Raw genomic sequence first — 461,373 nt, forward strand, 5'->3', positions numbered from 1 at the left:
AGTAGAAGTCATTCAATTTCGCTGGCACGTTGCTTCGTAACGGACCGGTCACAGAATTTCTTGACGACCATAGAGCATTGGAACCACCTGATCCCATCCCGAACTCAGCAGTGAAACGATGCATCGCCGATGGTAGTGTGGGGTTTCCCCATGTGAGAGTAGGTCATCGTCAAGATTGAATTCCAAAACCCCTGTTTGCTAACGCAAACAGGGGTTTTGTCTTTTACGGGTCTGTAAAAATGGCGGGATGAAGTGCCGCCCAAGTCACGGGCTACGCAAACCGTTTCAACACATTGTTCATTGCATCATCGGCAAACCCCTGTACGAAGGCCTGGAACCCCGGTAGAGCCTCGGCGCCGCCCTGCTCCGGCTCGGCGATGATGGTCCAGGTCGCCCGGGACTGTTCTCCCTCCAGCGTTTCAACCGTCATCGCCGCCCACAGTCTGGCCACGCCCAAGGTGTTGTAGATCGTGGTCCAGGTCATGTAGTGCTCCTGGTCATCCCGCGAGTTGAGCTGTTCGACGACCAGGTTGCCATCCTTGAAGAACTTCTTGCGCAGGCAAGAAATGCCTTCGCCGGTCATCTCAATGTGCGATATCGCCGGGATGAATTGATCGAAGCCGGCAAAGTTACCGACCAGCGCCCACACCGATTCGGCGTGCGCCGGGATCTCCACCGACGACACGACGCGGCAGCCTTGAGGGTTCTGGATCAGAGTATCGGGTTGCAGGGTTTTCATGGTTTCGCTCCACTTGGATGAATCAGATGAAATTGATTTCTTTGAGGTAGTCGCAGCCACGGCGCAGCAGCGCTGGGGATTTTTCCGGGTAATGAGCGCCCATCAGCCGCACACCGGCCTGGGCGTTGTCGTGGCCGATCATGGAGATGTCGCCGATATCCTCTTCGAAGCCGTTCAGGTAGAAGCCGAGCACGCCGAACAACGCGTTATCGCTGTCGACCCGGCCCAATTGCTGCTGCCAGTCGGCGACGCTGACCATGGAGAATTCCCGGCCGGCTTCGCGAAACGACGCGACGTAATCGTCCCAACTCAGCGGTTCGGGGTTGTGCAGGTTGAACACCGCTTTTTCCGCGCAATAGCGGCTGGCATGAAAGGCGATGAAACGGGCGAGAAAATCCACGGGCATCAGGTCGAAATTTAAGGCGAACTCCGGCACCTGACCTAGCTGGATCGAGCCCTTGAGCATCAGCATCAAGCGATTTTTATGCGGTTGGCAAACGCCGGTGAGGCTGTTGAAGCTGATATTGCCGGGGCGATAGACATTGACCAGAACGCCGCGCTCGCGTGCGCGCTCGAGGATTCGTTCGCCGACCCATTTCGACAGGTTGTAACCGTTCTTGATGTAAATCGGCGGGGTTTGCGCGGCAGGCATTTCGAGTACCCGGCCATCGGCGGAAAGGCTGCTGGAGGCCGACAGTGTCGAAACAAAATTGAAGATCTTTTTACTGCGCCCTTCGCACAGGCGCAGGCACTCGAAGATCGGCTCGACGTTATCCCGCGCCAGGGAGCTGTAATCCAACACGTGATTGACGTTCGCCGCGTTGTGCACCAGGGCACCGAACTCGCGATCCAGCCGCTCGTAAACGCGCGGCTCAAGTCCCAGAGAGGGCCGTGTGATGTCTGCCGGGTAGACCCGCACCCGACTCAGGTCAAGGTGCTCCAGGCGGTTTTCCCGCAAGGCCTGAGTGAAACGCTCCGATGCCGACTGTCCGCCGCCTTCGCGCACCAGACAAGCCACTTCACTTGCGCCCCAGGCCAGCAGGGCTTGGACGATGTGCACGCCGACAAAACTGTTGGCACCGGTCACGATCACCTTGTGCACATCGCCCATGCGGCTGTCTGGCAACGGCTGCACTGACAGATCGCGAAAGGCGTCGCCAAGCGCCTGTTCGCTCAATACCTCTTCGGTGCCGGAGCCGCGCACCAGCGTTGCCAGTTTTGCGATGGTCGGCAGTTCGATGAAGCGGTTGATCGAAATGCTGCGGCCGAAGGTTTCCCGCAGCCTCAACAGCATGCGTGACAGGAGGATCGAGTGGCCGCCCAGATTGAAGAAGCTTTCGTCGGTGGAAATGTCACGGGCGGGAAGCTCCAGCAACTCGGCCCAGATCTCCAGCAGCACGGCTTCATCCGCGCTGGCCGGCAAGCGCAGCGACGGGTTATCGCTGAGACTGACCGGTATTTCCAGCAGCGCCTTGCGGTCAACCTTGCCGTTGCTGGCGAACGGCATGCTGGTCAGCTCGGTCCAGGCGCAGGGCTGCATGTAGTCCGGCAGTCGCTGGCTGGCATGGTTTTTCAACGCGTTGCGGGCAGCCCCGGGCCCGGTTTCCTGAGGCTGGGCGAGGAACGCCAGGATCCGTCGCTGATTGTCGATGACCACCGCGACCTGGCGGTACAGTTGGCTGTCGCGCAGGCAGCGTTCGATCTCTTCGGGCTCGACCCGGAAGCCGCGAATTTTCACCTGATTGTCCCGGCGCCCGCACAACTCGATGCCGGCGTCCGTCCACTTCGCCATGTCACCAGTGCGATAGGCGCGCAGGGTCTGTCCGCCCGGCAGGTCCAGTTGCAGATAGCGTTCGGCGGTCTGCTGCGTATTGTTGAGGTATCCCAGGCATACGCCCGGCCCGACGATGTACAGCTCGCCAACGGTCTGTTCGGCCACCGGTTGCAGGTCCTCGTCGAGAATCAGCACCTGGCTATTGGCGATCGGCGCACCGAGCGAGCGATTGCTGTCGCCAGCGCGCAGTCGTCGGGCGGTGATCAGCACCGTGGCTTCGGTCGGACCGTAGAGGTTGTAGAGGTTGCCCTGCCGGGTGAGCTGTTCGATGACCCAGGGCTCGCAGACATCACCACCGGTCATCACGTGTGCCAGGCACTGCAGTTGCTCCAGGGGCAGAATGCTTAACAGGGCCGGAGGCAAAAAACCATGGCTGAGCTGTTGATGACGGATCAGCTCCACCAGTTGCAGAGGGTCACGCCGCTGGTCGTCACTGGGCACGACCAGCCTGGCGCCTTGCAGCAGGGTCGGGAAGATGTCGATCAGCGAAGAGTCGAAACTCAGCGATGAGAACTGCAACGCGCAGCTGTGTTCGGTCAGTTGCACATAGTCGGCGTACCACGCCGTGAAGTGCGCCAGATTCGCCTGACTGAGCGACACGCCCTTGGGCTGGCCGGTAGTGCCCGAGGTGTAGAGCGCCATGCACGGCGCCTCGAGAGCGGGGCGGCGACGCATCAGCGGCTGGTCGAGGTCCACGTGTTCGAGGTCGAGCGCGCAGATGTCCAGGTCGGGCATCCGGTCTGCGAGCGGGTGCTGACCGTCATGCAACAACAGCACGGCGCCGGCGTCCGACAGAATGTACTGCTGACGCTGCACGGGATGGCTCGGCTCCAACGGCAGGTACACCGCGCCGCAGCCGAGAATCGCCAGGATCCCCGCGTACAATGCGCTGCATTTGGACAGGCAGATGCCGACCACCCAGGGCTGGTCGTGCGCCTCGAGCAACGGCTGCAGTCGCTGGGCAATGGCGCGGCTGCGCGCATGCAATTCGCCATAGCTCAGGGATGTGCCGGCGATGCAGAGTGCCGGTCTGCTGGCGGACTGGATGAACCGCTGCTCCAGACGCTCGATCATCGGGATCTGCGCGAGTTGCTGCAAGCGCTCGTCAGCGGTTGCGTTGAGCCGATGGACGTAGGCGAGGCGCTCCAGAAACAACAGGCTTTGCACGTGCTCGAAATGCACCGGGTCCGCCGGTTCGGTGCGCAAAAAATAGTCCGCATCCCGGGAGAAGCGACTGACCAGCAATGCGACATGGTCCACTATTTGCGCCACGGCTCGCCGGCGCAGCGCCTGGCCGTTGCCGGAGGGCTCGTCGGCCACCGGCAGGCGCGTCAGCTGCGTCGAGCCCAGCAGGCACAGCAGGTCCAGTGACGGCAGCCCACTGGCGCCTGCCACACCGAGCCCAAGGCTCAGTGTCAGTCGCGGCGCGTGGCCCGGCAGTTCAAGCGCCAGGCTGGCGTCGTCGATCAGCAGATCGAAATTGCCTGACGGTAGCGGGCCGGGGTCCTTCAGACATGTCAGTGAATGGCCGTGTTGTTCGAGCTCCAGCGCTACCTCGGTCAACGCCAGGCTGCGGCCAATGAGCAAAATGTCGAGACGTCTCATGATGTGCTCCTCGTTAAACCAGGTAGTCGCTCAAGGCGGCTTGAACGCACGGCGCATCGAGCAATGAACTGTTGTGGAAAAAGCGCACGATGTTGGCGACCAGCGGGTGATGGCGGTTGATCGGGAAGGCGAGGCCGGAGACTTCGCGCTTGAGTCCCTGCCGCGCGGTATCGCTGATCCGCAAGGCGTCGATCAGGCGAAAGTCGAAGGATTTCTGGATGTCGTTGGTCAGGTAATGGCCGATGAACACCGGCAGGATCCGTGCGATGCATTGCCGGTCTTCCTCACTCGCGGTGTGCCAGTAAATGCGCACCAAGCGGGCCCAGAAGCCGGAGTGTCGGCCCTCGTCGAGCAAGTGATCGGCCATCAGTCCCTTGATCGATTGCTTGACGCTGTCGTCCTTGGCGAACGCTGCGACATCACCGGTCACGGTGTTCTCGGCGATGGCCACGCAGATCAGTTCCACGGCCGCGCGCAGAGGCTCCGGCGCCAGCGCGATCGCCGCCGGAATCGCCCGGCTCAGCTCGATCTCATTGGGCAGTTCGATGGGAGGGATGCCCGTCAAGGCGATGGTCTGCTGCATGAAGTCCATCGCCACCAAAGCGTGGTAATCCTCGTCGACCACCACGGTCATGGCGTCGTAGCGACAGGCAAACGGGAACGGAACGGCAAAGCGATTCTTGGCGATGCTGCGGGCGGTTCTGTCGACGATCTCGGTTTCGAAAATCACCACATCGTTGATGAACTTGTAGAGCGTCTGCACCAGTGCGAAATCCCGTTGCTCCGGGCATTCGCGCACAAAGGTCTCACTGAGCACCAATGGCTGACGGCTGAGCGGGTAGATCAGTTTGTCGTCGTTCTCCAGCATGCGACGCGGGCGGGTACGGATGGTTGCGCGGCTTTCCCAGGCATCGGCGAAGGATTGATAGTCGGCGGCGTTCACGCGTTCACCTCCGCCATCGGTTCGCCCATGCTCAGGCGCAGGCCGTCCCACAGGGCGATGCGGCTTTCCACGGCGGCAAGGGCGCTGGCATACACGTCTTCTTCCCGTTGCGGGTCGCCATCGACCAGCCGTGCCAGGAGTTTTTCCGCTGCCGGGCCGTGGTCTTCGGAGTCGACCTCGATATGCCGCTCCAGGTAATAGCGAAAGGTTGGCGCCTGGTCGATGCCGATGCCCCAGTCGTCGAGAATGCGCTGGAACATCTGCGGGATGACGCTCTCGCGACCGTGCAGGAATGCCGCCGCTACGCTGTGGCCTGGCGCGTGCAGGGCTGTGTGCAACGTGTGGCGCACGAATTGTGCTGCAGCCGGGTCGATGTCCACGCTTCGTAACGCCACGTCGTAGCTCACGCCCTCCTGTTGCAGTGCCACGAAACGCTCGATGGCGGAGGTGCTGGCGCCCACTTCACGCATGGCGTCGAGGTACAACTCGAAATGACTGTAATGGCCTTGGGCGGGCCGATCATCGGACTCTTCGCCGAGCACTATCTCGTTGATCAGCCTCGCAGCGTGTGGATCCTTCGGTGGCAGCCAGGGCAACTGAACGCAGGTCAGTTCCTGTTGCAGGCGTTTGGTCAGAGACATGAAGTCCCATACGGCAAATACATGGGACTCCATGAAACGTTGAAGTACCGAAAGAGAATGTATTTCAGAGAAGATAGGGTGCGAACTCAACTCTGTCTTTTTCTGAGCAAGACGTTCTTTAATCGATTTCATGGCGAGCCTATTCGTCAATGTTTTGAATGAAGTGGAATCACTAAGTAACAGTTGCTACAAGTTTTTGGCTGGCGAACGAGTACAGCAAACGCCTTACGGAGTCAGTGGCGTGCAGGGCACTGACTGGGCGCATTGCAACCAATACTGATGGGTGGCGGAGAAAAAACTAATACACGGATTAGTGTCGGGCAAGTAGTTTCTTATTATTTTTAAGTTTAACTTTTCGACGCGCGAAAAGTTACATTAAAACTTGGTGGGTAAGTTTTATTTGGGCGTAGTTGCTCCTTCCGGCTTATATAAGTCGAAATGGAAATAAAGAGTGAATGCCTCACTCGAGCAACTTTCTAAGGACGATATTTGGTCAGGTTTTTGAGGGGGGAAGATGGCCGGGATGCCAAGGCTTCCTTTTCCCGTGGCAAGACTCCTTCCGTAGGTTCTTGATGGGGGGGACGGCGCCGCTCACGCGTCGCTTCGCCCCATTTGTATTTGGTTGGCAGTCCAGAGTGAGCGTAAATCAAGGCAGCCGCTATCGCCGACGTGTCCTACCGTCAGCGCAGGGATTGAACTCAAGGGAAAATAAGGGCGAGTGCCATCGCAACAGGCACCTGCGGGCAGGCAATACCTGCTCGAACAGTCTGTCGTACGATTTGTTTCTAGGCTTTTCTACTTTGCGCCGTTGGGTTTTCGAGGTAGCGGGTGATGACATCGACGCCGCGATTGAGGTGGTGTTCGAGCAACTTGACCGTGCGCTCGATATCTCGGTCATGCGCCGCATGCAGCAACGCCCGGTGATCGTCCTGGGACAGTTTGCCCAGGCCCATGGCCTCCAGGTTGAAACGCAGGAAGCGTTCTTCTTCGTTCAGGCCTTCTTCGATCAGTTTCAATAATCGATGATTGGGCGCCTTGCTGTAGAGCGTCATGTGAAACAGGCGGTTGAGCCGGCCGATCTCGGTGTAGTTGTGCTCTGTTTCCAGCTCGTCGATATAGTGGGCCGCCTGCTCGAAGTCCTCGGTAGTCAGCAGCGGAATCGACAGGCGCAGGGCTTCGGACTCCAGCAGGATACGCAGCGCATAGGTTTCGGCTGCATCCCCCTGAACCAGTGGCGCGACAACCGCGCCTTTGTGGGCGATGACATTGAGCAGCCCTTGGGCTTCCAGCTGGCGCAGCGCTTCTCGCACCGGCATGCGGCTGACGCCGAACAGATCAGCCAGATCCTGCTGGCGAAGTGCGGTGCCACACGGGATACGGCCGTCGAGGATGGCAGCGCGCAAGGTTTTCTCGATGACGGAACGGGCCACGTAGGCGGGAATCGGCCCGTTGACCCTGATGCTGTTGAGAGGGTTGGGTTTTTGTGTCACTACAACGCACCCTGATGACTGAGAAATTGGATCCAAACTGACACTAGTGACTGCCCCGCAGGTTGTCAAACGTGCAAGTTAAACAACGTATACAAGAAGCTTAGCGCGCTCTTGGCGATCTCATCGTGCCATTGTCTTTTAACCGGCTAACCTTCACCATCAATCGATTCCACCTGCCTACATGGATGCCTCGCATTGGCGGTATGTTTCGCGACCCCCCGGACATTACGCTGGCTATGCGGCGCGTTGCTGCTGGCCGGTTTCCTGTCGGGTGGCTTGCATGCCGACTGGGACTTTTCCCTGATCAGCCGCAAGGCGCAGGCATTGTACGGACCTTTGGGCGCAGGTCAGCAACGAATTGACGCCTGGCAGCACCTGTTGGCCACCCAGAAGCAGGTCAGCGAGCAGGATAAGCTCAAGGTGGTCAACCTGTTCTTCAACCGGCAGATGCGTTACGAAGAGGACATCGACCTGTGGCACACGGTCGATTACTGGGAAACGCCGATCGAAGCCCTGTGGAAGGGCGCCGGGGATTGCGAAGACTATGCCATCGCAAAATATTTCAGCCTGCGCCACCTCGGCGTTCCCAGCGACAAGCTGCGCATCACCTACGTCAAGGCCTTGACCCTGAACCGCGCGCACATGGTGTTGACGTATTACGCCAGCCCCGATGCCGTGCCGCTGGTGCTCGACAGCCTGATCGACGCCATCAAACCCGCCAGCCAACGAACGGACCTGCTGCCCGTCTACGCTTTCAATGCCGAGGGGGTGTGGTTGCCGGGTGCCAAGGGCAATACGAGAGTCAGCGACACCAAACGCTTGTCCCGCTGGCAGGATGTTCTGAAGAAAATGCAAGCCGAAGGTTTTCCGGTCGAGATGACTAATTAGGAGCACGCGCTCAGATGTCTTTGTTCAAACAGCTGTTGATCGCAATCTGTCTGTTCCTGGTGGTCGCCTTTACCGGCAGCTTCATGGTCAGCCTGGAAAGTTCACGCACCCAGTACGTCAACCAGTTGCGCTCCCATGCACAGGACGCGGCGACGGCGCTGGCGCTGTCGTTGACCCCGAACATCGACGATCCGGCGATGGTCGAGTTGTTGGTCAGCTCGATTTTCGACAGCGGCTATTACGCGAGCATCCGCGTTGTCGACCTGTCGAATGACCAGACGCTGGTGGAGCGCAGCGGCAGCCCGGCGGTGAGCAATGTGCCGGACTGGTTCGTGAAGCTGATCGGCCTCGAACCGGCAGGCGGCGACGCGATCGTCAGTCGTGGCTGGGAGCAGGCGGCGCGGGTCGAGGTGGTCAGCCATCCGATGTTCGCCATCGCCAAGCTGTGGCAAAGCGCGCTGGGCAGCCTCGGCTGGCTGCTGCTCTGCGGCGCGGTCAGTGCGGCGCTGGGCGCCTTGCTGCTGCGCCGGCAACTGAAGCCGCTGGACTACATGGTCCAGCAATCCCACGCCATTGCCCGTCGGGAATTCCTCAGCCTGCCCGACCTGCCGCGCACCCCCGAATTGCGCCGTGTGGTCCAGGCCATGAACCAGATGGTCGAGAAGCTCAAGGCGTTGTTTCAGGAGCAGGCCGAGCGCAGCGAGAAATTGCGCGACGAGTCCTATCAGGATGCGTTGACCGGGTTGGCCAACCGGCGCTATTTCGAGATGCAACTGAATGCCCGGGTGAGCAACCCGGAGCTGGCGAGTTCGGGTTACCTGCTGCTGTTGCGGGTCAAGGATCTGGCCGGGCTGAACCAGCGCCTGGGTGGTCAGCACACCGACGAGTTGCTCAAGGCTGTCGGCCAGCAACTCTTGCGCGAGTGTGCCAGGTACCCGGAGACGCTGAATATGGTGACGCGGGTCCGTGGGGGGGAATTTGCCGTGCTGGCGCCAGGGCTGGTGCACGCCGAAGCGCTGCAACTGGCACAACACCTGGACCTGGCCCTGACCAGCCTGCATGCGACGGGTGCCACCGACGTGGCGGCGGTGGCCTACATCGGTCTGGCGCCGTTCAAGTTTGGCGACTCACCGCAAGCGGTGCTTGGCCTGGCCGATCAGGCACTCGCCCAGGCCGAAGGCCAGGGCGATTCGCGGTGGGTCTGCCTGGATCACAGCGCGCCCTCCACCCTTGGCGATGACCATCATGCCTGGCACCGCTTGCTCGATCAGGCGCTGAACCAGCGCCGGTTCGAGCTGTATTTCCAACCGGTGGTCGCCAGCCAGGACACCGCGCTGGTGCTGCATTACAAGGTGCTGTCGCGACTGATCGACGAACAGGGCCAGGCCATTCCTGCGGGCCGCTTCTTGCCGTGGCTCGAGCGTTTCGGCTGGGCCGCGCGCCTGGATCGCCTGATGCTGGAGCAGGTGATCGAGCAAATGCCGGCCCATCAGGCCTCCCTGGCGTTGAACCTGTCTTCGGCGACGCTGACCCATCCCCAGGCGTTGGGCAAGGTCCTGGATATTCTGCGCGCACACTCCAACCTTGGCTCACGGCTGGTCCTGGAAATCGGCGAGGAACAACTGCCTGAGCAGGCGAAGCTGGAAGACCTGATGCGCCGCCTGCGCGAGATCGGTTTCTCGCTGGGGCTGCAACACTTTGGCGGCCGTTTCAGCATGATCGGTAACCTGGCGCGGCTGGGCCTGGCGTACCTGAAGATCGATGGCGTGTATATCCGCGCAATTGATCGGGAGAGCGACAAGCGTCTGTTCATCGAGGCGATACAGCGGGCGGCGCACAGCATCGACCTGCCGCTGATTGCCGAGCGGGTCGAGACCGAAGGGGAACTGGCGGTGATTCGCGAGATGGATATCTTTGGCGTGCAGGGGCAGTTGGTGGGTGAGCCCAGGCCCTGGCAATAACGCGTTAAATCAAGCCGACCTCATCGTCGTCATCCACCAGGTGACTCAACCCACCCAGCGCTTCCCGCGCCTGGGAGCGGTCCATGAGCTTGGCCTGGGCGGCGGCCGGCAGGTCGGTGACGCGGATCACGCCTTTATCGGTCAGGACCTGAATCAGGTCGTCGAGTACCCGGATCATGTCCAGGTCACTCTGTTTCAACTGCTTGAGCTGTTTGATCTGCTGCAATTGTTTGTGGCTGGTGGCCATGACTTCGCTGGCGAACCATTCCTGCAGGTCAGGGTGATCGGCCGGCAGGGTTTCAGTGGACCCGGCATACGCCTCGGCCTCCACGCGCGTCAATTGGCCGTCTGTATTGCGTTGCACGTAGAACATCGAGCGTCCCTCAAATGTTGAGCAGCGTCATCCTGTCAGCAGCATAGGCGAAATAAGCCATATGGTTATTCGCTAACGGTATTTAAATTCACGTTCTTATACCTATAAAGTCAACCTCCTGCGTACCTGCCGACCAATCGGCGCGCCGCACGACACGAACCAACACGGGACATCCGTGAGTTTCTGATCGACGTGCGCGCCCTGAGCGTGCCGTGCGTGGGAGTGATTTTATGTCTGTCGTCTCTGCAACCCGAAACATCGCACCGCAAACCTTCGAGATCCGCCCATTCGACGGCGTCGTCGGTGCCGAAATCATCGGCCTCGACCTGTCCCGGCCGATCAATGACCAGGATTTCGCCCGTCTCCATCGCGCGCACCTGGATCATCATGTCGTGGTGTTCCGCGACCAGCGCATCACTCCCGAACAACAGATCGACTTCAGCCGCCGTTTTGGCGTGTTGCAGATCCATGTGCTCAAGCAATTCCTGCTGACCGGGCACCCGGAAATCCTGATCGTCTCCAACATCATCGAAAACGGCCAATCCATCGGCCTTGGCGACGCCGGCAAGTTCTGGCATTCCGACCTTTCCTACAAGGAACTGCCCAGCCTGGGCTCGATGCTGCATGCCCAGGAGCTGCCGTCCGAAGGCGGCGATACCCTGTTCGCCGACATGCACAAAGCCTGGGACGACCTGCCTGAAGCGCTGCGCAAGGCCGTCGAAGGGCGTTCGGCGGCGCATTCCTACACGGCACGCTACAGCGAGACCAAGTTCGAAGGCAATTGGCGCCCGACCCTGACGCCGGAACAACTGGCCCAGGTGGCCGAAGTCATTCATCCGGTCGTACGCACACACCCGGAAAACGGCCGCAAGGCGCTGTTTGTCAGCGAGGGGTTTACCACGCGGATCGTCGGTCTGCCGGACGACGAGAGCAAGCAATTGCTCGATGAACTCTATGCCCACAGCGTGTTGCCGCAAAACATCTACCGCCATCAATGGCAGCCCCACGACCTGGTGTTCTGGGACAACCGCTCGTTGATCCACCTGGCCACCGGATGCCCGAGCCACCTGCGCCGCAAGCTGTATCGCACCACCATCCAGGGCGATGCGCCTTACTGATTTCTTGGAGTACGACCATGTCCAAACGTCTTCCATTCGCGCCGCTGGCTGCGGCTATCGGCCTGGGTTTGAGCCTGATCGCTGGCAGCCTGGTGGCGCCGCCCGTGGCCCACGCTGAAGGTGAAATCCGCATCGCCGAGCAGTTCGGCATCGTTTATCTGCTGCTCAACGTGGTGCGCGATCAGAACCTGATCGAGAAGTACGGCAAGCAGGAAGGCATCGACATCAAGGTCGACTGGACACAGCTCTCCGGCGGGGCGGCGGTCAACGATGCGTTGCTCTCGGGGTCGATCGACATCGCCGGCGCCGGTGTCGGGCCGCTCCTGACCATCTGGGATCGCACCCACGGCAAGCAGAACGTCAAGGCTGTCGCTTCACTTGGCAACTTCCCTTACTACCTGGTGAGCAACAATCCCAAGGTCAAGACCATCGCCGATTTCACCGAGAAGGACCGCATCGCCGTGCCGGCGGTGGGCGTGTCGGTGCAGTCGCGCTTCCTGCAATACGCGGCGGCCAAACAATGGGGCGACAAGGAATTCAATCGCCTGGACAAATACACCCTCGCCGTACCCCATCCCGATGCCACGGCAGCGCTGATTGCCGGCGGCACCGAGTTGACCGGGCATTTCTCCAATCCGCCCTTCCAGGACCAGGCACTGGCCAACCCGGATGTGCACGTGGTGCTGAACACCTATGACCTGCTCGGCCCGAACTCGCCGACGGTGCTGTTCGCCACGGAGAAATTCCGCAACGAGAACCCGAAAACCTACAAGGCGTTCGTCGAGGCACTGACCGAAGCCGCGCAATTTGCCCAGAACGACAAAGGCGCTGCCGCCGACACGTACATCCGCGTGACCAAGGCGAAAATTGACCGCGCCGCGCTGCTGAAAATCATCGACAACCCGCAGTTCGAGTTCAGTGTCACGCCGAAAAATACCTACCCGCTCGCCGAATTCCTCTACCGCGTCGGCGCGATCAAAAACAAACCGGACTCGTGGAAGGATTACTTCTTCCAGGACGCCAAGCCGCTACAAGGGAGCTGATCGACATGAACGCCCCATTGCCAGGCCACACGGTCAGCAAACCGAACGCCACCGCCCAGGCACTGTTGTCGGTGGATAACGTCAGCCTCGAATACCGCACGCCCCAGCGGGTGGTTCGGGCGACCCATCAGGTCAGTTTCGAGATCGATCCGGCGGACCGCTTTGTCCTGCTGGGTCCCTCCGGCTGCGGCAAGTCGACCTTGCTCAAGGCCGCCGCCGGATTCATCCAGCCCGTCGAGGGCGAGATCCGCCTGCAAGGCCAGCGGGTCGAGGCCCCGGGGCCGGACCGGATCGTGGTGTTCCAGGAGTTCGACCAACTGCCCCCCTGGAAGACCGTCAAGCAGAACGTGATGTTCCCGTTGCTGGCGTCGAAAACCCTCAAGCGAAAAGAAGCCGAAGAGCGGGCGCTGCACTACCTGGAAAAGGTCGGGCTGGCGGCGTTTGCCGATGCCTATCCCCACACCCTTTCGGGCGGCATGAAGGCGCGCGTGGCCATCGCCCGGGCGTTGGCGATGCAACCGAAAATCCTGCTCATGGACGAGCCTTTCGCCGCCCTCGATGCGCTGACCCGGCGCAAGATGCAGGAAGAATTGCTGCTGCTCTGGGAAGAAGTGCGCTTCACGTTGCTGTTTGTCACGCACTCCATCGAAGAGGCGCTGGTGGTGGGCAATCGCATTCTGCTGCTGTCGCCGCATCCGGGGCGGGTACGGGCGGAGGTCCACAGCCATCAATACGATTTGCACAGCCTGGGCGGCGTGGCGTTTCAGGAATCGGCGCGACGGATTCATCGCTTGTTGTTCGATGAGGGCCAGTCACCGGAAACCGAGCGTGAGCTGGATTTCGCCGATATCCGCATCGCTTATTGAGCCAGTTGAGAGGAGGGCACGATGAGCCATTTATCATCCCCGCGTGAAGAATTCGAAACCGTCCTGCCGGCGCTGACCGATGTGTCGCTGGAGCGTGAACTGCCGCTTGGCCAGCGCCTGTGGCAACAGGGCTGGATCCGCAAGGGCCTGATCCTGATTGTGCTCGCGCTGGTGTGGGAAGCCATCGCCCGTTATCAGAACAATGACCTGCTGTTGCCCAGCTTCGTGCAGACCGCTCAGGCGCTGTATGCCGGGTTGGTCAGTGGCGAGTTGCTGGGCAAGGTGTGGATTTCCCTGGTGGTGCTGGTCAAGGGTTACCTGATCGGGATTGCCCTGGCGTTCGCCCTGACTACGCTGGCGGTGTCGACCCAATTGGGCCGCGATCTGCTGAGCACGCTGACGTCGATGTTCAACCCGTTGCCGGCGATTGCCCTGTTGCCGCTGGCGCTGCTGTGGTTCGGGCTGGGGCAGAACAGCCTGATTTTCGTGCTGGTGCATTCGGTGCTGTGGGCGTTGGCGTTGAACACCTACGCCGGCTTTCTCGGGGTCTCGGAAACCTTGCGCATGGCCGGGCGCAACTACGGCCTCAAGGGCATGCGCTTTGTGCTGTTCATCCTGATTCCGGCGGCTTTGCCGTCGATCCTTGCCGGGCTGAAGATCGGCTGGGCGTTTGCCTGGCGCACCTTGATTGCAGCCGAACTGGTGTTCGGCGCCACCAGCGGCAAGGGTGGGTTGGGCTGGTACATTTTTCAGAATCGCAACGAGTTGTACACCGACAAGGTGTTCGCCGGGCTGGCGGTGGTGATTCTGATCGGGTTGCTGGTGGAAAACCTGGTGTTCGACACCCTGGAGCGGGTGACGGTCAAGCGCTGGGGGATGCAGCGTTAGCACAGCTGACAGGCAGAAAGTCATCGACCGATTTCAGGCTTCGGCGCTTGACCACGGCTTCATAGAATCCGGCAAATTCTATTGGTTGCTCGAAGTTGCGCTGCATCCTGTTGCAGGTTATCCAAGGCCGCTAATGCAGCTTGAAGTTGGGCTTGCTGAGCAGCATGTTGCGCAGCCATTTGGGCCTGGTGCATCTCGAGGGCACGCTGCTCAGCCGTGGGTACACGGGGCCTTGAGTTAGCAAAGTGATTTTCCCGAGGTGAACTCATGCTGTTAACTGTATAGCTTCTCCGATCGTGGGATGCGGCAAAAGTGTCAGCATTCCACAGCGGTACCGCTTCTGTGTATGAAGGCGGTAGTTGGTGGGGCGCTGCGGCGGATCCATGTCTACCACTGATAGCCTCTGACGCCTGAGGGGCTGAAGGTGAGGAGCGGTGAGTCAAGGCGTCACGTGCTGCCCCTGCTGCATACCCAGGATGATGCTTCGGGGTCGTGATGCCCATGTCCAGCCCCATTGATCCTGGGTGTCGTCTCGCGCCAGGCGCTCCTCCCACAATCGTGCCCAAGGTGCCGAACGCTTTCAGAATGTTTTCCTTTTCAGGGCGCATAGGCCCTACCACAGACTCCACAGTTGCCGTAGCTGTTATCGCCTTGCCCCGGTTTGCGCCGGTCATGCTGCTTCCGCCGAAGAGAAAATCCACAGTGCGGGAAACAGTTTTACGCAGCCCGTGAGGTAACCAAGGGAAAAGTGGAGCATGCCCCGTCGGATCCGAACGATTCACCGGATCCCCCACACAATACATATACGGATTCAGCCCCCCTCGCCGAAACGGACTCCAGCTATCCGGGCTGTGAAACCGCATCAACCGCGGGTTGTAGGCGCGGTATCCGTTGCCCAACAGGTACCAACCGATGTGCGTTTCAAACACTTGGCCGTTGAAGCCCAGTTTACCCGTGGACCCCGGCCGCGCCGATCGCTCGCCGTAGGCGGAATAAGCGATCACCTCGGTGTTGCCGTTCACGGTTTCGCCAATGATGGAGCCGCTGCGGTCCGTGGCCAGCAGCAACACCTGCCGCCCGATATGTGCGGATTGATCGACATCTGTTGGTTTAGACATCGGCACCTCCCCGGTAGCGTGCTGGCTTCCTTCCCCCAATTTCTACGCGCCCTCGAAAGAGATTGGAACTAGCAGAACTGATAGTTGCATGAGGCGGCGGGTAGGGCCCGATCAACCACTTGGAAACTTTGCTAGCATTGCGCCTGAAGCAATCTCCCTCCATCACGAGTGCTCATCATGCAACTGCCCGACATGAACCTTCTGGTCGCCCTCGACGCCCTGCTCGACGAGGGCAGCGTGGTGGGCGCCGCGCGGCGGATGCACCTCAGCCCGGCGGCGATGAGCCGGACGCTGACGCGTATTCGCGAGGCCATTGGCGATCCGATTCTGGTGCGGGCCGGGCGTGGACTGGTGCCGACGCCCAAGGCCCTGGAGTTGCGCGAACAGGTGCGTGAACTGGTCGAACAAGCCGCACAGCTGTTTCACTCGGCGCGGGTACTGGAGCTGGGAAGTCTGCGGCGACGTTTCAGCATTCGGGCCAACGACTTCTTCGTCGGCGTCTACGGCGGCAAGCTGTTCGACACTCTGGAGCGCCAGGCACCGCATTGCGAGCTGCGCTTCGTTCCCGAAGGCGATAGCGATGATGAGGCATTGCGCGAGGGGCGCATCGACCTTAGCGTCAGCAACAACCGCCCGCTGATGCCGGAAGTGAAGGTGCAAAATCTGTTCACCACGCAATTCGTCGGGCTGGTGCGCGAAGACCACCCGCTGCTGGACGAAGAGATCACGGCCGAGCGGTTTTCCGGTTTTTCCCACGTCAGTGTGTCTCGGCGGGGCATCGCTCGTGGGCCGATCGATACCGCGCTCAATGCCTTGGGGCTGGAACGCCGGGTGGCGGTGATTGCGCCGAGTTTCCATGCGGCGATGTTTGCCCTGCCGGACTCCGACCTGATTTTGCCGGTGCCCAGGGAAACGCTGTCGAGCGTACGCCGTCTCGGCCTGAAACTGCGTTCTTTCACCTTGCCGCTGCCGCTGCCCACCCTGGTGCTGACACAAGCCTGGCATCCGCGATTCGACAATGATCCGGTGCACCGCTGGCTGCGCGAAACGGTGAAAGCCTGCTGCGACGAAACCTGGCAGGCTGCCCAGCCCTGAGAGGGAGTATGGCCATTAATACCTATGGATGGTGTTGCGCCTGACCCGCCGATGTTAGTTTTTTTCCTCACCGTTTGCCCGCGACCGCCTGCCCGGCAGCGTGCGTAACGTCATTCCATGATTGCGCCTGACGCACTTATAAATTGCCAATAAGTCAGTTTTCGTCAGCGATTGGCGTTCGTAAACTGCCCGCCTATTTTTCCGGAGTTTGAACCGATGACCTCCCTGACGGCCTCGGGGTCCCTGGCCGCGCCTATGCCTGCGCCAGCCGCCGTGGCCACGCCATTTGGCCCTCGGATCATCATTGGCCTGGTGGGCGTGCTGCTGGCGGTGCTGGTGTCAGGCCTCAACGAGACGGTGACCAAGGTCGCCCTCGCCGACATACGCGGCGCCCTGGCCATCGGCTACGACGAAGGCACCTGGCTGGTCGCCAGTTACACCGCGACCTCGGTGGCTGCGATGGCGTTTGCGCCCTGGTGTGCGGTGACGTTTTCGCTGCGGCGTTTCACCCTCTGGGCCATCGGCCTCTTCACGCTGCTCGGCGTGCTCAGCCCCTTCGCCCCGAACTACGAATGCCTGCTGCTGATGCGCATCCTGCAAGGCCTGGCAGGCGGCGCGCTGCCGCCGATGCTGATGACCGTGGCGCTGCGTTTCCTGCCGGCCAACGTCAAGCTGTATGGCCTGGCCGGTTATGCCCTGACGGCGACGTTCGGCCCCGGGCTCGGGACGCCGCTGGCCGGCCTGTGGACCGAGCATGTCGGGTGGCAATGGACGTTCTGGCAGATCGTCGCGCCCTGCCTGATCGCCATGGTCGCGGTGGCCTACGGCTTGCCCCAGGATCCGGTGCGCCTGGAGCGCTTCAAGCAGTTCAACTGGCGCGGCGTGCTGCTGGGGTTTCCGGCGATCTGCATGCTGGTGATCGGCGTTTTGCAGGGCAATCGGCTGGACTGGTTCGAATCGAGCCTGATCAGCGCTCTGCTCGGCGGCGGGTTGCTGTTGCTGGTGCTGTTCCTGATCAATGAGTGGTCGCAACCAATTCCGTTTTTCAAGATACAGATGCTCGGCATCCGCAACCTGTCGTTCGCCTTGCTGACGCTGGCCGGGGTGCTGGTGATCCTGACGTCGGTGATCATTCTGCCGTCCAGCTACCTGGCGCAGGTCCAGGGTTATCGCCCGGTGCAGACCGCGCCGATCATGTTGATCGCAGCATTGCCGCAGTTGGTGGCGCTGCCGCTGGTGGCGGCGCTGTGCAACCTGCGTTGGGTGGATTGTCGCTGGGTGCTGGGGATCGGCCTGAGCATGCTGGCGCTGTCGTGTCTGGGCGGTTCGCAGCTGACGTCGGTGTGGATTCGCGACGATTTCTATGGGTTGCAACTGCTGCAGATTTTCGGGCAACCGATGGCGGTGCTGCCGCTCTTGATGCTCTCCACCGGCAGCATCACGCCGATGCAGGGACCGTTCGCCTCGGCCTGGTTCAACACCGTAAAGGGCCTGGCGTCGGTGATCGCCACCGGGGTGATCGAGGTGCTGACCACCTCGCGACTGCACTTTCATTCGACCATGTTGGTGGACCGCCTCGGCAATTCGCCGCTGGCCGACGGCGACAGCGCGGGCCTTGCCCATCGGCTGCACGAGCAGGCCGTGGTGCTGACCGCCTCGGACCTCTACCTGTGCATGGCCGGTGTCGCCGTGGTGCTGATCCTGCTGATTTTCTGGCTGCCGACGCGGATGTATCCACCGCGCGCGCCGACTTGAATGCTCTCTTGAAACTGAAGGTTTTTATGACGACTCAATCGAAGCAAAAAGTGGCCATCGCGGTCGCCGCCGCGGTGGCGGTTGGCGTACTGATCTACTGGCTGGCTCCGGGGCTGTTTGGCAAACGCACCCAGCAGACCACCAACGATGCCTTTGTCTCTGCCGATTACACCCTGGTGGTGCCGCGCGTCGCCGGGTTCATCAAGGAGGTGTACGTCGAGGACAACCAGCAGGTCAAAGCCGGGCAATTACTGGCACTGATCGATGACCGGGACCTGCGTGCCGCCGCCCAGGCGGCCGACGCCGAAACACTGGTGGCGCGGGCGCAGTTGCAGAACACCCGGGCGACCCTGGAGCGGCAGGTGTCGGTGATCGCCCAGGCTCAAGCTTCGGTGGTCGCGGCCAAGGCGGAAATGGCGTTCGCCGAGCACGAATTGAAACGCTACGACCACCTGGCCGGCGTCGGCGCGGGCACGGTGCAGAATGCTCAGCAAGCCCGGACGCGAATCGAACAGGCCACCGCCAGGCTGGCGAATGCGACCGCCGTGCTGGCGGCGGAACGCAAGCAAGTGGAGATTCTTACAGCCCAGCGCGATGCGGCGGACGGCGGCCTGAAGCGCGCGCAAGCGGCGCTGGAAATCGCCAGCTTCGAGCTGTCCTACACCCGCATCGTCGCGCCGCAGGACGGCATGGTCGGCGAGCGGGCGGTGCGCGTCGGCGCGTACGTCACGCCGGGCAGCAAGCTGCTGGCGGTGGTGCCGCTGGCCCAGGCGTATGTGGTCGCCAACTTTCAGGAAACCCAACTGACCGACGTGCAACCGGGGCAGGACGTGCAGGTGCGCGTGGACAGCCTGGGCGGTGAAGCGCTGACCGGGCGTGTCGAGAGCATCGCACCGGCCACAGGGGTGACCTTCGCCTCGATCAAGCCGGACAACGCCACCGGCAACTTCACCAAGGTGGTGCAGCGCATTCCGGTGAAGATCGTGCTCGAGCCGGGTCAACCCCTGGCGGATCGGCTGCGGGTGGGCATGTCGGTGGAGGCCAGTATCGATACGGCCGACAGCGGCAAGCGTGAGGTGGCGCAGCAATGAAGATTTCTGTTGCCGGCGCTGACGCCATCGCGAGCAGGCTCGCTCCCACAAAGAGCGGGGCTCAGCGATGGCGTCAGCCCCCACTCGCCTTGAGTGCCTTGCTCGTCATGAGCCTGTCCGCCTGCACCGTCGGCCCGGACTTCCAGAAGCCGCACCCGCAACAGATCGCCGAGTGGTCAAAACCGCCAAGCACCGCCGAGAGCCAGGCCGTCGCCCAGACCATGGACGAACGCTGGTGGGAGGTGTTCCGGGACGCGAAACTGTCAGCCCTGATGCAGCGCGCTTTGACCGACAATCTCGACCTCAAACGTGCCAGCAGCCGCTTGCAGCAAAGCCGTGCGGTGCGCCAGGTGGTCACGGCCGAGCGCTACCCCAACACCGCCGCCACGGCCGGTTACGGCCGCAAACGCAACAGCGGCGAAGGCCTGAGCGACCCGTCAGGGAAACAGGGCAACTCGGCCTTCAACCTGTGGGACGCAGGCTTCTCGGCCTCTTGGGAACTGGACTTCTGGGGCCGCGTGCGCCGGGAAACCGAAGCCGCCGACGCGACGCTGGAGATCGCCGAAAACGACCAGCGCGGCGTGCTGCTGTCGGTGCAAGCCGAAACGGCTCAGGACTACATTCAGCTGCGTGGCGTGCAAAGCACCCGGGCCGTCACCGAGCAGAACCTCGACGTTGCGCGCCACAGCCTGAAGCTGTCACGGTTGCGCCTGGCGGAGGGTGTTGCCACCGACCTGGACGTCGCTGAAGCCGCCGCGCAGGTGGCGGCCATCGAGTCGCGCCTGCCGGCGCTGGAGCAGCGCCAGGCGCAATTGATCAACGCCCTGAGCCTGTTGATGGGCGAGCCGCCGCAGGCACTGCAGGCGGAGTTGTCGGCTGATGCGCCGATCCCGCAGACCCCGCGCCAGGTCGCCATCGGCTTGCCGTCGCAATTGGCCGAGCGCCGGCCGGACATTCGCCAGGCCGAAGCTCGACTGCATGCCACCACGGCGAACATCGGCGTGGCCAAGGGCGATTTCTATCCGCGCATTACCCTGTCGGGCAATATCGGCTCACAAGCGATGCAACTGAGCGATTTCGGCTCCTGGGGATCGCGGGCCTTCAGCATCGGCCCGCAACTGAGCTTGCCGTTGTTCGACGGCGGCCGCCTGCGCGGCGTTCTCGATCTGCGCGAGGCCCAGCAGCAGGAAGCCGCGATTGCCTACCAGCAAACCGTGCTGCAGGCCTGGCATGAAATCGACGATCAACTGACGGCGTACAACGCCAGCCAATTGCGCCGCGACAGCCTCGCCGAAGCGGTGCGCCAGAACCAGATCGCCCTGCAAACCGCGAAACAGCAGTACGTGGAAGGGGTGGTGGATTTCGTCAACGTCCTCACCGTGCAGGCCGATTTGCTCGCGACCCAGCAGCAATGGGTCGAGAGTTCGACCGGGGTGTCGCTGGCGATGATCGGGCTGTACAAGGCGCTGGGCGGTGGATGGGAGTCGGTGTACCCGTTGGCGGCGCAACGCTGAGTGCAATTGATCGCCGGGTAACGCCATCGCTGTGAATCGTTTTGCCAGCAGCTGCGTAAAGTGTAATGATAATTGCTATCAATCACGCACGTAGACCTCCCATGGACGCAGCAACTGGCGGCAACGACTCCCTTCATCGTCTTTACCGCGAGAACCATGGCTGGCTGCAAGGCTGGCTGCGCAAGCGCCTGGGCGACCGGGAGCACGCGGCGGACGTGGCCCAGGACACCTTTGTGCGCCTGCTGGTTTCGGGGCGCATGCCCGGTCCGCTGGAAAGCCGCAGCTACCTGACGCAGATCGCCCGCAACCTGGTGATCGACCAGTGGCGCCGCCTGCGCATCGAGCGTGCGTACCTGGAGAGCATCTCGCACCTGGCGGAACCGGAGTCGCCCTCCCTGGAAACCCGGGCGCTGATCCTTGAAACCCTGACGCAAATCGATGCGATGCTCGATCGCATGCCGGACAACGTGCGCCAGGCCTTTTTGCTCTCGCAGTTCGAAGGTTTGAGCTATGCGCAAATCGCCGAACGGCTCGGAGTGACGGTCAGCTCGGTGCAGAAGTACATGACGCGCGCGATCCTGGCCTGTTATCAACTGGTCTACGAATCATGAGTCGCGCCCACGATGCGCCCATCGATCCGGCAATCGTCGAGCAGGCCAGCGAATGGCTGATGCTGCACTGGGGCGGTGATCTGGATGCCGGGAAGCGTCAGGCATTCGCGTTGTGGCAGCAGGCCCATCCAGAGCATCAACGCGCCTGGCAGCGATTGCAGCAACTGCAGCAGACCTTCGGCTCGGTGCCGTCCGAGTGTGCACGGGCGGTGTTGCGGGACAGTCCCGATCCACAGCGTCGCGCCGCGCTGAAGATGCTGGGTCTGTTGCTGGTAGCGGGGGGCAGTGGTTACCTGATGCAAAGCCAGGTGTCCTGGCGCGCCACCTTCGCCGAGCATCGCACCGCCACCGGTGAAATTCGCCACATGACCTTGAGCGATGGCACGCGGCTGGACCTCAACAGCGACAGTGCGGTCGACCTGCGATTTACCGCGCAGGAGCGCCGGATCAAACTGATCAGGGGCGAGGTGCTGCTCACCAGCGGGCACGACTCGGTCCGGCCGTTGATCGTGGAAACCGCCAGTGGCGATGTCCAGGCGCTGGGCACGCGGTTTTCCGTGCGTGAAATGGATGACGGCGCACGTGTCGAACTCTATGAAGGACAGCTGCGGATCAGCCCCCGACAGGGCGCCTCGGTGCTCATGGAAGCCGGCCACAGTCTGTGGTTCAACGCGGGCGGTGCGGGGTCGATGCAACCGGCGAACGTCAACGCCAGCAGTTGGAGCCAGGGTCGACTGGTGGCCGAGCGTCAGCCGCTGGGGCGCTTCCTTGCCGAGCTGGCGCGTTATCGACCGGGCTGGATTCGTTGCGATGAGGCGGCTTCGCAACTGTTGCTGACCGGCGTCTTCCCCCTCGACGACACCCAGGCAGTGCTCGCTGCACTCGAACGCACGTTGCCGGTGAAGGTGGAGTCCGTGACCCGTTACTGGGTGACGGTGAAGCGCCGCGCCTGAACTTTAAAAAAATTTCCGCAGCGCTTGTCGGTTTTCATGCCCCGTTCGGGATAGCTCTTGAAAGCAAATCAAGAAGCATTCTCATGGGGAGTTCCAGAATGCCACATCGTCCGACACAGAAGATTTTCCCGCTCAATGGCGTCCTGCGCCGTGGTGTATTCGCCACCTTGCTGGCCACCACGCCGTTGCTGCCGACCCTGGCGTTGGCCGACGAGGCCAGCGTGAGTCAGGCGCGGCAGTACAGCATTGCCGCCGGCAACCTCGATCAGGTTCTGAATCGTTTTGCCAGCGAGGCGGGCATTTTGTTGTCGGTGGATGCGCAGCTCACCGAAGGCAAGCGCAGTGCCGGGCTCCAGGGTCGTTTCGACGTGAATCAGGGGCTTGAACGGGTGTTGGCGGGCAGTGGACTGCAGGCCGTTTATGCCCAGGGCGGATGGTCGTTGCAGCCGATCGCACAAAGCGGTCCGCTGCAGTTGGGGGCGACGCGCGTCAGTGCGCCCGAAGCCCGGGAAAACGCCTGGGGCCCGGTCGACGGCATCGTCGCCAAGCGCAGTGCCACCGGGACCAAGACCGATGCGGCGCTGGTGGAAATCCCGCAGACCATCAACGTCGTCACCGCCGCCGAAATCAGTTCGCGCAACGCACAAAGCGTGACCGAAGCCCTGCGCTACACGCCGGGCATCACCGGTGGCGGATTCTCCGACCGGGTGAAGATTTTCGACGAGCCGACCTCGCGCGGGTTCTCGCCTACGCCGCTGTACCTCGATGGTTTGCACCTGCCCTATGGCGGCGGCAGCACCGGGGGCGCGCTACAGATCGAGCCGTACTCGCTGGAGCGCATCGAAGTGCTCAAGGGCCCGGCGTCGGTGCTGTACGGGCAGAACCAGCCCGGTGGGATCGTCAACCTGGTCAGCAAGCGTCCGACCGAAGAAGCCTTGCATCAGGTCAAGTTCGAGGCCGGCAGCTACGATCACAAGAGCGCCGCCATCGACCTCGGTGGCCCGCTCGACGATGAAGGCAAGTTCCTTTACCGCCTGACCGCGTTGGCCAACGACAGCCAGGATGAAATCGACTACGTCAAAGACAAGCGCCAGTTCATTGCCCCGAGTTTCACCTGGCGTCCCAGTGAAGACACCAGCCTGACCCTGTTCGCCCAGTACCAGAAGGACGAGGGTGTTCCCGAAGCCCAAGGCCTTCCGGCCGTCGGCACGCTGTTCGATAACCCCAATGGCAAGATCGACCGTGACCTGTTCCTCGGTGAACCGGGTGTCAATGACTACCACCGCGAGCAGTACGCCTTCGGCTACGAATTTTCCCATCGCCTGAATGACGTCTGGACCCTGAAGCAGAACGCACGGTATGCCCGGGTCAACGACCACTACACCGCCCCCCTGCATGGTTACCGCTTCGTTGCCAACCCGATTACCGGAGCCAACGATCAGCGCTATCAGACCCGCTACGGCGTGAACTGGCAGCAGGACAACAAGGTCTTCGGTGTGGATAACATCGCCCAGGCCGAATTCGACACCGGGCCGCTCAGCCATACGGCCATCGTCGGCGTCGATTACTACCACTTCAACTCGAAATTCGACGGCTTGTACGACTACAACCCGCCGATCATCGACCTGTTCACCCCCGTCTACGGCCAATCGCTGAATTTCGGCAATAACTATCGCTGGGATAACACCGTTACCCAGACCGGTCTGTATGCGCAGGACCAGATCAAGCTCGACCAGTGGGTCTTCGTGCTGGGCGGCCGCTACGACTGGGCGAAAACCGATAACAAACAACCACTCACCGACGTGCACACCAGCAGCAAGGACGAGAAATTCACCGGCCGTGCCGGCATCGTCTACCTGTTCGATAACGGGCTGGCGCCTTTTGTCAGCTACTCGGAATCGTTCCTGCCCCTGACCGGCACCAGTGCGCAGGGAAGTCCGTTCGACCCTTCCACCGGCAAGCAGTACGAGGCCGGCGTGAAGTATCAGCCGCCGGGGCAGAACAGTTTCGTGCAGATTTCCGCGTATGAGCTGGAGCAGGAAAACATCCTGACCACTGACCTGGGCAATCCCGGTTTCAGCAACCAGAGCGGTGCCATTCGCTCCAAGGGCATCGAGTTCGAGGCCAAGGCCGAGTTGAGCGAATCCTGGGACGTGATCGCTTCGGCGTCGCGCAACGATATCAAGTACACCAAGGACAACGACGGTCGTAAAGGCCGCCATCCGGCAGGCAATCCACCGCTGACCGCCGCCTTGTGGGTCAATTATTTCGTGCGGGGCGACACGCCGCTGGCCGGGATCGGCGCCGGGGTGGGCGCGCGTTATGCCCGCAGCAACTATGGCGATGACTACGAAGGTGCCTTCCAGATTCCGTCCTACACCGTGTACGACGCGAGCCTGACGTATGACCTGGGCATGTCGGCCTTCCGCCTCAAGGGCGTGAAGCTCGCGTTGAACGTGAAAAACCTCGCCGACAAGGAATACGTCGCCAGTTGCAGAAGCCAGTGGGATTGCTACTACGGCGATGGCCGCACGGTGGTCTCGAGCCTGAGCTACGACTGGTAATTCGTCGGCGGAACAAGGCTGGGCGTCGGGGAACGGGCCGTCCCTCGACGCCTAGGGTTTCGATGACAGGTCCGCCATGCCCTTGAGCAGTTCGATCGGCAACGGGAAGACAATGGTCGAACTCTTGTCCCCGGCAATCGAACTCAGGGTCTGCATGTACCGCAACTGCATCGCGCCGGGCTGGCGGCCGAGCATTTCGGCGGCCTGCATGAGTTTTTCCGAGGCCTGCAATTCACCCTCGGCGTGGATCACCTTGGCCCGGCGCTCCCGTTCGGCTTCGGCCTGTTTGGCGATGGCGCGGACCATCGATTCGTTGAGGTCCACGTGCTTGATCTCGACATTGGCGACCTTGATGCCCCAGGCATCGGTCTGGGCATCGAGCACCTGTTGGATATCGATGTTCAAGCGTTCACGCTCGGCCAGCAGCTCATCGAGTTCGTGCTTGCCCAGGACCGCGCGCAGCGTTGTCTGCGCCAGTTGGCTGGTGGCCGCAAGGAAGTCCTCGACCTGGATGATCGCTTTCTGCGGGTCGAGCACGCGGAAGTACAGCACCGCGTTGACCTTCACCGACACGTTGTCGCGGGTGATCACGTCCTGCGGCGGTACATCGAGCACGACGGTGCGCAGGTCGACGCGGACCATTTGCTGCACCACCGGAATCAACAGGATCAGCCCGGGACCTTTGACCTGCCAGAAACGCCCGAGCTGGAACACCACCCCGCGCTCGTATTCGCGCAGGATGCGAAAGGTCGATCCCGCCAGCGCAATCAGCAACAGCAGCAGCGCGGCAAACCCCAGTTGCAGGCCCATGATCATTCTCCACCGGGCGCCGCGTCAGCCGCGGCCACTTGCAGCAATAACCCCTGGCGCGCCACCACGCGAACCCGCTGTCCGGGTTGCAGTGGCGTGGCGCTGAGTATTTGCCACTGTTCACCTTGCAGATGCACCCAGCCGTTGCAGGCATTGCCGGGTTGCAGCGACGTCACCGGCGTCACGCTGCCCACGAGCCCGGCATCGCCACTGACGGTGTGACGCGGTCGGGTTTTCAGGGCGTGGATCAGCAGGACAACCAGCAGCAGTGCACTGAGCAATCCCAGGCCGATCATCAAGGGTTCAGGCAGCTCGGTACGGGTCAGAATCACCGCGCCGATGACGAACATCACGATGCCGCCCAGGCCGATGACCCCGTAGTTGGGCAGCGCCGCTTCGGCGATCAGAAACGCAATGCCGAAGACCATCAACCAGATCCCGACCGGGTTGGGCGCGAGCACGAGGGTGTCCGCCGCCAGCGCCGAACCGCTCAAGGCCAGCAACAATGCCATGGCACAGCAACGAGTGTTCACGTGACCCTCCCTGCGGGAGCGTGCTTGCTTGCGATGAGATAGGCGAGGGAGCCGCCGATGCAGTCGATGCGCGTCATCTTCAGCGCCCTGCGCTAAATACAGTCTAGTCGAGCCATGGGCTGCTCGAAATTTGATCAAGGGGCGCCGCTCCAGTGAGCGGATTTCCCGCGCGATGCCGGCATCGCGCCTAGACTTTTGAATGACGAGCAACGCTTTTATCCACCGTCTGCCAGCGTCGCTGCGGACACCGAGGTGCATCATGCGCATGGCAAGAACCGTGCAGAGCAGCCTGGAAAAGGCTCGCTGCGAGTTTGACATCGTTGCCCACCCTCACTCGGCCAGCAGCCTTGAAACGGCGCGGGTCGCGGGCATTCCTGCCGAGCGGGTGGCCAAGTCGGTGGTCCTCGACGACCACCATGGTCATTACCTGATGGCCGTGCTGCCGGCCAGTCGTCATCTGGACCTGTCCAAAGTGCGCAGCAGCGGCGAATGGCAGATCACCCGGGAAAGCAACCTGGCGCATCTGTTCGAAGACTGTGAACGGGGCGCTGTGCCGGCACTGGGCGAATCCTACGGCCTGGACATGGTGATCGACCCGATGCTGACCCGGCAGAAAGACATCTACCTGGAGGCCGGCAACCACAACAACCTGCTGCACATGAGCATGCCGGAGTACCTGAAAATGGTGCCGCATGCCGAGGTGCGGGAGTTGAGTCATTGAGCGTTATCCGATCGCGGGCAGGCTCGCTCCCACAGCGCTCACCGCGTACCTGTGGCAGCGAGCCTGCCCGCGATATTTCAACCACCCACTAAGGAGCACACCATGCAATCCCCCACCCACAGCCTACCGTCCCTGTTCAAGCAACTGGGCCTGCCCAGCGACCCCGTCAGCATCGATCAATTCATCGCCACCCATTCGCCGTTGAAGCCCGAGCTACACCTGGCCGACGCCTTTTTCTGGAGCCAGAGCCAGGCGGCGTTTTTGCGCGATGAAATCCTGGATGATGCGGATTGGGCGGAGGTGGTGGATCAGTTGAATGTGCTGCTGAGGAAGGGGCGGGGGCTGTAGGGTGCTGGTCGGAGAATTGTTTCAAAACTTGACCGAGATTCCCGGCAAATGTCATATTGATAGTTAGCAAACTAACAGTGTGTCTTTCCCGTGCCCAAGAACCTCGACGCTCTCCAGATGAATATCAGCAGCTCCATGGTGGTGGCCGCGCGGCATTGGCGCAAAATCTGCCAGACCACGCTGGTCAACTATGGCATCTCCGAAGCCTGCGCCGTCCCGTTGTTGATGATCGGGCGGCTGGGCGAGGGTGTGCGGCAGGTGACGGTGGCGCAGGCCGCCGGGATGGAAAGCCCGTCGCTGGTGCGTCTGCTCGACCAGTTGTGTCACGCCGGCTACGTGTGTCGCACCGCCGATGCGCAGGACCGCCGGGCCAAATGCCTGAGCCTGACCGACACCGGTCGCGAGCTGGTGCAGGCGGTTGAAATCGAGCTGGTGCGCTTGCGTCACGAAGTGCTGGAAGGCATCGCCACCAGTGATCTGGAAGCGGCCTTGCGGGTACTGAGAGCTTTCGAAGCGGCCAACGCTCCCGCGGTGGTGAACCCTTGAGCGGATTCTTTACCGGCGTTCCCCCGGCACGGGACTGGTTCTACGGTGTGCGCACGTTCGCCGCCTCGATGATCGCGTTGTACATCGCCCTGCTCATGCAGATGCCGCGCCCGTATTGGGCGATGGCCACGGTCTACATCGTTTCCAGCCCTTTCGTCGGTCCGACCAGTTCCAAGGCGCTGTACCGCGCGGTCGGTACATTGCTCGGCGCCGCCGCAGCGGTGCTGTTCGTGCCGATGTTCGTGCAGAGCCCCTATGTGCTGGTGCTGGTCATTGCGCTGTGGACCGGGATCCTGCTGTTCCTGTCCATGCACCTGCGCACCGCCAACAACTATGCGCTGATGCTGGCCGGCTACACCTTGCCGTTGATCGCCCTGCCCGTGGTGGACAACCCGTTGGCGGTGTGGGACGTGGCCGAGGCGCGCACCGAAGAGATCTTCCTGGGCATTGCCGTGGCGGCGGTGGTTGGCGCGATGTTCTGGCCCCGGCGGCTGGCGCCGGTGTTCAACGATTCGGTGAGCAAATGGTTCGCCGATGCCTCGACCTACAGCCTGCGCTTCCTCAGCCGCAATGTGCAGCCCGAAGAAATCGGTGCGTGGCGCTCATCGATGGTGGCCACCTTCAACACCCTGGAACTGATGATCGGCCAGTTGCCTCACGAGGGCGCTCGTCCGCAAACCGTGCGCAACACCAAGGAACTGCGCGGACGGATGATTCACCTGCTGCCGGTGATCGATGCCCTCGACGACGCACTCTACGCCCTCGAACGGCGCACGCCGGAACTGGTGGACCGATTCGCGCCGCTGCTGGCGGCCACCACGCAATGGCTCGAGCACAAGGACGCCGACCTCGGGCGCTGGCAAGCGCTGAAAGATCAGCTCGAGGCGCTGCAACCGTCCGCCGAAGCACTGGACGATCGCAAGCAACTGCTGTTCTCCAACGCCCTGTATCGACTCGGCGAATGGATAGACCTGTGGCAAGACTGCCGCAGCCTGCAATACGCCATCCAGTGCGAGAGCCAGGACAGCTGGCACGCGGTGTATCGGCACTGGCGCCTGGGGCGGCTGTCACCGTTTCTGGATCGTGGGCTGATGCTCTACTCGGCGGCGTCCACCGTCACCGCGATCATCGTCGCCTCGCTCCTGTGGATTCTGCTTGGCTGGACCGACGGCGGTGCTGCGGTGATTCTGGCCGCGGTGGCCTGCAGCTTCTTCGCCTCGATGGACGACCCGGCGCCGCAGATCTACCGGTTCTTTTTCTGGACCGCGATGTCGGTGCTGTTCGCCAGTCTCTACCTGTTTCTGGTGCTGCCCAACCTGCATGATTTCCCGATGCTGGTGCTGGCGTTTTCCGTGCCGTTCATTTGCATCGGCACCCTGACGGTCAAGCCGCAGTTCTACCTGGGCATGCTGCTGACCCTGGTCAACACGTCGTCGTTCATCAGCATTCAGGGCGCTTACGACGCGGACTTCCTCAGCTTCGTCAACTCCAACCTGGCCGGGCCGGTCGGTTTGCTCTTCGCCTTTGTCTGGACGCTGATCGCCCGACCGTTTGGCGCAGAGCTGGCGGCCAAGCGCCTGACCCGTTTCAGCTGGCGCGACATCGTCAGCCTGACCGAGCCGGCGACACTGGCCGAACACCGGCAACTGGGCGTGCAGGTGCTCGACCGCCTGATGCAGCACCTGCCGCGCCTGGCCATCACCGGACAGGACACCGGCATCGCCCTGCGTGAAGTGCGCGTTGCGCTGAACCTGCTCGATCTGCTGGCCTACACCCCGCGGGTGCTTGGCTACCCGCAGGTGCTGCTGCATCAGGTGGTGGCCGAGGTCGGCGAGTACTTCAAGGCCTGCCTCAAGGCTGGCGAGCGCCTGCCGGCGCCCAGTGCCTTGTTGATGTCGATGGACCGCACGCGTCGCGCCCTCAATCAGGAATGCGATGAAGACGCCCGTTTTCAACTGCTGCACGCCCTCAGCGGCTTGCGCCTGGCCCTGTTGCCCGGTGTCGAATTCGTCGGCAGCGGCGAAGTCGAAGAACCGCTTCCCCATGGCATCGATGGAGCGCCTTTATGATCGGTGATCTGGATATCAGCGGGGTGTTCCTGCCCACGCTGCTGGTGCTGATGGGCATTACCTATGTGATTTACCTGCTGGTGCACGGCCTGCTGACGCGCCTGCATTTTTACCGCCTGGTCTGGCACCGGGCATTGTTCAACGTGGCTCTCTACGCCTTGCTGCTTGGCGCGGTGGACTCACTCAGTCGATACCTGATGACATGAAAAAACCTTTTTTGACCCTTGGCCGTGTGGTCCTGACGCTGTTAATCGTGAGCTTCGCGGTCGTGGTGGTCTGGCGTATGGTCATGTACTACATGTTCGCGCCCTGGACCCGTGACGGGCACATCCGCGCCGACATCGTGCAGATCGCGCCGGACGTATCCGGGTTGATCCAGCAAGTGGAAGTGCGCGACAACCAGTTGGTCAAGCGTGGCCAGGTGCTGTTCAGCATCGACCAGGACCGTTTCAAACTGGCCTTGCGCCAGGCCAAGGCGGCGGTCGCCGACCGTCAGGAAACCCTGGCGCAGGCCCAGCGTGAAGCCAAGCGCAACCGTGGCCTGGGCAACCTGGTGCCGGGCGAGCAACTGGAAGAAAGCCAGTCGCGAGTGGCCCGTGCCGAGGTGGCGCTGATGGAAGCGCAGGTGGCGGTCGACAGCGCCCAGCTCAACCTCGACCGTTCGACCGTGCGCAGCCCGGTGGACGGCTACGTCAACGACCGCGCCCCGCGCGTTCAGGAGTTCGTCACGGCCGGGCGACCGGTGTTGTCGGTGGTGGACAGCAATTCGTTTCACATCGACGGCTATTTCGAAGAAACCAAACTCGACGGCATCCATGTCGGTCAGTCGGTGGATATCCGCGTGATCGGCGACCGCGCCCGCCTGCGCGGGCATGTGGAAAGCATCGTCGCCGGCATCGAGGACCGCGACCGCAGCAGTGGCAGCAACCTGCTGCCCAACGTCAATCCGGCGTTCAGCTGGGTACGGCTGGCCCAGCGGATTCCGGTGCGGATTGCCTTCGACGACGTGCCGGCGGACTTCCGCATGATTGCCGGGCGGACGGCGACCGTGTCGATCATCGACGACCAGCCGCAGGAGCCGGGCAAATGAGCAGGGCCTCGGGATTGGCGGTCGCCGGATTGGGCTTGCTGCTGTCGGCGTGCCAGATGGTCGGGCCGGATTATCAGGTCCCGCAAGATGCGGCTGTTCAGCGCGAAGATTTTCAGGGCGAGCTGGCTGTGAACGGCAAGCCGGTGGTCTCGGCACCGGTGCCAGCCGATTGGTGGCGTCTGTATCGGGACCCACGGCTCAATCAATTGGTCCAGCAGGCGTTGGCCTCCAACACCGACCTGCGCGTGGCGGCCGCCAGCCTGCTGCGGGCGCGGGCGCAGGTTGACGAAGCCGAGGCCGCCGGTGGCTGGAGCGGCGGCATAAAAATGGGCGCCCAGCGTTTGCAGGAGTCTGGTGAAGCGTTCCTGTTGCCCGAGAAAGTGCCGGTGGCCAACATCGGTGATATCGGCATCAGCGCGTCCTACCAGTTCGATCTGTTCGGCACGCTCAAGCGCGGGATCGAGGCCGCCAAGGCCAATGCCGACGCGACGCAGGCCGCTGCCGATACCGCACGCATCACCTTGGTGGCCGATGTGGTGCGGGCCTACACCCAGGTGTGTGCGGCCAACGAAGAGCGGGAAATTGCCCAGCATTCCCTCGACCTGCAATCGCAAAGCACCACGCTGATCCAGCGCCTGCGCGATGCCGGTCGTGGTGACGAAACCCAGGTCACCCGTTCGCAAACCCAATTCAAGTCTCTGCGGGCCGAGATGCCCCGCTACGAGGCTTCGCGTCAGGCCGGGCTGTTCCGCCTGTCGATGTTGCTGGCCCGGCCGGTCGATCAATTGCCGGCCGGCACCGCCAATTGCGCGCAGCTGCCGAAAATCGCGCAGTTGGTGCCGGTGGGCGATGGCGCCTCGCTGCTCAAGCGCCGCCCCGATATCCGCCAGGCCGAACGTCGACTGGCCGCCGCGACCGCCGGCATTGGCGTCGCCACCGGTGAGCTGTACCCGGACATCCGCATCGGCGCGACCATCGGCACTGTCGGTATCCTGGAAAACCTCGGCGAGCCCTCCACCAATCGTTGGGGCTTTGGCCCGTCGCTGAGCTGGAGCGTGCCGACCAACGGCGCCCGGGCACGAATCCGAGAAGCCGAAGCCGTGACCCAGGCAAGCCTGGCGCACTTTGATGGCGTGGTGCTCAACGCCATCCGTGAGACCCAGACCAGCCTGGCGCAGTACGCAGCGTTGCTGCAACGTCGCGAGGCCCTGGCGGACGCCGAGCAATCGGCGAAGCTGGCCGCCGACCAGACTCACCGGTTCTTCCAGGCCGGGCGCGAGTCGTTCCTGGCCGACCTGCAGGCGACCCGCACCTACACCGACGTCACGGCGCAACTGGCCGCCGCCAACACCCAGGTTGCGTTGAGCCAGATCGATTTGTTCCTGGCCCTCGGCGGCGGTTGGGAAAGCGGACGAACGCAAGGCTCGAACGCCAGCAAACCCTGAGGCCGTTGCTATGCTTTGACTTGATGAGGTCGCACGTCGATCTCATCAGTCAAGGCTCGCGTTGGTCATGGGGACTCTAATAATGAAAAACCCTTATGCTCCCGGCTTCTGGTGCGCTATTGCGGCATTGGTCCTGCTGTCAGCCACCTATTTCTACGGCGTCATGCTGGCGCATCAGCTCGACAAGGCGATGGTGTTTCTCGACAGCGCAGCCGCGCTGATCGCGGTCATGGCCATCGTGGTCGTGGCCTGGTCTTCGCTCCAGGGCCAGCGCATCAAGAAAAGACACCTCGAACAAGGCAAGACCCTGGTGCTGATCTGGGACACCAAGGTCGCCTTGCGTCGGGTGGAAACGGTGTTCGACCGGTATTTCTGGGGCAGCTATTGGCAACCGGGGCGCACGTTCCAGGAAGTCATGGGCGAACTCACCGGCACCCCCCTGGAAAAAAGCCTCGAAACCCTGAAAAAGCAGTGCCTCGCCCTGGACCAACAGGTGTCCGAAGACGGACGGCACTGGCTGAACAATGCCCGCGAGCTCTCGGACGTCGCCTCGGCCATGGCCCGCGAACGCTATCAGCTGGACTTCTGCGACCCGCGCGCGGATGTGACGGGTGGGGCGGTGATCAATCGGGATTTCGAAGTGCTGGTGTACACGTGGACGGCGCGGCTGAAAAGTTTCGATCACCAGCTCGATGAGATGGAAGTCCAGTATTCCTGACGCGATATCGCTCTCGCGAGCAGGCTCGCCCCCACAGGGGAATGCATTTCAGACTGTGGGAGCGAGCCTGCTCGCGATGGCGATTCAACAACTGCCACAACGCTCCAGCCACCCCCACGCCCGAAAGACACTCTTTAACCTTTAAACATTGGGCCAGCCGGTGCGCCTGATGCTAACCTGCTTCGCACTTTCATCGCAGTCGTGTTCATCACCCGTCAAGGGTTCAGGGAAGACGACCACACCTCAAACACGGACATTGACGGATCATTCATGAATAAATCAGCAGGCGTGCTTCTGGGAATTGTTGTGGCCATTGGCGTCATCAGCGCGGGCGGTGCCTGGTACACCGGCACCCGGCTCGAAGGGGTTCTGAACAGCTCGATCGCCGATGCCAACAAGGAACTGAAAGCCGCGCTGGTGGGTTCCAACGGGACGGCCTCGCTGGAACTGGTGTCGCTGGAGCGCCACCTGTTCAGCAGCACCGCGCACTACCGCCTCAAGGGCGAGGGCGAAGTGTTCGGCGAGGCGCTGGTCGAATTGCTGTTCGTCGACAACATCGAACACGGCCCGTTGCCGTTTTCGCGACTGGTCTCGCTGAAATGGCTGCCGGTCATGGCCACCAGTCACTACGCGCTGGAAAAGACCCCCATCACCGAGAAGTGGTTCGCCGCCGCCAAGGACAAGTCGCCGCTCACCGGCGTGGTCAACATCGGTTACGACAACGCCACCAATGGCACGTTTGAGTTGTTGCCGCTGGACGTGGCCCTGGACGACAAGTCCAACCTGAAATTCTCCGGCCTGAACCTTGAGGTGTCGGCCAGCGCCCAGGCGGAGAAAGTCAAAGCCAACGGCTACATGGACAACTTCACGCTGACCACCGTCGACGAAACCCAGGCCCCGGTCAAAATCGTGCTCAGCGGCCTGACAGTGGCCAGCAACCTGGTGAAAAGCACGTACGGTTTCTACGTCGGCGAGAACACGCTGGAGCTGACCGACAGTCAGACCACGTTCGGCGCGCAACAGTCGGTGTTGGGCATCAAGAAATTCGAAATGAAGAACCAGACCGAAGAGTCGGGCACCAACGCGGCCGGGCGCGCCGATTACAAAATGGGCGAAGTGTCGCTGAACGGCAAGAAAGTGGGTTCCGCCCAGTTGGCCATGAGCCTGAAGAACCTCGACATCCCGGCAACCCTGTCGTTGATGCAGGTGTATCAGACCAAACTGCAACCCTACGAAAAAGCCGCTGCCGAAGCGGCCGCCGCCGGTGAGCCCGCGCCCGAGCTGGTGCTGACGCCCGCCGAAGAGACCCAGGTCAAGGCCGACCTGGAAAAACTCCTGGCGGCCGGTCCGCAGGTGGCGCTGGAGAAGTTTGCCTTCACCACCGCCAACGGGGAAAGCCGCGCCAACCTGGTGCTCGACCTGACCAAGCCGAAATCCATGGACCTGCCGCCAGACCAGTTGATCAAGCAGTTGATCGCCTTGCTGGACGTCAATATCCAGGTGTCCAAACCGATGCTGGTCGACGTGTTCAGCGTCCAGGGGCAGCTCGACGGGCAGACTGACGCCAAGCTCATCGTCGACCAGGCCAAGGCCACCGCCGACATGTTCGGCGCCATGGCGGTGGGCACGCAGTTCGCCACCCTGGACGGCACCAACATCGTCAGCAAGCTGCACTACGCCAACAATGAAGTGGAGTTCAACGGCCAGAAGATGACCGTCGAGCAGTTTGTCGGCTTCGTCATGAGCAAACTGGGTGGCGTCGAAGTCGCCGAGTAACGGCTAGACGTCACGGATCAGCCGCCAGGCCTCATCGACCGGCAGCGGCTGTTTCATCCGTTCGGCCAGCATCGCCATCGCCCGCTCTTCATCGCAGGCGATGGCGGCGGCGACCACGCCGTTCCTGCCGAACAGGCCAATGAACGGCGGATGGTAAGGATCGCCCTTGAACTCGACCTCGTCCCAGGCGTCGGCGTGTCCGAGGTAGTCGTAGTTCGTGCCGAAGTGCCAGGTCCAGAAGTACGGCACATCCAGATAATGCTCGTCGCCCCCCAGCATGTTGGCCGCGGCGATTCGCGCGTGTTGTTGCGCCAGGCGCCAGTGCTCGATTCGTTGCAGCTGGCCGTTGAGGGGAAAGGTGGCGATGTCGCCCACCGCCCACAGTCCTTCGCTCACCCGCATGCCGCTGTCGACTCGCAGTGACAGGTCCTGTTCCATGGGCAGTCCGGCAAACGGCTCGGTTGCGGGGCTGACGCCGATACCGACCAATACCAGGTCCGCTGGCAGACGCTGGCCGTTTTTCAGCGTTATCGCCTCAACCCTGTCGTTGCCCTCGATCTGCGCGGCTTCGCTGTCGGTGTGAAACACCACACCGTGGGCGACATGGCGCGCAAGGATCGCCTTGCCAACGGTTTCGCCGAACTGTTTGGCGAAGGGCACTGCATGGCGGGCCAGTACGGTCACGGCGAGCCCGTGTTCGCGCAGGGCCGCAGCGGATTCCAGGGCAATAAAACTGTCGCCGATGATCACCGCCCGCTGGCCGGGGCGGGTGGCGTCCAGAATCGCCCGTGCCTGGTCTTTCGAACGCAACACAAACACCTGCGGCAGCTCGGCGCCGGGCAGGTCGAGTGGTTTGGGGGTGCCGCCCGTGGCGATTAACGCGGCATCGTAGGTCAGGGTCTGGCCATCCGTCAGGCGCACGCTGCGGTGTTGCGCATCCAGGCTCGCGACGTGCCCATTCAAGCGCTCGATACGTTGCTCGCGATAAAAACTGTCCTCGCGCAGAGCGGGTACTTCTTCGGGGGGCATTTGGCCGGCGATCACGAATTTGCTCAGGACGGTGCGGTCGTAGCCGGCCTCCGTTTCGCGGTCGATCAACACCACGCGGCCGCCGAAGCCTTTTTCCCGCAACGCCGCTGCCGCCGCCGTGCCCGCCGCACCGGCACCGATAATCAAGAAAGTGCGGTGATCGTCGGCCGGCGGGGTGTGCGGATCGGGCAGCGGCTGCTCATCGACCCAGACTTCGTCACCGCGCATTTCCAGGGGGTAGCGCTTGAGGCTGTCCAGCGAGGGCGGTTCGCACAAGGCACCGTCTTCGATCCGAAACGCGGCCTTGTGCCACGGGCAAATCAGGCGGCCGTGACACAGCGCGCCCTCGGCCAGAGGCGCGCCGGCATGCGGGCACTCGCCCTGATAGGCGCGCAGTTGATCGCCCACCCGCAACAGGAGGATTTTGTTGTCGCCAGCGCGCACTTCCAGGCCTCGGTGCTCGGGGATATCCGCGAAACGGGCAACACGGTGCAGTGCCATGATCGTTCTCCAGGCAGGCGTTTCACTTAAGAGTTCGGGCTTTATTCCGAGGTTCAGCCAAATCCGGCTGCCACCGCACGAGCGGTCCGGCTATAGTTTGCACGCCGACCACGGCCCCACCCGCACAAGGTGCTCCGGTATGACCCGATTGACCTCTCTGAACCCTTGGCTGGCGGCTTTTGCCGTTACCCTTTGCGTGCAGTTTCCGGCACAGGCCGCAGAACGCTTTACCGTCAGCATGCCTGGCGTGACCGACAACCGGCTTTTCACTTCGGTGGCGGCCAGCGATGCCAGTGGCTGCGGCGGCAAGAACCAGTCGCCGGCCCTGAGCTGGAATGCCGGCCCCTCGGGCACCCTGAGCTACGCCGTGGTCATGCACGACCCGGACGGCCAGAAAGGCCAGGGCGTCGATCACTGGATTCACTACGGCATCAAGGCCAGCACCCGGCAGATCCCGCCCGGTGCGGGCACCAAATCCACCTTCGAAGGTGCGGCGGGCACCAACAGCAAAGGCACCGTCGGCTACATCGGGCCATGCCCGCCAGTGGGCGACAGCTCCCATCACTACATCGTCCAGCTCTACGCCCTGGATCTGGCCCCCGACGCCTTGCCGGCTGGCCTGACCCGCGCGCAACTGCTGGAAAAAATCAAAGGCCACGTCCTGAGAAACAGCAGCGTGGTGCGGCGTTATCACCGCTGAAATTTTTTCAGCGGGTTTAACCCGAACCGGTTCGGCGGCCCGTCTCAGAGGATGAATGGATCAATTTCCTCCTGAGGTCAGCCCCCATGTCCCTCCCTTCGTATTTCCTCCGCCCGGTCGCCCAGGGTTTTGCCGCCGGGTGGTTGCTGGCCGTCGCCGGTTGTGGTGTTTCGTCCACGCCTGACAAGACCGTCGTGTCCGCTGCAGTGGCGCCTGCGCCCGTGATGCAGGAAGCGATCATGGCCGATGCGGCGCTGAGCAAGCGCAGCGTGCGTGCGGCGCCGATGGCCGGATTCGCTGCGGAGTCAGCGCCACCGGGCTATCGCGATGAGCCGCGCGAGCAGTATCAGGCGCTGGCGGACAACCCGATTCACAGCGTGGCCGAGGCACCGGTTTCCACCTTCGGCGCCGACGTCGACACCGGCGCCTATGCCAACGTGCGCCGCTTGCTCAACCAGGGCCGCCTGCCCCCCGAGGGCGCGGTACGCCTGGAGGAAATGGTCAATTACTTCCCCTACGACTATGCGTTGCCGGCCGATGGCTCTCCGTTTGGCGTGAGCACCGAGCTGGCCCCGTCGCCTTGGAACCCGCACACCCGTCTGCTGCGCATCGGCATCAAGGCTTCGGACCGCGCGGTGGCTGAACTGGCCCCGGCGAACCTGGTGTTTCTGGTGGACGTGTCCGGTTCGTTGGACCGCCGCGAAGGCCTGCCGCTGGTCAAGAGCACGCTGAAACTGCTGGTCGATCAACTGCGCGAGCAGGATCGGGTGTCACTGGTGGTCTACGCCGGGGATTCGCGGGTGGTCCTCGAGCCAACTTCCGGACGGGAAAAAGCGAAAATTCGCACGGCCATCGATCAATTGACGGCGGGTGGTTCCACCGCCGGGGCCTCGGGCATCGAGCTGGCTTATCAACAGGCGCAACAGGCTTATATTCCCAAGGGCATCAACCGTGTGCTGCTGGCCACCGACGGGGACTTCAACGTCGGCGTCAGCGACTTCGACAGCCTCAGGCAAATGGCGGTGGATAAGCGCAAGACCGGCGTTTCCCTGACCACCCTGGGTTTCGGTGTGGATAACTACAATGAACAGCTGATGGAACAACTGGCCGATGCCGGCGATGGCAACTACGCCTACATCGACAACTTGCGTGAGGCGCGCAAGGTGCTGGTGGATCAACTCGGCTCGACCCTCACGGTGGTGGCGAAAAACGTCAAGCTGCAAGTGGAGTTCAATCCGGCGCAGGTCAGCGAATACCGCTTGCTGGGTTATGAAAACCGCACCCTGAAACGTGAGGACTTTACCAATGACAAAGTCGATGCCGGTGAAATCGGCGCAGGGCATACGGTGACGGCGTTGTACGAAATTGTGCCCAGGGGCGAGCAGGGTTGGCTGGAGCCGTTGCGCTACGGCAAGCCAGACGTCGTGATGTCCGACCGTCAGGGGGAAATGGCGATGCTGCGGGTGCGTTATCAGTTGCCGGAGGGTGGCGACAGTCGCTTGATCGAGCGGCCGATTGCAGGCGCTGTATCTGGCAAGGTCAGCGACGACCTGCGATTCGCGGCGGCGGTGGCGGCGTTTTCCCAGCAACTCAAGGACGGGCGTTACACCGGCGGGTTCAGCTTGAAGGACACCGAGGCCCTGGCGCGCGGTGCCCGGGGTGAGGATCGATTCGGTTTGCGCGCCGAGTTCGTGCAGTTGGTGGAGTTGGCGCAAAGTCTGCGCACCACCACGACCGCGTCCAACAGTGATCCGGTTGCAAGCGGTGACAACTGACATGTCGGCGCTGAGCGACGAAGCCCTGCTGGCCCGGTATCGTGCCGGCGACGGGCCGGCGTTCGAGATTTTGTACGCTCGCCACCGGCAAGGCCTCTATCGGTTTCTGCTTGGCCTCAGCGGCAAAACCGAACTGGTCGAAGAGGTTTACCAGGACACCTGGCTGAGCCTGATCCGCAGCACCAGCCAGCCACAAGGTCGGGCGAATTTTCGGACCTGGCTCTACCAGATCGCCCGCAATCGTCTGATCGATCAGTGGCGCAAACACGGAATCCACAACCCTTTGCACGACAGCTATGACGAACAGCTCCACGCCGTGGGCGACGAAGCGGCCAACCCCGAACAGTTGCTGAACCTGAGCCGCGACCACCAGCGCCTCGCAACCGCTTTGCACACCTTGCCCGCCGACCAGCGCGAAGTGTTCCTGCTGCGTGCCCACGGCGAACTCGACCTGCCGCAGATCGCCACCCTCACCGAAACACCGCTGGAAACGGTCAAGAGCCGCTTGCGTTACGCCCAGCAAAAACTGCGTCGGCTGCTGGCCGAGGAGGTACTGACATGACTGACGCCCGTCCTGCACCCGAAGAGCAAGTGCTTGAGCATTACCGTGAACAGGCGCCAGGCGAACCGCCGGCCCATCTGGATGCGTTCATCCTCGCGGCCGCGCAACGTGAAGTCCCCGCGCCAAAACCGAACCTGTGGCAACGCTGGGTCCGGGCTTGCCAGAAACCCCGATGGCAGGTCGCTTTCGCCAGCCTGGTCGGCGTCGCCCTGATGCTGGCGCTGGTGCAACCCGCGCCGGAACGGGAATCCGCTGGCGACTTCGCCCCCAAAGCGTCCGCACCGATCACCAAAAAGGAGTCCATGCAGGCGCCAGCGTCAGTCGCGCGCTCATTGTCCACGCCGGCCCCGGCTGCACCGATGGCCGATTTCGCCGCCCCTGCGCCGAGCGAGTCGATCAGCGCCGAAAGGGCCGATGAAGCAACAGTCAGCAAGCGCGCCGCCGTCCCGGTGAAAACCCTGGATGAGCAATTGCGTGAAGTGCTGCGCCTGCAGAATGCCGGCCAGACACAGGCGGCGGATGACCTGCTGGCCGCACTGCACAAACGTTTTCCCAAGGAAAACCTCAGCGCCCGGCTCAAGCAATTGCAGAAAAACTGAAATGCGCAGCGGCCAGCCATTTGGCATCAGCGCCCGAAAACGCGCACTATCGACGCATAGCCGATGCGTTGGAGGATGCCGTGGCAAAAAAAATCGATCGCATCGCGCAAATGCTCAATTGCCCGGACAAGGGCGAGGAACTGCGACGAGCCATTACCGAGAGTCGTAAGGAGTTTCTGCTGGCGAAGCAGGCCGAAGAAGCCCTCGACGACCACGTCGTTGAGGAAGAGGATTTCCAGGACGACGAGGATGATTACGACGAGTTTGACTGGACCACCGAATGAAAAGAAACCACTTCGGCGGTTTTATAACGATGGAAGTTTTTCCGGTTAACCGAACAATATAATTAACATTTCGTCCTGTGGCAGTTATTGGCAGCCGGGTTTTATCCAGGGTCGTCGTTGTAACAATGCCGGTCAATGGAGCGGCCAGCGATAAGCTCATCTGTAGATCAGGCGCGGATTCGCCCGGTGCCCCAGGATTCCGGAGCTTGGGGCGCTGGCGAAACTGTCAAATTCCTTTTTACACCGGGTTGTATCTCGCAGAACTTGGAGAGGTTGGAATATCGAACGCCCTTTATCGAAAGTGTAAGTGCAGGCGAACTGCCATTAATGTTTTCGATGTTGGGTCCGATAAAAATGATACTCGCCCAGCTTGGATTGCCGGGCATGCATTGGATTCTCCGCCATGTTCCTGCGTAATCTGCGCCTGCAAACCAAACTGTTGTTGGCACTGACGGTTGTCAACTTGATCAGTATTGCGTCCTTCATCAGTTACGCCCAGTACTCCAAATCCGAAGATATTCGTCAGCAGATCGATAACCGCCTGCGGACCGTCGCCTACGCGGTGCCGCGCCTGCTCGGTGAGGACTATCTTGAACGCACGCGCCAGGTCAGCGGCCTGAAAGCGGGAGAGTACGAGGCGCAGGTACAGAACCTTGGCGAATACGCGGCGCAGGTCGATCTCAAGTACGCCTACGGCCTGATGGTCGATGGCCAGGGGCAAGTGTTCTACCTGGCCGACAGTGCCAGTGCCAAGGACATCGCCAGTGGCACCTACTCCAAACACCTGGAGCACTATGTCGACGCCAGCCCCGCAGTGGTCGAGGCGGCCCGAAGCGGTCAGGTGCAATTCGATGAGTACACCGACAGCTTTGGCAGTTTCCGCTCCATTTTCCTGCCGCTGCGCAGCGCCACCGGGCAGCCCTTTGTCGTCGGTGTCGACGTCACGCTCGACGCCCTTGCACAGGCCATCCAGGCCAGTCTCCACCGCTTGTTGTTGATCGGCGCTGCGACCTTCATGGTCGGGCTGCTGCTGTCCTGGCTGGCCGCGCGCATGCTGGTGCGTGGGATTCATCACCTCACCGGCCAGTTGAACCACATCGCCGAGCGGCGGGATTTGTCCACGACCGTCACCGTCCTCAATGGCGATGAAATGGGGCAGATGGGCACGCACCTGTCGAGCTTACTTCAGGACCTGCGCCAGACCCTGGGCAGCGCTTCCGGCATGGCCGACAGCAATCAGCGGCTGGCGGAAATATTCCTGCAGCTCTCCGACGAGATTACCCAGCGCATCCAGCAGGCGGGCGGGCAGTTGGCCGATATCAACCAGCACGGCCAATCGATTCGTCAGGCGGCCGAGGATTCCTCGAGCCTGGCCGACACCGTGCGCGGCGACCTGCAATCCGCGGTCGGCGAGTTGAGCCGAACCCATCAGGAGTTGCAGCGGCTGATCGGCGACGTGCACCAGAGCACCTCGGCCAGTATCGAGCTGGCGGGCGACCTGCAACACCTGAGCCGCGAGGCCGAACAGATTGGCCAGGTGTTGCAGATGGTTGCCGGGATTTCCGACCAGACCAACCTGCTGGCCCTCAACGCCGCCATCGAAGCCGCGCGTGCCGGTGAAGCCGGGCGCGGTTTTGCGGTGGTCGCTGACGAAGTGCGCAAGCTGGCCGCACAAACCCAGGGAGTGCTGGGCGATGCCAACCAGGTAATCAACAGCGTCACCAGCGGTATTCGCCAGATCGCCGAACGCATGGGCAGTACCGCCGAACAGTCGCGCACCCTGGCCGTGACCTCCGACAGCACCCTGGGTGTCATCGATGGGTTGGTGCAGCAGATGGGCCGGGTCAGCGATACGATGGATCGTGCGCTGACCAGCAGTGAAGAAATCCAGCACGCGGTCACCGACATCGCCGGCCGTCTGGGCGGCATGCATGAAACCTTCGAACATACCCACCAGGGAATTGCCGAAATCCATGATTCGGCCACCGCACTGGGCAGCACGGCCCGGGCGCTCAAGGGCGGGCTGAGCGTGTTCCGGACCTGACTGCCCGCGCTGCCCGGACCTGCATCGCTAGCAGGCTCGCTCCTACAGAAATGGCGTTCCGGCCAATGGTAGTGGGGGGATGTTTAACCGGGCAGGGCGTTACTTCCTGCAAGCTACAAAGGCTTGCGTCGTTGCCTACGGCCACGCCAGAATCCGCCGGCTTGTGCGCTTTGGGACCGGTCGGTAGTTTGATTCGCATCACTGGTTGTCAGTGATCGGGTTTAGCAGCTCGCAGTGGTTGGTGAAGTGCATGACATCCTCTTCAGTCAGGTGACGCACCTGTACTTCAATGGCGGCTGTGCGTGGGGCGCCCTCGGGCGCGCCGGTTTGCTAACTCCCCGGTCTGCTAACCCGCGCACAGCCGCCACCATCGTTTAGCAGCGACGTGTGAACGGCTCCACTTCTGGAGTTAGTCAAATGTCCAAGACAGTCCCCGACCCACCCATCACCGAACCGGAGCAACCTGAAAGCCAAGGTTCGCTCTTCACCGTGAGCCCCCACATCAACACCGAAACCCTGCTCGCCAACGCCTCGGAGGACCTGCTGTCGATCCGCGCGCTCGCCGACGAGGTGGACGGCTCGCGCCGCTCAATAGCCCTGGCCATCAACCGTATGGCCGACGGTGTGCACCTGCTGGTCGAACGAGCCCTGGATCATCTGGACGACCCGGCAATGGCCGCCATCTTCGCCAGACAACAAAACCGCGTCGCTGACGCGTAGGCATCGGCCGTCAGGAATGGGCACTGGCTCATGTGGGGTGGGGCGAGACCGCCTGCCGGCGAGGGTGGTGCACAACGCAACCACCCGGCATCCGGCGGCCCAGGTAATCGTTGGCAAGCGCCGACAGGTCTCGTGCCCACAATGACGACGATACGGTATGGCGCCCACAAAAAAGCCCCAGACCTTGCGGCCTGAGGCTTTCTCGTTTTGACTATGGTGCACCAGGCGGGATTCGAACCCACGACCCCTGCCTTCGGAGGGCAGTACTCTATCCAGCTGAGCTACTGGTGCAACGCGGGCGCCATGATACTCATATGCATGGCAGGCGTCCATGCTGCTGATTCGACGGTGCTTTTTCAAAGCGTAACCCGGGTTTGCTACGCTGATCCGAAAAAAGCGGCAAAGGCGGCGTTTTCGTTCTTTTTTTCGAACAGGCTATTGTCCTTTACCCCCTTTGATCCTAGGATTCGTTTGAGATTTCAAACGCTCTTGTCTGGGTGCTGAACCGCACGAACCCTTTGCGTGCGCTTTTTGTGTGCCTGCACCCGGTGAATGATTTCCCTGACGGCAGCCTTTTTGGCGCCTTTCTACAATCATAATTTGCTCCGCGCGCGCGCGGCGCTGTTAAGGAAAGCCGACATGCAGCTTAAAGACACCCTGTTGTTCCGCCAGCAAGCCTTCATTGATGGCGCTTGGGTCGACGCGGACAGCGGTCAGACGATCAAGGTCAACAACCCGGCAACGGGCGAAATCCTGGGCACCGTGCCGAAAATGGGCGCTGCCGAAACCCGCCGCGCGATCGAAGCGGCCGACAAGGCCCTGCCGGCCTGGCGTGCACTGACCGCCAAGGACCGCGCGAACAAGCTGCGTCGCTGGTTCGAACTGATCATCGAGAACCAGGACGACCTGGCGCGCCTGATGACCCTCGAGCAGGGCAAGCCATTGGCCGAAGCCAAGGGTGAAATCGTTTACGCCGCCTCCTTCATCGAGTGGTTCGCCGAAGAATCCAAGCGCATCTACGGTGATGTGATTCCGGGCCACCAGCCCGACAAGCGCTTGATCGTGATCAAGCAGCCGATCGGCGTGACTGCCGCGATCACCCCGTGGAACTTCCCGGCCGCGATGATCACCCGTAAAGCTGGCCCGGCCCTGGCCGCCGGTTGCACCATGGTGCTCAAGCCTGCTTCGCAAACCCCGTTCTCCGCTTTCGCCCTGGCCGAACTGGCCCAGCGCGCCGGCATCCCGGCCGGTGTGTTCAGCGTGGTGACCGGCAGCGCTGGCGACATCGGCAGCGAGCTGACCGGCAACCCGACCGTGCGCAAATTGTCGTTCACCGGTTCGACCGAGATCGGTCGTCAACTGATGTCCGAATGCGCCAAGGACATCAAGAAAGTGTCTCTGGAACTGGGCGGCAACGCGCCGTTCATCGTGTTCGACGACGCTGACCTGGATAAGGCCGTCGAAGGCGCGATCATTTCCAAATACCGCAACAACGGCCAGACCTGCGTCTGCGCCAACCGCCTGTACATCCAGGACTCGGTCTACGATGCATTTGCCGAGAAGCTCAAGGCTGCGGTCGCCAAGCTGAAGATCGGTAACGGTCTGGAAGAAGGCACCACCACCGGTCCGCTGATCGACGAGAAAGCCGTGGCCAAGGTGCAGGAGCACATTGCCGACGCCGTGTCCAAAGGTGCTACCGTGCTGTCCGGCGGCAAGTCCATCGAAGGCAACTTCTTCGAGCCGACCATCCTGACCAACGTGCCGAAAAACGCGGCCGTGGCCAAGGAAGAAACCTTCGGTCCATTGGCGCCGCTGTTCCGCTTCAAAGATGAAGCGGAAGTGATCGCGATGTCCAACGACACCGAATTCGGCCTCGCTTCGTATTTCTACGCTCGCGACCTGGGCCGTGTATTCCGTGTGGCTGAAGCCCTGGAATACGGCATGGTCGGCGTCAACACCGGGCTGATCTCCAACGAAGTCGCGCCGTTCGGCGGCATCAAGGCCTCGGGCCTGGGCCGCGAAGGCTCCAAGTACGGCATCGAAGATTACCTGGAAATCAAATACCTCTGCCTGGGCATCTAAACGTCCTGGCAAGGCATGGCTTCAAGCGCAAAGGGCACGAGAGCGCTGTCCCTTTGCGCCGCTTCAAACGGCAATTTCTTTGCGGCCGGGAACGCTGTGGCAGTCGATCATCGCATGCTGCCATCGTTGACTCCCCGCCGCGTCATCCTTGAACCACGCCGCCCGATGAGCGGTGAATGAGGACTGTAATGAGCAAGACTAACGCAGATTTGATGGCCCGCCGTGTCGCCGCTGTTCCACGTGGTGTTGGCCAGATTCACCCGATCTTCGCCGAGTCGGCGAAGAACGCCACCGTGACCGACGTCGAAGGTCGCGAGTTCATCGATTTCGCCGGCGGCATCGCCGTGCTGAACACCGGCCACGTGCACCCGAAAATCATCGCTGCCGTGACCGAGCAACTGAACAAGCTGACCCACACCTGTTTCCAGGTACTGGCCTACGAGCCGTACGTGGAACTGTGCGAAAAAATCAACGCCAAGGTGCCAGGTGATTTCGCCAAGAAAACCCTGCTGGTCACCACCGGTTCGGAAGCGGTGGAAAACGCCGTGAAAATCGCCCGTGCCGCCACGGGTCGTGCCGGCGTGATCGCGTTCACCGGCGCTTACCACGGCCGTACCATGATGACCCTGGGCCTGACCGGTAAAGTCGTGCCTTACTCGGCCGGCATGGGCTTGATGCCAGGCGGTATCTTCCGCGCCCTGTACCCGAACGAACTGCATGGCGTGAGCATCGATGATTCGATCGCCAGCATCGAGCGCATCTTCAAGAACGACGCCGAGCCGAAGGACATCGCTGCGATCATCATCGAGCCGGTTCAGGGCGAAGGTGGTTTCTACGTCGCGCCGAAAGAGTTCATGAAGCGCCTGCGTGCCCTGTGCGACCAGCACGGCATCCTGCTGATCGCTGACGAAGTGCAAACCGGCGCTGGCCGTACCGGCACCTTCTTTGCCATGGAGCAGATGGGTGTCGTGGCCGACCTGACCACCTTCGCCAAATCCATCGCTGGCGGCTTCCCGCTGGCCGGTGTCTGCGGCAAGGCCGAGTACATGGACGCCATCGCTCCAGGCGGCCTGGGCGGCACCTATGCCGGTAGCCCGATCGCTTGCGCCGCGGCCCTGGCCGTGATGGAAGTGTTCGAAGAAGAACACCTGCTCGATCGCTGCAAGGCAGTGGGCGAGCGTCTGGTTACCGGCCTGAAGGCCATCCAGGCCAAGTACCCGGTGATCGGTGAAGTCCGTGCCCTGGGTGCGATGATCGCTGTCGAGCTGTTCGAAAACGGCGACAGCCACAAGCCAAACGCTGCCGCCGTGGCATCGGTTGTGGCCAAGGCGCGCGACAAGGGCCTGATCCTGCTGTCCTGCGGCACCTACGGCAACGTATTGCGCGTGCTGGTACCGCTGACCTCGCCGGACGAGCAACTGGACAAAGGCCTGGCAATCATCGAAGAGTGCTTCTCCGAGCTGTGATTGCAGCGCTGCGATGAATGTGTGACCTGATCGACAAAAAACCCGCTTCGGCGGGTTTTTTTTGCCTGCGAAACACACAGGTCTGTTTCCAATCGCCCGCATTGACTAAGGTGCACGTATTGAGAGGGAGCTTTGTGCATGACTGCTGTTGATCTACCTGCTGTACCCCGGGTGCTGATTGCCGAGGCCGATCCCTGGTCGCGTGATCTGCTCAAGCAAGTCTTGCTGAAGGTGCGCTGCGATGCGCGCCTGGACCTGTGTGCCGACGGCAAGGAGGCGCTGGCGCGCCTGGCGGAGAACGCTTACGACCTGGTGATTGCCGACTGGGAGTTACCGGGCGTGGATGGCTTGAATGTCCTGCGCGGTGTGCGTCAGCGCAAACGCAATCCACCCTTGCCGTTTATCCTGATGAGCAACCGCAGCGACAGCGCCAGCGTGCGCGAAGCCTTGCCGCTGGCGCCCACGGCGTACCTGACCAAGCCGCTGAACATGGACAGCCTGACCCAACGCTTGCAGGGTTTGCTGCTCGACGCCGGCGAAGAGGTGTTCTGCGAGGTCCCGGCGCTGGCGCCGGGCATGACGCTGTCGGTGTTTCTTGAACGTCGACGCGAACTCACCGACGGCGCGCCGCTGATGACCGACGTGCAATTGGCGGTCAAGCGCAGCCTCAACCCCAATGGCCTCGATCTGACGCTGCTGGAGGATGAAATCCGTAATGATCCACAGATCACGGCGGTGCTGATCGCCGCCGCCAACAGTGCGGCCCAGCATCATGGCGCTGCCGTGCAAACCCTGCCCCAGGCGCTGCAGCGCCTCGGCACCGGGCAGAGCATGAACCTGATTCTCGGCCTGGCGTTGAAGCGCAGCGCGCAACTGAGTGATCCGATCCTGGCGGACTATGCCGAGCGTTATTGGGACCTCTCGCTGCACACCGCCGAGTACGCCCGCACGTTGGCACGCCTGCTGGATCTGGATCAGGAGCGCTGCTATTGCGCCGGTATGCTGCACCGTTTGGGTGACCTGGCGTTGCTGCGCTGTTTGCAGGAATGGCGGCAGGCCGGCGGAGCGCTGGATGAACAGGAAGAAATCGGTGAGGCGCTGGTCGAGTTCGGCGCCGCCTACGGTTCGGCGCTGCGCACCCGCTGGCGCCTGCCGCTGGAGCTGCGCGAGCTGATTGCGGCGGTCTACCAGCTCGGTGGCGGGGTGTATTCGCGCGAAGCGCTGGTGATGAACATGGCGGCGCAGCTGGCACGCCTGAACGAGCATGAGGGCCTCGAGGAACTGGCGAAAAGCCGCACGGCGCGCCTGCTCAAGATCGGTTTGCCGGAATTGACGCGGATGCGCAAGAAGTCGGGATGAGGGATCTCACCCGTGGGAGCGAGCAGGCTCGCTCCCACAATGGCTTGTGGTCGCGCAAAAGATCGGTGGTGCTCAGGCGAGCTGTCAGCCGGAGATGATCCGGTTCTTGCCCTGGCGCTTGGCTTCGTACATCGCCGCATCCGCCCGGGCAAACAGGCTTTCGATGTTTGCATCCTCAGCGGTCAGGTTGGTCAGGCCCTGGCTGACGGTGATGCCGAATGTCTGGTGCTCATGGCTGAAACTCAGCCGCTGGATTTCGCGTTGCAGGCGTTCGGCCACTTGCATGGCCATGTCGGGGGCACAGCCGGGAAACACCGCCGCAAACTCCTCACCGCCGATGCGTCCAAACACGTCGCCACGACGCAGTGCTCCGCGCCCGGTCTCGGCAATCTGTTGCAGCACCCTGTCGCCGACCGGGTGGCCATAGGTGTCGTTGATCAGCTTGAAGTCATCGATGTCCAGCAACAGAAACGCCAGCGGCCCGCCTTGTTGGCGTGCCAGTTCGAACTCACGGTGGGCGCAGTCGAAGAAGTGCCGGCGGTTGCTGCTCTGGGTCAGGACGTCGATGGTGGCCAGGCGATGCAACTCGCTTTCCATGTTTTTCTTGTCGGTGATGTCTTCGGCAAAGCCGACGATGATCACCGGCTGGCCCGGTTCGGCCTGGCGGTTGATGAAGCACTTGTCGCTGAGCCAGCGCACCTGGCCGTCGGCGGCGATGATGCGGTACTCACGGTCTTCGACGGCGCCTTTGTCCAGCACCTCGGCGAGGCTGCGCTCGGCGTACTCCAGATCGTCAGGGTAAATGCTGTCGCGCCATTGGTTGTAGTCGGCCAGCAGCAGGCCTGCGGAACGGCCGAAAATCCGTTCGTAGGCGGGGCTGACGTAGAGCACCTCACGGGTTTCCCAGTTGAAAGCCCACAGCACGGCGTTGACGGTCACCAGCAGAGAGCTGAACAACTGTTCGCGTTCGCTCAGGCGTGCGACTTCACCTTGGGCATGCATCAATGCCATCAGGGTCTGCGCGGCCTCGGGCCATTGGGGCAGGGGTGAGTCTTGCAGGTTCTTGTTGACCATCGACACAAATCTCAAAGGGCATGCTGCGTGTTGGCCGCGACCACAGCCAGGCCCGCCGTAGTGGCGAAGTGTCTTTGAGATAGGGGAATTGCAGCGAAGTTCCGAAGGGTGCGCCCGCAAAACCGGGCGCACCGATCAACGGTGTCAGGCGATGGCGCCAGGGCGCAGGGAGTAGGTTTTCAACTGGTCGGCAAAGTCGCGCAGGGACTGGATGCCACTGGCTTCGGCCTCGTGCACCCAATCCTTGATCGCGGCCAGCATGTCGTGACCATTTGCGCTGGTCTTGACCCAGATCTGCTGCAGGGCCAGTCGTTTCTCGTAAATTACCTTCAGCGCGTGGCTGTGCTCGAGCATGGTCTGGATGCGCAGGTGGTGTTTGTCATCGAGCAGGCTGGTTTCTCGCGAAAGCAGGCGTTTGGCCCGGTGAAACTGGTGGCGGACCGAATGATCGACCTTTTCCAGCTCCTGCTTGACCAGCGGCGCGATCACCAGCTTGCGGTACTGGGCCATGATCTGGAAGCGGTTGTTGAGAATGGCCATGGCGGTGTCCATGTCCAGGATGCCCTTGCCTTCGACCCGGTGGGCAATTGGCGCCACCCGCTGAACCTTGGCCAGCCTCAGGAAGCAGAACACCTGGATCCAGGCCCAACCCAGGTCGAATTCCCACTTTTTCACCGACAGTTTTGCCGAGTTGGGGTAGGTGTGATGGTTGTTATGCAGTTCTTCGCCGCCAATCAGGATGCCCCAGGGCACCAGGTTGGTCGCGGCATCGCGGCATTCGAAATTGCGGTAGCCAACGGCATGGCCCAGGCCATTGACCACGCCGGCGGCCCAGATCGGAATCCACATCATCTGGATGGCCCAGATCGTGATGCCGAGGGTGCCGAACAGCAGCAGGTCGATGACGGCCATGAGCGCCACGCCCAGGCGCGGGAAACGGCTGTAGAGGTTGCGCTCGATCCAGTCCTCGGGGCAGTTCTTGCCGTAGATGCGCAGGGTCTCGGGATTCTCCGCCTCGGCGCGATAAAGCTCGGCACCTTTGCGCAGTACCGTGGACAAGCCCTTGATGACCGGGCTGTGCGGGTCATCGACGGTTTCGCATTTGGCGTGATGCTTGCGGTGGATGGCGGTCCACTCGCGGGTGTTCTGCGCGGTGGTCAGCCACAGCCAGAAACGGAAGAAATGTTTCAGGCCGGCATTGAGCTCGAGGGAGCGATGGGCTGAATAACGATGCAGATAGACCGTGACACCAATGATCGTAACGTGGGTCATCAGCAGGGTGACTGCCACCAGCGACCAGGGCGACAAGCCGAGAAAACCTTGGTACCACATAGGCTATAGGGCCCTCGAAAAAGAAAAAGACAGCCGTTGCATTATCACTGAGCACACAGATAAAACCAGTCGCCCTTTCAGATAAGAGTCTCTGGATGTTACTTGACCTATAATTCGAACCTTTTTGTAGACAGGGACAGCACGAAATGTCTGCCACCTATCGCGTCGCATTGCGTGCGGCACTGCTTTATCTGTTGCTGTCAGTGATCTGGCTGCAGTTCAGTGGCTATTTATTAAACAGTTTCTTCGATAACTCCGATGAGCAGTTGCGCTGGCAACTGATCAACGGCTACGTCTGGGTGCTGTTCAGCGCCGGGTTGATATTCCTTGCCCGCACGCAATTGCTCCGTTGCCTGGGCTTTGGCGCGACATTGCGCGAGCACCACGCGGACCGCGAGCGTTTGCGTCAGGCGGCCGCCGTGTTCGACTGCACCCGCGAAGGGGTGCTGGTCACCGACCGCAAGGGCGTGATCGTCCATGTGAACCGCGCGTTCATGCAAATCACCGGTTACCAGGGTGAAGAAGTCCTGGGGCAGGAACCCCGGATGTTCAAGTCCGGTCACCACCCGGCAACGTTCTACCAGACCATGTTCGAGGCCTTGCAGCGCAGTGGCGAATGGAGCGGCGAAATCTGGAACCGCCGCAAAAGCGGGGAAATCTATCCGCAGTGGCAGACCATCCGCCTGATCCGCGATGACCACGGCGAGCTCAGCCACTACGTCGCCGTGTTCTCCGACATCAGCAAGATCAAGGACTCCGAGCACGAGCTCAAGTACCTGGCTCACCATGATCCGCTGACCGACCTGCCCAATCGTCTGCTGTTCACCGACCGTGCCCAGCAGGCCCTGGCGTCGGCGCAGATCAACAAACGCGGCTGCGCGTTGCTGCTGATCGATCTGGACCACTTCAAGATGATCAACGACAGCCTCGGCCACACCATCGGGGACAAGCTGCTCAAGGCGGTGGCCAGGCGCCTGAAGGCGATGTTCGGGCCGGGGATCACCCTGGCGCGGCTTGGCGGTGACGAATTCGCCGTGCTGGCGGAAAACTGTCCTCAGCTGGTGCAGGCGGCTGCACTGGCCCAGCGCATCCTCGATGGCCTGAAGGAGCAGTTCCCGATCGATGGGCATCAATTGTTCATCAATGCGAGTATCGGCATCAGCCTGTTTCCCGGCGATGCGCTGAGCGCCGAACAACTGCTGCGCAATGCCGACTCGGCCTTGTTCAAGACCAAAAGCGCCGGCCGTGACGGCTATGCCCTCTACACCGAAGAGTTGACCGCGCATGCGCAGCAGCGCGTCGAGACGGCGTTCGAACTGCGTCGGGCGCTGGAGCAGCACGAACTTCGGGTTTACTACCAGCCGGTGCACGACCTCAAGAGCTGTCGCCTGGTGGGCGTCGAGGCGCTGGTGCGCTGGGAGCATCCACAACGGGGGCTGGTTTCCCCTGCGGAGTTCATTCCCATTGCCGAGCGGACCGGGTTGATCGCCGAGATCGATGCCTGGGTCATGCGCCATGCCTGTGAGCAGATGTGCCAGTGGCAACGGGCGGGGTTGGCGTTGTCGTTTGTGGCGGTGAACGTTTCGTCACGCTTGTTCGCTCGCCACGAGCTGTATCAGCAAGTGGCGCAGGCGCTGCACGATACCGGCCTGGATCCGGCGTATCTGGAGCTGGAAGTGACCGAGAGCGCAGTCATGGACGACCCTGAAGTGGCGCTGGAGCAGATGTACCGCCTGCGCGAACTCGGCGTGCGGCTGGCCATCGATGATTTCGGCACCGGCTATTCCTCGTTGTTGCGCCTCAAGCGCTTGCCGGTGCAGAAACTCAAGATCGACCAGGGCTTCGTCGCCGGATTGCCCTGGGACGAGGACGATGGCGCCATCGTGCGGGTCATCATCGCCCTGGCGCAGAGCATGGGCATGCAGGTGCATGCCGAGGGGATCGAGCAGGCCGAACAGGCGGCGTTCATCCTTGAACAGGGCGGTGACTTGGGACAGGGCTACTGGTTCGGCCGCCCCGTGCCGGCCGGGGAACTGGACTGGACGCGAGTGCCGACCATCCCGCTCACCCACCCCTGATCGTTCCCACGCTCCCCATCGATAGCGCCTGCCTGGGGGCGTCCCTCGGGACGCTCTGCGTCCCCCCTCCCGCCAGTCTCTGAATTCTGGTTATATAAACATTCTTAAATAGTCTTTTTAAGAATATCCGCACCTCTCTAATATTGGACTCACGCCGCAAGCAGTCCCGGAGACTGCCGGGCAACCCCACAGTCGAAGGAGCAGCACCATGAGCGCATCCCTGCGTAGCGTTGACGGTCAAGACGAAGCCACGATTTTGCGTGAGATCCAGAGCGCCCTGCGCGACCTGCGTTTCGGTGCGGTGGAAATCACTGTGCACAACGCCCAGGTCGTCCAGATCGAGCGCAAGGAAAAATTCCGTTTGCAGAACCCCAGTAACAAACCGAGCTGAACAGCCGGCAACCCGATTCCCGCCAACATAAAAAAAGCCAACACACTTAGAATTCCAGGAGCTTTCACCATGTCGTCGATTCGTCATTTCGCTTTGGCCGCCCTGGCCAGTGCCCTTTTTGCGGGTTCCGCGGTTGCCAAGGATTATGAGCTGCTCAACGTGTCGTACGACCCGACCCGCGAGCTGTATCAGGATTACAACGCTGAATTCGTCAATTTCTGGAAGAAAAGCAATCCAGGCGACACCGTGAAAATCCAGCAGTCCCACGGTGGTTCGGGCAAACAGGGCCGTGCGGTGATCGACGGCCTGCGTGCCGACGTGGTGACCCTGGCCCTGGCCGGTGACATCGACGAAATCGCCAAGCTGGGCAAGACCCTGCCGGCCGACTGGCAGAAACGCCTGCCGGATGCCAGCACTCCGTACACCTCGACCATCGTGTTCCTGGTGCGCAAAGGCAACCCGAAAGGCATCAAGGATTGGGCCGACCTGGTCAAGAACGATGTGTCGGTCATCACCCCTAACCCGAAAACCTCCGGTGGCGCCCGCTGGAACTTCCTCGCGGCCTGGGCTTATGGCCTCAAGGCCAACGGCGGTGACGAGGCCAAGGCCAAGCAATACGTAGAGACCTTGTTCAAGCACGTGCCCGTGCTGGACACCGGTGCTCGCGGTTCGACCATTACCTTCGTCAACAACGGTCAGGGCGACGTATTGCTGGCCTGGGAAAACGAAGCCTTCCTGGCCCTGAAGGAAGACGGTGGCGCCGACAAGTTCGAAATCGTCGTGCCTTCGCTGTCGATCCTGGCCGAGCCTCCTGTCGCGGTCGTCGACAAGAACGCCGAGAAAAAAGGCAACGAGCAAATCGCCGAAGCCTACCTCAAGCACCTGTACAGTCCGGCCGGCCAGGAAATCGCCGCGAAGAACTTCTACCGTCCACGGGACAAGGACGTGGCAGCCAAGTACGTCCAGCAATTCCCGAAACTGGAACTGGTGACCATCGACAAGGATTTCGGCGGCTGGAAAACTGCACAGCCTAAATTCTTCAATGACGGCGGCGTGTTCGACCAGATCTATCAGGCGCAGTAATCTGATTGAACAAGAGCCTGATGCCCAGGCACCGATCTGTGGGAGCGAGCCTGCTCGCGAAGAGGGACTATCAGTCAACGCGTATGTCGCCTGATACTCCGCTTTCGCGAGCAGGCTCGCTCCCACATTGACGCTTTCCAACCAAGGACTTTTATGTCGCGTCGTATCTCCCCCGTCATACCCGGCTTCGGGCTGACGCTGGGCTACACCTTGGTGTACCTCAGCCTGATTGTGCTCATTCCACTGGCGGCGATGTTCGTTCACGCCGCTCAACTCACCTGGGATCAGTTCTGGGCTATCGTTTCGGCGCCTCGCGTCCTGGCGGCGCTGAAACTGAGCTTCGGCACCGCGCTGTACGCCGCGATCATCAACGGCATCATCGGCACGCTGCTCGCCTGGGTGCTGGTGCGCTACACCTTCACCGGCCGCAAGATCATCGATGCGATGATCGACCTGCCGTTCGCCTTGCCCACCGCCGTCGCCGGTATCGCGCTGACCGCGTTGTACACGCCGGCCGGACTGGTGGGGCAGTTCGCGGCGGACCTGGGCTTCAAGATCGCCTATACCCCGCTGGGCATCACGCTGGCGCTGACGTTTGTCACGCTGCCTTTCGTGGTCCGCACGGTGCAGCCGGTACTGGCCGATATTCCCCGTGAGGTGGAGGAGGCGGCAGCCTGCCTGGGCGCAAGGCCGCTGCAGGTGTTCCGGCATATCCTGATGCCCGCGCTGCTGCCCGCCTGGTTGACCGGTTTCGCCCTGGCCTTTGCCCGGGGTGTCGGCGAGTACGGCTCGGTGATCTTCATCGCCGGCAACATGCCGATGAAAACCGAGATCCTGCCGTTGCTGATCATGGTCAAGCTCGACCAGTACGATTACACCGGTGCGACCGCCATCGGCGTGCTGATGCTGGTGGTTTCCTTCGTCCTGTTGCTGCTGATCAACCTGCTGCAACGCCGCATCGAAACCCCATAAGGAGGCGCGAACCATGTCCCAATCGTCTATTGCGGCCGCCTCTTCGGCCAACGCTGCCCGCCGTGGCAGTGCCACCTCGCGGCGTATCCTGATCGGCCTCGGCTGGCTGATTTTCGCCCTGTTCCTGCTGTTGCCGCTGTTTATCGTGGTGTCCCAGGGTTTGAAGAATGGCCTGGGCGCTTTCTTCACCGCGATCTTTGAACCGGACGCGCTGTCGGCGCTGAAGCTCACGGTGATCGCCGTGTTGATTTCGGTGCCGTTGAACGTGGTGTTCGGCGTCAGTGCCGCGTGGTGCGTGAGCAAGTACTCGTTCCGTGGCAAGAGCATTCTGGTGACGCTGATCGACCTGCCATTCTCGGTGTCGCCGGTGATCGCGGGTCTGGTCTACGTGCTGATGTTCGGTGCCCAGGGCCTGTTCGGGCCATGGTTGCAGGATCACGACATCCAGATCGTTTTCGCCTTGCCGGGCATCGTGCTGGCAACGATTTTCGTCACCGTTCCGTTCGTGGCGCGCGAGCTGATCCCGTTGATGCAGGAACAGGGCACTCAGGAAGAGGAGGCCGCACGCCTGCTGGGTGCCAATGGTTGGCAGATGTTCTGGCACGTCACCGTCCCCAATATCAAATGGGGCCTGATCTATGGCGTGGTGCTGTGTACCGCCCGGGCGATGGGTGAGTTCGGTGCGGTGTCGGTGGTCTCCGGGCACATTCGCGGGGTGACCAACACCTTGCCGCTGCACGTCGAGATCCTCTACAACGAATACAACCACGTGGCCGCGTTCGCGGTCGCGAGCCTGTTGCTGATCATGGCGCTCTTCATCCTGCTGCTCAAGCAGTGGAGCGAAAACCGTATTAACCGCCTGCGCGCCAGCGCCGCGGAGGAATAATTCATGTCGATCGAAGTGCGTAACGTCAGCAAGAATTTCAATGCGTTCAAGGCGCTGGATAACATCAGCCTGGACATTCACAGCGGCGAGCTGGTGGCGCTGCTGGGCCCGTCGGGTTGCGGCAAGACCACGCTGCTGCGGATCATTGCCGGTCTGGAAACACCGGATCAGGGCAATATCGTGTTCCACGGCGAAGACGTCTCCGGCCACGATGTGCGTGATCGCAACGTCGGTTTCGTGTTCCAGCACTACGCCCTGTTCCGTCACATGACGGTGTTCGACAACGTTGCGTTCGGCCTGCGCATGAAGCCGAAGAACCAGCGCCCGAACGAAAGCCAGATCGCGACCAAGGTCCATGAGCTGCTGAACATGGTGCAACTGGACTGGCTGTCGGACCGGTACCCGGAGCAGCTGTCCGGCGGTCAGCGCCAGCGTATCGCGCTGGCCCGTGCCCTGGCGGTGGAGCCGAAAGTGCTGCTGCTCGACGAACCGTTCGGCGCCCTCGACGCCAAGGTCCGCAAGGAGCTGCGGCGCTGGCTGGCGCGCCTGCACGAGGACATCAACCTGACCTCGGTGTTCGTGACCCACGACCAGGAAGAGGCGATGGAAGTGGCCGATCGCATCGTGGTGATGAACAAGGGTGTGATCGAGCAGATCGGCTCACCGGGTGACGTTTACGAAAACCCGGCCAGCGATTTCGTCTACCACTTCCTCGGTGACTCCAACCGCCTGCACCTGGGCGAGGACAATCACGTGCTGTTCCGGCCGCACGAAGTGTCGTTGTCGCGGCACGAACTGGACGATCACCACGCGGCCGAAGTGCGGGATATCCGTCCGCTGGGCGCGACCACTCGGGTGACCTTGAAGGTCGAAGGGCAGAGCGATCTGATCGAGGCCGAAGTGGTGAAGGACCACGACAGCCTGATCGGGCTGGCCAAGGGCGAAACCCTGTTCTTCAAGCCGAAGGTCTGGCAGAAAGTCGCCAACCTTTAAGGGCTAAAAAGCATCGCGAGCAGGCTCGCTCCCACCAGGGCGCGGTCGGTCACAGAGTTTGTGTACGACCCCGATCCCGTGTGGGAGCGAGCCTGCTCGCGATGGCGTACTAAGCCGCCGCGCGATTCGGATTGACCCGTACCCCACCCACCCGCGCCTCGATCTGCTCTTTCAACTCACGTCGCATCCCCAGCAGAAACGCCAGCTCCGCTACCACGAACAACGGCCCGACAATCAACCCGGTCACGTCATCGACAAACGCTGGTTTGCGTCCCTCGTAGTAATGGCCGACGAACTGGATCGCCCAGCCCACCACGAACAGCCCGATGCCACTGGCCAGCCAGACCAGGGTGCTTTGTTGCGCCAGTACATGCCCGGCCCAGACGGACAGCGCCATCAACACGCTCATCACCAGCCCGAGGCGCAATTCCAGGCGCAGGTAGAACCAGACCGACGCGAGGGCCACCAGGACCGCCGGTGAAAGCCAGCCACCGCCCCATTGCGGACGGGCCAGCAGCACCGCCACCGCGACGACGATCAGCGGGATGCCGATGAAGTGGCTGGCGATGTTGCGCGGGTCACGGTGATAGGCGGCGTATTGGCCGAGATGGTCAACGAGGCTTTTTTTCATTGTTATTCCTCCTGTAGGGTGATCGATCATGCCCCGGGTTCAGCGTTGGCTCTGTCAGCCAGGCGACAATCTCCAGGAGTTTCGATGGACATGCAGGTTTGGCGTTCGCGCCTGATGACGGGCCACTGGTTCAGCCATCTGCCGACACGCTTACAGGATAGCTTGCTGGCCGCCGCCAAGGTGCGGCGCCTGTCGTCGGGCCAGCGCCTGTTCAAGCGCGGCGACCCACCTTGTGGCCTGTACGCCGTGCTCGAAGGCGCGGTGCGCATCGGCACGGTGAACGAGCAGGGCAAGGAGGCCTTGTTGAGCCTGGTGGAGCCGCCGCACTGGTTCGGCGAAATCTGCCTGTTCGACGGCCAGCCGCGCACCCACGATGCATTCGCTCTGGGCCAATGCACCCTGTTGCACATCCCGCAGTCGGCGCTGCTGGCCTTGCTCGACGAGCAACCGCTGTACTGGCGGCAACTGGCGCTGTTGATGAGCCAGAAACTGCGCCTGACTTTCATCAGTCTCGAACAGCTGAGCCTGATGCCGGCACCGGCCCGCCTGGCCCATCGTCTGCTGATGATCGCCGCCGGCTACGGTGAGCTCGACCCGCCCCGACGGGTGCTGCAACTGCCGCAGGAACAACTGGCGTCGATGCTGTCGTTGTCGCGCCAGACCACCAACCAGATCCTCAAGGAGTTCCAGGGCCAGGGGATTGTGAATCTGAAGTACGGCGAGATCGAAATCCTCGATGCCGAACGGCTGCGGGCCTTGGCCATTGTCTGAAAAACACGTTGGTGCTGGGCTTTGGCCGTGAAGGCGCTTAGCCTGTGACGACGACAATGAGGTGTGCCATGCGTGTGCTGTTAGTGGAAGACGAACCGGAGTTGGCCAAGCGCCTGGCCATTGGCCTGGGTGAGGCCGGTTACGCCGTGGATGTAGCGCTCAACGGCATGGACGGCCGGCGTTTTATCGAGTCCGGCGAATACCGGATGATCATCCTCGATGTCATGCTGCCGGGTCTCAACGGCTGGCAGTTGCAGCAACAGGTCCGCAAGCTCGGCGCAACGCCGGTGCTGTTCCTGACCACCCGCGATGGCATCGAAGATCGCCTGCGCGGACTGGAATTGCACGAGGACGCTTACCTGCTGAAGCCGTTTACGCTGAGTGAGCTGGTGACGCGGGTGCGCAAGTTGTTGCGGCGGGACCGGAGCCACTGAGGTTCTGCGGCGCCTGTTCCATCGTCTCGCGAGCAGGCTCGCTCCCACAGGTTTTGGAGGTTGACTACAATCTTGTGGTTCACACCGCCCCCCCCTTTGGGAGCGAGCCTGCTCGCGATGAGGCTGGCCCGGATAATCCGCACTGCGGATCGGTCACCGCAATCCATCGCGAAACTGCCCCGGCGTCATTCCGGTCCAGCGTTTGAATGCCCGGCTGAAGCTGCTGGTGTCGGCAAATCCGAGCAGGTAACTGATCTCGCTCAGCGAGCATTGCGGATCACGCAGGTGCAGCAGGGCGAGGTTTTCGCGGCTTTCGTTGAGCAGCGTATCGAACCGGCAGCCTTCGTCCGCCAGGTGCCGTTGCAGGCTGCGCAGGCTCAGGTGCAGGGCCTGGGCAATGTGCTCCGCGCTGGGCTCGCCTTCGGGCAATTGCTCCTCGATGGCGTCGCGGACCTTGCGCTCCCAGGTCAGGGGCTTGAGTTGCGCCAGGGTGCGCTTGAGCACGGTTTCGTTGTGCTCGGCCAGTTCCGGGTTGGCGTCGTCCAGGTGACTGTCGAAATCCGCCAGGGAAAATTCCAGCCGGTCCTCGGCCGCCGAAAAAAACACCGGGGCGCGAAAGACTTTGTGCCATTGATGCGCGTCCAGCGGTTCCGGGCGGCGCAGATACACCGCCAGTGGCGCATAGTCGCGACCCAGGCGATTGCGGCAGGTGCGCACATAAATCGCGGCGAAGGCGTCGATGGCTTCGAACGCCGGCGCCGGGTTGCCGGGCGGGATCTTCAGGCGAAAGCGATAGCGGTCCTCGGTGCGGCTCAACTCAAGCTCCAGGGCATCGCTGACCACCTGGTGATAACGCACGATGCGCTCGAACACTTCGCGCAGGCTGCCGCTGGCCACCAGGGCGTAGCCCAGCGCGTGGAAGGTGGTTGGGCTGACGAAGCGCGACACGCGCAGGCCGATCGCCGGATCGCCGCTGACCTGCACGGCGATTTCCCACAGGCGCGTGGTGCCGGACAACGGATAGCGGGCGTTGGGGTCGTCCATCCATTGCGGGTCGAGCCCGGCCTGCTGGCACAGGGCGGTGCTGTCCAGGCCCAGCGCATCGAGTTGCTTGCGCAGGGCGCGGGTCCAGCTGGCGAGGGAGGTCGGTTCAGTCATGCTGATTGGCGCTTCCGGTCAACAGGTTGGCGTCTACGGCTACCGCGTGCCGAGGGTTCGCAGGGCAGGATGCAGACATCAATAACCAGAGGATGGAAGCATGGAAGGTACTTCTGCAAGTCCCCAGCGACTGAATGCAGCCCAGCGCTCGGCGCACATTCGCGAAGTGGTGTTGGCCAGGGGCGTCGAGCTGCGCCAGCGCTACCCGATTCTCAACCACCAGGACGCACTGGGTGCGGGGATTCTGGCGTTCGCCCTGGCGGGGATGGTCGGCTCGGCGGCGCTGTATCTCGGTGGGTACATGGCGTGGTGGGCCTGTTTGCTGCTCAACGCGTTTTTCGCCTCGCTGACCCATGAGCTGGAGCACGACCTGATCCATAGCATGTACTTTCGCAAGCAGCGCCTGCCGCACAACCTGATGATGGGCCTGGTGTGGCTGGCGCGGCCGAGCACGATCAATCCCTGGATTCGCCGGCAACTGCACCTCAACCACCACAAGCTGTCCGGCACGGAAGCGGACATGGAAGAGCGGGCGATCACCAACGGCGAGCCCTGGGGTATTGCACGGTTGCTGATGGTGGGCGACAACATGATGTCGGCGTTCATTCGCTTGCTGCGGGCCAAAACCTGGGCCCACAAATTCGGCATCCTCAAGCGTGTCCTGAAAGTCTATGCGCCGCTCGCATTGCTGCATTGGGGGGCGTGGTACCTGTTTCTCGGTTTCCATGGGGCCAATGGCGTCGCCTACCTGCTGGGGACGAGCGTCGAGTGGTCGGCGACCACGCTGTCGGTCATGGGTGTGATCGACATCGCGGTGGTGGTGATCATCGGGCCGAACGTGTTGCGCACGTTTTGCCTGCACTTCATCAGCTCGAACATGCACTATTACGGCGATGTGGAACCGGGCAACGTGATTCAGCAAACCCAGGTCTTGAACCCGTGGTGGCTGTGGCCGCTGCAGGCGTTCTGCTTCAACTTCGGCAGCAGCCACGGGATTCACCATTTTGTGGTGAAGGAGCCGTTCTACATTCGCCAGATGACCGTGCCGGTGGCACATAAGGTCATGCGCGAGATGGGCGTGCGCTTCAACGACTACGGCACGTTTGCGCGGGCCAACCGCTTTGTGCGCCAGGACGCCGCAGAACCACAGGCAGTGCGAACGGCACAGGCGTGATCCAAACACCTGGAACCTCAAACGCCGGTCATCAATTTGACCCAAATCAGCGCTACGTTGAGGCTTGGAAAGTGAATGGCATATGCCATATAAGTCTAATAAAGTAATTAAATATTCCTTTATTGGATAATCATTTCAGCCAATCATCGGGCTACAGCGTGTGAGTTTCCGGGGCCGTCTCCTTGGCAGGGTGCGGCCCCTTTTTTATTCTCTCAGGAAACACAATCCCCCTGTGGGAGCGGGCTTGCTCGCGAAAGCGGAGGGTCAGTGGTTATCTGTCTCGACTGACACTCCGCTTTCGCGAGCAAGCCCGCTCCCACAGAAAGCGCTTTGTTATTCATTATGGGTCTTAATAAATAGCTTCTTATTCCTTAGCGAATATAACTCTCCTCCCTATACTCGGTCAGCAACAGACACGCAGCAGGAGAGTTCCCCATGCGCAACGAATCAATCCGCTACCTGATTGTGCCGGGCTGGCAAGGATCGCCAGAAGATCATTGGCAAAGCCATTGGCAGAACAGCCTGCCGAACAGTGCGCGGGTGGAACAGGCCGACTGGCTGACGCCGCGCCGTGAAGACTGGGTGGCGGCGCTGGCCGAGGCGATTGCCGCCGACAGCACGCCGGTGATCCTGATCGCCCATAGCCTGGGTTGCATCACGGTCGCGCATTGGGCCGCCACCGCGCCCTTGAACGTCTTGCGTCAGGTGCGCGGTGCCCTGTTGGTCGCTCCTGCGGATGTCGAGCGTCCGGCCTGCGCGCCGGCGCTGCGCAACTTTGCGCCGATCCCCACCGACCTCTTGCCGTTTCCCAGCCAGGTGGTCAGCTCCGACAACGACAGCGCCGTCAGTGCGCCGCGTGCGCTGGAGCTGGCGCGTAACTGGGGGGCCGAGGCGGGCATCCTGTCGGGTGCCGGACACATCAATGTGAAGTCCGGGCATCAGCGTTGGGAGCAGGGGTTTGCCTATCTCTACCGCCTGCAGAACCGTATGGAACACCACGCGCTGCGCCGCGCTTGAATTCATCATTTTTTTAGAACGCCTCCCCGTCTCCCGGCGGTTTGGGGCGGGAGCCTGCCATGAGTTTTGAAACCTTCGGCCAGCCGCTGCTGACCTTCCCCGACGCCGAAAAAAGTCCCCTGAGCATCCGCGCCAAGGCCCTGGTGTTCGTCGATCCGCGCTCGCGCCAGTTGCGTGAGGAGCTGGAGCATCTGGCGCCGCGTTCGATTTCGGTGTTGATCCGCGGCGAAACCGGCAGCGGCAAGGAACTGCTGGCCCGGCATATCCACCGCGCCAGCGATCGCGGCGGTTTGTTCGTGTCGGTCAACTGCGGCGCGATCAGCCCGACCTACGCCGACGCCGAGCTGTTCGGCTATGCGGCCGGCAGCCACAGCGGCTCGGCGAGCAGCCGCGCCGGGTGGTTCGGTTCGGCCAATGGCGGCACGCTCTACCTGGACGAGATCGGCGACTTGCCACTGCCGATCCAGATCAAGTTGCTCGCCGCCCTGGAAAATCATGAAGTCACTCGCGTGGGCGCCACGCACCCCAGCCCGGTGGACGTGCGCCTGGTCGCGGCGACCAGCATCGACCTGGCGCAGGCGGTGGCCGCCGGAAAATTCCATGAGCGGCTTTACCACTACCTCAGCGAGGGGCAGCTCGAACTGCCGGCGCTACGCGAGCGGGTCGGCGATATCCTGTCGCTGTCCGAATATTTTTTGGGGATCTACAGCCAGCGCCTCGACCTGCCAGTGCCGCTGATCAGCGAGGCCGCGCAACGGGTGCTCGAGCGCCACAACTGGCCGGGCAATACCCGCGAACTGGAAAACGTCATTCACTTCGCATTGTTGGTGAGTCACGGTGACGAGATCCTGCCGGAGCATCTGAACCTGCCCGACTCGCTGACGCAGATCGAGCATCAGCTCAGGCTGATTCTGGGCAACGGCTCTGCGGCGGAGAAGGAAGCGTTGCGGCAGCTCTTGAGTCGTCTCGAAATGCTCCCATAGGCGCGAGCGCGCCACAGGGATAATCCGCGATTTAGAGCTGTATGAGCAAAATGGAATATCAAAGTGAATAAAAGATATTGTTCGGGCATATAAAATCCCGGTATTGTCCGCTCCACGCCAGCGATAGCACTTCACTGGCACACGTACTAATAGCCGTCGTCGATGACGACCGTGATTTTCGATAAGGACACTGCATGAAAAAGGTTCTGTTGTTTACCGCATTGGCGGCTGCTCTGACCGCAGGCTTGGCCCAGGCTGGTGAGAAACTGGTGGTGGCGGCGACCCCGATTCCACACGCCGAGATTCTGGAGCTGATCAAGCCGACCCTCGCCAAAGAAGGCGTGGACCTGGAGATCAAGGTATTCACCGATTACGTTCAGCCGAACGTACAGGTTGCCGAAAAGCGCCTGGACGCCAACTACTTCCAGACCAAGCCTTACCTGGACAGCTTCAACAAAGGCAAGGGCACCAACCTGGAAACCGTGATCGGCGTTCACGTTGAACCTTTCGGCGGCTACTCCAGCAAATACAAATCCCTGGCCGATCTGCCAAACGGTGCGACCATCGCCCTGCCAAACGAAGGCAGCAACAGCGGCCGTGCCCTGATCCTGCTGCAGAAAGCCGGTCTGATCGAGTTGAAAGACCCGAGCAACGCCCTGTCGACGCCAAAGGACATCGCCAAGAACCCGCACAACTTCAAGTTCAAGGAACTGGAGTCGGCCTTGCTGCCACGCGTTCTGAAAGAAGTCGACCTGGACCTGATCAACACCAACTACGCGCTGGAAGCCGGTCTGAACCCGGCTAAAGACGCGCTGGTGATCGAAGGTGCCGATTCGCCGTACGTGAACTTCCTGGTGGCTCGTCCGGACAACAAGGACAGCGCAGCCATCCAGAAACTGGCCAAGGCTTTGACCAGCCCTGAAGTGAAAGCCTTCATCGAGAAGAAGTACAGCGGCGCGGTACTGCCGGCGTTCTGATTCACGCGGTAAACCCCTTCACGGTTTCGAACGCCGACGGCTAGCGATAGCGTCGGCGTTTTTTTGCCTGCTCGTTTCTCGAGGGGGTAACCGTGTGCAGCCAGTGCCTGTAGCAAAAGGCACCGCCTGTTCGAGAGCAGGCTCGCTCCCGCGAAGGACAGGTGTTCAGGCCACCCCGGCCTTCAACGCCCTGCGCAACGCCACCAGCAGTTTCAGGATGTCCTGCGGGTCCAGTGGTTGCGGTGCTTTTACGTCAGCCATGATGTTCTTCCTTGTGTGGTCCGGCCAGGTCTGGCCAGAAGCTGTGCGTCCTTGGAGGGCAAATTCGAGAAAAAGATCCCCCCTGCGGCGCAAAGGAAAGTAGTCGGCTTCCTGCGTGCCGGCCAATTCGGCGGATAGGTTTTTGCGTGATATCAATATGCTTTAACGGTATTTAAATTTAATTTCTTATACCTTTAAAGTCGGTGCTTGCCGGGTCGTTACCCACTGCCCATGGACCGCACCACCGTCGCTTACCGAGCGGCGTCCAGGATGTTCAATGAACTTCGATTACGCTTTTATCCTCAGCACCCTGCCGGCGTTCGTCACGGCGGTAGGCGTGACGTTGCAGGTCGGCCTGATTGCCATCGGCACGTCGCTGCTGGTGGCCTTGATCAACGCGACGATCCTGGTGTTCCGCACGCCTTACCTGCAGCGCCTGGTCGGGCTGTATGTGGAGTTGGCGCGCAACACGCCGCTGTTGATCCAGCTGTTCTTCGTCTACTTCGCGTTGCCGGCCCTGGGCATCAAGGTGTCCGGTTTTGCGGCCGCTAACATCACCATGACGTTCCTCGGCGGAGCCTATCTCACCGAGGTGCTGCGTGCCGGGGTGGAGGCCGTACCTGCGGCGCAACTGGAGTCCGGTCGTTCCATCGGGTTGTCCCACGGTCAATTGCTGCGCTACGTGATCCTGCCGCAAGCGGGCATCCTCAGCCTGCCTTCGCTGTTCGCCAATTTCATTTTCCTGCTGAAAGAAACCACCGTGGTTTCGGCGGTGGCGGTGCCGGAAATTCTCTACACCACCAAAAGCTACATCGCCCTCTACTACAAAACCTACGAAATGCTCGCCGTGCTGACACTGATCTGCGTGCTGCTGTTTTTACCGCTGTCGCTGTTGCTCAGCCGTCTGGAAAGGAGGCTCCAGCATGGCCAGTTCGGGTCTTGAACTGCTCTGGGTGTCGTTGCCGCAACTGGGCAAGGGCGCTGCGCAAACCCTGTCGATTTCCTTTCTGAGCATCGCCATCAGCACGGTGGGCGGGGTGCTCTACGGCGTGTTGCGTACGCTGAATTCAAAAGCCTTGAACGCGATCCTGCGGGTGTACCTGGAGCTGTTCCGGGCGATTCCGGTGCTGGTCTGGCTGTACCTGCTGTTCTTTGGCCTGCCGATTTTCTTCGGCCTCAGCCTTCCGAGCTTCTGGTGCGCGGTGCTGGTTTTGTCGCTCTGGGGCGCCAGCGAAGTGGGCGAGGTGGTGCGCGGTGCGTTGCATTCGCTGCCACGCGGGCAGCGTGAAGCCGGGTTGTCGATCGGCCTGAATGGGCCGCAACTCTACGGCTACGTGTTGCTGCCCCAGGCCCTGAAACGCATGACGCCGCCGACCATCAACGTCTACACGCGAATCATCAAGACCAGCTCTCTGGCGGTGTTGATCGGCGTGGTGGACGTGATCAAGGTCGGCCAGCAGATCATCGAGCGCACCTACGAATCGGTGCTGATCTACGGCGCCCTGTTCCTGTTTTTCTTTTTCATCTGCTACCCGCTGTCAGCCGCCTCGCGTGTGCTGGAGCGGCGCTGGACGCAAGCATGAACGCATTGATCGAGTTCAAGGGTTTCAACAAGTTCTTTGGCGAGCAGCAGGTGCTCAAGGGCATCGACCTGAACGTCAACTCAGGCGAAGTGATCGTCATCCTCGGTCCCAGCGGCTGCGGCAAGAGCACGTTGTTACGGTGCCTCAACGGCCTGGAAGTCGCCCACGGCGGCAGCCTGGCATTTGCCGGTCGCGAGTTGCTGAACAAGGGCACCGACTGGCGCGAAGTGCGGCAACAGATCGGCATGGTGTTCCAGAGTTACCACCTGTTCCCGCACATGAGCGTGCTCGACAACCTGCTGCTCGGCCCGGTCAAGGTGCAAAAGCGCGAACGTCGTGAGGCACAGGTCCAGGCTGAAGCCCTGCTGGCGCGGGTGGGCCTGCTGGACAAGCGCGATGCCTTTCCCCGCCAGCTCTCCGGTGGTCAGCAGCAACGGATCGCCATCGTTCGTTCGCTGTGCATGAACCCCAGGGTCATGTTGTTTGATGAGGTCACCGCCGCCCTCGATCCGGAAATGGTCAAGGAAGTGCTGGAAGTCATTCAGGGCCTGGCCCGTGAAGGCATGACGCTGCTGATCGTCACCCACGAAATGGCCTTTGCCCGTGCCGTGGCCGACCGAATCGTGTTCATGGATGCCGGGCGAATCCTTGAACAGAACCCCCCCGAGATTTTCTTTACGAACCCGCAAACCGCACGAGCGCAGCAGTTCCTGGAGAAGTTCTCCTACGTCGCCGCCCTACCCGAAACGACTCAAACAAAGGAACTGGAACTGCCATGAAAACTGCCAAGGCTTCACGCTTGCTTCTCCCGCTGCTCGGCCTCGCGCTGCTGGCCGGCTGCAATAAAACCGAAGAACCGCCAAAGCCCAAAGTCGCCAGCGAAAGCAGCGCGCCGGCCGGCTACCTGGAAAAGATCAAGGCGCGGGACAAGTTGATCGTCGGCGTCTTCACCGACAAGCCGCCGTTCGGCTTCGTCGATGAGGCGGGGCGTTACGTCGGTTTCGATACCGACATCGGCCGTCGTTTCGCCAAGGATCTGCTGGGCGACGAAAACAAGATCGAATTCGTTGCAGTGGAGCCGGCCAGCCGAATTCCATTCCTGCAAAGTGACAAGGTCGACCTGATCCTGGCCAACATGACCGTGACCCCGGAGCGCAAGGAGGCGGTGGAATTCACCAACCCGAACCTGAAGGTCGCGGTGCAGGCATTGGTGCCACAGGCCAGCGAGGTGAAAACCCTCGATGACCTGGCGACCCGCACCACCATCGTCACCACCGGCACCACGGCAGACATCTGGCTGACCAAGAACCACCCGGACTGGAAACTGCTCAAGTTCGAGAAGAACTCCGAGTCGCTGCAAGCCCTGGCCAATGGTCGCGGCGATGCCTATGCCCAGGACAACCTGGTGCTGTTCAGCTGGGCCAAGCAGAACCCGGGTTATCGCGTGCTGGCGCAGACGCTGGGTGCCGAAGCGCCGATTGCGCCGGCGGTGAAGAAGGGCAACATCGAGCTGCGTGACTGGGTCAACGCCGAGTTGGCGAAGCTGGGTGAAGAGAAATACCTGCTCAAGCTGTACGACCAGTACGTGCGCAAGGAACTGAGCGACGATACAAAGCCTGAGAGCGTGATTGTCGAGGGTGGCAAGTGGCAGGGGTAACTCACTAGCGCCTCAGACGATCTGTGTGTCCCCATCGCGAGCGGGCTCTCTCCCACAGGTTTTGTGCAGTACCTGGGGGAGCGAGCCCGCTCGCGATTCGGTGCACAGGGCGCCGATCAGCCCGGCCAATTCCACGCCGGCTCATCCAGCACCCGCTGCCCGACCATCCCGGTCTGGCCCAGGGTTTTTTCCAGCACGATGCAATGGCATGCCGGGTCCTCCTGCAATGCCGAAATCAGCCGTCGTGCATGGGACACCACCCACACCTGAGCGTGTTCCGAGGCCCTGATGATCAGGCGCGCCAGCGCGGGCAACAGATCCGGGTGCAGGCTGGTCTCCGGTTCGTTGAGCACCATCAGCGATGGCGGACGGGGTGTCAGCAGCGCCGCGATCAGCAACAGATAACGCAGCGTCCCATCGGACAGCTCGGCCGCCGATAACGGGCGCAGCAAACCTTCCTGATAAAACTCGATCGCGAAGCGTCCACCCGGCAGCGGCTCGATATTCAATCGCGCACCAGGGAACGCATCGCTGATCGCGGCCTGCAAGGCGTCGGGATCACCGATCTCGCGAATGGTCTGCAAGGCTGCTGCCAGGTCCCGCCCATCGTGATGCAGCACCGGCGTACGCGTCCCCAACTGTGGTTGGCGCGCCGGTGCGTCGGCGTCGCTGCGAAAGTGATCGTAAAAGCGCCAGCGCCGAATGAATTCGCGCATCTGCACGACTTCCGGAGAGCTTCGAAGGCTGCCGACCTGATCGAACAGGCTGTCGAAATGTGGCGTGTGCTGGGCCAGCACGTCCCAGCTGCGACCGGCACGGGCGCGAATCATCGAGCCATCGCGATCCACCAACAGGCTGGCGGGGCGATAGAGCGGCCCGGACCAGATGCATTCCTTCTTGATTTCCGGGTCGAGGGAAAACGCCGACAGACTCGGCACCGGCAGGCCCAGGGCGATCGAATAGCTGAAGTCCTCGCCGGCAAATCCCAGGCGCAGGCGTTTGACGCCGTGCCGCACGGTCGACTGGATAGGCACCTCACCGCTACGCATGCGCCGGGTGATGATTTCAGGCCCCGCCCAGAACGTCGAGTCCAGGCCGCCCTCGCGGGCCAACGCGTTGACCACGCCGCCCTGGGCGGTTTCCGCCAACAGACGCAACGCACGGTAGAGGTTGGATTTGCCGCTGCCGTTCGGTCCGGTGATCAGGTTCAAGCGACCCAGGGGAATCACCAGGTTGTTGATCGAGCGGTAGTTGGCCACCGCGAGGGTTTTGAGCATGAAAAAGCTTCCTTTACCGGGTCGCCCGGTTGCCTGCCTTCTTGTGGGCGCGCGCCTCACGGCACTCTCAAGACCATCGCGAGCGAGCTCGCTCCTAAGGGGAGGGCCGCCAGCTGTGCAGCTATTGAACCCTGTTCTAAGCTCACAGTCGTATTGCCATTGGCACGTCCGTACAGCGCAAAGGAGTTTGCATGGCTGGTCCCGGGTTGAAAAGAGTGGTGGGCCTGAGCCTCCTGCTGCTGTTGAGCGCCTGCGGCGAAAAACCCCAGGTCGAGAAAGATCGCCCACGGGTGTTCGTGCAGGTGGTCAAGCCGGCCGAATACGCCGCGTCGGTGACACTCACCGGTGATGTGCAGGCACGGGTCCAGACCGACCTGTCGTTTCGCGTCGGCGGCAAGATCATCCAGCGCTCGGTCGATGTCGGTGACCGGGTGTCGGCCAAGCAGGTGTTGGCCAAGCTCGACCCGAAAGACCTGCAGAACAGTGTCGACTCGGCCAAGGCCCAGGTGGTCGCCGAGCAGGCGCGGGTGACCCAGACCGCTGCCGCCTTCGTCCGCCAGCAAAAACTTCTGCCCAAGGGCTACACCAGCCAGAGCGAATACGATTCGGCCCAGGCGGCATTGCGCAGCAGTCAGAGTGCGTTGACCGCCGCCCAGGCGCAACTGGCCAACGCCCGTGATCAGTTGAGCTACACCGCGCTGGTCGCCGACGCGCCGGGGATCATCACCGCCCGCCAGGCCGAGGTCGGCCAGGTGGTGCAGGCCACGGTGCCGATTTTCAGCCTGGCCCGGGACGGTGAGCGGGACGCGGTGTTCAACGTCTACGAATCGCTGCTGGCACACGAGCCGGAAGAAAAGACCATCGTGGTCAGCCTGCTCGACAACCCGGCCATCAAGACCACCGGCACGGTGCGGGAAATCACCCCGGCGGTCTCCGCGCAGACCGGCACGGTGCAGGTCAAGGTCACGCTCGACGGCCTGCCGGATGGCATGCAGCTCGGCTCGGTGGTCAGTGCCACGGCGAAGATCCCGGGCACATCCGCGGTCGAATTGCCGTGGTCGGCGCTCACCAAAAACCTCAGCGAACCGGCCGTGTGGCGGGTGGACGACCAGGGTGCGGCGCAGTTGCAAACGGTCACGGTCGGGCGCTACCTGACCGGCAAGGTCATCGTCAGCGACGGCCTGAAGGACGGCGACCAGGTCATCATCGCCGGCGGTCAGTTGTTGCACCCAGGGGTCAAGGTCGACATCGCCGAAAACACCTACAAGTACCTGGCCGAGGGAGTCCAGCCATGAAGCATCTGTTGCTGGCCTGCGCCGTGGTGATGCTGGTGGCGTGCTCGGACGAGGAACCGCCCCCGGAGCCGGTACGTCCGGTGTTGTCGGTCCGGGTGCAGGCGCTGGACGAGCAAACGCTCGGTCGCTTCGCCGGCAGCATCCAGGCCCGTTACGAAACCAATGTGGGCTTTCGCGTGCCGGGGCGGATCGCCAGTCGCAACGTCGATGTCGGCGCCGAAGTGGAGAAGGGGGCGTTGCTCGCCACGCTCGATCCCACGGATCAGCAGAACCAGTTGCGTGCGGCGCAGGGCGATCTGGCGCAGGTCCAGGCGCAGTTGATCAACGCCCAGGCCGACGCCCGTCGCCAACGGGAATTGTTCGATCGCGGGGTGGGCGCCCAGGCGCAACTGGACATTGCCCAGACCAACCTGAAAACCACACAAGCCTCCTATGACCAGGCGAAGTCGGCCGTCGATCAGGCCCAGGACGCGCTCGGCTACGTCGAGTTGCACACCGATCACAAGGCCATTGTGACCGCGTGGAATGCCGAAGCCGGCCAGGTGGTGACGGCCGGCCAGCAGGTCGTGACCCTGGCGCAGCCGGACATCAAGGAAGCGGTGATCGACCTGCCCGACACGCTGGTCGATCAGTTGCCGGCGGACGTGGTGTTTCAGGTCGCCGTGGAACTGGACCCGAGCATCACCACCACGGCCACCGTACGTGAAATCGAACCCCAGGCGCAGAGCGCCACCCGCACCCGCCGCGCGCGCCTGACCCTGGCCGAAACACCGCCCGGTTTTCGCCTGGGCACCGCCATCGGCGTGACCCTCAGTTCGACGATCAAACCGCGTATCGAGCTGCCCCTGACCGCCCTGCAGGACGCCGATGGGAAAACCCGGATCTGGGTCATCGATCTGCAGAATGCAACGGTTTCGCCACGGGAGGTGCAAGTGGTCAGCCGCAGCGGTTCGACGATGGTCCTGGCCAGCGGTGTGAAGACCGGCGAGCGGGTGGTGAGTGCCGGCGTCAACAGCCTGAAGCCTGGGCAGAAAGTGAAAATCGACGAGGACAGCCCACGATGAAAGGGAGTTTCAACTTATCCGAATGGGCGCTCAGGCATCAGTCGTTCATCTGGTACCTGATGCTGGTCGCGTTGCTGATGGGGGTGTTCTCCTACCTGAACCTGGGTCGCGAGGAAGACCCTTCGTTCACCATCAAGACCATGGTGATCCAGAGCCGCTGGCCCGGTGCGACCCAGGAAGAAACCCTCAAGCAGGTCACGGACCGCATCGAGAAAAAACTCGAGGAGCTCGACTCCCTCGACTATGTGAAAAGCTACACCCGGCCTGGCGAATCGACGGTGTTCGTGTTCCTGCGCGACACCACCAGCGCCAAGGACATCCCGGAAATCTGGTACCAGGTGCGCAAGAAGATCAACGACATCCGCGGCCAGTTTCCCCAGGGGCTGCAAGGGCCGGCGTTCAACGACGAGTTCGGCGATGTGTTCGGTTCGGTGTACGCCTTCACCGCCGACGGTTTGTCGATGCGCCAGTTGCGCGATTACGTCGAGCAGGTCCGCGCCGAGATCCGTGACGTGCCCGGGCTGGGCAAGGTCGAGATGATCGGCGAACAGGATGAAGTGCTCTACCTGAACTTCTCCACCCGCAAACTGGCGGCGCTGGGCATTGATGAGCGTCAGGTGGTGTCGAGCCTGCAATCGCAGAACGCGGTGACGCCCGCCGGGGTGATCGAAGCCGGGCCGGAGCGGATCTCCGTGCGCACCAGCGGCCAGTTCGCTTCGGAAAAGGACCTGGCAAACGTCAACCTGCGGCTCAACGATCGCTTTTATCGCCTGGCGGACATTGCCGAGATCAGCCGGGGTTATGTCGACCCGGCGAACCCGGAGTTTCGTTTCAACGGGAAGCCGGCCATCGGCCTGGCCATCGCCATGAAGAAGGGCGGCAACATCCAGACGTTCGGCAAGGCGCTGCATCAGCGCATGACCGAACTGACCGCCGACCTGCCCGTGGGCGTCGGCGTGCACAATGTGTCCGACCAGGCCGCCGTCGTGGAAAAGGCCGTCGGTGGCTTCACCAGCGCCCTGTTCGAAGCGGTGGTGATCGTGATGCTGGTCAGTTTCGTCAGCCTGGGTGTACGCGCCGGTCTGGTGGTGGCTTGCTCGATTCCCCTGGTGCTGGCCATGGTCTTTGTGTTCATGGAATACAGCGGCATCACCATGCAGCGGATCTCCCTCGGCGCCCTGATCATCGCCCTCGGCCTGCTGGTGGATGACGCGATGATCACCGTGGAGATGATGGTCACGCGCCTGGAAATGGGCGAAACCAAGGAACAGGCGGCCACGTTCGCCTACACCTCCACCGCGTTCCCGATGCTCACCGGCACGCTGGTGACGGTCGCGGGTTTCGTGCCCATTGGCCTGAACGCCAGTTCGGCGGGTGAATACACCTTCACCCTGTTCGCGGTGATCGCCGTGGCGATGCTGGTGTCATGGATCGTCGCGGTGCTGTTCGCGCCGGTCATCGGCGTGCACATCCTCAGCGCCAACGTCAAACCCCATGCCGCCGAGCCCGGGCGCATCGGCCGTGGCTTCAACTACGGCATGCTCTGGGCGATGCGCAATCGCTGGTGGGCCATCGGCATCACCATCGCCTTGTTCGTCGTGTCGGTGTATTCCATGAAGTTTGTGCAGAACCAGTTCTTCCCGTCCTCGGACCGTCCGGAAATCCTCGTCGACCTGAACCTGCCGCAAAACGCTTCGATCGCCGAAACCCGCAAGGCCGTGGACAAGCTGGAAGCGACGCTCAAGGACGACCCGGACATCGAGCGCTGGAGCACCTACATCGGCGAAGGCGCGATCCGTTTCTACCTGCCGCTGGACCAGCAGTTGCAGAACCCGTACTACGCGCAACTGGTCATCGTCAGCAAAGGCCTGGAGTCGCGCGAGGCCCTCAGCCAGCGATTGCGCGAACGCTTGCGCAAGGAGTTCGTCGGCATCGGCAGCTACGTCCAGGCACTGGAAATGGGGCCGCCGGTCGGCCGGCCCATTCAATACCGGGTCAGTGGCAAGGACATCGACCAGGTGCGCAAGCACGCCATCGCCCTGGCCACCGAACTGGACAAGAATTCGCACATCGGCGAGATCATCTACGACTGGAACGAGCCGGGCAAAGTGCTGCGCATCGACATCGCCCAGGACAAGGTGCGGCAGTTGGGGCTGTCATCGGAAGAAGTGGCGAACCTGATGAACAGCATCGTCGCCGGAGCACCCGTGACGCAGGTCGATGATGACATCTACCTGATCAACGTCGTGGGGCGCGCGGTCGACGATGAGCGCGGTACGCCGGAAACCCTGCAGAACCTGCAAATCGTCACGCCCAGCGGCACCTCGATTCCACTGCTGGCCTTCGCCACCCTGCGCTATGAGCTCGAGCAGCCACTGGTGTGGCGTCGCGACCGCAGGCCGACGATCACCATCAAGGCGGCGGTGCGCGACGAGATTCAACCGACCGACCTGGTCACGCAGTTGAAGCCGACCATCGACCAGTTCGCCGCTTCGTTGCCGGTGGGTTACAAGGTCGCCACTGGCGGCACGGTGGAGGAAAGCGCCAAGGCCCAGGGGCCGATCGCCAAGGTCGTGCCGTTGATGCTGTTCCTGATGGCGACCTTCTTGATGATCCAGCTGCACAGCGGGCAGAAGCTGTTCCTGGTCGCCAGCGTCGCGCCGCTCGGACTGATTGGCGTGGTCCTGGCGCTGATTCCGACGGGCACGCCGATGGGCTTCGTGGCGATCCTCGGGATTCTGGCGTTGATCGGCATCATCATCCGCAACTCGGTGATTCTGGTGACCCAGATCGACGCCTACGAGAAGGCCGGTTCCACGCCATGGGACGCGGTGGTGCAAGCCACGGAACACCGGCGCCGGCCGATTCTGCTGACCGCCGCAGCGGCGAGCCTGGGGATGATCCCGATTGCCCGGGAAGTGTTCTGGGGGCCGATGGCCTACGCGATGATCGGCGGCATCATCATCGCGACGCTGCTGACACTGCTGTTTTTGCCGGCGCTGTATGTGGCCTGGTACAGGATTCGCGAGCCGAAGCAGGAGGCGCAGTAAAGGCGAGCAGGCTCGTTCCCACAGGGGACCCGAGTCGTTCTGGCACAACGCGGTCTCCTGTGGGAGCGAGCCTGCTCGCGAAGGCGGCCCCCCAGCCTATGCCGACTTGCGCCAGACACTGGCCAACCAAGGCTGCTGCGCCCTCGGCAGCCCCGCCGGCCGGTAGTAGTGCTCCAGCTCGACGAACCCGGCTGCGGTCAGCAACCCCTGCCAGGCCGCCAGGTCGTGATACGCCCCATACCGGGGGCCGTTCCAGCCTTCCTGATTCTCGCCACGCGGATTGGAGCTGAACAACACGCCACCGGGTTTCAACGTGCCGTGCAATTGCTGCAACACCCGAGGCAATTCCTGGCGCGGAATGTGGAACAGCACGGCATTGGCAAAAATCCCGTCGAAGCGCCCGGCTGGCAGGTCGAGCTTGAGGAAATCCTGCTGCCAGACCTCGCAACCGCTGTCCTCGCGCGCCATCCGGGCAAACTCTTGCGAGCCATCGAGTCCTACCGCGCGGTGGCCCAGGCGCGTGAACGTCTGCAAATCGCGCCCGGGCCCGCAACCAAAATCGAGAATGTCGAACGGCGCTTCGCCCTGAATATGGCGCAGCAATGCATCGATGTTCTGGCTGACATCGTGATCGCGGGTGCCTTCGCGAAAGCCTTCGGCCACCGAATTGTAATGGCCCAGGGTGGTGGCGGTGATTTGCTCGAGGTCGGCGGGGGTCTGTTTCATGGTCGGCTGCACAGGCTGGGAATCTGCCGAATATACGCCATACGGGCGGGCGACCTGTGACTTCTTACGGGGCGTCCGCCGTGTCGGTTATTGCCGTCAGAATTTTGCGATCCGCCCTTTTGCAGTCGGCCGATCAACGCTTGTTCAACCCCCGAGCCAGGCGATCCCCACCCAACTGAATCACCGCCACCAACGCCACCAGCAACACGATCACCGTCAACATGATCTGGCTGTCGAAACGCTGATAGCCGTAGCGATAGGCGATGTCGCCCAACCCGCCCGCGCCAATCGCGCCAGCCATGGCCGAGGAGTTGATCATGGTCACCAGGGTAATGGTGAAACCACCGACGATTCCCGGCAGCGCCTCAGGCAACAACACATGCCAGACGATGTGCCAGCGCCGGCAGCCCATGGCCTGCGCCGCTTCGATCAAACCGTGATCGACCTCGCGCAGACTGACCTCGGCGATGCGCGCAAAGAATGGCGTGGCGGCGATGGTCAGCGGCACCACGGCGGCCCAGACGCCGTAGGTGGTGCCGACGATCAGGCGGGTGAACGGAATCAGCGCCACCATCAGGATCAGGAACGGGATCGAGCGGAACAGGTTGACGAACGCGCCCAGCGCGCGGTTCAGCGCCGGTGCCTCGTAGATCCCGCCCTTGCCACTGGTGACCAGGATCACCGCCAGCGGAATGCCCGCCAGCAGCGCGATCAATGACGACACCCCGACCATCAGGAAGGTGTCGATGAAACCTTGCAGCAAACGATCAAACCACATAACCGAGCACCTCCACCTGTTGGGCCCAGCGACTGGCGCGCAGGCGCAGTTCTTCAGCGCCCAGCGACGAGCCGGACACCGCCAGCAGCAATTGTCCCAGGGCATGCCCCTGAATCCGTTCCACGCCGCCCTGCAGCAACCGCACGCGACCGCCGAGGGCGGCGAACAGCGCGGCCAGGTCCGGTTCGTCGGTGGCGCTGCCGGTGAATTGCAAACGCAGGACCACGGCGGCCTCGGGGGATTGCAGTTGCGTCTGCAGACGGCTTTGCAGTTCCGCCGGCAACCCGTGTTGCAACGGGGCGAGCAAGGTTTTGCTGACCTCGTGCTGCGGGTTGCCGAAGACTTCCCACACCGGCCCTTGCTCGACGACGCGGCCATGCTCCAGCACCACCACGCGGTCGCAGATGTCGCGGATCACCGCCATTTCGTGGGTGATCAGCACGATGGTCAAACCCAGGCGCTGGTTGATCTCGCGCAGCAGGCCGAGGATCGATTGCGTGGTCTCCGGATCGAGTGCCGACGTGGCTTCATCGCACAGCAGGATCTCGGGGTCGTGCACCAGTGCGCGGGCGATGCCGACGCGCTGTTTCTGTCCGCCGGAAAGCTGCGCCGGGTACGCCTTGTGTTTGGCTTGCAGGCCTACCAGCTCCAGCAGTTCACGGACCTTGCGCTCGCGTTGTTCCCTGGGCACGCCAGCGACTTTCAGCGGCAGTTCGACGTTCTGCCAGACGGTCTTGGCCGACATCAGGTTGAAGTGCTGGAAGATCATGCCGATGCGCCGGCGCAGCGTCACCAGACGGTCTTCATCGAACTCGCCGATGTCGACCTGATCGATCAGCACCCGACCGCTGCTCGGCTGCTCCAGGCGGTTGATGGTGCGGATCAGCGACGACTTGCCGGCGCCGCTGCGACCGATGATGCCGAACACTTCGCCACGCTGGATCGCCAGGTCGATGCCGTGCAGGGCGGCCACCGGGCCTTGCTGGCCGTTGTAGGTCTTGCCCACGCCGATAAAGCGCACGTGGGCGTGATTGAGCTGCGGGTGCAGTTCGGTCTGTTCGACTTTATGTCGCTCTGGAATTTCCAGTCGCAAGGGCGTCGCCGCAGTCATTTTCAGCTTTCCCAACCGGCTTGATAGAGCTTGCCGTGGGCTTTATCCAGGGCGGCGCGAACGGCAGGCGAATGCTGGTAGATGTCGACGAACTTGATCAGTCGCGGATCGGTTTTGCTTTTCGGCTGGATCACGAACTGGATCACGTATTCCTTGTGATCGAGCCCGTCGAACAGCAGCGCGGAACCGGCATCGAAAGTTTTCGCCAGGCGGATATAGGCCGGGTAACCCTGGACCAGGTCGGCGTCGTCATAGGCACGCACCAGTTGCACGGCTTCGACCTGCAGGATTTTGATGTGCTTGGGGTTGGCGACGATGTCTTCTTCGGTGGCCTTGTAGCCCACCCCCGGCTTGAGCGTGATCAGCCCGGCCTTGGCCAGCAACTGCAAGCCGCGACCGCTGTTGATCGGGTCGTTGGCGATGGCCACGCTGGCGCCTTCGGGCAGCTCGTCGAAACTTTTGTATTGCTTCGAGTAGAGGCCGACGTTGTTGATGATCCCCGGCGCGAACGGCACCAGGTCAAAACCGGAAGCGGCCCTGGCGTTTTCGAGGAACGGCACGTGCTGGAAATAGTTCACGTCGATGTCGCCGGCCGCGAGGCTGACGTTGGGGGCAATCCAGTCGGTGAATTCCACCAGTTCGACTTTCAGGCCTTGTTTGCCGGCTTCCTCGACCGCGGCTTCCAGCGGGATGGCGAACGCGGCGGTGGTGCCGACTTTCAGCGGCGGGTCGGCGGCGAAGGTGACGGAGCTGAAGAGGCCGAGGGCCAGGGCCAGTGCTTTGACTGGGTGGGAGAGGTCGTTTTTGGTCATGATGGATTTCCAGTCAGTGCTTTGGATTTTGGGTGTCTGTTGGGGCCAATCGCGAGCAGGCTCGCTCCCACAGGGAAACGCGGTTAACTGTGGGAGCGAGCCTGCTCGCGACGCTTTTACCGGCGAAACGCCGACCCCGTATGCTGCTCAGGCAAATGCGCCCCCTCGTGAAACAGCTTCTGCCGCAGGCTGCCGTCGTCATAAGCGGTCTTGTACGACCCGCGACGCTGCAGCTCGGGAATCACCAGGTCGATGAAGTCCACATAGCTTTCCGGCGTGACAATGCGGGTCAGGTTGAAACCATCCAGCCCGGTTTCGGCAATCCACGACTCGAGCTCATCCGCCACCTGACCGGGCGAACCGACCACGGTGATGTAGCGTCCGCCCAGGGCGTGTTGCTCGAGCAGTCGGCGGCGGGTCCAGTCGTTGTTCTGCAAGTGTTTGGTGGCCGACTGGATCGCATTGCTCTTGACGTACTGGATCGGTTCGTCGATGGCGTACTCGGAAAAATCGATGCCGGTGGACGCCGAGAAATGCGCCACGCCGGCTTCGGCGCTGGCGTAGCTGCGGTACTCGGCATGCTTGGCCCAGGCCAGCTCCTCGGTGGCGCCGACGATCACGTTCAGGCCCATGAACACCTTCACGTCCTGTGGGTGACGCCCGGCCTCGACGGCACTGGCGCGCACCTTGTCGACCTGGGCCTTCGTCGACGGTTTGTTCTGGCCGCTGATGAACACGCATTCGGCATGGCGCCCGGCGAAGAGCAAGCCGCGATCCGAACTGCCGGCCTGGAACAGCACCGGCGTACGCTGCGGCGAGGGCTCGCAGAGGTGATACCCCTCGACCTGATAGAACTCGCCCTTGTGCTCGACCTTGTGCACTTTGTCCGGCTGCGCGTAGATCCGCTGTTGGGGATCGTTGAGCACTGCGTCGTTTTCCCAGCTGCCCTCCCAGAGCTTGTAGAGCACTTCGAGGTATTCGTCGGCCTGGTCGTAACGCCGGTCGTGTTCGACCTGCTCGCTCAGCCCCATGGCTTTGGCGGCGCTGTCCAGGTAACCGGTGACGATGTTCCAGCCGACCCGGCCACGGCTCAGGTGATCGAGCGTCGACATGCGACGGGCGAACAGGTAGGGCGGTTCGTAGGTCAGGTTGGCGGTCAGGCCGAAGCCGAGGTTTTTCGTCACGGCGGCCATCGCCGACACCAGCAGCAAGGGGTCGTTGACCGGCAGCTGGATCGACTCCTTCAACGGCACGTCCACCGAGTTCTGGTAGACGTCATACACACCGACGATGTCTGCGATGAACAAACCGTCGAACAGACCGCGCTCCAGCAACTGCGCCAGTTCGGTCCAGTATTCGATCGTCTTGTACTGGGTGGAGGTGTCCCGGGGGTGGGTCCACAAACCGTGATTGATATGCCCGACGCAGTTCATGTTGAACGCGTTGAGCAGGATTTTCTTTTTCGCCTCGGCCATCAGATCGTCCCCCGCAATGGAGGGTTTTCGTCGTTGAGGTAGTAGTTGCCCACGGCGTGATATTTCCAGCGCACCGGGTCGTGCAGCGTGTGCACCCGTGCGTTGCGCCAGTGACGGTCCAGGCCGTGCTCGATCAGCGTGGCCTGGCTGCCTGCCAGTTCGAACAGGGTGCTGCCGGCAGCGAGGGAAATCTCAGTGCTGATGGCGCGGGCCTCGGCGACGGCAATCGAGGCGGCCGCGACGGTCTCGGCCCGGGGGTCGGCCTGGGCCTTGTCGAGGTATTCACCGGCGCGTTCCAACAGGGCCTCGGTGGCATGCAGGCGAATGCTCAAGTGGCCGAAGCTCTTGAGGGTCAATGGGTCTTCGCTGGCCTTTTCATGGGTCGCGTCGATCCACGGGCGGGTCTTGGTGCGCACGAAATGCAGCGCATCCTCGTACGCCGCGCGGGCGATGCCGGTGTCGATGGCGGCGTGAAGAATCTGCGCCAGCGGGCCGACAGTCGTCGGCCGTTCGAACGCGCTTTGAAACGCGATGACGTCTGTGGCGTCGACGTAGACGTCTTCGAACACCACCGAACCGCTGCCGGTGGTGCGTTGACCGAAACCGCTCCAGTCGTCGATGACCGTCAGGCCTTTGCTGTCATGCGGCACGAAGGCGAGTTGCTGCACACCGTTTTCATCCACCACCGAGGTTGGGATGCGTTGCGCGTAGATCGCCCCCGTGGCGTAGAACTTGCGACCGTTGATGCGATAGCCGGCGCCAGAGCGGGTCAGGCGCGTGGTGCGGTCATGGGCAGTTTTGGTGCCGAGTTCGGCGAGCGCGTTGCCGAATCGCTGACCGGCCAGGACTTCGGCGTAGAGACGTTTTTTCTGCTCGTCGCTGCCGTTTACGCGCAGCACTTCGAGGGCATAGAAATGGTTCTGCGGAATCTGCCCCAGGGAGCCATCCGCCTGAGCGATCAGGGCGATGACCTTGGCCAGGGTGACGTTGGAGACGCCGGCACCGCCGTACGCCTTCGGCACGCTGATGCCCCAGAGACCCGAACGGGAAAACACCTCCAGCTCCGGAAGCGGCAGACGGCGCTCGCGGTCGCGCAGGGCGGCATCGCGTTTGAAATCTTCGGCCAGGTCACTGGCGACGATCAGGGCTTGCTCATCGCTGGTGATGACCGCGACGTGACGAGAAAGAGACATGTGTTTCTCCAGAGATCTGGTCAAAAGTGTTCTGGTCGTTAAATCCAGGAATGCCGAGCCGGCAAGGTGCCGTTCAGGCGATAAGCGCCGACGGCGTAGTACTTCCAGCGCACCGGGTCATGCAGCGTGTGCACGCGAGCGTTGCGCCAGTGGCGGTCGAGGTTGAATTCGGCGAGGGTGGCGCGGCTGCCAGCCAGTTCGAACAGTTTCTCGCTGGCCAGCAGCGAGATTTCCGTGGTCAGCACCTTGGCTTCGGCCACCGCAATCGAGGCGCGCGCAGCGGATTCGGCGGTGAGCGGCGCGGCATTGACCTGGTCCAGCACTTGCCCGGCCTTGCGCAGCAGTGCTTCGGCCGCGTGCAGTTCGATCTTCAGTTTGCCGATGTCCGCGATCACATACAGGTCATCGCTGGCCCGTTCGACTTTGGCGTCGATCCATGGGCGGGCGCGGGTCTTGACGAACTCGATGGCGTCGTCGATGGCGCCGCGAGCGATGCCGGCGTCGATGGCCGCTTGAATCAGCTGCGACACCGAACCCTGGGTGTTCGGCGTGTCATTGATCTTCCAGTTGTCCACCACCAGGTCGGCGTCGACCCGCACGTTGTTGAGCAGGATCGTGCCACTGGCGGTGGTGCGCTGGCCGAAGCCGGACCAGTCGTCGACGATGCGCAGCCCCGGCGTGCCGCGACGTACGAACGCCAGGACCTGCTTGCCCTCGTCATTCAATGCCTTGACGGCGACCCAGTGGGCGAACAGGGCGCCGGTCGAGTAGAACTTTTGCCCGTTGATGACAAAGCCGTCGCCATCGGCGGTGATCCGGGCCTTGAGCTCCAAGGTGTTCCGGGTGCCGCGCTCAGGCCCCGCATTACCGATGCGCCAGCCTTCGAGCACGCTCTTGAACAGCTGCTTTTTCTGCGCTTCGGTGGCACTGCCGAGCACCAGGTTGAGGATGCCGAACTGGTTCTGCGGGATCTGGCCCAGCGCCGGATCGGCGGCGGAAATGATCGCGAACACTTCGGCCAACGTGACGAATGAAACCTGTGGGCCACCGTATTCGCGCGGGATGGCAATGCTGCCCAGGCCACTGCGGGTGAACTGTTCGATTTCCGACCATGGCAACTTGCGCTGCCGGTCGCGCTTGGCCGCCTGCAAGCGGGCGACCTGCGCCAACTCGTGGGCGGCCTGGATGGCCTGGGCGTCGTTGCGCAAGACCTGCGCGGGCAACAACAACGGGGCGACGTCCTGATCACTCTGGACGATTGCATCTGCCAGACTGGACATCAGTGCCGCTCCTTGGCTGCACGCAATGCCCTGGCGATCTGCACTGGGGTGATTGTGTTCCGGACCATACCTACCTCACATCTCATGGGACGCCGCAGAAGGCGGCGAAGGAATAACAAGAAGGTCCGGTGGTCCGGTTCATATACCCTAATTGCGTATAAAAAATTAATAAACTAGCTTTTTGGAATATGAATAGAAGTGTGTCGCCACGAACTGTTGGCAGGGAAACAGTTGTTTGTGGAGCAACAGTTGAATGCCGTTTTGCTCGTTGCAGGCGCGAGCGATGACGCGGGCTGCCTGGCGGCTTGCATTGCCCGGAAATACATCACGGGCAGGCTCGCTCCCACATTTGGACAGCCGAACACCTGTGGGAGAGCAGGTTTCAATGTTCGCCAGCCGTGGTGGTCGCTTGCGTGGGGTGTTTCAAGGGTGGATTGGCGCAACCAATCTTCAACGTCCTCGCCGGTGCCCAGCGCGAGTTGTTGCCGACCCGATCAAGAATGCAGTAGGTCACTTCCAGCCGCAGGTCTTCACCGGCCTCGAGAATGATCGCTGGTGGCACCCAGACGTGAACCGGCTGACCCACTTCGTTCGCCTTGAGCCGTGGCAGGTCCATGCGTGCGTCGCCCCAGCGCAGGGTTATTTCGTCATCGGCGGCCATGTTCAGGTAGGGCTCGATGGTCAAGGGAACGCCGCGTTTGATCTGGTTCGGGTTGACCCCCTGGCGGCGGATGGTTTCGGGGATGCCGACCGGTGCCAGGCGCTGATTTTCGTCGCTGCACAACGCACAGGGCGGGCCACCCGGGCAGTCGAGCTTGACCTGGACACGGGTGGCGGCGGACAGCGCCGGTCCCTGTCCGACTTGCATCAGGCGGTAGTGAATGCGCGAAGTACCATTGGCGATAAAGCGTGGCGGCACTCGCAGGCTCAGCGTTTGGCCGACGTCCCGGGCATCCAGCACTTTGGACGCCACGTAGCAGTTGTCCCAGAACAGCTCGATCAGGTCACCGTCGTCCATCCCGGGATAGGGCGCGACATCGATCAACAAATGAGCCGCCGAGGCGATGTTGATGCCGCTGCGGTGGGATTGCGCCACCGTCGGTGCCGCCAGTTCGGATGGGTTCGAGGGTGTTTTCATGGGGGTTCTCCTTGAGGTCCAGCAGAAGTCCGTTTCTTGAATAACTGAATGATCGAGTCACAAGTGCCTGATAACTGACTGTTCAAACAAGAGTGTGCAGATTGATCGGCGCTAGATAAAAGTGCGCGCCAATAAGTGTCAATAGAGTGAGTTAGTGAAGTAATGAATACGATGTTATTCAGAAAGCTCCTACGTACTCAGGTTAAGAAGCCGCAATGCCTGGTCGAACATATCCGCGGAATCGGCCCGTGCGTGCGCTTCGGCTAGGCAACCCTTTGCTCAGGCTCTGAAGGTCAAATGGATTCTAGGCGCGTTGAATGCCAGGCAGGACATAGATATGTACCGCACACAACGGTGAAGGCGGGAATGGCGGGTTTAGTTTGGGGGCAGGCGGTATCGGAGTATGAAATGACTTCCATCCATGGAAGTTAACATTGGGTCATGACGGTTTAGTTGTGGGCGTTGTTGAGAAACTTGCTGAGAAACTGTTTGGTCCGCTCTTCTTTTGGATTGGCAAACAGCGCCTTGGCTTCGCCTTGTTCAACGATCACGCCCTTGTCGAAAAACACCACGCGGTTGGCCACGTCACGGGCAAAACCCATTTCGTGGGTGACAATCACCATGGTGCGTTTTTCCTCGGCCAGGCTGCGGATGGTCGACAGCACCTCTCCCACCAATTCCGGATCGAGCGCCGAAGTGGGTTCATCGAACAGGATCACTTCCGGCTCCATCGCCAGCGCCCGGGCGATGGCCACGCGCTGTTGCTGACCGCCGGAAAGGCGTCGCGGGTAAGCATCTTCCTTGCCGGCCAGGCCGACCCTGGCCAGCAGCTTCCTGCCCAGGGCAATCGCTTCGGCGGGCGGTGTCTTCTTCACCACGATCGGACCTTCGACGACGTTTTCCAGTGCCGTGCGATGGGGGAACAGGTTGAAGTTCTGGAACACGAAGCCAACGTGCTGGCGCAAGCGCCGCACCAGGGCCTGCTGCTGGTTCAACGGGCGGCTGCCATCGATCTCGATGTCGCCGACCTTGATCCGGCCACTGCTGGGCTCCTCGAGGAAGTTCAGGCAACGCAGGAACGTGGTTTTACCCGAGCCGGAGGGCCCGATGATAGCCACCACCTCACCTTCCTTCACCTCCAGATCGATGCCGTTGAGCACGACCTGACCCTTGAACTGCTTTGTCAGTTTTTCCACGACAATCATGGGGTCAGGACTCCTGGTCGTGCCGATTGACCCGGGCTTCCAACTGGTTCTGCAGGTGCGACAGCACCGTGGCCAGAACCCAGTAGATCAGCGCGGCGGCCAGATACATGGTGAAAATTTCGAAGGTCCGGGCGGTAATCAGTTGCGCCTGGCGGAACAGTTCCGGCACCTGGATGGTGGCGGCCAGCGCCGTGTCCTTGACCAGCGAGATGAAGCTGTTGCCCAGCGGCGGCAGCGCCGTGCGCATGGCCTGGGGCAGGATGGCCCGGCGCAGGGTTTGCGCACGGGTCATGCCGATACTGGCCGCAGCTTCCCACTGGCCGCGCTCGATGGAGCTGATCGCGGCCCGCAGGATTTCGCAGGCATAGGCCGCCATGTTCAGCGAGAAGCCGATCAGGGCGGCTGGCAACGGATCCAGCTCGACGCCCAGTTGCGGCAAGCCGTAATAGATCACGAACAGCTGCACCAGCAACGGCGTGCCGCGAAAGAACGACACGTAGATGCGGGCAATCCAGCTCACCAGTTTGAAGCGCGACAGGCGCATCAGCGCCAGGCCGAAGCCCATCAGCAGGCCGAAGAACATTCCGCCCAGGCTCAGGATCACCGTGTAGTACGCGCCCTTGAGCAGAAAGGGCGCGGAATCCAGTGCGAGTTGGAAAGCTTCTTCCATTATTGAGTGACGTCAGCGCTGAAGTATTTTTCCGAAAGCTTCTTCAGCGTGCCGTCGGCGCGCAGCTTGTCGATGGCGGTGTTGACCGCTGCCAGCAGTTCCGGCTCGCCTTTGCGCAGGGCAATACCGGCTTCCTGGCGGGAGAACGCTTCGCCGGCGGCGGTGGTGTCCTTGGCTTTCTTGGCGTATTCCAGCGCGGCCAGGCGGTCGATCAGGATGGCGTCGATGCGGCCGACACGCAGGTCCTGGAACTTGGTCGGATCGTCTTCGTAGGTGCGCACGTCAGCCTTGGGAACGTTGGCTTTCACCCACTGCTCGTAGTTGGTGCCCAGGCCTACGCCGACTTTCTTGCCGGCCAGGTCGGCCGCGGTCTTGATGGTGTCCTTGTTCTTGGTCAGCACCAGTGCCTGGATCCCGGAAACGGTGTACGGCTCGGAGAAGTCATACTTTTTCTTGCGTTCCTCGGAGATGGTCACCTGGTTGATCACCGCGTCCAGACGCTTGGATTCCAGGGCCGCGAGGATGCCGTCCCATTTGGTCGGCTGCAGTTTGACCTTCACGCCCAGCTCCTTGGCCAGGGCTTCGGAGAATTCGACCTCGAAGCCGGCCAGCTTGCCGTCGGCGTCGACGAAGCTGAACGGTGGATAAGTGCCTTCCAGGCCGACGTTGATCACGCCTGCGTCCTTGATTTTTTGCAGCTGCTCACCGGCAACCGCTTGCCCCAGCAGGCCGGCGCTCAAAGCCAGGCCCAGCGAACCGACCAGCAGATTTCGACGTAGTGCGGAAAAATTCATGACAAGCCCCTGTGTTTTCTTATGAAGACGCTTCTTGGATGTTGGCGAAATCGGGATTTGAACGACTGCAATATCCTGCCCTAAAGCAGCTTATGCGTCTCGCGGCAATTTGCCTGCGTTATGACTATATGATGGCTCTTTTAGATAGGAAAATAATGAATATTATCCTTGTTATTCCCCAATGGAATAACTGGGCCTTCACTGTTTCCTTATAGAAAATCCTTGTAGGCAAACAACGCGGGTGCGCCACCGGTGTGCAGGAAAATGATCGGCCCAGCCTCGAAACGCTGGCGCCCGATGCCGTCGAGCAAACCGGCCATGGCCTTGCCAGTGTAGACCGGGTCCAGCAGCAGGCCTTCCTGGCTCGCCAGCAGTTTGACCGCTGCCAGGGTCCCGGCATTCGGCTCGCCGTAGCGCGGGGCGAAGTACTCGTCCCACAGCTCGACCTTGAAAGCTGACGGCATGTTCACTTCAAGCAGCGCTGCGGTCCGTTCGGCCAGGCCCTGGACTTTCGGGCGCTGATCTTCATCGCTGCGCGACACGGTCACGCCAATCACCGGCAGGTCCGGCAGGGCTTCGCTCAGCGCCAGTGCCAGGCCACTGTGGGTGCCGGCGCTGCCCGAGGCCAGGACCACGGCCGCGAACGCCAGGCCGGTGTCCTTTATCTGTTCGGCCAGTTCCAGGCCGGCCCGTACGTAACCCAGGGCACCCAGCGCATTGGAGCCGCCGATCGGCACCAGGTACGGCTTCTTGCCGGCGCTGCGCAGGCGCGCTGCGAGTGCCTGCAGCTGTTCGTCGGCGTTGTCGAGGTTCTCCACCAATTCGACCCTGGTGTCGAACAGGTCCAGCAGCAGTCGATTGCCATTGCCGATGTAGTTGCTGTCGTCGGTGCCGAGGGGATTCTCCAGCAGCGCGACGCAACCCAGGCCAAGCCGGGCCGCGAGGGCGGCGGTCTGGCGCACGTGGTTGGATTGCAGCGCGCCAGCGGTGATCAACGTGTCCGCACCCTGGGCCAGGGCATCGGCACCCAGGTATTCGAGTTTGCGCAGCTTGTTGCCACCCATTGCCAACGGCGTCAGGTCATCGCGTTTTACGTAAACGTCGCGGCCCAGCCAGGTCGACAGGCGCTCGAGTTTTTCCAGCGGGGTCGGGTGGCTGAGCAAGTCGAGGCGGTCGAAACGGGCGAGCTGTTGTTTGATCATGGGTTCTCTGGCGATTGCATGTCGGACTGAAAGTCGGGGCTGAGTCTCGGGACTATAAGCACGGCTATCAGGGTGGGCAACCGCCAATCACTTATAGCCAAAAGTGCTGAGCACAGCACAATCGGTTCTTAATTCGGCTTCCGACGCTTGCCGTAAAGTAATCGCCGTCAGCGCGGCCAGACAGTCCGGCCGCCCGTGTGGAGTTTTTACCGTGAGCGAGCGTTCCAGCCATTGGCAATTGCAGACCATCGTCAGCCAGCTGCGCACCGCGCGTGACCAGTGGCGTACGCAAAACGGCCGCGCCAGCGGCGAGCAGGGCGGTCGTGAGCTGCCCTCGAGAGCGGCCATGGCGGAAATTCTCGAAGCGTTGTGCGGGGCGTTGTTTCCGATGCGCCTGGGGCCGGTGGACCTGCGCGAAGAGAGCGAAGACTTCTACGTCGGCCACACCCTGGACGTTGCGCTGAACGCGCTGCTGGGCCAGGCACGACTGGAGCTGCGCTACGTCGCCCGTCACAACGCCGAGGCCGACTCCGAGGTCGAGGCCAGGACCATTGCGATCATCCAGGCGTTCGCCCTCGCCCTGCCAGGGTTGCGCAGCCTGCTGGATACCGACGTGCTGGCGGCCTATCACGGCGATCCGGCGGCCCGCAGCGTCGATGAAGTGTTGTTGTGCTATCCGGGAATCCTGGCGGTGATCCACCATCGCCTCGCCCATCATCTTTACCGTGCCGGGCTGCCCTTGCTCGCGCGGATCAGCGCGGAAATCGCCCATTCGGCGACGGGCATCGACATCCATCCCGGCGCGCAGATCGGCCGCAGTTTCTTCATCGACCACGGCACCGGCGTGGTGATTGGCGAAACGGCGATCATCGGCGAGCGCGTGCGCATTTATCAGGCCGTCACCCTGGGGGCCAAGCGCTTCCCGGCGGATGAAGACGGGCAGTTGCAGAAGGGCCATCCACGGCACCCGATCGTCGAAGACGACGTGGTGATCTATGCCGGTGCGACCATCCTGGGGCGGATCACCATCGGCAAGGGCTCGACCATCGGCGGCAACGTCTGGCTGACCCGCAGCGTGCCGGCGGGGTCGAACCTGACGCAGGCCAATCTGCAACATGATGACGGGACGCAGAAGTAGTTTCGGCGTCTGCGCTGCCCGAGCCGACCCCCATCGCGAGCAGGCTCGCTCCCACCTGGGCTCCGGGAATTCTCTGTGGGAGCGAGCCTGCTCGCGAATGGATTTCAAGCTAATGCCGGATAGGGGCATTCAGCTGATTGGCGACGGAACGATCTCCTGCATCGCGCCTCCTACCCTTCCTTGAGCTAGCGTAACCACAGGACCGTCGAGCCCGTGGATTAGTCCTTAGCACCCTATTCATGTTTAACTTGAACGCTCATTCAAGTTAAACCGCCGGTTTGCTGCCCGCTCACAACAGGAGGCTTGCCCTTGCCGAGTCCGTTATTGATTGCCCCGTTTCGCCGCCTCATGGCACACCGCTCATGAGTGTGCCGTCCACCACCGCCAACGATCCGGTGCGCATGAACCCGCCGGTGTTCTACTTCGCGGCGACCTTCATCCTGCTCTTCGGCATTGTCGTCATCACCCTGCCGGAACAGGCTGGCGCCTGGCTTCTTCAAGCGCAAAACTGGGCGGCCAACACGGTCGGCTGGTATTACCTGCTCGCGATGACCCTGTATCTGGTCTTCGTGGTGGTCACCGCCTTGTCCGGCTACGGCAAGATCAAGCTCGGTGCCGACCACGACGAACCCGAATTCAGTTACCTGTCCTGGGCCGGCATGTTGTTCGCCGCCGGGATCAGCATCACGCTGTTCTTCTTTTGCGTCTCCGAGCCGTTGACTCACCTGGCGCAACCGCCCCAAGGCGAGGCCGGGACGGCGGACGCGGCGCGTCAGGCGATGCAGATTCTGTTTCTGCACTGGGGCCTGCATGGCTGGGGGGTGTTCGCTTTTGTCGGCATGGCGCTGGCCTATTTCGCCTACCGCCACAACCTGCCGCTGGCCCTGCGCTCGGCGCTGTATCCGTTGATTGGCAAACGCATCAACGGCCCCATCGGTTACGCCGTGGACGGCTTTGGCATTATCGCCACGGTGTTCGGCCTCGGCGCCGACATGGGCTTTGGCGTGTTGCACCTGAACTCGGGGCTCGACTACCTGTTCGGCATCGCCCACACCCAGTGGATTCAGGTGGGCCTGATCACCTTGATGATGGGCGCGGCGATCATCGTCGCCGTGTCCGGCGTCGACAAGGGCGTGCGGGTGATGTCCGACATCAACATGCTGCTGGCCTGCGCGCTGCTGCTGTTCGTGTTGTTCGCCGGCCCCACGCAGCACCTGCTCAACACCCTGATCCAGAACATCGGCGACTACCTTGGCGCGCTGCCGGTGAAGAGTTTCGACCTCTACGCCTACGACAAACCCAGCGACTGGCTGGGTGGCTGGACCGTGTTCTATTGGGCCTGGTGGATTGCCTGGTCGCCGTTCGTGGGGTTGTTCATCGCGCGGATTTCCCGGGGGCGGACCATTCGCGAATTCGTCTTCGGCGTGCTGCTCATTCCGCTGGGTTTCACCCTGGCGTGGATGTCGATCTTCGGCAACAGCGCCATCGACCAGGTGCTCAACCACGGCATGTCGGCGCTGGGCGTTTCGGCCATCGACAACCCGTCGATGACCCTGTACCTGCTGCTGGAAACCTACCCGTGGAGCAAAACGGTGATCGCGGTCACGGTGTTCATCAGCTTCGTGTTTTTCGTCACCTCGGCGGATTCCGGCACCGTGGTGCTGTCGACGCTGTCCGCCAGGGGCGGGTCCCCGGACGAAGACGGGCCGAAATGGCTGCGGGTGTTCTGGGGTGCGATGACCGCGCTGGTGACCAGTGCGCTGTTGTTCTCCGGCAGCATCGATGCACTGAAGTCGGCGGTGGTGCTGACGTCGTTGCCGTTCTCGATGATCTTGCTGCTGATGATGTGGGGGCTGCACAAGGCGTTCTATCTGGAGTCGCAGAAGCAGATCGCGCAATTGCATTCCCTGGCGCCGGTGTCCGGTGCGCGACGTGGCGGCTGGCGGCAGCGTTTGAGCCAGGCGGTGCATTTCCCGTCGCGGGACGAGGTTTACCGTTTCATGGAAAGCACCGTGCGGCCGGCCATCGAAGAGGTCACGGCGGTGTTCGTCGAGAAGGGGCTGAACGTGGTCACGGTGCCGGACCCGGCCCATGACAGCGTCAGCCTGGAGATCGGCCACGGCGAGCAGCACCCGTTCATCTACCAGGTGCAGATGCGCGGGTATTTCACCCCGTCGTTCGCCCGTGGCGGCATGGGCTCCAAGCAGCTCAACAACCGGCGTTACTACCGGGCCGAGGTGCATCTGAGCGAGGGCAGCCAGGACTACGACCTGGTGGGGTACACCCGGGAACAGGTGATCAACGACATCCTCGACCAGTACGAGCGGCACATGCAGTTCCTGCATCTGGTGCGCTGAGGAACATCGGGTTGTCTAGGCTTGCTCGGTCAACACCATGAATAACACCAGCGCCGCCACCGGCACGCCGAACACGATGCTGCCGACCATCATCTCCGTGGTCACGGACTGGCCGGCCGTGACGACGCCTATGGCACCGTTGATCATCGTCAGCGCCAGCCACAGGACGATGAAGCTGTAGGTCAGCGTCTGGCGGCTGAAGCCGATCTTCTCGCCGATGAACAGCATCAGCGCCAGAAGGGCCAGGCCGAAGGTGATGATGATGGTGGTGTGCATGATGGGTTGCCTGCCGCATGTGGGGTGTCCGCGCGGCCCCTGTCGCGAGCAGGCTCGCTCCCACAAGGGATTTCCTGGAAAGGTTTCTGTGGGAGCGAGCCTGCTCGCGATGGGGTCAACTCGGTCTCCGATTGAGCTTAGTCAAACCAGACCACCATTGGCGCGCAGGATCTGCCCGTTGACCCAGGCCGAGTCCGGCCCCACCAGAAACGACACCACCCGCGCGATGTCTTCCGGCTGTCCCAGGCGTTCCAGCGGCGCCATCTTCGCGAAGTTCTGGATCTGCTCCTCGCTCTTGCCGTGCAGGAACAGGTCGGTCGCCACCGGACCCGGTGCGACCGCGTTGACCGTGATCTGGCGGCCGCGCATCTCCTTGGCGAACACCTGGGTCAGGGACTCCACCGCCGCCTTGCTGGCAATGTACACCGCGTAGCCGGGCAGGTTCAGGCCCACTGTGCTGCTGGAAAAATTGACGATTCGTCCACCGTCGTTCAGCCGCGTGGCCGCTTCGCGCAGGGTGTTGAAGGTGCCGCGGGCGTGGATGTTGAAGGTCTGGTCGAACAGTTCGTCGCTGTGTTGCGCCAGCGGCATGACCTTGAGAATGCCGGCGTTGTTGATCAGCACGTCGACCTTGCCCAGTTGCGCTTCGGTTTCGTCGAACAGCCGGCGCACGTCGTCGGCGTTGGCCACGTCAGCCTTGATCGCTATGGCGCGATGCCCGGCCTGGCGCAATTCCACCACCCGCTTCGATGCTTCGGTGGCGCTGCTGGCGTAGTTGATGGCGACGGCGAAACCTTCGCTGGCCAGCTGTTTGGCGATCACCGCGCCAATGCCGCGGGAGGCGCCGGTCACGATGGCAACTTTGGAGGTCTGAGTGGTCATGACAGTATTCCTGTGAAGGTTGGGGTGGAGCCAGATTCACATGTTTACTCTGGTCGATAAATGCACGAGAGTTGCCTTGACTGTTCAATAATCGCCAACAATCGACAGCCGGGAGCGCAGCGTGGATCAAGTCAAAGCGATGAGGGTGTTCGTGCGTGTCTATGAACGCAGCAGCTTCACCCTGGCCGCCGAAGACCTGAATCTGCCGCGCGCTACCCTGACCCACACGCTCAATCGGTTCGAGGCCTGGCTCGGCACTCGATTGATGGAGCGTAGTACGCGCAAAGTCCGCCCGACGCTGGACGGCGAGGCGTACTACTTGCGCTGTGTGCAGTTGCTGGCGGAGCTCGAAGAAGCCGAACTGGCTTTCCGTGGCTGCGCACCGAAGGGTCGATTGCGCGTCGACCTGCACGGCACCCTGGCGAAAAATTTCGTGATCCCCGCGCTGCCGCAGTTCATGGAGCGCTACCCGCAGATCGAACTGTCGATCAGCGAATCCGACCGTTTTGTCGACCTGATCGCCGAAGGTGTCGACTGTGTGCTGCGCGCCGGCACGCTGAGCGACTCGGCATTGATCGGCAAACGCGTGGCCAGCCTGCGCCAGATCACCTGTGCCAGCCCATCGTACCTGCGCAAGTACGGCGAACCGAAAACCCTCGATGACCTCAAGCATCACCGGGCGGTGAACTACGTCTCGCGCACGACCGCCAAACTGTTTCCGTTCGAATTCATGGTCGATGGCGAGCTCAAGGAAATACCCATCGACAGCGCGATTTCGGTGTTCGGTGCCGAGATCTACGCCGCATCGGCCATTGCCGGGCTGGGTTTGATCCAGTGCCCGCAATATCGGATGGAGACCCAGATCGCCCAGGGCCTGATCCAGGAAGTCCTGCCTGACAACCCGCCGCCGCCCATGCCGGTTTCCGTGTTGTACCCGCACAACCGCCACCTGTCGCCACGGGTCCGTGTGTTTGTGGATTGGTTGGGGGAGGTATTTGCGGGGGCGCGGTGAGACCGAAAGGTGAAATGTGTGAAACGTTTCAGCTAATCATCCAGTCAGAGGTTTTTTGGCGTTTGTCTGGGCGTATGCTCGGTGACTTGCCATGCAGTCGATGCCAACTTCAAGACAGACAAGAGAGGATTCGATGACTTACACCGCTGCCGAAAACCGCTACGACTCCATCCCCTACCGCCGCGTCGGTCGCAGCGGCCTGGTGTTGCCGGCGTTGTCCCTGGGCCTGTGGCACAACTTCGGGGACAGCACGCCGATTGACACCCAGCGCGCCCTGCTGCGCACGGCGTTCGACCTGGGGATCAACCATTTCGACCTGGCCAACAACTATGGCCCGCCCTATGGCAGCGCCGAGATCAATTTCGGTCGTCTGCTGCGTGAAGACTTCAAGCACTACCGCGACGAGCTGATCATCTCCAGCAAGGCCGGCTGGGACATGTGGCCCGGCCCTTACGGCCAGGGCGGCGGCTCGCGCAAGTATGTGCTGGCGAGCCTCGACCAGAGTCTGCAACGCCTGGGCCTGGATTACGTGGATATTTTCTACTCGCACCGCTTCGACCCGGACACGCCGCTGGAAGAAACCGCCAGCGCCCTGGCCACTGCGGTGCAGCAGGGCAAGGCCTTGTACATCGGTATCTCGTCGTATTCCGGGGTCAAAACCCGTGAGATGGCGGCATTGTTGAACGAGTGGAAAGTGCCGCTGCTGATTCATCAGCCCGCGTACAACCTGCTCAATCGCTGGGTGGAAAAAGACCTGCTGGACGTCACCGAGGAACTGGGTGCCGGGGTGATTGCCTTCACGCCGCTGGCTCAAGGGTTACTGACCGACAAGTACCTGAACGGGGTGCCGGCGGATGCGCGGGTCAATCGTCCCGGCGGTGGTTCATTGCAGGCCTCGCACTTGTCCGAAGCCAACATCGCTCACGTTCGGGCGCTGAACGAAATCGCCCAGCGTCGCGGCCAGAGCCTGGCGCAACTGGCCCTGGCCTGGACCCTGCGCGATCCGCGCGTGACCTCGGCGCTGATCGGTGCGAGCCGGCCGGAACAGATCATCGAGAACGTCGGGGCTTTGAAGAACTTGAGTTTCAGCGCGGAGGAACTGGCGGAGATCGACCGGTTCGCCCAGGAGGGTGGGATCAATCTCTGGGAGAAGCCTTCGACCGCGGAGTAAGGGCCTGGCCCGGGATTAGCGAATGTCTGTACCGGCCCCTTCACGGGCAAGCCCGCTCCCACACCTGGAGTGCATTCCTCCTGTGGAAGCGGGCTTGCCCGCGAAGGGGCCAGCCCCGCCGGCGAAGACATCCGGGTTCACTTGAAGAACGGCACATCCCCCAACACCGTCGCCCGCTGCATCACCCGCCGCGCCGGACGGTAGTCATCCACCGCGTAATGCTGGGTCACGCGGTTATCCCAGAACGCGATGTCGTCCTGCTGCCAACGCCAGCGAATGGTGAATTCCGGGCGGGTGGCGTGGGCGAACAGGAACTTCAGAATCGTCTCGCTTTCAGTGTCCGACAACTCATTGATCCTCGCGGTGAAACCCTCGCTGACGAACAGCGAGCGACGTCCGCTGACCGGGTGGGTGCGAATCACCGGGTGCGACAGCGGTGGGTTCTTGCGTCGCGTTTCTTCCCACTGCGCCAGGGCCTGCGGCGTATTGCCATAACGCTCCAGCGGAAACGAACGGGTGAAATCGTGGGTGGCCGTCAGCCCTTCCAGCAGGCTTTTCATCGGTGCGGACAGTGCTTCGTAGGCCGCAATGCCACTGGCCCACAACGTGTCGCCGCCGAACTCCGGCAGCAGTTTGGCACTCAGCACCGCCCCCATCGCCGGGGTCGGCAGGAACGTCACGTCGGTGTGCCAGATCGCATTGTCGCGCACGTCGGTGACGGCGGTGTCGAGGATCAGCACTTCCGGCTGTTCCGGCACGTTGGGATAGATCGGGTGGATGTGCAGGTCGCCGAAGTTGGCTGCAAAACGCGCTTGCTGTTGCGGGGTGATCGGCTGATTGCGGAAGAACAGCACCTGATGCTTGAGCAGTGCCTGCTCGATGGCGTCGCGCTGCTCCAGCGTCAGCGGCTGGCTGATGTCGACGCCGCTGAGTTGTGCGCCGAGGGCGGCGCTTAAAGGGGTGATGTACAGGCTGCTCATGGTGGTTCTCTTCGAATTCGGGGTGTGCCGCGTTTTTTTGTGGGAGCGGGCTTGCTCGCGAATGCGTCGTGTCAGTCAACGCAGATGTTGAATGTAAAACCGCATTCGCGAGCAAGCCCGCTCCCACAGAGGTCAGTGTTCAATGCGCTTGGCCGTGCCACGGCACCAGTTTGCGTTGCAGGGCGCGCAGGCCCATTTCCAGGGCGAAGGCGATCAGCGCAATCACCAGAATTCCCAGCACCACCACATCGGTGACCAGGAACTGCGCGGCCGACTGCACCATGAAGCCCAGGCCGCTGGTGGCGGCGATCAATTCGGCGGCGACCAGTGTCGACCAGCCCACACCCAGGCCAATGCGCACACCGGTCAGGATGTCCGGCAGGGCACCGGGCAGGATCACATGGCGAATCAGTTGCGCCCGAGTTGCCCCCAGGGACTGGGCCGCGCGCAGTTTGGCCGGGTCCACCGTGCGTACACCGGTGGCCGTGGCGATGGCAATCGGTGCGAAAATCGCCAGGTAGATCAGCAACACTTTCGACAGCTCACCGATGCCGCACCAGATCACGATCAGCGGCAAGTAGGCCAGTGGCGGAATCGGTCGATAGAACTCGATCAGCGGGTCGAGAATGCCGCGTGCAATACGGTTGGCACCTATCGCGATACCGACCGGCACGGCTGTCAGCACCGCAAAGAACAGGCCCAGGCCGATCCGCCCGAGACTCGCGCCCAGGTGCTGCCACAGGGTGGAATCCATGTAGCCCGAGGTCGCCAGCAACCAGCCCTTTTGCAGCACGGCGGCCGGTGGCGGCAGAAACAGCGGCTCGACCAACCCCGTGGCGGTGACGGCCCACCACAGGGCAAGCAGTGCGACCAGGGTCAGGGCGCTGATCCAGCGGGTGCTCAAGCGACGGCGCAGCGGCGCGACCGACGAGCCGGGTTTGACCGCGACGGCGGGAATCTCATAGCTGCTCATGCGCGCTCCTGCCGCGTGGCGGCGCTGCGTTGGGAGAACACTTTGGCGAGCACGTGCTCGCGGGTTTCGATAAAGCGCGGGTCGGACTTGATCGCGCGAGCTGACTCACCGGCCGCGTAACGCTGAGCGAAATCCAGGTGCAGGCGCTCGACGATTTGTCCGGGATTGGGGGCGAGCAGAATCAGGTCTGTGGCAAGAAATACCGCTTCTTCGATGTCGTGGGTGATCAGGAACACTGGTTTGGCGGCGCGCTGCCACACCTGCAACAGCAGTTCCTGCATCTGTTCGCGGGTGAAGGCATCGAGGGCGCCGAACGGTTCGTCCATCAGCAATACCCGAGGGTCAGCGGCCAGGGCGCGAGCCAGGCCGACCCGCTGCTTCTGCCCGCCCGAGAGCTGCCAGATGCGCCGGTGTTCGAAACCGGACAGGTCGACCAGCGCCAGCATCTCCCGGGCGCGGGCCTCGCGTTTTTCACGGGACACGCCGGCCAGTTCGAGCCCGAAACCGACATTGGCCAGTACGTCCTGCCACGGCAGCAAGGCATCGTCCTGGAACACCACGCCCCGTTCGGCGCTCGGGCCTTTGACCGGCACGCCATCGAGGGTGATGCGCCCGGCGCTGGGTTCGACGAAGCCGGCAATCAGGTTCAACAGCGAGGTCTTGCCACTGCCGGAGGGGCCGAGGGCAACCAGCAGTTGCCGGGGCCCCAGGCTCAGGGAAATGTCCGACAGCACCGGTTCCGGGCTGCCGGGGTACTGTGCGCTGATGCGCTCCAGCTGTAGCAAGGCCATCGCGATCTACTCCGATCAGTTGGTGATGAACTTGGCGCTGACGTACGGTGCGTAGTCCGGCAGAACGGCCTCGACCTTGCCTTGCTCCTTGAGGAACACGGCGGTGTCGGTGATGGCTTTGGTGGTCGGTGCACCGAGGCTGCTCACCTGGTCAGCCGCCAGGGGGTATACGTTGCCTTGCAGCAGCAACGGAATGTCGCTGGCCTTGGCGCCGGACAGCTTCACCAGCTTGTCGACGTTGCTCTGGTTGGCGAGCCAGGCTTTCGGGTCCTTGCGGTAGTCGGCGTAGGCGTCGAGGGTGACTTTGGCGAAGGCGGTGACGATGTCCGGGTGCTTCTCGGCGAAGTCCTTGCGCACGATCCAGGCATCGAAGGTCGGTGCGCCGAACTTGGCCAGCTCACCGGAGGTGATCAGCACTTTGCCGTTCTCCTTGGCCACGCCAAGCGCCGGGTCCCACACGTAGGTGGCATCGATGTCACCGCGTTTCCAGGCGGCGATGATCGCCGGTGGCGCGAGGTTGAGCACGGTGACCTTCGACGGGTCGATGTTCCAGTGTTTCAGTGCGGCCAGCAGGCTGTAGTGGCCGGTGGAAACGAACGGCACGGCGATTTTCTTGCCGATCAGGTCCTGCGGTGTCTTGATCCCGGAACCGTCGCGGGCGACCAGGGCTTCGGCGGCGCCGATCTGGGTGGCGATGAGGAAGGTTTCCACCGGGACCTTGCGGGTGATGGCCGCAGTCAGGGGGCTGGAGCCCAGGTAGCCGATCTGCACGTCGCCGGAGGCGATGGCGGCGATGATGTCGGCACCGTTATCGAATTTGCGCCAGTTGATGTCGGCTTTGGTGGCCTTTTCGTAGGCGCCGTCGGCCTGGGCGACTTTGGCCGGGTCGACGGTGGTCTGGTAGGCGACGGTGACGTCGGCCGCCTGGGCAAACAGACTCGCGGCAGCCAACGATGCGGCCGCCAGGAGGCGAAGGGGGAAGTGCAGTTTCATGGGGAAGCTCCTTGTCAGGCGACCGAGGATCGGCGTGAAAGGAGACTAAATGATCTAAGAATTAGAAAATAAATAACTTTTTCGAATTAGCTTAGCGTGGAAGGATTTTAAGGTGACCGCTGCGCGGTCCAGGGCGAACGGGCTCGCGGCCACAGGGATGACACTGAGCCTGTGGGCACGAGCCCGTTCGCGACAAAGGTCCGCAGGACCTTCGAGGATCAGTTGCTGATCGCCAGGATGCTCGCCTGATACGACCCGACAAATACATCGAAATCGCCGACTTCGTTCTGCTCCAGTTCCACTTGCTCGGCCAGCGACGCCCGCGCGCGCTCTTCGAACGCGGCCTGCGCTTCGCGGCTCAGGGGCTCGCTGCGGAAAAACTCCGCATGGGCCTGGCTCTGGCGCAGGGAGAACTGGCTGAAGCTTTCCTTGTGCTCGGCCATCGCCGCCAGCACCTGGGCCGAAGGTGTCAGGGACGGGTCCCGGACCTTCGCCAACTGTGCATCCAGCGCCTTGCTGTGGGCATCGCCGCCATGGCTCTGGTCCAGCAACGCCGCCAGGGGGGCAATCTTCTCGAGCAACTCGCTGGCCCACTCCTTGAGGTCGACCGGCTGGCCGTCGCGTTGCAGTTGCAGGCCCGGACGGCGGCCCTCCTTGACCACGCTGAGGAAGTTCGAGGTGGCACCGCTGCATGAACTGTTGGTCAGCAGCGGGCTGTCGTTCAGCGCGCAGTACAGCAGGAAGGCGTCGATGAAGCGCGACTCGGTAAGGTCGATGCCCATCGGCAGGAACGGGTTGATGTCCAGGCAGCGCACTTCGACGTACTGAATGCCACGGGCCATCAGCGCCTGGATCGGCCGCTCGCCGGTGTAGGTCACGCGTTTGGGGCGGATGTTGGAGTAGTACTCGTTTTCGATCTGCAGGATGTTGGTGTTGAGCTGAACCCACTCACCGTCCTGATGGGTGCCGATTTCCACATAGGGCGCATAGGGTGTGGCCACGGCCTGGCGCAGGCTGTCGGTGTAGCTCGCCAGGTCGTTGTAGCACGGCGTCAGGCCGGCCTGGGCGCTGCTCTGGTAACCCAGGTCACTCATGCGCAGGCTGGTGGCGTACGGCAGGTACAGGGTGTCCGGATCCAGTTGTTCCAACTGGTGCGAACGGCCGCGCAGGAAACCGGCGTCCAGCGCCGGCGAGGCACCGAACAGGTACATCAGCAGCCAGCTGTAGCGACGGAAGTTGCGGATCAGGGCGATGTAGGACGACGACTGATAGTCGCGATCGGTGCCAACGAAACCCTCGGCCTGCTTGAGCAGCGGCCAGAGTTTTTCCGGCAGGGAAAAGTTGTAGTGGATCCCGGCAATGCACTGCATGGTCTTGCCGTAGCGCAGAGCCAGGCCCTTGCGGTACACATACTTGAGCTGCCCGATGTTGGAGGTGCCGTAATAGGCGATCGGGATATCTTCCTCGGCCGGCAACGGGCACGGCATCGACGGACTCCACAGGTACTCGTTGCCGAGCTTGCTGTAGGCAAAGCGGTGAATGCTGTCCAGACTCGCCAGCGTGTCGGCCGGGTCAGGCAGGGCCGGAGTGATGAACTCCAGCAGCGACTCGGAGTAGTCGGTGGTGATTTGTTCGTTGGTCAGCGCGGAACCCAATGCTTCCGGGTGCGGCGTTTGCGCCAGGCGACCTTCGCCGGTCACGCGCAGGCATTCACGTTCGATGCCGTGAAGGCACTGTTCGAGCAGAGAGAGGTTAGCGCGCTCGCCGAGCAGAGCCAGGCGGCGGTTGAGAAGTTCGCTCAAGTTGGATTCCTTCACGCGTCAGTCGCCCCAATATGGGGGTGGTCACGACGGTCTACAAGGGTGAAGTTAAAACTGGCGTTTTCGCCTGGTTTTTGTCGCCGGTTGATCAATTTTTGAACAATCGCTGTGGGAGCGAGCCAGCTCACGATAGCGGTGTGTCAGTCACGTCGTTGCCGTCTGATACTGCGCTATCGCGAGCTGGCTCGCTCCCACAGGAAATTAACTCAAATCGATGAGCTCTAGCTACAGGACAGCGAACGTGCCTTGTGCTTTTGCGACGAGCTTGTCGCCCTGCATCACGTCCGCTTCGACCACCAGCGTGCGTCGGCCCGGATGGATCACCCGCGCCGTGCACATCACTTCACCGTCGGACACGGCGCGAATGTAGTTGATCTTGCATTCGATGGTCGCGCTCTGCTGGTCGAAGCCGTGGGTGCTGGAGCAGGCCAGCCCCATGGCAATGTCCACCAGGCTGAACAGGGCCCCGCCGTGCAGCTTGCCGCCCCGATTGCGCAAGGGCGGTTCAAGGGCCAGGGCGACCTGCGCCACCCCGGTTTCCAGGCTGTGCACGCGGCAGCCCAGGAGCTTGAAAAACGCGCTTTCGGTCAGCCCGGCCGGGATGTCCATCAGCGTTTCTTCAACTGCTTGGCGTTGGCGAACAGCGACGCCATGGCGTTGTTGGTCGGGGCCGCCGCCGTGGTTTCCTTGCGCGGGGCGTTGTTCTGTCGCGGTGCCGATCCCGGGCGCGCGCCACGGGCGCCGTCGATCTTCTCGCCCGGGGTGTCGCCCATGCGCATCGACAGACCCACGCGTTTGCGCGGAATGTCGACTTCCATCACCTTCACTTTCACCACGTCACCGGCTTTCACCGCTTCACGCGGGTCCTTGATGAACTTCTCCGACAGCGCAGAAATGTGCACCAGACCGTCCTGATGCACGCCGATGTCGACGAAGGCGCCGAAGGCGGTCACGTTGGTGACCACGCCTTCGAGGATCATCCCCGGTTGCAGGTCCTTGAGGTCTTCGACGCCTTCCTGGAACTCGGCGGTCTTGAACTCGGGGCGCGGGTCGCGTCCGGGTTTTTCCAGCTCCTGCAGAATGTCGGTGACCGTCGGCAGGCCGAAGGTTTCGTCGGTGTACTTCTTCGGATCGAGGCGCTTGAGGAACGCAGCGTCACCGATCAGCGAGCGGATGTCGCGGTCGGTTTCAGCTGCGATGCGTTGCACCAGCGGGTAGGCCTCCGGGTGCACCGCCGACGAATCCAACGGGTTGTCGCCGTTCATCACGCGCAGGAAACCGGCGGCCTGTTCGAAGGTTTTTTCGCCCAGGCGCGCGACTTTCTTCAACGCTGCACGGGTTTTGAACGCGCCGTGCTCGTCACGGTGGCTGACAATGTTCTGCGCCAAGGTCGCATTGAGGCCGGAGATGCGCGCCAACAGCGCGACCGAAGCGGTGTTCACGTCCACGCCCACGGCGTTCACGCAGTCTTCGACCACCGCGTCCAGGCCGCGCGCCAGTTTCAACTGCGACACGTCATGCTGGTATTGGCCGACACCGATGGATTTCGGGTCGATTTTCACCAGTTCGGCCAGCGGGTCCTGCAAGCGACGGGCGATCGACACCGCGCCACGGATGGACACGTCCAGGTCCGGGAATTCCTTGGCGGCCAGTTCCGATGCCGAGTACACCGATGCACCGGCCTCGGACACCATGACCTTGGTCATCTTCATGGCCGGGTATTTCTTGATCAGCTCGATCGCCAGTTTGTCGGTTTCGCGGCTGGCGGTGCCGTTGCCGATGGCGATCAGGTCCACCGAGTGCTTGGCGCACAGGGCGGCGAGGATGGCCAGGGTCTGGTCCCACTTGTTATGCGGCACGTGCGGATAGACCGTGGCGTGATCCAGCAACTTGCCGGTGGCATCGACCACGGCGACCTTGCACCCGGTGCGCAGGCCCGGGTCGAGGCCCAGGGTCGCGCGCGGGCCGGCCGGCGCCGACAGCAGCAAGTCGTGCAGGTTGTGGGCGAACACGTTGATCGCTTCGGTTTCCGCGCCATCGCGCAGCTCGCCCAGCAGGTCGGTTTCGAGGTGCGTGTAGAGCTTGACCTTCCAGGTCCAGCGCACCACTTCGCCCAGCCATTTGTCGGCCGGGCGGTTCTGGTTCTGGATGCCGACGTGCTGGGCGATCATGCCCTCGCACGGGTGCAGGGTGCCTGGCAACTCGTCGCCGACTTTCAGCGCGGAGCTGAGAATGCCTTCGTTGCGGCCACGGAAAATCGCCAGGGCACGGTGCGACGGCATGCTTTTGAGCGGCTCGTCGTGTTCGAAGTAGTCGCGGAACTTGGCGCCTTCCTCTTCCTTGCCGGCAATCACGCGGGCGCTGAGGATGGCTTCCTGCTTGAGGTAGCTGCGCAGCTTTTCCAGCAGGCCGGCGTCTTCGGCGAAGCGCTCCATGAGGATGTACTTGGCGCCCTCGAGGGCGGCCTTCACATCGGCCACGCCTTTTTCGGCGTCGATGAAACGCGCGGCTTCGGTGTCCGGGCTCAGGGTCGGGTCGTTGAACAGGCCGTCGGCCAGCTCGCCGAGGCCGGCTTCCAGGGCGATCTGGCCCTTGGTGCGGCGCTTCTGCTTGTACGGCAGGTACAAGTCTTCGAGGCGGGTCTTGGTGTCGGCGAGCTTGATGTCGCGTTCCAGTTGCGGGGTCAGCTTGCCCTGTTCCTGGATGCTGGCGAGGATGCTGATACGCCGTTCGTCGAGTTCTCGCAGGTAGCGCAGACGCTCTTCCAGGTGCCGCAGTTGAGTGTCATCGAGACTGCCGGTCACTTCTTTCCGGTAACGGGCGATGAAGGGAACGGTAGAACCTTCATCGAGTAGCGCGACGGCCGCTTCGACCTGTTGTGGGCGGACGCCGAGTTCCTCGGCGATGCGGCTGTTGATGCTGTCCATAAAACCACCTGACAAATTGTGAAAGCAGGCTCGCGGGCGCACGAATAAGGGCTCGGCGAGTCTGGTTGAGCGGCCTGGCCAGCGCCGCTGCCTGGATCAACAGGCTTGCCGTTGACCCGTGAAATCGAACAATTACTGCGGCGACCAGGAAAAAAAAACAGAGGCCGCGGCAGCGATGATCAGACGTTGCCTGACACAAATGGCCGCGCATTATAACCAGCGTTCTGTCATTCGGGGGCATCACAGGGTGTAGGCACAATGCCCGTATTTCTGGCGGTGAAGGAAAAATCTGCTAACAATGCACACGGTGCGTATAACGGCAGCTACGCCATAATGCGCGCCGAGATCAAAGGAGCATCCAATGAGCAGCACTGCAAACATTGCTGAAGGCGAAAAAATTCTTATCGTTGACGACGATCCGGGGCTCAGCAGCCTGCTGGAGCGCTTTTTCGTCAGCAAGGGCTACCGCGCCCGCGCCGTCCCGAACACCGAGCAAATGGACCGCCTGCTGGCGCGCGAGGTGTTCAACCTGGTCGTCCTCGACCTGATGCTGCCCGGCGAAGACGGTCTGACCGCCTGCCGCCGCCTGCGCGGCGCGAACAATCAGATTCCGATCATCATGCTCACCGCCAAGGGCGACGAGCTGAGCCGTATCAAGGGCCTGGAGCTGGGTGCCGACGATTACCTGGCCAAGCCGTTCAACCCCGATGAGCTGATGGCTCGCGTCAAGGCGGTTCTGCGCCGTCAATCGGCCCCGGTCCCGGGCGCGCCGGGCAGCGAAGAGGAAAGCGTGACCTTCGGGGATTACGAATTGTCCCTGGCCACCCGCGAGCTCAAGCGCGGTGCCGAAGTGCACATGCTCACCACGGGCGAGTTTGCGGTGCTCAAGGCACTGGTCATGAACGCCCGCCAGCCTCTGACCCGCGACAAGCTGATGAACCTGGCCCGTGGCCGTGAGTGGGATGCGCTGGAGCGGTCCATCGACGTGCAGATCTCCCGTCTGCGCCGGATGATCGAGCCTGATCCGTCCAAGCCGCGCTACATCCAGACCGTCTGGGGCGTGGGTTACGTGTTCGTTCCGGATGGCGCCGCCACCAAGTGATCGGCGATTTGTAGGAGCGGGTGCTGCGGATGAAGTTGTCCGCAGACTCGCAATCCGCAATATGCGAGCATCGCTCGCTCCTGCAAGTGTGTAGCGGTTAACCATGAAAACCCCCGTGTGGTTCCCCCAGAGTTTCTTCTCCCGCACCCTGTGGCTGGTGCTGATCGTCGTCCTGTTCTCCAAGGCACTGACGCTGGTTTATCTGTTGATGAACGAGGACGTGCTGGTGGATCGCCAATACAGCCACGGCGTCGCCCTGACCCTGCGTGCCTACTGGGCGGCCGATGAAAACAACCGTGACAAGATTGCCGAGGCCGCGACCCTGATCCGGGTGGTGGGTGCCGGCGTGCCGGAAGGCGAGCAGCACTGGCCTTACAGCGAGATCTATCAGCGGCAGATGCAGGCCGAACTGGGCGCCGACACCGAGGTGCGATTGCGCATGCACTCGCCGCCGGCCTTGTGGGTCCGGGCCCCGAGCCTGGGCGACGGCTGGCTGAAAGTGCCGCTGTACCCGCATCCGCTGCGCGGCCAGAAAATCTGGAACGTGCTCGGCTGGTTCCTCGCCATCGGCCTGTTGTCCACGGCCTCGGCCTGGATCTTCGTCAGTCAGCTCAACCAACCCCTGAAGCGTCTGGTCTACGCCGCCCGGCAACTGGGCCAGGGTCGCAGCGTGCGCCTGCCCATCAGCGACACGCCCAGTGAGATGACCGAGGTGTATCGCGCCTTCAACCAGATGGCTGAAGACGTCGAACAGGCGGGCCGCGAGCGCGAGCTGATGCTGGCAGGGGTCTCCCACGACTTGCGTACGCCGCTCACTCGCTTGCGATTGTCACTGGAACTGATGGGCGACCGTAGCGACCTGACGGACGACATGGTCCGTGACATTGAAGACATGGACGCGATTCTCGACCAGTTCCTGGCCTTCATCCGCGACGGTCGCGACGAGTCGGTGGAAGAAGTCGACTTGACCGACCTGGTGCGTGAAGTCGCCGCGCCGTACAACCAGAACGAAGAAAAGGTCAGGTTACGCCTGGAGCCGATCCAGCCGTTCCCATTGCGGCGCGTGTCAATGAAGCGTCTGCTGAACAACCTGATCGGCAATGCGCTGCATCACGCCGGCAGTGGCGTGGAAGTGGCGGCGCATGTGTCCGGGGATGTGAATGCGCCGTACGTGGTGCTGAGCGTGATGGACCGCGGGGCGGGGATCGACCCGTCGGAGCTGGAGGCGATCTTCAACCCGTTCACCCGGGGTGATCGTGCCCGGGGCGGCAAAGGGACGGGCCTGGGCCTGGCGATTGTGAAGCGGATCGCGTCGATGCATGGCGGCAACGTCGAGCTGCGCAACCGCTCCGGTGGCGGGTTGGAAGCGCGGGTGCGCTTGCCGCTGGGGCTGCTGTTGCCGCGGGATGCGGTTTAGCCGCTGGCATTCGGTGTGGGTCTGATACGCCTTCGCGAGCAGGCTCGCTCCCACAGGAAAAGTGGGCGCGAGCCTGTTCGCGACGGCGACATCTCGGTCACCGCAAATTCAGGATCAACCCTTGCCCTTGGTCCGGGTCATGTTCGGCCCGCCATTCTTCTCAAGGTGCTCGATGATGATTCCCGCCACGTTCTTCCCGGTGGTGGTCTCGATCCCTTCCAGGCCGGGTGACGAGTTCACTTCCATCACCAGCGGCCCGTGATTGGATCGCAGGATATCCACCCCCGCCACCGTCAGCCCCATGACCTTCGCCGCGCGCAACGCGGTCATGCGTTCTTCCGGTGTGATCTTGATCAGGCTGGCGCTGCCGCCGCGATGCAGGTTGGAGCGAAATTCACCGGGTTTGGCCTGGCGCTTCATCGCCGCGATCACCTTGTCGCCGACCACGAAGCAGCGTATGTCCGCACCGCCGGCTTCCTTGATGTACTCCTGCACCATGATGTTCTGCTTGAGGCCCATGAACGCCTCGATCACCGATTCCGCCGCCGTGGCGGTTTCGCACAGCACCACGCCGATGCCCTGGGTGCCTTCGAGCACCTTGATCACCAGCGGCGCGCCGTTGACCATGTCGATCAGGTCGGGAATGTCATCGGGGGAGTGCGCAAACCCGGTCACCGGCAGGCCGATGCCACGGCGCGACAGCAATTGCAGCGAACGCAGTTTGTCCCGCGAGCGGGCGATGGCCACCGACTCGTTGAGTGGGAACACCCCCATCATTTCGAACTGACGCAACACGGCGCAGCCATAAAACGTGACCGAAGCGCCGATCCGCGGGATCACGGCGTCGAAGCCTTCCAGCGGCTTGCCCCGGTAGTGGATTTGCGGCTTGTGGCTGGCAATGTTCATGTAGGCGCGCAGGGTGTCGATCACCACCATTTCATGGCCACGCTCGGTGCCGGCTTCGACCAGACGACGAGTGGAATACAGACGCGGGTTCCGCGACAGCACAGCGATCTTCATGCAACACCTGTGGAGGAGGTAGATACCGGGAACACCGGCTTGTCTTGTACATATTTGACGCCCGGACTGACCACCAGTTGGCCGTCGATCAGGGCCTTGGAGCCCAGGAGCAGGCGGTAGCGCATGGACTTGCGGCAAGCGAGGGTGAACTCGACCTGCCAGACCCGGTCGCCCAGGGCCAGGGTGGTGCTGACCACGTAGCGCTTCTGCGCATGGCCGTTGGAGCTCTTGATGGTTTTCATCGTCACCAGGGGCGCCTCGCAACGCCGGTGACGCAGTTGCACCACCGTGCCCAGGTGCGCGGTGAAGCGCACCCAGCTTTCGCCGTCGCGCTCGAACGGCTCGATATCGGTGGCATGCAGGCTGGAGGTGCTGGCGCCGGTGTCGATTTTTGCCCGCAGGCCCGCGACTCCCAGATCCGGGAGCGCCACCCACTCGCGCAGACCGACGACGGTCAAATGGTCAAATGTCTTCAATAGGAAAAGCCGCTGTTTAACGTGCCCAGGCTTCAGGCGATACCTGAGCCATTGCTTTGAATGCAGGCTTGGCGAACCAGTAACCCTGCATCAGAAAAATCCCGCAGTCCGCCAGGAAGTCACGTTCACCGGCGCTTTCAATGCCTTCTGCGATGACTGTAACGTCCAACTCCGCACAGATTGTGACAATTCCCCGAACGATGGCCTGACGGACACGATCGCGGTCGACATCGCGGATCAGCGCCATGTCGAGTTTGATCAGGTCCGGTTGGAAATCCGCCAACAGATTGAGCCCCGAGTGACCGGCGCCGAAATCGTCGATCGCGGTCTTGAAGCCGAATTCGCGGTATTCACGCAGAATATTAGTCAAATGGCGATAGTTATCTACTTGCTGGCTTTCAAGGGTTTCGAAAATCAGCCGCTCGATGGGGAAGTTGTGTTTTTGCGCGGCCTCCAATGTGCTGCGAATACACAGTTCCGGGCGGTACACGGCGTTGGGCATGAAGTTGATCGACAAGTGTGTCTGCATGTTCAAGCGGGCTGCACCTGCAATCGCACGAATCCGGCACAACTGATCGAAACGGTAGCGATTGGCGTCGGTGATCTGCTCCAGCACGGTCATTGCGCCTTCCCCGGCAGTACCGCGCACCAGGGCTTCATGGGCAAAAATCGATTGGTCCCTCAGGTCGACGATCGGCTGATAGGCAAAGGCAAAATCGAAACCCAGCGGCTCGCTTTGCTGGCAGCCCTGGCAAGCGCCTTTCGGCGAGGTCAATGAAGATGGAAATTGGGTCACTCGATTCCTCCATGCCGCAGTAGCGGCCACGTCGACAGTCTATCCGGGGAGCCGAGTTCTTGCGCCCGACAGAAACGGTAGTACAGTTCCGACTATTCTCGGAAAGAGGAATTCAAGTGGCACAAAAAAACGAAGAGGACGACAAGGTTCGTCTCGATAAATGGCTGTGGGCCGCGCGTTTTTACAAAACCCGTGCGTTGGCCAAGGCCGCGATAGAAAGCGGCAAAGTGCATTGCCGGGGTGAGCGTTGCAAGCCGGGCAAGGAGCCGCGGGTTGGCGACGAGTTGCAGATTCGTACCGGGTTCGATGAACGGACGATCGTGGTTCAGGCGCTGTCGATCGTGCGCCGTGGCGCGCCGGAAGCGCAGACGCTGTACGCCGAGACCGAAGCCAGCATCGCCAAACGCGAAGCCGCAGCGGCCATGCGCAAGGCGGGGGCCCTGGGGGTCAGCACCGATGGCAAGCCGAGCAAGAAACAGCGGCGGGACTTGTTCAAGTTTCGCGGGAGCAGCAACGACGAGTGAGCCGGTGCTGCTGCGATGTCCGGGCTGCCGCAATCGTCGGAATGCCGCCCAGAGCAGGCTCGCTCCCACACGAGCGGTGCATCCAGCGTGGGAGCGAGCTTACCCGTGAACGAGTGTGGCGCAGGACGGATCAGGCGCTACGCACCACGCTCATCCGCGACACCAAAGGCAGTTTCTCCAGCCCCCCGAACACCGGCGCCGTGACTTTCAGGAAAAAACGCGACACGTGATAGGCAAACGGCGTGTAGTAACCCCAGCCCAGCGCCCACACCGCCATCAACACACCGCCGATGTAATCGTCCTGGCCCCAATGCGCACCGGCCACCAGCCGCGGCATCATGAACAGCAATGCCAGGCACCAGATCACCACGGTCTGCCAGGTCGTGCGGCTGAACACGGTCATGAACAGCGCCCAGATCAGCAGCACCGAGGCATGATCGCCAGGAAAGCTCTGGGTTGAGCGGTCCTTCAATTCCCAGCGTGCCTCGAGCCCCGGGAAGTAGTCGCTCAGGCGCACCGCGCTGTCGATCATCATCGACGGGCTGTTGTGCTGCCATCCCATGTAGCCGGTCAGTTTGGAAAACAGCATGCGGATGAACAGCAACAGCAGCAGAACGGAGAAGAACCCGAAAAACGCCCGGCGCACTTCACTGCCCTTGAACACCCAGTCGCCCTTGATCAACAAGCTCAGCAGAATCACCCCGACCACTGCGTCGAAGGGTCGCAGACTTGCAATTGCCCACACGTGGAGCCATATCGGGTGAGTGGCCAGCGGCGAGTTGAGCAGGTGAAACAGCCACTCGTCGAAAAGCACACACAACATCTGGCCCGTAGGCCATAACCAGAAGGCCAGCAGTGCCACTGGCACAAGATTGCAGAACGCCAACCGGCGGAAGTTCCACCTTGCTTGGAACAAACCCGGATTGTTCATAAAATGCCTCCCATGGCGGAACATCGCGCACCGACAGGGTGTCGCGGGGGCGCAATCTTCATGCTTTGTAATCATTTTGTCATCAATTCAGATACCCAGACCTATGACCGATCTTCCGGATACCGACTACACCCAACGCTTCATCTTCGATGACAGCGACACCCGCGGCGAGCTGGTTTCGTTGGAGCGCAGTTACGCCGAAGTCCTCGCCAAGCACCCCTATCCGGATCCGGTCGCGCAACTGCTCGGTGAATTGATGGCGGCAGCGTCGCTCCTGGTCGGCGCCTTGAAATTCGACGGCCTGCTGATTCTCCAGGCCCGTTCCGATGGCCCGATTCCGCTGTTGATGATCGAATGCTCCAGCGAGCGTGAAATCCGTGGTCTGGCCCGCTACGAGGCGGACCGAATCGCCCCGGATGCGACCCTCGCCGACCTGATGCCCAACGGCGTCCTGGCCCTGACCATCGATCCTCGCCAGGGTCAGCGCTACCAGGGCATCGTCGATCTCGATGGCGCGACCCTGTCCGAATGTTTCACCAACTACTTCGTCATGTCCCAGCAGGTCGGCACGCGTTTCTGGCTGTACGCCGATGGCCGTCGCGCCCGTGGTCTGTTGCTGCAACAACTGCCCGCCGACCGTCTCAAAGACGAAGAAGAACGCGCGGCCAGCTGGCAGCACATCACGGCGCTGGCCAGCACCCTGACCGCCGATGAATTGCTCAGCCTGGACAACGAAACCGTGCTCCATCGCCTGTACCACGAAGAGCAGGTTCGTCTGTTCGATGCGCAACGCCTGCGCTTCCGTTGCAGCTGCTCGCGCGAACGTTCGGCCAATGCGCTGGTCAGTTTGGGTCAGGAAGATGCCCAGAGCCTGGTGGTCGAACACGGTGGCAACATCGAGGTCGATTGTCAGTTCTGCAACCAGCGTTACCTGTTCGATGCCGCCGATATCGCTCAATTATTCGCCGGTGCGGGTGTCGAGACACCGTCAGATACCCGTCACTAAAACGGTTCAGCGCAGGTAAATTCACTGGTTTGTGCCGGAATAACGCCGTTACGACGGGAGGGCCCTACTATTTTTGGGCTTTTCTGGCATAATCCGGCCCACTTTTTTCGCGGTAGTAGTGCACGACTTTCTACTACAACACGTTTGGAGCACTCGGCCACTGGCCGACGGGGAACCTCATGACGCAAGCCAATAACGCCGTGTACACCGATCTGAGTGTCGATGATCTGGTTAAAGAAGCCCTGAATCGTGGTGAAGGCGAGCTTGCCGATACCGGCGCGCTGGTGGTTCGCACCGGTCACCGTACCGGCCGCTCGCCAGTCGACCGTTTCATCGTTGAAGAGCCGACCACCCAGGACGCCATAGCCTGGGGCCCGATCAACCGCAAGTTCCCGGCCGACAAGTTCGATGCCCTGTGGGCTCGCGTCGAGGCATTCAACAACGCGCAAGAGCATTTCGTTTCCCACGTCCATGTAGGCGCAGCGGAAGATCACTACCTCGCCGTGAAGATGACCACCCAGACTGCCTGGCAGAACCTGTTCGGTCGTTGCCTGTTCATCAACCCGGCGCAGTACAACCCGGCGGGTCGTGAAGAGTGGCAGGTGCTCAACGTGGCCAACTTCGAGTGCGTGCCAGAGCGTGACGGCACCAACTCCGACGGCTGCGTGATCCTCAACTTCGCACAGAAAAAAGTGCTGATCGCCGGCATGCGTTACGCCGGTGAGATGAAAAAAGCCATGTTCTCGGTGCAGAACTTCCTGCTGCCGGCCGCCGATGTGCTGCCGATGCACTGCGCTGCCAACATCGGCGAAGCGGGCGACGTGACTCTGTTCTTCGGCCTGTCCGGCACCGGCAAGACCACCCTGTCCGCCGACGAAAGCCGTTACCTGATCGGTGACGACGAGCACGGTTGGGGCGAAGGCGTTGTCTTCAACATCGAAGGTGGCTGCTACGCCAAGTGCATCGACCTTTCCGAGAAAAACGAGCCGGTGATCTGGAAAGCCATCAAGCATGGCGCCGTGCTGGAAAACGTCGTGATCGATGACGCCAAGCACGCCGACTACGCCGATGTCAGCCTGACCCAGAACAGCCGTGCGGCCTACCCGCTGGAGCACGTTGCCAAGCGTTCCGAGAAGAATCTCGGTGGCGAGCCAAACGCGGTGATCTTCCTGACCTGCGACCTGACCGGTGTACTGCCACCTGTGTCGATCCTCAGCGAAGAACAGGCGGCCTACCACTTCCTGTCCGGCTACACCGCTTTGGTGGGGTCGACCGAAATGGGCTCCGGCGGCGGCATCAAGTCGACCTTCTCCACCTGCTTCGGCGCACCGTTCTTCCCGCGTCCGGCTGGCGAATACGCAGAACTGCTGATCAAGCGCATCCGTGGCTTCGGCTCCAAGGTCTACCTGGTCAACACCGGCTGGACCGGTGGTGGCTACGGCGTTGGCAAACGCTTCAACATCCCGACCACTCGCGGTGTCATCGCTGCCATCCAGAGCGGCGCATTGGTCGGTGCTGCAACCGAACATCTGGACACCATCAACCTCGACGTGCCACTGGCCGTACCGGGTGTTGAAACCGGCCTGTTGAACCCACGCAACACCTGGGCCGACAAGGCTGCCTATGACGAAGCCGCCAAGGCACTGGCCGGCCTGTTCATCGAGAACTTCAAGAAGTTCGACGTGAGCGACGCAATCAAGGCTGCCGGTCCAAAGTTGTAAGATCGGTTGGAATGAAAAGCCGCCCTTCGGGGCGGCTTTTTTGTGGGCGTCAGGTTTTCAGGTGCAGGACGAAGGCGCCCACGAGCACCAGCACGACGCCCAACATCGGTATCTTCCCCAGCCTTTCCTTGAAGAACACGTACCCCAGGATCGCCGCGATCCCGCCCGACAGCGTGCTGATCACGGTCACCACCGACACCGAGCCCGCCACCGCGCCCCAGGCGAACGCCGAGAACCCGCCGAGGTTCATCAGGCTGGCGCCGGTCAGCGTCAGGCAGTTTTTCAACGCGGGAACCTTCAGCCCGTCTTCAAGCCGCAGCACGATCAGCACCAGCACGAACAAGCCGATCAGGTACGCCAGCCAGAGCATCATCACCGGCCCCAGCGCCGGCAATACGAACTGGCCTTGCAGCCAGAAACTGGTGCCGTAGAAACACGCGGCCAACAGCGCGTAGGCAATCGAACGGCTGGCATGAATGCTGTGGGGTATCTTCGGATCGGAATGAAGGCTGGACAGAACCACCCCGACGACGCACAGGGCGATGCACAGCAATTGCAGCAGGCTGATCTGCTCACCACTGGCCCAGGACAGCAACGTTGTCACCACGCCATAGGACGTGACCAGCGGTGCGACGATAGACGCCTTGCCCAGGGCAAATGCCTTGGACAGTGCCAACGCTCCGGACACTGTCAGCGCGGCGGCGAACACGCCGAACAACCAGACCTGCAGTGAGGCCGACATCGATTTGACAATGAACGCCGGAAACGCGACCAGCAGCAGGCTCATGATGCAAAAGCCCAGTGCCTGGCCGAAGAACACCGCACGTTTGACCCCCACGGCGCGGGCATTCAAGCCCACCAGAAAATCCGTACCGCCCCACAGCACGGCGGCCAACAACCCCATCAGTACGTCCAAGCGATGTCCTTATCGTGATGCGCCGGAGCGCTCCAGGCCTTCAAGCCGAGGCGTCCCAACGTAGAGTCCTGATCGCCCGCCAGAGCATGCCCAGGGTCAATGACACTTGCTCGCCACGCCCCTTGGCTTTGCGTTTCAGAGACACATCCTAGCCGTCGGGCTGGAAATAGCGATGGTTTTCGAAGTCCATGAAGTCGAGCGTGAACGGGCGGCGTCGAGGACAGAGAACGTAGGGGGTTTTACGGTTTTTTGGGGAATGGCCCTAGGTGCGACGACGCGCTTCAACAGTCAAACCCCTACGGGTGGAAATTCCCGCGAGTTTGTCAGGCGCAGCGCCGCAAACCTCTGTATGGTGCGCGCCAGATTATGTAGGACATTTCGCAAATGTCCGGTCGCACTTAAAGGGAATCAGGGATGAAGTGGCTACGAATGGCCTCGGTTTTGTTGTTGTGGGTGGGTGTTTATCGTGTGACGGGCGCATCCGATGCGACCTCCTCGATGTTGATCGCCAACGCGGATCGTACGGGGTGGCCGGATGCGCTCGCCACTCAGGCTGACAGGGACACTGCGTCCCGCGCCGAAGTGCTGATGTTTGGCAAGGCACTGCTGGCCAGTGAAGTGCTGGACGAACAGGGGCTGAAACAGCGCCTGGGTGTACAGACGCTGAAGCTCAAGTCCGTGCGCCAGGTGCGCGACGGGTTGTGGGACCGATTGCTGACGACCTACCGCCACGCCAGCCAGAACTGTGACGGCGACAGGTTTTGCCCGCGTGCACGAAACATCGCGGATTTGCGCCAATTGGCCGCGGCGTTCACCGGCGACATCAGCCAGGCCCACGCCGTCTGGGCGAGCAAGAGCCAGGTGGTCCATGAGCACGCGCTGAATGAGCAGTTGCGGGTGGCGGTGCTGCAGCCCTAGGGCCAGACCACCCGTCGCGTGCCGGTTCAGTTGATCGCCGGTTGCGGTGCCTGGCGCGAAGCCGCTTCAAGGTCCATCAAGCCCCGACCGTAGGCTTCACTGTTGGCGTAGATCCCGCTGCGGTTCGCCGTGGCCAGCAGGCGTTCGCGCACTTGCTGCGCGGTCAGCTCCGGATAGCGGCTGTGCAGGGCCGCCAGTGCGCCGCTGACCATGGCCGCCGCCGGTGAGGTGCCTGCAGTCTGTACGTATTTTCCGTCCTTGCCGGTGGTCAACAGCCCGTTCTCGGCTCCGGCATCGCCGCCAGGAACCGCAATGCACCACGCCGCCGCCACGCCGCAATAGTTGGATTTGGCGTTGACGGCCGTGCCATCCGCCTTCAGCGCGACCACCGCGATCCAGCCCTTTTCCAGTTCTGGAAGGGCGTGGGGCAGGCCGGGTTCGGCCAGGGGTTCTCTTTTCAATTCGTTACCCGTCGGGAACACAAACACCGCGCCGTCCTCTACCAGTTGCCGGGCGACCTTCAGCGACTCCGGCATGACCTGGTTGTAGCGCGCCTCACTGATTTCGGTCGCCGGAATGGCATTGGCCCAGGAGTTGTTGAGGATGAAGGCGCCATGGTTGAAGGCGTACTGCCAGGACTTTGCAATTTCACTGTCGAAGAACAAGGGCTCGTTGTTGTCGCCGAAACGGTAGGGGATCACCTGGGCGTTGAACGCGACGCCGTGCATGCCCTGGTCGTCCTTGTTGGCGGCGAGGATGCCGGCCATCTGGGTGCCGTGGCCGACCCGGTCGGTGGTGCCCGGACGGTTATCGACGAAGTCATGTCCGGGATCGGCGACCCTGCCCTGAAATTCCGACAGCGTCTGGTTCAGGCCTGAGTCGATCAGCCCGACGGTCTTGCCCTGGCCGGTCCCGCCACGCGCATAAAGACTTGAGGCCTTGACCACGGCCAGGCCCTGTTGGCCCTTGTATTCGATCGTCTCGAAGGGTGCTGTATCGAGGTTGGGTTTGGCCGGGTTCGTCAGGCACCCGCTCAATAAAAACGGGACCGTGAGCACGGTGGTGAATGAAAGCAGGGTACGTTGGCGCATGATCGTTCCTTCAGGGTTTGCTGCTGCGCTGCACAGTGTGCGCGGCCAAGGTTTTCGGGAAGCTGAACCTTACCGTTGGAGCGGGCAGTCCCGTCATGAAGGCCAAGTGCCCTGTGTGTATCAACCTGTGGCGAAGGGGGAGCAAAGCGGATGCGGTATCATCGCGTAGCATTTTTTAACCCGGCCTTTTCTCGACCTCCTGCGTTCGCCGGCTAGGCTTTGGGCTTCGCAGCGGTCAAAGGAGTGACAGCCTATGCGCAACACCCTGGAACAGGTTTTCGGGTATCCACAGTTTCGTCAGGGCCAGGAAGCGGCGATCAGCGCGGTGCTCGACGGACGCTCGGCGGCGGCGATTTTCCCCACCGGGTCGGGCAAGTCACTGTGCTATCAGTTGCCTGCGGTGCTGCTGCCGCACCTGACGCTGGTGGTTTCACCGCTGCTGGCGTTGATGCAGGACCAGTTGGCGTTCCTGCAGCGCCATGGCATTGCGGCGGGCAGCATCGATTCGGCCCAGAGCCGCGACGACGCCAGTGCCGTGATGGCCCGCGCCAGGTCAGGCGAACTGAAGATCCTGATGATCTCCGTGGAACGCTTGAAAAACGAGCGCTTCCGCCATTTCCTGCAGCAGGTGCCGATCTCGCTGCTGGTGGTGGACGAGGCCCACTGCATCTCGGAGTGGGGCCATAATTTCCGCCCTGACTACCTCAAGCTTCCCGATTACCAGCGTCAGTTCAATATTCCTCAGGTGCTGCTGCTCACCGCCACGGCCACGCCCCAGGTGATCACGGACATGCAGGCCAAATTCGCCATCGCACCGGCTGACGTGGTGACCACCGGTTTTTATCGCCCCAACCTCAACTTGCTGGTGGAGCCGGTGAGGGGTGAGGACAAGCGCCGACGCCTGGTCGACTGGATGCGCGAACGTCCTGGCCAACCGAGCATTGTCTACGTCACCCAACAGAAAACCGCCGAGCAGGTTGCGCAGCATCTTGAGCGCAACGGCATCCAGGCCGAGGCTTATCACGCCGGTTTGCCCCATGAACAGCGCGAGGCGATTCAGAAGCGCTTCATGGCCGGGCAATCCAATTGCATTGTCGCGACCATCGCGTTTGGCATGGGCATCGACAAAAGCGACATCCGCAACGTCGTGCATTTCGACCTGCCCAAATCCATCGAAAACTACAGTCAGGAAATCGGCCGCGCCGGCCGTGACGGACACCCGTCGGACTGCCTGGTGCTGGCCAATCGCGACAGCCTCAACGTGCTGGAAAACTTCGTGTACGGCGATACGCCGGAACTGGACGGCATTCGCTGTGTGCTCGACGAATTGCAGGACGCCGCGCCGCACGGGCAGTGGGAGTTTCTGCTGGGGCCGTTGGCCGATCAAAGCAACATTCGCCAACTACCGCTCAAGACCCTGCTCGTACAGTTGGAGCTACGAGGCATCATTGCGCCGCGCTATGCCTATTACGCCGAGTACCGTTTCAAGTATCTGCTGGAACCCGAAGCGCTGCTGGCCCGGTTCGAAGGTGAGCGCAGGGACTTCGTGGCCGCCATCATCCAGGCTTCTCCTCGCGCACGGACCTGGGCCACGGTGAACTTCGACGCGCTGTATGCGCAGTTCTCCGCCGAGCGCAGCCGGGTGGTCAAGGCATTGGATTATTTCCAGGAGAAAGGCTGGGTCGAGCTCGAGAGCAAGCAGATGACCGAGGTCTACAGCCTGTTGCAAGCCAAGGTCGACAGCGAGGCACTGAGTACCGAACTGCACGCGGGCTTCACCCGGCACGAGCGCACCGAAATTTCGCGGATTCACGCGATGCTGGCGTTGTTCGCCACCGAACGCTGCCTGGGGTATCGGCTGGCCGAGTACTTTGGCGACGAAAACGCCCCGCAGCGATGCGGGCATTGTTCGGTGTGCAACGGGCAGGTGGCGCACCTCCCTGAGCCGCCGGCGTTGCCAGCGCTTGTGGATAAGTCTTTCGAGGCGTTGTGCGGCGATTTTATCCACAGGCACCAGCAGCACACGGGCAGTGTGCCCTCTGCCGAGCGGGTGACGCGGTTCCTGTGCGGGATCAGCGTGCCGCTGTTCACCCGGCTCAAGGCGCGGACCATTCCGGGGTTCGCGGCACTGGAAGCGTATCCGTATGGCGACGTACGCGACTGGGCCCAAGGGCATCTTGCGGGCTGAAACGCCCGTGGCAGAGCGCGCATCCATCCGCTGAATGCCCGCCATCACAGGAATAAATTTCAAAAATGCGCCCTGGCTCTCTAAGGTGAGGCTGCTACGACTTTCTGCCCGTCACTAAAACGAGAACAAAAAATGAGCCAGACGCCGTTCAACCTTCAGCGCGCCGCCGTCATCGGAGCGGGCACCATGGGCCGTGGCATCGTCATGTGCCTGGCCAACGCCGGAATACCGGTGCAGTGGGTCGATAACAATCCGCAGATGCTCGAGCAGGCACTGGCCGCCGTGGCCGAGACCGGGGCGCATAACGTGCGCCAAGGGCGGATCGATCAGGCCGAGGCGGATGCGCGCATGGCACGGATCGAGACGGCTGCCGATTATCTGGCGATCCGCAATGTCGACCTGGTGATCGAGGCGGTTTACGAGAACCTCGAACTCAAGCAGAAAATCTTCCGCGAGCTGGACGGCCTGCTCAAGCCCGAGGCCATTCTGGCGAGCAATACCTCGGCGCTGGACATCGACGCGATTGCCGCTGCCACGCGCCGTCCGCAACAGGTGCTGGGCCTGCACTTCTTCAGTCCGGCGCACATCATGAAGCTGCTGGAAATCGTCCGTGGGGCACAGACCGCACCGGCAGTGCTGGACGCTGCGCTGGATTTGGGCAAGCGCATGGGCAAGGTCAGCGTGGTGGCCGGCAATTGTGATGGGTTCATCGGCAACCGCATGCTCAATACCTACGTGCTTGAAACGCGCAAAATGTTGCTTGAGGGGGCGCTACCGTATCAGGTCGACGCGGTGTTGCAGGGCTTCGGTTTTGCCATGGGCCCGTTTCGCATGTTCGATGTGGTCGGCATCGACCTGCAATGGCGCGCCCGGGAACTGGCGGGTGTCGGTCAGGATGCGCCAGAGGTCCAGGTGGATAATCGCCTCTGTGAAATGGGGCGTTTCGGCCAGAAGACCGGCAACGGCTACTACCACTACGAAGCGGGCAGCCGTCAGGCCGAGCACGATGTGACGGTGGATGCGCTGGTGCTGCGCGTCAGTGAAGGATTGGGCTTCCAGCGTCGCGAGATCGGCGCTGAGGAGATCCTCGAGCGCTGCCTGCTGGCCCTGGTCAACGAAGGGGCGAAGATCCTTCAGGAGGGCGTCGCGGCATCGGCACATGACATCGACCTGGTGTACCTCAACGGGTATGGTTTCCCGGCCGCCAAAGGGGGGCCTATGGCCTGGGCGGACCAGCAGGGGCTGGCGGACATTCATCGACGCCTGTTGGCCCTGGAAACCCGCCAGGGCGATCACTGGCAGCCGGCGCGGTTGATTGGCGAGCTGGCGGCGGCGGGCAAGGGTTTTGCCGACCATTGATCCCTGTGAGAGCGAGCCTGCTCGCGATGATTACAATGCGGTTTGCGACTCAGACTGACGAACCCGTCCAGGAACCCCTGCCGATGCCCTTACGCACCGATTACCCGCACTTCCAGCCCATCACCACCCGCTGGCACGATAACGACGCCTACGGCCACGTGAACAACGTCACTTACTACAGCTTCTTCGACACCGCCGTGAACACCTACCTGATCGAAGTCGGCGGCCTGGATATTCACGACGGTGAAGTCGTGGGTTTCGTGGTGAGTTCGGCCTGTGATTACTTCGCTTCCATCGCGTTCCCCGACCGGATCGACATCGGCCTGCGCGTGGCCAAGCTGGGCAACAGTTCGGTGCAATACGAGCTGGCGGTGTTCAAGGCGGGAGAAGACGAAGCCTGCGCGGCGGGGCGGTTCGTGCATGTATTTGTGGATCGGGCATCGAATCAGCCCGTGGCGATTCCTGCCGGTTTGCGCGGTGCCCTGGAGCGGCTGGTGGTTTGACCGGCAAAAAAAATCGCAGCCCCTGGGGCTGCGATTGCCTGCTCTACCGATAAACGAGGCGACTCAAGCCTCAGTCGCGGTAGCGATGCTTGTGCTTGCGGTGGCCGTAGGCATGGCCGCGCCCCGGATGGCCGTCACGGTAGTAGCGACGATCATCATGGCCACGGCGGTACGAGCGACGATCATCGTCTTCGTCGCTCTTGTTGCCCATGTAGTTACCCAGTGCGCCGCCGGCGCCACCGCCTGCGGCAGAGCCGATCAGGCTGCCGGTGCTGCCGCCCAGGCTGCGACCGACCACGTTACCGCCAGCAGCGCCCAACGCACCGCCAATGGCGGCTTCGCCACGGCTGCGTTTGTCTGCGCCGACTGCGCTACCACCCGCGCCGCCGAGGGCTGCGCCAATGGTTGAACCTGTATTGCCGCCCAACGACTGACCGACGACCGAGCCTAGAACCCCGCCCAATGCGCCGCCCACACCTGCTTCGGTGGTGCCGCCGGCAGAGGCAATGCCACTGACCAGGCCAAGGGACAACAAGAGAATCGAGGAAAACTTCATGGAGGAACCTCAAGGGGATGACGCCGCGATCCTGAGGCCCTGTCAGGGGCGTGACAATCGAAATCCGACGAGTAACACGACTTCAGCACATTTCCATAAGTTACTGTTTTTTAGACGGAACTTAATGTTTTTTCGCCGGTCTTTAGCTACTTCGGAGGGGCCGTTTTTGTGAAAAAAGGCCTTTTTTGTGGGCGATGGAAAAGTGCCGGGCCCGGAAAATCGTTGGCCCTGCCAACGCAAATCGCGAGCAGGCTCGCTCCCACAGGTCAGTACATGACGAACTTGTGGGAGCGAGCCTGCTCGCGATGGGGTCAGCGAAAAGTCGGGCCTGTTACGCCGACCTGGCCATGATCAACCCATTATCACTCGCCGCTTCCAGACGGATCGCGACGAACTTCGACGTCGGCGTATGGCTGCCGTCCCCGACGCTTTCCAGCGGCACCAGCGGGTTCACTTCCGGATAGTACGCCGCGGCCTGCCCGGCCGGGATGTCAAAGGCCAGCAGCGTGAAGCCCTTCACCCGGCGTTCGCGGCCATCGTCCCAGAGCGAGACGATGTCGGCCTTCTGGCCCGGCTTGAAGCCCAGGCGAATGATGTCCGCCTCGTTGGCGAACAACACGTCACGCTGACCTTTCACGCCGCGATAACGGTCGTCGAGACCATAGATCGTGGTGTTGTACTGATCGTGCGAGCGCATCGACTGCATGATCAGGTCCGGCAACACGCCGGTGGCACGAGTGCGCTCGTGGACCAGGTCCTTGGGCAGTACGTTGGCGCGGAAGTTGGCTCGTCCGGAAGCGGTGTTCCACTTGCGCGCGCCGGCCGTGTTGCCGAGGTAGAAACCGCCCTTGTTCTTGATCTTCTCGTTGAAGTCCTTGAAGTTCGGGATGGTCTCGGCAATCAGGTCACGGATGCGGCTGTAGTCGGCCACCAGCCAGTTCCAGTCCACCGGATGGCTGCCCAGCGTGGCGGCGGCGATGCCGGCCAGAATCGCCGGTTCCGAACGCATCTGGTTCGACAGCGGCTCCAACTGGCCATTGGAGGCATGGACCATGCTGAACGAGTCTTCCACGGTCACCGCTTGCGGGCCTTCGGTCTGGATATCGATATCGGTCCGGCCCAGGCACGGCAGGATCAGCGCGTCCTTGCCGTGGGCCAGATGGCTGCGGTTGAGCTTGGTGCTGATCTGCACGGTCAGGTCGCAGTTGGTCAGCGCCTTGAAGGTGCGCGGGCTGTCCGGCGTGGCCTGGGCGAAGTTGCCTCCCAGGCCGATGAAGACCTTGGCACGGCCTTCGGCCATGGCGTGGATCGCCTCGACCACGTTGTGACCGTTTTCGCGGGGCACCTTGAACTGGAAGCGACGTTCCAGGGCATCGAGGAACGCCGCCGGTGGACGCTCGTTGATGCCCATCGTGCGGTCGCCCTGCACGTTACTGTGGCCACGCACCGGGCACAGGCCGGCGCCCGGCTTGCCGATGTTGCCGCGCAGCAGCATCAGGTTGGCGATTTCCTGGATGGTCGGCACCGAGTGACGGTGCTGAGTGATGCCCATCGCCCAGCACATGATGACCTTCTTGCCCTTGAGGTACATGCGCGCGGCTTGTTCGATCTCGACCAGGGTCAGGCCGGACTGTTCGACGATCTGCTCCCACGAGGTGTCGTCGATGACGGCCAGGTAGTCCAGCACATTGACGCTGTGCTCGTTGAGGAAGTCGTGGTCGAACACCGCCGGGGCACCGGCCTTCTGCGCATCGCGTTCCCATTGCAGCAGGAACTTGGCCATGCCGCGCATCACCGCCATGTCGCCGCCCAGTGCCGGACGGAAGTACGCGGTGTTGGTCGGCTTGTCGCCGTTGGTGAGCATTTCGATCGGGCGCTGCGGGTTCTGGAAGCGTTCCAGGCCACGCTCCTTGAGCGGGTTGATGCACACCACTTGCGCCCCGCGTTTCACCGCTTCACGCAGCGGTTCGAGCATCCGTGGGTGGTTGGTGCCAGGGTTCTGGCCCCAGACGAAAATCGCATCGGCGTGTTCGAAGTCATCGTAGGTCACGGTGCCTTTGCCGACGCCAACGCTCTGCGACAGCGCGACACCGCTGGCCTCGTGGCACATGTTCGAGCAGTCGGGGAAGTTGTTGGTGCCGTAGGCGCGGACGAACAATTGATAGAGGAACGCCGCTTCGTTGCTGGCCCGACCCGAGGTGTAGAACTCAGCCTGGTCCGGGCTCGACAGGCCGCGCAGGTGCCTGGCGATCAGGGCGAACGCATCGTCCCAGCTGATGGGCTGGTAGCGGTCGGTTTCGGCGTTGTAGCTCATCGGTTCGGTGATGCGGCCCTGGTATTCGAGCCAGTAGTCGCTCTGTTCCAGCAATGAGGTCACGCTGTGCTTGGCGAAGAACTTGCTGTCGACACGTCGCTTGGTCGCTTCCCAGTTCACCGCCTTGGCGCCGTTCTCGCAGAACATCACCATGCCGCCTTCCAGCGAATCGCCCCAGGCGCAACCCGGGCAGTCGAAGCCGCCGTTCTTGTTGGTCTTGAGCATCATGCGCAGGTTTTTCAGCGCGTTGTCGCTGGTCAACCAGGCCTGGGCGACGCTGATCAGCGCGCCCCAGCCACCGGCCGGGCCTTTGTAGGGTTTGTAACGGGGAACGGGGGTCTGGTCGGCTTGACGATGTTGACTCACGCTTGATTCTCCAACGCCGGGCTGTAGACCCGTGGTGCGTTCTTCTGTGGCAAATGGATGAGATTGAGGTTGTGGCGGCGGGCCCATTGCACGGCAAGGCCGGTGGGCGATGACAGGCTGACCAGGGTCTGGATGCCGGCGCGCAGGACTTTCTGGATCAATTCGAGGCTGCAACGGCTGGTGACAATGGCCAGGCCGCCGGCGGTCGGGATCTTCTGGCGTACCAGCCCGCCAATCAGCTTGTCGAGGGCGTTGTGCCGGCCAATGTCCTCACGACCCAGGCGCAGCTCGCCGTTGGCGTCCATGAACACCGCCGCATGCACGGCGCCGCTGTACTGGCCCAGGGGCTGGAAGGCACCGATGCGCTGGCGCAGGCCGTCGAGCCATTGCGCCGGGGGCAGCGGGGCGCCGGGCATGACCTTGAGGTCCGGCAGAGCCTGCTCGACCGCTTCCACGCCACACAGGCCGCAGCCGCTGGTGCCGGCCAGTTGCCGGCGCTGTTGCTTGAGGTTCCAGAAGGCGCGGTTGGCAATGGTCACTTGCGCGTATTGCGCCGAACCCGAGCCGCTGAGTTGCAGGTCGTAGATGTCCGAGGGGTCTTCGATGATGCCGCTGCCGAGGCTGAAGCCGACGATGAAGTCTTCGAGGTCGGTCGGGGTCACCAGCATCACCGCCTGGCTGATGCCGTTGTAGGCAATCGCCAACGCGACCTCTTCGGCCAGCGCGGTGCTGGCGGATTCAGTGAGTTGAAGGTCGCTGTAGGTGTACGTCTGGCTGGCGGCGGGCGCGGGCGTTTCGAGAGCGGGCGCCGCGCAGGCAGTGCGCTTGGCGTTCATGAGGCATCACCGACGGTTTGGTCGGTGTTAAGCCTAAGCGCGACAATCTGTCGCGTCTAATTGCTATTACTGATCTACCGATAGATGACATCGATCAAGAGTCGGCTGGCGATTTCTGATACAGCGCAAAACAGGCTTCGGCCAAGGCCGAGCGCGGGGCGCTGCGACGCATGATCAGCCCCAGCCGGCCAAGGGTCTGCGCGTTTTCGATCGGTTGCAGGCGCAAATGGTCGGTCAGGTTTTCCAGGCCGCCCTCAAGCGGCATGACGGCGCAGCACAATCCGCCGTGCACGGCCTGAAGCAACTGATGCACGGCATCGGTCTGCAACAGCGGTTGTGGGATAAGGCCACGGCTGTGGAAGTTGTGGTCGATGGACTGGCGGAAGTGCATGCCGCTGGTGAGCATGCCCAGGGGCAGTTCGATCAGCGACTCCCAGCTCAGTGGCGCCTCGCCGAAGGTGAAATAACGCTGGTCGTAGAGCAGGCCCATGTGGGTTTCGCTGAAGCTCAGGGAATCGAAGCGTTCGGCGTCCAGGCGTTCGAGGTAGGACACGCCGAGGTCCAGGCGATTGTTCGCCAGTTGTTCGAGGATCTGCTCGGAGCTCAATGCCGACAGTTCGAAGCGCAGGTTGGGGTGTTCGCTGTGCAGGCGTTGCATCATCGGCAGCGGATCGAAACTCGAGAGCGGCACCACGCCCAGGCGCAACGTACCGATCAGGTTGCCGCGGCACGCCGCGGCCTCGGCCTGCAACCCGTCGCAGGCAGCCAGCACGGTACGGGCCCAGGCCAGCACCCGCTCGCCCGGTGCGGTAAAACCCTCGAAGCGCTGTCCCCGGTTGACCAGCGGCAGTTCCAGTTCTTCCTCCAGGCTGCGCAGGCGCATGGACAGGGTCGGCTGGGTGATGTGACACCGTGCGGCGGCCTGGCCGAAGTGCCGGGTTTCGTCGAGGGCGATGAGGAATTTCAGCTGCTTGATGTCCATTTTCGCTCCAGGGCACGGGGAGTGGGCGATTCTAGCGGTTGGCGGCAAGTGGCGTCATTGGTCGGCTTGGATCCGTTTCTGGCAAAGGTGGACTAGGCTTTCGCGTCTGGACACTTAATTACCAGGGAGCGCACACAATGAGCCTGTTCAGTTTTCTGAAGGAAGCCGGTGAAAAAATCCTCGATGCCCTGACGCCAGACAAGGCCCAGGCCAACAGCGAGGCACTGACCCAGCATGTGAAGGACGCCCTGACCGGGATCGATACGTCGAAGATCCAGGTGAAGGTCGAGGGTGAAAAAATCATCGCCACCGGTGAAGCCGCCAGCCAGGAAGAGAAGGAAAAAATCCTCCTGGCCCTGGGGAACGTGGCCGGCATCAGCGGCGTTGACGACCAGATCACGGTGACCGGCCCGGTCGTCGTCGCCTCGCAGTTCGTCGTGGTGCAGAAGGGCGATACCCTCAGCGCGATTTCACTGCGGGTGTACGGGGATGCCAACAAGTATCAGAAGATCTTCGAGGCCAACAAGCCGATGCTCAAGGACCCGAACAAGATTTACCCAGGGCAGTCGCTGCGCATTCCCGAGTAAGGCTCCAAACCGAGTGATGGCCTTCGCGGGCAAGCCCGCTCCCACAGGTATTGTGAACGCTGCGAAACCTGTGGGAGCGAGCCTGCTCGCGATGGGCGCGACTCGGCCTTAAAGCCCAGCAATCAAAGCCCGATAATCCTCCAGCGCTGCGAACTCCGCCGTGTCCTTCGGCCCCTTGCGGCTGTCCGGCTCGCGCACGGCCAGCAGGTGCGCCACGCCGAAGTCCCGTGCACTGCGCAGGATCGGCAAGGTGTCGTCGATGAACAGGCTGCGCGCCGGATCGAAGCCGATGTCCGCTTGCAAGGCATCCCAGAATTGCCGGCTTTCCTTGGCGAACCCGTAGTCGTGCGAGCTGATCAACCGTTCGAAATACGGCGCCAGTTCAATTCTCTCCAGCTTCAACGACAGCGAATCGCGGTGCGCGTTGGTGATCAGCACCACCCGTTTGCCCGCCTGCCTGATCGCGGCCAGGAACGTGTCCGCATCCGGGCGCAGGGCAATCAGGTGGGCGGTTTCCCGTTTCAGTTCGCGCACCGGCAGTTTCAGCTCGGCGCTCCAGAAGTCCAGGCAATACCAGCGCAACTGCCCGGCGTTGCGTTCGAACAGCGGCTGCAACTCCATGTCCGCCATGGCCCGGCTCACTCCGTGCAACTCGGCGTAACGCTGCGGCAGGTGTTCGAGCCAGAAATGATTGTCGAAATGCAGGTCCAACAACGTGCCGTCCATGTCCAGCAGAACGGTATCGATGTCGCGCCACGGCAGCAGTGACATAAAAAACGTCTCCAACGGTAAAAAAGATATCCGGGATCAACAATCAGGATAGGCCGGGTATAGTAACCCGTTCACGCCAAGGAGCTTTTCATGCGCCAGAAACCCACTGTCCTCGCCCGCGAGATCGTCGCCACCAGCCGCCTGTTCTGCGTTGAAGAACTGAAACTGCGTTTTTCCAATGGTGCGGAGCGCACCTATGAGCGGTTGGTCGGCAGGGGCGCGGGTTATGGCGCGGTGATGATCGTGGCGATGCTCGACGCCGAACACGCGGTGCTGGTCGAGGAGTATTGCGGCGGCACCGATGAGTACGAGCTGTCGCTGCCCAAAGGCTTGATCGAGCCAGGTGAGGACGTGTTGGCGGCGGCAGAGCGTGAGCTCAAGGAAGAAGCCGGGTATGGCGCGCGCCAGTTGATGCACCTGACCGAGTTGTCGTTGTCTCCAGGCTACATGAGCCAGAAGATCCAGGTGGTGTTGGCCATGGACCTGTACGAAGAACGGCTGGAGGGCGACGAGCCGGAACCGATGGGCGTGGACAAGATCAATCTGCGCGAGCTGTCGGGGCTGGCGCAGAACCCGAAATTCACCGAGGGGCGTGCCTTGGCGGCGTTGTACCTGGCCCGCGACCTGCTGACTCAGCGCGGGGAGTTCCTGCCATGACATTCCCGCATCCGTTGATGACTCCCGTTGTGGAACTGGCCTTGCAGGCGGGCGAGGCGATCCTGCCGTTCTGGCGCACCGGCACCGCAGTGACGACCAAGGCTGACGAATCCCCGGTGACGGCCGCCGACCTGGCTGCCCATCACCTGATTCTGGCCGGGCTGACCGCGCTGGCCCCGGACATTCCGGTGTTGTCCGAGGAAGACGCCGATATCCCGCAAAGCGTACGTGCCAGTTGGCAACGCTGGTGGCTGGTCGATCCGCTGGATGGCACCAAGGAGTTCATCAACGGCAGCGAAGAGTTCACCGTGAACATTGCCCTGATCGAGCGGGGCCAAGTGGTGTTTGGCGTGGTGTCGATGCCGACCAGCGGGCGCTTCTACGTCGGCGGGGCTGGGCTGGGGGCGTGGCGGGGCGACCAGGGTGCGGAGCTGCTGGCGATCCAGGTTCGCCAGGCGCCGGCCGCGGGGCAGGCGTTTACCGTGGTTGCCAGTCGTCGCCATTCGAGCCCCGAACAGGAGCGTCTGCTGGCCGGGCTGAGCGCCAGTCTGGGGCCACTGGAGTTGGCCAATGTCGGCAGTTCGTTGAAGTTCTGCCTGCTGGCCGAAGGTGCAGCGGATTGTTACCCGCGCCTGGCGCCGACCTCGCAGTGGGACACGGCAGCCGCCCAGGGCGTGCTCGAAGGCGCGGGCGGCGAAGTGCTGGAGTTGAGCGGTGCGCCGTTCAGCTACCCGGCTCGGGAATCATTGCTGAACGGGTTTTTCCTGGCGTTGCCGGCGAAGGCGGCGTGGCGCGAAAAGCTCCTGGAATTGGCCCGCGCCTGACGGCCGGGTCATGCATGGTCCCCTGTGGGAGCGAGCCTGCTCGCGATGGCGGAGTGTCAGTCAACAGAGTTTGCGTTTGACACACCGCATCGCGAGCAGGCTCGCTCCCACAGGTTTTTGGATTGGCAGGTCTAGCGGTGCAGGACGTACTGCCCGCTGAAGGTCACGGCGTCTTCCTCGCTGTCGGCATTGACGATCCGCGAGTGCAGGGTCAACCGGGCCCGGCCATAACGCTGGTACATCGCCAGAAACTTCTTCCACACTGCCGCGCTCGGCGCCTGGCAAATCGCGATCGCGTCACGGGTGACCGGCAGCGGATAGCTGATCTGCCCTTCGTGAATCACGATGTGCCCGTCCTCAATCCCTTCCTCGCGCAGGCGCAAATGCAGCCAGCCCCACCCGGCCAGCACCGCGCCGCAATACAGGCTGCCACCGAACATGGTGCTCTTGTGATTGACGTTGGCCTCCAGCGGCAAGTGCAGGCGCAGTTGCTGGTCGTGCCAGTCGAGCACCTTGACGCCCATGGCCTGCGTCAGAGGGATGTCGTGGTGCAGGACTGATTCCAGGTGGCGACTGTCGCGGTTCATGCGGGGCCTCGTGTTGGAGGTGAAGGGTTCAATCGGATTCGTCGGCAGCGTGTTGCGCACCGCTGTCGGCGAAGTTCAGCCCATGCTTGCGCAGTTTGTCGTGCAAGGTCTTGCGCGGAATGCCCAGGGCTTCGGCAAGGCTGCGCACCGAGCTGTGGGAGCGTGCCAGTTCGGCGGCAATCAACGATTTCTCGAAGTTCTCCACCTGCTCGCTCAGCCCGCCACTGACCACCTCGACCGGGGTGCCGGGCATGCCGTCCGCTGCGCTGTTGTCCAGCGCCAGTTCCAGGCCCAGGGCGAAGCGTTCGGCGGCGTTTTGCAGTTCCCGCACGTTGCCCGGCCAGGTGTGGCGCAGCAACAGCGCCCGCTGCCCCGGTTGCAGTTCGTGGGGCGGCAGGCCATGGCGGGCACTGGCTTCGTCGGCGAAGTGCTGGAACAGCATCAGCGCATCCTCACCGCGCTCGCGCAGCGGCGGAATGCGCAGCGGCGCGACGTTGAGCCGGTAATACAGGTCGGCGCGGAAGCGTCCCTGATCGGCGGACTGGCGCAAGTCTTCCTTGGTCGCGGCGATGATGCGGATGTCCAGCGGGATCAACTGGTTGCCGCCAAGGCGCTCGACCACGCGCTCCTGCAGCAACCGCAGCAATTTCACCTGCACGTCCAGGCTCATGCTTTCGATTTCATCGAGGAACAGCGTGCCGCCATTGGCGAATTCGAACTTGCCGATCCGGCGTTTTTGCGCGCCGGTGAAGGCGCCCGGTTCGTGGCCGAACAATTCGCTTTCCACGACCGATTCCGCCAGGGCACCGGCATTGATCGCCACGAACGGACCATTGCGCCGGCTCGACAGATCGTGCAGCGCCCGGGCCACGACTTCTTTGCCGGCACCGGTTTCGCCGAGGATCAGCACGTCGGCCTTGGTCGCCGCGAGTGCACCGATCTGCTCGCGCAAGCGCAGCATGGAGGCTGATTGCCCGACCAGCCGCGCGCTCAGTTCATGACGGTCGCTCAGGGCCAGGCGCAGGCTGCGGTTGTCCAGCACCAGTCGGCGCACGGCCAGCGCGCGGCGCACGCTGTCGAGCAGGGCGTCGCTGGCGAAGGGCTTTTCCAGAAAGTCATAGGCCCCGGCACGCATCGCCTGCACCGCCAGCGGCACGTCGCCGTGGCCGGTGATCAGCAATACCGGCAGCTCCGGGTCCATGGCATGCAGTTCGCCCAGCAGCTCAAGACCGTCCATGCCCGGCATGCGGATGTCGCTGACCACCACGCCCGGCCAGTCGCGTTCCAGTTGCCCGGCCAGGCCCTTGGCTTCGCCCAGCGGCAGTATTTTCAGGCCGGCGAGGTCCAGGGTCTGGCTGAGGGCCTGACGCAGGTGTGGGTCATCGTCGATCAGCACGACCTGAATGCGGTTGTCGATGGTCATGCACTTCGGTCCTCGGACGGTTGCAGGCTCACGCCCGGTGCGCCTGCGCGCAGTTTCAGGGTAATCAGCGCGCCGCCTTCCTTGTGGTTGGAGAACAACAGTTCCCCGCCGAAGGCGCGCATCAGTGTCTCGCAGATCGCCAGTCCCAACCCCAGCCCCTGGGTCCGGGTCTTGGTGGTGTAGAACGGCTCGCTGGCGCGCCCCAGGGCTTCCATGCAAAAGCCCGGGCCGTTGTCGCGAATGGTCAGGTTGACGCCGTCGGCGGTGGATTGGGCACTCAACCAGAGTTTACGTGGCGGGCCCTTTTCCGTCAGCGCGTCCAGGGCGTTGGCCAGCAGGTTGCCGAGCACCTGGCGCAGGCGGGTTTCCCCCGCCTCGACCCACAGGGCGGCAGCCGGCAGATCGCGGATCAGTTCGACTTCCATGCTGCGCCGGCGCTTGGCCAGCAGCGCCAGCGCGTCATCCAGCGCCGGTTGCAGCGCCACGCTTTCCGGCGCGTGGCGATCACGTCGGGCAAAGGCCCGCAGGTGGGCAATGATCGAGGCCATGCGCCCGGTCAGTTCGCTGATCAGCTTGAGGTTGCCGCGCGCATCGTCGATGCGTTGATGATCGAGCAGCACTTCGGCGTTTTCCGCGTAGCTGCGGATGGCCGCCAGCGGTTGATTGAGTTCGTGGCTGATGCTAGCCGACATGGTGCCGAGCGCCGACAACTTGCCGGCCTGCACCAGGTCATCCTGGGCGCGCACCAGCTCCTGTTGCGCGTGCTCGCGCTCGAGCACTTCCTGCTTCAGCCGGCGGTTGAGGCCTTCCAGGTCGCTGGTACGCTCGGCGACCCGGCCTTCCAGTTCCCGTCGCGCCTTGGCTTCGAAGGCGATCCGCTCCAGGTAATGGCGGCGGCGTTGCATCATCAGGCCGAGCAACAGCATCAACACCAGCAGCGTCGCGCCGCCGATGGCGACCACCGTGCGCACGGGCCGGTCGATCAGCGTGCGCGGCGCGAGGATGCTCACGCTCCAGCCGGTTTCGTCAATCTGTTGGGTCTGGGTCAACCAGGCATCGGCGCTGAGGTGCAGCGGTTTTGGCTCGCGGGTCGGATAGGGTTGGATGGCGATGATCGCCGCGCGCTCGGCGTCGCTCAGCGGCCGGGTCGCACGAAAGCGCCATTCGGGCCGCGAGGTGAGGATGACCACGCCGTTGTGGTCGGTGACCAGCAGTTGCTCGGGGGTCTTGCCCCAGAGGCTTTCGGTGTGGTCCAGGTCGACTTTGGTCACCAGTACGCCGATGACCTTTTCACGGTCACGCACGGCTGCGGCGAAGAAATACCCGCGTTTGGCCGAGGTGGTGCCCAGGCCGAAAAAACGCCCCAGGCGCCCGGCCATGGCCTCGCTGAAATAAGGCCGGAAGGCAAAGTTGCGGCCGACGAAACTGTCGTGTTTGTCCCAGTTGGACGCGGCAATCGTATTGCCCTGCGTGTCCATCAGGTACATGACTTCGGCACCGGTCTGCGTGGCGATGTTCTTCAACAGGCGGTTGGCGTTGCCCTGGATGACGCCATCGTCCGGCGCCGACAGGTCCGCGCGCAGGGCCGGCAGGTCGCCGAGGATCTGCGGCAACACCTCATAGCGGTGCAGGGTGCCCAACAGATTGGCGACGTACAGGTCCAGGGTCTGACGGTTCTGCCCGGCCAGTTCGCTGCGGTAGTAGCGCTCGGCCAGATGCTCCAGCGGCCACAGCAAGGGCGCCAGGCACAGTGCAAGCAGGGCCAGGCTGCGCCAGCGGGGTCGGCGGGGAAGGGTCGGAGTCATGAGCATCAGGCGCCTGTGGGTACAGGCGCATTATGCCTAGGCTTGTTCGGCAAGGCACTCGTGCAGCGCGGTTTGCCAGTCGGGCTGGTTGACGCCCCATTCACGCTGCAGGCGTCGGCCGTCCAGGCGCGAGTTCAGCGGTCGGGTGGCGGGGGTCGGGTAGTCGCTGGACGGGATCGGCACCAGGTTGGCGCATGGCTTGCCCTGCGCGCGCAACGCCTCGCCGATGGCCTGGGCAAAACCGAACCAGGACGTTTCGCCTTGAGCCGTCAGGTGATAAGTGCCCCAGGCGCCGGTTTGTCCCGCCTGCCAGCGCTCGATCAGGGCGAGCGTGCTGCGGGCGATGGTGCCGGCCCAGGTGGGGGCGCCGATCTGATCGGCGACTACACGCAGCTCCGGTTTTTCCTGCAGCAGGCGTTGCATGGTCAGCAGGAAATTGCGGCCATGGGCCGAGTAGACCCAACTGGTGCGCAAGATCAGGTGCTGGCCTTGCACCGCGCTGATCGCCTGCTCGCCGGCCAGCTTGCTCTGGCCGTAGACGCCCAGCGGATTCGGCGCGTCGTCTTCGGTGTAAGGCGAGCTTTTGCTGCCGTCGAACACGTAGTCGGTGGAGTAGTGAATCAGCGGAATACCCAATGCCGCGGCTTCTTCGGCGAGGATGCCTGGCGCCACGGCGTTGATGGCGAAAGCCACCTGCGGTTCGGTCTCAGCCTGATCGACCGCGGTGTACGCTGCGGCGTTGATGATAAGGTCGGGACGAACGCGTTGAACCTGCTGACGCAGTTGTTGCGGGTCGGTCAGGTCGAACTGACCGCGCCCTGGAACAACCAGTTCGCCAAGCGTTTTCAGGTGATGTTGCAGTTCAGTTGAAACCTGCCCATGTTGACCGCTGATGAGAATTCTCATGGAAACAGGTCGACCTCCTGCAGGGTTTTTCCCAGTTGGTCCTTGGCCGACAGTTGCGGCGCTTCGGTCAACTGCCAGTCGATGGCGAGCGTCGGGTCGTCCCAACGGATGCAGCGTTCTGCGGCCGGGTTGTAATAGTCGGTGGTCTTGTAGAGGAACTCGGCGACGTCGCTCAATACCACGAAACCGTGGGCAAAACCTTCCGGCACCCAGAGCTGGCGAGCGTTTTGCGCCGACAAGCGCACGGCTTCCCATCGGCCAAAGTTCGGTGAGCTGCGACGAACGTCCACCGCCACATCGAGCACTTCGCCGAACGTGACCCGCACCAGTTTGCCCTGGGTATTTTCCAGCTGGTAATGCAGGCCGCGCAGTACGCCTTTCAGGGACCGCGAGTGGTTGTCCTGCACGAACTGCCGTTGAAGACCCGTCGCCTGCTCAAAGGCCTTGGCGTTGAAACTCTCGTAGAAAAAGCCGCGTTCGTCGCCGAACACCTTGGGCTCGAGGATCAACACACCCGGCAGGGTGGTTTCAATCACATTCATTTTCCAGCCTCGGCCAGTTTGAAGAGGTACTGACCGTACCCGGTCTTGCCGAAATACTGAGCGCGCTCGAGCAACAGCTCACGGCTGATCCAGCCATTGTCGTAGGCGATTTCTTCGAGGCAGGCGACCTTCAGGCCCTGGCGGTGTTCGATGGTCTGCACGTATTGCGAGGCATCGAGCAGGCTGTCATGGGTGCCGGTGTCCAGCCAGGCGAAACCGCGACCGAAGCGCTCGACCTGCAGGTCGCCGCGCTGCAGGTAGGCATTGTTGACGTCGGTGATCTCCAGTTCGCCGCGAGGCGAGGGCTTCACGGCCTTGGCGATCTCGATCACATCGTTGTCGTAGAAGTACAGCCCGGTCACGGCATAGCTGGATTTCGGGGCCTTGGGTTTTTCTTCGATGGAAAGGGCACGGCCTTCGCTGTCGAAATCGATCACGCCGAAACGCTCCGGGTCCTTGACCCAGTAGCCGAAGACCGTCGCGCCGGACTCGCGCTTCACCGCCTCTTTCAATTGGTCGCCGAAGTGCTGGCCGTGGAAGATGTTGTCACCGAGGATCAGGCACACCGGGTCATCGCCGATGAATTCTTCACCGATCAGGAAGGCCTGGGCCAGGCCATCAGGCGAAGGCTGCTCGGCGTAGCTGAAACGCACGCCGAACTGGCTGCCGTCACCCAGCAGGTTGCGATACTGCGGCAGGTCCTGGGGGGTGGAGATCAGCAGGATGTCCTTGATGCCGGCCAGCATCAGCACCGAGATCGGGTAGTAGATCATCGGTTTGTCGTAGATCGGCAGCAGTTGCTTGGAAACGCCCAGCGTGATCGGGTGCAAACGCGTGCCCGAGCCACCGGCCAACACAATTCCTTTCATCATGCGATCAACTCCTTGGTATTGATGGCGCCCAATCGTTCACCCTGATAGCTGCCATCCTGAACGCGACGGCACCATTCGAGGTTTTCCAGGTACCACTGGACGGTTTTGCGCAGGCCGGTCTCGAAGGTTTCTTCGGGCACCCAGCCGAGTTCGCGTTCAATCTTGCCGGCATCGATGGCGTAGCGCAGGTCATGGCCGGGACGATCCTGGACGAACGTGATCAGGTCGGCGAAATGTGCAACGCCTGCGGGTTTGTGCGGCGCGAGTTCTTCGAGCAGGGCGCAGATGCCGCGCACGACGTCGATGTTCTTCTGCTCATTGTGCCCACCGATGTTGTAGGTCTCGCCGACGACGCCTTCGGTGACCACCTTGAACAGGGCCCGGGCGTGATCTTCGACAAACAGCCAGTCGCGGATCTGCAGGCCGTTGCCGTAGACCGGCAGCGGCTTGCCGGCCAGGGCATTGAGAATCACCAGCGGGATCAGCTTTTCCGGGAAGTGGAACGGGCCGTAGTTGTTCGAGCAGTTGGTCAGCAGCACCGGCAGGCCGTAGGTGCGCTGCCAGGCGCGGACCAGGTGGTCGGATGCGGCCTTGCTGGCGGAGTAGGGCGAACTCGGTGCGTAAGGCGTGGTTTCGGTGAACAGGTCATCGACACCGTGCAGGTCGCCGTAGACCTCGTCCGTGGAAATGTGATGGAAGCGGAAGGCGCTTTTTTCCGGTTCGGCCAGGGTGTTCCAGTAGGCGCGGGTGGCCTCCAGCAGGCTGTAGGTGCCGACGATGTTGGTCTGGATGAAATCCGACGGGCCGTCGATGGAGCGGTCGACATGGGATTCCGCCGCCAGGTGCATGATCGCGTGCGGCTGGAAGCGCGCCAGCACCGCGCTCACCGTCGGCTGATCGACGATGTCGGCCTGGACGAATTCATAGCGGGTGTCGTTGGCAATGCTGGTCAGCGATTCCAGGTTGCCGGCGTAGGTCAGTTTGTCCAGGTTGAGCACTTCGTGCTCGGTGTGTCGAATCAGGTGGCGAACCAGAGCAGAGCCGATGAAACCGGCGCCGCCGGTGATGAGAATACGCATGTAGGCCAGCCTTTATCTGTAAGAGCATTGAAGCAAATGAGCATAGCTTGTCGGCAGAAGGCGGGTGGTGCAATAGCGTTGTGACGGCTATTTGGGTTTTGGCGCATGGGCGGGGGTTGATTATCGACCGGCGCAGTGGCGATATAAGCGCCTAATAATATTTCAGGGGTTGTTGTATGCCGCTCGCCACGTTGATTCATCGCGCCAGTTTGCCCAGCCCGCAGGTGTCTGCGGCGCAAGCACTAGAGCTGCTCGAGGGGCATTATGGGCTGAGCGGGCGCTTGCAGGCCCTCGGCAGCCAGCAGGACCTCAACTACCGTGTCGACAGCGCCGAAGGGCGTTTCGTCCTGAAAATCTGCCGGGGTGACTATTCGGTGCTGGAGTTGCAAGCCCAGCACGCCGGCCTCAAGCACCTGGCCGAGCACTCGGGGGTGCAGGTGCCGCGGGTGATTGCCTCCTGCACCGGCGCCGACCTGCTGTCGCTGGAAGTCGCGGGGCAAGCGGTGCACGTGCGCCTGCTCGAGTACATCGAGGGCCAGCCGCTCACCCATCTGGACCATCTGCCCCGTTCGGTGGTGAGCGGTTTCGGTCGGCTCTGCGGTGAAATGGATCTGGCGCTGGCCCACTTCAGCCATGCGGGGCTGGAACGCACCCTGCAATGGGACGCTCGCCACGCCGCTACCCTGATCGCGCACCTGTTACCCGTTATCAAGGACGACGCGCAACGAACCTTGATCGCACAAGCCGCCGCGCAGGCCGAGCAGGCCTTGCGACCGTTGGTGGACAGGTTGCCGGTGCAGGCCATTCACATGGACATCACCGATGACAACGTGGTCTGGCAGCGTGATGCGCAGCGCCAGTGGCAGTTGCAGGGCGTGATCGACTTCGGCGACCTGGTGCGCACCTGGCGCATCACCGACCTGTCGGTGACCTGCGCGGCGTTGCTGCACCATGCCGATGGCGATCCGTTCTATATCCTGCCGGCGATCCAGGCCTATCACGCGGTCAATCCGCTGCAACCCGAAGAACTGCTGGCGCTGTGGCCGTTGATCGTTGCCCGGGCCGCCGTGTTGGTGCTCAGCGGCGAACAGCAGGTCAGCATCGATCCGGGCAACCAATACAGTCGCGACAACCTGACCCACGAGTGGGAAATTTTCCGTGTCGCCACCTCGCTGCCTCTGGCGCTGATGGAGGCCGCCATTCTCACGTGCGTGGGACAGCGCCTGCCGGAGATCGGCAGCGAGGGTTTCGCGCCGTTGTTGCCAAGCCTGGTCGGAGGCGAATTCGCCTTGATCGACCTGGGCGTGCTCAGCCCGCATTTCGAGGCCGGTAACTGGGAACAGGAGGGCATCGATCAGCGCCTGCTGGATGAAGCGGCGACGGTGCATGGCCTGGCGGCGAGTCGTTACGGGCAGTACCGCTTGTCGCGCACCCGCCCGGACAGCGCCGGTGAACCGGAGACCTGCCCGCTGCATGTCGAGTTGCGCGTGCCCCAGGGGACGGCGGTCGAGTCACCGTTTGCCGGCGTGGTGCATCAACCGGCGCCGGGGGTGCTGCAACTCGACGGGCCGCAGTTGAGCGTGCGCCTGTGGGGCGTGACGCCGTCGCTGCACAGCGGTGCGGCGCTGGTCAAAGGGCAGGTGCTGGGCGCGGTCAGCGGGCCATTGCGGGTGCAGTTGTGTCGAGGCGCTTCGCTGGCGGCACCGTTGTTCTGCACGCCCTCGCGCGCGGCCGCCTGGCAGGCGTTGTGCCCGTCACCGGCGGCGTTGCTGGGGCTGGCGTGCGACGCCGAAGCGGAACTGGATGCGCACACCTTGCTGGCACGCCGCGACGCCAGCTTCGCCCGCACGCAAAAACACTATTACGTCGATCCGCCGCGCATCGAGCGCGGCTGGCGCAACCACCTGATCGACATGCAGGGCCGCTCCTACCTCGACATGCTGAACAACGTCGCGGTGCTGGGCCATGGTCATCCGCGCATGGCCGCGGTGGCTGCCCGCCAGTGGTCGCTGCTCAACACCAACTCGCGGTTCAACTATGCGGCGGTGGCCGAGTTTTCCGAACGCTTGCTGAAGTTGTCGCCCGATTCCATGGATCGGGTGTTCCTGGTCAACAGCGGCAGCGAGGCCAATGACCTGGCGATCCGTCTGGCGTGGGCCTACAGCGGCGGTCGCGACATCATCAGCGTGCTGGAGGCCTATCACGGCTGGACGGTGGGTGCGGATGCGGTCTCGACCTCGATTGCCGACAACCCCAAGGCCTTGAGCAGCCGCCCCGACTGGGTGCACCCGGTGCCAGCGCCGAACACCTATCGCGGTGAGTTCCGTGGCCCGGACAGCGCGCCGGACTACGTGCGCAGCGTCGAGCACAACCTGGCGAAAATCGCCGCGCAAGGTCGTCCGCTGGCCGGTTTCATTTGCGAGCCGGTGTACGGCAATGCCGGGGGCATCTCGTTGCCGCCGGGTTACCTGAAACAGGTCTACGGTCTGGTCCGTGCCCAGGGCGGCGTGTGCATCGCCGACGAAGTGCAGGTCGGTTACGGGCGCATGGGTCATTTCTTCTGGGGGTTTGAAGAGCAGGGCGTGGTGCCGGACATCATCACCATGGCCAAGGGCATGGGCAACGGCCAGCCGCTGGGCGCGGTGATTACCCGCCGGGAAATCGCCGAGGCGCTGGAGGCCGAGGGTTACTTCTTCTCGTCGGCCGGTGGCAGCCCGGTCAGTTGCCAGGTCGGCATGGCGGTGCTGGACGTGATGGAGGAAGAAAAGCTCTGGGAAAACGCTCAGGTGGTCGGCGGCTATTTCAAGGAGCGCCTCGAAGCGCTGATCGATCTCCATCCGCTGGTGGGCGCGGTGCACGGGTCCGGTTTCTACCTGGGCGTCGAATTGATCCGCAACCGCGAGACCCTGGAGCCGGCGACCGAAGAAACCACCGCACTGTGCGATCGCCTGCGCGAGTTGGGGATTTTCATGCAGCCGACCGGCGACTACCTGAACGTGCTCAAGATCAAGCCGCCGATGGTCACCTCGCGCCGTAGCGTGGATTTCTTCGTGGACATGCTCTCGAAAGTGTTGGGCGAGGGGTTGTAACCGATATTTCTGGATGTCCTTGACCCCTGTGGGAGCGGGCTTGCTCGCGAAGGCGGAGTGTCAGTTGATAAATTTTTCTCTGACACTCCGCCTTCGCGAGCAAGCCCGCTCCCACAAGGGGTAATGTGTTCAAACAGATATTTATCGGTTTAATTTTGAATTGTTTTCGGTTTTGTGACGATGGGTGCTTCTAAGGCCGATATTTATCGGCTATAAAGTCGCCAATAACGAGGCGTGGATTAACCATGCCCGACCATCACGCACTTGCCCGGAGATGATTCATGAGCCGTATCGTTACCGTCGCCGCCACCCAGATGGCCTGTTCCTGGGACCTTGAAGCCAACCTCGAAACCGCTGAACGACTGGTGCGCGAGGCAGCGGCCAAGGGCGCTCAGATCATCCTGATCCAGGAACTGTTCGAGGCGCCGTACTTCTGCCAGAAGCCCAACCCGGATTACCTGCAACTGGCCACCACGGTTGACGACAACGTCGCCATCAAGCATTTCCAGAAAGTCGCCAAAGAGCTGCAGGTGGTGCTGCCGATCAGTTTCTACGAGCGGGCCGGGCGTGCGCGCTTCAACAGCATCGCGATCATCGATGCCGACGGCAGCAACCTCGGGATTTATCGGAAAAGCCATATTCCGGACGGCCCCGGCTATCACGAGAAGTACTACTTCAACCCGGGCGACACGGGTTTCAAAGTGTGGAACACCCGCTACGCAAAAATCGGTGTGGGCATCTGCTGGGACCAGTGGTTCCCGGAATGCGCGCGCAGCATGGCGTTGCAGGGTGCGGAGATCCTGTTCTACCCGACCGCCATCGGCAGCGAGCCGCACGACACGAGCATTTCCTCCCGTGATCACTGGCAGCGCGTGCAGCAGGGCCATGCCGGCGCCAACCTGATGCCGCTGGTCGCCAGCAACCGCATCGGCAACGAGGAGCAGGACGGCTACGACATCACCTTCTATGGTTCGTCGTTCATCGCCAACCAGTTCGGCGAGAAAGTCGAGGAACTCGACAGAACCGAAGAGGGCGTGCTGGTCCATCGTTTCGACCTCGACGAGTTGGAACACATCCGCAGCGCCTGGGGCGCCTTCCGTGACCGCCGTCCGAACCTGTATGGTGCTCTCAAAACCCTCGACGGTTCTCTGGAGTCCTGATCGTCATGACCACATTAAACAGTACGCCACGCGCCGACGGCTTCTACATGCCGGCCGAGTGGGCCCCCCAAACCCAGACCTGGATGATCTGGCCCGAGCGCCCGGACAACTGGCGCCTGGGCGGCAAACCGGCGCAAGCCGCCCACGTCGCCGTCGCCAAGGCGATTGCCCGGTTCGAACCGGTGACCGTCGGTGTTTCCGCCGGCCAGTACGAAAACGCCCGCGCGCGCCTCGACGTGCCGAATATCCGCGTGGTGGAAATGTCCAGCGACGATGCCTGGGTGCGCGACACCGGCCCGACCTTCGTCATCAATAACAGTGGTGAAGTGCGTGGCGTGAACTGGGACTTCAACGCCTGGGGCGGTTTCGACGGTGGCCTGTATTCACCGTGGAACCGTGATTCGCAGGTCGGCGGCAAGATCCTCGAGATCGAACGCAGCCCGCGTTATCGCACCGAAGGCTTCGTGCTGGAGGGCGGTTCGATTCATGTCGACGGCGAAGGCACCCTGATCACCACCGAAGAATGCCTGCTCAACCGCAACCGTAACCCGCACCTGAGTCGCGAGGAGATCGAAGCGGTGCTCAGCGCGCAGCTGGCGGTGGATAAAATCATCTGGCTGCCGGACGGTTTGTTCAACGACGAAACCGACGGTCATGTGGATAACTTCTGCTGCTACGTGCGTCCGGGTGAAGTATTGCTGGCCTGGACCGATGATCCGCAGGACCCGAACTACCCGCGTTGCCAGGCCGCGATGAAGGTGCTGCAAAGCAGCACGGACGCCCGGGGACGCCCGTTCACGGTGCACAAGATGCCGATTCCGGGGCCGTTGTATGCCACCGAAGAGGAATGTGCCGGCGTCGATCCGGTGGATGGCACCCAGGAACGCAATCCGTCGGTTCGTCTGGCCGGTTCCTACGTGAATTTCCTCATCGTCAACGGCGGCATCATTGCACCAAGCTTTGACGATCCGCTGGATGTACCGGCCAAGGAGATTCTGCAAAGCCTGTTCCCGCAGCATGAGGTGGTCATGGTGCCAGGTCGCGAACTGTTACTGGGGGGTGGCAATATCCATTGCCTTACCCAACAGCAACCCGCGCCGCACAAAGAGTGAGTGCAGTTGTAACAGTCTGAGTTTCCTACAAAAACACTCAGGTAAAAGGCGTTCCCTCGATGCCGTGCAAGAAGCCCGCAGCCCGCAAGGACTGCGGGCTTTTATGTATCCGCTGGTCGACCGTTGCGACACATTGGCACAGCTCTTGTATCTGTCATGAAGTGAAACGGGGAGGGAGAGAGCTTCGATGTTCTGTCATAAACCTTGGATAAGTTAGCCGCTCACAAACCGGGAGAGAGCGCGGAAATGAACGCTGAAGTGAACATGATGAATGAGCGGGCACCGCATCCCCTGGCTGTAAACAGTGAATCGCTCCAGGTCCTGGCGCACTGGTTGAAGTCCAATGGAACGCGTCAGATCAGGGAAACTGATCCGCGCCGGATGATGATCGAGCGCTATCCCGCTGGTTTGTTCAGCGAGGCGGAACTGGATGCGTTGTGGGATGTGATGGAAGGATAAGAAGAAAAACGACGGATCGAGCAAAGCGCTGCCAGGATGGCGGCGTTTTTTATGGGCGGGTGTTTTGCCTCAGGCACTGCAGGTCCAATGTGGGAGCGAGCCCTGCTCGCGAAAGCGGTCACTGATTCAACAATCCTGCTGTTGGATAAACACTTTCGCGAGCAGGCTCGCTCCCGCAGGGTTTGGCAGCGCGCTTAGACCTTTTTCGCCTATATTCAGAAGATTCATGAAATTGACACAGGCTTCCGGGCCCGACTAGGATGCCGTCCAACGCCTGTGGCCAACCGCCATGACTCAAAATAATAAAAAGGCCCGCCGCGATGATTCGTGGGCGGGCTTTTTTGTTTCGGGATGAAAAAAGAGTGCGATAGCGCCGATTCAGCCGTTCGACACAGCGCGTATCCACCCGTCATTAGGAAAAGAACAAAATGTTGAATAAGCGGATCAGTCTGATCGCTCTGGGGATGTTGAGCGCTACATCGGCAATGGCTAACGACCAGGCCGAATCCAAGGGTTTCGTGGAAGACAGCAGCCTCAAAGTGCTGCTGCGCAATGCCTACATCAACCGTGACTACAAAGATGGTCGTGCGGACAAGGCCGAATGGGGCCAGGCCGCCATCGGTACCTTCTCGTCCGGTTTCACCCAAGGCACCGTGGGTGTGGGTGTGGATGCTTTCGGCCTGTACGCGCTGCGTCTGGATGGCGGCAAGGGCCGCACCGGCGCGCAAGGTATCGACTTCTTCAAGAAGGGCGACAGCGGCAACGCCGCCGACGACCTGTCCAAGGGTGGCGCAGCGGTCAAGTTCCGTGTTTCCAACACGGTGTTGACCTACGGCGACCAAATGCCAGCACTGCCGGTGCTGAGCTACGACAACGTGCGCCTGCTGCCGGAAAGCTACACCGGTACCCTGATCACCTCGAAAGAGATCAAGGGCCTGGAACTGAACGCCGGCCGCTTCACCGCCGAATCGCGTAAAAGCGCTGAAGGCCGTGACAGTGGTGGCCTGAAGTCGATCAACGTATTGGGCGGCAGCTACCAGTTCACCGAACAGTTCAAGGCAGCGTTGTACGCGTCCGACGTCGAAGACGTGCTGAAGAAACAATACGTGAACGCCAACTATGTGTTCCCGATCGACAAGGATCAGTCCCTGACCCTGGACTTCAACGGCTACCGTACCAAGCTGGACAACTCCTACGTCCGCGAAGCCCAGGCCACCGGCGACGACAACAAGATCTGGAGCCTGGCGGCCACCTTCGCCACCGGCCCGCACTCGTTCACCGTCGCCCACCAGCGCAGCACCGGTGACAGCAACCTGGGCTACGCCTACGGCGGCTACCAGAAAGATCAGGGTCGTGTCGGTGATGGCGGCAACACCATCTACCTGGCGAACTCCTACTGGTCCGACTTCAACGCCGAAGACGAGCGCAGCTGGCAGTTGGGCTACGGCCTGGACTTCACCGCTTTCGGCATCCCTGGCCTGAGCTACAACGTGGCTTACGTACGCGGTGACAACATCACCACGTCCACCAGCGAAGGCGGCACCGAGCGCGAAATCTTCAACCAGTTCAAGTACGTCGTGCAAAGCGGCCCGGCCAAAGACCTGAGCGTGAAACTGCGCAGCTCGGTTCTGCGCGTGTCGCAGAAATCCAGCGAGTACAACGTCAGCGGTAACGAACTGCGCGTGTTCGTCGACTACCCGATCAACATTTTCTGATGATGGGTTGTTGCTGAGTTGCTAAAGAAAGCCCCGACTCTTCGGGGCTTTTTTTCGTCTTGTGGAATGTTCATGTCGCACAAAGCGAGTTTTGACCACATTTCGCCAGGGTGTGTCGTCGTCGGCGACATGTTCCAATAACGTGTCGCAAAAAATGGAAAATAACGACACGTAACGCGTTCATGTCTACAGTTTTCGGGGCTTTTTGGCTTATGCAAATTGGCGTTCGGGCCCATCAGTCATTTCCTGCGTGGAGCCACGGCAGTTTCCACGGGGAAAAGGGAACAGGCTGATCGTCATCGCAGCCCCTATGGGCTGAAATATGCGGCGAGCAGTTCAAAAGGATGTCAGTGGCGCCTGGCTTTTATGCGCATGCGGATGCCATGTCTCAAGACATATTTTTCATAGACCAATCAGACAGGCGTGCGTTGCCCAGCTATACGGCAAAGCCGTATATTGGTGATGTATGTTCACGGTTATCGAAACAGCCGTTTTCAAGCGCTACGCGCACTCCATCTGGGATGATGATGAGCGTCATGAATTCATTACCTGGCTGGCGGCTAATCCGTTGGCCGGAGATGTAGTTAGGGGCACCGGCGGTCTGCGCAAAGTTCGTTGGTCCCGTGACGGAATGGGTAAACAAGGCGGTACTCGCGTCATTTACTACAACACGCTTTCAGAAGGCTCTATCTGGTTGTTGATCGCCTACACCAAGGCAAAATTCGACAACTTGCCTGCAGCGTTTCTCAAGCAATTGAAGGAGGAAATCAGCAATGGTCAATGAACTGGAGCAATTCCAGCAGGACTTGCTGGACTCTGTGCGTCAAATGAAGGCCGGCAAAGCGGCTCGTGTGACCGAGGTGCCGCTCTCGGCGGCGGCTGAAGCGCGGGCGAAAATGGGTATTTCTCAAAGTGCGTTCGCCAAATTGATCGGCGTCAGCTTGCGAACCTTGCAGGATTGGGAGCAAGGACGGCGGCAACCGACTGGCGCGGCGCAGACGCTTTTGCGTGTCGCGAGTCAGCATCCTGAGGCTTTGCGGGACCTCCAGCCTGTTTAATGTCCGATAGAACGATGATCAAAGCCATTGGCGAATTTTGATCGCCGGTTGGTTAAGTGCTGCTTGTTCTCAGTACGGGGGAGGCGCTGTCAGGATCGAACCTATTACACAGCGTAACTAATGATGTTCCCGCCCCCACCTTTATCCCCCCCGTCCATGCGCCTACATTTGGCTCCAACACCTACCCATCATCCCGATGAGCAGGTCACTGGAGATCTTCCTCATGCCTTTCGTAAGCGTACGCATCACCCGCGATGGCGTTACCTCTGAGCAGAAAGCTCAGGTGATCGCTGAAATCACAGAGACGCTGCAACGCGTGCTCAAGAAGGACCCGCACCTGACCCACATCGTGATCGAAGAAGTCGACACCGATAACTGGGGCTACGCCGGGATTACCACCACTCAGTACCGTAAACAGCTGACTGAGCAGGAGGGCAAATCGTGACGGCGCAGGTTTCCATCGACTTCATCTCCGACGTGGTGTGCCCCTGGTGCGCACTGGGTGCGACGGCGCTGGAGCAGGCCATCGAGAACGTCGCCGGAGAAGTCTCGGTGGCACTCACCTACAAGCCGTTCGAGCTGAACCCGAACATGCCGCCCGAAGGCGAGCCAGCCGTCGAACACCTGATGCGCAAATACGGGCGCACCGCCGAAGACGTGGCGGCCGGCAAAGCGATGCAGATCGCCCGTGGCGAAGCCATCGGTTTCACCTTCGACCTGGAGAAGCGCAGCCACTTCTACAACACCTTCGATGCGCATCGACTGTTGTACTGGGCGTTGCAGGAAGGGCGGCAAGTGGCACTGAAGAAGATCCTGCTGCGCGCTTACTTCACCGATGGCCAGAACCCGAGTGATCGCGAAACCCTGGTTCACCTGGCCGCCGAAGCAGGCCTGGACGCAGCGGCAGCGAAAGACGTGTTGGCCTCCGGCGCGTTCGCCGAGGAAGTGCGTGAGCTGGAAGGCTTTTACCAACAGCGCGGCATCAACTCGGTGCCGGCCATGGTCCTCAACGGTCGCCACCTGGTGTCCGGTTCACAGTCGGTCGAGTACTACGAGCAGATGTTGAGACAAATGGCGAAGGCCCCCGCCGAAGCCTGATTACTTATTTTTTCAAACATTTATCAATTAGCAGAGGTTCATCATGAGCAATTCGAAAAAAGTCATCGTTATCACTGGCGCATCCCAAGGTCTCGGCGCAGGCATGGTCAAGGCTTTCCGTGACCTGGACTACAAAGTCGTCGCCACTTCCCGTTCGATCCAACCGTCCACCGACCCGGACATCCTCACCGTGGCCGGCGACATCGGTCACCCGGAAGTCGCGCAGAAAGTCATCCGCGAAGCCATCGAGCGTTTCGGCCGCGTCGACACCCTGATCAACAACGCCGGGATCTTCGTCGCCAAACCCTTCACCCAATACACCGCTGAAGACTACGCCAACGTCCTGTCGGTGAACCTGAACGGCTTCTTCTACATCACCCAACTCGCCATCGCCGAGATGGAAAAACAAGGCAGCGGCCACGTCGTCAACATCACCACCAGCCTGGTCGACCACGCCATCGACGGCGTCCCGTCGGTCCTGGCTTCCCTGACCAAAGGTGGCCTGAACGCCGCGACCAAATCACTGGCCATCGAATACGCCAAACGCGGCATCCGCGTGAACGCGGTGTCCCCCGGCATCATCAAGACCCCGATGCACGGCGAAGAAACCCACGCCGCCCTCGGCGCCCTGCACCCGGTCGGCCACATGGGCGAAATCAGCGACATTGCCCAGGCGGTCGTGTACCTGGACAGCGCCCACTTCGTCACCGGCGAAATCCTCCACGTCGACGGTGGCCAGAGCGCAGGTCACTAAGACCGGCTGTCCACAGCGCAAACAACAAAGCCCTCGTAGCGATACGAGGGCTTTGTTTTGCAGGGTCGAAAAATCATTCGCCAGCGTTTCCGGGAAATGCCGTGGTTCATTCAATCGGATCGAGCTGATCCAGTGCGCGGTTCACCGAGATTTCCGCCAGCATGATGATCTGGTGAATGCCCAGCAAAGAATTACGACTGGGGCCCGTCTCGCGGTCGGCAATGTCCATGGTGATGACGCTCGCGGACGCCAGTGATTCGCTGACGCAGCCGAGCAGGGTTTGCACGTCGATGTCGGGGTTGACGGTGTACATCGTGCAGGGGGTGCGGGGGGTGGATTTGAATTCGAAGGTGTTTTGATCGAGTTCGAGATCATCGCCCTCATTGAGATCTTCTGATGTGGAGCTTTGATGCGGTGGAGATTGTTCGGACCCCGGCGGGTTCGGTGTGGGCTTAACCATAATCGTCTTTTCCTGAAGTGATGCGCCCTCCCACGCTACTAAACGTGGGGTGGCAGCTGTACGCAGGTTAGTAGACCGGGGAAAAGAAGAAAGCCGGCGCGCCCAAGGGCGCCCTACGCACAGCCACCATCAAATTCAGGCATCAAATACCTGTAGAACGGATGCAAGTGCGAACTTCTAATGCCACGGGCTACTAAACCCGGCCACTGAACACCAGTGGCAGGTCAACGATAAAACCCGCAGTAAAGCCTCACAAGCCGGCGGATTCTGGCGTAACCGTAGGCAGCGCCGCAAGGTTTTGTAGCTTTCAGGAAGTGACGCGCAGCGTGATTAAACAAGCACCAAACATCCGACAAACAAATCCGTCAGCGGAGTATTTCCATAGAACGAAGGGGAAATTTCCGACGGTCCTCTTACACCAGCGCCCATTGCTGCTGACGTTTCCAATCACTTGGAAAGCACAGCATCCTCAAGTTCCCCGCTTCTCTTTGATCCATCAATTCGCGTGACCACTTCCAAAAATCCGGCACTGCGAAAAATTGAAATATCGTTGCGACGACTTGCTAATCCAAGTGAGCGCTTGCCGGTTTAAGATGTTCATCAACCGCTCACCATCGAGGCTGCCATGACCGGGATATCCCTGAACCTGCCGGAAGACCTTTCGAACTCGCTCTCCGATATGGCCAAAACGAATGGCCAAACCGTGAGCTATCTGGCGATGGATGTCCTTCGCGACTACATCGAGCACGAGAGAGCTTTGACTGCGCAGATTGAACGGGCGGTTGAAGAGGCTGATGAAGGTAAATTCGCCACCGATGACCAAGTTGCGGCAATGCGCGCCCGCCGCTGGGACAAAAATGCGGGTTGAGTGGCTTGAAAAAGCCCTCAAAAACCTGGAAGACGAAGCGAGCTCGCTCCCACGGGTTTCAGTGTGTGGACAAATAGTGGACGTTCCAGAAACAACAAAGCCCCTACAGTTCTGCAGGGGCTTTGTTTTTTGTATGGTGCCGGCACCAGACGAACGATAGCAGTCAGCCGAACTAGATTTTCCGTGGGTTTGGAAGTCGGTGAAAATTTGGCGTGCCCCTACAAGTCACTGTAAATAAATCAGCTAGTTATGGCGTTCGGTGGAATCGAATCCGGGATTTTTGAGATGTCAGCACGTTATCGTCCTTCAGATGTCGCGCTTACAGGCCTCTCTGTTATTCTGATTCAAAAAATGCGTGTGGATGAGGCGCTATGTTGCATCCAATAAATTATCAAGCGACAGATATGTCGGCTAATTAATGGCTGGGGGAAGCTGAGTATGTACCGCTTAATAGCAAATGGGTTTGTTTTTATCAGTATTGCAATATTATGTTCTGGTTGCACATCCTATTCGTCGCAGCCGACAATCAACGAATACATTGAACCCGAAGAAAAAGAAAATATCTTCAGCTTCAGTTACGAAATTAACTCTCCATGGAAAGATAGTCGTTTTGGCAAGGACGCATATGCAGCGACACTAAAGTTAATTCCAGGTGCGCAAGATGCCAGCTCAAACCCTACAGCTTCGACCTTTCCTACATTAGAAATAAGAATTTCAGAATTTTCATCTGGCGGCGCTTGCGCACAAGATTACTTAACGGGCTTGAGTCTTGGTTTAATTCCTAGCTGGTGTACAAGGCCAAGCCTTTTCAAGTTTAATTTCATACTGAATAAAGATCGCAGCGTTTGTAGGCAAAAAACGTATTCAATAAGCTCCACGTCGTTCTCACATCTCACAATGATTCCCTTCGCCCTATTCAATGCGAACAATCAACCATTAACGCTCTATCAGGCCGCGCTAAAAGATTTCCTTCAAAGAGATCAATGTACAACGTCCTAAAAGTTATGTTCCGTGCTACGCCCGCCGCTTCGGAGGCCAATGTCAAGCATTGGGGGCCGTTTGAGATCGAAACTTATCTTAGGTGACCGTCTGCTTCTGGACCGTTTTCTGACCTTCGTTTAGCGGTTGAACTGCCAGGGTTTTCCTGAGCGATGAGTGAATAATTGCATGGTCAGCGAATAGTAATAGCGCGTCGATTCACTATGCTGGTTTAGGTGGTGATTCAAAAGCCACGCCATAGAAATAAATCTGATCCTATTTCTGGTTCCTGTTTCCGCTTTTGTCTACGGCTTATTATATTCCCAATTTGTATTCGTTTCTGATTTGGCTTCTCACAGAGGAAAGCAATTCATGGAAGAAGGGTAGCTCGGCTTTCGCGTGCGCCGCGTGGGGGCATATGTACGCAATTACGTCGGCAATTTAAAACAGCTCCGAGGCGCAGCCTCCGATATTTGGAGCGGTATATAAGACGGACCCTGTGCTCCTATCGTTAAAGCCTCTAGCCCAGTAATGCGCTTGGCGAGCCTTGTCGCTGAGGAGTTTCACTTTGGTGGAGTCCGACGCTACGAATACCTCCATTTGCTACACGTTTGGCACCTTACCACCAGGTTGGCTTGCGAGGCGCATTTGGGCAAGCAATCCAAGGATGCCTTTTACATCAAACTTAACCGGAACCTCGACAGCCGTACCACCGCTCTCGAGAACGATGCTGCCAGCATCCCAAAAGGCTCTATAGGGGGACGTCCTATCGAGGTTAACGGTGGGCTCTGTCGGCGTGACAGCTGGTGTAGCCTGCGATCTTTTTCGGGGCAACCGGATCCGCGTTGGGGGCGAAATCTGAAGATCAAAAGATCGCAGCCTTCGGCAAATCCTACAGGGGGTTGCGGGGGTGTTTTTAGGCGTTGGATTTCTGGATGTCAGAAACAACAAAGGCCCGCATTTCTGCGAGCCTTTGTTTTGTATGGTGCCGGCACCAGACGAACGGTATGTTTCGGGGAGGCTAGGTTTTCTGCGGGTCTGGAAGTCGGTGGAAAATTTGGCATACCCCAAATAGTAACTATAAATAAATTAGCTAGTTATGGCGTTCAGTGGAATCGAACTGGGGCTTAATTGGCGAGTAGCAATTTATTGAGATTGAGCCAGACCTAGAGCCTGAGCCCGCAAGCGCGTCCAAGGATGAGCACCGCCTCATAGCTCTGACATCAACGCTTCAATTATTTTGTCGTGCCTTAACTGAATCGCGTCCTTCCCCCAAATATGCTTATCGGCGACGAACGTTGTTATTTCTCGCTGCTGTGCGTTGTGTGTGTAGGTAGCCAGTTTTCTGGAAAATACGATATTCCCCACAGCACAGTTATGGGATTTGGAAAGCAGTAGGTAATTGCCGAGGCAGTTCAGATATTCAGAGGTGAACGTTTCATCGTATTCATCGTATCCGTGGGGCACGCCTGCGGGTTCACTCCTGGGTGCAATGTGCTCGAGTTCTGGGCTCTGGATGGTGTCAAAACGTTTGGGCATATAGCCTCGCTGGCCGCGACACTCTAGGTGAATTTCATATTTCCAGAGCAGGTGCTTGGCTGTGGCATGGTTGATTTCCCCCTGCAGCGCTTCTTTCAATTTCTCGGTATTCCAATAGGCCCACCAGGATTGATCCGTGTTTTTCAACCATTCGATGTGCTCCAGTATCGGTGTGATACTGCTGTCTTTGGTGGTAAAGGCTTCATAAACTCCGTTGATTCGAGCGGTAATGTCGGCACGCGTACCAATTAATCGATGCCGCACGATCAGACCTTCAAAAGCGCTGCACAGCGCCCCAATGTCAGTGATCGGCAAAGCGTAACGATAGGCCTTGATGATAAACGGCAGAGTAATCGCGATCCCGCTGAGCGTGACCAACGAATGGATCTGGAAATGTTCCTTCTCGTGCTTGCCAAAAAAGTCGGACAGGTGGAGGAAGCTGGCAGACAGCGATCGGGTGAATGACTTAATGAACTCGATGGGCTCCTTTCCAGCGAGCATTTTCCCTATTTTTCCAGAGTATTGCTTTCCCATAGAGAGTTGAAATCAACACGAAGGGTGTATAGCAATACATCATCCTCGTTGATGCGGTATTCAATGGAGGAGATGGACTTGTAGATGTTCTCGAATCGCCCTTTGATTTCAGCGATTACCTGCGCCTTATGAGCGTCGTCATAGCCACGCAAGTGCACGGTATACATAAACTGCGCCTTGACGACTTCAAGGTTCGAGGGGCGCTTGCCGCGGTTGTTCTGAAAGATGAACACCTGAATCGCTTCTGACTCATCTCGCACCGGGTGTGTGGTGCAAACCGACTGGCAGACGATTGCTAACATTTCAGTCAAATAATCTTCCGATTTATCTCGAAGCTGCGCCTTGAAGTAGTCGAATGCCCGAACGATTCGCTGGGCGGATGCGGTTTCAAGGCCATTGTGATCGGTTTTGGATTGGTCAATTACGTAGTCGATGAATAATTGATTGTCATAGTCGACGGTGCTGAAGCGGATTTCGCTGCGCCGCCTTATCAAGTCTTCGAAGCAAATGTGCTCGGGGTCGGTCAACTCACGAAGGGATTTGAGCCGGGCGAACAGCGCCGCCAGAAACAAGGTAAGGGTAGTCAGACGCTGCTGGCCGTCAATCACCCGAAAGAGGTGTCCGGCTTCCTCAAACAGAAAATGCCCGAAGTAGTAAGGGCTTCGGGTATTGCTGGCTCGGTACTCTTCTAAATCTGAAAGGAAGACGTCAGTCTGGGTGCTGCGGCTACTGTTATCGGTGGGTGTCTCCCAGGAATAGGCACGCTGGTAGGCGGGCACCACGATACGGTTGTTAGACATCATTTTTTGGATGGTTGTTGAGGGTTCCACGGGGTAATGTCCTTATAAATTGAGGGGGTGGCGGCCATGAGCCATATCATCCCTGAATCGCTACCTTTTAACACCGTTTGTTTACAATCCGGCGAGCCGAGCTCGGCTCTAGGAATAGGTGGCCGATTTGTTTTTTGCTGACATAGGAGGTTGGAGCAGTCTGCATTTTTATCCAGAGGGCAATCGGATTTGCGTCGAGGTCAAAAGATTGCATCCTTCGGCAGTTCCTAAGAGGGGGAGGGCGAGGGAGGTAGGTTCCTGAATGCCAGATGCAACAAAGTCCTGCATTTCAGTGAACCTTCGTTTTTATTGTGCAGCGCTAGAAAAACGGTTGCTCACAGCAGGGGCTTTGGGTCGATCTATTTATTTTCTAAAAGTGTGTTAGTCCGATGTTCTAAGCTGAAGCTGTACATAAATGTAAACTTAATGGATGTGGAGGTTTATGCTTTGGGGGGTATCTTATTTGTTTTAACTTAAAGGCGTTATGAATAGTTGAATTATCACCCAGGTACGCTATTATTAGATGGGCTCGATACGTTTTTTATGGGTAAACTCTCTAGTGAGTCGGCCCTTGATCCGGCCGCAGCAGGTGGGACGATAAGTAGTTGCTGTGAGCTGGCCAAGGTAGAGATCGTCGCGTCAATTTGTGTTTGGGGTGTATTGATGTAAAGTGTGTCCAGTGAAGTCTGTTATTTATATTGTGTATTTTATTGGGAGTGTTTTATGCATATAAAATCAACGCTGAGAGATGGAAAGGTCTCTGCAAATAGCGTAATGATCGAAATTAAAGTTAGTGATTATCTTGGTCTGGCAAAAAGTATATTTAAGTCTAATGAATTTCAACGGAAAAAAGTTAGAGGTTCAAAGTCAATATATTCACTTTTAAAGGCGGATATAATTTCTGGTTGCGTAATGCCACCTGTCGTACTTGCTTACCGGAAGCCTGTTGGTACTTTGGAAGTTGATCTAAATAGAGCGATCACCGAGGATGCGGAGAGTTTCGTTTTGTTGGATGGTTTGCAACGAAGCCATACTTTGATGGAGGTGGAAACAGAAACTATTGATCAGCCGGAAGTGCATGAGAGGTTCTTGAATAGCATAATTAGATGCGAGATTTATGAAGGTATAAATAGGCTTGGCATATTGTATCGCATGCTGACTCTTAATACCGGGCAGACGGCTATGTCTCTTAGGCATCAGATTGAAATAATGTATTTAGATTTTTTGGACACTGATATTGAAGGTGTAAAGTTATTAAGAGAGGTTGATGGTGCGCGGGCGCGTCAGTTAAGTGGGTATAACTTCAGGGATGTTATCGAGGGTTTTAACTCGTATCTTGAAAGGAGCGAATCCCCTCTGGATCGCGGTGATATTCTGGATAATATTGCGAGCCTTGAAAACTTAGCTAAGGAAAATAGTAACCAAGATCTGTTTAGAGAGTTTGTTTTGGCTTGGGATAAATTTGTACGTAAGGTAAACGATTTCAACATCGTTCTGCCGAACGACGACGATCTACGTGAGGATGATCCTGAGTCAGATGGAAAGCCTAGCAAAACTGTGTGGGCAAATACTGGCCTGCAAGCCTTCAAGAGAGCTCAAGCAATATCTGGGTTTGGCGCGGCAATAGGCATGCTTCGCGATGGTGGCGATGTTAGTTCATTTGTAGATCTTCCAATTGAAGGCCTGGAAGTCGGCACCGATGAAGAAGACTTTATTATTGCAATGAATGAGTCAATCCAGAACTTGAACAAGCGGTCCAAGAGAATTGGTAATGCTCAAAGACTGTTTTTTAGACAGTTCTTTAAAATGTTATTTTGGAGGGAGTCTGGTTCTTATTTGAACTTGCATAAGTCTCAGGAAGAAGCGTTCAAAAGCGCATTAAAGATCGGTATTTGAAATGGACAATGGATTTAAGATAAGGGAGGTAAAGTATTTTCTTTACAAAACTCCCACAGGGAATTTTCTTGAACTCCCTGTTCCTGATGACATGGATCAGACTTATGTTGGATCTATTGTTTCGTCGGAATACCTCATCACCAAAATGACCGTAGGTAGAGATATCGCTGAGGTAGAAATTTCTACCTTGAAAGTAGGAAATAGTACTGTTGGTTACCTAATACCTCGGCAAGCAATTCTTTCCCGAGAGCATCCAAAAAATGGAGATCCACTGTACGCCGCCTACGCATTGATAGCGGCACAAAAAGTTTGTAACGATTCTATGACTAATCTTTATGATTTAATTGGTTCTGAGGCGGCCGAGGCAGAGAACCAATCAGCCCTATTTTCCCCTGGGGTGTACTACTGTGTTGTATGGTTAAAAAAGCTAAAAACAACAGAGGATGATTTTTATAAGCTCTATTTTGCATCTTTTGCCAGATATGGAGTATTTAGAGATAATCCGAATGAAGCACTGAGAGTAACAGGTCGGACGCTTGTCTCATATGACATTGCTTTAAATATAAAGCCAAAAATTAGTACAATTTGGCCAGATTATGTAAGGACGATAATTTGTGAGCTGTCTCCTTTTGCTAAAGATCCGTTCTTACGTTTTTTTTATCTTTATCAAATTGTAGAAGTTTTTATGGCTGCGGACTTTTCGGAAAAGCTAAAGTTAGTGAAAGATAAGCTAAATGCTGATAATGAGGTGTCAATTACAAAGCTGAAAGATTATATGGATGAGTTTAAGTCCATAGTTAAAGAAAAGACTCGAATAAACAAGGTTTTGAATCCGGCGTGTGAAACCACAAGTTTGTCTCTCGATGCTCTACTTACTGCTGTGGCCGAAGATTTAGAGGGGATGAGTTTTGGTGATAAAGTTTATAAAATAAGAAATATTATATTTCATGATTACACTAGAATGTTGCAGTTTGGTAATTTAGTTTCGGAGCTAGAGGAGAATTTAATGGGGTATATGCTGGAGAGAAAGCTCTAGCTTGACTGATTCTATTGTTAAAATCTGCTACTTAAATTCGTGCGCGGGGACTAATTTTATAGTGCGCGTGCATGGGTGTATTTCAATGATACGTCCGTTAATCTGAGATTTTCGGAGCTAGGCAGTGTCATCTATAAAGTAAATTTTCTAAACTGGCTGTTTTGTGTTTGGTATTCCGCAGAAAATTTTTGGCGGGTTGTTTTCTCAATCTTATAAATTCTAAATAATTTATTTTAATTTTAGATTTGTTGATTGAACTCCCAGCTTTTTGTTAAACGACGAGCTAACATGCGCACAGTGAGCAGATAGTAATATCGCGTAAATCGCGAGTGCTGGTTTAGGTGACAATTGAGAAACCATTCGAGGTGCTTTCGCTTCCAAGTCCATGGATTGTCGAGGTGCCAGCGATCAGAGATTGCCGCTTGTATGGCTTTTGCCTGGAGTAAATGACGCTCCCGTGTAGCATGCGAGCCATTCAGAACACCAGCCAGGAAAAGTTCCATATCGAATGGCTTGATCATGTCCGATTACCGATGTACGCCGATACCACGTCGATTCGACCGTGTCCCAGCTCATAGCTGATTTGTATGCGTGCCTCTCGATCAAGGCCTGGATCGAGGCACCTGCACCTGCCACCGTTGATGGGCGCTAGGTGATGGGTGATCTGCTCATAGCGTTCGCACGCATAAGCCGCGCGCAGTTCGTGGAAGCCTTTGAGGTTGTGCGTATGGAGGATATCTCGGGCAGGGCGGACGATTTCCCGTTGGAAATCGAGATAACTCTCGTTCGGTGCCAGCAGGTTGCGGCTACCGTCGGGAGAGACCTGTTCGGCGTACCTGAGCGCTTCGCGAATATGGTCATCCACCGTGATCCAACGAGGCGCAGTTGCGCCGCCGCGGCCACCTTTGGTGCCGTCCTGGATGTTGATCTTGTCGTAGTGTTCGGCTTCACGCTTGAGTCGCGGTAGGTCGGCCAGAACCGCTTCGCGCAGACGCATGCCAGTGGCGCGTGCCAATTGTCCGATGGCGGCGGCACGCGGATGCTTTTCGCGGAGCGCCTCGACGATGCGTTTCACGTGTTCGTGATCTTGGCCTTGAGGATTTGTCGTGCGCACGGTGATGCGCTGCGTTCCCAAAGCCTTGCTCGGACTTGGCACTTTTACATATTGATCACCGCGAAGCGCGGCCATGGTCCGGTTGACGCTGGACAATCGGTTTTGCGCAGTGGCGATGGTGAGTTCACCTTGGTCAACTTGCAGGCGCAGATGCCCTGCGTAGTCCAGCAAGGTCTGCCGATCAATCTGTCGCGCGTCGTTAAAACCCGGCCCATCCTCCGACCGACACCACCGTACAAATGCCTGCCAGCGATCACTGTGCGCTTTGACCGTGCCGTAATGCCCATCGCCAAAGAGATCGCGTAACGCCTGCGGCCCGGCATAACTCAGTTGCCGGCCATAGCCAAAATTGCGCCCATCCCGTCTACCTACCAATGCCATGATCGAACTCCTCTCGAAGCCAAAACTTTTAAAACTTTCCCCACGTCATCCCGCCAAGAATGTTGAGTGTTATCAGGGGTCAAGGCCCCTGCGACCTGTGAGGGTTGTCCGCTAACGCGGGACTGGCGGCTCCTTACGACCGGGAGCAAGGGCATCTCATGATCTGGCCTCCTGAGCACCGTCACCGGTGGGCGGGTGGAGGCTGCATTGGCTGACGAGACCAGTGCCGCGAGATCCTGAGCCAGGTGCAAGCAGCAATGCGATGACCGGGGCATGCCTGACTGTCAGTCAGGTGCAGTCCATTCCTTGGGCTGCGACACCATCGTCTGCATCGCTGTTGCTGGTGACTTCGGTGTTTGTCACGCCGATTGTCACGAGGGGGAATGCCGCAAAGCCTTGTACGATTTGGGCTGCAGCAGCGGTAGGAGCGCCCGTCTCTTTCCGGGAGAAAGAGACGGGCGCGGGTTGGCGCAATGAAATGGCCAAGCGGATAGGTTGCTGCAGGGCAGCTATGAAAGGGAATGAGTTGCCGCAGTGGGCACGCTGGTAAAAGTAGGCATCCATCACATCGCTGTGACTGAGCGAGCCGCCGGACGCTAATCGCACTTTGGGAGAACCACCACGGTGTGGCGTAGCTTTGAAGGTTCTGTTTGGTCAGTGGATCGTCGTTGGATTTGACGGCCTCATCGCGAGCAGGCTCGCTCCCACGGGTTCCAAGGTGTGGACGAAATGTGGACGTTCCAGAAACAACAAAGCCCCTGCATTTCTGCAGGGGCTTTGTTTTGTATGGTGCCGGCACCAGGAGTCGAACCCGGGACCTACTGATTACAAGTCAGTTGCTCTACCAACTGAGCTATACCGGCGTGTTAGGGCGACGATTATAGCGATTGGGTTGGTTCTGTAAACCCCTGAATTCAGACTATTTTTACGCGCTCGTCAGACCCGCCCCGCAGACGCTTCCACGGGGCGGGCCGGGGTGGTGTTACACGCCGTTCCTGACGGCGTTGATCAGGTCCTGGCTCAGCACCTGGGCGGGGGCGACCTGGACGCTTTGGGTGTAGAACGGCGGCAGGTTCTGGGCCAGGGTCGAGAGTGCCTGGGCCGTGGTGTTGCCCGGCAGCAGCACGTATTGCAGGTTGGACGGGTAGCTCTGTGGCACCGGGCCTTCCATGGTGGAGCCGTAGGCGCCGAAGGTCATGACGGCTTGCGGTGTGCTCGGGTCGGGGGCGTAGAGGAAGACGAAGGTGCCGTATTTGGGGTGGGTCAGGTAGTGCCCGGCTTCGGCGCGGACGGCCGGGTCGGGGTCATTCATCAGGGTCCAGCGCATGACGGCGTAGTTGCGGGTGGTTTCCATGAAAGCGGTACGAATCGGCGACTGGTCTTCCGCACCGCCCAGGCACGCCAGCAGGTTGCCGAAGGGGTCGATCAGCGCGACCGCATTGAACACCCGGCTTTGCTGCGCCGTTTTCAGCAGAGGGGCGGCGAGTTCTACGCCCGGGTCGCGGGGGTTGGCCGATTGCACGGTCAGGGCGAACGGGCTGAGCGCGGTGAGTGCCTGGCGCACTTTGCTGTTGGCGGGCAGGGTGGCCGGGTTTTGCAGTTGGTCCGGTGGCAGGCCGCTGTTGTTGCTGGCGTCGCGTACGGTGTTGACGCTGGCGGAGAAGATCGAGCTGCAGAGGAAGTACCCCGCCGAGTCGATGCTCTCGCCGCCGAACACCGGGCGGGTCGAGCCTTGGTAGGGGCGGCTCACCGGCGCCGCAACGGCGTAGTAAGCCCAGGTGCCCTGGGCTTGCTGGCGGATTGTCGGTGGCAATGACGGAAAGTTGAACTGGCTGTTGTAGTTGATGCCGGCGTAGTCATCGATCGCGCTGACGGCGACGTTGAATCCGGCGGTCAGCAGCGAACCGGCGCACATGGCGCAGGGGTCCAGCGTGGTGACCACGGTCAACTGATCGGGTGCGGGCAGGTTCAGGCGCACAGCATTCTGGTAATACCAGTCCACCAGTTGTCGCTCGCCATGGGCGGTCGGGTCGTGGGGCAGAAACCAGGTGGTGGTGTTGCCGGGAAAAGGCATCAGTACGTTGTTGTGCAAAGCGGCGATGAGCTCGCCCGTTGCGTTGTTGATGATGGCGCCGCCCACGGCGAAGGTCTGTTGCAGCGCCGCGTAAATGGCTTGATTGGCGACGGTATCGACGGCTTCCTGCGCACTGTTCAATGTGCTCATGATTGCTTAGCTCCTTGCTGGTCCCTGAGGTCAGAGAATTCTGACGCCTGGCAAAGATAGTCGAGGATTTTCCGGGTGTTTATGTTGTTTTGGCTTAACGCTTATGCACAACGGGCTGCCTGATGCACTTGACGCGGGAGAAAAATGTGGATCCGTTCTCATTTGGCCGCAAATACCTGTTTTTGTGGTTTTTTCTACCTGTGTACGAAAATTGAACAAATTGGTTTCAAGCCTGAAACAGCTGTAAATATTGGATCCATGATATTTCATCAACAGAGTTATCCACAGGCTGCGACGGCTTGATCGCGCTCCGCGAGCATCAGTAAATTACGCGGCGTGAGCGCTGTTTCGCAGAAGGTGCCGAGGCGAAGGGTGTAACCCTGCTCGGTGAGGAAAAGTGCTCGATCAAGCACCAGCCAAAGCTCCAGTGGGCGTCGGAAAAGTCCGCGAAGTAGCTCCAGATTGCGCACTTCTGCCAGCCGCCGCCATCCAGCCGCCTTGAGGGCTGGCCAGTCCTGCGTACCGATTGTGGATAACTCCTTGAGCGCGGCTAAATGATGGCAGTAGTCGGCAAAGGGTTTGTCCAGCCAGGCGCTGGGCAGCGACGGCGTGGGCAGGTACTCGTCAACGCCTCGCAGTTGCCGTTGCAACAGGTCAAATGCCAGGCGCCGGGCCATGGAGAGGTCGCGCTGGCGTCGCACGCGAGCGCCCGCGGTAACGGTTTCACTCATCGGCAGAGACAGGTCGTCGAGACTCAGCTGTAGCTTGGAGCGAGCCGCCACCGAGGAAACCGCCTGATAGTGCGTCAGATCGATCCGGTTGTAGCAGCATGGCGCGACGGCCAGTTGCTTGCAGCCTGCGGCGCTGGCGAGCTGGATCAGGCGCACGTGCAGGTCGCCACAGGCGTGCAGGGCCACGGGCGTGTGTGCGGCACTCAGTAATGACGCGGCATCGGGTGCCAGCACATCCTGCTCGACATGCTGCGCCGGCAAATGATGACGCAGGCTGAGCGCCTGGCCGGCCGCCACCAGCGCCGGGTCGTGTTCAAGGCAGGTGAGTTGCTGGTCGGTCTGCAGCAGCCGTCGTCCCAGGTGACCCTTGCCGGAACACCAGTCCAGCCAGTGCGTGGGCGATCTGGCGAACGACAAACGGCTGGCAAACGCTTCGATCTGTTGCCACTTGCGCCCCGGCACATCGACGTTCAACCGGTGCCCGGCGGCTTCCAGTGCATGCGCGGGCAATGGTCCGACCGCGCTCAATGCAACAGACCGCGCCGCCAATGAGGCAAACGGCTCCGGCGCGTCCAGCAGCGCCGGTTGGTTATGCGCGTTTTCCGCGTCGTCCAGCGAGCGGCTGCGTAGCCATGAAGCCAGCTCGGGGTAGGACGCTTCCCAGGGAAGGTGCAGATGAGTAAACGGACGAGGTTTCCACAGCGCCTGGTGTTCGATCAGGAATGCGTCCAGCGCCTGGAATCGGGCGAGCAGGGCCTCGCCCGTCAGCACACCGGCATCAACGCCCCTGGCAGGCATCGACGCGCAACCAGCGCTCCAGCAGCTTGAAGCCGCGCACCAGCACGTAAGCCATCAGCAGGTAGAACATGCCGGCGGCGAAGAAGATTTCCACCGGCAAATACGTCCGGGCGATGATGGTGCGGGCCATGCCGGTCAGCTCCAGCAGGGTCACGGTGCTGGCCAGGGCGCTGGCCTTGAGCATCAGGATCACTTCGTTGCTGTAGGCCGGCAGGCCGATGCGCGCGGCACGGGGCAGGATGATGTAGAACAGCGCTTTGTTCCGGGACATGCCCAGCGCCCGCGCGGCTTCGATCTCGCCCGGTGGAATGGCCTGGATTGCACCGCGCAGGATCTCGGCGATATAGGCGGCGGTGTGCAGGGTCATGGTGACCGTGGCGCACCAGAACGGATCGCGCAGGTACGGCCACAACACGCTGTTGCGGACCGCGTCGAACTGCGCCAGACCGTAGTAGACCAGGAACAGTTGAACCAGCAGCGGCGTGCCTCGGAAAAAGAAGATGTAGCCGTAGGGAAATGCCCGCACCCACCACAGGCGCGACGAGCGTGCGATGCCCAATGGAATCGCCAGCAGCAGACCGGCGATCACGGCGATGGCGACCAGTTCCAGGGTCAGCGTGGCGCCCTGGGCCAGTTTCGGCAGCCACTTGATGATGACTTCCCAGTTCATTGGGTGCTCCTGGCGAAGCCGCGAGCGGCGCGTTTTTCCATGAAGTACATGCCGGCCATGGCCAGAACGGTCAAGCCCAGGTACATGAACGCCGCCACCATATAGAAGGTGAACGGCTGCTTGGAGACGGTCACGCCGATCTGCGCGTGACGCATGATTTCTTCCAGGCCGATCACCGACACCAGCGCGGTGTCCTTCATCAGGATCATGAACAGGTTGCCCAGGCCGGGCAGGGCGATGCGCCACATCTGCGGCATGATCAACCGGGTGAAGATCCGCCACTTCGACAGGCCCAGGGCCACGCCGGCCTCACGATGGCCCTTGGGAATGGCGAGGATGGCGCCGCGGAACACTTCCGTGGCGTAGGCGCCGAAGCACAGCCCCAGCGCAATCACGCCGGCGGCGAAGGCGTTGAGTTCAAGGTCGGGCTTGCCGAAGAACTCGCCCAGGGCACGCATCAGGTTGACCGTGCCGAAGTAGATCAGCAGCACCCAGAGCAATTCCGGGATGCCGCGAACCAATGTCGAATAGGTGCCGCCAAGCCATTGCAGCGGCTTGTACGGGGAGGTCTTGGCCAGGGCGCCGAGCAAACCCAGCACCAGTCCCAGGCACAGGGCCGAGAGTGCCAGTTTCACAGTCATCAGCGCACCGGCGGCGAGCGCCGGGCCGAATCCGTAGAGGTCGATAATCATGGATTTCTTTTCAAATCGCGGCAGGCAAGGCCGGGGACCGGCGACGTCACAGGACGGCGCCGGTCCGGCACGTCAGGATCAGTAGATGCTGAACGGGAAGTACTTGTCGTTGATCTTCTTGTAGGTGCCGTCAGCAACGATTTCTTTCAGCGCAACGTTCAGCTTCTCGCGGATCGGGTCACCTTTGCGTACAGCGATACCGATCTTGTCGCTTTCTTCCACCGGGTCGCCCTTGAATTCGTACGACTTGCCGGCGTCGCTTTTCAGCCACTCGTAGTTGACGTACTTGTCGGCCAGGATCCCGTCCACGCGGCCAGCCGTCAGGTCGAGGTAGGCGTTTTCCTGAGTGTCGTAGAGTTTCACTTCGACGCCCGCCATGTTGTCTTCCATCCAGGTGCCAGCGAGGGTCGCACGTTGGGCGCCGATCACTTTACCCTTGAGGGCGTCCTTGTCGGTCTTGAAGTCAGCGTCTTTCTTGGCGATGAACTGCAGCTTGTTCGAGTAGTACGGGTCGGTGAAGTCCACCGCCTGCTTGCGCTCGTCGGTGATCGACATCGAGGAGATCAGGAAGTCGAACTTCTTGGCGTTCAGGGCCGGAATGATGCCGTCCCAGTCGGACGTGACCACGGTGCAATCGACTTTCATCTTGGCGCACAGGGCGTCGCCGATTTCCTTGTCGAAGCCGACGACGTTGCCGCTGGCATCCTTGTTGTTGAACGGCGGGTAAGCCGCTTCGATGCCCATCTTCAAGGTTTCGGCCATGGCGCCGGCGCTGAAGGCCAGGGTGACGGCGGCGGCCAGGAAGACCTTCTTGTAGTTCTGCATGCGGGTAGCTCCGTTAGCGGTTGCTGGACATGAATTGTTTGCAGCGCGCCGAAAGCGGGTTTTCGAACACCTGCTGTGGCGATCCTTGCTCTTCTACCAGGCCCTGGTGGAGGAACACCACTTCGCTGGACACCTGGCGGGCGAAGCCCATTTCGTGGGTGACCAGCAGCATGGTGCGGCCTTCTTCGGCCAGTGCGCGGATGACATTAAGTACTTCCTGGACCATTTCCGGGTCAAGGGCGGAGGTGGGTTCGTCGAACAGGATCACCTTGGGCTGCATCGCCAGCGTGCGGGCGATGGCGGCGCGTTGCTGCTGGCCACCGGAGAGTTGGGCCGGATAGGCGTGGCGCTTGTCGGCGATGCCGACCTTGGCCAGCAGGGCTTCGGCGACCTCGATGGCTTCGGCCTTGCTCTGGCCCAGTACGCGGCGCGGGGCTTCGATGATGTTGTCGAGCACGCTCATGTGCGGCCACAGATTAAAGTTTTGAAACACAAAACCAATCTCGCTGCGCAGACGGTTGATCTGTTTGGCGTCGGCGGCGACCAGTTCGCCATTTTTGGCGGCTTTGAGCTTGAGTTCTTCGCCGGCAACCAGGATCTGGCCCTGGTGCGGATTTTCCAGCAGGTTGATGCAGCGCAGGAACGTGGACTTGCCGGAGCCGGAGGAACCCAGGATCGAGATCACATCGCCGTCGCGGGCGGTCAGCGATATGCCCTTGAGCACCTCGAGCTGTCCGTAGCGTTTGTGCAAGTTGCGGATTTCAAGCGCGGGCGTGGCCTCAGCCATGTGCGTTCCTCATAGTGTGTTGCGCTCCTGCTGTTGGCGGGCCTTCCTGACGAGGCGGCCAACCTAGCATAGCGTCTGAATGCCAGCCAACAGCGCCACGGGCAGTAAACGTGCGGTCTGCGGCAGGTTGTCGCATCGGCACAGCAGACTGTCGCGCTGCTATCAACCGAACAGCCGTTTGAAGCCCGCACTCAAATGAAAAGCCAGATGAAAAGCGCGGCGGCGTTCGCAAAAGGGGCGCGATGTTGCCAGCTTTGGCGGGGTGTTGGAAGCGCTAACCGGCCAAACGTTATCGATCCGCACTTTTATTGTGCGTCCAGCCTTTTTTCAGTGTGTTTCTGGTGCGCAGATTCGTTCCCAAAGTGAGTCGCAGGGTAACGTTCTGGCAAAATGCCATTAATCTCAATGAGTTGCGATGACTGTCCGGTCGCGCTGGAGGCCCCGTGCTTGAAGACTGTGAAACATTTTGGCGCAATATTTGCGTGCAGAATCCGGAACGCCCTGTTGGTTTCTTTTTACGAGAAGGAAGACCAGGCCGGGCAGATGCACATCGCTTTCCTTTACAAAGGTAGTTTCAATGAGCAGTACCCCAAGCTCCAACGGCCTCGAACAGGGGCTCAAACCGCGTCATGTGACCATGCTGTCGATCGCCGGGGTTATCGGTGCCGGCCTGTTCGTCGGCTCCGGCCACGCCATCGCCGCCGCTGGCCCAGCCGTGCTGCTGGCCTATGCCGCCGCCGGCATGCTGGTTGTACTCGTCATGCGTATGCTCGGTGAAATGGCGGTTGCCTCGCCGGACACGGGTTCCTTTTCGACCTACGCCGATCGCGCGATCGGTCACTGGGCCGGCTTCACTATCGGCTGGCTCTACTGGTGGTTCTGGGTGCTGGTCATCCCGCTGGAGGCCAACGCCGCCGCAACCATCCTGCATGCCTGGTTCCCCGGTGTGGACATCTGGGCGTTCGCGCTGGTCATTACGCTGCTGCTGACAGTGACCAACCTGTTCAGCGTGAAAAACTACGGTGAGTTCGAATTCTGGTTCGCCCTGCTCAAGGTGGTGGCGATCATCGGTTTCATCATTCTCGGCGTGCTGGCGATCTTCGGCTTCCTGCCGGGCAGCCAGGTCAGCGGCGTGTCGCACCTGTTCGACACCCAGGGTTTCCTGCCTAACGGCATGGGTGCGGTGCTGGGCGCCATCCTGACCACCATGTTCTCCTTCATGGGCACCGAAATCGTGACCATCGCGGCTGCGGAATCGAAGAACCCTGGCAAGCAAATCTCCAAGGCCACCAACTCGGTGATCTGGCGGATCGGTCTGTTCTACCTCGTGTCGATCTTCATCGTGGTGGCGCTGGTGCCATGGAACGACCCGGTTCTGGCCAGCCTCGGTTCCTACCAGACCGTTCTTGAGCGCATGGGCATCCCTAACGCCAAGATGATCGTCGATATCGTCGTACTGGTTGCTGTGACCAGTTGCCTGAACTCGGCGCTCTACACCTCCTCGCGCATGCTCTTTTCCCTGGGCAAGCGCGGCGATGCACCGGCCGTGGCCACCCGCACCAACAACAGCGGCACGCCTTACTGGGCGGTGATGTTGTCCACCGGCGCAGCGTTCCTGGCGACCTTCGCCAACTATGTGGCCCCGGCCGCCGTGTTCGAATTCCTGCTGGCCAGCTCCGGCGCCATCGCGTTGCTGGTGTACCTGGTGATCGCGTTCTCGCAATTGCGCATGCGCAAACAGCGCGTGGCGCGTGGCGAGAAAATCGCCTTCAGTATGTGGCTGTTCCCGGGTCTGACCTACGCAGTGATCATCTTCATCATCGCGGCCCTGACCATCATGGGCTTCCAGGAAGCCCACCGCGTGGAAATCCTCGCGACCGGTCTGCTCAGCCTGATGGTAGTCGCCGCCGGCCTGCTGGTGGCTCGCCGTCGCAAGCTGCAGAAGAGCGGTGCAGTGGTGTTGAGCTGATCGTTACAGGTGATGCAGAACGGCCGCTGTCAGGGATGACAAGCGGCCGTTTTCATTCGGGGCGTTCGACTCACTCGCCCTTTTCTTCCTGCGCTTCCAGCGACTGGCGATAGACGTCCAGCGCATCGCCGAAATCGCTGATGAACTGCGGGTCGCTCAGGCTGGCCTGTGCAGCTTCACGGTCCATGCCGTCGGCCCACATCCGGTAGTCGATCAGCATGTCGGCGGCCAGGTGAGTGGCGGCCATGGCTTCGTTGTCGGCGTTTTCCAGGTCGAGCAGCTCAGGGTGATCGTTGATGATCCCCGAGAGATTGTTCAGCAGGGCCGAGAGCATGTCGCTGCGGCTGACGGCTTCGGCGTCGCGCATCTTGCTGAACATGGCCAGGATGTATTCCGGGATGGGTTCTGCCAGATGACCGAGGTCATCGTCCAGCGCGGCGGGTTTTCGGCCGACCATGCGGATTTGTTTCGCTTTGGCTTTGGCGCGTTTGGCGCGTTTCTGTTGCTTGTTCGGCGAGGCCATGGGAACTCAGTCTGCTTGCTGTTGAATTTGCATGGCTTCGGACGCAGCCACGTAATCGGCTTGGAAGGCCGGGGATTCGATCCACGCCAGGGCGCCGGCTTCGTCGGTCTCGGTCGACCATTGGCGATACTCGATCAGCGCGGCGATGATGAAGTCCGTGGCGGTTTCTTCGCCTTCCTGTTCCAGTACCAGAGCGAGCAACGGGTGTTCAAGAAAAACCTGGCACATGGCCTGCTGGCTGATTTTTGCAGCGTCGATCATTTCCTTGAACAGTTCGGTCAGGTCCACCGATTCAAAGTCGATGCGATCGTCGTTCGGGTCCAGCTCGACCGGCGCGGCAGCCCGCTGGGTGCGGTTCTGCTTGGCCTTGGCTTTGGCGCGGGTGGCGCGTTTTTGCTGCTTGTTGGCGGAAGCCATGATGTTGATCCGTGGTGCGTTAAAAGGACTCGCCGCGCGGTACCAGCCGCCCCGGTGTCTCAGGGGCCAGCTCGCCGTTTTGCAGCCAGGACAATGCGATGGGCCATAGTGTGGCTTGGTATGCGCTGCGAAAAAAGGCGAAATGTCCGACTTCTTCTTCGCCGATGTCTTCGGGGGCAATGCGCAGGTGGGTATTCGTGCCGCCGGTGAAGTAGCCGAGCAGGCGCTCGATGGCCGGAATCGTGCCGTAGGGGTCGTCGGTGATGCTGATGGCCAGCGTGGCGGCGCGCATCGCGGCGAAAGGCAGTGAGCCGGTACAGGCAAGGAGGGCGCGACCGCTGGGACGCTTTTCGTAGCGAGCGGTTGGCGTGCACCAGTCGCGAACCACGCCGACGGGCGTGTCCTCCAGCCAGCCGAGGCGTTTGCCGGGGAAGTAGCCGTAGATCATCGTGAGCAGCGGCATCACCAGGTGCCATTTGCCGAACATCCGCCAGCGGTGAGCGGGCGCATAGTCGCGCCAGTAGGCGAATTGAGCGCCCACGGTCACCAGGCGCCGAATAACCTGTCCGGAGGCCCCCAGGCCCGCTGCGCAGCCCCCGAAGCTGTGGCCGACAGCGTCGATGGGCTGGCCGGGGAAGTCTCGCTGGGCGCGCTTGAGCATCGCTTCGAAATCCAGAGCGCCCCAATCGGACCAGGATGCTCGCAACCCCTTCAGTGAACGGGGCCGCGATTCTCCGATGCCTCGGTAGTCGTAGGTGACGACGTCAAAGCCGTTGGCGAACAGATAATCGGCGAAGCGCGAATAATGTCGGCAGCGCACCGAGGTGGCCGCGTTGATGATCACGACCGGGCGTCGAGCATCATGGTCGGCGTGTCGCCAGGTGAAACCACCGAGGACGAAGCCGTCTGAGGCGGGCTCCTTGAAGGGCTCACCGGAGACGGCGTTGGCCAGTGGCAACTCGACTTGAGTGGGGGCCTGTGGCATGTCCTGCGAGTTCATCACATGCGGACCTCTGCGGGGAGCTGCCAACGATAGCCCTCGGACGGCGGGTGGACAATCCATGCGGGGTTAAAACGGTCTCTGATCGATCAGGCGCTGTCGGCCGCTTGCTCTCGCTCCAGTTCTGCGCGCAGTTCCTCTTCGCTGTCATGTACCAGCGGCGTGCGTGTTCGTTGTCGACCCATAGCAGGCGGCGATAGTGGGTCCAGCCCAATTCGTGACGCAGTGCGTCACGAATTGGGAAGGCTTGGTAGAACAACCGCATGTCACGCAGATTGGAGTTGTCGAAGCCTTTCCCGAACTCCGCCGCCAGGCTTTTCGGTTTGTACTGCGGGATCGCTCCGGCGGCCAGTGACGCTTGAGCAATACAGGCTGTAGTCCAAATCGCAGTGAGCCCAAGTACTCATCAGTCTGGAACTTGCCCATCGCCCTGGAAATCCAACAAGGGTCACGAATGGGTTCGAAAGAACCCGGGAGTCGCCCCCATGAAACGTTTCCATCTCCTGCTTTTACCCATCGCCGCTGTCGGTCTGTTGATGTTCCCGATTGTGCTTGAGGCCGCGAGCCTGGAGCCTGTGGACAATGCCGGTGTACAGATTCAGCGGCAGGAACAAAACGGCGTGTCTTATCTGTCCGGCGGTATCGGCGAAGATGAGGCCAAGTCGATCCAGCAAGCGACGGGCTATAACCTGCACATGACCTTTTCCATCGGGCCGGAAGGCAAATACGTACCCGACGTCGATGTGATCGTGCAAAAGCCCCAGGGACAGCCCGTGTTGACGCTGAGCCAGGCGGGCCCCCTGGTCTACGTCCAGCTTCCGCCCGGTCGATACACGGTTGTCGCGACACGCAACGGCGAGGCGCGACATGACACGGCGGAGGTCGGCAGCGGCTCGCCTCGACAGCTGGTTTTTAACTGGAAGGGCGAGGAGTAGTTGCCGACGTGCTGCACCCGATAATCCTTAAAACGCAAATGAATGGATTATCGCGATGCGCAATGGGTTGTTTTCCATACTCAGTAGCTTGAGGGCCAAGGCGCAGCAAACCACGATCAACATGGGTTTGATCAAACGTGGGCCGACGCGGACTGCGGCTCGTGCTCCGAGTTGAGCGCCAATGAAGGCTGCCAAAGCCATTGCCAGTGCGATTGGCCAGATAATCACGCCTTTGGTGATGAAAATCGAAAGGGACCCGAGATTGCACGAGGCGTTGGCGAGTTTGGTGAAACTCATCGCTCGCATCATGCCCAGACCGCAGAGAAGTACGAGTCCGACGATAAAGAACGAGCCTACCCCGGGGCCGAATACGCCATCGTAAAACCCGAGAATCGGCGTCACGGTAAATGAAAAAAGCAGAATGCTTATTCGCTTGCGTCGATCTTCATTGGCCAGTTTGGGGGCGAGCGCAAAATAGATGGCTACCAAAATCAGCATGAAGGGCACGCACACTTCCAGGTAGCTCTTGTCGATGTAACTGACCAGTAAGGCCCCGCTGGCGCCGCCAATAAACCCGCAGATAATCAGGAAACGACCCTCGCGCCACTCGATCATTCCTTTGCGAGCAAAGGTTGCGGTTGCCGAGACAGTCGCCGAAGCGGCCTGAAATTTGTTTGTCGCGATGGCACTGATGGGGTCCAGGCCTGCCAGAACCAATGCAGGTAGTGTGATAAGTCCGCCGCCACCGGCAATAGCATCAAAAAATCCGGCGCAAAAGGCGACGAGCGCCAACATGCCAATTACATCCCAAGCCATTCCATTCCCTCTTCGCAGTCATTGATCGCATGATCGGTTGGTCACAGTTCCGCTGCTCAACCATCAGCCCTTCAGCACTAACGGGTCTTCTGAAATAACGATGGGGGAAGAAAATTTCGAAAGGCCAAAAATTCGAACCAGGACACGTCTGTTGTCTTTGATGACGTCGCGACAGTGCAGAGCGCGGCAGTTATTAATGGTCATGGCAGATTCCTGGGTCAGTGCGTATTCAGCGTGAGTCGCTTCGCCGATACCTTGGCAAAGTGCGTTGTAGGCCGTTTTGACAAAGGTCGAAGCGTTGGCATTGACGGAAAAGCGATACGCGTTGAAACGGACTGTGAACCCAACCTTTTCATTGAACTCCAGAATTGAAACGTTCCGGCCATCTTCACCTTTGCCGCGTACAAAGGAGTCGCTGCGGGTGAACTGGAAGTGGCTCGTGGAGAGTGCGAGGCAATTGATAGCGCCAATTTTCTCGAGTATGGGTGGCAATGGAATGACTCGGGTCGGTTCCTGCCCCGGATTCCACAAAGCGGTAAGTATGAGAGATGAGGGAGAGGGTGAGTGGCCGTCCTCTGCATCCATTGCACACCAGTAAGGCGCCTCGGTATGTGGACCGAGCGCCAGGCCGGAGTGGGAGCTCAGTTCTTTGAGAACCGGCTCGTCAGGGATTCTGATCAGTCCGCCGCCTTTGAAGTTGGCCACCAGTCGGATCAGTTTCCCTTCGTTGTCCATGTCGTAGGCGAAGGCGCTGTTATCCACCAGTTCCAGCAAGATCTGATTGCGGGCCGCCAAGCATAAGACGTCATGGCGATTTTCCAGGGATTCAAGATCCGGTAGCTCAGTTGGGGGGCTGACATTGCTGATTCTTTGCAGGCCCTCGAAGATCAGCACTGAGACAAGGCCATTCGAGTAGGCTTGCAGCAGTTCGCATTGTTGTTTCGAACAAGAGTGCTTTAACGCTGCGGCAGCGAGGGAGGCTTTTGACTTGGCTCCTGAGCTCTGCGGCCCACCGACGGCAGCCAGTTCTTCGGAAAATTGGTGCAGTAGCTTTGATTGCCAGACTTCAAAACTGAACGTTCTGATTTCGTGCTCAATAACAAACTCAGTGGTCTCAGCATCTGGTTTCATCGCGTCAGTCATTGCCTGGGTCTCAGTTGTGCATCTGCTCCCGATCATGTGGCAGATCCTTGCTGATTCTGCTCAACCCGATAATGAGCGTATGTCGTCCATTTCCGTGAAAGCACACGGAGTGCTCCGACAGTCCTGAGAGATTCTTGAGAGCGACCGACCACCCCTGCCTGAAACATTCAGGCACCCGGTCATGAAAAGCCTTGCAGGCGTTTGCTGGCAAAGCGAAAAGTTGGCGGATTGATGTTGTGTCATGTGCTCCAAGGGAGGCTTGCACCGCGCTTCATCAAATCCCAGGCATAAAAAAACCCTGAATCTTGCGATTCAGGGTTTTCGGTATTTGGTGCCCAGAGACGGAATCGAACCGCCGACACGGGGATTTTCAATCCCCTGCTCTACCGACTGAGCTATCTGGGCAACGGGGCGCATTAAACGGGTTTTTCAGGGGGTCGTCAAGCAAGTTTTCAAAAAATATTTAATTATTACCGTCGCTTACGTTCCGGCCCCCGATGCAACGGGATTATTCCGCCGGCGGAACGTAGCCTTCTGCCTTGGCGTAATCCTCGCCCGAGAAGTACTTGTCCATTTCGCCCTGCAGGTATTTGCGGTCTTCGGCGTTCATCATGTTCAGGCGCTTTTCGTTGATCAGCAGCGTCTGGTGTTTCTGCCAGTCGGCCCAGGCCTTGGCCGAGACGTGGTCGAAAATGTCCTGGCCTTTGGCGCCGGGAAACGGGGCGCGCTCCAGGGCGGGCAGTTCTTCTTTGTATTTGCGGCACATGATGGTGCGGGTCATCGGGACTCTCCTGCGTTCAATACGGCGGCCGCGCGTTCGAGCAAGGTTTTGACCGGGGCGGCAAGGCCCAGGCGCGGCGGGGTGGCGAGGTTATACCAGAGCCAGTCGGCCTCGGCCACGTGATGGCCGGCTTCCTGGACCTGAACCAGCCAGGGTTCGATGGATAACTGGAAATGGCTGAAGGTGTGCACCAGGTTCGGCAGTGCCTGTTGCGTGCCCAGTTCGAGCGAGTGCTGCGCGGCGAGGTGCGGCAGGTCGTCGAGGTCGTCGAGTTCCGGCAGGCTCCAGAGCCCGCCCCACAGCCCCGTGGAGGGGCGGCGGTAAAGCAGGATCGCGCCTTCGTCGTTGGCGAGCATCGGCATCAGCGTGCGTTTCTGTGGCACGGCCTTGCGCGGCTTGGGGATGGGGTAGCGGGTTTCCAGGCCGAGCATGTGCGCTTCGCAGCCCTTTTCCAGAGGGCACAGCAGGCAGCTCGGTTTGCTGCGGGTGCAGAGCGTGGCGCCCAGGTCCATCATCGCCTGGGTGTAGGCGTTGACCCGGTCATGGGGCGTGAAGCGTTCCGCGTTGGCCCAGAGCTGTTTGGCGACCTTCGGCTCGCCTGGGTAGCCTTCCTGCGCGGTGAAGCGCGCCAGCACGCGCTTGACGTTACCGTCGAGGATCGGCGCACGCAGCCCCATGCTGATGCTGGCAATGGCGCCGGCGGTCGACAGGCCGATCCCCGGCAGCTCGACGAGCTTTTCCACGTCCCGGGGGAATTCGCCGCCATACTCGGCGACGACGATCTTCGCGGTCTTCTGCAAATTGCGCGCGCGGGTGTAGTAGCCCAGGCCGGTCCACAGGTGCAGCACTTCGTCTTCAGGAGCCGCCGCCAAGTCCTGAACCGTCGGCAGCGAGGCCATGAACCGGTCGAAGTAATTGAGCACCGTGCTCACCTGGGTCTGCTGCAGCATGATTTCCGAGACCCACACCCGGTACGGGGTGATGCCCTGTTGCCAGGGAAGGTCGTGACGGCCATGGCGGTCGTACCAGTCCAGCACCGCCGTTGAAAACTGCTCGGCCCTCATCGCTTGAACAGCCCCTTCAGTGCATTTTTCAGTTCCGGGCTGACCTTGTCGCCGAGCTTCTCGTCGATTTTTTCGCTGATTTTGTCCCCGGCCAGTTTGCTTGCGACCTGGCCCATGCGTTCGTTATCGAGACGACAGGCCTTGGCGCCCAGCTCCAGCGGACCACGGCAGCGCAGCGGCCATTCGATGCCGACGAACTTGTCGCCGACCTGGCAGGCCGGGTCCGGCATGGCGCTGGTATCGCCTTCGACGATGATGCCGACGCGGTAGTCCATGCCCAGCACGCGCAAGTCGATGTCGCCATCGCCGTTGACGGTCATCCCCGGGATACGCACCTTGAGGTCCGGGTTGCTGGCCACGCCATTGCGCAAGGTCAGGTTGCCCCGGAGTTCCTGGAACGGGGTGTCCTTGCCGCGTGGCTCGCCGCTGAGGGTTTTGCGATTGAGGGTGGCGATGCCCTTGCACAGTTGCTGTTCGAGGTTGGCATTGAGCAGCACGCCATTGTTGATGACGAAACTGGCATTGCCGTTGAGGGTGTCGATCAGCGCTTTCTGGCTGTTGCCATTGCCGGTCAGCGTGCTGCTGAGCGTGACCAGGCCCTTGACCGGCGGCTTTTTGCCCTGGCTTTCGAGGATCTTTTCCGCCGGCACTTTGCTGATGTTGGTCTGCAGGTTCAGGGCCGGCACGTCCTGGCGCACGTCGAGGGTGGCCTTGGTCTCGAAGTTGCCGTCGTACAGGTCGCCGCGCAGGTTTTCCAGGGTCAGCAGGCCCTGTTTGCCATTGGCTTTGAGCACGGCGTTCTGGATCGGCAGTTTTTCCAGGGTCAGTTGGCCAAATGTCAGGTCTGCCTCGACATCGAGTTTGCGCAAGCGCTCCACCGGCAACAGGCGTTCGGTGCTCCAGGCGCCTTTGGTCGGTTTGTCCGGCAGCGGCGTGCTGCCACTGCCGGCCATGGCGTCGGCTTCGGTGCTGGCCACTTCGGCCTGGCGCACTTGCGTTGCGCTGTTGGCTTCGGCGGATTTGGGCGGCAGGTAGCGGTCGACGTTGAACGTATCGGCCTTGAGCACCGCGCGCAGCGATTGCCGGGCGAAATCCTCGACAGCGATCCGGCCGCTGAAGCTGCTGTCATCGATTTTCAGGTTGATGTTGTCCAGCGACAGGCTGGTGGGCGTGGCGGCCACGCGGCTGACCAGTTCTACCTTGCTCAGGCTGCCCTCGGCCATGGCCGGGAGTTGCTGGCCGATGCTGTCGATGAACTTCGCCAGATCCAGTTGTGCAATGGAAATGCCGCCGTTGATTTGTGGCGTCTTGTCCAGGTCGTTGACCTTCAGTTCGCCCAGGGCGCGCAACTGATTGGCAGAAATCTTGATGCCGGTCCATTCGGCGACGTTCGCCGCTTTATCCAGCAACAACTGCCCTTGGGCGGCAAAGGTCACGGTCTTGCCCTGCAGCGGATCGCCGGCCACTTCCCCGGACAGCTTCATGTCTTCGAATTTGTAGCGCTGCAGGGCCCGTTCGAAGCGCAGTTCGCCGTTGAGTTCGGTGCGCACCCGCAGGACTGGCTGATTGCTGCCCAGGAAGGCAGTGAGCTTGACCGGGATATTGGTGGAGTCATGGACCGGGCCGGTGCTCAGCTGGATGCTTTCGGCGCTGAATTGCTTGCCGGTTTGTTCGTCGTTGTATTCAACGCGGGCGTTGTTGACGGTCAGGCTGTCGATGTCCAGGCGAACCGGTTGCGCCGGTTTTTCCGCCTGTGCGGTGGTTTGTGGGGCCGGTGCGGGCTCGCCCGGGGTGGCGGGCGTGGCTGGATTGGCGGTGGCGGGAACCTTGCCGATGTCCTCCCAGTTGCCATGGCCGTCCTTGTCGCGGCTCAGGCGCAGGTTCAGGCCTTCGACACGCACGTCGCTCATCTGGACTTCGCGGCGCAGCAACGGCAATACACGCACCGACAGGCCGAGCATCTGCAAGTCGGCGAAGGGCTCGTTGGGCTTGGCCAGGGTCGCGACACTGGCTTCGTGCAATTCCAGGCCCAGCCACGGGAACAGGCTCCAGCCGATGTCGCCATTGAGCGTCAGCTCGATGTGGGCCTTGTTGCGGGCAATTTGGCGAATTTCGTCTTTGTAGTCGTTGGGATCGAAGAGGTGGGTCAGGGCGAAGCCCAGCGCCACAATGATCAGCAACAGCCCGAGAAGCACCAGACCCAGGATTTTGCCGAACGCTTTCATGGGCGAGTCCTTGTAGTTAGTCGAATTCGAATTTAGCCGGGGAGTATAGCGCTCAGAAGTGGACGATCGGTCATCGATCAGTCCGGCGACACATCCAGCGGCACTTTCAGTTTGGCTGCCAGTGCCTGGGCTTCAAGGTGCCCGGCCGGGGCCAGCAGTCGTAATGTCGCACCCGATTGCGACGCCATTTTCCGTGCTTCGTTCACCATTCGCTCGGCGACCCCACGGCGGCGGGTGATTTTTCGTACACACAGATGAGAGAGATGCCAGACGTCCTGGCGCCTGTGCAGGCGTGCCGCGCCCAAGAGCCGGTCATTGAAGCGGCCACCGATCAGGGCACCGTCCTGCAGGCCGCTCTCGATCAGTTGCGCGTCGTCATCGAATGGCGCAAACAGCCACGGCGGCGCGTCGCGATAGATCTTCTGCAGATCCTGCTGATCCTGGCAGGTGAATTCGTTCAGCGGCTCGACAACGATCGGCATGGCGGTTCCTTCACAGGGGGCGAAAGCAGGTGACTTTGCAAAAGTGATATCAGATTGCTTTTTCTGTCACGCGCAAATGGTAACCTCTGCGGGTTCGTCCGTCCTTCTGCGACCTGATGTCGCACCAAAATGGAGCTTCACCCTGCAAAAAACAGTCATGCGTGCGCATAAAGGCTGAGGGTGAGGAGTGGCTGGCGAACCATTCTAATAATTGGGGGATACCTAATGAGCACTAGCACTGTGGCGGGCGGCATCAGCGCCGACCAGCCCTCGTTCCTGTCCAAGGAACGCATTATCGCCAAGCCCGGTTTCAACCGCTGGCTGGTACCACCGGCCGCGTTGGCCATCCACCTTTGCATCGGCATGGCCTACGGCTTCTCGGTGTTCTGGCTGCCGTTGTCCAAGGCCCTGGGCGTGACCAAGGCCGTGGCCTGTTCACCTGACATGAGCTTCATCGCGCAGGTTTTCTCCTCGCAATGCGACTGGCCGATCTCGATGCTCGGCTGGATCTACACCCTGTTCTTCATCTTCCTGGGCTGCTCGGCAGCGATCTGGGGCGGCTGGCTGGAACACGCCGGGCCGCGCAAGGCGGGTGTCGTTTCTGCCCTGTGCTGGTGTGGTGGTCTGCTGATTTCGGCGCTGGGCGTGTACACGCACCAGATCTGGCTGATGTGGATCGGTTCCGGTGTGATTGGTGGTATCGGCCTGGGCCTGGGTTACATCTCGCCGGTGTCGACCCTGATCAAGTGGTTCCCGGACAAGCGCGGCATGGCGACCGGCATGGCAATCATGGGCTTCGGCGGTGGCGCGATGGTCGGTGCTCCCCTGGCCGCTGCCCTGATGGGCCACTTCGCTTCGCCAACCAGCGTGGGCGTGTGGCAGAGCTTCCTGGTGATGGCCGCGATCTATTTCGTGTTCATGATCGGCGGCGCATTGTCCTACCGTGTCCCGCCAACCGGCTGGAAGCCTGAAGGCTGGACCGCTCCGGTGAAAAAAGCGGCCAACGCGATGATCACCCACCGTCACGTTCACGTGAACGTGGCGTGGAAAACCCCGCAATTCCGCCTGGTATGGCTGGTGCTGTGCCTGAACGTTTCCGCCGGTATCGGCATCCTCGGCATGGCTTCGCCGCTGCTGCAGGAAGTGTTCGCCGGCAAGCTGCTGGGCACTGACCAGACGTTTGGCCAACTGGACGCCGGTCAACTGGCCGCGATTGCCGCCATTGCCGCCGGTTTCACCGGTTTGCTGAGCCTGTTCAACATCGGCGGCCGGTTCTTCTGGGCCTCGTTCTCGGACTACCTGGGCCGTAAAAACACTTACTTCGTGTTCTTCGCCCTGGGTTTTGCCCTGTACGCGCTGATCCCGAACCTCGGCCACCTGGGCAACGTTGCGCTGTTCGTGGCGGCGTTCTGCATCATCCTGTCGATGTACGGCGGTGGTTTCGCGACGGTTCCTGCCTATCTGGCGGACCTGTTCGGCACCCAAATGGTCGGTGCCATCCACGGTCGTCTGCTGACCGCGTGGGCGGCGGCGGGCGTACTGGGTCCGGTGCTGGTCAACTACCTGCGTGAATATCAGTTGAGCATCGGCGTCGAACGCGCTGCGGCCTACGACATCACCTTGTACATCCTCGCGGGCCTGCTGGTGCTGGGTTTTATCTGCAACCTGCTGGTGCGCCCGGTGGCCGACAAGTACTTCATGACCGACGCTGAACTGGCCGCCGAACAGGCGCTGGGCCACGACAAGGGTGCCGATGCCAGCACCGTGCTGGAGTGGAAAGCGGCTCCAGGCACCAAACCACTGGCGATTGCCGCGTGGCTGGTGGTGGGCATTCCGTTGGCGTGGGGCATCTGGGTGACCCTGCAGAAGACGGCGGTGCTGTTCCACTAAGGGGCTTGGCCCGGACTTGAGGGTTCGGGCCATGCACCCAACCTTGTGGGAGCGGGCTTGCTCGCGAACGCAGTGTTTCAGTCGAAGAGAATGTCGACTGAAAAACCGCTTTCGCGAGCAAGCCCGCTCCCACATTTGTTTTATAGCGTCTGCAATTGGCTTGTATGGACAGGTACATCCTCGGCAGCCCTGAATTCACTCCGTCAGCGATATCGCCTCCCGTGTTTCTGTTTCCGGCCCGCACGCCTATAATGGCTGCCTTTTTCGCCCAATGATTTTGCGGAGCTGGTGATGGCCGAACGTAAGGCGTCAGTCGAGCGCGACACTCTGGAAACCCAGATCAAAGCCTCGATCAACCTGGATGGCACCGGAAAGGCCCGATTTGATATCGGTGTTCCTTTTCTTGAGCACATGCTGGACCAGATCGCCCGTCACGGGCTGATCGACCTGGATATTGTCAGCAAGGGCGACCTGCATATCGATGACCACCACACGGTGGAAGACGTCGGTATCACCCTGGGTCAGGCCTTTACCCAAGCCATCGGCGACAAGAAGGGCATCCGCCGCTATGGCCATGCCTACGTGCCGCTCGATGAAGCGCTGTCGCGCGTGGTGATCGACTTCTCCGGCCGTCCGGGCCTGCAGATGCATGTGCCGTATACCCGCGCCACCGTCGGCGGCTTCGACGTTGACCTGTTCCAGGAGTTCTTCCAGGGCTTCGTCAACCACGCCAACGTTACCCTGCACATCGACAACCTGCGTGGGCACAACACCCACCACCAGATCGAGACCGTGTTCAAGGCTTTCGGGCGCGCACTGCGCATGGCCGTTGAGCTCGATGACCGCATGGCCGGTCAGATGCCATCGACCAAGGGCGTCCTGTAATGCAGACGGTTGCGGTTATCGATTACGGCATGGGCAACCTGCACTCGGTGGCCAAGGCCCTCGAGCACGTCGGTGCCGGCAAGGTCCTGATCACCAGCGATGCCAACGTGATTCGCGAGGCCGACCGGGTCGTGTTCCCCGGCGTGGGCGCGATTCGCGATTGCATGGCGGAGATCCGTCGCCTGGGCTTCGACACGCTGGTGCGTGAAGTCAGCCAGGACCGTCCGTTCCTCGGCATCTGCGTCGGCATGCAAGCCTTGCTCGACAGCAGCGAGGAGAACGACGGCGTCGACTGCATCGGCCTGTTTCCCGGCGCGGTGAAGTTTTTTGGCAAGGACCTGCACGAAGACGGCGAGCACCTGAAGGTGCCGCACATGGGCTGGAACGAAGTGAAACAGGCGGTCAATCACCCGCTGTGGCATGACATTCCGGACCTGGCGCGTTTCTATTTCGTGCACAGCTACTACATCGACGCCGCCAACGCGCGTCAGGTGGTGGGCCGCGGGCATTACGGGGTCGATTTCGCCGCAGCGCTGGCCGACGGCTCGCGTTTCGCTGTGCAGTTCCACCCGGAGAAAAGCCATACCCATGGCCTGCAATTGCTGCAGAACTTCGCGGCGTGGGACGGTCGCTGGTAAATGGCGGTCAAGAAAAAACCGCCGATCCTGACCCTCACGCCCGAACAGGAGCGCGAGGCCAGTCACAAGATCCAGCGGTTCATGGAGGACCGCTTCGAACTGGACCTGGGTTCGTTCGAGGCGGCTGAAATCCTTGAGCTGTTTACCCGTGAAATTGCTCCGCACTATTACAACAGGGCGATTTTCGATGTGCAGACGCACCTCAAGGAGAGGTTCGAAAGCATCGAAAGCGACCTGTGGGCGCTCGAGAAAAACTGATTTCCGAGCGAAGCTGAACAATCGAATTTGAAGGTTTGCCAGATGCTGATTATTCCCGCTATCGATCTTAAAGACGGTGCCTGTGTGCGTCTGCGCCAGGGCCGCATGGAAGATTCCACGGTGTTCTCCGATGACCCGGTGAGCATGGCTGCCAAGTGGGTGGAGGGCGGTTGCCGTCGTCTGCATCTGGTCGACCTCAATGGTGCCTTCGAAGGTCAGCCGGTCAACGGCGAAGTGGTCACCGCCATCGCCAGGCGCTACCCGAACCTGCCGATCCAGATCGGCGGCGGCATCCGTTCCCTGGACACCATCGAGCACTACGTCAAGGCGGGTGTGAGCTACGTGATCATCGGCACCAAGGCGGTGAAGGATCCAGCCTTCGTCACCGAAGCCTGCCGCGCGTTCCCGGGCAAGGTGATCGTCGGTCTCGACGCCAAGGACGGTTTTGTCGCCACCGACGGCTGGGCTGAAATCAGCACCGTCCAGGTGATCGACCTGGCCAAACAGTTCGAGGCCGACGGCGTGTCCGCCATCGTCTACACCGACATCGCCAAAGACGGCATGATGCAGGGCTGCAACGTGCCGTTCACCGCCGCGCTGGCGGCTGCCACGAAAATCCCGGTGATCGCCTCGGGCGGCATCCACAACCTGGGTGACATCAAGTCGCTGCTCGACGCCAGGGCGCCGGGCATCATCGGTGCGATCACCGGTCGCGCGATCTACGAAGGCACCCTCGACGTCGCCGAAGCGCAAGCTTTCTGCGATTCGTACAAAGGCTGAGGACTGACCATGGCGCTGGCCAAACGCATCATCCCTTGCCTGGACGTGGACAACGGCCGGGTCGTCAAAGGTGTGAAGTTCGAGAACATCCGCGATGCCGGCGACCCGGTGGAAATCGCCCGTCGTTACGACGAGCAGGGTGCCGATGAGATTACCTTTCTCGACATCACTGCCAGCGTCGATGGCCGCGACACCACGCTGCACACTGTCGAGCGCATGGCCAGCCAGGTGTTCATCCCGCTGACCGTCGGTGGCGGCGTGCGCACCGTGCAGGACATTCGCAACCTGCTCAATGCCGGCGCGGACAAGGTGTCGATCAACACTGCCGCAGTGTTCAACCCGGAATTCGTCGGCGAAGCGGCCCAGCACTTCGGCTCGCAGTGCATCGTCGTCGCCATCGACGCGAAGAAGGTGTCCGGGCCTGGCGAAACGCCGCGCTGGGAAATCTTCACCCATGGCGGGCGCAAGCCGACCGGCCTCGACGCCGTCGAGTGGGCGAAGAAAATGGAAGGCCTGGGCGCCGGTGAGATCCTGCTGACCAGCATGGACCAGGACGGCATGAAAAACGGTTTCGACCTGGGCGTCACCCGGGCCATCAGCGATGCCCTGGGCATTCCGGTGATCGCGTCCGGCGGGGTCGGCAACCTGCAACATCTGGCCGATGGCATTCTTGAAGGCCACGCCAGTGCGGTGCTGGCGGCGAGTATTTTCCACTTCGGCGAATACACCGTGCAGGAAGCCAAGGCCTACATGGCGCATCGCGGGATTGTGATGCGCTGAATGCTGTCCCTCGGAGCGGATGCTCCGAGGGTGTTTCAAGCTCATCGCTGCGAGAGTGATTGTGCTTCCCCGGTTTTCTCGAACCGGTCAACTCTGATGTCCGACGGGACATCCGAGACGTCATACGCAATGGTACATAACGTCGCCGGCATATCGTCTTCGGAAATAGTCAGTCCAAAATAACGGAATTTTTCCATATAGCCTTCGGGGTTATTGCAGTCCGTCGTTCTGGAAGGCCCCACCTTGTAGGACACAAGACGCGTGTGTTCATGCGCGTACGACGACCGTTCTATGTACACGGACCTTTTTATCGTCAACTCCGGGCGCGCGGCGGGCTCGTCGCCGGTCAAGACAACCGGTATCGACAACGCATTTCTCAACAGGCCGGGCGTCATCTTTTGTTTAGCCGTCTGCGTTCCGATAATGCACAGGAAATAGCGCCCGGCACGCGAGCCTACGCTGGTATTGATATAGCCTTGGGCAGAGGATATCGGGGCGGAGTAGTTGCTTGGATTTTCGCATTGCTTCGCAACGCTGACGGTTTTGTGACGATAGAAAGCGGTATCAATGGAGAATCGATAATCCCAAGTAGGCGCGATGGGATCACCCTCTTTCGATTTCGGAATTTTCTTAACAAAAGGTGGGGTTTTATCGCCTGTCTCGATACTGAATGTCGGATAAAGTTCGCAACTGTTCTCAACCATCACGCCCTTCCTGAAGCATCTATTGAGGTGCGCAACGGGATGGCCATAGATATTCCCCTGGACTCCCAAATAGTCTTGTTCCGTCCGGACACACGGCGCTTTTTCATCGCACGGAAAAAGCAGGGCATTGTTATTTGTCGTGCCGACTATACCGATGACGTTATTGGAGTACCGATCCAGCAAAGGGCTTCCGGAACTGCCTTTTCGAAAGTCTGCGCATCGTGCCGTCAGGTTGTTACGCCAGGTCCACTTTCCCTCTACAACGTCAGATGCGGCCTCTACCGTGCAGGCTGCCATCTGCAACGTCGAATACTCCGGAATACCCACGATCAACACGTCTGATCCATCCGTCGGAGTAGCGGAAGCCATTTTCAAGGGTTGTATGCCTTGTTTCATCAATGTTTGCAGACTGACGTCCAGTTCGATGATGGCCATATCAACGCCTTGCATGCTTCGCCATTTCACCGTCTTCAAGTTGTACCGTTTGAAGCGGGTTCGATCGCTGAAGAAATTGAAGGTCACGGTTCCAGTGATGGGTTGGTTGGTGATGATTTTTCCATTGGATAAATCAATGCAGTTGCCGGAAGTCAGTACATAGGCTGGCGTCGGAGCGTTGGTCTCTGATCTGGCTTGAGTATCGAGTAGCGTCGCGGTACAGACGTTGCTCGTGGTCAGGCGGCCAATGCCCTTCCAGTGGTCAAGTGAGCCGTCGGAGTTGTATAGGGTTGTTGCAGTCGACCAGTTTTCTACGCCTTCGCCATAGTCAGGTGTGTTTGCAAAAGCGCTTGAGCCCATCAGCGCGAGAGCGCTGCTAAGCAGTAATGGAATCGGTGTCATCCTTGAAACCTCTGATCAATTGATGATGTACCCAGCGCACGCTGGGCAGGGGTAATTAATCAGGGGTTGCAGAGAGCAAGGTGGTAACTATGTATTGTGCAAAAAATAGTCGGGTGCAAACCGCAGCACTTGATCGCAATGAGATCAAAAGGCCAGTAGACAGCGTCACACGCTCAGGGCACTCTTGGGTACGCCATGGATTTCGGTAGCCAGACATGTTCAAACGCCTTCTTCTTGCCCTCACCAGTGCCTCGCTCCTGTTGGTTGGCGGCGCGCACGCTGCGGATCACCCCGGCTCCGGGCTGGTGTTGCTGACGGAAAACTTCCCGCCCTACAACATGGCCAGCAATGGCAAGAACTTCGCCCAGGACGAGAACATCAACGGCATCGCCGTGGACATCGTCCGCGAGATTTTCAAGCGCGCCGGAATTTCCTACAGCCTGACGCTGCGTTTCCCATGGGAGCGCATCTACAAGCTCGCCCTCGAGAAGCCGGGCTACGGCGTGTTCGTGATGGCGCGGCTGCCTGACCGCGAGAAGCTGTTCAAGTGGGTCGGTCCGATTGGCCCGGATGACTGGATCATGCTGGCCAAGGCCGACAGCAAGATCACCCTGGAAACCCTGGACGATGCGCGCAAGTACAAGATCGGCGCGTACAAGGGCGATGCGATTGCCGAGACACTGGCCAAGCAGGGGTTGAAGCCGATCGTCGTGCTGCGCGACCAGGACAACGCGAAGAAGCTCACCAGCGGACAGATCGACTTGTGGGCCACGGGCGACCCGGCCGGGCGCTACCTGGCGCGTCAGGATGGCGTGACCGGGCTCAAGACCGTGCTGCGCTTCAACAGTGCCGAGCTGTACCTGGCGTTGAACAAGGACGTGCCGGACGAGACCGTCGCAAAGCTGCAGGCCGCGCTCGATCAGTTGCGCAAGGAAGGCGGAGTCGACGAGATCATGGCGCGGTATCTCTGACCGCGAATCCTGAAAAATCCACTGTGGGAGCGAGCCGGCTCCGGGCGGCGTTCCGACGATAGCGGTGGGTCAGCCGACAAATCACCGCCAGCAGCACCGCTATCGTCGGAACGCCGCCCGGAGCCGGCTCGCTCCCACAGGACTTGCAGGCGGCAAACTAGCGATAAACCCCATCCTTGCCATGCGCCGCCGTTGCCTTGTTGCTGCGCACGCTGATCATCAATTTGATGTCGATCCAGTCAATGCCCTGGGCCTTCAGCTTCGGCAGCTCGCGCTCCAGAACCGCCAGGGTCTGTGGATACGGGTGACCGATCATCACCGCCGACCCCTGCTTGCGCGCCAGGTTGATCGCCGTCTGCAGTTGGGTGTAGATCGCCGCTTCCGTGCGTTCGTCGTCCAGGAACACATCCCGTGAAACGCTCGCCAACCCGATTTTCTGCGCCTGGGCGGCGGCCACGGTCTGCGCGCTGGTACGGCTGTCGACGAAGAACTTGTGCCGCTGCTGCAAGTCGGCCATCAACCACGCCATGGCGGCGGGTTGCGCGGTCATGCGACTGCCCATGTGGTTGTTGATGCCGGCGGTGTAGGGCACGGCCTTGAACGCTGCGTTCAGGCGTTTTTCCAGTTCGTCGATGGGCAGGTCGGGGTGCCAGGCGAACGGGCCGGTGGCCGGGTCCATGGGCATGTGCAGGATGACGATCTTGCCGGCGCGGTGGGCTTCGCGGGCAAATTCGGCAGCGTGGGGCGTGTCGGGCATGATCGCCGTGGTCACCGGGCCGGGCAGGGCGAGTACTCGGCGATCCCGGGGCAGGTTTTGCCCCAGGTCATCGATGATCAGGCTCAGGTAGGCCTTTTGCGGGGCTGCCGTGGCGGGCGTTGCGTGAGCAACACCCGCCAGGCAGGCCAGCAGGCCGAAGAGCAACCGCAGACGCATCTCAGCGGCCGGAGGTGATGCTCAGCCCTTTGAGCAGGCTCAGGGCCTGGGCCAATTGGTAATCGTCATCCTGCGGCATGGCCTTGGCCTTGGCGCCGGAGCCGGTCGGTTTGTCGGCGCCGCCGTTGCCGTTGCCCAGGTGACCTTGCAGGTCGGCTTCCTTGAAGTACTCGCTGTCCTGTTCGTTGGTGATCTTGGCCTTGCGCACCTCGATATCCGGAACGATGCCCTGGGCCTGGATCGAGCGACCGTTTGGCGTGAAGTACAGCGCCGTGGTGATCTTCAGGGCGCGGTCGTTGTTCAGTGGCAGCACGGTTTGCACCGAGCCCTTGCCGAAGCTGGTGGTGCCCATGACCACGGCACGCTTCTGGTCCTGCAAGGCGCCGGCGACGATTTCCGAGGCCGAGGCGCTGCCGCCGTTGATCAGCACAACCAGAGGCACCGCTTCGCTTTCGTCCTTGCCGGTGGCAGAGAAGCGCAGTTCGGAATTGGCGATGCGACCCTTGGTGTAAACGATCAGTCCCTTGGTGATGAAGTGATCGACCACTTCCACGGCCGCTTGCAGCACGCCGCCCGGGTTGTTGCGCAGGTCGAGGATGATGCCGTTGAGCTTCTTGCCGTTGTCCTTGCGCAGCTTGGCCAGGGCCTTGGAGACTTCCTCGCCGGTCTTGACCTGGAACTGGGTGATGCGGATATAGCCGTAGCCGGACTCCAGCAACTGCGCCTTCACGCTCTTCACCTGGATGATGGCGCGCGACAGGGTCACGTCGAACGGCGTACCGCCATCGCGGACCAGGGTCAGGGTGATTTTCTGGCCGATCTTGCCGCGCATCTTGTCCACGGCTTCGGTCATGCTCTGGCCGCGTGTCGGCTGGCCGTTGATCTTGACGATGAAGTCGCCGGCCTGGATGCCTGCTTTTGAAGCGGGGGTGTCATCGATCGGCGAGACCACCTTGATGAAGCCGTCTTCGGCGCCGACTTCGATGCCCAGGCCGCCGAACTCGCCACTGGTGCTTTCCTGCAACTCGGCAAAGTCTTCCGGGCCCAGGTACGCGGAGTGCGGGTCGAGGTTGCTGAGCATGCCCTTGATGGCGTTTTCCAGCAGGGTCTTGTCATCCACCGGTTCGACATAGGCGGCCTTGATCCGGTCCATGACCTCGGCAAAGGTGCGCAACTCATCCAGCGGCAATGGCGCCTTGGCGGTGGCTGCGGCGCCAGCCGGTGCGACCGCCGGAGCCGGTTGAGCAGCGAACGCCAATGGCGCGCCGATCACCAGGGCGATCGTCAGGGCTAGCGAGGTAAGACGGGACAAATGCAGCATGTCGAACGAACTCCTGAATTAGGCGGCACGCTTATCCTTGCGCGCGGCACCATTGCGCCGGATCACTGGGGTGACCCTGCTGACGAATAGCGAAATACAACGCCGGCGTGTCCTGCCCGCCACTGTTACCGACAGTGGAGATGGACTCACCGGCTTTTACCACGTCACCCGCAGACTTGAGCAGCGTCTGGTTGTGACCGTAAAGACTCAAGAAACCGTTGCCATGGTCAAGGATCACCAGCAGGCCGGCACCGCGCAACCAGTCGGCAAACACGACGCGGCCGCCGTGCACCGCGTGCACCTGGCTGCCGGCGGAGGCGCCGATCATCACGCCATCCCACTTGGTGCGCGAATCGTCGCCACGGGTTTCACCGAAGCGCGCGAGCAGTCGACCATCAACCGGCCATGGAAGTTTGCCGCGCGTTGAAGCAAAAGGGCCGCCGAAGGTTTCGCCTGAGCTGGAAACCAGCGCGCCGGGTGTCGAACGGGTGATTTTACGTGGGGCGTCAGTGGCCTCTGCGTCAGCCTGAGCCTCACGTAAACGCTTTTTTTCGGCTTCCTGCTGGGCGATCAGCGCTTTCTGCCGCGCTTCCTCTGCCTCACGGGCCTGGCGAGCCAGGGTTTCCTCGATGGTTTTAAGGACTTTAGACAGATCCGCCTGATCCTGCTCACGGGCGGCGAGCTTCTGGTCACGCGCCTTGACGTCGTCGTTGAGCTTGGCCAGGACTTGCTGGCGCTCCTTGCGAACCTTCTCGAGTTCCTCGCGCTGGCTGTCGAGATCGCTCTTCTGCACCAGCAATTGCGCTTGCTGCAAGCCGATGTCTTTTTCGACGTTGGCCAGTTGGCGCAGGGTTTCGTTGAAATTCTTCAGCTGCTCCAGGCGGGCCTGGCTCAGGTAGTCGTAATAGGTCAGGGTGCGGGCGAATTTTTCCGGATTCTGCTGGTTGAGCAGCAGTTTCAAATACTCCTGGCGGCCATTCTGATAGGCCGCGCGGGCCTGGATGGCGATCAGTCGTTGCTGTTCAGTGCGCGCGCTCTGGAGTTTTTTTTTCTCGGCATCGAGTCGTTGCAACTCGGATTCGCTTTTCTTCAGTTCTTTTTGCAGGGTTTCGACCTGCTTCTCGAGCTTGCCCATCTCGGTTTCGGTGCCCTTGAGGTCTTTCTGGACCCCGGACTTTTCTTCCTGGAGCTTGCCCAGCAGTTTTTTCAGCTCGGCAATGTCCTGACGCGTGGCGTCCAACTGTTGTTGGGTTTGCGCGCGCTCGTCAGCAAAGGCCGGTTGGAGCAGGCAAGTCAGAGCAAGGGCTATCAGGACGCGAAGCATAGAGGCGGGCGGCACCAGGGTAAGGGACGGCCTAGTATGCCCGCCATACGCTGCAAAAAAAACGCCCAATTGGGGCTGTGTGATAACTGGCGGAAAAAACACCATGAACCTGTGTGGGAGCGAGCCTGCTCGCGATGGCGTCAGGTCAGTCAACCGGTTGCCGGCTGACCCTGCGTCATCGCGAGCAGGCCCGCTCCCACAAGGGTTTCACGGTGGTGAACGCGGTCTACACCAGAATCGAAGTCCCGGTCATTTCCGCCGGTTTTTCCAGGCCCATCAGCTTGAGCATGGTGGGCGCCACGTCCGCCAGGACGCCGCCTTGGCGAACCTTGAAGTCACGCTTGCCGACATAGATGAACGGCACCGGCTCGGTGGTGTGGGCGGTGTGAGCCTGGTGGGTTTCCTCGTCGGCCATTTTCTCGACGTTGCCGTGGTCGGCGGTGATCAGCGCCTCGCCGCCGACTTTCTCCAGCGCGTCGACGATGCGGCCAACGCACAGGTCCAGGCATTCCACGGCCTTCACCGCCGCTTCGAACACGCCGCTGTGGCCCACCATGTCGCCGTTGGCGTAGTTGACCACGATCACGTCGTAACGCTGGTGTTCGATGGCATCGACGATGCGGTCGGTGACTTCCGGGGCGCTCATTTCCGGCTGCAGGTCGTAGGTGGCGACTTTCGGCGACGGTATCAGGATGCGTTCTTCGCCCGGGAACGGTTCTTCACGGCCACCGGAGAAGAAGAAGGTGACGTGGGCGTATTTCTCGGTTTCGGCAATGCGCAGTTGGGTCTTGCCGTTTTTCGCCAGGTAGTCGCCCAGCACGTTGTCCAGGCTGCCGGCGGCGAAGGCCGAGGGGGCAGGGATGCTGGCAGCGTACTGAGTCAGCATGACGTAGCCGGCCAGTTTCGGCTGGCGGCTGCGTTCGAATTCCTTGAAATCGTCCTCGACGAACACCCGCGTCAGTTCACGGGCGCGGTCGGCGCGGAAGTTCATGAACACTACGGCATCGCCGTCTTCGACCTTCACCGGTTCGCCGATGGTGGTGGCTTTGACGAACTCGTCGCTCTCGCCACGTTCGTACGCCGCCTGAAGCCCTTCCTGGGCAGTGGCGGCGTTGAACTGGCCGTTGCCGTCGACGATCAGGTTGTAGGCCTGGGCCACGCGGTCCCAGCGGTTGTCACGGTCCATGGCGAAGTAGCGGCCGATCAGGCTGGCGATTCGGCCTTTGCCGAGGGCCTGGAACGTCGCGTCGAGCAGTTCGATGGACGACTCGGCGCTTTTCGGCGGTGTGTCACGACCATCGAGGAAGGCGTGCAGGTAGATTTTTTCGGCGCCGCGCTTGAAGGCGAGCTCCGCCATGGCGATCAGGTGATCCTGGTGGCTGTGCACGCCGCCATCGGACAGCAGGCCCATGAAGTGCACGGCCTTGCCCGCTGCCACGGCTTTATCCACAGCGGCGCAGATGGTCGGGTTCTCGAAGAATTCGCCGTCGCGGATCGATTTGGTCACGCGAGTGAAGTCCTGATACACCACGCGGCCGGCGCCAAGGTTCATGTGGCCGACCTCGGAGTTGCCCATCTGACCGTCCGGCAAGCCGACATCCATGCCACTGCCCGAGATCAGTCCGTTCGGTACGGTGGCGCACAGGCGGTCCAGTACGGGCTTCTTGGCCGCCAACACGGCGTTGGACTCAGGGCTGTCGCTGTGACCGAAGCCGTCGAGAATGATCAGGACCAAAGGTTTAGGCGTGGTAGTCATGGATTCGACTCGTGGCTGAATAAGAGGGCGATGCAAAAGGGAGTAGGAGTTTAAAGCGAAGTTCCGGCCACGTCACCGCCGGACGGGGTTTGGCCCACCATAGTGGCTGTGTATACTGGCCGACATTTTAACGCCCTGGAACCTCCTTCGATGGTTGCTCACCTGATTGAATTTGCCACTAACCACTATCTGCTCGTCGGTCTCTTCATCGTGCTGCTGGCGCTGCTGGTCGCTTATCAGATGCAAGGCGGCGGCCGTAGCCTGAGCACCGGCGAACTGACGGGCCTGGTCAACAAGGACGCCGGTGTCGTCATCGACATCCGTGCGGCCAAGGATTTCGCCGCCGGTCACATCGTCGGTGCGCTGAACATTCCCCATGACAAGCTGGCCGCGCGTATCGGCGAGCTGGAGAAGCACAAGGCCAAGACCATCATCCTGGTCGATGCCATGGGTCAGACTGCCGGCACGCATGCCCGCGAACTGATGAAGTCCGGCTTCACCGCCGCCAAGCTGTCCGGCGGTATTTCCAGCTGGAAAGGCGACAACCTGCCGCTGGTGAAGTGATATGAGCAACGTCGTCGTCTATTCCAGCGATTACTGCCCTTATTGCTCGCGAGCCAAGTACCTGCTCGAGAACAAAGGCGTGGCCTTCGAAGAGATCAAGGTCGATGGCAAGCCACAGGTGCGCGCCGCCATGGCCCAGAAAGCCGGCCGGACCTCCGTGCCGCAGATCTGGATCGGCGAACGCCACGTGGGTGGCTGTGATGATTTGTTTGCCCTGGAGCGCGCCGGCAAGCTCGACGCCCTGCTCAAGGCCTGAATGCCCTCCCTACAAGCCCCCTGGATCAGAAAGGATCTGAGATGACTGACCAACAGAACACTGCAGCTGGCGAAGACGATAGCGCACCGCAATTCTCCTTGCAGCGCATCTACGTACGTGACTTGTCCTTCGAAGCCCCGAAAAGCCCGGCGATCTTCCGTCAGCAATGGGAGCCGAGCGTCGGCCTGGATCTGAACACCCGTCAAAAGGCGCTGGAAGCCGACTTCCACGAAGTCGTGCTGACCCTGTCGGTGACCGTGAAAAACGGTGACGAAGTGGCCTTCATCGCCGAAGTGCAGCAGGCCGGTATCTTCCTGATCAAGAACCTGGACGACGCCTCGATGAGCCACACGCTCGGCGCGTTCTGCCCGAACATCCTGTTCCCGTACGCTCGCGAAGCCCTGGACAGCCTGGTGACCCGTGGTTCGTTCCCGGCCCTGATGCTGGCCCCGGTGAACTTCGATGCGCTGTACGCCCAGGAACTGCAACGCATGCAGGAAGCTGGCGAGACGCCGACCGTTCAGTAAGTCAGCAGTCCCAATGTGGGAGCGGGCTTGCTCGCGAAAGCGGTGTGTCAGTCAGCCTATTCGTTGATTGACACACCGCTTTCGCGAGCAAGCCCGCTCCCACATTTTTTGTGTGCGACTACTTGAAGCCGTTCTGGCGCCAGGCCTCGTACACGGCCACCGCCACGGTGTTCGACAGGTTCAGGCTGCGGCAGCCTTCGCGCATCGGCAGTCGCAGGCGCTGTTCGCCGGGCAGGGCGTCGAGCACCTCGGCCGGCAAGCCACGGCTTTCCGGGCCGAACAGAAACGCATCACCCTCGACGAAGCTGGCATCGTGAAACGGCCGCGAACCCTTGGTGGTGAAGGCGAACAAGCGTGGATGGCCCAGGCTTTCCAGACAACTGGCCAGGTCGGCGTGGCGCTGCAGGGTGGCATACTCGTGGTAATCGAGGCCGGCCCGGCGCAGACGTTTGTCGTCCATCTCGAAGCCCAGCGGTTCGATCAAATGCAGGTGGCAGCCGCTGTTGGCGCACAGCCTGATAACGTTGCCGGTATTCGGCGGAATTTCTGGTTGGAAAAGGATGACGTGAAACATGCACGGCTCCGCAGGTAAAGATGACGGGCATTCTACGCCGCAAGCGGACCCGCGTTCGAAACTATTCCCTCGGGTGATGGGGTCGCTGGCGCTTTTCGGGTTGATGGTGGGGTTGATGATTGGCCGTCTGACGACGCCCGACCCCAGTGAGCTGCAGCAGATCGAGGTGACGGACGACGGGCTGGTGGTGTGGTTCAACAATGAACCCAAGACCCATGGCGAGTTCGTGGACGGCAGCCTGGCGCTCCTGTTCGACGCGCAAGGCCGGGCGCAGAAAGGCCAGCTCAAGCTCAATGACAAGAGCGTGAACTGGCGGGTGCTGTTGAGTGACGAGGGGTTGTTGCTGTCGGTGGTGGCGGCCCGGCCGCTACAGGGCGAGTGGGCCGGTCGCGAGGTCGATGACCGCTGGCGGCTGGAGATCCATCTCCGGGAGCAATAAAAGAGGGAATCCCCGGCCTGCCTGTACCAAGGTCCCCAAAACGGCAGGGCTCGCGCATTGCGTCGTGAGCCCGGTGTAAAGAAGGAACCCCTGACCTGCCTGTATCAAGGGCCCCAAAACGGCTGGGCTCGTCGCTTGTGCGGTGTGAGCCCGATGTAAAGAGGGGAATCCCCGGCCTGCCTGTACCAAGGTCCCCGAAACCGGGTAGTGAACTGAATCACTGAATGGACTATTGCAGGGGGCGTGCCAGGTTTTAACAGGTTGAAACATAAAGACGTCCTGAAACGGCGAAAGCCCCGGAATACGGGGCTTTCGTGTTTTTGCGCGGCGGGGTTTTGTCTGAGTTTTCGCAGCATTTGCCGGGATGCGGCATGCGCGATTGCAGGTCAGGGTGCTTTGCTGTGGTGCATGCGGGCCTCAAAAAGCATCGCGAGCAGGCTCGCTCCCACATTGGACTGGTGTGAACACCTGAAATCCCTGTGGGAGCGAGCCTGCTCGCGATTGGTTCTGACAGTCGGTGATGAACCGAAGGCCTGTTAGCCTTCTTCCCCCTCATCGTCATCCCCGCCATCGACCTTCATCCCCAATTCCTTGATCTTGCGCGTCAGGGTGTTACGTCCCCAGCCCAGCAGGACGGCGGCATCGCGGCGGCGACCGGCGGTGTGCTTGAGCGCGGTCTCGATCATGATCCGTTCGAAGGCCGGCACCGCGCTGTCGAGCAGGCTCGATTGACCGCGAGCCAGCGCCTGATCGGCCCACTGACGCAGCGCCTGCTCCCAGTTGGTCACTGGTGCGGAGTCCTGGGGCAGGCTCAGCAGCTCTGGTGGAAGGTCGCTGATGTGCACCTCGCGCCCCGACGCCATCACTGTGATCCAGCGGCAGGTGTTCTCCAGCTGGCGCACGTTGCCGCCCCACGGCAGGTTCTTCAGGTATTCCTCGGTTTCGCTTTTCAGCAGCTTCGGCTCGACCGCCAGTTCCTGCGCGGCGCGGCTGAGGAAATGCTTGGCGAGCGTCGGGATGTCTTCGCGACGGTCCGACAGCCTTGGAATATGGATGCGAATGACGTTGAGGCGGTGGAACAGGTCTTCACGGAATTTTCCGGCGTGAACCAGGGTTTCCAGATTCTGGTGGGTCGCGGCGATGATGCGCACATCGACCTTCACCGGCACATGGCCGCCGACGCGGTAGAACTCGCCGTCTGCCAGCACGCGCAGCAAACGGGTCTGGGTGTCCGCCGGCATGTCGCCGATTTCGTCGAGGAACAGCGTGCCGCCGTCGGCCTGTTCGAAGCGACCGCGACGCAGGTTGGCCGCGCCGGTGAACGCGCCCTTCTCGTGGCCGAACAGCTCGGACTCCATCAGGTCCTTCGGAATCGCCGCCATGTTCAGCGCAATGAACGGCGAGGCCGCCCGCGGACTGTGGCGATGCAGCGCATGGGCGACCAGCTCTTTGCCGGTGCCGGATTCGCCGTTGATCAGCACGGTGATGTTGGAGTGGCTCAAGCGCCCGATGGCGCGAAACACTTCCTGCATCGCCGGCGCTTCACCGATGATTTCCGGGGTGCGGGTCAAGGTCGGCACGACTTCCAGGCCCTGTTGCTCCTGGGCGTGCTGATTCGCCCGCTTGACCAGCGACACCGCCTCGTCGACGTCGAACGGCTTGGGCAGGTACTCGAACGCACCGCCCTGGTAGGAAGCGACAGCGCTGTCCAGGTCGGAGTGCGCGGTCATGATGATCACCGGCAACCGCGGGTGTTGTTCGCGAATCCGCGCGAGCAGGTCCAGGCCACTGGCCCCGGGCATGCGGATGTCGGAGATGATCACGTCCGGCTGCTGGCGCGCCAGGCGGCTCATCACGCCATCGGCGCTGTCGAAGCTTTGCGTGGTCATGCCTTCCTGTTGCAGGGCTTTTTCCAGGACCCAGCGGATAGAACGGTCGTCATCGACGATCCACACGGTTTCACTACGGCTCATGTCGATGTGGCTCCTTGTTCCAGTGGCAGAAAGATCGAGAAGGTGGTGTGGCCTGGATGGCTGTCACATTCGATCAGGCCCTGGTGCTGGCTGATGATGTTCTGGGTAATGGCCAGGCCGAGTCCGGTACCGTCCGGACGACCGCTGACCATGGGAAAGAAAATGGTTTCCTGGAGTTCCGCAGGAATGCCCGGACCGTTGTCGGTGATCTCTATCTTGGTCACCAGGCGATGGCGCACGTGGCCGATGGTGAACTGGCGCATGGCGCGGGTACGCAGGGTGATGCGGCCCAGGCGCAGCTCGTTCTGGCTGCTGATGGCCTGCATCGCGTTGCGCACGATGTTCAACACCGCCTGGATCATCTGTTCGCGGTCGATCAGTACGTCGGGAATGCTCGGGTCGTAGTCGCGCACCAGGGTGATGCAACCCTGGCTTTCGGCCTCGACCAGGTGGCAGACCCGTTCCAGCACTTCATGGACGTTGCACATGGCCAGCGATGGCAGCTTGTTGGAACCGAGCATGCGGTCCACCAGATTGCGCAGGCGATCGGCCTCTTCGATGATGACGTTGGTGTAGTCGCGCAGGCTTTCTTCCGGCAACTCGCGGGCCAGCAACTGCGCGGCGCCGCGAATGCCGCCCAGTGGGTTCTTGATTTCATGGGCCAGGCCGCGCACCAACATCTTGCTGGTTTCCTGCTTCGACAGTTGGGCCTCTTCCTTGGTGATCCGCAGCAGGCGGTCACGGGGGTGCACCTCCAGCAGCAACAGCGTGGCGCCGTTGGCCAGGATCGGCGTCACCGCATAATCGACGGTCAGGGTCTGGCCGGTGAGGGCGGTGAGCATCGCTTCGCGCTTGGTAAAAGGGTGCGCCTGCTCGACCGCCTGGCGCAGGGAATTCAGCGCTTCGGTGGACTCGGTGAACAGTTCGCTGATGAACTGCCCATGGCTGCGCTGGCCGCTGATGGCCAGGAGCATCTCCGCTGCCGGGTTCATGTACTCGAGGCGCAGTTCGGCGTCGAGCAGAATGGTGGCGGTGGTCAAGTTGTCGAGTAGCAATCGATGCAGTGCGTCGCTAATGGTCATCAGGACCTCTTTTGGAGCAGGGCGCGCGCATGAATACAGCGCTGATGTACGGAAAATGCAAAAACCAAACCAAGGCTCCGAAAAGAAGCGTTTGACGCCTGAAACGGGCGTTCTACGCTCAATGTTGTGGCGTTATGCCAGCTTGAGCGGGTATTTTCGAACCAAAATGGGCTGACTGATGGGGGCGGTGCATGCATTTGCACCAACATAGTGCGCCAAGCTGAACGGCGTTAAAAGAAGCGCAGGAACGGATTCTTTTCCTCCGGCGGCTTGTCCTTGAGTGGGCATTCCGGTCGCTGGCCGTAGTCGGTCAGTGTGCATGGCTGGGTTTTGCGTTTTTGCGCCAGGGAGATGCGCTGCATGTGAAAGGGCTGATTGGCCGTGCGCTCGACCGTTCGGCCCTGTTCATCGAGGATCTCGATGGACAGCTGATGGCTGCCCCGGTCGATGTTGCTCAAGGCGAATACCGGACTGGGGCCGGGTTCGGCGGTGGGCTGGCCGTCGAGCAGCAGGCGGTAGCGGTGACCCGGTTGCAGGCCGGGTTCGCTGGTGATGCTGACGATCAGTTCGCCGGCACTGCTGCGGATCGTGGCGTCCGGCTCGGGCACCAGCACCCTGAGCATGTCGTAGTGGAGCGCGGGCCTGGCGGCGGCTTTTTTCTCGGCCTTCAGCGGCGCGGCGCCAGTCGGGTTGGCGGACATGCGGTTGCTCGTCGCCAGGGGCACGCGCTTGGCGTTGCCGGTGCCGGGCTGGTCGGTAAAGACCCGGTTGCCCTGGGCATCGACATAGGTGAACACCTCGGCCGACGCTGGCAGCACGACCAGGCAGGCGATCAGCAGCCACCCGTTCACGGTGTGTGGACCCGCTGCAGGGTGAAGGTCACGCTGGGGCTCTGCTGGATGACGTTTTCCCCGTCGATCACCTGAACCGCCAGGTTGTGGGTGCCGCGATCGACATTGACCAGTTGCAGGATCGGCACGTTGCTCGGCTGGCCGTACGGCTGGTCGTCCAGCAGCAGCCGGAATAGATGGGGCCCTTGCAGCCTGGGCTTGATCAGAACGTTGACCGTGAACGTACCATTGTTGGCGCGCAGGGCTTCGCTGGTCGGCAGGTTGGTCAGTTCCAGCACCTCGTAGGCGCCGAGGGGCCGCTCACGGCTGGAGGTTTCGACCGGTGGCGCCGGGGGTGCCTGGCGCTCGACGCTATTGAGGGGCGGCAATTCGACCGGCTCGGCTTTGACGCCGTCGGGCGGTTGATTGCTGTAGGCGGTGTTGCCGGCGGCGTCGGTGTACTTGTAGATCTGCGCGGCGACGGGCAGGGCGACCAACAGCAGGATGAACAGAAAACCACGACCCATAAAATCGACCAGAAGCGAGAGCGTTGGCTTGCAGCATAGGTCAGGGTGGGCGATTGGCCCAAGTTGTTATCAATCGGACCGACATCTTCAGAACCCTGTGGGAGCGGGCTTGCTCGCGAATGCGGTGTATCAGTCGACATCAACGTAGCTGGCACACCGCATTCGCGAGCAAGCCCGCTCCCACAGGGTTTTGTATGCCCAGTAAAAATACGGGCATAAAAAAGGCCTCCCGAAGGAGGCCTCTTTTCGTCACGCCGCTTGCGCAGGCGTCAACGGATCAGCAGCTGTAGTACAGGTCGTATTCCAGCGGGTGTACGAAGGTGCGGACCTTGATTTCTTCTTCGCTTTTCAGAGCGATGTAAGCGTCGATGAAGTCGTCGGAGAACACGCCGCCCTTGGTCAGGAACGCACGGCCCTTGTCCAGTTCTTCCAGGGCTTCTTTCAGGCTGCCGCAAACTTGTGGGATCTCTTTCGCCTCTTCAGGCGGCAGGTCGTACAGGTTTTTGTCAGCCGCGTCGCCAGGGTGGATCTTGTTCTGGATGCCGTCCAGGCCAGCCATCATCAGTGCAGCGAACGCCAGGTACGGGTTGGCTGCTGGATCCGGGAAGCGTGCTTCGATACGGCGGGCTTTAGGGCTCGACACGTAAGGAATACGGATCGAAGCCGAACGGTTACGCGCCGAGTAGGCCAGCATGACAGGGGCTTCGAAGCCTGGCACCAGACGCTTGTAGGAGTTGGTGGCCGGGTTGGTGAAGCCGTTCAGGGCCTTGCCGTGCTTGATGATGCCGCCGATGAAGTACAGGGCGGTGTCGGACAGGCCGGCATAGCCTTCGCCTGCGAAGGTGTTCTTGCCATCTTTCCAGATGGACATGTGAACGTGCATGCCCGAGCCGTTATCGCCGTACAGAGGCTTAGGCATGAAGGTAGCGGTACGGCCGTAGGCGTCGGCAACGTTGTGCACAACGTACTTCAGGGTCTGGGTTTCGTCGGCTTTCTTCACCAGGGTGTTGAACTTGACGCCGATTTCGTTCTGGCCGGCAGTTGCCACTTCGTGGTGGTGAACTTCGACGGTCAGGCCCATTTCTTCCAGTGCGTTGCACATGGAGGTACGGATTTCGTGGTCGTGGTCAAACGGCGGAACCGGGAAGTAGCCGCCTTTGACGCCTGGACGGTGGCCTTTGTTGCCGCCTTCCACGTCCTGGTCGGACATCCACGAACCTTGTTCGGAGTAGATCTTGAACATGGAACCGGAGATGTCGGACTTGAATTTCACCTGGTCGAAGATGAAGAATTCTGGCTCCGGGCCGGCGAATACGGTGTCACCGATGCCGGTGGACTTCAGGTACTCTTCGGCGCGCTTGGCGATCGCACGTGGGTCGCGATCGTAGCCTTGCATGCTCGAAGGTTCGATGATGTCGCAGACCAGGATCAGGGTCGGCTCTTCGGTGAACGGGTCCAGAACGGCGGTTTCGTCGTCTGGCAGCAGGATCATGTCGGAAGCTTCGATGCCTTTCCAGCCAGCAATGGAGGAACCGTCGAACATTTTGCCGACTTCGAAGAAGTCTTCATCCAGCGCATCGCGAGCCGGCATGGTCACGTGGTGCTGAGTGCCGCGGGTGTCCGTGAAGCGCAGATCAATCCACTTGACGTCATGATCTTTAATGAGTTGAACCGACTTCGACATACTGTCCTCCGGGTGGCTTAGGGCGGGTAGTGGATGCCCTTAGATATGTGTGATGCCGGCGCGAATACTCTGCCAAGGCAACCTGCCTCACAAGGGAGCAAATTGCATGCCAGTGCCCCAGCATGGGTTTTTTGCTTCAATTTCACGCTTATAAAGGCTTGCGGAGGCGAATCCGGAAAAATCTCGCCCTACAATGTGGCGCCCGGATTCGCAAATGACCTGTTTTGGTGCGTGTAAAACCTTCTGCACATTAACTGGTTAAACCTTGAGCAATTTCCGCTATAATCCGCGCCCCCCTTTTTCGGCTGGCCCAGCGCGCGCTGTTTTCATGAAACTAATCGTAAAAGTCTTCCCCGAGATCACCATCAAGAGCCGCCCGGTACGGATGCGTTTCATCCGCCAGTTGGCCAAGAACATCCGTGCCGTGCTCCGCGACCTGGACCCGGCTGTGGTGGTGAACGGCGTGTGGGACAACCTCGAGCTGGAAACCCGCGTCAGCGACCCCAAGGCCCTGAAAGAGATGGGCGAGCGCCTGAGCTGCATGCCGGGCATCGCGCACTTCCTGCAGATCGACGAATACCCGCTGGGCGATTTCGACGACATCGTCGAAAAGTGCAAGCAGCATTACGGCGATGCGCTGGCCGGGAAGATCTTCTCGGTGCGTTGCAAGCGCGCCGGCAAGCACCCGTTCAGCTCGATCGACATCGAGAAGTACGTGGGCAGCCAGTTGCGACGCCAGTGCGGTGCCGCCGGGATCGACCTGAAAAAGCCGGAAATCGAAGTCCGCATCGAAGTTCGCGACCAACGGTTGTTCGTCATCCACAGCCAGCACAATGGCATTGGCGGTTATCCGCTGGGGGCGCTGGAGCAGACGCTGGTGCTGATGTCGGGCGGTTTCGACTCGACGGTCGCCGCCTACCAGATCATGCGGCGCGGGCTGATGGCGCATTTCTGCTTCTTCAATCTGGGCGGACGTGCCCACGAACTGGGCGTCATGGAAGTCGCGCATTTCATCTGGAAGAAGTACGGCAGCTCGCAACGCGTGTTATTTGTCAGTGTGCCGTTCGAGGAAGTGTTGGGCGAAATTCTCGGAAAAGTCGATAACAGTCATATGGGCGTCGTATTGAAGCGTATGATGTTGCGCGCTTCCTCCCGGATTGCCGATCGACTGCACATCGACGCGTTGGTCACCGGTGAGGCGATCTCCCAGGTGTCGAGCCAGACGTTGCCGAACCTGTCCGTCATCGATTGCGTGACCGACAAGCTGGTGCTGCGCCCGCTGATCGCCAGTCACAAGCAGGACATCATCGACACGGCCAATGAAATCGGCACGGCCGATTTCGCCCGGCACATGCCGGAGTACTGCGGGGTCATCTCGGTCAACCCGAAGACCGCCGCCAAGCGCCACCGCGTAGAGCACGAAGAGAAAGAATTCGACATGGCAGTGCTTGAGCGTGCGCTCGAGAACGCCAAGCTGGTACCCATCGACCGCGTGATCGATGAACTGGGCCAGGACGTACAGATTGAAGAAGTCAGCGATGCGCTGGCCGGTCAGATCGTGATCGACATCCGCCACCCGGATGCGGCCGAGGATGACCCGCTGGCGCTGGCTGGCATCGAGGTACAAACGATGCCGTTCTATGCACTGAACGCTCGTTTCAAGGAACTGGACCCTACTCGCCAGTACCTGTTGTATTGCGACAAAGGCGTGATGAGTCGCCTGCATGCCCACCATTTGCTCAGTGAGGGGCATGCCAATGTGCGCGTTTATCGACCGAGCTAAGTGCCCGGGGCTGTTTGCCTGTGGCCTGCGTCACCGGCCCCCCGACGCCACCGTCAAGCTGTAACGGCTTTCACGGACGCTACTGTTAATCGCTGCCAAGACTTGTCAGCACACCGAATCCTCTGATCGAGATACACAAGTGATCGAAAATCTACGCAACATCGCCATCATTGCCCACGTTGACCATGGTAAAACCACCCTGGTAGACAAACTCCTGCGTCAATCCGGCACCCTGGAGCGCAACGAGCTCAACGACGAGCGCGTGATGGACTCCAACGACCAGGAAAAAGAGCGCGGTATTACCATTCTGGCGAAAAACACCGCCATCAACTGGAACGGCTACCACATCAACATCGTGGACACCCCGGGCCACGCCGACTTCGGCGGCGAAGTAGAGCGCGTGATGTCGATGGTCGACTCCGTTCTGCTGCTGGTTGACGCTCAGGACGGCCCTATGCCGCAAACCCGTTTCGTGACCAAGAAAGCGTTCGAAGCTGGCCTCAAGCCAATCGTCGTGATCAACAAGGTCGACCGTCCGGGCGCGCGTCCTGACTGGGTTCTGGACCAGATTTTCGACCTGTTCGACAACCTGGGTGCCACCGACGAACAACTGGACTTCCAGGTTGTTTACGCTTCGGCCCTGAACGGTATTGCCGGCCTGGACCACACCGCCATGGCGGAAGACATGACCCCGCTGTACCAGGCGGTCGTCGACCACGTTCCAGCCCCGAAAGTCGACCGTGACGGTCCTTTCCAGATGCAGATTTCGGCACTGGACTACAACAGCTTCCTGGGTGTGATCGGTGTTGGCCGTATCGCCCGTGGTCGCATCAAGCCGAACACTCCGGTCGTCGCCATCGATGCCGACGGCAAGCGCCGCAACGGTCGTATCCTGAAGCTGATGGGTCACCACGGCCTGCACCGCGTCGACGTCGAAGAAGCAGCGGCCGGCGACATCGTCTGCATCAGCGGCTTCGACGAGCTGTTCATCTCCGACACCCTGTGCGACCCACTGAACGTCGAAGCGATGAAGCCGCTGACCGTTGACGAGCCAACCGTTTCCATGACCTTCCAGGTCAACGACTCGCCTTTCTGCGGTAAAGAAGGCAAGTACGTGACCTCCCGTAACATCAAGGATCGTCTGGACAAAGAGCTGCTGTACAACGTTGCACTGCGCGTTGAAGAAGGCGACTCGGCCGACAAGTTCAAGGTTTCCGGCCGTGGTGAGCTGCACCTCTCGGTACTGATCGAAACCATGCGTCGCGAAGGCTTCGAGCTGGCCCTGGGCCGTCCTGAAGTGATCATTCGTGAAGTCGACGGCGTCAAGCAGGAACCGTTCGAGAACGTCACCATCGACATCCCTGAAGAATCCCAGGGCAAGGTGATGGAAGAGATGGGTCTGCGTAAAGGCGACCTGAGCAACATGGTGCCGGATGGCAAAGGCCGTGTGCGTCTGGAATACAACATCCCTGCTCGTGGTCTGATCGGTTTCCGTAACCAGTTCCTGACCCTGACCAACGGTGCTGGCATCCTGACCTCGATCTTCGATCGTTACGCTCCTGTGAAGTCCGGCCACATGTCCGGCCGTCAGAACGGTGTTCTGGTGTCGGTTGAAACCGGCAAGGCACTGACCTACTCGCTGGAAACCCTGCAGGCTCGTGGCAAGCTGTTCGTCGAACACGGCCAGGAGATCTACAACGGTCAGATCGTTGGTCAGAACAGCCGCGACAACGACCTGGGCGTCAACCCTACCAAGGGCAAGAAGCTCGACAACATGCGTGCTTCGGGTAAAGACGAAACCATCGCTCTGGTTCCACCTGTTCGCTTCACCCTGGAACAGGCTCTGGAATACATCCAGGAAGACGAGCTGTGCGAAGTCACGCCTAAGTCCATCCGTCTTCGCAAGAAGATCCTGGACGAAAGCGAGCGTACCCGCGCTGCCAAGAAAGCCAAGGCATAAGATTTAGCCAAGGCTGAAAAAAACGCCCCCGGTCGCGAGACCGGGGGCGTTTTTGTTTGTCTGGGGTTTGTGCCGGGGCGGTGCCGGCCCCATCGCGAGCAAGCCCGCTCCCACAGTGACCGAGTTCTTTCGGAACGCATGCGATCAACTGTGGGAGCGGGCTTGCTCGCGAAGACGGCCGGTCAGCCGCCAGAATTTTTCAGGACAGATCAGAACCGTTCGATCGTCCGCGAATTGCGCTCACGCTCCACTTCCTTCGGCTTGTACGCGCAATACCCAGGCCGTGGGCCGATTTTCGGGTGATTGCGGCAGGTGTCCGGGCGCTTGTCATAAATGGTGCACAGGCGGCTCTTACGATCCAGGTAATAACAATCGTTGTTGCTCATGCGCTGCAGCGTGAAGATGCCCGATTTCTGATTGAAACGCTCGACCAGCCCTTCCTTTTGCAGGCGCTTGGCAATGTTCTTCGGCGGGTCGCCCAGCTCGAACTCATCGACGATGCCAATGCGGATCAGGTCCTTGATCTTGACCTCGACCGGCAGGGTGCAGCAGCTGGACATGCACGAACCGCACATCGGGGCGGAGTACTTGGCCCACGTATCGAGGCGATCGATCTCGGCGGCGGCGATCAGGTTGGGCTTCATCATCGGTTGTTACCAGGCGTGTGCATCAGGGCGCGCGATCATACCGGGACCGGTGGATTTTTGAACAACCTTTCGCCAGATTTTTTCTGCAGCGCTTCATTCGCAGGGTTATCCGGCACGGCCCCTGCATTGATTCAGGCCACACGACAATCCAATGCCGCCCTGTCTCGCATTTACAGGAAAAACTGCCGAACCAGAGCCGGCGCCGTCTGTCAGACCGTCTAGGCTCAACTATTCCACGCTCGCTCGAGGTCCTATCGATGACTCAAGAACCACTTGTTCGAGAAGCAGAGGTGGCCGCATTTCGCGACGCCGTCTTGACCAAGCTCACCTACGCGGTGGGCAAAGACCCGGATCACGCCTTTGACCACGACTGGTTCGAAGCCATTGCGCTGGCTGCGCGCGATCACATGGTCGAGCACTGGATGGATCACACCCGGCAGATCTACCGCAAAGGTCAGAAGCGGGTGTACTACCTCTCCCTGGAATTTCTCATCGGCCGGCTGCTCTACGACAGCCTGAGCAACCTTGGCCTGCTGGATGTCGCCCGTGAAGCCCTGACCGAACTGGGCGTCGACCTGGAGCGCATCCGCCTGCTGGAGCCCGACGCGGCGCTGGGCAACGGTGGCCTCGGACGTCTGGCGGCCTGCTTCATGGAGAGCATGTCGAGCCTGGGCATCGCCGGCCACGGCTACGGCATTCGTTACGAACACGGCTTGTTCCGCCAGGCGATTGTCGATGGCTGGCAGCAGGAGCAGACCGAGCATTGGCTGGATTTCGGTAACCCGTGGGAATTCGAACGGCCGGAGGTGGTGTACCCGATCGGTTTTGGTGGCAGCGTCGAAACCGTCACCGACGAAAACGGCAAGACCCGGCAAGTGTGGTCCCCGGCGGAAACCGTGCGGGCCATTGCCTACGACACTCCGGTCGTCGGCTGGCGCGGGGCGAGCGTCAATACCCTGCGCCTGTGGCGTGCCCGGGCCATGGAAGACCTGCACCTGGAGCGCTTCAACGCGGGTGACCACCTGGGCGCAGTCGCCGAAGTGGCCCGGGCGGAAAGCATTTCGCGTGTGCTCTATCCGGCGGACAGCACCGAAGCCGGCCAGGAGTTGCGCCTGCGCCAGGAGTATTTCTTCGTCGCCGCATCGCTGCAGGACCTGTTGCGCCGCCATCGCAACATGCACACCTCGGTGCTGACCCTGGGCGATCACGCGTCGATCCAGCTCAACGACACCCACCCCTCGATTGCCGTCGCCGAACTGATGCGTCAACTGGTCGACGTTTACGACGTCGAATGGGCCGCAGCCTGGGAAGTGACCGTCGCCACGCTGTCGTACACCAACCACACGTTGTTGCCGGAAGCGCTGGAAACCTGGCCGGTCGGTTTGATGGAGCGCATGCTGCCGCGGCACATGCAGATCATTTACCTGATCAACGCCCAGCACATCGACTCGCTGCGCGCCAAGGGTATCCATGATTTCGACGTGCTGCGCGCGGTGTCGCTGATCGAGGAAGACAATGGCCGTCGCGTGCGCATGGGTAACCTCGCTTTCCTTGGCTCGCACAGCGTCAATGGCGTGTCCGGCCTGCACACGCAGCTGATGCGCAAGACGGTGTTCTCCGAGTTGCACAAGCTCTATCCGGAGCGGATCAACAACAAGACCAACGGGATTACCTTCCGCCGCTGGCTCTACCAGGCCAACCCGGAGCTGACCTCGATGCTGGTCGATGCCCTCGGTCCGGATCTGCTGGACCACCCGGAAGAGCGTTTGCAGGAACTGGCACCGTTCGCCGAGAAACCGGCGTTCCGCAAGGCCTTCGCCGAGCAGCGCCTGCACAGCAAGAAGGCCCTGGCCTACCTGATTCACGAACGACTCGGGATCGCGGTCAACCCGGCGGCGATGTTCGATGTGCAGGTCAAGCGGATCCACGAATACAAGCGTCAACTGCTCAACCTGTTGCACACCGTCGCGCTGTACCAGGCCATCCGCGCCGAGCCGGAAATCGACTGGGTGCCACGGGTGAAGATCTTCGCCGGCAAGGCGGCGGCCAGTTATCACCAGGCCAAGCTGATCATCAAGCTGACCAACGATATCGCCCGGGTGGTGAACAACGACCCGACCGTGCGCGGTTTGCTCAAGGTGGTGTTCCTGCCCAACTACAACGTCAGTCTCGCGGAAAGCATCATTCCGGCGGCGGACCTGTCGGAGCAGATTTCCACGGCCGGTTTCGAAGCGTCGGGCACCAGCAACATGAAGTTCGGCCTCAATGGCGCCCTGACCATCGGCACCCTGGACGGCGCCAACGTGGAAATGTGCGAGCTCATCGGCGCCGAACACATGTTCATCTTCGGCCTCAGCGCGCAACAGGTGGAAGCACGCAAGCAGAACCACGAGTTCAATGCGACGCCGGACATCGCCGCGTCCCATCGCCTGGGCGATGTGCTGCAGGCGATTCGCAGCGGGGTGTTCTCGCCGGATGATCCGTCCCGTTACACGGGGCTGATCGATTCGTTGATCGACTACGACCGCTTCCTGGTCTGCGCCGACTTCGACGCCTACTGGGACGCGCAGATGCGCGTCGAAGCCCTTTGGCACGATTCCCAGTCGTGGTGGCGCTCGGCCGTGTTGAACACCGCCCGGATGGGCTGGTTCTCTTCCGACCGGACGATTCGCGAGTACGCCACGGACATCTGGAAAGCACTGGAGTAACTTTCAGCAATAATTGCGAGCCAGGCCCGGTGGTTGTGGGCCCTGGCCGATATACTGCGCGGTAGTTCACCGGGCGATACGCATTGTGGGAGCGGGCTTGCTCGCGAAGTGTTCCGACATTCAACATCGATGCTGAATGTCAGGGCGCTTCGCGAGCAGGCCCGCTCCCACAGGTTTGTGTGGTTTCACACTAGACTCAGCCGAATGCTGTATCTCCCGGATTCGCCTCTCAGTGGGGCCGCTTAGGGATATCGACCATGCAATGGATGTTCATGTTGATCGGGCTGGTGCTGGGCTGGGTGCTCGACGAGTCGTTCAGCGATGCGCTGTTGGGCGCGCTGCTCGGATTGGGGGTCGGTCAGGCCATTCGCATCAACCGGCTGGATTCGCAAGCGACGCAGCAGCGCGTGCTGCTGGAGCAGGCGCAGGCGACGCTGAATGCGCTCCAGCAACGCCTGGCGGTGCTGGAAGTCGCTGGTGCCCCGGCGCCAGCGCCTGTTGAAGAACCGCTTGCCAGTGAACCTGCGGCTTCTCCTGTTTTCACCCTCGACGACATCGCCGACTCGGCCCCGGCCCCGGCCTCGGCCTTGGTCTGGGAGCTTCCACCCGAACTTGAACCGGACGCCGCCACGACAGCGGCCCCCCGCCGTCCATTGTCCGACGATGCCTGGACCCGCGAGCCCGCTGCCCCCCGTGCGCCGACTGTCATCGAGCGCGCCCTCGCCGGTGCGCGCAATTGGTTGCTGGGCGGCAACACCGTGCTGCGCGTCGGCGTGGTGCTGCTGTTCCTCGGTCTCGCGTTTTTACTGCGCTACGCCACCGAAGGCCTGGTGCTGCCGCTCGAGCTGCGCTATGCCGGCGTCGCGGTGGCTGCGCTGGCTCTGCTCGCCCTGGGTTGGTGGTTGCGCCAGCGCAATCCTCACTATGCGCTGATGCTCCAGGGCACCGGGATTGGCGTGTTGTACCTGACGGTGTTTGCGGCAATGCGCTTGCATCCGCTGCTGGACCCGACGGCCGCATTCGGTTTGCTGGTGGCGGTGACGGTGTTCTCGGCGGTGCTGGCCATCACACAGGATTCCCTGGCGCTGGCATGTGCCGCCGCCTTGGGCGGTTTCGCCGCGCCGATCCTGACCTCCAGCGGCACCGGCAGCCATGTCGCGCTGTTCAGCTATTTCGCCCTGCTCAATGCCGGCATCCTGGCCATTGCCTGGTTCAAGGCCTGGCGTCCGCTCAATGTGATCGGCTTCGTCGGCACCTTCGGCATCGGTTTCACCTGGGGCCTGCGTTCCTACACAGCGGAGTTGCTGTGGAGCACCGAGCCGTTCCTGATCCTGTTTTTCCTCATGTACCTGGCCATCGGCCTGCTGTTCGCCCGGCGCAAGTTGCGGGAAATGGGCGATGCCCCCGAGGTCGAGGACCGCGAGGCGTTGTTGCGCCGGTCGGCGCGCAAGGGTGACTACGTCGACGGAACGCTGCTGTTCGGCCCGCCGCTGGTGGGTTTCGGTCTGCAGTTCGCGTTGATTCAGCACCTGGCGTTCGCCGCCGCGTTCAGTGCCTTGGCGCTGGGCATGCTGTACATGGCCCTTGCTCGCGTGCTGTTCACGGGACGCACATTGCTCCTGGCGGAGACCTGCCTGGCCCTGGGCGTGATCTTTACCAGCCTGGCGATTCCCCTGGGGCTCGATGCGCGCTGGACGACGGCCGCCTGGGCCGTGGAGGGGGCCGGGATCTTCTGGCTCGGGTTGCGGCAGAAACGGCCGCTGGCCCGAGCGTTCGCGTTGTTGCTGCAATTGGGGGCGGCGCTGGCGTTTCTCGGCGAGTTGCGGGCCGGCGACAGCAGCCTGATCGCCGGGGCGCCGCTGGGGGCGTTGCTGCTCGGCGTGGCGTTGCTGTTCAGCTTCCATCAATTGCACAAGGCCTTGCCCGGACAGGCGTCGGCGTGGGAGAAACGGGGCAGGCCGGTGTTGGCCGGTCTGGGCCTGACCTTCCTTTATCTGCTGGCGCCGTTGTTCTTCCTGATCCATGGCACTGCGATTGCTTGGGCGCTGGCCGGTGTAGTGACCTTGTTTGCGGGGCTGCGCCTGCCATCGCGGACCTTCCTGTTGTGCGGGTTTGCCGTGCAGTTGCTCGGTGGTGCGTTGTTCGTGGTCGCCGGTTCGGACTTCCTGGCGTCGTTGGCCAGCGAAGGGTTGCGGCCGCTGGCCCATGGCCGGTTCTGGACGCCATGGGTGTTGGGCCTGGCGGCAGGGGTCGGGGCCTGGCGCTTGCAACAGGAACGTCCCGTCGCAGTGTTGAACCAGCGCCTGTCCGCTGTGTTGCTGCTGTGGGGCGCGGGTGCCTGGGCGTTGGCGTGGGGCAGTGAGGTGCTGCGCTTTGCCCCGGCGGACCTGCAAGCGACCTTGTTGCTGGCCGTGGCGGCGCTGAGTGTCGCCCTGTGGGCGGTGTTGGCGCTGCGCCTTGGGTGGCCGGCGCTGGGCTTGCTCGGTACGGTGCTGATACCGGTGGCCGGCGTGATCCTGCTTGCGGCGTGGCACTCGCGTTATCACCCGGCGGCTGATTTCGCCTGGTTGGCCTGGGCGGCGGTGTTCGGGGTGCATTTCATTTCGCTGCGGCGTCTGGCGCCGATGTTGCCGGCACGGGCGCTGAGCATTGCCCACGTGCTGGGCGTCTGGCTGTTGATCGGCGTGCTGGCGCTCGAACTGCGTTTCGGCTTGTTGCTGCTGGCCGAGCAGTACAACGCCTGGCGCTGGTTGGGTTGGGCGATTCTGCCGAGTCTGTACCTGGTGCTGATGGCCAGTCCTCGTCACTGGCCGTGGCCGGTATCGGCGTATCCGCGCGAGTACCGACTGTACGCTGCGGCACCGCTGGCGTTGCTGATGCTCGGCTGGTTCTGGCTGGCGAACAGCTTCAGCAGTGGCGCCGCCGAGCCCTTGCCTTACGTGCCGCTGCTCAACCCGCTGGAGTTAGGCCTGCTGTTTGCCCTGTTCGGGGTGTATGTCTGGGCGCGCAGTGCCGCGCCGCAACTGGCGATGCGCAAGGACTACGTCGAGTACGCCACGCAACTGATCGCCGGCGTTTCGCTGTTCGCGTTTTTCACCGCGCTGGTGAACCGTACGGCGCACCATTGGGGTGGCGTGCCCTTCGAGCTGGACGCTTTGCTCGCCTCGATGCAGGTGCAGGCCGGCCTGTCCATCGTCTGGACCTTGATGGCCTTGAGCCTGATGATTGGCGGGCATCTGCGCGGTCGTCGCGAAGTCTGGCTGATGGGCGCGGCGTTGATCGGCGTGGTGGTCGCCAAGCTGTTCTTTGTCGAACTGAGCAACCGTGGCGGACTCGCCCGGATCGTCTCGTTTATCGGTGTCGGGGTGCTGCTGTTGGTGGTGGGCTATTTTGCCCCGTTGCCGCCCAAGCGTGCCGGCGTTGCGCATGCTGGCGCAGCCAACGCCGAAAAACCGGGCCCGCAAACCGAAGGAGTGTCGTCTTGAGTCAGAAGTTGAACCGGGTCTGGTGGGGCGCCGTTGCCCTGGCTGTCGCGCTGTCGATCAACGCCCAGGAACAGCCCGCGGACTTTGCCACGCACGTGCCGTTGAGCCTGAGCGGCGAGGGCCCCTGGTATCGCCTCGAATTGCCCCTGACTGTGCAATTGAAGGCGCAGCAGAGTGACCTGAGCGACGTACGGGTGTTCAACGCGGCGGGCGAGGCCCAGGCCTATGCGCTGGCGCGGGAAAGTGCGCAGGTCAGTGAACAGCGTGAGCTGACCGACGTGAAGTGGTTTCCGCTGTATAACGCCGCCGACGACACCGAGCGCGCGCCGAGCGTGCGAGTGCAATCGAACGCCAATGGCGCGCTGGTAGAAGTGCAGCCAGCGAGTCAGCTGGAAGCCGGTGAAGAGGTGCTGCGCGGCTGGCTGCTCGATGCCAGCGCGATCAAGGCGCCGCTGCAGCAGCTGATCATCGACTGGACCAGCGAGCGCGATGGCTTCCAGCGTTTCAGTATCGAAGCCAGCGACGACTTGCAGCATTGGCAGGCGTGGGGCGACGGACAGGTGGCGCGCCTGACCTTCGCCGACGAGCGGGTCGAACAGCACGAAGTGGGCTTGCCGGGGCAGTCGGCGCGCTACCTGCGCCTGCTGTGGAGCGCGCCGAATTCGGCACCGACGCTGACGTCCGCGCAACTGCAAAGCGCCACCGCGCGCAGCGTGCCGCTGCCCCTGGTGTGGTCGCCAGCGCTGGCGGGTGTCCGCGAAAAGGCCGGGGAGTACACCTGGCAGTTGCCGACGGGAGTGAATGTCGAGCGCCTGCAGGTCGAGCTGGATCAGCCCAACAGCCTGGCGCCAGTGATCCTGTACGGACGGCTGGACAGTCGCCGGCCGTGGCAGGTGTTGAGCAGCGGCTTGCTCTATCGCCTGACCCAGGGCGGTCAGGAGGTGGTGCAGAACGAGCTGCAGGTGCCGGGACGAACCGTGCAGCAGGTGAAGTTGACCGTGGACGAGCGCGGCGGCGGCCTGGGCGAGCAGGCGCCCAGCGTGAAGTTTGCCGTGCGCGCCACGCAGCTGGTGTTCCTGGCGCGCGGCGCCGGGCCCTACCGGTTGGCGTTGGGCAATGCGACGGTGAAGACGGCGAACTTGCCGTTGACGACGCTGATTCCGGATTACAGCGCAGGCCGTTGGGCGGCATTGGGTCGGGCCACGGTGGATGGCGAAGTGGCGACCACGCCGACGTCAACGGCAGTGGGGGCGGCATCCACGGACACCGACTGGAAGACATTCGGCTTGTGGGGGGTGTTGCTGCTCAGCGTGCTGTTCCTGGCGGTGATGGCGTTCAGTTTGCTGCGCAAGCCGCCGGCCAATTCCTGAGGGTGGCTGGCGCTGCGCGCCATTCGCGGGCAAGCCCGCTCCCACAAATTCGGCGTAGATCCTGTGGGAGCGGGCTTGCCCGCGAAGGCGGCTTTCCAGGCAAAGAAAATCATGTCAGTCGCCTCGGTCTGCGGTCCACATCCGCTGTGTTTCGAACTACGCTGAACCCCGTGCATGAACTCTCTTTGGCGGATCACGTCTGATAGGAGGAAATGCGCCTCGACTCGCGCTAAACTGCGCGGGTTTTTAGCCCCCCATTCAACCGGAGCCGTCCATGTCCCGCGTTACCCTGAGTCGCTATTTGATTGAGCAGACCCGCAGCAACAACACTCCTGCCGATCTGCGCTTCCTGATCGAAGTGGTGGCGCGTGCCTGCAAGGAGATCAGCCACGCCGTGTCCAAGGGCGCCCTGGGCGGTGTTCTGGGCAGCATGGGCACTGAAAACGTCCAAGGCGAAGTGCAGAAGAAACTCGACGTGATCTCCAACGAGATTCTGCTCGAAGCCAACGAATGGGGTGGTCACCTGGCTGGCATGGCGTCCGAAGAAATGGACAACGCCTACCAGATCCCGGGCAAGTACCCGAAAGGCGCCTACCTGCTGGTGTTCGACCCACTGGACGGCTCGTCGAACATCGACATCAACGCGCCGGTCGGCACCATCTTCTCGGTGCTGCGTTGCCCAAGCGAATACCTGAGCCAGAACGAAGCCCTGAACGAAAAGGCCTTCCTGCAGCCAGGCACCCAGCAAGTGGCCGCCGGCTACGCCATCTACGGCCCGCAGACCATGCTGGTGCTGACCCTGGGCGACGGCGTCAAAGGCTTCACCCTGGACCGTGAAATGGGCAGTTTCGTGCTGACTCACGAAGACATCAAGATCCCGGAGTCCACCCAGGAATTCGCGATCAACATGTCCAACCAGCGTCATTGGGAAGCGCCGGTACAACGCTACGTTGGCGAATTGCTGGCGGGTGAAGAAGGTCCGCTGAAAAAGAACTACAACATGCGCTGGGTCGCTGCGATGGTGGCCGACGTGCACCGCATCCTGACCCGTGGCGGTCTGTTCATGTACCCGCGCGACAGCCGCGAGCCGTCGAAGCCGGGCAAGCTGCGCCTGATGTACGAAGCCAACCCGATGTCGTTCCTGGTCGAGCAGGCCGGTGGCGCCTCCACCAACGGCCATCAGCGCATCCTCGACATTCAGCCTGAAGGCCTGCATCAGCGTTGTGCGGTGTTCCTCGGTTCGAAAGAAGAAGTGGCACGCGCCACGGCCTACCACCAGGAGTAAGCCATGACCGCGCCCTGGCAGCCGTTGCTCGACTGGTGGTTCGGAACGTCCGGATCAGCGCAGGAAGTGGCGGCACAGAAGGGCAAGTTGTGGTTCGGCAAGCGTGACAGCCAGGACCTCGAAGCGCGCGAGCGTTTCGGGGAATGGGTGGAGCAGGCACTGGCCGGCGGATTGACCGACTGGGCGCAACGCCCCGGAGGTTGGCTGGCCCTGGTGCTGTTGCTCGATCAACTGCCGCGAATGATCTTTCGCGATTCCCCCAAAGCTTTTTCCGGTGATCTGCGCGCGCAGAAACTCGTCGCGCAAGGCATTGCCGCCGACTTCGACCGGCAATTGAAGCCGATCCAGCGGGTGTTCATTTATCTGGTGTTCGAACACTGCGAAAACCTCGCGGTGCAGAACGAAGCCGTTTCGCGGTTTATCGATCTGGTGGCAGAACAGCCGGAAGGCGAGCGAGCGGTGTTTGCCGACAATCTGGACTATGCCGAACGGCATCGCAAAGTGATTGCGCGGTTTGGCCGGTTTCCGCATCGCAATGCGGTGTTGGGGCGCGAGTCGACGGCGGAAGAACTTGAGTTCCTCGCCGGGCCAGGTTCCCGATTCTAAACTTGCGTTAAGGCTGCTGCCGCCTTCGCGAGCAAGCCCGCTCCCACAGTGCCTTGGTGGAACACACATTGTGTTAATACCGAAGATCCCTGTGGGAGCGTGCTTGCTCGCGAAGAGGCCAGTGGCCGCGCCTTAGATCCTGAAGCTCCCCACCAGATGCTTCAGCCGCGCCGCCTGTTGTTCAAGGTCGGCGCAGGCGCGCAGGGTGGCCTGCAGGTTCTCCACACCTTCCTGGTTCAGCGTGTTGATCTCGTTGATGTCGACGTTGATCGATTCAACCACGGCGGTCTGTTCTTCGGTCGCGGTGGCCACGGACTGGTTCATGCCGTCGATTTCGCCGATGCGCTGGGTCACGCTGCCCAGGCGTTCGCCGGCCTGGTTGGCGATGCCGACGCTGCTTTCGCTCTGGCGCTGGCTGTCGGTCATGGTGCTCACGGCTTCGCGGGCGCCGACCTGCAGTTCCTCGATCATCTTCTGCACTTGCTGCGCCGAATCCTGGGTGCGGTGCGCGAGGTTGCGCACTTCGTCGGCGACCACGGCAAAACCGCGCCCGGCTTCGCCGGCTCGGGCTGCTTCGATGGCGGCGTTCAATGCCAGCAGGTTGGTCTGCTGGGAGATGCTGGTGATCACTTCCAGAATCTGTCCGATGTTGACGGTGTTGCTGTTGAGCGTCTCGATATTGCCGCAGGAATCGCTGATCTTCGCCGACAGCTGATGCATGGCCGTGATGGTTTTATCCACCGTCTGCTGACCGTCTTCGGCCAGGGCCCGGGCGTCGCTCGAATGCTGCGAAGCGAGGGCGGCATTCTGGGCAATTTCCTGGGCAGCGGCGCCGAGCTGGTTGATTGCTGCGGCGACGCTGCTGGTGCGCGAGGCCTGCTGGTCGGAGTTGAACATCGACGAGTTGGAGGCCGCCACCACGCGCAGCGCCACTTCGTTGACCTGGCCGGTGGCGGAGGACACTTCGCGGATCGAGGTGTGGATACGCTCGACGAATCGGTTGAACGACAGCCCCAGTGCGCCGAATTCGTCATGGCCGTGGATCGTCAGGCGTTTGGTCAGGTCGCCTTCACCTTCGGCGATGTCATGCATGGCGCGGCCCATGGTCAGCAGCGGCTGCATCAGGAAGCTGATCAGCAGGCCCAGCAAGGTGATGATGATCACCACCGCAATCACCATGGCGATGATCGCCGAGGTGCGGAACTCGCTGAGCATGGCGAACGCCGTGTCCTGGTCCAGTACCAGCGCCACGTACCAGTCGGCCGAGGGCACGCCGTTGACGTGGGTGAAGGAGATGAACTGGCGCTTGCCATCGATTTCCACCTCTTTCATGCCCGGGCTGACTTTCGGAGTGTCGTTCGGGTAAGCCTCGGCCAGGCTCTTTAGCACCAGTTTGCTATCGGGGTGAATCAGGATTTTGCCGTCGGCGCCGACGATGAAGGCATGACCGTGACCGCCGAAGTTCAGCGAGTTGATGATCGCGCTGACGCTCGAGAGGTCGATGTCGGCCCCGGCGACACCGATCATCTGGCCCTGACGCTGCACCGGGGTGGCGATGGTGATGACCAGCTTGCCGGACGAGGCGGCGATGTAGGGTTCGGTGACGATGGTCTGTTGCGCACTGTTGGCCGCCTTGTACCAGCCACGGGCGCGCGGATCGTAATCCGCAGCGCGGTTACCCGCCGGGACCGAGAACATCACGCCATCGGTGCCGCCGAAGTAGCTCAGTTGGAAGTTACCGGTGTAGGCGGGCAGGTCGATCACCCGTTTCAGGCTGCTCAGGGCGCTGCCATCGGCCGAGATCTGCTGCGACATCGATTGCAGCAGATGAATGCGGCTTTCCAGCCAGGTCTGGATGTTGCTGGTGGTCAGGCTGCCGAGTTCCTGCATCGATGATTCGGTGCTGCTGCGCAGGGTCTGGCGCTGTTGGTAGTCGTTGAACAGGATGAAGCAGGCAAATGCAACGGCCACCACGAGGGCGGCAGCCAACAAGATTTTGTGGCTGAACTTCATGTTTCTGGTCATTAAATGAACTACCGCGAAAGAACTAGTCAAGAAGGGCGCCAATTTGCCATAACAGAGGGCTTTGCGCTGCTTTTTTGTCGACTGGGCGGCGCCAAAGATTAGGCGCATTTGGCCAAAGCCGACGAAATGCATAACAGCGCAGGAAAGTGGCTGATTTTTCGGCAAAAGGCAGACGAGCGGCCCAACAAATAGGCGGCCGGTCAGGGAACCCGAAGGGGGTTTTTACTTCTAAGCTTCTGCTTGGCAGTTTGCCATTCCCCCTTCGCTCCAGGAGTTTCACCATGTCGCTGCGATCCGTCGCCCTGCTTTCGTTCTGCGTGTTGTTGGTCGCGTGTGGCAAGGTCAATCAGGAAAACTATTCCAAGCTGTCGGCGGGCATGGCCAAGACCGAGGTTGAAGCCTTGCTCGGCAAACCCACCGACTGTTCGGGTGCGCTTGGCTTGTCCAGTTGTACCTGGGGCGACAAGAACAGCTTTATCAGCGTGCAGTACGCCGGTGACAAAGTGATGATGTTTTCTGGCCAAGGCCTGAAGTAATCCGGGGCGTCATGCCCACGGGAGAAAAACAATGAAGCAGTTACTGATCCTCCTTTTGGCCGGCCTGGTTTTGGCCGGCTGCGCTACTTCCGGCGAAGATCCGTTGGCGCCGAAAACCGTCAACAGCGTCAATCTGAAGAAGTACCAAGGGACCTGGTACGAGTTGGCGCGTTTGCCGATGTATTTCCAGCGCAACTGTGCGCAGTCCGAAGCGCATTACACCCTCAAGCCCGACGGCAACATCCTGGTGCTCAATCGCTGCCTGACTGCGGATTGGCAGTGGGAAGAGGCCAAGGGCACGGCTTATCCACAGGTGCCGGGCAAAACCGACAAGTTGTGGGTCGAGTTCGATAACTGGTTTTCCCGGCTGCTGCCGGGTGTAGCGAAGGGCGAGTATTGGGTGTTGTTCGTCAGCGACGACTACAAGACCGCCATCGTCGGTGATCCGAGCCGCCGCTATCTGTGGCTGCTGTCGCGAACCCCGACCGTCAACGGGGTGGTGCGCGAAGAGCTGCTGAGCAAGGCGCGTCAGCAGGGTTACGACACCACGCGCTTGATCTGGCGGGCGACGGATACGCAGATGGCCAAGACGTCGAACTGATCGCCTGTAACCCTGTGGGAGCGAGCCTGCTCGCGATGATCTGTCTGTGACACCTGTGTTGCCTGACACTCCATCGCGAGCAGGCTCGCTCCCACCGTTTCATTTTGGGTCAGCCCAGGAGATCGCGTAGGACCTGGGTAAACGCCCGACTGCTTTCGTCTTCCCCCGCATGTCGTCCATCGCGCACGACCCACTGGCCATTGACCAATACATCACGCACCTGGCGATCGCCGCCGGCGAACAGCCAGCGGTTCAGGATTCCGTCACCACTGGCCGTCGCCAGGTACGGGTCATTGCCATCGAGCACCAGCCAGTCCGCCCGCTTGCCCACTTCCAGAGCACCGATCGGCTGACCCAGCGCCTCGGCGCCGCCGTCCAGCGCCGCGTCGTAGAGTGTGCGACCGACCATCGGTTGATCCGCGCCGTACAGCCGGTTACGCCGTTGATCGCGCAGGCGCTGGCCGTATTCCAGCCAGCGCAACTCCTCCACCACGCTCAGCGACACATGGCTGTCGGAGCCGATGCCCATGCGGCCGCCCTGGGCGAGGAAGTCCACCGCCGGGAATATTCCGTCGCCGAGGTTGGCCTCGGTGGTCAGGCACAGGCCGGCGATGGCACGACTGCCGGCCATCAGCGCGACTTCTTCAGTGTTGGCGTGGGTCGCATGCACCAGGCACCAGCGCTGATCGACTTCGACGTTTTCATAGAGCCATTGCAGCGGACGGCGGCCGCTCCAGCTCAGGCAGTCGTCGACTTCCTTCTGCTGTTCGGCAATGTGAATGTGCACCGGGCATTGTCGGTCGCTGGCGGCCAGCACTTCGCTGATCTGTTGCGGGGTGACCGCGCGCAACGAGTGGAAGCACAGGCCCAGCGACTGGGCTTTCTGTTGGGCCAGCAGTGGCTGCAGGCGTGCTTGCAGCTTCAGGTAATTTTCGGTGCTGTTGATGAAACGGCGTTGGCCGTCGTTGGGTGTCTGGCCACCGAAACCCGAGTGGCTGTAGAGCACCGGCAGCAAGGTCAGGCCGATCCCGGCGTCGCTCGCGGCCTGGCTGATGCGCAGCGCCAGTTCGGCCGGGTCGGCGTAGGGTTGGCCACTGGTGTCGTGGTGCACGTAATGAAATTCGGCGACCGAGGTGTAACCGGCCTTGAGCATTTCGATGTACAGCTGGCGGGCAATCACCCCGAGTTGCTCCGGGCTGATTTTTCCGACGAGACGATACATCAGGTCGCGCCAGGTCCAGAAACTGTCGTTCGGATTACCCGCCACTTCCGCCAGACCGGCCATGGCGCGCTGGAACGCGTGGGAGTGCAGGTTGGGCATGCCCGGGAGCAACGGGCCGCTTAGCCGCTCGGCGCCATCTGCATGGGAATCGGCCTGGATATGGGCCAGAACGCCATCGGCGCTGACCTCAAGACGTACATTGTTGGCCCATCCACTAGGCAGCAGCGCGCGTTCGGCAAAGAAGGCGGACATGGTTCAGCACCCCATCGTGTGTTATTTGTATATACATATACAGACGTTTGCCTGCCCGGTAAACTCCGGCAAGCTAGCAACCTTTACCCAATGAACAGGGATTAACCGTGCCGACTCCGCCTCCAGTCTCACCGTTGGCCGCGAACATGGGCGACAGTCCGGCGCCCTTGTACGCTCGCGTCAAACAAATGATCACCCAGCAGATCGACAGTGGAAACTGGCCGCCGCACTACCGCGTGCCGTCGGAAAGCGAGCTGGTCAGCCAGCTCGGTTTCAGCCGCATGACCATCAACCGCGCGTTGCGCGAGATGACCGCCGACGGCCTGTTGGTGCGCATGCAGGGCGTCGGCACCTTCGTCGCCGAACCGAAAAGCCAGTCCGCGCTGTTCGAAGTGCACAACATCGCCGATGAAATCGCCTCCCGTGGCCATCGTCACACCTGCACGGTCATCACCCTCGAAGAAGAGGCGGCCGGTTCCGAACGTGCCCTGGCGCTGGACATGCGTGAAGGGCAGAAGGTCTTTCACTCGCTGATTGTGCATTACGAGAACGATATTCCGGTACAAATCGAGGACCGTTTCGTCAACGCACTGGTGGCCCCGGATTACCTCAAGCAGGATTTCACCCTGCAAACCCCATATGCCTACTTGAACCAGGTCGCGCCACTGACCGAAGGCGAGCACGTGGTCGAAGCGATTCTGGCCGAGGCGTCGGAGTGCAAGTTGTTGCAGATCGAAAAGGGCGAACCGTGCCTGCTGATTCGTCGGCGGACCTGGTCGGGGCGCCAGCCGGTGACCGCCGCCCGGTTGATTCACCCTGGTTCCCGTCATCGTCTGGAAGGTCGGTTTCATAAATGAGTGATTTGAAGGTTCTACGCGCCAAAGACTACCCGCGCATGCCCTGGAAAAACGGCGGCGGCAGCACTGAAGAAATCACCCGCGACACCGGCACCGGCCTGGACGGCTTCGGCTGGCGCCTGTCGATCGCCGACATCGCCGAGTCGGGCGGTTTTTCCACCTTCGCCGGTTACGAGCGGATCATCACCGTGTTGCAGGGTGACGGCATGACCTTGTCGGTCGATGGCCAGGTCACTCGGCCGCTGCTACCCGTCGAGCCATTTGCATTCAGCGGCGAAAGCCGCGTGTCCTGCACGTTGCTGGGTGGACCGATCCGCGACTTCAACCTGATCTATGCGCCAAAGCGTTACCGCGCGCGGTTGCAGTGGCTGGACGGCGAACAACGGTTCTTCAGCGACGCCGGGACGGTCCTGGTGTTCAGTGTCAGCGATGCGCTTGAAGTAAAGGTCGGTAACACCACTGCACAATTGGGTCGCCATGATTGCCTGCAATTCGACGGTAACAGCGGGTTGCTGGACATCTCCAGCAATGGCGCCTGCTGTGTGATCGAGCTGACGGCGCGCTGATCTCCTGCCCCGCGTATCGGCAGGAGCGACCCGGTTCGCTCCTGCATGAAAAATCGTTTCCCTGGGCGCACCAACTTGTTACCTAACGCCCCAGCGTGGCGCAAAACCACGCTCACGTAACATCCCTCGCCTCGTTCAGATCTTCCCCGTAAAAAATTTCATCTACGCCAGAACCCTTGATTCAGGCGCTCTTCAGCTGTTTCAGCATTTTTCCTGAATGCCCATTCAACAAGTTGGCCGCTTGATTGCATATGCTTGTATGTACAAGTAAAGACGTATGCGTATGAGTCGACCTGAACTCCCCGCAACGTCCACCTGATTCGCCTGTGACGCAACGACGCGCACAGGCTGGCTTACCCACTGCCAGGGTTGGTTTGGATTGATCGCTGAGGAGTCTTTTTCGTGACTGACAATACCCGCACCACTGCCTCTGTAACAAAGCGCCGTGACGTTGAAATCCGCGCTGCCCGCGGCAACAAGCTGACCGCCAAGAGCTGGCTGACCGAAGCGCCGTTGCGCATGCTGATGAACAACCTCGACCCGGAAGTCGCCGAGAACCCGAAAGAGCTGGTGGTCTACGGTGGTATCGGCCGCGCGGCCCGTAACTGGGAGTGCTACGACAAGATCGTCGAAAGCCTGACCAACCTGAATGACGACGAGACCCTGCTGGTGCAATCCGGCAAGCCGGTCGGCGTGTTCAAGACCCACAGCAACGCCCCGCGCGTACTGATCGCCAACTCCAACCTGGTCCCGCATTGGGCCACCTGGGAACACTTCAACGAGCTCGATGCCAAGGGCCTGGCCATGTACGGCCAGATGACCGCCGGCAGCTGGATCTACATCGGTAGCCAGGGCATCGTCCAGGGCACCTACGAAACCTTCGTCGAAGCCGGTCGCCAGCACTACAACGACAACCTCACCGGCAAGTGGGTCCTGACCGCAGGCCTGGGCGGCATGGGCGGTGCCCAGCCACTGGCCGCGACCCTGGCCGGTGCCTGCTCGCTGAACATCGAATGCCAGCAGATCAGCATCGATTTCCGCCTGAAAACCCGCTACGTCGACGAGCAGGCCAAAGACCTCGACGACGCACTGGCCCGCATCGCCAAGTACACCGCCGAAGGCAAGGCCATCTCCATCGCGCTGTGCGGCAATGCTGCTGAAATCCTCCCGGAACTGGTGCGTCGCGGTGTGCGCCCGGACATGGTCACCGACCAGACCAGCGCCCACGACCCGCTCAACGGCTACCTGCCTGCCGGATGGACCTGGGACGAATACCGCGCTCGCGCCAAGACCGAGCCCGCCGCAGTGGTCAAGGCCGCCAAGCAATCGATGGCCGTGCACGTCAAAGCCATGCTGGACTTCCAGAAAATGGGCGTGCCGACCTTCGACTACGGCAACAACATCCGTCAGATGGCCCAGGAAGAAGGCGTGGAAAACGCATTCGACTTCCCAGGCTTCGTGCCGGCCTACATCCGTCCGCTGTTCTGCCGTGGCATCGGCCCGTTCCGTTGGGCTGCACTGTCTGGCGATCCCCAAGACATCTACAAGACCGACGCCAAGGTCAAGGAACTGATCCCGGACGACGCGCACCTGCACAACTGGCTGGACATGGCGCGCGAGCGCATCAGCTTCCAGGGTCTGCCGGCACGTATCTGCTGGGTCGGCCTGGGCCTGCGCGCCAAGCTCGGCCTGGCGTTCAACGAAATGGTGCGCAGCGGCGAGTTGTCGGCACCGATCGTCATCGGTCGCGACCACCTGGACTCCGGTTCGGTATCGAGCCCGAACCGCGAAACCGAATCGATGCAGGACGGTTCCGACGCCGTGTCCGACTGGCCGTTGCTCAATGCCCTGCTCAACACCGCGAGCGGCGCGACCTGGGTCTCCCTGCATCACGGTGGCGGCGTCGGTATGGGCTTCTCCCAGCATTCGGGCATGGTGATTGTCTGCGACGGTACTGACGAAGCGGCCGAGCGTATCGCTCGCGTCCTGCACAACGACCCGGCCACCGGTGTCATGCGTCACGCCGATGCCGGTTACCAGATCGCCATCGACTGTGCCAAGGAACAAGGGCTGAACCTGCCGATGATTACCGGCAAGTAACAGGCAATTGATGAGCGCCCCTTGTGGGAGCGAGCCTGCTCGCGATGATGGCGGCACATTCAGCTTGATTGTTGACTGACAGCCCCCTGGCGCGAACAGGCTCGATCCCACAGAAACCGGACTCTACCCAGAACAATCCACAGAGGTTGAACCATGGCTGTCAATGATGAGCGTGCAGGCAACAAACCGTTGATCGAGAAGCGCTCGATCGACTACATCCCGGAAGCGGAAAGACACGGCCGTCTGATCAGCCAGTTCACCCTGTGGATGGGTGCCAACCTGCAAATCACCGCGATTGTCACCGGGGCGTTGGCCGTGGTGCTCGGCGGCGATGTGTTCTGGTCGTTGATCGGTTTGTTGATCGGTCAACTGCTGGGCGGTGGGGTCATGGCGTTGCACGCGGCGCAGGGGCCCAAGCTGGGCTTGCCGCAGATGATTTCCAGCCGGGTGCAGTTCGGTGTTTATGGCGCGGCCATCCCGATCGTGCTGGTGTGCCTGATGTACCTGGGCTTCACCGCCACCGGTACCGTGCTGTCCGGGCAGGCCCTGGGGCAGTTGTTCGGTGTCAGCGACACCGTCGGCATCCTGATCTTCGCCAGTGTCATCGTGCTGGTGACGGTGCTCGGTTACCGGGTGATCCACTGGATCGGCCGTGTCGCCAGCATCATCGGCGTGATTGCCTTCGTGTATCTGTTCAGTCGCCTGATGAGCCAGACGGACGTCGGAGCGTTGATGGAGATTCGTCACTTCAGCTGGAGCAGCTTCCTGCTGGCCGTGTCGCTCGCGGCGTCCTGGCAGATCGCTTTCGGCCCTTATGTGGCGGACTACTCGCGTTATCTGCCAAGCAACACTTCCTCGGTGAAGACCTTCTTTGCCGCCGGTGCCGGTTCGGTGATCGGAGCGCAGGTGGCGATGATCCTCGGTGTGTTTGCGGCGGCTTCGGCCAACGGTCAGTACGCCGGTCATGAAGTGGCTTACATCGTCGGTTTTGCTGGCAGTGGTGCCACCGCTGCGCTGCTGTACTTCAGCATCGCCTTCGGCAAGGTGACCATCTCTACGCTCAACTCGTACGGCAGCTTCATGTGCATTGCGACCATCATCAGCGGCTTTCGTGGAAACCTTAAGGTATCGCGCCTGCAGCGTCTGGTGTTCGTGCTGTTCATCGTCGGTGCGGCGACCCTGATTGCCTTGCTGGGCCAGCACTCGTTCCTCGGTGCGTTCAAGTCCTTCATCCTGTTCCTGCTGGCGTTCTTCACGCCGTGGAGCGCTATCAACCTGGTGGACTACTACTGTATTACCCGCGAACGCTATGACGTACCGGCGCTGGCGGATCCCAATGGTCGCTACGGCCGCTGGAACATGCTGGGGATCGGTATCTATGTGTTCGGTGTGCTGGTGCAGCTGCCGTTCATCTCCACCAAGTTCTACACCGGCCCACTGGTGGCGGCGCTGGGCGACGTGGATATTTCATGGATCATCGGCCTGGTGCTGCCGGCGGCCCTGTATTACGTGTGTGCGAAAAAATGGCACGGCTCGGTGCCTGATCGACTGATCCTGCCGGTCGAGCAGGACAGCGTTGTACAACCTAAAACAAGCGGAAATGGTCGCGCTGCGGCGCAGGCCTGATTGGACGTGGACAGGGCTGGATGCCTCTTGACTGCCGTAAGCCAATTCATGATTAGGAGCGTCACAACAATGAAATCGAACAAGACCCTGCTGACTACATTGCTTTCCATGGGCCTGCTGGCCAGCGCCGGCGCCACCCAGGCAGCCGGTTGGTGCGAATCGGGCAAACCGGTGAAGTTCGCCGGCCTGAACTGGGAAAGCGGCATGCTGCTGACCGATGTCCTGCAGGTGGTGCTGGAGAAAGGTTACGACTGCAAGACCGACAGCCTGCCGGGCAACTCCATCACCATGGAAAACGCCCTGAGCAGCAACGACATCCAGGTGTTTGCCGAGGAGTGGGTCGGCCGCAGCGAGGTCTGGAACAAGGCCGAGAAGGCCGGCAAGGTGGTGGGCGTCGGTGCGCCGATCGTGGGGGCGATCGAAGGCTGGTATGTGCCGCGCTACGTGATCGAGGGCGACGCCAAGCGCAAACTGGAAGCCAAGGCGCCGGACCTGAAGAACATCGCCGATCTGGCCAAGTACTCTGCCGTGTTCAAGGATGCCGAAGAGCCGTCCAAAGGCCGTTTCTACAACTGCCCGGCCGGCTGGACCTGTGAACTCGACAACAGCGAAATGCTGAAAAGCTACGGCCTGGAAAACAGCTACACCAACTTCCGCCCAGGCACCGGCCCGGCACTGGATGCCGCTGTGCTGTCGAGCTACAAGCGTGGCGAGCCGATTCTGTTCTACTACTGGTCGCCAACGCCGTTGATGGGCCAGGTCGATGTCGTGAAGCTCGAAGAAAAACCAGGCGTGGATAAAACCGTGACCATCAAGGTCGGCCTGTCCAAGACCTTCCACGAGGAAGCGCCGGAACTGGTGGCCGTGCTGGAAAAGGTCAACCTGCCGATCGACCTGCTGAACCAGAACCTGGGCCGCATGGCGAAGGAACGTATCGAGTCGCCAAAACTGGCGAAAATCTTCCTCAAGGAACATCCTGAAGTCTGGCACCAGTGGGTGAGCGAAGACGCAGCCAAGAAAATCGACGCTGCGCTTTGAAAACTACTGCGCGCTGAGAGCCTACGGCTCACGCGGGCAATACTGCGTTGAAAGCAGACTCGAAATGCTCATTGACTAAAGTCAACTCCGCTTTCTCGCCTGCTTTCGCCTTGTCTTGCCTTCGCTCGCTACGTTTTCAAACAGCTTGTTTATAAGGGCAAAGCTTTACAGCACTGCTTTGTGGTGCTGCGAAGCCCTTGATTGAGAGTCTCTTATGTTTCCCGAAAGCTTTACCTTTTCCATCGCCGACTGGGTCAACGGTTGGGTCGATTCGCTGGTCACCAACTACGGCGACGTGTTCCGGCACATCTCCGACACCCTGTTGTGGGCCATCGTCAATCTTGAAGGGCTGCTGCGTGCGGCGCCCTGGTGGCTGATGCTGGCCATCGTCGCCGGCGTGGCCTGGCACGCGACCCGCAAGGTGGTGACCACGGCGGTGATCGTCGGCCTGCTGTTCCTGGTGGGGGCGGTCGGCCTCTGGGACAAGCTGATGCAAACCCTGGCACTGATGCTGGTGGCGACGGTCATTTCGGTGCTGATCGGCGTGCCCCTGGGCATTCTGTCGGCGCGCAGCAATCGCCTGCGTTCGGTGCTGATGCCGCTGCTGGACATCATGCAGACCATGCCGAGCTTCGTGTACCTGATTCCGGTGCTGATGCTGTTCGGCCTGGGCAAGGTTCCGGCGATTTTCGCCACCGTGATCTACGCCGCGCCGCCGCTGATCCGCCTGACCGACCTGGGCATCCGTCAGGTCGACGGGGAAGTGATGGAAGCGATCAATGCCTTCGGCGCCAACCGCTGGCAGCAACTGTTCGGCGTGCAACTGCCGCTGGCCCTGCCCAGCATCATGGCCGGGATCAACCAGACCACCATGATGGCCCTGTCGATGGTGGTGATCGCCTCGATGATCGGTGCCCGTGGCCTGGGCGAAGACGTGCTGGTCGGGATTCAGACCCTCAACGTCGGGCGTGGCCTGGAAGCGGGCCTGGCGATCGTGATTCTGGCCGTGGTGATCGACCGCATTACGCAGGCGTATGGTCGTGCCCGGCATGAGGTGAGCAAATGAACAACCCAAGCGTAAGCAAGATCGAAGTCAAGAACGTCTTCAAGATTTTCGGCAACCGTGCCAAGGACGCACTGGGCCTGATCGGCCAGGGCAAGACCAAGGATCAGGTGCTGGCCGAGACCGGCTGTGTGGTCGGTGTGAACGACCTGTCGCTGAGCATCGGCAGCGGCGAGATTTTCGTCATCATGGGTCTCTCGGGCTCCGGCAAATCCACGCTGGTGCGCCACTTCAACCGCCTGATCGACCCCACCAGCGGCGCGATCCTGGTGGACGGCGAGGACATCCTGCAATACGACATGGACGCCCTGCGCGAATTCCGCCGGCGCAAGATCAGCATGGTGTTCCAGAGCTTCGGCCTGCTGCCGCACAAGACTGTGGTCGACAACGTCGCCTACGGCCTGAAAGTGCGCGGTGAGAGCAAGCAGATGTGCACCGAACGCGCGCTGCACTGGATCAACACCGTGGGCCTCAAAGGCTACGAAAACAAATACCCGCATCAGCTTTCCGGCGGCATGCGTCAGCGTGTGGGCCTGGCCCGTGCATTGGCGGCGGACACCGACATCATTCTGATGGACGAGGCCTTCAGCGCCCTCGATCCGCTGATCCGCGCAGAGATGCAGGACCAGTTGCTGGAGCTGCAAAAGACCCTGCACAAGACCATCGTGTTCATCACCCACGACCTCGACGAGGCCGTGCGCATCGGCAACCGTATCGCGATCCTCAAGGACGGCCGCCTGATTCAGGTCGGCACGCCGCGCGAGATCCTTCATTCGCCGGCCGATGAGTATGTCGACCGGTTTGTGCAGCGGCGGGCGGCGGTGGTCTAAGAATTTGCAGTGCTTTTATTGGCCCCATCGCGAGCAGGCTCGCTCCTACAGGGGGCGGTGTGCGCAGGCCCATTGTGGGAGCGAGCCTGCTCGCGATGGGGCCAGTGAAGCTGCATCAATATTGGCTAGAGGTAAAAGATGTCCCAGGCTGAAAAAATCGTAATCGCCGACGCTCCATTGCGTTGGCAGGATGTGGTTGCGGTCGCCCGTCACGGCGCGCCGCTTGAACTGTCGGTCAAGGCCTGGGCGCGCATCGAGAATGCCCAGGCGATCGTCCAGCGCATCGTCGCCAGCGGCGAACGGGCCTATGGCGTTAACACTGGCCTGGGCGCGCTGTGCAATGTGTCGCTGGCTGATGAACAACTCAGCCAGCTGTCACGCAATACCTTGCTCAGCCATGCCTGTGGCGTCGGCGCCCCGCTGGCCGATGAACAGACCCGCGCCATCATGTGCGCCGCCATTCGCAATTACAGCCAGGGTAAATCCGGCATTCACCGCCAGGTGGTCGAAGCGCTGCTGGCCTTGCTCAACCGTGGCATCACGCCGCAAGTGCCGTCCCAGGGCTCGGTGGGTTACCTGACCCACATGGCGCACATCGGCATCGCGCTGTTGGGCGTCGGCAATGTCAGCTATCGCGGACAGATCGTTTCGGCACAGCAGGCGCTGTCCGAAGAGGGGCTGCAGCCGGTTCGACTGGGCGCCAAGGACGGCCTGTGCCTGGTCAACGGCACGCCGTGCATGACCGGCCTCAGCTGCCTGGCCATTGCCGACGCCACGCGCCTGCTGCAATGGGCCGATGTGATCGGCGCCATGAGCTTCGAGGCCCAGCGCGGCCAGATCGCGGCGTTCGATGCCGAGATCATCGCGCTCAAGCCGCATCCCGGCATGCAGCAGGTGGGTCTCAATCTGCGGGCGCTGCTGGACGGCAGCGAAGTGATCGCATCGAGCAAAGGCATCCGCACCCAGGACGCGCTGAGCATCCGTTCGATCCCGCAGGTCCATGGCGCGGCGCGGGATCAGCTGACGCACGCGATTCTACAGATCGAAACCGAACTCAACGGCTGCACCGACAACCCCTTGCTGCTGGGTACCCCGGACAATTTCCGGATCATGTCCCAGGCCAACCCGCACGGTCAGTCGGTGGCCATGGCCGCTGATCTGCTGGCCATCGCCATGGCGGAGATCGGCTCGATCGCCGAGCGACGTCTCGACCGCCTGATCAACCCGCACGTCAGCGGCCTGCCGGCGTTCCTGGTGGCCAACCCGGGGGTGAATTCCGGGATGATGATCGTGCAATACGTCGCCGCTTCGCTGTGTGCGGAAAATCGTCAATTGGCGCAACCGGCCGTGCTCGACAACTACGTCACTTCCGGCCTGCAGGAAGACCACCTGAGCATGGGCACCAACGCCGCGCTGAAGCTGCATCGGGCCCTGGAAAACTGCACGCAGATCCTCGCGATCGAATACCTGCTGGCCGCCCAGGCCTTTGAATTTTTCAAGGCGCAGCGCTTTGGCACCGGCACCGATGCGGCCTGGCGTCTGCTGCGCGAGCGCGTCCCGGCCTACGATCAGGACCGCTGGCTGGCGCCGGACATCGCCGCCGCCGCGAGCGTCCTGAAAGATTCGAAGCTGCTGCACGACGCCTTACCGAATTTGCACTGACCACTACCCATACCAGCGTGCCAAGGCGTGGATCGCTCAAAAGGCGAGAAGCGACGGATAACGGAATGCTCCGGAGCGACTGGTAGTTAATAACAATGTCCCAAAAGGAGCATTTTAATGACTGCACTGAACCTGATTCCCGGCCAGCTGAGCCTGGCCCAACTGCGCGACGTCTATCAGCGCCCGGTCACGCTGACCCTCGACAGCAGCGCCTCGGGGCAGATCGAAGCCAGCGTCGCCTGCGTGGAGCAGATCCTCGCCGAGAACCGCACCGCCTACGGCATCAACACCGGTTTCGGCCTGCTGGCTTCGACCCGCATCGCCAGCGAAGACCTGGAAAACCTTCAGCGTTCGCTGGTGCTGTCCCACGCTGCCGGTGTCGGTGAGCCGATCAGCGACGCCTTGGTGCGCCTGATCATGGTGCTCAAGGTCAACAGCCTGAGCCGTGGTTTCTCCGGTATTCGCCGGGTCGTGATCGACGCGCTCATCGCGATGATCAACGCCGAGGTGTACCCGCATATCCCGTTGAAAGGTTCGGTCGGTGCCTCCGGCGACCTCGCGCCATTGGCGCACATGTCGCTGGTGCTGCTGGGTGAGGGCAAGGCGCGCTACAAGGGCGAATGGTTGCCCGCGACCGAAGCACTGAAAGTCGCCGGCCTGGCCCCGCTGACCCTGGCGGCGAAAGAGGGCCTGGCGTTGCTCAACGGCACCCAGGTGTCCACCGCCTACGCATTGCGCGGCCTGTTCGAAGGCGAAGACCTGTTCGCCGGTGCCCTGGCGTTGGGCGCGCTGACCGTCGAAGCGGTCCTCGGCTCGCGTTCGCCCTTCGATGCGCGGATCCATGCCGCCCGTGGCCAGAAAGGCCAGATCGACGCCGCCGCCGCTTACCGTGATCTGCTCGGCGAGCGCAGTGAAGTCTCCGACTCCCACGAGAACTGCGAAAAGGTCCAGGATCCGTACTCCCTGCGTTGCCAGCCACAGGTCATGGGTGCCTGCCTGACCCAGTTCCGGCAGGCTGCCGAGGTGCTCGCGATCGAAGCCAACGCCGTCTCCGACAACCCGTTGGTGTTCGCTGCCGAGGGTGACGTGATCTCCGGTGGTAACTTCCACGCCGAGCCGGTGGCCATGGCCGCCGACAACATGGCGTTGGCCATCGCTGAAATCGGCTCGCTGAGTGAGCGGCGCATCTCCTTGATGATGGACAAGCACATGTCGCAACTGCCGCCGTTCCTGGTGGCCAATGGTGGCGTGAACTCCGGTTTCATGATCGCCCAGGTCACCGCTGCGGCCCTCGCCAGCGAAAACAAGGCGCTGTCCCATCCGCATTCGGTGGACAGCCTGCCGACCTCGGCCAACCAGGAAGACCACGTGTCCATGGCTCCGGCAGCCGGCAAGCGCCTGTGGGAAATGGCCGAGAACACCCGTGGCATCCTCGCGGTGGAATGGCTGGCGGCAGCCCAGGGCCTGGACCTGCGCAACGGCCTGAAGACCTCGCCGACGCTGGAAAAGGCGCGCGCCATCCTGCGCAACGAAGTGCCGTTCTACGAGAAGGACCGCTTCTTCGCGCCGGACATCAATGCGGCGACTGAACTGCTGGCTTCGCGGTGCCTGACCGAGCTGGTAACGGCGCAGTTACTGCCGAGCCTGTGATTGCCCCATCGTCGGAGCGCCGCCCGGAGCAGGCTCGCTCCCACCTTGGAATGCGCTTATCGGTGGGAGCGAGCCTGCTCGCGATTGGATCTTGAATACTGTGGAGACTCTGAGATGAAAACGCTCTGGCAACACTGCCACGTCGCAACCATGGCGCAAGGCGTCTACTCGATCATCGAGGACGCGGCCATCGTGACGTCCGGTGCGCACATAGAGTGGATCGGCCCCCGCGCTGAACTGCCGTCGGGCCAATACCCGACGGTCAACGATCTGAAGGGGGCCTGGGTCACGCCGGGCCTGATCGACTGCCACACCCACACGGTGTTCGGCGGTAACCGCAGTGGCGAATTCGAACAACGCCTGCAAGGCGTCAGCTACGCGGACATCGCCGCTGCCGGGGGTGGCATCGCCAGCACCGTACGCGCCACGCGGGCGGCCAGTGAAGACGAACTGTTCGCCAGTGCCGCCAGGCGCCTGAAAAGCCTGATGCGCGACGGCGTCACCAGCATCGAAATCAAATCCGGTTACGGCCTCGACCTGGCCAGCGAGCGCAAGATGCTGCGGGTTGCCCGTCGCCTCGGCGCCGAACTGCCGGTCAGCGTGCGCACCACCTGCCTGGCGGCCCACGCCCTGCCGCCGGAATACAAGGATCGCGCCGATGATTACATCGAGCACATCTGCGCCGACATGCTTCCGGCCCTGGCCGCCGAAGGGTTGGTGGATGCGGTGGATGCATTCTGCGAGTACCTGGCGTTTTCCCCGGCGCAGGTGGAGCGAGTGTTCCTCACTGCCCGGCAACTCGGATTGCCGGTGAAGCTGCACGCCGAGCAGTTGTCGTCGCTGCACGGCTCGAGCCTGGCGGCGCGTTACCACGCCTTGTCCGCCGACCACCTGGAATTCATGACCGAAGACGACGCCATCGCCATGGCCGCGTCCGGCACTGTCGCCGTGTTGTTGCCCGGCGCGTTCTACTTCCTGCGCGAAACCCAGTTGCCGCCGATGGACGCGCTGCGCAAACACGGGGTGAAAATCGCCATCGCCAGCGACCTCAACCCCGGCACTTCGCCGGCGCTGTCGCTGCGCCTGATGCTGAACATGGCCTGCACCTGTTTCCGCATGACCCCGGAAGAGGCCCTGGCCGGCGCCACGATTCATGCCGCCAGCGCGCTGGGCATGGCGCAGACCCACGGTTCGCTGGAGGCCGGCAAGGTCGCGGATTTCGTCGCCTGGCAAATCGATCGTCCTGCCGACCTGTCGTACTGGCTGGGCGGTGACTTGGAAAAACGCGTCGTGCGTCACGGCGTCGAAACGAGCGTCTAGGAGAGCAGTTGTGGATAAGGTTCTGAACTTCAAACAAGGCCGCGTGCCGCTGCTGATCAGCATGCCCCACGCCGGCGTGCGCCTGACCCCGGCGGTCGAGGCCGGGTTGATCGCCGACGCGAAAAGCCTGCCCGATACCGACTGGCACATTCCGAAACTGTATGAATTCGCCACTGAACTGGGCGCCAGCACCCTGGCCGCCGAGTACTCGCGGTTCGTCATCGACCTGAACCGGCCCGCCGACGACAAACCGTTGTATGCCGGCGCGACCACGGGGTTGTACCCGGCGACGCTGTTCGACGGCATTCCCTTGTTCCGTGAGGGCATGGAGCCGACAGCCGCCGAGCGGGCGACCTATCTGGAGCAGGTGTGGACACCGTATCACCGCACCTTGCAGGAGGAACTGGCACGGCTCAAGGCCGAATTCGGCTATGCGCTGTTGTTCGACGCGCATTCGATCCGTTCGATCATTCCGCACCTGTTCGACGGCAAGTTGCCGGACTTCAACCTCGGCACGTTCAATGGCGCCAGTTGCGATCCGCAGTTGGCGACACAACTGGAAGCCGTTTGCGCGCGGCACGCCGATTACAGCCATGTGCTCAACGGCCGTTTCAAGGGCGGCCACATCACCCGGCATTACGGAAATCCGGCGGATAACATCCACGCGGTGCAACTGGAGCTGGGCCAGTGCACCTACATGGAAGAGTTCGAACCGTTCCGCTACCGTCCGGACCTGGCGGCGCCGACGCAGGTGGTGTTGAAAGAACTGCTGCAGGAACTGCTGACCTGGGGCAAAAACCACTACAACGCCTGATTCCTTGATCCATCTGCTGGCCTCATCGCGGCAGGCTCGCTCCCACATCGATGGCTGGTGCTTACACAATGTGTGTTTCAAAAGCAGGCCCTGTGGGAGCGAGCCTGCTCGCGATTGCGTTGTGCCAGGCGTTCTGCGAGAAACAGTCGCCACCGTGCAAATCCCGGTCGCTACAGTTCGCTTTTACCTTTCGTCTGCTGCGTAATGTTCTGCGCACGGTGCACAAAGACACCGAACCCATAACAATTCGCTGCCGCACGAGAACGCCCCATGACAAGCACCAAAGCTCTGTTTACCCGCTGTCTCTCCATCCTCTGCGGTACCGCTCTGCTGAGCACCGCTGCCCTGGCCAGCGACGACGCCTCCTGCAAGGCCGTGCGCATGGGTGTGGTCAACTGGACCGACGTCATCGCCACCAGCGGCATGGCGGATGTGCTGCTCAATGGCCTGGGCTACGAAAGCAAGCAGACCAGCGCCGTGCAACAGATCATCTTTGCCGGCATCCGCGATAAACGCCTCGACATCTTCCTCGGGTACTGGAAGCCGGCTATGGACAAGAACATTGCGCCGTTTCTGGCGGCCAACCAGGTCAAGGTCATGGACAAACCGAGCCTGGCCGACGCCCAGGCCACCCTTGCTGTCCCGGAATACGTGGCGGCTGCGGGCCTCAAGACCTTCGCCGATATCGCCCGGTTCAAAGAACAACTCGGCGGCAAGATCTACGGGATCGAACCGGGTAGCGGGGCCAACACCACGATCAAGACCATGATCGAGACCAATCACTTTGGCCTGAAGGATTTCAAACTGATCGAGTCCGGTGAGGCCGGCATGCTCGCGGCTGTCCAGCGGGCGGTGAATCGCAAGGAATTCGTGGTGTTCGTCGGCTGGACCCCGCACCCGATGAACATCAACATGAAGATCACCTACCTGACCGGCAGCGAAGATGTCTATGGCCCCAACGAAGGCGCGGCGACGGTCTCCACCGTGACCTCGCCGGACTACGCCGAGCGCTGCCCGAACGTGAACCGGTTGCTGGAAAACCTGACCTTCACCGCGTCCCAGGAAAGTCAGTTGATGGTGCCGATCATGGAACGCAAGACCCCGCAGGACGTGGCCAGGCAATGGCTGCGTGATCACCCGCAAGACCTGCAGCGCTGGTTGGCGGGTGTCAGCAGTTTTGATGGCAAGGACGGTGTGGCCAGTGTCCAGGCCAGCCTGAAAAACTGACGTCAAATGCTTCCCTTGTGGGAGCGGGCTTGCTCGCGAAAGCGGTGTGCCATTCAGTGTTTTGTTCAACTGACACACCGCCTTCGCGAGCAAGCCCGCTCCCACAGGGAAGGTTCCATCTTGCTGGAGGGGTCCGGTCAATGGCTTCCTATCCGCTTTCTGCGTCGATGATGGCGTTCGTCGAGAAAACCATCAGCTTCAACGGCCCCGACAACAGCCTTGCCGGCATACGCCAGGCCTACCGCGAGATGTGCCGGGCGTTCACCCCGGCGCGTCCTGCCGGGCTGTATGTGGTCGACTTCGAGTTGGCCGGGGTGCGGGTTCGCGCCTATCAACCGCCGCTGTCGTCGCCGCCGGCCGGTGATCCGTGCGTGGTGTACCTGCATGGCGGCGGTTGGGTGGTGGGTGACCTGGATTCCCATGACTTCATCTGCGCTGAACTGGCGTCGACGCTCGGCGTGCTGGTGATCGCCGTCGATTATCGCCTGGCGCCGGAGCACCCGTTTCCGGCGGGGTTCCACGACTGCCTGAGCGTCTGGCGGGCACTGCGGACCGGGCCCTTTCGCCTCGACCCCGAACGCACGCTGGTGGCTGGCGACAGCGCGGGGGGCAATCTTGCCGCGGCGTTGTGCCTGGCCTTGCGCGATGCGGGCGAGCCACTGCCGGCGGCGCAGGTGCTGATCTACCCCGGGCTGGGTGGCGACGATCGCCTGCCGTCACGCAGCGAATGCAGCGACGCACCGTTGCTCAGCCGCCGTGACGTGGACGATTACCACGCCCTGTACCTGGGCGCCCGGCAGCCCTGTGCCCATTCAATGCCACTGCTTGCCGAGGATTTCAGCGGCTTGCCGCCCGCGCTGATCGCCGTGGCCCAATTCGACCCCTTGCGCGATGACGGTGTGCGCTATGCCGAGCAACTCAAGGCCGCAGGCGTCGAAGTGGCGCTGTACTACGGCGAGGGACTGGTTCATGGCTGTTTGCGCGGGCGTGGCCAGGTCGCCGAGGTGGACGCGTTGCATGAAACCCTGCTCGGCTATCTCGCTAAAAAACTGGCGACAGAACTCTGACTCAGCAAGGGCATGCTCATTGACGTAATTCGGGTTTATGATGCCGGACGGCAGAATCATAGAAGTCCCCCCAGGGATGACCTCGACCCCTTACGGAGCGCGCAATGCAGACTTTGTACCCGCAGATCAAACCCTACGCCCGGCACGATCTGGCAGTCGATGAAACCCACACCCTGTATGTCGACGAAAGCGGTTCACCGGAAGGTTTGCCTGTGGTGTTCATCCACGGCGGCCCAGGCTCGGGGTGTGATGCGCAGAGTCGCTGCTTCTTCGATCCGAACCTGTACCGCATCGTCACGTTCGACCAGCGCGGTTGCGGTCGTTCCACCCCCCACGCCAGCCTGGAAAACAACACCACCTGGGATCTGGTTGCCGACCTCGAGCGGATTCGCCTGCACCTGGGGATCGACAAATGGGTGCTGTTCGGCGGCTCGTGGGGTTCGACCCTGGCGCTGGCCTATGCACAAACCCATCCTGAACGTGTACACGGCCTGATCCTGCGCGGGATTTTTCTCTCCCGCGCGCAAGACATCAAGTGGATGTACCAGGAAGGCGCCAGCCGTCTGTTTCCCGACTACTGGCAGGATTACATCGCACCGATCCCGCCGGAGGAACGCGGCGACCTGCTCGGCGCTTTCCACAAGCGCCTGGTCGGCAACGACCAGATCGCCCAGATGCACGCGGCCAAGGCCTGGTCCACCTGGGAGGGGCGGATCGCGACCCTGCGCCCGAACCCGCTGGTCGTCGAGCGTTTCTCCGAACCGCAGCGCGCGCTTTCGATCGCCCGCATCGAGTGCCACTACTTCACCAACAATTCGTTCCTCGAGCCGAATCAGTTGATCCGCAACATGGGCAAGATCGCCCATTTGCCCGCCGTGATCATCCACGGGCGCTACGACGCGATCTGTCCGCTGGACAACGCCTGGGAACTGCATGAGAACTGGCCGAACAGCGAATTGCAGGTCATCCGCGAAGCCGGGCACGTGGCGTCCGAACCGGGCATCACCGATGCGCTGGTTCGCGCCGCCGACCAGATGGCCCGGCGCTTGCTCGACCTGTCCCCTGACGAAGCATGAAGGGCTTGCTGCAGCGCGTGCGCGGCGCGCGAGTCGAAGTGGCGGGGGAGGTCGTCGGTTCCGTTGACCAGGGCCTGTTGGTGCTGGTCGCGGTGGAACCCGAGGATACTCGGGCCAGCGCCGACAAACTTCTGCATAAGCTGCTTAACTATCGGGTGTTCAGCGACGGTGAGGGCAAGATGAATCTATCCTTGGCGGACGTCGGTGGCGGGTTGTTGCTGGTCTCTCAGTTCACCCTGGCCGCCGACACCAAGAGTGGGTTGCGTCCGAGTTTCTCGACCGCCGCACCTCCGGCGCTGGGTGAAGAGCTTTTCGACTATTTGCTGGAGAAAGCGAAACAGGTGCATGGCACTGTGGCATCAGGTAGATTCGGCGCCGATATGCAGGTGCACCTGGTCAATGATGGCCCGGTAACCTTCCTGTTACAGGCATGAAAGCGCTTGAAACCTCTTTTTGAAGGCTTTTCGACTGAAAACAGGGTTTTTTCGCGATAAATACTTTGTTGCACCTGATGCGTTGTAACGCGGCCTGCTAGATAATCGCGCGCTACGCGGATCGGCGTTCGTTGGTCCATTTTGACTTAGGTAGAGACTTGTCCTGGACCTGTTGGGGAATCATTTAGCCCCATAGGAGTCGGAACAATGCTCGCCAACCTGGCATATAGATAGCTGGCCGTTGGTTTATTGATCTGTTTTCGGCGAGGGTTGCTCGTGATTGTAAGTCCGTTTATTGCACCAAAATTGTCTGCCAAACGGTTGCGTAGCGCTCTGGTAGCGGGTTCGGCCCTGCTTTGCCTGCTCAGCGCCGGCCAGCTTTGGGCATTCAGTCTGGATGATGTGTCGGCCAAGGCAAAAGAGCTGGCCGGACAGAAATACGAGGCCCCGCGCAGTAACCTGCCGACTGAATTTCGCGAGATGAAATTCGCGGATTATCAGAAAATTCGTTTCCGCACCGAAAAAGCCGAATGGGCCGATCAGAAGAACCCGTTCAAGCTGTCGTTCTATCACCAGGGCATGCATTTCGACACGCCGGTGAAAATCAACGAAATCACGGCCAACACCGTCGAAGAGATCAAGTACGACCCGACCCGGTTTGATTTCGGCGACCTGCAGTTCGATCCCAAGGCCACCGAAAAGCTTGGCTATGCCGGTTTCCGGGTGCTGTACCCGATCAACAAGGCCGACAAGCAAGACGAAATCATGACCATGCTCGGCGCGAGTTACTTCCGCGTAGTGGGCAAGAACCACGTCTACGGCCTGTCCGCGCGTGGCATGGCGATCGATACCGCCTTGCCGTCCGGTGAGGAATTCCCGCGTTTTCGCGAGTTCTGGATTCAACAGCCCAAGCCGGGCGACAAGCACCTGGTGATTTTCGCCCTGCTGGATTCGCCACGTGCAACCGGCGCCTACCGCCTGACCCTGCGTCCGGGCAGCGACACCATTGTCGACGTCAAGGCGCAGATGTACCTGCGTGACAGGGTCGGCAAACTGGGCATCGCCCCGTTGACCAGCATGTTCCTGTTCGGCGCCAACCAGCCGTCCAAAGTCCTCAACTACCGTCGTGAGTTGCACGATTCCAGCGGTCTGGCGATCCATGCCGGCAACGGCGAGTGGATCTGGCGTCCGCTGAACAACCCGAAACACCTGGCGGTGAGCAATTTCTCGGTCGAGAACCCGCGCGGCTTCGGCTTGCTGCAGCGTGGCCGTGACTTCAGCCATTACGAAGACCTCGACGACCGCTACGACAAGCGCCCAAGCGCCTGGATCGAGCCGAAGGGCGACTGGGGCAAGGGCACCGTCGATCTGGTCGAGATTCCGACCGCCGACGAAACCAACGACAATATCGTGGCTTTCTGGAGCCCGGAAACCCTGACTGAACCCGGCAAGGCGCTGGAATTCGGCTACCGCATGCACTGGACCATGGACGAGGCGGCGCTGCACTCCCCGGACAGCGCCTGGGTCAGCCAGACCCTGAAGTCCACCGGTGACGTCAAGCAATCGAACCTGATTCGTCAGCCGGACGGCAGCGTTGCCTACCTGGTGGATTTCGAAGGCCCGTCTCTGGCGGCACTGCCACCTGATGCCGATGTGCGCAGCCAGGTCAGCGTCGGCGACAACGCCGAACTGGTCGAGAACAGCGTGCGCTACAACCCTGAAACCAAGGGCTGGCGCCTGACCCTGCGCCTGAAGGTCAAGGACCCGGGCAAATCCACCGAGATGCGTGCGGCACTGGTGCAGAACATCGTGCCGGCCGATCTGGCCAAGACGTCGATTCCGGCGTCCAACTCTTCCGTGGCCAAGGCCGACAAGGTCGCCGCCAAGCAAGCGGAGAAAGCCGAGAAGGCCGACAAGGACGCGAAGGCTGCCGAGGCCAAACAGGCCGAGGCCAAGCCAGCCGCCGATGCCAAGGACAAGGCGAACAACAATGACGCCACGCAGCCTGCCGCTGCCGACGCGGCCCCAGCCACACCGGAATCGGCGCCGACTGAAGAAGTCCTGACCGAGACCTGGAGCTACCAGTTGCCTGCCGATGAGTAATTCCCAAGTACAGCCAGAGTCGCTCTCGGAGTATCTGGCCCATTTGCCGATGACCGACCAGCAGCGCGCGGAACTCGCGGGCTGCCAGTCCTTCAGCGAACTGCATGAGCGTCTTTCGTCCTCCACGTTCGATGCACCGACCGACGCCGCCCAGGCTTCGGTCGGCAAGCGCCTGATCCTGAGCACTGCCGAAGAACTGCAAGACGCCGAAATGCTGACCCTGGACGCCAGTGGCCGGGTTTGCCTGAAGGCGACCCCGCCGATTCGCCGGACCAAGGTCGTGCCGGAGCCGTGGCGCACCAACATCCTGGTGCGTGGCTGGCGTCGCCTGACCGGTCGCACCAACCCGCCCAAGCCGCCGAAAGACGAAAACGTCCTGCCGGCCGCGCGCTGGCGCACGGTCGGTTCGATCCGTCGCTACATCCTGCTGGTGCTGATGCTGGGCCAGACCATCGTGGCCGGCTGGTACATGAAGGGCATCATGCCGTACCAGGGCTGGTCGTTCGTCGACCTCAACGAAGTCCTGCACCAACCGTTGATGCAAACGGCCACGCAAGTGCTGCCGTATGCGTTGCAAACCAGCATCCTGATCATGTTCGGGATTCTGTTCTGCTGGGTGTCGGCCGGTTTCTGGACTGCGTTGATGGGCTTCCTGGAGTTGCTGACCGGGCACGATAAATACCGTATCTCCGGTAAAAGTGCAGGTAACGAGCCGATTCCGAAAGACGCGCGCACCGCACTGGTCATGCCGATCTGCAACGAGGACGTGCCGCGGGTGTTCGCCGGTCTGCGGGCGACATTCGAGTCGGTCGCGGCCACCGGTGACCTGGATCGCTTCGACTTCTTCGTCCTCAGCGACAGCAACGACGCCGACATTTGCGTCGCCGAGCAGCAGGCCTGGCTGGACGTCTGCCGCGAAGCCAAGGGCTTCGGCAAGATCTTCTATCGCCGTCGCCGCCGTCGCGTGAAGCGCAAGAGCGGCAACCTCGACGACTTCTGCCGTCGTTGGGGCGGCGACTACAAGTACATGGTCGTGCTCGACGCCGACTCGGTCATGAGCGGCGAGTGCCTGACCAGCCTGGTGCGCCTGATGGAAGCCACGCCGGATGCCGGGATCATCCAGACCGCGCCGCGTGCCTCGGGCATGGACACCCTGTACGCGCGCATGCAGCAGTTCGCCACCCGTGTGTACGGTCCGCTGTTCACCGCCGGCCTGCACTTCTGGCAGTTGGGTGAGTCGCACTATTGGGGCCACAACGCGATCATCCGCATGAAGCCGTTCATCGAGCACTGCGCCCTGGCGCCGCTGCCGGGCAAAGGCGCCTTCGCCGGTGCGATCCTGTCCCACGACTTCGTCGAAGCAGCGCTGATGCGCCGCGCCGGCTGGGGCGTATGGATTGCCTACGACTTGCCGGGCAGCTACGAAGAACTGCCGCCGAACCTGCTGGACGAACTCAAGCGTGACCGTCGCTGGTGCCACGGTAACCTGATGAACTTCCGCCTGTTCCTGGTCAAGGGCATGCACCCGGTTCACCGTGCGGTGTTCCTGACGGGGGTGATGTCCTACCTGTCGGCGCCGTTGTGGTTCTTCTTCCTGGTGCTGTCGACGGCGCTGCTGGCGGTCAACACGTTGATGGAGCCGCAGTACTTCCTGGAACCGCGCCAACTGTATCCGCTGTGGCCGCAATGGCACCCGGACAAGGCGATCGCGCTGTTCTCGACCACCATCGTGCTGCTGTTCCTGCCGAAGTTGTTGAGCATCATCCTGATCTGGGCCAAGGGCGCGAAAGAGTTCGGCGGCAAGTTCAAGGTGACCCTGTCGATGCTGCTGGAGATGCTGTTCTCCATGCTGCTGGCGCCGGTGCGGATGATTTTCCACACCCGCTTCGTCCTCGCCGCGTTCCTCGGCTGGGCCGCGACCTGGAACTCGCCGCAACGTGACGACGACTCCACACCATGGAGCGAAGCGGTCAAGCGCCACGGTCCGCAAACCGTACTGGGCTTCCTGTGGGCCTTGCTGGTGATCTGGCTGAACCCGAGCTTCCTGTGGTGGCTGGTGCCGATTGTCGGTTCGCTGATGCTGTCGATCCCGGTGTCGGTGATCTCCAGCCGTGTGGGCCTGGGTTTGAAGTCCCGTGACGAAAGCCTGTTCCTGATCCCTGAGGAATACAATCCGCCACAGGCGTTGCTGGCCACTGACCAGTACACCCATGAAAACCGTTACCACGCGCTGAAAGACGGCTTCATTCGCTCGGTGGTCGATCCACAGCAGAACGCCCTGGCGTGCTCGCTGGCGACTTCGCGGCACCGCGAAGCCGAGCCGATCGAGTGGCTGCGCATCGAACGGGTCCGCCACGCATTGAAAGTCGGGCCCGAGGGCCTGACCAACAATGAGCGTGTGCAACTGCTCAGCGACCCGGTGGCACTGGCCCGCTTGCACGAGCAGGTCTGGACCGAAGCTCACCCGGCATGGCTGCAGGCCTGGCGCCAATCGGTGAAAGCCGATCCCCACGCGCCGCTCCTGCCGCTCAAGCCGTTGAGTGCGCAGCCGCAGTTGGCCTGATGCCTCCCCCTGCAGGAGCGAGCGATCTCGCTCCTGCAGCAATAAATCCCGCCTGAACCCTTGTGCAAACGAGCGAGTGCGTTAGCATCCGTCCCCGAATTGGTGCGCCTGGGCATTTTTTGTCCGTATCGCAGGGTTTTCCCGTTGGAAAGCCGGCGATTGCGCGCCTCATAACGCAATGGGTTTGGGGACATGATGATGAAGAAGTACCTCTCGATGCTGTTGGTCGGCGTCACGGCATGGGTTGCAGTCGGCTCGGCACAGGCCGGCGCCATCGATGACGCGGTCAAGCGTGGCACGCTCAAAGTCGGCATGGACCCGACCTACATGCCGTTCGAAATGACCAACAAGCGCGGCGAGATCATCGGTTTCGAAGTCGATATCCTCAAAGCCATGACCAAGGCCATGGGCGTCAAGCTCGAGCTGGTGTCCACTGGTTACGACGGCATCATCCCGGCCCTGCTCACCGACAAGTTCGACATGATCGGCAGCGGCATGACCCTGACCCAGGAACGCAACCTGCGCCTGAACTTCAGCGAACCGTTCATCGTGGTTGGCCAGACCCTGCTGATCCGCAAGGAGCTGGAAGGCACCATCAAGTCCTACAAAGACCTGAACACCGCCGATTACCGCATCACCTCCAAGCTCGGCACCACCGGCGAGATGGTCGCCAAAAAACTGATTTCCAAAGCCAAGTACCACGGCTACGACAACGAGCAGGAAGCGGTGCTCGACGTGGTCAACGGCAAGGCCGATGCCTTTATCTATGACGCGCCGTACAACGTCGTGGCGCTGGCCAAGGTCGGCAACGGCAAGCTGGTGTTCCTCGACAAGCCGTTCACCTATGAGCCGCTGGCTTTCGGTCTGAAGAAGGGTGACTACGACAGCATCAACTTCATCAACAACTTCCTGCACCAGATCCACAATGACGGCACCTACGACCGCATCCATGACAAGTGGTTTAAAGACACCGCCTGGCTGAAGGACATGGAATAAGACCGGTCAGACAGACCGCGTCGCCTCATTCGCGAGCAGGCTCGCTCCCACATTCAGACCGCGTATTTCTGTGGGAGCGAGCCTGCTCGCGAAGACGGCCTTGTAAGCAATGCAAATTTCGGAACTGGCAATGAAACAGAAAAAAGCCCAATGGCCCTGGCACCTGCTGACCGGGCTGGTGCTCATCGGCCTCGCCGCCGCGATGTATTACGCCACCTCGCTGATGTCCTACGAATGGCGCTGGAACCGCGTGCCGCAGTACTTTGCCTACCACGCCGAAGAGTCGCAGCGTGCCGCCGACATCTCCACCGTCAGCGAACTGGTGCGCAACGGCGACAAGGCTGAAGTGACCCTGCGCAACGACGCCGGTGACGAACAGCGCGTAACCGTCGACGACAACAGCCTGCAAGTCGCCCAGGGCGACGACGTGGCTGAAGGCGATGTGATCGGCGTGACCCGCCATTGGGCGGCCGGACCGCTGTTGTGGGGGCTTTGGACCACCTTGTGGCTGTCGGTGGTTTCAGGTGTGCTGGGTTTGTTGATCGGCCTGGCCACCGGCCTGTGTCGCCTGTCGAACAACCCGACCCTGCGCGACCTGTCGACGATCTACATCGAACTGGTACGCGGTACGCCGCTGCTGGTGCAGATTTTCATTTTCTATTTCTTCATCGGCACTGTGATGAACCTGTCCCGGGAATTCGCCGGTATCGCGGCGCTGTCGTTATTCACCGGAGCGTATGTCGCGGAGATCATCCGCTCCGGCGTGCAGTCGATTGCCCGGGGCCAGAACGAGGCCGCACGCTCCCTGGGTTTGAGCGCGGGCCAGTCGATGCGCCACGTGGTGCTGCCGCAGGCGTTCAAGCGCGTGCTGCCGCCGCTGGCCGGGCAATTCATCAGCCTGGTCAAGGACACGTCCCTGGTGTCGGTGATCGCCATTACCGAACTGCTGAAAAGCGGCCGCGAAGTCATCACCACCTCGTTTTCGCCGTTTGAAATCCTGTTCTGTGTGGCCGGCCTGTATTTGTTGATCAACCTGCCGCTGTCGAAAATCGCCGGCCGGCTTGAGCGGAGGCTCGCGCAAAGTGATTGAAGTCCGCGATCTGGTAAAAGTCTTCGACACCCGCGGCCAGGTGGTTCGCGCGGTCGATAACGTCTCGACCCGTGTGGCGAAGGGCGAGGTGCTCGTCGTCATCGGCCCGTCCGGGTCCGGCAAGTCGACCTTCCTGCGCTGCCTCAATGGCCTGGAGGCATTCGACTCGGGTTCGGTGAGCATCGACGGCCTGCAACTGGCCGATCCGAAAACCGACGTCAATGCCTATCGCCGCGAAGTCGGCATGGTGTTCCAGCACTTCAACCTGTTCCCGCACATGACCGTGCTGGAGAACCTGTGCCTGGCCCAGAAGGTCGTGCGCAAGCGTGGCAAGAAAGAGCGTGAAGCCAAGGCGATGGCGTTGCTGGAAAAGGTCGGCATCGCGCAGAAGGCCAACGAGTTTCCGTCACGCCTGTCCGGTGGTCAGCAGCAGCGCGTGGCGATTGCCCGGGCGCTGGCGATGGAGCCCAAGGTCATGTTGTTCGACGAACCGACCTCGGCGCTGGACCCGGAAATGGTCGGCGAAGTACTCGACGTCATGAAGAACCTGGCCGTGGAAGGCATGACCATGGTCTGCGTGACCCACGAGATGGGGTTTGCGCGTGAGGTGGCGGATCGGGTGCTGTTCTTCGATCACGGCAAACTGCTGGAAGACGCCTCCCCAGCGGAGTTCTTCGACGCACCGAAGGACCCGCGGGCCCAGGCTTTTCTGCGTCAGGTCCTTTAGGCCGCCATCGCGAGCAAGCCCGCTCCCACAGGGATTGGCAGCGTACACAGATATTGTGACCACCAATGCCCACTGTGGGAGCGGGCTTGCCCGCGATGGCATCACCTCGATTTCAAGCGAACCGAAGCAGCTGAATTACCTCAGACCTTGAACCGCCCCACCAGCGTCTGCAAATGGGTCCCCAGCCGCGCCAGCTCGACACTGGAAGCCGCGGTTTCCTCACTGGCTGCCGAGGTCTGCTCGGACACATCGCGCACGTTCAGCACGCTGCGGTTGATCTCCTCGGCCACGGCGCTCTGTTGCTCGGCCGCCGCTGCGATCTGCTGGTTCATCGACTGGATGGCCGACACGGTGCGGGTGATGCTTTCCAGCGAGCCGCCGGCGCGGCGCGTCAGTTCGACGCTGCTGTCGGTCAGGCTGCGACTGTTGTCCATGATGGTCGCGACCTGCTGGGTGCCGTTTTGCAGGCCGACGATCAACTCTTCGATTTCCTCGGTGGACTTCTGGGTGCGCTGGGCGAGGCTGCGGACTTCGTCGGCGACCACCGCAAAACCGCGCCCGGCCTCGCCGGCACGGGCGGCTTCAATGGCAGCGTTGAGCGCCAGCAGGTTGGTTTGCTGAGCCACGGACTTGATCACGTCGAGGACACTTCCGATCTTGTCGCTTTCGCGCTTGAGATCGCCCATGGCCTCGGTGGAATTGCCCACTTCCAGGGCCAGGCGCTCAATCTGGGCGATGGCTTCAGCGACGACCTTGTCTCCCTCGCGGGCCTGCTGGTCGGCGGCGACCGCCGCTTCCGAGGCCTCCTCGGCATTACGCGCCACTTCCTGCACCGTGGCGGTCATTTCGTTCATGGCGGTCGCCACCTGATCGGTCTCGACTTTCTGGCTGTTGACCCCGGCGCTGGTCTGCTCGGTCACGGCGGACAGTTCTTCGGCGGCGCTGGCGATTTGCGTGACGCCGTCGCGGATGCCACCGATCAACTCGCGCAGGCCCAAGGTCATGTTCTGCATGGCGCGCTGGAGCTGGCCGAGTTCGTCCTGACGCTGCGAAACCAGGTCCTGGCTCAGGTCGCCGGCGGCGATGCGTTCAGCCACCTTCAGGGTCTGACTCAGGGGAATGACGATCTGGCGGGTGATGGCCCAGGCTGCGAACAGGCCGAAGGCCAGCGCCAGGGCAGTGGCCAGGAACAACAGGTTCCTGGCGTGTGCCGCATCGGTATCGCGCACGATGGTTTGCGAAGCGGTGAGCTTCTGGCTGAGGTCGATCAGGATGTCGCCTTGCGCCTTCATGCGCACCAGCGCGGCCGCCGTGGCGACCTGTGAGTCGCGGAACTGGCTGACCGCCGCGCGATAGGTTTTGAACGATTCGCTGGCCTGTTGCAGATTGGCCGTGTACTGCGGGGGCAGTTTCGAGGGCAGGCTGTCGAGGTAAGTCAGGACGTTGGCAATCGCATCCAGCGCCGGTTGCTCGGCGTCGGCCTTGCCGCTGTAGGTGTAGCCGCGCACCTGGTAGCGGGCTTGTTGCAGCAGCTTGCCGGCCTCGACGATATGGTTGAAATCGGTGACGCTGTCGCCTTGCAGCAGGGATTTCTCGACTTCAGCCACCCGGGCCACGGCATTGTCGGCGGAAGCGCCGAGCTTGCTGCGCGCATCTTCACGGTTGGCGCCCGCCTGGGCCATGGCGGCGAAGGCTTGCTTGTACTCGCCGACGGCGGCCAGTTGCTGGTCCACCCTGGCCGCATCGTCCGGCTGTTCGATCAGCGTGCGTGCTGTTTTCAAGCCGGTGTCGAGTTTACCGAGCAGGTCGTTGACGGTGCCCGTACCCTGTTCGCCGCGGCGCATTTCGTAGTCCAGGCGGGCGATGCGCAAATCCTTGGTCAGGTCGTTGAGGCTGGCAATGAACCCGAGTTTGTCGCCACGGCTGATCACGTCCTTCAGGCCGGTCCAGCCGGTGAAGGTAATCAGCGACGTCAGCAGCAACACCAGACCGAAACCGGCACTCAGTTTTCGATTGACGCTAACGTTTCCCAGTCTTTCGGCTAGCCATCGGTACATGCTGCAACTCCCTGAACCACTCATTGGTTTTATGGGAGTTGTATCGGCGGGCGGAAAAGTTTCTGTAGGGGCGTGCGTTCTTTAGAACAGCCGCGAAAGCAGTGCAGTCACGGCGGTTTCGACCCGCAGGATACGCTCGCCCAGTTGCACCGGTTGCAGGCCGGATTTGGCCAACAGGTCGATCTCGTAGGGAATCCAGCCGCCCTCCGGACCGATGGCCAGTGTGACCGGCTCGTCGAGGCCACGAGGGCAGGGCGGGTAGTTGCCCGGATGGCCGACCAGGCCGAGGGTGCCCTGGGCAATTGCCGGCAGGCGATCTTCGACGAACGGCTTGAAGCGCTTTTCGATGACCACCTCCGGCAAGACACTGTCCCGGGCCTGTTCAAGGCCGAGGATCAACTGCTCGCGAATGGCCTCGGGTTCGAGGAATGGCGTCTGCCAGAAGCTCTTCTCGACGCGGTAGCTGTTCACCAGCACGATTCGTGGTACACCCATGGCCGCCACGGTCTGAAACACCCTGCGCAGCATCTTGGGGCGTGGCAGGGCCAGTACCAGGGTCAGCGGCAGCTTGGCCGGCGGCGCCTGATCGAGGGTGACGTGCAATTCGGTTTCATCGGCGTCCAGGCGCAGGACGCTGGCCGACCCCATCAGGCCGCCGACCCGTCCGACCCGCAGGCTGTCACCCACTTCACAGCGGTGGACCTCCTGCATGTGCGTCAACCGGCGATCACGCAGGACCACCCGGTCGGCCGCAATGAAGTCGGCGTCTTCGAGCAGCAGCAGGTTCACGCCTGGGTCGCTGGCGGCTGGTCGTTGTGATCGTCGACCGGCTGGTCGTCCGGATGATCGCCGCGCTTGCTGATCAAGCCGCCGAAGAGGATGCCGATCTCGAACAGCAGCCACATCGGCACCGCAAGCAGAGTCTGCGAGAAGATGTCCGGCGGTGTCAGGATCATGCCGACCACGAAGCAGCCGATGATCACGTACGGGCGGATTTTCTTCAGGTACTTGACGTCGACCACGCCAATCCACACCAGCAGCACCACGGCCACCGGGATTTCGAACGCCACGCCGAAGGCGAAGAACAGGGTCATGACGAAATCGAGGTAGCTGGTGATGTCGGTCATCATTTCCACGCCGGCCGGGGTGGCAGCGGCGAAGAACTTGAAGATCAGCGGGAACACCAGGAAATAGGCGAACGCCATGCCGGCATAGAACAACAGGATGCTCGACACCAGCAAGGGCACCGCGATGCGTTTCTCATGCTTGTACAGACCGGGCGCGATGAAGCCCCAGATCTGGTGCAGGATCACCGGGATCGCCAGGAACAGCGAGACCATCATGGTCAGCTTCAGCGGCGTCAGGAACGGCGACGACACGTCGGTGGCAATCATCGTCGCCCCCGTTGGCAGGTACTGGCGCAACGGCGTGGAGACGAAGGTGTAGATCTGCTGGGTAAAGGCAAACAACCCGGCGAAGATGATGAAGATCGCCGCTACACAGCGCAGCAGACGGGTACGCAGCTCGGTGAGGTGCGAAACCAGCGGCATGTGCTGGTCGTTTTCAGGAAGGTCGCTCATGAGGCTCGCGGCGGCAATGTAGGGTCTTGAGGGGCCGGCGCAACAGGCGCAGCCGCCGGTACGACGGGTTCAACCGGTGCGGCTGCAACAGCAGGCGTCGGTTCGACAGGCGCTGCTTCAACCGCAGGTGCAGTCACTGTCGGCGTGACTTCTGGCTGGACCGGTGTCGGCTCCTGCTGGGTCGGCGTGAAAATCTTACGCGCCTCCTGTTCCAGCGACAGAATGTGCTCGTTGTGCAGTTGCCGACGAATCTCGTCGGCACCGATTTCACGTTCAACTTCCTGTTTGATCGCGTTGAAGCTGCGCTTCAGGCGACCGACCCACAGGCCGGCGGTGCGCGCGGCACCCGGCAGGCGCTCGGGGCCCAGCACCAGCAGGGCAACGAGGCCGACGAGCAGCAGTTCAGAGAAGCTGATACCAAACATTAGTCAGTGCTCACACGTCTTTGCGGATCGGCTCTTCGACTTTTTGCGCCTGCACGTCGATGGTGTGCGGCTGGTTCACGGCCTGGGTGGGCTGTGGCTGGGCCGGCGGCACCGGTTGGGCCGGAGTGACAGTCGGATCGGCCGGTTTCTCGTCGTCGTTCATGGCCTTGCGGAAGCCCTTGATCGATTCGCCGACATCGGTACCGAGGTTTTTCAACTTCTTGGTGCCGAACACCAGCACCACGACAACGAGGATGACGATCCAGTGTTTCCAGTCAAAAATGCCCATGTTGCTGCTCCTCTCAAAAGGTTGTTCAGGCGGACGGGCGCGAGGCTTTCTCGGCGTGTCCGGACAGACCGAAACGACGGTCCAGTTCATCGAGTACGGCCTGCGGATGCTGCCCCAGTTGGGCGAGCATGACCAGGCTGTGGAACCACAGGTCGGCGGTTTCGTAGATCACATCGCTGCAGTCGCCGCTGATGGCGGCATCCTTGGCGGCAAGGATGGTTTCGACCGACTCTTCGCCGACCTTTTCCAGAATCTTGTTCAAGCCCTTGTGGTACAGGCTGGCGACATACGAGCTGTCGGCGGCGGCGCCTTTGCGCTCCTCCAGCACCTGAGCGAGGCGGGTCAGGGTGTCACTCATGTTTGTGTCCTGCGCTGTAAATGGCGTGCGGGTCTTTCAAGACCGGGTCGACGGTTTTCCAGTCGCCGTTTTCGAAGACGCGGTAGAAGCAGCTCTGGCGGCCGGTATGGCAGGCGATATCGCCGATCTGCTCGACCATCAGGATGATGACATCGGCGTCACAGTCCAGGCGCATCTCATGCAGGGTCTGCACATGCCCTGACTCTTCGCCCTTGCGCCACAGCTTGCCACGCGAGCGCGACCAGTAGATGGCGCGGTTCTCGGCAGCGGTCAGTTCCAGCGCTTCACGGTTCATCCAGGCCATCATCAGGACGCGCCCGGTCTTGTGATCCTGGGCAATGGCCGGTACCAGGCCATCGGCGTCCCATTTGATCTCGTCCAGCCAGTTACTCATCTTCGACTCCGAGGCAGGCCACACTTCATGAAATAGAGGCCTGTGTGACATTCAGCGTTGAAACAGTGTGCCAGTGCGCAACTCAACTGGCTATCGGCGAACGACCAGATACAAGCCGACGGCCATCATGATCCCGGCCGGCCAGTAAGCCAACTCGTTCAACGGACCGCCCATGGCCAGGATTGCACCACCTGCCAGATGGGCCGTCCCGAGCAGGCGCAGGAACCAGTCGTCCCGCCGTCGATGCCACGGAGGCGGCGGATCGTAGGCGTGGGGTTGCGACATGCGTTCGAGCAGGTCGCGGGCCATGTTGGCCAGGTGCGGCAGTTGCTCGAACTGGCTCTGCACATTGCCCAGCAAGGCCTTGGGGCTGACGCGTTCACGCATCCAGCGCTCGAGGAACGGTTGTGCGGTGTTCCACAGGTCCAGGTCCGGGTACAACTGACGGCCCAGGCCCTCGATGTTCAACAGGGTCTTCTGCAACAGGACAAGCTGCGGCTGCACCTCCATGTTGAAGCGTCGCGCCGTCTGGAACAGGCGCATCAACACCTGACCGAAGGAAATATCTTTTAACGGTTTTTCGAAGATCGGCTCGCACACGGTACGAATGGCCGCTTCGAATTCGTTGAGTTTGGTTTCCGCCGGCACCCAGCCCGAATCGATGTGCAGTTGCGCCACGCGCCGGTAATCGCGCTTGAAGAAGGCGAACAGGTTGCGCGCCAGGTAATCCTGGTCTTCCGGGGTCAGGCTGCCGACGATGCCGCAGTCGATCGCAATGTACTGCGGGCTCCACGGGTTGACGGTGCTGACGAAGATGTTGCCGGGGTGCATGTCGGCGTGGAAGAAACTGTCGCGGAACACCTGGGTGAAGAAGATTTCCACCCCGCGTTCGGCGAGCATTTTCATGTCGGTGCGCTGGTCGGCAAGGGTGGCCAGGTCCGTGACCTGAATCCCGTAGATGCGCTCCATCACCAGCACTTTCGGCCGGCACCAGTCCCAGTAGACCTGCGGCACGTAGAGCATCGGCGAACCCTCGAAGTTGCGCTTCAGCTGGCTGGCATTGGCCGCTTCGCGCAACAGGTCGAGTTCGTCGTAGATGGTTTTTTCGTAGTCGCTGACCACGTCCACCGGGTGCAGCAGGCGCGCATCGGCCGAGAGCTTTTCCGCCGCGCGGGCCAGGATGAACAGCCACGCCAGATCCTGGGCAATCACCGGTTTGAGGCCCGGGCGAATCACCTTGACGACGACCTCTTCACCGGTCTTCAGTTGCGCGGCATGAACCTGCGCCACGGACGCCGAAGCCAGCGGTTCGACGTCGAAACGACTGAACACTTCACTGATCTTCTTGCCCAGCTGTTCTTCGATCAGCTTCACCGAGACTTGCGAGTCGAACGGCGGCACGCGGTCCTGCAATTTCATCAGTTCGTCGGCGATGTCTTCCGGCAGCAGGTCGCGGCGGGTGGACAGGATTTGCCCGAACTTGATGAAAATCGGCCCCAGGTCCTGCAGCGCCAGGCGCAGGCGTGCGCCACGGCTCAGGTCCAGGGTCTTGCGCGGGAACCAGCGCCACGGCAACACATAGCGCAGCGCCAGCAGGAACCAGGGCAGCGGCAGGTCGAACAACAGGTCATCGAGGCGATAGCGAATCACAACGCGCTGGATGCGCAACAGACGGCGGACGGCAAGCAGCTTCATGCGTTATCGCTTGGGTCTAGGGATCGGGAAAGGCGCTCGACACGCGCCTCGAGACGTTCCAGATCGAGTTTGATCCGGTCCAGTTCGGTGAAACGGGCTTCGGCTTCGCGCTGACCGACGAGGGTACGCGATTCTTCGGCCAGGTACTCGCCCAGGTTCTGGCTGAGGCTGGTGAATCCCTGTTGGTACCAGCGAGCGCGGCTGCGCAGATGCCCGCCGACCAGTTGCGTGGCCACCGGCCCCAGCCAGCGCGAGAGCTCGTACTCCCAGTCCAGTTCGAGGTCCTGAAGGATCGCCGCCAGCTCCAGCAGCACGCCACTGTCACCCTCGAGTTCGACTTCAGGGCCATGCAGGACGGCGGTCTTGTCCTTGCTCAGCGCCAGTTTGATCAGTTGGGTGGCGGGGGCGCGCAACGTACAGTCGGCACCGCCTTCCCACTGCGAGGCGAGCATCAGGCCTTCGTCGCTGGGCAGGATGTGCAGATGCAGGGCCGGGCTACGGCACTCGACCGCAATCACCTTGCCGCTCAAATGCGCGAGCCGTGGCAACGCCGTGCTGTCGAGGCGCAGCACCCGGTTCAGGCCGAGTTCAACGCTGGCGAGCAGGCCGGCGAACAACATCAGGGCTTGATGCCGCGGTGCAGGGCGACGATGCCTGCGGTCATGTTGTGGTAGGTCACGCGGTCGAAACCGGCCTCGACCATCATCGACTTCAGGGTTTCCTGGTTCGGGTGCATGCGGATCGATTCGGCCAGGTAGCGGTAGCTTTCCGAGTCGTTGGTGACCAGCTTGCCCACCAGCGGCATGAAGGCGAAAGAGTAGGCGTCATAGGCCTTGGACATCAGGGCGTTGGTCGGCTTGGAGAACTCGAGCACCAGCACGCGACCGCCGGGCTTGAGGACGCGCAGCATCGAGCGCAGGGCGTCTTCCTTGTGCGTCACGTTGCGCAGGCCGAACGCGATGGTTACGCAATCGAAATGGTTGTCCGGGAACGGCAGCTTTTCAGCGTCGGCCTGGACGAATTCGACGTTGCCGGCCACACCCAGGTCCAGCAGGCGGTCACGGCCGACCTTGAGCATGGACGCATTGATGTCGGCCAATACCACTTGGCCGGTCGGGCCGACGAGGTGGGAGAATTTTTTCGTCAGGTCGCCGGTGCCGCCGGCGATGTCGAGCACGCGATTGCCGCTGCGCACGCCCGACAGTTCGATTGCGAAGCGCTTCCACAGACGGTGCATGCCGCCCGACAGGAGGTCGTTCATCAAGTCGTACTTGGCGGCTACCGAGTGGAATACCTCGGCGACTTTTTCCGCTTTTTGGCTTTCCGGAACGTTTTTGAAACCGAAGTGAGTGGTGGGTTCGGCATCGCTGCCTTTGCGCTGATCAGTCATATCGCTGTCACCAGAAGAGAATGCGGGCATTCTAATCCCGGTGGCCGGCTTTGTCTTGGCAAGGCTGCAGGTAAGATAGTCAATCACTGGGACGTTTTGCCGCAGCGGCGGTCAAGATGCTTCAGCATCGTATTCAAAAAGCAGGAGTCAGTTGATGGCCCGAATTAGTGTTGAGCGTGCCCATGGTCTGGGCAAGGAAGCGGCCCGTGAGAAGGCCGACAAGTTGGCGCAGAAGTTGTCCGATCAATATGGCCTGGAGCCGCAATGGTCCGGCGACACCCTGAACCTCAAGCGTTCCGGCGTAAAAGGCGCGGTGCACGTAGCCGATGATTCGATCCGGGTTGACGTGGAGTTGGGGCTGATGATGTCGGCCATGAGCGGCATGATCAAGGCAGAGATCGAGAAGGCGCTGGACAAGGCGCTCGCGTAGCCCGGCTTTCTTTTGCATACGCTATTCCCTGTGGGAGCGGGCTTGCTCGCGAATGCGGTGTGTCAGTCAACGAATACATTGAATGACACACCGCATTCGCGAGCAAGCCCGCTCCCACGGTTCTGTTTGCGCTGCGCCCACTGATTCATGTCAGTTGTTAGGGTGCCGTTTCTAATTATTCTCCTTACGTTGTGCATGAGCCCGACACTTTCCCGGGCAGTTCCTCAAACCTTCTGCGCGTGAGGTGCACCATGGCCAAAATTATTTTGAAGAAAAAAATCGACGCTTCGACGACTGCTCTGAGCGACGTCAAATCCTATGCCCGCAAGATCTGGCTGGCAGGCCTGGGCGCCTACACCAAGGTCGGCCAAGAGGGCAGCGAGTACTTTCAGGAGTTGATCAGGGAAGGTCAAACTGTTGAAAAGAAAGGCAAAAAGCTAGTTGCAGAAAAACTTGAAGCGGCTAATACCGAGATCGATGAAGCCAAGAGTGAAGTGAGCACTTTCAAAGGCAAGGTCGAAGTTCAACTCGACAAAGTCGAGAAGGCGTTTGACTCGCGTGTCGCAAGTGCCTTGAATCGTATCGGCATTCCGTCTAAACATGACGTTGAGACACTCTCTGTCAAGCTCGATGAGCTGACGGCATTGCTCGAACGCGTCGCGCGTAAATCTTAAGGAGAACGGGATGGCTGGTAAAAAGAACACCGATAAAGAAGGCAGCTCGTGGATCGGGAAAGTCGAAGACTACTCCCGCAAGATCTGGCTGGCTGGTTTAGGCGTGTACTCGAAGATCGACTCTGACGGCAGCAAACTCTTCGATGCATTGGTCAAAGACGGCGAGAAAGCCGAGAAGCTCACCAAGAATGCTGTCGGCAAGGGTGTCGATGCCGCCAAGGACTCCGCGTCCTCGGCCAAGTCGCGTATCTCTGGCGTGAAAGACCGTGCGCTGGGCAAGTGGGATGAGCTGGAAGGTGCTTTCGACAAGCGCTTGAACAGCGCCATTTCGCGCCTGGGCGTGCCGAGCCGCAATGAAGTGAAGGCCCTGCACAGCAAGGTCGATACCCTGACCAGGCAGATCGAGAAACTCACGGGTGCCAAGGTTGCGCCTGTTGCGGCGAAAACCGCAGCTGCCAAACCCGCAGCCAAGCCGGCAGCCAAGCCGCTGGCAAAAGTGGCTGCCAAACCGGCTGCTAAACCCGCCGCCAAGGCAGCGGCCAAACCTGCGGCGAAAACCGCAGCCGCCAAACCTGCAGCCACCAAGGCAGCGGCCAAGCCGGTCGCCGCGAAGGCGGCTGCAAAACCTGCCGCCAAGCCTGCAGCCAAACCGGCCGCCAAGCCGGCGGCGAAAACTGCCGCCGCCAAGCCAGCGACCAAACCGGCTGCGAAAACAGCTGCCGCCAAGCCGGCCGCCAAGCCAGCGGCAAAACCTGCCGCCGCGAAGAAACCTGCAGTGAAAAAACCGGCGGCACCGAAAGCCGCTGCACCGAAACCAGCAGCGGCTGCCGCCAAACCGGCAACCCCGACGCCTGCGGCCAGCGCCTCGAACTCTGCTGCCGCACCGACGCCTGCTGTAACCCCGACTGTCGCGCCGACCCCATCGACGCCTACCAGTCAGTCCTGATCCCAGGGCTCAAGAAAACGCCCGGCCTGCCAAGGTCGGGCGTTTTCGTTTGTGGGGGGGCTCCTGCAAGGGGCCGAGTGTCGGGGTCAGTCGTGCTCTTCGAGGTATTGCAACGCCATCTGCTCAGTCGCCACCTTGATCGGCGGCAGCAAGTGCGGTGCCACCAGCATCATGATTTGATACACCACCAGCCTGACCTCGCCTTCACGGCCAATGATCCGCTGATAGTCCAGTGAGAACAGCAGCGTCAGGGTGATCTGCTCCACCAGTTGTCCCAGTGCCTGGGTGTCGCTGACCAATTGCCCCTGCGCCTTCAACCGTGCCAGCAAGGAAGCCAGCGTGCGTTTCAGTGCATTGAGCAAATGGCGAATGCCCTTGGCCAGTTTCGGCAGGCGCCCGGCCAGGTTCGACAAGTCCTGGAACAGAAACCGGTAGTGCGCCAGGCGCTCGACGATCAGGTGCAGGAACAGCCAGTAGTCTTCCGGTGCCAGTTCCACGTCCGAAGGGGGATCGAGCAATGGCGCCAGTTCGGCCTGGAAGCGCTCGAACAGGCCCAGGATCAGCGGTTCCTTGCCGTGGAAGTGGTAATAGAGGTTGCCCGGGCTGATGCCCATTTCATTGGCAACTTCCATGGTGGAGACGTTCGGTTCGCCCTTCTGGTTGAACAGTTGCAGGGCACATTCGAGGATCCGGTCGCGGGTTTTCATCCAGTCTTCTTAATGATCATGTCAGGCCGATTGCGCTCCTGGTGGCGGTTGCCGGGGGTATTCAAGGTTCAGCGCACGCGCACGTAGGTGCCGGGAGCCGCTTCCATCGGTGGATAGTTCTGGTTGCCAAGGGCCATGTGAGTGTCCTTTTGCGCGCCCGAGCGCTCCTGAATCCAGGCCAGCCATTGCGGCCACCAGCTGCCATCGACCTGTTTGGCATCGTAATACCAGGCCCGTGGATCGCTGCTCAGCTTCGTGCTTTCGACGAAGTTGGCTTTCGGGTTCGAAGGCGGGTTGAGAATGCTCTGCACATGACCGCTGTTGGCCAGCACGAAGCGACGCTCGCCGCCCAGCAGCAGGGTGGAGCGATACACCGCATCCCAGGGTGTGATGTGGTCGTTGATGCCGGCCACGCTGAAGCTGTCGACGGTGACTTTCTGCAAATCGATCGGTGTGCCGCACACTTCGAGACCGCCCGGATGCCCTAGCGGGTTGTGCTTGAAGAAGTCCAGCAAGTCACCGTGCAGGGCTGCCGGCAACCGGGTGGTGTCGTTGTTCCAGTACAGGATGTCGAACGCGGGCGGCTCCTTGCCCAACAGGTAGTTGTTGACGAAGTAGCTCCAGATCAAGTCGTTGGGGCGCATCCAGGCAAACACCTTGGCCATGTCGCGACCGTCCAGCACGCCTTTCTGATAGGAGCGTCGCTTGGACGCTTCCAGGGTCTGCTCGTCGACGAACAGGGTGGCCGGGCTGTCCAGCTGACTGTCGAGCAAGCTCACCAGGTAGGTCGCACTGGAGACGCGGCGCATCTGCCGCTTGGCCTGCAAATGACCTTGCAGCGCAGCGATGGTCAGCCCGCCGGCACAGGCCCCCATCAGGTTGACCTCGCGGGCACCGGTAATCGCCCGGCAGACATTCATCGCTTCTTCTGCCGCCTCGACATAGCTCGACAGGCCCCATTCGCGATGCCGCACGTCCGGGTTGCGCCAACTGATCATGAAGGTCTGCAGGCCGTTTTTCAGGGCGAACTGAACGAAGCTGTTGCTCGGGCTCAGGTCGAAGATGTAGTACTTGTTGATCTGTGGCGGCACCACCAGCAATGGCCTGGCGAACTGCTTCTCGCTCATCGGCTTGTACTGGATCAGCTCCAGCAGCTCATTGCGAAACACCACGGAGCCGGTGGTGGTGGCCACGGTTTTCCCGACCTCGAAGGCCTGCTTGGTGACTTGCCGGGGCAGACCGTCGTTGTGCAGCAAATCATCGACCAGGTGACTGATGCCGCGTACCAGGCTGTTGCCGCCGGAGTTGAAGATCTCCTTGATCGCCAGTGGATTGAGCAGGGTGTTGGACGGCGACACGGCGTCGTTGAGCAAGGCGAACACGAAGTGGGCGCGGGCACGGTCGTCCGGGGTCATGTCGCTCTCGTCGATCCAGCAGTTGACCTGCTTTTGCCAGCTCAGGTATGCCTGCAGGCTGCGACGATAAAACGGATTGAGACTCCAGGCCGGGTCGCTGAAGCGACTGTCCCGAGGGTTGGTCGGGTGCAGGGTTTCGCCCAGCAGCACTCGCCCCAGTTGCCCGCCCAGCTTCAAGGCATGCCGGGCGCTGTGCAGTGGATTGCGCAATCCATGGGCCGCCACGCTGCGCAGGGTCGACATCAGGTCCCGACCGCGCAAGCCGGTGATGGCACTCTGTGCGTTGATGAACGCGGCGGGAGTGGGCAAAGACTCCCTTGCTGGCTTGTCGCGCATGACTCAACACTCCTTCGTCTTCAGTCCAAAACAATCACCGAACCAGAACACCATAGACGCTGTTGCGAGTAGTTGCGCGGCATGGCCTCCTGCCAGCCGCTGTGGGGTCGACTAACCGCCCAGTGGTGCCGGATGTGGGTGCATCACGGCACGTTGCCGTTCCTCCTCGAGGAATTTCATGATGATCGGCGCCACCGCTTCGGCGCGGGTGATCAGGAACAGATGCCCGTCATCGATGATGTGCAACTGGGCATTGGGAATGCGCCAGGCGAGCATGCGCATGTTGATCAGCGGGATCAGCGGGTCATCGTCGCCGGCCAGCACCAGCGTCGGCTGGTGGATCTTGTGCAGCCAGTGGATGCTGGTCCATCCAAGGCCGGCGAACAGCTGCCAGTAGTAACCGAGCTTGCCCGCCGAGCGCACTTTTGCCGCGTGACTGGCCGCGAGCGTCGGGTCGCGCCGGAACGAGCCGCCGTAGATCATCGGTGCAATCCGGATCACGTGCGACGGCTGGATGTAGCGTCGCGGGCTGGCCATCATCCACAGCACTTTCGGCTTGCCCGGCACCATCACTGCACCCGCCGCCGTGGCCGCGAGCACCAGTTTCTTGCAGCGCTCGGGGTAGTCGTGGGCAAACTGCTGGGCGAGGGCACCGCCCCAGGACACGCCGATCACGTTGACCTGGCCGTAGTCGAGGTAGTCGAGCATCCGCGCCGTGAGCTTGGCCAGGCCCGGGAAACGGTACGGTCGGTTAGGCGTCGATGAGCCGCCGACACCGGGGACGTCGAACGCGATCACTTCCAGGTCCGGGTCCAGGGCCGCGACGAACGGGAACACCAGTTCCAGGTTGGCGCCGATGCCATTGAAGATCAGCAAGGGCGTCAAGTGAGACTTGCCGGGGCGTACTGCCGTGCGGAGGGTCTGGCCATCCAGGTCGACGGTACGAAAAATGAACGGTTGCGGCATGCTCAGGCCCTGTGGATTAAGTCTGCCCTCGATTCCTTGTGGGAGCGGGCTTGCTCGCGATGGCGTCGGATCATTCGACATTGCTGTCGAATGACACTGCGCTTTCGCGAGCAAGCCAGCTCCCACAGGGACGGCGAGGTGTTCCGGTTACCGCTCGTGTACGTAAGTCCCCGGCGCCGCTTCGCCCGCCGGATAAGCCTTGTTGCCCAGTTTCGCCGGGGCCTTTTTCAGCTCGCCCGAGCGTTCGGCCTGCCAGGCCTGCCAGTGCAGCCACCAGGAATCGGTGTGCTTGGTGGAGTTCTCCTGCCACTCCTCGGCCTTGCCTGCCATTTCGCTGTTGGTCATGTATCTGGATTTCGGATTGCCCGGCGGATTCAGAATGCTCTGGATGTGCCCGCTGCTGGACAGCACGAACTCGACCTTGCCACCAAACAGCTGCGCCGACTTGTAGCAGGACTTCCACGGAGTGATGTGGTCGTTGGTGCCGGCCAGGGAAAAGATGTCCGCGGTGACCTGCTTCAGGTCGATCGCCGTGCCGCACACTTCCAGTGCGTTGGGCCGGATCAGCGGGTTGTTTTTGAACATCTCGATCAGGTCGCCGTGGAACGCGGCGGGCAAGCGTGTGGTGTCGTTGTTCCAGAACAGGATGTCGAACACCGGCGGCTCGTTGCCGAGCAGGTAGTTGTTGACCCAGTAGTTCCAGATCAGGTCGTTGGGGCGCATCCAGGCGAACACCTTCGCCATGTCGCGGCCTTCCAGCACGCCGGCCTGGTAGGAATGGCGCTTGGCGGCTTCGAGGGTTTGCTCGTCGACGAACAGGGCGACGTCGCTGTCCAGGGTGGTGTCCAGCACGCTGACCAGCAGCGTCAGGGCGTTGACCTTTTTCTCGCCGATTGCGGCGTAGTGGCCCAGCAGTGCGGTGCAGGTGATGCCACCGGAGCAGGCGCCCAGCATGTTCACGTCTTTGCTGCCGGTGATCGCGGTCACCACGTCAACCGCTTCCTTCAACGCCTCGATGTAGGTCGACAGGCCCCACTCGCGCTGCTCCTTGGTCGGGTTGCGCCAACTGACAATGAAGGTCTGCACGTTGTTGCGCAGGCAAAACCGCGCCAGGCTTTTATCCGGGCTGAGGTCGAAGACGTAGAACTTGTTGATTTGCGGCGGCACCACCAGCAACGGGCGCTCGTGCACTTGCTCGGTGATCGGCTTGTACTGGATCAGCTCCAGCACGTCGTTGCGGAAAATCACCGCGCCCTCGGTCACGCCCAGGCTCTTGCCGACTTCGAACGCGCCCATGTTGACCTGGCTCGGCATGCCGCCGTTGTGCACCATGTCCTTGGCCAGATGCGAGAGGCCGTCCAGCAGGCTCTTGCCGCCGGTTTCGAAGAAGCGCTTGACTGCCGCCGGGTTGGCCGCCGTGTTGGTCGGGGCCATGGCTTCGGTCATCAGGTTGATCACGAAGTGCCCGCGCGCGACGTCCTTGGGCCCCAGGTTGCTGTCGTCGATCCAGTCGTGGAGCTCCTTGCGCCACGCCAGGTAGGTTTGCAGATAACGTTTATAGAGCGGGTTCTGGCTCCAGGCCGGATCGGCGAAGCGGCGATCGTCGCTGGTCGGTTGCAGCTCGGACTTGCCGAACAGCACGTTCTTGAGTTCGAGGCCGAAATGCGCGACATGCTTGGCGCTGTGTATCGGTTGCTTGACCGCTTGCCTGAGTACCATTCGAGCAGAGGCCAGTAGATCCTTTCCACGTAGCCCAACGACAGGATTCAACCCCAGGGTGTTTTCCGAGGCCTGAAACTTCAAGTCATCGTTATTCTGTTTACTCATCTACGACGCTCCATTGTCCTGAGACGAGTACCCGGTCCTGCTGTGTAGTCACACAGCGAATGCCTGGTACTACTGCTCGGGTGACCGTTGATTCTGCATCGCTGCTTTCACATCAGAGCGCACTGCAGGGAACTTGCCAGATCCATTGGTTACCCGAGTTTAATTCTTTTCGCAAGCAGGCCAATGAGTGGCCACGCGGCCAAACATTCAAACAGATGAAATTAGAAAATGCCCACTAATGAGCAAGAACTACGGGCTAGAGCATCAGCTTGACGACTGATTCGTTCGGGTCGCGACTCTTGCCGGCGCTTTTCAGTTCGGCGAGATAATCGTTCCACAGGTCTTCCTGGCGCACGCCCAACTGGTACAGGTAGTCCCAGGTGAACAGGCCGCTGTCATGGCCGTCGTCGAAGGTCAGTTTCAGTGCGTACTGGCCGGCCGGTTCGACCTTGCTCAGGCCGACGCCGATCTTGCCAAATTGCAGGATGGGCTTGCCGTGGCCCTGGACCTCGGCGGAAGGAGAGTGCACGCGCAGGAATTCGGCGGGCAGGTGATGTTCCTCGCCCGAGGCGTATTTCAGCGACAGGGTTTTCGAGGCTTTGTGCAGCTTGATGTCGGTGGGGAGCATGGTCAGGTATCCGCCTTTTGCGTAACCTCAATGTGGGAGCGGGCTTGCTCGCGAAAGCGGTGTGTCAGACAACTCCGATGTCGACTGACACTGCGCTTTCGCGAGCAAGCCCGCTCCCACAAGGTTCGCGGCCCGGTAAGAGTGGCTTACAGGATATAACGGGACAGGTCTTCGTTCTGCGCCAATTCACCCAGGTGGCTGTTGACGTAGTCGGCGTCGACCTTGATCACCTTGTCGTCATGGGCGCTGGCCAGGTCGCCGGCGCTGAACGAAACCTCTTCGAGCAGGCGCTCGAGCAAGGTGTGCAGACGACGCGCGCCGATGTTCTCGGTTTTCTCGTTGACCTGCCAGGCAATCTCGGCGATGCGCTTGATGCCGTCCGGCTGGAACTCGATGCCCAGGCCTTCGGTTTTCAGCAGCGCGCAGTACTGTTCGGTGAGCGAGGCGTGAGGCTCGCTGAGAATGCGCTCGAAATCTTCCGGCGTCAGCGCCTTGAGTTCGACGCGAATCGGCAGGCGGCCTTGCAGCTCCGGTACCAGATCGCTTGGCTTGCTCAGGTGGAACGCACCGGAGGCGATGAACAGGATGTGGTCGGTCTTGACCATGCCCAGCTTGGTGTTGACCGTGCAGCCTTCGATCAGTGGCAGCAAATCACGCTGTACCCCTTCACGGGATACGTCGACACCACCGGAGTTGCCACGCTTGGCCACCTTGTCGATTTCGTCGATGAACACGATGCCATGCTGTTCAACCGCTTCCAGGGCCTTGGCCTTGAGTTCTTCATCGTTGACCAGGCGGCTCGCCTCTTCGTCGCGCACCAGTTTCAGCGCTTCCTTGACCTTGAGCTTGCGGCTCTTGCGTTTGCCCTTGCCCATGTTGGCGAACAGGCTCTGCAACTGGTTGGTCATTTCTTCCATGCCCGGTGGTGCGGAGATATCGACGCCGGCCGCTTCGGCGACTTCGATCTCGATTTCCTTGTCATCCAGCTGGCCTTCGCGCAGGCGCTTGCGGAACAGCTGGCGGGTGTTGGAGTCGGTCGACGGGGCGGCTTCCTCGTTGAAGCTGCGCGCCGGTGGCAGCAGGGCGTCGAGGATGCGCTCTTCGGCGGCGTCTTCGGCGCGGTGGCGAACCTTGGTCATTTCCTGCTCGCGCAGCAGCTTGATCGCGGCATCGGCGAGGTCACGAATGATCGATTCGACATCACGGCCGACGTAACCGACTTCGGTGAATTTGGTCGCTTCGACCTTGATGAACGGTGCATTGGCCAATTTGGCCAGGCGGCGGGCGATTTCGGTTTTACCGACGCCTGTCGGCCCGATCATCAGGATGTTCTTGGGCGTCACTTCAACGCGCAGCTCTTCAGGCAGCTGCATCCGGCGCCAGCGGTTGCGCAGGGCAATGGCGACGGCGCGCTTGGCATCGTCCTGGCCGATGATATGGCGATTGAGTTCGTGGACGATTTCGCGGGGAGTCATGGACATAATAATTGGCGGTCCTCAAGCAGAAACAAGCCGTGGCACACGGGCCGCAACAGGCTTATTCAGCGAGATCCTGCTCCTCAATGGTCTGGGTGTGGTTGGTGAATACGCAGATGTCGCCGGCGATACCGAGGGCGGTCTCGACGATTTCACGGGCCGACAGGTCGGTCTTTTTCAGCAGGGCGCTGGCGGCGGCCTGCGCATACGCGCCGCCGGAGCCCATCGCGATCAGGCCATCTTCGGGTTCGACCACGTCGCCGTTGCCGGTAATGATCAGCGAGGCGTCCTTGTTGGCGACCGCCAGCATGGCTTCGAGGCGGCTGAGGGAGCGATCGGTGCGCCACTCCTTGGCGAGTTCGACGGCGGCGCGAACCAGGTGACCCTGATGTTTCTCGAGCTGGCCTTCGAACCGTTCGAAGAGGGTAAAGGCGTCAGCGGTGGCACCGGCAAACCCGGCAATGACCTGGCCGTGGTACAGGCGGCGAACTTTCTTCGCGTTGCCCTTCATCACGGTATTGCCGAGAGAAACCTGGCCGTCGCCGCCCATGACGACTTTGCCGTGGCGGCGAACTGAAACGATGGTGGTCAAGGGAGAGTCTCCACGCAGCGGGGCGAAAATGCCTTCTGCCCATTCATATGGGGGTGGTGGAGCGGATTTCAACTGCGGGCTTTGGCGGGGGACGAGCGGTGCAATACGACAAGGGAGGCGGTGTGGCGGCTGGTGCCATCGCGAGCAGCTCGCTCCCACCCGAGCCCTGTGGGAGCGAGCCTGCTCGCGATGAACGATGTCCCGGAGTCGGGAATCAGCGATTCTGCCGCTGTTGTAACAGCAGGTTGCTGAACCCCGCACCGGCCAGTTGTTTCTGCGCGGTGGTCAGTTGTTCGCGATTGCTGAAAGGCCCGACCAGCACCCGATACCAGGTCTCTTCCTTGACCGTGCCGGACTCCACCGAAACGGCCTGGCCCAGCAGGATGATCTGCGCCCGAACCTTGTCCGCATCAGCCTCCTTGCGGAACGAACCGGCCTGCAGGAAATACTTGGTCACGGGCGCCGCCTTGGCCACCGGCGGTGCCGGAGGCGGAGTAATGCCGGCCAGTGCGGCCTGCGCGCGTGCGGTATCGATCTTCGCCGCTTCCGCTGGCGTGACCGGGGTGGTCGGCACGGCAGGTGTCGGCGGGGTTTTCTCCGGCACGGCATCGGGCGGCACGATGACTTCCGATTCCGGCAGCAAGGTGTAGAAGTCGTACTTGGGTTTGACCGGTTGCGTCGGGCTCGGCGGGGTCTTGTTGGCCTCGGCGATCCTGGTGGCTTTCTGCTGTTCGATTTTCTCGCGCTTGACGCTGTCGCTGCCCTTGCCCGGCTCCAGTTTCATCAGGAACACGATGAACGCGCCGACCGTCAGGCCGATGGCCATCCACAGCCAACCCGGGATCGGTTGCTTTGCAGGGGCTTGATAACGGCTGGCGCCACGCTTGGGTGCAGGTTTTTTCTTGGCGGCCAACTTACATGCGCTCCAGAGTTTCCAGGCCCAAGAGTTCCAGGCCTTGCTTGAGAGTGCGGCCGGTCAGCGCGGCGAGGCGCAGGCGGCTCTGCATCTGCGCCGGGGTTTCGGCGCTGAGGATCGGGCAGTTCTCGTAGAAACCGGAGAACAGGCCGGCGACGTCGTACAGGTAGGCGCACAGGACGTGCGGCGTGCCCTTCTCGGCCACGTTGTTCAGCACTTCGCCGAACTGCGCGAGCTTCGCCGCCAGCTCCAGTTCGTGGGCGGCTTCCAGGACGATCTGGCCGTCGACTTCGCTGAAGTTCTTGCCCAGCTTGCGGAACACACCGGCCACGCGGGTGTAGGCGTAGAGCAGATACGGTGCGGTGTTGCCTTCGAAGTTGAGCATCAGGTCGAAGTTGAAGCTGTAGTCGCTGGTGCGGTGCTTGGACAGGTCGGCGTACTTCACCGCGTCGATGCCCACCACCTTGGCAATACTGCGCAGTTCGGTCTCGGCCAGTTCAGGGTTCTTGTCCTTGACCAGGGTGTAGGCGCGTTCCTGGGCTTCGGTCAGCAGGTCGATCAGCTTCACCGTGCCGCCGTCACGGGTCTTGAACGGGCGGCCATCGGCGCCGTTCATGGTGCCGAAGCCCATGTGTTCCATTTCCATCGGGTGCGTCACGAAACCGGCCTTGCGGGCGACGGCGAACACCTGCTGGAAGTGCAGGGCCTGACGCTGGTCGACGAAATACAGGGCGCGATCGGCCTTGAGCTTGCCGCTGCGGTAGCGCACGGCCGCCAGGTCGGTGGTGGCGTAGAGGTAGCCGCCGTCCGCCTTGACGATGATCACCGGCAGCGGATCGCCGTCGGCGTTCTTGAATTCGTCGAGGAACACGCACTGGGCGCCGTTGCTTTCGACCAGCAGACCGGCGGCCTTGAGGTCGTTGACCACGTTGATCAGGTCGTCGTTGTAGGCGCTTTCGCCCATGACGTCGGCCATGGTCAGCTTGACGTTCAGCAGTTCGTAGATTTTCTGGCAGTGGGACAGCGAGATGTCCTTGAAGCGGGTCCAGAGCGCCAGGCACTCGGCGTCACCGGCCTGCAGCTTGACCACCAGGCCACGGGCGCGGTCGGCGAACTCGGTGGATTCGTCGAAGCGCTGCTTGGCGGCGCGGTAGAAGTTCTCCAGGTCCGACAGCTCGTCGCTGGTGATGGGATTTTCCTGCAGGTAGGCCATCAGCATGCCGAACTGGGTGCCCCAGTCGCCCACATGGTTCTGACGGATCACTTCGTCACCGAGGAATTCCAGCACACGGGCCACGCCGTCGCCGATGATGGTCGAGCGCAAGTGGCCGACGTGCATCTCCTTGGCCAGGTTGGGGGCCGACAGGTCGACCACCGTACGTTGCGCCGGGCCGGCCTTGCGCACGCCGATGCGTTCGTCGGCCAGTGCGGCGTCCAGGCGCGAGGCCAGGGCCTGGGTGTTCTGGAAGAAATTGAGGAAGCCCGGGCCGGCGATTTCGGTCTTGGAAACGTTTTCGTCGGCCGGCAGCGCGGCGATGATTTTCTCGGCCAGGTCGCGCGGCTTCATGCCGGCCGGCTTGGCCAGCATCATGGCGATGTTGCTGGCGAAATCGCCGTTTTTCTTGTCGCGGGAGTTTTCCACCTGGATCGCCGGCGACAGGCCTTCAGGCAACACACCTTCGTTGACGAGTTGGGTGATGGCTTGTTGGATCAGCTGGCGAATGGTGTCTTTCATGGTCTTCTCTTTCGACCGCAGGCGCGGCGGCGCAGGGTGCGCTGGTGGAAAAACTGGGCATTATCCGTTGCCGGGGCGGGCTTGCCAACCTTAGCAGGCAGGTTGTGGATATGCGGTGACAATCGAGCCCTCATCGCGAGCGGGTCGAAGGCGATCCGTCGTTCAATACAGGTCGACGGGGTCGACATCCAGCGACCAGCGCACCGCCCGCCCGCTGGGCATCTGTTCCAGCGCCAGCAACCAACTGGCCAGCAACCGATGCAGCGGCGCCCGGGCCGTGGCCTGGAGCAACAATTGCGCACGAAAGCGTCCGGCCCGACGTTCCATCGGTGCCGGTACGGGGCCCAGCAGTTCAATGCCGGTCAGGTTCTGCTCGAGCAGCAAACGCTCGGCCTCGCTGCAGGCTTCATCGAGAAACCCCTCGGCTTGCCCGGGTTTGTGCGCTTCAGCCCGCAACAGGGCCAGGTGCGCGAAAGGCGGCAGGCCTGCCGCGCGCCGCTCGCTCAAGGCTTGTTCGGCAAAGGCGAAGTAACCCTGTTCGGTCAATTGCACCAGCAGGGGATGGTCGGCGAGGTGGGTCTGGATGATCACCCGACCCGGTTCTTCGGCCCGACCGGCGCGGCCGGCGACCTGGACGATCAGTTGCGCCATGCGTTCGCTGGCGCGGAAGTCGCCGGAAAACAAACCGCCATCGGCATCGAGAATCGACACCAGGGTGACCCGTGGGAAATGGTGACCCTTGGCGAGCATCTGCGTACCCACCAGGATGCACGGCTGGCCTTTCTGAATGGTGGCGAACAGTTGGTTCATCGCATCCTTGCGCGAGGTGCTGTCGCGGTCGACACGCAATACCGGGTAGTCCGGGAACAGGATGGCCAGGCGTTCTTCGGCCCGTTCGGTGCCGGCGCCCACCGGGCGCAAATCGACCTTGCTGCATTTCGGGCACTGGCGTGGCACGCGCTCGGCATAGCCGCAATGGTGACAGCGCAGTTCCCCGTAGCGCTGGTGCACGGTCATGCGCGCATCGCAGCGCTGGCATTCGGACATCCAGCCGCAGTCGTGACACAACAGGGTGGGCGCGAATCCCCGGCGATTGAGGAACACCAGCACCTGCTGGCCGGCGGCGAGTGTCTGGCCAATGGCCTGTTGCATCGGGCCGGAGATGCCGCTGTCCAGCGGCCGGCTTTTCACATCCAGGCGCAGGAATCGCGGTTGTTTGGCGCCACCGGCGCGTTCATTCAGGCGCAGCAGGCCGTAGCGGCCGGTGTAGGCGTTGTGCAGGCTTTCCAGCGATGGCGTGGCGGAGCCGAGCACGATCGGAATGTTTTCCTGTCGTGCACGGACCAGTGCCAGGTCCCGGGCGTGATAGCGCAGGCCTTCCTGCTGTTTATAGGAGCCGTCGTGCTCTTCGTCGATAATGATCAGGCCGGGGTTCTTCATCGGGGTGAATAGCGCCGAGCGGGTGCCGATGATGATGTCGGCCTCGCCGTCCCGGGCGGCCAGCCACGCGTCCAGGCGCTCGCGGTCGTTGACCGCCGAGTGAATCAGCGCGATGCGCGCATTGAAGCGCTGCTCGAAGCGCGCCAGGGTTTGCGGGCCGAGGTTGATTTCCGGGATCAGCACCAGTGCCTGCTTGCCGGCCTCGAGGGTTTCACGAATCAGCTGTAGGTAGACTTCGGTCTTGCCGCTGCCGGTGACGCCGGCCAGCAGAAACGCGTGATAGCTGTCGAAACCGGCGCGAATCGCTTCATAGGCGGCCCGCTGTTCGGGGTTGAGCGGCAGCTCCGGTTGCGCCAGCCAGTGTTCGTGGCGAACGCCGGGCGCATGCCGGCGGATCTCGACCTGGACCAGTTCCTTGGCCAGCAGCAGGTCAAGGCTGTCCTTGCTCAGCATCAGTTTGCTCAGCAGCGTGTGGGCGACGCCGTGGGGGTGTTGGGCCAGGGTCGCCAGTGCCTCGCGCTGACGCGGCGCGCGGGCGATACGCGGGTCATCCAGGCGGGCGCCGGGGGCGGCGGACCAGAAGCGCTCCTGGCGTGCTTCGGCCAGTTCGCCCTGGCGCAGCAGCACCGGCAGCGCCCAGCTCAAGGTGTCGCCGAGGCTGTGCTGATAGTACTGCGAGGTCCACAGGCACAGTTTGAACAGCGCGGGCGGCAGGGGCGGCGTGGCATCGAGCAGGGCCAGCGCCGGCTTGAGTTTTTGCGCGGGCACTTCGCTGGTGTCGGTGACCTCCACCAGGATCCCGATCATCTCCCGCCGGCCGAACGGCACCCTCAGGCGCATGCCGGGCTGCAACTGGGCACGCAGAACCCCGGCCGGCGCCCGGTAGTCGAACAGGCGGCGCAGCGGCGAGGGCAAGGCAAGGCGCAAAATGGCGTCGGGCACGCGGGGGGTCTCGGTCAACAGGCGATAAAGAAGGAGTGGATGAAACCTGTGGGAGCGGGCTTGCCCGCGAAGGCGCCGTGTCTGTAGGCATAAATGCTGGCTGATACACCGCTTTCGCGAGCAAGCCCGCTCCCACATGGGGATCGCGCTCAAGGCCGGGAGCCTAGCAGACGGTCGGTAGAAGCGACAGCTTGCGCGAATGACATTGTCTGGTAGAATCCGCGGCCTAATTACGTGCGGTATTCAACAATAGTGTTGGGTGGCGGCACGCTAGCCTGAGGAAAACACCATGAAAGCTGATATCCATCCAGAATACCCAGCAGTTGCTGTTACCTGCAGCTGCGGCAACAAGTTCGAAACCCGTTCGACCTACGGCAAAGCCCTGGCGATCGACGTTTGCAACGAGTGCCACCCGTTCTACACCGGTAAGCAAAAGACTCTGGACACTGGCGGCCGCGTACAGCGCTTCGCCGACCGTTTCGGTGCTTTCGGCGCGAAAAAGGCCTAAGGCCTGTCAACTTGGGAAGCCGCTACGGTTTTTCCATGCTGATGAAAAAGGCGTCCCTTGCGGGCGCCTTTTTTGTGTCCGCGATTTGGCTCTCCGCGGCCCAGGCCTTTTGCCCGGCGCCGGGTGGGCTGACATCGGTCGCGGTCCAGCGCGTGGTGGATGGCGACACCCTGCGCCTCGCTGATGGCCGCAGCGTGCGCATGATCGGCTTGAATACGCCCGAACTGGGCAAGAAAGGTCGATCCGACGAACCGTTTGCCGTGGCTGCACGCAAACGGCTCGAAGCCCTGGTGGCGGCAAGTGACGGGCGGGTCGGTTTGCTGCCCGGCAAGGAAAGCAAAGACCATTCCGGTCGAACCCTGGCCCATGTCTTTGCGGCTGACGGGGCCAATCTTGAAGCGACAATGCTCGCCGAAGGCCTGGGTTATCTGGTCGCGGTCGCCCCGAATGTTGATTTTGTCGACTGCCAGCAGGCGGCGGAGCGCAGTGCACGCGAGGCCGGACTGGGCCTCTGGCGTCAGTCGCCTGTACTGAAAGCGGATCAGATCAGCATGTCCGGTTTTGCCCTGCTCAGCGGGCGTGTGAGCAAGGTTCAACGCAATCGTGGCGGGATTTGGATCGAATTACAGGATTCGGTTGTGCTGCGTGTTGCACCCAATCTGCTGGGCCGTTTTGATGCAGAGTCGCTGCAAAGGCTGGAAGGCAAGCCTATCGAGGCGCGTGGCTGGGTGCTCGACCGTTCGCGTCGCGGTGGGCTCAAGCCTGGTCAGGCGCGTTGGATGCTGCCACTGACCGATCCGGCGATGATTCAGGTGATGTCGCGCTAGAAAATTGTAGACATTTTTTCCGTTGATTGTAGACAGTCTATCCCTTGTGTTTCGCGGGTCTTGGCCCAAAGTCGTAGTGCAGGGCGCTTGACAGGGGTGACCGGTCAGTCTTGTGGGGACTTTGCGAGGCGCGTATCCTCGCTGACCAGTCTGTCCAACAGTAAAAGCGGAATGCCCACATGTCTGATTTGAAAACTGCCGCTCTCGAGTATCACGCCAATCCTCGTCCAGGAAAGCTGAGCGTCGAGCTCACCAAGCCCACCGCTACCGCCCGCGACCTGTCGCTGGCCTACAGCCCCGGCGTAGCCGAACCAGTGCGCGAAATCGGTCGCGACCCTGAGCTGGCCTACAAATACACCGGCAAAGGCAACCTGGTTGCAGTCATTTCCGATGGCACCGCGATTCTCGGCCTGGGTAACCTGGGCCCATTGGCTTCCAAGCCAGTGATGGAAGGCAAGGGTGTTCTGTTCAAGCGTTTCGCCGGCATCGACGTGTTCGACATCGAAGTCGACTCCGAAAGCCCGCAAGCCTTCATCGACACCGTCAAGCGTATCTCCATCACCTTCGGTGGCATCAACCTCGAAGACATCAAGGCGCCTGAGTGCTTCGAGATCGAGCGTGCCCTGATCGAGCAGTGCGACATCCCGGTATTCCACGATGACCAGCACGGTACTGCCATCGTGACCGCTGCGGGCATGATCAACGCCCTGGAAATCGCTGGCAAAACCCTGCCAGAGGCCAAGATCGTCTGCCTGGGCGCTGGTGCGGCCGCCATCTCCTGCATGAAATTGCTGGTGAGCATGGGTGCCAACATCGAAAACATCTACATGGTTGACCGTACCGGCGTGATCCACTCCGGCCGTGACGACCTGAACCAGTACAAGGCTGTCTTCGCTCACGCGACCGACAAACGCACCCTGGCGGATGCCCTGCAAGGCGCCGATGTGTTCGTTGGCCTGTCCGGCCCGAACCTGCTGAGTGCCGAAGGTCTGAAGTCCATGGCGGCCAACCCGATCGTGTTCGCCTGCTCGAACCCGGACCCGGAAATCTCCCCGGAGCTGGCACACGCCACCCGCAGCGACGTGATCATGGCCACCGGCCGTTCGGACTACCCGAACCAGGTCAACAACGTGCTGGGCTTCCCGTTCATCTTCCGTGGCGCCCTGGACGTTCGCGCCAAGCGCATCAACGAAGAGATGAAAGTCGCGGCGGCCAACGCCCTGCGTGAACTGGCCAAGCTGCCAGTGCCTCAGGAAGTGTGCGACGCCTACGGCGGTATCAAGCTGGAGTTCGGTCGTGAGTACATCATTCCGAAACCAATGGATGCCCGCCTGATCACCCTGATCTCCGACGCCGTGGCCAAGGCTGCGATCGAGACCGGCGTGGCGACCCTGCCGTATCCGAAGAACTACCCGCTGAAAAGCGTGGATGACGTGTTCAACGGCTAAGTCGTTGTAGCGCTCCATCCGAAAGCCCCGGCTCGTGAGAGTCGGGGTTTTTTATTGCCTCCCGGTTTTCAGGTCGATACGGCAGGCCTCATCGCGAGCAGGACGTGTGAGAGCGAGCCTGCTTGCGATGAGGTCAGCAGTTGCACCGAGAATCTCCAGACAAAAAAAGCCCCGCCTTCTAACGAAGAGCGGGGCTTTTGGCGCGCATCGAGTGATCAGAACAAATCGATCGGTGCCGATTCGTCTGCCGGCAGCGGGCTGCCCGGTGCGCTGCCGTTGCCCAGTTCGTTCACCGATGGGGGCGTGTCTTCGGCCTTGAACAGTTCGAAGTACGCGCCAGGTGTGCTTGGGGACGCAGCGCGGCCACTGATCGGGTCCACTCGCAGGCTGAGGATGCCTTCCGGTTCCGGCTGGGTGTGTGGCGGCTTGTCCTTGAGGGCGGCGGACATGTAGTTCATCCAGATCGGCAGGGCGACGGTGCCACCAAACTCGCGCTTGCCGAGGCTTTCCGGTTGGTCGAAACCGGTCCAGACGGTGGTCACGTAGTCCGCGTTGTACCCGGAGAACCAGGCGTCCTTGGATTCGTTGGTGGTACCGGTCTTGCCGGCGATGTCGGAACGACCCATGGCCAGGGCTCGGCGACCGGTGCCGAGTTTGATCACGTCCTGGAGCATGCTGTTGAGGATGTAGGTGGTTCGGCCATCGACAATGCGCTCGGCCACGGCCGGTGCCTGCGGGACCGGCTGGCCCGTTGCTTCGCCCGGTGTTGCGTCGACCGTGAACGCTTGCGCGGCCGGCGCGGCGATTCCGTCCGGGGCGGCATCGCCTTTCGGCACGCTCGGCGGGTTGGCCACGAAGAGCGTGTCGCCATTACGGCTTTCGATCTTGTCGATGATGAACGGGGTGATCTTGTAGCCGCCGTTGGCAAAGGTGCTCCAGCCAGTGGCGATCTCCATCGGGGTCAGCGTCGCGGTGCCCAGGGCCAGGGACAGGTTGCGCGGCAGGTCCTGCTTGTTGAAGCCGAACTTGCTGATGTAGTCGATGGTGCGGTCGACGCCCAATGCCTGCAACAGGCGGATCGACACCAGGTTGCGCGACTTGTACAGCGCTTCGCGCAGGCGGATCGGGCCAAGGAAGGTGTTGGTGTCGTTCTTCGGACGCCACACCTTGTCCAGGTACTCGTCAACGAACACGATCGGGGCGTCGTTCACCAGGCTGGCGGCGGTGTAGCCATTGTCCAGCGCAGCGCTGTAGACGAATGGCTTGAAGCTCGAGCCTGGCTGGCGCTTGGCCTGCATGGCGCGGTTGTAATTACTCTGCTCGAAGGCGAAGCCGCCGACCAGCGAACGAATCGCGCCGTTCTGTGGATCAAGGGAAACCAGTGCGCCTTGTGCCTGTGGAATCTGGCTGAACTTCAGCGAGTTGTCCGGCTGGCGCTGAACGCGAATCAGGTCGCCGACCTGGGCCACGTCCGACGGCTGCTTGGGGTTGGCGCCCATGCTGTTGGTGTTCAGGAATGGCCGCGCCCACTTCATGCTGTCCCAGCCGACATGCTCGCTGCCGGTGCGGGTCAGGACTTGCAGGCCGGTTTTGTCGACCTGGGTGACGATGGCTGGCTCGAGGCTGCTGATCGTGCGCTGCTTGGTCAGTTCGCTGGCCCAGGCTTCACGTGTCTTGCCCGGCAGGCGCGATTCGGGGCCGCGATAACCATGACGCTGGTCGTAGGTCATCAAGCCTTCGTGAAGTGCGTTGTTGGCCATTTCCTGCAGGTTGCTCGGCACCGTGGTGGTGACGCGGAAACCCTCGGTATACGCGTCGCTGCCGTAGCGGCCGACCATCTCGGCACGGGCCATTTCCGCGATGTAGGGGGCGTTCACTTCCGGGGTCGGCACGTGATAGCTGGCATTCAGCGGTTCATTGATCGCCGCGGTGTAGTCGCTTTCGCTGATTTTCCCGAGTTTGTACATCCGCCCCAGGATCCAGTCGCGACGTTCCTTGCTGCGCGCCGGATTGGCCAGCGGATTGAACCGCGAGGGCGCTTTTGGCAGGCCGGCAATCATTGCCATCTGCGCCAGGCTGACATCACGGATCGACTTGCCGTAGTAAACCTGCGCCGCCGCCTCAATGCCGTAGGCCCGGTTACCCAGGTAGATCTTGTTGACGTACAGTTCCAGGATCTCGTCCTTGGTCAGTTGCCGTTCGATCTGCAGGGCGAGGAGGATTTCCGTGGTTTTGCGAGAAAAGCTGCGTTCGCTGGTCAGGAAGAAGTTCTTCGCGACCTGCATGGTGATGGTACTGCCGCCGGACTGAATGTGACCGCTCTTGACCAATTGCGTGGCCGCACGCATCAGGCTGCTGGGGTCGACACCATAATGGTTGGCAAAATTGTCGTCTTCGGCGCTCAGCAGTGCATTGATGAAATTGGGGGGAATGTCGGCGAAACGGATCGGCGTGCGGCGCATTTCGCCAAATTCTGCGATCAACTTGTCATCGCTGCTGTAAACCCGCAGAGGAATCTGCAACTGAATGCTTCTCAAAGCCTCCACAGACGGCAATCCGGGGCTAAGGTAAAGAAATGCACCGCTCAGACCCAGAAGCAGTCCGCAGAAAACGGCGACGATGGACCAACCGAAAAATTTCAGCAGACGAATCAAGGTGTTGGGATATCCAGGGCAAAGAATGAGTGAGGCATCAGGGTTCAGATACTGAGGAGAACGACCCGCGCTTGACATGAATAGCGGAAAAAAACGTTGGGCATTATAAGCATTTTTCCATCGGGGGCGTCATTTGCGCTGCTGTCAAGACAGATGGTTGGAACGCAATGGACATTACAGAGTCCGTAACTCACGGAAAGTCATAGGGAATTGGTAGTGCTGGGACTCTTCAATAAAAAGGCCAATCTGCTGTTGGGGATCGACATCAGCTCCACGTCGGTAAAGCTTCTTGAGTTGAGCCGCCAGGGCGACCGCTACCGGGTCGAAGCCTATGCGGTAGAGCCGCTGCCCGCCAATGCGGTGGTCGAGAAGAATATTGCCGAGCTCGAGGGCGTGGGCCAGGCACTCACTCGTGTGTTGCTCAAGGCCCGGACCGGCCTCAGGAATGTCGCGGTGGCGGTGGCCGGGTCGGCGGTGATCACCAAGACCATCGAGATGGACGCCGGGCTTTCCGATGACGACATGGAAAACCAGCTGAAGATCGAGGCCGACCAGTACATCCCTTACCCACTGGACGAAGTCGCCATCGACTTCGAGGTCCAGGGCGCGTCGGCGCGCAGCCCCGAGCGGGTGAACGTGCTGCTGGCAGCCTGTCGCAAGGAAAACGTCGAAGTCCGCGAAGCCGCCCTTGCGCTGGCCGGGCTGACCGCCCGGGTGGTCGATGTCGAGGCCTACTCACTGGAGCGCGCCTTCGGTTTGCTGACCGGGCACCTGGCCGCCTCCCGGGAGCAACTGACAGTGGCCGTGGTCGACATCGGTGCGACGATGACCACCCTCAGCGTCCTGCACAACGGCCGCATCATCTACACCCGCGAACAATTGTTCGGCGGGCGCCAGCTGACTGAAGAAATCCAGCGCCGCTACGGCCTGACGTTCGAGCAGGCGGGCCTTGCCAAGAAACAGGGCGGTCTGCCGGACGATTACGTCAGCGAAGTCTTGCAGCCGTTCCGTGACGCACTGGTGCAGCAAGTGTCGCGTTCGTTGCAGTTCTTCTTTGCCTCCGGCCAGTACAACGCCGTCGATCACATACTGCTGGCGGGCGGTACCGCATCGGTGCCAGGGCTGGACCGCCTGATCGAGCAGCGACTTGGCACGCCGACCCAGGTGGCCAACCCCTTCTCGGACATGGCGCTGAGCAGCAAGGTCAATGCCGGGGCGCTGGCCAGCGATGCACCGGCGCTGATGATCGCATGCGGACTGGCCCTCAGGAGTTTCGACTGATGGCGCGGATCAACCTTTTACCCTGGCGCGAAGAGCTGCGCGAACACCGCCGCAAGCGTTTTTTGCTGGCGCTGGCCGGCGTGCTGGTGGGATCGATCGGTGCGGTACTGATCGCCGGCCAGGCCATCAGTGGCGCCATCGATCGACAGATTGCCCGAAACAACTACATTGGCCAGCAGATTGTCGGGGTAGACGAGCGCATCAAGCAGATCAGCGACCTCAAGGCCCGGCGCCAGCAACTGCTCGAGCGCATGCGCATCATTCAGGACCTGCAAGGCAATCGCCCGATCAGCGGGCGAATCTTCGATCAGTTGGCGCGAACCTTGCCGGAAGGGGTGTATTTCACCGAGGTGAAAATGGAGGGCAAGACCCTGTCCATTGTCGGCGCGGCAGAATCGAACAATCGCGTGTCCGACCTGATGCGCAACCTGGATGCGTCGGACTGGTTCGACGCGCCCACCCTGACGGAAGTCAAGGCGACCACCGCTGGCCAGCTGGACCAGGCCAACGTCTTCCAGTTGACCGTTCGTCAGACCCAGCCAGTTGCCGGGGAGGGCGTTCAATGAGCCTGGCGGAATGGTTCGAGGGGCTGCGCAAGATCGATATCAACGACCTGGATACCAACAACATGGGGTCCTGGCCCCCCGCCATCAAGGCCGTGGTGGGTATCCTGTTGATGATCCTGGTGCTTGCGCTGGGCTACAACTTCTCCGTCAGCGATCTTGAGAGCCAGTTGCAGCTCAAGCGAGAGGAAGAGTCGACGCTCAAGGAGCAATTCGCGACCAAGGTGCACATGGCCGCGAACCTGGAACTGTATGTCCAGCAGATGAAGGAGATGGAGAACTCCTTTGGCGTGCTGTTACGGCAGTTGCCCAGCGATACCGAAGTGCCTGGCTTGTTGGAGGACATCACCCGGACCGGGCTCGGCAGCGGGCTGGAGTTCGAGGAAATCAAGCTGCTGCCCGAAGTCACCCAACAGTTCTATATCGAACTGCCAATCCAGATTACCGTGACGGGCGCCTATCACGACCTCGCCACGTTCGTCAGCGGGGTGGCCGGTTTGCCGCGCATCGTCACCCTGCATGACTTCGACATCGCGCCGGTCGACCCCGAAGGTGGCCCGAAATTGCGCATGAGCATCCTGGCCAAGACCTATCGTTACAACGACAAGGGGCTGCAGAAATGAGCCTGATTCGTACAGTGGCGATGATCGCGACGCTGGTTGTCCTCTCCGGCTGTGGCAACGGCAGTGACTTCCAGGACCTGGATGCCTACATGAACGAAATGCGCCTGCGTGCGCCGGGCAAGATTGAACCAACGCCGACGTTCCGGTCTTACCCCACGTTCACCTACAACGCCTCGAACCTGCGAAGCCCGTTTTCCCGGCAGGTCAGGGTCGATCTGGCGGGCCGGCAACACGGCTCGCGCAACGTCAAGCCCGACCCCAATCGGGTGAAACAATACCTCGAAGGCTTCAACATCGAGCAGTTTGAAATGGTCGGCACCCTTTCCAATGCCACGGGCTCCTTTGCGCTCCTGCGCGGGGCGGGGGGTGTGCATCGGTTGAAAGTCGGTGATTACCTGGGGCGTAACGATGGACGGATCGTCGCCATCAGCAGCTCGCAAGTCGATGTGGTCGAAATCGTTCCCGACGGCCAGGGCGCCTGGCTGGAGCGGCCGCGGACCATCCCTTTGAAAGAGCACTCATAGTGGAACTCGAATAATGAACAGGATTTTCGCAACCTTCGGAATTTCGCTATGGATAGCGTTGATGTCACCGATGGTACAGGCGGCCAACCTCAAGGCGCTGGATGTGGCGGCGCTGCCGGGTGACCGTGTCGAGTTGAAGTTGTCATTCGATGGGCCGCCGCCGCAGCCCCAGGGCTATACGACCGAGCAGCCCGCCAGGATTGCGCTGGACCTGCCCGGCGTTGTCAGCCAGCTGGCGAGCAAGACCCGCGACCTGGGCGGCGGCAACGCGCGCAGCGCCACGGTGGTCGAGGCCAAGGGGCGGGCGCGGCTGATCATCAACCTGACCCAGCTGACGCCTTATACCGCCAGGGTCGAAGGCAATCAGGTCGTGGTGGTGGTCGGGCGTGGCGCCAATACCCAGGCCGTGACCTCCGCCCCCAGGCCATCACGAGCCGCCACGGCCACGGCGGCGCCAGCCAAAAGCTATGCGCCGGTGAGCAAGGCGATTCGCGGCGTGGATTTCCAGCGCGGTACCCAGGGGGAAGGCAACGTCGTCATCGACCTCTCCGATCCGTCCATCGCACCGGACATCCAGGAGCGCGAGGGCAAGATTGTCCTGGGCTTCGCCAGGACCCAACTGCCGGAACCCTTGCGGGTGCGCCTGGACGTCAAGGATTTCGCCACGCCTGTGCAATTCGTCAACGCCAGCGCCACGGGTGACCGGGCGAACATCGTCATCGAACCCAGCGGGGCGTTCGACTATTCGACCTATCAGACCGACAACAAGCTGACTGTCAGCGTCCGTCCGATGACTGTCGACGATTTGCAGAAGCGAAACGCCGAGCGTTTCGCCTACAGCGGTGAAAAGCTCTCGCTGAATTTCCAGGACATCGACGTGCGCTCGGTGCTGCAACTGATCGCCGACTTCACCAACCTCAACCTGGTCGCCAGTGATACGGTGCAGGGTGGTATCACCCTGCGCCTGCAAAACGTGCCATGGGATCAGGCGCTCGACCTGGTGCTCAAGACCAAGGGGCTGGACAAGCGCAAGATCGGTAACGTGTTGCTGGTGGCGCCGGCCGACGAGATTGCCGCCCGCGAGCGCCAGGAACTGGAGTCGCAAAAGCAGATCGCCGAACTGGCGCCGTTGCGCCGGGAGCTGCTGCAGGTCAATTACGCCAAGGCGGCGGACATCGCCAAGTTGTTCCAGTCGGTGACCAGTGCCGAGGCGAAGGTCGACGAGCGCGGGTCGATCACCGTCGACGAGCGGACCAACAACATCATTGCCTACCAGACCCAGGACCGTCTCGACGAATTGCGCAGGATCGTTGCGCAACTGGATATCCCCGTGCGACAGGTCATGATCGAGGCGCGGATCGTCGAAGCCAACGTCGACTACGACAAGAGCCTGGGCGTGCGCTGGGGTGGCTCGGTGCAGAACAAGGGCAACTGGAACACGTCCGGTGTCAGCAACGGCGCCAATGCCTCGTCGACCATCGGCACACCGGGCAGCACCAGCACCAATTCGCCCTTTGTCGACATGGGCACCTCGGCCAACACCTCGGGGATCGGCATCGCGTTCATCACCGACAACGTGCTGCTGGACCTCGAACTGACCGCCATGGAAAAAACCGGCAACGGCGAAATCGTCTCGCAGCCCAAGGTGGTCACGTCCGACAAGGAAACCGCGAAAATCCTCAAAGGTACCGAAATCCCGTACCAAGAGGCCGCTTCCAGCGGTGCCACCTCGGTATCGTTCAAGGAGGCCTCGCTGTCGCTGGAAGTGACGCCGCAGATCACACCGGACAACCGGATCATTATGGAGGTCAAGGTCACCAAGGACGAACCGGACTACCTCAACAAGGTGCAGGATGTGCCGCCGATCAAGAAAAACGAGGTCAACGCCAAGGTCCTGGTCAACGACGGCGAGACCATCGTGATCGGTGGGGTTTTCTCAAATACTCAGAGCAAGGTTGTAGATAAGGTGCCATTTCTTGGCGATGTGCCGTATCTTGGCCGCCTTTTCCGGCGTGACGTGGTTTCGGAGAAAAAATCCGAGCTGCTGGTCTTTCTCACTCCGCGTATCATGAACAATCAGGCGATTGCTGTGAGTCATTGATTCTGTGCGAAATTTGATTCTTGTTGGACCGATGGGGGCTGGAAAGAGCACCATCGGCCGGTTGCTGGCGAAAGAGCTGCGCCTGCCGTTCAAAGATTCCGATAAGGAAATTGAATTGCGCACGGGCGCGAATATCCCGTGGATTTTCGACAAGGAAGGCGAACCGGGCTTCCGTGACCGCGAGCAGGCGATGATCGCCGAACTGTGTGGCTGCGATGGCGTGGTGTTGGCCACCGGCGGCGGTGCCGTCATGCGCGAAGCCAATCGTCGGGCCCTGCACGCCGGTGGTCGGGTGGTTTACCTGCATGCTTCCGTTGAGCAGCAGGTCGGTCGCACGGCTCGGGATCGCAATCGACCCCTGTTGCGTACCGCCGATCCGGCCAAGACCCTGCGGGATTTGCTGGCGTTGCGCGATCCGCTGTACCGGGAGATCGCCGACCTGGTGGTGGAAACCGACGAGCGACCACCGCGAATGGTCGTGCTCGACATTCTTGAGCGCCTGAACCAACTGCCTCCCCGTTAAAGCGCGGCGCGAAATGCGCTATCCTCGGCGTCCTGCCACGACCGCCCAAGTTGTGGCGGATGGCTACCGAACGGCGTCACACCAGCAGATGCCGTGGACATTCGATAACTTCGGGCAGGACGCCTGATTCCATCTTCACTGTGGGGACACATGCAGACACTCAAGGTCGATCTAGGCGAGCGCAGCTACCCGATTCACATTGGCGAAGGTTTGTTGGATCAACCCGAGCTGCTGGCCCCGCATATTCGCGGACGGCAAGTGGCGATCATCTCCAACGAAACCGTTGCGCCGCTCTATCTCGAACGTCTGACCCGCAGCCTGGCGCAGTTCTCGGTGATTTCGGTGGTGTTGCCCGACGGCGAGGCCTTCAAGAACTGGGAAACCCTGCAACAGATTTTCGATGGCCTGCTGACCGCACGCCATGATCGCCGCACCACGGTCATCGCCCTCGGCGGCGGCGTCATCGGCGACATGGCCGGCTTTGCTGCCGCCTGTTACCAGCGTGGCGTCGATTTCATCCAGATTCCGACCACGCTGCTGTCGCAGGTCGACTCCTCGGTGGGTGGCAAGACCGGGATCAATCATCCGCTGGGCAAGAACATGGTCGGCGCCTTCTATCAGCCGAATGTGGTGCTGATCGATACCGCCTCCCTCAATACATTGCCGGCCCGCGAGTTGTCCGCCGGGCTGGCGGAAGTCATCAAGTACGGGCTGATCTGCGACGAACCGTTCCTCACCTGGCTCGAAGAAAACGTCGATCGCCTGCGCGCACTGGACCAGGTTGCCCTGACCTATGCGATCGAACGTTCCTGCGCGGCCAAGGCGGCCGTGGTCGGTGCCGACGAGAAGGAAACCGGCGTTCGTGCCACCTTGAACCTTGGTCACACCTTCGGCCACGCCATCGAAACTCACATGGGGTATGGTGTGTGGCTACACGGCGAGGCCGTCGCTGCTGGCACTGTAATGGCCTTGGAGATGTCCTCGCGCCTGGGCTGGATCAGCGAGCAGGAACGAGATCGCGGCATTCGCCTGTTCCAGCGTGCCGGCCTGCCGGTCATCCCGCCTGAAGAGATGACTGAAGCCGATTTTCTCGAACACATGGCAATTGACAAGAAAGTGATCGACGGTCGTTTGCGCCTGGTGCTGCTGCGCCACATGGGCGAAGCGGTGGTGACCGACGATTATCCGAAAGAGGTTCTACAGGCCACGCTGGGAGCGGATTACCGCGCCCTGGCTCAGCTTAAAGGTTAATAAGATCCCGATGACCAGTTTGCATGCCGACGAGGCTTTCCTCGGCCATTACCAGTTAAGTCATGACCCCTTCGCTCCACGGGTGCCTGGCTTCAAATTTTTCCCGGCCCAACGCAAGCCGGTGCTGGGCCAGTTGCACCACCTGGCCCGCTACAGTCAGTTGTTGCTGGTGGTGACCGGGCCGCAAGGCAGCGGTAAAACCCTGTTGCGCCAGGCGCTGGTGGCCAGCACGAACAAGCAGTCGGTGCAGAGCGTGGTGGTTTCCGCCCGGGGTGCCGGCGATGCGGCCGGGGTACTGCGTCAGGTGGCCCAGGCACTGAATGTCGAGCAGGCCGAGATCGGTCCGATCCTGGCTCAGGTCGTGCAACTCGCACTGACCGGGCAGGAAGTCTATTTGCTGGTCGATGACGCCGAGCAACTGGATGAGTCTGCACTGGAAGTCTTGATGGAGCTGGCGGCGGGTGCACCGGAGGGACGACCGCACGTGTTCCTGTTCGGCGAGTCTTCGCTGATTGCCCAGCTGGAGGCGTTGAGCCTTGAGGAAGAGCGCTTCCACGTCATCGAGCTGCAGCCTTACACCGAGGAAGAGACTCGCGAGTATCTGGACCAGCGGCTCGAGGGTGCGGGTCGCGGTGTCGAACTTTTCACTGCGGATCAGATCTCTGATATTCACGAAAGCTCCGAAGGTTGGCCTGGCAATATCAATCAGGTCGCCCGCGATGCAATGATCGAAGCCATGATTGCCAGCCGCTCAGCGGTCAAGCGTCCAACGATGGGGTTCAACATGCCGAAGAAACACGTATTGGCGATTTCCGCCGTCGTCGTGGTTGCGGTAGCCGCTGCCTGGTTGATGCCAGGTCGCAGCAAGGCACCGACTACCGGCGCACCCGCCAACGAACAGGCTCAACTACCGCTCGGCCAGGGTACGCCGCAACCCAACAGTGGCGGTGCGCCCGCCGTTGAGTTCGCCGGTAACTCGCAACCGATGCCATTGCCGTTGGTCGGCAATTCGCAACCGGTCATGCGCGGTCCGCTCGCTGAAGCGGCGGGTGGTATTACCGAGGGCGACGATGGCGTGCCGGTCGAGGGCTCCAGCAACACGCCGCCCACCGTGACCACCACCGCGCCACCTGAAGGTGTTCCGGCGGGTCCGGCACCGACACCGACCGCCAAGCCGCTCCCTGCGCCGACTCAGGTGGCAACTGCCAAGCCGGTGCCGACTGCGCCTGCCGTTAAACCGGCACCAGCGCCTGCCAAGCCTGCCGCTGTGGCGACCGCCAAACCTGCCGAGAAACCGGTTGCCGCAGCCAAGGCGGCGGGTGGCACCTGGTACGCGGGCCAGCCGACGAGCAATTACGTCGTGCAAATCCTGGGCACCAGCTCCGAAGCGACGGCGCAAAACTTCGTCAAGGAGCAGGGCGGCGAGTACCGTTACTTCAAGAAAGTCCTCAACGGCAAGCCGCTTTACGTGATCACCTACGGTAGCTTCTCCAGCCGCGATGCGGCCGTATCTGCCATCAAGGCCTTGCCAGCGAAGGTTCAGGCTGGTAAACCTTGGCCTCGCACTGTCGCCAGCGTCCAACAGGAACTGGCTGCAACTCGCTGATGATTCGGCGGCCTTACCCAGGCCGCCTCTCCCGGCACCTCAAAATTTCTGCAAGCGCGCGCTGGCCTTAGAGGCCGCGTGCCTTGTGGTGTCTGCGTCACAGTAGTCTTTGAGTCAGTGCGGTCGAAATTAAAAAAGTTTTGACTAGCACAGCATATCGCTTTAAACCTTTCACAAATGCGACATAGATTTGCGACATTTCGTCGTCAAATTTGTGAGCCTCCGTGTCGGTGTGTACAATGACCTCCCTTTTGCCCCTGCAAAGCTGGCGTACGTTCGGCGTGGGCGGCAAGTGGTTGAATTGAAAAGAAATTTGCCTCGGTAAGAGGCAGCCTGGTGAGAAAGTGTCTATGAAAGCAGGTCTGTACCAACCAGATGAATTCAAGGATAACTGCGGTTTCGGCCTGATAGCCCACATGCAGGGCGAGCCCAGTCATACCCTTTTGCAAACGGCCATCGAGGCCCTGACCTGCATGACCCACCGCGGTGGGATCAACGCCGACGGCAAGACCGGTGACGGTTGCGGCCTGCTGATTCAAAAGCCGGATGTGTTCCTGCGTGCGATCGCCCAGGAAGCCTTTGGCGTCGAGATGCCCAAGCAATATGCCGTGGGCATGGTCTTCTTCAACCAGGACCCGGTAAAAGCCGAAGCCGCTCGCGAGAACATGAACCGCGAGATACTGGCCGAAGGCCTGAACCTGATCGGCTGGCGCAAAGTGCCCATCGACACCAGCGTTCTCGGCCGCCTGGCCCTCGAGCGTCTGCCGCAGATCGAACAGGTGTTCATCGGCGGTGAAGGCCTGAACGACCAGGACATGGCGGTCAAGCTGTTCAGCGCCCGCCGTCGCTCGTCCGTGGCCAACGCCGCCGACGTCGATCACTACATCTGCAGCTTTTCCCACAAGACCATCATTTATAAAGGCCTGATGATGCCGGCGGACCTGTCCGCCTTCTATCCGGACCTTGGCGATGAGCGCCTGCAGACCTCGATTTGCGTGTTCCACCAGCGCTTTTCCACCAACACCCTGCCGAAATGGCCGCTGGCCCAGCCATTCCGCTTCCTCGCCCATAACGGCGAGATCAACACCATCACCGGCAACCGTAACTGGGCGCAGGCCCGTCGCACCAAGTTCACCAACGACCTGATGGACCTGGAAGAACTCGGCCCGCTGGTCAACCGTGTCGGTTCCGACTCCTCGAGCATGGACAACATGCTCGAGCTGATGGTCACCGGTGGCATCGACCTGTTCCGTGGCGTGCGGATGATCATTCCGCCAGCGTGGCAGAACGTCGAAACCATGGACCCTGACCTGCGTGCGTTCTACGAGTACAACTCGATGCACATGGAACCGTGGGACGGTCCGGCCGGTGTGGTCATGACCGACGGTCGCTACGCCGTCTGCCTGCTCGACCGTAACGGTCTGCGTCCGGCGCGCTGGGTCACCACCAAAAACGGTTTCATCACCCTGGCCTCGGAAATCGGTGTCTGGAACTACCAGCCTGAAGACGTGATCGCCAAAGGTCGTGTCGGTCCTGGCCAGATCTTCGCCGTGGACACCGAAACCGGGCAGATCCTCGACACCGACGCCATCGACAACCGCTTGAAATCCCGTCATCCGTACAAGCAATGGCTGCGCAAGAATGCCCTGCGCATCCAGGCCACCATGGAGGACAACGACCACGGTTCGGCGTTCTATGACGTCGACCAGCTCAAGCAGTACATGAAGATGTATCAGGTCACGTTCGAAGAGCGCGATCAGGTGCTGCGCCCACTCGGCGAACAGGGCTACGAAGCCGTGGGTTCGATGGGCGACGATACGCCGATGGCCGTGCTGTCCCAGCGCGTGCGTACGCCGTACGACTATTTCCGCCAGCAGTTCGCGCAGGTCACCAACCCGCCGATCGACCCGCTGCGTGAAGCCATCGTGATGTCGCTGGAGATCTGCCTCGGTGCCGAGCGCAACATCTTCCAGGAATCGCCGGAACACGCATCGCGCGTGATCCTCAGCTCGCCGGTCATTTCCCCGGCCAAGTGGCGTTCGCTGATGAACCTCGATCGTCCGGGCTTCGAACGCCAGATCATCGACCTCAACTACGACGAGAGCGTCGGCCTCGAAGCGGCAGTGCGCAACGTGGCCGATCAGGCCGAAGAAGCCGTTCGTGCCGGCCGCACCCAGATCGTCCTGAGCGACCGCCACATCGCCCCGGGCAAGTTGCCGATCCACGCGTCCCTGGCGACCGGTGCTGTGCATCACCGCCTGACCGAAAAAGGCCTGCGTTGCGATTCCAACATCCTGGTGGAAACCGCGACCGCTCGCGACCCGCATCACTTTGCCGTGTTGATCGGTTTCGGCGCCTCGGCGGTGTACCCGTTCCTGGCTTACGAAGTGCTGGGCGACCTGATCCGTACCGGCGAAGTGCTGGGCGACCTCTATGAGGTGTTCAAGAACTACCGCAAAGGCATCACCAAGGGCCTGTTGAAGATCCTGTCGAAGATGGGCATCTCGACCATCGCCTCCTACCGCGGCGCTCAGCTGTTCGAAGCCATCGGCCTGTCCGAAGAGGTGTGCGACCTGAGCTTCCGTGGCGTGCCGAGCCGCATCAAGGGCGCGCGCTTCGTGGACATCGAAGCCGAGCAGAAAGCCCTGGCCGTCGAAGCCTGGAGCCCGCGCAAGCCGATCCAGCAGGGCGGTCTGCTGAAGTTCGTCCACGGTGGCGAGTACCACGCCTACAACCCTGATGTGGTCAACACCCTGCAAGCCGCTGTGCAGCAGGGCGACTACAGCAAGTTCAAGGAATACACGGCGCTGGTGGACAACCGTCCGGTGTCGATGATCCGCGACCTGTTCAAGGTCAAGACCCTGGACACGCCGCTGGACATCAGCGAGATCGAACCGCTGGAATCGGTGCTCAAGCGCTTCGATTCCGCAGGCATCTCCCTGGGCGCCCTGTCGCCGGAAGCCCACGAGGCCCTGGCCGAAGCCATGAACCGCCTCGGCGCGCGTTCCAACTCCGGCGAAGGCGGCGAAGACCCGGCGCGCTACGGCACCATCAAGAGCTCGAAAATCAAGCAGGTCGCCACCGGGCGCTTCGGTGTGACCCCGGAATACCTGGTCAATGCCGAAGTGCTGCAGATCAAGGTCGCCCAGGGCGCCAAGCCCGGCGAAGGCGGTCAATTGCCCGGCGGCAAGGTCAACGGCCTGATTGCCAAGCTGCGCTACGCGGTACCGGGCGTGACCCTGATTTCGCCACCGCCGCACCATGACATCTACTCCATCGAAGACTTGTCGCAGCTGATTTTCGACCTGAAACAGGTCAATCCGCAGGCGCTGGTCTCGGTGAAGCTGGTGGCTGAAGCCGGTGTCGGCACCATCGCTGCCGGTGTGGCCAAGGCCTACGCGGACTTGATCACCATCTCCGGCTATGACGGCGGCACCGGCGCTTCGCCACTGACCTCGATCAAATACGCCGGCGCACCGTGGGAGCTCGGCCTGGCCGAAACCCACCAGACCCTGCGTGGCAACGACCTGCGCGGCAAGGTCCGGGTCCAGACCGACGGAGGCCTGAAAACCGGCCTCGACGTGATCAAGGCCGCCATCCTCGGGGCGGAAAGCTTCGGTTTCGGCACCGCGCCAATGATCGCGCTGGGCTGCAAATACCTGCGTATCTGCCACCTGAACAACTGCGCCACCGGCGTAGCGACCCAGAACGAGAAGCTGCGCAAGGATCACTACATCGGTACCGTCGACATGGTGGTGAACTTCTTCACCTACGTCGCCGAAGAAACCCGTGAGTGGCTGGCCAAGCTGGGCGTGCGCTCCCTCGAAGAGCTGATCGGTCGTACCGATCTGCTGGAAATCCTCGAGGGCCAGACCGCCAAGCAGCATCACCTGGACCTGACCCCGTTGCTCGGCAGCGACCATGTCCCGGCGGACAAGCCGCAGTTCTGTGGCGTGGAACGCAACCCGCCGTTCGACAAGGGCCTGCTGGCCGAGAAAATGGTCGAGATGGCCACTTCGGCCATCAACGACATGAGCGGCGCCGAGTTCTCGCTGGATATCTGCAACTGCGACCGTTCCATCGGTGCGCGGATCTCCGGTGAAATCGCGCGCAAGTACGGCAACCAGGGCATGGCCAGCGCGCCGATCACCTTCCGCTTCAAGGGCACCGCCGGCCAGAGTTTCGGTGTGTGGAACGCCGGTGGCCTGAACCTGTACCTGGAAGGCGACGCCAACGACTACGTCGGCAAGGGCATGACCGGCGGCAAGCTGGTCATCGTTCCGCCGAAGGGCAGCGCCTACCGGACTCAGGACAGTGCCATCGTCGGTAACACCTGCCTGTACGGCGCCACGGGCGGCAAGCTGTTCGCCGCCGGTACCGCGGGCGAGCGTTTCGCTGTGCGTAACTCCGGTGCCCACACCGTGGTGGAAGGCACCGGCGATCACTGCTGCGAGTACATGACCGGTGGTTTCGTCTGCGTTCTGGGCAAGACCGGCTACAACTTTGGCTCTGGCATGACCGGTGGTTTTGCCTACGTGCTCGACCAGGACAACACCTTCGTTGACCGGGTCAACCACGAACTGGTGGAAATCCAGCGGATCAGCGGTGAAGCGATGGAAGCCTATCGCAGCCACCTGCAACGTGTGCTGAACGAGTACGTCGAGGAAACCGACAGCGAGTGGGGTCGTGAACTCGCCGAGAACCTCGACGATTACGTGCGTCGTTTCTGGCTGGTCAAGCCCAAGGCTGCCAACCTGAAATCGTTGCTTTCCAGCACCCGTGCCAACCCGCAGTGATATGCGCCTGAAGAGTGTGATGAGGTTTTAACAATGGCTGAACGTCTGAATAACGACTTCCAGTTCATCGACGTCGGGCGCAAAGATCCGAAGAAGAAACTGTTGCGTCAACGCAAGAAAGAGTTCGTGGAGATCTACGAACCCTTCAAACCCCAGCAGTCGGCCGATCAGGCCCACCGCTGCCTGGGTTGTGGCAACCCGTATTGCGAATGGAAGTGCCCGGTGCACAACTTCATTCCGAACTGGCTGAAACTGGTGGCCGAGGGCAACATCCTCCAGGCCGCCGAGCTGTCGCACCAGACCAACACCCTGCCGGAAGTCTGCGGCCGGGTGTGCCCGCAGGACCGTCTGTGCGAGGGCGCGTGCACACTCAACGACGGTTTCGGCGCGGTGACCATCGGTTCGGTCGAGAAATACATCACCGACACCGCGTTCGCCATGGGCTGGCGCCCGGACATGTCCAAGGTCAAGCCGACCGGCAAGCGCGTCGCGATCATCGGTGCGGGCCCGGCGGGCCTGGGCTGTGCCGACGTGCTGGTGCGCGGCGGCGTGACCCCGGTGGTGTTCGACAAGAACCCGGAAATCGGCGGTCTGCTGACCTTCGGCATCCCTGAATTCAAGCTGGAAAAGACCGTACTGAGCAATCGTCGCGAAGTCTTCAGCGGCATGGGCATCCAGTTCCGCCTCAATACCGAGGTCGGCAAGGACGTGACCATGGAGCAACTGCTCGAAGAATACGATGCCGTGTTCATGGGCATGGGCACCTACACCTACATGAAGGGCGGTTTTGCCGGTGAGGACCTGCCGGGGGTGTACGACGCTCTGGATTTCCTGATCGCCAACGTCAACCGCAACCTGGGCTTTGAAAAGTCGCCGGAAGACTTCGTCGACATGAAAGGCAAGAAGGTGGTGGTGCTCGGTGGGGGCGACACCGCGATGGACTGCAACCGCACCTCGATCCGCCAGGGCGCCAAGTCGGTGACCTGTGCCTATCGTCGTGACGAGGCGAACATGCCGGGCTCGCGCAAGGAAGTGAAGAACGCCAAGGAAGAGGGCGTGAAGTTCCTCTACAACCGTCAGCCGATCGCCATCGTCGGCGAAGACAAGGTCGAGGGTGTGAAAGTGGTCGAGACCCGTCTCGGCGAGCCGGACGCCCGTGGCCGTCGCAGCCCTGAGCCGATCCCGGGTTCCGAGGAGATCATCCCGGCCGATGCCGTGGTCATCGCTTTCGGCTTCCGTCCGAGCCCGGCGCCGTGGTTCGAACAGTTCAGCATCCAGACCGACAGCCAGGGCCGCGTCGTGGCACCGGAACAAGGTCAGTACAAGCACCAGACCAGCAACCCGAAAATCTTCGCCGGTGGCGACATGGTGCGCGGGTCCGACCTGGTGGTGACGGCGATCTTCGAAGGCCGCAATGCGGCTGAAGGGATTCTGGATTACCTGGGCGTTTAAGCCTCGACTGCAGTAACCCTGTGGGAGCGGGCTTGCTCGCGAAGGCGGCGTATCAGTCACCCGATGTGTTGACCGATATGTCGCATTCGCGAGCAAGCCCGCTCCCACATTGGTTTTGCAGTGGCTGTAAAAACCGCGACAAATTGACCCTATAGACAAAAGGCGCCGCTCTTGCCGTGCCTTTTGCGTCGAGCTCTGAGAAAATGCCCGCACTTTTTTTCCGGATGCCGACATGACTGCCCTGAAGAACGACCGTTTCCTTCGCGCCCTGCTCAAGCAACCCGTAGACGTCACGCCTGTGTGGATGATGCGTCAGGCCGGTCGCTACCTGCCTGAATACCGCGCCAGCCGTGCCAAGGCCGGTGACTTCATGAGCCTGTGCATGAACCCGGCGTTCGCTTGCGAAGTCACGCTGCAACCGCTCGACCGCTATCCGCAACTGGATGCGGCGATCCTGTTCTCCGACATCCTCACCATTCCGGACGCCATGGGCCAGGGCCTGTATTTCGAAACCGGCGAGGGCCCGCGCTTCAAGAAAGTCGTCAGCACCCTGGCCGACATCGAGGCCTTGCCGATTCCCGATCCGCACAAAGACCTCGGCTACGTCATGGACGCGGTCAGCACCATTCGCCGTGAACTGAACGGTCGGGTGCCGCTGATCGGTTTCTCCGGCAGCCCCTGGACCCTGGCCACCTACATGGTCGAAGGCGGCTCGTCGAAAGACTTCCGCAAGACCAAGGCCATGCTCTACGACAACCCGCAAGCCATGCACCTGCTGCTGGACAAGCTCGCGCAGTCGGTCACCAGCTACCTCAATGGCCAGATCAAGGCCGGCGCGCAGGCCGTGCAGATTTTCGACACCTGGGGTGGCAACCTGTCGGCGGCGGCCTATCAGGAATTCTCCCTGGCCTACATGAAGAAAATCGTCAGCGGCCTGATCCGCGAGCACGAAGGTCGTCAGGTGCCGGTCATCCTGTTCACCAAGAACGGCGGCCTGTGGCTGGAAAGCATTGCCGACGCCGGTGCCGACGCGCTGGGCCTGGACTGGACGTGCGACATCGGCAACGCCCGTGCCCGTGTCGGCAACAAGGTCGCCCTGCAAGGCAACATGGACCCGACCGTGCTCTATGCCAAGCCTGAAGCGATTCGCACCGAAGTCGGGCGGATCCTGGCCAGTTACGGCAAGGGCAGCGGCCACGTGTTCAACCTCGGTCACGGCATCACCCCGGAAGTCGATCCGGAGCATGCGGGTGCGTTCCTGCGCGCGGTGCACGAGTTGTCGGCGCAGTATCACGAATAGTGCGTTCACCTGACAAAAAAGCCTGTCCTGGCTCACGCCGGACAGGCTTTTTTGTGTCTGCCGACTTTGTGGGAGTCGACTGTCGAACGCTTGCGCAGGCGCGAGCAAGCTGGAAATCGCTCGGACACAGAGGCTGGACGAGTGTGTGGATGCGGTATGAAGAAGATAGGTGTTCCGGCCGTAAGATTATTCCCACAACCCATTCAGATAAGTGCACAGAGAGATCAATCCCCTCTCACACAGAGACTTATCCTACATAGAAGTTGCTTCCATCTCGGTAAGGTTTCAGGCCCTCGTTCGGTGTCGCATCGAACGGATTACGAGTAGCCGCGCCAGCCAGGCGGGTTGAATTATCGATAAGCAGTCTGGAACACAATCATGAAAAGAGTTTTTTACAAGGGCGGTGCGTTCTCGGCATGCACATCCTCGATGATCCTGTTATCGGCAATGCTCGCGTCTCAAACCGCTTCCGCCCACGGCTACCTTGAAGTGCCACCTTCGCGAGCACTGCTTTGCCAGAAAGGCCTGAACACCCAATGTGGTGGTGCGCAATACGAGCCGCAAAGCGTGGGCGAAACCTTCAAGGGGTTCCCGGGCGGTATGGGCGGCGCACCGAACCAGGGGCCGGTCGACGGCAAGATTGCCAGCGGAGGCCATTCGCTGTTTTCCGCGCTGGATGCCCAGTCCGCCACCCGTTGGCATCTGACCGAAATCAAGAACCGCACCATCGATTTCCAATGGCACTACACCGCTGCGCACCCGGCCACCAAGCATGAGTATTTCATCACTCGCAACGGCTGGAATCCGAACGAGTCGCTGAAACGCGCGACCTTCGAGAGCACCCCGTTCTGCACCGTCGATGGCGGGCATCAACTGCCGGTGTCGGGCGCCAAGCACAACTGCAACATCCCGGCTGACAAGTCCGGCCAGCATGTGATTCTGGCGATCTGGACCGTCGGCGATACCGACGCGGCGTTCTACAACGCAACGGACGTGAACATCATTGCCGAAGCCGAGTTGCCGGGTGGCTGGTCTTCCGTGGGGGACATTGCGCCGTCGACGACATTGCTGGTCGGCGACAAGGTCAAGGCCCGGGCGTTTTCGGCCAACGGCGAGAGTTCGCAGTACAGCGTTGAAATCTCCATCGACACGGCCGAGGAAGGCACGCCAAACAACTGGTCGTTCAAGCTGGCAGAGAAAATCAACAAGGCTCACACGCTGATCCGCGCGGGCATCCGTGATGAAAACGGCAACATCGAACCGGTGCGTGGCAACAACACCCTGTACGCCCAGAAAGACAGTGGTGTGACCCGTTATGAAGTGCAACTGGACATGAAGGACGACGCCGCAGCGCGCATGTCGGTGTCCTCCCAGCAAGCCGAATACGTGTTGGTGAAAGGTTTGGCCAAGGTCGATTTCGGCATGCTCACCAACCGCAAAATGAATGTCGAAGCGACCTTGTTCGACGAGAACAACAAGCCGGTCGGAACGACCTCGGCGCAGGTCGAAAGCGGTGGGACGACGCTGGTCATGGATGTGCGCAGCAATCCGGGCAAACACACCCTGACACTGGTCGGCACCACACTCGATGGTCGCACCACACGCCAGGACACCCAGACGACCAACGTGACCGGTGAAGGCGCTGGCGTCGAGCATGACTTCGTGTTCCCCGACGGCCTCAGCGAGTACACCGCCGGGACCAAAGTGCTGCAACCCAAGACCCGTGAAGTCTTTGAGTGCAAGCCATTCCCCGAGTCCGGCTACTGCAAGCAATACAGCCCGACTGCCAACGGCTTCGAGCCGGGTGTCGGCGCGCACTGGCACATGGCTTGGAACAAGCTGTAAGCCCTCGCTGTAACACTTCAGGCGGGCCCCTGGGGCTCGCTTGAAGTGCCCTCGCGGCTGAATTCGAGCCAAATCAACGGCAATTACGGTTTCGTGTTCCTCATGCCCGTCCCGCGAGCATGAGGATTTTTACTTCCATGGAAGAGCGTTCGCTGCTGGCTTTCACTTTGGACTTTTTTAATGTTTCGGCGACTTTTCACAATCGGCTTGCTGATGTTGTGCGTGGGTTACGCAACTTTTCTTGCGTGGCAGGAGCGGGGTTATCGCGAACGACTCGCCACGCCGTTGCCGGTCTCTGCCCCAGCGTCCGCGCCACCGGTGCCTGCGCCCCTCGACACTACCGCCATTGCAACCGTGTTCGGCCTGACGGCCGCAACCCCGCTGCAGCCCAGTGCCGAGCCGCTGTCCTTGCAGGCCAGTTTTGTTTCTGCCGACGGACTGTCCAGGGCTTTGCTGGCCGACGCTCAGGGCGCGCGGATTTACACCGTCGGCGATCAGTTGCCGGGCGGCAGCGTTCTACGTCGTGTCGAGGCGAATCGAGTGGTGCTGTGGAACAAGGGGCGCGAAGAAGTGCTGATGTTGCAGACGTCGGCCGTGCGATTCCTGCATCGCTCCGAAGGTCAAGCCGAGGCGCCTGCCACTTCTACGCGTTACCTACGCCCGCATGTCGGGCAGCCAGAGTGAATACCTGATGAACAGCTTCAACAGCACGCCCGTTTTGCGTGCTCTGCTCTTCCTCGCCACCGTGGCGACCGCGCTTTTTCATGGCGAACTGCAGGCCGAGGAGGAAAAATGGCAACTGGCGATGAACAATGCCGAACTGCGGGACATCGTCGAAGAAATCTCGACCATCCTTGGCACCACCGTGGTGCTCGATCCGCGGGTCTCGGGGCGCATCACCGTGCTGTCGCGCCAGGCCCTTGACCGCGAGGGCGTTCGTCGCCTGTTTTACTCGGTGCTCGATGCCCACAACTTCACGGTCATCGACGAGGGTGACCGGATTCTCATCACCCCGGTGACCGAAGCGAAAACCCGTGCCGGTCAGAGCACGGCAAAAAACACCACGGCGTCGCAGTTCATCACCCAGGTGATCGAACTCAACACCAGCCACGCCGCTGACCTGGCCGGGCTGGTGCGGCCGCTGGTTTCGGCCAACGGGTATGTCGGCCCGTCGGTGTCGGCCAATGCGCTGGTGGTCACCGATACGTCAGCCAACGTGGAGCGTATTGCCAAGGTGGTGCGCCAGCTGGATTCGGGCCAGAACAACCTGCATTCGGTCATGCAACTGCAGCATGCCCAAGCCGCCGACGTCCTGACGATCATTGAGTCGTCGCTGGGCAAGCGTAATGCCGAGGCGGCGGTCCAGGTACTTGCCGACAGCCGTACCAACCGTCTGATCTTTGTCGGCCCGCCAGCGGTTCGCCAGCGCCTGCTCGACCTGGGCCGCAGCCTGGACACGCCCGCCACCGCCTCCGTCGACAATGCCCGGGTCATTCGCCTGCGTCACAGCGACGCCAAGCAATTGGCCGAGATCCTCGACATGATGGGGCAGACCCGAAAGCAGGCCTCGAGCCTGGGCACCATCAAGGACAATCCGTCCAGTGCGGCCTTCATGATCAAGGCTGACGAAAGCCAGAACGCGCTGGTGCTGATCGCCGAGCCGGCGCATATCCGAATGGTGGAGAACATCGTTGCTCAACTGGACCAGCCGCGAGCGCAAGTGCTGATCCATGCCGCCATTGTCGAGATTTCCGGGGATATCACCGAAGCCGTCGGTGTGCAGTGGGGGCTCAACACGGGCGACGCCAAGGGGTTCATCAATTTCTCCCGCACCGATCTCCCGATCGTCGGCGGCTTGAATTTCAATGAAAAGAAATCCGCCCCGGACGGCGCGATACTGCACCTGGGCAGTGACCGTTTCGGCGCATTGATCACCGCGCTGGCGAGCAATACCCACAGCAATCTGCTGTCCACCCCGAGCCTGTTGACCCTCGACAATCAGCAAGCGGAAATCATCGTCGGTCAGAACGTGCCGTTCAAGACCGGTTCCTACGCAACCAACAGCAGCGGCGCGGACAACCCCTTCACCACCGTCGAGCGCAAGGATGTCGGCATCAGCCTGAAGATCAAACCGTACATCAACGAAGGCGCGACCTTGCGCCTGGAGGTGGAGCAGGAGGTCTCGGACATTGCCCCCTCGGCAACCGGTATCGCTTCCTCCGACCTGATCACCAACAAGCGTGCGCTCAAGAGCACCATCCTGGCGGACGATGGCGAGATCATTGTCATCGGTGGCCTGATCCGCGACAGCGTCAGCACTCAGCGCAGCGGTGTGCCGCTGTTGCGCGATATTCCTTACTTGGGTGCGCTGTTTCGCTGGAGCCGCGACACGCACATCAAAAGCAACCTGATGGTGTTCCTGCGGCCGACCATCGTGCGCAGCAAGGAAGACCTGGCCGGGGTCAGCCAGCAGCGTTACAACGCACTGCGCAAGTTGAGCCAGCCAACTGCGCACGAAAACAATTCGCTGCTGCTGCCGGCAGAGTCGCGTCAGTTATTCGACCAGCCCGCTGAAGCGCCGGTGTTCGATTTGCGCAAGCCGACGACGGGGACGCCATGAGCGAAAAACTCGACGTGCTGCCGTTCGGTTTCGCCCGGCGTTTCGGCGTTTTGCTGGCGTGCGCGGGAACCGGGCCGAGCCTGGCAGTGCGAGCCGATACGCCGCTGACGGCGCTGTCGGAAGCGAGACGGATGTGTGGGCGAGACCTGCCGATCCATGTGCTGGATGCCGATGAGTTCGCCGCGCGCCTGGTCGCCGTTTACCGTGACGGCCAGAGCGCGGCGGAGCAGGTGGCCCAGGGGCTCGATGACGAACTCGATCTGCTGCGCCTGGTCGATCAAGTGCCACAAACCGCCGATTTGCTGGAGCAACAAGGTGATGCGCCGATCATCCGCTTGATCAACGCACTGCTCAGTGAGGCGGTGCGCGAACAGGCCTCTGACGTCCACCTGGAAACCTTCGAGCAGGCGCTGTCGGTGCGTATGCGCATCGACGGTCAATTGCGCGAAATGCTCAGGCCGCGGCGTGAGCTGGCAACCCTGCTGGTGTCGCGGATCAAGGTCATGGCACGTCTGGACATCGCCGAAAAACGCATTCCCCAGGATGGCCGGATGGCGCTGCGCCTGGCCGGGCATGAAGTGGATGTGCGGGTCTCGACCTTGCCGTCTGCCCATGGCGAACGGGTGGTGCTGCGCTTGCTCGACAAGCAGGCTGGACGCCTGGATTTGCAGCGCCTGGGAATGCCGGACGACACCCTGGTCGCCCTGCGTCGGTTGCTGGCCAGGCCCCACGGCATTCTGCTGGTGACCGGTCCCACCGGTTCGGGGAAGACCACCAGCCTCTACGCGGCGCTGAGCAGCCTGAACGACCAGACACGCAACATTCTCACGGTCGAGGATCCCATCGAGTATCACCTGCCCGGTGTGGGGCAGATGCCAGTCAATCCGAAGGTGGACATGACTTTCGCCCGTGGCTTGCGCGCCATTTTGCGACAGGACCCTGACGTGGTGATGGTCGGTGAAATCCGTGATCGCGAGACAGCGCAAATCGCGGTTCAGGCCTCGCTGACCGGGCATCTGGTGCTGTCGACATTGCACACCAACAGCGCCGCCGGCGCGGTGACACGGCTGCTGGACATGGGGGTTGATGCCTACCTGCTGGCGTCGTCTCTGGTGGGCATTCTGGCCCAGCGTCTGCTGCGCACTCTGTGCCTGCATTGCAAGGCCTCGTACTACGCCGATGCAGATACATGTGAGCGCCTGGGGGTGGATGCGGCGGCACCTCCGCAACTGTTCAGCGCCGTGGGCTGCGAGCAGTGCCAGTACGGTTATCGCGGGCGAATCGGCATCTACGAACTGCTCAGTATTACCCCGGCGGTGTCGACGCTGATCCATCGAGGCGCCGGTGAGCAGGCGTTGATCGAGGAGACGCGGCAGGTGTCACGCAGCCTGTTCCAGGATGGACGACAACGGGTGCTCGACGGTGTGACCAGCTTCGACGAGTTGTTACGCGTAACCCGGGAGGACTGAGCAGTGCCGACGTTCGATTACCAGGCTGAGGATGCTCAGGGCGGGCGCTGCAAGGGGCGACTGGAGGCGGACAACCCAAGGCATGCCCGTCAACTGATGCGTGAGCGTGGCTTGTGGCCGCGTGAACTGAATGAAGTACGGGCCGGGATCGTCAGCGGTACGCAACCGCGCGGCGCACGCCTGAGCGTCGCTGAACTGGCACTGTTGACGTTGCAATTGTCCACCCTCGTGCAGGCCGGTCTGCCCCTGGAGGAGGCACTGGAAGCCGTCACCAGACAAAGTGCCAGGCGCAAGGTCGCGGGCCTGTTGTCGTCGGTGCGCAGTCGGGTAATGGAAGGGCATGCACTGTCCACTGCGTTGGGGCAGTTTCCCAAGGCGTTTCCTGAACTGTTTCGCGCCACCGTCGCTGCGGGCGAGCGTTCCGGACACCTGGGCCAGGTGCTGGAGCAATTGGCGGGCTACACCCAGGCGCGTCAGGCTTCGCGCCAGAAAATCCAGATGGCGCTGGTGTACCCGCTGATCCTGATGCTGGCCAGCGTGGCGATCGTCGGTTTCCTGCTCGGTTACGTGGTGCCGGACGTGGTGAAAATCTTTATCGACAGCGGCCAGCCGCTGCCTTGGCTGACGCAGGCGCTGATCGGCTTGAGCGACGGTCTGCGCGAACATTTCCTGGCCTTGATCGCCGGGCTGACGCTGTTGATCGGTACTTGTCGCTGGAGTGTGCGCCAGCCGCTCTGGCGACTGCGCTGGCACCGACTGGCCTTGCAACTGCCGGTCGCTGGCGACGTGTTGCGGGCGATGGAAGCCGCGCGTTTCGCCAGCACCCTGGCGATCCTTGGCAAAAGTGCCGTGCCGCTGGTGGACGCGCTGGAAATCGCGGCCGCCGTCATCGGCAACCTGGCCATCAGGGCGCGCATGGCCGATGTGGCCCGTTCCGTGCGCGAGGGCGGGACGTTGACCCGGGGCCTGGAACTCAGCGGCGACATCCCGCCGATGATGCTGCACATGATCGCCAGCGGCGAACGTGCCGGCGAACTCGATCGCATGTTGGTGCAGGCTGCCGAACAACAGGAGAACAGCCTGGCGGCGCGCATTGCACTGGTCGTGAGTCTTTTCGAACCGGCCATGCTGGTGCTGATGGGCGGCGTCGTGCTGCTGATCGTGATGGCCATCCTCCTACCGATTCTCAGCCTCAACCAATTGGTGAATTGATCCATGCAACTTTTACGTTACAGCTCGTCCCGCCGGCAACGTGGCTTTACCCTGATCGAAATCATGGTGGTGGTCGTGATCATCGGCGTGCTGGGGGCCATCGTGGTGCCGCAGTTCATGAGTCGTCCCGATCAGGCCAAAGTCACCGCCGCAAAGATCGATATCCAGGCCATTTCCACCGCTCTGGAAATGTACCGCCTCGACAACTTTCAATACCCTTCGACCCAACAGGGCCTGATGGCGTTGAGCAAGCCTCCCTCGGGCCTGCCGGCGGCCAGAAACTGGAACCCCCAGGGCTACCTGAAAAACCTGCCACTCGACCCCTGGGGGACGCCCTATCAGTTCCTCAACCCTGGCGTGCAGTCGGGCGAGGGTCACTTCGACTTGTATTCCCTGGGTTCCGATGGTGTGCTCGGTGGCGAGGGGCACGCGGCTGATATCGGCAATTGGATGGCTGACTGATTCATGCGCCAGGGTTGCCGGGGGTTCACTTTGCTCGAAATGATGATCGTGATCGTTCTGATCGGCGCGCTGCTGGGCATGGTGAGTCTTGCTGCGGGGCCGGACCCGCAGCGACAGGCCCGTTACCAGGTGCATGCGCTGGCGGGGATGATTCAACACATGCGCGAACGGGCAGTGCTGGAGGGCCGGGAGTACGGCATACGCCTCAGTGACAGCGGGTATCGCGCGATGCGTCTCGAGGCACGGGAATGGAAGCCGATGGCCGCGCTCCAACCATGGCCCGACGGTCTGCGTGTGCAACTTGATAAGGACGGGCATCCGTTGAGGCTGGACGCCGATGCAGGATTGCCGCAGGTGCTGATGCTCAGCAGCGATGAAACCAGCGCCTTCACCCTGACCTTCACGGTCCGGGGGCGCACGCTCCTGCACCTGTCGGGCGATGGCCTGGGTGAGGTGGTCATTGATGGTTGAGGGCTTGTCGTGGGCGCGTCGGCGCGGTTTCACCCTGCTGGAAATCATGGTTGCCCTGGCGGTCTTCTCGACGCTGGCGGCGGCGGTGTTATCGGCCAGCCAATACGTTGTGAAGCAGGCTGGCGCGGTCGAGGAACGACTCTTCACCGCTTGGTTGGCCGATAACCTGCTCAATGAGCTGCGCCTGCAGCCCACGTTGCCGCCAGGTCAACAGCAGCGAGTAGTGTCCATGGATCGTCGCGACTGGCTGTTGCGCCAGCACGTCAGTGCATCCGCTGATGCGCGATGGTTGAAGGTCGATGTCGAGGTCAGCGGCCGCGGGACAATCCTGCACCAGACCCGTGGCTGGATACCTGTTCGTCATGAATAGGCAGACCGGTTTCACCTTGCTGGAGCTGGTGATCGCTCTGGCGATATTTGCCTTGCTCGGTCTGGCCAGTTGGGGATTGTTCGATGGGGTGGTGCGCGTACAACAGGGCACCACGGCCCACGAGCGCGAATTCAGACGCCTGCAGCGCGCGGTGGCAGTGATCGAGCGCGACTTGATGCAACTGACCGGGCAGCCGGTCGTGCTGGGGCAAGGGCAGTTGCATTTTCAGCGCAGCCACTGGCGCAATCCTCTGGACCAACCGCGTAGCGAACGACAGACCCTGACCTACCGACTCGACAACGGCGTGCTGTGGCGTGAAAGCCTGGGTGAAGGCTCGCCGATCCTGCAGCGGCAGAAACTGTTCGATGACGTTCGGGCGCTGAACTGGCGTCTGTTTGATCGGCGAGTCGGTTGGCGTGGAGAGTGGCCGTCCGGTAGCGAGGGGAATGCACCGCTGGCGGTGGAGCTGCAAGTGTCGGTGGGGCGGTTCGACGCGATCAGGCGAGTGCTGCTCTTGCCGGAGGCGTTGCCATGAGCGGGCGCCAACGGGGGATCGCCTTGGTCAGTGTGCTGCTGGTCATGAGCCTGGCCTTGCTGATGACCAGCGGTTTGCTGCGCAGCCATCGCCTGTCGCTGCAAAGCAGTGGCCTGGCGGTGCAACACGTTCACTTGCGCCAACTCGCCGCTGCCGGGGAAGCCTGGGCCCTTTTGCAACTGCGAGCGGTGGGGGGCACCTCGGAAAAAACCGTTGACCTGACCCAGGGCTGGGCGCGAAGCACGCCCGACTTCGACACGGGTGACGCTCGACTGCACGTCGTCATCGAAGACCTCGCCGGGCGATTCAATCTCAATGCCCTGCTGAACCAGGGCCGAATTGATCCGATCACCCTGAATCGTTGGGGACGCTTGCTTGAACTGCTTGATCTGGCGCCGCTGTCTCTCAGTCAGGTAGGCCCCTTGAACGAGCTGAGCCAGTTGCGTCTGCTGCCGGGTGTCGACGGGCACCTGCTGCGTCAACTGGAGCCTTGGGTCGCCGTGCTGCCCCCTGACGCTGCGCTGAACATCAACACTGCCCCGGCGCTGCTGTTGAGGGCGCTGGATGAAGTGGAGGCGGCGACGACCGAGGCCCTGGTCCGTCAGCGTTCGACCCTGGCGTGGCCCAGCGCCCAGGCCTTTGTCCGGGATCCGCTGCTTTCCGGCAAAGGCCTGAGCAGTCATGGCCTGGGGGTCGGCAGTCGCTGGTTTCGCATCACCGTGCAGGTCACTCAGGGACACACCCGGCTGCGGCTGGCCACGGATGTCGAACGCGACAGCGATACGCCTCAATTCAAGGTCCTGCAACGACGCCTTCTTCCTACGAATGCCGACGAGATACCGCGATGAACACCTGGCTTTACCTCACCCCCGAAGGCCTGCCCCATGCGTCGATCGACTGGCCGGCGTGCTTCTGGTCGGCGACCGGACAACGCCAGTTCATGCCGTTGAGCCAGGCTGCGCAAGCACTGAGCGGGCGAGCGATCGATCTGCTGTTGCCCATGGAGTTGTGCAGCTGGGTGAGCACCGCCCCATGGCCTTCCAGGCGCCAACCCGGCGCACAGGCGATTGCGTATGCCGTGGAGGATCAACTGGCTGACGCGCTGGAGAACGTCCACCTGGGCATAGGGGCGCGTGGCAAGGACGGGTGCTATCCGGTGATGGTGATCGATCGTGCGCGCTTTGCAGCGGTGCTGCAGCTGCTGGCGGAAGCCGGCATCAAGGTCCGCTCGGTCTATGTCGATGCCGATGTATTGCCCGGCGACGAGCCGATTGCCGTTCGCTGGTTCGGCCGATGGCTGGTCGGCGGCGGGATGCCGGCACGCGTGGCGTTGTCGGATGATGCCATTTCATTGCACAAGCCGCTTCTACCTGCGGATACCCGCTGGCTCGATGAGCGCCCCGACGCGGTCGCCATCGATCCGTGCCTGGCCATGCGCCGCTCCCACGCCATCAACCTGCTGCAAGGTGACTTCGCCGCGCGCACTCATCGGCTGCCCTGGCGATCCAGCGGCTGGGTCTTGCTGGTGCTGTTGCTTTTGACCTGGGGCGCCAGCGTGATGCGAATCGATTTTCTCGAAGGCGAAATCAGTCGGCTCCACGGCCAGAACGAGCAACGGTTCAGGGCGCTTTATCCTGACCAGACCCGCATCGTCGATCTGGCGGCGCAGCTCAAGGGTTTGCAAAGCCAGGCTGTTGAACCGCAGAGGACCCGCATCGTCGGTCTGGTGAGCCTGATCGAGCACATCATCGGCGCGAGCCATGTGGACGTTCGGCGTATCGAGTTTCGGGCGGGCGACGGCTGGAAGATCCAGTTGAGCTCCAACAGTTTTGCCGAGCTTGAACAATTGCGCGAACGCGGCCGACAGCAAGGGATGCCGATCAGGCTAGAGAGTGCGAGCAAGGAACGTGATCGCGTGCAGGCGACGTTGACCATGGAGGACAACACATGAACGCTGCCTGGCAACGCCTGTCCATTCGCGAGCGGCGCCTGCTTCTGGCCATGGGGGCCGTTGTGCTGGGCGTCGCTGCGTTCAGCCTGATCGCGCAGCCCGTTCGCCAGCGGCTGTCAGTCGTCGAACGCCAGTACCAGCAACAGGTGACCCTGGCGGACCAACTGCAACATGCACAACCTCAGCACGCCGTTGCACGGGTCTCCGATCAGCCGTTGTCACTGCACATCAGTGACAGCGCGACGGCGGCGGGGCTGGAATTGCAGCAGATGGACACCGACAGCGACCTGTTGCGCCTGACCGTCAGCGGCGACGTCACACAGTTGCTGCAATGGCTGGATCATGCCGAGCGTAATGGCGCCGCCTTGCAGTCCCTCACCTTGGAAAAGCGCGACACGTTGCTGGAGGCGCGGGTGGTGTTCAAGTAGTCCGCTTGCCCCAAAACCGTGGCTAAACCGGCGTGGGACCCGGCAACGGCGGCAATTTCGCCAGTTTCAACGCGATCAGCAACGCCACCACCAGCAACGCACCGATGAACAGGCCGATGCCGTTCCAGCCGCCGAGGTGCCAGAACACGCCGCCGGCGGTCCCGGCGATGCTCGAGCCGGCGTAGTAGCTGAACAGGTACAGCGACGATGCCTGGCCCTTGGCTTTGGTGGCGCGGCGGCCGATCCAGCTGCTGGCCACCGAATGCGCGCCGAAGAAGCCGAAGGTGAAAATCAGCATGCCGATGATGACCACGGGCACCGGGGTGAGCAGGGTCAGGCCGAGACCGGCGAGCATCAGCACGATGGTCGCCCAGAGCACCTGGCGCCGGCCCAGCTTGTCCGCCAGAGCGCCGATTTTCGCTGAGCTGTAGATGCCCGACAGGTACACGACCGAGAGCAGTCCGACGTAGGCCTGGTCCATATGGTAAGGCTCGGCGAGCAGACGATAGCCGATGTAGTTGAACAGGGTGACGAACGCGCCCATCAGGACAAAGGCTTCGAGAAACAACAGCGGCAAGCCGGCATCGCGAAAATGCATGGTGAAACCGTCCAGCAGGCTGCGCGGGTGCAGCGAGCGGGGGCGGAAGTTGCGCGATTCAGGGAGGATTTTCCAGAACACCGCCGCCGCGACCAGCGCCAGGCCGCCGACCACCAGCATCGCCGTGTGCCAGCTGACGAAGTCGATCAAGACACCGGTGATCAAGCGCCCGCTCATGCCGCCGATGGCGTTGCCGGCGATGTACAGGCCCATCGCCAGGCCAATGTGGTTGGGGTGGATCTCCTCGCTCAGGTAGGTCATGGCTACCGCCGCCAGGCCGCTCAACGACAAGCCGATCAACGCACGCATCAGCAGCACGCCTTGCCAGCTCGGCATCATCGCACTGGCGATGGTGCACGACGCAGCGGCAAACAGCGCCAGGACCATCACCCGTTTGCGCCCGACACGGTCGGAGATCGGCCCAGTGATCAGCAGGCCGATGGCAAGCATGCCGGTGGCCACCGACAGGATCAGGCTGCTCTGCGCCGCATTGATGGCGTATTCGTGGGACAGCAGCGGCATCATCGGTTGCACGCAGTACAGCAGCGCGAAGGTGGCAAAGCCGCCGCAGAACAATGCCAGCACCGTGCGCATGAACATCGGCGTGCCTTTTTCGATGTAGATCTCCTTGAGCTCGGCGGCGGTATCACCCAGTGCGGCGGGAGGAACTTCATGGGCGAGTGGAGCGACAACAGTTTTCACTTGAGACCTCGGAGCAGGCAGCCGGTCAGGCAATGAAAAAAGCATATAGCTGGCTAATGATTCAATCCAATATATTGTTCGACCTGTTTGAGAGGTTTTACGACCTAATGGAGTGTTCATGGAATTGCGCCACCTGCGCTACTTCATCGCCGTGGCCGAGGAACTGCACTTCGGCCGTGCCGCCCAGATGCTGGGCATCTCGCAACCGCCGCTGAGCCAGCAGATCCAGGCGCTGGAACAGGAGGTTGGGGCGCGGTTGTTCGAACGCACCAATCGTCGGGTCGAATTGAGCGAAGCGGGGCGGTTGTTCCTGCAAGAGGCGCGACTGGTGTTGGCGCAAGTCGACAAAGCCGCCGATGTGGCGCGCCGGGCGCAGTTGGGTGAACTGGGCGAACTGAAGATGGGGTTCACCTCGTCCGCGCCGTTCAACTCGACCATTCCCCAGGCGATTTTCACCTTTCGCCAGCGCTTTCCAGCGGTGCATCTGACCCTGCGGGAAATGAGCAGCACCCAGGTGGCCGATGCGCTGGTGGATGAATCGATTGAAGTCGGCATCATGCGCCCGCTGGGTTTGCCGGATTCGCTCAGCGTGGTGGAATTGATGAGCGAACCCCTGGTGGCGGTGCTCAGCTCCAAGCATCCACTGGCGCTTGGCAGTGAAGACGGCCTGTTTCTTTCAGCCCTGGCTCACGAACCCTTTGTGTTTTTCCCACGCAGTTACGGCAGTGGGTTGTATGCGCAGTTGTTGGCCCTGACACGGGATGCAGGGTTCAGCCCGAACTTCGCGCAAGAGGCAGGCGAGGCGATGACCATCATCGGGCTGGTGGCTGCGGGGCTCGGCGTATCGGTGCTGCCGGCTTCCTACCAGCGGGTGCGCATCGATGGCGTGGTTTACCGGCGTTTGCTCGACCCGGCTGCGGTGTCGGCGGTGTGGCTGGTGCAGCGCAAGGATCAGAAATCGCCGATGGCCAAGGCGTTTGTGGCGTTGTTGACGAGCAAGGGTGAGGATGGTTGACCGTGGGCAAACAGATGCGTTCGAGGCAATCGAGGACGCAGTTGCGCAGTGCGCTGGGTGTGAAGGTTTGAAGCCGAGCTGTTTGTGAAAGGGCGCCGAAAGGCGCCCTTTGTCGTTCTGGCGCTACTGAGACCAACGCCGGAAAATCAACGACGTGTTCACCCCGCCAAAGGCAAAGTTGTTGTTCATCACGTACTGGTTGTGCATCTGCCGGAACTCGCCGCGCAGGTAGTCGAGCGGGCCGCAATGCGGGTCCACCTCATCGAGATTGAGGGTGTGGACGTACAGGTCGCGATTGAGCATTTCGATGCTGAACCAGGACTCCAGTGCACCGCAGGCGCCGAGGGTGTGGCCGAGGAAGCTCTTTTGCGAACTGATCGGCATGTGCTCGCCGAACAGGCTGCTGGTCGCCAGGGTTTCGGCGATGTCGCCCTGTTCGGTGGCGGTGCCGTGACCGTTGACGTAGCCGATGTCCGATGGCTGCAAGCTGGCGTCTTCCAGTGCCAGTTCCATGGCGCGGCGCATGGTCGCCTGTTCCGGGCGGGTGGTGTGCTGGCCGTCGGCGTTGCTGCCGAAGCCGACGATTTCGGCGTGGATATGCGCGCCGCGCGCCAGGGCATGCTCGAGTTCCTCGAGTACCAGCATGCCGCCACCTTCACCGATCACCAGGCCATCGCGACCGCTGTCGTAGGGGCGCGGCGACGTCTGTGGCGCGTCGTTTTTCAGGCTGGTGGCATACAGCGCGTCGAACACCATGGCTTCAGTGGGGCACAGTTCTTCGGCGCCACCGGCCAGCATCAGTGGCAGGCGACCGAACTTGATCGCTTCATAGGCATAGCCGATGCCCTGGCTGCCGCTGGTGCAGGCGCTGGAGGTGGGGATCAGCCGGCCGGTCAGGCCGAAGAAGATGCTGATGTTCGCCGCCGTGGTGTGCGGCATCATCCGCACGTAGGAGTTGGCGTTGAGGCCCTCGGCGACGGAGTTGAGCAGCATGTTGCCGAACGCCTTGATCTCGTCGGTGCTGCCCGTGGACGAACCGCAGGCGACACCCATGCGCCCGTCCTTGATCGACTCGTCGCCCAGCAATCCGGCGTCGGCCAGTGCCTGTTCCGCTGCACCGACGGCCAGGCGCGAGACGCGGCCCATGCTGCGCAGTTGCTTGCGAGTCCAGTGGCTTGGCACTTTGAAATCATCGATCGGGCCGGCCAGGCGTGTGTTGAGTTCGGTGAAGCGATCCCACTCGTGCATCCGGCGAATGCCGCTGCGATTGCCCGCGAAATGGGCGGCGATGGTGTCCCAGTCGCTGCCCAGCGAGGTGATGCCGGCCATGCCGGTGACGACGACGCGCTTCATCAGCACAGGCCCCCGTTGACGGCCAGCACCTGCCGGGTGATGTACGACGCTTCCGCGGACATCAGGAAATTCACCGCGCCGGCCACTTCTTCAGGCGTGCCCATGCGTTGTGCGGGAATCATTTTCATCAGTTCTTCCACCGGCACATTTTCGTCGAGCATGGCTGTGTCGATCAGGCCGGGGGCGACACAGTTGACGGTGATTCTGCGCTTGCCCAGTTCGATGGCCAGTGCCTTGGCCGCGCCGATCAGGCCGGCCTTCGAAGCGCTGTAGTTGACCTGGCCGCGATTGCCGATCAAACCGGAAACCGAGGTGATGCAAACGATGCGTCCGGCCGCGCGACGACGGATCATCGGCATCATGACCGGGTGCAGCACGTTGTAGAAACCGTCGAGGTTGGTCCGCATCACCACATCCCAATCATCCTCGCTCAGCGCTGGAAATGCACCGTCGCGTGTCAGGCCGGCGTTGAGCACCACACCGTAATAGGCGCCGTGGCTGTCAACGTCGGCTTCCAGGGCCGCCTTGCAACTGGCGCGGTCGGAGACGTCGAATTGCAGGATGCGCGCCTGGCGGCCCAGGGTTTCGATGTCGGCCTTCACGGCCTCGGCGTCTGCAAGGCCGCTGCGGCAATGCAGCACGATGTCGTAGCCGGCCTGGGCCAGGCGCAGGGCGATGGCGCGGCCGATGCCACGGCTGGAACCGGTGACCAGTACGGATTCAGTCATGCCTGGGTTCCTTGTGAAGGGGCTTGTGGCGTTTCATGCAGGTATTGGTCGGCCTGCGGCGGTCGAAACACATTCAGACGAGCGGTCGCATGAATGCCGGGAGCGTTGATATGGCATTCGAACACGCCCATGCCGTTGTCGTCTTCCAGCGAGCGAATGCCGTGGATGGCCAGCTCGGTTCCCGCAGGGAAATGATCGACGTTGCATTCGAACTTGCGCGTGCCCAGCAGGAAACCCAGCGCCACGGCATCGCCGCGCTGTCGCGCATGGCAACCGGCGTAGGCGGCCACGCTCTGGGCCATCAATTCGATGCCGACCCATGCCGGCAGGCCGCCGTCGGGACGACTGAACAGGCCATCGGGCCTGACGGTGAGGCGGGTGCGAATCTGCTCGTCATCGAACGCCAGGATCTGATCGATGAGGATCATGTCGCCGGCGTGCGGCAGCAGTTCGGCGAGCGGCCAGTCAATCATGGGGCGTCTCCGATAATCAGGCTGACATTATTGCCACCGAAGGCAAAGGAATTGCTCATCAGATAGCGAGGTGCAATGGACGTCAGATGATCGGTTGTGGTCACCCATTTCAAGGGCGGCAGGTCGGGATCCTGCTGGCCGTCCCAGACATGAGGCGGCAGCGCTTGCCGGTGATTGTCCGCACTCAGGCTCAGCCAGCAGAACGCCGCTTCCAGCGCGCCGGCTGCGCCGAGGGTGTGGCCCGTCATGGGTTTGGTCGACGAGCACGGCACGCCGTGCGCAAACAACGCCGCGACGGCCAGGCTTTCCATGGCATCGTTGTGTTGGGTGGCCGTGCCGTGCAGGTTCAGGTAGCTGATCTGTCCGGGTTGCAGCTGAGCCCGGCCCAGGGCCTTGCGCATCGCTTGCAGGGCGCCGCGGCCGGTCGGCTCCGGTGCGGAAATGTGGTGGGCATCGGAGCTGGCGCCGCAGCCGAGCAGGGCAATCGAGGGGGTGTCGTTCGGCTGTCGGGTCATCAGGAACAGCGCCGCCGCTTCACCGATGTTGATCCCGTTGCGGTTCACCGAGAAGGGGTTGCAGCGTTGTCCTGACACGGCTTCCAGCGCTGAAAAGCCATTGAGGGTCAGTTTGCACAGCGTGTCCACGCCCCCGCACAGCACGGCGTCGCACAGGCCCAGATCCAGCAGGCGTTGCGCGCTCATCAGCGCCCGGGCGCTGGAGGTGCAGGCGGTGGAAATCACGTAGGCCGGACCGCTCAACTGCAGCCAGTCCGCAAGGAAGTCCGCCGGTGCGCCGAGCTCCTGTTGTCGGTAGTCGTATTCGGCCGGGAACTGCTGTTCGCGGATGTAATGGGCCAGGCCTTGGCTGGCTTCGTCGATGCCCGACGTGCTGGTGCCAAGGACCACGCCGATACGGTCGCGCCCGTAGGTGTGGATCGCGCGGTCGATGTCGTCGCGGATCTGCAACGCTGCTTCCAGCAACAGTTGGTTGTTGCGGCTGCTTTGCCGTGCCAGTTCAGGCGGGATCGGCGCCAGGTCACCGCGCACGGCGGCCACGGGTATCGAACGTTCCGGCACCCAGCCGGCCTCGCTGCGCATGCCGGAGCAATCGCCGGCAAACAGGTTGCGTGCAACCTGCTGTTTGTCGCGGCCCAGGGCGCAGATCACCCCGAGGGCATTGAGGTAGGCGGTCATGGTGTTTCACCGGTCAGGGGCGTGACTTGATACGTCGGGCCCTTGGGCAGTTTCAGTTCAAAGTTCAACGGTCGGGAGTAGCGCACATCCCAATGTTCCGGCAACGAGCGCTGGGCACCATGTTGCCAGGCCTGCGGGTAGTTGACCGACAATTCGTTCTCGGGTGTCAGGGCGAACAGCAATGCGGCGAACAATGCCCGTGCCTCCGGGTCAGGGGGGAGCAAGCCGTCCGCCTGCCACTGGCCGTCGATCAGTTTCTGGCGTGCCTGGGGGATGCCCAGCAAATCCATCATCGACCAGCGAATGCCCGAACCTTCGCGGGCGATCACCAGCACCCAGTCCTGACGCTGGCCGTCCAGCAGGCGCTGGATGTGCAATTGTTGGGGCAACGGCAGGTTCGGCGTTTGCTCTGGCAGCGGGGATCGGCTGGTGCATGCGCTCAGCAGCAAGGCAGCAAACAGCAGACCTGTCGGAGCGAGTTTGCTCGCGAAGCGCTGCCAGGCACCGCGGGCGTTCAGAAAACCAGCGTTATCGTTGACGACCATCGCGAGCAGGCTCGCTCCTGCAGAGCACGCACGATTAACGTTGAACATCACTCAGTTCCTGCCAATGGCTTGCGCGCCACCACGTTGACCAGGGTTTCTTCCCGCTGGCCAAAGGGTTTCGGCTGGCGCAGGCCAAAACGTTCAAGCAGGCCGAAATCCCTGGACCGGCTCCACCACAAATACGGATAAGACACATTGTGCGGCTCGAATTCAAAACCCTGGCGACGAATCATCTCGAGGTACTGGGCGGCGCTTTTCTGCACGTGCATGGGGTGGCGGAACAACCAGCGGATGACCCAGGTATCAATGTAAGCCTCGGTGGACTCGGCGAACAGCAGGTGGCCACCCGGCTTGAGCACCCGGTAGAACTCGGCCAGGGCCTTTTCCTGTTCCACCAGATGATGGAAGGTCTGGTGACAGAACAACAGGTCGACGCTGGCATCCGGTACGGGCAGGGTGGCGCAGTCACCGCCCAGCAGCTCGACGTCGATGCCCTGGCGCACGGCTTCAGCGTGGCTCTGGTCGAGGCTGTGCGGGTCGGCATCGACACCGAGCAGGCGCTGTGGGGCAAAGGTCTGGCGCAGGTGCTGAAAGGACTTGCCCTGGCCGCAACCGGCATCGAGCAGCACGGGACGGTCCGGCAACGGTTCGCTGAACAGGCTGCGCAGATCATTGATCGCCACCCGCAACACATGATGCTGCCAGGTATGGCTGCGCAGGAACCAGAGACCGAAGCGAGTCTCCTCGACGTAGTGGTCGCTCAAGTAATTCATGTTGCATCCCTTGCACAGAGTTCTGACAGCATTCGCAGTCGGCGTTTGGGTTCGGCGACGAACGGGTTGCGCTCATCCCAGGCGTAACCGGCGAGAATCGAGCTGATCATGCGGCGGATGTCGGGCGAGCTGTCCGGATGATAAATCACATCCTGGAACGTGCCGGCGTACCAGCCCTCGACGTAACAGCGGAACGTATCGACACCGCGCTTGAGCGGTTCGGCGAATTCGCGCTGCCAGTCGACACGTTCGCCTTGCAACTGACGGTGCAGGACCCCGGCGGCCATGCTCGCCGAGCGCATGGCGATGGTCACGCCGGAAGAGAAGACCGGGTCGAGAAATTCCGCCGCGTTGCCCAGCAAGGCATAGCCCGGACCATGCAGGGTCTTGACGTTGGCCGAATACCCGCCGATGACGCGTGCCGGGGTGTCCCACACGGCATTGCCCAGCACGCCGCTGAGGCTGGGGGTCTGGGCAACGAAACCGCGCAGGCAGTCGTCCAGGTTCTCGCTGCAACCGTGGAAATGCTCCGCTGCCGCCACCACGCCCAGCGAGCAGCGGCCATTGCTGAACGGTATGGTCCAGAACCAGACATCGCGCTGGGTCGGATGGGTGGTGATGAGGATTTTCGTGCGGTCGAAACCCGGCTGGTCGATATGGTCTTCGATGTGGGTGAACACCGCCTGGCGCACCGGGAAGTTCGACGGTGCCTCAAGGTCGAGCAAGCGCGGCAGGACGCGGCCGTAACCGCTGGCATCGAGCATGAAATCGGCTTCGATGCGGTACTCGCTGCCGTCTTCGCGTTGCACGCCGAGCCACGGTTTTTCCCGGTCGATGTCGACGCTGACGATGGTCTCGCCGTAGCGGATGTCCACGCCTTGCAGCGCTGCCTGATCGGCCAGCAGCTTGTCGAAATCCGCCCGCAGGACCTGGAAGGTCGTCGGTTTGCCCTGGCTGAAGGTGTCGCCAAAGTCGAAGCTGGTGTACTGCTCGCCCCAGGCGAACGCCGCGCCGGTTTTCAGCTGGAACCCGGCGGCGTTGACCGCATCGAGCATGCCGGCTTCCTCGACGAAGTCCAGGCAATGGGACAACAGGCTTTCGCCGATGGAAAACCGTGGAAAGTGCTGGCGTTCGATCACCAGCACGTCATGCCCTTTGCGCTTGAGCAGCGCGGCAGCGATGGCACCCGAAGGGCCCGCCCCGATGATCACGACCTGACGACGTTCCATTTCAGCGGTTGGCATGGGAGTTCCTTTGCGGTGTGGCGGCTTCCAGGGGGATTCGATGCAGGCCGATCAGGGCCGGCATCAATGTCGCGATCAGGCCCATCAGCATCAGCGCAAAGTAGAGCGGCGGGCTGATGAGGTGTTGTTGCAACAACAGGTTGAGAAAGACGATCTCGCTCAAGCCGCGAATGTTGAGCAGCACGCTCTCGCGCCAGCGGCTGGCGCCTGCAAACGAAGCGCCGGCCCAACCCAGGCCCAGCCAGTTGCCCAGCAGCTTGCTGGCCACCGGAAGCAGCAACAGTGCGCCCAGTTGCAGCCAGCCGAGACTGCCCATGGCACTGTGGACGTCGATCTGTACGATGCCGAACGTGAGGATCAGCGGAATCGCGATCCAGGTCTGCAAGCCGGTGATCCAGTTCGCTGGCAGCGGCAGCACCAGTGGCACTTTCAGCGCGGCCATGCACAGCAGATAGCCTATACCGACCATCAACGCGTTGAGCTTGTAGTGCTCGGCCACTACCAGCAAGGCGAAGAAACAGGTGCTGTACAACCGTGGCCGCCGCCCACCGAGCACGCGCAGCAACAAGGGCACGCCGGCACAGGCCAGCGGCAACAGCAGGCTGCTCAAATGCAGGCTGCCCTGGGCGATGGCAAAGACTGTCCAGCAGGTGAGGTCGATCAGGATCGCGGTCTGCACCAGGCGCCGGGTGGCGGCGGTCGGGTAACCGATGTGCCGCAAATACAGATACAGCACCGGAATCGCGGTGATGGCGAACAGCAGGCCGACCGCCAGGGAGCTGATCCACGGCTGTGGCGGCAGCAGCCAGACGGCCGTCGCGAGCCCGCAGGCAAACGGCACGCAGAAACTCGGGAGGGCGATTTTCAGGCTCTGGCGATCGAGTTTCAGGTCGATCACGTCACTGAGGATAAAGCCCAGCAACAAGGCGAAACTCAGACTGTAGAGGTTTTTCAGCCAGAGCGGCGCGACCAGCGTCGCACCGCTCAACTGCCAATGCGGCTCGATCCAGAAATACATCAACAGGGGCAGGCCGAGGGTGGCGAGCAGCAACTGGCTGACGATGGGGATCAGCCCGAAGTGCCGCCCCACCCGCGTGGCCACGGCGAACAGCGCCAGGGCCATGGCCCAGAACAGTGCGACCATCATGTCGCCGACTCCGCAGCCGGCGCCGCGTGTACCTGCCGCCCGGCCCACGGCGCGAGCAGGAAGCTGAAGGCCAGGCCCAGGCTTACCGACAGCCCGAAGTTGCTCACCGCCGGGGTGCTGGACACCGCCAGCAGGCCGAACGACAGCCAGGTGGTCAGTGCCGCCAGCAAGGTGCCCAGCAGACTCACGGCAGCACCGCCGACCTGCTCGCGCATCAGAATCGCGTAGTCGACGCTGATCGCCGTCACCAGCAACAGGCCGAACAGGCTGAACAGTGTCAGCGGCTGGCCGAGCCAGCCCAGGCTGGCGAGGCTGCACACTGCCGCCAGCAGCGGCAGGGCGACGATGCGCAGCGCGCCACCGAGGCCGAACGGCAGCATCAGCACCAGCACGATCAATACGCAGGAGGCGAGTTTCAATTCAGCGGCGCTGATCTGTGTCTGGGCAAAGACCTTGTTCAGGTCGCCCAGTCGATCCACCAGTTCCACGCCCGGCAAATCCAGCACCTGAACCCGCAACAGTGCGGAATCGTTCAGCCCCTGCAGGCTGACCATCGCCGCCACGCCGTCATCGGTCGAACCCAGCCACAGTGTGCGATAGGGTTCGGCCAACGGGCCGGTCAGCGCACTGTCGATGTCTTCGGTGGGCAGGGCCTGCAAGGTCGCCAGTTCGGTTTTCAGTGCCTGAAGCGGTACTCCGACGGCCAGCAGCGGCTGCCAGAACTGCGGCAACCTGGCCAGCGCTTCACGTGTGCGCTGTTGTTCGGCGGGCGGGCTGACCAATTGATTGAGCGACAGATAGCCATTGAGTTTGTCCAGGTTCACCAACTGCTCCAGCCGCTCGCTCAGGGCCGTCTGGCGCTCCAGCAATTGAGGCTGATTGGCCGCCCGCACCAGGAAAAACTGGCTGGTGGGTTGATAGCCGGTGATGCGCGCAATGGTCTGGGCTTCATCGGTCAATTGTTGCGGCGCGCCGATCCACTGGCGGATATCGTTTTTGCTCTCGAGCTGCAGCAGGCCGCCGACACAGAAGGCGATCAGCAACGCCAGCAGCACCGGCGTGCGCGCAATGCCGAGCAGCGCCTCGCGCCGGTCCAGCAAGTACTCGGACACCCGTAGCGGCCAGTGTGCCGGACGCAGGTCCGCACCCTTCAGCAGCGCGGGCAACAGGCACACTGCCGACAGATAGGCGCCCAGCAGGCCGGCGGCGGAGAACACGGCGATCTGGGTCAGGGCCGGGAACGGTGTCCAGGCCAGCGCCAGGTAGCCGATGCAACTGGTGACCAGGCTCAGCGTCAGGCCGGGCAAGGTCAGGCGCAAGGCCGGCCAGCTGTGCCAGGGCCTCAGGCTCCAGCTCTTGGACAAATAGTGCAGCGGGTAATCGACCGCGACCCCGATCAGGCTCGAGCCGAGCACCAGGGTCATCACGTGCATGCGGCCGAACAGCGCCACGCAGGCCACCGCGCCGAACAGCATGCCCACCAGCACCGGGACGAAGGCCAGCAGCACCCGCCAGCGGCGGAAGGCCAGCAGCAACAGCAGCAGAATGCCGAGGGTCGCACCGCCACCGACCCAGGTGATCTCGCGGGTGGCTTGTTGCTGGCCGTTGGCGGCGTAGAGCAGGCCGCTGGCGGCCAGCAACTGCACGTCGGAGCGGGCGGCCTGTTCGCGGCTGTGCTTGAGCAGGTCGGCGACCTGCAATGGCAGGTTCATGTCGAAGGCATTGCCGGTGGTGCGGGCGCGCAACAACACCCAGCTCTTGCCGTCGGCATCGGCGACCAGTGCACCGCTGCCGATGTCCAGTTGCACCGAACCGTGCTGTGGCTGGCTGTTCTGGATACGTCCGGTCAAGCCCAGCCAGTCATCCTGGCTCGGTACCAGGCTGAAGCCGGTGAAGGGGTCGAAAAGCGCCTGCACCCGTTGCTGGATAAAGGCGTCGGGGTGTTCGATCAGTTGCTGGCGATCCTGCGCCGAGAGCATCGCCAGCCGGCCTTGCAGCAGTTGCGCGCGCAGGGCCGGCAAGTCGGCCTGCAGGGTCCACTGGACTTTTTCGAACAGGCCGCTGGCCTGCCATTGCTCGCCCAGTTGTTGCGCCATGGCGACGGCTTGCTGGCGATCCTGATGGCCGACCAGCACCAGCATTTCGCGGTTCAGCGGTTCCTGCATGCGTTGTTCGGCGCGCAGCTCCAGCGCATCCGGCGCGGTGCCCGGGACCAGCTCCATGAGGTTGGCCGACAGCGGAGCGCCGTCACGCCATTGCCAGCCGGCGAGCGCGAGCACTGCCAGCAGCAGGAGCAGAAACAGGCGTGGCAACAGGCGTTCACTCGGCAAAGTCTTGTTGCTCCGCATCGCTCAAGGGTGAAGTGTCGGTGCTGTCCTGCATGCGCATCAGCGTGCGGTCGCCCTGGGTTTCCAGCAGCTCGATGCTGTGCACCAGCGCTCCACCCGTGATGTTGATCTGGTTGAATACCTGCTTGAGCAGCAGCGAGCGTGGAATCAAGGCCAGGGTCCAGTTTTGCGCATCGCCGCTCAGGGACAGTTCGAAGTCCCGTTGCAGCCCGCTGCTGTCGCCTTGGAGCACGGCCAGGAACAGACGGTTCTGCTCGGCGCCGGCACTCTTGCCAGGCAGCATTTGCCAACCGCCGGCATCGCGTCGGGCGATGCCCTTGGCGGTGATGCGGTAGTCCTGTTGCAGCGGGGTTTTGAGCAGCCACAGCAAACCGTGGTTTTTCGCCAGGACGAAAGTGCCCTGGCTGGTCAGCGGCTGGGGCAGGGCACGCAGGTGTTTTTCCTGGATGAAATGGCCGTGAATGACGTCAGGCTTTGCCAGTTGATCGCTGAGCTGTTGCAGATCGAACGCGTGGGCCAACCCCGGAATGACCAGCAACACGCAGCACACTGCGGGAACGAGTTTGCTCGCGAAAAAACTGAGCGCGCGGCGGAATGTCAGGCGACCGGCGTCATCGTTGACGACCCTCGCGAGCGGGCTCGCTGCTCCAGGGGACATCATGGCAGGGCCCTCTCTACGGCGTTGGTGAAGACCTTTGGAGAGACGAGTTGCATCTCGCGGTTGCTCATGTCGACCGCCACCTGCACCGAGCTGGCGCGGGTCAGGCGCTCCCCGGTCTGCACATCGCTGATCAGGTAATGGATCTTCAGGCGGTTCTCCCATTCCACCAGGCTGGCCCGCACGTTGAGTTTCTGCCCGAACACGGCGGCGCGCACGTAGCGCAACTGCAAGTCGATTACCGGCCAGGCATAACCGGACTCGACCATCGCGTTGTAGTTGTGGCCAATCCTGTCCAGCAGCGCACAGCGGGCGACTTCCAGGTATTTGATGTAATGACCGTGCCAGACGACGTTCATGCTGTCGACGTCGAAGAACGGCACGAGGATTTCCGTATCGGTGTGAAGTACGCCCTGGCTACGCATGCAGCCTCCAGTGTTGTTCGGCGATCCGTTGCAGGCACAGGCGCAGTTCGCCTTCCAGCGCACGGTCCTCGATGACCGGTGCGAAATCCCTGGCCAGTGCTTCGTGCATGGCGGCGAGGGCGGGAGGCAACGGCCGCGCGTCCTCGGCCCGGCTGCGCAGCCACACGCCCTGATTGGCCGCCAGCAGCGTGGCGGCGGCGACCTGTTCGGTCAATTCCAGCACCCGGATCGCGTCGCGGGCGGCGATGGTGCCCATGCTCACCTTGTCCTGGTTGTGGCATTCGGTGGAACGCGAGAACACGCTGGCCGGCATGGTGTTTTTCAACGCTTCGGCGGTCCAGGCGCTGGTGCCGATCTGCACGGCCTTGAAACCGTGGTTGAGCATGGCGCGATCCGCCGTGGCACCGGACAGGTTGCTCGGCAAACCATGGTTGTAGCGCTCGTCCACCAGCAGCGCGAGTTGCCGGTCGAGCAGATCGGCGACATTGGCCACGAGGTTTTTCAGGCTGTCCATGGCGAACGCGATGTGCCCGCCGTAGAAGTGTCCGCCGTGCAGCACGCGTTCGGCTTCGGCGTCGATGATCGGGTTGTCGTTGGCGCTGTTCAGCTCGGTTTCGATGAACGAGCGCAGCCAGTTCAGGCTATCGGCCAGCACGCCCAGCACATGCGGTGCGCAGCGCAGGGAATAGCGGTCTTGCAGGCGGTGCAGGGGCGCGGTGGGGGCGTCGATGGCCAGGTCCTGGCGCAGCCACGCGGCGACTTGCATCTGCCCCGGATGGGGTTTGGTGGCGAACAGGCGTTCGTCGAAGTGCTCCGGGTTGCCCTGCAACGCAACGACGTTCAGCGCGGTGATGCGCGTGGCCAGTTGCAGCAGGTAGTCGGCGCGGGCATACGCCAGGCAGGCGAGGCCGGTCATGACCGCGGTGCCGTTCATCAGCGCCAGGGCTTCCTTGGGGCGTAGCACCAACGGCTGCCAGCCGAGTTCGCGGTGCACATCGGCGGCGTGTCGACGTTCGCCGCGATACATCACCTCGCGCTCGCCGGACAGGGTCGCGGCGACGTACGACAGGGGCGTCAGGTCGCCGCTGGCACCGACCGAGCCTTCCTCGGGAATCAGCGGCAGGATGTCGTGTTCGAGGAATGCCTGCAGGCGCTCCAGCAGCTCGATGCGCACCCCGGACACGCCGTGGCACAGCGACTGCAAACGGGCCGCGAGCACGGCACGTGTGGCTTGTGCATCGAGCAGCTTGCCCAGGCCGCAGCCGTGGAAGGTGTACAGATGACGGGGCAAGGCTTCGACGTGATGCAGTGGCACCGCAACCACGCAGGAGTCGCCGTAGCCGGTGGTCACGCCATAGATCACGCCCTCCTTGTCCAGCAGCGAGTCGAGGAAGCGTGCGCCCTTGGCGATGCGCTCGCGATAGGCGGGGTCGTCCTGCAATTGCGTTGGCACCTGGCGGTTGGCCAGGGCTCGCACGTCTTCGATGCGCAAGGGGAGTTCGCCGAAGGTTACCGGCTCAAGCGTGGGCGTCGTCATCGGTCTTCCAGAAAGGGTAAAAGTTGAACCATTGTTGAGGCGCTTCAAGGCAATAGTGACCCAGGCGTTCGGCGTAGCGGGTCGCCCACTGATGAATGACCTGTTCGCGGTCGCTGCGTTTCCAGGCGATCGTGTCGGCGAACGGTTCGAGGGTCAGTCGATAGTCGCCGTCGGGCTTCTTCAGGCACAGCAGCAGGTTGACCGGACATTTCAACAGCCCGGCCAGCAGCCACGGCCCTTGCGGGAACCTGGCCGGATGGCCGAGGAAGTCCACGGTCAGGCTGCGCCCGCCGTGCAAGGGCACGCGATCACCGGCAATCGCCAGCCACTCACCACGCTCCAGGCGCTCATGCAGTTGCAACATGATCACCGGGTCGAGCTCGCTGACCTGGATCAACCGCAGATTGGTCGCGCCGGCTTCACCCAGCAGGCGGTTGAACTGCTCGGCGTGCTTGGTATGCACCAGCACGTTCATCGTGACTTTTTCACCGATCTCCGCCAGTGCCCGGCAGACTTCGAGGTTGCCCAAGTGGGCCCCCACCAGCAGCTGTCCACGGCTACCGCGCAACTGGTTGCGCAGCAACGCCGGGTCGATGATTTCGATCTGCTCGATGCTCAGCTTGCCGTTCCAGACATCGAGTTTGTCCAGCATCGAATCGGCGAAGGCCATGAACTGGCCGAACACCCGCCAATGGCTGGGACGTAGTTCGTTGCGGCCACTCCAGTCGGCGAGGCGTTGTTGATATTGCCAGGCACTGTGTCGGGCCGTGCGGCCGAACAAAAAAAAGTACAGCACGATGCCATACAGCAGCGGGCTCAGCAGCCGGCGACCGAGCACCCTGGCTGCGAACGCGGTGAACTTCATCAGCCAGAAACTGCCGCGCTCCTGGCGATCGGCCCAGTGTTGCTCGTCGACATCACGACTCATGCTCGCCACCGCCGCCAGAGGATCACCGGAGCGCGCAGCAACATGCCGAAGAACAGCCGGGTGTGCATGCTCGAAATCAATACGTTGTCGTGAAACAGGCGAAAGTGCGAGACGCCGTCCAGCGGGTAATGCACCTTGGTCGGCAACCAGCGCATCGGCTGGTTGTGCCAGGCCAGGCGCACCAGGATGTCCGAGTCGAAATCCATGCGCTTGCCGATCCTCGCCGAGTCGATGAGCGCCAGCACCGGTGGCAATGGATAGACGCGAAAACCGCACATGGAATCGCGGATCTGCAAGGACAGTGTGTTGATCCAGACCATCACGTGGGTCAGGTAGCGCGCGTACAGGCGGCCTTTCGGCACGCTGGCGTCGTATTGCGGGTAGCCGCAGATCAACGCCTGGGGATGGGCCCGGGATTGTGCGATGAAGGTCGTGACATCCTGCAGGTCGTGCTGGCCGTCGGCATCCACCTGCAAGGCGTGGCTGAACTCCAGGCGCGAGGCTTCGCGCAAGCCGGTCATCACGGCGCCGCCCTTGCCCTGATTGGCGGCGAGGCGAATCAGGTAGACCCTTTCACGCAGGGCCAGTTGGTCCAGCACCGCCGCGCAAGGCTTGTCGCTGGCGTCATCCACCAGAATGCACGGAAGGCCGCAGGCGATCAGTGCGTCGACGACCGTGGTGATCGCGCTCTCGTGGTTGTAGACCGGGATGACGGCGCAAGGGTTATGCATGAAGGTGTACGCCTGAGAGACCGGAATGTTTGCTTCGTGAGCAGGCTGGCTGACACAGGGGCGCTGCATCGATCACAAGCCCGATGTGGGAGCGATCCTGCTTGCGAATGCGTGCGCAGCACTCACTCATCTCATGCATCGCCCAAAGCCTCCAGCAAAATCCGCCCGCTGGAGCAGGTGGCCGTCTCGTTGCGATAAGCGAAATACACTTTCCCGCGAGCCGGATCAAAGCGCAGGTGCAATTGGACCTCATCGCCCGGGCGCACCAGTTGCTGGAACTTCAACACTTCCATGCCGGCGAATTTCTCTGGCAGGTCCATCAATTGCTGGCCCAATTGCAGGGCCCATTCCACCTGCACCACGCCGGGCAGTACCGGGGCCTGGGGGAAATGGCCGCTGAAATAGGCAAGGTCCGGGGGAACCGCCAGTTGCAGGCTCCATTCACCATCGGTTTCGACCTGCTCGAGGATTTCCGGTGCCTTAGGGCGCGGCGCCATCAGCAAGGCTTCCACCTCGGCCTGGGGCAGTTTGCCCTGCGCGTTCAGGGGCAGTTGCCGCAGCAGGCGCCAGCGGCGCGGCAGGGCGAGGGTTTCGCAATGCTGGGTCAGGTGCTGGCGCAATGCCTGGGTGAGGGTTCGTCGACCCTGGTTGCGCAATGCATGCAGCCCCGACTCGCTGAGGACCAGCAGCGCACCCAAGGACGCGCGATTCTCCCGAACCACGCCCAGGCGCGCCTCGGCAACCCATTGATGGTCCGTCAACGCCTGTTCCAGCATGGGCAGCGAAATACGTTTTTCTTCCAGTTTGACGATCCGGTCCAGCCGTCCCAGCAGTTCGAAGCGACCGTCGGCGGCGATTCGCGCGGCATCCGCCGTGTGCTCGACATGACCCGGCGGCAGGTACGGCGACGCAATGAGCAGCGCGCCGTCGCTGTCCTGGTTCAACTCGACACCGGCGAAGGGTTGCCAGAGCGTATCGCCCTGACGCCACGCAATGCCGCCAGTTTCCGAACTGCCCAGAATCTCGGTCGGCCATTGTTGCAGGCGTTGCTGCAGGCCATGCGCCGCTTCGGCCGGCAGGGCGCCGCCCGAGGAAAACACCCGGCGAACCGCGCTCAAGGCTGGCCAGTCGAGGTTGTCGCCCATGCGCTTGAGCAATGCCGGGCTGGCGACCCAGGCGAATGCCGGGTGTTCGCGGCTGGCACGCTGCAGATCCTCAGGGAAGGCCAGTTGCCTGCGCACGAACGGCCGACCGGCGCACAGCGGCCACAGCACCCGAAACAGCAAACCATAAATGTGCTGGGTGGCGACACTGCCAATGATCCAGGCCTCGGCCAGGTCGGCGCCCCACAACTGCTCCAGCGCCTCAACCTCGTTGGCCAGCTGGCGCAGGGTTTTATCGATGCGCTTGGGCTCCCCGCTGGAGCCGGAAGTGCACAGGCTCAGCGTGCAGCGATCCAGGTCGAGGGCAGAGGGCGTGGCGGGTGCCTGGCGATAGTCAGCCAGGTGAGTGTCACCGGCCTGATCGGTCAGCCACAGGTCGACCTCGCTCGACCAGCGCTGGCGGGGCTGCGGTTGCAGGTCGGACGGCAGCAGCACGCTGACCCCGGCACGCCAGGCGCCGAGCAGTGCAATTGCCAGGTCGGCGGCGTCTTCAAGGTGCACGGCCATGCGTTGCACACCTTGCGCCTGCAAGCCGGCCGCCAGGCTCAGGGCCTGTTCGCATAGTTGTGCGTGATTCAGCGCCGGTCCGGCCGTCACGGTGCGTTGCGGTTGCGCCTTGAGCAATAGCCGCTCAAGTTTTATCCAATTCATGGGCGGCCTCTTACCCGTTGTCGTATGAGCCATTCAATGGCAAACATCAGGCCGATCAACCCGTAGGAGATCAGGCCGGTGTACAACATCCACCAACTCAGCGGCGCCCAGAGGGTCAGGGCCGCCGCACACAATCCGTTGCAGAGAAAAAACACGCACCAGGCGACGGTGACCTGGCGCGTGTAGCGAATCGCCCTGGCCGGCAAGCGGGGTTCGCGCAGCCGGGCCAGGCGCTCGATCATTGGCGGGCCGTATTTCAGGCTCACGCCAAACAGCACCAGCATGAAGCCACTGATCAGCACCGGGTACCAGCGCAGCAGGGCGGGACTGTCAAACAGCGCCAGCAGCAGGCAGAACACGATGGCGACAGCGGCCATCCACAGGCTGCCTGGCTTGCGTGCGCCGGTCACGGCCCGGGCCAGCCACAGGCTGCCCAGCAGCAGGCCGAACTGCCAGGGCGCAAAGTGCTCCATGCCGAAATACACCGCGAAGGGGTACAGCAGGCCCGCCAGCAGCAGGCCGAGGCCGATCAGTCGCCTCATGCGGCCGGTTGAACCAGTCGATAGACCGCCTCGACCACATCGTTGACGGTGCGCACCGACTTGAACTCCTCGGCGGCAATTTTCTTGCCGGTCTGACGCTTGATGTGGTCGATGAGGTCGACTGCGTCGATACTGTCGATTTCAAGGTCCTGGTACAGGTTGGAATCGAGCTTCACGCGCTCACGGTCCAATTCGAAGAGTTCCACCAAGGCATCGCGCAGGGTGTTGAAAATGTCTTCTCGAGTTTGCATGGTCCGGTCTCAAGCTGCCTGTTTTGCAGTGACGAACGCCGCAAGGCTCGCCACGTTGCTGAAGTGGTTACGGGTGTCCTTGGCGTCGGCGTCGATTTTGATGCCGTATTTTTTCTGGATCGCCAGGCCCAGTTCCAGGGCGTCGACGGAGTCCAGGCCCAGGCCTTCGCCGAACAGCGTCAGGTCGTCGCCGATGTCCTGGACGCTGATGTCTTCAAGGCCCAGGGCATCGATGATCAGTTCTTTGATTTCACGGTGTAGATCGCTCATCTTCGGCGAGCTCCTGAGTAAAGTAGTGATGCAGGTAATCGTTGAGCTTGCGCGAGGCCTGAGGCGCGGGACCTTGCGCGGCGAAGGCCTGTGGATCTATATCGGCGCCGACCCGAAAACTGAAGTGCACGCGCCGTTTGGGAATCCGGTACCAGGGGTCGGCCTTGGTCAGGGTGGTCGGGTTGACCTTGATGACCACCGGGGTGAGGATTTTCGCACCGCGCAGGGCGATCGATGCGGCCCCCCGATGAAAGGAGGGCGTTTTGCCAGGCTGGGTACGGGTGCCTTCGGGAAAGATGATCAGGGTCTGGCCGCTTTTCAAAGCATCGGCTGCGGCGTCGAGCATGTCCATGCTGCCGTCGTTGCTGATGTAGTCGGTGCGGCGCAGCGGGCCACGGGTGAAGGGGTTGTCCCAGAGGCTGCTTTTGACCACGCAGTTGGCGTGGCGCACCAGGCCGATCAGAAACACCACGTCGATCAGCGACGGGTGATTGGCGATGATCATCTGGCCGGGGCGACCGAGCTTGTCCGCGCCTTGAATGTCGTAGGTCAGTACGCCGCTACGGGCCATGATCCGGATGAACAGCCAGAAACAGCGGCTGACGGTGCGTCGCGCGCGCAGGCGATGGGTCTCGGCGCTACCCGGCAGGCAGCTCAATACCGGGAAAATCACCAGGCGCAGGCACAGCCCGGCGAACCCGAAAAGGGCAAAGCTTGCAGCAGTGGCCAGCCAACGCCAGTAATAGGCATCGCGGTTTTTCTCGGTCATGGATTGCGTTGCCAGGTCCATACACGATTTTTCCAGGCATGTTGGCAGGTGGTGTGCTGGCCGAGCAGGGCAGGCAAGAGGTTCAGGGCATGCGGCCAGTGGGCTTTGGACAACGTATCCGGTGTGCTGTTCAGGGACAGCTGCCAGTCGTTGCCGGGTGTCAGCAACAAGCCGACCGCGTAGGGAAATGGTACGTCGTCGATCCAGTCCGAGTAGGCCTCGGGAGGCTGCTCTTCGGTAATCACCAGCAGCACCGCAGGCGCTCCTTCGGCGAGCAGAGCGGCCGCCTCCAGCATCCCGTGTTCCAGCCCGTCACCGGCGGCGGCCAGCGCCGTCATCTCGCTGGTTTCGCCGCGCATGATCGACCACAGGCCGATGACCGCGTTATGCACCGAGAGGCTGAACTGAGTCGGCGACAGAGGTTGTTCGGCGGCCAGGTCGCTGAGAATGTCGAAGGTGCGCGGGGTTTCGCCGTGACGGGAAATAAAGACCAACGGTAAATCGGCTCGACCATCGGCCAGTGGCCAGCCAACACTGAACGCCATCCGGGCGAGACGACTGAGGCGCCGACGCTGCATGGCCGGTAGAAACGAGACGTCGGGGGCTGCCTCGCTGCGCTGCGGCGCGACCGGTTGTCGGCTCCAGGCTTGCCAGTCTTCGGTGCTTTCCAGCCCGGGAGCCCAGGCGCGCCATTGGACGATGTTGAAGTTGATCACAGGCTTTCATCCCGCCCCTGCGGGCTTTCTTGACGCGACGAGTGGAAAACAGCCTTTCACCTGATGTGATGCTGAGCGCCGAGTGGCGCGCATTATCCCGGTGCGACGACTACGTAGCAAATGCCGGTTACATTTTGTACAACGAACGCGGAGCGAGTGGCTGTCGTTCGGCGATTATCCACGTTTGCACGCCGGTTTCTGTCGGTATCGAAGGCGTTTTCAGGGCGGGATTTCGGGTTTTGCAGTCAGGGTTAGTACTGGGTGGTGTAGTCCTTCTGACGGGGAGGTAGCAAAGCGACGCTGGGGACTACTACACTCGGTCATTCTTTAGGTACACGGAGGTTTTGACATGCGGCGCGTGGTGTTCAATCAGAAAGGTGGCGTGGGCAAATCCAGCATTGCCTGCAACCTGGCGGCCGTCAGTGCCAGCGAGGGGTATCGCACCCTGCTGGTTGACCTCGATGCCCAGGCCAACTCGACCCAGTACCTCACCGGGCTCACGGGCGAAGACATTCCGATGGGGATCGCCGAATTCTTCAAGCAGACATTGTCATCGGGTCCGTTTTCGAAGAAAAACCGGGTGGATATCTACGAAACGCCGTTCGACAACCTCCACGTCATTACCGCAACGGCCGAACTGGCCGACTTGCAGCCCAAGCTCGAGGCCAAGCACAAGATCAACAAGCTGCGCAAACTGCTCGACGATCTGGACGGCGAATACGACAGGATCTACCTCGATACGCCGCCGGCACTGAATTTTTACGCGGTTTCTGCGCTGATTGCCGCCGATCGCGTGCTGATTCCCTTCGATTGTGACAGTTTCTCACGGCAAGCGCTGTACGGCCTGCTGTCGGAAATCGAAGAGTTGAGGGAAGACCACAATGAAGGGCTGGAAGTTGAAGGCATCGTGGTCAACCAATTTCAGGCCCGTGCCAGCCTGCCCCAGCAAATGCTCGACCAGTTGATCGCCGAAGGCTTGCCGGTGCTGCCGGTTTATCTCGGCAGCTCGGTGCGTATGCGCGAATCCCACGAGGCCAGCACGCCGCTGATCCACCTGGATCCACGGCACAAGTTGACCCAGCAATTCCGTGAACTGCACGAGCTGCTGGAAAATGCCTGACATACCTGTGGGAGCGAGCCGGCTCCCACAGTAGATCGTAGTGGTTTCAGATGCCCTGGCTGCGCAGCCAGCTCATCAACTGCGGCAACGGAAACGCACCGCTCTGGCGCGCCACTTCCCGGCCGTTCCTGAACAGGATCAGGCTGGGAATCGAGCGGATCCCCAACTGCGCCGACAGTTGTTGGTTTGCTTCACTGTCCAGCTTGGCCAGCCTGCACTTTCCCGCCAATTGCCCTGCCGCCTGCTCGAACACTGGCGCGAACGATTTGCACGGCCCGCACCAGTCCGCCCAAACGTCCACCAGCAATGGCAGGTCACCCTTGATCTGGCTGGTGTAATCGGCCTGTTTCAGCTCGAAAGGCTTGCTCAGCAAAACCTCGGCTTTGCAGCGACCGCATTTCGGCTGGTCGCCGAGGCGATCGGCGGGGATGCGGTTGAGGCCGTTGCAGTGGGGGCAGGGGATGAGGAGTGAGTCGGTCATGATCGTGCTCTTTGAAGTGGGCAATCCATGCCGCTTATCTGGAGTTCCGGAGGGGGTTTATCAAGTGTTTGAAAACCAGCATTGGACAGTGGGTATCGCCAACGCTCACATTTTTCCAGCGTTGTTGTCAGCGCCATTGATCCTCTTGATTGATCGCCTCACGACGAACAACTGATCTCCAGATGCTTGCCCCACTCCGGTGGCCGTTCGGCATAACTTTCCATGCCCGGTTGCTCTTCGAACGGGTTGCTCAGCACCTTGTGCAGCCGGCGCACCTCTGAATAATCGCCACCTTCAGCCGCATCGATGGCTTTCTGTGCCAGGTAGTTGCGCAGGATGTAGAGCGGATTGACCGCGTGCATGCGTTGGCGGCGCTTGTCCTGGTCGGGTGCGCCGTCGCGACCGACCCGTGCGACGTAGCGTTCTGCCCAGGCGTCGAAGCCCTTGATGTCGACAAAATCATCGCGCAAGCGGGCAACCGCCGTTTCCGGGGCTTCGTCGCCGAGGCGGCGGAAGAACAGGCTGTAATCGACGCCGCTGTTCTGCATCAGTTGCAGCAATTGCTCCAGCAATGGCTGATCGTCGTCTTCGGCCGTGGTGAACCCGAGGCGGCGACGCATCAGGTCCAGGTAGTGCGCCTGGAACAGCGGCAGGTACAGGCCCAGGGTTTCGCGCAGTGCCTCCACGCTGATGAAGGGGGTCAGGGCCTGGGCCAGGGCGCTGAGGTTCCACTGGCCAATCGGCACCTGATTGCTGAACGAGTAGCGGCCCTGGTCGTCGGAGTGGTTGCAGATGAAGTTGGCGTCGAAATCGTCGAGGAAGGCGAAGGGGCCGAAGTCGAAGGTAATGCCCAGGATCGACATGTTGTCGGTGTTCATCACGCCGTGGCAGAAACCGTAGGCCTGCCACTTGGCGATCAGCTCGGCATTGCGTTCGACGATTTCGCGGAACATCGCCAGGTACGGCTCCGGCTGCTCGAGGCAGGGCGCGAAGTGCAGCGCCAGCACATGTTCGCCGAGTATTTTTTGCTGTTCAGGGCGTTTGGTGTAGTAGAAATATTCGAAGTGGCCGAAGCGCACATGGCTGGGGGCCAGGCGCAGGACCATCGCCGCACGTTCCTGTTTCTCGCGCCACACCGGGGTGTCGGAGCCGATCACGCACAGCGCCCGGGTGGTCGGAATGTTCAGTGCATGCAACGCTTCGGATGCGAGAAACTCGCGGATCGACGAACGCAGCACGGCGCGCCCGTCGCCCATGCGCGAAAAGGGTGTCTGGCCCGCGCCCTTGAGGTGCAGGTCCCAATGTTCGCCGGCCTGGTTGTAGACCTCGCCCAGCAACAGCCCGCGACCATCGCCCAGCTGTGGGTTGTAGGAACCGAACTGGTGGCCGGAGTAGACCATCGCCCTCGGCACGGCGTCGGCCCAGAGTTTGTGGCCACTGAACAGCTCGGCGAACTCCGGGGTTTCAGCCACGGTCGGGTCGAGATCGAGCAGCGCCATCGCGGCCGGGCTGGCAACCACCAGCCGCGGGTTGTCGATGGGTTCGGGCAGAACATGGGCGGAAAAGGTATCGCCCAGGCGATCGAAGCGGTTATCGAAGGTCAGTTCGTCGAGGGCTTTCACCGGCCATCTCCAGCAGAATGTCCGAGCATTCTGCTAGGGATAGCGCGGTTAGTCGAGCTTGGCAGGCGGCGGCTCTTGCAACGGTTTGCCATCGGCCAGCGGCACGATGGTTTTGTTTTCCGGCTCGATCGGCACCATTTTGTATTCCTGGCCGTGCAGGTTCTTCAGGTAAACCTCCATCTGCCGGAACGAGATGTTGATGTGCTGCTTCTTGAACTCGCGGTTGATGAAGCGGTTGACCTCGTCGAGCACCGGGTTGCGGTCACCGAGGTCGCGCACGTGCATGCGCAGCTCGTGATCGAGGGTGCTTTCGCCGAAGTTCAGGAAGTACACGTGGGGTTCCGGTTCCTTGAGCACCCGTGGATTTTCCCGCGCGGCCTTGAGCAGCAGTTCTTTCACCAGATCGAGGTCCGACCCGTAGTCGACGCCGAGTTTGAGCGTGACCCGGGTGATGGTGTCGGTCAGGGACCAGTTGATCAGTTGCCCGGTGATGAACGTCTTGTTGGGGACGATGATGTCCTTGCGGTCGAAGTCGGTGATGGTCGTGGCACGGATGCGGATCTTGCTCACCGTGCCCGACAGGTTGCCAATGGTGATGGTGTCGCCGATCCGCACCGGGCGTTCGAACAGGATCATGATCCCGGAGATGAAGTTGGCGAAGATCTCCTGCATGCCGAAGCCGAGGCCGACAGACAGCGCCGCCACCAGCCATTGCAACTTGTCCCAGCTGACGCCGAGGGTCGACAGGGTCGAGACGAAACCGACGCCGGCGATCACGTACGACAGCAACGTGGTCGTGGCGTAGGCGCTGCCTTGGGCCAGGTCCAGCTTGGACAGCACGAAGACTTCCAGCAGGCCGGGAAGGTTGCGCGCCAGGGCGAAAGTGATGCCGATGATGATCAGCGCGCCGAGCATGTCACCGATGCTGATCGGTACCATGCTCATGTTGGCGCCGGTGCCGCTGGTGTATTCGTAGAGGGTGACGTTGTCCAGGTACGAGAACACCGAGATCAGGTCCGACCAGACCCAGTACAGCGCCGCGATGAAACCGCCGAGCAAGGCCAGTCGGATCAGGCGCAGGGACTGTTCGTTGACCTTTTCGATGTCCAGGGTCGGCTCTTCGATCACGGCCTCGCCATCGCCGGCCTCTTTGGCCGCCTGTCGTTTGGCCAGTGCGCGCTGGTAAGCCAGGCGCCGTGCCGCCACGCTGAGCCCGCGCACGAAGGTGGCTTCGATCACCAGCCAGAACATCAGCAGGTACAGGGTATTGATCAACCGGTCGCTGAGCTTCAGCGCGGTGTAGTAGTAGCCGAAGCACACCGCCACGAACAGCGCGATCGGCAGGGCGGTGAACATCACCCCCACGGCTTTGCGGAAGAACGAGGTGTTCTTGTGGGTCGGGCTGCTGATCAGCAGGCGGCTGAGCAACAGGGCCATCAGGGCGTAGCAGGTCAGCACCACCGGCATGCCGAGCACGTCGTCGGCCAGCGCTGCCGGTTGCAGCTCGGCGACCGCTACCACCGCCACCAGGGCCATGACCACCAGTCCGAGTCGACGAATCCAGGCTTGCAGGAACTCGACCTGGGGTTTTTCCCAACGGAAATGCAGTTCGGCCACACCGCCCGGCGCGAGGATCCGGTAGGCGGTGTAGAACACCAGCCAGGCCATCGCCATTTGCAGCAGCGCGGCGCCCATGTTGGCGTTCTGTCCGCGGGCGTCGATCTGCAGCGCCAGGCCGCACAGGGCCAGGCCCAGCGCGACGGGCATCGCCAGCAGAATATTGATCAGGATCGCCTGGGGGGTGTGCAGCTGGCTGTCGCGCTTGAAGTGACCGATGTCCTGATGAACCTTGTTCAGTCGCGCATACAGAGCCTTGCGTCGCCACAGCAGGGCGCCGATCAACAGCACCAGCGGCAGGAACAGCAGCGGACGCTGAGTCAGGCCGTCGGTCAATTCACTGAAGCTCGAGGCCAGGGGCAGGGTCGCGATCTGGCGTTGCAGGCGCTCCGGCACGCCGCGCATCCATTCCGGGTCCAGTGGCTTGTTGCTCGGAATCCAGAACATCTGCTCGTCGAGCGTCGCGCGCAGGCTTTGCGCGGTGCTCAGCAGTTGTTTCTGGTTCAGTTGCAGTGTGATGGATTCGTTGAGCACCGCGCTGAGTTCACGGTTCAGTCGTTCCAGCAGGTCGGCGCGGGTGTTGGCCAGTTCCAGCAGGCTCTTGCGCAGTTGCGGGGTGACCTGCTCGGGAGGCTGGGTCGACAGCAGGTTGTCGACATAGGTGGTCGGGTTGCTGAGCAACTCGCGCTGCTGGCTCACTTCGAATTGATACAGGCGAATGTCGGCGATCTGGTCGGCAAGGTCGCGGTCGACCTTGAGGCGCGGCAGGCCCTGCTTCTGCTTGTAGAGAATCTTGGACAGCAGCAGGCTGCCCTTGAGCACGTTGATCTGCTCGTCCAGGGCCGCGTCGCTCTGAGTCACGTTGTCCAGTTGCTGCTTGGTCTGCAGGTTCTGCTGGGTGACCACGTTCAGGCGGTCGGTGCTTTTGAGCAGGTAGTCGGAGAGCTTCAGGTTGGCCGCGCTTTCGGTGGCCAGCAGCGCGCTGCTGCCGGATTTCTGCGCTTCGATCGACTGCTGCGTCACGGTCTCTTGGGACTGGGCCAGGCGCTTCTGGTTGATCAGGGTTTGCAGCTCCTGGATTTCCCGGTCCAGGCGATCGGATTTTTCCGTCAGCAGGTCATGCTGGCTGTTGCCCAGGTCCTGCAACTGGCTGTTGCCGGCCAGTTCCTGGCGGCGCAGCGGGATCAGGGCATTGAGCGCCGCCAGCTCGGCGTTCAGCAGGTCGCGCTGTTCGCTGCTCAAGGTCTTGCCGGCGTCTTTACCGGCCTTGAGGATGTTGTTGATCTGCTGGATGCGGGTCTGGCTGCTGGAAATTTCTGCCTGGGCGCGTTCCGGACGGGTCTGGGCGGTGATGACCAGGCTGTTTGCGTCAGCGAGGGCCTTTTGCAGGTCGCTTTGCTGGGTCGCGCGCTCGGTGAGCATCTGTTCCAGCTGCGAAATGGATTCCTTGGTGTAGCGCTGCGCAACCGGCGTCACGCTGCTGGCCTTGAGCCGGGTCAGCTCGCGCTGGTTCTCAATTGTCTGTTTGGGGGCGTTGGCCAGTTGCTGCTTGATATCGGCCAGCTTCTGCTCATAGTCACGCTGATTGCCGAGCTGGGTCAGGGTGTTTTGCAGGACGGTCTGCAAAGCCTTCTGATCGGCTTCTGGCAGTTTGCGATCGGCGATCTTGTCCAGGCTCGCTTGCACGGTTTCGCGGGACGGCGGTTCGGCCGCTTGCAACGTTCCGACAGACAGACTCAGGCCCAACAGGGCCGTGATGAAAAAGGTGCGCAGGGTTGACATAGATTTCGATCGGAGACAAAAGGCGAAGTGTGGAGTTTAGAGGAAGAGTCCGGGACCCGGGCGACTTCCTTCGGGGAATCTGACGCCCACTTTGCCGATCTTGTTCCCGTCCATGACCGCAACCGTCCACAGGGTGTTGTTCCACTCCACCTGGTCGCCGACCACGGGCGCACCGCCCACTTTCTGCGCAATGAACCGACCCAGGGACATGTCGGGGTCGATGCCTTCGAGCTTCAACCCGTACAGGGCAGCAACCGCGGCCAGCTGGGCATCTCCCTCGAGTACGAAGTCGCCGAAGAAGCGTAGATCCAGGCCCCGTTGCGGCGCCTGGCTGAACAGTTTTCCGAGGGCCGGCAGGTTGTGTTCATGGCCGATTACGCAGAGCAAATCATCGACTTCCAGCACCGTACTACCCGACGGATGGAGCAGTTGTTGACCGCGAAACAGGGCGGCGATCCGGGTGCCTTCGGGCATTTTCAACTCGCGAAGGGGCGAACCGATGCACCATTTCTCGGCGCCGAGGCGGTAAACGAACAGTTCCCACTCGCTGGTGACGTGGACTTCCAGGGCGGCGCGGGAGATGGGCGCCGGCTCCGGTGGAACGGTCACCTTCAACAGCTTGGCCACCCACGGCAGGCTGGTGCCCTGGACCAGCAGCGAGACCAGCACGATAAAGAAGGCAAGGTTGAAATAGAGCTGGGCATTGGGCAGCCCCGCCATCAGCGGGAACACCGCGAGAATGATCGGCACCGCACCCCGCAGGCCGACCCAGGAAATAAAGGCTTTTTCACGGCCATGGAACGCCTTGAACGGCAGCAGGCCGACGATCACCGACAACGGGCGAGCCACAAGAATCATCCACAGCGCCAGGCCCAGTGCGGGCACGGCAATGGGCAGCAGGTCGTGTGGGGTCACCAGCAGGCCCAACACCAGGAACATGCCGATCTGCGCCAGCCACGCCATGCCGTCGAGCATGTGCAGGATGCCGTGACGGCTGCGCACCGGACGGTTGCCGATCACCAGGCCGCACAGGTAAACCGCGAGGAAGCCGCTGCCGTGCAGGGCGTTGGTGAGGGCGAACACCACCAGCCCGCCGGCGATCACCAGGATCGGGTAGAGGCCGGTGGCCAGGTTGATGCGGTTGACCAGTTGCAACATCAACCAGCCGCCGCCCAGCCCGATCACGCCGCCGATGCCGAACTCGCGCACCAGGTGCAGCAGCAGGTCCCAGTGCAGGCCGGTCTGGCCGCTGGCGAGCATGTCGATCAGGGTCACGGTGAGGAACACCGCCATCGGGTCGTTGCTGCCGGATTCGATCTCCAGGCTGGCGGTCACCCGTTCGTTGAGTCCCTTGCCGCCCAGAAGCGAGAACACCGCTGCGGCGTCGGTGGAGCCGACGATGGCGCCGATCAGCAGGCCCTGAATCAGGTTCAGGTCGAACAGCCACGCCGCGACCATGCCGGTCAGCCCTGTGGTGATCAGCACCCCGACCGTGGCCAGCGAGAGCGCCGGCCATAACGCCACGCGAAAGCTCGATACCCGGGTGCGCAGGCCGCCATCGAGCAGGATGACCGCCAGTGCGAGGTTGCCGACCAGGTACGCCGTGGGGTAGTTATCGAAAATGATGCCGCCGCCATCGACGCCGGCGGCCATGCCCACGGCCAGGATAATCACCAGAATCGGGATGCCGAGGCGGGACGAGAGTGAGCTCACCAGAATGCTTGCACCTACCAGCAACGCGCCGATCAAGAACAGGCTGTTGATGGTTGTCGCATTCAAAGGCAGTACTCCAGAAAGCTGAAAAGGCGGGCACAAACTGACCATGCAGTCTGCGTGCCATCGATTCTAACCTGTTGAAATGTAGTGCTGTCAAAAAGCTTTTGGTCCCTGGCGCCTTCGAGGGGCTCGCGAAGGCGCCAGCGCTGCCCGTGCGGTTACAGGCGGAAGCGCCCGACCATCGTGTTCAGGTCCACCGCCAGGCGCGACAGCTCATTGCTGGCCGCGCTGGTCTGGTTGGCACCAGTGGCCGATTGCACCGACAGGTCGCGAATGTTCACCAGGTTGCGATCCACCTCGCGGGCCACCTGCGCCTGCTCTTCGGCGGCGCTGGCGATCACCAGATTGCGTTCGTTGATTTCAACGATGGCGCTGTTGATGGTGTCCAGCGACAGGCCGGCACCGCGGGCAATGTTCAGGGTCGACTCGGCGCGTTCGGTGCTGTGGCGCATCGAGTCCACGGCCTGTTCGGTGCCGGACTGAATGCTGCCGATCATGCGTTCGATTTCGCTGGTGGATTGTTGGGTGCGGTGCGCCAGGGCGCGAACCTCGTCCGCCACCACGGCAAAGCCGCGACCCGCTTCCCCGGCGCGAGCCGCTTCGATGGCGGCGTTCAAGGCGAGCAAGTTGGTCTGATCGGCCAGGCCGCGAATCACATCCAGAACCTTGCCGATGTCGCGGGACTCATTGGCCAGCTCGCCGATCAGCGCCGCGGTGCTCTGCACATCGGTGCTCATGCGTTCGATGGCGCTGACGGTTTCCTGAACCAGGTCGCGACCGTCGCCCGCCGAGGTGGTGGCATTCTTCGACGCTTCGGAGGTGCTCACCGCGTTGCGCGCCACTTCTTCCACAGCGCTGGTCATTTCGTTGACCGCAGTGGCGGCCTGTTCGATCTCGTTGTTCTGTTGGGTCAGACCCCGGGCACTTTCGTCGGTGACGCTGTTGAGTTCTTCGGCGGCGGACGCCAGTTGCGTGGCCGAGCCGGAAATGCGCTGCAACGTGTCGCGCAGCTTTTCCTGCATCTTCGCCATGGCGGCCAGCAGTCGGCCGGCTTCATCCCGGCCATCGACAGTCATCGGACGAGTCAGGTTGCCCTCGGCGATCTCTTCGGCGGCGCTCAGGGCATTGGCGATCGGTTGGGTGATGCTGTTGGTCAGCAGCCAGGCGAACAGCAGTGTCAGGCCGGAGGCGATGACCAGCAGGGTCACCACCAGATTGAAGGATGTCGAGTACTGGTCGGCCGCCGTGCCGTTGGTTTTCTCGATTTGCGCGGTGTTGATCTCGAGCAGCTTCGCAAGGGCCGCGTTGACCTCTTCGGAGTTGGCCAGCAACTCGGTGTTGAGCAATGTGCGCAGGTCATCCAGCTGATTGTTGCGCGACAGCGTCTTCATCCGCTCTTCGAGCTGGCGATACTGTCCGAGCAATTGCAGGTACTTGTCATAAGCGGCGCGCTCTTGTGGCCCGTCGATCAGCGGTTCATAGATTTTCTGCGCGTCGCCGATCTGCCGGTTGCGCTGTTCGAACAGTTCGATGGTTTTCTGTTGAATGTCGGGCTCGCGGTTCATCAGCAGGCGGTAAGACAGCACTCGCAGGCGCAGTGTCAGCTGGGTGAACTCGTCGAGACTCTTGATGCTGGGCACGCTCATCGAGGCGATGTTTTCACCGGCACCGCGAATCTTGCTCATCTGGCTGAGGGAAAACACCCCGAGAATCAGCAGCAAGGCGCCAATCAAAGAGAAGCCGAGAAACGCCCGCGGGGCGATATTCATATTACGAAGGGACATGGCGTGTACCGAATGATCGCGCCCGTGCGGCGCTGGAACTGACGTATGCGTGACTTATCGGTCAGCCGGGCGAAGTCTTGAGAACCTGTGCGCGTTGAAAACAGGATTCGGCGACGAAGTGCAGGAACCAGATCCGCCAATCACAGTCTCTAAGGTTCGCCGAGGAAGGTCGTTCGCCAGGAAAATCAAGGCTTTGCGCCCGCAGAACCCTGGCGTCCGTGGTGACTTTTCTTTATCGTACGCGCCCTTTGAAAATGCCTGGAAAATCAAAATGTTGGAAGCATCCCTCAGCCAATTGGAACAACTGGTCAGCGACCTTGTGCAACAGAACCAGAGCCTGCTCGGCAGCAATCAGGCCTTGAGCGCAGAACTGGCCCAGGCCAAGGATGAAAATGAAAGCCTGCAACTGAGCCTGATGGAACAGGAAGAGAAACACGGCGCCACCGCCGCCCGTATCCAGGCCCTGGTCGAACGCGTCAGCGCCGGGCCGGTCAGCGCATGAGTGTCGGCACCGCAGGGGTAAAAGTCGTTTCGATCCTCGGGGAAGACTATTCGATCAAGGCGCCGGCCGGGGAAGAGCAGACCCTGCTGGATGCCGCCATGATGTTGAAGGCTGCCCTGGCCGAGACCAAAAGAAAGTATCCGACGTTGATCGGGGACCGCCTGCTGGTTCTGGCCGCAATGAATCTGTGCTCCCGGCAGATTGAAATGCAGAAGCAGCACAAGCTGGAACTCGACCGTTATCAAGAGCAAGTCAGCGCCACGGTCGAGGTGATTTCCAAGACGATCAGTCAAGCTTGATCGGCTTTGCGCACAATCGAAGAGCACCTGTCTCGCAGGCCGTCATGGGCGAAAAAACTGCCGTTAGCAGCAGGTTTTTGAGGATTGTCAGACGTTGCGGCGCCTGGCAGATGATCTAATGATCTGGCGCGGCAGATGGGGGGGCCGATTGAGTTAGAAGAACAAGATCAAAAGATCGCCCGAACGCGGCCCGAGCCTTCGGCAGCTACAAGGGAGGCGCATTCCACTGTAGAAGCCGCCGAAGGCGGCAATCTTCTAATTCACTTCAAGATAAGGCGTGACGTAGATTTCGTTTGATCTCGTCACATTGCAGATCTTATGGCTGACAGTCCAAATCCGCTTGTCAACTAAAATGCTGTCCCCGTGTTGTGCCGTCAAGAAGACGGTATTCCAGTCGATGTCGCGGGTGGTAGTGTAAGTGGTCGTCCCGCCGGCGGTAGTGCTCACACTGACTTCATATTTGTTGGGGCCGACTTCCTTGAATTTCTTATTTATGAAGAGGCTTCCTTCATCGTCTTCTCCCCAGTGAACGTCGTGATATCTGGAAGTATGAATCATGGTGTCCTGGTCGACAATCTCAGTTATCAAGTCGAAGTCCGGCCAGCCTTTTACCCTTAACGCACAGCTCCACTTGTCTCCCTCCTTTTTGAATATCTTGTTTCGCACAAAATGTGTTGTGCCGTCCGCTATGACGTGTTGACCGTGTGCGATCGAAATAAGCATATCCTGAATTGAAAAAACCTCCTTGGTGATTAATTCCCTTTCTGGAGACAAGATCAACTTGACTTCGGTCACAGTATTTCCGCTCAGCGTATAGTACTTTGTCGTCACTGGCCGGTTGGCGGGGACTTCCCAATTTTTCTCCCATAGGGTGTGTACGACCCCATCCAGCTCGGGCGCCGATCCCATAACGCAATGATCATGGGATACAGGCAGTGCATTTGCAGGTAAACGGGCCATGTTCGATCTCCCTTCCTTATTCTTATCAAGAAGTTGTTCAGGTGGCGGAGTTTCGCCAGTAAGAAAAATCTACTCGGCAGGAACGCGTTGGCGCAACTATCAGAACTGTTAGTTGACAGAGTGGGAATTTAGATCATTGCGGGAAGTTGCAGATATATTGGACCTGATCGTCCCCGCCGTAATGCGCCGGAACGATCAGTTAGGGAGGTCAGAACCACTCATCCTGCATGTTCAGGCAAACATCATCACGAGCCTCAAGAATCGCCAGTTCTTGGTGGCACGCCGGGATTTCCCACGTCAGGAAGTACCTCGCTGCCTGCAGCTTGCCCTTATAGAAGCTCACATCCGCCGCATTGTCTTTGGCCAAACCTTCCTCCGCGCGAATCGCCTGTTCCAGCCAGCGCCAACCGATCACCGTGTGCCCAAACACTTTCAGGTACAGCGCCGAATTGGCCAGGCTGCTGTTGACCTTGCCCTGGGCCAGGTCGGTCAAAAGGCCCAGGGTCACGCTTTGCAAGCGGGCTACCAGCTTTTGCAGGGGCTCGCGCAGTGGCGACAGCGACTCAAAAGCCTGCGCACGTTCAGTCGTATCGGCAATCAGGCGTATCAGTTGCTTGAGACCCGCGCCGCCATTCTGCGCCAGTTTACGCCCCAGCAAATCCAGTGATTGTATGCCGTGAGTGCCTTCGTGGATCGGGTTCAGGCGGTTGTCGCGGTAGTACTGCTCCACTGGGTACTCGCGGGTATAGCCGTGGCCGCCGAGGATCTGGATCGCCAGTTCGTTGGCCTTCAGGCAAAACTCCGACGGCCAGGATTTGACGATGGGCGTCAGCAGATCCAGCAGCTCATGGGCCTGTTTGCGCTCGGCTTCGGTGTCGAGCGTTGTGGTGTCATCGAACAGCCGTGCTGCATACAGGCCCAGATCGAACGAGCCTTCGACGTAGGCCTTTTGCGTCAGCAGCATGCGCTTGACGTCGGCATGCTCGATGATCGCTACCGGTGCGGTGTTCGGATCCTTGCTGTCGGGCACGCGACCCTGTGGCCGTTCGCGGGCGTATTGCAGCGAGTACAGGTAACCGGCGTAACCGAGCATCACCGCGCCCATGCCGACGCCGATCCGTGCCTCGTTCATCATCTGGAACATGTAGCTCAGGCCGTGGTGTGGCTTGCCCACCAGGTAGCCGACGCACTCACCGTTATCGCCGAAGTTCAGCGCCGTGGACGTCGTGCCGCGCCAGCCCATCTTGTGAAACAACCCGGCCAGCAGCACATCGTTGCGCTGGCCGAGGCTGCCGTCGTCGTTGACCAGGAACTTGGGCACGATGAACAGCGAGATCCCCTTCACCCCGGCCGGTGCATCCGGCAGTTTCGCCAGCACCATGTGCACGATGTTTTCCGACAGCGGATGGTCGCCGCCGGAGATGAAGATCTTGTTGCCCTTGAGTCGATAAGTCCCGTCAGGCGCCGGTTCGGCGCGTGTACGAATATCCGACAGCGATGAGCCGGCGTGCGGTTCGGTCAACGCCATGGTGCCGAAGAAGCGACCGTCGATCATCGGTTGCAGGAAGCGTTGTTTCTGCTCCTCGGTGCCGAAACTCTCGATCAGGTTCGCCGCGCCCATGGTCAGGAACGGGTAGGAGGTCGATGCCGCGTTGGCCGATTGAAAGTGCGCGAAGCAGGCTTGGGACAACAGCGTAGGAAGTTGCATGCCGCCTGCGTCGAAACTGCGCGCGGCATTGAGGAAACCCGCCTCCAGGAACGCATCCACCGCCGGTTTCACCTCCGGAATCAGAATCGCCTGACCGTCCTCATAGCGCGGTTCGTTCTCGTCACCCTTGCGGTTGTGCGGGGCGAAGAACTTCTCGGCAATGCTACGGGCGGTGCCGAGGGCGGCATCGAAGGTTTCGCGGTTGTGGTCGGCAAACCGCTCGCGCTGGGTCAGGCCTTCGGCATCGAGGACTTCATACAGCTCGAAAGCCAGATTGCGGGAACTGAGCAACGTCTCGGACATGGCGGCCTACCTTTTATTGAAGTGGACCGAGTCTAGGCGTGGCAATAGAGGCTGAACAGGATGATTGATGAGGGTGATGGTGCGTTGGGGGTACTGCTGATCAAATGTGGGAGCGAGCCTGCTCGCGAAGGCGTCGGCACATCCAGACCAGGTATTGGATGACACGCCGCCTTCGCGAGCAGGCTCGCTCCCACAAGGGTCTTGCTCACCAGGCAGCCATGGCGGGTGCCTGGTTTTTTGCGTTTAACCGATGGTCATCAGGCTGGCGTTACCACCCGCCGCAGCGGTGTTGACGCTCAACGCCCGCTCGATCACCAGACGCTCCAGTGCAATGTTGGTTTCACCCTGGGACAGGCCATGAACCCCGACAATGGCTCCGGCACGCTTGGCCACTTGCTGGCAAACCGCACGCAGTTGATCGGAGTGGCCGTGGTGCAGAACGGCGTCGAACACCACTTCGTCCTTGTTCCAGTCGGAAACCAGCTTGATCCGCGCCTGAACCTCCTTCGGCAGGCGTGCGAACAAGGCCTTGGTCAAGTCAGCTTCCGGCCATACGGCAGAGCCGCCTACCGCCAGCACCGCCGCCAGTTGGGTCAACAGGTCGCCTTCGACTTCCGCCAGGCACAACACGTGTTCGCGTGGCAGGATCGCATAGCTGTTGCGTTCGCCGGTCGGGCCGGCCAGCACGCGGGTGATGCCGCTTTGCGATTGCGCGGCGAACTGTACGCACAGGGCACTGAGGTCGGCGAACGTGTGACTGTCGGCCCAGGCTTTCAGGGCGGTCAGGGGTTTGCTCATGGCATCGCGCAGACGGACATCCGGCGCTGCGATGGCGTCACCGCGGGCGAAGGACTGCTCGATGGCGTCCGCCGGGCGAGTCGACAGCAGGCGGTACAGGTACAGCGGGCCGCCGGCTTTCGGACCGGTGCCCGACAGGCCTTCGCCGCCGAACGGCTGTACGCCCACCACGGCGCCGACGATGTTGCGGTTGACGTAGACGTTACCGGCGTTGACGTTGTCGATGACCTTGGCGATGGTTTCGTCGATGCGGGTGTGCACGCCGAGTGTCAGGCCATAGCCGGAAGCGTTGATCTGGGCGATCAACTGGTCGATGTCCTTGCGCTTGTAGCGTACGACGTGCAGCACCGGGCCGAAGATCTCCCGCTGCAGTTCGTCAAAGCTTTCCAGTTCGATCAGGGTTGGCATCACGAAGGTGCCGCGCTTGACTTCCTCGGCATCGGCGATGGCCACCTGGTACACGCTGCGACCTTTGTCGCGCATGGCCTGGATGTGCTTTTCGATGCCGGCCTTGGCTTCGGCGTCGATTACCGGGCCAATGTCCACGGACAGGCGCTCAGGGTTGCCGAGACGGCTTTCGGCCATGGCGCCCTTGAGCATCTCGATCACGCGGTCGGCGGAATCTTCCTGCAGACACAGGACGCGCAACGCCGAGCAACGCTGGCCGGCGCTGTCGAAGGCCGACGAAACGACGTCGATCACCACCTGCTCGGTCAATGCCGAGGAGTCCACGATCATCGCGTTCTGGCCGCCGGTTTCGGCGATCAGCGGGATCGGACGGCCCTGGGCATCCAGGCGGCCGGCGATGTTGCGTTGCAGCAGGCGAGCGACTTCGGTCGAGCCGGTGAACATCACGCCTTTGACGCGATCGTCACCGACCAGGCCGGCACCGACCGTTTCGCCACGGCCCGGCAGCAGTTGCAGCACGCCCTGTGGAATGCCGGCTTCCAGCAGCAAGCGTACCGCCTGAGCGGCCACCAGCGGGGTTTGCTCCGCCGGTTTGGCCAGTACCGGGTTGCCGGCGGCGAGGGCTGCGGCGACCTGGCCGCTGAAGATTGCCAGCGGGAAGTTCCACGGGCTGATGCACACCACCGGACCCAGTGGGCGGTGGGCGTCGTTGGTGAAGTCGTTGCGTGCCTGCACCGCGTAGTAGCGCAGGAAGTCTACGGCTTCGCGCACTTCGGCGATGGCGTTGGCGAAGGTCTTGCCGGCTTCGCGAGCCAGCAGGCCCATCAGCGGCTGGATTTCACCTTCCATCAGGTCGGCGGCGCGTTCCAGGATCGCGGCGCGCTCGGCGGGCGGAGTGGCCTGCCAGATCGGCGCCGCGTTCAGGGCGCATTGAATGGCGTTATCGACGTCGTCGACCGTGGCTTCCTGCACGTGGCCGACCACGTCACGCAGGTCGGACGGGTTGAGCACCGGGACCGGCGTTTGCGTACTGGAAGCGCAGCCGAGCATCGGGGCGGCTTTCCAGTGGTTGTGTGCAGTGGCCAGCAGCGCGCAGGAGAGCGAAGCCAGGCGATGCTCGTTGGCCATGTCGATGCCGCTGGAGTTGGCGCGTTCGGCGCCGTACAGGTCGCGCGGCAGCGGAATGCGCGGGTGTGGCAGGCCGAAACCGCCTTCGGCTGTGGCCATTTTCTCGATGCTGGCAACCGGATCGGCCACCAGTTCCTGGATCGAGATCGACTGGTCGGCGATGCGGTTGACGAACGACGTGTTCGCGCCGTTTTCCAGCAGGCGACGCACCAGGTAGGCCAGCAGGGTTTCGTGGGTGCCAACAGGCGCGTAGACGCGGCACGGACGGTTCAACTTGCCTTCGGAAACCTTGCCTACAACCTGTTCGTACAGGGGTTCACCCATGCCGTGCAGGCACTGGAACTCGTACTGGCCCGGGTAGTAGTTCTGGCCGGCGATGTGATAAATGGCCGACAGGGTGTGGGCGTTGTGCGTGGCGAACTGCGGGTAGATGACTTCCGGCACCGACAGCAGTTTGCGTGCGCAGGCGATGTAGGACACGTCGGTGTACACCTTGCGGGTGTACACCGGGTAGCCTTCCAGGCCTTCGACCTGGGCGCGCTTGATCTCGCTGTCCCAGTACGCGCCTTTCACCAGACGGATCATCAGGCGATGACGGCTGCGGCGAGCCAGGTCGATCACGTAGTCGATCACGTACGGGCAACGCTTCTGGTAGGCCTGTATGACGAAGCCGATGCCGTTCCAGCCGGTCAGTTGCGGCTCGAAGCACAGACGCTCGAGCAGGTCCAGCGACAGCTCGAGGCGGTCGGCTTCTTCGGCGTCGATGTTGAGGCCGATGTCGTACTGCTTGGCCAGCAAGGTCAGCGACAGCAGGCGCGGGTACAGCTCGTCCATGACGCGCTCGTACTGTGCGCGGCTGTAACGCGGATGCAGGGCGGACAGCTTGATCGAGATGCCCGGACCTTCGTAAATCCCACGGCCGTGGGACGCCTTGCCGATCGAGTGAATGGCTTGTTCGTACGAGGCCAGGTATTTCTGCGCGTCGTGCTCGGTGAGTGCGGCTTCACCCAGCATGTCGTAGGAGTAGCGGAAACCCTTGGCTTCGAACTTGCTGGCGTTGGCCAGGGCTTCGGCGATGGTTTCGCCGGTCACGAACTGCTCGCCCATCAGGCGCATGGCCATGTCGACGCCCTTGCGGATCATCGGCTCGCCACTTTTGCCAATGATGCGGCTCAGGGACGAAGTCAGGCCGGCTTCGTTATGGGTCGACACCAGCTTGCCGGTGAGCAACAGGCCCCAGGTGGCGGCGTTGACGAACAGCGACGGGCTGTTGCCCAGGTGCGGCTGCCAGTTGCCGGTGCTGATCTTGTCGCGAATCAGGGCGTCACGGGTGCCTTTGTCCGGGATGCGCAGCAACGCTTCAGCCAGGCACATCAGGGCGACGCCTTCCTGGGAAGACAGGGAAAATTCCTGCAACAACCCCTGAACGATCCCGGCACGACCACCGGCACTTTTCTGATTGCGCAGCTTCTCGGCTATCGAGGCCGCCAGCTTGTTGGTGGCGTCGGCCATCGCGACCGGCAGGCGAGCCTGTTCGATCAGCATCGGCACCACTTCCGGCTCAGGGCGACGGTAGGCGGCGGTGATCGAGGCGCGCAGTACCGATTGCGGGAGGATGCTTTCGGCGAATTCGAGGAAGCACTGGTGGGTGTGATCGACATGGACCTCGCCGCTGTCGTCCGACTCCCTGGCCGCCAGGCCGTTGAGCTCGTTCAGGGTTGCACCACCCTCGAGTTTTTCCAGGTAATTGAAAATTGCCTGTTTGATCAGCCAGTGCGGCGTGCGATCAATCGAGGTCGCGGCGGCCTTCAGGCGTTCGCGGGTCGGGTCGTCAAGTTTGACCCCAAGGGTGGTGGTAGCCATGTTTTTATCCTCATGTTTGCCACGACCGCGTGGCATCAGCTGGCGCAAGATTAGCCGCGCGCCGAAAGAGGTGCAACCGGGTGCAACCCTTTTTTTGCAGGAATAATGCGCAGCTCGTCAGGAAATAAAATCCGGTACGAACGTCCCGCTCCTGCTTGGTGCTTTTCCTTCTAGCGAATGGCATTCACTGCGCTAAATGGGAGCAAAAACTGCCATCCATCCGCCTGATTCTCGTAGGTGCAACTAATTCGCGAGAAATGGGTTGCACCTTATTTGCTTTGTTGCATAGCATTCGCGCCCCAAGGTGCAACCCTTCTCGGGAAGGTGTACCGGCTGATGGCTTTCCTGGGGAAACATCAGTCATAAATGCGCGGCACTCCGAATCGTCTGTCAAACGTCAACGTTTGCTAGCGGTTTCATACGCCGCCGCTACATAAAAACAAAGCCAGGGCGTCACTTAAATGAGCAATCCAACCCTGATCACGTTCGTGATCTACATCGCAGCAATGGTACTGATCGGCTTCATGGCCTATCGCTCCACCAACAACCTTTCCGACTACATTCTGGGCGGTCGCAGCCTGGGCAGCGTTGTCACGGCCTTGTCCGCCGGCGCCTCCGACATGAGTGGCTGGTTGCTGATGGGCCTGCCGGGTGCCATCTACATGTCCGGCCTGTCCGAAAGCTGGATCGCCATCGGCCTGATCGTCGGTGCCTACCTGAACTGGCTGTTCGTTGCCGGCCGTCTGCGCGTGCAGACCGAGCACAACGGCGATGCGCTGACCCTGCCGGACTACTTTTCCAGCCGTTTCGAAGACAAGAGCGGCCTGCTGCGGATCATCTCTGCGATCGTGATCCTGGTGTTCTTCACTATCTACTGCGCCTCCGGCATCGTGGCCGGTGCCCGTCTGTTCGAAAGCACCTTCGGCATGTCCTATGAGACTGCGCTGTGGGCCGGTGCTGCAGCGACGATTGCCTATACCTTCGTGGGCGGTTTCCTGGCGGTGAGCTGGACGGATACCGTTCAGGCCACGCTGATGATCTTCGCCCTGTTGCTGACGCCGATCATCGTGCTGCTGGCTACCGGCGGCGTCGACACCACCTTCCTGGCGATCGAAGCGCAAAACCCGAGCAACTTCGACATGCTGCGAAACACCACCTTCATCGGCATCATTTCGCTGATGGGCTGGGGTCTGGGCTACTTCGGTCAGCCGCACATCCTTGCGCGTTTCATGGCGGCGGATTCGGTCAAGTCGATCGCCAATGCCCGTCGCATTTCCATGACCTGGATGATTCTGTGCCTGGGCGGCACCGTGGCGGTCGGTTTCTTCGGCATCGCCTACTTCTCGGCGAACCCTGACATGGCCGGTCCTGTGACCGAGAACCACGAGCGGGTGTTCATCGAGCTGGCAAAGATCCTCTTCAACCCATGGATTGCCGGTGTGCTGCTGTCGGCCATTCTGGCTGCCGTGATGAGCACCCTGAGCTGCCAGTTGCTGGTGTGCTCGAGCGCCCTCACCGAAGACTTCTACAAAACCTTCCTGCGTAAATCGGCTTCCCAGCTGGAGTTGGTCTGGGTCGGTCGCGCCATGGTGCTGCTGGTCGCGCTGGTGGCCATCGCTCTGGCTGCCAACCCGGAAAACCGTGTGCTGGGTCTGGTCAGCTACGCCTGGGCTGGTTTTGGTGCCGCGTTCGGTCCGGTGGTTCTGATCTCCGTGATCTGGAAAGGCATGACCCGCAACGGCGCACTGGCCGGCATCCTGGTCGGCGCGATCACCGTCATCGTGTGGAAACACTTCGAGCTGCTGGGCCTGTACGAAATCATCCCTGGTTTCATCTTCGCCAGCCTGGCGATCTACATCGTCAGCAAGATGGGCACGCCGTCTCACGGCATGCTGCAGCGCTTCGCGGCTGCCGAGGCGGATTATCGCCTGAACAAGTAACAGGCACGAGCTGAAGCCCCCGAGCTTTTGCCGAGCAGGAAAACGGCCCGCTTCCTTTTGGAGGCGGGCCGTTTTTTTGTGTGCGGGAGTGGCGGTTGAAGTTTTTTGAGGTTTGTCTGTAGTTCGTCCTTTCGGGTTTCGAACGAAAAATCTCTATAACAACCGGACCCATCTGTTTTTCCTGTCCCGGCAATCACAGCCGTTTGCACTCATGCAGAATCCCTCGCTTTCATTTTGCAGAGACACATCGGATGTTCGCTCTTGCTAATCAACCGCGCTTCACACTGACCGTGGAGGGCAACCCGCATGAATTCAAGGTGCTTGAGTTCACTGGCAAGGAAGCCATCAGCCAGCCTTTCCGTTTTGACCTGGAGCTGGTCAGTACCCGGCCGGATATCGAGCTTGAAACGGTGCTGCACCGTCAGGCGTTTCTACGATTCGATGCGCGAGGCGCCGGCGTTCACGGTCAGATCTTTCGCGTAGGCCAGGGCGATTCCGGAGGGCGTCTGACGCGCTATCAGGTCAGCCTTGTTCCGCGTCTGGCCTACCTCGATCGACGCATCAATCAGCGGATCTTCCAGCACAAAAGCGTGCCGGCGATCGTGACGCAGATCCTCGAGGAACATGGCATTTTGCGCGACGCGTTCGAGTTCCGGCTTGGCAGTGAATACGCCGCCCGCGAGTATTGCGTGCAATACGCTGAAAGCGACCTCGCGTTCATCCAGCGGCTCTGTGCCGAGGCTGGCATTCACTACCACTTCCAGCACAGCCCCGACGGACACCTGCTGGTGTTTGGTGATGACCAGACGTTTTTCCCCCGTTTGCCGACATCCACGCCCTATGTGCCCGGCAGTGCGATGGCCGCCGATAGCCCCGCGATCCAGCGCTTCAGCGTGCGCCTGGAGACCCGCGCGACGGCGGTCACCCTGCGTGATTACGACTTCCACAAGCCTCGTTTGCAACTGGAAAGCCGCAGCGACAACCAACAACTGCCGACCCTGGAGCACTACCACTTTCCCGGCCGGTTCACTGACCGGGAGCAGGGCAAGGATCTGGCGCGACGAAGGTTGGAGCGGCACAACGCGGACTACCGCCAGGCTGAAGGTCGCAGTGATGAGCCCGCCCTGGTCACTGGGCATTTCCTGCGCCTGAGCGAACACCCGCGCCAGGCGTGGAATGACTTGTGGCTGATCACGGCCATCGAGCACCGCGGTCGACAGCCGCAGGTGCTGGAAGAGTTGGCCGGCAGCGAAGGGGTGGATGATTTTCAGGGCTATCGCAACACGTTTCTGGCCACACCCTGGGAGGTGTTCTTTCGTCCGCCGGCGATCGGAAAACCCCTGGTGGCGGGTTATCAATCGGCGGTCGTGACCGGCCCTGCGGACAGGGAGATCCACTGCGACGAGTTCGGACGGGTCAAGGTTCAACTGGCCTGGGACCGTGAGGGTCGGCGCGATGAACATTCCAGTTGCTGGCTGCGCGTGGCCACGGGCTGGGCCCATGACGATTATGGTCTCGTACTGACGCCCCGGGTGGGCATGGAGGTGCTGGTGGGGTTCGTCGATGGCGACGTCGACAAGCCGGTCGTCATGGGGTGCCTGACCAATGGCGCCAACCCGGCGCCCCTGAACCTGCCAGCGGACAGCACCCGCAGCATTTTCCGCAGCCGGAGCAGTCCGGGTGGCCGGGGCAGCAACGAAATCCGCATTGAAGACCGCGCCGGTGCCGAGGAGGTCTATGTGCGGGCCCAGCGAAACTGGACCCAGCATGTGCTGAGCGATCTGAATCTGCAGGTCGACAGCCAGCGCAGTGCGGTGATCGGTGCAAACGATACCCTGCATGTTCGTGGCGACCGGCACATTCGTATCGACAACCAGACGGTCAAGGCGAGCGGGCAATGGCATGTCGGTGCCGGTCGGCAAGTGGTCATCGACGGCGGCGCCAACGCTACGATTCAGGCCGGCGGGCACTGGATCAATATTGGCCCGGCAGGCATCTTCAGCAGCGTGCCGATCCAGCTCGGCGGGGCGCCGATGCCGGCATTGGGCGCCTCGACCGCTCAACGAGCGTTGGTGCCGCTCAGCGCAGCTCAGATCCTGAGCCTGAAAAGCGATGCGCCATTCTGCGAAGAGTGTGAGCGCTGCAAGGAGGGTGTCTGTGCAGCCTGAACGTCTGTCGCCCTACGATTGGCTGCTGCGTCAGCCGCTTGCGCCAGGCGAGCAGGTGTTTGCGGTTTTCGGCGAGGCCAGTTCCGCCGAGCCGTTCAACGCCTGGTGCCGATCCAGCCCGGTGCACGCGCCCACCGCGCTCTGGTCGGGCACGGCTTACGCCGAGTGGCGCGCGGTAATGCCCTATGTCGCCCTTGTTGATGTCGACGGTGGTTTTCTGCAGTGGGTCGCCACGACCACGTCGGCCGATTGGGGTTGGCTGCTGGTTTCATCGGTGCCTCAAGAACAATTGGTCGAGCATCTGCGAAGCCTGACTCAGGTGCTGTTACCTGACGGGAGGGCTGTCTTTTTTCGCTTCTGGGACGGGCGCTTCCTGCGCTCGATCATTCAATGCGCAGAGGTTGATGCGCCTGATTTGCTGCCGGCGGTGACGCGTTGCCTGATCAATGGTCAGGGGTTCGAGATCGGTGCAGGCGTGCAGAAAACCCCGCGGGATTTTCCGTGGTGGCGGGTTCCCGACACGCTGCTGGAACAACTCGGCGAACATTCCAATATGACGTTACTGAACAACTTGCTGCAGTGGTTGAGTGAGGAGCGTCCCGATGTGTTCGAAGCGTTTTCCGAGAGTGTTTTACGGCGCAAGGTTGCGAACTTCCTGGCGCAGCCCGGCCTGCCGCCCGCGCCTGAATCGGCATTGGTGGCGTTTCTCGCAGCGGAGCTGGGCTGATCAGCAGCGGTGGGGCCCGGGCGGCCGTTTCCAGTGGGCATGACCGCTGTGCGACTGCCCGCTCGGCTGCGAAGCCCTGACGTTCGCCGCTGTACGAGGTAAACTCCCCGGCCTTCGCAGGAGCAATCATGAATTATCGTCACGCCTTCCATGCCGGCAATCACGCCGATGTGTTCAAACACCTGACTTTGACCCGCCTCATCGCCCTGATGTCGCGCAAGGAGCAGCCGTTTGCCTATCTCGATACGCACGCCGGTATTGGTCTGTATGACCTGCAAGGCGATCAGGCGAGCCGTACCGGCGAGTACCTGGAAGGCATTGCACGGTTGTGGGGGCAGCCGGACCTGCCGGCGCTGACCGCCGATTACATGAAGGTGCTGCACGACATGAACCCGGATGGCCAGTTGCGCTATTACCCGGGGTCGCCCGAGTTGGCGCGGCGGCTGACACGCCCGCAGGATCGGGTGATGCTCAATGAGAAGCACCCCGAAGACGGTGTGTTGCTCAAGGACAACATGGCCGGCGACCGACGGGTGAAAGTGCACCTGGGCGAAGGCTGGCATGTGGCGCGCGCGATGTTGCCGGTGCAGGAGAAGCGGGCGGTGATGTTGATCGACCCGCCGTTTGAACAACTGGATGAAATGCAGCGCTGTGCCGCGTCGTTGAAGGAAGCGGTGGGCCGGATGCGCCAGACCGTGGCGGCGATCTGGTACCCGGTGAAGGACCAGCGTCTGTTGCGTCGCTTCTACCAGGACCTGGCGGGCACGGGCGCTCCCAAGTTGTTGCGGGTGGAGTTGCTGGTGCATCCGCTGGACACGCCGAACAGCCTGAACGGTTCCGGGTTGGCGATTGCCAATCCACCGTGGGGGCTGGAAGAGGAATTGCGCGAGCTGCTGCCGTGGCTGTCCGAGAAACTGGGACAGACCCAGGGCGGATGGAAAATGGATTGGTTGATCGCGGAGTAGCGGGTCATCTGCAGGAGCGAGGATGCTCGTTCCTGCAGGAGCGCGTGGAAGCGGTTTATATCGGGCAAGTCACGCCGGTACCGCCAATCCCGCAATAGCCTTCCGGGTTCTTGGCCAGGTACTGCTGGTGGTAGGCCTCGGCGAAGAATACGGTCGGGGCTTCGGCGATTTCGGTGGTGATGGTGCCTTGGCCGGCCTTCGTCAGCTCAGCCTGGAACACGTCTTTGCTGCGTTCGGCGGCGGCGAGTTGAGCCGGGTGGGTGGCGTAGATCACCGAGCGGTACTGGGTGCCGATATCGTTGCCCTGGCGCATCCCTTGAGTCGGGTTGTGCAGTTCCCAGAACATCTTCAGCAGCTCCTCGTAGCTGACTTTCTCCGGCTCGTAGACCACCAGCACCACTTCGCTGTGGCCGGTCAGGCCCGAGCAGACTTCCTCGTACGTCGGATTCGGCGTCAGGCCGCCAGCGTAACCCACCGCCGTGCTGACCACGCCTTCGCGCTGCCAGAAACGACGTTCCGCGCCCCAGAAGCAGCCCAGGCCGAAGATCGCAAACTCGACGTTGCTGGAAAACGGGCCCAGCAGCGGCGTGTCGTTGACGAAGTGTTTTTCCGGCAGGGTCATTGGGGTTTCGCGGCCAGGCAGAGCTTGTTCTTTGGTAGGTAGCACGTTTTTGTTCACCAGGATTTCCGAGCGCAAGACCATGATCAGCCCCCTCAGTCAGGTTGAAATGTGAATAAACAGGACGTCAGTTTGCCCGAGAGTCGCGCCGCTGTCAGGCGATAGGGCCACGTGGGTAGCGTTTGAGCTTGTCGATCAGCTCGGAGCCCGGGATCGGCCGGTCGAACAGGTAGCCCTGGCCGACGTCGCAGCGATGACGGCGCAGGAACGCCAACTGCTCGGCGGTCTCGATGCCTTCGGCCACGACCTTGAGTTTCAGGTTGTGGGCCATGGCGATCACCGCGGAGGTGATTTCCATGTCGTCCTGGTTGTCCGGGATCTCGTGAATGAAGCTTCGATCGATCTTGATGATGTCGATGGGGAATTTTTTCAAGTAACTGAGCGACGAGTAACCGGTGCCGAAGTCGTCCATGGCCAGGGTCAGGCCCAGGCGCTTGAGCTGGTCGAGCTGCAGGTGGGTGTCTTCGGTGGCTTCCAGCAGCAGGCCTTCGGTCAGTTCCAGTTCCAGCAGGCTGGGCGGCAGCGCCTCTTCCTTGAGGATGTTGGCGATCGAGGACACCAGGTCCGGGTCGGAGAACTGCTTGGGCGACAGGTTGATCGCCACCTGCAGGTTGCCCAGGCCGGCGGCCGTCAGGTCCTTGCTCATGCGGCAGGCCTGGCGGGCAATCCACTTGCCGATGGGGATGATCAGGCCGGTTTCTTCGGCAACGCTGATGAATTGGTCCGGGCGGATCATGCCCTTTTCCGGGTGGTTCCAGCGCAGCAGCGCTTCCATGCCCAGCAGGCGACCGCTGCGCAGGCAGAGCTTGGGCTGGTAGAACACGTCCAGTTCGTTTTGGGTCAGGGCGCGACGCAGGTTGTTCTCGACGAACAATTTGTAGCTGGCCTCGGCGTTCAGTGCTTCGGTGAACACCTGCACCTGGTGCTTGCCGTTGGCCTTGGCCTTGTGCAGTGCGAGGCCGGCGTTGCGCATCAGTGTCTGCGGGTCGCGGCCGTGCAGGGGCGCGCAAGCCAGGCCGACGGAACCGGTGACGCTGATCAACTGGTTGTCGACGAACATCGGTTTGTCGAGGGTCGCCAGCAGTTGATTGGCCACTTGCTGGCCCGATGTAAGGTCGGTGTTGTCCAGCAGTACAGCGAATTCGTTACTGGCAAAGCGCGCCAGGCTGCCGCTCGAGGACAGGCTGTTGCGCAGGCGTCGAGCCAGGCTGATCAGCAGTTTGTCGCCGGTCTGGTGGCCGAGGCTGTCGTTGATCCGCTTGAAGTTGTCGATGTCCACCAGCAACAGGCTGATGGGCGTATCGCTGTCCCGGGCGAAGCGTTCATCGAGGTTGCGGATGAAGGCCGGGCGGTTGCCCAGGTTGGTCAGGTTGTCGGTGTAGGCCAGGCGTTCGATGCGCTGCTGGGCGAGCTTGGTCTGGGTGATGTCTTCGTAGATGCCGATGTAATGTGTCAGCTCGCGGTTGTCGCCGTACACCTTGGAGATCGACAACTGACCCCAGTAGGGTTCGAGGTTTTTGCGCCGGCTCTTGAACTCGCCCTGCCAACTGTTGCTCTTGGCCAGCGAAGAGGGCGCATCGAACAGCAGTTCACTGAGGTTTTCCAGGGCTGGCAGTTCCGCCAGTCTCTGGCCGTGGACTTCTTCGGTGCTGTACTGGGTGATCGCGGTGAAGCTCGGGTTGACGTACTCCACCACGCCGTCGCAGTTGACCAGCAGAAAGGCGTTGGCGCTCTGCTCGACCGCACGCTGGAACAGGTGCAGGGCGCTGGTCGCGGTGCGACGGTTGTGGTTGTTGATGACCTGGGCGAACTGGTCGGCCAACTCGCCGGCGAAGGCGATTTCGTCGGACTGCCAGGCGCGGGTTTCACCGGATTGTTCCAGGCAGAGCACGCCGACCACCTGGCCATCGATGCGGATGCTGGCGTCGAGCATCGCGTTCACGTCGCGCTGGCGCAGGGCCTCGGCCATTTCCCGGGTGCGCGGGTCACGAATGGCATTGTGCGCATCGATTGCACGGCTGCCGTGCAGTGCCTCCATGTAGTCGGGGAAGCTGCTGATGTCGATGGCGTCTGGCAGCTCGTAGGTCTGCGTGGTGCGGTGATACGCCGAAATCGGCACCAGCATCGAGCCCTCGAGGTTCCACAGGCTGGCGCAATCGATCTGGTAGATGTCGCAGGCGCTGCGGGTGATCAGTTCGGCGGCTTCCTGAAGGGAGTTGCCGGTGCTGTAGCGCTGGCGCGTCAGCAGCAGGATCAGGTCTTGCTGGGCGCGGACCCGGTCCAGGTGCAGGAGTTGTTCCTGCTGGGCGCGCTGATTGAGCTCCAGGGCGATCTGCAGTCGGCTGTTCTGGGTCTCCAGGTCCACTGCCGGCAGCAGGGGTTCGCCCTCGAAGATGCCGTCGACCACCATCAGGTAGCCGCGTAGCAGGTGTCGATTGTGTTGTTTGTAGGCTTCGCCCAGTTCCAGCAGGCTCAAGGTGCCTGCGGCGGTGTGCAGGGTGTAGCGGACCAGGTAATGCGTGTTGTTGGCGAGTTGCTGCTGGATGGCGTCATGCAACTGATAGCGCGCCTCCGGCTCCATCAGGCTGGCGTAGGGGGATCCGACCAGGGCGCACAGTTCCACCGCCGGAAGGCCGAACTGTCGCTCGCAATTGGGATCGAGAAACAGCAGTGCCCAGCTTGGTTCATTCAGCCGCTCGAAACGCAGCATGCCGAGCCGCGAGGGCACCGGTAACTGCGTCACTACCTCGGCCACCATACGGCTGGCGGCATCGGGTTGGCTTTTCATGGAAGGAAACTCGCTTCGAATGTGCTGATCGCGCCGGGCTCTCGCCCTCTTTACTGTTGCCTGCGGCAAGGTTGCATCATTGCGACACTGACTGACAAGAGACATGAAGGCCAAGTGCTATAAGAATATGTCGGCAGAGACGCAGATTTCTTCAGTTGGCCGTGAAAACCGGTGCATTTGGCCATTCCCACATTAACGCAACGTGATGTTCAGGGTTTGCACCGGCCTGCCGCATCGATCGTGGTAAGTCACGCGAAGCTGTCCGGACTCGACCAGCAGATGGGCGAAGTTGTCCTGACTGATCACGGCGCTGGTCAATTGATGCCGGTAGTCGCCAGCGGGCGTTCGGGCCAGTGGTTGGTCGAGCATGAACGTGGACGTCCTGGCATAGGGCAACAACCGGCTGTTGCACAGCGGCGATGAGACGATGGTGTGGACTTCGAAGTGAGGGTCTTCGCTGTGCGTCAGCCGGCTGGTCAGCGAACCGTGGACATCGCCGCAGACGAAGAAGACATTTTTGACCCGGTGTGTGCGAATGGTCTCCAGCAACCGTAGTCGTTGCTCCGGGAATCCTTTCCAGGCGTCTTCACCCAGTTTTCTGCGGTCGGGATAGAACATCACGCTGGTGACCACGAATTTGACCCGCGCCGGGCTGTGGATCAACCAGTTGCACAAGGCGTGCTCCTGCTCTTCGTCGAGGATGCGCCGGTTGCCGGCGGTCAGGTTGCGCCGGGTCCGGCTGTCGGTGACGAACCATTCGATATCACCGTTGGCAAACTGGTACCAGTAGCGTTCCAGTCGGTGATTGATCCTTCCATCCGCAAGCAGTTCATGGGCCGGGCTGTGGCTGGCCTGGTACAACTCGTACGCGGCGATCGCGTTGTTGTACAGGTGATCGTCGTGCCGACCTTTGTTGGCTGGCCAGTTGTCTTCGATTTCGTGGTCGTCGAGGATCATGTAGGTGGGGATGCCGGACATCAGTCTGGCAATGTGCGGTTGGGAAAAGGCCGTGCGGTACTTGCTCAGTATTTCCTTGTATTCGCGGTCAGGCGCAATGATGTTCAGGTCGTCGATGTAGACCTGGTCGCCGGTCATCATCAGCGCATTGATCGGCGTGGTGCTGCGCTGCGCCAGGTCGTTGATCGAGGCGAAGATCCGGTCACCCCGATGCGGCAGCGAAGGTACGCCGGCGGTCATCCGCAGGTAACGGCACGAACCCACGATGTACCCCCTCGGTACGGCGGTGCTGCCTGAGTGAGTACTGAAACGATAGATTTCCCTCGGCCATTGCAGGGGCAGTTCCCGGATCGACTCCACGGTGTGCACCGGGCTTGTCGGGCTGAACCAGCCCGCCTGGTACTCGTACGCGGTATTGGCGGCGAGCTGGTTCAGGATCATGACGTCGCACATGTCACGCCTCTTCGTCAGTTGGCTGAACACACCGCTGGACCAGCGAAGCTCACCGCTGCGTCGATAACGCAGGCCGGCAAATACCGGGGCGTTGCCGGATTCACCGCGCAGGAAAATCCGCGCGTGATGGGGCGTCGTGTGGCCAATGATCGGGCCGACGGTGGGTTTGAACAGGTGCGGATTCATTCGAAGCAGTACTCGCTGGGCCAGTGGACTGTCAGGTGCGCTGCGGTGAGCGCGTCTGGCCCCCAGACTAGAGATTGGCTCGCAAGAAATACCGACGTGAAGTGGACGGGTGATGTGGGGGGTGTAAGCCGCGCGTGTAGGACATGGCGCCCTACGTTCTCCGTCATCTGTAGGAGCAAGCTGGCTCGCGTGGGTCGTGGGTCTGGACGTTTTTTGCGAGCAAGCCCGCTCCTGCAGACAGATGAGGGAAATCCAGGGCAAAAAAAAGCCCCGCCAAATTGACGGGGTTGAGGTACGAGCGTGGCGCTCGAAAAACAGCGAACGCGACAGGCCCTCCGGTGAAGGAGGGCCTGACGGTGTTACAGCAGGATGGTGCGGATGTCCGCCAGCAGATCGCTCAGGCGCTTGGTGAAGCGCGCAGCCGCAGCGCCGTTGATCACGCGGTGATCGTAGGACAGCGACAGAGGCAGCATCAGCTTCGGCTGGAAGGCTTTGCCGTCCCAGACTGGCTGGATGGTTGCCTTGGAAACACCGAGGATCGCCACTTCCGGCGCGTTGACGATCGGCGTGAAGCCGGTGCCGCCAATGTGGCCGAGGCTGGAAATGGTGAAGCAGGCACCTTGCATCTCATCCGACGAGAGCTTCTTGGTCCGGGCTTTCTCGGCCAGGGAAGCGGCCTCGGCGGCCAGTTGCAGCAGGCTCTTCTGGTCGACGTTCTTGATGACCGGTACCAGCAGGCCATCCGGGGTGTCGACGGCGAAGCCGATGTTCACGTATTTCTTGCGGATGATCGCCTTGCCGCTCGGTGCCAGCGAGCTGTTGAAGTCCGGCAGTTCCTTGAGCAGGTGAGCGCAGGACTTGAGCAGCAGCGGCAGGATGGTCAGCTTGACGCCGGCCTTCTCTGCGACGGCTTTCTGGGCGTTACGGAACGCTTCGAGCTCGGTGATATCCGCCGAGTCGAATTGCGTCACGTGCGGCACGTTGAGCCAGCTGCGGTGCAGGTTGGCGGCGCCGACCTGCATCAGGCGGGTCATCGGCACTTCTTCGATTTCACCGAAGCGGCTGAAGTCCACGACCGGGATTGGCGGAATGCCCGCGCCGCCGGTGGCGCCGGCAGCAGCGGCCGGTGCTTCCTTGGCCTTCTGCATCATGGTCTTGACGTAAGCCTGCACGTCTTCCTTGAGGATGCGACCGTGCGGACCGCTGGCGCCGACAGCGCTCAACTCGACGCCGAACTCACGAGCCAGTTGACGCACGGCCGGGCCGGCGTGAACTTTGGCGCCGGGCTTGGCAGGCGCAGCAGCGGGAGCGGCCGCCACAGGTGCGGCAGCAGGAGCAGCGGCGGCAGCTGCCGGTGCAGGCGCGCTCGGAGCGGCAGCGGCCGGCGCGGCACCTTTGACCTTGAGCTTGAGGATCAGGTCGCCTGTGCCAACTTCGTCATCGAGCTTGATGGAAACGCTTTCCACCACGCCAGCGGCAGGCGATGGAATTTCCATGCTCGCCTTGTCGGACTCCAGGGTGATCAGCGACTGGTCGGCTTCGACGCTGTCGCCGGCCTTGACCAGCACTTCGATGATCTTGGCCTTGCCCGCCGAACCGATGTCCGGCACATGGATGTCCTGAACGCTGTCGGCAACCGGTGCGGCCGGAGCGGCAGCGGCAGGTGCCGGAGCTGCGGCCGCCGGGGCAGCAGCCTGGGCTGGCGCGGCCGCAGCAGGCGCCGCAGCACCCGCCACTTCCAGGTCCAGAATCAGGTCACCGGTGCCGACTTCGTCGTTGAGCTTGACGCTGATGGCCTTGACCACGCCAGCGGCAGGCGATGGAATCTCCATGCTCGCCTTGTCGGATTCCAGGGTGATCAGCGACTGGTCCGCCTCGACGGTGTCGCCGACCTTGACCTGGATCTCGATGATCTGGGCCTTGCCCGACGAACCGATGTCCGGCACGTGCACCTGCTGGACCGAAGCGGCCGCTGGTGCAGCGGCAGGAGCAGCCGGTGCTGGAGCAGCGGCCGGTTTTTCCTCGGCTTTTGCTGCCGGTGCGGCGGCAGGCGCGGGGGCCGCAGCAGCGGCACCTTCGACTTCCAGCTCCAGCAGTTCGTCGCCTTCTTTCAGGCGATCGCCCAGCTTCACTTTCAGGCTCTTGATGATACCGGCCTTCGGCGCAGGCACTTCCATGCTCGCCTTGTCCGACTCCAGCGTCAGGATGCTCTGGTCGGCTTCGATACGGTCGCCGACCTTCACAAACAGTTCAATTACTTCACCTTCACCGCTGCCGATGTCAGGTACGCGAATGAGTTCGCTCACGGAATCTCTCCTCAGCAGTCCAGTGGGTTGCGTTTTTCCGGGTCGATCCCGAACTTGGTGATGGCTTCAGACACCACTTTAGGTTCGATATCACCACGGTCAGCCAGTGCTTCAAGGGCTGCCAACACCACGAAATGACGGTCGACTTCGAAGAAATGACGCAGTTTCTTGCGGCTGTCGCTGCGACCGAAGCCGTCGGTGCCCAGGACTTTGAATTCCTTGGACGGCACCCACTGACGGATCTGCTCGGCGAACAGTTTCATGTAGTCGGTGGAGGCGATGACCGGACCTTTACGGCCGTTCAGGCACTCTTCGACGTAGCTCAGCTTGGGCTTCTGACCCGGGTGCAGGCGGTTGGTGCGCTCGACGGCCAGGCCGTCGCGACGCAGTTCGTTGAAGCTGGTCACGCTCCAGACGTCGGCGCCGACGTTGAACTCTTCGCGCAGGATCTTCGCCGCTTCACGGACTTCACGCAGGATGGTGCCGGAGCCCATCAGCTGAACGTGGTGCGCCGCATCGCGGGTGTCTTCTTCAAGCAGGTACATGCCCTTCTTGATGCCTTCCTCGGCACCGGCCGGCATGGCTGGCTGCTGGTAGGACTCGTTCATCACGGTGATGTAGTAGAAGACGTCCTGTTGCTCTTCGGTCATCTTCTTCATGCCGTCCTGGATGATCACCGCCAGCTCGTAGCCGTAGGTTGGATCATAGGTGCGGCAGTTCGGGATGGTGGCAGCCAGCAGGTGGCTGTGGCCGTCTTCGTGCTGCAGGCCTTCACCGTTGAGGGTGGTGCGGCCGGCGGTACCGCCGATCAGGAAACCACGGGTGCGGCTGTCGCCAGCGGCCCAGGCCAGGTCACCGATACGCTGGAAGCCGAACATCGAGTAGAAGATGTAGAACGGCAGCATCGGCTGGTTGTGGCTGGAGTACGAAGTACCGGCAGCGATGAAGGAGCTCATGGCGCCCGCTTCGTTGATGCCTTCTTCGAGGATCTGGCCCTTCTTGTCTTCCTTGTAGAACATCACCTGGTCTTTATCGACTGGCTCGTAGAGCTGGCCGACGGACGAGTAGATGCCCAACTGGCGGAACATGCCTTCCATACCGAAGGTACGGGCTTCGTCCGGGATGATCGGGACGATGCGCGGGCCGATTTCCTTGTCCTTGACCAGTTGCGCGAGGATCCGCACGAAGGCCATGGTGGTGGAGATTTCACGGTCGCCGGAGCCGTCGAGGATGGCCTTGAGGGTATCCAGGTCCGGCGTTGGTACGCTGAAGCTCTGCGCGCGGCGCTGTGGCACGAAACCGCCCAGTGCGGCACGGCGCTCGCTCAGGTAGCGGGCTTCGGCGCTGTTTGGCTCGGGCTTGAAGAACGGCAGGTTTTCCAGCTCTTCGTCCTTGACCGGAATGTCGAAGCGATCGCGGAACAGCTTCAGGCTGTCGACATCGACTTTCTTGGTGTTGTGCGCGGTGTTTTTCGCTTCGCCGGCACCGGTGCCATAACCCTTGATGGTCTTGGCCAGGATGACGGTAGGCTGGTCCTTGTGGTTGACCGCCTGGTGGTACGCCGCGTAGACCTTGTACGGGTCGTGGCCGCCACGGTTGAGCTTCCAGATCTCGTCGTCGGACAGGTCGGCAACCATCGCCTTGAGTTCTGGCGTGTTGAAGAAATGTTCACGCACGAACGCGCCGTCTTTGGCTTTGTAGTTCTGGTACTCGCCGTCGATGACTTCGTCCATGCGGCGTTGCAGGATGCCGTCGACGTCCTTGGCCAGCAGTGGGTCCCAGAAACGGCCCCAGATGACTTTGGAAACGTTCCACTGAGCACCGCGGAACACGCCTTCGAGTTCCTGGATGATCTTGCCGTTGCCGCGAACCGGGCCGTCGAGGCGCTGCAGGTTGCAGTTGATGACGAAGATCAGGTTGTCGAGCTTCTCGCGGCCAGCCAGCGAGATCGCGCCCAGGGATTCCGGCTCGTCGCACTCGCCGTCGCCCAGGAAACACCAGACTTTCTGCTTGCCGGCAGGGATGAAGCCGCGGGCTTCCAGGTACTTCATGAAGCGCGCCTGGTAGATCGCCTGGATCGGACCCAGACCCATCGATACGGTCGGGAACTGCCAGAAATCAGGCATCAGCCAAGGGTGCGGGTAGGACGACAGGCCCTGACCGTCCACTTCCTGGCGGAAGTTGTTCATCTGCTCTTCGCTGATGCGGCCTTCCATGAAGGCGCGGGCGTAGACGCCTGGCGAGGTGTGGCCCTGGAAGTAGATCAGGTCGCCGCCATGTTCGTCGGTCGGGGCCTGGAAGAAGTAGTTGAAGCCGATGTCGTACAGGGTGGCGCTGGAGGCGAAGCTGGAGATGTGACCGCCCAGGTCAGAATCTTTCAGGTTCGTACGCATCACCATGGCCATCGCGTTCCAGCGTACCAGCGAGCGAATGCGGCGTTCCATGAACAGGTCGCCAGGCATGCGTGCTTCGTGGGTAACGGGGATGGTGTTGCGGTATGGCGTGGTGATGGCGTAAGGCAATTGCGAACCGCTGCGGGTTGCGAGTTCGCCCATACGGGTCATCAGATAGTGAGCACGGTCTTCGCCTTCTTTGTCGAGAACCGATTCCAGGGCGTCCAGCCATTCCTGGGTTTCGACGGGATCGAGGTCTTGCATGGCTTGCTCCAGGGCGGAAAGGCTACCAGAATCGGTTGCCTGAGTGAGCGACTGGCCTTGTGGGCAGACGTTATGAATTCTTGGATTGCCGAGAGGTAGGTTCCGGCGGCGTGTAGTTTTACTACAAATCATCGGGCATTTCAGCTATCCGAATGTATATACGAGTAGTAAAACTACAGGTGAGCGGCTTGTGGCCTCCGGCTACGTTGTGAGAATAATCGTTAAGGTTGGTCTTTTGCCAACCAAAAAAGGTGAAAGCTTGATGCTGACTGCCAAAAATGAAGAAATTTCAGCTATTTCTAACCTTTGTTCGACAGTCGATCAGGTAGTGCGAACTGAAAAATCACTACATGCAGCCTTCCACACGCCGATCAAGGATAGACCATGAGCCTGCCTTCGCTTGCCGAACTTCCCGGCATTCTCCTGCCGTTTGTCACCCGTGCCGAGCAGTCGTTCCGAGCGGCTGTCGAGGCGCTCGAGGACGACCATGGCCTGGCCGGCTGGACCGCCGAACGCTGGGCGCAATTTGCCCGCGTCACCGCTGCCAGCGATTTCGTCATTGAACAGAGTGTTCGTGACCCTTTGATGTTGCTGGCGCTGGTGCAGTCCGGTGAGCTGGATCGTCCTTACGCCCCCGGCGAGTTGTGCGCCCAGATTGCGGCGGCGGTGAATGCCGCGCAAACCGAAGATGAACTCGGTCGTGCCCTGCGTCGCCAGCGTACCCGTCATCAGGTGCGGATCATCTGGCGCGACCTGACCCGTCAGGCCGACCTGGTCCAGACCTGCCGCGATCTGTCGGACATGGCCGATGCGAGCATCGACCAGGCCTACCAGTGGTTGTACACGCGGCATTGCGAGCAATTCGGCGTGCCCACCGGCCGGCGCAGCGGCGAACCGCAGCAGATGGTCATTCTCGGCATGGGCAAGCTGGGCGCGGTCGAGTTGAACCTGTCGTCGGACATCGACCTGATCTTCGCCTATCCCGAGGGCGGCGAAACCGTCGGGGTGAAACGCTCGCTGGATAACCAGGAATTCTTCATCCGTCTCGGCCAGCGCCTGATCAAGGCGCTGGACCCGATGACCGTCGACGGTTTTGTGTTCCGGGTCGACATGCGCTTGCGACCTTACGGCTCGTCGGGCGCTCTGGTGCTCAGCTTCAATGCGCTGGAGCAGTATTACCAGGACCAGGGGCGTGACTGGGAACGCTACGCGATGATCAAGTCGCGGGTGGTGGCGGGCGATCAGGTCAGCGGTGCGCAATTGCAGGAAATGCTGCGCCCGTTCGTATACCGGCGCTACCTGGACTTCTCCGCCATCGAAGCGCTGCGCACCATGAAGCAGCTGATTCAGCAGGAAGTGCGGCGCAAGGGCATGGCCGACAATATCAAGCTTGGCTCCGGCGGTATCCGTGAAGTGGAGTTCATCGCCCAGGCGTTTCAGTTGATCCACGGCGGTCGCGACCTGAGCCTGCAACAACGTCCTCTATTAAAGGTGCTGGGCACGCTCGAAGGTCAGGGCTACCTGCCTCCCGCCGTGGTCAGCGAGCTGCGCGAAGGTTACGAATTCCTGCGCTACACCGAGCATGCGATCCAGGCGATTGCCGACCGCCAGACCCAGATGCTGCCGGACGGTGCGCAGGATCAGGCGCGAATTGCCTTCATGTTGGGTTTCGATGATTGGGCAGCGTTTCATGAGCGGCTGATGTACTGGCGCGGCCGGGTCGCCTGGCACTTCGGCCAGGTGATCGCCGATCCCGATGAAGACGCGGGTGCCGAAAGCGAAGTGGTGGTCGGCGGCGAATGGCTGCCGCTGTGGGAAGAGGCGCAGGACGAAGAGGCCGCCTGCCGCCAGTTGCAGGAGGGCGGTTTCAGCGATGCCGGCAAAGCCCTGAAAGCCTTGGCGGCGCTGCGCGGCAGCCCGCAACTGCGCGCAATGCAGCGTTTGGGGCGTGAGCGCCTGGATGCTTTCATTCCGCGGCTGCTGGCGCAGGCGGTGGAGCACAGCAATCCCGATCTGGTCCTGGAGCGTGTGTTGCCATTGGTGGAAGCGGTGGCCCGGCGTTCCGCGTACCTGGTGCTGCTGACCGAAAATCCCGGCGCGTTACGGCGTCTGCTGACCTTGTGCGCCGCGAGCCCGTGGATCGCCGAGCAGATCACCCGTTTCCCGCTGCTGCTCGACGAATTGCTCAACGAAGGCCGACTGTTCAAACCGCCGTTGGCGCCGGAGCTGGCCGCCGAATTGCGCGAGCGTCTGACACGAATCCCCGAGGATGACCTCGAGCAACAGATGGAGGCGTTGCGCCATTTCAAGCTGGCGCACCGCTTGCGGGTTGCCGCGTCGGAAATCGCCGGCCATCTGCCGTTGATGAAGGTCAGCGATTACCTGACCTGGCTGGCCGAGGCGATTCTCGAACAAGTGCTGGCCCTGGCCTGGCGCCAGACGGTGGCCAAGTACGGCACGCCGTTGCGCAACGACGGGACGTTGTGCGACCCGGGCTTCATTATTGTCGGTTATGGGAAAGTCGGCGGCCTGGAATTGGGGCATGGTTCCGACCTGGACCTGGTGTTCATTCACGATGGCGATCCGCAGGCGGAGACCGACGGCCCGAAATCCATCGACGGCGCGCAGTTCTTCACCCGGCTGGGGCAGCGGATCATTCATTTGCTCACGGCCCAGACCAACTCCGGCCAGTTGTATGAAGTGGACATGCGCCTGCGGCCATCCGGGGCGTCGGGGTTGCTGGTCAGTTCGCTGGGGGCGTTTGCCCGTTATCAGGAAAACGAAGCCTGGACCTGGGAGCATCAGGCCCTGGTGCGGGCGCGGGTGCTGGTGGGCAGCCAGGACGTCGGCCAAGCGTTCGAGCAGGTCAGGGCGGCTATCCTGGGCAAGGCGCGGGACCTTGCGACCCTGCGCCAGGAGGTCAGCGAGATGCGCGCCAAGATGCGCGACAACCTCGGCAGCAAGAGCACCGCGGCCGGTACTGCGGCGAATGCCTTCGAGGCCACGGCGCCGTTCGATCTCAAGCAGGACGCCGGAGGTATCGTCGATATTGAATTTATGGTGCAATACGCCGCCCTGGCGTGGTCCGAGACACACCCGCCATTGCTGCGCTGGACGGACAATATCCGCATTCTGGAAGAGCTGGAACACGAAGGGTTGATGCCCGTCGAAGACGCCAGCCTGTTGCGCGAGGCCTATAAAGCCTACCGTTCCGCCGCGCACCGGCAAGCCTTGCAGAAGGACCCGGGGGTGATACCCGGCGATCAGTTCGTGGACGAACGGCGACAGGTCATGAGGATCTGGCGTGATCTGGGGCTAAGCTGAAAAGCGCCAGTCGGGGCGATGATATTCAAATGTGGGGGCGAGCCTGCTCGCGATAGCGGAGTGACAGTCGACAGCAATGTTGAAGGTAATGACCCATCGCAAGCACGCATGCCCCTGCAGAGATTCACGAGGCGGGGAGGCGTATGCCTCCCCGGTTCGTTTTTGGAAACCACATGAAAATTCTGATCGTTGGGCCCAGTTGGGTCGGTGACATGGTGATGGCGCAGACACTGTTTCAGTGTCTCAGGCAGCGTCACCCGCAATGCGAGATCGACGTCCTGGCCCCCGAATGGAGCCGGCCGATTCTCGAGCGCATGCCCGAAGTACGCCAGGCCTTGAGCTTTCCGCTCGGTCACGGCGTCCTGGAGCTGGCGACCCGCCGGCGCATCGGTAAATCCCTGGCCGGCCAGTACGACCAGGCGATCCTGTTGCCCAATTCCCTGAAATCGGCCCTGGTGCCGTTTTTCGCCGGCATTCCCAAGCGTACCGGCTGGCGCGGCGAGTTCCGCTACGGCCTGCTCAATGACGTGCGCACGCTGGACAAGGCGCGTTACCCGCTGATGATCGAGCGCTTCATGGCGTTGGCCTACGAGCCTGGCCTTGAACTGCCCCAGCCTTATCCGCGCCCGGCCTTGCAGATCGATCCGGTGACCCGCGAAGCGGCGCTGGCCAAGTTCGGCCTGGTTCTCGATCGTCCGGTGTTGGCACTGTGTCCGGGCGCCGAGTTCGGCGAATCCAAGCGCTGGCCGTCCGAGCATTACGCCAAGGTGGCCGAAGCGAAGATTCGCGAAGGCTGGCAAGTCTGGCTGTTCGGTTCGAAAAACGATCATTCGGTGGGCGAAGACATCCGCGCCCGACTGATTCCCGGCTTGCGCGAGGAGTCGGTGAACCTCAGCGGCGGCACTTCCCTGGCCGAGGCGATCGACCTGTTGTCCTGCGCGGACTCGGTGGTGTCCAACGATTCCGGCCTGATGCACGTTGCGGCAGCGCTCAACCGCCCGCTGGTGGCGGTCTACGGTTCGACTTCGCCGGGCTTCACACCGCCGCTGGCCGAGCACGTCGAGATCGTGCGCCTGGGCATCGAATGCAGCCCGTGCTTTGATCGCACGTGCCGTTTCGGTCATTACAACTGCCTGCGCCAGCTCATGCCGCAAGCGGTGAACGAAGCCTTGCAGCGGTTGCAGGGCACTGCGGTCGAGGTTCAATAGTTTGCGGGTTCTGCTGATCAAGACTTCTTCGCTGGGCGACGTGATCCATGCGTTGCCGGCGCTGACCGACGCGGCCCGGGCCATTCCCGGCATCCAGTTCGACTGGGTGGTGGAAGAGGGCTTCGCCGAGATCCCGACCTGGCACCCCGCCGTGGGCAAGGTCATTCCCGTGGCGATCCGCCGTTGGCGCAAGAACCTCTGGCAAACCATCAAGAGTGGCGAGTGGAAGCGCTTCAAGCAAAGCGTTCGTGCCACGAAATACGACCTGGTGATCGATGCGCAGGGCCTGTTGAAAAGCGCCTGGCTGACCCGATACATCAAGGCGCCGGTGGCGGGCCTGGACAAGAACTCGGCACGGGAACCGATCGCGGCGCGTTTCTACGACCGACGCCTGGCGGTTGCCCGCGGCCAGCATGCCGTGGAGCGCGTGCGGCAGTTGTTCGCCATCGCCCTGGGTTATGACCTGCCCAAGGGCCTGGGCGACTACGGCCTGAATGTCGAGCGTCTGGTGGAATTGCCGCGCCGGAATCCCTACGTGCTGTTCCTGCATGGCACCACCTGGGACACCAAGCATTGGCCAGAAGCCTACTGGCGCGAGCTGGCCGAACGGGTCGGCTACCTGGGTGTCGGCGTGAAGCTGGCGTGGGGCAACCCGGCGGAAAAAGCCCGGGCCGAGCGCATCGCCCGTGACATGCGTCACGTCGAAGTGCTGCCCAGGCTGAATCTGGCAGGGGTCGGCAAGGTGTTGGCCGGCGCGCAAGCCTGCGTAGCGGTGGACACCGGCCTCGGTCACCTCGCCGCCGCGCTCGACGTGCCGACGCTGTCGCTGTTCGGTCCGACCAACCCGGGGCTCACCGGTGCCTATGGCAAGTCGCAGATCCACATCGCCAGCGATTTCCCCTGCGCGCCGTGCCTGCAAAAGAAATGCACCTATCAACCCACGGCCGAAGATGCCCGCCGGTTTGACCTCAAGCGCGAGTGGCCGTTGTGCTTCACGCGGCTCAACCCCGAACGTGTCGCGGTGCGGTTGAGCACGTTGTTACTGGCTGAGGAGCTGCGCTGATGCAATTGGCATTCGTCCTGTACAAGTACTTTCCATTCGGCGGCCTGCAGCGTGATTTCATGCGCATCGCCCTGGAGTGCCAGCAGCGTGGCCATCAGATCCGCGTCTATACGCTGATCTGGGAGGGCGATGTTCCGCCCGGTTTCGAGGTGTTGGTGGCGCCGGTCAAGGCGTTCTTCAATCATCGGCGCAACGAAAAACTCAGCGAGTGGATGGAGGCGGATCTGGCCAGGCGTCCGGTGGATCGTCTGATCGGCTTCAACAAGATGCCGGGCCTGGACGTCTACTACGCCGCCGACGGCTGTTTCGAGGACAAGGCGCAGAACCTGCGCAACTCGCTGTACCGGCGTTGGGGTCGCTACCGGCACTTCGCCGAATACGAGCGTGCCGTATTCGCCAGGGATGCCAAGACGCAAGTGCTGATGATTTCCGAGGTTCAGCAGCCGTTGTTCATCAAGCATTACGGCACGCCGCTGGAACGTTTTCATCTGCTGCCGCCGGGGATCTCCCAGGACCGCCGAGCGCCGCCGAACGCCGCCGAGATCCGCGCCGATTTCCGTCGCGAATTCAACCTGAAGGACGATGACCTGCTGCTGGTACAGATCGGTTCCGGGTTCAAGACCAAGGGCGTGGATCGCAGCCTCAAGGCGCTGGCCGCATTGCCCGCTGATCTGAAGAAGCGCACCCGGCTGTTTGTAATTGGCCAGGATGACCCCAAATTGTTCCAGATGCAGAGTGCCACGCTGGGGCTGGGCGATCACGTGACGTTCCTCAAGGGGCGCAGCGATATCCCGCGTTTCCTGCTCGGCGCCGACCTGCTGATCCACCCGGCCTATAACGAAAACACCGGGACCGTCCTGCTCGAAGCGCTGGTGGCCGGTTTGCCGGTGCTGGTGAGCGCGGTCTGTGGTTATGCCCATTACATTGCCGAGGCCGATGCCGGCCTGGTGCTGGATGAGCCGTTCGACCAGGGGCAGTTGACGCAGTACCTGACCGGGATGCTGAGCGACGCACCTGCACGGGCGGCCTGGCGCCGCAATGGTCTGGCCTTCGCTGAAACGGCCGACCTCTACAGCATGCCGCAGCACGCGGCGGATGTGATTCTGGCGGAGCACGCTTAATGAAGTTGATGCTGGCTGAACCGTTCAAGAGCCTCTGGGCCGGACGCGACCCGTTCACCGAGGTCGAAGGGCTTCAGGGGGAGGTGTACCGCGAGCTTGAAGCGCGACGCACATTGCGTACCGAAGTGGACGGCAACGGTTTTTTCGTGAAGATCCACCGAGGCATCGGCTGGGGGGAGATCTTCAAGAACCTGCTGACCGCCAAGTTGCCGGTGCTCGGTGCCGGGCAGGAGTGGCAGGCCATTCAACGCCTGCAGGAAGTCGGCGTGCCCACCATGACCGCCGTGGCGTATGGCGAGAAGGGCCGTAACCCGGCGGACCAGCACTCGTTCATCGTCACCGAAGAACTGGCGCCGACGATCAGCCTCGAAGACTTCAGCATCGACTGGGTCAGGCAGCCACCGCCGCCCAGGCTCAAGCGCGCGCTGATCGCCGAGGTCGCGCGCATGACCGGCATGATGCACCGCGCCGGGGTCAATCACCGCGACTGCTATATCTGTCACTTCCTGCTGCACACCGACAAGCCGGTGACGCCTGACGACTTCAAGCTGTCGGTGATCGACCTGCACCGCGCCCAGACCCGCCCGGCAATCACTCAGCGCTGGCGCAACAAGGATCTGGCGGCGCTGTATTTCTCGGCCCTGGACATCGGCCTGACCCGGCGCGACAAACTGCGTTTTCTCAAGGGCTATTTCCAGCAGCCGCTGCGCCAGATTCTGGCTGAAGAGGCCGCCCTGCTGGCCTGGCTCGACGGCAAGGCCAACAAGCTCTATGAGCGTAAGCAGCGCTACGGGGATGCACTCTGATGTCGGGCTGGAAACTCGATCCTGCTTACAGCGAACTGGCCGGGGATTTCGGCAGCCTGGAAGCGGTGTTCGCCCTCAAGGGCGAGCAGTTGACCCGCGACCCGTTGTCCGAAGTGATCCGCGTCCAGCGCGATGGCGTCAACTATTACGTCAAGCGCTACGTGGGGGCTGGCAAGGGTTTGCGCCGTTACCTGGGCAAGCCACGGGTGAAAATGGAATGGCAGAACCTCAAGCGTTTTGCCAAGTGGGGCATTCCCACGGCCGAAGTCGTGGCCTGGGGGCTTGAGCGGCGCGGCGCGGCATATGACCGCGGGGCGATGATCACCCTGGAGCTGCCGCACACCGAAGACCTGAATGCCCTGGCCGAGCGGCAGGATCCGAAGCTGAAGGATCGGGCCTGGGTCGATGGCATCAGCCGCCAGTTGGCCACCTACACCCGGACCATGCACGACAACCGCTTTACCCATAACGATCTGAAGTGGCGCAACCTGCTGGTCGATGACGAGGGGCGACTGTTCCTGATCGACTGCCCCAATGGGGATTTCTGGCGCGGCTTCTGGCTCAAGTACCGGATCTCCAAGGATCTGGCCTGTCTCGACAAGGTTGCCAAGTATCATCTTTCGGCCACCCAACGCCTGCGCTTCTACCTGCAATACCGTCAGCGGACGCGGCTCAATGCGGCCGATAAAAAACGTATCCGGCACGTGGTGAGATTTTTCGAGGGACGCGAATGACTGATTTTCTGGCCGCTGAAGACCGTGCGCTCTTGGAGCGCCACGGCCTCGGCACCTTCGATGCACTGTGGGCCAAGCAGCTTGAGGCGGTAGATGAACCCAACACCGCGCGCGGCGGCTGGAGCAGTGTGTTTCGCCTGGATCTCGAAGGTCACGGCTTTTACCTCAAGCGCCAAAGCAATTATCAGATGCACACATTGCACGCGCCATTTGGTGAGCCGAGTTTTGCCCGGGAATTTCGCAATATCAGTCGTTATGAAAAGCTCGGCATCCCGGCACTGAAGGCGGCGTTCTTCGGTGAGCGCAAGGTCGATGGCGATGTTCGGGCGGTACTGCTGACCCGTGCACTGGACGGCTGGGATGACCTGGACTCGCTGTTGCAGCGTTGGCCGGATCTCAGCCCGGCGCAGCACTCGGCCATTCTCAAGGCCTGCGGGCAACTCGCCCGACGCCTGCACGCTGCACGTCAGGTTCACGGCTGCTTCTACCCCAAGCACATTTTTCTCCAGGCCACGGGCGACGGTTACAGTGCCCAGTTGATCGACCTGGAAAAAACCCGTCCGCTGCTGTTCGGCCAGCGTGACCGGGTCAAGGATCTGGAACCGTTGACGCGGCGGGCGCGGGAGTGGAGTGAAGCGCATTTGCGCGAATTGTTGGCCGCTTACCTGGATCAACCGCAGGACAGCTCGCTGATCGACAGCTGGCTGACGCGCCTGACCGCGCGGCGCAGCTACAAGAGGGCGGGCTGATGCGTTTGTCTGAACTGAAATCCGCCGGTCGCCAGCCGCACCTGCCGCTGAGCCTGACGCTGGCGGATGCCGCCGGGCCGGCCGAATTGCAGCTGCTGAGTCTGTTGCGAGTGTTGCCGGGCCAGCGCTACGTCGGTGCCGGCGTCTGGCGTGGCCGTCCGGTACTGGCCAAGTTGTTGGTGGGCGCCAAGGCGGCGCGGCATTTTCAGCGTGAGCGCGACGGCGTGCGTTTGCTGGCCGCCCAGGGGCTGACCACGCCACAGTTGCTGGCCGATGGCCTGAAAGAGGGCGAGGGTGGCTGGCTGCTGTTCGATTTCCTCGAAGGGGCCGAAAGCCTGGGCGATGCCTGGAATAAGGTGGAGCACCTGCCGGCCCTGGCCGATGAGCAGACGGCCGTGTTGGCCGACGCTTTGGGTGCCATCGGGCAAATGCATCGCAAGGGCCTGTGGCAGGAAGACCTGCACCTGGACAACCTGCTGCGCCAGCGTGGCCGCCTGTACTTGATCGATGGTGCCGGGATCTGCAGCGAAACCCCCGGGCAGCCGCTGTCACGGCTAAAGGTCCTGGAAAACCTCGGGGTGTTTTTCGCTCAACTGCCCAAGTCGCTGGAACCGTTCACCGAAGAGTTGCTGGTGTATTACCTCCTGAGCAACGGCGAGCATGCCTTGCCGATGGAGGCTTTGCAGAAGCAGATCGACAAGGTGCGCCGCTGGCGTCTCAAGGACTTCCTGATCAAGGTCGGCCGTGAATGCACATTGTTCAGCGTGCAGCGCGGGCCGTTCGGCTTGCAGGCGATCCGCCGCGAAGAGGAGGCGGCCATGCTGCCGGTGCTGGAACAGGCGGACGCGCTGCTCGACCAGGGCCACCTGTACAAGACGGGCGGTGCGGCGAGTGTCGGGAAAGTCGAAGCGGGCGGACGGACACTGGTGATCAAGCGCTACAACATCAAGGGCTTTGCCCATTGGCTCAAGCGCTTCTGGCGCCCGAGCCGAGCCTGGCACTCCTGGCGCGAAGGCAATCGCCTGGCGTTTCTCGGCATTGCCACGCCGACCCCCCTGGCCGTCCTGGAAAAGCGCTTTCTCTGGTTGCGCAGCCGGGCTTATCTGGTCACCGAGCACCTGCCGGGGCCGGACATCATCGAGCGGTTCGCGCCCCATGTTGAAAGTGGCGAGGCCCCCGAGGCGGAACTGGCGGCGCTGGACCAGCTGTTTGCCGAGCTGATTCGTGAGCGGATCAGCCACGGCGACTTCAAGGGGCACAACCTGTTCTGGCAGGAAGACCGTTGGGCGCTGATCGATCTCGATGCCATGTGCCAGCACGGTTCAGCGGGCAGCTTCGCCCCGGCCTACGCGCGGGACCGGGCGCGGTTCATGCGCAACTGGCCCGAGCAGAGTGCGCTGTACCAGGTCATCGACCAGCGGCTGCCCAAGGACGTCTCCAGCGCCAACTGAAACCGCTTCGCGAGCAGGCTCGCTCCCACAGTGGTTACATGTCTGTCCTGGTATTCCTCAACGGCGCCGTTCCCCTGTGGGAGCGAGCCTGCTCGCGATGGCGTCGGTGAAGCTGTCACTATCGCGGGTCGTTGGTGAAAAGTCCTACGCCATCTGCCGACTTCATGAACTGTGCCACCCATCGACGCAATGCTAGCTTGCCTGACGTTCATGGAGGGCAAGCTTTGATCACTAAAATGGCGGTTGTACTGGGCGCGAGCGTGGTGCTGTCGGGGTGCGGGACCAGCCTCACGGTGCTGCAGAATGAAGAAGATGCCGTGCGCGGCCTCAGGAAGCAAAAGACCTATTGTCAGTCCATCCCGCGCGTCTACAGCGGCCTTGCCCATGATTTCTGCGTGTTGAATGCGCCACCCAGCCCGGGCGGCTACCTCGCCCCGTTCGTTCTGGCGGACCTAGCCCTGTCGGGCATCTTCGACACCGTCGTCCTGCCCTACACGATTTACCGGCAGGCGACCGATGGCAGCATGGCAATCTACTGGCGGACCAGCCCGCGATGACCCCGGGCAATCCAGGCATTGGCGGGCATCTATACGCCACTGACAACCCGGTGGGTCATTCCTGCCATCTTTACGCTATAATCCCGCCCTTTAGCTGTCTCTCGCCCCTTGCGAGGGCACATCCATTTTGAGGCGCGTTGCGCCTGCACGCAGACTTAAGAGGCTAGACCCCTGTGGCATTGACGATTCTTGGCCTGTCCGGCGCCCTTAGCCATGATCCTTCCGCAGCCCTGTACATCGACGGCAAGCTGGTCGCGGCAGCTGAGGAAGAGCGCTTCGTACGCGATAAACATGCAAAGAACCGCATGCCCTATGAGTCGGCGAAGTTTTGCCTGGAACAGGCTGGCATCAAGCCATCCGATGTTGACGTGGTCGCGATTCCGTTCGCACCGATCAGCCTGTTCGGCAAGGCGCGCTGGCACTATGCCAAGCGTTACTGGTACGCCCCGGACCGCGCCCTTGACGCGATCCTGATGGGCAACCGGCGCTACAAGCGCTACCGCAACAAGATCGTCTGGTGCCTCGAGCAACTGGGCTTCAACCCGAAGAAAATCAGGATCGAGCCGGTCGAGCACCACCTCGCTCACGCCTCGAGCGCCTACCACTGCTCCGGTTTCAAGGAGAAAACCGCGATCCTGGGGATCGACGGCAAGGGTGAGTACGCCACGACCTTCTTCGGCTATGGCGAAAACGGCAAGATCCACAAGATCAAGGAATTCTTCGATCCGGATTCCCTTGGCGGCCTGTACGGCGCGATCACCGAGTTCCTCGGTTTCGAAATGCTCGACGGCGAGTTCAAGGTCATGGGCATGGCGCCGTACGGCGATGCCAGCAAATACGACTTCTCGCGCCTGGCCTCGTTTGAAAACGGCGAGCTGGTGATCAACACCGACTACGCCAACGTCATCGGCCTGCGCCGCTATAAAGAGAAGGGCAAGGGCTTCTACTTCTCGCCGAAGCTGATCGAGTGGCTGGGGCCGAAGCGCGAAGGCGACATCGCCGACGAGCCTTACATCCATTACGCCGCGAGCATGCAGGCGCTGTTCGAAAAGATCGCGCTGCAGATGATCGATTACTACCTGGGCGACGTGCTCAAGGAAACCGGCAAGCTGGCCTTCGCCGGTGGCTGTGCGTTGAACGTCAAGCTGAACCAGAAAATCATTGCCCGCAGTGACGTCAAGGAACTGTTCGTCCAGCCTGCGTCCGGCGACGCCGGTACTGCAGTGGGTGCGGCGGCCTATGTGTCCCACGCCCGGGGCGTGCCGGTCGAGAAGATGGAACACGTCTACCTCGGCCCGTCGTACAGCAACGAAGACGTGATCGCCGCGTGCGCCCGTCATGCCGACAAGCCGAAATGGCGCAAGCTCGACAACATGCCGGAGCAGATTGCCAAAATCATGGTCGACGGCAACCCGGTGGCCTGGTTCCAGGGGCGCATGGAGTTCGGTCCGCGCGCGTTGGGCGGCCGTTCGATCATTGGCTGCCCGAGCGTGGCGGGCGTGGCTGACCGCATCAACCACCAGATCAAGTTCCGCGAGCGCTGGAGGCCTTTCTGCCCGTCGATGCTCGACACCGTTGCCCCGCAGATGATCAAGGTCGATCACCCTGCGCCGTTCATGACCTTCACCTTTGAAGTGGCGGATGAGTGGAAGACCCGCGTGCCGGAAGTCGTTCACGAAGACGGCACCTCCCGGGCCCAGGTGCTCAAGCGCGAATACAACCCGCGCTACTACGACATGATGAAGGCGCTGGAAGTCCTGACCGGCAACGGCGTATCGCTGAACACCTCGCTCAACCGTCGTGGCGAACCGATGATCTGCTCGCCGACGGATGCCCTGAACATGTTCTTCGGTTCCGACCTACAGTATCTGATCATGGAAGACATTCTCGTGGTCAAAGAGGGTGCGGACGCCTATGACACGCTCGGCTGAACGCCATGTGCTGCAGTTCTGCCACGGCTATGACGGTCCGTTCCTGGACTGCGCCCGGCAGTATGCCAGCCTGTTTGCGGGGACCGGTTATCGAGTGACCACGGTGTTTCTGACCGGGGTTGCCGATGCACAGGTCGCCGCGAGCTGCGCGTCGGACGAAGTGTTGTTCATGGAATACAGCTCCAGGGCCATTCGTGGCCTGAAGCTGGGCGCCATCAGTGATCTGCGCAAGATCGCCGCTTCGCGCAACTTCAGTTTTTGCATCGCTCACCGATTCAAGCCGATCTACATTGCCTTGCTGGGCACCTCGTTGCCGGTGATCGGTGTTCATCACGCGTTTGGCGACTACGAACGCAGCGGCCGCAAGTTCTTTGCAAATTTTTTCCGCAAGCGCCTGAGTCTGCTTGGGGTTTCCGATGCCGTGCGCGACGACATCCGTCGTTGCCTGCCGCAATGGCCTTCGTCACGGATCCAGACGCTGTACAACCGCATCGACGTGCAAAACCTGCAGGAGGATCATGCCTCCGTCCGCGAGGCCCGGGAAACCCTGGGGCTGTCGATGGATGCGTGGATCATCGGCAACGTCGGCCGCCTGCATCCGGACAAGGATCAGACCACGTTGCTGCACGGCTTTGCCGCGGCATTGCCGGGTTTGCCGGCCAACAGCCAGTTGGTGATCCTCGGGATCGGTCGGCTGGAGCAGGACCTCAAGGCCATGGCCCGTGAACTGGGGATTGGCGACCGGGTGCTGTTCCTCGGACAGGTGCCGGAAGCGCGCCGCTTTTTCCGGGCCTTCGACGTGTTTGCCCTGACCTCCGATCACGAACCGTTCGGCATGGTGCTGCTCGAAGCCATGGCCGCCGGCGTGCCATTGCTGGCGACAGCCTGCGGGGGCGCGAAGGAAGTGGTCGAAGGGGTCGGCATTCTGTTCCCCCTGGGCGATACCGAGCGTCTGGCCCAAGGGCTGCAGCACCTGGCGGCGATGGATGAACAGCAGCGTCGCCAGTGCGCCGAGCTGATGCTGGAACGCTTGCGTGAACGCTTCTCCGACCGCGCGGTACGGGATGCTTTCTGGCATTTGCCCAATGTCACCGAACTGGCGGCGAGGGGTTGATGCTCAACCGATTCCAAGGATGGCGCGAGCGTGGCTGGACGGTGATCGACGCCGCGACCTATGACCACACCTGGCAGCGATATGGTGGCAGTGTCGCCACTCACCCGATGGTGGTCGAGCGCCTTGCACAGTTGGCCGGCATCCCGGTGCGTTACCTGGCCTGGGCGCCGAATGGCGAGGTGCAGGCGGCGATTGCGACCTGGGGCCGTGATCTCGCCTTGTCCAAGGACGTGCTCAAGCGCAACGGCAAGAAGGGGTTGTTCGACCTTGGCAATGCCGAAATCATCCTGCCAGCCGCTGCCGATAGCCATGCCCCCTTGCGCCATCGCGCCCGTTACCTGTCCGCATTGAATGAAGGTCGCTTCAGCGGTATCCGGCCGCAGGCGGAGCAGTTGGCCATGGCCCGTACACCGGAAGAACTGTCGAAGAAGTTTCGCTACAACCAGCGCCGTGAGTTGCGTTTGCTGGAAGAGGCGGGCGGGGTGGTGCGGCCGGTCAGCGAGTTTTCCAGTGCCGAACTGGCCGCGATCTATTGCGACCTGTTCCAGCGCCGCTGGGGGTTCCCGGCGACCGGGGCCGAACGCATGGCCGAGGTGATCGAGTTGCTGCGCGACCTGTTGATCGGCTCGGTGATTTTTCTCAATGATGCCCCCATTGCCATTCAACTGGTGTATCGCGTCGAAGCGCCGCAATGGATCAGCGTCGAGTACATCAATGGGGGCGTCGACCCCGAAACCCGCGAGTTCAGCCCCGGCAGCGTCTTGAGTTTTCTCAATACCCAGAGCGCCTGGGAGCATGCGCGGGCCCTGGACAAGCCGCTGCGCTTTTCCTTTGGTCGCGCCGACCGTGAATACAAGGACCGCTGGTGTAATCCTGTGCCGGTCTTCACCGTATGAGCCCGCCCATGAGTCGTAAACAACACCTGCTCAAGCGCCACCGGCGCAACAAGCGCATCGGCCTGTTGATTGCCCTGTTGCTGCTGATCGCCATCGGCGTGCTGGTGGCCTGGTGGTTGCCGCTGGTGCTGGCGGTGCTGGGCTGGATCGCTCACGAAGCCTGGTTTGCCGACCATCTGTTCTATTCGCCCAAGGACGATTACGCCTACAGCTTCCCGCCCTACGCCCCGCAGCCCAGGGTTCACCTGGAGGGTGAGCGCTTGCGCCTGGATGACGGCGTCATGCTGGTGGACGATGCGACACTGGTACTGGCGCTACGGGTGAAAAGCACGTGGCTGGGGCGTTTTTTCGACCCGGCTGTCGAACTGTCGGGGGGCGATCATCCCGATCGGCAAACCTTCGAGCGTGGTGCCAACGGCCTGCGTTATCTCAACCTCAGTGGTCAGGCGCAGGTGCTGTCGCGGGGAGCGTTGCGACTGCGCGGGCGCTTTTGCCGGGTGTTGGGCGAACCTGTCCTCTGGGCTTTCGAACAGCCGGACTACCGCCGTCAGCGCGTCATGGTGATCGCTCCCCACGCTGATGACGCCGAGCTGGCAGCCTACGGTTTGTACAGCCAGGCCGACGAAGCCTGGATCGTGACCCTCACGGCCGGCGAAATCGAAGCGCAGCATTACCAGCAAATGGGCCTGGACGAAGTCGAGGCCGCACGCCTGAAGGGGCGGCTGCGGGCCTGGGACAGTATCGCGGTGCCGCGCTGGGCCGGCGTTCCCGAGGATCATTGCGTGCAGTTGGGCTATTTCTGCCTGCAACTGGCAGCGATGCAGGCCCACCCGTCCCTGCCAGTGGGTTCTCGTGAAGCGCAGATGGACGACACTCGTCCGTTCCGTCGGTTGAACCCTTTTGCACTGCCGGGCGATGCCGATGGCGCACCGACCTGGAACAATCTGTTGGCCGACCTGCGCGAGTTGTTGCTGCGGGCCCGCCCTGAAGTCATCGTGTTGCCGCACCCCACGCTCGACCCGCATCCGGATCACGTGTGCGCGCAGCAAGCGGTGCTTGAAGCGCTGCGTGGCCTGGAGTGGCAGCCAACCACGTTGCTCGGTTATGCCAACCACCTGCATGACAATGACCGCTGGCCCATGGGCGATGCGGGGGATGGCATCGCGTTGCCGCCGGCCTTCGATCCGGCGGTGTCGATGCAACCTTATTGTCTGCCGGTGCCCCTGCCACTTCAGCGTGATAAAGCCATGGCGCTGGCAATGATGCACGATCTTCAACCGCGCATGCCGTTCAAGCGACGACTCCGGCGGTTGATGCAGTGGCTCCTGGCCAGTAGAGTGCCGTCCACCTATGGAGAGAATGAGTTCTTTCGCAAGGCGGTCCGGCGCCAGGAGCTGTTCTGGCTGCTCAAGCACGGTGAGGCATCCGGGCCGCAGAATTGAACGACAACACGGCCTGACGAGGCGGTGTTCCCAGTATTTACAGTGAGTTTTCCGTGATCAATCCACGCCCTCGTATTTTGTTTCTGATGCCGTATTTCGGTCGCTGGCCCTTCTGGATGCCGTTTTTCCTGGAGAGTTGCCGCCGCAATCCCGACATCGACTGGCTGATGTTCAGCGACTGCGGGGTTCCCGAGGACCTGCCGCCCAACGTCACCATCGAGTGCATGACGTTCGGCGATTATTGCGCGCTGGTGTCCCAGCGGCTGAACATCGACTTTGCGCCGACCCAGGCCTACAAACTGTGCGACATCCGTCCCGCGTTCGGGCTTATCCATGCCGACCGCCTGGAAGGCTATGATTTCTGGGGCTTCGGCGATATCGACCTGGTGTACGGCGATCTGCGCCGTTATTTCACGGCGGACCGGCTCGCTGCCTATGACCTGTACTCGACCCACGAGCGGCGGGTGGCGGGGCATCTCTGCCTGATCAGAAATACCGAGCGCAAGCGCCAGTTGTTCAGGAAGATCAAGGATTGGGAAGCGCGGTTTACCGACCAGAAGCATCATGCGCTGGACGAGGGCGCTTTCAGCCGGATTTTCCTCTGGCGCAAGAATTTTCCCGAGCCGTTGTTCAAGCTGGTGGGCAAGTTCAACCCCTGGCGCCGACGCAGCGAATTCACCGAGGCCTTCAGTACGCCCGGCGGTTGCATCAAGTGGCATGACGGCACCGACAATTTCCCGCACACGTGGTATTGGCGCAATGGTCAGGTCAGCAATGATCGCGATGGCGATCGGCTGTTTCCGTATTTCCATTTCGTCTGCTGGAAGCGCAACGAATGGTCGCAGTTACCCGAACCCGATCCGGCCGAGATCAGGCGTCTCGCCGCTGAGCCTGCCTGGATCATCGATGAGACGGGCTTTCACCGGGGGGCGTTATGAGCCAGCGGTCGAAGGTGCTGCAATTACAGCCTGACTACAACGTCAAGGCCCACGACTTCGCTGACCTGGCGGAGCAGATCGTCAAGGCTTTGCCCGGCGATCGTTATGAAGTGACCGCAGCGTTCCTGCGCGGCAAACCCGGGCCGGGCGAGGCCGTGAGCCGTGCTGCGCGCTCGGTGTATTTCGAGTTCTCCGACAAGTCGCTCAAGGGCATGCGCCTGCGGGCGATGTGGCGGCTGTACCAGTTTTGCCGCAAAGAAAAATTCGATGTGGTGATCTGCAATCGCTTCAAGCCTGTGAACATGATGCTGGCCCTCAATCGTTGGCTGAAAGTACCGCTGTGCATCGGTATCTCCCACGGGTTTGGCGAATACGACCGGTTCTACCGGCGTCGCCAGACCCAGCGCCTGATCGATCGTCACTGGCGTTTCGTCGGGGTGTCTCCGGCGGTCAAGCAGTACCTGCTGGACTGTGATTGCGGTTTCACCGATCAAAACACCTACGCCATTACCAACGCGATCGACATCGAGCAGGCCGAAGGTTTGCAGCACAGTCGCGAGCGCGCCCGGGAATTGCTGGGCATCGATCCGACGGTGCGCCTGATCGGCGCGCTGGGACGGTTGGTGCCGGTCAAGGGGCACACCTACCTGTTGCAGGCGTTTGCCACCCTCAAGGACAAGTACCCCAATACCCAGTTGGCAATTATCGGTGCGGGTCGCGAAGCGTCGAACCTGGCGGCCGAGATCGAGCGTCTGGGGCTGGACGGGCGTGCTCATTTGCTGGGGTTCAAGGAGAACGCCCTGCAGTACGTACGCGCCTTCGACATCTGGACCATGCCCTCACTGGCCGAAGGCCTTGGGCTGGCGCTACTGGAAGGCATGAGCGGTCACCTTCCGGTGATCGCCTCGAACGTGCCGGCGATGTTGCCGCTGATTCAGGGCGCAGGCGGTCTGGCGATCACGCCCAAAGACGTGCCGAGCCTGGTCGCGGCATTGGACACCTACCTCGGGCTGTCGGATGACGACCTCAAGGCCAAGGGTGAGCAGGCCTATCGTTATCTTCAGGCGCAACACGACATCGAGGTGTTCCGCCAGGAGTACCTGAGCCTGATCGACACTGGCCTGAGCCAGGCCCGCAAGGAGCATTCATGAGCGACGCCCAACCCATCGTCACGGTCATCATCGCGTCGTATAACCACGGTCGCTACATTGAGGAGAGCATCCTCAGTGTGATCGACCAGACCTACCCGAACATCGAGCTGCTGGTGGTCGATGATGGCTCCAGCGATGACAGCGTCGAGCGGATCAAGGTCCTGCAGGCGCAACATGACTTTGATTTTCGCGTCCAGCAGAACCAGGGGCTGACCAACACCCTGAACGGCGCCATCGCCCGTGCGAAGGGCAGCCTGATCGTGCCTTTCGGTTCCGACGACATCATGCTGCCCGAGCGCATCGCCACGCAGGTGGCGCACATGGATGGCAAGCCGGAGGTAGGCATCTGCGCCGGCAACATCGAGCTGATGGACGCTGATGGCGTTCCATACCCGGAGTCGCGCCAGCGTCGCGATGTGCCGTTTCGCCGCCTGGATTTCGACGACATGTTCCTCGAGCGCAAGCCTTACCCGCCGGCACCCACGCTGATGATCCGTCGCGAGGCGCTGGACAAGGTCGGCGGCTTCGATCCGACGATTCGCCTGGAGGATTTGCTGATCGAGTTGAAAGTGACCCATGCCGGGTACTTCATCGATGGCTTGAACGTGCTGATGGCGCGCTATCGCAAGCACGCCACCAACTCCTACAAGAACCACCGTTTCATGATCGACAACATCCTGCGCACCTATGCGCTGTTCAGCGATCATCCGATGTACGAGTTCGTGCGCTACCGGTTTCTCAGCTCGATGTTCCTCAAGACCGCCAATCGCGACCGCCAGCTGGCGCGAGAGCTGCTGGCGCAGATCCCGTTCAAGGCGTGGAACAAGAAGACCTGGCGGGGGTTGGGGCGCCTGTACTTTTCACCGCTGGAAAAAGACTGAACCATGGGCTGGATTCAACGTTTCCGGGAAAAACGTGCAAAGCGGGCGATTCGAAAATTGCCGAAGTTCGAGCGAGGCATGGCGCGCTTCAAGGCGCGATACCCGCATTACGCATTCGGTCGTGGTAGCTACGGCGTGCCCGAAGTCCATGACTGGAAGGAGGGCTCGACACTGAGCATCGGTGCGTATTGCTCGATCGCTGAAGGTGTACAGATCTTCCTCGGGGGGCACCATCGGGCGGATTGGGTCAGTACGTTCCCCTTTCCCGCCATGGTTGAACAGGCTGCCCATATCAGCGGATACAGCGGAACGCACGGTAACGTGAGCATCGGCAACGATGTGTGGTTGTGTTCAAACTGCACGTTGCTTTCAGGTGTGACGGTGGGTGACGGCGCCATCGTTGCCGCAGGTGCGCTGGTGACTCGCGATGTCGAGCCCTACGCCGTGGTCGGTGGCAATCCTGCGCGCTTCCTGCGCTGGCGTTTTCCAGAAGAGCAGCGCTTGCTGCTCCTTCAGAGCGCCTGGTGGAACTGGCCTGAAGCCGAACTGCACAGCCTGGCGGACAAGCTGTGCAGCGATGATATCGAAGGCTTCCTCGACTACGTCCGTCAGCGGCCAGCCGTCTGAATCTTCAAGGCTGCCACGTGGTTCGGACGAGCTGATGCGTCATGCATGGGTTCGCTCGGGCTGGCTGGCTGCCAATACGTGTCTGTTGAGGTTATCCACCTCGGATTGCGAGGCTGTCACGGCATAGCCTTGCAGGAGCGCCTGGAAATGGTCCTCGAACAGCCAGCGTCGATCGACGGTGTAGCGCTGCATATGGCGCAGATTGCGCTGGCGCAGCGACAGGCTCAGCGACGAAGGGTAGAGGCGCAGATCCGCAACGTCGATCAGGCCGAACTCACCATCCTCCAGCACCAGCACATTCCCCAGGTGCAGGGAGCGGAAATACACCCCCCGCTCGTGCAGTTGCGCCATGAATTTTCCGAAACGCTCCACCAGTGCCTGACGCACTTCCGGTGCCGTGATCCCTTGCAGGACCTGACGCAGCGTGCTCCCCGGCAGAGGCGTGTAGTGCACGGCAGTGCTGCCATCGTCGAGGCGGTAGAGGTTGAGGATCTGTGGCGTCGGGAAACCCATCCTGCGCAGCCGCTCGCTGTTGACGGCAAAGCGTTCGGAATAGGCATTGAAGCTTCCCGAGGTGTACCAGCGGCGAGGCCGAAACAGCTTGAGGAAGCTGCCATCGACCAGGCGCAGGACTTTGGGTCCCAAACCGTCTTCTTCGATCACCCGGGCGTTGGCGCTCAAGGTTTGCAGGTCCGGCTGGGTCAGTCGCTTGATCGATACGGCCAGCAGGCGACCTGCACGGCGGTTGATGCTCAACGCAGCGATCAGGGCCAGGGGGATCCACAGCAGGAACCAGTGTTCCTTGGGGCGCGAGAGGATCCCGCCGCCTTCGGTCAGGCCTCCGCCGATGCCGAAGGCCAGCCAGGTGGAGGCGATGATGAACAGCGGTTGCACGCGGTAGCGCCAACTGCTCAGCAGAGCCCATGCCTGGGAAAACAGCCACGGGACGAAACCAAAGATACCGACGTAGTAAAGAACGCCCAGAGCGAAATTGTGCGGTTCTGCCAGAATGTATTCCGCACCCACATCGACATCCAGGTTGGCGTCATAGCCGTGGCCGATCCAGGGTTGTTCGGCAATTTTTTGCAGGACAACTTGCCAGATTTCAAAGCGGTAGGAATTGCCTCGCTCGAAGAGCATGTTGGAAAAAAGCATCAGTACGGCCACACCGCCCGCCAGCATGATGCCCATCAACAGGACGGAGCGCCGATTCCAGCAAATGAAACTCAGCCACACGGCGGCCAGCGTCAGGGCGACCAGCGGTGTCCGGGAGCCTGTGGCAATCACCGCAGCGAACATGATGATCATCGCCGGAATGCTCAGCCAGAGTATTTGCGGACGCTTGCAGGTCATGCTCAGGCTGAGCCAATAGGCGCAGAAGAAACCGAACAGGTGCGAGCTCAACAAGGGATTGTCGAACGCACCGCCACCGATCAGGCGCTCTCCCGGCGTGTAGATCTGTGCAAACGTGTACAGGTTATAGAGCGTCGCGACCAATCCGACGATCGCAGCGCCGAACAGAAGGGGCTGGATGATTTCGCTGCGGTGGCGGATCAGCAGGTAGCACCCGGCGAACAGCATCAGCAAGTGAAGCGGCGGCTTGAACTTGCCGGAAAAACCCTCGTCCCCCGGGCTCCAGCAGAGACTCAGCAGGGCCCAGACGGCAAACAGCAGCACCGCGATGAAGATCGGTTCGCGCAGCAGCTCCTTGAGCGCCCGTGGGCGTATGCACAGGGCTATCAACGTCGGAATGCTGAACAAACCGTAATAGAGTTTGTGAAGCAGGCTGCGGTCTGGCAGGAAAAACATCGAGCACAGAAGCAGGAAATAGCCCACAGGAAGAATCCATAGGCAAATGAAATCGAAGACTCGATTGGGCGTATTGTTGAAACCGCTGAGTTGCATGCTGAGAGATTCAATCCTGAAGTTGATTGGCCATTCCAATGATGGCCTTATGATACTGTTTGTGCCGTCTAACAATAACAGCCTTTTTGCGATTGCCAGAACCCCGAAGAAGCTGTGCTAAAGTCAGCGTCCTTTTTATCGACATTCGCGTGATATGACCGACTCCAGTCTCTCCGCAAGCCCCTCGAGCTTGAAAATCTACTTCCGCCTGCTGGGTTATGTCCGGCCATACATCAGCCTGTTCCTGATCAGCATCGTCGGTTTCCTGATTTTCGCTTCGACCCAGCCAATGCTCGGCTACATCCTCAAGTATTTCGTCGATGGCCTGTCAAATCCCGAAGCTGTGCTGTTCCCCAGCGTGCCCTACCTGCGTGACCTGCAACTGCTGCAGGCCGTGCCGTTGCTGATCATCCTGATCGCCGCGTGGCAGGGGTTGGGGTCCTACCTGGGCAACTACTTCCTGGCCAAGGTATCGCTCGGGCTGGTGCATGACCTGCGGGTCCAGTTGTTCAATAACCTGCTGGTGCTGCCGAACCGGTACTTCGACAAGCATAACTCGGGTCACCTGATTTCCCGCATCACCTTTAACGTAACAATGGTTACAGGGGCGGCGACAGATGCGATCAAGGTCGTAATCCGTGAGGGTATGACGGTTGTCTTCCTGTTTGCTTCGTTGCTGTTCATGAACTGGAAGCTGACCCTGGTCATGGTCGCGATTCTGCCGCTGATCGCGGTAATGGTGGGGACCGCGAGCAAGAAATTCCGCAAGCAGAGCAAGAAGATCCAGGCCGCGATGGGCGATGTCACGCATGTGGCCTCGGAGACCATCCAGGGTTATCGCGTGGTGCGCAGTTTCGGCGGGGAAGTCTACGAAGAGAAACGCTTCCTCAAGGCCAGCCAGGGCAACACCGACAAGCAACTGCGCATGACCCGTACGGGCGCGATCTACACGCCGCTGCTGCAACTGGTGATCTACAGCGCCATGGCGGTGCTGATGTTCCTCGTGCTGTTCCTGCGCGGCGATGCTTCCGCCGGTGACATGGTGGCCTACATCACGCTGGCAGGCTTGCTGCCCAAGCCGATCCGCCAGCTGTCCGAAGTCAGCTCGACCATCCAGAAGGGCGTAGCGGGTGCCGAGAGTATCTTCGAGCAACTGGACGTTGAGCCGGAAATCGATACCGGGACCGTCGAGCGCGACGCCGTCACCGGTCGCCTGGAGGTTCGCCACCTGAGCTTCACTTACCCAGGCACCGAGCGCCAGGTACTCGACGATATCAGCTTCGCGGTCGAGCCCGGGCAAATGGTGGCGCTGGTGGGGCGTTCGGGCAGTGGCAAGTCGACCCTGGCCAACCTGATCCCGCGCTTCTATCACCACGACAAGGGCGAGATCCTGATCGATGGCGTCGAGGTCGAGCAGTACAAGCTGCTGAACCTGCGCCGGCACATCGCCCAGGTGACCCAGCATGTCACGCTGTTCAGCGACACCGTGGCCAACAACATCGCCTACGGCGATCTGGCCGGTGCGCCACGTGAAGACATCGAAAAGGCTGCCAGAGATGCCTACGCCATGGACTTCATCGCGCAACTGCCGCAAGGCCTGGACACCCAGGTCGGCGAAAATGGCGTGTTGCTGTCCGGCGGTCAGCGTCAGCGCCTGGCGATTGCCCGGGCCTTGCTGAAAAATGCACCGTTGCTGATTCTCGATGAAGCCACCTCGGCGCTCGACACCGAATCGGAGCGGCACATCCAGGCGGCACTGGACCAGGTAATGAAGGGCAGGACCACGCTGGTCATCGCTCACCGCCTGTCGACCATCGAGAAGGCCGATCTGATCCTGGTCATGGATCAGGGCCGGATCGTCGAGCGCGGCACACATACCGAACTGCTCGCACAGAATGGCTACTATGCTCGTCTGAATGCAATGGGCCTTGATGCGCCGGCTGAAGACATCGCCTGAATCTCTGGCGGTCATGTGTGCTGACCAACCAAAGCTCGCAGCCTGTGGTTTTCGAACCTGAACAGGCTGCGATTTTGACTTTTGACCGTCACATTCATGCCATGCGCCAGCCCTGCGCCAACCCTGTGCTAATATCCCGCCCTTGTTCATTTTGTATGTGGGTTGCTCCATGAAGTTGTCCATGCCGCGATTCGATCAAGCCCCTGTATTGGTGGTCGGCGATGTCATGCTCGACCGCTATTGGCATGGTGGTACCTCACGGATCTCCCCTGAGGCGCCGGTTCCGGTGGTCAAGGTCGAACAGATCGAGGACCGCCCGGGCGGTGCCGCGAACGTTGCCCTGAACATTGCCGCGCTTGGCGCGCCCGCCTCGCTGGTCGGTGTCACCGGTGATGACGAAGCTGCCGAAAGCCTGGCCAACAGCCTCAAGGGGGCTGGCGTGCGGGCGTTGTTTCAGCGTATTGCGCATCAGCCGACCATCGTCAAGCTGCGGGTCATGAGCCGTCACCAGCAATTGCTGCGCATTGATTTCGAAGAACCGTTCGCCACCGACGCCCTGGCGCTGGGCGACCAGGTCGACGAATTGCTCGAAGGCATCAAGGTGCTGGTGCTGTCCGACTACGGCAAGGGTGCGTTGAAGAATCACCAGGTATTGATCCAGGCCGCCCGCGCCCGTGGCATTCCGGTGCTGGCCGATCCCAAAGGCAAGGATTTCTCGATCTACCGGGGTGCGAGCCTGATTACCCCGAACCTCAGCGAGTTCGAAGCCATCGTTGGCCGTTGTGTCGATGAGCATGACCTGGTGGGCAAAGGCGCGCAGCTGATGCAAGACCTCGACCTGGGCGCCTTGCTGGTGACCCGCGGTGAACATGGCATGACCCTGTTGCGCCCGGAACATCCGGCGCTGCACCTGCCTGCTCGTGCGCGGGAAGTGTTCGACGTGACCGGTGCCGGCGACACGGTGATTTCCACCCTGGCCGCTGCCATCGCGGCTGGCGAAGAATTGCCCCATGCCGTGGCCCTGGCCAACCTGGCGGCAGGCATTGTGGTCGGCAAGCTCGGTACGGCGGCCATCAGCGCTCCGGAGCTGCGCCGCGCGATTCAGCGCGAGGAGGGTTCCGAGCGCGGCGTGCTGGGCCTGGAGCAACTGCGGTTGGCGGTTGACGATGCGCGGGCGCACAAAGAGAAAATCGTCTTCACCAACGGTTGCTTCGACATCCTGCATGCCGGTCATGTGACCTACCTGGAGCAGGCGCGGGCCCAAGGCGATCGCTTGATCGTTGCGGTCAATGACGATGCATCGGTCAGCCGTCTGAAAGGGCCGGGCCGTCCGATCAACAGCGTCGACCGTCGCATGGCCGTGCTGGCGGGACTGGGCGCGGTGGACTGGGTGATCAGCTTTTCCGAAGGCACTCCGGAAAATCTGCTGCGCGAAGTCAAGCCGGACGTTCTGGTCAAGGGCGGCGATTATGGAATCGACCAGGTGGTCGGTGCAGACATCGTGACGGCCTATGGAGGCACGGTGAAAGTGCTGGGCCTGGTGGAAAACAGTTCGACAACGGCGATTGTCGAGAAGATTCGCAGCCATTGAACTTGATTGACGACGCCCGTTTCATACTGGGGATGAACGGGTTTTATCGTGAACATCCAGCCACGCCGATGCCGATGATGCTCGTGGGTATTCACGCAATGCTCTTGCCCACTTATATAGTGGTAAAAGATTGATGAAAGTAATGCTTCTGGTGATGGACGAACAGCGTGTCATTCTGGATCGTCTCTATGAAGTCGTGCAGCAACACTGCGACGAGTGCGTCATCTATCGCCTGAGCAAAAAGCAGCAGTTGAAACTGGGGCCGTTTCTCGCTTCAGTCAATTATCAGACGTTCGACCGGGTGGTGATCTTCTCCAGGGTCAAGCGCCTTGTTCCTCAACTTCGCGTGTTGAAATGCATCCCCGGGCTGGTTTTTCTTGAGCATGACGCTTATCAGAACTATATGCCCGACAGTAAGTACCGCAGGGTTTACTCGCGTCTGTACAGCCGTTTGCCAAGTTCACGTGCACTGGTTTCAGGCGCTGTTGTCGCGCGCCGGATGCAGGCCGAGAATATTGATGCCGTGTTCGTTTCCAAGGGATATGACGAACAGATGCTGCATAACACCGCCAGTGTGCGGGATATTCCGGTGGGTTTTCTGGGCAGTCTGAAGAGTTCCGAATATACGCAGCGCAAGGCTTTGCTTGAGTCGCTTGCCCGGCGTACCGGCATGTTGGTGACCCGTACCAAGTCGGGAGCCGAATACCTGGAGATGCTCAATCGCATCAGGATCTTCGTGAGTGCCGACCTCGGTATGAACGAATTCATGATCAAGAACTTCGAGGCAATGGCCTGTGGCTGCGTCCTGCTGGCATGGAGCCAGGGTGAAGAAGACGAGCTGCTGGGCTTTCAGGATATGCACAACACGGTCTTCTATCGCTCCGAAGAAGAGGCCGTGGAAAAGCTCCAGTTGCTGCAGAACGATCCGGAGCTGACGGCGCGTATCGCCAGTAATGGGCAGGCATTCGCCGAAAGCCGGTATTCCTTTGCACGTGTTGGGCGCACGCTCGCCGCCGAGATTCAGCGGGAAATGCGCCCTTGGCAACCACCCTCGGCATTCACCCGTTTCTGGGTCAAGGTGCGATACGGCATGCAGGTTCCAGAGCGGTGACAGGCAATCAACCGTCGCCAGTCGCTGAGCACATGGCGCTGGATGCGCTGCCAGGCGGTCATCAGTCCATTCAGGACGCATTGCCCCAGGCCTTGAAGAACTGCCTGCGCAACGCTTCACGAGTGCTGCTTGTGGCCAACAACCCGGCCATTACCCGTGAAGATTTCCAGGCACTGGACATGGGGGCTGACGATGTGGTCGTCAGCTTCAACAAATGTGTCCTGGCGCCGCTGCTCGATCCGCGAAGCGTCAATCTGTTCGTGCACGGGTTCAATGCGCCGGACGCCTATTTTTTCGGTCTTCCCTACGGCCCGGAGGTGCAGCGGATCTTCGATCATGTCGATGCTCGCTGTTTCACCCTGTTGGTCGGGTGCACTGGCGCCATGTGCCCCTTGCCGCAAGTAGCGCTCTTTTGGGAGCGCATTCCGCTACCGGCCTTGTGGAACTACCCGGTCGATCGCCCGGACGGTAAACGCTATGTCGGACCGACCACCGGGTTCAATGCACTGGTGTTGTTCGACTGGTTGCGTGGCCAGGAGGGCTACAACTATCAGCTCATGACGTTGGGTTTTTCCAACGAGGCGGGCAAACGCTGGGGCGGGCATGCCTGGGATTACGAGCGCGACTGGTTGCAGCGATCGAGTGTCGTCGCCATCCCGCTGCGGCGTCGCCGGTGGTGGCAGAAGCTGTTCAGTCGTGCATGACCGGTCACCGGGAACCAACGGGGCGACGCAAGCCCGACCCGATCAATTTTCAAGGGGTGCTGTCGAGTGTTGAATATTGCGGTGGCTTTTTTTGGTATCCCGAGAAACTCGCCCGTCTGTTTTCCTTCCATCGAGGAAAACGTCCTGGCACGGCTGCCTTCCGGCAGCAACGTAAAGTGCTTTTACCACCTGTATGAAGTCAACGAAGTGCAGAACTCGCGTTCCGGCGAACAAGGCGAGTTGAAGGCTGACAACTACGAACCCTTCAAGTCCATGACCGGGCAACTGACCTCGACCGACGGCGTTCTGGAGCGCTGGGATTTCGAGCGGGTGAAGGCGCAGGGCGATACCTGGGCCGATGATTACGCTTCACTGCGCAACTTGATCTATCAGCTCAATTCGCTGCACACGGTCACGACCATGATGGAGGCGTTCAATCCCGATTTCGTGGTCTTCGTGCGCCCGGACATCTTTTTTCACACGGCGCTTCCCGCTTATGTGTTCAAGCATGCCGAAGCCCGACGGCTCAATACCTACATTCCGGATTGGCAGTGGTGGGGTGGGCTGAACGACCGTTTTGCCATTTGCGGGCGTGACACCTATGTCGCTTATGGCAAAAGGATCGAGCGAATCTTCGATTTCAGTCAAGCCACGGGAAGAAAACTGCACTCCGAGCGGCTGCTCAAATTTGCCCTGCAGCAGGCCGGTGCGAAGATCTGCACTGTGCAAACCCAGGCTTCGCGCGTTCGCATCACCGGAGCCTTTGCCGAGGAATCGTTTTCCCCCAAACGCGGCATGGGCAAGCGCGAGAACCGTTATTTCCATTTCTTTGCCCAATTGCGCACCTTGATGGACAGGCGGCGGGCCTGAATCGAGCCGGGGTTTCGGTTCGAGTTACTTGCGCAAGCTCCCCCGCACCAGGCGGACCAGGCCCAGTGCCTTGACGCTCAGTTTCTTCAAGCCGTGGCGCGGGGGCCTGGGCACTTCCAGGCCCTGTTGAACCACCCAGTCCTTCCAGCGAACACGTTCCTCGCGCACGGTCCAGCCATCCTGGATGGCAAAGCTCTCTGCCAGAAAAAGTCCGCGGGTGCTGGCGGGCAGAAGCTTGTCGCGCTTGAGCGTGTACAACTCGGCAAGTGGCTGGCCATCCTTGAGGGGCATCAAGTACAAGTCCGGACGCTTGCGATCCAGGCGGGCCACCAGTTGGTCGCCCTCCAGCCGCTCATCGACATGAAACAGGCTCAGGGACTTGGCTTCCCTGGGCACTTCCAGGCGCAAGTCATAGATCAACTGCAACGAGGCGGTCGGCAGATGCACGTAAGCCTGCGGCCGTTCGATCAGTTGCAGGTTGGCGCAGCGCACCGGCCGTGCCGCGCCGGATAGCGGCGTCAGGCGAAAAGGCAGCGCCTCGCGATAATGCAGCGCGGACGAGTAGGGGGCGGGCAGCCAGGTGTCATTGAAACGTCCGCCGAGCCAGCCTTCCGGCGTTTCCAGCAGGCACTCCTCGGCAATCTCCTGGATCGCCGTGTGCAGTGGCAGGTTCAGTTCGTGGGCCGGCACGTAGCCGGAAATCAGCTTGAGCACTACATCGCCACGGTCCTGCCGCCGTTGGCGCACCAGCACCCAGTAATCGCGATTCTGCCAATGCAGGGTCAGTCGCACCGACACCCCGAGGTTGGCCAGTTCCAGGGCGAACCGTTCGCTGTCAGCCACCGCCACCGGGCGTCGCCGGTGCAGGGTCTGGGAGAAGTTGAGCGGCATGCCGACGCTCTGGTAACTCAAGCCTTCGGGGGTCGCTTCGACGAATAGCGGCAGGGTCTTGAAGTTGCTCGGGTTCTTTCTTATGAGCGTACGCGGCATGTCGGCTCCTGCTTAAGGCCGCGAGGGCGGCATCAGTGTCTGCCCAGAACCTGGGCAACGGTCGCGACGTTGTGGGCGAGGTGCAGCGGATTGATGGTCCCGACAATAGCACTGGCCACACCCGGATGTTCAAAAAGCAACTCGAAGCTGGCACGCACCGGGTCCACGCCGGGGCTCAGGCAGACGTGGCCGCTGGCAAGGGCTTTCTTCACCAGGATGGCTTTGCCGTGAGCAGCAGCATAGTCAATGACCGCCTTCTCGTGCTGCTCGTTCAGATTGTAGGTGACCATTGCACAATCACCTTGCTCCAGCGCCTTCAAGCCGCCGTCGACGGTTTTGCCGGAAAATCCGAAACCGCGAATCTTGCCTTCGGCCTTGAGCGCGGCGAGCGTGGCGTAGACCTCGCTGTCGTTGAGAATCGCCAGGTCGTTGCCATCGGAGTGCACCAGCACCAGGTCGATAAAGTCTGTTTCCAGGCGTTGCAGGCTGCGTTCCACCGAGAGTCGGGTGTGCGCCGCGCTGAAATCGTGCCGGGACTGGCCGTCTGAGAATTCTTCGCCGACCTTGCTGACGATCACCCATTCGTGGCGCTGGCCACGCAGCAGCGGGCCGAGGCGTTCTTCGCTGCGACCGTAGGCGGGGGCCGTGTCGATCAGGTTGATGCCCAGGTCGCGGGTCAGCTTGAGCAGGCGGCGCGCGTCGTCATCGTCGGGGATCTGGAAGCCATTGGGGTACTTCACGCCTTGGTCGCGCCCGAGTTTGACGGTGCCCAGGCCCAGCGGCGAAACCCGCAGGCCGGTGCTGCCCAGTGGCCGATGCAGATCGTGGAGGGTCGGTACGCTCATGGCAGCAGTTGCTCCCAGACCGGGATGCCCATCGGTGGTTTCGGCAGCTCGGGCAGCGGCGCCAGGTGACCGGGCTGGATGCCGTCACGTTGCAGGGCGCTGATGACGCGGTCGGCGAAGTCCGGTGCCAGGGCCAGCTTGGTCGGCCAGCCGACCAGCAGGCGGCCCTGTTCGGCAAGGAAGGCGTTGTCCGGACGGGTCAGCCCCGTTTGCAGGGGCTCGGCACGGTCGACACGCAGGGTTGCCCATTGCACGGTGTCGAGGTCGATCCACGGCAATAACTGAGCGAGTTCTTTCTGTGCGGTCGCAATCTGCTCCGCCGGTTCGCGGGCGACGCCCTCGGCTTCGGCGATGTCTCCCCCCAGGTACCAGACCCATTGGCCGTCGGCAGCCGGGTGAGTGGTGATGGTGAGACGAGGTTTGGTGCCGCCGCCCAGGCAGTGGGCGTACAAGGGTTTGAGGCCTGGCCCCTTGGCGATGATCATGTGCAGCGGCCGGCGCTGCATGGCCGGCTGGCTCAGCCCCAGTGCCTCCAGCAACGTCGCGGTGCCAGCCCCGGCGCTGATGACGATTCGCTGGGCGCGAATTTCCCGTGCGTCGACCTTCAGGCCGACCAGCAGGCCATCCTCCAGCAAGGGTTCGATGTGCTGCCCGGCGAGCAGGCCGTCACCGGCCAGGTCGGCCAGGCGCTGGATCAGGCTCGGGACGTCGATCACCAGTTCCGCCAGGCGATAGACCTTGCCCTTGAAACGTTTGTCTTGCAGGGCTGGCGGCAACTGGTCGCCCTTGACCTGATCGACACGGCCGCGCACCGCCTTGCTGGCGAAGAAACTGGTGAGGTTGCCGGCGAGCGTGCCCGGCGACCACAGGTAATGCGCTTCGGACAGCAGGCGCACACCGGACAAGTCCAGCTCACCGTCGCCGGCCAGGGCCTCACGCCAGCGTCGCGGCATGTCGGCGATGGCTTCCGAGGCGCCGGTGAGCGCACCGTGCAACGCATACTTGGCGCCGCCGTGGATGATCCCCTGGGACTTGACGCTCTGCCCGCCACCGAGGGTGGCGCTTTCCACCAGCACGGTCGAAAAACCCTGACGGCGCAGGCGCGCATTCAGCCAGAGGCCGGCGACACCAGCGCCGACAATCAGAACGTCGGTGGAAATAACGGATGGCATGCAGCGACCTCAGTGTTCAAGACGAGATCGCAGTATACAGACTACCGGTCGATCGAAACCTGCGGGAGCGTTCCCTGGTCAATGCCCCGCCGTTTTGGAAAACAGCTGGATAACCACCACGCCCAGCACGATCAACGCCATCCCCAGCATCGCCGGCACATCGAGTTTTTGCCCGTAGATGAACAGGGCCGCGACGCTGACCATCACGATGCCCATGCCCGCCCACACGGCGTAGGCCACGCCGACCGGAACGCTGCGCACCACCAGCGTCAGCATCCAGAAGGCAATGCCGTAGCCGGCGATGACCAGAATCAGCGGCAGTGGCGTACTGAATCCCTTGACGGCTTTCATCGAAACCGTGGCGATCACTTCGGCGCAGATGGCGATAGCCAGATAGTAGTAAGCAGTCATGGGAATCTCCTCATGTGACGTGTTGCATTCCGAGTCGACATTCTAGTGATTCAACAGATGCGGTAAAGTCATTACCTATCTGATTTGGAGATGGGTTAAGCATGCAATGGGATCTGGATCAATTGCGCCTGTTTGTCAGCGTAGCGGAGCATCGGTCGTTTTCGGCCGTGGCGCGCGAGCAGCGCAAGGCGCAATCGGCGGTGAGCAGCGCAATCGCGCTGCTGGAGGAGGACCTGGGCATGAGCCTGTTCGATCGCAGCAGTGGCCGTCAGCCCAGGCTCACCGAGGCCGGCAGTGCCTTGCTGGAGGAGGCGCGGGAGGTGCTGCGCCAGTGCGAGCGCCTCAACGGCCGGGCGTTGGCGATGATGCGCGGGCAGGAGGCGCGTATCCGCCTGGCACAGGATGAAGCGATGCCCTTTCAGCCGGTCATCGACAGTCTGGATGCTTTGGCCGAACAGTTCCCCAGCCTGGAGGTTGAGTTATCCAACGGCACGCAAGGCGATGTGGCGCGCAAACTGGTGGAGCGCCGCGCCGACCTCGGGCTGTTGTTCTATCACGAGCAGATTCCCGAGGCACTGGAGCGGCGAGTGCTGGGCAGTATCGACATGGTCACGGTCTGTGGGGTCGATCACCCGATGGCGGCCATGGGCGAAGTCAACTGCCAGCAACTGGCCCAGCATCGCCAATTGCTGATGGCCGCCCAATCCAGCGTCTACCCCGGCAGCGAACCCGCGAGCCCGCAGGTCTGGCGAGCTGACAGTTTCTACGTGATCGCCGAATTGCTCATGCGTGGCCTCGGCTGGGCGTGGCTGCCGCGCAACGTCGTGCAGTATTCCGGTTATCACGACAAGATCGTCGAACTGACCAGCGAATGGACACCGCCGGCGCTGGTGGTGGAGTTGGTCTGGCGCCGCGACGAGCCCCTCGGCCCGGCCGCCCGTTGGCTGGCGGAATGTTTTGCCGTGCACTTGCAGGCGATCGGCGAGAAAAGTCGATAAACTCCGCCGCCATGAACAGAACTCTCTATACCGCGCTGTTTTACCTGGGGCTGCCGTTGGTAGCGATTCGGCTCTGGCTGCGCTCGCGCAAGGCGCCAGCCTATGCCAAACGCGTCGGCGAGCGTTTTTCCCTCGGCCTGCCGACGATGAAACCGGGGGGCATCTGGGTGCACGCGGTGTCCGTTGGCGAGAGCATTGCCGCCGCGCCGATGATCCGTGCGCTGCTGCAGCGCTATCCGACGTTGCCGATCACCGTCACCTGCATGACCCCGACCGGTTCCGAGCGCATCCAGGCCTTGTTCGCCAACGAACCGCGCATCCAGCACTGCTATTTGCCCTACGACCTGCCGTGCGCTGCCGCGCGCTTTCTTGATCGGGTGCGCCCGACCCTGGCGGTGATCATGGAGACCGAACTCTGGCCCAATCACATTCACCAGTGCGCCAGACGCGCGATCCCCGTGGCGCTGGCCAATGCCCGACTGTCCGAGCGTTCCGCCAGGGGCTACGGACGATTTGCCAGGCTGACCCAGCCGATGCTCGCCGAGATGAGCCTGTTCGCGGTGCAGACCGAAGCCGAAGCCCAGCGCTTTCGCGACCTGGGTGCCCGTGCCGACACCGTCGAGGTGACCGGTTCGATCAAGTTCGACCTGACCATCGACCCGGCCTTGCTCCAGCGCGCCGCCGAGTTGCGCGAGCAATGGCAGGCGCAGGAGCGCCCGGTGTGGATCGCCGCCAGTACCCACGACGGGGAAGACGAAGTGGTGCTGGCGGCGCATCGCCAGTTGCTTGCCAGTCATTCCGATGCGTTGCTGATTCTGGTGCCGCGCCATCCCGAGCGTTTCAATACGGTGTTCGACCTGTGCCGACAGCAGGGTTTCGCCACGGTCCGTCGCTCTGGTGGCGAGCCGGTGAGCGCCGGCACTTCGGTGTTGCTGGGCGACACCATGGGTGAATTGCTGTTTCTGTATGCCCTGGCCGACAGTGCCTTTGTCGGCGGCAGCCTGGTGCCGAACGGTGGCCACAATTTGCTGGAACCGGCCGCCCTGGCGAAACCGGTGCTCAGTGGGCCGCACCTGTTCAACTTCCTGGAAATCGCCGCGCAGTTGCGCAGTGCCGGCGCTTTGCAGGAAGTGGAAGACGCCGAAGGTCTGGCGCTGGCAGTGCAGCGCCTGTTCGAATTGCCGCGCGATGCGCAGCGCATGGCCGAGGCCGGGTTGAAGGTCATGCGCACCAATCAGGGTGCATTGCAGCGCTTGCTGGACGGGTTGGGGCGGTTGATCGACAAAACCTGACTGACCGTTTTACAAACGGTGGGAGCGAGCGGACTCGCTCCCGCGGATCGGTCATGGCCTTGCTTTGAGCTGCGCTTCCGCCGCCTTGGCGAGGTCCGGTGGCAGGAAATCCTTGTCCGGGTTGTAGTCCGGCTTGAGGTAGCGCTTGAGATCCTCCAGGTCCCCGGGGTTCAACGTACCGGCGGCCTGCTTCAGGCGCAGGTTGTCGAGGATGTAGTCGTAGCGGGTGTTGTTGTAGTCGCGCACCGAGTTGTACAACTGACGCTGCGCATCCAGCACATCGACAATGTTTCGCGTCCCGACCTGGTAACCGATTTCGGTCGCTTCCACCGCGCTCTGGTTGGAAATGATCGACTGCTTGCGCGCCTGGACCTGCTCCACATCGGTATTCACCGCGCGGTGCAGGTTGCGGGTGTTTTCGACCACTTGCCGACGCAGGCTTTCGCGCTGCTGCTCGGTCTGGTCCAGTTGCGAGTAGGACTGGCGGACCTGCGAACTGGTCAGCCCGCCACTGTAGATCGGGATGTTCAATTGCAAGGCCAGGGTGGTCTGCTCGACGGGACCGCCGTAGGCCTGGCCGAAGGCATTCGGGTTGCTGAAACCGAAGGCGTCGTTGTCGCCTTTTTCGTACTTCGCCACGGCGTCCAGCGTCGGCGCGTGGCCGGCCTTGCGTTGCTTGAGGGTTTCTTCGGCGGCACTGACCGCGTAGTTGCTGGCCAGCAGGTTGAGGTTCTGCCGGGCTGCGGTGTCGACCCAGGCCTTGGCGTCGTTCGGCGCGGGCGGCAGGATCGGCAGCGTATGAACCATGCCCTGGATCGAGTTGTACTGACGGTTGGTCAGGGTGATCAACGCTTCGAACGCGTCGTCCACCCGTCGCTGCGCCACGATCCGGTTGGCCCTGGCGGTGTCGTAGCTGGCCTGGGATTGCAGCACGTCGGTCTTGTCCGACAGGCCGACGTCAAAGCGCTCGTTGGACTGATCGAGCTGGCGCTTGAACGCAGCTTCCTCGGCCTTGGTCGATGCCAGCGTGTCCTGGCTGCGCAGAACGTTGAAGTAGTCCTCGGCGGCTTGCAGGATCAGGTTCTGCTCGGTGGCCGAGAGTTGCAGTGCGGCCTGTTCATTGACGCTCTTGGCAGCCTGGTACTGGAACCAGCGATCGGCACGGAACAGTGGCTGCGCCAGCGTCGCCTGGTAGGAGTTGGCGCTGCGATTGGCAATGGCCGACGGTTGATTGATGTCGGTGCGCACATTGGCCACCTGGCCGCCACCGGACAGGTTGGGCAGCAGGCCGGCGCGGGCCTGGGGCACGACTTCCTTCTGAGCGCCATACTGGGCGCGGGCGGCGGCCAGGTCGGCGTTATTGTCCACCGCTTCCTGGTACACGCTGACCAGGTCGGTTTTGGTCGCCAGAGGCGCTTCTGCTGCCCAGGCCATTCCATTGGACGCACAAGACACGGCAACGGCCAGTGAGAGTTTGCGCAGCATTGAGGCGATTCCCTGGAAATTGATATTACGCTGATAATTCAGGCGCCAAGGTACGGCGCGGCCCGCACAGCGTCAAGGCGCGGTGCGGCGTAGCGAGTGTAGTTGCGCCTTCGGGCGGCAACAATCCTTCAATTGCGCCATTCATCATGGTGATTGCCTCGGTGTTGGCGTTCCTTGCCAGTTGTGTCTAGACTGGCCGGGTTCTTGTCGGGGTGCCTTGCTATGAGGCTGAGATCGAATAATTTCGGATCCCGTTGAACCTGATCAGGTTAGCGCCTGCGTAGGGAACAAGATTTCTCGTCACCCGGCGAGTCCTCTTGTGCTTCGTCCGGGATGTTGTTCGACCATTGAACGACCCCTCGAGCACTGAGCACAGCACAGCTGGTTTTGCAGCCCGCGTGCGTCCATTCGTCACAGGTTCGCTCCGACAAAATTCCAATGCCTGGATGCCGTCTGGAGAGCCCGTGATGACGATAAAACTAAAAAATACCGCGAACCTGAGTGATTCGGCGCAAGTCGATCAACAGTCGGTTCAACCCTTTACCCGCTCGCAAAAAATCTATGTCCAGGGCTCCCGTCCCGACATCCTCGTGCCGATGCGCGAAATCAGCCTCGACGTCACGCCGACCGACTTCGGCGGCGAGGTCAACGCACCGGTCACGGTCTACGACACGTCGGGTCCGTACACTGACCCCAACGTCATCATCGACGTACGCAAAGGCCTGGCCGATGTGCGCTCGCCGTGGATCGAGTCCCGTGGCGACACCGAGCGCCTGAGCGGTCTGAGTTCGAACTTCGGCCAGGAACGCCTCGCCGATCCGGAATTGACCAAACTACGCTTCGCCCACGTCAACAACCCGCGTCGCGCCAAGGCCGGGGCCAACGTCACCCAGATGCATTACGCGCGCCAGGGCATCATCACCGCCGAGATGGAGTACGTCGCCATCCGCGAGAACATGAAGCTGGAAGTGGCCCGTGCCGCTGGCCTGCTGGATCAGCAGCATGCCGGTCACAGCTTCGGTGCCAGCGTGCCGAAAGTCATTACCCCGGAATTCGTGCGTGACGAAATCGCCCGCGGTCGCGCGATCATTCCGGCCAACATCAACCACACCGAACTGGAACCGATGATCATCGGCCGTAACTTCCTGGTGAAGATCAACGGCAACATCGGCAACAGCGCCCTGGGTTCGTCCATCGAAGAAGAAGTGGCGAAACTGACCTGGGGCATCCGCTGGGGTTCGGACACGGTCATGGACCTGTCCACCGGCAAGCACATTCACGAAACCCGTGAATGGATCATCCGCAACTCACCCGTGCCGATCGGCACCGTGCCGATCTACCAGGCCCTGGAAAAAGTCGGCGGCGTGGCGGAAGACCTGACCTGGGAGCTGTTCCGCGACACGCTGATCGAGCAGGCGGAGCAGGGCGTCGACTACTTCACCATCCACGCCGGCGTGCTGTTGCGCTACGTGCCGATGACCGCCAAGCGCGTGACCGGCATCGTTTCCCGTGGGGGGTCGATCATGGCCAAGTGGTGCCTGGCGCACCACAAGGAAAACTTCCTCTACACCCATTTCGAAGACATCTGCGAAATCATGAAGGCCTACGACGTCAGCTTCTCGCTGGGTGACGGCCTGCGTCCGGGTTCGATTGCCGATGCCAACGACGAAGCGCAGTTTGGCGAGCTGGAAACCCTGGGCGAGCTGACCAAGATCGCCTGGAAGCACGATGTGCAATGCATGATCGAAGGCCCGGGCCACGTGCCGATGCAGCTGATCAAGGAGAACATGGACAAGCAGCTCGAGTGCTGCGACGAGGCACCGTTCTATACCCTCGGCCCGCTGACCACCGACATTGCGCCGGGCTACGACCACATCACCTCCGGCATCGGGGCGGCGATGATCGGCTGGTTCGGCTGCGCCATGCTCTGCTACGTGACGCCCAAGGAGCACCTGGGCCTGCCGAACAAGGATGACGTGAAGACCGGCATCATCACCTACAAGATCGCCGCCCATGCCGCCGATCTGGCCAAGGGGCATCCAGGCGCGCAAATCCGTGACAATGCCCTGAGCAAGGCGCGTTTCGAGTTCCGTTGGGAAGACCAGTTCAACCTGGGCCTCGATCCGGACACCGCCCGTTCGTATCACGATGAGACCCTGCCGAAGGATTCGGCCAAGGTCGCGCACTTCTGCTCGATGTGCGGGCCGAAATTCTGCTCGATGAAAATCACCCAGGAAGTCCGCGAGTATGCGGCCAACCAACGGATCGAAGCGGTCGACGTGGAGGTTGCCCAGGGCATGGCCGAACAGGCCGAGCGCTTCAAGCAGGAAGGCAGCCAGCTGTACCAGAAAGTTTGATCTGATCTGTGATTGACGGCGCCTGTGCTGCCGTCTTCGCGAGCAAGCCCGCTCCCACATTAGACCGCGTCCCCCCGGACAACTCAGGCAACCGTGGGAGCGGGCTTGCTCGCGAAGAGGCCGGACCGGGCGCCGAACATCTCAATGACACAATTATCCCTCTGAGATAACCCCCTTGAGCATTCAACCCGGCACTTATTCACCCGACATCGCCGTGCCCACCGACAAACGTGTCTTCGGCGGTCGCGATCTGTTTTCCCTGTGGTTTTCCCTCGGCATCGGCCTGATGGTGTTGCAGACCGGTGCCTTGCTTGCGCCAGGCCTGGGCCTCTCCGGCTCGTTGCTGGCGATCTTCCTCGGCACCCTGGTCGGCGTTCTGCTGCTGGCCGCCGTTGGCGTGATCGGCAGCGACACCGGCCTGTCGTCGATGGCCGCGCTGAAACTCAGCCTCGGCGCCAAAGGCGCCAGCCTTCCGGCGGTGCTGAACCTGTTGCAACTGATCGGCTGGGGTTCGTTCGAAATCATCGTGATGCGCGATGCAGCGAGCCTGCTGGGCGCCCGGGCCTTCAGCGAAGGCAGCCTGTGGTCCAATCCGCTGCTCTGGACAGTATTCTTCGGCGGTCTGGCGACCTTGCTGGCGGTCAGCGGCCCGTTGACCTTCGTGCGGCAGATACTGCGCAAATGGGGCATCTGGCTGCTGCTGGCAGCGTGTACCTGGCTGACCTGGAACCTGTTCGCCAAGGCCGATCTGGCGGCGCTGTGGGCGCAGGCCGGCGACGGTTCGATGCCGTTCGCGGTGGGCTTTGACATCGCCATCGCCATGCCGCTGTCGTGGCTGCCACTGATTGCCGACTATTCGCGGTTTGGCAAGCGGGCGAAAAACGTGTTCGGCGGCACCGCGGTGGGGTTCTTCATCGGTAATTTCTGGCTGATGAGCCTGGGCGTGGCGTACACCCTGGCGTTCGCGCCGAGTGGCGAGGTGAATGCGCTATTGCTGGCGCTGGCCGGTGCGGGCCTGGGCATTCCGTTGCTGTTGATCCTGCTGGATGAATCGGAAAACGCGTTCGCCGACATTCACTCGGCGGCCGTGTCCAGCGGATTTCTGTTGCGCTTGAAAGTCGAGCATCTGGCATTGGCCATCGGCGTGCTCTGCACCCTCATCGCCCTGCTGGCGCCGTTGGCGCAGTACCAGAACTTCCTGCTGCTGATCGGTTCGGTGTTCGCGCCGCTGTTCGGCGTGGTGCTGGTGGATCACTTCATCCTGCGCAAACGCAGTGGCCAGCTGGCGTCGGTCGCATTGCGCTGGCCGGCGCTGCTCGCCTGGCTGGGGGGCATCAGCACTTACCATCTGTTGGCGAACCTGTACCCGGATGTCGGCGCAACCCTGCCGGCGCTGGTCCTGGCAGGGCTGTTGCAGCTTGTACTGGGCCGGGCGTTCAGTTACGGCCGGGAAACAGCTCGGGCTTGAGAATGCCGTTCAGGCGTGGGTAGGGGATCTTCAGTTCGACGTGGCCCAGTGCGTAAGGCGCGATGGTGCTGACCTGATACTTGAGGATCACCCCGCCATAGGTCAGCGCCACGTTCGGGGTTTTCTGGAACGGCCAGCTCTTCACGAACTCCGCTTCCTGATCGAGCTTGGTGCTGATCAGCCAGCTGTTGTGCGCCACCTGCGCGGCTTTCCAGAAGGCATCTTCCTGCCCCGGCAGCAACATGTCGGACAAGTTCAGCACCTTGTGCTGCTGGCGCGAGTAGTTGATGAAGCCGCGACCCGGCGTGCCGTGGGCGCCGCCGGTGTCCAGGTAGCTGGAAAACTCGATGATCACCAAGCCGTCATGCTGTTCGCGTACCTTGGCCTGCAAGTAGCTGCTGTTACGCGGTGCGGCGGTGCGCAAAAACTCGTCGCGATACGCCGCCAGCGTCGGTGCCGCCGGTGCGTCAGGCGAGGTGCGGGTCATTTGCAGCAAGCGTTTTTCGACGATGCCGTCCAGTGCAGGCTCGGTGGGGAAGCGCAGCGTGTCGATGTTCACCAGCGGGCAGTCGGCAGACGTGCAACCGGGCTTCAACTGCTCGGAGGCATCGCGGGTGGTTTCCAGCGGCACTCGGTAGTTGGGTTGGAACAGGCTCTGGCAAGCGCCCAGGGTCAGGGCGATGGCCGCCACGGAGGCGATCTTGAAAAGTGACATGGGCGTCCTTCATGAAACAGGGAAAGGCGAAAAGTTACCCGCTTCGACTCTCAACCAGGCAGTCAGTTCGCCACTAAGCTAATTAGAGTGGGTTTCGCCGTCACCGTCTATCCCGCTGACGGGAAAGGGGCTGCATCAAACCTCACGGGCGCGTTAGGATGGCGCGAAGTCGAGGTTGCAGGCACACGCAGGCAACCTCGGATCGGATTGTGCAAACGAGGATAGTCATGACTGATTTTGCCAGCGCCATTCCAACCGCCGTCGATATCGTTCGGCGCGAAAAGTGCTACGAGGGCTTCTACAAGCTCGACCGTGTGCATTTGCGCCACGAATTGTTCGGCGGCGGCATGAGTCGCGAAATCAATCGAGAAGTGTTTGTCCGTCACGATGCCGTTTGCGTATTGCCTTACGATCCGCAGCGCGACGAAGTGGTGCTGATCGAGCAGTTTCGTGTCGGCGCCATGGGCAAGACCGACAACCCGTGGCTGGTCGAACTGGTCGCTGGTCTGATCGACAAGGACGAAGTGCCGGAAGAAGTTGCCCACCGCGAAGCGCAGGAGGAAGCTGGGCTGGAATTCCGCGCACTGTGGCCGATGACCAAGTATTTTCCGTCGCCGGGTGGCAGCAATGAATTCGTGCACTTGTACCTGGGGCGCTGCGAGACGAACGGAGTCGGGGGCCTGCATGGACTGGAGGAAGAAGCTGAAGATATCCGCGTGACGGTCTGGGCTTTCGAAGATGCCCTGCAAGCCGTGCGCGACGGGCGAATTGCCAACGCGGCCAGCATCATTGCCTTGCAATGGCTGGCCTTGAACCGCGTTGAAGTGAGGGGGCTATGGTCGTAAACAAGCTGCGCGATCGTTACCGGGTCGACCTGGCGGGGCTGCAAGCTTCCTGCGAGGCGAACTACGCGCGCCTGATGCGACTGCTCCCCGACATGCGCAACGAGCCGGCGGCACGGCGTATTGCCGTGACCCATGGCGACCAGATGCTCGGTGTCCTGGCGCTGGAAGTGCTGCAGGTCTGTCCGTACACCACGACGTTGCAGGTGCGTCAGGAACATAGCCTGCCGTGGCTGCCGGTGCCGCAACTGGAGGTCCAGGTGTACCACGACGCCTGCATGGCCGAAGTGGTCAGCGCCGAACATGCACGACGCTTTCGCGGCATCTATCCTTACCCGAACGCCGCGATGCATCAGCCGGATGAAAAGGCCCAGTTGAACATGTTCCTGGGTGAATGGCTGAGTCACTGCCTGGCGCTGGGGCATGAGTACGAAGTCGTTCGCTAGTTGTGAACTGCGTCCGGTTAACGGGTTTCCCCTTTTGCATGTCCCCCAGCATAATTGCGCCACTTGAGCCCTGGGAGAGCGCCTTGCCGAGCGTATCCACATTGACCACCGCCGATTCGGCGCTGCTGGTGCAACTGTCCGACAGCCATCTGTTTGCCGAAGCCGACGGAACCTTGCTGGGCATGAACACGCGACAGAGCCTGCAAAAGGTCATCGAACTGGTCAGGCATCAACAGCCGCGAATCGACCTGATCATTGCCAGTGGTGATATTTCCCAGGACGGCACGCTGGAGTCCTACCAGCGGTTTCGCGACCTGACCCGGCCGCTCGATGCGCCCGCGCGCTGGATTCCCGGCAATCACGATGAGCCGCAGGTCATGGCCGAGGCTGCCGTGCAGAGTGCGCTGCTGGAGCCGGTGGTGGACATCGGCAACTGGCGGGTCACCCTGCTCGACTCGGCGGTGCCGGGGTCGGTGCCGGGGTATCTGCAGGACGAGCAATTGCAGTTGCTCGCGCGTTCCTTGAGCGAAGCGCCGGAGCGCCATCACCTGGTGTGTTTCCACCATCATCCGGTGTCGATTGGTTGCGCCTGGATGGAACCGATCGGGTTGCGCAACCCCGAGGCGCTGTTTGCCGTGCTGGATCGTTTTCCACAGGTACGCGCGGTGTTGTGGGGGCATGTGCATCAGGAAATCGATCAGTTTCGAAACGGCGTGCGCCTGATCGCTTCGCCCTCGACCTGCATCCAGTTCGAGCCTGGGAGTGTCGATTTCAAGGTCGGTGAACAGGCGCCGGGCTACCGCTGGCTGCGGTTGTCGCCGGACGGGCAGATCGAGACCGGTGTGGAGCGGGTGACCGGGTTCGATTTCACGGTGGATTACGGCTCCAACGGCTACTAGTCATTCCTGAAGGCCGCGTCGTGGCCTTCGCGAGCAGGCTCGTTCCCACAGTGGATCCGAGCCGCTCATAAACTGTGTGGGAGCGAGTCTGCTCGCGAAGGCGTCGGTCCAGACGACTTGAATTTCACAGATATCCCCGATTCCCCCGACTCCCTGTAAACTCCGCCCTTCCTCACCCGACACACAGGGAGTCCAGATGTCCGGTTCGATCCTTTATATCCACGGTTTCAACAGCGCGCCCGCCTCGCAAAAGGCCACGCAGTTGATGCAGGTGATGGAGCGTCTGGGCCTGAGCAGCCATCTGCGAGTCCCGGCCTTGCATCACCATCCACGCCAGGCCATCGCGCAGCTGGAGCAGGCGATTGCCGAGCTCGGGCGGCCACTGCTGGTCGGCAGCTCACTCGGCGGCTACTATGCGACTCACCTGGCCGAGCGCCATGGCCTCAAGGCCTTGCTGATCAACCCTGCCGTCAGTCCGCACCGGATGTTCGACGGGTTCCTGGGGACGCAGAAAAACCTGTATACCGATGAGGCCTGGGAATTGACCCACGACCATGTGACGGCCCTGGCCGAACTGGAAGTGCCGGCGCCCCGGGATCCGCAGCGGTACCAGGTGTGGTTGCAAACGGGCGATGAAACACTGGACTATCGCCTCGCCGAGCAGTATTACCGGGCGTGTGCCTTGCGTATCCAGGCCGGCGGCGATCATGGTTTCCAGGGTTTTGCCGCGCAACTGCCGGCAATGCTGAGTTTTGCCGGCATCGGCGCAGATTTGTATCGGGCGATGGATTTCACGGCACTGTGAACACTCGCTCTTTTTCATCGATCACTTTTTAGACAGGCGGACGAAGAGACCCCATGGCCACTCCCAGCGCTAGCTCTTATAACGCAGACGCCATCGAAGTCCTCTCGGGCCTCGACCCGGTGCGCAAACGCCCCGGCATGTACACCGACACCAGTCGGCCGAACCACCTTGCCCAGGAAGTCATCGACAACAGCGTCGACGAAGCCCTGGCGGGTCACGCCACGTCGGTGCAGGTCATTCTGCACGCCGACCACTCGCTGGAAGTCAGCGACGATGGCCGTGGCATGCCCGTGGACATTCACCCGGAGGAGGGCGTCTCGGGCGTCGAGCTGATCCTCACCAAGCTGCACGCGGGCGGCAAGTTTTCCAACAAGAACTACCAGTTCTCCGGCGGTTTGCACGGGGTGGGTATTTCCGTGGTCAACGCCCTGTCGACCGAAGTGCGGGTGCGCGTCAAGCGCGATGGCAATGAATACCAGATGACCTTCGCCGATGGTTTCAAGAAAACCGAACTGGAAGTGGTCGGCAGCGTCGGCAAGCGCAACACCGGCACCAGCGTATTCTTCGCGCCGGACCCGAAGTACTTCGATTCACCGAAATTCTCCATCAGCCGCCTCAAGCACGTGCTCAAGGCCAAGGCCGTTCTGTGCCCGGGGCTGCTGGTCAGCTTTGAAGACAAGGGCACCGGCGAGAAAGTCGAGTGGCATTATGAAGATGGCCTGCGTTCGTACCTGGTCGATGCGGTCAGCGAGTTCGAACGCCTGCCCGACGAACCGTTCTGCGGCAGCCTGGCCGGTAACAAGGAAGCGGTGGATTGGGCGCTGTTGTGGCTGCCCGAAGGTGGCGACAGCGTTCAGGAAAGCTACGTCAACCTGATCCCCACCGCCCAGGGCGGCACCCACGTCAATGGCTTGCGTCAGGGCCTGCTCGATGCGATGCGCGAGTTCTGCGAGTTCCGCAGCCTGTTGCCGCGCGGCGTCAAGCTGGCGCCGGAAGACGTCTGGGAGCGCATCGCCTTCGTGCTGTCGATGAAGATGCAGGAACCGCAATTCTCCGGCCAGACCAAAGAGCGCCTGTCGTCCCGGGAAGCGGCGGCGTTCGTCTCCGGGGTGGTCAAGGATGCGTTCAGCCTGTGGCTCAACGCCAACCCGGAAACCGGCATGCTGCTTGCCGAGCTGGCGATCAACAACGCTGGCCGGCGCCTCAAGGCGAGCAAGAAGGTCGAGCGCAAACGCATTACCCAGGGGCCGGCACTGCCGGGCAAGCTCGCCGACTGCGCCGGGCAGGACCCGATGCGTTCCGAGCTGTTTCTGGTGGAGGGTGACTCCGCGGGCGGTTCGGCCAAGCAGGCGCGGGACAAGGAATTCCAGGCCATCCTGCCGTTGCGCGGCAAGATCCTCAACACCTGGGAAGTGGACGGCAGCGAAGTGCTGGCCAGCCAGGAAGTGCACAACATTGCCGTGGCCATCGGTGTCGATCCGGGCGCGGCGGACATGAGCCAGCTGCGTTACGGCAAGATCTGCATCCTCGCCGACGCCGACTCCGACGGTCTGCACATCGCCACCCTGCTGTGCGCATTGTTCGTCCAGCATTTCCGTGCGCTGGTCGATGCCGGTCACGTCTATGTCGCAATGCCGCCGCTGTACCGGATCGATCTGGGCAAGGACATCTACTACGCCCTCGATGAAGCCGAGCGCGACGGGATTCTTGACCGCCTGGTGGCCGAGAAGAAACGCGGCAAGCCGCAGGTCACCCGATTCAAGGGCCTGGGTGAAATGAACCCGCCGCAGTTGCGTGAAACCACCATGGACCCGAACACCCGGCGCCTGGTGCAACTGACCCTGGACGATTTTGACGCGACGTCGGAAATGATGGACATGTTGCTGGCGAAGAAACGCGCCGGCGACCGTAAATCCTGGCTCGAATCCAAAGGCAACCTGGCCGAGGTTCTTGGCTGATGCGGGTTGGCTTTGCCCTGGCGTGTGCGTTACTTCTGGGCTGTGGTTCGGTGTTTGCCGAACCGGCACCGTCGTTGCGCCTGTTGTCCGAGCATCCCGTGGAGGGCATGCGCGGCGGCAATCTGTCGGGGCTGGCGCAGTGCGGCAAGGAATTGTGGACGGTATCCGATCGCGACGACGACCAGATCTACCGCCTGGAGCCCGGTGACGGAACCTGGCAGGCGCAAACCGTGCACATCGATGTGCCGCCAGTGCCGGACAGCGGTTTGCCCTGGGGCCTGCGTTCGCGGACCTGGGTGGCTTCGTTCGTGCGCGGCGGTGACCTTGATTTCGAAGGCATCACCTGCGACAGCGCCGGCAATCGCTACCTCGTCAGCGAAGCTCATGCCGCTGTGCTGCAAGTGCCGCCAGCCGGGCCGGCGTCCTGGTTGAAGATCTCGCCGTTGCTGGTTCGTGAGGCGCGCGCCAGTGGCATGCTGTTGCACTTCAACGCGCTGTTCGAAGGCCTGGCCATCAACCCCGCTGGCGATCAATTGTGGTTGGCGGCGGAGCGCGAACGTCGTGGCCTGCTGCTGGTCAAGCGTCAGCAAACGGTCTGGGATTGCGATGCAGGGTGTGTGCTGCTGAGCGAAGCGGGCGTGGAAATGCAGCCGGCGAACTTTCCCAAAGCCAAGGCGGTATCGCGGGATTTTTCCGATCTGTCATTGTTCAACGGCAAGCTGTTCACCCTCGAGCGCAATGCGTTCGAGATTTGCCGCCGCGACGCGGTGACGGCCAAGGTCGAGCGGTGCTGGTCATTTGCCGACGAGGCGCTGCGGCCACCTCGGCGTTACGCACAGGACTACGGCCTGGCGGAGGCGCTGATCGTGGACGCCGAGGGTGCCTGGATCGGCATCGATAACAATGGAGGGGCTCGCGCCGATGGCGAGAAGCGCCCGATCGTCTGGCGCTTTGCCGCGCCTGACGGTGGCTGGAACGCCGCGCCGTGACTGCGCAACCGCCAGGCAAGCGCGCCGGTCGGGTCTTGCTGATCCTGGCCTGGTGCGCCGGCCTGTTCCTGGCCACGCGATTCTTCGGCGAATGGGAAGCGCGCCAGAACAATCCCAATGTGGTTGTCAGTTCGCAGCAGGGCGATGGTTACATCGAAGTGAAGCTGGTCAGCAACCAGCAGGGCCACTTCGTCGCCAGCGGTCAGATCAACGGCCAGCCGGTGGATTTCATGCTGGACACCGGGGCGACGGATGTATCGATCCCGGCCGAACTGGCCAAACGCTTGAAACTGGAAGAAGGCTTCGGGGTGACCCTGAGCACGGCAAACGGTCTGAGCCAGGGTTACCGAACCCGTATCGACCGCTTGCAGGTCGGCGACATCGTCTTGCGCGATGTCCGCGCGCTGGTCGCGCCCGGCCTGGACGGCAATCAGGTGCTGCTGGGCATGAGCGCGCTGAACAAACTTGAATTTACCCAGCGCGGTGGCACCATGCTGCTGCGCCAGACAACGAACCGATGAGGCCCGCATGAGCGACTCCCTTGATCTCAGCCTGGACGGTGTAGAACGCCGGTCACTGTCTGACTTCACCGAAAATGCCTACCTCAACTACTCCATGTACGTGATCATGGACCGCGCCCTGCCGCATATCGGCGACGGCCTGAAACCGGTACAGCGACGCATCGTCTACGCGATGAGCGAGTTGGGGCTGGATGCCGATTCCAAGCACAAGAAATCGGCGCGTACCGTCGGTGACGTGCTCGGCAAGTTCCACCCGCACGGCGATTCGGCCTGCTACGAAGCCATGGTCCTGATGGCCCAGCCGTTCAGCTACCGCTACACGCTGGTCGATGGCCAGGGCAACTGGGGGGCACCGGACGATCCCAAGTCCTTCGCCGCCATGCGATACACCGAAGCACGGCTGTCGCGCTATTCCGAAGTGCTGCTCAGCGAGCTGGGCCAGGGCACGGCGGACTGGGGCCCGAACTTCGACGGCACCCTCGAAGAACCCCTGGTGTTGCCGGCACGTTTGCCGAACATCCTGCTCAACGGCACCACCGGCATCGCCGTGGGCATGGCCACGGACGTACCGCCGCACAACCTGCGTGAAGTGGCGTCGGCGTGCGTGCGCCTGCTCGATGAGCCCAAGGCCACGGTCGAGCAGCTCTGCGAACACATCCAGGGCCCGGATTACCCGACCGAAGCGGAAATCATCACCCCGCGCGCCGACCTGCTGAAAATGTATGAAACCGGCAAGGGATCGGTGCGCATGCGCGCCGTGTACCACGTCGAAGACGGTGACATCATCGTCACCGCGTTGCCGCACCAGGTCTCCGGGGCCAAGGTGCTGGAGCAGATCGCGGCGATGATGCAGGCCAAGCCTTCCAAGGCCCCGCAGATCGCCGACCTGCGTGACGAGTCCGACCACGAAAACCCGTGCCGGATCGTGATCATTCCCGGTGCGCGCAAGAACTTCGACCACGATGCCTTGATGCAGCACCTGTTCGCCAGCACCGAGCTGGAATCGAGCTACCGGGTCAACATCAACATCATCGGCCTGGACGGCAAACCGCAGTTGAAAAACCTGCGGGCCCTGCTGGTCGAATGGCTGGAGTTCCGGGTCCAGACCGTGCGTCGCCGTCTGCAATTCCGCCTCGACAAGGTTGAGCGTCGCCTGCACCTGTTGGACGGCTTGCTGATTGCCTACCTCAACCTGGATGAAGTGATTCATATCATCCGTACCGAGGAGCACCCCAAGGCGGCGCTGATCGAGCGGTTCGCCCTGAGCGAAATCCAGGCGGACTACATTCTCGACACCCGTCTGCGTCAATTGGCGCGCCTGGAAGAAATGAAGCTGCGTGCCGAGCAGGACGAACTGCTCAAGGAGCAGGCCAAGCTGCAAGCCTTGCTGGGTAGCGAAGCCAAACTGAAGAAACTGGTGCGCAGCGAGTTGCTCAAAGACGCCGAAACTTACGGTGACGACCGTCGCTCGCCCATCGTCGAGCGTGCCGAAGCCAAGGCCCTCACTGAGCACGACCTGCTGCCGAACGAGAAAGTCAGCGTGGTGCTGTCGGAAAAAGGCTGGGTTCGCTCCGCCAAGGGCCACGACATTGACGCTACCGGGCTTTCCTACAAGGCCGGGGATGGTTTCAAGGCGCTGGCGGCCGGGCGGTCCAACCAGTACGCGGTGTTCATCGACTCCACCGGCCGCAGTTACTCGGTAGCGGCCCATACACTGCCGTCGGCCCGTGGCCAGGGCGAACCGCTGACCGGTCGCCTGACGCCGCCGCCAGGGGCGAGTTTCGAATGCGTGCTGATGCCTGAAGACGATTCGCTGTACGTGATCGCTTCCGACGCCGGTTACGGGTTCGTGGTCAAGGGTGAAGACTTCCAGGCCAAGAACAAGGCGGGCAAGGCCCTGCTGAGTCTGCCGAACAATTCGAAAGTGATCCTGCCGCGTCCGGTGGCCGATCGTGAGAACAACTGGCTGGCTTCGGTGACCACCGAAGGTCGCCTGCTGATCTTCAAAATCAGCGATCTGCCACAATTAGGTAAGGGCAAGGGCAACAAGATCATCGGTATTTCCGGTGAGCGTGTGGCCAATCGCGAAGAATATGTCACGGACATCGCTGTTTTGCCGGAGGGCGCCACGCTGGTGCTTCAGGCCGGAAAACGTACCTTGTCACTGAAAGCGGACGACCTCGAACACTACAAAGGTGAACGTGGGCGTCGTGGTAACAAATTGCCACGTGGCTTCCAGAGAGTGGATGCGCTGCTCGTCGAAAACCTCAATTAGGCGTCCTAGAGCGCCCGATCTACGATTTAACGCGTAGATCGGCGCTTTGGCGCTGGAGTCGGAACGCATATTCACGGATGATATGGCCTTTCAAGCGCCGGCGTGGTCGAGCGTTCTTCATATTTATTGAGTATTTTCACTGTGGTTAGCCTTGTGGCAACCACCTGGATGGGACGATGACTGCTCTGCGCCTTCCTTTTATTTTGATGCTCGCCGGCGTTCTTGGCCTGGCGGGTTGCAGCGTTCACCAGCCGGTGTCGCTGTATCAGCTGGACAGCGGAAGTCCGGCACAACCTGCGCAAGCCGCAGGCATGGCGGTATTGTTGGGCCCGGTCGTCGTTGCGGACTACCTGCAACGTGAAACGCTGTTGCAGCGTCAACCGGATGGCAGCCTCCAGGCCTCGACCGACGGTCGTTGGGCTGGCAGCCTTTCCTCCGACATCGATCAGCTGTTGTTGCGCCAGGTCGCGGGTCACCTGGACAGCCAGCGTGTGGTGCTGGCCCCGGCGACCCTCGGCTTCACCCCGGACGTTCAGGTTTTGCTGACCATCACGCGGCTGGACTCGGGTGAGTCGCAACCGGCGATCCTGGATGCTCAATGGCGCCTGATCGATCGCCGTGGTCAGGTTCGGGATAACCGCATCGTTCATCTGCAGGAGCAGCATGCCGGCGGCACTGCGGCCCAGGTGCAGGCCCAGGGCGTGTTGTTGCAGCGTCTGGCCGAACAGCTTTCCGTAGCGCTCAAGCCACTGGCCAACCAGCCACCGATTGCCGAAGCCCCTAAAAAGCCTGCTGCCAAGCCTGTTGCACCGGCAGCGGAGCAGGAGAAACAGCCCAAGATCCCGATGGCCGCTCCGATCCGCACCGATATGGAAGTGTTCCGCTTCTAAAGCCGGATGGCTTCAAGACCAAGCCCGCAGCGATGCGGGCTTTGTTGTTTCTGCAGGTTGGAAGTCTCGTTTGTCTATGCTGGCCCCATCGCGAGCAGGCTCGCTCCCACAGAGTTTTGTGTTGTGACCAGTACCGACCACTGTGGGAGCGAGCCTGCTCGCGATGACGCCAGTGAAGGCCACAAAAAAGCCCGCAGACAATCGCTTGTCTGCGGGCTTTTTTACAGCAGGGCCGAAGCCTTACGCCCGACGCTCATGCATCCGCGCCAGTTGCCGCTCGAGCATCGACGGATAAGGCTCCATCAAGCGCTCCACGCAGCAGGCACCCTCGGGGCTGGCAATCGGGCGGATACGCGCACGCTGACGAATCAGGGCGTCGTCGCTGATCCTGCGCTCCACCAGCAGCAGGTTGCGGCTGTGTTGCGACAGGGCCAGGGCGTCCTGGGCGGTTTCGGTCAGCAGCAGGTCGATCTGGCTCAGGCCGAACAACTCATCGCCCAGGGTCAGGCCCAGCTGCAATTGCAGGGTGATGCCACTGTCGGCGACTTCGATCTGCAACTGATGGCCCAGTGCGCGCAACAATTCGCCGCAGCAGATGGCATTGGTCAGGTAATCGTCGCCACTGTCCTCGGTGTGGAACAGCATCAGCGTGCTGCCATCGTTGAGGGTGTGCAGTTCGCTCTGATACAGCGACGCCGCCTGATCGAGGCAGTCGCGGTAGCGTTCCAGCAGTTCTTCCAGGCGTGCCCGGGGCAAGCGACGCAGTTGGTCCTGAGCGCCCAATTGCACGGCCAGCACCGCGCTGTGCTGCGGTACGCTGGAGACCTGCGGCTTGATCACGGGGCTCGATGCCGATTCGTCGCGCAGATCGGCAAACGGATCTTCGTCATCATCGTCTTCGACGGTGCTGACGATATGCCGAGGTGCAGGCCTGAGGCTGGCGACAGGCTTGGTCTCATCGAAGCTCGGGTCGCGCAGGTTGCGCACTTCGAAGGCTGGCTCGTGATCGTCGGCGTCGGTGTACTCGCTGTCGTCGTACTCGGGTTCCGGCACGGGCTCGGGTTCGGCCGGTTCCGGTGCGAAGTTGGCGTGCAGTTGGCGCGCCAGGTCGCCGATTTCGTCCTGACGGCCGGTAGCCGGGGTGTATTCGTCGATATTGCGCAGCCACACGCGCAATTGCAGCAGCGGTGTGGAGAGGTGACGACCCAGGCGCAGGCTCAAGGCCAGGGACAGGGCCAGCAGGATGGCGCTCAAAATGCCCATGCTCTGCAGGCTGATGGTCATCGGCTGCTGGAACTGGTCCATGTCCAGGCTGATGCGCAACTGCCCGGCGGTCACGTCCTGGAACGTGATCTTGCTCTGGTACATGCCCTCGGCTTCGCCCAGCAGGCCGTGCTTGGGGCGCTGGCCGGATTCGGCGAGGATGCGGTTATCCACGCTGTAGATGGCGGCGTGGGCCACCAGCTTGTTCTTGGTCAGGTTGTTGAGCAGCACGTTGAGGCTGAGGATGTCGTTGGACACCAGCAGCTCGGTGGCCGAGGTGGCCGTCTGCGTGGTCAGGCTTTCGCCCAGGGCATCCGCCTGTTCGTGCATGGCCTGCTTGAACTGCAAACCCATCACGCAGGCGTAGATCACCAGGGCCAGGGCGACCAGGATCACGTTATGGCTGGCGATGCGCAATGCAATCGGTACACGGCGGTGGCGCAGTGCACGGAAGATCAGCAGAAAGAAGTTATCGGTTTTTACTGGCGTGGGCCGGTTCACTTGCGCTCGGCTCTTTTGTCCGTGAAGTTGACGCGCAGTATAGCGACAGGCCCTAGACCGGCAAAGCGCTCACGGTGCCCGATGGTCACTGAAAGTGGGTAGAATGCGGTTTTTTTCCACCTGCGGGGGTGCGCCTTGCGCGAAATCGTCCTGATAAACATCACCGGATCCGATCGTCCGGGTCTGACTGCGGCCATTACCGGCGTCCTGGCCCAGGGTGGTGTGAACATTCTCGACATCGGCCAGGCGGTGATCCACGACACGCTGTCGTTCGGCATCCTGGTTGAAATTCCCGACACCGAGCAGGGCCGGTCGGTGCTCAAGGACATCCTGTTCAAGGGCTACGAGCTCGATCAGCAGGTGCGTTTCACGCCGGTCTCCGAGGAGGATTACCAGCAGTGGGTCGGCAACCAGGGCAAGAAGCGCCACATCGTGACGCTATTGACCCGCAAGGTGACCGCCGGGCAATTGCAGGCAGTGAGCGCGATTACCGCTAAATATGGCCTGAACATCGATCACATCGATCGTCTCTCCGGGCGCATGCCGCTGGATACGCCGGCGGACAAAGGCAAGGGTTGCATCGAGTTTTCGGTGCGCGGCGAAGCGGCCGATCCGCAGGCGCTGCGTGCCGAGTTCCTCAACGTGGCCCAGGAACTGAATGTCGACATCGCCTTCCAGGAAGACTCACTGTTCCGCCGCAACCGTCGTCTGGCGGTGTTCGACATGGACTCGACGCTGATCGAAGCCGAGGTCATCGACGAACTGGCCAAGGCGGCCGGCGTGGGCGACAAGGTTTCGCAAATCACCGAGCGGGCGATGGCCGGCGAACTGGACTTCCGTGCCAGCTTCAAAGAGCGCCTGGCCTTGCTCAAGGGCCTGGATGTCGGCGTGCTGGATTCGATCGGTGCCTCGTTGCGCCTGACCGAAGGCGCCGAAACCCTGTTCGCCGAGCTCAAGCGCCTGGGCTACAAGACGGCGATCCTGTCGGGTGGTTTCACTTACTTCGCCAAGCAATTGCAGGCCAAGCTGGGCATCGACTACGTGTTCGCCAATGAGTTGGAAGTGGTTGACGGCAAGGTGACCGGCGTCGCGGTCGAACCGATTGTCGATGCGCAGCGCAAGGCCGATCTGCTGAGGGAACTGGCGGTCAAGGAAGGCTTGCGCCTGGAGCAGACCATCGCGGTGGGCGATGGCGCCAACGACTTGCCGATGCTGGCCATCGCCGGCCTGGGTGTGGCCTTCCGTGCCAAACCGCTGGTCAAGCAATCGGCCAAGCAGGCGATCTCCACGCTGGGCCTGGATGGCGTGCTGTATCTGCTGGGCTTTCGCGATCGTGACGGGCAGCTCTGAGTCTTCGGCTGTTTGCGAGCCCAATCGCGAGCAGGCTCGCTCCCACGCTGGATTTGTGAACGACGCATAACCCCTGTGGGAGCGAGCCCGCTCGCGATAGCGGCGCTACGGTCCCGGGGCCTACCGTCAAAGCGTCTTCCACAACGAATCAAAATTCTCATCCGAACTGACGGCGCCGCTTCCTGCGGCGTTGTCGTTTCTGGCCGCTTCCAGTGAGCGGTAGGCGAACTGATTGAAGCTGTTCGTGCTCGCCACCCGCCGATCCAGGCCGGCCCGGCGTTCTTCACCGTTGGTGTTGATCAGCACTTTGTTACCTTCCTGAAAGGGCAGTCGCGGTGCGAGCAGGGTGGCCGGCAGGTCGACTGCGCTGATGGCCGGCAGCAGCAGACCGCGCAGGTAGTGGCTGTGTTCGTCCCGGGTACGCACCAGTTGCAGGCCGCAAGGCTCGGCATAGGGCGCCACCTGTTCGATGCCCATTTGCGTACCGCCGCCGCGAACCTGGCGGACCCAACGCACCACGGCGATGCTCCAGCCGGCCCCGGCGCTATCCTCGATTCCGACCATTTCGCCCGCCTGCAATTCGGCGGGCACCTCGCCCGGCCACGCCAGGCAATAGCCCCCGGGACTGTGATTGATCACCGGCAGGGCATAGGTCGGGAAGTGGCGATTGTGATCGGAGAGTTCGTGACTGTCGTCAGTTTGCAGTTGCGGGTACTCGATTTCCTCATACGGCAGCATCGCATCGGCGGTGCCCTGAGGCGCCGCATCGAACGCATGGTGCCATTGATCCTTGTCACGTCCGGCGGGCTCGCTGGCCTTGAACTGCGCGCGGCCGACACCCGGGGTTTTCAGGATCTCGCTGAAGGGGCGTTGTCCGCCCAGATAAAAGTGCAGCGCGCTCATGCCCACGCACAGGGTCAAGGTGCCCTGACTGGCCGTGCGCTGGAAACTGCGCTCCACCGCCTGGCCCCAGGCGGCACTCAGGTGTTGCAGCGTATCCAGGCTCAGCCCCGCCGGTACGGGCAGTGGCGTCGGGCTGTCGCTGTTTTGCAGATGGCCCTCGATGGCGGCGACCAATGGCTGCGGATCGAAAGCCAGCAGGCTCTCCAACTGCTCGGGACGGAATTTCGTCCGGTAGCGCGGGCCGACATCGAGCGCCGGTGCGACGGCGAACAAACCGGTGCCCGACGCTTGCGGTTCCAGCTTGAGCCACTGGCTCCAGGGCTCCAGGACTTCGGCGAGCCGCGCGATCTGACTCTGGCGCAGTTGGTTGCAGCGGGCGGCGCCCAGCAGCAGGGCGGCCAGGTACGTCTGCTCGATGCTCAGGTTTTGCGTCTGGCTGGCCAGCTCGTCACGCAGGCTCAGGCGCTGAAGGCGATGGGTGCAGGCGATTCGATACAGCTGGTGCAGCTCCAGCCACAGGCCGTCCGGAACCGGGCAATAGAGTTCGGTGGCGCGCACCAGCGAGCCGTTGAGACCATGCATCGCCCGTTGCAAGGCCAGGGTCAGCAGCGGTGCGCGGTCCTTGCTGAAGCGTGGGGCAATGCGCACGACAATCTGTTTGTAGCCCATCGCCAGGTGGCTTTGCAGGGCCTGGCAAAGATTGGCGATCTTGCGCGAGCGTTCGTCGAGGACGATCGACTGGTGCAGGAAATGTCGCTCCAGGTGCTTGCAGACGTAGTACACCTCGGGCCGCAGCAGTTCGAGGAGCTGGAGCCGGTTGTCACTGGGGGTCAGCAACTGGTTGAGCTCGCTCAGGCCCTGATAGAGACGGCGTGCGGTTTCGCCGATATTGGCCTTGGGCAAGTCGGCGATCCAGCGCTTGAGGTCACGCGGGGTGGCCTCGCAGAACGACAGGCGCGACAGTGCGGGAGTCGGGGCCCGCAACAGAAGGTGGGGACTGGTTTCATCCATGCCGTATACAAACTCCAGGCGGAAATGGGCAGTGACGGTTCGACTCTAGCAGCTATGGGCGGGATGAGGGGATGCAATGTGTTGCCGGTCCAACGATCCCCGCAGGAGCTCGCTCCTGCGGGGCGGATGTTCAGGCTTTTGGCAGGCCCAGCCCCTGGCCCATCTGCACCGGCGAACCGGCGCCCAGTTCTTCGGCCCACTTGACCTGATCCGGGCCGAACAGCACGATCGCCGTCGAACCCAGCTTGAAGCGACCCAGTTCGGCGCCCTTTTCCAGATGGATCGGCGCGCGGGCGGCTTCGTCGTAGCGGAAGGTTTTCAGCGCGCGTTTCGGTGGTGTCACGAGGCCCGCCCACACGGTTTCAATCGACGCCACGATCATCGCGCCGACCAGCACCACGGCCATTGGCCCGCGCTCGGTGTCGAAAATGCACGCCACCCGCTCGTTGCGGGCAAACAGCTCCGGAACGTTTTCAGCGGTGGTCTGGTTGACCGAGAAGATCCGCCCCGGGATATAGACCATCTCGCGCAGGGTGCCGGCCAGTGGCATGTGCACGCGGTGGTAGTCCTTGGGCGACAGGTAGATGGTGGCGAAATCGCCGCCCATGAACGGCGCCGCGTTGGCCGGGTCACCCCCGAGCAATTCCAGTACGCTGAAGCTGTGGCCCTTGGCCTGGAACACGCGACCGTGCTCGATCGGGCCGAGCTGGCTGACCGCGCCATCGGCGGGGCTGAGGATGGCGCCCGGGGTTTCGTCCAGCGGGCGTGCACCGTCCTTCAAGGCGCGTGTGAAGAAGGCGTTGAAGTGTTCATAGGCGGTGATGTCCTCGACCAGGGCCTGGGACATGTCCACCTGGTAGCGCTTGGCGAACCATGTGGTGAAAGCATTCTTGAACCAGCGCACGCGGCATTCGGCGATGCAGCCGGCCAGTCGCGAAAGCAAATGGTGGGGCAGCAGGTACTGGCTGAGGATAAACAGACGCTTGTTCATTAATTGTCCTTTAAAACCTTAAATCTCGACGGGCGTATCGGGATGGTTGCCCCATTCGCCCCAGGAGCCGGCGTAGCCCTTGACCCGCGGATAACCGAGGGACTTGGCCACCAGATAAGTGAAGCCAGAACGGTGGTGAGTCTGGCAATGGGTGATGACTTCTTTGTCCTTGCTGATCCCGAGTTGTTCCAGGATCTGCGGCATGTCGGTGCGGATGCGCAGGTTGCGCCTCGGGTCCATGCCCTCGGTCCATTCGAAATTGACCGCGCCGGGGATGTGTCCGGCCTTGGCCGCCAGGACTTTCTCGCCGGAGTATTCCAGCGGCCCGCGCGCGTCCCAGATCGCCAGGTCAGCCGCGCCCAGGCGGCTTTGCAGGTATTCGCGGGTGGCGGTGGGTTCGTCGTGCAGGGTCAACGAAACCGGGCCGCCTACCGCTGGCGGGACCTGGATCGACATCGGCGAGCCTTCCGCCAGCCACGCGGTAAGGCCACCGTCGAGGTAGTGATAGCGCGAGTGGCCGATGACATCCAGCAACCAGATGAAACGCCCGGCCCAGCCGCCGCCTTCGTCGTCATAGACCACGTAGACCGCATCGGGGTTGTGCCCCAGCTCACCGAACAACGCCTCGAGCGCCGCTTGCGGTGGCATCAGGCCCGGCGCCGGTGGCTGGCCGAGTTGCGTACGTTTCGGATCGACGAAGCGCGCGCCGGGAATATGCCCTTCGGCATAGCGGGCGCTGCTGGTCAGGTCCACCAGAATCAGTTCACCGGCGTCGAGGCGAGGGAGCAAGTCGCTCGGTTCGATCACTAGCGGCAAGCCAGAGAAGTCAGACATGTGAGGTCTCCAGAGCACAAAGGGGAGGATTGTAGCGGGTCATTGGCCGCGATGGCTAAAGCTGTGCAGGGCTTTCTCGATGCACTGCGCGGTTTTACCGAAAGCCTGCACGGTGATGTCCGAAAACGGCCCGCCTCCCTGATCCGCCACCACGATCATGATCACGCGGCCGTTGTTGACCAGCGAGCGCAGCAGCAGGTGATCACCGCGAAATTGTGCGCGCAGGCCAGGTGGCAACAGCGCTGAAAACTGTGCGTTATTGGCCGGCGTTATACGCACCTGGGCCTGTTGCGCCAGCAGGCGTTGCAACACGTTGCTCTGGCTGACCACGAAATTCAGCCCGCCCGCCTCCTTGGGCAGCCCGGCCGTCTGGTGCACCCGAAGATTGGCGTGGGTGCGATCGGCCATCAGGATCATCACCCGACGCATGCCGCACGCCACCAGGGCGTCCCGGGCCGAGTTGGTCAAGTGCATGGCGTTGGTGAACCGGCTGGGTTCCACCAGCAGCTCGGCACATTGCACGCGCCACTTGGCCAGGTCTTCGGTGGTGGGGGCCGGGGCGGGCATCAGGCCGGCGGGGACGTGCGAGGAGCCCCACGGCCACAGCAGCGCAATGGCAGGGTGCCAAAGGTCCGGCGCAGCGTGATGGCGTGCGCTGTTGGCCGCCTGCTGGTGCAGTTGCTGCTGCAACTCGTCCATGGGCATTTGCAGGTAAAGGCTGGTCAGGTACTGCCAGCGCTCACTGTGCGGGCAGTCCCAGGACTGTTGCGCCGAGAGTGCCAGGCCGTTGGCCAGCAACACGGTGTTGGCGGGCTGATTGAGCCAGCGACGCAACGTCGGGTCGTCATCGAGCCGGTTCTGCTGGCGCAGCGGGTGATCGACGTCACGGGCGATGCGCAGGACTTTCACCAGCTCGCGCTGTTCCTTGAGCAGCAGCCTGTAACCCTGCTGCACCCAGATCGGCAGGCGCCAGGTCTCCACCAGCTTCTGCGCGATCCGCAGCAGACGCACGCCGAACAATTGTTTCTCGACGGTGCGTGCCGACTCGCCCTTGTGGATGACCCGCAGCTCCCACTCCTCGAGCAATTGCGGGTGAGTCAACGCCATTGGCCACAGCGGTGACAGGAACAACAGACTGCCCCAATGGATGTCCTGCCACAGCCGGGCCAGGCGTGCAGCGAAAAAGCCATTGGCCTGCTGGGTCGCGTGCTGGCTGATCAACTGCAGTTGGCGCAGGGTCACGGGAATTTGCGATTCAGGCATCGCGGGCAGGCGCGCGAGCAGCTCTTCGGTGCGCTTCAAGCCCAGGCGAGTGATCGCCACTTCAAGGTTTTCCGCCGGTTCGGCCATGCTGCCGTGAGTCTGCCGGTTGGCTTCGCGAATCACGCTCAGGGCCAGCGCAGGGCTGTCCTGCATCAGCTCGGCGATATCGCGCAGCGAGCTGCGAGTGTCGCCGATTGCCTTGCAAACCCGGTCGTGGCTGGCTTGCGGGACGGGCAGGCGAACACCATCGAGAAGCTTTACCCAGCCTTCGAGCGTGGTCGGTTTTGGAGCTGGAACGTTCGTTTCATTCGCCATGGTTGGACGTGATCATCGTCTGCAATACCTGCGCCCTGAATGGGCCAAATTGGCTTTTCGCCTGAACTGGCTATAGTCTGGCGCAGTTTTGCCGATAAGTAGAAGAAGAGATTTTTTAACTTCCGAATATGACCTTGAACCCGACTCAGTAAGTGCTCTCCTACCTATGGCTAAAATAATCGGCATCATCGTCGTGTTCGCGAGCGTGCTCGGCGGATACGTGCTCTCCCACGGCAAGATTGCGGCCCTGATCCAACCCTTCGAGGTACTGATCATCGGCGGCGCAGCCCTTGGTGCATTCTTGCAGGCCAACCCTGGCTACATGACCATGCACGTGCTCAAGAAGTCCCTGGGCATGTTCAGTTCCCGTTTCAGCCACACTTTCTACCTGGAAGTGCTGGGGCTGGTGTACGAGATCCTCAACAAAAGTCGTCGCGAAGGCATGATGGCCATCGAAGGCGACATCGAAGACGCGGCCGCCAGCCCGATCTTTGCCAAATACCCGGCAGTGCTCAAGGACGAACGCATGACCGCGTTCATCTGCGATTACCTGCGCATCATGTCGTCCGGCAACATGGCTCCCCATGAGCTGGAAGGCCTGTTCGACATGGAACTCTACAGCCTCAAGGAAGACCTCGAGCATCCGTCCCACGCGGTGAACGGTATCGCCGACGGCATGCCGGGCTTCGGTATCGTCGCGGCCGTACTGGGTATCGTGGTGACCATGGCCTCCCTGGGCGACGGTGACCAGAAATCCATCGGCCTGCACGTGGGTGCGGCGCTCGTCGGTACGTTCTTCGGTATTCTCGCCGCGTACGGTTTCTTCGGTCCGCTGGCCCACTCCCTGGCTCATGATGCCAAGGAAGAACTGAACGTGTATGAAGCGATCAAGGCTTCGCTGGTGGCTTCGGCCTCCGGCATGCCGCCGTCGCTGGCCGTGGAGTTCGGGCGCAAGGTTCTGTACCCGGCGCACCGTCCTAGCTTCGCTGAGCTGGAACAAGCGGTTCGCGGTCGCTAAGCCATGGAAAATAATCAGCCGATAATCGTCAAGCGCGTCAAGCGCATCGCCGGCGGGCACCACGGGGGCGCTTGGAAAATCGCCTTCGCGGACTTCGCCACGGCGATGATGGCGTTCTTCCTGGTGTTGTGGCTGCTGTCCACCGCCACACCGGAACAGAAGCTCGCCATCGCCGGTTACTTCAAGGACCCGGTCGGTTTTTCCGAGAGCGGCACACCCTACATCATCGACCTGGGCGGTACGCCGACCCTGGCGCCGGAGAACACCCTCAACCCCGAGGTGAAGTCCCAACCGCAGCCGGACAAGGTGACCGTCGACACCGAACAGGTCGAAGGCATGGCCGAGATGGTGGAGAAGGAGCGTCTGGAACTGCTGCTGCAAGAGTTGCAGAACAAGGTTGAAGAAAACCCGCAACTGCAGAAGTTCAAGGATCAGATCCTGTTCGAGATCACCACCGACGGCTTGCGCATCCAGATCGTGGACGCCGAGAACCGCCCGATGTTCGACTCCGGCAGTGCTCGCCTGAAACCGTATTTCGAAGACATCCTGCTGGCCATGGCCGACACCATCAAGGCGGTGCCGAACAAGATCAGCATCAGTGGTCACACCGATGCCAAGCCGTACGCCGGCACCGGCGATTTCGGCAACTGGGAGCTTTCGGCCAACCGCGCCAACGCCGCACGTCGCGCGCTGGTGGCGGGCAGTTATCCGGACGAGCAAGTGGCGCGCGTGGTGGGTTATGCGTCGTCGGCCTTGTTCGATCGCGAGAACCCGCTCAATCCGGTCAACCGTCGCATCGACATCATTGTGCTGACCAAGAAGGCCCAGCGGGCCATCGAAGGCTCGCAAGGTGCCGAGCCTGCTCCGGAACCGGCGCAAGGCCAGGGCGGCCCGGGTGAAGTGCCGGCCACACCGGCCGACCCGAACGCGCTGCCACCGGGGAAGGAACCGCTGCCGGCCCATGAGCTTCGCGAACGCCTGAACCTGTTCGACGACCCGGCGCCGAAACCGGCAGAACCGCCGAAGCCTTGATCCACAAAAAACCGACAGCGATGTCGGTTTTTTGCATCCCGCCTGGACGCACCCCTGTAGGCGCGAGCCTGCCCGCGAAGAACCTGAGACCGCCACGGGGCATCAGGCACCCAGCGTCATCGTTGACGACCTTCGCGAGCAGGGCTCGCTCCCACAGGTTCAGCATTGTCCATGTGGGAGCGAGCCTGCCCGCGAAGAGCCTGAGACCGCCATGGGGCATCAGGCACCCCCGTGTCATCGTTGACGACCATCGCGAGCAGGGCTCGCTCCCACAGGTTCAGCATTGTCCATGTGGGAGCGAGCCTGCTCGCGAAGAGCCTGAGACCGCCACGGGGCGTCAGGCACCCCGCGTCATCGTTGACGACCATCGCGAGCAGGGCTCGCTCCCACAGGTTCAGCATTATCCATGTGGGAGCGAGCCTGCCCGCGATGAGCTGAGGCCACATACGGGGCCTGGGCGGCCACGGAAAAGCCATCCGCTGAAAACCAAAAAGCCGCGAAATGATCGCGGCTTTTTCGTGTGGGTGTGAACGCTGTCTAGTAGCTGCTCTCCGGCAGGCTCGCGATGATCGAGCGATAGCTGTTCATCCGTTGCTGGTGCACCCGGCCTTCTTCCAATGCCTTGAGCAGGGCGCAACCCGGTTCGCGGTCGTGCTTGCAGTCGCGGAAGCGGCAGGTGCCGATCAGGTCGTTGAACTCGATGAAGCCGGCTTCGACGTCGGCTCGGCTGACGTGGCCGAGGCCGAATTCGCGGATGCCGGGGGAGTCGATCAGCTCGCCGCCACCGGGGAAGTGGAACAGCCGCGCGGTGGTCGTGGTGTGGGTACCCTGGCCGGACAGTTCGGACAGCGGACCGACGCGGGTGTCGACGTCCGGCAGCAGGCTGTTGACCAGCGATGACTTGCCGACACCGGACTGGCCGACGAACACGCTGATGCGTCCGTCCAGCTTCTGTTGCAGTTGTTCCATGCCGTTGCCGTGGTGCGCCGACACTTCCAGCACCGGATAACCCAGGCTGCGGTAGACCGCGAGCAGGGCGTTGAGGGCCGGGGCGTTGTGTTCGTCGATCAGATCGAATTTGTTGAGCAGCAACAATGGCCGGATGCCGGCGTGTTCGGCCGCCACCAGATAGCGGTCGATCAAATTGGCGTGCGGCTCGGGCAACGGCGCGAAGACGATGACGATCATGTCGACGTTGGCCGCCACCGGCTTGAGCTGGCCTCGGGTGTCCGGGCGGCAGAGTTCGGTTTTGCGCGGCAGTTGCGCCACGATCACACCGATGCCCTGGTTGCCGGCACGCCACACCACCTGGTCGCCCGTCACCAGCGCCGGCAGGTTGGCGCGCAGGTAGCAGCGGCACACCTGGCCCGCCAACTCGCCATCCAGCGCTTCGACTTCGACCTGCACGCCGAAGTGCGCGATCACCAGGCCTGTCTGTTCCGGACCCAGGTCGCCACCTTCAAGTGCCTCGACAGCCGAGGACTCGCGTTTGGCGGCGCGGGCAGCGCGTTCGCCCTGAATCTTTTCGATGCGCCAGTTTTGACGACGATTGAGTTGGCGTTTGGCCATGGGTGTTCCGTATGAAGAATACAGCGATTAGGTAAAACGGCCGCGAGTTTAGCACGCCCGGCCGCCTCCCTAAGCTAAACTGCGCAGCATTGCCTAGGAGCCGACACATGCAAAACGCGCAAAACCTGATCTGGATCGACCTGGAAATGACCGGTCTGAACCCTGACACCGACGTCATCATCGAAATGGCCACCATCGTCACCGACAGTGAGCTGAACACCCTCGCCGAAGGTCCGGTGATCGCCATCCACCACAGTGACGAAGTCCTCGCCACCATGGACGAGTGGAACACCCGCACCCACGGCAATTCGGGCCTGACCCAGCGCGTTCGCGAGAGCCGCATCAGCATGGCCGAAGCGGAAGCCCAAACCATCGCCTTCCTGGAGCAATGGGTGCCCAAGGGCAAGTCGCCGATCTGCGGCAACAGCATCTGCCAGGATCGTCGCTTCCTTTATACCCACATGAAAGCTCTGGAAAGCTTCTTCCATTACCGCAACCTCGATGTCTCGACGCTCAAGGAACTGGCCGCGCGCTGGGCGCCGGATGTGCGCGACAGTTTCAAGAAGGGCAGCACCCACCTGGCGCTGGACGATATCCGCGAATCGATTGCCGAGTTGCAGCATTACCGCAAGCATTTCATCAAGTTCTGACGGTTTGACCCCATCGCGAGCGGGCTCGCTCCCACACCGGATCTTCAGTGTTCACGAGATCCCTGTGGGAGCGAGCCTGCTCGCGATGGCGGCTCCCGCCGACGATTGCCCCCCCGCAAGGACCGCCCCATGCTGTTGATGCTCTACTTGATCGCCATTACCGCCGAAGCCATGACCGGCGCGTTGTCCGCCGGTCGGCGGGGCATGGACTGGTTTGGCGTGGTGCTGATCGCCTGCATCACGGCGTTGGGCGGTGGTTCGGCCAGGGATGTATTGCTCGGGCATTACCCGCTGACGTGGGTCAAACACCCGGAGTACCTGGTGCTGACCTCGATTGCGGCGATGGTCACGGTCTTTACCGCGCGCTGGATGCGTCACCTGCGTTCGCTGTTCCTGGTGCTCGACGCCGTGGGGCTGGTGGCGTTCACCCTGATTGGCTGCATGACTGCCCTGGAAATGGGCCATGGCATGCTGGTGGCTTCGGTCAGTGGCGTGATCACCGGGGTGTTCGGCGGCATCCTGCGTGACATTTTCTGCAACGATATCCCGCTGATCTTCCGGCGCGAACTCTACGCCAGCGTGTCGTTCGCGGCGGCCTGGTGCTACATGCTGTGCATCTACCTGCAACTTCCGGGAGAACAGGCGATTCTGATCACCTTGTTCGGTGGCTTTTTATTGCGCCTGTTGGCCATTCGTTTTCATTGGGAAATGCCGAAGTTTGTCTATAACGATGAACAGTGAACAGGCTCCGCAATGTTCGTAAACAGAACATGCAGGGTTGCGGTATATATGTAGGACATGCCGGATGACTCATTGAATAACCTGTGGTTTGCCACCGTTCACAGGGTATTCATATGTCTGATCCATTTACCGCGAAGGAGCCTGTTGGCTCACATCATCATTTTATAGAAAAGTCGATCCCCGATTGGCTGATCAAGGCACCGACACACAGGCGGCTGGCCTTGAAGTCGGCCCGGCCGGACTTTCCCGATGACTACCGCTCGGCGCCTGCCGCCCACCATGCGGCGTTGAAGCAGGCTGTCAAGCGTGCCTGGCTTTCGCAGAACAAGGTGGATCGCCTGTTCGATGGGCTCGCGGACGTCAGTGCATTCGCCGAACCTTTATTGCGCGAAGCCTTGAAAAGCCAGTTCGGACTTGAGCTGGATGTCAGGAAAACATTCCTGCGGCTCTATATCCCCAAGGGACTGCTGGTGGGTTATGGCATCAAGACCCTTTCCTTGCTTGATGCCGCCTTGCTTAACTTTGAAAAAAAGGAAACGGCAAAAGGCTACTTCGACAGTGCCTCATGTTTTATCAGCGAGCCTGATCATTTAAAGCAGTTTGAAGTGCTGCCCATCGACAAACGCTTGAGTATTGAAGCCTTCACGTCGCTGTGTCGAAGATTGGACATTGGCGCTCGTTACCAGCGGCAACTTGAGGCGTTGTTGCTGCCGACCGACGCCATGGTCAAGGCGGTGTTGGCGCACAAGGTCATCGGCAGCCTGCAGGACCGGTTCAGGGTCTCGGCATTGCTGGCCCACATGCAGGGTGACATCACCGATGACGAGCAGGCCCGGCTTCTGGGGCTGCTCGATGGCGGGAAACCGCTGAGGGTGGGCGCAAAGGTCGCCCGCGCTCATCAGTTGCAGGTCCTGGGTGCTGTCTTGACCGGCATCGTCGTTTTTTCGGCGGTGGGCGGTGCCGATGGCGTCGAGCCGGTGATCGTGTACATCCCCGACGACCCTGAGCACCCCCTGAAAACCTATGCCAGCGCGGCCGATTTCACCGTGGAGCTGACACGTCGCTTGCGCGCTGTCGACTATCAGCGCTTTTTTGCCCGCTTCGTCGCCCACGACCAGCGCGGCGCCTTTTTTGCGGCGCTGCGCCATGCGCTGACCTCGGTCACCTGGCACCGTAGGGCAACCGCTGAAGCAGGGCCGGCCTGGCGGGAAACGCCGGTTTCCCTGCCCAATCTCAGGTTGCACGTGCAGGTCGTCCGAGACGACCCATGGACCTGGATGTATCAATCGAAGCTGAACAAAATCCTCAATGATGCGCGAGCCATGGCGGTGCCGACGGCAGATGAGGATCGCAAATCGCGCTGGGATCAATGGGACAGCCTGGAGAGCGTGGCCACTGTCATCGTGGAGGTGGCCTCGCTGGTGGCCATGCCCTTCGTGCCTTTCCTGGGGCCGCTCATGCTGGCCTACACCATTTATCAACTGCTGGACGACACCTTTACCGGCATTCTGGACTGGTCCGAAGGTCAGGTCAGCGAGGCGTGCGAGCATCTGTTGGCCGTGTCTGAAAACCTCGTCCAGCTCGGCGCGTTTGCGGTCGGTGGTGCAATCGCTGGCAAATTGCTTGCGCTCAAGCCTGCGCCTTTTGTCGACAGTCTGAAGAGGGTCGATATCGGCGCGGGCAACAGGCGGCTGTGGAACCCGGACCTCGCCCCCTACGAACATCCGTCCGGTTTATCTGCCGAAGCGCAGCCCGATGAACTCGGACTGCACAGGGAGGGTGGTGCGACGCTGCTGCCGCTGGACGGGAAACACTACGATGTGGAGGCCGTGGACGGCGCCTACCGTATTCGCCACCCGCAGCGACCGGATGCCTACCAACCGAGGCTGCGGCATAACGGCGCCGGCGCCTGGGCCCATGAAGTCGAGCGTCCCATGGAGTGGCAGGGCGCCCAGCTGTTTCGTCGTCTGGGGCATTCGGCCGCCGACTTTTCCGACGCCACGGCGGCACGCATCCTCGCCGTGAGCGGCATCGATGAAGCGGTACTGCGGGATATGCACGTGCATGCCCGACGTCCGCCTGCCTTGCTCGAGGACACCCTTCGGCGCTTCAAGCTCGATCAGCGGATTCAGATGTTCATCGACCAGTTGCAGAGCGCCGATTCGACCATCAACGCCAAGGCTGACCCCCAGATGCAGGCGCATTTGCTGCGCGCCCGGGGCGTCGAGGTGCAACCGTCCTCGATGGCCGGCGGCGACCTGGTGCCCGGTGTCGTCGAGTCAATGGACGATGCGCTGCTGAAAAAACTGTTGGGCGCCAGCCCCGCCTTCGGTGACGCGCTGCCCGCCATGGAGGCCCGCGCCAGGTTGCTGCGGCGCAACCTGGCGCGCTGGGCGCAAGACAGCCGCGTCGAGTTGTTCGACGCGGCCGAGGCGTCGTTTGAACAGAGTGACGAACCGCACATTCGACAGATGCGGCGGATTTTCCCCAGGCTGCCGAAAACCGTTGCCGAGGAGATTGTGCGTCATGCGCCAACGAGGGATCAGTTGCAACTGCGGCATCAACCGGGCATTCCGCGATCGATGGCGCACGAGGCGCTGTTTTACCTGCGCGAGGCGCGACTCAGCAGGGCCTATGAAGGGCTGTACCTGGATTCGGTCGCTTCTGCCGATACCGACACATTGGCACTGCACAGCCTCGAAACCCTGAGTGGCTGGTCGCCCGAGGTACGGATCGAGGTGCGTGACGGACATTTCGACGGGGCGGTGCTCGACGCCATCGGTCGTCCTGAAGCGTCTGTCCGCAAAGTGCTGGTCAGGCGGCAGGGGCAGTATCAGGCGCACGACAGCTCGGGCGCGGAACTGCACGGTTTCGACGACCTGTACGGCGCGGTCATGCATGCCTTGCCGGACGCCCAGCGCCAGGCGCTGGCCTTGCCGCAGGTGGGGCAGGGCGCGCAGCTCAGGCAGGCGCTCAGGCAGCAGGCCTTGCTGCCGCGTCCGCAGTTGCGGGCGTTACTGGGACAACCGCCCTTCGAGCCGGGCACTCATTCGCCGATGCGGCTGGCCGTCGGGCGCACTGGCTATCTACGGGGGGGCGGCGATTATGTGCCGCCGTCGCCGCGGCCCATCGAACAACGCCTGCGTGCGCTGTATCCGACGCTGTCTGAAGAAGACATGGCCACGCTGCGCCGCGAACGATTGCTCGGCGACCCGCTGTTGGCCATGGAGGGCCTGGAAAACCAATACCTCACACTGGTCAACCAGCTGGACCTGTGGGTAGCCGATGTGCCGGCAACTCACCCGGTCACCGACGTCACGCTGTCTGGCGATGAGGTGGCTGTGCAGCGCCAGCGCAGGGCTGAATTTGCCACGGAAATCCAGGCGAACTGGAGCCGACGCCTGACCGAAAACAACCGGTTCGACAGGAACCGCTTCTTTTTCAAGCTGGACATCCTGGGTGACCTGCCAACGTTGTCAGCCGATTTCAGCCACGTCGAGGAGTTCGTGCTGATCAACCACAGCTCCCATCTGCGGGCGGGCAAATTTCTCGAAGGCTTCCCGCACCTGAAATTCCTGACCCTGAGGGGCGTGCGGCTGGACGCCTTTCCTGTTGAAACGTTCGGCATGCGCGAGCTGGTGATCCTCAATCTGGACAACTGCAATCTGCGCCTGGACGAAGCCACGGCCGAAGGGCTCGCGCACATGGACCGGCTGACGGAGTTGGACCTGGCGAACAACCCGCTGGGCCTCGCGCCTTATCTCGGATACATGAAAGGCCTGGAAACATTGAGCTTGAATAACACCGGGCTGGAGGTGGTTCCGCCTGGCCTGTTCGAGTTGCAACGGTTACGCCTTGTCGATCTGAGTGACAACCGGATAGTTTCACTTCCAGAAGAACTCTTCGACGTCGACGATACGCAGAAGGTTATTTACATTCTTCGCGATAACCCGCTGAGTGAATCAAGTAAGAAAAATATTGCTGATTATTTTGATAATGCCAGCCTGGATCAGCAGATATCCATTCAATTTGATTCGGATGAGGCGCTGGTCTGGGACAATGAAAGTGATACTGAGGCCAGTGACAGTGGACTGAGCGATGCGGATTCTGACGATGAAGGGAGGTGATCGGGAAAGTTGAAATTGGTTGTCGCTATTGGGTGGCTGTCTTAGTTGGCAATACATACTTCTATTGAGCTTTTCAAGGCTGTTTGCTATTTCTGGTTTCAGCCCGCAGCACTGCTCTGTTGCGGGCTTTCTTATGCGTGAATTTCAACTTTCTCTTTGTTGAAGTTTTACCCGTTTATTCATGAGGCAGCACTGATGACAGCAACTAATACAGACACGGCTCGCGCAAAAATTCGCATTTCAAAATTGCAAGTACGATTTGAAGCACCCGGTATCGAATCCAAGAAAATCTACGCCAACGGCAGGATGCAAGTCCGGGTGTGGGTGTTTGTCGAAGCGGTTGACCGCGAGACGGGCAGCGCCGTGCAGCTGCCCTTCTACCCCAGCCTGGTCACCACTCGCTTGATTCGCTATCACGATGGCAAACCCCTGCGTGGCGACGTTTATGCCAACCAGCCGATGCCGGGCTGGACGTCCTGCACTTCACCCAACGAGTTCGTGCATGAGATGCCGGGCGCCGTTCTTCCGCCGTCCACAGGCGGCAGCGACAGCGGGTCGATGATGGAATTCTGGGTTTCGTCTGCCGAAGAAGGGCAGCTGCAAATAGCGGCTGAAATTACTTGCGACGGCCAGGTTTATCGGAGCAACAAAACCGCCAATCCAGACGGTTCAAAATTAAACAGCAGCGTCATTGTGGTGGCCGAACGCAGTCCCGCCTACAGTCACGAAGAGTTTACCTGGCGGTCGGAAGAAGTGCGTGGCGCCTTTAATGGCTACACCCTGTTCCGTTATCATCTGGGGTTGTACCCCGGGCGCCGGCAAGTCAAGTTGTTGAGTTGGGATACCGCGCAATATGAAGGCAGCGGTCAATTTCCGCTGAGGTTCTGCTATACCGGTTTGATTCTCTCGCATCCCGCACCGAGGTCATTTACCGGAGTCATGGCGCCCGTGGGCAGCCAGTCCATCGATGTATTGGGTTTCCAGTTGCCGGTCAATCAGGGTGATGGGCAAATCGTCGCCTTCATGGCGATACCGCCTGACTACAAACACACGGGCGTTGACGTCAGGCTGGGGGATTATTTTTTCACGGTGCTGGATGAATACGGCAATACCCATAAGTTGTCACTGGTCATTGATATACAGGCGACCGAGTTTCTGTTGCGGCGAGGATAAAGGTCCGCATCGAATACCTCTTTTCCCTTCGGTGTTTTAAATCATTCATCCTGTTTGAAAGGAATTCAAATGGCGGTTGAACAAGAACTTATACATTCCAATGCTTTCAACTTCGACGGTTTCCTCGCGGGAGGCGTCGACCCCCGCACCGGGATTTACACCTGTTCGCTGACACTGGGCGAATTGAAGTCCGGTTTCCTGCAAGGGCCGTCTTTGCCGATCAGGCTTTTTTTCAGCCCGTTGCAAGGCCGTGACATTGGGTATGGCAAAGGTTGGTCGTTGCCATTGACCCAATACAACGTGGTCACCCACCAGCTCACGTTATCCGGCGCAGAGCGCTACAAAGCCAGGGAGACGTCTTCTCGACTGGTGTTCGATGAGCTCAAGCTCGAGATCCTCAAGGTCCTGCGCCCGGCCCCCGGACGTTTTGACGTGGTGCACAAAAACGGTTTGACCGAAGAGCTGCATGTCTACGCCGGTAGCGACCTGGCGGTGCCGAAAAGGATCGTGTCGGCCAATGGTGCGGCGATCCATCTCGACTACAGCGACATCAATGGCGAGCCGGTATTGGCCGCCGTGCGCGATGCCACTCGCACGTTGCTGACGATTGTCCGCACCGCTGGCCAGGTGATGCTGACCCTGTATCCCGACAGCGAATGCGCCGCGCCTTTCATACTCAAGCGCTCCGACGACCAGGTGAGAGCCGTGCAGTTACCGGACGGCGGCGTCTGGTCGCTGGACAGCGAAGTGATCGGGGGCGTCGAATGCCTGACGCAGGTGACGTCGCCTTTGGGAGCCCGGGAGCTGATCTTCTATGAAGAAGCCGGTCATCGCCTGCCGCCGGATGCGCCGCGGCGGGCCATCCCACATGTGATGTCGCACACGGTTTTCCCTGGCTCGCAGCCGCCGATCACCACCCATTACAGTTTTTCGCAAACCAATTTCCTTGGGTTCGATGACGACGACAACGTTGTTCGCTGGTCGCGCGAGGGCGATACGCTTTACCAACTGGCGGAGGACTACCGGTACTTCTCCGTTGAATCGCTGATGAACGGCAAGAACGTGCACCGATCCATCAAGCGCATCTACAACAAATACCATCTGTTGGTTTCCCAGGAGACCACGTGCAATCAGAGCGTCACGACCCGCACGGTCAGCTATCACCTCGAACCCGGCAAGGGGTTCCTGGCGCAGCCCGCGCAGTTTCGGATGCCCAAGGTGCAGACGCTGCGGTATGAGAATCGCAAGACCAAGGCGTCGCGCGAGGAAGTGACCACCACGCTGTTCGATGCCTGGGGCAACCTGCTCAAGCACATCGCGCCGACCGGGGTGGTCACGGTGTCGGAGTTCTACCCGGCGAGCGGTGCCGAGGGCTGCCCGGCGGACCCGCTCGGGTTCGTGCGTTTTGAAAAGAGCAGAACCGTGCGTGCCGCCGACGGGTTGGCCCAGGCCGCGATGACGCAGTTGCGGTTTCGCTACAAACAGATCGGCAAGACGGGAGAGCCCGGTTGCGACGTCGTTCTCGAGCAGCAGGCTCTTTATGAGCGTGCCGCCGAGGGCGACGTCCTGCGCTCGCAGACCGATCTGCATTACGCCGAGCTGATCGCGGGCCCGCAGGCGTATGTGGTCTTGCAAAAACAGACCGTGCGCCAGAACGGCGAGGACAGCGAGACCCGGTTCAAATACCTGATCGACGGCACCACGCTGGAAGTCCAGACCCTTCAGGTCGGGTTTGACCAGACCCGCAGGGAATCGAGCGTGAAGTCTTCAGCGATCAATGGGTTGAAACGCTCGGAGCAGAACGAAGACCAGGGGCGCGTCGATTTCACCTACGACAGGCTCGGGCGTGAGCTGAGCAAGACCGTCGCCGCCGGCGACACCTTCGAAAGTGGCCGCCGCTCAAGCTTTTTGCTGGAAGAGCAGGACGGCAGAATCGTGGCGACGAAACTGGACACGGACGCCAGCGGCCTGCAGACAAAATACCTCTACGACGGCCTCGGCCGTATCAGGGAAATCCAGGAGCAGGATCCGCAACACGCGGATAAGGTCGTGTTTCTTCCGGTCTATGAAGCGCGATACGACGCCCTTGGCCAACTGACGGGTGAAAAGAAGATCGACTGGTGGCGGGGTGAGCGGCATCCGTTCATCACCCGCTTTGCCTTCGATGACTGGGGGCAGGTCAAGAGCACGTTGCACCCTGACGGCCGCCAGGAACACTGCGAGCATGACCCTGTCCTGCGCAAGAAAACGACCTGGCAGGCGGGAATGGGCAAGACCGTCACGGTCTTCAACGCGTTCGGCAAGCCTGACCGCGTCGAATGGTTTGATACCTCGGGCACGCGTCAGGGGCAGCAGTTCTACACCTACGATGGCCTGGGGCGTACCGTCGGCCAGACGGATGCGGCGGGTCATCGCACGACCTTTGCCTACGATGTCTTCGATCGACTGACCCTCAGTACTTTGCCTGACGGCAGCGCGGTGCAGACGGCCTACGCTGCCCATAGCCAGGAAGCCCTGCCGATCAGCGTCACGGTCGCCGGCAAAATGCTCGGGCAGCAGGTGTTCGACGGGCTGGGTCGGTTGACGCAGAGCACCCTCGGCGGGCGCAGCAGCCAGGCCGGCTATGAGCGCGGTCGCAGCCAGCCGGCGTGGAAGCAGCGACCCGATGGCAAACGCATCGATTATCTCTACGAGCCGGACCTGGGAGGTGTTGTCACGCAGCGCGAGGCCGAGGGCCTGCTCGCCCGCTATGACTATCACCCGCGCCTGGCGGTGTTGACCCAGTGTGTCGAGCAGGGCTGCGAAACCCGGCTCGAGTACGATCGCTTCGGGCGCCTGACCGGTGAAACTTCAATCGTCGACAAGGAGCACAAAAGCGCTTCCTACACCTATTCGCTGGGCGGCCGCCCCCTCAGTTGCATCGACGTGTTGGGTGAGCCGCATGAGACCGATTACGACGAAGCGGGGCGTCCACGAACGTTCACGCATCGCGCGTTGAAAACCACCTTTACCTACAACCCCCTGGGGCAGCTGGCGTCCGTCGTTGCGCGTGCTCTGCAAGGATCAGGGTCGATGGTCACGCGCCTGGCCTACGATGATTTCGGGCGTGAGGTGTCCCGCACGTTCGAGTTCGGCGAGGGCGTGTCGCAGGTCCTGTCTTCGACGTACACCCCGACGGGAAAACTGGCGCGCAAGACGTTGAAGCAGGACAAGGAAGTCCTGCGCGACGAGCACTTCACCTACGATTCCCGTGGTCGCCTAAGTCTTTACGCCTGCGAGGGCACCCAGCGCCCTCGCGATCCCCAGGGCAAGGAAATCATCCAGCAACAGTTCACGTTCGATGCGCTCGACAATATCCTCACCCTGGAAACCCGGTTTCCCGGCGGCGAGAACCTGGCAACGTTCGAGTACAGCGCAACGGACCCCACGCAATTGACCGGCATCAGCAACGACCATGCGGACTACCCGACGTCCGCGGTATTGCAGTACGACGACAACGGTCACCTGGTCAAGGATGAGCAGGGGCGCCGGATCGATTACGACGCGCTGGGGCGTTTGATCCAGGTCACCGGGGCCGACAATCAAGACATACGCGACTTGCGCTACGACGCCCGCGACCGGCTGGTGGAGCTGGCGCAGCCGTCGGGGCCTGCCATCCGACGCTTCTATCAGGAGGGCCGGCAGGCCAACGATCTCTGCGGTTCCAGCAGCCTCACGTCGTTGCGATCGGGCGGTTTTTTGCTGGGGCAGGATCGCCAGGGGGTTGAGGCTGGCGTCGGCCTGCTGGGTGTCGATCAGCAGCAAAGCGTGCTGACCGAGGTCTCGGGCGTGCGCCCCGTCCATTTCACCTACAGCCCCTATGGGCATCGAGTGGCGCCAGGCGGTTTGTTCAGCTTGCCGGGTTTCAGTGGCGAACAGCTCGATGCGCAGACCGGTCTGTACCTGCCGGGCAATGGTTATCGGGCATACAGTCCGACACTGATGCGCTTTCTCAGCCCCGACGACCTGAGTCCGTTTGGTGCCGGTGGCTTGAATCCTTACACCTATTGCGCGGGCGATCCGATCAACCGGGTTGATCCGACCGGGCATTTCTGGGAAGCGATCTTGAGCGGCGTCCTGTCGTTCGTCGGCATCGCGGCCAGCGTCCTGACGCTGGGCGCCGCCACGCCGCTGGCGGTAGTGAGCCTGGCGCTGGGGGTGGCTTCCGGGGTCGTCGGGGCAACCAGTGCCGCGCTGCGGGCCTACGATGTGGAATCGCAAGCGGCGGATGTCCTGGATTGGATCAGCCTGGGGCTTGGCGCGGCCTCGTTCGCCAGCGGCTTGGGCGCTGCGGGCAAGGCGGCGGCGAAAGTGGGCAACCGGCTCAATCAAGCCTTTGCCAAGGGGTTGAGCCCGACCGACGTGCCCGTGGCGGCGAAGATTGGTTCAAAGTCAGGCACCCGTGCGGCGGCAACGTCCAGCGCGACGGGTGGTTCGCCTGCCAAGGGCCCCTGGAGAATCAAGCTGGCGCCGCGGCGCAACATTGCCGAAAAAATACAGGCCTCCCATCAAAACGATTACGACCTGTTCAAGAATGCGATCCATAACGAAGGGGTGGACCCCGCCACCGCCGTTCGGCGAATGGGCGATGCCAATCCCAAGCGTCTGCAGAGCAGTTCGAATCATTTCAGGGACCATCAGGGTAACCCGGTCTGTGCCTCCGAGATGTGGGAGGCACGCATTGGCGGCAGCCAGCGCGTCACGTACCTGGTCGAATACAAGTCCCAGTTGGTGACGGTTCTGCAAGTGGGCGGTCACACCTGAGCGGTCAGGGGTGGCGGGCCGAATGCTGCAGCAATGCCCACTCCACGTGTTCCCTGACCAACGCTGACGGGTAGTCCCGTCGCGCCTTCAACGCTTCCAGGACCGGAATCGTTGAAGGCGCATTTCCCAGGCCTACGGCCAGATTGCGCAACCAGCGCTCGTACCCTGCCCGCCGCAACGGCGAACCTTCGGTACTGCTGAGGAACGTCTCCTCGTCCCACAGAAACAGTTCGGCCAGCTCGGCGTTGTCCAGGTTGTGTCGCGGCTTGAAATCGCTTTCGCCGGACGGCCGGGCGAAGCGATTCCAGGGGCAGACGATCTGACAGTCGTCGCAACCGAACACCCGATTGCCGATCAAGGGCCGCAGCTCTTCCGGGATTGCGTTTTTCAGCTCGATGGTCAGGTACGAAATACACCGCCGGGCATCCAGCACATAGGGGCCGACGAAGGCGTTGGTGGGGCAGATGTCGAGGCACGCGGTGCAGCGGCCGCAATGTTCGGTGGCGTGCGGCGGATCGACCGGTAACGGCAGGTCGACGAACAATTCGCTGAGAAAGAAGTAACTGCCGGCCTTGCGATTCAAGACCAGGGTGTTTTTGCCGATCCAACCCAGACCGGCCTGTTCTGCAATGGCTTTTTCCAGCACCGGTGCGCTGTCGACGAAGGCGCGGTAGCCGAACGGGCCGATCACCGTCTGAATTTTTTCTGCCAGTTGTTGCACACGTTTACGGATCAATTTGTGGTAATCGCGGCCCAAGGCATAGCGGGACACGTAGGCTTTTTCCGGTTGGGCCAGGCGCTGGGCCATTTCGGTATCGCCCGGCAGGTAGTCCATGCGCAGTGAAACCACCCGAAGTGTGCCGGGCACCAGTTCCTCCGGGTGCGAACGTTTGCTGCCATGGGCGCCCATGTACTCCATTTCGCCGTGGTAGCCGGCTTCGAGCCAGCGCTGCAGGTGCTGCTCATGCTCGGCGAGGTCCAGGCCGCTGATGCCGACTTGCTGGAAGCCCAACTCACGGCCCCAGTCCTTGATGGATTGGGCGAGGGCGGGCAGGTCTGTGGTAATGGCGGGCATGAGGCGAGAGAAACCGGAGCTGAGGTGCGTATAATTCTGCCAGACATCGGAGCCCGAAGACGCATGCCGCACACTAAAGATGATTTACCCGACGCGCTGTACAGCGCCGCGCAGGTGCGCGCCGTCGATGCGCGGCTGATCGCCGCCGGCACCCCGGGCTTCGAATTGATGCAACGGGCCGCCCGCGCGACCTGGCGGGCACTGGTCCGGCACTGGCCAACGGCCAACGAATTGACGGTGGTCGCTGGCCACGGCAATAACGCCGGTGATGGCTATCTGGTCGCGGTGCTGGCCCGACGTGCCGGCTGGACGGTGCGGGTCCTGGCCGTCGGTGATCCCCAACGTTTGCAAGGGGATGCCCGGTTGGCCCATGCCGAGGCACGGACCGAAGGCGTGGTCATCCAGGCCTGGGGTGCGCAATCGGAGTTGCGCGGTGTGGTGCTGGACGCCTTGCTCGGCACTGGTCTGACGGGCGAGGTGCGCGAGCCCTATGCCAGTGTCATCGGCGCAATCAATGCCAGTGCCCTGCCGGTCGCAGCGGTGGATATTCCTTCCGGCCTGTGTGCCGACACCGGACGGGTGCTCGGCGTGGCGGTGCGGGCGGACCTGACCGTGACGTTCATCGGTTTGAAGCTGGGGTTGTTCACCGGCGACGCGGCGGATGTGGTCGGCGAGTGGGTATTCAATGACCTGCAGGCTGCGCCCGGGGCGTTCGATGGCATCGGCATCAGTGCGCTGCGCCTGACGGCCGATAACCTGCCGCGGCCGGCGAGCCGCGCGCCGACCGCCCACAAGGGGCAATTCGGTCACGTCCTGCTGATGGGCGGTGATCGCGGTTTCGGCGGGGCTATCCTGCTCAGCGCACAAAGTGCCTTGCGCAGCGGCGCGGGCATGGTGTCGCTGGCCACCCGCAGCGAACATGTACCGGCGGCGTTGGCCAGGCTCCCGGAAGCCATGGTCCTGGGCATTTCGTCGGCCAATCAGTTGATGGGATTACTGCAAAAGGTTTCCGTGCTGGTGGTTGGCCCCGGCTTGGGGCAGTCTTCCTGGGGCCGCAGCCTGCTGTCGGCGGCGGCCGATGCCGCGTTGCCGCAAGTCTGGGATGCCGACGCGTTGAATCTGCTGGCAGACGAGCACGTGAGTTTGCCGCGGGACTGCGTAATGACCCCGCACCCGGGCGAGGCGGCGCGCCTGCTCGGAATCAGCACCGCCCAGGTTCAGGCCGACCGTCCGGGCGCCGCGCACGCATTGAGCAAAAAATATACAGCGGTGGTGATTCTCAAAGGCGCAGGCAGCCTGATTGCCAGCCCAGACGGCCGCCTGGCGCTGTGTCACCAGGGGCATCCGGCCATGGCCACCGCCGGCCTGGGCGATGTGCTGGCGGGGTTGGTCGGCGCATTGCTGGCGCAAGGCATGAACGCATTCGATGCCGCCTGCCTCGCGGTCTGGTTGCATGCCAATGCCGGTGCGCAACAAGGTAAATCGGGCCGTGGGCTGGCGGCCAGTGATCTGATTTCAGCCATTCGTCAGTTGTTGGAGGAGCAAGCACCGTGTCTGAAGTAACCCTGTACCTGGCTGATGAGCAGGCGATGACCGCGTTCGGCGCACGCATCGCGAAAACCACCGAAGGGCACGGTCTGATTTTTCTCGAGGGGGACCTGGGTGCCGGTAAAACCACGCTCTCCAGGGGCATCATCCGCGGCCTGGGCCATGTGGGCGCGGTCAAAAGCCCGACCTTCACCCTGGTCGAACCCTACGAAATCGGTGGCATTCGCGCCTTCCATTTCGACCTTTATCGGCTGGTCGACCCCGAAGAGCTGGAGTACCTGGGCATCCGCGACTACTTCGAAGATGACGCATTGTGCCTGATCGAATGGCCCCAGAAGGGTGCAGGCTTTTTGCCAAAGCCCGACCTGACCATTACCATTAGCCCGCAAGGCACTGGGCGTTCGCTGAACATTTTGTCCCAGGGCTCGCGTGGCGAGTCCTGGTGTGCCGCTTTGGCATTGGAATCCAATTGAATGATGGGGTCAGGTATGCGCTTTCGCGCGATGGTAGCTGCCGTAGGGATGTTGTTTTTGGCGGTGACCGTCAACGCTGTGGCCGAAACGAAGGTCAACAGCGTTCGTCTGTGGCGGGCGCCGGACAACACGCGGCTGGTGTTCGACCTCAGCGGGCCGGTGCAGCACAGCGTGTTCACCCTGACGGCTCCGGATCGGCTGGTGATCGACATCAATGGCGCCTCCCTCGGCGCGCCACTGAATGTCTCCACCGCCAACACGCCGATCACCGCCATGCGCTCGGCACAGCGCACGCCGACCGACCTGCGGGTGGTCATCGACCTGAAGAAAACCGTCACGCCGAAGAGCTTTACCCTGGCGCCGAACGCGCAGTACGGCAACCGCCTGGTGGTCGACCTGTTCGACAACCCGGCGGACGCCGCGCCGATTCCTGCGCCCACCAACGTCGCGACCGTCGCGCCAGTGCCGGTCACCCCGGTCGACCCGCCAGTGAAACTGCCGCCCGCTCCGGCCGGCAAGCGCGACATCATTGTGGTCATCGACGCCGGTCACGGTGGCGAAGACCCGGGGGCCTCGGGGTCTCGCGGCCAGCGTGAAAAGGACGTGGTACTTTCCATCGCCCGCGAACTGCAACGTCAGGTCAATGGCATGAAAGGCTTCCGTGCCGAACTGACCCGCACCGGCGACTACTTCATTCCGTTGCGTGGCCGTACCGAAATCGCCCGCAAGAAAGGCGCTGATCTGTTCGTCTCGATCCACGCCGACGCCGCCCCTTCCACTGCCGCGTTCGGTGCATCGGTGTTCGCCTTGTCCGACCGTGGCGCCACGTCCGAAACGGCGCGCTGGCTGGCCGACAGTGAAAACCGCTCCGACCTGATCGGCGGTGCCGGCAATGTCAGCCTCGACGACAAGGACCGCATGCTCGCGGGTGTACTGCTCGACCTGTCGATGACCGCTTCCCTGACCTCCAGCCTGAACGTCGGCCAGAAGGTCCTGAGCAATATCGGTCGCGTCACCCCGCTGCACAAACAGCGGGTGGAACAGGCCGGGTTCATGGTGTTGAAGTCGCCGGACATCCCGTCGATCCTGGTGGAGACCGGGTTCATCTCCAACGCCAACGAAGCCTCGAAGCTCGCCGCCTCCAGTCACCAGCAGGCACTGGCCCGCTCGATCAGCAGCGGCGTGCGCCAGTTCTTCCAGCAGAACCCGCCGCCGGGCACCTACATCGCCTGGCTGCGCGATTCGGGCAAGATCGCCCAGGGGCCACGGGATCACCGGGTCAACCCTGGCGAAACCCTGGCAATGATTGCCGTGCGCTATCAGGTATCGCCGGCGACCCTGCGCAGTGCCAACAACCTGAAAAGCGATGAGCTGAAGGTCGGTCAGACCCTGACCATCCCCGGCACTGAACTGGCGTCCAAAGAATGAACCAGGCCGTGACCAACAGCGCTCGCATCGAGCTGCTCAGCCCTCGACTGGCCAACCAGATTGCCGCTGGCGAGGTGGTCGAGCGCCCGGCGTCGGTGATCAAGGAACTGCTGGAAAACAGCCTCGACTCCGGCGCCAGGCGCATCGATGTCGATGTCGAACAGGGCGGCATCAAGCTGCTGCGGGTGCGCGACGATGGCAGCGGCATCTCTGCCGATGACCTGCCGCTGGCCCTGGCCCGTCACGCCACCAGCAAGATCCGTAACCTGGAAGACCTCGAGCAGGTGATGAGCCTCGGGTTTCGCGGCGAGGCACTCGCCTCGATCAGCTCCGTAGCGCGCCTGACCCTGACGTCGCGCACCCGCGATGCCGAACAGGCGTGGCAGGTCGAAACCGAAGGCCGGGACATGGCGCCACGGGTCCAGCCGGCCGCCCACCCGGTGGGCACCTCGGTGGAAGTGCGCGACCTGTTCTTCAATACCCCGGCACGACGCAAATTCCTCAAGACTGAAAAAACCGAATTCGATCACCTGCAGGAAGTGATCAAGCGCCTGGCGCTGGCGCGTTTCGACGTGGCGTTTCATTTGCGCCATAACGGCAAGACCATTCTCAGCCTGCATGAAGCCCATGATGACGCGGCCCGCGCCCGGCGTGTGGCGGCGATTTGCGGCTCGGGCTTCCTGGAGCAGGCGCTGCCCATCGAAATCGAACGCAATGGCCTGCATTTGTGGGGCTGGGTCGGGCTGCCGACGTTCAACCGCAGCCAGGCCGACTTGCAGTATTTCTTCGTCAACGGCCGGGCGGTGCGCGACAAGTTGGTGGCCCATGCGGTGCGCCAGGCTTATCGCGATGTGCTGTTCAACGGCCGGCACCCGACGTTCGTGCTGTTTTTCGAGGTCGACCCCAGCGGCGTCGACGTCAACGTGCACCCGACCAAGCACGAAGTACGTTTCCGGGAAGGGCGCATGGTCCACGACTTCCTCTATGGCACCTTGCACCGGGCCCTGGGCGATGTACGTCCGGACGATCACCTGGCGGCGCCGGTGGCCACGGCCATCGTGCGGCCGACCGGCATCGAGGCCGGCGAATTCGGGCCGCAAGGCGAAATGCGCCTGGCCGCCAATGCCTTGCTGGAGCAGCCGCAGGCCCAGCCGTCATTCAATACCGCCGGCAGCGGCGCGGGCGCCGGTTATCAGTATCAGTACACCCCGCGGCCGCAGTCGGCAGTGCCTGCGGCTGAAGCCCAGGCGGCGTATCGGGAGTTCTTTGCCCCGCTGCCGGAGGCCAACGCCGCCGCGCTTCCCGCCGGGCAGGACGATATTCCGCCGCTGGGCTACGCACTGGCGCAGCTCAAGGGCATCTATATCCTTGCAGAAAACGCCCACGGTCTGGTGCTGGTGGACATGCACGCGGCGCATGAGCGGATCATGTACGAACGCCTGAAGGTCGCCATGGCCAGCGAAGGCCTGAGCGGCCAGCCGCTGCTGGTGCCGGAATCGCTGGCACTGAGTCAGCGTGAAGCCGACTGTGCGGAAGAGCACGTGGCCTGGTTCCAGCGCCTGGGCTTCGAATTGCAGCGCCTTGGCCCGGAAACCCTGGCCATCCGACAGATCCCGGCGCTGCTCAAGCAGGCCGAGGCCAATCGACTGGTCAGCGATGTGCTGGCGGACCTGATGGAATACGGCACCAGCGACCGGATCCAGGCGCACCTGAACGAATTGCTCGGCACCATGGCGTGCCACGGCGCCGTTCGGGCCAACCGGCGCCTGGCCCTGCCGGAAATGAACGGCTTGCTGCGCGACATGGAAAAGACCGAGCGCAGCGGTCAATGCAACCATGGCCGACCGACCTGGACCCAGCTGGGCCTGGACGATCTGGACAAACTGTTCCTGCGCGGTCGTTGATGAGCCAGCTCCCTCCTGCGATTTTCCTGATGGGCCCGACCGCAGCGGGCAAGACCGACCTGGCCATCGAGCTGACCAAGGTCCTGCCGTGCGAACTGATCAGTGTCGATTCGGCGTTGGTCTATCGCGGCATGGACATCGGCACCGCCAAGCCCTCGAAAGAGATACTGGCGCAATTCCCGCACCGTCTCATCGACATCCTCGACCCGGCGGAGAGCTATTCGGCTGCGGATTTCCGTCGCGATGCCCTCCAGGCCATGGCTGACATCACGGCACGCGGCAAGATTCCGCTGCTGGTGGGCGGTACGATGCTTTATTACAAGGCATTGCTCGAAGGGCTGGCGGACATGCCGGCAGCCGATCCCGAGGTGCGGGCGCAGATCGAGGAAGAAGCGGCGCGCCTTGGTTGGCAGGCCCTGCACGAGCAATTGGCGAGTATTGACCCGGAATCGGCAGCGCGTATTCATCCGAACGATCCCCAGCGCCTCAGTCGCGCGCTGGAAGTCTATCGGGTCAGCGGTCAGAGCATGACCGCGCTCAGATTGCAACAAAGTGCGCAAAGTACTGAAGCAGCCGCTTCGGGACGGCAACAATTGCCCTATACTGTCGCGAACTTGGCCATTGCTCCGGCAAATCGCCAGGTGCTGCACGAACGAATTAAACAAAGATTCACTTTGATGTTGGAACAGGGATTCATAGACGAGGTCGTAGCCCTGCGTAAACGAAGTGACCTGCATAGCGGGTTGCCATCGATACGTGCGGTAGGTTACCGACAAGTCTGGGACTACCTGGATGGCAAGCTGACACAGGCCGAGATGCAGGAGCGTGGAATCATCGCCACGCGCCAATTGGCCAAGCGTCAGTTCACCTGGTTGCGCAGCTGGGCGGATTTACACTGGCTCGACAGCCTCGATTGCGACAATCTGCCACGCGCCTTGAAATACCTGGGGACCATCTCCATATTGAGCTGAGTCTTTGCAATTGCCGTCTATCCTTGGGGGTGTGACGGTCACAAGCCAACTGTTTACCTATTTTTTATATTGAATCCTTAAAGGAGTGCGGCACATGTCAAAAGGGCATTCGCTACAAGACCCTTACTTGAATACTTTACGTAAAGAGAAAGTTGGGGTGTCCATCTACCTGGTCAACGGGATCAAACTGCAAGGCACGATCGAGTCTTTCGACCAGTTCGTCATCCTGCTGAAAAACACCGTCAGCCAGATGGTTTACAAGCACGCGATCTCTACAGTGGTGCCGGTTCGTCCAATTCGTCTGCCTAGCGCAACCGAATCCGACTCGGGTGACGCTGAGCCAGGTAACGCCTGATAGGAGTCTCCTTTGTTCTTTGAGCGCCACGGTGGTGGGGAGCGAGCCATTCTCGTTCACTTGGATGGTCAGGACCCTGAGGCGCGCGAAGACCCGCAGGAGTTTCAGGAGTTGGCAGCATCGGCTGGCGCCGAGACCGCCGCGTTTTTCAACGTGCCGCGCAATCGGCCAACCGCCAAATACCTGATTGGCAGCGGCAAGGTCGAGGAGTTGCGCGACCTGGTCAAAGCCGAGCAGGTAGATCTGGTTATTTTCAATCACATCCTCACGCCCAGTCAGGAACGTAACCTCGAACGTGTTTTCGAGTGCCGCGTGATCGACCGCACGGGTCTGATTCTCGATATCTTTGCCCAACGCGCCCGTACCCATGAAGGCAAGCTCCAGGTCGAATTGGCCCAGCTTGAGCACATGAGCACGCGGCTGGTTCGCGGCTGGACTCACCTTGAGCGGCAGAAGGGCGGTATCGGTCTGCGGGGGCCGGGTGAAACCCAGCTGGAAACCGACCGGCGCCTGTTGCGGGTTCGCCTGCGGCAGATCAAGGGGCGCCTGGAAAAGGTCCGCAGCCAGCGCGAGCAATCTCGTCGCGGGCGCAAACGTGCTGAAATTCCGACGGTTTCACTGGTGGGGTATACCAACGCCGGCAAATCGACGCTGTTCAACGCAGTGACCGATTCCGAGGTGTTTGCCGCTGACCAGCTCTTCGCCACCCTCGATCCGACGTTGCGCCGACTCGAACTCGACGACCTCGGCCCCATCGTGCTGGCCGATACCGTGGGCTTCATTCGCCACCTGCCGCACAAACTGGTCGAGGCATTTCGGGCTACGCTCGAGGAGTCGAGCAATTCCGACCTGCTGCTGCACGTGATCGACGCCCATGAGCCCGAGCGCATGGCCCAGATTGAACAGGTCATGGTGGTGCTCGGGGAGATCGGGGCGCAGGACTTGCCGATCCTCGAGGTATACAACAAACTCGATTTGCTCGAGGGCGTGGAACCGCAGATCCAGCGCGACGCCGACGGCAAGCCGGTGCGAGTCTGGCTGTCGGCCAGGGACGGTACCGGCCTGGAGCTGCTCAAACAGGCGGTGGCCGAACTGCTCGGCGAGGATTTGTTCGTGGGCACCTTGCGCTTGCCGCAACGTTTTGCTCGACTGCGTGCGCAGTTCTTTGAAGTCGGTGCGGTACAGAAAGAAGAGCATGACGAAGAAGGCATCTGCCTGCTGGCCGTTCGTTTGCCACGAATCGAGTTGAATCGACTGGTGAGCCGCGAAGGCATGCAGCCGATGGATTTCATCGAGCAACACACTTTGCAATAAAAGCCTGAGAAAGCGGTTGTGCCGCAGGGACAGGCATTCTGTAGCATTGGTCGGCGCGCCGTGGGTGCGTCTTTGCTTTATCAGATGGAGAGCGCTATGGCTTGGAATGAGCCGGGTGGCAACTCGAATAATCAGGATCCTTGGGGTGGCAAGCGCCGCAATAACGGCGACCGCAAGGGGCCACCGGATCTCGACGAGGCCTTCCGAAAGCTGCAGGAAAGCCTGAACGGGTTGTTCGGTGGTGGTAAGAAACGCGGTGATGACGGCGGTGGTTCGGGCCGGAGTGGTGGCTTCGGCGGACTGCTCGGCATCGGTCTGGTCGTGCTGGCGGCCGTTTGGCTGTACAGCGCGGTCTATGTCGTCGACGAGCAGGAGCAGGCCGTGGTGCTGCGCTTCGGCAAGTACTACGAAACCGTCGGCCCGGGTCTGAATATCTATTTCCCGCCGATCGACAAGAAGTACATGGAAAACGTCACGCGTGAGCGTGCGTACACCAAGCAGGGCCAGATGCTCACCGAAGACGAGAACATCGTCGAAGTGCCGCTGACCGTGCAGTACAAGATCAGCAACCTGCAGGACTTCGTGCTGAGCGTCGATCAGCCGGAAATCAGCCTGCAGCACGCGACCGACAGCGCCTTGCGCCATGTGGTGGGTTCCACGGCCATGGACCAGGTGCTGACCGAAGGTCGTGAATTGATGGCCAGCGAAATCAAGGAGCGTCTGCAACGCTTCATGGATACCTATCGCACCGGCATCACCGTTACCCAGGTCAACGTGCAGAGCGCAGCGGCACCGCGTGAAGTGCAGGAAGCCTTCGATGACGTGATCCGTGCCCGTGAAGACGAGCAGCGTTCGCGCAACCAGGCGGAAACCTATGCCAACGGCGTCGTGCCGGAAGCCCGTGGTCAGGCCCAGCGCATCCTCGAGGACGCCAATGGTTACCGTGACGAAACCGTCTCGCGTGCCAAGGGTGAGGCCGATCGCTTCACCAAGCTGGTTGCCGAGTACCGCAAGGCGCCTGAAGTGACCCGCCAGCGTCTGTACCTGGACACCATGCAGGAAGTCTTCAGCAACACCAGCAAGGTGCTCGTGACCGGGAACAAGAACGGCCAGAACAATCTGCTCTACCTGCCGCTCGACAAGATGATCGACAGCAGTGGTCGCAGCACCAGCGTGCCGGCGAACAGTGCGGCAGCTACCAGCAATGAAGCGAATGCGCGTGCCGCAGCTGATCTGCAACAACAGCAGGCACGTACCAGGGAGAGTCGCTGATGAGCAATAAATCGCTGATCGCCCTTATTGTCGGCGTCGTCGTGGCGATCGCTGCCTGGAACTGCTTCTACATCGTGGCTCAGACCGAGCGTGCGGTGTTGCTGCAGTTCGGGCGCGTGGTACAGACCGATGTCCAGCCAGGCCTGCATGTGAAGGTGCCTTACGTCAACCAGGTGCGTAAATTCGACGCTCGCCTGATGACGCTGGATGCACCGACGCAGCGCTTCCTGACCCTGGAAAAGAAAGCCGTGATGGTCGATGCCTATGCCAAGTGGCGGGTCAAGGACGCCGAGCGTTTCTATACCGCGACTTCCGGCCTCAAGCAGATCGCCGACGAGCGTCTGTCCCGTCGTCTGGAATCGGGCCTGCGTGACCAGTTCGGTAAGCGCACCCTGCACGAAGTGGTGTCGGGTGAGCGCGATGCGCTGATGGCCGACATCACCTCGTCGCTGAACAAGATGGCGGAAAAGGAACTGGGTATCGAAGTGGTCGACGTTCGCGTCAAGACCATCGACCTGCCCAAGGAAGTGAACCGCAGCGTGTTCGAGCGGATGAGCACCGAGCGTGAGCGTGAAGCTCGCGAGCACCGCGCCAAGGGTAACGAGCTGGCAGAAGGCATCCGTGCCGACGCCGATCGTCAACGCCGCGTGCTGCTGGCTGAAGCCTATCGAGAGTCCGAAGAGATTCGCGGTGACGGCGATGCCCAGGCCGCTGCGATCTACTCGAAGGCCTACGGTCAGGACCAGGAGTTCTACGCGTTCTACCGTAGCCTGCGCGCCTACCGCGAAAGCTTTGCGAACAAATCCGACGTCATGGTTCTCGACCCAAGCAGTGACTTCTTCCACTACCTGGAAAAAGCCAAGCCTTGATACGACGTTGACCTGAATCATCCCCCGCCGGGCGGCTAAAACCTTCGGCGGGGTGATCCTTTGGGAAAACGTGTGTATGATGCGGCAGCCGGGAAATTCCCGGCTTTTTTGCGTCTGCACGTTTGATTGCTGTTCATGTGCAGAAGCCCGGGCCTGTTGGCTCGACTGGTTTTACGAGGAAAGTGCTTGGCGAAGCCTGTTTCGGGCTTTTCGCTTCGTCGCTCATGCGCGTGGTTTGCGCAGGGCCAGGCATTTTCTGCTTCACTCAAGGCTCGCCCCAAGGCTTGCCGCCCGGATCATAGGGGAATGGCGTAATGGCAACGGTAGACCGCTGGCTGCTGCCAGATGGCATCGAAGAAGTACTGCCACCAGAGGCGGCGCGCATAGAAGTCGCGCGTCGCCAGGTGTTGGATCTGTTCCAGAGCTGGGGTTACGAGTTTGTCGTGACTCCCCATATCGAGTACCTGGAATCCCTGCTGACCGGCGCGGGCCAGGACCTGGATCTGCGTACCTTCAAGGTCATCGACCCGCAATCGGGCCGGCAGATGGGTTTCCGGGCGGATATCACGCCGCAGGTGGCGCGCATCGATGCGCATACCTTGCGTCGCGAAGGCCCTAATCGCCTGTGCTATGCCGGCAGCGTGCTGCACGCCCAGCCGCGTGCCTTGTCGTCCTCGCGCAGCCCGATCCAGCTGGGTGCCGAGTTGTATGGCGATGCCAGCCCGAGCAGTGACGTCGAAGTCATCAGCCTGATGCTGGCCATGCTGCAACTGGCCGATGTGCCGGATGTGCACATGGACCTGGGTCACGTCGGTATCTACCGTGGCCTGGCCCGTGCCGCCGGTTTGTCCGGTGAAGTCGAGCAGCAGTTGTTCGACGCGTTGCAACGTAAAGCCATCGACGAGGTCATTACCTTGACCGAGGGGCTGCCGGCGGATCTGTCGGACATGCTGCGGGCCCTGGTTGACCTGTGCGGTGGCCGTGAAGTGCTGGTGGCCGCTCGCGAGCGCCTGGCCAAAGCGCCGGCGCAGGTGACGGCGGCGCTCGACGACTTGCTGGCGATTGCCGAGCGTCTGTCCAGTCGCTTCCCGGAGCTGCCGCTGTACTTCGACCTGGGCGAGTTGCGCGGCTACCACTACCACACCGGTGTGGTGTTCGCCGTATTCGTGCCGGGGGTTGGCCAGTCCATTGCCCAGGGCGGTCGTTACGACGACATCGGCGCCGACTTCGGTCGCGCCCGTCCGGCAACCGGCTTCTCTACCGATTTGAAAACCCTGGTGACCCTGGGGCGTGCTGAGATCGAGCTACCGTCTGGCGGTATCTGGATGCCTGACAGTACGGATGCGGCACTCTGGCAGCAGGTTTGCCAGTTGCGCAGTGAGGGTCAGCGTGTTGTCCAGGCCTTGCCTGGCCAGCCTTTGGCCGCCGCCCGTGAAGCGGACTGCGACCGGCAATTGATTCAGCAGAACGGGCTTTGGCAAGTATCGCCACTGGCTTCTTGAGTTTTCCTGCCGGCCGCCGCCGGCACCAAGTTTGCGCGAATGAGGACAAGTGTTATGGGTAAGAATGTCGTAGTCCTGGGCACCCAATGGGGTGATGAGGGCAAAGGCAAGATCGTTGATCTGCTGACCGAACATGCTGCCGCCGTAGTGCGCTACCAGGGTGGCCACAACGCGGGTCACACCCTGGTGATCGATGGCGAAAAAACCGTCTTGCACCTGATCCCGTCGGGCGTGCTGCGCGAAGGCGTGCAGTGCCTGATCGGCAACGGCGTGGTGGTTGCACCCGACGCCCTGCTGCGGGAAATCAACAAGCTGGAAGAGAAAGGCGTACCGGTGCGCGAGCGCCTGCGCATCAGCCCTTCCTGCCCGCTGATCCTGTCCTACCACGTGGCCCTGGACCAGGCCCGTGAAAAAGCCCGTGGCGAGCTGAAGATCGGCACCACCGGTCGCGGTATCGGCCCGGCTTACGAAGACAAGGTTGCCCGTCGTGGCCTGCGTATCGGCGACCTGTTCCACCGCGAGCGTTTCGCCGCCAAGCTGGGCGAGTTGCTGGACTACCACAACTTCGTACTGGTCAATTACTACAAAGAGCCGGCCATCGACTTCCAGAAGACCCTGGACGAGTGCATGGAATACGCCGAGCTGCTCAAGCCGATGATGCTCGACGTCACCGCCGAGCTGCACAACCTGCGTCGCGCTGGCAAGGACATCATGTTCGAAGGCGCCCAGGGTTCCCTGCTCGACATCGACCACGGCACCTATCCGTACGTCACCAGCTCCAACACCACGGCCGGCGGCATTGCCACCGGTTCCGGCGTTGGCCCGATGTTCCTCGACTACATCCTGGGGATCACCAAGGCCTACACCACTCGCGTTGGTTCCGGCCCATTCCCGACCGAGCTGTTCGATGACGTGGGTGCGTTCCTGGCCAAGCGTGGCCACGAATTCGGTGCTACCACCGGTCGTGCCCGTCGTTGCGGCTGGTTCGATGCCGTCATCCTGCGTCGCGCCATCGACGTCAACAGTATCTCGGGTCTGTGCCTGACCAAGCTGGACGTACTGGACGGCCTGGAAACCATCAACATTTGTGTCGGCTACAAGAACCAGGAAGGTGCGGTAATCGACGCACCGACCGATGCCGACAGCTACATTGGCCTGGAGCCGGTGTACGAGCAGATGCCAGGCTGGAGCGAGTCGACCCTCGGTGCCAAGACCCTGGAAGAGCTGCCGCAAGCGGCTCGCAACTACATCAAGCGCATCGAAGAGCTGGTCGGCGCGCCGATCGACATTATTTCGACGGGCCCGGATCGCAACGAGACCATCGTTCTGCGTCACCCGTTCGCCTGATAAGTCGTTGATGTAAAAGAAAAAGGGCCCTTTATTGGGCCCTTTTTCGTATCTGCCTGCCGGACGGCATGACCTTTGCTGCGGTTTTCATAAAAAAGCATGGCTGTAGCGTGCCATCAATTTAATGGCGTCAAAAGCAGAGGTATTACCTGTGTCGGCCGTTCTCTCCTTGTTACAAAGCCGTCTGTTGCGGCCTGTGTTCGTTACCCTCGGTATCGCCCTTTTGGTGCAAGTGCTGGTCGCGGTTGCCCTGACGCGCAGCACCGTCACTGCACTGGAAGCCGATTTGGGTGTGCGCCTGGGCGCCGACAGTCAAAAATTGTCCACCGAGCTCGAGCAGGCGGGGCGCGAAGTCACGTCGAGTCTGGACAGCCTTTCCGCCAGTACGCGTCAGCGCCTGACTGCCGGGTTGTCTTCGCGGCTGGAGGAAGAGCAGGCGCAACTGCGGGCCACCCTGGAAAAGGACCTGAAGGACTCCGCCGGTGATATGGCGCAGCTTCTCGCCTCGGTTGCACCGCGTGCGATGTGGGACAACGACGTGCCGACCCTGTCCGAGTTCGCCCGTCGGGCCCAGCGCAATCCCAACGTGCTGTTCGTCGTCTATGACGATGCCACCGGGCAGCACCTGACGCGCTACCTCAACCGCGAAAACCCGATCAACAAGGCGCTTCTGGAAAAAGGCCAGGGCGAACGTGCGTTGGACAAGGTGCTGGACGCGGCGAAGAACGATCCGTCGGTCTACTACGTGGAAGCCTCGATCAACCCCAATGGCGTGGAAATCGGCAAGGTCCTGATGGGCGTCTCCACCGCATCCGTGGAGACCGATCTGGCAGCCCTGGATAAACGCTTCGAGTCGTTGATCGCCAACAGCGATCAACTGGTGGGCGACAGCCTGAAGGGCGCGGCGGCCGACAGTGCCACGGCCATGCGTGCACGCCTGGCCTCGGCCCAGTCCACCGCCGCCTACATGAAAGCCAACACCACCGACACCGTGCAGGAAGCGGCGGCCACCCTGCGCTGGCGCATCGGCATGGGCCTGGCGCTGGTGGGTTGCGGCGTGTTGCTGCTGTTGGCCGTGGTGTTGGGGCGTCGTGTGGTCAAGCGCCTGAAAATGTTGATTATCGCGATGGACGATCTGGCGGCGGGCGAGGGTGACCTGACCAAGCGCGTGCAGATCAACAGCAAGGACGAGATCGGCGACATGGCGTCGGCGGTCAATCGCTTTGTGGATAAATTGCAGCCCATCGTGCGCGAGGCCGGGGATGTCGCTCAGCGAACCGGTGTCGAAATTGGCGCCATGACCTTGCGCAACGCCGGTGCCGATGCGGCGGCCGGCATGCAGCGTGACGAGGTGGCCGAGAGCCTGCGCGCGTTGTCGCAGATGGCCGATGAGGCGCAGTCCGAAAGCCATGCCATGCAGGCGGCCTTGCAGCAGGTGGTGGACATTCGCTCGGCCACCGATGAAAACACCCGGACTTCGGCGAAGGTCGGCAGCCTGATCGAAGCGTTGGCCGAGCAGGTCGATACCGGGGCGAAGGTCATCGAGCGACTGGCGCAGCAGAGTGAACAGATCGAAGTGGTGCTGACCGTGATTCACGGGATTGCCGAACAGACCAACCTGCTGGCGCTCAACGCTGCCATCGAGGCGGCGCGCGCCGGTGAGACCGGTCGTGGCTTTGCCGTGGTGGCGGATGAGGTGCGGGCGCTGGCGAGCAAGACCCAGAGCTCCACCGGCGACATTCAGGCACACATCGTTGCCCTGCAGCAGGGCGCGCGTGAGGCCGTGGCCGCGATTGGCCAGGCCGGGCGCCAGGCCAGCGAAGGTCTGCTGGTGCTGCGCGACAGTGCACGCCTGCAGCAATCGGTACAGGCGTCGGTCGAGCAAGTGCATGCGGCTATCGGCCTGGCGACCCAAGCGGCGGCTCATCAGGCGAAGGGTGCCCAAGCGGTGCGCGGGCGGGTAGAAACCATTCACGCCCAGGCGGAAAAAGCCGCACAGGCGGTGGTGGAGACCACTGAAAGCGGCAAGGTGCTGGATGGGCTGGCTGCGCAGCTCAAGGCCAGCCTGGGGCAGTTCAGGGCCTGAGATCTCGGCGCCTGAGCTGCCTATTCGCGAGGCGGCTGGCTCCCACTTCTGGAATGCAATCCTGTGTGGGGTCAGCCGGTTCCAGGCGGCGCTCGGACAAAGGCGTTGTCAGCGACCCAGGTACATCCGCGTGGTCAGCAGGTACACCGGCAGCCCCGATACCACGATCAACAGCGCCGCATAAGGCGCCGCCGCCGCGAACTCCACGTTCGCGGTATGCGCCCACACCTCTGTGGCCAGCGTGTTGAGCCCGGTTGGGCTCAGCAGCAGCGTGGCCGTCAGCTCCTTCATCGCATCCAGGAACACCAGCGCAAACGCCGCTCCCAGTGCCGGAAAAATGATTGGCAAGGTCACCCGGCAAAACGCGCTGAAAGACGATGCGCCCAGCGTGCGAGCGGCTTCTTCCAGTTGCGGGGCGGCCTTGTTCAGGGCGGTGCGGATCGGCGCCTGCGCCAGTGGTAGAAACAGCAGCGCATAGGCAATCAACAGCAATGCCGAGGTCTGGTACAGCGCCGGCACATAATGCAGGGCGAAATACACCAGTGTCAGGGCGATCACCAGGCCTGGCAGCGCGTGCAGCAGATACGGCAGGCGCTCCGCCCAGATGGCCAGTGGGCCTTTGTAGCGCACCACCAGCAATCCCACCGGGACGGCCAGCACCAGGCACAGTGCGGCGCCACCCAGGGACAGTGCGAGGGAGGACAGGAGCGCCTCGCTGATCGCGGTCACCGGAAACGCCGCCGAAGAGCCTACCATCAGCCAGTACGCCAGCATTCCCAGCGGAATGCCGCTGCCGATGATTGCCAGTGCCAGGCAGTAAAGCTGTCCCGCGAACGCCCAGGGGCCCAGGCGAACCTGCTCCGCGCGCCGCGCTGCGCCCTGGCCGGTGCGCACATGACGCCCTTTGCCGCGCACCCGCAGCTCGAGCCACAGCAGCATCAGGCACAGCGCCAGCAGCACCGCCGACAGCATCGCGGCGTTGGCGTTGCTGAATTCCAGTTCGAATTGCTGGTAGATCGCAGTGGTGAAGGTCTGCAGGCCGATGATCGACAGCGCGCCGAACTCCACCAGCATGTGCAGCGCAATCAGCAGCGAGCCCGCCAGTAGTGACGGCCACAGCAGCGGCAAGGTGACTTTGAAGAACACGCCCCAGCGATTCTGCCCAAGCGTGCGCGCCGACTCTTCCAGGGAGGGATCGAGATTGCGCAGCGTTGCCGCGACCGGCAGAAAGATCAGTGGGTACTTGGACAGCGTCATCACCAGGATGGCTCCGCCCAGGCCTTCGAAGTGAGCGCTCAGCGAAACCCAGGTGAAGCTGCTGACAAACGCTGGCACTGCGAATGGCAGGCACAGGATCACGCCCCACAGGCGTCGCCCCGGTAAATTGCTGCGCTCCAGCAGCCAGGCCAGTGACAGGCCGATGACACCGCAGGCAACCGTCACGCCAACCATCAGCGCCAAGGTGTTGCGCAGCAGGCCGAATACGTAGGGGCGCCACAGCAAATGCAGCGCCTCGGCCCAGCCGGCCTGCCAGGTTTTCAGGCCGACATACGCCAGTGGCAACAGGCTGAGCACCACCAGCAATAACACCGGCAGCAGCAGCCAGATCGACGGCCGCTTGCGCCGTGGCACGTAACCCCCGCGCGCGGCGGGGGCGGATAACGATGCGCTCATCAGTTCAGGCCAACGTCGCGTTCCAGGTCCAGGGCTTCTTCAGCATTGCCGAGGTCCGCAGGGGTGACGTTGGGCGCTTGCAGTTCACTGAAAGGCTTGAGGCCACGGTCCGATTCCATGCCCTTGTGCAGCGGGTACTCGGCAGTGGTCTGGGTGATCACGCGCTGGCCTTCTTCACTGGCCATGTAGGCGAGCAATTGCTGGGCTTCCTTTGGGTGTTTGGTGGATTTCAATACTGCAGCGCTGGATACGGTGATCAGCCCGCCGACGTCGCCGCCGGTGAAGTAGTGCAGTTTCGAGTCGAGCTGTCCTTTTTCGCGCTGCAAGGCGAACCAGTAATAGTTGTTCACCAGCACGGTGGCGACTTCGCCGTTTTCCACGGCCTTGAGTGCGACCATGTTGTTGCTGTAGGTCTTGCCGAAGGCACGCAGGCCGGTCAGCCATTCCTCGGCTGCGTCCATGCCGTGCACCTTGATGATGGCGACCGCCTGTTCCTGGAACGCACCGCTGGTGGGCACGAAACCGACCTTGCCTTGCCATTTCGGGTCGGAAAACTCCATGACTGACTTGGGCAGGTCTTTTTCGTCGATCAGTTTGGGGTTGAAGGCCACGACGCGTACCCGAGCGGTGACGCCGATCCAGGTGCCGTTCTGGGCAACGTAGTCCTTGGGCAGGACGGCGAGGGTGGTGGCATCGGTCTGGGCCAGCAGGCCTTGTTCGCCGAGTTTGTTCAGCGGTGGCGACTCTTCGGTGTAGATCACGTCGGCAGGCGAACGATCGCCTTCTTCGACGACCTGGCTGGCGAGCTGGTTGCTACTGCCTTTGCGCACGTTGACGTGGATGCCGGTCTTGGCCTCGAAGGCCTTGGCGACGGCGTCGCCGACTTCCTTGTGTTGGCCGTTATAGAGTGTCAGGGAAACGGGGTCGGCAGCCTGGGTGAGGTGAGTGGCGAGTGCCAGGCTGAACAGGGTGATGGTCAGGCCGCGGCGCAGGGTATTTCGAAACATCATTCGCAGGGTTCCTCACTGTCGCATTGCAAAAACTTGCAACAATGATAAACGATATTGTTTCTCAAGTGCGCCTTGCGGGCTGGAGACGCTTTTGGTAGGGCGTGATGCTTGCCGGTTGGAGCGGCGGGTCGACGCGCGATTGCTCGCCAGGGTCGTCAACCATGGCGCGGGTTGTTCCGATGCCTGCGTTTTATGGGGGGGGCATCGCGAAGCAGGCTCGCTCCCGCAGTGGGGCGGAGGTGTTTCGGGGGCCAGAAATGCAAAAACCCGCTTTCGCGGGTTTTTGTGAGATTCAGGATCGTGATCCTGAATCTGAAATTGGTGCCCAGAAGAAGACTCGAACTTCCACGACCGTAAGGTCACCAGCACCTGAAGCTGGCGTGTCTACCAATTTCACCATCTGGGCATTCATCTTCAGCGTTGCCGCTGTTGATGTGGCGCACTATACGTAGCGCATTTTGATCTGTAAACCCCTGATTTGGTTTTAATAAATCAAATGCTTAGAATGCAAAAACCCGCTTTCGCGGGTTTTTGTGTGAGTCCTGAAATTCATCTAATCTCAAGCTCGAAATTGGTGCCCAGAAGAAGACTCGAACTTCCACGACCGTAAGGTCACCAGCACCTGAAGCTGGCGTGTCTACCAATTTCACCATCTGGGCAGCATCGGCAGCGCTAGTGCGTCGTCGATGGCGCGCACTATACGGAGCGTCTTTTTAACTGTAAACCCCTGGCCTCAAAAAAACCTGAAAAATGTTACCGGCGGCATTCAAATCGGCTTTGTGGCGTCGATAAAGGGCTTTAGAAGGGCTGTCGCAGCCCGAAATTTCCCGTTTCATTGCGCCTATGCCAAACTAACCCGCATATAGACAAGGTGAAAACTCTCTAATGGCCGATTGGCAGTCCCTCGATCCCGAGGCCGCTCGTGAAGCGGAAAAATATGAAAACCCTATTCCCAGCCGCGAACTGATCCTTCAGCACCTTGCTGATCGGGGTTCGCCTGCTAACCGCGAGCAGTTGGTCGAAGAGTTCGGTCTGACCACCGAAGATCAGATCGAGGCCCTGCGTCGCCGCCTTCGCGCCATGGAGCGCGATGCCCAACTCATTTATACCCGTCGTGGCACCTATGCGCCGGTGGACAAGCTCGACCTGATCCTGGGTCGCATCAGCGGCCACCGTGATGGCTTCGGCTTCCTGGTCCCGGACGACGGCAGTGACGATCTGTTCATGAGCCCGGCGCAAATGCGCCTGGTGTTCGATGGCGACCGCGCCCTGGCCCGAGTGTCCGGCCTGGATCGCCGCGGTCGTCGCGAAGGCATGATCGTCGAGGTGGTGTCCCGCGCTCACGAAACCATCGTGGGCCGTTACTTCGAAGAGGGCGGTATCGGCTTCGTGGTGGCGGACAATCCGAAAATCCAGCAGGAAGTGCTGGTGACTCCGGGTCGCAATGCCAACGCCGATATTGGCCAGTTCGTCGAAGTGAAGATCACTCACTGGCCGACGCCGCGCTTCCAGCCGCAAGGCGACGTGATTGAAGTCGTGGGCAACTACATGGCGCCGGGCATGGAAATCGATGTCGCCCTGCGCACCTACGATATTCCCCACGTCTGGCCCGATGCGGTACTCAAGGAAGCCGCCAAGCTCAAGCCGGAAGTCGAGGAGAAGGACAAGGAGAAGCGCATTGACCTGCGCCATCTGCCGTTCGTCACCATCGACGGCGAAGACGCCCGTGACTTCGACGATGCGGTCTACTGCGAAGCCCGTCCTGGCAAGCTGCGCCTGTTCTCCGGCGGTTGGAAGCTGTACGTGGCGATTGCCGACGTCTCCAGTTATGTGAAGCTCGGTTCGGCGCTGGACGCCGAAGCCCAGGTTCGCGGCAACTCGGTGTACTTCCCCGAGCGCGTGATCCCGATGCTGCCCGAGCAACTGTCCAACGGCCTGTGCTCGCTGAACCCGCTGGTCGATCGCCTGGCCATGGTCTGCGAGATGACCATCTCCAAATCCGGCGAAATGACCGACTACTGCTTCTACGAAGCGGTCATTCACTCCCACGCACGCCTGACCTACAACAAGGTCAGTGCGATGCTCGAGACGCCGAAAGCCACCGAAGCGCGCAAGCTGCGTGGCGAATACACCGACGTCGTCCCGCACCTCAAGCAACTGTATGCGCTGTACAAGGTGCTGCTGGCTGCCCGTCATGTGCGCGGCGCGATCGATTTCGAAACGCAGGAAACCCGGATCATCTTCGGTTCCGAGCGCAAGATCGCCGAAATCCGCCCGACCGTGCGCAACGATGCACACAAGCTGATCGAGGAATGCATGCTGGCGGCCAACGTGGCCACCGCCGAATTCCTGAAAAAACACGAAATTCCGGCGTTGTACCGCGTTCACGACGGCCCGCCGCCGGAGCGCCTGGAAAAACTGCGCGCCTTCCTCGGTGAGCTGGGTCTGTCCCTGCACAAAGGCAAGGATGGCCCGTCGCCCAAGGATTACCAGGCGCTGCTGGCGAGCATCAAGGATCGTCCGGATTTCCATCTGATCCAGACGGTCATGCTGCGCTCGTTGAGCCAGGCGGTGTACACCTCCGACAACCAGGGCCACTTCGGCCTGAACTACGAGGCTTACACCCACTTCACTTCGCCGATCCGCCGCTACCCGGACCTGCTCACGCACCGGGCGATCCGCAGTGTGATCCACTCGAAGATGAACACCCCGCACGTGCGCCGTGCCGGTGCGATGACCATTCCGAAGGCGCGCATCTATCCGTACGACGAGGCGGCGCTGGAGCAGCTTGGCGAGCAGTGCTCGATGAGCGAGCGGCGCGCCGACGAAGCGACCCGCGACGTGGTGAACTGGCTCAAGTGCGAGTTCATGAAAGACCGCGTGGGCGAGTCGTTCCCGGGCGTGATCACCGCCGTGACCGGTTTCGGACTGTTCGTCGAGCTGACCGATATCTACGTCGAAGGCCTGGTCCACGTCACGGCGCTGCCTGGCGATTACTACCACTTCGACCCTGTGCACCACCGCCTCGCCGGTGAGCGTACCGGGCGCAGTTTCCGCCTCGGCGATACCGTTGAAGTGCGTGTGATGCGCGTCGACCTGGACGAGCGCAAGATCGACTTCGAGATGGCTGAAAAGACCATCAGCGCGCCGATCGGTCGCAAGAAGCGCGGAGCTGAAACCACCGCGCCGGTGCCATCTTCGGCCAAAACGGCTGAGCCGGCTGCGGCGAAAACCGGTCGCCGTACCGCCAAGGAAAAGCCTGTCGAAGCCTACCGCTCAAGCGATGCCGCGGCGAAAAACGCCGAAGTGCGCAAAAGCCGGGAGCTGAAGAAGGCGCTGCTGAGCGAGGCGAAAAGCGGTGGTAAAGCGCCTGCCGGTGGCAAGGCCGGGCGTTCCGCGCCTGACAAGGCGCCTGCCGGCAAGCCCAGCAAACACCGTAAAGGCCCGCCCAAAGCGGGTTCCGCTCCAGCTGCCAAAAGCACCGGGGCGCGTAAACCGAAGGCCAAGTCATGAGTCAGTTGGAAAAAATCTACGGCGTACATGCCGTAGAAGCCTTGCTGCGTCACCACCCCAAGCGCGTCAAGCAGATCTGGCTGGCGGAAGGCCGCAGTGAGCCGCGGTTGCAAAACCTGATCGCGCTCGCGGGTGAAAACCGTGTGCCGGTCGGCAATGCCGAGCGACGTGAGCTGGATGCCTGGGTCGAAGGCGTGCACCAGGGCGTGGTGGCCGAGGTGAGCCCGAGCCAGGTCTGGGGTGAAGCGATGCTCGACGAACTGCTCGATCGCACCGAGGGCGCGCCATTGCTGCTGGTGCTCGATGGCGTGACCGACCCGCACAACCTTGGCGCTTGCCTGCGTTCGGCCGATGCGGCCGGTGCGCTGGCGGTGATCGTGCCGAAGGACAAGTCGGCCACGCTGACCCCGACAGTGCGCAAGGTCGCCTGCGGCGCGGCGGAAGTGATTCCATTGGTCGCCGTGACCAACCTGGCTCGCAGCCTGGAAAAGCTCAAGCAGCGCGGCTTGTGGGTCGTGGGCACGGCCGGTGAGGCGGAACAGAGTCTGTACCAGCAGGACATGACCGGCCCGACCATCCTGATCATGGGGGCGGAAGGCAGCGGCATGCGCCGCTTGACCCGTGACCTGTGCGATTACCTGGTGCACTTGCCGATGAGCGGCAGCGTCAGCAGCCTCAACGTTTCCGTGGCGACCGGCGTCTGCCTGTTCGAGGCGCAGCGCCAGCGTAGCGTGAAGGCGGCAGGCAAAAAAGCCTGATCCTACGCGATCCAAATGTGGGAGCGGGCTTGCTCGCGAAAAGTGGTGTGTCAGTCAAGAGTCACGTCGACTGGCATATCGCATTCGCGAGCAAGCCCGCTCCCACAGTTATTTTGTGATGAGGCAATTGTTCAAATAATCACCAATTGCCTTGCACCTCTTCAGTCCCTTCTCTACAATTGCGCCCCTTGCTGTGACGGCAGGCACGCATGTGTCTCCCGCAAGCAAGTCCATAAGTGTCATTCACTCCTTGTCTGATCGCTTTTGAGCGGCAGGCTACAACCCGTAAGGAGCATTCATGCGTCATTACGAAATCATCTTTTTGGTCCACCCGGATCAAAGCGAGCAAGTCGGCGGCATGGTTGAGCGTTACACCAAGCTGATCGAAGAAGACGGCGGCAAAATCCACCGTCTGGAAGATTGGGGCCGTCGTCAACTGGCCTACGCAATCAACAATGTTCACAAGGCTCACTACGTGATGCTGAACGTTGAGTGCACTGGCAAGGCCCTGGCCGAGCTGGAAGACAACTTCCGTTACAACGATGCAGTGATCCGTAACCTGGTCATCCGTCGCGACGAAGCCGTTACCGGCCAGTCCGAGATGCTCAAGGCTGAAGAAAACCGCAGTGAGCGCCGTGAGCGTCGCGACCGTCCTGAGCACTCCGACGCCGAAGGCGTTGACGGTGATGACAGCGACAACAGCGATAACGCTGACGAGTAATCCACGGACCTTTTGAGGAGCCTATTACATGGCACGTTTCTTCCGTCGTCGTAAATTCTGCCGCTTCACCGCTGAAGACGTGAAGGAGATCGATTACAAAGATCTCAACACTCTGAAAGCCTACGTATCCGAGACCGGCAAAATCGTTCCAAGCCGCATCACCGGTACCAAAGCTCGTTATCAGCGTCAGCTGGCCACCGCTATCAAGCGCGCCCGCTTCCTGGCCCTGCTGGCCTACACCGACAGCCACGGCCGCTGAGACCGGGCAGTCGACACGTAGCAAAGGATTGAAAGCATGCGTGCCTTAGCTGAGTTCATCATGCGCGGCCGTGTGCAGGCCACTCTCGTAGTGGCTGGATGTGCTGCATTGCCGTTGTTGTATTGGTTGGGTGCTGCCGCCGGATGCCTCGTGCTCCTGCGGCGCGGATTGCAGGACGCCCTGGGCGTTCTGGCTCTGGGACTGCTGCCGGCGTTGGTCTGGTGGCTTTATTCCGACGACCCACGGGCACTTCTGGTGCTGCTGGGGTCTTCGAGCCTTGCGTTGGTTTTGCGCGCAAGCGAATCCTGGGTCCGCGTGCTGCTGGTCAGCATAGCGATGGGGGTGGTGTTTGCAGTGGTGCTGGGGACAGTTTTTGCTCCCCAAATCGAGATGCTGGCGCAGGCCTTGATAAAGGTCATGCCGTCGCTACTCGGTGATGTCTACCAGAAGTTGTCGGTGGATGAGCAAGCGCATTTTGCGTCCCTGATTGCACCGGTCCTGACCGGCCTGATTGCGGCCTTGTTGCAGATCGTCAGTGTGCTGAGCCTGCTTGTCGGGCGCTACTGGCAGGCGTTGTTGTACAACCCGGGTGGTTTTGGTCGCGAGTTTCGCACCATCCGGTTCCCGCTGGGGCTGGCGATGTTACTGCTGGCGTGCATGCTTCTGGGGCCGAACATCGGTCCGCAGATGGCCATGTTGACGCCGTTGTGCAGTGTACCGCTGGTGTTCGCCGGGCTGGCCCTGATTCACGGGCTGGTGGCGCAAAAGCGACTTGCCAGGTTCTGGCTGGTGGGGTTGTACGTCACGTTGTTGCTGTTCATGCAGCTGATCTATCCGTTGCTGGTGGTCCTGGCCATCGTCGACAGCCTGATTGATTTTCGCGGTCGTCTGGCGCCGAAAGACGCCGATAACGCGAACGGTGAAGGTTAAAAGTTAAGAGGTTAATACCAAATGGAACTGATCCTGCTGGAAAAAATCGCCAACCTGGGCAACCTGGGCGACAAAGTAAAGGTTAAGGCCGGCTACGGTCGTAACTACCTGCTGCCTTTTGGCAAAGCCACCGCTGCGACCGCTGCCAACCTGGCTGCGTTCGAAGAGCGTCGCGCTGAGCTGGAAAAAGCTGCTGCAGACCGTAAGGCATCGGCTGAAAGCCGTGCTGCTCACCTGGCTGAGCTGGAAGTGACCATCACTGCCACTGCCGGTGACGAAGGCAAGCTGTTCGGTTCGATCGGCACCCACGACATCGCTGATGCACTGACCGCCTCTGGCGTTGAAGTGGCAAAAAGCGAAGTTCGTCTGCCGAACGGCACCATTCGCCAGGTTGGCGAATACGACGTAGCCGTGCACCTGCACGCCGAAGTCGAAGCGACCGTACGCGTTGTCGTGGTAGCCGCTTAAGCAACACCTGATCGGCTGGCGGCTTGTCCGTCAGACGGTTAACATCGGGCACGATCCTGTTTACAGGTCGTGCCCTTTGTCTTTCTGGGAACTCCCGTTTTCAATCCTGCTTTTCCGACAAAACCAAGTGACCATGAACGAAATCTCCGCTCCCGAGCAATACGATCTGCAAACCGCCGCGCTGAAGGTGCCGCCGCATTCCATCGAAGCCGAACAGGCTGTACTCGGTGGTCTGATGCTGGACAACAACGCCTGGGAGCGCGTGCTCGATCAAGTCTCCGACGGTGATTTCTATCGACATGACCACCGCCTGATTTTCCGCGCGATTGCCAAGCTGGCCGACCAGAACTCGCCAATCGACGTCGTGACCCTTGCCGAGCAACTGGACAAGGAAGGTCAGACGTCCCAGGTCGGCGGCCTCGGATACCTGGGTGAATTGGCGAAGAACACGCCGTCCGTCGCCAACATCAAGGCTTATGCGCAGATCGTTCGCCAGCGCGCGACCTTGCGTCAGCTGATCGGCATCAGCACCGAAATCGCCGACAGCGCCTTCAACCCGGAAGGTCGCACCGCCGAAGAGATTCTCGATGAAGCCGAACGGCAGATCTTCCAGATCGCCGAGGCGCGACCCAAGACCGGCGGTCCGGTGGGCGTCAACGATTTGCTGACCAAGGCGATCGACCGCATCGACACCCTGTTCAACACGGGCGAAGGCATCACCGGACTGTCCACGGGCTACACCGACCTCGACGACAAGACCAGCGGCCTGCAGCCGGCCGACCTGATCATCGTCGCCGGCCGTCCGTCCATGGGTAAAACCACCTTCGCGATGAACCTGGTGGAAAACGCCGTGCTGCGCAGCGAGAAGGCCGTGCTGGTTTACTCGCTGGAGATGCCAGGCGAATCGCTGATCATGCGTATGTTGTCGTCCCTGGGACGTATCGACCAGACCAAGGTTCGTTCGGGTCAACTGGATGACGATGACTGGCCGCGCCTGACCTCGGCGGTCAACCTGCTCAATGATCGCAAGCTGTTCATCGACGATACCGCCGGCATCAGCCCGTCGGAAATGCGCGCCCGCACCCGGCGGCTGGTCCGCGAGCATGGCGATGTCGGCCTGATCATGATCGACTACCTGCAACTGATGCAGATTCCGGGCTCCAGCGGTGACAACCGGACCAACGAGATTTCCGAGATCTCCCGATCCCTGAAGGCCCTGGCCAAGGAATTCAACTGCCCGGTGGTCGCCCTGTCCCAGCTCAACCGCTCCCTCGAACAACGACCGAACAAGCGCCCGGTGAACTCCGACTTGCGGGAATCCGGAGCGATCGAGCAGGACGCCGACGTGATCATGTTCGTGTACCGCGACGAGGTGTATCACCCGGAAACCGAGCACAAGGGCATTGCCGAGATCATCATCGGCAAGCAGCGGAACGGTCCGATCGGTTTTATCCGGCTGGCGTTCATCGGCAAATACACACGCTTCGAGAATCTGGCGCCGGGTAGCTATAACTTCGACGACGACGAATAACCCGTGGGAGCGGGCTTGCTCGCGAAGGTGCTGTGCCAGACAACATCAATGTCGACTGACGCACCCCCTTCGCGAGCAAGCCCGCTCCCACATGGATGTGCGGAATTTCCGACCACAGCCGTCGGAATTGGTCAAAATTTGTGCTATATTCCGCGCCCGCGAAATTCCACGTAAGCCAAACCGGTCATCGTCATGCAAACAGCCAAGCCGTTATTTGACTATCCCAAGTACTGGGCCGAATGTTTCGGTCCAGCGCCATTCCTGCCAATGAGCAGGGAGGAGATGGATCAGCTTGGCTGGGATTCCTGCGACATCATCATCGTGACCGGCGATGCCTACGTTGACCATCCGTCGTTCGGCATGGCGATCATCGGCCGGCTGCTGGAGGCCCAGGGCTTCCGCGTCGGGATCATTGCCCAGCCGAACTGGCAGTCCAAAGACGACTTCATGAAGCTCGGCGAGCCGAACCTGTTTTTCGGCGTCGCGGCCGGCAACATGGACTCGATGATCAACCGCTACACCGCCGACAAGAAAATTCGCTCCGACGACGCCTACACGGCCGGCGGCCTGGCGGGCAAACGGCCCGACCGCGCGAGCCTGGTGTACAGCCAGCGTTGCAAGGAAGCCTACAACCACGTGCCGATCGTGCTCGGTGGCATCGAGGCCTCCCTGCGCCGCATCGCCCACTACGACTACTGGCAGGACCGGGTGCGCAACTCGATCCTGATCGACGCCTGCGCCGATATCCTGCTGTACGGCAACGCCGAGCGGGCGATTGTCGAAGTGGCCCAGCGCCTGTCCTATGGCCACAAGATCGAAGACATCACCGACGTGCGCGGCACGGCGTTCATCCGTCGCGATACGCCCAAGGACTGGTACGAAGTCGACTCCACGCGCATCGACCGTCCGGGCAAGATCGACAAGATCATCAACCCGTACGTGAATACCCAGGACACCCAGGCCTGCGCCATCGAACAAGAGAAAGGTCAGGTTGAGGATCCACAGGAAGCCAAGGTCGTGCAGATCCTGGCCAGTCCGAAGATGACCCGCGACAAGACCGTGATTCGTCTGCCGTCGGTGGAGAAAGTGCGTAACGATGCGGTGCTGTATGCCCACGCCAACCGCGTGCTTCACCTGGAAACCAACCCGGGTAACGCTCGTGCGCTGGTGCAGAAGCATGGCGAGGTCGATGTCTGGTTCAACCCGCCACCGATTCCGATGACCACTGAAGAAATGGACTACGTGTTCGGCATGCCCTATGCGCGCATTCCGCACCCGGCGTACGGCAAGGAGAAGATCCCGGCCTACGAGATGATCCGCTTCTCGGTGAACATCATGCGTGGCTGCTTCGGCGGCTGCACCTTCTGCTCGATCACCGAGCACGAAGGGCGGATCATCCAGAACCGCTCCGAAGAATCGATCATTCGCGAGATCGAAGAGATCCGCGACAAGGTGCCGGGTTTCACCGGGGTCATTTCCGACCTTGGCGGCCCGACCGCGAACATGTACCGCATCGCCTGCAAGAGCCCGGAAATCGAATCCGCGTGCCGCAAGCCGTCGTGCGTGTTCCCCGGCATCTGCCCGAACCTGAACACCGACCACTCGTCGCTGATCCAGCTCTACCGCAGTGCCCGTGCCTTGCCGGGCGTGAAGAAGATCCTGATCGCTTCCGGCCTGCGCTACGACCTCGCGGTCGAGTCGCCGGAGTACGTCAAGGAGCTGGTGACCCATCACGTCGGTGGTTACCTGAAGATCGCCCCGGAACACACCGAGGAAGGGCCGCTCAACCAGATGATGAAACCGGGCATCGGCAGCTATGACCGGTTCAAGCGCATGTTCGAGAAGTACTCCAAGGAAGCGGGGAAAGAGCAGTACCTGATTCCTTACTTCATTGCCGCGCACCCGGGCACCACGGACGAAGACATGATGAACCTGGCCCTGTGGCTCAAGGGCAACGGTTTCCGTGCCGACCAGGTGCAGGCGTTCTACCCGTCGCCGATGGCCAGCGCCACCGCGATGTACCATTCGGGCAAGAACCCGCTGCGCAAGGTGACGTACAAGAGCGAGGCGGTGACCATCGTCAAGAGTGAGGAGCAGCGTCGCCTGCACAAGGCGTTCTTGCGCTATCACGACCCCAAGGGTTGGCCGATGCTGCGCGAAGCGCTGCTGCGCATGGGCCGCGGCGACCTGATCGGACCGGGCAAGCACCAGTTGATCCCGCTGCACCAGCCGTCGACCGACAGCTACCAGAGCGCCCGTCGGAAAAACTCGACACCGGCTGGCAGCCACAAAGTGGCCGGTGAGAAGACCACCAAGATCCTGACCCAGCACAACGGTCTGCCACCTCGCGCCAGTGATGGCGGCAATCCGTGGGACAAGCGTGAGCAGGCCAAGGCCGCAGCGTTTGCACGCAACCAGCAGGCGGCCAAGGAGCGCAAGGAAGCGGCCAAGGGCGGCAAGGGCCAGAAGCCGACGCGCAAGCCGGTCGTGCCGCGCTGAGGCCTTGATGAAATGAACGGAACGCCAACCTTCGGGTTGGCGTTTTGCGTTGTGGCGGGCGCTGATACTGGCTTGGGCCTGTCGGCCTCATCGCTAGCTGGCTAGCTCGCACCCTGAAATGCAGGCCTTTTGTGGGAGCGAGCCTGCTCGCGCTGAGGCCGTTCCCGCCAACAAGTTTGCAACGGCCCGCCACAAATACGTGCAACCGATTCCCGATGATTTCCCGCATCGCCCGATTTTGGTGCTGTACTGCCTCCAGTAAAGGGAGAAAGCGCCAATGCCCTCGGGTGGCATAAGTCTTGCGCGCTTTCGAATATGCTCAAGGCTCGCAGGAGGCACGCCGTGTCGATTCATGTCGCATTGCACCACGTCACGCATTACCGCTACGACCGCGCCGTCGAACTCGGCCCGCAGATCGTTCGCCTGCGTCCGGCTGCCCACAGTCGTACGCGGATTTTGTCCTATGCGTTGAAAGTCTCTCCCGAGCAGCACTTCATCAACTGGCAGCAGGATCCCCAGGGCAATTACCTCGCCCGTCTGGTGTTTCCCGAGAAAACCACCGAACTGCGGATCGAGGTCGACCTGCTGGCGGAAATGGCGGTGTTCAACCCGTTCGACTTTTTTCTCGAGCCCTACGCGGAAAAGATCCCGTTTGCCTACGCCGCAGACGAACGCAAGGAGCTGGCGCCGTACCTGGAAACGCTGCCCCTGACACCGAAGTTCAAAGCCTATCTGGACGGCATCGACCGTACACCGCTGCCGAGCGTGGATTTCCTCGTCGCGCTCAATCAGCGCCTGAGCGAGGACATTGGCTACCTGATCCGCATGGAGCCGGGCGTGCAGACGCCCGAATACACCCTCGAACACGCGAGCGGTTCCTGTCGCGACTCGGCGTGGCTGCTGGTGCAACTGTTGCGCAACCTGGGGCTGGCGGCCCGTTTTGTCTCCGGCTACCTGATTCAACTGACGGCCGACGTCAAAAGCCTGGACGGTCCGTCGGGCACCGACGTGGATTTCACCGACCTGCATGCCTGGTGCGAAGTCTACTTGCCCGGTGCCGGCTGGATCGGCCTGGACGCGACCTCCGGGCTGTTTGCCGGTGAAGGGCACATCCCGTTGGCTTGCAGCCCCGATCCGGGCTCTGCGGCACCGATTAGTGGCCTGGTGGAGCCGTGTGAGTGCGAGTTCACCCATGAAATGTCCGTGGAGCGGATCTGGGAAGCGCCGCGCGTCACCAAGCCCTACACCGATGAACAGTGGCTGGCGATCCAGGCGCTGGGCCGGCAGATCGACGCCGACCTGCTGGAAGGCGACGTGCGCCTGACCATGGGCGGCGAGCCGACGTTCGTGTCCATCGACGACCCGGACGGTGCCGAATGGAACACCGCCGCGCTCGGGCCGGACAAGCGACGCCTGTCTGCCGAACTGTTCCAGCGCCTGCGCAAGCGCTATGCGCCCAACGGACTGGTGCATTTCGGCCAGGGCAAGTGGTACCCCGGCGAGCAGCTGCCGCGCTGGTCGCTGAATGCGTACTGGCGGCGCGACGGGGTGCCGATCTGGCACAACAGCGCGCTGATCGCCGATGAGCAGCAGGACTATGGCGCCGATGGCGAACTGGCGGGGCGTTTCCTAGCGAGCGTGGCGGAACGTCTGAAAATTCCGGCACGTTTTGTGTTCCCAGCCTACGAGGACAATTTCTATTACCTGTGGCGCGAGGGCGCTTTACCGCAAAACGTCAGCGCCGAAGATTCGCGACTGGACGATCCGCTGGAGCGAGCGCGCCTGCGTAAAGTATTCAGCCAGGGCCTGGACAAGGTGATCGGCCAGGTGCTGCCTCTGGCGCGCACCGCCAAAGGTGATCAGTGGCAGAGCGGGCGCTGGTACCTGCGCGACGAGCATTGCCGGCTGGTGCCGGGAGACTCGCCGCTGGGCTATCGCCTGCCGCTCGGTTCGCAACCCTGGGTGAAGGCGGCCGAGTATCCGTTCATTCATCCACAGGACCCAAATCAGGATTTCCCGTTGCTGCCGGACACCGAGCAACTGCAACGCCAGAGTATGGCGGCTGTCGAGCAGGACCGGGCGCCGCAGGTCGATGAGTCCGCGGACTGGCTGACACGCACCGCGCTCTGTGCCGAGGCGCGAGAGGGGCGGTTGTACCTGTTCATGCCGCCACTGGAGCGGGTCGAGGATTATCTGCAACTGGTCGCCGCCATCGAGGCCACGGCGCAGGAGCTGCATTGTCCGGTGTTGCTGGAGGGTTATGAGCCGCCAGGCGATCCGCGCCTGGGCAACTTTCGCATCACCCCCGACCCTGGGGTGATCGAAGTCAACGTGCAGCCCTCCGCCACCTGGGACGAACTGGTCGAGCGCACCGAGTTTCTCTATGAGCAGGCGCGGCAGACACGGCTGACTACCGAAAAATTCATGATCGATGGGCGGCACACTGGCACCGGTGGCGGTAACCATTTCGTACTGGGCGGAGCGACTCCGGCTGACTCACCATTTCTGCGCCGCCCTGACCTGCTGCGTAGCCTGATCAGTTACTGGCACAACCACCCATCGCTTTCCTACCTGTTTTCCGGCTTGTTCATCGGCCCGACCTCTCAGGCGCCACGCGTCGATGAAGCGCGCAACGATGCGCTGTACGAGCTGGAAATCGCCTTTGCACAGATGCCCGCTCGCGGCGAAGAATGCCCGCCGTGGCGGGTCGACCGGCTGTTGCGCAATCTGCTGATCGACGTGACCGGCAATACCCACCGGGCCGAGTTCTGTATCGACAAACTGTATTCCCCGGATGGCGCGACCGGGCGCCTGGGCCTGCTGGAATTGCGCGCGTTCGAGATGCCGCCCCATGCGCGCATGAGCCTGGTCCAGCAATTGCTGTTGCGGGCTTTGGTCGCGCGGTTCTGGCGCGAGCCGTATGCGCCGCCGAAACTGGCGCGCTGGGGCACCGAGCTGCATGATCGGTTCCTGTTGCCGCACTTCATCGAGCAGGATTTCGCCGACGTGATCGTCGACCTCAATGCGGCAGGTTATCCGCTGCGGGCCGAGTGGTTTGCCGCGCATCTGGAGTTCCGCTTTCCCAAGGTCGGCGACTACGCTGTGAGCGGCATCGAACTGGAACTGCGGCAGGCGCTGGAGCCCTGGCATGTGCTGGGCGAGGAGGGCGCCGCTGGCGGTACGGTGCGTTATGTGGATTCGTCGCTGGAGCGCCTGCAGGTCAAGCTCAGCGGTCTGCCCCCGCAACGCTACCTGCTGACGTGCAACGGCGTGCCGGTGCCCTTGCAGCCCACCGGGCGAACCGGCGAATTCGTGGCGGGCGTGCGGTTCCGGGCCTGGCAGCCGGCCAATTGCCTGCAACCGACGATCCCGGTCCATGCGCCGCTGGTGTTCGACCTGCTCGATACCTGGATGCAGCGCTCACTGGGTGGCTGTCAGTATCACGTTGCCCATCCGGGAGGGCGCAACTACGAGACCCTGCCGGTGAACGCCAACGAAGCCGAGAGTCGGCGGATGGCGCGGTTTTTCCGCATTGGACACCGGCCTGGAAAACTGCCCATACCGACGCTGGACATTAACGACGAGCTGCCGATGACACTCGATTTACGACGTTTCTGAACCGTACGCGACGCTCGGATTTTTCGTCTATCCGGGCGTCACACGCCTGCGTTAGTCTGACCGTTCCCCGCTGTCTGCCGAGCTTTCCATGCCTGACCTGCTAGACCGCTACCCGCTCACGGCGGGTTCCTACCACGAACTGCTCGACGCGAGCGGCGGCGTCCGTGCGCACTGGCGTCGACTGCTCGATCAGTTGCAACGCAGCACGCCCGCGCAGCTGGTGCAGCGCCAGGCCTTGCTGACACGACAGATCCAGGAAAACGGCGTGACCTACAACGTCTACGCCGACCCCAAGGGAGCGGATCGGCCCTGGGAGCTGGACCTGTTGCCGCATGTGATCGCTGCCGACGAGTGGGAACAATTGTCGGCGGGCATTGCCCAGCGGGCGCGTCTGTTGAACGCCGTGCTGGCCGACCTGTACGGCCCGCAACGTTTGATCGCCGAGGGCCTGCTGCCTGCCGAACTGGTCTTCGGCCATAACAATTTCCTCTGGCCCTGTCAGGGCATCACGCCACCGGACGGGGCCTTTTTGCACCTGTACGCCGTGGACCTGGCGCGAACGCCGGACGGTCGCTGGTGGGTGACGGCGGATCGCACCCAGGCGCCGTCCGGTGCCGGATACGCCCTGGAAAATCGCACGATCGTGTCCCGGGCCTTCCCGGAGCTGTACCGCGATCTGAAGGTGCAGCACCTGGCCGGATTCTTTCGCACGCTTCAGGAAACCCTGGCCCGTCAGGCGCCCAGCAGCGACGAGGCACCCTTGGTGGTGTTGCTGACGCCGGGGCGTTTCAACGAAAGCTATTTCGAGCACCTGTATCTGGCGCGGCAGCTGGGTTACCCCCTGGTGGAGGGTGGCGACCTCACGGTGCGCGATGCCACCGTCTACCTGAAAACCCTGAGCGGCCTGCGCCGGGTTCACGCCATCATGCGCCGGCTCGACGACGACTTCTGTGACCCGCTGGAGCTGCGCACCGATTCGGCCCTTGGCGTGCCGGGCCTGCTCGAAGCCGTGCGGCAGGGCCGTGTGCTGGTGGCCAACGCGCTGGGCAGCGGTGTGCTGGAGTCGCCGGGGCTGCTGGGCTTTCTGCCCCGAATCAATCAGTTCCTGTTTGGCGAAGAACTGGTCCTGCCCTCCATCGCCACCTGGTGGTGCGGCGAAGCGCCGGTGTTGGCCCAGGCGCTGGAAAAACTGCCGCAATTGCTGATAAGGCCGGCGTTTCCTTCCCAGAGCTTCGCCCCGGTGCTGGGACGCGATTTGAGCGAAGAGCAGCGCCGGGCGCTCGCCGAACGCATGCAGGCGCGACCTTACGCCTACGTGGCGCAAGAGCTGGCGCAATTGTCCCAGGCGCCGGTGTGGCAGGCCGAGAATGGCCAGTTGCAGCCCCGGGCCATCGGCATGCGCGTTTATGCGGTGGCCAGCGGTAACGGTTATCGGGTACTGCCCGGTGGCTTGACCCGCGTAGCCGCCGAAGCGGATGCCGAAGTGGTCTCGATGCAACGCGGCGGCGCGAGCAAGGACACCTGGGTGCTGGGCGACCGGCCGCCCAGCGGCGAGCAGTGGAAAGCCCAGCGCAGCATCGGCGTGCACGACCTGGTGCGACGCGATCCGTATTTGCCGTCGCGGGTCGTGGAGAACCTTTTCTGGTTCGGTCGTTACTGCGAGCGCTGCGATGACAGCGCCCGGCTGTTGCGGATCATGCTGGCGCGCTACGTCGACGGTGATGACCCGCAAGCTCTGCTGGCGGCGGTCGATCTGGGCGAGCGATTGATGCTGCTGCCCGATGAAGGCACCTTGCCGGAGCGGTTGCTGGCGGCGTTGCTCGGCGATGACTGGCCATTCAGCCTGCGCGCCAATCTGCAGCGTCTGCAGTGGGCGGCGTCGCAGGTGCGTGGCAAGCTTTCCCGGGAAAACTGGCAGGCGCTGGTGGAGTTGCAGCGTGAAGCGATGGAGCTGGAAACCGCAGAGCCGGACTTCGGCGAGTTGCTGGATTTTCTCAACCGCCTGGTGATGTCGTTGGCGGCGTTGTCCGGTTTCGCCCTCGACGACATGACGCGCGACGAAGGCTGGCGATTTTTGATGATCGGAAGGCGCATCGAGCGCCTGCAGTTTCTCAGCGCCAGTCTGGCGGCGTTCCTGCGCGGCAGTGGGGGGTTCGATCAGGCAGGGCTTGAGTGGTTGCTGGAGTTGGGAAACAGCAGCATCACCTACCGCTCGCGCTACCTGGCGGTGGCGCAATTGATCCCGGTACTCGACCTGTTGCTGCTCGACGAACAGAACCCGCACGCGGTGCTGTTCCAGCTGAAGCTGGTGACCCGCAGCCTCAAACGCCTGAACGACGATTTCGCCGCGCCGCGCGAAGCGGTCCTGCCGCTGTTGGTGGAACGCCTGGCGCGTTTCGACCTGGGTTGCCTGGAGAATCCGCTGTTCGGCGAAACCAGTGTGCGGGCCGCAGTCGACGGTCTGGCTGACCTGTTGCAAGAGATCGCAGACGCCAGCGGACTGGTGTCGGATCGCCTGGCGCTGCGCCACTTCGCCCACGTCGACGATGTGAGCCAACGCACGGTGTCCGTCTGATGAGCGCCCGTTACCAGATTTTCCACGACACTCATTATCACTATGACAGCCCGGTGTCCCTCGCCCAGCAGTTGGCGCATCTGTGGCCGCGACCGTGTGCGTGGCAGCGCTGCACCGAGCAGCAACTGCAGATCAGCCCCGAGCCGACTTCGCGCCGGGACGAGCTGGACGTGTTCGGCAATCCGCTCGCGCGCCTGGCGTTCGAGCGGCCCCATGATGAATTGCAGGTCAATGCCCGGCTCACCGTTGAGGTGCTGGCCAGGCCTGTGCTGGATTTCACCCGGTCCCCGGCCTGGGAGGACACCCGCGATGCGCTGACCTATAGCGGCCAGCCACTGACTGCAGAGCGACTGGATGCGTGTCGATATCGATTCCAGTCGCCCTATGTGCACCTAAAACGCAATTTCGTCGACTTCTCGCAAAGCTGTTTCCCGGCTGGTCGACCGCTGTTGCTGGGTGTCCAGGCGCTGATGGAGAAGATTTTCGGCGAGTTCACCTTCGATGCCGAAGCCACCCAGGTGGCGACGCCCCTGGTGGAAGTGCTGGAGCGCCGGCGCGGGGTGTGCCAGGACTTCGCCCACCTGATGCTCGCGTGCGTACGCTCACGGGGGCTGGCGGCGAGGTACGTCAGCGGCTACCTGTTGACCCAGCCACCGCCGGGGCAGCCGCGCCTGATCGGCGCCGATGCCTCGCATGCCTGGGTTTCGGTGTATTGCCCGGTGCTGGGGTGGGTGGATTTCGACCCGACCAACAATGTGCAGCCGGCGCTGGAACACATCACCCTGGCCTGGGGCCGGGACTTTTCCGATGTGTCGCCGTTGCGAGGGGTGATTCTGGGGGGCGGCAATCACGACCCGGAGGTTCGCGTCACCGTGATGCCATTGGACTGACAGCAGCCCTTTCCCCCTGCGTGGGAGCGAGCTTGCTCGCGATGGACGTGAAGATGACGCGGGGAATCAGATGCCCGGACGCCTTCACATACTTTGCGAACGTGCTCGCTCCTGCAACGTTCAGAGCTGCTGCAGGCTCAGGCGTCGGGCGCCGGGGCCTTTTGGGTATCAACTTCACTTTCTGCAGCCGCGTCACCGTCTGTTTCCGGGTTCAGTGCGGCGGCTTCTTCTTCAGCCATCGCTTTCTTGCGCTGAAGTTTTTCCTCTTTCTTCTGCTCCTTGGCCAGGTCTCTCTGACGTTTGGCGAAGGAATAATTAGGTTTGGCCATGGGCGATCCTTTGGGGTCGAAGGTGAGGTGAACGGCGCATATTCTGCCCGGTATCGGCACCGAAGGGTTAGTCGGGCGTTTGCTCGGTCCACTTTGGCGTCACTGTCGGCTGCCAGGCGTTCAGGGCGTCGAGCAGCGTTTGCGGCGATTCGCTGACTTGCAGCATGTCACGGTGTGCTCCGCGAACGAAGCCTTCGCCGACGATGTGATCAAGGAAACCGGTCAATTTGCTGTAGAAACCATTCACTTCCAGCAACCCCAGAGGTTTGCCGTGGTAACCGAGCTGGCCCCAGGTCCAGACTTCGAACAGTTCTTCCAGGGTGCCCAGGCCGCCGGGCAGGGCGATGAACGCGTCGCTGAGCTCGGCCATCCGGGCCTTGCGCGCGTGCATGCCATCGACCACTTCCAGGCGAGTCAGGCCGCTGTGGCCGATTTCCTTGTCTTTCAGGCTTTGGGGAATGATTCCGATCACTTCACCGCCGGCCGCCAGTGCGGCGTCGGCCACGATGCCCATCAGGCCCACGGCGCCACCGCCGTACACCAGGGTCAACTGGCGCTGCGCCAAGGCGCGCCCGAGGGCCACGGCGGCCTCACGATAGGCCGGATGGGAGCCGGTGCTGGCACCACAAAATACACAAACGGATGCTAATGACATGCCTTGCTCCAGGATCAGGGTGACCACAGGGTAAAGGCAGCGACGCGACGCTCCAAGGTCTAAACGTCGCGCCGGGACGTTTCACAGGTACCACTGGCGCCGCAGGCATAGGCGGCGAGCAAGCTGCACAAAAAGCTGTTGATGAACATGACAGGCATTCCTGATGAAGGGTAATGGCCTAATGATAGGACTGCCTCGGACGTCTGACTGGTAGATTGTTTCGATGGGGGTCATAGCGCTAAAGTTGTATACAGTTTATGACCCAGGTCATAGGAACTTGCCGGATTTTCAGGCAGTCTTCTGTCCATTCGAAATGTCGTTAACCATGCCTTGGAGATTCACCATGTTTGCCAAACTTGTTGCGGTATCCCTGTTGACGCTGGCCAGCAGCCAATTGATGGCTGCCGAGTGCAAGACCACCATCGACTCCACTGACCAAATGTCCTTCAGCACCAAGGCCATTGAGATCGACAAAAGCTGCAAGACCTTCACCGTTGAGCTGACCCACTCCGGCAGCCTGCCGAAAAACGTGATGGGCCATAACTGGGTGCTGAGCAAGGAAGCGGACATGCAGCCGATCGCCACCGATGGCCTGGCCGCCGGGATTGACAAGAACTACCTGAAAGACGGCGACACCCGCATCATCGCCCACACCAAGCTCATCGGCGCCAAGGAAACCGACTCGGTGACCTTCGACGTATCGAAACTGGACGCGGCCGAGAAATACGGCTTCTTCTGCTCGTTCCCGGGCCACATCTCGATGATGAAAGGCACGGTGACCCTGAAGTAATCGACGCCCGGGCCGCTGGGCGTCTAGTTCAAGGCCTCTATTGAAAGGGGGTCTTGCAGGTCGATTGAGAACCCGATCGAACGGGTTCTCAATCGCTGCTCTTCCTCATCCAGAAAATGCTTCTGACGGGTGTCGACCGGTTGCGTGCCGTCGCTCCGTGCGCCCGAGGGTCTGCAATGCAGCATTTGCGACGCCTCCGGAGTTTCCTCCGCTTGCCAGGCGCAGCTCGTCGCGCCCTTCAATGAAAAAAAGTCCGGCAGTAGCCTGTCTTGCGATCCGGCTGACTGTGGTTGGGCGAAGGCCTGCTGCTGGCTGACGATTATCAGCAACACAAGGGCTGCTTTGCGAATGGCAAATAATCGAGATCTCATGGGGGCGTTCCGGCGAGGGGCGGTGCCCGAATGTGCATCGCCGCCTGCGCCGCCTCAATGGGTATCCATTGCTTTCAGAAACGCCTTACATCGTTCTCGGTTTTGCCTGACCTTACTTCATCAATAAGTGAGCAACACAGGCCCCTGTGGGAGCGAGCCTGCTCGCGATGGCGTCAGCTCAGGCGCCAACAATCACGGCGCGAACGGCATCACGCGCTTGTGATGGGTCTTGCGGTAGGTGTCGCAGATGATCCTGAACGCCTCTTCACGCACCGGCTCACCATGCAGGAACGCATCGATCTCGGCGTAGGTCACGCCGTGGGAGGCCTCGTCCGGCTTGCCCGGCGCCAGGTCTTCAAGGTCCGCCGTGGGGATTTTTTCCACCAGCGACTCCGGCGCGCCGAAGCGACGGGCGATGGCCCGGACCTGGTTTTTCACCAGGCCGCTCAACGGTGCGAGGTCGCAGGCGCCGTCACCGAACTTGGTGAAGAACCCCATGACGGCCTCGGCGGCGTGGTCGGTGCCGATCACCAGGCCGTGGGCCGCGCCGGCGATGGTGTATTGGGCGACCATGCGCATCCGCGCCTTGGTATTGCCCAGGACGAAATCCACCGAGACCGCCGCCTTGCCTTCGAAGGCTGCCACTTCACTGGCCAGGGATTTGACAGCCGGGCCGATGTTCACGGTGTGACGCTCGTCCGGGGCGATGAAATCCACCGATGCCTGGGCGTCGTGCTCATCGAACTGGGTTTCGTACGGCAGGCGCACGGCGATGAACCGGTAGCGCTCATCCCCGGTGCTGGCGCGCAGTTCACGCATGGCGCGCTGGGCCAGCAGGCCGGCGGTCAGGGAATCGACACCGCCGCTGATGCCGAGCACCAGGGTCTTGAGCCCGGAGTTGACCAGGCAATCCTGAATGAAACCGATGCGCCGGGCGACCTCCGCCTCAAGGGCGGCCTGGTCGGCAAATGGCGGTTGAACCTTGAGCTGCTCAGCAATCTCACGCTGTACGGCTTGCATGAATTCACTCCTTGCTTGGTGTGCTGGAAAGGGCGGCAGGGACTTTGAACACGTGTCGCAAATAGGCGACGAAATTCGGGTCTTTGCAGTGGGTCTTGCCGGGCTCGTCGGAGATCTTCGCCACCGGTTGGCCATTGCAGGCGGCCATTTTAAGCACGATGCTCATCGGTTCAACACCCGGGATATCGCACGTCAGGTGGGTGCCGATGCCGAAGCTGACATTGATCCGACCGCGCAGGGCACGAAATATTTCGAGCGACTTGGGCAGTGTCAGGCTGTCGGAGAACGTCAGGGTCTTGCTCATCGGGTCGATGCCGAGCTTTTGATAGTGGGCGATCGCCTTCTCCGCCCAGATCACCGGGTCCCCGGAGTCATGGCGCAGACCGTCGAAGAGTTTGGCGAAGTACAGGTCGAAGTCGTTGAGGAAGGCATCCATGGTGATGCAATCGGTCAGGGCGATGCCCAGCAGGCCGCGGTACTCGCGAACCCAGCAATCGAGGGCGGCGCTCTGGCTGTCGATCAGTCGTGGGCCGAGTTGCTGGTGCGCCATGATCCATTCGTGAGCCATGGTGCCCAGTGGCTTCATGTCCAGTTCCCGGGACAGATGCACGTTGCTGGTGCCGACGAACCGCCCGGGGAAATCGTGCTTGAGCACGTTCACCACTTCTTCCTGCACCCGGTATGAAAAGCGCCGGCGGGTGCCGAAGTCGGCGACCTGCAGCTCGGACAGTTCATCGCTGCCGGCGTTGGCCTCCAGCCAGTCAAACTTGCGATAAAGCTGCTCGCGGGCCTGTTCCAGCACGACATCGCGGTAGCGATAGCGGTTGCGCACTTCGCTGACGATGGACAGCAGCGGCACTTCAAACAGAATCACGTGCAACCACGGGCCGCGCAGCCGGATAAACAGCTCGTCGTTTTCGATCCCGGTGTGGACGTAGCGCAGGTTGAAGCGGAACAGCCCGAGAAAGCGCAGGAAATCCGGCTTCATGAAACTGATGCGTTCCATGAACCCCAACTGGTCGGCACTCAGGCTCAACTCGGCCAGGCGTTCGATCTGGAAGCGGATTTCCGCCAGGTAAGGGCGCAGGTCTTCACTGTTGCGGCAACGAAACTCCCATTCGACTTCCACGTTCGGGTAGTTGTGCAGCACCGCCTGCATCATCGTCAGTTTGTAGAAGTCGGTGTCGAGCAGGTTCTGCACGATGCGATCGGCAAATACGCTCTCGCTCATAACGGGGTTCTCCACTTTGAATAGCGACAGTGGCGCATATCGGTGCTGGGAATTACCAGCATTTTCTCAGGTGGCTGCGATCCTTGTGGGAGCGGGCTTGCTCGCGAAAGCGGTATGTCAGTGGACATCAATGTTGGATGACATATCGCTTTCGCGAGCAAGCCCGCTCCCACAGGGATTGAGCAAGCCTCAAGTTATGGGGCTATCGATCTGCTCCAGCATCCACTGCACGAAATCCCGCACCTTGGGCACTTCCGCCGAATGCTCCGGGTACGCCAGGTAATAGGCGTCGGAACTGGGCATCGCATGCTGCCAGGGAATGACCAGTTTGCCGTCGGCCAATTCCTCTTCCACCAGGAACCGTGGCAACAGTGCCACGCCGCAGCCGACCTGGGCGGCGCGGATGC

At 61.6% G+C, this 461,373-nt stretch carries 394 protein-coding genes, 5 tRNA genes, 1 rRNA gene, 4 pseudogenes and 1 riboswitch (1 of these 405 only partly in view); of the genes and pseudogenes, 230 read left to right on the forward strand and 174 right to left on the reverse strand.

Going from position 1 to position 461,373, the window contains the following annotated elements; genetic code table 11:
* Window positions 1-59: 59 nt before the first annotated feature.
* Window positions 60-175: ribosomal RNA gene (gene rrf / locus ACM6IM_RS18255) — 5S ribosomal RNA — on the forward strand.
* 96 nt (window positions 176-271) lie between these two features.
* Here rrf and ACM6IM_RS18260 read toward each other — a convergent pair.
* From ACM6IM_RS18260 to ACM6IM_RS18280, 5 genes are all read right to left on the reverse strand, one after another.
* Window positions 272-739, reverse strand: a complete 468-nt coding sequence (locus ACM6IM_RS18260) for an SRPBCC family protein (protein ID WP_414865926.1) — start codon at window positions 737-739, stop codon at window positions 272-274.
* Window positions 740-761: 22 nt separating this feature from the next.
* The gene (locus ACM6IM_RS18265; RefSeq protein ID WP_414865927.1) at window positions 762-4,178 is read right to left on the reverse strand and encodes an amino acid adenylation domain-containing protein; all 3,417 of its coding nucleotides are present in this window, start codon (window positions 4,176-4,178) and stop codon (window positions 762-764) included.
* 13 nt (window positions 4,179-4,191) lie between these two features.
* On the reverse strand, window positions 4,192-5,121 hold the full coding sequence (locus ACM6IM_RS18270) for a diiron oxygenase (RefSeq protein ID WP_414865928.1): 930 nt from the start codon (window positions 5,119-5,121) through the stop codon (window positions 4,192-4,194).
* Window positions 5,118-5,894, reverse strand: a complete 777-nt coding sequence (locus ACM6IM_RS18275) for a DUF3050 domain-containing protein (RefSeq protein WP_414865929.1) — start codon at window positions 5,892-5,894, stop codon at window positions 5,118-5,120. The genes ACM6IM_RS18270 and ACM6IM_RS18275 overlap by 4 nt, the downstream gene beginning before the upstream one ends.
* Before the next feature lie 653 nt (window positions 5,895-6,547).
* Window positions 6,548-7,252 carry a GntR family transcriptional regulator gene (locus ACM6IM_RS18280; RefSeq protein WP_414865930.1) on the reverse strand — a complete coding sequence of 235 codons (705 nt, stop codon included), beginning with the start codon at window positions 7,250-7,252 and terminating at the stop codon, window positions 6,548-6,550.
* Window positions 7,253-7,447: 195 nt separating this feature from the next.
* Here ACM6IM_RS18280 and lapG point away from each other — a divergent pair, with 195 nt between their 5' ends.
* Both lapG and lapD read left to right on the forward strand, forming a co-directional pair.
* Window positions 7,448-8,140, forward strand: coding sequence for a cysteine protease LapG (gene lapG, locus ACM6IM_RS18285; RefSeq protein ID WP_414865931.1), 693 nt, complete (start codon window positions 7,448-7,450; stop codon window positions 8,138-8,140).
* Between the two features lie 14 nt (window positions 8,141-8,154).
* The gene (lapD, locus tag ACM6IM_RS18290; RefSeq protein WP_192307386.1) at window positions 8,155-10,101 is read left to right on the forward strand and encodes a cyclic di-GMP receptor LapD; all 1,947 of its coding nucleotides are present in this window, start codon (window positions 8,155-8,157) and stop codon (window positions 10,099-10,101) included.
* A gap of 4 nt (window positions 10,102-10,105) precedes the next feature.
* On the opposite strand, the gene ACM6IM_RS18295 is transcribed toward lapD, so the two are convergent.
* The gene (locus ACM6IM_RS18295) at window positions 10,106-10,474 is read right to left on the reverse strand and encodes a tryptophan synthase subunit beta (protein ID WP_192307387.1); all 369 of its coding nucleotides are present in this window, start codon (window positions 10,472-10,474) and stop codon (window positions 10,106-10,108) included.
* 230 nt (window positions 10,475-10,704) lie between these two features.
* Between ACM6IM_RS18295 and ACM6IM_RS18300 the strand changes: the two genes are divergently transcribed.
* From ACM6IM_RS18300 to ACM6IM_RS18315, 4 genes are read left to right on the forward strand one after another with little or no spacing between them, the layout of a single operon-like run.
* A complete protein-coding gene (locus tag ACM6IM_RS18300) occupies window positions 10,705-11,592 on the forward strand; it encodes a TauD/TfdA dioxygenase family protein (RefSeq protein ID WP_414865932.1) in 888 nt (295 codons plus the stop codon).
* A gap of 17 nt (window positions 11,593-11,609) precedes the next feature.
* Window positions 11,610-12,635, forward strand: coding sequence for an ABC transporter substrate-binding protein (locus ACM6IM_RS18305; RefSeq protein WP_192307389.1), 1,026 nt, complete (start codon window positions 11,610-11,612; stop codon window positions 12,633-12,635).
* Window positions 12,636-12,640: 5 nt separating this feature from the next.
* On the forward strand, window positions 12,641-13,501 hold the full coding sequence (locus tag ACM6IM_RS18310) for an ABC transporter ATP-binding protein (protein WP_414865933.1): 861 nt from the start codon (window positions 12,641-12,643) through the stop codon (window positions 13,499-13,501).
* Between the two features lie 21 nt (window positions 13,502-13,522).
* A complete protein-coding gene (locus ACM6IM_RS18315; protein WP_414865934.1) occupies window positions 13,523-14,389 on the forward strand; it encodes an ABC transporter permease in 867 nt (288 codons plus the stop codon).
* 59 nt (window positions 14,390-14,448) lie between these two features.
* Here the strand turns inward: ACM6IM_RS18315 and ACM6IM_RS18320 are convergent, their stop codons facing one another.
* Window positions 14,449-15,507 (reverse strand): RHS repeat-associated core domain-containing protein, encoded by a 1,059-nt coding sequence (locus tag ACM6IM_RS18320; RefSeq protein ID WP_414865935.1) that lies wholly within the window; start codon window positions 15,505-15,507, stop codon window positions 14,449-14,451.
* Between the two features lie 177 nt (window positions 15,508-15,684).
* Between ACM6IM_RS18320 and ACM6IM_RS18325 the strand changes: the two genes are divergently transcribed.
* The 7 genes from ACM6IM_RS18325 to ACM6IM_RS18355 all read left to right on the forward strand — a co-directional run bounded on the left by ACM6IM_RS18325 (window position 15,685) and on the right by ACM6IM_RS18355 (window position 25,090).
* A complete protein-coding gene (locus ACM6IM_RS18325; protein WP_201196495.1) occupies window positions 15,685-16,602 on the forward strand; it encodes a LysR family transcriptional regulator in 918 nt (305 codons plus the stop codon).
* 216 nt (window positions 16,603-16,818) lie between these two features.
* On the forward strand, window positions 16,819-18,357 hold the full coding sequence (locus tag ACM6IM_RS18330) for an MFS transporter (protein ID WP_414865936.1): 1,539 nt from the start codon (window positions 16,819-16,821) through the stop codon (window positions 18,355-18,357).
* A gap of 26 nt (window positions 18,358-18,383) precedes the next feature.
* A complete protein-coding gene (locus ACM6IM_RS18335) occupies window positions 18,384-19,448 on the forward strand; it encodes an HlyD family secretion protein (protein ID WP_201196491.1) in 1,065 nt (354 codons plus the stop codon).
* On the forward strand, window positions 19,445-20,962 hold the full coding sequence (locus tag ACM6IM_RS18340; RefSeq protein WP_414865937.1) for an efflux transporter outer membrane subunit: 1,518 nt from the start codon (window positions 19,445-19,447) through the stop codon (window positions 20,960-20,962). The genes ACM6IM_RS18335 and ACM6IM_RS18340 overlap by 4 nt, the downstream gene beginning before the upstream one ends.
* 101 nt (window positions 20,963-21,063) lie before the next feature.
* Entirely contained in the window at window positions 21,064-21,573 is a 510-nt protein-coding gene (locus tag ACM6IM_RS18345; protein WP_201196486.1) for a sigma-70 family RNA polymerase sigma factor, read from the forward strand.
* Window positions 21,570-22,526: a FecR domain-containing protein gene (locus ACM6IM_RS18350; protein ID WP_414865938.1), complete on the forward strand. Its 957-nt coding sequence runs from the start codon at window positions 21,570-21,572 to the stop codon at window positions 22,524-22,526. Before ACM6IM_RS18345 ends, ACM6IM_RS18350 begins: the two co-directional genes overlap by 4 nt.
* 98 nt (window positions 22,527-22,624) lie before the next feature.
* Window positions 22,625-25,090: a TonB-dependent siderophore receptor gene (locus ACM6IM_RS18355; RefSeq protein ID WP_414865939.1), complete on the forward strand. Its 2,466-nt coding sequence runs from the start codon at window positions 22,625-22,627 to the stop codon at window positions 25,088-25,090.
* Window positions 25,091-25,141: 51 nt separating this feature from the next.
* Here the strand turns inward: ACM6IM_RS18355 and ACM6IM_RS18360 are convergent, their stop codons facing one another.
* Together ACM6IM_RS18360 and ACM6IM_RS18365 are read right to left on the reverse strand one after the other, a co-directional pair.
* Window positions 25,142-25,900: a slipin family protein gene (locus ACM6IM_RS18360; protein WP_207195643.1), complete on the reverse strand. Its 759-nt coding sequence runs from the start codon at window positions 25,898-25,900 to the stop codon at window positions 25,142-25,144.
* A 2-nt stretch (window positions 25,901-25,902) separates the two neighbouring features.
* Window positions 25,903-26,433: an NfeD family protein gene (locus ACM6IM_RS18365; protein WP_414865940.1), complete on the reverse strand. Its 531-nt coding sequence runs from the start codon at window positions 26,431-26,433 to the stop codon at window positions 25,903-25,905.
* 259 nt (window positions 26,434-26,692) lie between these two features.
* Here ACM6IM_RS18365 and ACM6IM_RS18370 point away from each other — a divergent pair, with 259 nt between their 5' ends.
* The 9 genes from ACM6IM_RS18370 to ACM6IM_RS18410 all read left to right on the forward strand — a co-directional run bounded on the left by ACM6IM_RS18370 (window position 26,693) and on the right by ACM6IM_RS18410 (window position 35,146).
* Window positions 26,693-27,154 (forward strand): aminoacyl-tRNA deacylase, encoded by a 462-nt coding sequence (locus ACM6IM_RS18370; RefSeq protein ID WP_192307400.1) that lies wholly within the window; start codon window positions 26,693-26,695, stop codon window positions 27,152-27,154.
* A 102-nt stretch (window positions 27,155-27,256) separates the two neighbouring features.
* A complete protein-coding gene (locus ACM6IM_RS18375) occupies window positions 27,257-27,502 on the forward strand; it encodes a DUF2789 domain-containing protein (RefSeq protein ID WP_192307401.1) in 246 nt (81 codons plus the stop codon).
* A 117-nt stretch (window positions 27,503-27,619) separates the two neighbouring features.
* A complete protein-coding gene (locus tag ACM6IM_RS18380; protein WP_192307402.1) occupies window positions 27,620-28,048 on the forward strand; it encodes a MarR family winged helix-turn-helix transcriptional regulator in 429 nt (142 codons plus the stop codon).
* The gene (locus ACM6IM_RS18385; protein WP_414865941.1) at window positions 28,045-30,117 is read left to right on the forward strand and encodes an FUSC family protein; all 2,073 of its coding nucleotides are present in this window, start codon (window positions 28,045-28,047) and stop codon (window positions 30,115-30,117) included. Before ACM6IM_RS18380 ends, ACM6IM_RS18385 begins: the two co-directional genes overlap by 4 nt.
* Window positions 30,114-30,323, forward strand: a complete 210-nt coding sequence (locus ACM6IM_RS18390) for a DUF1656 domain-containing protein (RefSeq protein WP_008034684.1) — start codon at window positions 30,114-30,116, stop codon at window positions 30,321-30,323. Before ACM6IM_RS18385 ends, ACM6IM_RS18390 begins: the two co-directional genes overlap by 4 nt.
* Entirely contained in the window at window positions 30,320-31,207 is an 888-nt protein-coding gene (locus ACM6IM_RS18395) for an HlyD family secretion protein (protein WP_192307404.1), read from the forward strand. Before ACM6IM_RS18390 ends, ACM6IM_RS18395 begins: the two co-directional genes overlap by 4 nt.
* Entirely contained in the window at window positions 31,204-32,652 is a 1,449-nt protein-coding gene (locus tag ACM6IM_RS18400) for an efflux transporter outer membrane subunit (RefSeq protein WP_192307405.1), read from the forward strand. The genes ACM6IM_RS18395 and ACM6IM_RS18400 overlap by 4 nt, the downstream gene beginning before the upstream one ends.
* Window positions 32,653-32,734: 82 nt before the next feature.
* Window positions 32,735-33,370, forward strand: coding sequence for an NADH:ubiquinone oxidoreductase subunit N (locus ACM6IM_RS18405; RefSeq protein ID WP_192307406.1), 636 nt, complete (start codon window positions 32,735-32,737; stop codon window positions 33,368-33,370).
* A gap of 270 nt (window positions 33,371-33,640) precedes the next feature.
* On the forward strand, window positions 33,641-35,146 hold the full coding sequence (locus tag ACM6IM_RS18410) for a YdgA family protein (protein ID WP_414865942.1): 1,506 nt from the start codon (window positions 33,641-33,643) through the stop codon (window positions 35,144-35,146).
* Window positions 35,147-35,149: 3 nt separating this feature from the next.
* On the opposite strand, the gene ACM6IM_RS18415 is transcribed toward ACM6IM_RS18410, so the two are convergent.
* Window positions 35,150-36,676 carry an FAD-dependent oxidoreductase gene (locus ACM6IM_RS18415; protein WP_414865943.1) on the reverse strand — a complete coding sequence of 509 codons (1,527 nt, stop codon included), beginning with the start codon at window positions 36,674-36,676 and terminating at the stop codon, window positions 35,150-35,152.
* 139 nt (window positions 36,677-36,815) lie between these two features.
* Between ACM6IM_RS18415 and ACM6IM_RS18420 the strand changes: the two genes are divergently transcribed.
* The 7 genes from ACM6IM_RS18420 to ACM6IM_RS18450 all read left to right on the forward strand — a co-directional run bounded on the left by ACM6IM_RS18420 (window position 36,816) and on the right by ACM6IM_RS18450 (window position 43,360).
* Complete coding sequence (locus ACM6IM_RS18420; RefSeq protein ID WP_201196464.1) at window positions 36,816-37,376, forward strand: YbhB/YbcL family Raf kinase inhibitor-like protein; 561 nt, start codon at window positions 36,816-36,818, stop codon at window positions 37,374-37,376.
* Window positions 37,377-37,462: 86 nt separating this feature from the next.
* Entirely contained in the window at window positions 37,463-39,151 is a 1,689-nt protein-coding gene (locus tag ACM6IM_RS18425) for a vWA domain-containing protein (protein WP_414865944.1), read from the forward strand.
* Window position 39,152: 1 nt separating this feature from the next.
* On the forward strand, window positions 39,153-39,713 hold the full coding sequence (locus ACM6IM_RS18430; RefSeq protein WP_414865945.1) for an RNA polymerase sigma factor: 561 nt from the start codon (window positions 39,153-39,155) through the stop codon (window positions 39,711-39,713).
* The gene (locus tag ACM6IM_RS18435) at window positions 39,710-40,312 is read left to right on the forward strand and encodes a hypothetical protein (RefSeq protein ID WP_414865946.1); all 603 of its coding nucleotides are present in this window, start codon (window positions 39,710-39,712) and stop codon (window positions 40,310-40,312) included. The genes ACM6IM_RS18430 and ACM6IM_RS18435 overlap by 4 nt, the downstream gene beginning before the upstream one ends.
* A gap of 20 nt (window positions 40,313-40,332) precedes the next feature.
* Window positions 40,333-40,596, forward strand: a complete 264-nt coding sequence (locus ACM6IM_RS18440) for a hypothetical protein (RefSeq protein WP_207195642.1) — start codon at window positions 40,333-40,335, stop codon at window positions 40,594-40,596.
* A 403-nt stretch (window positions 40,597-40,999) separates the two neighbouring features.
* Window positions 41,000-42,640, forward strand: a complete 1,641-nt coding sequence (locus ACM6IM_RS18445; protein WP_414865947.1) for a methyl-accepting chemotaxis protein — start codon at window positions 41,000-41,002, stop codon at window positions 42,638-42,640.
* 417 nt (window positions 42,641-43,057) lie between these two features.
* A complete protein-coding gene (locus ACM6IM_RS18450) occupies window positions 43,058-43,360 on the forward strand; it encodes a DUF6124 family protein (protein ID WP_414865948.1) in 303 nt (100 codons plus the stop codon).
* Window positions 43,361-43,574: 214 nt separating this feature from the next.
* Here ACM6IM_RS18450 and ACM6IM_RS18455 read toward each other — a convergent pair.
* Window positions 43,575-43,651: transfer RNA gene (locus tag ACM6IM_RS18455), tRNA-Arg, on the reverse strand.
* A gap of 348 nt (window positions 43,652-43,999) precedes the next feature.
* Here ACM6IM_RS18455 and gabD point away from each other — a divergent pair.
* The 3 genes from gabD to ACM6IM_RS18470 all read left to right on the forward strand — a co-directional run bounded on the left by gabD (window position 44,000) and on the right by ACM6IM_RS18470 (window position 48,267).
* A complete protein-coding gene (gene gabD, locus ACM6IM_RS18460; protein WP_192307415.1) occupies window positions 44,000-45,442 on the forward strand; it encodes an NADP-dependent succinate-semialdehyde dehydrogenase in 1,443 nt (480 codons plus the stop codon).
* Window positions 45,443-45,630: 188 nt separating this feature from the next.
* Window positions 45,631-46,908, forward strand: coding sequence for a 4-aminobutyrate--2-oxoglutarate transaminase (gabT, locus tag ACM6IM_RS18465; protein ID WP_192307416.1), 1,278 nt, complete (start codon window positions 45,631-45,633; stop codon window positions 46,906-46,908).
* A gap of 138 nt (window positions 46,909-47,046) precedes the next feature.
* On the forward strand, window positions 47,047-48,267 hold the full coding sequence (locus ACM6IM_RS18470) for an HDOD domain-containing protein (RefSeq protein ID WP_414865949.1): 1,221 nt from the start codon (window positions 47,047-47,049) through the stop codon (window positions 48,265-48,267).
* Between the two features lie 84 nt (window positions 48,268-48,351).
* On the opposite strand, the gene ACM6IM_RS18475 is transcribed toward ACM6IM_RS18470, so the two are convergent.
* Window positions 48,352-49,341 (reverse strand): GGDEF domain-containing protein, encoded by a 990-nt coding sequence (locus ACM6IM_RS18475; protein ID WP_192307418.1) that lies wholly within the window; start codon window positions 49,339-49,341, stop codon window positions 48,352-48,354.
* A gap of 144 nt (window positions 49,342-49,485) precedes the next feature.
* Complete coding sequence (gene desA, locus ACM6IM_RS18480; RefSeq protein ID WP_201196449.1) at window positions 49,486-50,673, reverse strand: delta-9 fatty acid desaturase DesA; 1,188 nt, start codon at window positions 50,671-50,673, stop codon at window positions 49,486-49,488.
* A 146-nt stretch (window positions 50,674-50,819) separates the two neighbouring features.
* Here desA and dibA point away from each other — a divergent pair, with 146 nt between their 5' ends.
* From dibA to ACM6IM_RS18510, 6 genes are all read left to right on the forward strand, one after another.
* Window positions 50,820-52,751 (forward strand): phosphodiesterase DibA, encoded by a 1,932-nt coding sequence (dibA, locus tag ACM6IM_RS18485; RefSeq protein ID WP_414865950.1) that lies wholly within the window; start codon window positions 50,820-50,822, stop codon window positions 52,749-52,751.
* A 208-nt stretch (window positions 52,752-52,959) separates the two neighbouring features.
* Entirely contained in the window at window positions 52,960-53,142 is a 183-nt protein-coding gene (oscA, locus tag ACM6IM_RS18490) for a sulfur starvation response protein OscA (protein ID WP_007945260.1), read from the forward strand.
* Between the two features lie 69 nt (window positions 53,143-53,211).
* A complete protein-coding gene (locus ACM6IM_RS18495; protein ID WP_192307421.1) occupies window positions 53,212-54,225 on the forward strand; it encodes a sulfate ABC transporter substrate-binding protein in 1,014 nt (337 codons plus the stop codon).
* A gap of 153 nt (window positions 54,226-54,378) precedes the next feature.
* On the forward strand, window positions 54,379-55,197 hold the full coding sequence (cysT, locus tag ACM6IM_RS18500) for a sulfate ABC transporter permease subunit CysT (protein WP_414865951.1): 819 nt from the start codon (window positions 54,379-54,381) through the stop codon (window positions 55,195-55,197).
* 13 nt (window positions 55,198-55,210) lie between these two features.
* A complete protein-coding gene (gene cysW, locus ACM6IM_RS18505; RefSeq protein ID WP_192307423.1) occupies window positions 55,211-56,083 on the forward strand; it encodes a sulfate ABC transporter permease subunit CysW in 873 nt (290 codons plus the stop codon).
* Between the two features lie 3 nt (window positions 56,084-56,086).
* Window positions 56,087-57,076 (forward strand): sulfate/molybdate ABC transporter ATP-binding protein, encoded by a 990-nt coding sequence (locus tag ACM6IM_RS18510; RefSeq protein ID WP_192307424.1) that lies wholly within the window; start codon window positions 56,087-56,089, stop codon window positions 57,074-57,076.
* A 109-nt stretch (window positions 57,077-57,185) separates the two neighbouring features.
* Here ACM6IM_RS18510 and ACM6IM_RS18515 read toward each other — a convergent pair whose 3' ends face one another.
* Entirely contained in the window at window positions 57,186-57,707 is a 522-nt protein-coding gene (locus ACM6IM_RS18515; RefSeq protein WP_371051247.1) for a DUF962 domain-containing protein, read from the reverse strand.
* A gap of 84 nt (window positions 57,708-57,791) precedes the next feature.
* On the opposite strand from ACM6IM_RS18515, the gene ACM6IM_RS18520 reads away from it, so the two are divergent.
* Both ACM6IM_RS18520 and ACM6IM_RS18525 read left to right on the forward strand, forming a co-directional pair.
* Window positions 57,792-58,478 carry a Crp/Fnr family transcriptional regulator gene (locus tag ACM6IM_RS18520; protein WP_414865952.1) on the forward strand — a complete coding sequence of 229 codons (687 nt, stop codon included), beginning with the start codon at window positions 57,792-57,794 and terminating at the stop codon, window positions 58,476-58,478.
* 68 nt (window positions 58,479-58,546) lie between these two features.
* On the forward strand, window positions 58,547-58,912 hold the full coding sequence (locus ACM6IM_RS18525) for a response regulator (protein WP_414865953.1): 366 nt from the start codon (window positions 58,547-58,549) through the stop codon (window positions 58,910-58,912).
* 153 nt (window positions 58,913-59,065) lie between these two features.
* Here the strand turns inward: ACM6IM_RS18525 and ACM6IM_RS18530 are convergent, their stop codons facing one another.
* Complete coding sequence (locus ACM6IM_RS18530) at window positions 59,066-60,070, reverse strand: AraC family transcriptional regulator (RefSeq protein ID WP_414865954.1); 1,005 nt, start codon at window positions 60,068-60,070, stop codon at window positions 59,066-59,068.
* Between the two features lie 100 nt (window positions 60,071-60,170).
* Here ACM6IM_RS18530 and ACM6IM_RS18535 point away from each other — a divergent pair, with 100 nt between their 5' ends.
* The 8 genes from ACM6IM_RS18535 to ACM6IM_RS18570 all read left to right on the forward strand — a co-directional run bounded on the left by ACM6IM_RS18535 (window position 60,171) and on the right by ACM6IM_RS18570 (window position 67,722).
* Window positions 60,171-61,244, forward strand: coding sequence for a fatty acid desaturase (locus tag ACM6IM_RS18535; protein WP_414865955.1), 1,074 nt, complete (start codon window positions 60,171-60,173; stop codon window positions 61,242-61,244).
* A 435-nt stretch (window positions 61,245-61,679) separates the two neighbouring features.
* Window positions 61,680-62,261, forward strand: a complete 582-nt coding sequence (locus tag ACM6IM_RS18540) for an alpha/beta hydrolase (RefSeq protein WP_192307430.1) — start codon at window positions 61,680-61,682, stop codon at window positions 62,259-62,261.
* A 59-nt stretch (window positions 62,262-62,320) separates the two neighbouring features.
* A complete protein-coding gene (locus ACM6IM_RS18545) occupies window positions 62,321-63,244 on the forward strand; it encodes a sigma 54-interacting transcriptional regulator (protein ID WP_414865956.1) in 924 nt (307 codons plus the stop codon).
* A gap of 194 nt (window positions 63,245-63,438) precedes the next feature.
* Entirely contained in the window at window positions 63,439-64,221 is a 783-nt protein-coding gene (locus ACM6IM_RS18550) for a MetQ/NlpA family ABC transporter substrate-binding protein (protein WP_414865957.1), read from the forward strand.
* A gap of 538 nt (window positions 64,222-64,759) precedes the next feature.
* Entirely contained in the window at window positions 64,760-65,425 is a 666-nt protein-coding gene (locus ACM6IM_RS18555; RefSeq protein ID WP_414865958.1) for an amino acid ABC transporter permease, read from the forward strand.
* Complete coding sequence (locus ACM6IM_RS18560) at window positions 65,406-66,065, forward strand: amino acid ABC transporter permease (RefSeq protein ID WP_192307434.1); 660 nt, start codon at window positions 65,406-65,408, stop codon at window positions 66,063-66,065. Before ACM6IM_RS18555 ends, ACM6IM_RS18560 begins: the two co-directional genes overlap by 20 nt.
* Window positions 66,062-66,844 (forward strand): amino acid ABC transporter ATP-binding protein, encoded by a 783-nt coding sequence (locus ACM6IM_RS18565; RefSeq protein WP_414865959.1) that lies wholly within the window; start codon window positions 66,062-66,064, stop codon window positions 66,842-66,844. Before ACM6IM_RS18560 ends, ACM6IM_RS18565 begins: the two co-directional genes overlap by 4 nt.
* The gene (locus tag ACM6IM_RS18570) at window positions 66,841-67,722 is read left to right on the forward strand and encodes a transporter substrate-binding domain-containing protein (RefSeq protein WP_371051239.1); all 882 of its coding nucleotides are present in this window, start codon (window positions 66,841-66,843) and stop codon (window positions 67,720-67,722) included. Before ACM6IM_RS18565 ends, ACM6IM_RS18570 begins: the two co-directional genes overlap by 4 nt.
* A 116-nt stretch (window positions 67,723-67,838) precedes the next feature.
* Here the strand turns inward: ACM6IM_RS18570 and ACM6IM_RS18575 are convergent, their stop codons facing one another.
* Window positions 67,839-68,999 carry an AAA family ATPase gene (locus ACM6IM_RS18575; protein WP_192307437.1) on the reverse strand — a complete coding sequence of 387 codons (1,161 nt, stop codon included), beginning with the start codon at window positions 68,997-68,999 and terminating at the stop codon, window positions 67,839-67,841.
* A 191-nt stretch (window positions 69,000-69,190) separates the two neighbouring features.
* Between ACM6IM_RS18575 and ACM6IM_RS18580 the strand changes: the two genes are divergently transcribed.
* Genes ACM6IM_RS18580 through ACM6IM_RS18590 form a run of 3 tightly spaced genes read left to right on the forward strand, consistent with a single transcriptional unit; the run spans window position 69,191 to window position 74,408 of the window.
* Window positions 69,191-70,294 (forward strand): efflux RND transporter periplasmic adaptor subunit, encoded by a 1,104-nt coding sequence (locus ACM6IM_RS18580; RefSeq protein WP_414865960.1) that lies wholly within the window; start codon window positions 69,191-69,193, stop codon window positions 70,292-70,294.
* On the forward strand, window positions 70,291-71,358 hold the full coding sequence (locus ACM6IM_RS18585; RefSeq protein ID WP_414865961.1) for an efflux RND transporter periplasmic adaptor subunit: 1,068 nt from the start codon (window positions 70,291-70,293) through the stop codon (window positions 71,356-71,358). The genes ACM6IM_RS18580 and ACM6IM_RS18585 overlap by 4 nt, the downstream gene beginning before the upstream one ends.
* Window positions 71,355-74,408, forward strand: coding sequence for an efflux RND transporter permease subunit (locus ACM6IM_RS18590; RefSeq protein WP_192307440.1), 3,054 nt, complete (start codon window positions 71,355-71,357; stop codon window positions 74,406-74,408). Before ACM6IM_RS18585 ends, ACM6IM_RS18590 begins: the two co-directional genes overlap by 4 nt.
* A gap of 96 nt (window positions 74,409-74,504) precedes the next feature.
* On the opposite strand, the gene ACM6IM_RS18595 is transcribed toward ACM6IM_RS18590, so the two are convergent.
* The 12 genes from ACM6IM_RS18595 to ACM6IM_RS18650 form a co-directional block, all read right to left on the reverse strand.
* Window positions 74,505-75,134: a class I SAM-dependent methyltransferase gene (locus ACM6IM_RS18595; RefSeq protein ID WP_201196432.1), complete on the reverse strand. Its 630-nt coding sequence runs from the start codon at window positions 75,132-75,134 to the stop codon at window positions 74,505-74,507.
* A gap of 133 nt (window positions 75,135-75,267) precedes the next feature.
* On the reverse strand, window positions 75,268-75,912 hold the full coding sequence (locus ACM6IM_RS18600; protein WP_025211262.1) for a methionine ABC transporter permease: 645 nt from the start codon (window positions 75,910-75,912) through the stop codon (window positions 75,268-75,270).
* Entirely contained in the window at window positions 75,902-77,023 is a 1,122-nt protein-coding gene (locus ACM6IM_RS18605; RefSeq protein ID WP_192307443.1) for a methionine ABC transporter ATP-binding protein, read from the reverse strand. Before ACM6IM_RS18605 ends, ACM6IM_RS18600 begins: the two co-directional genes overlap by 11 nt.
* Before the next feature lie 2 nt (window positions 77,024-77,025).
* Window positions 77,026-77,835: a MetQ/NlpA family ABC transporter substrate-binding protein gene (locus tag ACM6IM_RS18610; RefSeq protein ID WP_414865962.1), complete on the reverse strand. Its 810-nt coding sequence runs from the start codon at window positions 77,833-77,835 to the stop codon at window positions 77,026-77,028.
* A gap of 116 nt (window positions 77,836-77,951) precedes the next feature.
* Window positions 77,952-79,310 carry an LLM class flavin-dependent oxidoreductase gene (locus ACM6IM_RS18615; protein ID WP_192307445.1) on the reverse strand — a complete coding sequence of 453 codons (1,359 nt, stop codon included), beginning with the start codon at window positions 79,308-79,310 and terminating at the stop codon, window positions 77,952-77,954.
* Window positions 79,310-80,503 (reverse strand): SfnB family sulfur acquisition oxidoreductase, encoded by a 1,194-nt coding sequence (locus ACM6IM_RS18620; RefSeq protein WP_414865963.1) that lies wholly within the window; start codon window positions 80,501-80,503, stop codon window positions 79,310-79,312. Before ACM6IM_RS18620 ends, ACM6IM_RS18615 begins: the two co-directional genes overlap by 1 nt.
* Window positions 80,504-80,541: 38 nt before the next feature.
* Window positions 80,542-81,783, reverse strand: a complete 1,242-nt coding sequence (locus ACM6IM_RS18625; protein WP_414865964.1) for an SfnB family sulfur acquisition oxidoreductase — start codon at window positions 81,781-81,783, stop codon at window positions 80,542-80,544.
* 382 nt (window positions 81,784-82,165) lie between these two features.
* Window positions 82,166-82,921 carry a hypothetical protein gene (locus ACM6IM_RS18630; RefSeq protein WP_414865965.1) on the reverse strand — a complete coding sequence of 252 codons (756 nt, stop codon included), beginning with the start codon at window positions 82,919-82,921 and terminating at the stop codon, window positions 82,166-82,168.
* 449 nt (window positions 82,922-83,370) lie between these two features.
* Window positions 83,371-84,126, reverse strand: coding sequence for an L-cystine ABC transporter ATP-binding protein TcyN (tcyN, locus tag ACM6IM_RS18635; protein ID WP_192307449.1), 756 nt, complete (start codon window positions 84,124-84,126; stop codon window positions 83,371-83,373).
* A gap of 4 nt (window positions 84,127-84,130) precedes the next feature.
* Window positions 84,131-84,796, reverse strand: a complete 666-nt coding sequence (gene tcyL, locus ACM6IM_RS18640) for a cystine ABC transporter permease (protein ID WP_192307450.1) — start codon at window positions 84,794-84,796, stop codon at window positions 84,131-84,133.
* A complete protein-coding gene (tcyJ, locus tag ACM6IM_RS18645; protein ID WP_414865966.1) occupies window positions 84,796-85,590 on the reverse strand; it encodes a cystine ABC transporter substrate-binding protein in 795 nt (264 codons plus the stop codon). The genes tcyL and tcyJ overlap by 1 nt, the downstream gene beginning before the upstream one ends.
* 209 nt (window positions 85,591-85,799) lie before the next feature.
* On the reverse strand, window positions 85,800-86,792 hold the full coding sequence (locus ACM6IM_RS18650; RefSeq protein ID WP_414865967.1) for a D-cysteine desulfhydrase: 993 nt from the start codon (window positions 86,790-86,792) through the stop codon (window positions 85,800-85,802).
* A gap of 211 nt (window positions 86,793-87,003) precedes the next feature.
* Between ACM6IM_RS18650 and epsC the strand changes: the two genes are divergently transcribed.
* Both epsC and betT read left to right on the forward strand, forming a co-directional pair.
* Complete coding sequence (epsC, locus tag ACM6IM_RS18655; protein ID WP_192307453.1) at window positions 87,004-87,930, forward strand: serine O-acetyltransferase EpsC; 927 nt, start codon at window positions 87,004-87,006, stop codon at window positions 87,928-87,930.
* 401 nt (window positions 87,931-88,331) lie between these two features.
* Window positions 88,332-90,287, forward strand: coding sequence for a choline transporter BetT (gene betT, locus ACM6IM_RS18660; protein ID WP_414866183.1), 1,956 nt, complete (start codon window positions 88,332-88,334; stop codon window positions 90,285-90,287).
* 15 nt (window positions 90,288-90,302) lie between these two features.
* Here the strand turns inward: betT and ACM6IM_RS18665 are convergent, their stop codons facing one another.
* Complete coding sequence (locus ACM6IM_RS18665; RefSeq protein ID WP_414865968.1) at window positions 90,303-90,563, reverse strand: hypothetical protein; 261 nt, start codon at window positions 90,561-90,563, stop codon at window positions 90,303-90,305.
* Window positions 90,564-90,704: 141 nt separating this feature from the next.
* Window positions 90,705-91,445: an SDR family oxidoreductase gene (locus tag ACM6IM_RS18670; RefSeq protein WP_414865969.1), complete on the reverse strand. Its 741-nt coding sequence runs from the start codon at window positions 91,443-91,445 to the stop codon at window positions 90,705-90,707.
* A gap of 121 nt (window positions 91,446-91,566) precedes the next feature.
* Here ACM6IM_RS18670 and ACM6IM_RS18675 point away from each other — a divergent pair, with 121 nt between their 5' ends.
* The gene (locus tag ACM6IM_RS18675; RefSeq protein ID WP_414865970.1) at window positions 91,567-92,457 is read left to right on the forward strand and encodes a LysR family transcriptional regulator; all 891 of its coding nucleotides are present in this window, start codon (window positions 91,567-91,569) and stop codon (window positions 92,455-92,457) included.
* Between the two features lie 133 nt (window positions 92,458-92,590).
* Entirely contained in the window at window positions 92,591-93,628 is a 1,038-nt protein-coding gene (gene mgrA, locus ACM6IM_RS18680) for an L-glyceraldehyde 3-phosphate reductase (RefSeq protein WP_192307457.1), read from the forward strand.
* A gap of 137 nt (window positions 93,629-93,765) precedes the next feature.
* On the opposite strand, the gene tauD is transcribed toward mgrA, so the two are convergent.
* From tauD to ACM6IM_RS18715, 7 genes are all read right to left on the reverse strand, one after another.
* Complete coding sequence (gene tauD / locus ACM6IM_RS18685; RefSeq protein WP_414865971.1) at window positions 93,766-94,608, reverse strand: taurine dioxygenase; 843 nt, start codon at window positions 94,606-94,608, stop codon at window positions 93,766-93,768.
* Window positions 94,609-94,747: 139 nt separating this feature from the next.
* A complete protein-coding gene (tauC, locus tag ACM6IM_RS18690) occupies window positions 94,748-95,581 on the reverse strand; it encodes a taurine ABC transporter permease TauC (protein ID WP_414865972.1) in 834 nt (277 codons plus the stop codon).
* Window positions 95,578-96,372, reverse strand: coding sequence for a taurine ABC transporter ATP-binding subunit (gene tauB, locus ACM6IM_RS18695; RefSeq protein WP_201196390.1), 795 nt, complete (start codon window positions 96,370-96,372; stop codon window positions 95,578-95,580). Before tauB ends, tauC begins: the two co-directional genes overlap by 4 nt.
* A 15-nt stretch (window positions 96,373-96,387) precedes the next feature.
* Window positions 96,388-97,365 (reverse strand): taurine ABC transporter substrate-binding protein, encoded by a 978-nt coding sequence (gene tauA, locus ACM6IM_RS18700; protein ID WP_192307461.1) that lies wholly within the window; start codon window positions 97,363-97,365, stop codon window positions 96,388-96,390.
* 218 nt (window positions 97,366-97,583) lie between these two features.
* Entirely contained in the window at window positions 97,584-99,167 is a 1,584-nt protein-coding gene (gene gshA, locus ACM6IM_RS18705) for a glutamate--cysteine ligase (protein WP_192307462.1), read from the reverse strand.
* Between the two features lie 243 nt (window positions 99,168-99,410).
* Window positions 99,411-99,794, reverse strand: coding sequence for a PaaI family thioesterase (locus tag ACM6IM_RS18710; RefSeq protein WP_414865973.1), 384 nt, complete (start codon window positions 99,792-99,794; stop codon window positions 99,411-99,413).
* A complete protein-coding gene (locus ACM6IM_RS18715; RefSeq protein WP_192307464.1) occupies window positions 99,794-102,112 on the reverse strand; it encodes a Tex family protein in 2,319 nt (772 codons plus the stop codon). Before ACM6IM_RS18715 ends, ACM6IM_RS18710 begins: the two co-directional genes overlap by 1 nt.
* A 361-nt stretch (window positions 102,113-102,473) precedes the next feature.
* On the opposite strand from ACM6IM_RS18715, the gene ompR reads away from it, so the two are divergent.
* Both ompR and ACM6IM_RS18725 read left to right on the forward strand, forming a co-directional pair.
* Window positions 102,474-103,214, forward strand: coding sequence for a two-component system response regulator OmpR (ompR, locus tag ACM6IM_RS18720; protein ID WP_201196372.1), 741 nt, complete (start codon window positions 102,474-102,476; stop codon window positions 103,212-103,214).
* 103 nt (window positions 103,215-103,317) lie between these two features.
* Window positions 103,318-104,631 (forward strand): ATP-binding protein, encoded by a 1,314-nt coding sequence (locus ACM6IM_RS18725; protein ID WP_192307466.1) that lies wholly within the window; start codon window positions 103,318-103,320, stop codon window positions 104,629-104,631.
* Window positions 104,632-104,745: 114 nt separating this feature from the next.
* On the opposite strand, the gene rimK is transcribed toward ACM6IM_RS18725, so the two are convergent.
* Genes rimK through ACM6IM_RS18740 form a run of 3 tightly spaced genes read right to left on the reverse strand, consistent with a single transcriptional unit; the run spans window position 104,746 to window position 106,923 of the window.
* Window positions 104,746-105,651 (reverse strand): 30S ribosomal protein S6--L-glutamate ligase, encoded by a 906-nt coding sequence (gene rimK, locus ACM6IM_RS18730; RefSeq protein ID WP_065257794.1) that lies wholly within the window; start codon window positions 105,649-105,651, stop codon window positions 104,746-104,748.
* On the reverse strand, window positions 105,648-106,109 hold the full coding sequence (locus ACM6IM_RS18735) for an ATP-dependent zinc protease (RefSeq protein ID WP_201196521.1): 462 nt from the start codon (window positions 106,107-106,109) through the stop codon (window positions 105,648-105,650). The genes rimK and ACM6IM_RS18735 overlap by 4 nt, the downstream gene beginning before the upstream one ends.
* A 34-nt stretch (window positions 106,110-106,143) precedes the next feature.
* Window positions 106,144-106,923, reverse strand: coding sequence for an EAL domain-containing protein (locus tag ACM6IM_RS18740; RefSeq protein WP_414865974.1), 780 nt, complete (start codon window positions 106,921-106,923; stop codon window positions 106,144-106,146).
* 116 nt (window positions 106,924-107,039) lie between these two features.
* Here ACM6IM_RS18740 and ACM6IM_RS18745 point away from each other — a divergent pair, with 116 nt between their 5' ends.
* The gene (locus ACM6IM_RS18745) at window positions 107,040-107,447 is read left to right on the forward strand and encodes an RNA-binding S4 domain-containing protein (RefSeq protein ID WP_192307468.1); all 408 of its coding nucleotides are present in this window, start codon (window positions 107,040-107,042) and stop codon (window positions 107,445-107,447) included.
* A 130-nt stretch (window positions 107,448-107,577) separates the two neighbouring features.
* Here the strand turns inward: ACM6IM_RS18745 and ACM6IM_RS18750 are convergent, their stop codons facing one another.
* Window positions 107,578-108,378, reverse strand: coding sequence for a phosphatase PAP2 family protein (locus ACM6IM_RS18750; protein ID WP_414865975.1), 801 nt, complete (start codon window positions 108,376-108,378; stop codon window positions 107,578-107,580).
* A gap of 103 nt (window positions 108,379-108,481) precedes the next feature.
* On the opposite strand from ACM6IM_RS18750, the gene hslO reads away from it, so the two are divergent.
* Together hslO and ACM6IM_RS18760 are read left to right on the forward strand one after the other, a co-directional pair.
* The gene (gene hslO / locus ACM6IM_RS18755; RefSeq protein ID WP_192307470.1) at window positions 108,482-109,384 is read left to right on the forward strand and encodes an Hsp33 family molecular chaperone HslO; all 903 of its coding nucleotides are present in this window, start codon (window positions 108,482-108,484) and stop codon (window positions 109,382-109,384) included.
* 179 nt (window positions 109,385-109,563) lie between these two features.
* Window positions 109,564-111,105 carry a phosphoenolpyruvate carboxykinase gene (locus ACM6IM_RS18760; protein ID WP_192307471.1) on the forward strand — a complete coding sequence of 514 codons (1,542 nt, stop codon included), beginning with the start codon at window positions 109,564-109,566 and terminating at the stop codon, window positions 111,103-111,105.
* A gap of 49 nt (window positions 111,106-111,154) precedes the next feature.
* On the opposite strand, the gene ACM6IM_RS18765 is transcribed toward ACM6IM_RS18760, so the two are convergent.
* Window positions 111,155-112,009: an EamA family transporter gene (locus ACM6IM_RS18765; RefSeq protein ID WP_414866184.1), complete on the reverse strand. Its 855-nt coding sequence runs from the start codon at window positions 112,007-112,009 to the stop codon at window positions 111,155-111,157.
* A gap of 426 nt (window positions 112,010-112,435) precedes the next feature.
* Here ACM6IM_RS18765 and ACM6IM_RS18770 point away from each other — a divergent pair, with 426 nt between their 5' ends.
* Entirely contained in the window at window positions 112,436-112,939 is a 504-nt protein-coding gene (locus ACM6IM_RS18770) for a polysaccharide deacetylase (protein ID WP_414865976.1), read from the forward strand.
* A gap of 26 nt (window positions 112,940-112,965) precedes the next feature.
* Here the strand turns inward: ACM6IM_RS18770 and ACM6IM_RS18775 are convergent, their stop codons facing one another.
* Entirely contained in the window at window positions 112,966-114,030 is a 1,065-nt protein-coding gene (locus ACM6IM_RS18775) for a S8 family peptidase (RefSeq protein WP_414865977.1), read from the reverse strand.
* Window positions 114,031-114,283: 253 nt separating this feature from the next.
* On the opposite strand from ACM6IM_RS18775, the gene ACM6IM_RS18780 reads away from it, so the two are divergent.
* The 3 genes from ACM6IM_RS18780 (at window position 114,284) to ACM6IM_RS18790 (ending at window position 118,080) form a co-directional block, all read left to right on the forward strand.
* Complete coding sequence (locus ACM6IM_RS18780; RefSeq protein WP_414865978.1) at window positions 114,284-116,218, forward strand: ATP-dependent DNA helicase RecQ; 1,935 nt, start codon at window positions 114,284-114,286, stop codon at window positions 116,216-116,218.
* 132 nt (window positions 116,219-116,350) lie between these two features.
* Window positions 116,351-117,577 carry a 3-hydroxyacyl-CoA dehydrogenase NAD-binding domain-containing protein gene (locus ACM6IM_RS18785; RefSeq protein WP_414865979.1) on the forward strand — a complete coding sequence of 409 codons (1,227 nt, stop codon included), beginning with the start codon at window positions 116,351-116,353 and terminating at the stop codon, window positions 117,575-117,577.
* Between the two features lie 83 nt (window positions 117,578-117,660).
* Window positions 117,661-118,080, forward strand: coding sequence for an acyl-CoA thioesterase (locus tag ACM6IM_RS18790; protein WP_192307476.1), 420 nt, complete (start codon window positions 117,661-117,663; stop codon window positions 118,078-118,080).
* 70 nt (window positions 118,081-118,150) lie between these two features.
* Here ACM6IM_RS18790 and ACM6IM_RS18795 read toward each other — a convergent pair whose 3' ends face one another.
* The 4 genes from ACM6IM_RS18795 to ACM6IM_RS18810 all read right to left on the reverse strand — a co-directional run bounded on the left by ACM6IM_RS18795 (window position 118,151) and on the right by ACM6IM_RS18810 (window position 123,134).
* Complete coding sequence (locus ACM6IM_RS18795; protein ID WP_192307477.1) at window positions 118,151-118,636, reverse strand: glycine zipper domain-containing protein; 486 nt, start codon at window positions 118,634-118,636, stop codon at window positions 118,151-118,153.
* 331 nt (window positions 118,637-118,967) lie between these two features.
* Complete coding sequence (locus ACM6IM_RS18800) at window positions 118,968-121,316, reverse strand: FdhF/YdeP family oxidoreductase (RefSeq protein ID WP_201196345.1); 2,349 nt, start codon at window positions 121,314-121,316, stop codon at window positions 118,968-118,970.
* Window positions 121,313-122,152 carry a formate dehydrogenase accessory sulfurtransferase FdhD gene (fdhD, locus tag ACM6IM_RS18805; protein WP_192307479.1) on the reverse strand — a complete coding sequence of 280 codons (840 nt, stop codon included), beginning with the start codon at window positions 122,150-122,152 and terminating at the stop codon, window positions 121,313-121,315. Before fdhD ends, ACM6IM_RS18800 begins: the two co-directional genes overlap by 4 nt.
* A 94-nt stretch (window positions 122,153-122,246) precedes the next feature.
* A complete protein-coding gene (locus ACM6IM_RS18810) occupies window positions 122,247-123,134 on the reverse strand; it encodes a LysR family transcriptional regulator (protein WP_414865980.1) in 888 nt (295 codons plus the stop codon).
* A gap of 137 nt (window positions 123,135-123,271) precedes the next feature.
* Here ACM6IM_RS18810 and lysM point away from each other — a divergent pair, with 137 nt between their 5' ends.
* Complete coding sequence (gene lysM / locus ACM6IM_RS18815) at window positions 123,272-123,721, forward strand: peptidoglycan-binding protein LysM (RefSeq protein ID WP_414865981.1); 450 nt, start codon at window positions 123,272-123,274, stop codon at window positions 123,719-123,721.
* A 108-nt stretch (window positions 123,722-123,829) separates the two neighbouring features.
* Here the strand turns inward: lysM and yrfG are convergent, their stop codons facing one another.
* Entirely contained in the window at window positions 123,830-124,492 is a 663-nt protein-coding gene (yrfG, locus tag ACM6IM_RS18820) for a GMP/IMP nucleotidase (RefSeq protein WP_201196331.1), read from the reverse strand.
* A 90-nt stretch (window positions 124,493-124,582) separates the two neighbouring features.
* On the opposite strand from yrfG, the gene nudE reads away from it, so the two are divergent.
* Both nudE and cysQ read left to right on the forward strand, forming a co-directional pair.
* Window positions 124,583-125,149, forward strand: coding sequence for an ADP compounds hydrolase NudE (nudE, locus tag ACM6IM_RS18825; RefSeq protein WP_192307483.1), 567 nt, complete (start codon window positions 124,583-124,585; stop codon window positions 125,147-125,149).
* Entirely contained in the window at window positions 125,146-125,973 is an 828-nt protein-coding gene (gene cysQ, locus ACM6IM_RS18830; protein WP_414865982.1) for a 3'(2'),5'-bisphosphate nucleotidase CysQ, read from the forward strand. Before nudE ends, cysQ begins: the two co-directional genes overlap by 4 nt.
* A gap of 131 nt (window positions 125,974-126,104) precedes the next feature.
* Here the strand turns inward: cysQ and ACM6IM_RS18835 are convergent, their stop codons facing one another.
* From ACM6IM_RS18835 to rfbB, 7 genes are read right to left on the reverse strand one after another with little or no spacing between them, the layout of a single operon-like run.
* Window positions 126,105-126,560 (reverse strand): YiiD C-terminal domain-containing protein, encoded by a 456-nt coding sequence (locus ACM6IM_RS18835; RefSeq protein WP_414865983.1) that lies wholly within the window; start codon window positions 126,558-126,560, stop codon window positions 126,105-126,107.
* A gap of 28 nt (window positions 126,561-126,588) precedes the next feature.
* Window positions 126,589-127,983: a sigma-54-dependent transcriptional regulator gene (locus tag ACM6IM_RS18840; RefSeq protein WP_192307486.1), complete on the reverse strand. Its 1,395-nt coding sequence runs from the start codon at window positions 127,981-127,983 to the stop codon at window positions 126,589-126,591.
* Window positions 127,980-129,788 carry a sensor histidine kinase gene (locus ACM6IM_RS18845; protein ID WP_414865984.1) on the reverse strand — a complete coding sequence of 603 codons (1,809 nt, stop codon included), beginning with the start codon at window positions 129,786-129,788 and terminating at the stop codon, window positions 127,980-127,982. Before ACM6IM_RS18845 ends, ACM6IM_RS18840 begins: the two co-directional genes overlap by 4 nt.
* Before the next feature lie 36 nt (window positions 129,789-129,824).
* On the reverse strand, window positions 129,825-130,694 hold the full coding sequence (rfbD, locus tag ACM6IM_RS18850) for a dTDP-4-dehydrorhamnose reductase (protein WP_201196320.1): 870 nt from the start codon (window positions 130,692-130,694) through the stop codon (window positions 129,825-129,827).
* Window positions 130,691-131,236, reverse strand: coding sequence for a dTDP-4-dehydrorhamnose 3,5-epimerase (rfbC, locus tag ACM6IM_RS18855; protein WP_414865985.1), 546 nt, complete (start codon window positions 131,234-131,236; stop codon window positions 130,691-130,693). Before rfbC ends, rfbD begins: the two co-directional genes overlap by 4 nt.
* Window positions 131,233-132,108, reverse strand: a complete 876-nt coding sequence (gene rfbA, locus ACM6IM_RS18860; protein WP_192307490.1) for a glucose-1-phosphate thymidylyltransferase RfbA — start codon at window positions 132,106-132,108, stop codon at window positions 131,233-131,235. The genes rfbC and rfbA overlap by 4 nt, the downstream gene beginning before the upstream one ends.
* The gene (gene rfbB / locus ACM6IM_RS18865) at window positions 132,105-133,187 is read right to left on the reverse strand and encodes a dTDP-glucose 4,6-dehydratase (RefSeq protein WP_192307491.1); all 1,083 of its coding nucleotides are present in this window, start codon (window positions 133,185-133,187) and stop codon (window positions 132,105-132,107) included. Before rfbB ends, rfbA begins: the two co-directional genes overlap by 4 nt.
* 176 nt (window positions 133,188-133,363) lie before the next feature.
* Between rfbB and ACM6IM_RS18870 the strand changes: the two genes are divergently transcribed.
* From ACM6IM_RS18870 to ACM6IM_RS18915, 10 genes are all read left to right on the forward strand, one after another.
* Entirely contained in the window at window positions 133,364-136,276 is a 2,913-nt protein-coding gene (locus tag ACM6IM_RS18870; RefSeq protein WP_414865986.1) for an aminotransferase, read from the forward strand.
* 281 nt (window positions 136,277-136,557) lie between these two features.
* Complete coding sequence (gene aguB / locus ACM6IM_RS18875; protein ID WP_201193967.1) at window positions 136,558-137,436, forward strand: N-carbamoylputrescine amidase; 879 nt, start codon at window positions 136,558-136,560, stop codon at window positions 137,434-137,436.
* Between the two features lie 5 nt (window positions 137,437-137,441).
* The gene (gene aguA / locus ACM6IM_RS18880) at window positions 137,442-138,548 is read left to right on the forward strand and encodes an agmatine deiminase (RefSeq protein WP_414865987.1); all 1,107 of its coding nucleotides are present in this window, start codon (window positions 137,442-137,444) and stop codon (window positions 138,546-138,548) included.
* A 246-nt stretch (window positions 138,549-138,794) separates the two neighbouring features.
* Window positions 138,795-139,007, forward strand: coding sequence for a hypothetical protein (locus ACM6IM_RS18885; protein WP_192307495.1), 213 nt, complete (start codon window positions 138,795-138,797; stop codon window positions 139,005-139,007).
* A gap of 428 nt (window positions 139,008-139,435) precedes the next feature.
* Entirely contained in the window at window positions 139,436-140,722 is a 1,287-nt protein-coding gene (locus ACM6IM_RS18890) for an OprD family porin (RefSeq protein WP_192307496.1), read from the forward strand.
* A 466-nt stretch (window positions 140,723-141,188) separates the two neighbouring features.
* Complete coding sequence (locus tag ACM6IM_RS18895) at window positions 141,189-141,506, forward strand: transcriptional regulator (protein WP_414865988.1); 318 nt, start codon at window positions 141,189-141,191, stop codon at window positions 141,504-141,506.
* Window positions 141,496-141,780 (forward strand): helix-turn-helix domain-containing protein, encoded by a 285-nt coding sequence (locus ACM6IM_RS18900; protein WP_414865989.1) that lies wholly within the window; start codon window positions 141,496-141,498, stop codon window positions 141,778-141,780. The genes ACM6IM_RS18895 and ACM6IM_RS18900 overlap by 11 nt, the downstream gene beginning before the upstream one ends.
* Window positions 141,781-142,003: 223 nt before the next feature.
* Window positions 142,004-142,225 (forward strand): tautomerase family protein, encoded by a 222-nt coding sequence (locus ACM6IM_RS18905; RefSeq protein WP_414865990.1) that lies wholly within the window; start codon window positions 142,004-142,006, stop codon window positions 142,223-142,225.
* Complete coding sequence (locus tag ACM6IM_RS18910; protein ID WP_414865991.1) at window positions 142,222-142,878, forward strand: DsbA family oxidoreductase; 657 nt, start codon at window positions 142,222-142,224, stop codon at window positions 142,876-142,878. Before ACM6IM_RS18905 ends, ACM6IM_RS18910 begins: the two co-directional genes overlap by 4 nt.
* Before the next feature lie 43 nt (window positions 142,879-142,921).
* Window positions 142,922-143,632, forward strand: coding sequence for an SDR family NAD(P)-dependent oxidoreductase (locus ACM6IM_RS18915; RefSeq protein ID WP_201193955.1), 711 nt, complete (start codon window positions 142,922-142,924; stop codon window positions 143,630-143,632).
* 106 nt (window positions 143,633-143,738) lie between these two features.
* Here the strand turns inward: ACM6IM_RS18915 and ACM6IM_RS18920 are convergent, their stop codons facing one another.
* On the reverse strand, window positions 143,739-144,092 hold the full coding sequence (locus ACM6IM_RS18920) for a DUF6124 family protein (protein WP_414865992.1): 354 nt from the start codon (window positions 144,090-144,092) through the stop codon (window positions 143,739-143,741).
* 625 nt (window positions 144,093-144,717) lie between these two features.
* Between ACM6IM_RS18920 and ACM6IM_RS18925 the strand changes: the two genes are divergently transcribed.
* Complete coding sequence (locus ACM6IM_RS18925) at window positions 144,718-144,960, forward strand: CopG family transcriptional regulator (RefSeq protein WP_414865993.1); 243 nt, start codon at window positions 144,718-144,720, stop codon at window positions 144,958-144,960.
* Between the two features lie 438 nt (window positions 144,961-145,398).
* Window positions 145,399-145,959, forward strand: coding sequence for a hypothetical protein (locus ACM6IM_RS18930; RefSeq protein WP_414865994.1), 561 nt, complete (start codon window positions 145,399-145,401; stop codon window positions 145,957-145,959).
* A gap of 1,188 nt (window positions 145,960-147,147) precedes the next feature.
* On the opposite strand, the gene ACM6IM_RS18935 is transcribed toward ACM6IM_RS18930, so the two are convergent.
* Complete coding sequence (locus ACM6IM_RS18935) at window positions 147,148-147,978, reverse strand: HNH endonuclease family protein (RefSeq protein ID WP_414865995.1); 831 nt, start codon at window positions 147,976-147,978, stop codon at window positions 147,148-147,150.
* Window positions 147,979-147,983: 5 nt separating this feature from the next.
* On the reverse strand, window positions 147,984-148,841 hold the full coding sequence (locus ACM6IM_RS18940) for a DUF262 domain-containing protein (protein WP_414865996.1): 858 nt from the start codon (window positions 148,839-148,841) through the stop codon (window positions 147,984-147,986).
* Between the two features lie 723 nt (window positions 148,842-149,564).
* Here ACM6IM_RS18940 and ACM6IM_RS18945 point away from each other — a divergent pair.
* Both ACM6IM_RS18945 and ACM6IM_RS18950 read left to right on the forward strand, forming a co-directional pair.
* The gene (locus tag ACM6IM_RS18945) at window positions 149,565-150,737 is read left to right on the forward strand and encodes a hypothetical protein (RefSeq protein ID WP_414865997.1); all 1,173 of its coding nucleotides are present in this window, start codon (window positions 149,565-149,567) and stop codon (window positions 150,735-150,737) included.
* Between the two features lies 1 nt (window position 150,738).
* Window positions 150,739-151,773, forward strand: a complete 1,035-nt coding sequence (locus ACM6IM_RS18950) for a hypothetical protein (RefSeq protein WP_414865998.1) — start codon at window positions 150,739-150,741, stop codon at window positions 151,771-151,773.
* A 239-nt stretch (window positions 151,774-152,012) separates the two neighbouring features.
* Here ACM6IM_RS18950 and ACM6IM_RS18955 read toward each other — a convergent pair whose 3' ends face one another.
* The 9 genes from ACM6IM_RS18955 to ACM6IM_RS18995 form a co-directional block, all read right to left on the reverse strand.
* Window positions 152,013-152,294: a hypothetical protein gene (locus tag ACM6IM_RS18955; protein WP_414865999.1), complete on the reverse strand. Its 282-nt coding sequence runs from the start codon at window positions 152,292-152,294 to the stop codon at window positions 152,013-152,015.
* Window positions 152,291-153,268 carry an integrase domain-containing protein gene (locus ACM6IM_RS18960; RefSeq protein ID WP_414866000.1) on the reverse strand — a complete coding sequence of 326 codons (978 nt, stop codon included), beginning with the start codon at window positions 153,266-153,268 and terminating at the stop codon, window positions 152,291-152,293. Before ACM6IM_RS18960 ends, ACM6IM_RS18955 begins: the two co-directional genes overlap by 4 nt.
* A gap of 787 nt (window positions 153,269-154,055) precedes the next feature.
* A tRNA-Thr gene (locus ACM6IM_RS18965) sits at window positions 154,056-154,131 on the reverse strand.
* Between the two features lie 119 nt (window positions 154,132-154,250).
* Window positions 154,251-155,492 carry a nucleoside deaminase gene (locus ACM6IM_RS18970; protein ID WP_414866001.1) on the reverse strand — a complete coding sequence of 414 codons (1,242 nt, stop codon included), beginning with the start codon at window positions 155,490-155,492 and terminating at the stop codon, window positions 154,251-154,253.
* A 278-nt stretch (window positions 155,493-155,770) separates the two neighbouring features.
* Window positions 155,771-157,021 (reverse strand): methyltransferase, encoded by a 1,251-nt coding sequence (locus tag ACM6IM_RS18975; RefSeq protein ID WP_414866002.1) that lies wholly within the window; start codon window positions 157,019-157,021, stop codon window positions 155,771-155,773.
* Window positions 157,002-157,691, reverse strand: a complete 690-nt coding sequence (locus ACM6IM_RS18980) for an ABC transporter permease (protein WP_192307510.1) — start codon at window positions 157,689-157,691, stop codon at window positions 157,002-157,004. Before ACM6IM_RS18980 ends, ACM6IM_RS18975 begins: the two co-directional genes overlap by 20 nt.
* Window positions 157,688-158,383, reverse strand: a complete 696-nt coding sequence (locus ACM6IM_RS18985; RefSeq protein ID WP_201193943.1) for an ABC transporter permease — start codon at window positions 158,381-158,383, stop codon at window positions 157,688-157,690. Before ACM6IM_RS18985 ends, ACM6IM_RS18980 begins: the two co-directional genes overlap by 4 nt.
* 78 nt (window positions 158,384-158,461) lie before the next feature.
* The gene (locus tag ACM6IM_RS18990) at window positions 158,462-159,208 is read right to left on the reverse strand and encodes an ABC transporter substrate-binding protein (protein ID WP_414866003.1); all 747 of its coding nucleotides are present in this window, start codon (window positions 159,206-159,208) and stop codon (window positions 158,462-158,464) included.
* A gap of 13 nt (window positions 159,209-159,221) precedes the next feature.
* Window positions 159,222-159,995 (reverse strand): ABC transporter ATP-binding protein, encoded by a 774-nt coding sequence (locus ACM6IM_RS18995; protein WP_192307513.1) that lies wholly within the window; start codon window positions 159,993-159,995, stop codon window positions 159,222-159,224.
* Window positions 159,996-160,572: 577 nt separating this feature from the next.
* On the opposite strand from ACM6IM_RS18995, the gene gabP reads away from it, so the two are divergent.
* On the forward strand, window positions 160,573-161,964 hold the full coding sequence (gene gabP, locus ACM6IM_RS19000) for a GABA permease (protein WP_414866004.1): 1,392 nt from the start codon (window positions 160,573-160,575) through the stop codon (window positions 161,962-161,964).
* Between the two features lie 70 nt (window positions 161,965-162,034).
* Here gabP and ACM6IM_RS19005 read toward each other — a convergent pair whose 3' ends face one another.
* The 4 genes and pseudogenes from ACM6IM_RS19005 to ACM6IM_RS19020 form a co-directional block, all read right to left on the reverse strand.
* Entirely contained in the window at window positions 162,035-162,487 is a 453-nt protein-coding gene (locus ACM6IM_RS19005; protein ID WP_414866005.1) for a hypothetical protein, read from the reverse strand.
* A 6-nt stretch (window positions 162,488-162,493) separates the two neighbouring features.
* Window positions 162,494-162,904: a hypothetical protein gene (locus ACM6IM_RS19010; protein WP_201193936.1), complete on the reverse strand. Its 411-nt coding sequence runs from the start codon at window positions 162,902-162,904 to the stop codon at window positions 162,494-162,496.
* 19 nt (window positions 162,905-162,923) lie between these two features.
* Window positions 162,924-163,904: an alpha/beta fold hydrolase gene (locus ACM6IM_RS19015; protein ID WP_414866006.1), complete on the reverse strand. Its 981-nt coding sequence runs from the start codon at window positions 163,902-163,904 to the stop codon at window positions 162,924-162,926.
* Window positions 163,905-164,019: 115 nt separating this feature from the next.
* Window positions 164,020-164,223, reverse strand: a pseudogene (locus ACM6IM_RS19020) (DUF1016 N-terminal domain-containing protein); the annotation flags it as partial.
* Between the two features lie 166 nt (window positions 164,224-164,389).
* Between ACM6IM_RS19020 and ACM6IM_RS19025 the strand changes: the two are divergent.
* Complete coding sequence (locus tag ACM6IM_RS19025) at window positions 164,390-164,839, forward strand: carboxypeptidase regulatory-like domain-containing protein (protein WP_414866007.1); 450 nt, start codon at window positions 164,390-164,392, stop codon at window positions 164,837-164,839.
* A gap of 27 nt (window positions 164,840-164,866) precedes the next feature.
* On the opposite strand, the gene ACM6IM_RS19030 is transcribed toward ACM6IM_RS19025, so the two are convergent.
* The 7 genes from ACM6IM_RS19030 to ACM6IM_RS19060 form a co-directional block, all read right to left on the reverse strand.
* Complete coding sequence (locus ACM6IM_RS19030) at window positions 164,867-165,655, reverse strand: TSUP family transporter (RefSeq protein WP_414866008.1); 789 nt, start codon at window positions 165,653-165,655, stop codon at window positions 164,867-164,869.
* A 63-nt stretch (window positions 165,656-165,718) separates the two neighbouring features.
* Window positions 165,719-166,798, reverse strand: coding sequence for a hypothetical protein (locus ACM6IM_RS19035; RefSeq protein WP_414866009.1), 1,080 nt, complete (start codon window positions 166,796-166,798; stop codon window positions 165,719-165,721).
* Window positions 166,799-167,127: 329 nt separating this feature from the next.
* A tRNA-Phe gene (locus tag ACM6IM_RS19040) sits at window positions 167,128-167,203 on the reverse strand.
* 103 nt (window positions 167,204-167,306) lie between these two features.
* Window positions 167,307-167,579: an oxidative damage protection protein gene (locus ACM6IM_RS19045; RefSeq protein WP_003220737.1), complete on the reverse strand. Its 273-nt coding sequence runs from the start codon at window positions 167,577-167,579 to the stop codon at window positions 167,307-167,309.
* The gene (gene mutY, locus ACM6IM_RS19050) at window positions 167,576-168,643 is read right to left on the reverse strand and encodes an A/G-specific adenine glycosylase (RefSeq protein WP_414866010.1); all 1,068 of its coding nucleotides are present in this window, start codon (window positions 168,641-168,643) and stop codon (window positions 167,576-167,578) included. Before mutY ends, ACM6IM_RS19045 begins: the two co-directional genes overlap by 4 nt.
* On the reverse strand, window positions 168,640-170,868 hold the full coding sequence (locus ACM6IM_RS19055) for an AsmA family protein (protein ID WP_414866011.1): 2,229 nt from the start codon (window positions 170,866-170,868) through the stop codon (window positions 168,640-168,642). The genes mutY and ACM6IM_RS19055 overlap by 4 nt, the downstream gene beginning before the upstream one ends.
* A 77-nt stretch (window positions 170,869-170,945) precedes the next feature.
* Window positions 170,946-171,350, reverse strand: coding sequence for an acetyl-CoA sensor PanZ family protein (locus ACM6IM_RS19060; protein WP_414866012.1), 405 nt, complete (start codon window positions 171,348-171,350; stop codon window positions 170,946-170,948).
* Window positions 171,351-171,575: 225 nt separating this feature from the next.
* Between ACM6IM_RS19060 and ACM6IM_RS19065 the strand changes: the two genes are divergently transcribed.
* From ACM6IM_RS19065 to hisF, 6 genes are all read left to right on the forward strand, one after another.
* Window positions 171,576-173,240, forward strand: a complete 1,665-nt coding sequence (locus tag ACM6IM_RS19065) for an OFA family MFS transporter (RefSeq protein WP_201193923.1) — start codon at window positions 171,576-171,578, stop codon at window positions 173,238-173,240.
* Between the two features lie 291 nt (window positions 173,241-173,531).
* Window positions 173,532-174,125: an imidazoleglycerol-phosphate dehydratase HisB gene (hisB, locus tag ACM6IM_RS19070; protein WP_024778052.1), complete on the forward strand. Its 594-nt coding sequence runs from the start codon at window positions 173,532-173,534 to the stop codon at window positions 174,123-174,125.
* A complete protein-coding gene (gene hisH, locus ACM6IM_RS19075; RefSeq protein WP_201193921.1) occupies window positions 174,125-174,763 on the forward strand; it encodes an imidazole glycerol phosphate synthase subunit HisH in 639 nt (212 codons plus the stop codon). Before hisB ends, hisH begins: the two co-directional genes overlap by 1 nt.
* The gene (locus ACM6IM_RS19080; protein ID WP_192307527.1) at window positions 174,764-175,021 is read left to right on the forward strand and encodes a DUF2164 domain-containing protein; all 258 of its coding nucleotides are present in this window, start codon (window positions 174,764-174,766) and stop codon (window positions 175,019-175,021) included.
* 42 nt (window positions 175,022-175,063) lie between these two features.
* Complete coding sequence (gene hisA / locus ACM6IM_RS19085; protein ID WP_414866013.1) at window positions 175,064-175,801, forward strand: 1-(5-phosphoribosyl)-5-[(5-phosphoribosylamino)methylideneamino]imidazole-4-carboxamide isomerase; 738 nt, start codon at window positions 175,064-175,066, stop codon at window positions 175,799-175,801.
* A gap of 9 nt (window positions 175,802-175,810) precedes the next feature.
* Window positions 175,811-176,581: an imidazole glycerol phosphate synthase subunit HisF gene (gene hisF / locus ACM6IM_RS19090; RefSeq protein WP_007897430.1), complete on the forward strand. Its 771-nt coding sequence runs from the start codon at window positions 175,811-175,813 to the stop codon at window positions 176,579-176,581.
* Window positions 176,582-176,622: 41 nt separating this feature from the next.
* On the opposite strand, the gene ACM6IM_RS19095 is transcribed toward hisF, so the two are convergent.
* On the reverse strand, window positions 176,623-178,122 hold the full coding sequence (locus tag ACM6IM_RS19095; protein WP_414866014.1) for a trypsin-like serine peptidase: 1,500 nt from the start codon (window positions 178,120-178,122) through the stop codon (window positions 176,623-176,625).
* A 215-nt stretch (window positions 178,123-178,337) separates the two neighbouring features.
* On the opposite strand from ACM6IM_RS19095, the gene ACM6IM_RS19100 reads away from it, so the two are divergent.
* Entirely contained in the window at window positions 178,338-179,093 is a 756-nt protein-coding gene (locus ACM6IM_RS19100; protein ID WP_414866015.1) for a substrate-binding periplasmic protein, read from the forward strand.
* A gap of 157 nt (window positions 179,094-179,250) precedes the next feature.
* Here ACM6IM_RS19100 and ACM6IM_RS19105 read toward each other — a convergent pair whose 3' ends face one another.
* The 4 genes from ACM6IM_RS19105 to gpmI all read right to left on the reverse strand — a co-directional run bounded on the left by ACM6IM_RS19105 (window position 179,251) and on the right by gpmI (window position 184,428).
* A complete protein-coding gene (locus ACM6IM_RS19105; RefSeq protein ID WP_192307530.1) occupies window positions 179,251-180,027 on the reverse strand; it encodes a divergent polysaccharide deacetylase family protein in 777 nt (258 codons plus the stop codon).
* A gap of 1 nt (window position 180,028) precedes the next feature.
* Window positions 180,029-181,348 carry a S41 family peptidase gene (locus ACM6IM_RS19110; RefSeq protein WP_192307531.1) on the reverse strand — a complete coding sequence of 440 codons (1,320 nt, stop codon included), beginning with the start codon at window positions 181,346-181,348 and terminating at the stop codon, window positions 180,029-180,031.
* 31 nt (window positions 181,349-181,379) lie between these two features.
* Complete coding sequence (locus tag ACM6IM_RS19115; RefSeq protein ID WP_201193914.1) at window positions 181,380-182,672, reverse strand: murein hydrolase activator EnvC family protein; 1,293 nt, start codon at window positions 182,670-182,672, stop codon at window positions 181,380-181,382.
* A gap of 226 nt (window positions 182,673-182,898) precedes the next feature.
* A complete protein-coding gene (gpmI, locus tag ACM6IM_RS19120; RefSeq protein ID WP_201193912.1) occupies window positions 182,899-184,428 on the reverse strand; it encodes a 2,3-bisphosphoglycerate-independent phosphoglycerate mutase in 1,530 nt (509 codons plus the stop codon).
* A 150-nt stretch (window positions 184,429-184,578) separates the two neighbouring features.
* On the opposite strand from gpmI, the gene ACM6IM_RS19125 reads away from it, so the two are divergent.
* The 3 genes from ACM6IM_RS19125 to secB are packed head-to-tail and all read left to right on the forward strand — an operon-like array spanning window position 184,579 to window position 185,775.
* Window positions 184,579-184,992 (forward strand): rhodanese-like domain-containing protein, encoded by a 414-nt coding sequence (locus tag ACM6IM_RS19125; RefSeq protein WP_192307534.1) that lies wholly within the window; start codon window positions 184,579-184,581, stop codon window positions 184,990-184,992.
* A gap of 1 nt (window position 184,993) precedes the next feature.
* The gene (gene grxC / locus ACM6IM_RS19130) at window positions 184,994-185,248 is read left to right on the forward strand and encodes a glutaredoxin 3 (protein ID WP_192307535.1); all 255 of its coding nucleotides are present in this window, start codon (window positions 184,994-184,996) and stop codon (window positions 185,246-185,248) included.
* Between the two features lie 41 nt (window positions 185,249-185,289).
* The gene (gene secB, locus ACM6IM_RS19135; RefSeq protein ID WP_192307536.1) at window positions 185,290-185,775 is read left to right on the forward strand and encodes a protein-export chaperone SecB; all 486 of its coding nucleotides are present in this window, start codon (window positions 185,290-185,292) and stop codon (window positions 185,773-185,775) included.
* Between the two features lie 118 nt (window positions 185,776-185,893).
* On the opposite strand, the gene trmL is transcribed toward secB, so the two are convergent.
* Window positions 185,894-186,349 carry a tRNA (uridine(34)/cytosine(34)/5-carboxymethylaminomethyluridine(34)-2'-O)-methyltransferase TrmL gene (gene trmL / locus ACM6IM_RS19140; RefSeq protein WP_414866016.1) on the reverse strand — a complete coding sequence of 152 codons (456 nt, stop codon included), beginning with the start codon at window positions 186,347-186,349 and terminating at the stop codon, window positions 185,894-185,896.
* On the opposite strand from trmL, the gene ACM6IM_RS19145 reads away from it, so the two are divergent.
* The gene (locus tag ACM6IM_RS19145; RefSeq protein ID WP_414866017.1) at window positions 186,348-186,788 is read left to right on the forward strand and encodes a hypothetical protein; all 441 of its coding nucleotides are present in this window, start codon (window positions 186,348-186,350) and stop codon (window positions 186,786-186,788) included. The genes trmL and ACM6IM_RS19145 overlap by 2 nt on opposite strands.
* 536 nt (window positions 186,789-187,324) lie before the next feature.
* On the opposite strand, the gene ntrC is transcribed toward ACM6IM_RS19145, so the two are convergent.
* From ntrC to glnA, 5 genes are all read right to left on the reverse strand, one after another.
* Window positions 187,325-188,761 (reverse strand): nitrogen regulation protein NR(I), encoded by a 1,437-nt coding sequence (ntrC, locus tag ACM6IM_RS19150; RefSeq protein ID WP_084322499.1) that lies wholly within the window; start codon window positions 188,759-188,761, stop codon window positions 187,325-187,327.
* Entirely contained in the window at window positions 188,758-189,843 is a 1,086-nt protein-coding gene (glnL, locus tag ACM6IM_RS19155; protein ID WP_192307539.1) for a nitrogen regulation protein NR(II), read from the reverse strand. The genes ntrC and glnL overlap by 4 nt, the downstream gene beginning before the upstream one ends.
* A 230-nt stretch (window positions 189,844-190,073) precedes the next feature.
* Window positions 190,074-190,694: a DUF4124 domain-containing protein gene (locus ACM6IM_RS19160; protein ID WP_371051710.1), complete on the reverse strand. Its 621-nt coding sequence runs from the start codon at window positions 190,692-190,694 to the stop codon at window positions 190,074-190,076.
* Entirely contained in the window at window positions 190,691-191,200 is a 510-nt protein-coding gene (locus tag ACM6IM_RS19165; protein ID WP_192307540.1) for a DUF4124 domain-containing protein, read from the reverse strand. The genes ACM6IM_RS19160 and ACM6IM_RS19165 overlap by 4 nt, the downstream gene beginning before the upstream one ends.
* A 277-nt stretch (window positions 191,201-191,477) precedes the next feature.
* Window positions 191,478-192,884, reverse strand: coding sequence for a type I glutamate--ammonia ligase (gene glnA / locus ACM6IM_RS19170; protein ID WP_192307541.1), 1,407 nt, complete (start codon window positions 192,882-192,884; stop codon window positions 191,478-191,480).
* 328 nt (window positions 192,885-193,212) lie between these two features.
* On the opposite strand from glnA, the gene thiI reads away from it, so the two are divergent.
* Entirely contained in the window at window positions 193,213-194,667 is a 1,455-nt protein-coding gene (gene thiI / locus ACM6IM_RS19175) for a tRNA uracil 4-sulfurtransferase ThiI (RefSeq protein ID WP_201193909.1), read from the forward strand.
* 139 nt (window positions 194,668-194,806) lie between these two features.
* Complete coding sequence (gene typA / locus ACM6IM_RS19180; protein ID WP_192307543.1) at window positions 194,807-196,627, forward strand: translational GTPase TypA; 1,821 nt, start codon at window positions 194,807-194,809, stop codon at window positions 196,625-196,627.
* Between the two features lie 209 nt (window positions 196,628-196,836).
* Here typA and ACM6IM_RS19185 read toward each other — a convergent pair whose 3' ends face one another.
* Window positions 196,837-197,274: a YkgJ family cysteine cluster protein gene (locus ACM6IM_RS19185; RefSeq protein ID WP_201193907.1), complete on the reverse strand. Its 438-nt coding sequence runs from the start codon at window positions 197,272-197,274 to the stop codon at window positions 196,837-196,839.
* Window positions 197,275-197,531: 257 nt separating this feature from the next.
* Here ACM6IM_RS19185 and ACM6IM_RS19190 point away from each other — a divergent pair, with 257 nt between their 5' ends.
* The 5 genes from ACM6IM_RS19190 to ACM6IM_RS19210 all read left to right on the forward strand — a co-directional run bounded on the left by ACM6IM_RS19190 (window position 197,532) and on the right by ACM6IM_RS19210 (window position 206,728).
* The gene (locus tag ACM6IM_RS19190; RefSeq protein ID WP_201193905.1) at window positions 197,532-199,982 is read left to right on the forward strand and encodes a glycogen/starch/alpha-glucan phosphorylase; all 2,451 of its coding nucleotides are present in this window, start codon (window positions 197,532-197,534) and stop codon (window positions 199,980-199,982) included.
* Window positions 199,983-200,239: 257 nt separating this feature from the next.
* The gene (locus ACM6IM_RS19195) at window positions 200,240-203,467 is read left to right on the forward strand and encodes a DUF2339 domain-containing protein (protein WP_414866018.1); all 3,228 of its coding nucleotides are present in this window, start codon (window positions 200,240-200,242) and stop codon (window positions 203,465-203,467) included.
* A complete protein-coding gene (locus ACM6IM_RS19200) occupies window positions 203,464-204,837 on the forward strand; it encodes a DUF3999 domain-containing protein (protein WP_414866019.1) in 1,374 nt (457 codons plus the stop codon). The genes ACM6IM_RS19195 and ACM6IM_RS19200 overlap by 4 nt, the downstream gene beginning before the upstream one ends.
* 274 nt (window positions 204,838-205,111) lie before the next feature.
* Entirely contained in the window at window positions 205,112-206,122 is a 1,011-nt protein-coding gene (locus ACM6IM_RS19205; protein WP_192307548.1) for a class 1 fructose-bisphosphatase, read from the forward strand.
* A gap of 3 nt (window positions 206,123-206,125) precedes the next feature.
* Window positions 206,126-206,728: a DUF924 family protein gene (locus ACM6IM_RS19210; protein ID WP_414866020.1), complete on the forward strand. Its 603-nt coding sequence runs from the start codon at window positions 206,126-206,128 to the stop codon at window positions 206,726-206,728.
* 132 nt (window positions 206,729-206,860) lie between these two features.
* Here the strand turns inward: ACM6IM_RS19210 and ACM6IM_RS19215 are convergent, their stop codons facing one another.
* On the reverse strand, window positions 206,861-207,625 hold the full coding sequence (locus ACM6IM_RS19215) for a methyl-accepting chemotaxis protein (protein ID WP_414866185.1): 765 nt from the start codon (window positions 207,623-207,625) through the stop codon (window positions 206,861-206,863).
* Window positions 207,626-207,718: 93 nt separating this feature from the next.
* Window positions 207,719-208,885, reverse strand: a pseudogene (locus ACM6IM_RS19220) (cache domain-containing protein); the annotation flags it as partial.
* A gap of 149 nt (window positions 208,886-209,034) precedes the next feature.
* Here ACM6IM_RS19220 and ACM6IM_RS19225 point away from each other — a divergent pair.
* The gene (locus ACM6IM_RS19225; RefSeq protein WP_414866021.1) at window positions 209,035-209,289 is read left to right on the forward strand and encodes a hypothetical protein; all 255 of its coding nucleotides are present in this window, start codon (window positions 209,035-209,037) and stop codon (window positions 209,287-209,289) included.
* A gap of 31 nt (window positions 209,290-209,320) precedes the next feature.
* Complete coding sequence (locus ACM6IM_RS19230) at window positions 209,321-209,890, forward strand: lipocalin family protein (protein ID WP_414866022.1); 570 nt, start codon at window positions 209,321-209,323, stop codon at window positions 209,888-209,890.
* Between the two features lie 109 nt (window positions 209,891-209,999).
* On the opposite strand, the gene ACM6IM_RS19235 is transcribed toward ACM6IM_RS19230, so the two are convergent.
* A complete protein-coding gene (locus tag ACM6IM_RS19235; protein WP_414866023.1) occupies window positions 210,000-211,364 on the reverse strand; it encodes a formimidoylglutamate deiminase in 1,365 nt (454 codons plus the stop codon).
* Between the two features lie 146 nt (window positions 211,365-211,510).
* Here ACM6IM_RS19235 and hutC point away from each other — a divergent pair, with 146 nt between their 5' ends.
* The 20 genes from hutC to ACM6IM_RS19335 all read left to right on the forward strand — a co-directional run bounded on the left by hutC (window position 211,511) and on the right by ACM6IM_RS19335 (window position 236,173).
* Window positions 211,511-212,221 (forward strand): histidine utilization repressor, encoded by a 711-nt coding sequence (gene hutC, locus ACM6IM_RS19240; protein WP_192307849.1) that lies wholly within the window; start codon window positions 211,511-211,513, stop codon window positions 212,219-212,221.
* Window positions 212,218-212,787 (forward strand): HutD family protein, encoded by a 570-nt coding sequence (locus ACM6IM_RS19245; RefSeq protein WP_414866024.1) that lies wholly within the window; start codon window positions 212,218-212,220, stop codon window positions 212,785-212,787. The genes hutC and ACM6IM_RS19245 overlap by 4 nt, the downstream gene beginning before the upstream one ends.
* Before the next feature lie 402 nt (window positions 212,788-213,189).
* Complete coding sequence (gene hutU / locus ACM6IM_RS19250) at window positions 213,190-214,887, forward strand: urocanate hydratase (RefSeq protein ID WP_192307557.1); 1,698 nt, start codon at window positions 213,190-213,192, stop codon at window positions 214,885-214,887.
* 153 nt (window positions 214,888-215,040) lie between these two features.
* Window positions 215,041-216,513: a purine-cytosine permease family protein gene (locus ACM6IM_RS19255; RefSeq protein ID WP_414866025.1), complete on the forward strand. Its 1,473-nt coding sequence runs from the start codon at window positions 215,041-215,043 to the stop codon at window positions 216,511-216,513.
* 69 nt (window positions 216,514-216,582) lie between these two features.
* Window positions 216,583-217,551 carry an ABC transporter substrate-binding protein gene (locus ACM6IM_RS19260; protein ID WP_192307559.1) on the forward strand — a complete coding sequence of 323 codons (969 nt, stop codon included), beginning with the start codon at window positions 216,583-216,585 and terminating at the stop codon, window positions 217,549-217,551.
* A gap of 214 nt (window positions 217,552-217,765) precedes the next feature.
* Window positions 217,766-218,617 carry an ABC transporter permease gene (locus ACM6IM_RS19265; protein WP_192307560.1) on the forward strand — a complete coding sequence of 284 codons (852 nt, stop codon included), beginning with the start codon at window positions 217,766-217,768 and terminating at the stop codon, window positions 218,615-218,617.
* Window positions 218,614-219,444: a quaternary amine ABC transporter ATP-binding protein gene (locus ACM6IM_RS19270; protein ID WP_414866026.1), complete on the forward strand. Its 831-nt coding sequence runs from the start codon at window positions 218,614-218,616 to the stop codon at window positions 219,442-219,444. Before ACM6IM_RS19265 ends, ACM6IM_RS19270 begins: the two co-directional genes overlap by 4 nt.
* Window positions 219,445-219,582: 138 nt before the next feature.
* Window positions 219,583-221,106, forward strand: coding sequence for a histidine ammonia-lyase (gene hutH, locus ACM6IM_RS19275; protein ID WP_414866027.1), 1,524 nt, complete (start codon window positions 219,583-219,585; stop codon window positions 221,104-221,106).
* Between the two features lie 117 nt (window positions 221,107-221,223).
* A complete protein-coding gene (gene hutH / locus ACM6IM_RS19280; RefSeq protein ID WP_414866028.1) occupies window positions 221,224-222,756 on the forward strand; it encodes a histidine ammonia-lyase in 1,533 nt (510 codons plus the stop codon).
* 114 nt (window positions 222,757-222,870) lie between these two features.
* Window positions 222,871-224,076 carry an imidazolonepropionase gene (hutI, locus tag ACM6IM_RS19285; RefSeq protein WP_414866029.1) on the forward strand — a complete coding sequence of 402 codons (1,206 nt, stop codon included), beginning with the start codon at window positions 222,871-222,873 and terminating at the stop codon, window positions 224,074-224,076.
* 10 nt (window positions 224,077-224,086) lie between these two features.
* On the forward strand, window positions 224,087-224,890 hold the full coding sequence (hutG, locus tag ACM6IM_RS19290) for an N-formylglutamate deformylase (protein ID WP_414866030.1): 804 nt from the start codon (window positions 224,087-224,089) through the stop codon (window positions 224,888-224,890).
* A 270-nt stretch (window positions 224,891-225,160) separates the two neighbouring features.
* The gene (locus ACM6IM_RS19295) at window positions 225,161-226,117 is read left to right on the forward strand and encodes a choline ABC transporter substrate-binding protein (protein WP_192307566.1); all 957 of its coding nucleotides are present in this window, start codon (window positions 225,161-225,163) and stop codon (window positions 226,115-226,117) included.
* A 140-nt stretch (window positions 226,118-226,257) separates the two neighbouring features.
* Window positions 226,258-227,184 (forward strand): alpha/beta hydrolase, encoded by a 927-nt coding sequence (locus ACM6IM_RS19300; RefSeq protein ID WP_414866031.1) that lies wholly within the window; start codon window positions 226,258-226,260, stop codon window positions 227,182-227,184.
* 104 nt (window positions 227,185-227,288) lie between these two features.
* Window positions 227,289-228,260, forward strand: a complete 972-nt coding sequence (pip, locus tag ACM6IM_RS19305) for a prolyl aminopeptidase (protein ID WP_192307568.1) — start codon at window positions 227,289-227,291, stop codon at window positions 228,258-228,260.
* Entirely contained in the window at window positions 228,257-228,694 is a 438-nt protein-coding gene (dtd, locus tag ACM6IM_RS19310; protein ID WP_192307569.1) for a D-aminoacyl-tRNA deacylase, read from the forward strand. The genes pip and dtd overlap by 4 nt, the downstream gene beginning before the upstream one ends.
* A gap of 276 nt (window positions 228,695-228,970) precedes the next feature.
* Window positions 228,971-230,797, forward strand: a complete 1,827-nt coding sequence (locus ACM6IM_RS19315) for a glucan biosynthesis protein G (protein ID WP_414866032.1) — start codon at window positions 228,971-228,973, stop codon at window positions 230,795-230,797.
* Window positions 230,790-233,360 carry a glucans biosynthesis glucosyltransferase MdoH gene (gene mdoH / locus ACM6IM_RS19320; RefSeq protein WP_192307570.1) on the forward strand — a complete coding sequence of 857 codons (2,571 nt, stop codon included), beginning with the start codon at window positions 230,790-230,792 and terminating at the stop codon, window positions 233,358-233,360. Before ACM6IM_RS19315 ends, mdoH begins: the two co-directional genes overlap by 8 nt.
* A gap of 198 nt (window positions 233,361-233,558) precedes the next feature.
* Window positions 233,559-234,356 carry a transporter substrate-binding domain-containing protein gene (locus ACM6IM_RS19325; protein ID WP_192307571.1) on the forward strand — a complete coding sequence of 266 codons (798 nt, stop codon included), beginning with the start codon at window positions 233,559-233,561 and terminating at the stop codon, window positions 234,354-234,356.
* 130 nt (window positions 234,357-234,486) lie between these two features.
* Window positions 234,487-235,446, forward strand: a complete 960-nt coding sequence (locus tag ACM6IM_RS19330; protein ID WP_414866033.1) for an amino acid ABC transporter permease — start codon at window positions 234,487-234,489, stop codon at window positions 235,444-235,446.
* Complete coding sequence (locus tag ACM6IM_RS19335; RefSeq protein WP_192307573.1) at window positions 235,439-236,173, forward strand: amino acid ABC transporter ATP-binding protein; 735 nt, start codon at window positions 235,439-235,441, stop codon at window positions 236,171-236,173. The genes ACM6IM_RS19330 and ACM6IM_RS19335 overlap by 8 nt, the downstream gene beginning before the upstream one ends.
* 140 nt (window positions 236,174-236,313) lie before the next feature.
* Here the strand turns inward: ACM6IM_RS19335 and ACM6IM_RS19340 are convergent, their stop codons facing one another.
* The 11 genes and pseudogenes from ACM6IM_RS19340 to ubiE form a co-directional block, all read right to left on the reverse strand.
* The gene (locus ACM6IM_RS19340; protein WP_414866186.1) at window positions 236,314-237,186 is read right to left on the reverse strand and encodes a methyl-accepting chemotaxis protein; all 873 of its coding nucleotides are present in this window, start codon (window positions 237,184-237,186) and stop codon (window positions 236,314-236,316) included.
* A pseudogene (locus ACM6IM_RS19345) lies at window positions 237,172-238,254 on the reverse strand (methyl-accepting chemotaxis protein); the annotation flags it as partial. The pseudogene ACM6IM_RS19345 and the gene ACM6IM_RS19340, both read right to left, overlap by 15 nt.
* A gap of 57 nt (window positions 238,255-238,311) precedes the next feature.
* Entirely contained in the window at window positions 238,312-239,019 is a 708-nt protein-coding gene (locus tag ACM6IM_RS19350) for a 16S rRNA (uracil(1498)-N(3))-methyltransferase (RefSeq protein WP_414866034.1), read from the reverse strand.
* A complete protein-coding gene (gene tatC, locus ACM6IM_RS19355; RefSeq protein ID WP_192307576.1) occupies window positions 239,016-239,810 on the reverse strand; it encodes a twin-arginine translocase subunit TatC in 795 nt (264 codons plus the stop codon). The genes ACM6IM_RS19350 and tatC overlap by 4 nt, the downstream gene beginning before the upstream one ends.
* The gene (gene tatB / locus ACM6IM_RS19360) at window positions 239,807-240,235 is read right to left on the reverse strand and encodes a Sec-independent protein translocase protein TatB (RefSeq protein ID WP_414866035.1); all 429 of its coding nucleotides are present in this window, start codon (window positions 240,233-240,235) and stop codon (window positions 239,807-239,809) included. Before tatB ends, tatC begins: the two co-directional genes overlap by 4 nt.
* A 10-nt stretch (window positions 240,236-240,245) precedes the next feature.
* Entirely contained in the window at window positions 240,246-240,524 is a 279-nt protein-coding gene (locus ACM6IM_RS19365) for a twin-arginine translocase TatA/TatE family subunit (protein ID WP_192307578.1), read from the reverse strand.
* Between the two features lie 25 nt (window positions 240,525-240,549).
* On the reverse strand, window positions 240,550-240,882 hold the full coding sequence (locus tag ACM6IM_RS19370) for a phosphoribosyl-ATP diphosphatase (protein WP_371051741.1): 333 nt from the start codon (window positions 240,880-240,882) through the stop codon (window positions 240,550-240,552).
* The gene (hisI, locus tag ACM6IM_RS19375; protein ID WP_192307580.1) at window positions 240,875-241,276 is read right to left on the reverse strand and encodes a phosphoribosyl-AMP cyclohydrolase; all 402 of its coding nucleotides are present in this window, start codon (window positions 241,274-241,276) and stop codon (window positions 240,875-240,877) included. Before hisI ends, ACM6IM_RS19370 begins: the two co-directional genes overlap by 8 nt.
* A gap of 90 nt (window positions 241,277-241,366) precedes the next feature.
* Window positions 241,367-242,971, reverse strand: a complete 1,605-nt coding sequence (gene ubiB, locus ACM6IM_RS19380) for a ubiquinone biosynthesis regulatory protein kinase UbiB (protein ID WP_192307581.1) — start codon at window positions 242,969-242,971, stop codon at window positions 241,367-241,369.
* Window positions 242,968-243,591, reverse strand: a complete 624-nt coding sequence (locus tag ACM6IM_RS19385) for an SCP2 domain-containing protein (RefSeq protein ID WP_414866036.1) — start codon at window positions 243,589-243,591, stop codon at window positions 242,968-242,970. The genes ubiB and ACM6IM_RS19385 overlap by 4 nt, the downstream gene beginning before the upstream one ends.
* Window positions 243,591-244,361, reverse strand: coding sequence for a bifunctional demethylmenaquinone methyltransferase/2-methoxy-6-polyprenyl-1,4-benzoquinol methylase UbiE (gene ubiE / locus ACM6IM_RS19390; RefSeq protein WP_414866037.1), 771 nt, complete (start codon window positions 244,359-244,361; stop codon window positions 243,591-243,593). The genes ACM6IM_RS19385 and ubiE overlap by 1 nt, the downstream gene beginning before the upstream one ends.
* 154 nt (window positions 244,362-244,515) lie before the next feature.
* Here ubiE and ACM6IM_RS19395 point away from each other — a divergent pair, with 154 nt between their 5' ends.
* The 3 genes from ACM6IM_RS19395 (at window position 244,516) to ACM6IM_RS19405 (ending at window position 246,411) form a co-directional block, all read left to right on the forward strand.
* On the forward strand, window positions 244,516-244,791 hold the full coding sequence (locus tag ACM6IM_RS19395; RefSeq protein ID WP_192307584.1) for a polyhydroxyalkanoic acid system family protein: 276 nt from the start codon (window positions 244,516-244,518) through the stop codon (window positions 244,789-244,791).
* 251 nt (window positions 244,792-245,042) lie between these two features.
* Window positions 245,043-245,465, forward strand: a complete 423-nt coding sequence (locus tag ACM6IM_RS19400; protein ID WP_192307585.1) for a phasin family protein — start codon at window positions 245,043-245,045, stop codon at window positions 245,463-245,465.
* 10 nt (window positions 245,466-245,475) lie between these two features.
* Window positions 245,476-246,411, forward strand: coding sequence for a phasin family protein (locus ACM6IM_RS19405; protein WP_192307586.1), 936 nt, complete (start codon window positions 245,476-245,478; stop codon window positions 246,409-246,411).
* Window positions 246,412-246,497: 86 nt separating this feature from the next.
* Here ACM6IM_RS19405 and ACM6IM_RS19410 read toward each other — a convergent pair whose 3' ends face one another.
* The 10 genes from ACM6IM_RS19410 to ACM6IM_RS19455 form a co-directional block, all read right to left on the reverse strand.
* Window positions 246,498-247,118, reverse strand: a complete 621-nt coding sequence (locus ACM6IM_RS19410) for a TetR/AcrR family transcriptional regulator (RefSeq protein ID WP_414866038.1) — start codon at window positions 247,116-247,118, stop codon at window positions 246,498-246,500.
* Between the two features lie 68 nt (window positions 247,119-247,186).
* Window positions 247,187-248,869 carry a class II poly(R)-hydroxyalkanoic acid synthase gene (gene phaC, locus ACM6IM_RS19415; RefSeq protein WP_414866039.1) on the reverse strand — a complete coding sequence of 561 codons (1,683 nt, stop codon included), beginning with the start codon at window positions 248,867-248,869 and terminating at the stop codon, window positions 247,187-247,189.
* Between the two features lie 111 nt (window positions 248,870-248,980).
* On the reverse strand, window positions 248,981-249,835 hold the full coding sequence (gene phaZ / locus ACM6IM_RS19420) for a poly(3-hydroxyalkanoate) depolymerase (RefSeq protein ID WP_192307589.1): 855 nt from the start codon (window positions 249,833-249,835) through the stop codon (window positions 248,981-248,983).
* A gap of 147 nt (window positions 249,836-249,982) precedes the next feature.
* Entirely contained in the window at window positions 249,983-251,662 is a 1,680-nt protein-coding gene (gene phaC, locus ACM6IM_RS19425) for a class II poly(R)-hydroxyalkanoic acid synthase (RefSeq protein WP_414866040.1), read from the reverse strand.
* 256 nt (window positions 251,663-251,918) lie between these two features.
* Window positions 251,919-252,290: a gamma-butyrobetaine hydroxylase-like domain-containing protein gene (locus ACM6IM_RS19430; RefSeq protein WP_414866041.1), complete on the reverse strand. Its 372-nt coding sequence runs from the start codon at window positions 252,288-252,290 to the stop codon at window positions 251,919-251,921.
* Window positions 252,291-252,436: 146 nt separating this feature from the next.
* A complete protein-coding gene (hslU, locus tag ACM6IM_RS19435) occupies window positions 252,437-253,771 on the reverse strand; it encodes an ATP-dependent protease ATPase subunit HslU (RefSeq protein ID WP_192307592.1) in 1,335 nt (444 codons plus the stop codon).
* 55 nt (window positions 253,772-253,826) lie between these two features.
* Window positions 253,827-254,357 (reverse strand): ATP-dependent protease subunit HslV, encoded by a 531-nt coding sequence (gene hslV, locus ACM6IM_RS19440; RefSeq protein ID WP_003186641.1) that lies wholly within the window; start codon window positions 254,355-254,357, stop codon window positions 253,827-253,829.
* A 214-nt stretch (window positions 254,358-254,571) separates the two neighbouring features.
* Complete coding sequence (locus ACM6IM_RS19445; RefSeq protein ID WP_192307593.1) at window positions 254,572-255,270, reverse strand: SPOR domain-containing protein; 699 nt, start codon at window positions 255,268-255,270, stop codon at window positions 254,572-254,574.
* Window position 255,271: 1 nt separating this feature from the next.
* Window positions 255,272-257,008, reverse strand: coding sequence for an arginine--tRNA ligase (gene argS / locus ACM6IM_RS19450; protein ID WP_414866042.1), 1,737 nt, complete (start codon window positions 257,006-257,008; stop codon window positions 255,272-255,274).
* A gap of 162 nt (window positions 257,009-257,170) precedes the next feature.
* Complete coding sequence (locus tag ACM6IM_RS19455; protein WP_414866043.1) at window positions 257,171-259,390, reverse strand: primosomal protein N'; 2,220 nt, start codon at window positions 259,388-259,390, stop codon at window positions 257,171-257,173.
* Window positions 259,391-259,679: 289 nt separating this feature from the next.
* Here ACM6IM_RS19455 and rpmE point away from each other — a divergent pair, with 289 nt between their 5' ends.
* From rpmE to ACM6IM_RS19470, 3 genes are all read left to right on the forward strand, one after another.
* Entirely contained in the window at window positions 259,680-259,898 is a 219-nt protein-coding gene (rpmE, locus tag ACM6IM_RS19460) for a 50S ribosomal protein L31 (protein ID WP_018929146.1), read from the forward strand.
* Between the two features lie 35 nt (window positions 259,899-259,933).
* Entirely contained in the window at window positions 259,934-260,725 is a 792-nt protein-coding gene (locus ACM6IM_RS19465) for a thermonuclease family protein (RefSeq protein WP_414866044.1), read from the forward strand.
* Window positions 260,726-260,904: 179 nt separating this feature from the next.
* Entirely contained in the window at window positions 260,905-262,173 is a 1,269-nt protein-coding gene (locus ACM6IM_RS19470; RefSeq protein WP_192307597.1) for a malic enzyme-like NAD(P)-binding protein, read from the forward strand.
* A gap of 215 nt (window positions 262,174-262,388) precedes the next feature.
* On the opposite strand, the gene ACM6IM_RS19475 is transcribed toward ACM6IM_RS19470, so the two are convergent.
* Window positions 262,389-264,824 (reverse strand): penicillin-binding protein 1A, encoded by a 2,436-nt coding sequence (locus ACM6IM_RS19475; RefSeq protein ID WP_414866187.1) that lies wholly within the window; start codon window positions 264,822-264,824, stop codon window positions 262,389-262,391.
* Window positions 264,825-265,043: 219 nt separating this feature from the next.
* On the opposite strand from ACM6IM_RS19475, the gene ACM6IM_RS19480 reads away from it, so the two are divergent.
* The 23 genes from ACM6IM_RS19480 (at window position 265,044) to gspM (ending at window position 292,210) form a co-directional block, all read left to right on the forward strand.
* Window positions 265,044-266,108, forward strand: a complete 1,065-nt coding sequence (locus ACM6IM_RS19480; RefSeq protein ID WP_414866045.1) for a pilus assembly protein PilM — start codon at window positions 265,044-265,046, stop codon at window positions 266,106-266,108.
* Window positions 266,108-266,674, forward strand: a complete 567-nt coding sequence (locus ACM6IM_RS19485) for a PilN domain-containing protein (RefSeq protein WP_192307600.1) — start codon at window positions 266,108-266,110, stop codon at window positions 266,672-266,674. The genes ACM6IM_RS19480 and ACM6IM_RS19485 overlap by 1 nt, the downstream gene beginning before the upstream one ends.
* Window positions 266,671-267,294: a type 4a pilus biogenesis protein PilO gene (gene pilO, locus ACM6IM_RS19490; protein ID WP_192307601.1), complete on the forward strand. Its 624-nt coding sequence runs from the start codon at window positions 266,671-266,673 to the stop codon at window positions 267,292-267,294. The genes ACM6IM_RS19485 and pilO overlap by 4 nt, the downstream gene beginning before the upstream one ends.
* Window positions 267,291-267,818, forward strand: a complete 528-nt coding sequence (locus ACM6IM_RS19495; protein ID WP_414866046.1) for a pilus assembly protein PilP — start codon at window positions 267,291-267,293, stop codon at window positions 267,816-267,818. The genes pilO and ACM6IM_RS19495 overlap by 4 nt, the downstream gene beginning before the upstream one ends.
* A 13-nt stretch (window positions 267,819-267,831) precedes the next feature.
* Window positions 267,832-269,919 carry a type IV pilus secretin PilQ gene (gene pilQ / locus ACM6IM_RS19500; RefSeq protein WP_192307603.1) on the forward strand — a complete coding sequence of 696 codons (2,088 nt, stop codon included), beginning with the start codon at window positions 267,832-267,834 and terminating at the stop codon, window positions 269,917-269,919.
* Between the two features lie 4 nt (window positions 269,920-269,923).
* Window positions 269,924-270,442, forward strand: coding sequence for a shikimate kinase AroK (aroK, locus tag ACM6IM_RS19505; RefSeq protein ID WP_192307604.1), 519 nt, complete (start codon window positions 269,924-269,926; stop codon window positions 270,440-270,442).
* A gap of 150 nt (window positions 270,443-270,592) precedes the next feature.
* A complete protein-coding gene (aroB, locus tag ACM6IM_RS19510; protein ID WP_192307605.1) occupies window positions 270,593-271,693 on the forward strand; it encodes a 3-dehydroquinate synthase in 1,101 nt (366 codons plus the stop codon).
* Window positions 271,694-271,703: 10 nt separating this feature from the next.
* On the forward strand, window positions 271,704-273,299 hold the full coding sequence (locus ACM6IM_RS19515; protein ID WP_192307606.1) for an AAA family ATPase: 1,596 nt from the start codon (window positions 271,704-271,706) through the stop codon (window positions 273,297-273,299).
* A gap of 350 nt (window positions 273,300-273,649) precedes the next feature.
* The gene (gene gltB, locus ACM6IM_RS19520; protein ID WP_192307607.1) at window positions 273,650-278,095 is read left to right on the forward strand and encodes a glutamate synthase large subunit; all 4,446 of its coding nucleotides are present in this window, start codon (window positions 273,650-273,652) and stop codon (window positions 278,093-278,095) included.
* Between the two features lie 33 nt (window positions 278,096-278,128).
* The gene (locus tag ACM6IM_RS19525) at window positions 278,129-279,547 is read left to right on the forward strand and encodes an FAD-dependent oxidoreductase (protein WP_192307608.1); all 1,419 of its coding nucleotides are present in this window, start codon (window positions 278,129-278,131) and stop codon (window positions 279,545-279,547) included.
* Window positions 279,548-279,779: 232 nt separating this feature from the next.
* Window positions 279,780-280,847, forward strand: coding sequence for a uroporphyrinogen decarboxylase (gene hemE / locus ACM6IM_RS19530; RefSeq protein WP_201193840.1), 1,068 nt, complete (start codon window positions 279,780-279,782; stop codon window positions 280,845-280,847).
* Between the two features lie 378 nt (window positions 280,848-281,225).
* On the forward strand, window positions 281,226-282,692 hold the full coding sequence (gene gbpA / locus ACM6IM_RS19535; protein ID WP_414866047.1) for an N-acetylglucosamine-binding protein GbpA: 1,467 nt from the start codon (window positions 281,226-281,228) through the stop codon (window positions 282,690-282,692).
* A 213-nt stretch (window positions 282,693-282,905) separates the two neighbouring features.
* A complete protein-coding gene (locus tag ACM6IM_RS19540; protein WP_414866188.1) occupies window positions 282,906-283,376 on the forward strand; it encodes a type II secretion system protein N in 471 nt (156 codons plus the stop codon).
* Between the two features lie 7 nt (window positions 283,377-283,383).
* Complete coding sequence (gspD, locus tag ACM6IM_RS19545) at window positions 283,384-285,312, forward strand: type II secretion system secretin GspD (protein WP_414866048.1); 1,929 nt, start codon at window positions 283,384-283,386, stop codon at window positions 285,310-285,312.
* Entirely contained in the window at window positions 285,309-286,781 is a 1,473-nt protein-coding gene (gene gspE, locus ACM6IM_RS19550; protein WP_414866049.1) for a type II secretion system ATPase GspE, read from the forward strand. Before gspD ends, gspE begins: the two co-directional genes overlap by 4 nt.
* A gap of 3 nt (window positions 286,782-286,784) precedes the next feature.
* The gene (gene gspF / locus ACM6IM_RS19555) at window positions 286,785-287,993 is read left to right on the forward strand and encodes a type II secretion system inner membrane protein GspF (protein WP_414866050.1); all 1,209 of its coding nucleotides are present in this window, start codon (window positions 286,785-286,787) and stop codon (window positions 287,991-287,993) included.
* 3 nt (window positions 287,994-287,996) lie between these two features.
* Complete coding sequence (gene gspG, locus ACM6IM_RS19560; RefSeq protein WP_414866051.1) at window positions 287,997-288,455, forward strand: type II secretion system major pseudopilin GspG; 459 nt, start codon at window positions 287,997-287,999, stop codon at window positions 288,453-288,455.
* A gap of 3 nt (window positions 288,456-288,458) precedes the next feature.
* On the forward strand, window positions 288,459-288,926 hold the full coding sequence (gene gspH, locus ACM6IM_RS19565; protein WP_414866052.1) for a type II secretion system minor pseudopilin GspH: 468 nt from the start codon (window positions 288,459-288,461) through the stop codon (window positions 288,924-288,926).
* Complete coding sequence (gene gspI / locus ACM6IM_RS19570; RefSeq protein WP_414866053.1) at window positions 288,919-289,296, forward strand: type II secretion system minor pseudopilin GspI; 378 nt, start codon at window positions 288,919-288,921, stop codon at window positions 289,294-289,296. Before gspH ends, gspI begins: the two co-directional genes overlap by 8 nt.
* Window positions 289,289-289,831, forward strand: coding sequence for a type II secretion system protein GspJ (locus tag ACM6IM_RS19575; RefSeq protein WP_414866054.1), 543 nt, complete (start codon window positions 289,289-289,291; stop codon window positions 289,829-289,831). The genes gspI and ACM6IM_RS19575 overlap by 8 nt, the downstream gene beginning before the upstream one ends.
* Window positions 289,828-290,679, forward strand: coding sequence for a type II secretion system protein GspK (locus ACM6IM_RS19580; RefSeq protein WP_414866055.1), 852 nt, complete (start codon window positions 289,828-289,830; stop codon window positions 290,677-290,679). Before ACM6IM_RS19575 ends, ACM6IM_RS19580 begins: the two co-directional genes overlap by 4 nt.
* Window positions 290,676-291,782 carry a type II secretion system protein GspL gene (gspL, locus tag ACM6IM_RS19585; protein ID WP_414866056.1) on the forward strand — a complete coding sequence of 369 codons (1,107 nt, stop codon included), beginning with the start codon at window positions 290,676-290,678 and terminating at the stop codon, window positions 291,780-291,782. Before ACM6IM_RS19580 ends, gspL begins: the two co-directional genes overlap by 4 nt.
* Entirely contained in the window at window positions 291,779-292,210 is a 432-nt protein-coding gene (gene gspM / locus ACM6IM_RS19590) for a type II secretion system protein GspM (protein WP_414866057.1), read from the forward strand. The genes gspL and gspM overlap by 4 nt, the downstream gene beginning before the upstream one ends.
* Window positions 292,211-292,232: 22 nt before the next feature.
* On the opposite strand, the gene ACM6IM_RS19595 is transcribed toward gspM, so the two are convergent.
* The gene (locus ACM6IM_RS19595) at window positions 292,233-293,510 is read right to left on the reverse strand and encodes an MFS transporter (RefSeq protein WP_414866058.1); all 1,278 of its coding nucleotides are present in this window, start codon (window positions 293,508-293,510) and stop codon (window positions 292,233-292,235) included.
* 118 nt (window positions 293,511-293,628) lie between these two features.
* Here ACM6IM_RS19595 and ACM6IM_RS19600 point away from each other — a divergent pair, with 118 nt between their 5' ends.
* Window positions 293,629-294,525, forward strand: a complete 897-nt coding sequence (locus ACM6IM_RS19600; RefSeq protein ID WP_414866059.1) for a LysR substrate-binding domain-containing protein — start codon at window positions 293,629-293,631, stop codon at window positions 294,523-294,525.
* 123 nt (window positions 294,526-294,648) lie between these two features.
* Here the strand turns inward: ACM6IM_RS19600 and ACM6IM_RS19605 are convergent, their stop codons facing one another.
* From ACM6IM_RS19605 to ACM6IM_RS19700, 20 genes are all read right to left on the reverse strand, one after another.
* Window positions 294,649-295,878 (reverse strand): beta-ketoacyl-ACP synthase, encoded by a 1,230-nt coding sequence (locus ACM6IM_RS19605; RefSeq protein ID WP_414866060.1) that lies wholly within the window; start codon window positions 295,876-295,878, stop codon window positions 294,649-294,651.
* Complete coding sequence (fabG, locus tag ACM6IM_RS19610; protein ID WP_414866061.1) at window positions 295,878-296,606, reverse strand: 3-oxoacyl-ACP reductase FabG; 729 nt, start codon at window positions 296,604-296,606, stop codon at window positions 295,878-295,880. Before fabG ends, ACM6IM_RS19605 begins: the two co-directional genes overlap by 1 nt.
* Complete coding sequence (locus ACM6IM_RS19615) at window positions 296,603-297,079, reverse strand: 3-hydroxylacyl-ACP dehydratase (RefSeq protein ID WP_414866062.1); 477 nt, start codon at window positions 297,077-297,079, stop codon at window positions 296,603-296,605. Before ACM6IM_RS19615 ends, fabG begins: the two co-directional genes overlap by 4 nt.
* On the reverse strand, window positions 297,076-298,272 hold the full coding sequence (locus ACM6IM_RS19620) for a beta-ketoacyl-[acyl-carrier-protein] synthase family protein (RefSeq protein WP_414866063.1): 1,197 nt from the start codon (window positions 298,270-298,272) through the stop codon (window positions 297,076-297,078). Before ACM6IM_RS19620 ends, ACM6IM_RS19615 begins: the two co-directional genes overlap by 4 nt.
* The gene (locus tag ACM6IM_RS19625; protein ID WP_414866189.1) at window positions 298,269-298,817 is read right to left on the reverse strand and encodes a hypothetical protein; all 549 of its coding nucleotides are present in this window, start codon (window positions 298,815-298,817) and stop codon (window positions 298,269-298,271) included. The genes ACM6IM_RS19620 and ACM6IM_RS19625 overlap by 4 nt, the downstream gene beginning before the upstream one ends.
* A 47-nt stretch (window positions 298,818-298,864) precedes the next feature.
* Entirely contained in the window at window positions 298,865-299,590 is a 726-nt protein-coding gene (locus ACM6IM_RS19630; protein WP_414866064.1) for a class I SAM-dependent methyltransferase, read from the reverse strand.
* Window positions 299,587-300,834 (reverse strand): NAD(P)/FAD-dependent oxidoreductase, encoded by a 1,248-nt coding sequence (locus ACM6IM_RS19635; protein WP_414866065.1) that lies wholly within the window; start codon window positions 300,832-300,834, stop codon window positions 299,587-299,589. The genes ACM6IM_RS19630 and ACM6IM_RS19635 overlap by 4 nt, the downstream gene beginning before the upstream one ends.
* Window positions 300,821-301,981 (reverse strand): sodium:proton antiporter, encoded by a 1,161-nt coding sequence (locus ACM6IM_RS19640; protein WP_414866066.1) that lies wholly within the window; start codon window positions 301,979-301,981, stop codon window positions 300,821-300,823. Before ACM6IM_RS19640 ends, ACM6IM_RS19635 begins: the two co-directional genes overlap by 14 nt.
* The gene (locus ACM6IM_RS19645) at window positions 301,978-304,329 is read right to left on the reverse strand and encodes an MMPL family transporter (protein WP_414866067.1); all 2,352 of its coding nucleotides are present in this window, start codon (window positions 304,327-304,329) and stop codon (window positions 301,978-301,980) included. Before ACM6IM_RS19645 ends, ACM6IM_RS19640 begins: the two co-directional genes overlap by 4 nt.
* Complete coding sequence (locus ACM6IM_RS19650; protein WP_414866068.1) at window positions 304,301-304,990, reverse strand: outer membrane lipoprotein carrier protein LolA; 690 nt, start codon at window positions 304,988-304,990, stop codon at window positions 304,301-304,303. Before ACM6IM_RS19650 ends, ACM6IM_RS19645 begins: the two co-directional genes overlap by 29 nt.
* Window positions 304,987-305,412 (reverse strand): acyl-CoA thioesterase, encoded by a 426-nt coding sequence (locus ACM6IM_RS19655; RefSeq protein WP_414866069.1) that lies wholly within the window; start codon window positions 305,410-305,412, stop codon window positions 304,987-304,989. The genes ACM6IM_RS19650 and ACM6IM_RS19655 overlap by 4 nt, the downstream gene beginning before the upstream one ends.
* Window positions 305,405-306,949, reverse strand: a complete 1,545-nt coding sequence (locus tag ACM6IM_RS19660) for an HAL/PAL/TAL family ammonia-lyase (RefSeq protein ID WP_414866070.1) — start codon at window positions 306,947-306,949, stop codon at window positions 305,405-305,407. The genes ACM6IM_RS19655 and ACM6IM_RS19660 overlap by 8 nt, the downstream gene beginning before the upstream one ends.
* On the reverse strand, window positions 306,930-307,877 hold the full coding sequence (locus ACM6IM_RS19665; protein ID WP_414866071.1) for a glycosyl transferase: 948 nt from the start codon (window positions 307,875-307,877) through the stop codon (window positions 306,930-306,932). Before ACM6IM_RS19665 ends, ACM6IM_RS19660 begins: the two co-directional genes overlap by 20 nt.
* Window positions 307,874-308,608 (reverse strand): glycosyltransferase family 2 protein, encoded by a 735-nt coding sequence (locus tag ACM6IM_RS19670; RefSeq protein ID WP_414866072.1) that lies wholly within the window; start codon window positions 308,606-308,608, stop codon window positions 307,874-307,876. The genes ACM6IM_RS19665 and ACM6IM_RS19670 overlap by 4 nt, the downstream gene beginning before the upstream one ends.
* Window positions 308,609-308,739: 131 nt before the next feature.
* Entirely contained in the window at window positions 308,740-310,422 is a 1,683-nt protein-coding gene (locus ACM6IM_RS19675) for an AMP-binding protein (RefSeq protein WP_414866073.1), read from the reverse strand.
* Complete coding sequence (locus ACM6IM_RS19680) at window positions 310,419-310,964, reverse strand: hypothetical protein (RefSeq protein ID WP_192307626.1); 546 nt, start codon at window positions 310,962-310,964, stop codon at window positions 310,419-310,421. The genes ACM6IM_RS19675 and ACM6IM_RS19680 overlap by 4 nt, the downstream gene beginning before the upstream one ends.
* Window positions 310,961-311,215 (reverse strand): acyl carrier protein, encoded by a 255-nt coding sequence (locus tag ACM6IM_RS19685; RefSeq protein ID WP_192307627.1) that lies wholly within the window; start codon window positions 311,213-311,215, stop codon window positions 310,961-310,963. The genes ACM6IM_RS19680 and ACM6IM_RS19685 overlap by 4 nt, the downstream gene beginning before the upstream one ends.
* 9 nt (window positions 311,216-311,224) lie before the next feature.
* Window positions 311,225-311,485, reverse strand: a complete 261-nt coding sequence (locus tag ACM6IM_RS19690) for a phosphopantetheine-binding protein (protein ID WP_414866074.1) — start codon at window positions 311,483-311,485, stop codon at window positions 311,225-311,227.
* Window positions 311,466-312,275 carry a lysophospholipid acyltransferase family protein gene (locus ACM6IM_RS19695; protein ID WP_201193807.1) on the reverse strand — a complete coding sequence of 270 codons (810 nt, stop codon included), beginning with the start codon at window positions 312,273-312,275 and terminating at the stop codon, window positions 311,466-311,468. Before ACM6IM_RS19695 ends, ACM6IM_RS19690 begins: the two co-directional genes overlap by 20 nt.
* Window positions 312,251-312,970, reverse strand: a complete 720-nt coding sequence (locus ACM6IM_RS19700; RefSeq protein ID WP_201193805.1) for a beta-ketoacyl synthase chain length factor — start codon at window positions 312,968-312,970, stop codon at window positions 312,251-312,253. The genes ACM6IM_RS19695 and ACM6IM_RS19700 overlap by 25 nt, the downstream gene beginning before the upstream one ends.
* A 349-nt stretch (window positions 312,971-313,319) precedes the next feature.
* On the opposite strand from ACM6IM_RS19700, the gene ACM6IM_RS19705 reads away from it, so the two are divergent.
* The gene (locus ACM6IM_RS19705; protein ID WP_192307631.1) at window positions 313,320-314,090 is read left to right on the forward strand and encodes a ParA family protein; all 771 of its coding nucleotides are present in this window, start codon (window positions 313,320-313,322) and stop codon (window positions 314,088-314,090) included.
* A gap of 46 nt (window positions 314,091-314,136) precedes the next feature.
* Here ACM6IM_RS19705 and trxC read toward each other — a convergent pair whose 3' ends face one another.
* Window positions 314,137-314,571: a thioredoxin TrxC gene (gene trxC / locus ACM6IM_RS19710; protein WP_414866075.1), complete on the reverse strand. Its 435-nt coding sequence runs from the start codon at window positions 314,569-314,571 to the stop codon at window positions 314,137-314,139.
* Between trxC and ACM6IM_RS19715 the strand changes: the two genes are divergently transcribed.
* Window positions 314,570-314,746, forward strand: coding sequence for a hypothetical protein (locus ACM6IM_RS19715; RefSeq protein ID WP_414866076.1), 177 nt, complete (start codon window positions 314,570-314,572; stop codon window positions 314,744-314,746). The two genes, trxC and ACM6IM_RS19715, sit on opposite strands and share 2 nt — an antisense overlap.
* On the opposite strand, the gene selO is transcribed toward ACM6IM_RS19715, so the two are convergent.
* The 5 genes and pseudogenes from selO to ACM6IM_RS19740 all read right to left on the reverse strand — a co-directional run.
* Window positions 314,730-316,193, reverse strand: coding sequence for a protein adenylyltransferase SelO (selO, locus tag ACM6IM_RS19720; RefSeq protein ID WP_414866077.1), 1,464 nt, complete (start codon window positions 316,191-316,193; stop codon window positions 314,730-314,732). The two genes, ACM6IM_RS19715 and selO, sit on opposite strands and share 17 nt — an antisense overlap.
* Window positions 316,194-316,241: 48 nt before the next feature.
* Complete coding sequence (gene mscK / locus ACM6IM_RS19725) at window positions 316,242-319,592, reverse strand: mechanosensitive channel MscK (RefSeq protein ID WP_414866078.1); 3,351 nt, start codon at window positions 319,590-319,592, stop codon at window positions 316,242-316,244.
* A 36-nt stretch (window positions 319,593-319,628) separates the two neighbouring features.
* Window positions 319,629-321,371 carry a potassium/proton antiporter gene (locus ACM6IM_RS19730; RefSeq protein WP_414866079.1) on the reverse strand — a complete coding sequence of 581 codons (1,743 nt, stop codon included), beginning with the start codon at window positions 321,369-321,371 and terminating at the stop codon, window positions 319,629-319,631.
* Between the two features lie 155 nt (window positions 321,372-321,526).
* A complete protein-coding gene (locus tag ACM6IM_RS19735) occupies window positions 321,527-322,444 on the reverse strand; it encodes a methyl-accepting chemotaxis protein (RefSeq protein WP_414866190.1) in 918 nt (305 codons plus the stop codon).
* A pseudogene (locus tag ACM6IM_RS19740) lies at window positions 322,430-323,152 on the reverse strand (MCP four helix bundle domain-containing protein); the annotation flags it as partial. The pseudogene ACM6IM_RS19740 and the gene ACM6IM_RS19735, both read right to left, overlap by 15 nt.
* 271 nt (window positions 323,153-323,423) lie before the next feature.
* Here ACM6IM_RS19740 and ACM6IM_RS19745 point away from each other — a divergent pair.
* Window positions 323,424-323,654, forward strand: coding sequence for a hypothetical protein (locus ACM6IM_RS19745; RefSeq protein WP_192307638.1), 231 nt, complete (start codon window positions 323,424-323,426; stop codon window positions 323,652-323,654).
* A complete protein-coding gene (locus ACM6IM_RS19750; RefSeq protein WP_192307639.1) occupies window positions 323,651-323,953 on the forward strand; it encodes a cell division protein ZapA in 303 nt (100 codons plus the stop codon). The genes ACM6IM_RS19745 and ACM6IM_RS19750 overlap by 4 nt, the downstream gene beginning before the upstream one ends.
* A gap of 255 nt (window positions 323,954-324,208) precedes the next feature.
* On the opposite strand, the gene ACM6IM_RS19755 is transcribed toward ACM6IM_RS19750, so the two are convergent.
* The 3 genes from ACM6IM_RS19755 to putA all read right to left on the reverse strand — a co-directional run bounded on the left by ACM6IM_RS19755 (window position 324,209) and on the right by putA (window position 331,121).
* Entirely contained in the window at window positions 324,209-324,913 is a 705-nt protein-coding gene (locus tag ACM6IM_RS19755) for a hypothetical protein (protein WP_414866080.1), read from the reverse strand.
* A gap of 208 nt (window positions 324,914-325,121) precedes the next feature.
* Window positions 325,122-326,924: an acyl-CoA dehydrogenase gene (locus tag ACM6IM_RS19760; protein ID WP_414866081.1), complete on the reverse strand. Its 1,803-nt coding sequence runs from the start codon at window positions 326,922-326,924 to the stop codon at window positions 325,122-325,124.
* A gap of 243 nt (window positions 326,925-327,167) precedes the next feature.
* Window positions 327,168-331,121, reverse strand: a complete 3,954-nt coding sequence (gene putA / locus ACM6IM_RS19765) for a trifunctional transcriptional regulator/proline dehydrogenase/L-glutamate gamma-semialdehyde dehydrogenase (protein WP_414866082.1) — start codon at window positions 331,119-331,121, stop codon at window positions 327,168-327,170.
* A gap of 461 nt (window positions 331,122-331,582) precedes the next feature.
* Between putA and putP the strand changes: the two genes are divergently transcribed.
* From putP to ACM6IM_RS19785, 4 genes are all read left to right on the forward strand, one after another.
* A complete protein-coding gene (putP, locus tag ACM6IM_RS19770) occupies window positions 331,583-333,061 on the forward strand; it encodes a sodium/proline symporter PutP (protein WP_414866083.1) in 1,479 nt (492 codons plus the stop codon).
* A 251-nt stretch (window positions 333,062-333,312) separates the two neighbouring features.
* Window positions 333,313-335,229 (forward strand): type VI secretion system tip protein VgrG, encoded by a 1,917-nt coding sequence (locus ACM6IM_RS19775; RefSeq protein ID WP_414866084.1) that lies wholly within the window; start codon window positions 333,313-333,315, stop codon window positions 335,227-335,229.
* The gene (locus tag ACM6IM_RS19780; RefSeq protein WP_414866085.1) at window positions 335,219-335,956 is read left to right on the forward strand and encodes a DUF4123 domain-containing protein; all 738 of its coding nucleotides are present in this window, start codon (window positions 335,219-335,221) and stop codon (window positions 335,954-335,956) included. The genes ACM6IM_RS19775 and ACM6IM_RS19780 overlap by 11 nt, the downstream gene beginning before the upstream one ends.
* Before the next feature lie 128 nt (window positions 335,957-336,084).
* Complete coding sequence (locus ACM6IM_RS19785; RefSeq protein WP_201193775.1) at window positions 336,085-336,921, forward strand: 23S rRNA (adenine(2030)-N(6))-methyltransferase RlmJ; 837 nt, start codon at window positions 336,085-336,087, stop codon at window positions 336,919-336,921.
* Between the two features lie 55 nt (window positions 336,922-336,976).
* Here the strand turns inward: ACM6IM_RS19785 and msrA are convergent, their stop codons facing one another.
* The 5 genes from msrA to aceE all read right to left on the reverse strand — a co-directional run bounded on the left by msrA (window position 336,977) and on the right by aceE (window position 346,947).
* Window positions 336,977-337,624 carry a peptide-methionine (S)-S-oxide reductase MsrA gene (gene msrA, locus ACM6IM_RS19790; RefSeq protein ID WP_192307646.1) on the reverse strand — a complete coding sequence of 216 codons (648 nt, stop codon included), beginning with the start codon at window positions 337,622-337,624 and terminating at the stop codon, window positions 336,977-336,979.
* A 70-nt stretch (window positions 337,625-337,694) separates the two neighbouring features.
* Entirely contained in the window at window positions 337,695-340,388 is a 2,694-nt protein-coding gene (locus ACM6IM_RS19795) for a GGDEF and EAL domain-containing protein (protein WP_192307647.1), read from the reverse strand.
* A 192-nt stretch (window positions 340,389-340,580) separates the two neighbouring features.
* The gene (locus ACM6IM_RS19800; protein WP_414866191.1) at window positions 340,581-341,972 is read right to left on the reverse strand and encodes an alkaline phosphatase D family protein; all 1,392 of its coding nucleotides are present in this window, start codon (window positions 341,970-341,972) and stop codon (window positions 340,581-340,583) included.
* A 371-nt stretch (window positions 341,973-342,343) separates the two neighbouring features.
* Window positions 342,344-344,290 (reverse strand): dihydrolipoyllysine-residue acetyltransferase, encoded by a 1,947-nt coding sequence (gene aceF / locus ACM6IM_RS19805; RefSeq protein WP_414866086.1) that lies wholly within the window; start codon window positions 344,288-344,290, stop codon window positions 342,344-342,346.
* An 11-nt stretch (window positions 344,291-344,301) separates the two neighbouring features.
* The gene (gene aceE, locus ACM6IM_RS19810) at window positions 344,302-346,947 is read right to left on the reverse strand and encodes a pyruvate dehydrogenase (acetyl-transferring), homodimeric type (RefSeq protein WP_192307649.1); all 2,646 of its coding nucleotides are present in this window, start codon (window positions 346,945-346,947) and stop codon (window positions 344,302-344,304) included.
* 190 nt (window positions 346,948-347,137) lie between these two features.
* Here aceE and ACM6IM_RS19815 point away from each other — a divergent pair, with 190 nt between their 5' ends.
* From ACM6IM_RS19815 to ACM6IM_RS19900, 18 genes are all read left to right on the forward strand, one after another.
* Complete coding sequence (locus tag ACM6IM_RS19815; RefSeq protein ID WP_414866087.1) at window positions 347,138-347,335, forward strand: hypothetical protein; 198 nt, start codon at window positions 347,138-347,140, stop codon at window positions 347,333-347,335.
* Complete coding sequence (gene glnE / locus ACM6IM_RS19820) at window positions 347,332-350,271, forward strand: bifunctional [glutamate--ammonia ligase]-adenylyl-L-tyrosine phosphorylase/[glutamate--ammonia-ligase] adenylyltransferase (protein ID WP_414866088.1); 2,940 nt, start codon at window positions 347,332-347,334, stop codon at window positions 350,269-350,271. Before ACM6IM_RS19815 ends, glnE begins: the two co-directional genes overlap by 4 nt.
* 173 nt (window positions 350,272-350,444) lie before the next feature.
* Window positions 350,445-351,479: a lipopolysaccharide heptosyltransferase II gene (gene waaF / locus ACM6IM_RS19825; RefSeq protein ID WP_201193765.1), complete on the forward strand. Its 1,035-nt coding sequence runs from the start codon at window positions 350,445-350,447 to the stop codon at window positions 351,477-351,479.
* A gap of 1 nt (window position 351,480) precedes the next feature.
* Window positions 351,481-352,542 (forward strand): lipopolysaccharide heptosyltransferase I, encoded by a 1,062-nt coding sequence (gene waaC / locus ACM6IM_RS19830; protein WP_192307652.1) that lies wholly within the window; start codon window positions 351,481-351,483, stop codon window positions 352,540-352,542.
* Window positions 352,542-353,663 carry a glycosyltransferase family 4 protein gene (locus ACM6IM_RS19835; RefSeq protein WP_192307653.1) on the forward strand — a complete coding sequence of 374 codons (1,122 nt, stop codon included), beginning with the start codon at window positions 352,542-352,544 and terminating at the stop codon, window positions 353,661-353,663. Before waaC ends, ACM6IM_RS19835 begins: the two co-directional genes overlap by 1 nt.
* Complete coding sequence (rfaP, locus tag ACM6IM_RS19840) at window positions 353,663-354,469, forward strand: lipopolysaccharide core heptose(I) kinase RfaP (RefSeq protein WP_414866089.1); 807 nt, start codon at window positions 353,663-353,665, stop codon at window positions 354,467-354,469. Before ACM6IM_RS19835 ends, rfaP begins: the two co-directional genes overlap by 1 nt.
* Window positions 354,469-355,203: a lipopolysaccharide kinase InaA family protein gene (locus ACM6IM_RS19845; protein WP_414866090.1), complete on the forward strand. Its 735-nt coding sequence runs from the start codon at window positions 354,469-354,471 to the stop codon at window positions 355,201-355,203. Before rfaP ends, ACM6IM_RS19845 begins: the two co-directional genes overlap by 1 nt.
* On the forward strand, window positions 355,200-355,952 hold the full coding sequence (locus ACM6IM_RS19850) for a lipopolysaccharide kinase InaA family protein (protein WP_192307656.1): 753 nt from the start codon (window positions 355,200-355,202) through the stop codon (window positions 355,950-355,952). The genes ACM6IM_RS19845 and ACM6IM_RS19850 overlap by 4 nt, the downstream gene beginning before the upstream one ends.
* Window positions 355,952-357,403 carry a lipopolysaccharide kinase InaA family protein gene (locus tag ACM6IM_RS19855; protein ID WP_414866091.1) on the forward strand — a complete coding sequence of 484 codons (1,452 nt, stop codon included), beginning with the start codon at window positions 355,952-355,954 and terminating at the stop codon, window positions 357,401-357,403. The genes ACM6IM_RS19850 and ACM6IM_RS19855 overlap by 1 nt, the downstream gene beginning before the upstream one ends.
* A gap of 236 nt (window positions 357,404-357,639) precedes the next feature.
* Entirely contained in the window at window positions 357,640-357,960 is a 321-nt protein-coding gene (locus tag ACM6IM_RS19860) for a YceK/YidQ family lipoprotein (RefSeq protein ID WP_414866192.1), read from the forward strand.
* 173 nt (window positions 357,961-358,133) lie between these two features.
* Complete coding sequence (locus ACM6IM_RS19865; protein WP_192307659.1) at window positions 358,134-359,891, forward strand: carbamoyltransferase; 1,758 nt, start codon at window positions 358,134-358,136, stop codon at window positions 359,889-359,891.
* On the forward strand, window positions 359,875-361,005 hold the full coding sequence (locus ACM6IM_RS19870; protein ID WP_201193746.1) for a glycosyltransferase: 1,131 nt from the start codon (window positions 359,875-359,877) through the stop codon (window positions 361,003-361,005). The genes ACM6IM_RS19865 and ACM6IM_RS19870 overlap by 17 nt, the downstream gene beginning before the upstream one ends.
* The gene (locus ACM6IM_RS19875) at window positions 361,005-361,901 is read left to right on the forward strand and encodes an antimicrobial resistance protein Mig-14 (RefSeq protein WP_414866092.1); all 897 of its coding nucleotides are present in this window, start codon (window positions 361,005-361,007) and stop codon (window positions 361,899-361,901) included. The genes ACM6IM_RS19870 and ACM6IM_RS19875 overlap by 1 nt, the downstream gene beginning before the upstream one ends.
* A gap of 8 nt (window positions 361,902-361,909) precedes the next feature.
* Window positions 361,910-363,343 carry a PIG-L deacetylase family protein gene (locus ACM6IM_RS19880; protein ID WP_414866093.1) on the forward strand — a complete coding sequence of 478 codons (1,434 nt, stop codon included), beginning with the start codon at window positions 361,910-361,912 and terminating at the stop codon, window positions 363,341-363,343.
* Window positions 363,344-363,396: 53 nt separating this feature from the next.
* Window positions 363,397-364,281, forward strand: coding sequence for a DUF6625 family protein (locus ACM6IM_RS19885; protein WP_201193739.1), 885 nt, complete (start codon window positions 363,397-363,399; stop codon window positions 364,279-364,281).
* A complete protein-coding gene (locus tag ACM6IM_RS19890) occupies window positions 364,278-365,432 on the forward strand; it encodes a glycosyltransferase family 4 protein (RefSeq protein WP_414866094.1) in 1,155 nt (384 codons plus the stop codon). Before ACM6IM_RS19885 ends, ACM6IM_RS19890 begins: the two co-directional genes overlap by 4 nt.
* Entirely contained in the window at window positions 365,429-366,313 is an 885-nt protein-coding gene (locus ACM6IM_RS19895; RefSeq protein ID WP_414866095.1) for a glycosyltransferase, read from the forward strand. Before ACM6IM_RS19890 ends, ACM6IM_RS19895 begins: the two co-directional genes overlap by 4 nt.
* A 3-nt stretch (window positions 366,314-366,316) precedes the next feature.
* The gene (locus ACM6IM_RS19900) at window positions 366,317-366,940 is read left to right on the forward strand and encodes a CatB-related O-acetyltransferase (protein WP_201193732.1); all 624 of its coding nucleotides are present in this window, start codon (window positions 366,317-366,319) and stop codon (window positions 366,938-366,940) included.
* A 39-nt stretch (window positions 366,941-366,979) separates the two neighbouring features.
* On the opposite strand, the gene ACM6IM_RS19905 is transcribed toward ACM6IM_RS19900, so the two are convergent.
* Window positions 366,980-368,845 carry an O-antigen ligase family protein gene (locus ACM6IM_RS19905; RefSeq protein WP_414866096.1) on the reverse strand — a complete coding sequence of 622 codons (1,866 nt, stop codon included), beginning with the start codon at window positions 368,843-368,845 and terminating at the stop codon, window positions 366,980-366,982.
* A gap of 154 nt (window positions 368,846-368,999) precedes the next feature.
* Here ACM6IM_RS19905 and msbA point away from each other — a divergent pair, with 154 nt between their 5' ends.
* The 5 genes from msbA to ACM6IM_RS19930 all read left to right on the forward strand — a co-directional run bounded on the left by msbA (window position 369,000) and on the right by ACM6IM_RS19930 (window position 375,078).
* Window positions 369,000-370,802 (forward strand): lipid A export permease/ATP-binding protein MsbA, encoded by a 1,803-nt coding sequence (gene msbA, locus ACM6IM_RS19910; RefSeq protein WP_192307667.1) that lies wholly within the window; start codon window positions 369,000-369,002, stop codon window positions 370,800-370,802.
* 169 nt (window positions 370,803-370,971) lie between these two features.
* Complete coding sequence (hldE, locus tag ACM6IM_RS19915; protein ID WP_201193726.1) at window positions 370,972-372,393, forward strand: bifunctional D-glycero-beta-D-manno-heptose-7-phosphate kinase/D-glycero-beta-D-manno-heptose 1-phosphate adenylyltransferase HldE; 1,422 nt, start codon at window positions 370,972-370,974, stop codon at window positions 372,391-372,393.
* A 133-nt stretch (window positions 372,394-372,526) separates the two neighbouring features.
* Entirely contained in the window at window positions 372,527-373,504 is a 978-nt protein-coding gene (locus ACM6IM_RS19920; RefSeq protein ID WP_201193724.1) for a glycosyltransferase, read from the forward strand.
* 32 nt (window positions 373,505-373,536) lie between these two features.
* A complete protein-coding gene (locus ACM6IM_RS19925) occupies window positions 373,537-374,208 on the forward strand; it encodes a hypothetical protein (RefSeq protein WP_201193980.1) in 672 nt (223 codons plus the stop codon).
* Between the two features lie 66 nt (window positions 374,209-374,274).
* On the forward strand, window positions 374,275-375,078 hold the full coding sequence (locus tag ACM6IM_RS19930) for a hypothetical protein (RefSeq protein ID WP_414866097.1): 804 nt from the start codon (window positions 374,275-374,277) through the stop codon (window positions 375,076-375,078).
* A gap of 24 nt (window positions 375,079-375,102) precedes the next feature.
* On the opposite strand, the gene ACM6IM_RS19935 is transcribed toward ACM6IM_RS19930, so the two are convergent.
* The 4 genes from ACM6IM_RS19935 to ACM6IM_RS19950 all read right to left on the reverse strand — a co-directional run bounded on the left by ACM6IM_RS19935 (window position 375,103) and on the right by ACM6IM_RS19950 (window position 378,496).
* Window positions 375,103-376,068 (reverse strand): metal ABC transporter ATPase, encoded by a 966-nt coding sequence (locus tag ACM6IM_RS19935; RefSeq protein WP_201193720.1) that lies wholly within the window; start codon window positions 376,066-376,068, stop codon window positions 375,103-375,105.
* Window positions 376,069-376,100: 32 nt separating this feature from the next.
* Window positions 376,101-376,913, reverse strand: coding sequence for an aldo/keto reductase (locus tag ACM6IM_RS19940; protein ID WP_414866098.1), 813 nt, complete (start codon window positions 376,911-376,913; stop codon window positions 376,101-376,103).
* Window positions 376,910-378,085, reverse strand: a complete 1,176-nt coding sequence (locus tag ACM6IM_RS19945; protein ID WP_201193716.1) for an NAD(P)/FAD-dependent oxidoreductase — start codon at window positions 378,083-378,085, stop codon at window positions 376,910-376,912. The genes ACM6IM_RS19940 and ACM6IM_RS19945 overlap by 4 nt, the downstream gene beginning before the upstream one ends.
* A 78-nt stretch (window positions 378,086-378,163) precedes the next feature.
* Window positions 378,164-378,496: a DMT family transporter gene (locus ACM6IM_RS19950; RefSeq protein WP_192307673.1), complete on the reverse strand. Its 333-nt coding sequence runs from the start codon at window positions 378,494-378,496 to the stop codon at window positions 378,164-378,166.
* A gap of 101 nt (window positions 378,497-378,597) precedes the next feature.
* Between ACM6IM_RS19950 and ACM6IM_RS19955 the strand changes: the two genes are divergently transcribed.
* Window positions 378,598-379,494, forward strand: coding sequence for a LysR family transcriptional regulator (locus ACM6IM_RS19955; RefSeq protein WP_201193714.1), 897 nt, complete (start codon window positions 378,598-378,600; stop codon window positions 379,492-379,494).
* An 11-nt stretch (window positions 379,495-379,505) separates the two neighbouring features.
* Complete coding sequence (waaA, locus tag ACM6IM_RS19960) at window positions 379,506-380,786, forward strand: lipid IV(A) 3-deoxy-D-manno-octulosonic acid transferase (RefSeq protein ID WP_414866099.1); 1,281 nt, start codon at window positions 379,506-379,508, stop codon at window positions 380,784-380,786.
* Between the two features lie 51 nt (window positions 380,787-380,837).
* Here waaA and ACM6IM_RS19965 read toward each other — a convergent pair whose 3' ends face one another.
* Window positions 380,838-382,271, reverse strand: a complete 1,434-nt coding sequence (locus ACM6IM_RS19965) for a TolC family outer membrane protein (protein ID WP_192307676.1) — start codon at window positions 382,269-382,271, stop codon at window positions 380,838-380,840.
* Between the two features lie 198 nt (window positions 382,272-382,469).
* Window positions 382,470-382,575, forward strand: a riboswitch (TPP riboswitch).
* Window positions 382,576-382,738: 163 nt separating this feature from the next.
* Between ACM6IM_RS19965 and thiC the strand changes: the two genes are divergently transcribed.
* Window positions 382,739-384,628: a phosphomethylpyrimidine synthase ThiC gene (gene thiC, locus ACM6IM_RS19970; protein WP_192307677.1), complete on the forward strand. Its 1,890-nt coding sequence runs from the start codon at window positions 382,739-382,741 to the stop codon at window positions 384,626-384,628.
* A 175-nt stretch (window positions 384,629-384,803) separates the two neighbouring features.
* Entirely contained in the window at window positions 384,804-386,096 is a 1,293-nt protein-coding gene (gene cytX / locus ACM6IM_RS19975) for a putative hydroxymethylpyrimidine transporter CytX (protein ID WP_414866100.1), read from the forward strand.
* On the opposite strand, the gene ACM6IM_RS19980 is transcribed toward cytX, so the two are convergent.
* Entirely contained in the window at window positions 386,065-386,811 is a 747-nt protein-coding gene (locus ACM6IM_RS19980; RefSeq protein WP_414866101.1) for an RsiV family protein, read from the reverse strand. The genes cytX and ACM6IM_RS19980 overlap by 32 nt on opposite strands.
* 227 nt (window positions 386,812-387,038) lie before the next feature.
* Here ACM6IM_RS19980 and ACM6IM_RS19985 point away from each other — a divergent pair, with 227 nt between their 5' ends.
* From ACM6IM_RS19985 to ACM6IM_RS20025, 9 genes are all read left to right on the forward strand, one after another.
* The gene (locus ACM6IM_RS19985; RefSeq protein WP_192307680.1) at window positions 387,039-387,656 is read left to right on the forward strand and encodes an NUDIX domain-containing protein; all 618 of its coding nucleotides are present in this window, start codon (window positions 387,039-387,041) and stop codon (window positions 387,654-387,656) included.
* On the forward strand, window positions 387,647-388,099 hold the full coding sequence (locus ACM6IM_RS19990) for a DUF1249 domain-containing protein (protein WP_192307681.1): 453 nt from the start codon (window positions 387,647-387,649) through the stop codon (window positions 388,097-388,099). The genes ACM6IM_RS19985 and ACM6IM_RS19990 overlap by 10 nt, the downstream gene beginning before the upstream one ends.
* 83 nt (window positions 388,100-388,182) lie before the next feature.
* Window positions 388,183-388,998 (forward strand): 3',5'-cyclic-AMP phosphodiesterase, encoded by an 816-nt coding sequence (gene cpdA, locus ACM6IM_RS19995; RefSeq protein ID WP_192307682.1) that lies wholly within the window; start codon window positions 388,183-388,185, stop codon window positions 388,996-388,998.
* A gap of 196 nt (window positions 388,999-389,194) precedes the next feature.
* Window positions 389,195-389,803 carry a YqiA/YcfP family alpha/beta fold hydrolase gene (locus ACM6IM_RS20000; protein ID WP_192307683.1) on the forward strand — a complete coding sequence of 203 codons (609 nt, stop codon included), beginning with the start codon at window positions 389,195-389,197 and terminating at the stop codon, window positions 389,801-389,803.
* Between the two features lie 53 nt (window positions 389,804-389,856).
* Window positions 389,857-391,761: a DNA topoisomerase IV subunit B gene (gene parE, locus ACM6IM_RS20005; protein ID WP_414866102.1), complete on the forward strand. Its 1,905-nt coding sequence runs from the start codon at window positions 389,857-389,859 to the stop codon at window positions 391,759-391,761.
* On the forward strand, window positions 391,761-392,750 hold the full coding sequence (locus ACM6IM_RS20010; protein ID WP_414866103.1) for an esterase-like activity of phytase family protein: 990 nt from the start codon (window positions 391,761-391,763) through the stop codon (window positions 392,748-392,750). The genes parE and ACM6IM_RS20010 overlap by 1 nt, the downstream gene beginning before the upstream one ends.
* Window positions 392,747-393,271: a TIGR02281 family clan AA aspartic protease gene (locus ACM6IM_RS20015; RefSeq protein ID WP_192307686.1), complete on the forward strand. Its 525-nt coding sequence runs from the start codon at window positions 392,747-392,749 to the stop codon at window positions 393,269-393,271. The genes ACM6IM_RS20010 and ACM6IM_RS20015 overlap by 4 nt, the downstream gene beginning before the upstream one ends.
* 7 nt (window positions 393,272-393,278) lie before the next feature.
* A complete protein-coding gene (parC, locus tag ACM6IM_RS20020; RefSeq protein ID WP_192307687.1) occupies window positions 393,279-395,546 on the forward strand; it encodes a DNA topoisomerase IV subunit A in 2,268 nt (755 codons plus the stop codon).
* A gap of 176 nt (window positions 395,547-395,722) precedes the next feature.
* A complete protein-coding gene (locus ACM6IM_RS20025; RefSeq protein WP_192307688.1) occupies window positions 395,723-396,436 on the forward strand; it encodes a membrane integrity-associated transporter subunit PqiC in 714 nt (237 codons plus the stop codon).
* 240 nt (window positions 396,437-396,676) lie between these two features.
* On the opposite strand, the gene ACM6IM_RS20030 is transcribed toward ACM6IM_RS20025, so the two are convergent.
* The gene (locus ACM6IM_RS20030) at window positions 396,677-398,200 is read right to left on the reverse strand and encodes an AhpA/YtjB family protein (protein WP_201193705.1); all 1,524 of its coding nucleotides are present in this window, start codon (window positions 398,198-398,200) and stop codon (window positions 396,677-396,679) included.
* Window positions 398,201-398,335: 135 nt separating this feature from the next.
* On the opposite strand from ACM6IM_RS20030, the gene serB reads away from it, so the two are divergent.
* Entirely contained in the window at window positions 398,336-399,550 is a 1,215-nt protein-coding gene (gene serB / locus ACM6IM_RS20035) for a phosphoserine phosphatase SerB (protein WP_192307690.1), read from the forward strand.
* Between the two features lie 126 nt (window positions 399,551-399,676).
* Here the strand turns inward: serB and ACM6IM_RS20040 are convergent, their stop codons facing one another.
* The 4 genes from ACM6IM_RS20040 to ACM6IM_RS20055 form a co-directional block, all read right to left on the reverse strand.
* The gene (locus ACM6IM_RS20040; RefSeq protein ID WP_414866104.1) at window positions 399,677-401,464 is read right to left on the reverse strand and encodes a molecular chaperone; all 1,788 of its coding nucleotides are present in this window, start codon (window positions 401,462-401,464) and stop codon (window positions 399,677-399,679) included.
* 130 nt (window positions 401,465-401,594) lie between these two features.
* Entirely contained in the window at window positions 401,595-402,455 is an 861-nt protein-coding gene (gene asd / locus ACM6IM_RS20045) for an archaetidylserine decarboxylase (RefSeq protein ID WP_414866105.1), read from the reverse strand.
* An 18-nt stretch (window positions 402,456-402,473) separates the two neighbouring features.
* Window positions 402,474-403,289 carry a thiosulfate sulfurtransferase gene (rhdA, locus tag ACM6IM_RS20050; protein WP_414866106.1) on the reverse strand — a complete coding sequence of 272 codons (816 nt, stop codon included), beginning with the start codon at window positions 403,287-403,289 and terminating at the stop codon, window positions 402,474-402,476.
* Window positions 403,290-403,328: 39 nt separating this feature from the next.
* Window positions 403,329-404,867 (reverse strand): HDOD domain-containing protein, encoded by a 1,539-nt coding sequence (locus tag ACM6IM_RS20055; protein ID WP_414866107.1) that lies wholly within the window; start codon window positions 404,865-404,867, stop codon window positions 403,329-403,331.
* 166 nt (window positions 404,868-405,033) lie between these two features.
* On the opposite strand from ACM6IM_RS20055, the gene motA reads away from it, so the two are divergent.
* Window positions 405,034-405,885, forward strand: coding sequence for a flagellar motor stator protein MotA (motA, locus tag ACM6IM_RS20060; RefSeq protein WP_192307695.1), 852 nt, complete (start codon window positions 405,034-405,036; stop codon window positions 405,883-405,885).
* Window positions 405,886-405,888: 3 nt separating this feature from the next.
* A complete protein-coding gene (gene motB / locus ACM6IM_RS20065) occupies window positions 405,889-406,917 on the forward strand; it encodes a flagellar motor protein MotB (protein ID WP_192307696.1) in 1,029 nt (342 codons plus the stop codon).
* A 537-nt stretch (window positions 406,918-407,454) separates the two neighbouring features.
* Here motB and rsgA read toward each other — a convergent pair.
* A complete protein-coding gene (gene rsgA / locus ACM6IM_RS20070) occupies window positions 407,455-408,486 on the reverse strand; it encodes a small ribosomal subunit biogenesis GTPase RsgA (RefSeq protein ID WP_192307697.1) in 1,032 nt (343 codons plus the stop codon).
* Between the two features lie 107 nt (window positions 408,487-408,593).
* Between rsgA and orn the strand changes: the two genes are divergently transcribed.
* The 5 genes from orn to ACM6IM_RS20095 all read left to right on the forward strand — a co-directional run bounded on the left by orn (window position 408,594) and on the right by ACM6IM_RS20095 (window position 419,980).
* Window positions 408,594-409,136, forward strand: a complete 543-nt coding sequence (gene orn / locus ACM6IM_RS20075) for an oligoribonuclease (protein ID WP_192307698.1) — start codon at window positions 408,594-408,596, stop codon at window positions 409,134-409,136.
* Between the two features lie 129 nt (window positions 409,137-409,265).
* Complete coding sequence (locus tag ACM6IM_RS20080) at window positions 409,266-409,877, forward strand: trimeric intracellular cation channel family protein (RefSeq protein ID WP_192307699.1); 612 nt, start codon at window positions 409,266-409,268, stop codon at window positions 409,875-409,877.
* 221 nt (window positions 409,878-410,098) lie between these two features.
* The gene (locus ACM6IM_RS20085) at window positions 410,099-414,004 is read left to right on the forward strand and encodes a dermonecrotic toxin domain-containing protein (RefSeq protein ID WP_414866108.1); all 3,906 of its coding nucleotides are present in this window, start codon (window positions 410,099-410,101) and stop codon (window positions 414,002-414,004) included.
* A gap of 195 nt (window positions 414,005-414,199) precedes the next feature.
* Entirely contained in the window at window positions 414,200-415,177 is a 978-nt protein-coding gene (locus tag ACM6IM_RS20090) for a hypothetical protein (protein ID WP_414866109.1), read from the forward strand.
* Between the two features lie 69 nt (window positions 415,178-415,246).
* A complete protein-coding gene (locus ACM6IM_RS20095) occupies window positions 415,247-419,980 on the forward strand; it encodes an RHS repeat-associated core domain-containing protein (RefSeq protein WP_414866110.1) in 4,734 nt (1,577 codons plus the stop codon).
* Between the two features lie 4 nt (window positions 419,981-419,984).
* Here ACM6IM_RS20095 and queG read toward each other — a convergent pair whose 3' ends face one another.
* Entirely contained in the window at window positions 419,985-421,055 is a 1,071-nt protein-coding gene (gene queG / locus ACM6IM_RS20100) for a tRNA epoxyqueuosine(34) reductase QueG (RefSeq protein WP_414866111.1), read from the reverse strand.
* Window positions 421,056-421,118: 63 nt separating this feature from the next.
* Between queG and ACM6IM_RS20105 the strand changes: the two genes are divergently transcribed.
* The 12 genes from ACM6IM_RS20105 (at window position 421,119) to ACM6IM_RS20160 (ending at window position 436,124) form a co-directional block, all read left to right on the forward strand.
* A complete protein-coding gene (locus ACM6IM_RS20105) occupies window positions 421,119-422,618 on the forward strand; it encodes an NAD(P)H-hydrate dehydratase (protein WP_414866112.1) in 1,500 nt (499 codons plus the stop codon).
* Window positions 422,606-423,076 carry a tRNA (adenosine(37)-N6)-threonylcarbamoyltransferase complex ATPase subunit type 1 TsaE gene (gene tsaE, locus ACM6IM_RS20110; protein WP_201193682.1) on the forward strand — a complete coding sequence of 157 codons (471 nt, stop codon included), beginning with the start codon at window positions 422,606-422,608 and terminating at the stop codon, window positions 423,074-423,076. The genes ACM6IM_RS20105 and tsaE overlap by 13 nt, the downstream gene beginning before the upstream one ends.
* Window positions 423,077-423,124: 48 nt before the next feature.
* The gene (locus ACM6IM_RS20115; RefSeq protein ID WP_412548022.1) at window positions 423,125-424,504 is read left to right on the forward strand and encodes an N-acetylmuramoyl-L-alanine amidase; all 1,380 of its coding nucleotides are present in this window, start codon (window positions 423,125-423,127) and stop codon (window positions 424,502-424,504) included.
* Window positions 424,501-426,408: a DNA mismatch repair endonuclease MutL gene (gene mutL / locus ACM6IM_RS20120; RefSeq protein ID WP_414866113.1), complete on the forward strand. Its 1,908-nt coding sequence runs from the start codon at window positions 424,501-424,503 to the stop codon at window positions 426,406-426,408. The genes ACM6IM_RS20115 and mutL overlap by 4 nt, the downstream gene beginning before the upstream one ends.
* Window positions 426,408-427,379, forward strand: a complete 972-nt coding sequence (miaA, locus tag ACM6IM_RS20125; protein ID WP_192307856.1) for a tRNA (adenosine(37)-N6)-dimethylallyltransferase MiaA — start codon at window positions 426,408-426,410, stop codon at window positions 427,377-427,379. The genes mutL and miaA overlap by 1 nt, the downstream gene beginning before the upstream one ends.
* A 94-nt stretch (window positions 427,380-427,473) precedes the next feature.
* The gene (hfq, locus tag ACM6IM_RS20130) at window positions 427,474-427,734 is read left to right on the forward strand and encodes an RNA chaperone Hfq (RefSeq protein ID WP_192307707.1); all 261 of its coding nucleotides are present in this window, start codon (window positions 427,474-427,476) and stop codon (window positions 427,732-427,734) included.
* 12 nt (window positions 427,735-427,746) lie between these two features.
* On the forward strand, window positions 427,747-429,048 hold the full coding sequence (gene hflX, locus ACM6IM_RS20135; protein ID WP_192307708.1) for a ribosome rescue GTPase HflX: 1,302 nt from the start codon (window positions 427,747-427,749) through the stop codon (window positions 429,046-429,048).
* A 96-nt stretch (window positions 429,049-429,144) separates the two neighbouring features.
* Complete coding sequence (gene hflK / locus ACM6IM_RS20140; RefSeq protein WP_192307709.1) at window positions 429,145-430,320, forward strand: FtsH protease activity modulator HflK; 1,176 nt, start codon at window positions 429,145-429,147, stop codon at window positions 430,318-430,320.
* Window positions 430,320-431,189 carry a protease modulator HflC gene (hflC, locus tag ACM6IM_RS20145; RefSeq protein ID WP_192307710.1) on the forward strand — a complete coding sequence of 290 codons (870 nt, stop codon included), beginning with the start codon at window positions 430,320-430,322 and terminating at the stop codon, window positions 431,187-431,189. Before hflK ends, hflC begins: the two co-directional genes overlap by 1 nt.
* Window positions 431,190-431,503: 314 nt before the next feature.
* Complete coding sequence (locus ACM6IM_RS20150; protein ID WP_192307711.1) at window positions 431,504-432,691, forward strand: ATP phosphoribosyltransferase regulatory subunit; 1,188 nt, start codon at window positions 431,504-431,506, stop codon at window positions 432,689-432,691.
* A 54-nt stretch (window positions 432,692-432,745) separates the two neighbouring features.
* Entirely contained in the window at window positions 432,746-434,038 is a 1,293-nt protein-coding gene (locus ACM6IM_RS20155) for an adenylosuccinate synthase (protein ID WP_192307712.1), read from the forward strand.
* Window positions 434,039-434,189: 151 nt separating this feature from the next.
* Complete coding sequence (locus ACM6IM_RS20160) at window positions 434,190-436,124, forward strand: methyl-accepting chemotaxis protein (RefSeq protein WP_414866114.1); 1,935 nt, start codon at window positions 434,190-434,192, stop codon at window positions 436,122-436,124.
* Between the two features lie 108 nt (window positions 436,125-436,232).
* Here ACM6IM_RS20160 and ACM6IM_RS20165 read toward each other — a convergent pair whose 3' ends face one another.
* From ACM6IM_RS20165 to ACM6IM_RS20180, 4 genes are all read right to left on the reverse strand, one after another.
* On the reverse strand, window positions 436,233-437,798 hold the full coding sequence (locus tag ACM6IM_RS20165; RefSeq protein ID WP_414866115.1) for an ABC transporter permease: 1,566 nt from the start codon (window positions 437,796-437,798) through the stop codon (window positions 436,233-436,235).
* Entirely contained in the window at window positions 437,798-438,808 is a 1,011-nt protein-coding gene (locus ACM6IM_RS20170; RefSeq protein ID WP_414866116.1) for an extracellular solute-binding protein, read from the reverse strand. Before ACM6IM_RS20170 ends, ACM6IM_RS20165 begins: the two co-directional genes overlap by 1 nt.
* Window positions 438,809-439,127: 319 nt before the next feature.
* A tRNA-Leu gene (locus tag ACM6IM_RS20175) sits at window positions 439,128-439,214 on the reverse strand.
* 166 nt (window positions 439,215-439,380) lie between these two features.
* Window positions 439,381-439,467: transfer RNA gene (locus ACM6IM_RS20180), tRNA-Leu, on the reverse strand.
* 226 nt (window positions 439,468-439,693) lie between these two features.
* On the opposite strand from ACM6IM_RS20180, the gene rnr reads away from it, so the two are divergent.
* From rnr to ACM6IM_RS20235, 11 genes are all read left to right on the forward strand, one after another.
* Window positions 439,694-442,321 carry a ribonuclease R gene (gene rnr, locus ACM6IM_RS20185; RefSeq protein WP_201193671.1) on the forward strand — a complete coding sequence of 876 codons (2,628 nt, stop codon included), beginning with the start codon at window positions 439,694-439,696 and terminating at the stop codon, window positions 442,319-442,321.
* Window positions 442,318-443,079, forward strand: a complete 762-nt coding sequence (gene rlmB, locus ACM6IM_RS20190; RefSeq protein ID WP_201193669.1) for a 23S rRNA (guanosine(2251)-2'-O)-methyltransferase RlmB — start codon at window positions 442,318-442,320, stop codon at window positions 443,077-443,079. The genes rnr and rlmB overlap by 4 nt, the downstream gene beginning before the upstream one ends.
* 298 nt (window positions 443,080-443,377) lie before the next feature.
* Entirely contained in the window at window positions 443,378-443,800 is a 423-nt protein-coding gene (rpsF, locus tag ACM6IM_RS20195) for a 30S ribosomal protein S6 (RefSeq protein ID WP_037015709.1), read from the forward strand.
* Window positions 443,801-443,828: 28 nt separating this feature from the next.
* Window positions 443,829-444,059 carry a 30S ribosomal protein S18 gene (rpsR, locus tag ACM6IM_RS20200; protein WP_002551829.1) on the forward strand — a complete coding sequence of 77 codons (231 nt, stop codon included), beginning with the start codon at window positions 443,829-443,831 and terminating at the stop codon, window positions 444,057-444,059.
* A 36-nt stretch (window positions 444,060-444,095) separates the two neighbouring features.
* Window positions 444,096-444,989, forward strand: coding sequence for a hypothetical protein (locus ACM6IM_RS20205; RefSeq protein WP_414866117.1), 894 nt, complete (start codon window positions 444,096-444,098; stop codon window positions 444,987-444,989).
* A 21-nt stretch (window positions 444,990-445,010) separates the two neighbouring features.
* A complete protein-coding gene (gene rplI / locus ACM6IM_RS20210) occupies window positions 445,011-445,457 on the forward strand; it encodes a 50S ribosomal protein L9 (protein ID WP_175375463.1) in 447 nt (148 codons plus the stop codon).
* Between the two features lie 133 nt (window positions 445,458-445,590).
* Window positions 445,591-446,988, forward strand: coding sequence for a replicative DNA helicase (gene dnaB / locus ACM6IM_RS20215; protein ID WP_414866118.1), 1,398 nt, complete (start codon window positions 445,591-445,593; stop codon window positions 446,986-446,988).
* Window positions 446,989-447,180: 192 nt separating this feature from the next.
* The gene (locus ACM6IM_RS20220; RefSeq protein ID WP_201193665.1) at window positions 447,181-449,487 is read left to right on the forward strand and encodes a YgiQ family radical SAM protein; all 2,307 of its coding nucleotides are present in this window, start codon (window positions 447,181-447,183) and stop codon (window positions 449,485-449,487) included.
* A gap of 342 nt (window positions 449,488-449,829) precedes the next feature.
* The gene (locus tag ACM6IM_RS20225; protein ID WP_414866119.1) at window positions 449,830-453,105 is read left to right on the forward strand and encodes a DUF2126 domain-containing protein; all 3,276 of its coding nucleotides are present in this window, start codon (window positions 449,830-449,832) and stop codon (window positions 453,103-453,105) included.
* A gap of 88 nt (window positions 453,106-453,193) precedes the next feature.
* Window positions 453,194-455,680, forward strand: a complete 2,487-nt coding sequence (locus tag ACM6IM_RS20230; protein ID WP_414866120.1) for a circularly permuted type 2 ATP-grasp protein — start codon at window positions 453,194-453,196, stop codon at window positions 455,678-455,680.
* Window positions 455,680-456,570: a transglutaminase family protein gene (locus ACM6IM_RS20235; protein ID WP_192307723.1), complete on the forward strand. Its 891-nt coding sequence runs from the start codon at window positions 455,680-455,682 to the stop codon at window positions 456,568-456,570. Before ACM6IM_RS20230 ends, ACM6IM_RS20235 begins: the two co-directional genes overlap by 1 nt.
* A 137-nt stretch (window positions 456,571-456,707) precedes the next feature.
* Here the strand turns inward: ACM6IM_RS20235 and ACM6IM_RS20240 are convergent, their stop codons facing one another.
* A complete protein-coding gene (locus ACM6IM_RS20240) occupies window positions 456,708-456,899 on the reverse strand; it encodes a hypothetical protein (RefSeq protein ID WP_201193657.1) in 192 nt (63 codons plus the stop codon).
* A 67-nt stretch (window positions 456,900-456,966) separates the two neighbouring features.
* Complete coding sequence (locus ACM6IM_RS20245; protein WP_201193655.1) at window positions 456,967-457,554, reverse strand: TIGR00730 family Rossman fold protein; 588 nt, start codon at window positions 457,552-457,554, stop codon at window positions 456,967-456,969.
* 343 nt (window positions 457,555-457,897) lie between these two features.
* Here ACM6IM_RS20245 and azu point away from each other — a divergent pair, with 343 nt between their 5' ends.
* Window positions 457,898-458,344 carry an azurin gene (gene azu, locus ACM6IM_RS20250; RefSeq protein WP_414866121.1) on the forward strand — a complete coding sequence of 149 codons (447 nt, stop codon included), beginning with the start codon at window positions 457,898-457,900 and terminating at the stop codon, window positions 458,342-458,344.
* Between the two features lie 23 nt (window positions 458,345-458,367).
* Here azu and ACM6IM_RS20255 read toward each other — a convergent pair whose 3' ends face one another.
* The 4 genes from ACM6IM_RS20255 to ACM6IM_RS20270 all read right to left on the reverse strand — a co-directional run.
* A complete protein-coding gene (locus tag ACM6IM_RS20255) occupies window positions 458,368-458,715 on the reverse strand; it encodes a hypothetical protein (protein ID WP_414866122.1) in 348 nt (115 codons plus the stop codon).
* Window positions 458,716-458,907: 192 nt separating this feature from the next.
* Window positions 458,908-459,735: an ammonia-dependent NAD(+) synthetase gene (gene nadE, locus ACM6IM_RS20260; protein WP_414866123.1), complete on the reverse strand. Its 828-nt coding sequence runs from the start codon at window positions 459,733-459,735 to the stop codon at window positions 458,908-458,910.
* Window positions 459,736-459,739: 4 nt separating this feature from the next.
* Complete coding sequence (pncB, locus tag ACM6IM_RS20265; protein ID WP_192307729.1) at window positions 459,740-460,966, reverse strand: nicotinate phosphoribosyltransferase; 1,227 nt, start codon at window positions 460,964-460,966, stop codon at window positions 459,740-459,742.
* Between the two features lie 189 nt (window positions 460,967-461,155).
* Window positions 461,156-461,373 carry the final stretch of a LysR family transcriptional regulator gene (locus tag ACM6IM_RS20270; RefSeq protein WP_201193649.1) on the reverse strand. The gene runs 685 nt beyond the window's last position, so only the last 218 of its 903 coding nucleotides appear in the window; its start codon lies off the right edge, out of view; its stop codon occupies window positions 461,156-461,158.

This window comes from Pseudomonas sp. IT-P12 (assembly GCF_949767465.1).
GTDB lineage: Bacteria > Pseudomonadota > Gammaproteobacteria > Pseudomonadales > Pseudomonadaceae > Aquipseudomonas.

Excerpts from the sequence above, each read along its gene's own strand:
- secB (WP_192307536.1), top strand. The coding sequence starts at position 185,290 with ATGACTGACCAACAGAACACTGCAGCTGGCGAAGACGATAGCGCACCG.
- gspI (WP_414866053.1), top strand. The coding sequence starts at position 288,919 with ATGGTTGAGGGCTTGTCGTGGGCGCGTCGGCGCGGTTTCACCCTGCTG.
- ACM6IM_RS19935 (WP_201193720.1), bottom strand. The coding sequence starts at position 376,068 with ATGCCGCGTACGCTCATAAGAAAGAACCCGAGCAACTTCAAGACCCTG.
- ACM6IM_RS19210 (WP_414866020.1), top strand. The coding sequence starts at position 206,126 with ATGACCGCGCCCTGGCAGCCGTTGCTCGACTGGTGGTTCGGAACGTCC.
- ACM6IM_RS19685 (WP_192307627.1), bottom strand. The coding sequence starts at position 311,215 with ATGCAAACTCGAGAAGACATTTTCAACACCCTGCGCGATGCCTTGGTG.
- ACM6IM_RS19575 (WP_414866054.1), top strand. The coding sequence starts at position 289,289 with ATGAATAGGCAGACCGGTTTCACCTTGCTGGAGCTGGTGATCGCTCTG.
- grxC (WP_192307535.1), top strand. The coding sequence starts at position 184,994 with ATGAGCAACGTCGTCGTCTATTCCAGCGATTACTGCCCTTATTGCTCG.
- ACM6IM_RS18710 (WP_414865973.1), bottom strand. The coding sequence starts at position 99,794 with ATGGACATCCCGGCCGGGCTGACCGAAAGCGCGTTTTTCAAGCTCCTG.
- ACM6IM_RS18560 (WP_192307434.1), top strand. The coding sequence starts at position 65,406 with ATGGCCAGTTCGGGTCTTGAACTGCTCTGGGTGTCGTTGCCGCAACTG.
- phaC (WP_414866039.1), bottom strand. The coding sequence starts at position 248,869 with ATGCGCGACAAGCCAGCAAGGGAGTCTTTGCCCACTCCCGCCGCGTTC.
- hslO (WP_192307470.1), top strand. The coding sequence starts at position 108,482 with ATGACCGATCTTCCGGATACCGACTACACCCAACGCTTCATCTTCGAT.
- ACM6IM_RS19965 (WP_192307676.1), bottom strand. The coding sequence starts at position 382,271 with ATGCTGCGCAAACTCTCACTGGCCGTTGCCGTGTCTTGTGCGTCCAAT.
- pncB (WP_192307729.1), bottom strand. The coding sequence starts at position 460,966 with ATGAGCGAGAGCGTATTTGCCGATCGCATCGTGCAGAACCTGCTCGAC.
- ACM6IM_RS18310 (WP_414865933.1), top strand. The coding sequence starts at position 12,641 with ATGAACGCCCCATTGCCAGGCCACACGGTCAGCAAACCGAACGCCACC.
- ACM6IM_RS19665 (WP_414866071.1), bottom strand. The coding sequence starts at position 307,877 with ATGAGTCGTGATGTCGACGAGCAACACTGGGCCGATCGCCAGGAGCGC.
- ACM6IM_RS18355 (WP_414865939.1), top strand. The coding sequence starts at position 22,625 with ATGCCACATCGTCCGACACAGAAGATTTTCCCGCTCAATGGCGTCCTG.
- ACM6IM_RS19850 (WP_192307656.1), top strand. The coding sequence starts at position 355,200 with ATGACTGATTTTCTGGCCGCTGAAGACCGTGCGCTCTTGGAGCGCCAC.
- ACM6IM_RS19010 (WP_201193936.1), bottom strand. The coding sequence starts at position 162,904 with ATGGCTTCCGCCAACAAGCAGCAAAAACGCGCCACCCGCGCCAAAGCC.
- ACM6IM_RS18890 (WP_192307496.1), top strand. The coding sequence starts at position 139,436 with ATGTTGAATAAGCGGATCAGTCTGATCGCTCTGGGGATGTTGAGCGCT.
- ACM6IM_RS20205 (WP_414866117.1), top strand. The coding sequence starts at position 444,096 with ATGCGTGCCTTAGCTGAGTTCATCATGCGCGGCCGTGTGCAGGCCACT.
- ACM6IM_RS20230 (WP_414866120.1), top strand. The coding sequence starts at position 453,194 with ATGCCTGACCTGCTAGACCGCTACCCGCTCACGGCGGGTTCCTACCAC.
- cysW (WP_192307423.1), top strand. The coding sequence starts at position 55,211 with ATGTCCCAATCGTCTATTGCGGCCGCCTCTTCGGCCAACGCTGCCCGC.
- rimK (WP_065257794.1), bottom strand. The coding sequence starts at position 105,651 with ATGAAGATCGCTGTGCTGTCGCGGAACCCGCGTCTGTATTCCACTCGT.
- ACM6IM_RS18325 (WP_201196495.1), top strand. The coding sequence starts at position 15,685 with ATGCAACTGCCCGACATGAACCTTCTGGTCGCCCTCGACGCCCTGCTC.
- dnaB (WP_414866118.1), top strand. The coding sequence starts at position 445,591 with ATGAACGAAATCTCCGCTCCCGAGCAATACGATCTGCAAACCGCCGCG.
- mscK (WP_414866078.1), bottom strand. The coding sequence starts at position 319,592 with ATGTCAACCCTGCGCACCTTTTTCATCACGGCCCTGTTGGGCCTGAGT.
- ACM6IM_RS19225 (WP_414866021.1), top strand. The coding sequence starts at position 209,035 with ATGTCGCTGCGATCCGTCGCCCTGCTTTCGTTCTGCGTGTTGTTGGTC.
- ACM6IM_RS18390 (WP_008034684.1), top strand. The coding sequence starts at position 30,114 with ATGATCGGTGATCTGGATATCAGCGGGGTGTTCCTGCCCACGCTGCTG.
- ACM6IM_RS19055 (WP_414866011.1), bottom strand. The coding sequence starts at position 170,868 with ATGAAAGCGTTCGGCAAAATCCTGGGTCTGGTGCTTCTCGGGCTGTTG.
- ACM6IM_RS18495 (WP_192307421.1), top strand. The coding sequence starts at position 53,212 with ATGTCGTCGATTCGTCATTTCGCTTTGGCCGCCCTGGCCAGTGCCCTT.
- glnE (WP_414866088.1), top strand. The coding sequence starts at position 347,332 with ATGAGCCTGCCTTCGCTTGCCGAACTTCCCGGCATTCTCCTGCCGTTT.
- ACM6IM_RS19105 (WP_192307530.1), bottom strand. The coding sequence starts at position 180,027 with ATGCGTCTGCGGTTGCTCTTCGGCCTGCTGGCCTGCCTGGCGGGTGTT.
- ACM6IM_RS19870 (WP_201193746.1), top strand. The coding sequence starts at position 359,875 with ATGACACGCTCGGCTGAACGCCATGTGCTGCAGTTCTGCCACGGCTAT.
- hemE (WP_201193840.1), top strand. The coding sequence starts at position 279,780 with ATGACTGCCCTGAAGAACGACCGTTTCCTTCGCGCCCTGCTCAAGCAA.
- gabT (WP_192307416.1), top strand. The coding sequence starts at position 45,631 with ATGAGCAAGACTAACGCAGATTTGATGGCCCGCCGTGTCGCCGCTGTT.
- ACM6IM_RS18545 (WP_414865956.1), top strand. The coding sequence starts at position 62,321 with ATGAGTTTTGAAACCTTCGGCCAGCCGCTGCTGACCTTCCCCGACGCC.
- ACM6IM_RS18870 (WP_414865986.1), top strand. The coding sequence starts at position 133,364 with ATGCCGCTCGCCACGTTGATTCATCGCGCCAGTTTGCCCAGCCCGCAG.
- gspD (WP_414866048.1), top strand. The coding sequence starts at position 283,384 with ATGAACAGCTTCAACAGCACGCCCGTTTTGCGTGCTCTGCTCTTCCTC.
- ACM6IM_RS19640 (WP_414866066.1), bottom strand. The coding sequence starts at position 301,981 with ATGATGGTCGCACTGTTCTGGGCCATGGCCCTGGCGCTGTTCGCCGTG.
- ACM6IM_RS18780 (WP_414865978.1), top strand. The coding sequence starts at position 114,284 with ATGCGCAACACCCTGGAACAGGTTTTCGGGTATCCACAGTTTCGTCAG.
- yrfG (WP_201196331.1), bottom strand. The coding sequence starts at position 124,492 with ATGTCACTGCTGCCGTGGCGCGACATCGATACCGTTCTGCTGGACATG.
- ACM6IM_RS18450 (WP_414865948.1), top strand. The coding sequence starts at position 43,058 with ATGTCCAAGACAGTCCCCGACCCACCCATCACCGAACCGGAGCAACCT.
- ACM6IM_RS19035 (WP_414866009.1), bottom strand. The coding sequence starts at position 166,798 with ATGACTGACGCGATGAAACCAGATGCTGAGACCACTGAGTTTGTTATT.
- ACM6IM_RS19270 (WP_414866026.1), top strand. The coding sequence starts at position 218,614 with ATGAACAACCCAAGCGTAAGCAAGATCGAAGTCAAGAACGTCTTCAAG.
- ACM6IM_RS18435 (WP_414865946.1), top strand. The coding sequence starts at position 39,710 with ATGACTGACGCCCGTCCTGCACCCGAAGAGCAAGTGCTTGAGCATTAC.
- lapD (WP_192307386.1), top strand. The coding sequence starts at position 8,155 with ATGTCTTTGTTCAAACAGCTGTTGATCGCAATCTGTCTGTTCCTGGTG.
- ACM6IM_RS18835 (WP_414865983.1), bottom strand. The coding sequence starts at position 126,560 with ATGAACCGCGACAGTCGCCACCTGGAATCAGTCCTGCACCACGACATC.
- ACM6IM_RS20150 (WP_192307711.1), top strand. The coding sequence starts at position 431,504 with ATGGCAACGGTAGACCGCTGGCTGCTGCCAGATGGCATCGAAGAAGTA.
- ACM6IM_RS19695 (WP_201193807.1), bottom strand. The coding sequence starts at position 312,275 with ATGGACCTGGCAACGCAATCCATGACCGAGAAAAACCGCGATGCCTAT.
- ACM6IM_RS19580 (WP_414866055.1), top strand. The coding sequence starts at position 289,828 with ATGAGCGGGCGCCAACGGGGGATCGCCTTGGTCAGTGTGCTGCTGGTC.
- ACM6IM_RS19680 (WP_192307626.1), bottom strand. The coding sequence starts at position 310,964 with ATGAGGCGACTGATCGGCCTCGGCCTGCTGCTGGCGGGCCTGCTGTAC.
- ACM6IM_RS19650 (WP_414866068.1), bottom strand. The coding sequence starts at position 304,990 with ATGATGTCCCCTGGAGCAGCGAGCCCGCTCGCGAGGGTCGTCAACGAT.
- ACM6IM_RS18840 (WP_192307486.1), bottom strand. The coding sequence starts at position 127,983 with ATGACCATCGACAACCGCATTCAGGTCGTGCTGATCGACGATGACCCA.
- thiC (WP_192307677.1), top strand. The coding sequence starts at position 382,739 with ATGACGATAAAACTAAAAAATACCGCGAACCTGAGTGATTCGGCGCAA.
- ACM6IM_RS18535 (WP_414865955.1), top strand. The coding sequence starts at position 60,171 with ATGGAAGGTACTTCTGCAAGTCCCCAGCGACTGAATGCAGCCCAGCGC.
- ACM6IM_RS19670 (WP_414866072.1), bottom strand. The coding sequence starts at position 308,608 with ATGCATAACCCTTGCGCCGTCATCCCGGTCTACAACCACGAGAGCGCG.
- ACM6IM_RS19605 (WP_414866060.1), bottom strand. The coding sequence starts at position 295,878 with ATGAAGCGCGTCGTCGTCACCGGCATGGCCGGCATCACCTCGCTGGGC.
- ACM6IM_RS20040 (WP_414866104.1), bottom strand. The coding sequence starts at position 401,464 with ATGGATGAAACCAGTCCCCACCTTCTGTTGCGGGCCCCGACTCCCGCA.
- putP (WP_414866083.1), top strand. The coding sequence starts at position 331,583 with ATGAGCAATCCAACCCTGATCACGTTCGTGATCTACATCGCAGCAATG.
- ACM6IM_RS19410 (WP_414866038.1), bottom strand. The coding sequence starts at position 247,118 with ATGAAAACCCGCGACCGGATCCTCGAATGTGCCCTGCAACTGTTCAAC.
- ACM6IM_RS18380 (WP_192307402.1), top strand. The coding sequence starts at position 27,620 with ATGAATATCAGCAGCTCCATGGTGGTGGCCGCGCGGCATTGGCGCAAA.
- ACM6IM_RS19485 (WP_192307600.1), top strand. The coding sequence starts at position 266,108 with ATGGCGCGGATCAACCTTTTACCCTGGCGCGAAGAGCTGCGCGAACAC.
- ACM6IM_RS19115 (WP_201193914.1), bottom strand. The coding sequence starts at position 182,672 with ATGCTTCGCGTCCTGATAGCCCTTGCTCTGACTTGCCTGCTCCAACCG.
- ACM6IM_RS18540 (WP_192307430.1), top strand. The coding sequence starts at position 61,680 with ATGCGCAACGAATCAATCCGCTACCTGATTGTGCCGGGCTGGCAAGGA.
- miaA (WP_192307856.1), top strand. The coding sequence starts at position 426,408 with ATGAGCCAGCTCCCTCCTGCGATTTTCCTGATGGGCCCGACCGCAGCG.
- ACM6IM_RS19655 (WP_414866069.1), bottom strand. The coding sequence starts at position 305,412 with ATGCGTAGCCAGGGCGTACTTCACACCGATACGGAAATCCTCGTGCCG.
- ACM6IM_RS18845 (WP_414865984.1), bottom strand. The coding sequence starts at position 129,788 with ATGACTCCGACCCTTCCCCGCCGACCCCGCTGGCGCAGCCTGGCCCTG.
- tcyN (WP_192307449.1), bottom strand. The coding sequence starts at position 84,126 with ATGATTGTCGTGGAAAAACTGACAAAGCAGTTCAAGGGTCAGGTCGTG.
- ACM6IM_RS18275 (WP_414865929.1), bottom strand. The coding sequence starts at position 5,894 with ATGAAATCGATTAAAGAACGTCTTGCTCAGAAAAAGACAGAGTTGAGT.
- ACM6IM_RS20240 (WP_201193657.1), bottom strand. The coding sequence starts at position 456,899 with ATGGCCAAACCTAATTATTCCTTCGCCAAACGTCAGAGAGACCTGGCC.
- ACM6IM_RS19235 (WP_414866023.1), bottom strand. The coding sequence starts at position 211,364 with ATGTCCGCCTTCTTTGCCGAACGCGCGCTGCTGCCTAGTGGATGGGCC.
- pilO (WP_192307601.1), top strand. The coding sequence starts at position 266,671 with ATGAGCCTGGCGGAATGGTTCGAGGGGCTGCGCAAGATCGATATCAAC.
- hutI (WP_414866029.1), top strand. The coding sequence starts at position 222,871 with ATGAAAACGCTCTGGCAACACTGCCACGTCGCAACCATGGCGCAAGGC.
- ACM6IM_RS19465 (WP_414866044.1), top strand. The coding sequence starts at position 259,934 with ATGCTGATGAAAAAGGCGTCCCTTGCGGGCGCCTTTTTTGTGTCCGCG.
- ACM6IM_RS18930 (WP_414865994.1), top strand. The coding sequence starts at position 145,399 with ATGTACCGCTTAATAGCAAATGGGTTTGTTTTTATCAGTATTGCAATA.
- ACM6IM_RS19675 (WP_414866073.1), bottom strand. The coding sequence starts at position 310,422 with ATGAATTGGATAAAACTTGAGCGGCTATTGCTCAAGGCGCAACCGCAA.
- hutH (WP_414866028.1), top strand. The coding sequence starts at position 221,224 with ATGACTGCACTGAACCTGATTCCCGGCCAGCTGAGCCTGGCCCAACTG.
- ACM6IM_RS19245 (WP_414866024.1), top strand. The coding sequence starts at position 212,218 with ATGAGTGATTTGAAGGTTCTACGCGCCAAAGACTACCCGCGCATGCCC.
- ACM6IM_RS18470 (WP_414865949.1), top strand. The coding sequence starts at position 47,047 with ATGACTGCTGTTGATCTACCTGCTGTACCCCGGGTGCTGATTGCCGAG.
- ubiB (WP_192307581.1), bottom strand. The coding sequence starts at position 242,971 with ATGAAGCTGCTTGCCGTCCGCCGTCTGTTGCGCATCCAGCGCGTTGTG.
- ACM6IM_RS18975 (WP_414866002.1), bottom strand. The coding sequence starts at position 157,021 with ATGCCTGCCAGGGGCGTTGATGCCGGTGTGCTGACGGGCGAGGCCCTG.
- ACM6IM_RS19955 (WP_201193714.1), top strand. The coding sequence starts at position 378,598 with ATGCAATGGGATCTGGATCAATTGCGCCTGTTTGTCAGCGTAGCGGAG.
- waaA (WP_414866099.1), top strand. The coding sequence starts at position 379,506 with ATGAACAGAACTCTCTATACCGCGCTGTTTTACCTGGGGCTGCCGTTG.
- ACM6IM_RS18670 (WP_414865969.1), bottom strand. The coding sequence starts at position 91,445 with ATGACCACTCAGACCTCCAAAGTTGCCATCGTGACCGGCGCCTCCCGC.
- ACM6IM_RS18790 (WP_192307476.1), top strand. The coding sequence starts at position 117,661 with ATGCCCTTACGCACCGATTACCCGCACTTCCAGCCCATCACCACCCGC.
- cysQ (WP_414865982.1), top strand. The coding sequence starts at position 125,146 with ATGACATTCCCGCATCCGTTGATGACTCCCGTTGTGGAACTGGCCTTG.
- azu (WP_414866121.1), top strand. The coding sequence starts at position 457,898 with ATGTTTGCCAAACTTGTTGCGGTATCCCTGTTGACGCTGGCCAGCAGC.
- ACM6IM_RS18300 (WP_414865932.1), top strand. The coding sequence starts at position 10,705 with ATGTCTGTCGTCTCTGCAACCCGAAACATCGCACCGCAAACCTTCGAG.
- rfbD (WP_201196320.1), bottom strand. The coding sequence starts at position 130,694 with ATGAGAATTCTCATCAGCGGTCAACATGGGCAGGTTTCAACTGAACTG.
- hutC (WP_192307849.1), top strand. The coding sequence starts at position 211,511 with ATGGGCGACAGTCCGGCGCCCTTGTACGCTCGCGTCAAACAAATGATC.
- ACM6IM_RS18905 (WP_414865990.1), top strand. The coding sequence starts at position 142,004 with ATGCCTTTCGTAAGCGTACGCATCACCCGCGATGGCGTTACCTCTGAG.
- gpmI (WP_201193912.1), bottom strand. The coding sequence starts at position 184,428 with ATGACTACCACGCCTAAACCTTTGGTCCTGATCATTCTCGACGGCTTC.
- ACM6IM_RS18770 (WP_414865976.1), top strand. The coding sequence starts at position 112,436 with ATGAAGTGGCTACGAATGGCCTCGGTTTTGTTGTTGTGGGTGGGTGTT.
- ACM6IM_RS18605 (WP_192307443.1), bottom strand. The coding sequence starts at position 77,023 with ATGACTGCGGCGACGCCCTTGCGACTGGAAATTCCAGAGCGACATAAA.
- ACM6IM_RS20105 (WP_414866112.1), top strand. The coding sequence starts at position 421,119 with ATGCCGCACACTAAAGATGATTTACCCGACGCGCTGTACAGCGCCGCG.
- ACM6IM_RS19615 (WP_414866062.1), bottom strand. The coding sequence starts at position 297,079 with ATGATTGACTGGCCGCTCGCCGAACTGCTGCCGCACGCCGGCGACATG.
- ACM6IM_RS18970 (WP_414866001.1), bottom strand. The coding sequence starts at position 155,492 with ATGAGCACATTGAACAGTGCGCAGGAAGCCGTCGATACCGTCGCCAAT.
- ACM6IM_RS18265 (WP_414865927.1), bottom strand. The coding sequence starts at position 4,178 with ATGAGACGTCTCGACATTTTGCTCATTGGCCGCAGCCTGGCGTTGACC.
- msbA (WP_192307667.1), top strand. The coding sequence starts at position 369,000 with ATGACCGACTCCAGTCTCTCCGCAAGCCCCTCGAGCTTGAAAATCTAC.
- rfbB (WP_192307491.1), bottom strand. The coding sequence starts at position 133,187 with ATGCGTATTCTCATCACCGGCGGCGCCGGTTTCATCGGCTCTGCTCTG.
- ACM6IM_RS18955 (WP_414865999.1), bottom strand. The coding sequence starts at position 152,294 with ATGATCAAGCCATTCGATATGGAACTTTTCCTGGCTGGTGTTCTGAAT.
- orn (WP_192307698.1), top strand. The coding sequence starts at position 408,594 with ATGCAAAACGCGCAAAACCTGATCTGGATCGACCTGGAAATGACCGGT.
- ACM6IM_RS19540 (WP_414866188.1), top strand. The coding sequence starts at position 282,906 with ATGTTGTGCGTGGGTTACGCAACTTTTCTTGCGTGGCAGGAGCGGGGT.
- ACM6IM_RS18620 (WP_414865963.1), bottom strand. The coding sequence starts at position 80,503 with ATGTCTCTTTCTCGTCACGTCGCGGTCATCACCAGCGATGAGCAAGCC.
- ACM6IM_RS18785 (WP_414865979.1), top strand. The coding sequence starts at position 116,351 with ATGAGCCAGACGCCGTTCAACCTTCAGCGCGCCGCCGTCATCGGAGCG.
- ACM6IM_RS18900 (WP_414865989.1), top strand. The coding sequence starts at position 141,496 with ATGGTCAATGAACTGGAGCAATTCCAGCAGGACTTGCTGGACTCTGTG.
- ACM6IM_RS18445 (WP_414865947.1), top strand. The coding sequence starts at position 41,000 with ATGTTCCTGCGTAATCTGCGCCTGCAAACCAAACTGTTGTTGGCACTG.
- ACM6IM_RS19750 (WP_192307639.1), top strand. The coding sequence starts at position 323,651 with ATGAGTGTCGGCACCGCAGGGGTAAAAGTCGTTTCGATCCTCGGGGAA.
- fabG (WP_414866061.1), bottom strand. The coding sequence starts at position 296,606 with ATGACTGAATCCGTACTGGTCACCGGTTCCAGCCGTGGCATCGGCCGC.
- aceE (WP_192307649.1), bottom strand. The coding sequence starts at position 346,947 with ATGCAAGACCTCGATCCCGTCGAAACCCAGGAATGGCTGGACGCCCTG.
- ACM6IM_RS18305 (WP_192307389.1), top strand. The coding sequence starts at position 11,610 with ATGTCCAAACGTCTTCCATTCGCGCCGCTGGCTGCGGCTATCGGCCTG.
- rplI (WP_175375463.1), top strand. The coding sequence starts at position 445,011 with ATGGAACTGATCCTGCTGGAAAAAATCGCCAACCTGGGCAACCTGGGC.
- ACM6IM_RS19005 (WP_414866005.1), bottom strand. The coding sequence starts at position 162,487 with ATGGCCTCGCCGAACAAGCAACAGAAACGCGCCAAACGCGCCAAAGCC.
- ACM6IM_RS19400 (WP_192307585.1), top strand. The coding sequence starts at position 245,043 with ATGGCCAAAATTATTTTGAAGAAAAAAATCGACGCTTCGACGACTGCT.
- ACM6IM_RS19755 (WP_414866080.1), bottom strand. The coding sequence starts at position 324,913 with ATGGCCCGTTTACCTGCAAATGCACTGCCTGTATCCCATGATCATTGC.
- phaC (WP_414866040.1), bottom strand. The coding sequence starts at position 251,662 with ATGAGTAAACAGAATAACGATGACTTGAAGTTTCAGGCCTCGGAAAAC.
- phaZ (WP_192307589.1), bottom strand. The coding sequence starts at position 249,835 with ATGCCGCAACCGTTCATTTTTCGTACCGTCGACCTGGATGGCCAGACC.
- ACM6IM_RS18915 (WP_201193955.1), top strand. The coding sequence starts at position 142,922 with ATGAGCAATTCGAAAAAAGTCATCGTTATCACTGGCGCATCCCAAGGT.
- hisF (WP_007897430.1), top strand. The coding sequence starts at position 175,811 with ATGGCGCTGGCCAAACGCATCATCCCTTGCCTGGACGTGGACAACGGC.
- ACM6IM_RS18715 (WP_192307464.1), bottom strand. The coding sequence starts at position 102,112 with ATGGACAGCATCAACAGCCGCATCGCCGAGGAACTCGGCGTCCGCCCA.
- queG (WP_414866111.1), bottom strand. The coding sequence starts at position 421,055 with ATGCCCGCCATTACCACAGACCTGCCCGCCCTCGCCCAATCCATCAAG.
- ACM6IM_RS20080 (WP_192307699.1), top strand. The coding sequence starts at position 409,266 with ATGCTGTTGATGCTCTACTTGATCGCCATTACCGCCGAAGCCATGACC.
- ACM6IM_RS18315 (WP_414865934.1), top strand. The coding sequence starts at position 13,523 with ATGAGCCATTTATCATCCCCGCGTGAAGAATTCGAAACCGTCCTGCCG.
- ACM6IM_RS19625 (WP_414866189.1), bottom strand. The coding sequence starts at position 298,817 with ATGGTCGTCAACGATAACGCTGGTTTTCTGAACGCCCGCGGTGCCTGG.
- motB (WP_192307696.1), top strand. The coding sequence starts at position 405,889 with ATGGAAAATAATCAGCCGATAATCGTCAAGCGCGTCAAGCGCATCGCC.
- ACM6IM_RS18895 (WP_414865988.1), top strand. The coding sequence starts at position 141,189 with ATGTTCACGGTTATCGAAACAGCCGTTTTCAAGCGCTACGCGCACTCC.
- parE (WP_414866102.1), top strand. The coding sequence starts at position 389,857 with ATGGCCACTCCCAGCGCTAGCTCTTATAACGCAGACGCCATCGAAGTC.
- ACM6IM_RS19110 (WP_192307531.1), bottom strand. The coding sequence starts at position 181,348 with ATGCTGCATTTGTCCCGTCTTACCTCGCTAGCCCTGACGATCGCCCTG.
- ACM6IM_RS19660 (WP_414866070.1), bottom strand. The coding sequence starts at position 306,949 with ATGACGACGCCCACGCTTGAGCCGGTAACCTTCGGCGAACTCCCCTTG.
- aroB (WP_192307605.1), top strand. The coding sequence starts at position 270,593 with ATGCAGACACTCAAGGTCGATCTAGGCGAGCGCAGCTACCCGATTCAC.
- ACM6IM_RS19385 (WP_414866036.1), bottom strand. The coding sequence starts at position 243,591 with ATGTTGTTCGCCGGCCTGCTCGCCAGCGTTGAACTCGGCCTGAACCGG.
- gspG (WP_414866051.1), top strand. The coding sequence starts at position 287,997 with ATGCAACTTTTACGTTACAGCTCGTCCCGCCGGCAACGTGGCTTTACC.
- ACM6IM_RS19735 (WP_414866190.1), bottom strand. The coding sequence starts at position 322,444 with ATGACTGTCGATGGCCGGGATGAAGCCGGCCGACTGCTGGCCGCCATG.
- ACM6IM_RS18980 (WP_192307510.1), bottom strand. The coding sequence starts at position 157,691 with ATGAACTGGGAAGTCATCATCAAGTGGCTGCCGAAACTGGCCCAGGGC.
- tauC (WP_414865972.1), bottom strand. The coding sequence starts at position 95,581 with ATGAGCAGCTATGAGATTCCCGCCGTCGCGGTCAAACCCGGCTCGTCG.
- ACM6IM_RS18650 (WP_414865967.1), bottom strand. The coding sequence starts at position 86,792 with ATGATCAAACAACAGCTCGCCCGTTTCGACCGCCTCGACTTGCTCAGC.
- tcyJ (WP_414865966.1), bottom strand. The coding sequence starts at position 85,590 with ATGAATTTTTCCGCACTACGTCGAAATCTGCTGGTCGGTTCGCTGGGC.
- tatB (WP_414866035.1), bottom strand. The coding sequence starts at position 240,235 with ATGTTTGGTATCAGCTTCTCTGAACTGCTGCTCGTCGGCCTCGTTGCC.
- ACM6IM_RS19945 (WP_201193716.1), bottom strand. The coding sequence starts at position 378,085 with ATGCCATCCGTTATTTCCACCGACGTTCTGATTGTCGGCGCTGGTGTC.
- ACM6IM_RS19495 (WP_414866046.1), top strand. The coding sequence starts at position 267,291 with ATGAGCCTGATTCGTACAGTGGCGATGATCGCGACGCTGGTTGTCCTC.
- ACM6IM_RS19645 (WP_414866067.1), bottom strand. The coding sequence starts at position 304,329 with ATGCGGAGCAACAAGACTTTGCCGAGTGAACGCCTGTTGCCACGCCTG.
- ACM6IM_RS20025 (WP_192307688.1), top strand. The coding sequence starts at position 395,723 with ATGACTGCTCTGCGCCTTCCTTTTATTTTGATGCTCGCCGGCGTTCTT.
- mutY (WP_414866010.1), bottom strand. The coding sequence starts at position 168,643 with ATGAGGGCCGAGCAGTTTTCAACGGCGGTGCTGGACTGGTACGACCGC.
- ACM6IM_RS19230 (WP_414866022.1), top strand. The coding sequence starts at position 209,321 with ATGAAGCAGTTACTGATCCTCCTTTTGGCCGGCCTGGTTTTGGCCGGC.
- ACM6IM_RS18295 (WP_192307387.1), bottom strand. The coding sequence starts at position 10,474 with ATGTTCTACGTGCAACGCAATACAGACGGCCAATTGACGCGCGTGGAG.
- hflC (WP_192307710.1), top strand. The coding sequence starts at position 430,320 with ATGAGCAATAAATCGCTGATCGCCCTTATTGTCGGCGTCGTCGTGGCG.
- ubiE (WP_414866037.1), bottom strand. The coding sequence starts at position 244,361 with ATGACTGATCAGCGCAAAGGCAGCGATGCCGAACCCACCACTCACTTC.
- hfq (WP_192307707.1), top strand. The coding sequence starts at position 427,474 with ATGTCAAAAGGGCATTCGCTACAAGACCCTTACTTGAATACTTTACGT.
- ACM6IM_RS19405 (WP_192307586.1), top strand. The coding sequence starts at position 245,476 with ATGGCTGGTAAAAAGAACACCGATAAAGAAGGCAGCTCGTGGATCGGG.
- rpsF (WP_037015709.1), top strand. The coding sequence starts at position 443,378 with ATGCGTCATTACGAAATCATCTTTTTGGTCCACCCGGATCAAAGCGAG.
- cysT (WP_414865951.1), top strand. The coding sequence starts at position 54,379 with ATGTCGCGTCGTATCTCCCCCGTCATACCCGGCTTCGGGCTGACGCTG.
- ACM6IM_RS19295 (WP_192307566.1), top strand. The coding sequence starts at position 225,161 with ATGACAAGCACCAAAGCTCTGTTTACCCGCTGTCTCTCCATCCTCTGC.
- ACM6IM_RS18410 (WP_414865942.1), top strand. The coding sequence starts at position 33,641 with ATGAATAAATCAGCAGGCGTGCTTCTGGGAATTGTTGTGGCCATTGGC.
- ACM6IM_RS18400 (WP_192307405.1), top strand. The coding sequence starts at position 31,204 with ATGAGCAGGGCCTCGGGATTGGCGGTCGCCGGATTGGGCTTGCTGCTG.
- argS (WP_414866042.1), bottom strand. The coding sequence starts at position 257,008 with ATGAAAGACACCATTCGCCAGCTGATCCAACAAGCCATCACCCAACTC.
- ACM6IM_RS19760 (WP_414866081.1), bottom strand. The coding sequence starts at position 326,924 with ATGTCCGAGACGTTGCTCAGTTCCCGCAATCTGGCTTTCGAGCTGTAT.
- ACM6IM_RS18525 (WP_414865953.1), top strand. The coding sequence starts at position 58,547 with ATGCGTGTGCTGTTAGTGGAAGACGAACCGGAGTTGGCCAAGCGCCTG.
- motA (WP_192307695.1), top strand. The coding sequence starts at position 405,034 with ATGGCTAAAATAATCGGCATCATCGTCGTGTTCGCGAGCGTGCTCGGC.
- nudE (WP_192307483.1), top strand. The coding sequence starts at position 124,583 with ATGCGCCAGAAACCCACTGTCCTCGCCCGCGAGATCGTCGCCACCAGC.
- ACM6IM_RS19855 (WP_414866091.1), top strand. The coding sequence starts at position 355,952 with ATGCGTTTGTCTGAACTGAAATCCGCCGGTCGCCAGCCGCACCTGCCG.
- ACM6IM_RS19370 (WP_371051741.1), bottom strand. The coding sequence starts at position 240,882 with ATGAGTGACACCCTGACCCGCCTCGCTCAGGTGCTGGAGGAGCGCAAA.
- trmL (WP_414866016.1), bottom strand. The coding sequence starts at position 186,349 with ATGTTTCACGTCATCCTTTTCCAACCAGAAATTCCGCCGAATACCGGC.
- ACM6IM_RS18595 (WP_201196432.1), bottom strand. The coding sequence starts at position 75,134 with ATGAAACAGACCCCCGCCGACCTCGAGCAAATCACCGCCACCACCCTG.
- ACM6IM_RS18510 (WP_192307424.1), top strand. The coding sequence starts at position 56,087 with ATGTCGATCGAAGTGCGTAACGTCAGCAAGAATTTCAATGCGTTCAAG.
- ACM6IM_RS18945 (WP_414865997.1), top strand. The coding sequence starts at position 149,565 with ATGCATATAAAATCAACGCTGAGAGATGGAAAGGTCTCTGCAAATAGC.
- ACM6IM_RS18430 (WP_414865945.1), top strand. The coding sequence starts at position 39,153 with ATGTCGGCGCTGAGCGACGAAGCCCTGCTGGCCCGGTATCGTGCCGGC.
- ACM6IM_RS19395 (WP_192307584.1), top strand. The coding sequence starts at position 244,516 with ATGGCCCGAATTAGTGTTGAGCGTGCCCATGGTCTGGGCAAGGAAGCG.
- ACM6IM_RS20245 (WP_201193655.1), bottom strand. The coding sequence starts at position 457,554 with ATGTCATTAGCATCCGTTTGTGTATTTTGTGGTGCCAGCACCGGCTCC.
- nadE (WP_414866123.1), bottom strand. The coding sequence starts at position 459,735 with ATGCAAGCCGTACAGCGTGAGATTGCTGAGCAGCTCAAGGTTCAACCG.
- parC (WP_192307687.1), top strand. The coding sequence starts at position 393,279 with ATGAGCGACTCCCTTGATCTCAGCCTGGACGGTGTAGAACGCCGGTCA.
- dibA (WP_414865950.1), top strand. The coding sequence starts at position 50,820 with ATGTCTGCCACCTATCGCGTCGCATTGCGTGCGGCACTGCTTTATCTG.
- ACM6IM_RS18395 (WP_192307404.1), top strand. The coding sequence starts at position 30,320 with ATGAAAAAACCTTTTTTGACCCTTGGCCGTGTGGTCCTGACGCTGTTA.
- ACM6IM_RS18260 (WP_414865926.1), bottom strand. The coding sequence starts at position 739 with ATGAAAACCCTGCAACCCGATACTCTGATCCAGAACCCTCAAGGCTGC.
- tauD (WP_414865971.1), bottom strand. The coding sequence starts at position 94,608 with ATGAGCAGCCTGTACATCACCCCTTTAAGCGCCGCCCTCGGCGCACAA.
- ACM6IM_RS19835 (WP_192307653.1), top strand. The coding sequence starts at position 352,542 with ATGCAATTGGCATTCGTCCTGTACAAGTACTTTCCATTCGGCGGCCTG.
- ACM6IM_RS18515 (WP_371051247.1), bottom strand. The coding sequence starts at position 57,707 with ATGAAAAAAAGCCTCGTTGACCATCTCGGCCAATACGCCGCCTATCAC.
- ACM6IM_RS19330 (WP_414866033.1), top strand. The coding sequence starts at position 234,487 with ATGAAACAGAAAAAAGCCCAATGGCCCTGGCACCTGCTGACCGGGCTG.
- ACM6IM_RS18530 (WP_414865954.1), bottom strand. The coding sequence starts at position 60,070 with ATGACTGAACCGACCTCCCTCGCCAGCTGGACCCGCGCCCTGCGCAAG.
- ACM6IM_RS19630 (WP_414866064.1), bottom strand. The coding sequence starts at position 299,590 with ATGAATTACTTGAGCGACCACTACGTCGAGGAGACTCGCTTCGGTCTC.
- tcyL (WP_192307450.1), bottom strand. The coding sequence starts at position 84,796 with ATGGAAGAAGCTTTCCAACTCGCACTGGATTCCGCGCCCTTTCTGCTC.
- ACM6IM_RS19145 (WP_414866017.1), top strand. The coding sequence starts at position 186,348 with ATGCACGGCTCCGCAGGTAAAGATGACGGGCATTCTACGCCGCAAGCG.
- ACM6IM_RS19745 (WP_192307638.1), top strand. The coding sequence starts at position 323,424 with ATGTTGGAAGCATCCCTCAGCCAATTGGAACAACTGGTCAGCGACCTT.
- ACM6IM_RS19620 (WP_414866063.1), bottom strand. The coding sequence starts at position 298,272 with ATGACCGCCTACCTCAATGCCCTCGGGGTGATCTGCGCCCTGGGCCGC.
- ACM6IM_RS19260 (WP_192307559.1), top strand. The coding sequence starts at position 216,583 with ATGAAATCGAACAAGACCCTGCTGACTACATTGCTTTCCATGGGCCTG.
- oscA (WP_007945260.1), top strand. The coding sequence starts at position 52,960 with ATGAGCGCATCCCTGCGTAGCGTTGACGGTCAAGACGAAGCCACGATT.
- gspL (WP_414866056.1), top strand. The coding sequence starts at position 290,676 with ATGAACACCTGGCTTTACCTCACCCCCGAAGGCCTGCCCCATGCGTCG.
- asd (WP_414866105.1), bottom strand. The coding sequence starts at position 402,455 with ATGAACAAGCGTCTGTTTATCCTCAGCCAGTACCTGCTGCCCCACCAT.
- ACM6IM_RS20095 (WP_414866110.1), top strand. The coding sequence starts at position 415,247 with ATGGCGGTTGAACAAGAACTTATACATTCCAATGCTTTCAACTTCGAC.
- ACM6IM_RS19190 (WP_201193905.1), top strand. The coding sequence starts at position 197,532 with ATGACTCAAGAACCACTTGTTCGAGAAGCAGAGGTGGCCGCATTTCGC.
- ACM6IM_RS19900 (WP_201193732.1), top strand. The coding sequence starts at position 366,317 with ATGGGCTGGATTCAACGTTTCCGGGAAAAACGTGCAAAGCGGGCGATT.
- ACM6IM_RS19025 (WP_414866007.1), top strand. The coding sequence starts at position 164,390 with ATGAAACGTTTCCATCTCCTGCTTTTACCCATCGCCGCTGTCGGTCTG.
- rpsR (WP_002551829.1), top strand. The coding sequence starts at position 443,829 with ATGGCACGTTTCTTCCGTCGTCGTAAATTCTGCCGCTTCACCGCTGAA.
- ACM6IM_RS19795 (WP_192307647.1), bottom strand. The coding sequence starts at position 340,388 with ATGAAAAGCCAACCCGATGCCGCCAGCCGTATGGTGGCCGAGGTAGTG.
- ACM6IM_RS19600 (WP_414866059.1), top strand. The coding sequence starts at position 293,629 with ATGGAATTGCGCCACCTGCGCTACTTCATCGCCGTGGCCGAGGAACTG.
- ompR (WP_201196372.1), top strand. The coding sequence starts at position 102,474 with ATGAGCAGCACTGCAAACATTGCTGAAGGCGAAAAAATTCTTATCGTT.
- ACM6IM_RS20115 (WP_412548022.1), top strand. The coding sequence starts at position 423,125 with ATGTTGTTTTTGGCGGTGACCGTCAACGCTGTGGCCGAAACGAAGGTC.
- ACM6IM_RS19430 (WP_414866041.1), bottom strand. The coding sequence starts at position 252,290 with ATGCTCCCCACCGACATCAAGCTGCACAAAGCCTCGAAAACCCTGTCG.
- glnA (WP_192307541.1), bottom strand. The coding sequence starts at position 192,884 with ATGTCGAAGTCGGTTCAACTCATTAAAGATCATGACGTCAAGTGGATT.
- ACM6IM_RS18370 (WP_192307400.1), top strand. The coding sequence starts at position 26,693 with ATGCGCATGGCAAGAACCGTGCAGAGCAGCCTGGAAAAGGCTCGCTGC.
- hutH (WP_414866027.1), top strand. The coding sequence starts at position 219,583 with ATGTCCCAGGCTGAAAAAATCGTAATCGCCGACGCTCCATTGCGTTGG.
- ACM6IM_RS19705 (WP_192307631.1), top strand. The coding sequence starts at position 313,320 with ATGCGGCGCGTGGTGTTCAATCAGAAAGGTGGCGTGGGCAAATCCAGC.
- mdoH (WP_192307570.1), top strand. The coding sequence starts at position 230,790 with ATGAGTAATTCCCAAGTACAGCCAGAGTCGCTCTCGGAGTATCTGGCC.
- tauB (WP_201196390.1), bottom strand. The coding sequence starts at position 96,372 with ATGGCCTTGCTACAGCTGGAGCGCATCAGCGCACAGTACCCCGGCAGC.
- ACM6IM_RS18375 (WP_192307401.1), top strand. The coding sequence starts at position 27,257 with ATGCAATCCCCCACCCACAGCCTACCGTCCCTGTTCAAGCAACTGGGC.
- ACM6IM_RS18350 (WP_414865938.1), top strand. The coding sequence starts at position 21,570 with ATGAGTCGCGCCCACGATGCGCCCATCGATCCGGCAATCGTCGAGCAG.
- ACM6IM_RS19880 (WP_414866093.1), top strand. The coding sequence starts at position 361,910 with ATGAGTCGTAAACAACACCTGCTCAAGCGCCACCGGCGCAACAAGCGC.
- ACM6IM_RS19690 (WP_414866074.1), bottom strand. The coding sequence starts at position 311,485 with ATGAGCGATCTACACCGTGAAATCAAAGAACTGATCATCGATGCCCTG.
- ACM6IM_RS18765 (WP_414866184.1), bottom strand. The coding sequence starts at position 112,009 with ATGGGGTTGTTGGCCGCCGTGCTGTGGGGCGGTACGGATTTTCTGGTG.
- ACM6IM_RS18415 (WP_414865943.1), bottom strand. The coding sequence starts at position 36,676 with ATGGCACTGCACCGTGTTGCCCGTTTCGCGGATATCCCCGAGCACCGA.
- ACM6IM_RS19940 (WP_414866098.1), bottom strand. The coding sequence starts at position 376,913 with ATGAGCGTACCGACCCTCCACGATCTGCATCGGCCACTGGGCAGCACC.
- gabD (WP_192307415.1), top strand. The coding sequence starts at position 44,000 with ATGCAGCTTAAAGACACCCTGTTGTTCCGCCAGCAAGCCTTCATTGAT.
- ACM6IM_RS19195 (WP_414866018.1), top strand. The coding sequence starts at position 200,240 with ATGCAATGGATGTTCATGTTGATCGGGCTGGTGCTGGGCTGGGTGCTC.
- ACM6IM_RS19100 (WP_414866015.1), top strand. The coding sequence starts at position 178,338 with ATGTTCAAACGCCTTCTTCTTGCCCTCACCAGTGCCTCGCTCCTGTTG.
- ACM6IM_RS18330 (WP_414865936.1), top strand. The coding sequence starts at position 16,819 with ATGACCTCCCTGACGGCCTCGGGGTCCCTGGCCGCGCCTATGCCTGCG.
- ACM6IM_RS18630 (WP_414865965.1), bottom strand. The coding sequence starts at position 82,921 with ATGAAAACACCCTCGAACCCATCCGAACTGGCGGCACCGACGGTGGCG.
- ACM6IM_RS18585 (WP_414865961.1), top strand. The coding sequence starts at position 70,291 with ATGAAGCATCTGTTGCTGGCCTGCGCCGTGGTGATGCTGGTGGCGTGC.
- ACM6IM_RS18925 (WP_414865993.1), top strand. The coding sequence starts at position 144,718 with ATGACCGGGATATCCCTGAACCTGCCGGAAGACCTTTCGAACTCGCTC.
- ACM6IM_RS18810 (WP_414865980.1), bottom strand. The coding sequence starts at position 123,134 with ATGGACATCAAGCAGCTGAAATTCCTCATCGCCCTCGACGAAACCCGG.
- ACM6IM_RS18475 (WP_192307418.1), bottom strand. The coding sequence starts at position 49,341 with ATGGTCAACAAGAACCTGCAAGACTCACCCCTGCCCCAATGGCCCGAG.
- ACM6IM_RS19215 (WP_414866185.1), bottom strand. The coding sequence starts at position 207,625 with ATGTTCAACTCCGACCAGCAGGCCTCGCGCACCAGCAGCGTCGCCGCA.
- ACM6IM_RS20255 (WP_414866122.1), bottom strand. The coding sequence starts at position 458,715 with ATGAGATCTCGATTATTTGCCATTCGCAAAGCAGCCCTTGTGTTGCTG.
- ACM6IM_RS18775 (WP_414865977.1), bottom strand. The coding sequence starts at position 114,030 with ATGCGCCAACGTACCCTGCTTTCATTCACCACCGTGCTCACGGTCCCG.
- ACM6IM_RS18345 (WP_201196486.1), top strand. The coding sequence starts at position 21,064 with ATGGACGCAGCAACTGGCGGCAACGACTCCCTTCATCGTCTTTACCGC.
- lysM (WP_414865981.1), top strand. The coding sequence starts at position 123,272 with ATGAGCCTGTTCAGTTTTCTGAAGGAAGCCGGTGAAAAAATCCTCGAT.
- ACM6IM_RS18885 (WP_192307495.1), top strand. The coding sequence starts at position 138,795 with ATGAACGCTGAAGTGAACATGATGAATGAGCGGGCACCGCATCCCCTG.
- rhdA (WP_414866106.1), bottom strand. The coding sequence starts at position 403,289 with ATGTCTGACTTCTCTGGCTTGCCGCTAGTGATCGAACCGAGCGACTTG.
- tauA (WP_192307461.1), bottom strand. The coding sequence starts at position 97,365 with ATGAAACTGCACTTCCCCCTTCGCCTCCTGGCGGCCGCATCGTTGGCT.
- desA (WP_201196449.1), bottom strand. The coding sequence starts at position 50,673 with ATGTGGTACCAAGGTTTTCTCGGCTTGTCGCCCTGGTCGCTGGTGGCA.
- rfbC (WP_414865985.1), bottom strand. The coding sequence starts at position 131,236 with ATGAATGTGATTGAAACCACCCTGCCGGGTGTGTTGATCCTCGAGCCC.
- ACM6IM_RS19990 (WP_192307681.1), top strand. The coding sequence starts at position 387,647 with ATGGTCGTAAACAAGCTGCGCGATCGTTACCGGGTCGACCTGGCGGGG.
- ACM6IM_RS18320 (WP_414865935.1), bottom strand. The coding sequence starts at position 15,507 with ATGTCTAAACCAACAGATGTCGATCAATCCGCACATATCGGGCGGCAG.
- ACM6IM_RS18950 (WP_414865998.1), top strand. The coding sequence starts at position 150,739 with ATGGACAATGGATTTAAGATAAGGGAGGTAAAGTATTTTCTTTACAAA.
- ACM6IM_RS18665 (WP_414865968.1), bottom strand. The coding sequence starts at position 90,563 with ATGCACACCACCATCATCATCACCTTCGGCCTGGCCCTTCTGGCGCTG.
- ACM6IM_RS18625 (WP_414865964.1), bottom strand. The coding sequence starts at position 81,783 with ATGTCCAGTCTGGCAGATGCAATCGTCCAGAGTGATCAGGACGTCGCC.
- ACM6IM_RS20155 (WP_192307712.1), top strand. The coding sequence starts at position 432,746 with ATGGGTAAGAATGTCGTAGTCCTGGGCACCCAATGGGGTGATGAGGGC.
- ACM6IM_RS19125 (WP_192307534.1), top strand. The coding sequence starts at position 184,579 with ATGGTTGCTCACCTGATTGAATTTGCCACTAACCACTATCTGCTCGTC.
- ACM6IM_RS19340 (WP_414866186.1), bottom strand. The coding sequence starts at position 237,186 with ATGCAGAACATGACCTTGGGCCTGCGCGAGTTGATCGGTGGCATCCGC.
- pip (WP_192307568.1), top strand. The coding sequence starts at position 227,289 with ATGCAGACTTTGTACCCGCAGATCAAACCCTACGCCCGGCACGATCTG.
- aguA (WP_414865987.1), top strand. The coding sequence starts at position 137,442 with ATGACCACATTAAACAGTACGCCACGCGCCGACGGCTTCTACATGCCG.
- ACM6IM_RS19860 (WP_414866192.1), top strand. The coding sequence starts at position 357,640 with ATGGCGGTTGTACTGGGCGCGAGCGTGGTGCTGTCGGGGTGCGGGACC.
- waaF (WP_201193765.1), top strand. The coding sequence starts at position 350,445 with ATGAAAATTCTGATCGTTGGGCCCAGTTGGGTCGGTGACATGGTGATG.
- ACM6IM_RS18555 (WP_414865958.1), top strand. The coding sequence starts at position 64,760 with ATGAACTTCGATTACGCTTTTATCCTCAGCACCCTGCCGGCGTTCGTC.
- gspM (WP_414866057.1), top strand. The coding sequence starts at position 291,779 with ATGAACGCTGCCTGGCAACGCCTGTCCATTCGCGAGCGGCGCCTGCTT.
- ACM6IM_RS18420 (WP_201196464.1), top strand. The coding sequence starts at position 36,816 with ATGACCCGATTGACCTCTCTGAACCCTTGGCTGGCGGCTTTTGCCGTT.
- hflK (WP_192307709.1), top strand. The coding sequence starts at position 429,145 with ATGGCTTGGAATGAGCCGGGTGGCAACTCGAATAATCAGGATCCTTGG.
- ACM6IM_RS18960 (WP_414866000.1), bottom strand. The coding sequence starts at position 153,268 with ATGGCATTGGTAGGTAGACGGGATGGGCGCAATTTTGGCTATGGCCGG.
- ntrC (WP_084322499.1), bottom strand. The coding sequence starts at position 188,761 with ATGAGCCGTAGTGAAACCGTGTGGATCGTCGATGACGACCGTTCTATC.
- ACM6IM_RS18995 (WP_192307513.1), bottom strand. The coding sequence starts at position 159,995 with ATGGCTGAGGCCACGCCCGCGCTTGAAATCCGCAACTTGCACAAACGC.
- ACM6IM_RS19715 (WP_414866076.1), top strand. The coding sequence starts at position 314,570 with ATGATCGTGCTCTTTGAAGTGGGCAATCCATGCCGCTTATCTGGAGTT.
- ACM6IM_RS19265 (WP_192307560.1), top strand. The coding sequence starts at position 217,766 with ATGTTTCCCGAAAGCTTTACCTTTTCCATCGCCGACTGGGTCAACGGT.
- ACM6IM_RS19325 (WP_192307571.1), top strand. The coding sequence starts at position 233,559 with ATGAAGAAGTACCTCTCGATGCTGTTGGTCGGCGTCACGGCATGGGTT.
- ACM6IM_RS19980 (WP_414866101.1), bottom strand. The coding sequence starts at position 386,811 with ATGTCACTTTTCAAGATCGCCTCCGTGGCGGCCATCGCCCTGACCCTG.
- ACM6IM_RS19845 (WP_414866090.1), top strand. The coding sequence starts at position 354,469 with ATGTCGGGCTGGAAACTCGATCCTGCTTACAGCGAACTGGCCGGGGAT.
- ACM6IM_RS19080 (WP_192307527.1), top strand. The coding sequence starts at position 174,764 with ATGGCGGTCAAGAAAAAACCGCCGATCCTGACCCTCACGCCCGAACAG.
- ACM6IM_RS19205 (WP_192307548.1), top strand. The coding sequence starts at position 205,112 with ATGTCCCGCGTTACCCTGAGTCGCTATTTGATTGAGCAGACCCGCAGC.
- ACM6IM_RS18725 (WP_192307466.1), top strand. The coding sequence starts at position 103,318 with ATGAAAACCCCCGTGTGGTTCCCCCAGAGTTTCTTCTCCCGCACCCTG.
- ACM6IM_RS20170 (WP_414866116.1), bottom strand. The coding sequence starts at position 438,808 with ATGATGTTTCGAAATACCCTGCGCCGCGGCCTGACCATCACCCTGTTC.
- hisB (WP_024778052.1), top strand. The coding sequence starts at position 173,532 with ATGGCCGAACGTAAGGCGTCAGTCGAGCGCGACACTCTGGAAACCCAG.
- ACM6IM_RS19060 (WP_414866012.1), bottom strand. The coding sequence starts at position 171,350 with ATGCCGATCGTTGTCGAGCCGCTGAACGAATTCACCTGCCAGGATCAG.
- ACM6IM_RS19185 (WP_201193907.1), bottom strand. The coding sequence starts at position 197,274 with ATGATGAAGCCCAACCTGATCGCCGCCGCCGAGATCGATCGCCTCGAT.
- ACM6IM_RS18550 (WP_414865957.1), top strand. The coding sequence starts at position 63,439 with ATGAAAAAGGTTCTGTTGTTTACCGCATTGGCGGCTGCTCTGACCGCA.
- ACM6IM_RS19635 (WP_414866065.1), bottom strand. The coding sequence starts at position 300,834 with ATGCCAACCGCTGAAATGGAACGTCGTCAGGTCGTGATCATCGGGGCG.
- ACM6IM_RS20090 (WP_414866109.1), top strand. The coding sequence starts at position 414,200 with ATGACAGCAACTAATACAGACACGGCTCGCGCAAAAATTCGCATTTCA.
- ACM6IM_RS18760 (WP_192307471.1), top strand. The coding sequence starts at position 109,564 with ATGACGCAAGCCAATAACGCCGTGTACACCGATCTGAGTGTCGATGAT.
- ACM6IM_RS19015 (WP_414866006.1), bottom strand. The coding sequence starts at position 163,904 with ATGAACTCGCAGGACATGCCACAGGCCCCCACTCAAGTCGAGTTGCCA.
- ACM6IM_RS18570 (WP_371051239.1), top strand. The coding sequence starts at position 66,841 with ATGAAAACTGCCAAGGCTTCACGCTTGCTTCTCCCGCTGCTCGGCCTC.
- gspH (WP_414866052.1), top strand. The coding sequence starts at position 288,459 with ATGCGCCAGGGTTGCCGGGGGTTCACTTTGCTCGAAATGATGATCGTG.
- ACM6IM_RS18520 (WP_414865952.1), top strand. The coding sequence starts at position 57,792 with ATGGACATGCAGGTTTGGCGTTCGCGCCTGATGACGGGCCACTGGTTC.
- ACM6IM_RS20000 (WP_192307683.1), top strand. The coding sequence starts at position 389,195 with ATGTCCGGTTCGATCCTTTATATCCACGGTTTCAACAGCGCGCCCGCC.
- ACM6IM_RS19300 (WP_414866031.1), top strand. The coding sequence starts at position 226,258 with ATGGCTTCCTATCCGCTTTCTGCGTCGATGATGGCGTTCGTCGAGAAA.
- ACM6IM_RS19255 (WP_414866025.1), top strand. The coding sequence starts at position 215,041 with ATGGCTGTCAATGATGAGCGTGCAGGCAACAAACCGTTGATCGAGAAG.
- ACM6IM_RS19985 (WP_192307680.1), top strand. The coding sequence starts at position 387,039 with ATGACTGATTTTGCCAGCGCCATTCCAACCGCCGTCGATATCGTTCGG.
- ACM6IM_RS19065 (WP_201193923.1), top strand. The coding sequence starts at position 171,576 with ATGAGCACTAGCACTGTGGCGGGCGGCATCAGCGCCGACCAGCCCTCG.
- ACM6IM_RS18990 (WP_414866003.1), bottom strand. The coding sequence starts at position 159,208 with ATGCAGAACTACAAGAAGGTCTTCCTGGCCGCCGCCGTCACCCTGGCC.
- hldE (WP_201193726.1), top strand. The coding sequence starts at position 370,972 with ATGAAGTTGTCCATGCCGCGATTCGATCAAGCCCCTGTATTGGTGGTC.
- ACM6IM_RS19470 (WP_192307597.1), top strand. The coding sequence starts at position 260,905 with ATGTCTGATTTGAAAACTGCCGCTCTCGAGTATCACGCCAATCCTCGT.
- ACM6IM_RS19775 (WP_414866084.1), top strand. The coding sequence starts at position 333,313 with ATGTTCGCTCTTGCTAATCAACCGCGCTTCACACTGACCGTGGAGGGC.
- ACM6IM_RS18580 (WP_414865960.1), top strand. The coding sequence starts at position 69,191 with ATGGCTGGTCCCGGGTTGAAAAGAGTGGTGGGCCTGAGCCTCCTGCTG.
- rnr (WP_201193671.1), top strand. The coding sequence starts at position 439,694 with ATGGCCGATTGGCAGTCCCTCGATCCCGAGGCCGCTCGTGAAGCGGAA.
- hslU (WP_192307592.1), bottom strand. The coding sequence starts at position 253,771 with ATGTCCATGACTCCCCGCGAAATCGTCCACGAACTCAATCGCCATATC.
- ACM6IM_RS19515 (WP_192307606.1), top strand. The coding sequence starts at position 271,704 with ATGACCAGTTTGCATGCCGACGAGGCTTTCCTCGGCCATTACCAGTTA.
- ACM6IM_RS19890 (WP_414866094.1), top strand. The coding sequence starts at position 364,278 with ATGAGCCAGCGGTCGAAGGTGCTGCAATTACAGCCTGACTACAACGTC.
- ACM6IM_RS19950 (WP_192307673.1), bottom strand. The coding sequence starts at position 378,496 with ATGACTGCTTACTACTATCTGGCTATCGCCATCTGCGCCGAAGTGATC.
- ACM6IM_RS18610 (WP_414865962.1), bottom strand. The coding sequence starts at position 77,835 with ATGACCAAAAACGACCTCTCCCACCCAGTCAAAGCACTGGCCCTGGCC.
- ACM6IM_RS18935 (WP_414865995.1), bottom strand. The coding sequence starts at position 147,978 with ATGCTCGCTGGAAAGGAGCCCATCGAGTTCATTAAGTCATTCACCCGA.
- ACM6IM_RS20055 (WP_414866107.1), bottom strand. The coding sequence starts at position 404,867 with ATGGCGAATGAAACGAACGTTCCAGCTCCAAAACCGACCACGCTCGAA.
- gltB (WP_192307607.1), top strand. The coding sequence starts at position 273,650 with ATGAAAGCAGGTCTGTACCAACCAGATGAATTCAAGGATAACTGCGGT.
- ACM6IM_RS19365 (WP_192307578.1), bottom strand. The coding sequence starts at position 240,524 with ATGGGCATTTTTGACTGGAAACACTGGATCGTCATCCTCGTTGTCGTG.
- ACM6IM_RS19785 (WP_201193775.1), top strand. The coding sequence starts at position 336,085 with ATGAATTATCGTCACGCCTTCCATGCCGGCAATCACGCCGATGTGTTC.
- ACM6IM_RS18750 (WP_414865975.1), bottom strand. The coding sequence starts at position 108,378 with ATGAACAATCCGGGTTTGTTCCAAGCAAGGTGGAACTTCCGCCGGTTG.
- dtd (WP_192307569.1), top strand. The coding sequence starts at position 228,257 with ATGAAGGGCTTGCTGCAGCGCGTGCGCGGCGCGCGAGTCGAAGTGGCG.
- rfbA (WP_192307490.1), bottom strand. The coding sequence starts at position 132,108 with ATGATGAAAGGAATTGTGTTGGCCGGTGGCTCGGGCACGCGTTTGCAC.
- gabP (WP_414866004.1), top strand. The coding sequence starts at position 160,573 with ATGAGCAGTACCCCAAGCTCCAACGGCCTCGAACAGGGGCTCAAACCG.
- ACM6IM_RS18335 (WP_201196491.1), top strand. The coding sequence starts at position 18,384 with ATGACGACTCAATCGAAGCAAAAAGTGGCCATCGCGGTCGCCGCCGCG.
- ACM6IM_RS18565 (WP_414865959.1), top strand. The coding sequence starts at position 66,062 with ATGAACGCATTGATCGAGTTCAAGGGTTTCAACAAGTTCTTTGGCGAG.
- gspE (WP_414866049.1), top strand. The coding sequence starts at position 285,309 with ATGAGCGAAAAACTCGACGTGCTGCCGTTCGGTTTCGCCCGGCGTTTC.
- rpmE (WP_018929146.1), top strand. The coding sequence starts at position 259,680 with ATGAAAGCTGATATCCATCCAGAATACCCAGCAGTTGCTGTTACCTGC.
- pilQ (WP_192307603.1), top strand. The coding sequence starts at position 267,832 with ATGAACAGGATTTTCGCAACCTTCGGAATTTCGCTATGGATAGCGTTG.
- trxC (WP_414866075.1), bottom strand. The coding sequence starts at position 314,571 with ATGACCGACTCACTCCTCATCCCCTGCCCCCACTGCAACGGCCTCAAC.
- hisA (WP_414866013.1), top strand. The coding sequence starts at position 175,064 with ATGCTGATTATTCCCGCTATCGATCTTAAAGACGGTGCCTGTGTGCGT.
- mutL (WP_414866113.1), top strand. The coding sequence starts at position 424,501 with ATGAACCAGGCCGTGACCAACAGCGCTCGCATCGAGCTGCTCAGCCCT.
- hisH (WP_201193921.1), top strand. The coding sequence starts at position 174,125 with ATGCAGACGGTTGCGGTTATCGATTACGGCATGGGCAACCTGCACTCG.
- ACM6IM_RS19525 (WP_192307608.1), top strand. The coding sequence starts at position 278,129 with ATGGCTGAACGTCTGAATAACGACTTCCAGTTCATCGACGTCGGGCGC.
- ACM6IM_RS19165 (WP_192307540.1), bottom strand. The coding sequence starts at position 191,200 with ATGGGTCGTGGTTTTCTGTTCATCCTGCTGTTGGTCGCCCTGCCCGTC.
- msrA (WP_192307646.1), bottom strand. The coding sequence starts at position 337,624 with ATGGTCTTGCGCTCGGAAATCCTGGTGAACAAAAACGTGCTACCTACC.
- betT (WP_414866183.1), top strand. The coding sequence starts at position 88,332 with ATGAACCCGCCGGTGTTCTACTTCGCGGCGACCTTCATCCTGCTCTTC.
- mgrA (WP_192307457.1), top strand. The coding sequence starts at position 92,591 with ATGACTTACACCGCTGCCGAAAACCGCTACGACTCCATCCCCTACCGC.
- ACM6IM_RS19095 (WP_414866014.1), bottom strand. The coding sequence starts at position 178,122 with ATGACACCGATTCCATTACTGCTTAGCAGCGCTCTCGCGCTGATGGGC.
- ACM6IM_RS18920 (WP_414865992.1), bottom strand. The coding sequence starts at position 144,092 with ATGGTTAAGCCCACACCGAACCCGCCGGGGTCCGAACAATCTCCACCG.
- ACM6IM_RS18360 (WP_207195643.1), bottom strand. The coding sequence starts at position 25,900 with ATGGGCCTGCAACTGGGGTTTGCCGCGCTGCTGCTGTTGCTGATTGCG.
- ACM6IM_RS19925 (WP_201193980.1), top strand. The coding sequence starts at position 373,537 with ATGGCGCTGGATGCGCTGCCAGGCGGTCATCAGTCCATTCAGGACGCA.
- glnL (WP_192307539.1), bottom strand. The coding sequence starts at position 189,843 with ATGACCATTAGCGACGCACTGCATCGATTGCTACTCGACAACTTGACC.
- ACM6IM_RS18985 (WP_201193943.1), bottom strand. The coding sequence starts at position 158,383 with ATGATTATCGACCTCTACGGATTCGGCCCGGCGCTCGCCGCCGGTGCG.
- ACM6IM_RS18615 (WP_192307445.1), bottom strand. The coding sequence starts at position 79,310 with ATGGCCGAGGCGAAAAAGAAAATCCTGCTCAACGCGTTCAACATGAAC.
- ACM6IM_RS19875 (WP_414866092.1), top strand. The coding sequence starts at position 361,005 with ATGCTCAACCGATTCCAAGGATGGCGCGAGCGTGGCTGGACGGTGATC.
- ACM6IM_RS20235 (WP_192307723.1), top strand. The coding sequence starts at position 455,680 with ATGAGCGCCCGTTACCAGATTTTCCACGACACTCATTATCACTATGAC.
- ACM6IM_RS20220 (WP_201193665.1), top strand. The coding sequence starts at position 447,181 with ATGCAAACAGCCAAGCCGTTATTTGACTATCCCAAGTACTGGGCCGAA.
- ACM6IM_RS20010 (WP_414866103.1), top strand. The coding sequence starts at position 391,761 with ATGCGGGTTGGCTTTGCCCTGGCGTGTGCGTTACTTCTGGGCTGTGGT.
- ACM6IM_RS18590 (WP_192307440.1), top strand. The coding sequence starts at position 71,355 with ATGAAAGGGAGTTTCAACTTATCCGAATGGGCGCTCAGGCATCAGTCG.
- ACM6IM_RS18575 (WP_192307437.1), bottom strand. The coding sequence starts at position 68,999 with ATGCTCAAAACCCTCGCGGTGGCCAACTACCGCTCGATCAACAACCTG.
- putA (WP_414866082.1), bottom strand. The coding sequence starts at position 331,121 with ATGGCTACCACCACCCTTGGGGTCAAACTTGACGACCCGACCCGCGAA.
- tatC (WP_192307576.1), bottom strand. The coding sequence starts at position 239,810 with ATGAGCGACCTTCCTGAAAACGACCAGCACATGCCGCTGGTTTCGCAC.
- ACM6IM_RS20165 (WP_414866115.1), bottom strand. The coding sequence starts at position 437,798 with ATGAGCGCATCGTTATCCGCCCCCGCCGCGCGCGGGGGTTACGTGCCA.
- aguB (WP_201193967.1), top strand. The coding sequence starts at position 136,558 with ATGAGCCGTATCGTTACCGTCGCCGCCACCCAGATGGCCTGTTCCTGG.
- ACM6IM_RS18425 (WP_414865944.1), top strand. The coding sequence starts at position 37,463 with ATGTCCCTCCCTTCGTATTTCCTCCGCCCGGTCGCCCAGGGTTTTGCC.
- thiI (WP_201193909.1), top strand. The coding sequence starts at position 193,213 with ATGAAACTAATCGTAAAAGTCTTCCCCGAGATCACCATCAAGAGCCGC.
- ACM6IM_RS19920 (WP_201193724.1), top strand. The coding sequence starts at position 372,527 with ATGAAAGTAATGCTTCTGGTGATGGACGAACAGCGTGTCATTCTGGAT.
- ACM6IM_RS18405 (WP_192307406.1), top strand. The coding sequence starts at position 32,735 with ATGAAAAACCCTTATGCTCCCGGCTTCTGGTGCGCTATTGCGGCATTG.
- ACM6IM_RS18795 (WP_192307477.1), bottom strand. The coding sequence starts at position 118,636 with ATGAAGTTTTCCTCGATTCTCTTGTTGTCCCTTGGCCTGGTCAGTGGC.
- rfaP (WP_414866089.1), top strand. The coding sequence starts at position 353,663 with ATGAAGTTGATGCTGGCTGAACCGTTCAAGAGCCTCTGGGCCGGACGC.
- ACM6IM_RS19045 (WP_003220737.1), bottom strand. The coding sequence starts at position 167,579 with ATGACCCGCACCATCATGTGCCGCAAATACAAAGAAGAACTGCCCGCC.
- ACM6IM_RS19905 (WP_414866096.1), bottom strand. The coding sequence starts at position 368,845 with ATGCAACTCAGCGGTTTCAACAATACGCCCAATCGAGTCTTCGATTTC.
- fdhD (WP_192307479.1), bottom strand. The coding sequence starts at position 122,152 with ATGAACGCCAAGCGCACTGCCTGCGCGGCGCCCGCTCTCGAAACGCCC.
- rsgA (WP_192307697.1), bottom strand. The coding sequence starts at position 408,486 with ATGGCCAAACGCCAACTCAATCGTCGTCAAAACTGGCGCATCGAAAAG.
- ACM6IM_RS19030 (WP_414866008.1), bottom strand. The coding sequence starts at position 165,655 with ATGGCTTGGGATGTAATTGGCATGTTGGCGCTCGTCGCCTTTTGCGCC.
- ACM6IM_RS18600 (WP_025211262.1), bottom strand. The coding sequence starts at position 75,912 with ATGTGGTTTGATCGTTTGCTGCAAGGTTTCATCGACACCTTCCTGATG.
- rlmB (WP_201193669.1), top strand. The coding sequence starts at position 442,318 with ATGAGTCAGTTGGAAAAAATCTACGGCGTACATGCCGTAGAAGCCTTG.
- ACM6IM_RS19895 (WP_414866095.1), top strand. The coding sequence starts at position 365,429 with ATGAGCGACGCCCAACCCATCGTCACGGTCATCATCGCGTCGTATAAC.
- ACM6IM_RS18340 (WP_414865937.1), top strand. The coding sequence starts at position 19,445 with ATGAAGATTTCTGTTGCCGGCGCTGACGCCATCGCGAGCAGGCTCGCT.
- hisI (WP_192307580.1), bottom strand. The coding sequence starts at position 241,276 with ATGAGTAACTGGCTGGACGAGATCAAATGGGACGCCGATGGCCTGGTA.
- gbpA (WP_414866047.1), top strand. The coding sequence starts at position 281,226 with ATGAAAAGAGTTTTTTACAAGGGCGGTGCGTTCTCGGCATGCACATCC.